This is a genomic window from Phocaeicola coprocola, assembly GCF_041333015.1.
Lineage (GTDB): Bacteria > Bacteroidota > Bacteroidia > Bacteroidales > Bacteroidaceae > Phocaeicola > Phocaeicola coprocola.
The window spans coordinates 230,686-692,058 of the sequence record NZ_JBGKGM010000001.1 but is presented as its reverse complement, the minus strand read 5'-3'; the positions used below and the strand labels follow the sequence as shown (position 1 = coordinate 692,058).

Below are 461,373 nucleotides of genomic sequence, written 5' to 3'. Positions count from 1 at the left end.
ACGCAACATCAGTACTTTAGAGAAATGAGCATTGCCTTGCTCTTCCTTTATTTCCTTAATCAGCAACCGTACCGCGTTCGAACCTATATCGATGGCAGCATAGTTTGTTTTTCGAGTTTCGTTTTCATTCATATTTATATGTTTTCATTTAGGTAGTGATTGTATAATGCTTCCTGTGAACGGAAAGGAGTTTCTTCCTCCCTGAACAGATTCTTTCCGCTTCCATCTACAATACGTCCCTGCATGGTATCTTTAAATCCATCCTCTACGATGTGTTTCATTTCTTTCTTTATTACCGGATCGTATACAGGTGTAATGACTTCTATGCGGTTGTTCAGGTTGCGTGGCATCCAGTCTGCCGAACCGATGAAGACTTTCTCTTCTCCCCCCGATGCAAATACAAATATACGGGAATGTTCCAGATATCGGTCGATGATACCGTTTATCCGGATATTTTCACTTACTCCCTCTATGCCTGTTATCAGTGAGCAGTTGCCTCGTACTACCAGCTGAATATCGACTCCTGCCTGAGAAGCTTCATACAGCTTGTTTACCATAAAGGGATCGGTAATATGGTTTATTTTTATTTTGATATAGGCATCCTTTCCTGCCTTCTTGTTTTTAATTTCGTTGTTGATCAGGGCAATGAACTTGTTTCTCATTTCGTTTGGCGAAACAAGCAGTTCCTTGAACTTGACTGGATTGTAAGGACGTTCGATGAAATCGAAAACAGAATGTACATCCTTCACGATACGTGGAGCAGCCGTCATCAGCATACAGTCGGTGTACATGCGAGCATTACCCTCATGGAAGTTTCCGGTACTGATACATGCTATATCCGGTCCTTTTTTCATCTTGATATGCGTAATCTTTGAATGCACTTTCAAGCCTTCAACACCAAATATTACATTGACTCCCGCATCCTGCATCTTCTTAGACCAGTTGATGTTCGAGGCCTCATCAAATCGTGCCAGCAGTTCGATGACTACCGTTACTTTTTTCCCGTTGCGTGCGGCAGCCATCAGTGCCTTTACTACTTTCGATTCTTTGGCAAGACGGTATAATGTGATTTTAATGCTTTGCACATGTTTGTTCACAGCAGCTTCCTGAAGTACCCTGATAAACGAGTCGAAGCTGTGGAAAGGAACATGAATGAAACGGTCTTTCTTTTGTATCTTGGTCAGGATACTGTCGTTTCCATCCAGTTCTTTTTTCAGGATAGGAGGCCATTGAGGATATTTCAGATTACTTCTTCCACAATCGGGAAACTTCATAAAATCCTTGTGATTCTGGTAACGTCCGCTGGCTATCACCGTATCCAGCTTGTCCAGATCCATCTTCTTCAAGACACGTCTGAGCATATCTTTAGGCATACACGCATCGTAGATGACACGCAGCGGTTCTCCACGACGACGGCTTTTTACTCCTTTCGAAATCTTTTGCAGCGTACCGGTACGCAGGTCGTTGTCTATTTCCATTTCCGCATCACGCGTAAACTTGAAGGCATAAGCCTGAAAATCCGTATACTCCAGTCCCTCGAAAACCAAAGGCAGGCAGCAACGGATTACATCATCCAGATAGATCAGATAACTTTTCTCTTCATGATCCGGCAGACGGATAAATCGTCCACAAATGTTTACCGGAAGTTCAAGAAAGGCATAGTCGGAAATCTGTTTCGTACCCTGCTGACGGCTGACTTTCACTGCCAGATAGATATTCTCGTCATTTTCAAAGTCGAAGTATCTGATAGCAGAAAACCAGATGGGGATAATCGAACCGCTCAGCTTTTCCTTGTAATATGAGCGTATGAAATCCAGTTGTTCACTGGAAACTTCGGTATCCGAAATCAAGTATATATTTTCTTTTTTAAGATCTTCGGTAGTCTGTCGGATTGTTTCTTCAAAAATCTTGGTATATTCCGTATTTTGTTTGCTGATTTGCTTGATCAACTTTTTGGCATGTTCACTTTCCCGTGAAGTCGATTTATCCGTACATTCGGCAATACGGTTCTGAGTTGCCATTCGCACCCTGAAAAATTCATCCAGATTGTTCGAATAAATTCCCAAAAATGCCATACGTTCCAGCAAAGGCACATGAGGACGTGCCGCTTCTTGTAAAATGCGGCGGTTAAAGTACATCCAGCTGATATCTCTTTCCAGATAAGGAAGTTCTTTTTTCTTCTGCGTCATAGGAAAATATATTTTTTTGTAAAGAAAATGCATTCTTGTTACAAGTGTATGACAAAAGAAGAGATTTTTTACATTTTAGACAAATTCTTCCACCATGTACATATGTTCCTCAAAGTGAGTAGGAGCAAGACTCTCCAGTTCGTTTAAAATAATGCTTTCGGCAGACTGTACCCAGTAAGTGAATTTGAAGTTCGGCTGATACTCCTTGCTGAAGTCAAGCAGGCGTTTTAAATTGAATGTTTCGTCCACGATTCCTGCCCCGTTCTGCATCGCATCGTATGCATTGCATTCTTGTTCTATATGTGCCGGAACCATCAGGATAGGTTTCCTGAAATACATTGCTTCGCATATCGATTCAAATCCTGCCGTGCTGGCATATGCCTTGCATCCTGCCATTTGCCGGAGAAAGACCGTATCATCCAGCTGATAGAACGACAAGGTATCATCTATTCTCTTTACAGGCTCTTCTTCCCATCTGTCCCAGAAGAACCGGAGAGGTATGTCCGGATATTCTTTATGCCACTGGTATACATCCTCGGCAAATCCGGAATTAACCATATAGCCATGGATATAATTATGCTGCGAGACTTCCTGATAGAATACATCCTGTCTTAGCAGAGGCGGTACGACATAAATATTTTGCTTCTTGTCCGGGTTCATCGAGTGGAAAGATAAGGCAAGGCGCCGGGATGCTCCCAGTGACGTAAGCCGGCTGAATAAATTCAGAAAGAACAGCTCTGTCTTGTTAATTGTAGGCAAGTGGAAATCTTTGTGCAGGAACAGATACTGGTGTCCGATACAGACTAGCGGTGCGGCAGGGCGATATAAGAAATAAGTAAATCCGGTCAGCAGTTCGTAGAAGTTGATTACGATATCCGCTTCACTTTTCTTGATACGCTGGTGTATGAAGCGCATGCTTTCAACATATTCGGGCAGCTTAAGCAGATTTCGTATCAGGCTGTATGGAATATTGGCCCGTGTATTAGCCCGTGTAGGCAGGAAGTTAGGACTTGAAAACTGTTTGATCGGAGCCTGAATGCTACGTGTGAAAAATCCCGGGAGCCGTTTCGACAAGCTTTTTCCCACCAGTACTTCGGTCACATGATATCCGTTGTTTGTCAGAAGCCTTTCCATGGCAATAGCCTGCGTAAGATGACCTCTTCCCTCTCCCTGAACAATAAATATTACTTTCATGATGCAGCAGGTATAAGTGTAAGAACCATATTCTCGTTGTTTGTATTTTCTTTATCCATGTCAGCGGAATAATACAGAATATCCCAGTTGCCCTCTTCATCCTCAGTGAGCGCCGACATCGTTTCAACCCAGTCGCCGGAGTTCAGATAATGCACATCACCTATCATTTTATTCTCCGGATGATGAATATGTCCGCATATCACCCCTTCGCACTGACGGTTACGGGCAAATTCTGCCAATACCTTTTCGAAGTCCGATATATACGAAACAGCCGATTTCACCTTCTGCTTTATCTCCTGCGACAATGAATAGTAAGGCTTTCCCTGTTTGATTCGCCAGCGGTTATACTGGCTGTTCAGCCAGAGCAGCAGTGTATAGCCGATATCCCCCAGTTTGGCAAGCCATTTCATCTGTGTAGTTACCTTATCGAATACATCCCCGTGAGTGATGAAGTAATGTCTTCCATTACTTTCCAGCATATATTCTTTTACAATACTCAGGTTGGCGAATTTCAGCGGAGCCAGGCTGTCGATAAAATCATCATGATTCCCTCTTATATAGATTACTTCTGTTCCGTAATTTTCCATCATCTTCATGATTATTTTGAAGAACCTTGTATGTTGAGGCTTCCACTTTCCGGCACCGAATTTTTGCAGGCTCCATCCGTCTATGATGTCACCGTTCAGAATCAGCCGTTCACAGTTAGCCTGACTGAGGAAATTACATACCTGTTCTACTTTCGAGTGAGACGTTCCTAAATGAATATCAGAAAGAACAATCGTACGATAATTGCGTCGTGATTCCATGCTAAACTTATTTAATGTCCGTATTGATAAAGATTATACCCTAGATAAAACAGATACAATGAAGAGATGCAGACCATAATCAGGCAAACAGCATATGCTTTCAGCCGGTCGTTCGATAATAGATTTTTCATAGTCGTAATTTTATGCCCAAGCTTCTTGATACAGTTCATTTATTTCTTCCAGAAACTCCGACTCCATTGTTTCCAGATTTTCAAGGGCTTCTTCTTCGCTTTCCCCGTAAGCGCAACACTGTTCGTGCATGAGTGAATAGGCGTAATAACTCCCTTCCGGTGTACACGAAACTGCGTATTTTCCTGAGATAATATTCATAGTAGACTTCTTTTAAAAAACTACCTAAAAGTACTGGTATGCTGTTACGTAGAGATGTATAAGAAGTTACTTTTCTATTAAGAACGGAAACAAAAAAATCCCTCACCCGTAAGGGCAAGGGATTCAGAATATACATATAAGGTTATAAGCTTTTTTATTTCGCTATCAGCAAATAATAGTTCTTCTTACCACGCTGAACCAGCAAGTATTTTTCATCAAGCAGGTCAGCTGTTGTAATTTCCTGGTCGAATGCAGTCAGTTTCTCCTTATTAAGTGAAACACCACCACCCTGAACCAGCTTACGCATTTCACCTTTCGATGCGAATACAGCCGCTTTTTCAGTAAACAAGTCTACAGCCTTGATACCCGCTTCGATATCCGTCTTCGATACCTCAAACTGCGGTACACCTTCGAATACAGACAACAGCGTATCTTCGTCCAGCTTCTTCAGAGCTTCCGAAGTAGCGTTACCGAACAAAATACCCGATGCTTCCACAGCAGCTTCGTAGTCAGCTTCAGAGTGAACCATGATAGTAACTTCTTTTGCCAGACGTTTCTGCAATACACGCAAGTGAGGAGCCGGTTCGTGTTCAGCGATCAGTGCGTCTATTTCTTCCTTAGGCAGTGAAGTAAATATCTTGATATAGCGTTTTGCATCTTCATCACTCACATTCAGCCAGAACTGATAGAACTTATAAGGCGAAGTATATCGAGGATCGAGCCATATATTTCCTGATTCTGTTTTTCCAAACTTACCTCCGTCAGCCTTTGTAATCAGCGGACAAGTCAGGGCAAACACCTCTCCTCCGTTTGTACGGCGGATCAGTTCAGCTCCGGTTGTAATGTTACCCCATTGGTCGGAACCACCCAGCTGAAGCTTGCAGTTTTTGGTTTCATACAGATGCAGGAAGTCGTACCCTTGTAACAGCTGATAAGTAAATTCAGTGAATGAAAGACCGTCGCGAGCTTCTCCGTTCAGACGTTTCTGAACAGAATCCTTTGCCATCATGTAGTTTACGGTGATATGCTTTCCTACCGTACGGGCAAAGTCAAGGAAAGAGAAGTCTTTCATCCAGTCGTAGTTGTTTACCAGTTCTGCACGGTTCGGGGCATCCGACTCAAAGTCGAGGAACTTGCCCAACTGCTTTTTGATACATTCCTGATTATGGCGCAATGTTTCTTCGTCCAGCAGGTTACGTTCTTGTGACTTACCCGACGGGTCGCCGATCATACCTGTTGCACCTCCTACCAGGGCAAGCGGTTTGTGTCCGCAGCGCTGGAAATGTCTCAACATCATCACACCACACAAGTGTCCGATATGCAATGAATCAGCTGTCGGGTCAATACCCAGGTAAGCTGTAACCATTTCCTTTTCCAGCAATTCTTCTGTGCCCGGCATCATGGTGTGCACCATTCCGCGCCATCTTAATTCTTCTACAAAATTCATCGAATGAAATTCTTAGTTTAACATAATAATTTGATTGATAGGCAAAAGTACGACTCTTTCTCTGAATAACCAATTTTATTGATTAAAAAAGAGAAGGCTGGTTGTTTCTTGTATCTCCGATACGAGCTGTTCTACCCCGATATTCCGCTGACGGGCAGCCCGCCGGTATAGTTCCTCTATCGGGCAGATACTCTCGTCCGTTTCCAGCAGCAACCTGTCGGCTGGCACGGCCTGCAAAGCCTCAGCCTGATATTTTTCGCCGAACGACAGATAAAAACCCTGCCGGACAAGACTTTCAGCCAGTTCCTTTTTCCCTCGGAAGCCATGAATGATCCAGGCATTTTCAGGTTTCATCCTTTTTTTCAGTGCGATAAGCTTTTCACTGCTTTTGACGGCATGTATCAGTAACGGAAGCCGGTGCCGGCTTGCCAGCAAAGCAATAGCCTGAAATGCCTCCACCTGCAGATCGAACGGCGTATCACACCGCTTGTCCAGTCCGGCTTCACCCAGTGCGATTACCCGCCGGTCGTTCAGCATAGACACCACCCATTCCAGCTGACGGGGATAATCCTCACGCGTAAGATACCAGGGATGAATACCCGCCGAGATAAATCTCGCCCCTTCAGGCAAAGGCACATCACGCATGCAACAGCTCAACAGGGCAGCCGAAGCATCAGCAAGCAAACGATGAGTATGAATATCCAGTAACATTCAGTAAAAGACAGTAAGCTCAGGGAACAGGGTCATATCCCGATCCACCCCACGGATGACAACGCAGCAATCGCCGTATCGTGAGATACAGCCCCTTAAAAGGTCCGTGTTTCTTCAGAGCCTCTACAGCATATTGCGAACACGTCGGAGTAAAACGGCATGAAGGAGGAGTAAAGGGAGAGATACAGTTCCGGTAAAAATAAATAGGAAGCAACAGCAAGTATGTCAGCAACTTTCTCATAGCATACGCTCCGCAGTAATCTGAAGTAATTTCTTGACCTTCTCTTCTATTTCGTCAGAAGCATGCAGTTCATTGTCCAGCCAGATAAAAGCAATGGCAGCTTTTTTTCCGGCAGCCTTCAGCGGATCGATAAGCAGATACTTGTGTTTACGGTACGCTTCACGTATCTGGCGCTTTACCCGGTTTCTTTTTACCGCACGTTTAAAGCGCTTCTTAGGTACACTTATCAGTACAGAAACAGCCGGAAGTTCCTCACCTTCTACCGGCATGTATACGATACGCAGAGGAAAAGCCGGAAGCGACTTGCTCCCGCCTGCAAACAGCTTTTCTATCAGGATAACACTGCTCAGACGTTCTGTTTTCGGAAAGGTATGCTTTTCTTGTTCTGCCATAATAAAATAATTTAGGCACGGATTACTGTTTCATACGTGAAATCCGTATATTTCTGTAGTCCGTGCCCGAATCTAAAATTGTTTTTATGCGTTATGCTTACGGATAAACATATCCAGTGCAGCTGTCATCGACGGAGCTGCTGCCGTAGGAGCTTCCAGATCCAGGCGAAGTCCTGCATCCTTTACAGCCTGAGCTGTAGTAGGTCCGAAGCTTCCGATGGCAATATCTTTCTGTTCGAAATCGGGGAAGTTCTTCATCAGCGACTGTATACCTGCCGGGCTGAAGAAAATCAGCATGTCGTAATCGAACTTTTCTTCCGGAGTGAAATCATTACTTACAGTACGATACATGATTGCTTCAGTGTGCTGTATCTTATTCTTGTCGAGCAAGTTCTTCACTTCGTCGTTATGTACGTCCGACATCGGAATAAAATACTTCTCCGTGTTATGTTTGACTATCAGCGGAAGCAGATCAGCAAACTTACCTGTTGCGCCGAAGAATACCTTACGTTTACGGTATTGAACATATTTCTGGATGTACAGAGCGATTGTTTCCGACGTACAGAAATACTTCATGGTTTCCGGTATCGTGATTCGCATCTCAGAACAAAGACTAAAGAAGTGGTCAATTGCATGGCGCGAAGTAAATACAACGGCGGTATGATCCAATATAGAAACTTTCTGTTGTCTAAATTCCTTTGCCGACAAACTCTCAACTTTTATAAACGGGCGAAAATCTATTTTCACACCGTACTTCTCAGCAATGTCGAAATAAGGCGACTTCTCTGATGTGGGTTTAGGCTGAGAAACTAGAACTTTTTTAATCTTCAATGTCTTAAATTTTTAAAACCAAAATATTGTTTATATAGGTGATCCCTTTCCAAAACAGTATTAAGGGAATGATTTCGAGTGCACAAAAGTACAGAATAAAATGCAGAAAACCATAAACATGTTTGAAAAAGTTCCTGATAGACTTATAAAATAACAATATTTTAGCAAAAAGCAGGAGAAAAACGATTAAAACTTTACTTGTCTGGATACCCAAATTGAAATAAATAATAAGCAACATGACCGGAAAAAGTAAAAAACTAATTCCGCTCACCAGGTCAAAATAGGTCTGGGTCCAGTAATTATTTCTTTCTTTGTCAAAAAAAATCCAATTGACAAACTGATAAGCCACCCATTTGAAGCTGATGTAAAATAAGGACATTCCGATATAGATTCCCAGCATCAGTCCGTTCGAAACCGAGCGTATCAGCATGAAATCCGTTTCGGATATGTACTCATAAATATATAGTCCGGACAATACACAACTGATAATTGTCAGCGTAAAGACATACCGGTTGCTCGAGGTAGTAGCATCATCGAACAGGCTGAACCGCTCTTTATACTGGAAGAGCGCCTTTATCCGTTGCAGCACATATTTCTTTCCGTTTTTCAGCGAATAAGAAAGCAGGACGAAACAAATCAGGATAATACCGGTAACGAAAGCATCCGATCGCAACTGGTAAGGCAACGGCTGTCCCTGCATACCGGCTTTCGGATTTGCCTGTACGCTTGCTGGCAGAGCCAGGTCGAGCCTTTGCTGCTGCTCGTCCATCTTCTCGGCAATATATTTTACACCTATACGGCAGACGGTACTCATATAGCCGCAAATTTACGAATTTCTTTGCTCCATACCGGTGTATTATACAATAAATTTACAGCTTCTTCGGGTGTCTCCGCCACATGCCAGATAGCTCCATGCTCACGGCGCATGAAATTCTGTTCGATAGCCTGGTTCAGCATCTCCAGCAGCGGATCATAAAAATGGTTGATATTTAAAATAACGACAGGCTTCAGATACAGCCCCAGCTGCTTCCAGGTAATGATTTCCAGCAACTCCTCCAGCGTTCCGCATCCTCCGGGCAGTGCAATCACCCCGTCGGACATATCCGCCATGATCTGCTTGCGTTCGTGCATGGTTTCCGTTTCAATCAGTTGCGTAAGCCCCTTGTGATGCCAGCCCTGCTCCACCATGAAATGCGGAATCACCCCGGTAACCGTTCCGCCCGCCTGTAGCGTAGCATCACTGATGGCACACATCAGTCCCAGACACCCTGCACCGTTTATCAGATTAATCTTCCGTTCAGCAAGTATTTTCCCCAGTTTTTCGGCAGCATCGAAATAAGACTGGTCAATTTTAGTGCTCGAAGCACTATACACACATACATTTTTAATATCGTTCATCAGTCAGCGTTGAAGTATATCAAGACAAAAAATGAGGAATACTCCCTTCGGAATATCCCTCATTCTCTTTATTCATTTACATAACAGTCAGTTATTTAATTCCGAAAGCAGCTTTCACCTTGTCTACATAGTCCAGCTTTTCCCAAGTGAAGAGTTCTACCTCTACATCCTTGTTGCCTTCGTATGTCGATTCAAAATGCTTGGTAATCACCTTCGGTTCACGTCCCATGTGTCCGTAAGCAGCAGTTTCACTGTAAATCGGGTTACGCAGTTTCAGACGTTCTTCGATGGCACGCGGACGCATATCAAAGATTTCATCCACCTTCTTGGCAATTTCACCGTCGCTCATAGCCACCTTACTGCGTCCATACGTATTCACGTAAATATTAATCGGACGCGCTACACCGATTGCATACGAAACCTGAACCAGAATTTCGTCGGCAACACCCGCAGCTACCAGATTCTTGGCGATATGACGTGCTGCATAAGCCGCACTACGGTCTACCTTACTAGGATCCTTTCCAGAGAATGCACCACCACCGTGAGCACCAGCACCACCGTAAGTATCCACGATAATCTTACGTCCGGTCAGTCCTGTATCCCCGTGCGGACCACCGATAACGAACTTACCGGTCGGGTTCACATGATACTTAATCTGGTCGTTGAACAACTTCAGCACTTCCGGATTATGAATTTCAGAAATAACACGCGGCATCAAGATTTCGATTACATCCTGACGTATCTTTGCCAGCATCTCTTCATCCGCCTTCAGCTGAGCCTCCTTCGAGTCGTCAGCAGGCTGGATAAACTCATCATGCTGTGTAGAAACCACAATGGTATCGATACGAACCGGACGGCGGTCGTCATCATATTCTATAGTCACCTGGCTCTTAGAGTCCGGACGCAAGTAAGTCATCACCTTACCTTCACGGCGGATTTCAGCCAGCACCATCAGCAGCTTATGTGCCAGGTCGAGCGACAGCGGCATATAGTTTTCAGTTTCATTGGTAGCGTAGCCGAACATCATACCCTGGTCGCCGGCACCCTGATTCATCGGGTCCTCGCGTTCCACTCCACGGTTAATGTCAGGGCTCTGTTCGTGAATAGCCGAGAATACGCCACACGAGTTACCTTCGAACATATACTCACTCTTGGTATAACCAATCTTGTTGATTACCTCACGAGCTACACGCTGAAGATCGATATACGCTTTGGTTTTCACTTCTCCTGCCAGTACCACCTGTCCGGTAGTCACCAACGTTTCGCAAGCTACTTTTGAACTGGGGTCATAAGCCAACAGTTTGTCAAGCACAGCGTCGGAAATCTGATCCGCCACTTTATCGGGGTGTCCTTCCGACACCGATTCGGATGTGAATAAATATCCCATGTCTTTAAAATTAAAAAAGGATTAATTAAAAGTTTATCCGTGTACGGACAAGAGTAGATAGTTGTATCAGGGAAGAGTGTTATACTATGTGTTTTAGCATTTTTTTCCGTGGTTGCAAGCTACTCAAATCTTTCCACTTTTATTTTCGGCTGCAAAAATACAGATATAAATTGGAATAATTACAAAGTTATCCCTCTTTTAACATAGCTTTATATAAATTGGGCAAGCCTTTTTCTCATTTCCTCCATCGTCAGTCCCGAAACAGGGTGCACCATCTCACCGGCAATTTCCGCCAGCGGGTCCATGACGAAACTCCGTTCCCCCATCAGCGGATGCGGCAGTGTCAGTTCCGGAGTCTGCATCACCGTATCATCGTACATCAGCAAGTCGATGTCTATCGGCCGGTCACTATACACCCTTTCCACCGACTTGGCCGTTCTGCCCATTTCCTTCTCGATAGCCTGCGTCAGATGCAGTACCTCCAGCGGATCGAGCAGCGTTTCCGAGCATGCTGCCGCATTCAGAAAATCATTATCCGACACAAATCCCCAGGGAGCAGTCCGATAAAAAGAAGATAGGGAAGTCACCTTCCCTATCCTGTCATTTATCAATCGGACGGCAGTACGTAAGTTTGCTTCTTTATCGCCCATGTTTGTACCCAGGCCCAAGTAAACTTTTGCCATGGTATCCGTTTATTTATCCAGTATCAGCATTGCATCCCCGTAAGTACCGAAGCGGTAATCCTCTTTCAGCGCAATGTTATAAGCATCCATCACCAGTTCATATCCGCCATAAGAACAAACCAGCATCAGCATTGTAGACAGCGGCATATGGAAGTTGCTGACCATCGCATTAGCCAGTGAGAAATCGTACGGAGGGAAAATAAACTTGTTTGTCCAACCCTCGAATTCCTTCAGGTGTCCGTCGGTACCCACAGCTGTTTCTATGGCACGCATAACATCAGTACCTACCGCACACACCTTATTACCACGATCCTTTGCCTCGTTTACGATGCGGCAAGCCTCAGCCTCCACAAACATCTGTTCCGAGTCCATTTTATGCTTGGTAAGATCCTCCACGTCGATATCACGGAAACCACCCAGTCCACAGTGCATGGTAATGAAAGAGAAATCGATACCCTTTATTTCCATACGCTTCATCAGCTCACGGCTGAAGTGCAATCCCGCAGCCGGTACCGTTACAGCCCCTTCATTCTTCGCGAAGATTGTCTGGAAGCGTTCCTCATCCTCCGGTTCAGCCGGACGGTGGATAAACGGTGGCAATGGCGGTTCACCAAGTGCATAAAGCGCCTTCTTGAACTCATCGTGCGGTCCGTCGTACAGGAAACGGAGTGTACGTCCGCGTGAAGTCGTATTATCGATTACTTCCGCCACCATCGAGTCGTCATCTCCGAAATAAAGCTTGTTTCCGATACGTATCTTACGAGCCGGGTCCACCAGCACATCCCACAGGCGCAGTTCCTCATTCAGCTCACGCAACAAGAACACCTCGATACGTGCTCCGGTCTTTTCTTTATTACCATATAAACGTGCAGGAAATACCTTTGTATCATTGAAGATAAATACGTCCTTGTCATCAAAATAATTCAAGATATCCTTGAATACCACATGTTCAATCTCTCCGGTAGCCTTATGAACCACCATCAGTCGCGACTCATCTCTGTACTTCGCCGGGTGCAGTGCGATCTTATCTTCCGGCAACTTAAATTTGAATTGTGACAGTTTCATCTTATTATCCTTTCCTTAATCGTTTGTAATTTCTATATCCTGTTGGTCGAGCCATGCTTCAAAGTCATCCACCTGCATGCAATCCTCCAGTCTGACATCCCCTACCCGTGTCCGTATCAGTCCGGTAAGGTGCGCTCCGCTGTTCAGCGCTTCACCGATGTCGCGTGCCAGCGCCCGGATATACGTTCCCTTGCTGCATACCACACGAATCTTGATTTCCGGCAGGTTACATTCCAGCAACTCAATTTCATCAATCACCAGCGTCTTCGGTTTCAGCTCCACCTCATCCCCCTTGCGGGCAAGGTCGTATGCACGTTTGCCGTCCACCTTACAAGCCGAAAAAGCCGGTGGAATCTGCTCTATCGTTCCCATGAAATTCTTCAGCGTATCCTCCACCAGCTGGCGTGTGATATGCTCCGTCGGATACGTAGCATCAATCTCCTTTTCCAGGTCATACGAGGGAGTTGTAGCCCCCAGTTGCAGCGTAGCGATATACTCCTTGGTGTGATACTGGAACTCCTCGATACGCTTGGTAGCCTTTCCGGTACAGATAATCATGACTCCCGTAGCCAGCGGATCAAGCGTTCCGGCGTGTCCTACCTTTATTTTCTTCACTCCCAGCTTGCGGCTGATATGATACCTCACTTTATTCACAAGCGCGAACGATGTCCATCGCAGCGGCTTGTCAAAATATAACACTTCTCCTTCTTTAAAGTTCATCCGTTTGTGTTTATGACAGCAAGCTTGTAACAATCGTGATGATACCCACGATGGCACAATACACGCCAAACCAGATCAGCTTGCCCTTCTTTACAATATTAATCATCCACTTACATGCGATACATCCCGAAACGAAAGCAGCCAGGAAGCCTACCACCAGCGATGCCGTGCTGATGCCCGCACTTACCGCAGAAGCATCCTTTATAATCTTCATTCCATCCAGCAAAGCCTCTCCCAGAATCGGCGGTATCACCATCAGGAAAGAAAACTGAGCCAGCGTTTCCTTCTTGTTACCCAGTATCAGACCGGTAGCGATTGTACTTCCCGAGCGTGACAGTCCCGGCATTACCGCACAAGCCTGCGCCAGTCCGATAATAAACGCATCCCTCATGCTGATACGTTCCTTCTGTCTCGGTTTCGCATAATAAGAGAAAGTCAGCAGTACAGCCGTCAGCAGGAGCATACATCCCACAATCAGCAGTCCCGAGTCGAAAATCCCCTCCACATAATCCTTAAAGAACACCCCCACAATGCCGATCGGAATCATCGATACCACGATGTTCAATATATATTTTGTTTCTTCGTTCAGCTGCCATTTAAACAGCCCGCGGAATATCCAGTCTATTTCCTTCCACAAGATAACCAGCGTACTCAGCACCGTTGCCACATGCACCACGATGGTAAACGTCAGATTTTCCTCCCCTTCTATGCCGAACAGTGCCGATCCGATAGCCAGATGTCCACTGCTGCTCACAGGCAGATATTCCGTCAATCCCTGCAGAATACCCAAGATCAATGCTTCTATCCAGCTCATTCCGTCAGATTATTATCGTTATCTTGAATACTTTTCGGTTTGCGCAGTATACCGTAAATCATGAAAATAAATCCCAGGAAGCAAACCAGCGGTGCTACCTTGATACGACGTACACTGAAAATATCAGGCTCGAAAGTCGTTTCCGTAGAGCCCGGTCCCGTCATCAGCAGGAAACCGATGATAATCACCACCATACCCGCAGCCAGCAGGATGAAGTTCGTTTTATCAAAGGCAAAGTTCTTTTTGTCCATATTGAAAAGAAAAATTGATTGGTTAGTTTCACCTATTATATATAATACAATTCACTCACTTTCATGCGGAGATACTTGTTGATGGAAATAAGTGCGCAGAGCGAAGTAATCAGCACCCCGAAAACAAAAACCGCTCCCATCACCACAACCATCACCCCCGGTGTAACCACCGCCAGCAAGTCCGGTTCATAACGCACCAGCATATACGCCAGTCCTATCAGTACCGCATCCGCCATCGTAGCAGCCAGTATCCCTATCCACATGTTGCGCAGCAAAAACGGCCGCCGGATAAACGACCAGCTGGCTCCCACCAGCTTCATGGTATGAATAAGAAAACGTTTCGAATATACCGCCAGCCGGATGGTATTGTTGATAAGCGCAAACGAAATAAGCGTAAGCAGTGCCGCCAGTCCGAGCAAAACAATACTGATCTTCCGGATATTACTGTTTACCGCATCCAGCAGATCCTGCGGGTAATTGATCTCTATCACTTGCTTGTTCTTCGACTGAATCTCATCCTTTATCCACGCAACGCTGTCAGAATTTGCGTAATCCGCATTCAGCTTCACCTCGATGGAAGCCGTAAACGGATTATGCCCCAGAAACTCCGCCGGATCTGTTCCCATCGCCTCCGTCTGCTCCTTCAGGGCCTGCGCCTTCGATATATACGTCGTCTGCTTTACATATACCTCCTTGTTCAGCTGTTTCTGAAAGCGGAGAATATCCGTCTCCTTCATATCATCACTGATCAGAATTGAGAAAGCGATATTCTCGCGGACATATACAGAAAGATTGTTGGCAGCCATTACGAAAAAAACGACTATCCCCAACAACAGCAGGACAAGCATCGTACTGATGCTCGACGTTACGAACTGCATATCAAAAAAAGATCTCGGTTTTCTGCTCATACCCTTACTTTTTTCTGAATATGTAAATCATGGAACTGCTCTGTTCCTTTTTCACCAGCGAAGCAAACCACGCCTCCGTTCCCTTAATCATACCTTTCAGGAAAGGCATACGGCTTCCCCGGTACTTTTCCGAAAGCATGGAAACATAAAACGCGTCAAACGGCATCGGATGCCGTTCGGTCAGGATAAAATCATATTTTGCTCCGAACTGCTGCATGACAGAAGGCGTAAAATGCCACAGATGCCGCGGTACATCATACGCCGCCCACATCTCCCTGTAATGCTGTGCATCGAACGAAACCGGATTAGGTACAGCTACCACCAGTACACCACACTCCTTCAGCATGTCGGCAAGCCGTTTCCAGGTACCGTTTATATCCTGCAAATGCTCCATGACATGCCACAGCGTAATCACATCGAAGCTCCCTTTGCCGTAAGCCGCCAGCGCTTCCGGAGCCTCCACCATCAGCTCGAAATGCTCCTTGGCAAACGCCCGTGCCTGCGGGCTCTTCTCGATGGCAGAAACCTTCCATCCCCGTTTCTGCATGAAATGGCTGAAATACCCCGTACCCGTACCGATATCCAGCAAGCTTCCGTTTCGGGTACCGCAGATCCGCTCTATCAGCGAAGCCTTGCGTCCCAGCATAAATCCCCGTACATAGTGATACAGACGGTTGGCAAGTCCCTTGCGCGTATCCGTGTGCGAGATATAATCCGGCGATTCATAATACCTGCCTATCTCACTTTCGTCGGGCACATGCTGCGTAAACAAAAAACCACACGCCTTACAGCGGTAAATCGTAAATTTTTCACCGGTGGCATAATGGTCCGTGCAAGTCATGACTTCCTCAAAATGCGTTTTCCCGCAGAGAGGACATGTATCTATATTGAGTATATTCACTTTATTCCCTAATTTGCTGCAAAATAACAAATAAATCGGGTATGGAGAGTGTTTTGTTAAGGTTCTTTAAGGGTATAATTCGCGTGAAAGAAAAATTGTAGGGAAATTTATAATCAAAATACTACAAATTAAGCGATGCAGGTTATCTGGGAAACTTCTGTCCGGATAACCTGCATTCATTTATGATAGGATTAAAGCTTATTCAACAAAAGAAATGCTTTTCCATTTATGGTCTTTCCATTCTTCTTCTTGCCAGAACTCATCCCATGTTTCTCCTTTTTTATTGATATTCAGGGTAAGGTCGACATTCTTTGTGATGGTATCGGCTGGTCCGAATGTTGAGTTTTGTACCGAAATGCTTCCTTCGGCGATCAGCTTGATTGTATTTAAGGCTGTACATTCTGTAAATACATCATCACCTAGAGCGGTTGCCTGAGGCAGGTTGACGCTGGTCAGTGCAGTACAGTTATAGAAGGCTTTGTTTCCGACAGTTGTTGCCTGCGGAAGCTCTATTTCTTTCAGTGACTTACAGTTGCTGAATGCATCATCTCCGATGGTAGTTGCTTTAGGCAAGTATACTTTTTCCAGCTGTGAACAGTCGCCAAATGTATTTATTCCTGTACGGGAACCACCTTGTGAAACCAGTGTCGCGTTTCCGATTGTCGTTGCTTCCGGCAAGTTGACTTCTGTCAGTTTGGAACAAAGCCAGAATACACTACCCTCAAGGGTTTGCAATTTGGAGAAGTCTGCAACTTGCAGGGCTGTTGACATAAAGGCATTGGTACCAAGGTAAGTAACTTCAGGCATACTTACTTCTGCTAGTTTGGTGCAACTTTGGAAAGCAAAGCTGTTTACTCTGACTACGCCCGGAGCGGTGATTTTGGTCAGGTTGCTGCATTTATAGAAAGCATAATCTTGCAGTTGCTGTATTTCCTGAGGCAGGATGACTTCCTGTAATCCGGAGAAATCGGAACTGCTTGTATGTCTGAAGCTTTCTGCCGGCAGCTCAGGAAGGCCATTTGCATCCCGGTCTTGCCATCCGGTTACTCCGGATAAGTCGAGTAATTCGATTTGGATACCGCTGAAAGGATTTCCATCATATAGTCCCAGTGCTTCGGAATCTCCTGTGAGTATAAAACGGGTTACACCTGCCTGAGCTGCTTCACTGATGGCTTGTGATACTTGTGCAGCGCTGGCTCCGTCGAGATGGAATGTAGCTTGGTTACCCTCGATATCTACAATAGAGATACTGACAGTGATTGTACAAGTAGCTGTTTTTTCTCCGGCTGTAGCTGTGATGGTAGCTGTTCCCTCGCCTATGGCTGTTACAATTCCTTCGGGTGATACTGTGGCTACTGCTTCGTCGGAAGATGTCCATGTGGCCTCTCCTGCCCCTTCTGGAAGGACTGTAGCGGTGAGCTGTATGGTTTCTCCCTTGCTGGTTAAGGTTGCTGTAGCAGGCGATATTTCTACCGACTGTACTTCTTGGGTAACAGTCACCTCACATGTTCCGCTTTTTCCGCTTACTGTGGCTGTAACGGTGGTCGTTCCTTTGCTTATACCGGTTACAGTTCCATCGGATGATACCGTAGCTATTGCTTCATCGGATGAGGTCCATGTAATATCTCCTGCCGTAGCATTTTCCGGTGATATTTTGGCTGTCAGCTGCTTTGTTTCTCCACATTCCAGACTGATGCTTTCGGGTGAAACGCTTACGCCTGTTATTGTTACAGGTTCGTCTACCGGTTCATTGTCATCGCTTGAGCAAGCTGGTAATATACACGTCAGCAAGCACAATAAATATAAGAATCTTACTTTCATGATATGGATTGTTTGAGGTTCGTTTATCTTACAAAGAAACGGTATTCCGAGAGAATTCTTTGTCACTGAAAACAGTGATTTTTTGTTTGTGGCGTAAAATAAAAAAAGCTTCCGGAGGTCAAATGAATGACTTTCCGGAAGCTTTCCTGTTGATTTATTTATCCTGAGGGTAATTATTTTTTGTAGTTTTTCAATCCTGTCTGGAGGAAGTCTACATATTTAGCAATGTCTTCGTCGTAAGAATATGACTTGTTCAGAGGCATGCCTTCGTTGTCGAGCAATACATAGAATGGCTGTGCATTGGCTCCGAACTTAGAACGTTGCAGGTAGCTCCACTTGTCACCTATTGTACGAAGAGTACGTTCTGTTCCGTTTTCTGTAACCTTTATCGGTTCTGGAAGCTTGGTCTTTTCGTCTACATACAGCGTGATAAGTACGTAGTCGTCGTTCAGCATCTGACTTACTTTCGGGTCAGTCCATACAGCAAGTTCCATCTTACGGCAGTTTACGCAACCATATCCGGTGAAGTCTATCATGACCGGTTTGTTGTTCTGGCGAGCGTATTCCATACCAGCATCGAAGTCGGTAAACTTGGCGTGTACTTCATTCTTGTATAAGTTGAAATCCTGAGTCTGCATAGGAGGTGCAAATGCGCTGACAGCTTTCAGAGGAGCTCCCCAAAGTCCCGGAATCATATATACGGCAAATGCCAGTGAGATGAGTGCCAGGAAGAAACGTCCTACTCCTACCTTATTGTTGTCGTCGTCGTGAGGGAATTTGATCTTACCCAGCAGGTACATACCCAGCAGAGCAAAGATAACGATCCAAAGTGCAAGGAATGTTTCACGGTCGAGCAGTCTCCAGCCGTAAGCAAGGTCGGCTACCGACAGGAATTTCAAGGCAAACGCCAGTTCCAGGAATCCCAGTACCACCTTGATAACGTTCATCCAACCTCCGGATTTCGGCATTGATTTCAGCCATGACGGGAACATAGCGAACAGTGTGAAAGGTAAAGCCAGTGCAATGGCAAATCCTAACATACCGATAGCCGGCGCTACAACACTACCGGTAGTAGAAACTTCTACCAGCAGGAAGCCGATGATAGGACCTGTACAAGAGAATGATACCAATGACAAAGTGAATGCCATCAGGAAGATACTCAGCAGACCGGTTGTTGCTTCAGCCTTGCTGTCGACAGCGTTGCTCCACTTAGACGGCAGGGTGATCTCGAATGCTCCAAAGAAAGAAGCCGCAAAGATAACCAGCATCAGGAAGAATAGGATATTGAAGATGGCATTGGTAGACAATGCGTTCAGTGCACTAGCTCCGAATATCAGTGTAATAGCAAGTCCCAGCGCTACATAGATCACAACGATAGATGCACCATAGGTCCATGCGTCACGAATACCTTTCTTTTTGTCCTTAGTACGTTTCAGGAAGAAGCTGACAGTCATCGGAATAATTGGCCATACACAAGGTGTGAACAGGGCCAGAATACCTCCGATCAGACCGGTGAAGAAGATGTAAATCCAAGAATGTGATTCCTGTTCTTCGGTGCTTCCGTAATTGGATAGCTCTTTGATAACCGGTTTCCAGTAATCGGTAGCTTCCTGCAATGTCTGAGGGGCAGTTGTTACGGCTGCTGTAGAATCTACTGTTTCTGTTGATTCGGCAGGTGCAGTTGCTTCTTCTGTTTTAGCTGGTGCAGCTGTTGCCGAAGCAGCTGCGGCTACAGTACCTTTATAAGAAAAATCAACGCTGGTAGGTGGCAGACAGTTCTGGTCGTTGCATGCACCAAATTCCAGGTATCCGGTAATCAGATAGTCGCCTCCAGTGAGCTTAACTTTCTGTGAGAATTTAGCTGTGCCTTCGAAGAATTTTACTTCCATTTCGAAGATAGGGTCCATCTGTTTGATTTCTTTCCCTATCGGAGTAAGTTTTCCTACCAGCTCTGCTCCTTCTATCTTGTCGATGTTGAAAGTGGCAGAAGTAGGACCTCCTTCTTGCAGGTCGGTAGAATAAACATGCCAGCCCTGGTCCATCGTACCAGTAAAAATAATTTCAGCCTCATTGGCCGAAAGGTTTTTCCATTCGGTCTTGAATCGTACCGGATCTTGCATCTGGGCGAACATGGGCAGGCAGATTAACGCCATGAGCAGCCAACTGAGCGTGATTCTTCTTTTCATTGTTTCTTTTCGGATTTTGAATTATAAATAAGAAATTTGTTTTTATTGTCTGGGGTTATTCGGTTACTTCGATACCTTTCAGGGTAGCAGAACTGGATTCGGTGATACGCACACGTACAAGATCACCTATACGGTGTGTGCCACGGTCGAATACGACTACCTTATTCTGCTCGGTACGTCCGAATAACTGTTCTTTGGAGCGTTTTGATATGCCTTCTACCAGTACCTCGAATGTCTTTCCTACATTGCGGGCATTGCTTTCGGCAGATAACTGGTTCTGCAATTCAATCATTTCGTTTAACCGGCGTATTTTAACTTCTTCGGGAACATCATCAGGCAGATGTTTCGAAGCATATGTTCCCGGTCGTTCGGAATATTTGAACATGAAAGCTGAGTCGTATGCACATTCACGCATCAGCGAAAGACTCATCTGGTGATCTTCTTCTGTCTCGGAGTGGAATCCGGAGAAGATATCAGTACTCAATCCACAGTCGGGAATGATGCGACGGATGGCCTCTACCCTTTCCAGGTACCATTCGCGCGTATATTTGCGGTTCATCAGTTTCAGAATACGCGAACTTCCGCTCTGTACCGGCAGGTGGATATGCTTGCATACGTTAGGTACTTCAGCAATGACATACAGTGTTTCATCACTCATGTCTTTGGGATGTGAAGTAGTAAAGCGTACACGCATTTCGGGCACAGCCTCGGCAACGATACGTAATAGCATCGGGAATGTTACGACCTCTCCTTCCCGCTCGAAGCGATAAGAATTGACGTTCTGGCCTAACAGCGTTACTTCCTTATACCCTTTCTGCTGTAAATCGTGCACTTCGTTCAGAATGCTTTCCACATCACGGCTTCTTTCGCGTCCGCGAGTGTAAGGCACAATGCAATAGTGACAGAAATTGTTGCAGCCGCGCATGATAGATACGAATCCGGAAATGTGATTTCCACAGATGCGTGACGGAATGACATCGCGATAAGTTTCAGTTGTAGAAAGCTCTACATTGATGGCCTTCTCTCCTGCCTCAACTGCGCCGATCAAATCGGGCAATGTGAGATAAGCATCCGGTCCTGCTACCAGGTCGACGTGGTGATTTTCTATCAGATCGTTTTTTACACGTTCTGCCATACATCCCAATACTCCGACAATCAGGTGCTTGCGCTTCTTTCTCAGAGAATGGAAGAACTCCAGCCGGTTCAGGATTTTCTGCTCGGCATTGTCACGGATAGAACAAGTGTTCATAAATACGGCATCAGCTTCATCGAGGCTTTCGCACGGACTGTATCCTGCCATTTGCATGATAGATGCGATGACTTCGCTATCCGCAACATTCATCTGACAGCCGTAGGTTTCGATAAACAGTTTTTTGGTTTCCAGTTCGGTTGCGGATTTAAAGTCCGCTCCCGTAGCTTCTTTTGTCATAATGTTATGTTATTATTTAATAAATTCATTTGCAAAGATATGAGTTTCTTCCCTAAAATCCATGAATGTGTTATATTTATTAGTATCTTTGGGCAAATCCTTAACATTTTGGCAGACTATGGACGAAGTGATAAAAATATTTGTTATAGTGGCGGCTATTGCTTTCGCCACTTATCAGAATTATGCCAAAAAGGAAAAGAAAAGGAACAAACCCTCCCGTAAGAAGATGGCTAAGCCGGCAACAGTCCATGTAGAGCCGGATATTATCATGGCTGGTCAACAAAATGAATGCGTTGAACAAAGTGCTGATAATAAGCTTAATAAGAAAAGAAAAGGAGAGGGGAGAAAGCATCGGAAGTTATCGGAAGAAGCGCTTCAGAAGGATGCGCTATCTACTGCCCAACAGCCTGAGTCAGGTAGCACTGTCCGGTTGAAGACACCTGCGGACGCAAGGCGTGCATTTATTTATTCCGAGATTTTTAACCGTAAATACTAATAAGCAGATTTTGTAAGTTTAATACTAATAATTATAAAAACACCTAATACCATGACTTATAATTTTATGACCGCAGCCGAAGCTGCCAGCTTGATAAAAGATGGAGAGATAATTGCCCTGAGCGGGTTTACGCCGGCAGGAAGTCCGAAAGCCGTAACTGCAGAGCTTGCGAGGCAGGCTGAAGAAAAACACGCCAGGGGAGAACACTTTCAGGTAGGTATTATTACGGGAGCTTCTACCGGAGATTCTTGCGACGGAGTGCTCACTCGTGCTCATGCTATTCACTTCCGTGCTCCATATACCACGAATACTGACTTCCGCAAAGTAGTCAATGCCGGTGAAATCAATTATACGGATATACATCTTTCTCAGGTTGCCCAGCGTTTGCGTTCCGGTTTTTTAGGTCATGTAACTACAGCTATCATCGAAGCCTGTGAAATTACAGAAGACGGACGGATCTATCTGACTGCAGGTGTGGGAATTACTCCGACAATTGCTCGTCTTGCCGACCGGGTGATAGTAGAGCTTAATGCTGCGCACAGCAAAAGCCTGATAGGTGTGCACGATTTGTATGAAATGGAACGCCCTCCTTATCGTCGTCCGATTCCTATTGTACGTCCAAGCGACCGTATCGGATTGCCTTATATTCAGGTAAGTCCGGAAAAGATAGTAGGAGTGGTAGAAGTGAATCTGCCTGATGAAGCGAGAGGATTCCATGAACCGGATCCTATTACGGATAAAATTGGTCAGAATGTAGCTGACTTCCTTGCGGCAGATATGCGCCGAGGAATTATTCCGTCTACTTTCCTTCCGTTGCAGTCGGGAGTGGGAAATATTGCTAATGCTGTACTCAGTGCATTGGGCAAGGATCCCAGTATTCCACCGTTCGAAATGTATACGGAGGTTATTCAGAACTCAGTCATCAAATTGATTAAAGAGGGTAGAATCAAGTTTGGAAGTACTTGTTCACTCAGTGTTACAAACGACTGTCTGCAAGATATTTATGATAATATGGATTTCTTCCGCCACAAGCTTGTACTTCGTCCGTCGGAAATATCTAACTGTCCGGAAGTTGTTCGTCGTATCGGTGTTATTTCAATGAATACAGCCATCGAAGCTGATATTTACGGAAATGTAAACTCAACTCATATCTGCGGTACGAAGATGATGAATGGCATCGGTGGCTCGGGCGACTTTACCCGCAGTGCTTATATCTCTATCTTCTCTTGTCCGTCGACAGCAAAAGGAGGATGTATCAGTTCAATCGTGCCGATGGTTTCTCACCTCGATCATAGTGAACACTCTGTAAATGTGATTATCACCGAACAGGGTATTGCTGATTTACGTGGAAAGAGTCCGATGGAACGTGCACAGGCTGTAATCGAAAACTGTGCACATCCGGACTACAAACAACTGTTGTGGGATTATCTGAAGATTTCTACTAAGGGACAGACTTGCCACAGTTTGTCGGCAGCGTTGGGTATGCATCAGGTTTTCATCAAACAGGGTGATATGCGTCTGACTAACTGGGCTGACTTCGAAAAGTAACTTTTTAATTTATCTGATATCGATTCCCCTCTGGGTTCCGTTATTGGTTCTGCTTTACAGAAAAACGGAAAGCTCAGAGGGGAATTTTCTTTTTGGGTATAGTTGCTGTTAGGAAAAACTCTTTTGATAAGCTTGTTGAAAAGTGTATTTGTATATAAACAGGGGTGTGAAATAAGTGTGAATATCTCTGTTAAAATCCTTGTTCTATATGGGGATGTGATAGATATATATTTCTGATAAATAGAATTTTAGTTATTGTTTCAACAGGTGTTAACAACCTGTTGGTAATAGTTGATTATTCCGTTAAAAACCTGATAAGTATTAGTGTGAAAAGATGCAGTATAATTAGTTGTTGAGTAATGGGGAAAAAGCGGCAGGAATGTCAACTAGGGAAGGAGTATGAGTTAATAGGCTGCAAGATAACGGATTGGTCGGATATTTGTTAGCGGAAAAATCGGTTTTATTCCCGAAGTCTTACTATCTTTGCACGGTATTGTGGGAAATAGTAAAAATCAAATATATAACATCACTATGGAATATAATTTCAGAGAGATCGAGAAAAAATGGCAGCAGAAGTGGGTAGACAACAAAACCTACAAGGTTGTCGAAGACGAATCGAAAAAGAAGTTCTATGTACTGAACATGTTCCCTTATCCGTCGGGAGCAGGACTTCATGTTGGTCACCCGCTGGGCTACATTGCCAGCGATATTTATGCTCGTTACAAACGCTTGCAGGGCTATAATGTATTGAATCCGATGGGATACGATGCTTATGGTTTGCCTGCTGAACAATATGCTATTCAGACCGGTCAGCATCCGGCTATCACTACCGTAAACAATATTAACCGTTACCGTCAGCAGTTGGATAAAATCGGTTTTTCATTCGACTGGGACCGTGAAGTTCGTACTTGTGAGCCGGGTTATTATCACTGGACTCAATGGGCTTTCCAGAAAATGTTCAACAGCTATTATTGCAATACTTGTGGAAAAGCTGAACCTATCAGTGAACTGATCAAGCATTTCGAGGAGAAAGGAACAGAAGGACTGGATGTAGCTTGTAGTGAGGAACTGAGCTTTACAGCAGAAGAATGGAAAGCAAAGAGCGAAAAGGAACAGCAGGAAGTGCTGATGAACTACCGTATCGCTTATTTGGGTGAAACTATGGTTAACTGGTGTCCGCAACTGGGTACTGTACTTGCTAACGATGAAGTAGTGGACGGCGTATCTGAACGTGGTGGTTATCCGGTGGTGCAGAAGAAGATGCGTCAGTGGTGTCTGCGTGTGTCAGCATATGCTCAGCGCTTGCTCGACGGACTGGAAACTGTAGATTGGACTGATTCTCTGAAAGAAACACAGCGTAACTGGATTGGTCGTTCGGAAGGTGCAGAGGTACGTTTCAAGGTAAAAGACAGCGATTTGGAATTTACCATCTTTACTACTCGTGCTGATACTATGTTTGGTGTTACTTTCATGGTACTGGCTCCTGAAAGTGAACTGGTTTCTGTACTGACAACTGAGGCACAGAAAGCAGAATTGGAAGCTTATCTGGACCGTACTAAGAAGCGTACCGAACGTGAACGTATCGCCGATCGCCGTGTTACCGGTGTATTCAGTGGTTCGTATGCAGTGAATCCGTTTACTGGTGAATCTGTTCCAGTATGGATCAGCGACTATGTATTGGCTGGATATGGTACAGGAGCCATTATGGCTGTTCCGGCTCACGATAGTCGTGACTATGCTTTTGCAAAACACTTCAACTTGCCTATCGTTCCATTGGTAGAAGGTTGTGATGTGTCGGAAGAAAGCTTCGATGCTAAAGAAGGTATCGTATGTAATTCTCCGAAAGCAGGAGCTACTCCGTATTGCGACTTGAACCTGAACGGATTGACTATCAAAGAAGCTATTGCCATAACCAAAAAATATGTGAAGGAGCATCAGTTGGGTCGTGTAAAAGTAAACTATCGTTTGCGTGACGCTATTTTCTCTCGTCAGCGTTATTGGGGTGAACCGTTTCCGGTTTATTACAAGGATGGTATGCCTTATATGATTGATGAGAGCAAGTTGCCGCTGGAACTTCCTGAGGTAGATAAATTTTTGCCTACGGAAACCGGAGAACCTCCATTGGGACATGCTACTAAGTGGGCATGGGATGTGGTTAAAGGTGAAGTCGTAGAAAATTCTAAAATAGATAACGTAACTGTTTTCCCACTTGAACTGAATACCATGCCGGGATTTGCTGGTTCATCGGCTTATTATTTGCGTTACATGGATCCGCACAATGATCAGGCACTGGTTTCTGAGAAAGCCGACCATTACTGGCAGAATGTTGATTTGTACGTAGGTGGTACAGAACATGCTACCGGACACTTGATTTATTCTCGTTTCTGGAACAAGTTCCTGTTCGATCTGGGTGTAAGTGTTAAGGAAGAACCATTCCAGAAGCTTGTTAATCAGGGTATGATTCAGGGACGAAGCAATTTCGTTTACCGTATCAAGGATACTAACACATTCGTTTCATTGGGCTTGAAAGATCAGTACGATGTGACTCCGCTTCATGTAGATGTTAATATCGTTTCAAATGATGTATTGGATGTAGAAGCTTTCAAAAACTGGCGTCCGGAATACAACAATGCCGAATTTATTTTGGAAGACGGCAAGTATATCTGTGGATGGGCTGTAGAAAAGATGAGTAAATCGATGTATAACGTAGTGAATCCGGATATGATTGTAGAGAAATACGGAGCTGATACACTGCGTATGTACGAAATGTTCCTCGGACCGGTAGAGCAGTCTAAACCATGGGATACAAATGGTATCGATGGTGTTCACCGTTTCTTGAAGAAACTCTGGAACTTGTTCTACGACCGTCAGGGCAACTTCATGCCAGCAGAAGGAGAACCGACTAAAGAGGAGTTGAAGGCTGTTCATAAGTTGATTAAGAAAGTAACTGGTGATATCGAAACCTTCTCTTACAATACTTCTATCAGTGCATTCATGATTTGTGTGAATGAACTGACTTCACTGAAGTGCCGTAACAAGGCCGTGTTGAGCGACTTGATTGTCATCATTGCTCCATTTGCTCCTCATCTGGCAGAAGAGTTGTGGGAAGCTTTGGGCAATACAACATCTGTTTGTGATGCACAATGGCCGGCATTTAATGAAGAATATCTGAAGGAAGATAGTGTAAAATATACCATTTCTTTCAACGGAAAGGCTCGTTTCACTATGGAGTTCCCTGCAGATGCAGATAATGACACGATACAAGCTGCTGTAATGGCTGACGAACAATCTCAAAAATGGATTGAAGGAAAGACTCCTAAAAAGGTCATTATTGTTCCGAAGAAGATTGTAAATATTGTACTTTAATAGCAGTCGTTTTATGGAAACGATTCTGAAGAAAAAAATTGGCAGGGAGTCGAAAGACTACCTTGCCATTACTTTCGGACTGATATGTTATGCACTGGGATGGGTAGCTTTTCTGCTTCCTTATCAGATCACGACAGGAGGAGTCAGTGGTATTGCCGCTATTATTTATTATGCTACAGGAGTAGAAATTCAGGTTTCTTACTTTGTGATTAATGCTGTTTTTCTGGGGTTTGCCTTGAAGATTCTGGGACCAAAGTTCAGCGTAAAGACGATATATGCTATTTTCATGCTGACTTTCCTGCTTTGGTGGTTTCAGGTTCTGTTCAGGGGCAGTGACGGAAATCTCCCGCAACTGCTTGGCCCGGGACAAGAGTTTATGGCTTGTGTAATAGGAGCCGGATTGCTGGGCTTTGGAATAGGCATTGTATTTTGTAATAACGGTAGTACGGGAGGTACTGATATTATCGCATGGATTATCAACAAGTACAAGGATGTTACTTTGGGACGTATGATGATGTATTGCGATATTGTAATCATTTCGTCGTGCTATTTTATCTTTCATGACTGGAAGAGAGTTTTGTTTGGCTTCTGTGTTTTGTTCATTATGAGCATAGTTATCGACTATGTAATAAACAGTACTCGTCAGTCGGTTCAGTTCCTGATATTCTCACGGAAATATGAACAGATTGCGGAAGGTATTTCTACCAAGATAGACCGTGGAGTAACTCTTCTTGATGGACAGGGCTGGTACAGTAAACAAGATATAAAAGTTATTGTTGTATTGGCAAGAAAAGGCGAATCACTTGATATCTTCCGTCTGGTGAAGGATATTGATCCTGATGCGTTTATTTCCCAAAGCAATGTAGTAGGCGTGTATGGAGAAGGATTCGACAAGCTGAAAGTAAAATAAACGAAAGTAAAAGTAAATATTTCTCTAAGATATATTTAAAATAGAATGGGTTTTTCCGTTTAATTTGTATTATCGGAAAAACTTATTTTATTTTGTACCATATTAGTGGTATAATTCTTAAATCTGTAATATGAGATGCATGTGGAAAGTTATTCCGATGATGTTTTTAGCTAGTTTTTTATCTTTTGGCACTTCTGTATGGGGCAATGCGTTAGCTCAGAATCTCTTTCTTCATACTAACTGGGAGTTTTCCAAGTATGGAAGCCACGAATGGCTTGCTGCACAGGTTCCGGGCACGGTACATCAGGATTTGATTGCTCACGATAAGTTACCCGATCCTTTTTATGGGATGAATGAAAAAGAAATACAATGGGTTGAGAATGAAGACTGGTTGTATCGTACGTCTTTTGTATTAACAGAAGAACAATCGGCACATGAGGAAATCTTTTTGGTATTTGAAGGACTTGATACTTATGCGGATATATTCCTGAATGGTGCATTATTACAAAGAACCGATAACATGTTTGTCGGATATCGTATTCCTGTCAAGCGAAATTTAAGAAAAGGAGAAAACAAACTGCTTGTACGTTTTCGTTCCCCAATCCGTGAGGTAATGCCTCAATGGGAAACCAATGGTTTTGATTATCCTGCTGCTAACGACCATTATCCACAGAAACTGAGTGTGTTTACCCGTAAAGCCCCTTATTCCTATGGATGGGACTGGGGAATCCGAATGGTTACTTGTGGCATCTGGCGACCTGTATATCTGGAATTTACCAACAAGGCTGTAGTAGAAGATTATTTTGTACATCAGAAGTCGGTTACTTCCGAACGTGCAGAAATAGACAACCGCCTGGAAGTAAACAATATTACCGGAACGGTTCAGGAAGCTCAGATAAAAGTGACTTGTGCTTATCGGAATGAACAGGCTGGAAGTGTAGAAAAGACTGTCCGGTTACAGCCAGGTGTGAATAATTTGTCACTGCCTTTATCGATTGATTCTCCGCATCTTTGGATGCCTAATGGGTGGGGAGAAGCTGCCTTATATGCATTTGAAGTATCGGTATGTGTAGATGGTAAGCTTGTTGCAAAAAAACAACACCAGATCGGATTGCGAACGGTGCGTGTTGTCCATGAAAAGGATAGCTTAGGAATGAGTTTCTATTTTGAAGTGAATGGCATTCCGATGTTTGCCAAAGGTACTAATCTGATACCTTCAGACGCTCTTCTGCCACGTGTAACCCGTGAACGATACGTTCGCCTGCTGGATGATGTACAGGCTGCGCATATGAATATGATACGCGTATGGGGTGGGGGAATCTATGAAGACGATGCCTTTTTTGAGGAAGCTGATAAAAGAGGTATTCTTGTCTGGCAGGATTTTATGTTTGCTTGTACACCTTATCCGCATGATCCGGCTTTTTTGAAGCGAGTTTCGGAAGAAGCAGTATATAATATCAAGCGTTTACGGAATCATGCTTCTTTGGCAATGTGGTGTGGTAATAATGAAATATATGAGGGCTTGCGTTATTGGGGCTGGAAGAAAAAATATGCTCCTGAGATATATCAGCAAATGTTGGATGGATATGACGTATTGTTCCGCCGGCTTTTGCCCGAGAAAGTAAAGGAGTTCGATCCGGGACGCTTTTATCTGGAAGGATCGCCTTATGAAGCCAATTGGGGACGGCCTGAAAGCTGGAAGATCGGCGATAGTCATAACTGGGGAACCTGGTATGGACAGAAACCTTTTGAAACGCTGGATACAGAGATTCCGCGTTTTATGAGTGAGTTTGGTTTTCAGTCTTTTCCGGAGATGAAGACGATACGTACATTTGCTTCGCCGGCAGACTACGATCTGGAGTCAGCGGTTATGAATGCCCATCAGAAAAGTACGATTGGCAATTTCCTGATTAAGAAAACAATGGGTATTTATTATCATGTTCCGGAAAAGTTTGAGGATTTAGTTTATATGGGACTTGTTCTGCAGGGACATGGAATGCGTCACGGAATGGAGGCACATCGCAGAAACCGACCTTATTGTATGGGTAGTTTGCTCTGGCAACTAAATGACAGCTGGCCGGTTGTTTCATGGTCGGGTATCGATTATTATGGAAACTGGAAGGCTATGCATTACCAGACTCGCCGGGCTTTTGCTCCGGTATTGATAGATGCAATTCGTGAAGGTGATAAACTGCGCTATTATGTGCTTTCGGATGTATTGAAGAGCGAAAAAGCAATATTGCAGATTGAACTTATGGATTTTAATGGAAAAGTGTATCGCAGGCATCAGGTAGAAGGTACGTTGCCAGCTAATGCTTCTGCTGTCTTTTATGAAGAAGACTGGAATAAAGCATTCGCAGCTTGTGATACGACCACTTCATTTATACATATGACTTTACGTAGTGATGTTGACCGGAGGGTACTTTCAGACGAAGTATATTATCCGGTGTTTGCCAAAAAGCAACATTTGCCCCATCCTGAAATAAGTTGTAAGATACGAAAGAAAGATGGAGCTTATGAACTGACATTGAAATCCAAACAACTGGCTCGTGATGTATTTGTAGAAATACCTGTTCAAGGAGTACGTTTCTCTGATAATTTCTTCGACCTGCTGCCAGGAGTGCCTAAGAAGATTTTGGTTACTTCGGCTGACGGAACACCTTTGGAAGATATTTCCGTAAGCTTGCATCAATTGAGCGATATTGTGTCATTCTAATTACTAACTTTAATATTATTATCATGAAACCATTTTCGAAATTTAACTGTCTGGGGCTGGCGTTTGCCGGAATGATGATTACATCGTGTACGGATAAGCCAACGGCTTTCGCTGATTATCAGATTGTGCCTATGCCTCTTGAAATTACCACACCTCAACAAAGTGGATTTTTGCTGAAGAGTGGAGAAACTATTTATTACACTGCCGGTAATGAAAAAATGAAGAAAAATGCCGAATTCCTGGCTTCTTTTATTAAAGAACAGACCGGTATTGAACTGAAAGTACAGGAGGGTGATAAAGAAAGCGGAATCGTATTGAAATTAGGACTGGAGGCAACTTCTCCAGAGGCTTACCATCTGACTGTCGACGGAGGAAAGGTTGTCATTGAGGCTCCTTCAGAAGCTGGTGTATTTTATGGAATCCAGACATTGCGTAAATCTGTTTCTGTTCATGAAGGAGGTGGTGCAATCGAACTTCCTGCTGTAGAAATAAACGATACACCGCGTTTCAGCTATCGCGGAATGATGCTTGATGTTGGCCGTCATATGTTTACGATGGATGAAATCAAAACGTATATTGATATGCTTGCACTGCATAATATCAACCGTTTACACTGGCATCTTTCTGAAGACCAAGGCTGGCGTATCGAAATAAAGAAATATCCGAAACTGACAGAAATCGGTTCAAAACGTAGTGAAACTGTTATAGGACGTAACTCGGGAAAATACGATGGAAAGCCTTACGGTGGTTTCTATACTCAGGAACAAGCCAAAGAGATTGTTGCTTATGCTGCAGAACGTTATATAACTGTTATTCCTGAAATAGACCTTCCGGGACATATGCAGGCTGCATTGGCTGCTTATCCGGAACTAGGATGTACAGGTGGTCCGTATGAAGTTTGGCGTATGTGGGGCGTTTCTGATAATGTACTATGTGCCGGAAATGACAAAACAATTCAGTTTATTAAGGATGTGCTGGCTGAAATTATTGAAATCTTCCCGTCAGAATATATTCATGTAGGTGGAGATGAATGTCCGAAAGATAAATGGAAAACTTGTCCGAAATGTCAGGCTAGAATCAAGGCTTTGGGTATCAAAGGCGACAGCAAACATTCAAAAGAAGAATACCTGCAAAGTTATGTGATAAGAGAAGCAGAAAAGTTCTTGAATGAACATGGACGTAACATTATCGGATGGGACGAAATCTTGGAAGGTGGTCTGGCTCCTAATGCAACTGTTATGTCATGGAGAGGTGAATCCGGAGGTATTGAGGCTGCACGCCAGAAGCATAATGTTATCATGACTCCGAATACATACTTGTATTTTGACTATTATCAGGCTAAGGATACAGAAACAGAACCGTTGGCTATCGGAGGTTATTTGCCTATGGAAAGAGTATATAGCTACGAGCCAATGCCGTCTGCCTTGACTCCGGAAGAACAGAAATACATTACCGGTGTACAGGCTAATCTGTGGACAGAATATATACCTACTTTTGCACAGGCACAGTATATGGTATTGCCACGTATGGCTGCTCTTTGCGAAACTCAGTGGAGTGCTCCTGATAAGAAGAAAGATTACGAGGGATTCTTGAAGCGTACAGTGCGCCTGATGGATATTTACAAGCTGAAGGGCTGGAACTATGCTACTCATATTTTGGATGTGAAAGTCAATATTGCTCCAAATCAGGAAACAGGTAAGTTGGATGTCAGTGCATATACCGTTGACAATGCTCCGATATACTATACACTCGACGGAACAGAACCGACAGCAGCCTCTTTGAAATATGAAGATGGACTGTCAATTGACCAGGCTTGTGTATTGCGTATGACAGCAGTGCGTCCGGAAGGCAATTCACGTATTACTTGTGATACTATTTCTTTCAGTAAATCGACTGCCAAACCTATTTCTATGCTTCAGCCCATTAATAAAGCATATGAATTTAATGGGGCGCCTACCTTGGTAGATGGTATGACTGGTAACCGCAATTATAAGACTGGTCATTGGATTGCGTTTTATAAGAATGATATGGAGGCAGTTATCGACTTGAAAGAAGCAACAGAAATCAGTTCGATGACATTGCGTGCCTGTGTAGAAAAAGGTGACTGGATATTCGATGCCAGAGGTATTTCTGTTGAGGTTTCGGATGATAATAAGGCATTCAAACAGGTCGCTTCAGAGTCTTATCCGGCAATGAAGGAAACTGATCCGAACCAGATTTACGTACATACCTTGAACTTTACTCCGGTAAAGACACGTTATGTCAAAGTAAAAGCTTTGTCGGAAAAGAGTATTCCAGCATGGCATGGTGGAAAAGGTAATCCGGGATACTTATTTGTAGACGAAATTATTTTGAATTAATATAGGCTGACTATGTGTGGAAGTCCGGTTTCTGTAAAGAAGCCGGACTTTTTTAGTACGCCCAGCATGGGCGTGCGCTATAGGGTGTAAGTCCCGAACGAGCCCTGATAGTGGGAATCGTTAGCCCAAGGCAAGGGTGTCCTTCGCGAGGAGGAACCTGAAGGAAGCTGGCGGCAAACTCTCGGCTCTACGAACAGAAACTGATTATAAGGCTACATTTGGAGGACAAGTTTGCTAAACAAAATAAAGTCCTATAACTATCCGAATCCCTATGTAGTAGAATCAGAGGGTATATGAGATGAAAGCGTACGTTCTTATCTGGGGAGGTCTCACGGACAGATGCACCACAACTGTATCTGGTTGAAACAAGATTTGTCGTGAGAAGTCAGCCGAAGCCATAGTACCTGTTACTCACCATAATGGGGAAGGGCTGAACCTTAATTATGTAAGATACCTGAATGTTACCTTATGATGGGAAGAAAGCAGAACATAGAAACTCTATCCGGCCAATCGTCGCAGAGGGTGGAACCTGAAGTGCTGATTGGTATGCAGACTTTCATTGGGATAACTGAAAATCATCTTACAGCCATTAAACATGAAAAAGGAGAGTTATTGGAATACATTCTTTCCCCTTCTAATCTAAACCTTGCTTATAAACAGGTAAAGAGTAACAAGGGTAGTGGCGGCATTGACCGTATGGAAGTGGACGAGTTGCTTCCTTATCTTCGTTGCCACAAGAATAAGCTAATAACTTCCATTTATGATGGTAACTACCATCCGAACCCCGTGCGTCGTGTGGAGATTCCCAAGTCGAATGGGAAGACACGTAACTTGGGTATCCCCACGGTTGTTGACCGTTTGATTCAGCAATGCCATCTCACAAGTGCTTCAACCTCTTTATGAACCTCAATTTTCACCAGCCAGCTATGGTTTCCGCCCTCATCGTAGTGCTCATGATGCGTTATTAAAATGTGGCGAATATATCTCTGCCGGTTATGTGTTCACGGTCGATATGGATTTGGAGAAATTCTTTGATACAGTCTGCCATAGTAAGTTGATAGCAATCCTGTCACGTACCATCAAAGACGGTCGTGTCATTTCTCTGATTCATAAATATCTGAACTTATAGGAGGCAAGAAAGAGGACAGTCCGGTCGGAGTTCCTCAAGGTGGTCCATTGAGCCCCTTATTAAGCAATATAATGCTTAATGAGTTGGACAAGGAACTGGAGAGACGTGGGCATTTGTTCGTTCGGTATGCTGATGACTTGGTCATCTTTTGTAAAAGCCGTCGTTCCGCCCAACGCACATTGGATAATCTGCTTCCCTTTATTGAAACGAAACTTTTTCTAAAGGTGAATAAGGATAAGACCCATGTTGCTTATATGCGTGACATCAAATTCCTTTCCTATGCCTTTGGTCGTAGAAATGGCAAATGCCAATTCTACATCCATGTCGATAGTATCAAGAAGATGAAGATTAAGATACGTGAACTCACCAGCCGTAATAACGGCTGGAGCTCCGAATATCGTAAACAACGTTTGACTTGGTATATCCGTGGTTGGCTCAACTATTTTAAGTTTGCAGGTCTCAAAAGTAGGATAAAGGAATGGGACGGTTGGCTCCGTCATCGCATACGGATGTGTATTTGGAAGTCTTGGAAACGAGTCCGAACCCGGTATCGAAATCTGAAGAAGCTTATTCCCGATGAGAGCCGTGTGCGAATGGCTGCCTTTTGTCGTATGAAATACTGGCGAATGGCAAGTCATCCCACTGTACAGGCGGCTTTGTCGGATGAGCGTTTGCTTCGAGCTGGTTACCCTACTTTTAAGATGTACTATCATCCTGTGTTTAAAGGTTAATTAGGGAACCGCCGTATGCCGAACGGCACGTACGGTGGTGTGAGAGGTCGGAACGGGAATTAATCCCGTTCCTCCTACTCGATTAATGAGGAAGACTGTTTTTGCAGCGAAATAGCAGACGGAAAGTAGAGGATGGTTGCCTGAGTATGTGTATCTTTGTGAAGAAATATGATAGATAAAATTGATTATGAAAAAGAAACTGGTTTTTGCAACGAATAATGCACACAAGTTGGATGAGATACGTGCCATATTGGGAGATAGGGTAGAGGTGCTGAGTCTGAAGGATATCCATTGTGAGGCAGATATTCCGGAAACGGCTGATACGCTGGAGGGAAATGCTGCTCTGAAAGCTGAATATATTTATAAAAACTATGGTCTGGATTGTTTTGCCGACGATACGGGTCTGGAGGTTGAGGTCCTGGGAGGGGCTCCGGGAGTCTATTCGGCCCGATATGCTGGAGGAGAAGGACATGATTCGGAAGCTAATATGAAAAAACTGCTTGTAGAGCTGGAAGGAAAGACCAACCGTAAAGCGCAATTCCGTACGGCTATTTGCCTGATCGAGGGTGGAACGGAGCATCTCTTCGAAGGAGTTGTAAAAGGCGAAATAATCGAAAAAAAACGCGGTTGTTCAGGATTTGGCTATGATCCTGTTTTTGTCCCCGAAGGTTATACTGAAACATTTGCCGAGATGGGCAATGAAGAAAAGAATAAAATCAGCCATCGGGCAAGGGCAACACAGAAGCTTTGTGATTATTTGAAATGTGAATAATACTGATAATCTGCGGGACTGCATCCAATCGAAAAGAACTGCTGAATGATTGATTCAGGCTGGTTCTGAATAGGATGAAGTCCCGTAGTTTTTTGTGTATGATTATTTGCAGATTTCCTTGAGGTATTGTTCTACTTTCTCAAAGAAAAGTGAAATGTGTGCTCCGTCTGTAAAAGCATGACTTACAGTCAGTGCAATAGGCATGATACGCTTGCCTTCGCGTATGATGGCCTTACCGGCATTCATCAGCGGATAATCCAGCGGATGTCCTACTTCCTGTTGGGTGTAGGTTATCGAAGTGAAATATAGTTTTGGAGTGGCACTTAGCAGGATTACATCAAAATCTCCTTGTTTATAAATGCTTTTATCGGTTCCGTATGGATCACCATCTTCAGGAATAGATGTGACAATGTGTCTGGCTTCGGTATAAAATGCTTCGAAATCAACATGATGAGGGATGCGTACCGTATAAAATGTTTTGCCGGGTACAGCAATAGGAGAAATGACATCCACTGTATCATGATAGACTACTTGTCCGTTTTTATCCCAGCGATAACGGAACTCTTTTATCTCGTTGGCAGCGCGCAATATGGCATAAAGATAATACAGAAAAAATGATTTTCCGTTGGCTTTGGCGTGGTTGTAAGCTTCAGTACAGTCTACTTCACTGGTGATAGCAATCCATGAATTCGCAAATCCACGGAAAAAGTTGTAGTTGTCTTTCCGTTCCCAGGTTTCAATATCTACTATATGTTTCATTTATTCTTGAATTTTTGAGCTACTTTTTGATAGGTAGGCATAGATATTCCCAAACGCTCACCCAAATCAATCATATCGAACAACATACTTTGTATCTCCGATGCATGTCCTCGGGCAAGGTCTTTTTGCATGGATGCTGTACTGTGCGGGTCGAGCTTATCTATTACTTTCAAATTGTAAGAAACAGGATCTTCCGGATAAGAAATTCCCATCTTGTGTCCGATTTCTGCACTTTCTCTGGAAAGTCCGATAAATGTATCTCGTACTTCGCCTTCGTGTTGTACTTCTCCCATTGGTACATCGTGATATGCTCCAGTACATGCCATTGCCGAAATAAATGCCCATTTGATAAATGTGTCGCGGTTGATATCATCGGAAACATCGACTTTGATACCGCAACTTCTGACATCCTCTGCAATTGCTTCAATACGTTCCTGAGAAACTCCCTGCTCCGGACGTGCTCCGAATACCAGCCGGAAAATGCTTCCCATCTGAGTGATTTCGCCTTCACCTGAAACAAATCCTACGATGTAGATACAGCCATCGAGAACAGTTACTTCAGGTGTCAAACGACCAATACGTGGTCCTGTACCATAAACATTTAAAATAGGAATAACCAGTGTATGAGGTGCTGAAGCACGTTCTATTACCTCCTTGACAGAGTCGATGGAATATCCTTTTACACAGACAAATATCACATCTGCTTTCCCTTGATATTCTTCTGCTGTACAGGCGTTTACTTTCAGATAGTGTTCGCCTTTCAAATCTGATTTCAGATGCAGCCCATAATTACGGATATTCTCGAGGTGTTTTCCCCGTGCAATGCATGTGACTTCTTTTCCTGCCAGAGCAAGAAATCCGGCGATACTTCCTCCTACGCCGCCAGTACCTATAATAAGATAGTTCATGGTTTTTTGTTTTAGGATTAAAAAAAGAAATCGGTCGCTGATGAGCGGCCGATTTTCTAAAATGGTATATTATACGTTAAAGCGGAAATGCATGATGTCTCCGTCTTCTACGATATAGTCTTTTCCTTCTACATTCAGTTTACCAGCCTCGCGTACAGCTGCTTCCGAACCGTATTTGATAAAGTCGTCGTACTTGATGACTTCTGCACGGATAAATCCTTTCTCGAAGTCAGTATGAATAACTCCGGCACATTGAGGAGCCTTCCATCCTTTATGGAATGTCCATGCGCGGACTTCCATATTTCCAGCAGTGAAATAGGTTTCCAGATTCAGCAGCTTATAGGCTGAACGAATCAGACGACTGACTCCCGATTCTTCCAGTCCCACTTCCTGAAGGAACATCTGACGGTCTTCGTATGTTTCAAGTTCTGCAATGTCGGCTTCTGTCTTGGCTGCAACAATTAATATTTCTGCTCCCTCTTCTTTGACAGCTTCGCGTACTTGCTCTACATATTTGTTACCATTTACAGCACTGGCTTCATCTACATTACATACGTACATTACAGGCTTGGAAGTAAGCAGGAAAAGTTCATGAGCGATCTTTTGTTCGTCTTTAGTTTCGAACTGTACGGTACGTGCTGATTTTCCCTGTAATAATGCTTCACGGTAGCGAACCAGTACTTCATAAGTTTGCTTAGCTACTTTGTCGCCTCCGGTCTGAGCTTGTTTCTGTACTTTTTGAATACGGCTTTCTATTGTTTCGAGGTCCTTCAGCTGAAGCTCTGTATCAATGATTTCTTTGTCGCGTACAGGATCTACACTACCGTCGACATGGGTAACATTTTCATCATCAAAACAACGCAGTACATGAAGAATTGCGTCTGTTTCACGGATATTTGCCAAGAATTTATTTCCTAATCCTTCACCTTTGCTGGCTCCTTTTACCAGACCTGCGATGTCTACAATTTCTACAGTTGTAGGTACTATACGGTCGGGGATAACCAATTCTGCCAATTTGTTAAGACGTTCATCTGGAACAGTGATTACACCAACGTTAGGTTCTATTGTACAGAAAGGGAAGTTGGCTGCTTGAGCCTTTGCATTCGATAAACAGTTGAAAAGAGTCGATTTTCCTACATTGGGCAAACCGACAATGCCACATTGTAATGCCATAAAACTTATATATTTCCTTATTAATTATCAGATTGTATTTCAGTTTGCAAAGGTAGTCATTCTTTTTGTCATTTACTAAAAAAATAATTTTTTCGGAAAAGTTGATATATTCTTATCTTGTTTTTAGTAACAGATTGTTATGTTTTTTGCAAAATAGATTGTCTGATTAGAAGAAGAAATAAAAAAAGAGGCACTTCTCACGAAGTACCTCTTTTACTAGAGAGTTTATGAAAATATTGTTTTTTTGTATGTTGTTTTTACATGTCCATAGTTACAGTCATTTCCGGAACGAGAATGTAATCTTTCTTATTTTTGTTCCATTTGTAGTATTGGATTGTGGTGCTGTTTTCATTATATGTATATTTGATACACATATGGTTACGCCATGTTCCTCTACCTTCGTCCCACTTCTGTAACACGTTTTCTACAACTTGTTTCTTATCGTTGTATTTATAGTTATATTTCTCAAAGTTTGTCAGAATACCTTCATTCATTTTATATACAGTTTCCGACATCTTTACTCCATCTATTTCCTCAGTATTGTATATCAACTCAGTTTCTGGGTTGCTAGCAAAAACTGTAAGGTTAGCAGCGAAAACAAATACTGTTACAAATAAACTCTTGAGTAAATTCATTTTTTTCATATTTTTTTAATTTTAAGGTGTTACTATCTTTTTGTTTTTGATTACGCTGCAAAATTAGTAATACCTTTTGATGTTGCTAACTTTTTGGCAAGAAAAAATGAATATTTTAGCAATTTGTTGCCATTTAAAGATATCTTAACAATTCAAAATATCAATGTGCTTCCAACCAGTTCTTACCCCAATCACAGTCTGCCTGCAAAGGAACTTTCATTTTGTAAGCTGCTTCCATTTCCGAAATCACAATATGCTGTACTTTTTCCTTTTCTTCGGGCACGACGCTGAAATTTAATTCATCGTGTACCTGAAGAATCATTTTGGAACGAATACCCTCTTCCATGAAGCGTTTGTATATACGAATCATTGCCACTTTGATAATATCAGCAGCACTTCCTTGTATAGGAGCATTGATTGCGTTTCGTTCTGCATACCCACGGACCACAGCATTGCGTGAATTGATATCAGGCAGGTAGCGCTTACGCTTGAATATAGTTTCGATATATCCTTTTTCTTGTGCCAGACGGATACTTTGATCCATATATTCTTTTACATGCGGATAGTTTTCGAAATATCCGTCTATAAGTTCTTTGGCTTCTTTACGTTCGATGTTCAGTCGTTCTGCCAGTCCGAATACTGATATACCATATATAATACCGAAGTTAGCTGTTTTAGCTTTACTTCTCTGTTCGCGGGTTACATCTTCCAGTTTCTCCTTATATATCTTGGCAGCAGTAGCAGCATGAATATCCTGTCCTTTCTGGAAAGCTTCTATCATGTGAGGGTCCCCACTCAGATGAGCCATGATACGCAGCTCGATTTGTGAGTAGTCGGCAGAAAAGAATTCACAGCCTTCGTCAGGAATAAAGGCGCGTCGAATCTCTTTTCCATCCTCATTACGGATAGGAATATTTTGCAGGTTAGGGTTGCTCGAACTAAGTCGGCCTGTAGCCGTAACAGTCTGATTGAATGAAGTATGTATATGTCCCGTCTTGGGGTTGATTAGTAAGGGAAGTGCATCAATATAGGTTCCCAGTAACTTCTTCAGTCCACGATGTTCCAGTATTTTTCCTACAATTTCATGCTTTCCTCGTAGACTTTCTAATACTTCTTCGGAAGTAACATATTGGCCGGTCTTGGTCTTTTTAGCTTTGTCTGTAATTTTCAGACGGTCGAACAGTACTTCTCCTACTTGTTTGGGCGAAGCAATATTAAATTCCATTCCGGCAAGCTGATGTACTTCCTCTTCAAGCTGCTTCATACGTGCAGTAAAATGCTGTGATGTTTCTTTCAAGGCTTCGGTGTCAATGCGTACCCCGTTGCGTTCCATATATGCAAGGACAGGAACCAACGGCATTTCGATAGTCTGGAACAGTTCGTTCACATTATTTTCTATCAATTCTTTCTCTAATACCTTTTTCAGTTTCAGTGTAACATCAGCATCCTCACATGCATATTTGTAGACAGAAGTAGGAGAGAGATCGCGCATGTTTTTCTGATTCTTTCCTTTCGGACCTATCAGCTCTTCTATTTTTATCGTTTCATATTTCAGATATACTTCGGCCAGGTAATCCATGCCGTGGTGAAGTTCAGGCTGAAGTACATAATGAGCAATCATGGTGTCGAACATCGGGCCACGAACCTCGACACCATAATTACCCAGTACAAGCATATCGTATTTTATATTCTGTCCGATTTTCAGTGTTTTCTCATTTTCTATGATTGGTTTTAATTTTTTAACTATTGCCAACGCTTCTTCACGATTTGCCGGAACTGGTACATAAAATGCCTGATTTTCGGCAAAGCTGAAGCTCATTCCTACCAGTTCTGCAGTAATTGGGTCGGTTCCTGTGGTTTCCGTATCTAGACTGAAAAAATCTTTTGTAACGATTATTTGTAAAAAATCGTCTATTTTCTCCTCTGAATCAAGTAGTTGGTAGTCGAAATCAAGGTCTTCTAACCGCGTGAGATTTGAATTTTTTGGCTCGTCTGTATTCTCGCCCGCAAAAAATCCAAAGAGATCGCTTTGTACAGGAGCCGAAGGAGCGGCAGTTTTCTTTTCAGTTTTGAGTATACGATCCAGCAGAGTACGGAACTCTAGTTCCTCAAAAATTTTACGGAGTTCTTCTTCATCGGGTTGTTCCCGTTTCAAGGCTTCCATATCTAGTGAGATGGGAACATCCGTTTTGATTGTTGCGAGGAATTTGGAAAAAGTAATCTGCTCGCGGTTATTCTCTACTTTTGTTTTGATAGCTCCTTTCAACTGGTCGGTGTTGGCAAGCAGGTTTTCGATGCTGCCGAACTGGGCAATTAACTTTTGTGCTGTTTTCTCTCCGACTCCCGGACATCCCGGAATGTTGTCGGCCGTATCTCCCATAAGTCCCAACATATCGATAACCTGTGAGGGTGATTCAATATCGAATTTTGCTTTGATTTCGTTTACCCCCATGACTTCAAATTCTTTGTCGCCATATTTAGGGCGATACATGAATACATTTTTCGAAACCAATTGCCCGTAGTCTTTATCTGGAGTCATCATGTATGTCGTAATACCTCGTTTTCCCGCTTCGGTTGCGAGTGTACCAATTACGTCGTCCGCTTCGTAACCACTTACCTCAAGAATAGGAATACGATAAGCGCGGATAATATCCTTAATGATAGGAACAGAAAGACGAATTGCTTCGGGAGTTTCCTCACGCTGAGCCTTATACTGCTCGAAAGCTTCGTGACGGAATGTAGGTCCGGCCGGATCAAATGCAATACCTATATGAGTAGGGTTCTCTTTTTTCAGTACATCCTCCAGTGTATTGACAAATCCCATGATAGCAGATGTATTGAAACCTTTAGAATTGATACGCGGATTTTTGATAAAAGCATAGTACGCGCGGTAGATAAGTGCGTACGCATCGAGTAGAAACAGTTTTTCCATTCGTGTAAAATTATTAAGTTTTCTACGTAAAAGTACAAAAAAATACCGTATTCGCTGTTTTATTATTACTTTTGTACCCAAATAAATCTCCATGGATAAATTAGAAGTAATCAAGAAACCCATAGAAAAGGAATTAAGCGAATTTAAGGCTCTTTTCGATGCCTCACTGAAAAGTTCTACCGCGCTATTAGACGAAGTTTTAGGCTATATCAAGCAGAGGAACGGAAAGATGATGCGTCCTATTCTGGTTTTGCTTATGGCAAAACTTTATGGTGGAATTAACGATTCCACCCTTCATGCTGCGCTTTCGCTCGAGTTGCTTCATACTGCCAGTCTGGTACACGATGATGTGGTAGACGAGAGTAACAAACGTCGGGGACAGTCGTCGGTTAATGCATTGTATGACAATAAGGTTTCTGTGCTGGTAGGCGACTATATGCTGGCAACCAGTCTGCGTCATGCTTCATATACCAATCATATTGAACTGGTCGGCCTGGTAGCACGTTTGGGACAGGATTTATCGGAAGGAGAGATTATTCAGCTGGTGAATATCAGTAACCGTGATTTTTCGGAAGAGATTTATTTTGACGTTATCCGTAAAAAGACAGCAGCCCTGTTTACTGCAAGTGCAGAGAGTGGAGCTATTTCTGTAAATGCCCCGAAAGATGAAGTGGAGAAGGCTGTTCTTTTTGGTGAAATGATAGGTATTGCCTTTCAGATAAAAGATGATGTTTTCGATTACTTCGATAATGAAGAGCTGGGTAAGCCTACTGGAAATGATATGATGGAAGGTAAGCTGACTCTTCCGGCACTGCATGTATTGAATACTTGTGCCAATGAAGAAAAGAAAGAACTCGCATTGCGTATCCGTTCACTAAGTGCTTCGAAGGAGGAAATTGCCAGCTTTGTAGATTATGTGAAGCAGGAGGGAGGTATCACTTATGCGGAACAGGTGATGTATGATTACCGTAACAAAGCATTGGCCCTGCTTCCTGAAGCAGCAGATGAAGCAGTCCGTACGGCACTTACAGCTTATATTGACTATGTGATTAAGCGGAATAAATAATATTTCTATTATTGTAACGAGATCTCGAATAATCTTTGATATAAAGAAATGTCCCTTTACTCATGTTGTTATTTACTTGAAAACAACGTGAATAAAGGGATTTTTTTTGTACAAATTTTCTAAAAATATCAGGATGTTTTGGGGCATTCTTGAGCATAAATTGGGAAAGATTTCTTGATTTATTGGGGTGAATCTTTGCATAAAATAAATTTTTGATACGATAGTGTAGGGTGCGTATTGGTAAATAATATATATTTTATTGTAATTTTCTGTCTGGTCGGATTTTTCAGCTATGATTTTCTATTCTATTCTTTATCTCACTTATATAAAATGAAATACATCTGTATATATTTCCTAGATAATACTGTATTTCTATTTATTTTGTAAAGAAAATATGATAAAAATCTTTGATTAGTGGTAAAAAATATATAATTTAAGCCTCAGTTATATCTTTTATGTTATAAGAAAAATTTTCACAATTAAAAACCTTAAATCTATGGACACTTTGTTTCGTTGGGGTAAAATGCATTGCATGCAAAAAGCTCTATTTGTATTGTTGTCGGTGGTATTGGTAGCTTGTAGGGGAGAAGAGAAAGTTAATCTGTCTGATGAACCTGAAGCTCCAGAAGCTGAGATTACACTTGCAGAAGGTACCGATAAACATCCATTGTTGGATGCTTCTGGCGGAACTGTAACATTACATTTTACATCTACTGCCGATTGGAAAGCTACGGTTGGCAATGTACGTGCTTCCGGTTGGATTACCGTTTCTCCTACATCAGGTAAGGCCGGAGAAGCATCGGTCACTATTTCGGTTGCCGCGAATGATGGTACAGATGAGCGTACTGCTTCTGTTTTTCTGGACTGCGGTGACAGTCGGGAAACGATTGTTGTTTCTCAGAAGCAGAAAGATGCTTTGATTGTTTCACGCCAAAGTTATGAACTCTCTGCTGGAGAATCTCTTATAGAGGTGGAGGTAGAAGCCAATGTGACATTCGAGGTGGAGGTTTCGGATACATGGATTGAGCAGATTTCGACACGCAGTCTTGAAAAGTCGGTATTAAGTTTCCGCATTTTGGCGAATGACGGCTATGAAAAGCGTAGCGGAAGCATTCTTGTGCGAAGTGGAGAATTGCAGGAAGCTGTACGGATTTATCAGGAGGGGAAAGAAAAAGAAGTGTTGCTTCTCTCCGAAGATATGGTTGAAGTAGGGGCCTTGGGAGGTACAGTAGACGTGCAGTTGCAGTCGAGTGTTTCATATATATGTAAGCCTGTGACAGAATATACATGGGTAAGCGAGATCACTTCGAGGGCTGTTTCTACGCACACGCTTCATTTCGCGGTACAGCCTAATGATACGTATGATATGCGTGAGGCACGCTTCGTTTTCATTGATGAAACGGAATCGCTATCAGATACGCTTACTATCCGGCAATATGCTGCCGACGAAATACTTGTTCCTTCAGATCCTATCATCTGTGAACCGGAATCCGGAACTTTTTCATTTGAAGTCAGTGCGAATATTAGCTATGATGTAACGACAGACGTCAGCTGGCTGAAGCAGGTAGTTGGCAGAGGAATGGAGCGGTCGACCTTGCATTTTAGTGTAGAAGAAAATACCGGATCGGCTATGCGTGAGGGTAATATTATACTCTCTGGAAATGGTGTAGAACGTACGGTAAAAGTAATGCAAAAGGGTAAGGAAGAGGCCCCCTATTTAGTCGTATCACAAGAGCATTTTAATATTTTGCCAGAGGGTGGTACGGTTCGTTTTACTGTAAAAGCGAATGTACCTTATCGGGTAAATACGGATGCAGACTGGATGGTTCAGGCTGTGTCGGGAAGTTCAGACGAAATTGTATTTACGGTAAGTGCCAACGAATCGACTTCTTCCCGTGAAGCGACAATAACGGTCATATCCGAAGACGGTAGTCTGGTGCGTACGGTGCAGGTCGTTCAGAAAGGTGAAGCTGTCTATCTGGACGTATCTCCGTCGAATATTTCTGCGACTGCCGAGGGAGGAAAATTCACTTTTACCGTTAACAGTAATACCCAATATACATTCACATGCAGCGACAACAGTTGGATTAGCGTAGATGGTAACTTAATTGTTATTGGGGCAAATACCTCGACTTCCCAGAGGAAAGGAAATGTGACAGTCCGGGCTGCGGAACTTGTTCGTGTTATAGAAATAACTCAGGCTGGGAAAAAGGAAGAAACGCCTTCTGCAGGTGGAAGTATAGAAGACTTTACAGAGAATGAAGAAGACTGGTAATAATCTTGAAAAACACAGTAAATTATGAAGCATATAACTCTTTTTTTAGGTATATTTCTGTTGTTACTTGCCGGATGCCAGCAAGATGATCTGGTGTCTTTTAAAGATCAGGATAAAAGCCTGAAGTCGGTTCGTGCTACGACATCATCGGTTGTGAAGAGCCGTACATCTCTTTCGGGTAACTCTGTAATATGGGAGAATGGAGACGCGATTGGTATTTTCAGTGATGTTTCCGATTCTATAGCCCGTTATGATTTGACAGGCATGTCGGGTGACGAGGCTCAGTTCGAAAGCAGCAAGCCCGTCAGAGGTAATACGTTTTATGCCTTTTATCCGTATGCGGCAGATGCCATGATATCTGGTACGAATGTTTCTTTCCGTCTTCCGGCGGAACAGTCGTTTAACTTCGACAGTTTTGCTTCCGGTGTATGTCCGATGGTGGCTCAGAGTACCACCAATTCTTTCCGCTTTTTGCAGGTTTGCGGACTGGTACGTCTAAACCTGAAAGGAAACATGAATATTCAGTCTATCTCTTTGTCAGGCAAAAATGGAGAAGCTGTAGCCGGACTTGGTTCGGTTAACATTGCATCGGACGCTCCGGAGTTTCGCCTTTCAGGGGGAGGGCAGGAGAGTTACGGTGAAATTGTACTTCAGGGAAATGTTACCTTATCTCCTTCACAAACTACTTCGTTCTATTTTGTTGTTCCACCTCAGGTCTTCAGCAAAGGTATGACTTTTAAGATTACAGGAACTGTAAACGGTCAGCAACAGACATTGACTAAGGCAACAGAACGGAGTATTACGGTGGCCGCTCTGTTATAACCAGTTTCTCGGCTGTTGATACAAACGACTTGCTGGAACAGGATGAGATGACAGAAAGAGATATTTTGATTGCATTGTACGATGCTACAAACGGCGATGCATGGACGAACAATTCGAACTGGTGCTCGGATGCTGATTTGTCAGAATGGTATGGCGTTTATACAGATTATCAGGGCAGAGTTATGTCAATTGACTTGTCTTCGAATAATCTGACTGGAAGTTTACCGGATGAAATTGGAAATCTTGAAGTATTATGGACTCTGAATTTGTATAATAATGAGTTGACGGGAGAGATACCTGTTTCTATAGGGAAACTGACAGAACTCAGAAATTTAGATTTATCTCAGAATCAGTTGACTGGAGGATTGCCATCTGAGTTGGGCAATATGCAAAATCTGGTGTATAGTTATCTGAGCAATAATCAACTGACTGGTACAGTACCTGAATCTCTTGGCAGATTGACTTCGTTGGAGTATATGAACTTTGGCAAGAATATGCTGTCGGGTGATTTACCTCAGGCTGTTACTTCTTCTTCCTGGTGGCAGAAAAGTGGTTGGGTTTGTATAGGACAAAATTCTCCGGGCGGATTTAACTTCGATACATTTAATCTGTATATGCCCGATTTTACTGCAACTGATTATAAGGGAAATACAATAAATTCTACTTCTATTGTAGCCTCTCATAAGGTAACGTTGTATTATATCTGGGCTTCATGGTGTCCTTTCAGTGAGGCTTTCCATCCTACAGTATCATCTATTTATCAGCGATATAAAAATCATTCTTTAGAAATCATCGGGTTTTGTCATGATGGAACAAACAATCCTGATGCACTCAATATGATAGAAAGTTATAATATGGAATGGCCTACGCTGCTATCTAATCCGGGCGTTATTTCATTTACTGGTTTCCCTACTATTATGGCTTTCGATGAGAATGGTAAATTGATATTTCATAGTAGTGTAACATCGAGAAATTTGCTTCCTGACTTCTTGAAAGAAATCTTGGGTGAGGGAGATTTACCGTACGAATCTTCCGATTTTTCGGAGGATGGAAAGGTGTATACCTTACAAAAGGCTTCCGAAGGAAACGGCATTAATGTGGTATTGATGGGGGATGCTTTTTCTGACAGGCAGGTTGCCGACGGCACGTATGAAAAGGTTATGCGGACAGCAGCCGATGCCTTCTTCAGTGAGAAGCCTTATGCCTCTTTCCGGAATCTGTTTAATGTATATTACGTGACGGCCGTTTCCCAGAATGAAGGATATATAGATGGTGGAAGTACGGCATTTTCCGGTTATTTCGGCAGTGGAACACATGTAGGAGGAGATAACAACAAATGTATGCAGTATGCTTCAACCTGCCCGGGAATGACCGGTCCACTGATGAATGAGGTGCTGATTATTGTTATGATGAATTCGGCTAAGTATGCAGGTACTTGTTATTTTGGAACGAGTACAGCTTATCAAGGTGATTATGGCAGAGGATATGGAATTGCCTATTTCCCGATTGGCACAAGTGATGAAGAACTGGCATGTGTCCTTCATCATGAAGCGGGTGGGCATGGATTTGCTAAACTGCTGGATGAATATTATTATGAGAGTCAGGGTACGATTCCATTAAGTGAGATTTCTGATAATATTAATTCCCGAAATCATTATGGATGGGGAAGAAATGTAGATTATACAAGCGATCCGAACAGTGTGGTATGGAGCAAGTTTATATCCGACTCTCGTTATGCGAGTGAGGGCATAGGTGTGTTTGAAGGAGCTTGTACTTATTATAAGGGCGCATATCGTCCTACGGAAACCAGTATCATGGATGCAAATGTGGGAGGCTTCAATGCTCCTTCGCGTGAGGCGATTTATAACCGTATCCATAAGTTAGCTTATGGAGAGAGCTGGCAGTTCGACTATGAAGAATTTGTCGGTTGGGATTTAAACCGTCAGGGACGTTCGCGGAGTATTTCTGTACAGGCAAAGCATGAGCCGACAGCTCCTCCTGTTATCCTGAATCAACACTGGGAGAACGGGCGACTTGTGGCGAACTAAAGCTTGAGGTTATATAAAGAACAAGGGCACGGAGAAACATTACTAAGATGAATCTTCGTGCCCTTCGCGTATTTAAATTAGAAAAACTTTGTTTCTTTTCCTACAATGTCCGATAATAGCAGGTTAGCAAGGCGGCTTGTTCCCAGACGGAAGAGCTCGTTAGTCAGCCATTCTTTGCCTAAGACCTCTTTTACTATTGTATAGTATACTAATGCGTCGTGTACGGTGTTAATCCCTCCTGCGGGCTTAAAACCTACTTTACGGCCGGTTTCGAGGAAGTATTCCTTGATGGCCTGGCACATTGCGTATGCTGCTTCGGGAGTTGCGGCCGGATTTTCCTTTCCGGTAGATGTCTTGATGAAATCGGCTCCTGAATACATTGACAGGATAGAGGCTTTCTTTATATTCGAAGCACTGCCCAGTGCACCAGTTTCCAAGATTGCTTTCAAGTGTTTATCTCCGCATACTTCTTTCAATTCTTCTATTTCGTCACACATACCTTCGTAGTCACCACTCAGGAATTTGCCTACAGAAATCACGATGTCTATTTCATCGGCTCCTGCATGAAGTGCCATAGCTGTTTCGGCAACCTTTACTTCGGTGAATGTTTGTGAAGAAGGAAATCCTCCCGATACGCAGGCGATTTTTACGTTGTCAGCTTCCAGTGTATCGTTTACGATTTCGGCCATGTTGGGATATACACAGATTGCGGCTACGTTATCAAGTTCGGGATATGCATCCACAAAGTCATTGACATGTTGCGTAAACTTCATTACGCTCGGTTCGCTGTCTGTGCATTTTAAAGTAGTAAGGTCAATACAGTGGAAAAGGAATTTTTTCACTTCTACGGTATCGTTTTCCTTTACGTATTTTTCGATGATATGGGCTGTTTGTGCAGCTACTTCTTCATCTTTTAAAACCGTATTGTATTTGCTTAATGCTTCATTATATTTATCTGGCTGGTGCAGATTTTCTGTATCTTCATCTTCGCAGCCGCAGTCGCAGGCATCATCGTCACAGTTGCATTCACATTCATGTTCGTGATGATGTTCGTTTCCGCAGTTACATTCGTGGTCGTGGTGGTGATGTTCGCCTCCACATCCACATTCATGTTCGTGATTGTACTTCATAATGCTTATAATTTGGGGTTGTTTTTATGTCTTTCTTTATCTCTGTTGGTCTTTTTTTCCAGGTTCCGTTGAAATGCTTCTGTTAAGTTTACTCCCGTCTGGTTTGCCAGACAGATCAGCACCCATAATACATCGGCCATTTCATCGTCGAGGTTATCTTTTTCTCCCGGTTTGAATGACTGGTCACCATATTTGCGTGACATGACACGTGCCAATTCTCCTACTTCTTCGGTGAGTACAGCCATGTTGGTCAGCTCGCTGAAATAGCGTACACCATATGTTTTTATCCAGTTGTCTACTGTTTTTTGTGCTTCTTCCAATGTCATCTTTATTCCTTGTTTTTGGTGTCCATGCAGATTGTAACAGGACCGTCGTTCAACAATTCAACTTTCATGTCGGCTCCAAATTCACCGGTTCCTACTTGTTTGCCTAGCCCGATGCTAAGTTCGTTGCAGAAATATTCGTATAGTGGAATTGCTGTCTCGTGGCGGGCTGCACGGATATACGACGGGCGGTTCCCTTTCTTGGTCGAAGCCATCAGGGTGAATTGGCTTACTACCAAAATATCACCTCCTGCCTCAAGAATCGATTTATTCATAACTCCGTTTTCATCGTCGAAAACTCTCAGTCCGATGATTTTTTTACATAACCAGTCGGCGTCTTCCTGATTGTCGGCTTCTTCTATTCCTAAAAGAACGAGGAATCCTTTCTTTATAGCTGATTTGCATGTTCCATTAATCGTGACGGAAGCATGACTTACGCGCTGAATAACTACTCTCATATAAACATATACTTTCTACAAAGATAGAAAATATTCAGTATAATGATAGAATAAATTGTAAGAATGACAAATGTATAGCTTAATTTAATTGTATCTTTGTGGAAGTAGGATTCTGCCGACTGTGAAATGGGTGATATTGATATTTATAATCGCTCTGCGGAAAGACTTGGTATGTCATTTCGCAGAGCTTTTTTATAGGGCCTCTTTTACGCTTTTTGCTGCGGCTTCTCCGATTACTGCTGCAAGTTCTTCGACAGTTGCCTGCTTGATTCTTGCCACACTCTTGAATTCTTTCAGTAGGGCTGTTTTGCGCTTTTCTCCTATGCCTTTTATCCCGTCTAATGCAGAAGCTATTTGACTCTTGCTACGCTTGTCGCGATGGAAAGTAATGGCAAAACGGTGTACCTCGTCTTGTATGTTTTCGAGGAGATGAAAAAGGGGAGTGCCTTGTTTTATTCCTATAGTCATCGGTGGAAATCCGAACAGAACTTCCGAAGTGCGATGCTTGTTGTTTTTGGCAAGTCCGGCAATAGGAATCTGTAATTTTAATTCGTCTTCTATTACTTGTCTTACAACTTCCATCTGGCCTTTTCCACCATCGGTCAGAATTAGGTCTGGTAGTTCTCCTTGTTCTTCGAGTATGCGGGAATATCTCCGGCGTACTACTTCCTGCATAGAGGCATAATCATCCGGTCCGACTACGGTCTTGATATTGTATTTGCGGTAGTCTTTTTTGCTGGGACGTGCCTTCTTAAATACTACGCATGCCGCTACTGCATCGGAACCTTGTATGTTTGAGTTGTCGAAGCATTCAATATGCATAGGCATTTTGTCCATTTGCAGCTGCTCCTGAATTTCTTTTAAGAGGCGAACGCTCCGCTGTTCCGGATTCAGTTTCTCGGCTTGTTTAAGTCGGTCTACTTTGTATTGTTTTACATTGAGAAGAGAAAGCTCAAGCAGATGTTTCTTATCGCCTCGTTGCGGTATGGTAAATGTTACGTTATTCAGTTCCATATCTAGTTCGAAAGGTACGATAATTTCGCGAGAGCAGCTTTTATACCGTTCTCTCATTTCAATAATTCCAAGCTGGAGCAGCTCTTCCTTTGTCTCATTCAGACGTTTCTTATACTCGAATGTGAACGCCTGGTTTATGCATCCGTTTGTGATGTGCAAATAGTTTATGTAGGCCGAATTTTCGTCCATTTCGATAGAGAATACATCTATGTTATGAAGAATGGAACTTACGACTTCACTCTTTGCCCGATAGCTTTCTATTAGTTCATATTTTTCTTTTACTTTTTGAGCTTCTTCAAATTTCATCTCCTCTGCGAGTGACATCATTTCTTTCATCAGTGCGTCGCTTATAGCCTGAGTATTTCCCTTTAAAATCTCTTTTACTTGGGCTATATTATCCATATATTCATCGTGAGATTGCATCCCGATACATGGACCTTTGCAGTTCTTGATGTGGTATTCCAGGCAAACATTGAATTTCCCCTGACGAATGTTTTCGGGGGTTAGTGCCAGATGACAGGTGCGGAGCGGATATAGTTTCTTTATCAGATCTAGCACAGCTTGCATAGAAGGAATATGACTGTATGGACCATAGTAGGTAGAACCGTTCCGGATAATTTGCCTTGTCTTGAATACCCGTGGAAAATACTCGTTGCTGACGCAGATAGATGGATAGCTTTTATCATCTTTCAGCAAGACATTATAGCGAGGCTTGTATTTCTTGATAAGGTTATTTTCCAAGAGCAGGGCATCTTCTTCTGTATTTACAACAATATAGCGGATGTCTGCAATCTTGCTGACTAATATACGTGTCTTGGCAGATTGATGCTCTTTTGAAAAATACGAATATACACGCCGTTTCAAATTTTTTGCTTTCCCAACATAAATAATCACTCCTTCTTTGTTGAGGTATTGATAGATGCCGGGAGTGCTTGGCAAATTTAATACGATTCCTCGAAGGTATTCGTTTGTACTAAGTTCTTCCATGTTATAGCTTGTACGTTTAAGGATTTCTATAAAAGAAGAATCCGGCATATACAAAAATGTATTTGCCGGATTCTTCTTTTCCTTATTTATTGTGAATAGGAGATATTAAACTCTTATATGTCCGTCCGGCTGAGCAGCCTTTTAAAGTTGCAACAGCGTGGTCACTTCTACATCGTCGGTAAATGCTTTTCTACCGTTTAATCCTTTCAGCTCGATTACAAAATTTACAAATGCCTGTTTAGCACCGCATCTTTTTACTAAGCGATAGGTTGCAGCCATGGTTCCTCCGGTTGCCAGCAAATCATCGTGCAACAAGACGATGTCATTTTCATTAATAGCATCTTTATGTATCCGTATGGTGTCAGTCCCATATTCTTTTGCATAAGTTTCTTCTACCACTTCTGCAGGAAGTTTTCCCGGCTTTCTTGCCATGATGAATCCGGCTCCTAATCTGGCAGCTAAAGCACCTCCCAAAATGAAGCCTCTAGATTCGATACCGACTACCTTTGTGATGCCTTTATCCTTATACATTTCGTATAGTTCGTCAATCATCCCTTGGAGGCACTCGGCATTTTTAAACAATGTAGTGACGTCGTAGAACAATATTCCCGGAATAGGGAAGTCTGGTATCTCACGGAGGTTTTTCTTTAATGTTTCTTTATTCATATCCAGTAATTTATGTTTGTTTCTTAAACTTGTTGTTTCACGTGAAACATGCTTGCTTTAGCGTCCCAGTAACACGAGAAGCACATTGATGTCGCTTGGAGAAATACCTGGTATACGGCTTGCTTGCGCCAGTGTTTCCGGATCTATTTTTATGAGCTTCTGACGGGCTTCTGTTGACAGAGAGTTCAAGTTGGCATAGTCAAACTTTCCTTTGATACGGATGGCTTCCAAGCGATGTATCTTGTCTGCTATCATTCGTTCACGATCGATATAGCCTTGGTATTTGATTAACACTTCTGCTGCCTCAATTGTTTCTTCTTTCCGGTCGGTTACCTTGTCGAGTGCAGCTTGGAAAGATGGCACATGCGGGGCAATATTCTCGATAGTGATTTGCGGACGACTAAGCAACTCTATCAGTTTGCAGCCATGAGTAAGCCGGGCTGTTCCAAGTCCCTCTAAAGCGTCGTTTATCTTATCTGCCTTGATGGAGTAGGTTTTTGCAAACTCAACCAACCGCTGTATTTCTTCTCGCTTCTGGCAAAGTCTGTCGTAGCGTTCTTTACTTGCCAGACCTAGTTTATATGAGCGTTCTGTCAGACGCATGTCGGCATCGTCTTGACGGAGCAGAATTCTATATTCTGCACGTGAGGTAAACATTCTGTAAGGTTCGTCTACACCTTTTGTTACCAGGTCGTCAATCAATACTCCGATGTATGCTTCGTCGCGTCCAAGTACGAATGGTTCACCTCCATGACAATTAATGTGTGCATTGATACCAGCAATGATACCTTGTCCTCCGGCTTCTTCGTATCCGGTTGTTCCGTTTACTTGTCCGGCAAAGAATAGGTTCTTTACGACTTTCGATTCTAATGTATGCTTAAGCTGTGTCGGATCGAAATAGTCGTATTCGATAGCATATCCCGGGCGATAGGCAACGATGTTTCTGAAGCAAGGAATCTTCTTTAACGCAGCGAACTGTATATCCATTGGAAGTGAAGAGGAGAATCCGTTTAGATAAAGTTCTTGTGTGGTTTCTCCTTCCGGCTCAAGGAACAACTGATGCTGTGGCTTATCGGGGAAAGTCACAATCTTTGTTTCGATACTTGGGCAATAGCGAGGTCCTATGCTCTGAATTTGTCCATTGAAAAGGGGAGAGTCGGCCAATCCGCTACGCAATACTTCGTGTACTTCCTCGTTAGTATAGCATGTCCAGCATTGAAGCTGCTTGAGCTGTCTGGGCTCGCTGATGAAAGAGAAACGGTGAAAATCATTTTCTCCATCCTGTGTTTCCATCAGGCTGAAGTCTACACTTCGTGCATCAATACGAACCGGAGTACCTGTTTTCATTCGTCCGGCAGTAATGCCATGGCGTGTAATGGATTCTGTCAGATGATAGGATGCTGGTTCTGCACAACGTCCTCCGGCAAGCATCTTGTGTCCGATATGCATTAAGCCGTTTAAGAAAGTACCGGCTGTAAGAATAATACATTTGGCATGGAAAGTTACTCCCCAGCATGTAACCAATCCGGTTACTTCACCATTTTCTACTAATAATTCCTCTACTGTATCTTGCCAAATATGGAGGTTGGGAATGTTCTCCAGGATTTCGCGCCATGCCCAGATGAATTTACCTCGGTCGCACTGTGCACGTGGACTCCACATGGCAGGACCTTTGGAACGGTTCAGCATGCGGAACTGAATTGCTGTGCGGTCTGTTACCAATCCCATATATCCGCCGAGTGCGTCGATTTCCCGAACAATCTGACCTTTGGCGATTCCTCCCACGGCAGGGTTACAGCTCATCTGTCCGATCTTATTCATATCCATTGTGATCAGACAGGTTTTCGAGCCAAGGTTAGCTGCTGCCGCAGCGGCTTCGCAGCCGGCATGTCCGGCTCCTATAACAATAACGTCATACTTAAAGTCCATTAATCTTTTGTTTTTATATCTGTTGCAAAAATACGAAAAATTAGTGGCTTAGCTTTGATTCAGGTTCGTAAAAAGAGTTATAGTAAAGAGGAAAGGAGAGGAGGGAGTAAAGAACTGAAAAGTATGAAATAAAATCCGCTGTTGTTTCCCCTGATTCATGCTGACATTTTAAAAAAACATCGGCATGAATCAGGGAAAACAACAGCGGAAATTTTCAGCAGTCCTACCCGAACTGGGAATGTGCTCAGGTAATAGGTCTTGAATAGATTCCGAATGGAATTATTGAAAATCTTTCAGCAAATCGAGTGCCTTATTTTCGGCAGCTTCCATGATTTCACGTTCTCCCGGACCTTTATCGTTTATTCCACACAGATGCAGAATACCGTGAATAATGACGCGGTGCAACTCTGTTTCGTAAGTTGCTCCAAATTGCTCTGCGTTGGTACGGACTGTATCAAGGCTAATAAATAAATCGCCTGCAATCCGGTTCCCTTCACAATAGTCGAACGTAATGATGTCAGTGTAGTAATCGTGCTGAAGATACTGACGGTTTACTTCCAGAATCTTTTCATCAGAACAGAAAATGTAAGCTATTTCACCTACTTTTTTCCCGTAAGTTTCTGCAACAGCTTTTATCCACGCTGTGGTTTCGCGCTTTTTGATAGCGGGCATTTCTACCCCTTCAGTTTGATAAGTAATCATATCGTATATCAGTTAAAGAATAAATAGCAAATAAGAATTGCGGCTATGATACCAGCCAGATCGGCGAGTAATCCGCATGGTACGGCATGGCGTGTACGGACAACTCCCACACTTCCGAAATAAACGGCGAGAATATAGAACGTAGTATCGGTAGATCCCTGAAAGATGCAAGATAACCGTCCTACAAAAGAGTCGGCTCCGTATGTGTTCATGGCATCTACCATTAGCCCGCGAGCTCCACTACCACTTAATGGTTTCATCAGTGCTGTAGGCAGTGCCCCTACAAAATCACTATTGATACCACATAAGTTCACCAAATTGGCTATACCTTCTATCAAATAGTCCATGCATCCGGAAGCACGGAAGACTCCGATGGCTACTAAAATGGCTACCAGATAAGGGATGATGCGTACGGCAGTAGTAAACCCTTCTTTGGCTCCTTCTACAAAAGCGTCGTATACATTAATTTTCTTTCTCATGCCGGCAACTATGAAACCGATGATAATGACAAACAAGAATACATTGGCTGTAGTTGTAGAATAGATATCGATTTGCTGACGTGACAGCATGCTGAAGGAATAAATAATACCTGCAATAACTAGGCTTGTACCACCTAGGAATAACAGAATAGTCCGGTTCAGCAAGTTGATGCGCTGGTATAAGCTTACTGCAATAATACCGGCAAGTGTAGAAAAAAAGGTCGCCAGCAGAATAGGGACAAAAACGTCTGTAGGCTGAGCAGCTCCCAGTTGGGCACGATAGACCATAATGCTGATAGGAATCAAGGTCAATCCTGAGGTATTCAGTACCAGAAACATGATCATCGGATTACTTGCCGTATCTTTTTTCGGATTCAGTTCTTGTAATCCCTCCATTGCTTTCAGGCCTAAAGGGGTTGCTGCATTGTCCAAACCTAGCATATTGGCGGCAAGATTCATAAAAATACTTCCTGTAACAGGATGCCCTTTGGGTATTTCCGGGAATAATTTAGTAAAGAGTGGGCTCAGTAAACGAGAGAAAATTCCGATAACACCACCTTGTTCTCCGATACGCATGATGCCCATCCAGAGGGATAGTACTCCGGTTAGTCCCAGTGAAATCTCGAATGCTGTTTTGGAAGAATCGAATGTTGAATTAATGATAGCAGGAAAGACTTCCGTATCTCCTAAAAATATAAGACGTACTACAGCTACAATAAATGCGGTCAGGAAAAAAGCAATCCAAATATAATTCAGAACCATGTAGAATATGTTTGAAGTATTAATAATCTTTACCGGACAAAAGTAAAGAATTAATTCAGAAAATGATAACTTTGTTCTTATGAAAAAACCTCGGTGGAAACATATTCGTTGGATAATACTGGCTTTACTTTTGGCTGGTGTGTGTATGTTTCGGTTTATATCTGGTGCAGGTGAATTTTATGCCTGCTGTATTTATCCTGCTGTTTCCGGCTGTTTGTCGCGGTTGGCTTCTCTAGTTTCGTTTTCTCTTTGTGAAGCTCTGGTCGTTGCGACAGTTGTAGCGCTATTGCTGTATCCGATTATAGCCAGGCGTAGAAGACAGACTTGGAAATCAATCGTAGGGAGAGAACTGGAAGTTTTGCTTTGGATATATGTATGGTTTTATTGGGGATGGGGAATGAATTATTTCCGCGACAGTTTCTTTGAGCGGACAGAAGTCACTCCTTGTTCTTATAATGAACAACGTTTCAAGCAGTTTCTTGCTATTTATACGGATAGTTTAAACAGTACATATAAAAAAGACTTGAATGTTTCACAGCCAGACATAGAACAAAAAATCAAGCCGGTTTATGCAGAAGTTCCCGATAAATATGGACTGACTCATCCGGAAAGTTTTCAGCATCCGAAACAATCCTTCTGTAACGCCTTATATTCGGGAGTTGGGGTATTGGGATATATGGGACCTTTTTTCGATGAGTCGCATGTGAATCATGAGCTACTACCTGTACAACTTCCGTTTACTTACGCACACGAGCTTGCCCACTTGCTTGGAGTTAGCAGTGAGGCTGAAGCTAATTTCTGGGCTTATCAGGTATGTATTCATGCTGACGATTGCAATATACGTTATAGCGGCTATTTCGGATTGTTACCCTATGTAGCGGTAAATGTTCGTAGTTTGCTTGGCGATAGTGAATATTCGAAGTGGTTAAGTATGCTACGTCCGGAAGTGATACAACAGTTGTACGATAAGCAAGCATATTGGGATGTCCGTTATAATAAATTATTAGGAAAGTTTCAGAATGTAGTTTACAACTGGTATTTAAAAAGTAATCAAATTCCCTCCGGACAAAAAAATTATGCGGAAGTTATCGGTATGATTCTTTCTCTACCGGAAAATTGGTGGCAGGGGCCTCTTGAGAATTAAAAAAATCGGGGAAGTATTCAGCTTGAATCTTTTTTTGCCAGTAATGAAGCTCTTTGTTTTGATATGTTTTCTTTAAATGGTGCTTATTTTGTTTCTTTTTGAAATATCGTATTGTTTATTTCTGTTTATTTGTATTGTATAATACGATTTTATATTTCTTTTTGGTGCTAGGAAAAGTATTGTAACTTTGGTTGAACTAGAAAAAATAGATAATTTTCTTCTCCTTAATCATTTTTATTTCGGATAATAAGTAAAAAAAATCCGCTTCAGAATAAAAAACTTGGTTAGTTATTCTGAAACGGAGATTTTATTAGAAATCACAAATGGAGCTTATTGTGGATTCTGTACGATGTTGGGGTTAGCATCTATTTCCGACTGTGGAATAGGAAGAGCGATACGCGGATCATTGGGTTGGATTGTTTCAGCATTTAATGTATTCAGTGTACTCAAGTGCCATCCTCCTTTACGAACGATCGGTTGTTTGTTTCGCAGATAGTCGAAGAAAATTTGTCCTTCGCCTACCAATTCTTTCCGGCATTCTTTCAAGACACGTTCAATAGTAAATTCTTCTGCGCTGACCGACTTTTCCGGATTAGCACGGCTGACAATCTGATTCAGGAAACCTCTTGCAGGTTCCAAATATTCTCCTCCTAATTTTACACCGGCTTCAGCAGCATTCAGATAAACTTCCGATAAGCGGATAATACTGATATTATTGTCTTTCGGATCACCGCTCTTTCCTGGGAATTTACTGAGAAATACCTTACGGGTACGGGCTGCTTCGGGAAGACCTTCATTGTTTTCGATAAGCGATAGCTGGGTAATACAATGACGTACGTCATTAGGATCTTCTTCAAGCAAATTCAGAAATTCTTCTGTAAGGATAAGATTGTTCCAGTCTACTCCCTTTTCTTCATTTGCATAAACCATTGGAGCTCCTTCACCACCGGTACCACCTCCCCATTCTGAAGGTTCGGTTGTACTTATGTATAATTCAAACAGAGCTTCTGCCTGAAAGTCTTTTCCCCATATGGTAGGATATTCGTCACGTGTATAAAGCTGATACAATCCTTTACTATTATTGATGACATCGGTTGCAGCTTCGTAAGCTTCTTTATTTTTCCCCATATCAAGATAGACTCTTGAAAGCAATGCTTGTGCTGCCCAGTAATTGATATAACCATCCGTTCTTTCTGTACTTAGGCTAGAGCGTGCTGTTGTTATGTCGTTGACAACTTGTTCATAACATTCTGCTACTGTATTCCGTTTCGGTTGGTGGGATGGTTCTTCCGGTTTCAATTCGATGGGAACTCCCAGAGAAGCACCATTGTCATTTATATAAGGCATTCCGAAAAGTCTGGTCAGATTGAACAAGGCCAGTCCTCGCAACACCAAGGCTTCCGCCTTTATGCGGTCCAGTTCTTTGGTATCACTGCTTTGTACTGCTCCCTGTTCTATCTTTTGGATAATGTTATTTGCCTGTCTGATTACCAGATAAGGGCGACTCCAAGGAAGAGTTATATTCAGGTTGTCAGTTGCTAGTACATTATATGTATAATAAGGAGTAACACGCTTGCCTGATGCTTTGTTTTCTCTGGCTTGTACATCCATGGCGCGGCAGTCTCCGTAGTACCAGTAATTATCTCCGTAATAACTGTGCTGTGATGTTTCGCGATAAACTCCGTTTAACGCTACCTTTATATCCTCCAAAGTTGAAAGGGCCTGATCGGTAGTAACGGATGTAGAAGGATTCAGATTTAGCCAGTCTTCGGAACAAGATACCCCCATAATAGAAGTAGCCGCCAGTAAATAAATATATATTTTCTTCATATGATATGATCGTTAATGAATTTAGAATGTTAATTGTACGCCAAAACTGAATGTACGCATAGGTGGAGCTTCACAATATACTTCGCCGTTAACAGGAGTTTCTGGATCGTATTGTTTCCATTTAGCCCATGTCAGCAAATTGCTTCCAGAGAAGTAGACACGTGCTTTGTTGATCAATGCCTTGCTTGTCCACTGGTCGGGTAATGTAAATCCGAGAGTAAGATTTTTCAGTCTTAAATGGTCTGTACTGTGGATGTAGCGTGATGAATTGGTAACAGTTGCTTTCTCTCCAAATACGAAACGCGGGACATCTGTCTGGTCGCCCGGTTGTTGCCAGCGTTCTAAAGCATATACAGGCAGATTATATCTGGATGTATAAATAGACTCTGTTCCGTTCTCGATGCTGGTTCCCAGTTTATCGTATGAGTAACCTCCCAGTGAATATGTAAGAGTGAAACTCAAATCCAGCCATTTATAATTTAAAATATTTGTCAGACCACCAGATACTTTAGGGTTAACCGATTTGAATGGTATGCTTTCTGCCTCATTCGGATCGGTTGTCAGACTACGGTCGATTGTACCGTCTTCATTAACCTTATTTTTATAATATTCTGCTTTCCCGTTCTGAGTATTTACTCCGGCAAATTCTTTTACATAGAATGTGTGATATGGCAAGCCCACTTTGTGGATAAACCATGTACCTTCAATAGTCTGATCAAGCTGACCGTTTAATGAAACGATTTTGTTTTTATTGTGTGTCAGATTGAAAACTGTTGTCCAGTTGAAATCGTTGGAAGCGAAATTCAATGTACGTAATTCAAATTCTACACCTTTATTATTAAGCTGTCCGACGTTGGCCAGATAACTGGTAAATCCGGTTGTAGCACTGATAGGAAGATTGTAAAGCAAATCTTTTGTATCACGATTATAATATTCCAGGCTTACGAAAATACGGTTTATGAAAGCGAGGTCAAGTCCGATATTCAGGTTGTAGTTCTTTTCCCATCCTAAATTGGTATTAGGTTGAGATGATTCATACGAACCGGATGCTCCCATATAGTTCTGTCCGTAACTATACAGTCCCATATATCCGTAAAGAGATCCTGGCTGGTTTCCGTTTACACCATAAGAAGCACGTATTTTCAGATCGTTCAAGACCTTTTTTACCGGTTTCATGAATGCTTCATTACTGATATTCCACATACCCGAAACAGACCAGAAATTTCCCCATCGGTTGCTTGGAGAAAGTCGTGAGCTACCATCTCGGCGGAAACTTCCTGCCAGATAATAACGGTCGTCATAATCATAGTTAAGACGTGACAAATACGAAATCATGCGGTAATCTTGAGTGGATGAAATAAAACTGTTCAAGACGGCTGCATTATCGGGTTCTGTCAAGATGTCTGAAGGGAGTTTAGACTTCATTCCTGAGGCTTTGTCGGTCTGATAACTTTCTATTTCATAAGCGGCCAGTACATCCAGATGATGTTTGTATGCAAACGTACGTACGTAGTTTAAAGAAGTAGAAGAGATAAATTTTCCATATTCGATAAACCCTTTTGCTGTCTGGGCGTCACTACCACTTTTAGGGCCTGCCGAACTAAGCGGGTTATAGTATCTGGAATCTTTTTGGGTTGTATAGTCGTAGCTTATTGTTTCTTTCAACTTCAGACCTTTTAACGGCTCAATACTTGCGTAGCCGGTAGAAAACATACGTGTCATACGTACGCGGTTGTAGTCGGTCATGATATCGCGTAATGGATTGAGGGTACTACCTTCATATGCACCGATATAATTTCCTTCTTCATCACGTACTGTCATTGAAGGATTCATGGTCATGGCTACACAAAGGAACGGATTGATGGCAGATCCTCGTTCCTCGTTCATTTCCTGATTCATCTGTGTGAACATCATGTTGGCTCCTACTTCTCCATATTTCCCTACTTTCTGAGTAAGATTCAAGCGAGCAGAATATCGGTCAAGACTTGAGTTTTTAGCCAGACCCTCTTGCTTGTTGTATCCCAGTGAAGCATAATAAGTGGAACGTTCGTTTCCACCTGAAACAGATGCTTCATAATCCTGCTGAGTAGCTGTTCGTAACAATTCTTTCCGCCAGTCGGTATACCCCATAGATGGTACGTATGCATATTGGCCGATTTCCTGATCAGCATATGCTGTTGGTGATTCCATGTTCTGGTCGATGGCATAATTTACCAGTCCTTCATATAATAACTCTCTACGTTGGTCACCATTCAGAGTCGGACGGAAATCGACTGCAGCATTTGAGAAACCACCTGAAATATTCAAGGTTACCTGAGCTCTTCCGGCACTACCTTTTTTAGTCGTGATAAGAATGACTCCATTTGCTGCTCTCGAACCGTAAAGTGAAGCTGCTGCTGCATCTTTTATTACTGTAATATTCTCGATATCAGCAGGGTTCAGCGTACTCATGATGTTGGTTTTTGAGTTATTCATATATGCCGCATCCGAACCGCCTGCACTAAGGCTTCCAGAAGTAACAGGTACTCCGTCTATAACGAACAGTGGTTCTTGAGAGGCATTAAAAGATCCCATACCTCGGATACGGATATTCTGGTTGGCTCCCGGCTGGCCAGAACTGCTGGTAATATTGACACCTGTTGTCATACCTTGCAGTTTCTGTTCCACACTCATGACAGGGATGTCTTTTAACATATCGGCTTTTAGTGTGTTAGCCGAACCGGTAAAAGAAGATTTTGTGAAGTTACCATAACCTGTTACGACAACTTCGTCCAGATTCATTGACTCTGGTTCCAATACAATATTCAGTACTGAATTCTTGCGTGGAACACGAATCTCTGCTGTTTTCATTCCGATGTATGAAACAATCAGTGTTTGGTCTGGTTCAACCTGCAAGCTATACTTCCCTTCCGGGTCGGTTATTGTACCGATAGCTTCATTTCCTTTTATTGTGATAGAAACACCTATCAATGCTTCTTTTTCATCTGCTGAAGTTACTGTTCCAGAGATTGTTCGTTTCTGAGCAAAGACTTGTTGTGTTATTACACAATAAAAAATAAATAAAAAAAATAGTTTTACTTTTTCTCTAGTTTTCATGTTTCCTAATTTTTATGTCGTGTAACAATAATTGAACCAATTTTATTTATTCTTACGATAAAAAATGTAACTTATTGATTTATAGACATGGTTGAAAGCGACTCTCTCTGTGGCTTTTATGTTTATTGGGGACTTTTTACTCAATTTTGGGAAATATCTCCACAATGTTTTACTGATATTTGAGGATGTTAATGTTCCTTATGTCATTTATGATGGTTTGTAAGTATCAATAGTTCGTTAAAAATTCGCCAAGCCTAAGCGACTCTGGCAGTAAATAAAATGAGTTCTTTGAAAAGTTTGTCAATAACTTGCGGGTCTGGACTAATCCCAAACACGCAAATAAATCGTTCAAGCATATAAGCATTGTGTATGAAAGACTTGCAGGAGGATATGGAATAGGTTATTCCGAGCCTCTTACATGCCGCTTTGGCCAAGTTGACAGCAGCAAGCGATGCATTGAAGTGAAAATCCAATTTCCTGAAGTCGGTAGACTGGCAGCTGGTGATTCCTGCATGCTGCTTGCCATCTCTAAAGCAAAATTCCAACTGGAACCTGGTTCTGTAATAATCCAGCACCTCGCGTCCATCCATGGAATCGTCTGTAGAGAAATAAAGTTGCCACTTGTCTGTTCTTCCGTCCATCGGATACCAGACGGCTAAGGAAACATACCTTTTGAAAGCTTTAGCATAAACCCTCAATCCGTATAGCTTTCCTTTGTTCACCTCGTATTCCTTGCACCGGGTCAAATCCAGATTGGCAAAGTCAATCCTGCCGTCAAACCACTTGGGATGACCACGTTTTCCTGTTTTCTTTTCCAGTGTCGGATAGTACAGGACAACATCATTCCTAAAGCGGCTGATAACATGGAAACTGTTCTCACACATAGGCGTTACGAAAGTTTCCTTGGAAAAGAATGCGTCTGCAACCACCGTTTTGGATATGCTTTGCAGCTTGTCTTTTCTGCTGATAAGATAGCAGCTGTACCAGTCAACAAGGTTCTTGTCCATATTATCCAAGGTCTTACAATCCGGCGTCTGAATGGAACCTAAAGTCATGCATTCATGGTTGTCGATGTCAATGACACCGATGCCCATGATTTCCAGTCCACGCTTGTATTCTCCTGCACAACCGGACCAGAAGTAACCTGTCCAAGGTGTCTTCTTGCCTGATTTGGGAATATAGGAAGGATCGATGGCGATGGCTTTTCTTTTGCCTGTGAGATGCTTGCTGATGACAGATCCGTTGAACGCAAACCAGTCGAAAGTTTCATGCTCAAAAAGGTTACGATAAGTCTGTTCTGAGAAACAGCCATATCTGCCCAATTGAAGGAAATTTATACGATCCGGGATGGCCATGAATAATTTCATGGTGTCCATGAACGTTTTTTCAAAAGGTTTGTGTATATTCGCTACTGATTTGAGAGCCGACAGGCACTCGGATTGGTATTGCATAAGGAGTGTTTCTTTAGTCATAATCAGAAGAGTTCAGGGACTTCTAATTTACTAAGAAATAACGAATTATGCAATACTTTCCTCCTTTATTATCAGCAGGTTAGCTCTCTTTTTTCAGCACATTTCTTCATGCTTAACCATTCGTTTTTGACAACATTTCAATGACCTCTTTAGTGTTTCCGAACCAGCTTTTGCCGGTTCTGTTGTTTAACTTTTAATCTTTCGGTAAAAATTTACCGAAGTATTGAGTATTATATGATAGATAAATGGGAAAAACGAAGGAGCCAATACTCGAATTTCGGGATAAGAGAATTACTCTTCGAATAAAAAATTGTATCTTTACAACCTGAAATTTCATACTATAACGAACAGATGGCCATTATCATTAAGAAAGTAAGCTCTAAAAAAGAGTTGCAGACATTTATTCGCTTCAATTACGAATTATACAAAGACAATCCTTATTCCGTACCTGATTTGTACGATGATATGTTGAATACGTTCAGCCCGAAAAAGAATGCAGCATTTGAATTCTGTGAGGCTGATTATTTTCTTGCTTATGAAGGGAAAAAAGTGGTAGGACGTGTAGCTGCCATTATTAACCACCGTGCGAACGAAACATGGAAAAAAAAGGAAGTCCGTTTTGGGTGGATTGACTTTTTAGATAAGCCGGAAATTTCTGAAGCATTGCTTGGAGCAGTAGAAGAATGGGGAAAAGAACGAGGAATGGAAGCTATTGTCGGACCGCTAGGCTTTACCGATATGGATGCAGAAGGTATGCTGGTTGAAGGGTTCGATCAGCTAGGAACCATGTCGACTATTTATAATTACCCTTATTATCAACAGCATATGGAGCGTTTAGGCTTCGAAAAGGAAGCCGACTGGGTAGAGTTTAAGTTGACTGTTCCCGATAAGTTGCCAGAGAAGTTTATCCGTATTTCCGAAATTATTCTGGAAAAATATAAGCTGAAAATCAAAAAATTGAAACGTAGTGAAATAAAGAGCAAAAACTACGGACAGAAGATTTTTGATTTGATAAATGAAGCCTATGCACCTTTGTACGGCTATTCACAAATGACTCAGGGACAAATCAATCAATATATCAAGATGTATTTGCCATTGATAGATTTGCGAATGGTTTCGCTTGTAGAAGATGAAAATGAAAACCTGGTAGCTGTGGGTATTTCTATGCCTTCTTTGTCGGAAGCACTGCAAAAGGCAAAAGGTAAGATGCTTCCTTTTGGCTGGTTCCATTTACTTAAAGCCTTGTTTATCAAAAAGCCGAAAGTGCTTGATTTATTGCTGGTAGGTGTGAAGCCCGAATATCAAAGTAAAGGAGTAAATGCATTGTTGTTTTATGATTTAGTTCCAGTTTATCAACAGATGGGATTCAAATATGGAGAAAGTAATCCGGAACTGGAAATGAACAAGAAAGTACAGGCACAGTGGGGAGCTTTCGAAGCTGTTCAGCACAAACGCCGCCGTGCATATAAAAAGATGTTGGTAGCAGGAAAGAAAGAAGAAAATTAGTATATCGTTTGAGTGTTGTTTATGGAAGAAGAATACAATGAACAAATAGCGAATCCCGTTTCGTATACAGAGGAGAATATTCGTCATCTGAGCGATATGGAGCATGTCCGTACGCGTCCTGGTATGTATATCGGGCGTTTAGGTGATGGCTCTCAGGCAGAAGATGGCATCTATGTATTGCTGAAAGAAGTCGTAGATAACTGTATTGACGAGTTTAAAATGGGAGCAGGAAAACGCATTGAAATACAGATGGAAGATAATTTGCGTGTTTCTGTACGCGATTATGGGCGTGGTATTCCGTTAGGAAGTCTGGTTGATGCCGTATCTATGCTGAATACGGGTGGAAAATATGATACAAAGGCATTTAAGAAAAGTGTCGGGTTGAATGGTGTCGGAGCAAAGGCTGTCAATGCGTTGAGTTCTCGTTTTATAGCGCGAAGTGTACGCGACGGGCAGATGCGTGAAGCTGTTTTTGCAAAAGGAGAACTGATAAGTGATACTACTCAATCTACAGAGGAAGAAAATGGTACTTATATTTTCTTTGAGCCCGATAACACCTTGTTTCTAAACTACCACTTCCGTCCTGAATATATCGAAACGATGCTGCGTAACTATACATATTTAAATACAGGGCTATCGATATATTATAACGGTCACCGCATTGTAAGCCGTAACGGTCTGGAGGATTTGCTGAATGACAATATGACTTCTCAAGGCTTGTATCCTATTGTTCATCTGAAAGATGAAGATATAGAAATAGCCTTTACTCATAGTCCTCAGTATGGGGAGGAATATTATTCGTTTGTCAACGGACAGCATACCACTCAGGGAGGTACGCACCAAAGTGCTTTCAAGGAGCATATTGCACGTACTATCAAGGAATTCTATGGTAAGAATATGGAATTTCAGGATATTCGCAACGGGCTGGTAGCTGCTATTGCCATTAATGTAATAGAGCCGACCTTCGAAAGTCAGACAAAGATTAAGTTGGGCTCTTTGACGATGGCTCCTGAAAAAGATTCAGATGGTAATCCTTATCCACTTTCAGGAATCAGCGTCAATAAGTTTATCGGTGACTTTATAAAGGAAAACGTAGACAATTACTTGCATAAACATCCCGATGTAGCAGATGTGTTGCTTCAGAAGATTCAGGAATCGGAAAAAGAACGTAAGGCTATCGCGGGGGTTACTAAGATTGCGCGTGAACGCGCCAAAAAAGCAAATCTGCATAACCGTAAGTTACGTGATTGCCGTATTCACTTGAATGACTTGAAAGGGGCTAAGAAAGATGAAGAAAATGATCCGCGTTTGGAAAGTTCTATTTTTATCACGGAGGGAGATTCTGCAAGTGGCTCTATAACCAAGAGCCGTGATGTTAATACTCAGGCTGTATTCAGTTTGCGTGGTAAACCTTTGAATTCGTTTGGATTAACTAAAAAAGTCGTTTACGAGAATGAAGAATTCAATCTGTTGCAAGCTGCGCTGAATATCGAGGATGGCTTGGACGGATTACGGTATAATAAAGTCATCGTGGCAACTGATGCCGATGTGGATGGTATGCATATACGCTTGCTGATGATAACTTTTTTCCTTCAGTTCTTTCCCGATTTAATAAAGAAAGGACACGTTTACATCTTGCAGACGCCGCTTTTCCGCGTTCGTAACCGTAAAAAAGGTGTATACGAAACTATTTATTGCTATACAGATGAGGAACGAATTGCAGCAATAGAAAAGTTGGGTCCCAATCCGGAGATTACTCGATTTAAAGGATTAGGAGAAATTTCGCCTGATGAGTTCCGGAATTTTATCGGAAAGGACATGCGTTTAGAACAGGTTTCTTTGCGTAAAACGGATGCAGTTAAAGAGTTGCTGGAGTTTTACATGGGTAAGAACACCATGGAGCGACAAAACTTTATTATTAATAATTTGGTAATAGAAGAGGACTTGTTGAATTGATAGATCAAGTATCTCTTGATTTGTGATTATTGGCTGAAATGAAAAGAGCGATATTTCCAGGGACATTTGATCCCTTTACAATCGGGCATTTTTCGGTGGTAAAACGTGCATTAACCTTTATGGACGAGATTATTATCGGAATTGGTGTCAATGATAATAAGAAAACCTGGTTTCCTACCGAAAAACGTGTGGAGATGATAAAAAGACTCTACGCAAACGAATCTCGCATACGAGTAGAAGCGTATGATAATCTGACTGTCGATTTTGCGCAACAGAGGAACGCTAAGTTCATTATCAGAGGAATCCGTACTGTTCGTGATTTTGAATATGAAGAAACCATTGCCGACATAAATAGAAAGCTTGCTGGCATTGAAACGATTTTGCTTTTCACAGAGCCGGAACTGACAGCCATCAGTTCCACTATTGTACGTGAATTATTGCAATATGGCAAAGATGTAACACCGTTTTTGCCAGAAGGACTGGATATTAATTTATGATGAAAACTATGAAACAGCGACTTTATTTGATTTTGTTGTGCAACTTCTTCTTTTTCTGTTCAGTAGTGGCACAGAATAAGATGCTCAACTCTCCTTCACGCAAGTTGCAGTTGGCGGAGTTTGCTATATCAAACTTATATGTCGATCAGGTAGATGAAAATAAGCTGGTAGAGTCGGCTATTGTAAAGATGCTGGAGCAACTGGACCCTCATTCTACTTATTCTGATCCGGAAGAGGTAAAAGCGTTGAATGAGCCATTGCAAGGGAACTTTGACGGCATAGGAATTCAGTTTAATATGGCTACTGATACGCTATTTGTTATCCAGCCTGTTTCCGGAGGCCCGTCGGAGAAAGTTGGAATTTTGGCGGGCGACCGTATTATTGAGGTAAATGATACGGTGATTGCCGGTGTAAAAATGAGTACGGAAGATGTGATGCGTCGTCTGCGAGGTAAACGAGGTACAGAGGTAACCGTAAAAGTTATGCGTCGTGGAGTAAAAGAGCTACTTCCTTTTACTATCAAACGCGATAAGATTCCTGTATATAGCCTTGATGCTTCGTATATGGTTGATAAAAAAATCGGCTATATTCGTGTAAATCGTTTTGCCGCAACTACAGGAAAGGAATTTGCTGATGCTCTTCATCGTTTGCAGAAGGAAGGTATGCGCGACCTTATTCTCGATTTGCAAGGAAATGGTGGAGGATATCTGAATGCAGCGATTGAATTGGCTAATCAGTTCTTAGGTAAGAAAGAACTTATCGTTTATACAGAAGGACGTCGTAATCCTCGTGCTGAGTTTGATGCTGAGGGAAATGGTGATTTCTTAAATGGACGTTTGGTTGTATTGGTCGATGAATTTTCTGCGTCGGCAAGTGAGATCGTAACAGGAGCATTACAAGACTGGGACCGTGCTATAGTTGTGGGCAGACGTACTTTTGGAAAAGGGCTGGTACAGCGTCCGATTGATTTACCTGACGGTTCTATGATTCGTCTGACTGTTGCTCGTTATTATACGCCTTCCGGTCGTTGTATTCAGAAGCCTTACGAGAGTATTGAACAGTACAATAAAGATTTGATAGATCGTTACAATCGTGGGGAAATGTTGAGTGCAGACAGTATCCATTTTCCGGATTCTTTGAAATACAAGACATTGAAGCTGGGACGTACTGTCTATGGTGGAGGAGGTATCATGCCGGATTATTTTGTGCCTGTAGATACAACCATGTATACTGATTATTATCTTGCCTTGCGCGATAAAGGAGCTATTGTGCAGATGAACTTGAAGCTGGTAGATGCATATCGTGAAGAATGGCTGAAAGAGTATAAGGACTTCCGACATTTTAATAAGAATTTTGAAGTGACATCTGCTATGCTTGAAGAACTGAGAAAGCTAGGTGAAACATTAGGAGCAAAATATGATGAGAAACAATATCAAATTGCACTTCCACTCATAAAAGCTCAAATGAAAGCTCTGATTGCTCGTGATTTATGGGATATGAGTGAGTATTTTCAGGTAATAAATCTCATGAACAATAGTATGCTTAAGGCGGTAGAACTATTAGAGAAGCCAGGAATGAATTTCCTGGAACGTAAATAACTGCTTAGAGTATTTATTAGATTATAAGTAAGAAGGGGCCGTTTTAGCAATGTAGTAAAAAGCTAAAACGGCTCTTTTTATGCTATTAAGATAAGGGATGTCCTGAATATGTTGCTTTGCCTTGAAAGAAGCTTCCTTTACCGGTTTTCAGAAAAACTATGGATAGTAAAGTAGAACCTGTCCTGAATTGTTCATAATGAAATGGTTATTGACCAACAGCGAAGGTAAAATGTTCAATAACTTCTTTAGTCTTATTTTCTCCTTGCTGAAGCACATTCATTATTTTTGTTGCTTAAATCACTGGACAGATTAAAGAATTATTTCCGTAATCCCTTGTATTATATAGGGAAAACTTCTAATTTTGTATCGTATTTTAATGTATGTAGTAAGAAATTTTAGTTCTAACAATTAAATAATTTAAATTCAATCATTTATGTGGTTAAGTAATTCATCTATTGGAAGGAAAGTGGTGATGAGTGTAACTGGTATCGCCCTTGTCCTGTTTCTGACATTTCACATGGCGATGAACTGTGTTGCTTTGTTCTCGGGCGAAGCTTACAACATGGTTTGTGAGTTCCTGGGTGCTAACTGGTATGCGCTGGTAGCAACTGTGGGATTGGCTGCCTTGTTTGTAATTCACATTATCTACGCTTTCTGGTTGACAATGCAGAATCGTGCAGCTCGCGGTAACGAACGTTATGCTGTAAATGCTCGTCCGAAGAATGTAGAATGGGCTTCTCAGAACATGTTGGTATTGGGTATCATCGTAATCCTGGGCTTGGCTCTTCACTTTATGAACTTCTGGTACAAAATGCAGTTCGCTGAAATCATCGGTAACCCTATGTTGGGTGGTCTTCATGCAGCCGACGGTTATGGCTATATTATGCAGACTTTCTCTAATCCGTTGTTCTTCGTGTTGTATATCATTTGGTTGATTGCTTTGTGGTTCCACTTGACTCACGGTTTCTGGAGTGCAATGCAGACTTTGGGATGGAACAACATGATTTGGATTAACCGTTGGAAATGCATCTCTAACATCTATTCTACTATCATCGTTCTTGGTTTTATGGTAGTAGCTGTTGTGTTCTTTTTGAAGAATATGATGGGTTGCGGTGCTTGCTAATTTAAGTGTAACTGATTTAAACTGAAAAAACATTATGACTAAAATAATTGATTCTAAAATTCCTGAAGGCCCGATAGCTGAGAAATGGACTAATTATAAGGCTCACCAGAAATTGGTAAACCCGGCTAACAAACGTCGTTTGGATATCATTGTGGTAGGTACAGGTTTGGCTGGAGCTTCTGCTGCTGCTTCACTTGGTGAAATGGGATTCCGCGTATTCAATTTCTGTATTCAGGATTCTCCACGTCGTGCACACTCTATCGCTGCACAGGGTGGTATTAATGCTGCAAAAAATTATCAGAACGACGGTGACTCTGTTTACCGCTTGTTTTACGATACAGTAAAAGGGGGTGACTACCGTGCTCGTGAAGCAAACGTTTACCGTCTGGCTGAAGTATCAAATAACATCATCGACCAGTGCGTGGCACAGGGTGTTCCTTTTGCTCGCGAATACGGTGGTACATTGGCTAACCGTTCATTTGGTGGTGCACAGGTATCTCGTACATTCTACGCTAAAGGTCAGACTGGTCAGCAGTTGTTGCTGGGTGCATACTCTGCATTGAGCCGTCAGGTAGGTGCTGGAACCGTAAAACTGTATACTCGTTATGAAATGGAAGACGTGGTATTGGTTGACGGTCGTGCTCGCGGTATCATTGCCAAGAACTTGGTAACTGGTAAATTGGAACGTTTTGCTGCTCATGCAGTTGTTATTGCTACTGGTGGTTACGGTAATACTTATTTCTTGTCTACTAATGCAATGGCTTGTAACTGTACTGCTGCAATGGCTTGCTACCGTAAAGGTGCTTGGTTTGCTAACCCTGCATACGTTCAGATTCACCCGACTTGTATTCCGGTACACGGCGACAAGCAGTCTAAGCTGACTTTGATGTCTGAGTCTTTGCGTAACGATGGTCGTATTTGGGTTCCAAAGAAACTGGAAGATGCAAAAGCATTGCAGGCTGGAACGAAGAAGGGAAGCGATATTCCTGAAGAAGACCGTGACTACTATCTGGAACGCCGTTATCCGGCATTCGGTAACCTGGTTCCGCGTGACGTGGCTTCACGTGCAGCTAAAGAACGTTGTGACCACGGCTTTGGTGTAAATAACACAGGCTTGGCTGTATTCCTCGACTTCTCTGAAAGTATCGAACGTCTGGGTCTTGACGTAGTTCGTCAGCGCTATGGTAACTTGTTCGATATGTACGAAGAAATCACCGACGTAAACCCGGGTGAATTGGCTAAAGAAATCAATGGCGTAAAATATTATAATCCGATGATGATCTATCCGGCTATCCACTATACAATGGGTGGTATCTGGGTTGACTATGAACTTCAGACTTCTATCAAGGGTCTGTTCGCTATCGGTGAATGTAACTTCTCTGACCACGGAGCTAACCGTCTGGGTGCTTCTGCATTGATGCAGGGATTGGCTGACGGATACTTCGTATTGCCTTATACTATCCAGAACTATCTGGCTGACCAGATCACTGTTCCTCGCTTCTCTACTGATCTGCCTGAGTTTGCTGAAGCAGAAAAGGCTGTTCAGGATAAGATCGATCACCTGATGAATATCAAGGGTAAGAAGTCTGTAGATTCTATTCACAAGGAATTGGGTCGCGTGATGTGGGAATACGTTGGTATGGGACGTACTGCAGAAGGTTTGAAGACTGGTTTGGCTCGTTTGAAAGAAATCCGTAAAGAATTCGAAACAGAATTGTTTATCCCAGGTTCAAAAGAAGGTATGAACGTTGAATTGGATAAGGCTATTCGTTTGAATGACTTTATTACAATGGGTGAACTGATTGCTTACGATGCATTGAACCGTAACGAATCTTGTGGTGGTCACTTCCGTGAAGAATACCAGACAGAAGAAGGAGAAGCTAAACGTGATGATGAAAACTTCTTCTATGTAGCTTGCTGGGAATATCAGGGTAGCGATGATAAGGCTCCGGTATTGTATAAAGAACCGCTGGTATACGAAGCAATTAAAGTTCAGACTCGTAACTATAAGAGCTAATCAGTGAAGTTAAACAATTAAAGAATCTAAGTAAAATGGATAAAAATATATCATTTACGCTGAAAGTTTGGCGTCAGAACGGACCTAAAGAAAAAGGTCATTTCGATACATTCCAGATGAAAGATATCCCGGGAGATACTTCATTCTTGGAAATGCTGGATATTTTGAACGAACAGTTGATTGAAGAAGGCAAAGAACCTATTGTATTCGATCATGACTGTCGTGAAGGTATCTGCGGTATGTGTTCTTTGTATATCAACGGACATCCTCACGGACCTGCTACTGGTGCTACTACTTGCCAGATTTACATGCGCCGTTTCAAAGATGGCGATGTAATCACTGTTGAGCCTTGGCGTTCTGCTGGTTTCCCGGTTATCAAGGATTTGATGGTAGACCGTACAGCTTACGATAAGATTATGCAGGCTGGTGGTTTTATCAGTGTACGTACAGGAGCTCCTCAAGATGCAAATGCTATTCTGATTCCGAAGCCAGTTGCTGACGAAGCTATGGATGCTGCTTCTTGTATCGGTTGTGGTGCTTGTGTAGCTGCTTGTAAGAATGGTTCTGCAATGTTGTTCGTTTCAGCTAAGGTTAGCCAGTTGAACTTATTGCCTCAGGGTAAGCCGGAAGCTTTGCGTCGTGCAAAAGCCATGTTGTCTAAGATGGATGAACTTGGTTTTGGTAACTGTACAAATACACGTGCATGTGAAGCTGAGTGTCCGAAATGCGTTTCAATCAGCAATATTGCTCGTTTAAACCGTGACTTTATCAAGGCTAAGTTGAAAGATTAATTCCTTGCTGTAAAGCTTTTATTTGATAGAGAAATCCCTGCTGAAGTAAAATTCGGCAGGGATTTCTTTTTTTTGATAAAATCAAAGTGTTATTTTGTGCGCGCAAACGTCTTTAAATGTAAAATAGTTTTAAACATTTTGTAATATTGTTGTTTGCTCTTGCGTGATATCTTACGAATTATTACATTTGCAATGTGATTTTTTTCATAGTATTAGATTTAAGGTTAACAAGGTTGGGAGAAAGCGTTCTCCCATTTTTTTTGCCCTTTTGTTTGCAGGCTATGTTTGGTTCATCTTATATCAGTTTATATACCCCTCCGGCAAGTGTACGGATTATTCCTTTCATTTCCAGCTCAAATAAAATGCCCGTCATTCGGTTGATGGCGATATTGCTTTCTACAACAAGTGTGTTTATTTGGATTCCGTCGGGGTGCTTTTGGAGTAAGGATACTATTTTTTCTTCATTTTCATCGAGTTCGGGGAATAACTGCCGTTGTATAACCGCAGGAGCTTGTACTTCACTATCCCAGTTCATAGCCTTTATCAATTCCTCGGCGCTCTGAAGCAATACAGCACGATTCGAACGTATCAGTTCGTTGCATCCAGCCGAATACATATCATTGATGCGTCCTGGAAAAGCGAAACAGTCGCGGTGATAACTTTCTGCTATTTCTGCCGTGATAAGTGATCCCCCTTTATTTGCTGATTCGATAACAATGGTTGCGTCACTGATACCTGCTACGATACGGTTTCGTTTGACGAAGTTCTGCTTGTCGGGATTTGTACCACTCATAAATTCGGTAAGCAGTCCTCCGCATTGTGTCATTTCGGCCGCTGTACGCCGATGTACAGACGGATAAATTCTGTCCAAACCATGAGCCAGAACACCTATTGTTTCCATTTTATGTTGCAAGGCTGCACGATGAGCATGTATATCAATCCCATAAGCCAGTCCACTGACAATTATTACATCTGGTAACAATTCTTTCAGTTCACCGATAAATCGCATGCATATATCTTTTCCATAATCAGTCGCATTACGGGTTCCCACCATGCTGATGATATGACGCTGGTTCAAATCACTTATTCCCCGGTAAAACAAGACAAGTGGAGCATCATCACATTCCCGGAGCCGGGAGGGGTAAGCTTCATCATCACAAGTAAGACAGGCTATATGATTTTTTTCTGCGAACGAAAGCTCTGCTTCACAACGCCGCAAAACCTCCGGTGCATCGAATACAGAAGCGATCTTCGGTGAAATGCCGGGAATGATATCTCCCAGATCCTTGGGATGGTCAAAAAGCATAGCAACTTTTCCTTCCGTAGCATCCAGCAGCTTATGAGCTCCTGCAATACCGATTCCCGGAAGTTGAGTCAGTGCCAGACGGCAAAGTAATTCATGATTTTTCATTCGGCAAGATAAGGAGCAAAAGTCGTATCGAAAAGTTCACTGTTGCCCAGTCGTCCGTTTATTACACATACGGTTTCTACCGTCGATTTAATGACAATTTTCATGTCGGGCAATCGGAATATGTCTTGATAGAATACATATTTTATTCCTTCTTTCTTCATATACAGTTTCGAAACGAACTCGTCGCCGCTTTTCAGAGGAGTTTTGAACGCCATAGTCAGACGTGCTACAACCGGATCTATTCCTTCTTCGTGCAGTCGGGCAAAACTGATGCCTGTAGCAGTAAGAAACTCATGTCGTGTGTGCTCTATGTAATGTTGGTAATTGGCATTGTTTACGATGCCTTGCAGGTCACATTCATAATCGCGCACCTTCATTTTCAATTCATAAATGTATTTATCCATGGGGATGATTTTTTAATGTATTCTACAAAGGTAACGAATTATCCGTATATTTGCGGATGTATGGAACAGAATATACCGGCAATTTATGCAGCGCCGTTGCAAGGATTTACGGAGGCTGCCTGGCGCAATGCGCACGAACAGACGTTTGGAGGTGTAGATGCTTACTATACCCCTTTTATTCGTTTGGAAAAAGGTGAAATCCGTAACAAAAATAAGCGGGAAGTACTGCCTCAGCAAAATACAGTAAGTTATCTGATACCTCAACTGGTAGCTTCAGAACCTGAAGAACTGAATCAGCTAGCCGGCTTTCTGGCTTCACAAGGTTATCGGGAGATAGACGTTAACATGGGATGTCCTTTCCCGCTTATAGCCAACCGTGGAAAGGGATCGGGCATATTGCCTTATCCCGAAAAAGTTGCTGCGCTGCTGGATGCGATGCGTCAGTTGCCGGAAATCCGTTTCTCTGTCAAGATGAGACTTGGGTGGCTACATGCCGATGAATGGAAACAGGTATTACCTTTACTGAACGGCTCAGGGGTGTCTCAGATAACTCTTCATCCACGTATCGGAAAACAGCAGTACAAGGGAGAAGTGAACCGTGTTGCTTTTAAGGAGTTTTATGACTCCTGTGAACTGCCATTGGTGTATAATGGAGATTTGTGTACACCAGAAGCTGTTCAAGAGTTGCTGGAGGAATATCCACGATTGAAAGGTGTGATGCTAGGCAGAGGGCTGCTTGCTGATCCTTCGCTTGCCCTATCTGTTCGCAAAGGTCAATCTCCCGATAAAACAACATTATACCGTCAGGTATCTGCAATGCACGGGTTGATGTATGAACATTATTGCCGGATTATTGAAGGAGGCGAGGCTCAGTTGCTTGCCAAACTGAAAACCATGTGGGAGTATTTACTTCCCGATATAGACAAGAAGAGCCGTAAGCTTATCTTAAAAAGTAATCGTCTGGACACTTATCTCAGAGCGGTAGAAGAAGCCTTGCGCTAATCAATAAGAATTTATCAGCAAGAAGTGACAAAAACATCGTCTTCTTTTTTTATTTTTTGTACGAAAGACGGGGACTTTCGTACAAAAAAAAGAGTAAATATGCTGATGTTTTTTGAATATGTGCAGAAGTATTTTCTGCATCGTTTTAATCAATTTGACTTCTTACCTTTTATGCTTTCATAGTTCTGGATTTTTCTTGGTAAATTAACTTCTTTTTGCGAATGCAACATAGTGACTTAGGCATTTTTGTACGTCATTATGTAAAACATGATTCATAATATCAAAACTAGAAGTAAGTGATATGAATTTTGATAATTTGTTCAGATACCATTACAGACCTTTATGCTTGTACGCCATACACTATATTCACGATGTAGATGCAGCTGAAGATATCGTGCAGGAGTGTTTTTCGGTTTTGTGGGAAAAAATGGAACAGGAAGGTGGGGAGATCGTTAATATTAGGTCGTACCTCTATACGATGGTCAGAAACCGTAGCCTTGACTGGCTGAAACAAAGTAGTATGTTCGATACTAGTCTTTCTCCATCCGATCTGGAAGACAGGTTACCCGAGGAAGATGTAGAAGAACGTACGATCATGGAAGCACGTATTTGGACAGCCATTGATTCATTGCCCGACCGTTGCAGGGAAGTGTTTCTGTTGAACAAACGGGATGGCATGAAGTATAAAGACATAGCCGACAAGTTTCATATCTCCGTTCATACGGTTGATAATCATATACAGAAAGCACTTCGACTGATACGTGAGGGAGCATATAAAGTATATACTTTCTTTTTCGGCTAAAATTAGCTTGTTGGCAATAGTGAATTTCAACCTTTGTACAGTCTTGTCTATGAAACTTAAAATCGAAGAAGTATGAAAGATTTAGAAGAAAAATGTCTCCGGTTTGTACTGAAGCATTATCGTGTAAATAAACTTGATACGCAGAAGGCATTGCAGACTTTTAGGCACAAACATGCTATACCCGAAAGCAAGTCAGGTCCTGGCTCGTATGTGATGGCTTTTGCGGGGATAGCGGCCGCTGTACTTTTGGTGTTTGTAATAAAGATATACCTGTTTACTGATGCGAAATGGACGGAGATTACGGCATACGAGCATTCGGTCGATTGTCTGTTGCCGGATAGTTCTGCCGTAATGCTCTATCCTCATTCTTCCATCCGCTATTGTTCCCGTGAATACTTGTCTGTCCGTCGGGATGTCCGTTTGCGGGGAAAGGCTTCGTTTAGGGTTCGTCATCATGCTGCCCGGCCGTTTACGGCAAGTGGCAGATTGTCGGAAGTGAGGGTGTTAGGGACTCGTTTCTTGCTGGATGAAAGCCGGAATGATACGGCATTTGTACACGTTGAGGCGGGAAAAGTACAGTATACGGCTGTAGGACAACCGGATGCGGTAATTCTGACACGTGGAATGAGGGCGCAGGTTGTCAAAGGACAACAGAAACCTCAAGTACTTACGCAGAGAGCACAGACACGTAAAGGTAGCTTTGTGTTCAGCAATACGCCTTTGCAAAAGGTACTCGATGAACTTTCCAGGTATTACAATGTCCGTCTGACAGCTGACAATACGGATAAACGGCTGACTGCCAATTTTAATTCCCGAAGCCTGGATGAAATAATCGAGATAATAGAAAAGGTGCTGAAAGTAAAAATTGAAAAGAAGAAGTGATGAGAACATTTTTCTGTGCTGTTCTGCTGTGTCTGCATGTGGCGGCGAATGCTTCATCCGAATCCACAGAGATGAAAAGAGCGATAGATACCATGCAGGAGGTATATCATGTAAGTTTTGTATACGATTCTGCTTTGGCTGATGTGATGCCTGCGGGCAGACCGTTGCCCGACAAGACACTGACGGAGAATCTGAATATTGTTTTGGGCGGGACTGGTATCAAGTGGGAAATCAAGGATGAATATGTGCTGCTGTTCAGGCAGAACAAGTATACCTTTTCGGGTTATGTCTGTCGGGATAATGGTGAATCACTGATTAATGTGACGGTGTATGACAAGACTACGCGTACCGGAACACTGACTGATGAACATGGCTTTTTCAGTATTACCTTACCTGAGGGGAAGCATGTGCTTCGTGTGTCTTATATTGGCTATGAGGAAGTGGTAAAGGAACTCGATTTGCAGTCTGATTATTTTGGAACTATTTATCTGAAGGAAAGCACAACGGCACTGGCAGGTGTGGAGGTTACAGCAAATCTGAATGATCCGCTTTTTACCACTCAGACCGGAAAGGTTTCTTTTACTCCCGAATTGCTGAATACGGAATTCTCTCTGTTGAGTTCTCCGGATCTTGTCAAGTCCATTCAGAACTTGCCGGGTGTTTCTTCCGGTACGGAATTGCTTTCCGGGCTGTATGTACATGGCGGTCGGAATGATGAGAATATGTTTTTGCTGGACGGTACTCCGTTGTATCAGGTCAATCATTTGGGTGGACTGTTTTCGGCATTCAATACGGACGTGGTGAAGAATGTAGACTTCTATAAGAGTGGTTTCCCGGCTCGTTATGGAGGAAGAACGGCATCGGTCATCGATGTTCGTACCAGGGAGGGGGACATGAAAGAATATCATGGCACTTTTTCCATCGGACTGCTGGATGGCAGGTTCCAGTTTGAAGGACCTGTCATCAAAGATAAGACTTCGTTTAGTTTTGGTATGCGAAGGAGCTGGATGGATCTGCTGACCACACCTGCCTTGTGGATAGCGAATCGAAATTTTTCAGATAAAAATATTAAGACCCGTTACGCTTTCCACGATATCAATGCTAAAATTACGCATCGGTTTTCCGATCGGAACAAGTTGTCGCTCAGCGTATATTCTGCCCGTGATCTGTTCAAGTCGAGAGTGCTGCAACAGTTTCCGGAAGGATATATGTTCCAGAAGTACGAGGAACGGGATGAGAATACATTCCATATCCGTTGGGGCAACTTGTCGGTCGGATTGAACTGGAACGGTCAGCTTACGCCTAAACTGTCGGGCAATGTATCACTGGTGTATGCCCGTAATCTGGCAAAGTATAGTTTCCTGTCGGACGAAAGCTATTATGAACAAGACAAGAGGGTGTCGATGGAACGGATGCAAAGAAGCAATTATTCGACGATTGATGATGTGGGTTACCGGATGGAGTTCAGTTATCGTCCGGCTGCGAGTCATCATATTCGTCTGGGTAGCAACTATTTGTTTCATTTGTATCATCCGCAGCGTATCGCTTCGCAGGATATAAGAGAAACGGCAGGGATTGCCGATACCTTGTCGTCGGCGGGTGAAGGTCGTTATCGGGGGAGTGAAATCTCTTTTTATGTGGAAGATGATATGCAGCTGACCGAAAAGTTGCGGGTAAATGCGGGTCTGCACTATGTCTTGTATCGGGTTACGGGAGCGACTTATCATTCCTTGGAACCGAGATTATCTGTCGGTTACCGGCTTTTCGATTGGGCTACCTTGAAGGCTTCTTATACCGAAATGAGTCAGTTTGCCCATCAGCTTTCGAACTCTTATTTGAATCTTCCTACTGACTGTTGGGTTCCTTCTACCAGTCGCATACGTCCGATGCGTTCACGTCAGGTGGCGGGAGGTATTTATATGAAGCTTCCATGGAACTTGAGCATGGACATAGAAGGCTATTTCCGTATTACCGACCGTATGCTGGAATATGATACCGGTGGTAACCTGACACTTCCTGCCGATAACTGGGAGAAATGGGTGAGGGTAGGCAAAGGAAAATCGTATGGATTGGAAGCCTCACTGGCGTACCGTCACGCGAAGAATGTCTTTCAGGCCAGTTATACGCTGTCGTGGAGCAAGCAGAAATTCGAAGATTTTTACCCCGACTGGTATGCCAGCAAGTTTGACAACCGTCATAAGCTGAACCTGATGTTCCGTCATAAGTTTAATAACCGTATCGATGCGTACGCAGCATGGACTTTCCGTAGTGGCGATCGGGCTACTGTGCCTATGCAGTATGTAGAAAATCCTTCTTTGCCTGGAACCGTCCAGCCGTCTGATGCGGCAGGAAGTTGGGTCTACGAAAAGCCGAACAATATTACCCTGCCAGCCTATCATCGGCTGGATGTAGGCATCAATTTCCGGCGGACAACCAAACGAGGTTTCGAACGTATCTGGAATATCAGTATTTACAATGCCTATTGCCGGATGAATGCTTTCTATACTCAAGTAGAACGGCAGGCCGATGGTAGTTTCAGAGGCAAGGCGATAGGACTGTTTCCTGTAATTCCTTCTTTCAGTTATACTTTAAAATTCTAATAAGGATGATGGTAAAATATATTTCTTTCATGATCATACTTGGGGTATCCTTACTGTTTACATCTTGCGTATATCATTTCGATCTGGATGAGGCGGAAGGAATCCCTAAGTTAGTTGTATACAGTTATCCCGGGAGTGGAGATACAACCGTGGTACGTTTTTCACGCAGTCTTCCAGTCACAGGCAAGGGGGAAATTGTTTCTGGTTTGACAGGGACGGATGTCCGGCTGGAAGTAAACGGTACACCTGTCGGTCTGTTGTGGACGGACAAAGCTTTACCGGGTGTTCCCGCCAAAAGTTATTATACGGTGCAGAGATACGAGGAAGGCGATCGTATCCGGCTGACAGCTTCTGCTGAAGACTTGGAAACAGTTTCGTCTGTTACGACAATTCCAGCTCCGTTTCCGTTGAATTCTGTTCATATGGAGCGAAAGCCATCCGATCCTGGTACGCTTCAGTTTCAGATAAACTTTACCGATAAGGCAAGTACAGTAAACTATTATGCCGTAACGGTGAAAGAAAGAGCAAAGTATTGGAGGGATGGAGATTCACGGGTGTATTATGACGAAGAATATACGGCGTATATGGATTGGAATGATGAACCGCTCCTGAAGGTCTCAGCCGGTTTGGATGAAATTCTTATAGGTGACTATACGTATTATGAGCAGTTGTATATTTGGAGCGATGAGAAGATTCAAGGGAAGAACTACACACTTCGGCTGAACAAAACTTATATATCCGATTATGAAACCTCTATTCAGGGTGAAGTTTATACAAACAGGAAACAATATAAGGTTTGTCTGTATAGTTTGTCGGAAGAGTTCTATCATTATCTGAAATCGATGAATGAACAAGTAAACAATAAATTGGGAGAATCGGAATTGGCTCCTGTACGCCCTACCTATACCAATGTAGAGAATGGTTTTGGACTAGTAGGGGGCTGTCGGATGATGCAGACAGAATGGATGGATGGTGTGAAAGAATGAGTTGGAAGTAATTGATTAAACACAAAAATTGATTGTATGATAAAGCGTTTGACTGTTCTTATATTGTTATTTAGTGGCTGGCTAGTTACTTACGGACAGACAGGCCGTTCCTCAGGTCTGACAATTTATGGAGGAAAAGATATGGTAGGTTATGATATGGTTCCTCCATCAGCCGGGGTACCTCCTTTTGATGCTGGGAAGACTTATTTTGATTCCAGATTCTCTTTAGGTTTCGGTTATCGTTGGCGGTTGAAGCCGATTGATTCCCGATGGTTTTTCGATTTTGCGATAACAGCCGGATATCATCGTTATAAGTATGGATTAAGCTATCTCTCTCCGGACGAGCACATAACTTATGCGGGAAATGCAGGAGTTTGTAATTTGTTGTCGGTTTCTCTCTCCGGAAGTGCGGGATATTATTTGTATAAAGGATTGAATTTGTCTGTAGGGGTAGAATCTGCTTATTATTTTTATGATAAAAATTTTGTAAATGTACCTGTGTTTGTACGTTTGGGTTATGACTTTGGTTGTATGGAAATTGCCATACAATATAAGCGGGGAATGACTCGGAAATTTGATTTATTCCCTTTTGCGAACAACCGTTTGTCTGGCTGGGAATTGATGGTATACATACCTTTGTCTAAAAGAAATACAAATTAATTGAAGGTACAGAAAACGTGCCTTCAACAATAAATTCATAAAAATATTGGTACATACCTAGTGAAATATTGGGCTATATACCAATATTTTTTGTATCTTCATAGATATAAAAATAAATTTTTGCTTCCTCCAGCTCTTTGTCAAAGTTCCGTAAACTACGTTTGAAAGGCAAGGACCTGTTCGATTTTCTCATTAGTAAGACTGTTTTCATCGTAATCGAAAAAGGAATCATAACGTGTTGATAAATCCTTATAAAATATTTGGATAATCTTTTTTTTTTACATTTGTAAATGTAATAATATATAGCATATTGCGATTCTTTTTGCGACTCTTGCAAGGATGTTCTTGAAAACAATTCTTGATATTTTTTATGGTGAACTTTATTAATCAATACTTCGGTAAATTTTTACCGAAAGATTAAAAGTTAAACAACAGAACCGGCAAAAGCTGGTTCGGAAACACTAAAGAGGTCATTGAAATGTTGTCAAAAACGAATGGTTAAGCATGAAGAAATGTGCTGAAAAAAGAGAACTAACCTGCCGATAATAAAGGAGGAAAGTATTGCATAATTCGTTATTTCTTAGTAAATTAGAAGTCTCTGAACTCTTCTGATTATGACTAAAGAAACACTCCTTATGCAATACCAATCCGAGTGCCTGTCGGCTCTCAAATCAGTAGCGAATATACACAAACCTTTTGAAAAAGCATTCATGGACACCATGAAATTATTCATGGCCATCCCGGATCGTATAAATTTCCTTCAATTGGGCAGATATGGCTGTTTCTCAGAACAGACTTATCGCAACCTTTTTGAGCATGAAACTTTCGACTGGTTTGCGTTCAACGGATCTATCATCAGCAAGCATCTCACAGGCAAAAGAAAAGCCATCGCCATCGATCCTTCCTATATTCCCAAATCAGGCAAGAAGACACCTTGGACAGGTTACTTCTGGTCTGGTTGTGCAGGAGAATACAAGCGTGGACTGGAAATCATGGGCATCGGTGTCATTGACATCGACAACCATGAATGCATGACTTTAGGTTCCATTCAGACGCCGGATTGTAAGACCTTGGATAATATGGACAAGAACCTTGTTGACTGGTACAGCTGCTATCTTATCAGCAGAAAAGACAAGCTACAGAGCCTGTCCAGAACGGTGGTTGCAGACGCATTCTTTTCCAAGGAAACTTTCGTAACGCCTATGTGTGAGAACGGTTTCCATGTCATCAGCCGCTTTAGGAATGATGTTGTCCTGTACTATCCGACATTGGAAAAGAAAACAGGAAAACGTGGTCATCCCAAGTGGTTTGACGGCAGGATTGACTTTGCCAATCTGGATTTGACCCGGTGCAAGGAATACGAGGTGAACAAGGGAAAGCTATACGGATTGAGGGTATATGCAAAAGCTCTCAAAAGGTATGTTTCCTTAGCCATCTGGTATCCGATGGACGGGAGGACAGACAAGTGGCAGCTTTACTTCTCTACAGACGATTCCATGGATGGACGCGAGGTGCTGGATTATTACAGAACCAGGTTCCAACTGGAATTTTGCTTTAGAGATGGCAAGCAGCATGCAGGAATCACCAACTGCCAGTCAACCGACTTCAGGAAGTTGGATTTTCACTTCAATGCATCGCTTGCTGCTGTCAACTTGGCCAAAGCGGCATGTAAGAGGCTCGGAATAACCTATTCCATATCCTCCTGCAAGTCTTTCATACACAATGCTTATATGCTTGAACGATTTATTTGCGTGTTTGGGATTAGCCCAGACCCGCAAGTTATTGACAAACTTTTCAAAGAACTCATTTTATTTACTGCCAGAGCCGCTTAGGCTTGGCGAATTTTTAACGAACTATTATATTAATTATTTGTTACTTTAATTCTTTTAACAATGAAAATCAGTTAGTATGTAAGACTTCTTCCATTGATTATGTTTTTATCCAGTAAAGTTTGAGTAATGGGGGAAATAGAATCAATGTAACTTATTATTAAAAAGATAATGCAAATATACAGTAGGAGAGAATCCGAATTTTAGTATAATTACCTTTCAACGTTATAATTGAGAACAACTAATAAAGGTATAACAAAAAATGGTTGGTTTTATTCTCCAGAAATATTCCCAGATGATTTGCAACAATTAATTATAATACCTTCTTATTAATCTAATTAGCTTATGAAAAAGTTTATTTTAAGTTCAGTAGTCCTGTTATTATTTATTTTGATAAGTGGTTGTGATAAAAATGATAAAAATGTTGAGTTTAGCGTTTACGAATTTTATTTCGAACTGGTAGATGAAAATGGAAATCCATTTGTTGATAACATGGATGACATGGAGACACTTGCTGATAAAATGGAACTCAAATGGCTGAATCCTGAAACCTCGAAATATGTAGAGTGTGATTATTTTGACTTAAAGTGGGGCTACATGGAAGATGGGCATTATTATTTTAGTGTGAATAGTACTGATGTTATTGGTGATGGAGATGATCGTACTGCTTCATTTTCTTTTGATTTAGTATGTGAAGATATATTTTCAAAACCGGTGAATATAAAGACCGAATGGATAACTTCTTTACCAACCTATAAGCTATATTATCCGTTGGATAAAATTTATGTGAATGATGTAAAAGCAGAAGTTACTAATATCGATAGAGGAACTATTACTGTTCCTTCTGTTCAAACTATTTATATTCCTTCTATTCAGATAAAAGTAGATACAGTTAAAAATTAGTTACTACTTCGAAATATTATATTTCTTTTTTCTTGAAATACTCATATCCGATGCGGCAGTACAAGCATTTCTTCAGGTCACAGTAATTCTTTTTGAGCTGGATAAGTGCCTGACTGTCGCCTGCATGTGATGCTTCTAGTCCACATTCTTTCCACATACGGATGATGTAATTGTTTTCTGGCTTCAGTTCCTCTAGCAGTTTGGTCGCACGCAGGCATAAGGCGTCGTTCGACTTGTGCTTGCCGTAGGCATAAAGAAATGGTATTACCGTATTGATGATAAGTAAATCGGTTGAGCTTTGGCTGATGGTTTTGGGATGAGAAGGAGAAGGTATACCAAAAGTGTAGTGTGTCAGCCAGTATTCCGATGTTCCACCTTTCAGGAGATTCCGTAATTCGTTCACCGATTCTGCTTCCATCAGTTGTGAGAATAAGCCCTGTGAACGATGGTACAGGCAGGCAAGCTGTGCGATGCGGATATGTGGAAAATTACCTGGACGCAGGCGGAGAAAACGCCAGCGGCAATCAGAAGAAGGTTGTAGTCCGAACTTCTGTTTCAGGTAATTGTATTCTTTTATCATGTTTTCCGTATATGCATCAACAGGCAACTCTTGCAGAAGTCCTGCTTGTCCGAAGAAAAAGGCCTCTATCTGAAACAGATTGTCACGATGTTTGTTGACAGCAGCAAGCGGTACACTCTTCGCCCATAGCTCGAAAGTATCACTGTTTACACCAAATCCGAAATTACGTGCCAGCGTAATGAAAAACGCGTACTCCCAGTCTTGGTTGTATTCATGCAAGTACTTCTCTATTTGCTGCGTTTTATTTTCGAAACGCTCTACCTGAAGCGTAGACAGCCAGCTGTGTAGCAGGAAAGACGGCAGTTGGGGAATGATTCGGAAACAGGCCGGATAGCGGTCGGCGCGGATTAATTCTTCATAATTTTCCAATAGATAAGGTGGGTAGTGTAACTCCATCTGTGGAATAATCTCTCCGTTGCTTCGTGTGGGAACAGCATCTATATCCGAAGCCACATGCAGAATAACCGAATCGTATGTCGGGTCGAGATGATGATTATGGCGGAACCAGTCGGAAGCCTGCTGGTGTATTTCGATGTTTCCTACCCATGTTACATCGTTTATCTTGATTTTTGCATTGAAAAAATCCGGACCGGCATGCATGTTTGCCAGACCGGGATCGATAATTTCAATCGGTTGTCCGTCGGTTGTCTGCAAAGGTTTCAGTGTGAAAAGTTTGTGTTTCCACACGTAGTGCAAGAGTTCTTCCATGTTAATGAGGTGTAAATGTTCGCTAAATGTAATGATTAATAACGAAAAACGTTATCTTTGTGCCTAAAATAATTTGAGATTTATGAAGATAGCATTAATAGGATATGGTAAAATGGGTAAGGAAATCGAAAAGATTGCAGTTGCCCGCGGACATGAAATTGTAAGTATTATTGATGTAGACAATCGTCAGGACTTTGCATCGGAAGCGTTCCGTTCAGCAGACGTTGCGATTGAGTTTACGGCTCCTTCTGTAGCTTATGGCAACTGTCTGGAAGCTTTCAAAAACGGAGTTAAGGTAGTTTCCGGAAGTACAGGTTGGATGGGCGAGCATGGAGAAGAAATGCGTCGTCTGTGTGCAGAAGAGGGAAAAACTCTTTTCTGGTCGTCCAATTTTAGTTTGGGGGTAGCAATTTTCTCTGCTGTCAATAAATATTTGGCAAAGATTATGAACAACTTTCCCAATTATGACGTGTCAATGGTAGAAACACACCATATCCATAAGTTGGATGCTCCAAGTGGAACAGCAATTACACTTGCTGAAGGTATCTTGGAGAACCTGGACAGAAAGAACAAATGGGTTATGGGTACACTTACAGCTCCGGATGGAACTGTAACCGGTACTACAGCGTGCGCATCGGATGAAATGCCTGTAAGTGCAATCCGTGAAGGAGAAGTGCCCGGAATTCATACTATCCGTTATGAATCGGAAGCTGATTCTATCATTATTACGCACGATGCAAAGAACCGCAAAGGATTTGCATTGGGTGCAGTACTGGCAGCCGAGTACACAGCAACTCACGAAGGATTTTTAGGAATGAACGATTTATTTCAGTTTTAAGATATGATACAGGCATCACGTAAGCAGTGGATAAAGTTTAGTATAGTATTAGTTCTGTACCTGATTTTCCTGATCTGGTTGCAGAGCTGGCTGGGAGTGGTTGTTGTTCCTTTTATCTTTGATGCTTATATCTCAAAGAAAATTCCATGGACATGGTGGAAAAAGTCGAAAAATAAAACGGTTCTGGCAGTAATGAGCTGGGTAGATGCAATTGTATTTGCGCTGGTGGCAGTGTATTTTGTCAATCTGTATTTCTTCCAGAATTACGTTATACCATCTTCTTCACTCGAAAAGTCGTTGCTGGTAGGCGATTATCTGTTTGTCAGCAAGATGAGTTATGGAGCACGTATTCCACAGACTCCGCTTCATATGCCTCTTACTCAGCATACACTTCCGGTATTCAACTGTAAGTCGTATCTTGACTGGGTACATTGGGATTACAAGCGTGTTGGAGGTTTGGGTAAGGTAGAACTGAATGACATTGTGGTTTTCAACTTTCCGGCCGGTGACAGTGTAGCTACAGCCGTTCCTGCTGAAGATTTGTATCGGTTGAGTTATCAGGCAGGACAGCAGCTTTCGCAGCCGGTAGATATGTCGCGCCTTACTTTGGAACAGCAGCGTCAGGTGTACGATTTCTATTATCAGGCAGGACGCAAATATATTGATGAAAATCCGCAGATGTACGGTAAGATTATTACCCGTCCGGTCGACCGTCGTGAAAACTATGTAAAGCGTTGTGTCGGACTTCCCGGTCAGACATTAGAGATAAAGAACCGTATTATTTATCTGGACGGAAAAGCGAATAAGGAACCGGATAATGTACAGTATCGTTATTTTGTCAAGACTAAGGGAATGCTTCCTGATGATTTGTGTCATGAACTGGGTATTAGTCAGGAGGATTTGATGATGTATTACACCGAAGAATCGGTTTATAACATGCCGTTGACAGAGAAGGCTAAAGCAGCTTTGCTGGCTCGGAAGGATCTGGTTGTGTCTATAGAAAATACTCCAGATGATGATGCCGGCGGATTGTATCCTGTAAATAAACTGACTGGCTGGACTGTAGACAATTATGGTCCGGTATGGATTCCGAAAAAAGGTGCTACAATCGATTTGACACTGGACAACCTGCCGATTTATGAACGTCCTATCAAGAATTATGAAGGAAATTCTCTGGAGGTGAAGGACGGAAAAATCTATATAAACGGACAGGAAACGACGAAGTATACCTTTAAGATGGATTATTACTGGATGATGGGTGATAACCGTCATAACTCTGCCGATTCACGTTTCTGGGGCTTTGTGCCTGAAGATCATATCGTTGGTAAGCCTATCTTTATCTGGTTGTCACTCGATCAGGATAGAGGTTGGTTCGACGGAAAAGTCCGTTGGAATCGCTTGTTTAAGTTTGTCGATTCGATAAAATGATACTGCATCATATTGAGTAATGACTGGAAAATAGGACTGAAGCTATCGGCATTTGTCATTATTGCTGTATGGCTGGTTAGGACTTTTCTTGTTACATCATGTTTTATTCCTTCGTCGGGAATGGAAAATACACTTTATCAGGGCGAAGGGGTGCTGGTGAATAAGTGGAGTTATGGTCTGCGTATGCCTTTTCCTTCATTCTTAGGTTATCACCGTATCGGAAACTGTGATGTAGGGAAAGGGGATATTGTAATTTTCAATGATCCGGGGGCTACTCAGCGAAATAAACGGCTTGAGTGGCGCAGTGTCTTTATAAGCCGTTGTATTGCTACTCCCGGAGATACACTGATGTTGAATCGAGAGTTGATAAATACCGGAGATGAGATTTTAAGTCCGGACAGTAAGGCTTTGTATGTATATCCTGCATCGAAAGAAGATCTGATGAAGATTATATTGGATGCAGTAGGGCTGAAAGAAAATTCACTGGTAGGATATACCGAAGATGGAGGGTATATCCGTAGCTTTAGTCATTATGAATTTTATTTGGTTTCACAAAAAGCAGGACAGCGAATCGATTTTGTTCCGCTAAACAACAGACTTTCGCAAGAGATACATCCTTATGTTGTTCCTCGCAAAGGGGAAGCTGTAAAAGTATATCCGTGGAATGTAGTATTGTTATGTAATACAATTGTTTCGCATGAGCAGAAGCAGGCTGAAGTGCGGGGCGATACGTTGTGGGTAGAAGGAAAACCTGCCACTTCGTTTACATTCAGTAAAGACTATTATTGGATGGCTTCGAATGATCCTGTAAACTTGTACGATTCACGGCTGTTTGGTTTTGTTCCGGAAGATCATATTATTGGTAAAGCATGGTTTATCTGGTTTCCTTCCTGTAAAGAACGTTTTTTTCAACGTGTGCAATAAGAATGAAGAAAGAAGTTATACTTAGTTCGGCGTATCTTGCGCCAGTAGAATATTATACGAAGTTGTTTGCGTATGATACTATACATATAGAGCAGTTTGACCACTATATGAAGCAAACTTATCGTAATCGTTGCACGATAGCTTCGGCAGATGGAAGTTTGTCGTTGACTATCCCGACAGAAAAAAGTGATGATTTAAAATGCCTGATGAAGGATGTGCGTATTTCTGATCATGGCAACTGGCGGCATGTGCATTGGAACGCTTTTGTTGCAGCTTATAAGCAAAGTCCTTTTTTCGATTACTATGCTGATGAGTTTCATCGGTTTTATGAACATAGATATGAATTCTTGTTCGATTTTAATATGGAATTGTGTAACTGGATATGTGAACAGATCGATTTACATCCTTCCTTTGTAATGACAAAGGATTATGTTGCCAATGTAGAGGATATGGATGATTTTCGTGAATTGATACATCCTAAAAAAGCATATGTGCAGTGTGATTCGGATTTTCTGCCTAAACCTTATTATCAGGTATTTGACCAGAAAAACAATTTTTTGCCTAATCTCAGTATTATAGATTTGTTATTTAATATGGGACCTGAAAGTTTATTGGTTCTACGTGATAGTATTGTAAAACATGAATAATAGATAACTTATGAACAACCTACCTACAGTAACTAAAAATCTATTGATTATTAATGTATTGTGCTTTTTTGGCACAATAGTGGCACGACGCTACGGCATAGATGTGGAAAACTTGTTGGGATTACATTTTTTCCTGGCCTCTGATTTTAATCCTGCGCAGCTTATTACCTATATGTTTATGCATGCCAACTTCCAGCATATATTTTTTAACATGTTTGCCGTGTGGATGTTTGGCCGGGTGCTTGAACAAGTTTGGGGTCCTAAGCGTTTTTTATTTTACTACATCTTATGTGGAATAGGAGCCGGACTAATACAGGAGGCTGTACAGTATACAGAGTATTTGGTTAGTTGGTCGCACTACGATGGAGTAGATACAGGTATGGGAGTTATACCTATGGCTGAGTTTTTGAATCGTCTGAATACGGTTGGAGCTTCAGGTGCTGTATATGCTATTTTGTTAGCTTTCGGTATGCTGTTCCCTAACAGTCAGATGTTTATCTTCCCTTTGCCGATGCCGATTAAAGCGAAATATTTTGTAATCGGATATGCTGTGTTGGAGCTTGTTCTTGGTATTGCAGGAGGTGACGGAGTAGCTCATTTCGCACATTTGGGAGGAATGCTTTTTGGTTTTATTTTGATTATATATTGGAGAAAGAAGAATGGCGGCGGACAACAGTTTTATTACTAACCTAAAAGAAAATTTCAGGAGAGGGGATATTGTAACTCGGCTGCTATATATAAATATAGGAGTTTTCCTGGTTGTCACACTGGTAAACATTGTACTGACTTTGTTTAATCAGCCTGCTGGCTTTTGGACGAACTATTTGGAATTTCCCGCTTGGTGGGAGCGTTTTATCCGACAGCCTTGGTCGTTGTTTACCTATATGTTTATGCATGCTGGCATACTGCATATATTGTTCAATATGTTATGGCTGTACTGGTTCGGGCGTTTGTTCTTGCAATTTTTTTCGGCAAAACATTTGCGTGGCTTATATGTATTAGGCGGAATTGTGGGAGGATTGATGTATATGCTTGCATATAATTTGTTTCCCTATTTTGCTGGTGCGGTATATTCTTCTTATTTGTTAGGAGCTTCGGCTTCAGTGCTTGCTATTGTAATTGCAGTTGGTGTACGTGAGCCAAACTATCCTATTCAGTTGATGTTTGTCGGTACTGTAAAGCTAAAGCAGGTAGCCATATTCATGTTGTTGCTGGATTTGTTGTTTATGACTTCAGGAAATGCAGGTGGACATATTGCTCATCTGGGAGGGGCTTTAGCCGGTTGGTGGTTTGCCGCAGGGTTACAGAAGGGCCATGATGCAACAAAATGGATAAATAATATACTCGACTTTTTATCTGGAAGCTGGAAGCCTGTTCCCAGAAAGCCTAAAATGAAAGTGCATTACAGTGACAAGCAGAAAGACTATGATTTTAATACCAGAAAAAAAGAACGTACAGAGGAAATAGATAGAATATTAGATAAGTTGCGTAAGTCTGGCTACGGTAGTTTGACTGATGCTGAAAAAAAGAGCTTGTTTGATGCAAGTAAAAAGTAAATAAAGCTCGTTTGGGCTTCTGCCAATGGAAGAAAAATATATCCGAATGCAATATTGATAATATAAAATAATGTAGATATGAGGAAAATTGGATGTTTGGTTCGGTGGGTATTGTTTACCTTAAATATATTAGTTGCCATTGGCTTTTTGATAAGTGCTTACAGTCCGTATATATCTCCGGTCAGTCATCCGTTGTGGGCGTGTGCTGGGCTGTTTTTCCCTTTTCTGTTTCTTGCTAATCTCCTATTTATATTTGTGTGGGTTTGTATCAAATGGCAGTATGCTTTTTTTCCGTTGCTGGTTCTTGTTGCCGGCTGGAGCAGTATTTGGAACTATTGTCCGCTGGGATCAGAAGAGAAACCGGAAGGAGGAGAGGTAATTAAGTTGCTTACTTATAACACGCAGGATATTGCGTTAACGAAAGAGTATGATAAACAGGAAGGTAATCCTGTTCTCAATTACTTGCGGGACAGTGATGCTGATATTATTTGCTTGCAAGAGTTTAATCCTAGTGCAAAGGTAAAACAAAAGGAAATAGATCGTGCTTTGGCATGTTATCCTTACCATGTACGTGTAAAGGGAGAGGGGCCGGGCAGACTTGCTTGTTATTCACGCTATCCAATTCTTTCGGCAGAAACAATAGATTATAAGACTGAATCCAATGCCAGTATTCTTTATCGGTTGAAATTTGGAAATGATACTCTTGTGTTAATCAATAATCATTTGGAGTCGAATAAGCTTGATGCACATGATAAGACTGTATATAATGATATATTGAAATCTCCAAGGGAAAAGAATATAAAAAATGGGGGAAAGCATTTGTTTCATAAAATAGCAAAGGTTGTGGCTGTACGTGCCCCTCAGGCGGACTCTGTTGCACAGGCTATTGCTGTGAATCGTACTCGCTATATGCTTGTTTGCGGTGATTTTAATGATTCTCCTATCTCGTATGCTCATCGAGTAGTCGGACAGGGCTTGAATGATGTTTATAGAAAGGCGGGTAGAGGACCTGGTTTTACTTATTATGAGAATCGTTTTTATTTCCGCATAGACCATATTTTTGCCAGCGATGCTTTTCGTATACTGGAGTGTAAAATTGATCGTTCCATAAACGCTTCTGATCATTATCCGGTTTGGTGCTTGCTTGAAAAAACGAAATAAATTTTTATTGATGCTTGCCAGACCAAATTTCGGCGAAATACTTTTTATAGATTGATCTTTGTTTTATAATAATTCGCAACGAAAACAGGCTAACTTCTTTTCTGAAGTTGGCCTGTTTTTATTTTAGTTATGCAGTACAGCTGTTTTCTAACGATTTGATCTGTCAAATTATAATACTGATATGAAATGCTTCTTTGAAAAAGGGAAATTTATAGCTTAAAACTTAAATATTTAGAAACCTTTCCCTTTATAAATGAAAAAAAAACTATATTTGCAACCTTGAATAAACGTATATTAATTAAAAAGTAAATATATAAATTAAAGTAACATGCAAAACAAAGGATTCGTAAAGGTTTTTGCGATATTGCTGACCCTTGTATGTGTGTTCTATCTTTCGTTCTCTTTTGTAACCCGCTATCATATGAAAAAGGCGGCAGAAGATCCGAAAGGGGAAACTCACTACCTTGATTCAGTACAGAATGAAAAGGTTTGGTTGGGCAGTTATACGCTGAAACAATGTCGTGAGATGGAAATCGGACTGGGACTTGACCTGAAAGGTGGTATGAACGTTATTCTGGAAGTTTCTGTACCGGATGTTGTAAAAGCTTTGGCTGATAACAAAACAGATGAGGCATTTAATAAAGCCGTTGCTGAAGCTGCAAAACAACAGGTTACCAGTCAGGATGATTTTATCACAATTTTTATTCGTGAATACAAGAAACTGGCTCCGGAAGGAAAGCTGGCAGAGTTATTCGCTACTCAACAGTTAAAGGATAAAGTAACTACACGCAGTACTGATGCTGAGGTTGAAGCTGTATTACGCGAAGAAGTGAAAGCTGCGGTAGACAATTCTTATAATGTATTGCGTACTCGTATCGACCGCTTTGGTGTGGCTCAGCCTAATATCCAGACATTGGAAGGTAAGATGGGACGTATCATGGTAGAATTGCCTGGTATTAAAGAACCAGAACGTGTCAGAAAATTGTTGCAGGGTTCTGCTAATCTGGAATTCTGGGAAACTTTTGAAGCAAAAGAAATCGTTCCGGTATTAGCTTCTGCTGATAGTCGTGCTCGTGATTTGCTTGCAGGAACAGCTACTGATTCTGTACAAACAGATACTGTTGCTACTGCTCAGCCTGCAATTTCTGCTAAAGACAGTTTAGCTGCTGCATTGAAAGGTGAAACTGCTTCTAATGCTTCTGGTGCAAATATTGAACAAATGAAGAAGGAACATCCGTTGCTTTCTGTTCTTCAGTTGAACCAGAGTGGCGTAGGAGCTATTGTTGCTTATGCAGACCGTAACGATACAGCTGAAGTTAATCGTATCTTAAGTATGCCTGAAATACAGAAGCAGTTACCTCGTGATCTGAAATTGATGTGGGGTGTTGCTGCTGCTGACTTTGATAAGAGCGGACGTATTTTCGAATTGTATGCAATTAAATCTACAGAGCGTAATGGCCGTGCTCCTTTGGAAGGTGATGTCGTAACTGATGCAAGAGATTCTTACGACCAGTATAATAAACCGTGCGTGAGCATGTCTATGAATACAGAAGGTGCTCGTCGCTGGGCTGCTTTGACTAAACAAAATGTTGGCAGATCAATCGCTATTGCATTGGATGGTTATGTATATAGTGCTCCACGTGTTAATGGTGAAATTCCTGGAGGACAGTCAGAAATCTCTGGTAGCTTTACTCCGGAACAGACAAAAGACTTGGCTAACGTGCTGAAGTCTGGTAAAATGCCGGCACCTGCACGTATTGTACAGGAAGATATCGTAGGACCATCTTTGGGACAGGAATCTATTAACCAAGGAATTATTTCATTCGTAGTTGCACTGGTTGTCTTGATGATTTATATGTGTGCTATGTATGGATTTATTCCGGGTATGATTGCAAACTGTGCATTGTTTGTTAACTTCTTCTTTACATTAGGTATTCTATCTTCTTTCCAGGCTGCCTTGACAATGTCTGGAATTGCCGGTATGGTGCTTTCACTTGGTATGGCGGTGGATGCTAACGTATTGATTTATGAACGTACAAAAGAAGAGTTGAAGGCTGGTAAGGGAACTAAACAAGCTTTGTCGGAAGGTTATGCTAATGCATTCTCAGCAATTTTCGACTCAAACTTGACTTCTATTATTACTGGTATTATCTTGTTTAACTTTGGTACTGGTCCTATCCGTGGATTTGCCACTACATTGATTATCGGTATTCTTTGCTCATTCTTTACAGCTGTATTCTTGACTCGTCTGGTTTACGAACATTATATGGGTAAAGATAAGTGGTTGAACTTGACCTTTACTACTGGTATTTCGAAGAACCTGATGCAGAATGTGCATTACAACTTTATGGGTGTTACCAAACGTTCTTTCATAATTTGGGGAGCTGTAATTGTTGTTTGTATCATTTCATTCTTTGTTCGCGGTTTGTCACAAAGTATTGACTTTACCGGTGGACGTAACTTCGTTGTTCAGTTCGAACAGGTTGTACAACCGGAAACTGTACGTAGCTTGTTGCAGCCAAAGGTGGGTGATGCTAATGTTCAGGCTATTGCATTGGGTACAGATGGTAAGACTATCCGTGTTACAACAAACTACCGTATAGAAGAAGATTCTCCAACTATCGATGCTGAAATTGAGGAATTCTTGTATGATGCATTGAAAGAGGGTAATTTGCTTGGTGAAGGAACTACACTTGAAATATTTATCGACCGTGATAACCGTACTGGTGGTTCAATCATCAGTTCACAGAAAGTTGGTCCAAGTATCGCTGATGATATCAAAACATCTGCTGTTTGGTCAGTTGTGTTGGCTCTGATTGCAATTGGTCTGTATATTTTAGTTCGTTTCCGCAATATTGCCTATAGTGTAGGTGCTACTGTTGCATTGGCTGTTGATACACTGTTGATTATTGGTATGTATTCTATTTGGTATGGTATACTGCCTTTCTCATTGGAAATCGACCAGACATTCATCGGTGCTATTTTGACTGCAATCGGTTACTCAATCAACGATAAGGTGGTAATTTTCGACCGTGTACGTGAATTCTTCCACTTGTATCCGAAACGTGACCGTGCTAAATTGTTTAACGACTCACTGAACACTACATTGTGCCGTACTATTAATACCTCATTAAGTACTTTAATCGTATTGTTGAGTATTTTGATTTTAGGTGGTGATAGTATTCGTAGCTTTGCCTTTGCAATGATTCTGGGTGTTGTTATCGGTACTTTGTCATCATTGTTCGTGGCAGCTCCAGTTGCATATCTGACAATGGGACATAAGATGAAAGATACAGAAAAAGCAGAAGCTTAATAAATTTATTTAAATTATAGATTGAGGTAAAAGCCTCTACCATAGCACTTATGGTAGAGGCTTTTCTTTTGTATGCTCGGCATGAGTATTAGCTAACGGGTGCAAGTCCCCAATGAGCCCTAATAGCGGGAATCATACAGCCAAAAGCAAGGGTGTCCATCGCGAGTTGGAATCTGAAAGAAGCTGGCGGCAAACATCTGGTCTGACGAACAGAAACTTCATATAAGGCATATGACCGTGGGTAAGGTTGCGAAACAAACTAAAGCCCTATAGCTATTCGGGACGGTTAGTGTAAATGGAGCAGACATAAGATTGAAAGTTAATACCCTTATCCGAGGAGGTCTCACGGACATATGGTGAGGATGAATGATTCGAAGTACCATGATGGAGTAAAGCTTGCCGTGAGAAGTCAGCAGAGGTCGTAGTACCCAAGGCATGTATGCCTATAGGGAAGGACCAAACTTTATTTAAACGGCATAACTGAAAACTACCGTTTGTTGGAACGAATGCATAAAACCAAAACAGAAGTATTGGGCTACCTTTAAAGAGATAGGACGGAATCCGAAGGGTATAAAGGAGCGCAGACCTACAAATGGATGGTTGAAGAAGATGTCGTGGAAGTGTCTTTCGAAGAATACGAAAGGCATCCATAGTAAAGAACCGCCGTATGCCGAACGGCACGTACGGTGGTGTGAGAGGTCGGAAAACGAAAGTAGGAAGAAAACTACTTCGTTTTCCTCCTACTCGATTGTATGCTCGGCATGAGTATTAGCTAACGGGTGCAAGTCCCCAATGAGCCCTAATAGCGGGAATCATACAGCCAAAAGCAAGGGTGTCCATCGCGAGTTGGAATCTGAAAGAAGCTGGCGGCAAACATCTGGTCTGACGAACAGAAACTTCATATAAGGCATATGACCGTGGGTAAGGTTGCGAAACAAACTAAAGCCCTATAGCTATTCGGGACGGTTAGTGTAAATGGAGCAGACATAAGATTGAAAGTTAATACCCTTATCCGAGGAGGTCTCACGGACATATGGTGAGGATGAATGATTCGAAGTACCATGATGGAGTAAAGCTTGCCGTGAGAAGTCAGCAGAGGTCGTAGTACCCAAGGCATGTATGCCTATAGGGAAGGACCAAACTTTATTTAAACGGCATAACTGAAAACTACCGTTTGTTGGAACGAATGCATAAAACCAAAACAGAAGTATTGGGCTACCTTTAAAGAGATAGGACGGAATCCGAAGGGTATAAAGGAGCGCAGACCTACAAATGGATGGTTGAAGAAGATGTCGTGGAAGTGTCTTTCGAAGAATACGAAAGGCATCCATAGTAAAGAACCGCCGTATGCCGAACGGCACGTACGGTGGTGTGAGAGGTCGGAAAACGAAAGTAGGAAGAAAACTACTTCGTTTTCCTCCTACTCGATTGCCTATGATTTTTTATTGCTGATTATTGAGTTTGAAGAACAAAGTAGGCATAGATTTGTTTTATCTATGTACTGTAAGATTAACAGACTGACTAAACAACTAACTAAACTATTCAAAGTATGAAAAAAAGATTTTTTTTCGCAATGGCGCTTGTAGCTGTTGCAATGGTGGGTAATGCACAAGATGCATACGTAGGTAATAAATTCTTTGATAATTGGTACATGGGTATCAAAGGTGGAGGCATTACCCCAACAACACATTCTGCATTCTGGAAAAATATGCGTGGAACAGCTGGTATTGAGCTTGGGAAACAAATTACTCCGGTGTTGGGAGTTTCTTTTGAAGGACTGACAACTGTCAACACGAGCGAAAGCCGTACAGCGTTTGATGCACTTAATTTGGGAGCCTTGGGTAAAATCAACTTAAATAACTTATTTGGTGGCTATTTGGGAAAGCCCAGATTGTTTGAAGTTGAGGCGATTGCCGGCATTGGCTGGGGACATGATTTTGTAAATTCAGGTCTGGGCTATGACAAATCATATATGGTAAGCCGTTTTGGAACAAGTTTTAACTTCAATTTAGGAGAGGCGAAAGCTTGGACTATAAATGTACGTCCTGCTATTGTATATCAGATGTCAGGAAACAGATCGCAGATTTTAAATGTTAATAAATCAGCTATAGAACTTTTGGCGGGTGTGACCTATCATTTTGCAAGTAGTAATGGAAAGCATTACCAAACAATTCAGACTCCATACAACCAGGCTGAAGTTGATATGCTGAATGATGCAATTAACACATTGCGTGCAGAATCGGCTGCAAAAACAGAAGGACTTGAAGCTTTGCAATATGAAAATGATCAGTTGAAAGAAAAACTGAATGAGTGTATGAATGCACCGAAAGAGGTTGAAACTATTGTTCAGAATACTCACTCTAAGTCTTTAGAGTCGGTTATTACTTTCGGACAAGGAAAGGCTACTGTAAGTGCTGATCAGTTGCCAAATGTAGAACGTATTGCTACATACATGAAGAATAATCCTTCTAGTACAGTTGTTATTAAAGGATATGCTTCTCCTGAAGGTAGTGCAGAGATTAATGCACGTATTGCTAAGCAACGTGCAGAGGCTGTGAAGACTATCTTGATTAATAAATACAAAATAAGCGCAAGCCGTATTACGGCAGAAGGTCAAGGAGTAGGAGAAATGTTCTCAGAACCAGACTGGAACCGCGTAAGTATTGCAACACTGAACGAAGCAGAATAAAACTCTAGTTTGTTTTTCGGAAAAAGGAGCTATGTCAGAATTTAGACATGGCTCCTTTCTTTTTGTACCCTCGTCGGGAATCGAACCCGAATCAAAAGTTTAGGAAAGTCTTGTTCTAACTCTAATAATCAGTGGATTACAACGGATATTGTGATTTTTGTAGAATATTTGTAGAAATAGTATAATAATTAGGCTTTCTACAAAGAAAATGGAAAACCCCACTTCTACAAAAAGAAGCGAGGTTTTCACTAATGCAACACCGATATAAATTCGGCACTGCAAAGATACAAAAAACGTGCGTACTTCTCAGTATGCACGTTCTGAAATGAAAAAAGTATTCTACAAAAGCTATTTTTTTAGCTCTATATATTCAGTATATGTAATTTTGTTGTGTGGATTTGAATTTACAACATCCATCTTTATAGCCTTCACCCCAAATCGGAAGAAAAGAAACTTTTTCGGTATCTTGTGTATGATATGGTGTAATGTATCGGCACTTTCTATCTTAGCGAATAATACCCCTTTATCAATAGTTCCCCTTAAATCTATCCAAGAATCACGCCATCGAAAATTTAAAAGAGTATCAAGCTGGTTGCGATACACTATGCTATCACGTACTTTTGTTTCTATTTCTATCTCCGTTTTAGTGGCTGTTGTTGTAGCTGCCTGAATGCGTTTGAGTTTTATATTCAAATCATCTACTGTTTTGGTAAGATCCTTGTTTTTCTTCTCCAGCTCATTTTTCGTCAGTTCCAGCCTTAAAACAGAAGTAGCGTTTTTCCCTGCTTCTGTTTTGTAGTGTTCCACATCTGAAAGTAATGCTGCTTGGTTACTATCCAAGCGATTACGTTCTTTCTTTACGCTATCTAATCGTTTAAACAGAAAGATATTTGTTCCTACGAGTAAAACAAGCGCAATAAATAAAAATTTACGCATAATCTTCTATATATTTAAGGATTGAATCAACGTGCAACTGGATAATTTGAGCCTTTCCTTCTGGAGATAGTAGAAACTTGCAATCTGTTTCATTATCCATAAAGAAGTTTTCCGTTAAAACAGCCGGGCATGAAGTCTTTTTGAGAATGTAGAAATTATTTTCCCAATCTCCATCCCCATCCGACCAATCACCTCTAATTTTCCAAGTTCCTCCAAACATTCTATTAGCCATATCCCAGAAAACTTGCGCCAAATCATCAGCTTTTGTTTTTCCAGGACTGGTATGTATTTCCCATCCTGTACCCTTGCCAGTTCCAGAAGCGTTACAATGAATAGAAACAAGAAGCGTTTTTGTCTTACCGTATCGGGCTGCTATCTCGTTTGCTCTTCTGGCTCTTTCTGCCAAAGGTACGTCTATATTTTCCTTTACCAACAATTCAGCATCTATACCTTTTGCTCGTAATTGGTTATATACGCCTTTGGCAATTTCTCTGGCATATTCCCACTCAAATAACTGTGATCCGTCCGACCACTTCGGAGATCTTTTACCTGGTGTATTTTCTCCGTGTCCGTTGTCTAATAATACTTTCATACGTTTTTATTTTCATTTTTTTCGCTTAAACATTTGGTTACTCCAGCCGAAGCAAACAAAGCAGTGATAGCACCGACAAAAGCCGATAATCCCATAAGATCGGTTTTGATAGACTTGTTTACGATTACTTCATAAACCAAAATAAAACCGACAATAAGCAGAAGGAAGCACCCCATTAAGGTAACGGCAACAAGAAAAAAACTCTTGCTACTGTGCCCCGATCCATTTTTGATAAGTTCTTTCAGATATTCTGTTACTCTCATAACTTGCGTTCTTTTACTTCTGGAAGGATATACTGAATGTGCATGGCTGCAAAATGAAGTTTTTTTCTGATTGCTTCCTCATCAAAATCATCAGGGATGGATTCTGTAAAATCACAGACCAAAGAACCAACCCAATCATGGGTAGTATCGTGTAATTTTTGAACGATTAAAGACTGTGTTCCATTGGAACTAAACATAGCCTTTGCACGTGTTCCATCCAAACTATCAATATCACGTATCAGCATAAGTTCATTTCGAGCCATTGAAGCCGTAAACTTTGGAAGTTCAGACATCTTAATATCTTGCCAAAAGTCACTAATACGGGCAACCCCTTTAGCGGTAACTTCATACAAGATTGTGAGATAATGATTATCTCCTAAAGGATATGGTTGTATAATATACACACGATCACATGAAAGATCATTCAATACTTTATGAATTTCACCATACACACGAGCAGAGTTTTCACTTCTGCGAGTGCTTTTTCTTTCTAATTGTCTTTCAAGTTCTTTAGCCTTAATATCAGCAAGCCGATTATGCTTTAACTGATTATACGCAAACCAGCCCGTACCCAAAGCTGTTATACACGCAAATAATGCTGCCCAATCCATATTTTATTAAGTTATTGATTAATAACTGCAAATATAATCATTCTGGCGTACATATACACCAAAAGTAAAAAATTAAATGCTTCATTATTAATAATGGATATACTCTATTGAAACCCCACTCATGCTTAGAGCACTCCATCCGCATTTCTCAGCCGTTATAACATAGTAACTTATATCTTCCCATCTTATTCCATTATAAATGAAAACAGAATCATACCTTGAAATGTACACCCAATTTTTTTCAGGATTTTCTGGAGCTTGATCCAGTTTCCCTTTCCATATTATCGGGTTGTTTTCGTATGTTGGGATTTCATTCCATTGACCGAACCAATAGACATAATTTCTGTTTTTTTCAGTATTATAATACATATAACCATTTGATGGGTTTGGGATAACCTTATTTGACTGACCTTTCCAACTTAAAAGTGACGGGCTGTATGCCCCTTTTTCAATAATACCTATTAGTTCAATGACACCATTTATCCATGTTATCTTATTAGGGTCTGTCCATGACAATAAGTCTGATTCAGAAGAATTTGAGGATGTTCCCCTTAATTGCCCCCCATCATCAATACAAACTGAACTGTACCTAATACTTCCTACTGTTCGGGTATATGGTGGATAACAGCCATTATGTAATATTACCCTTGAACCTATGTATTGGATTTCATTTGGCAATATTATAGTAGCCCCGTTACTTTCTCCCTCCATATCGACCTTTAGATTTAATTCTTTATTGATTTTATAGCCGTATTGTCCTTGACTGCTGTCTTTTGTATATATAGCGTCACTTTCCTCTACTAAATGGAAATTCGTTTTCAAATACCCAGAAAATGTTCCCGAAGTTCCTTCCATTGAGCCATCATCCAATATCTTAAACTTTCCATCCTTTGAAAAAACTTTCTTTACAATTAAATTGTTTGTGTCAATAAGGTCATTTTTCAGATAACCTCCTTCAATAATTGTCTGTTTTAGTACAGCATTGTCCTTTAAGTCCTTAAAACTGCCACCAATAAACTCATCAAACTTTTGTGAATATTCATCCGAATACCCTTTCAGTTTGTCTTGAATAGCCTTGTTTGCAACTTCTACAGCAGTGTTAAAGTCGGCATACGCACTGTTGAAAGTGGCATATTTGTTATCAACATTGTTTTTTTCGGTTACAGTGGTTCTACCATCGGCGATAGCGGAATTGATTGCGCTGATAAGGTTTTCAATACTGCCCATAAGCGTAACCTTGGCATTCAGAAGCCCGGTTTTTGCCGTTCCCGTAAGATAGGCGTTTGTGTACAGTTTGTTATACGCAGCTTCCACGGCAGCTTTCGTGTTGTTCACTGTGTTGATGTACTTTTCAATTGCTTTCGCTTCCGCTTCCGTAATTATGCCGTCAGCAAACGCACCGTTCACATAGTTATTCAGATTTCCAATGGCAGTATTAGCGTTTTTTGCGCTCTCAACAGCGGTGTTGGCGGTGTTCTGTGCTTGGGTTATCAGATTGCTCACATCTTCCCATTCGCTAAGTTCGTATAATCCCGATGAACCCGACTGGAATCTTATCTTTCCTGATATAATACTATTCAATAGATCAAAATAAGTTTTTCCATCAGTCGAAACAATTTTATCAGTTGTTATTCTTCCAGGAACTATTTCAGTAAAGCCGAATAGTTCAATAAATGAACGTTCTCCTTCAAATTCACTGTTTAGAATACCTACAAGGAAATGATAATACCCCTCTACGCCTTCCAGCTTGATAGCGTTTTTACTTAAAACGTATGATCCAGTAGTGCCATTTTTATTAGCCTTCACATAGAGATAATACCCTACGGTTTCCGTCAAAGTTGGAGAAGTGTATTTTTCAATATCCCAAAACTTATACTCACTGGCTTTATGCCCAGAAGAAAGTGTATCAATCCCGATAGTCATGTGTTGTAATATTCCACCTGGAGCTGAAAGCACTTTCTTTTTGCTGTCATAGGTAACGAAATATTCTACTTGTGTCGGATTGGTTTTGTTGTTCACGAAACGAAACTGCAAACTTTCATCGCCAACAAGCAAACTCATTGTTTGTACCGAAATCGGACTGATAGAGCCTGAGAAATGCAAAAGAGCGTCATTCAACATTGAAATAGTTTCTTTTGCATCCCTGAAACGTCTTTTTGTAAATTGAATAGAGTTTTTATATTGGTTATCGGTTTTAACCTCGTTACTCTCTATCTTGTTTAATTCGCTTGAAACCGTTACGCCAGTAGTAGTATTGGATAATTCAATAATCGGGCTGTAAGGTCTGTGTATATACTCCTTAATACTGGTAATCCTTATCTTTATACCTTCTGGTATGAATTGCGGATCTTTAAAGAGTATATAACCGCCCAATTTTATTTTGCCACCAATAGAGAGCCAACGCTTTTTGGAATAAATGCTATCCAATTCTCCTTTGAATGTGAATTTTGGATCTTCATTCTCATAAAGATATTTGGCTGCTTCCCTGAACATATCCCAGCTTGCACCTTCTTTCGTTGAGTTATTGCAAATGTACGCATCCGGCAACTGTATTCCGAACACAGCGTATTTATCCACCAGGTTAGGCTTATATATGTCATTGGGCATAATCTGACCGTCTATTTCTTGTGGTGTTATCAAGAATTTACGTTCTTTATGAACATATTTAACTTCAAACTCTTTATTACTGCCAGCAAGCATACCAGACTGAAATATAACAGTCATGTTATTGCCTTCTATCACGTAATCCTCAAAATTCAGATCATCAGGAATAGAACTATCTATAAAATCATAGAAATTCTTTTCTTTATCAGAAACAACAACATTAGAAACACTGCCTACTCTTTTAGGTGAAATATGAGAACAATCCAAACTATCCTCTTGAACATCCGTAAGGGTTGTATCAGCCCGTTTTATATACAAGCCTTCCGCATCCGAAACGTAAGCACGCCCTTCATACTCCAATCTTTGATTTTTGGGCAAAAGCAATTCCTTAGATCCATATTTGCTAAAGTCTATATTCTGCTCCCCACCTTGAACGTACAATATGGTAACTGGTCTATTTCCGTCCTTGTTGGAGCGTCCTAAACCTGGAACAAAACCTTTATCTTTCCCATATTCAAGAGGCAAAGGCTCACCCTTGTTATATTCAACTTTACGCAAGTGTATCGTTTTGATAGCTGGATCTATTTCATACTCCGTCTTAAACGTATCGGCAATAGTAGGCAAAGCCTCACTACAAAAGATATGGTTGTAGTTAATAGTCTTTTCTTCTGCTTCGATACATTCGCCAACCTTCCAACCGCTATCTCTCATGTTGAGATTATCTACAATTAACTGTAGATGCTCGTGAGGTTTTGCAGTGTAATCGAACTTTAAACGCTTAGAAACAATATCCCGGCATTTGTATTTACCCAATATTGCGCCTATGTCATACATTACAAGAGTGTATTCAAAATTCCGACTACTTTTCTTCTTGAAGTCGTCAGGATCCATAAGGTAGTAAGTGATATTCTTGTAGATACAATAAGCTCCTACGGGAATGTTTATGAACTCTTCACTGGCAAAGTACAGATAAAGAGTGCCTACATTCTGTAAAGCCGTATATCGGTAGCTGCTTGTATCTACCAGAATATCAATCTCCTTGTTGTTGAAATGTATTTTCATGTTTACTAAGTGAATTGATAGATCTTACCATTTCCGCATTTCATCCCTTTAATCGTAGTGCTGAAAGGGAAAGCGTCTTTGGGGATCTGATCCAAAGTTTTCTTTAAAGAAGCTGCGTTTGTGAAAAACTTACCATCCGCACCATTGCTATGTTTAAATTTCACAAGGTATCTTCCTTCACCGTGCGAAGTCTTTACATCTGGAATGAAATCTTCTACAATGATCTCACAGTTCAGCACGTCCGAAATAGAAACCTGACTACAGTTGAACATTTTACGTTCATCTTGTACGGTTACACCTAACTCACTAAACTTTTTCATCATAATATAATATTAAGTTCCTTACAATCGCTATCTATCATTTCTTTGATAGCTTTTCTCTTTTGCAAATATTCCTTGTAATCATCGGTAGCTGATTTTTCAGTAAGAATACCGAGCTGGGCAGCGTTATAATCATTGATAATCTTGGCTTCTTTATCCGAATCCCACAAATGGGTAATAACTGCCTTTTTCAGCTTATCATTTGTAACCATTCCCCAAACAACAACTTCGTTACAAGTCCATTTTGTAGTTTGCCCATTATCTCCAGCTTCTCCAAAATGGTTTTCTACTTGAACTTCCTGAATATCCCAACGGTATGTGTAAGAACCATTCCCGTTAGCCTCTAACTTAGAAGGCTTAAAATCGTAGTGTATCATATACTTGCTTTTTAATTATTGTTTTTAATAGATGCTTAGAATTACTGTATTTAGCCCAGCCAAACCAACTGCAAATAACTTGCTTGTATTCCATATCGGAAATGTGCTTTTTCTTATTCAGCTTGGCTGCCTTCCTACATAGGTTCTTTTTGATTCCCTTCCGAATAAGGGTATGGGTATGGTAAAAGACATACCCGACAAAATCAATACCTCTATGGCTATCAATTTTGAATACTTGAAACTTCCATTTCTTTTTTCCAGTTTTAGGATCCACTTTACGAAGTGATAGCTTTAAATTGTCATGCAGATATTCTTCAATCTCTATACGGAGTTTGTGAAGCTGTTTAGGATCATCGCCTAAAATCACAATATCATCTGCATACCTAAAGTAATATCTTACCTTCTTAACCTCCTTTATCCAGTGATCGAAGTAAGCCAGATAAATATTAGCAAAATACTGACTTAGATAGTTCCCTATGGGTACGCCATCGGCACTGTCTATAATCACGTCAAGCAACCAAAGCAGATCTTTATCTTTGATTTTCTTCCGTAATATTGTTTTCAAAATATCATGGTCTATACTTGGATAGAACTTCACTATATCCATTTTCAAGCAGTAAGTAGTGTGTTCTGGATCTTCTTTCAAAGCCTTCTTTACTTTATCTGCTGCTTTATGAATACCACGATCCTTAATGCAAGAATAGGTATCTTCTGTAAATAAGGACACCCATATAGGCTCCAGAATATTCATAATGGCATGGTGCAAGATCCTATCAGGATAATAAGGCAAACGGTAAATAAGCCGTTCTTTGGGATCTCTGATTATAAATACCTCATATTTAGAATTTACAAAAGTCTTGTTTTTCAAAGATTCGTGAAGAGCCAGTATGTTTGCTTCCCTATTCCTATCGTGTCGTTTGACACCATAAGAACGCAACTTGCCTTTTCTGGCTTTTTCATCAGCCAGGTGCAAGTTGTCAAGTGAAATAATTTGCTCGTATAAATTACTTAATCTCTTCATATTCTTTGTTTTTCGTACTCAGAGCCTTCGGTTTCCCTACCAGCACCTTTATGAGTTATGTTATCTTCTACCAATAGGTAAGGTCGTTGCTTCGTATGTTGAGTTTATTTTGAAAAATCATAGCTGAGAGCTGACATTCGCATTCGTATTCGAGGGGGTGTTATTCGTATTCGCATAACCGAAGCCTGCATGATCGCCATTATTCGTATTACCGCTGAAAAGGACACCCACCAGCAACCAACCTATATTTATTTGTTTATTAACCATTTAGGTTTTGCAGTCTAAACCAGGCTCGTTTCACGATTCAGGAATAAAACAAAGCCGAGAGCCGACACGCGCACTCGTATTCGAGGGGGCGTTAGTCGTATCCGCATAACCGAAGCCCGCACGATCGCCATTATTCGCACCACCGCCGAAAAGGACACCCCTAAGAGCGTTAGATCCTATATTGGTATAGAAGTAATCACACCAATAGGTAGTAGATCCACCTCCGACTACAGAAGCAATCAAATCGCCAAATTCACCGAAAATCATTTCTTTTGCATAACCTTCTGCACGTGCTGCCAATCCTCTAAGCGTATAGCCTGTGTAGTTACTATCGTTGTATTTAGAAGGATCATCGCAAACATACACTTTAGAAGTTCCTCCGTCTGAATTGGTTTTCACTTCTATATTTACTCCATCCGTCCACTTCCAGACGTGCCCGAAGGGATTTTCAATACCACGATAGCGAGGTACGGTAAATACTTTGCTGCTTTCTCCTTCTGCTTTCTCTAAAGTGTAAGCTACTTCACCTGAAGCATTTCCCAATTCATCACTCGTACCACAAGGAATGATAGGATTATAACCATTAAAGTTGTTCCACTTTGTACCATCCCATGTGGTTACACCATTACCCAAACCACCCTGAGCATAACCGTTGCTATCTTTCTGGGCATTGAAAGCCAACTGGCAGTTAAGGTTTCCATACTCTATGTAATAGAGCCATGCCAAAGTGATATAAGCGTTATAGTCCATGCAGTTCCATTGCGTACCAGCTCCCCTTTTACGAGCAGCAGCACGAAAGTTTGTTCTACTCGTAGATGTAGCTGGCTTGCCTAATTGGGATTTAGGCAAAGCATCCCAATCTGCTTGGTTATTACCACCTCTGTAATCAGTCGAAGTATTTACTACAGAAGCCAGTTTACCAGTGCTACGTTGGATTGTTGCCTCATAAGCCGATATATAGCATTTCTTTACGAAATGATAACCAGGTATTGGGTATTCACTGATTCGTACACCTCTTTTGTTTCCATTGGTATAAAATCTTCTCCAGTGAGCAGGGATTTCCACCATAACCATACCATTGGAACCATCCCTTTTATGCGCTTTCCAGTTGGTAGGGTTTAGGTATTCAATAACCTTGCCTTCATCTGATAGCAAACACCCTTTCATCTTGCTTTGAATTGGCAATGTTTTATGCAGTGTCATATTGCCAGTACGGGTAAGAACCGAAGAAGATACTGTTACATCTAATTCTACGCCATAACTACATTGATCCTCTGCATAAGGTAGCATAGCAGCCAGACCAGCTTGTTTGCTTTCTCCGCTTTTATCCAATACCTCAGTTGTGAGGTCGAAAGGGTTACTGCTGTCTGCTACTGGTAATTCATTTAATCTTTTGCCATTGTCGTAAGCTGTAATAATCTTTTTTACTTTAGCTTCCTCTTCTGTTGTAAGTGCCATATTTTTTATAGTGTTAAGAAGTTAAACAATAAAATTTACTAAGTTAATATGATACCACCAGAGCCGGATAAACGCATACCCTTACCAGAAGTAAACCTTATTCCTGGCTCCTGTACTTCAATCTGTATAGTTTGATAAATACCCGTATTTTCCGTTGGGATAACGTGAATTTTACTCATTCCTACACCGTTAATCATAAATACGCCATCAGGAGTGATAGACACCGCCCGATCATCACCGAGAAACAATACATTCCTACCAGTATCTACGGGAAGTAATTCTACCTCAACTTTGAAAGGCTGGGTATTCCTGTAAGTAACTTTTTTCGGGTAGTTTAGCTTCATGGAAGTAGGGATCAGCTTGTATTTTGAGATTAGCGATTCTTCCAGTTCCTCCAGCCTTGCGATAACTACCCTTGCATCGCCAGTAGCTTCATTTGCATTATCTTTAGCAGTATTGGCTTCTTCCGCCTTTTCGTGAGCTTCATTAGCTTTTGCGTTGGCATTGTTGGTAGCCTCTACTGCCTTACCTGCTGCGCTATCGGCTGCTGTAGCTTTTTCATTAGCCAGTTTAGCAGCGTCCTCAGCCTTTTTAGCTGCTGCCGTGGCGGTTGTTCCACGAGCAATACATTTCCACCAGGTAGTTTCGGTTAAAGCGTGTCCTTTGTTCCCGTCCTTGATACAGAGATAGCAACTATCATCCGTAGTAATGAAATCAAATGTATTATATGTGGTAGCTGCTGAATAAGTTCCCTTATCCACGAAAGCAACCTTTCCTAATCTTATGTTTCCTTCTGCCATATCACTTGGGGTTAAAAATTAAAAATCCTTCATTGTCAATATCAAACATATCAGCAGCTATATCATCCTGGTAATACATGATCAGTTCCATTGTATCGGGATCAATCGTAAAAGTAGGATAGAGAATACCGCCTTTTGCCAAAATCCCGGTATCTACATACTTCTTTTGCGTTTCATCCCATTTCCACCAGTTGCCATTTTCACCCATTTTCGGTGGATTATCCGCTTGTTCTTTTGCCCTATTTGCCTGAGTATTTGCACTGTTAGCTGCTGTTTCTGCCTTTTGCGCTTTCTCATTCGCATTAGTAGCTGCTTTGTTGGCATTGGCTGTAGCACTTTCAGTTGCACTTTTTATTTCTTCTAATCCTTTTCGTGCATTATCTGCATTGGTAGCTGCTGTATTCGCTTTTTGAGTAGCCAAGTTTGCGTTAGAAGTAGCAGTTTTAGCCTGTTGGGTAGCCTCATTAGCATTATTGGTAGCTGTTTTCGCTGCCTCAGTAGCTTTATTTGCGTTTGAGGTTGCAGTGTTGGCACTTGAAGCAGCATTGTTAGCAGACTTGGCAGCTTCATTTGCACTGTTGGTTGCTTTTACAGCGTTCTCGTATGCCGTTTGAATGTATTCCAAACTTACTTTTACGCTGGTTTGTACCCCATTGATTAATTTAACTCCAATAGTGTACAATCCTTTCAGGTTATCCGAAAGTGTCAGCTCGCTTATTTTCTTCTTTTTAATAGCCATAGCTTTTCAAATCTATATAAAACTCACCATCTTCTGTAACTATCAATTCTCCAGCCTCAGAAGCAAGTAAATATTCATCCCCTCCAACTCTAAAGGCAGTAAATACCAACGTTAAGGTAAAAGCGCACCAAACTTGATCGTCAGGGGAAAACAGACTTACTTTTGAGCTTTTGTAGTAACATGGGTATTCCTCGTAAGTGCTTTCAACGAACAAGGATCTTTCAGCCGTTTGTACCTTCACGCCTTCGCCTTCGTCTATTTCCACAACCTTTATCAGATCGTAAAGGAAAGCATTGTAATTTCTCCAGAACTCCGTTAGATTCTTAGCGATTAAGCAACAATTCAAGGCAACTTCTTTATGTTGGTACACTACTTGTTTGCCATCATAAATAGCCCCATTTTGGGTAGAAAGGTTACGTAACATATTTTTCTTCACTGCTGGAGCTTTAAGTATTTGTGCCTCGCTTCCTTCCAATACACGAATACCGTAAACGGAGAAATCTATCCCGTCTATTTCATACCCCTGCGTAGGTATATTGGTTGTCGATAAAGGAGCCGTATATTTATAATCTCTCAAAGGGAAATCATCTGCGAATTTTAACGAGAAACTTTTAGCACCGATATACAGAGCTACATTTACCTCTGAAACCAATCGGAGTTTACAATTATATCCGATTCTTTTAAACTCAAAGGTATGGTAAGCTCCATCGGACAACAGAGAAATGAAATCTCCAGTCTGATACATACCTACTGCGTTGAACTTTATTTCAAGTTCTTTAGTATCAAGTTTAGGATCCGACAAATCCACTTCGATACCGTCATACTCAGCCCAATCATTAGAAACTTCTGGTGCTTTTAATGCCGGGAAAGCAACAACTTCGTTATGCCCACCCTCAGCAATAAAAACCCCGAACCGAGTAAAAGCGTCCGTACCGTCTATGTATAAGTTATTTTTCATTTCCTCATTATTACACCTTTATCATTCATGTTACCTATGCTTTCTTTCATTTCCTTTATATTGGAATTGATAGATTCCAGATTCTTGCAATAGCTTGTATTTTCTCTGATACCAGTTAATACCTCAAGAAATTTGGCACAATGGCTAACCAATGATTTAATACCTTCATTTATAGAATAGGTATGCCCTTGAATTGCAGTTGTCCTTCCGTTCAGCTCGTTTACGCTGTCCTGGCTTGCTGCTATGCCGTTATTGCTGGAAACCTCACGATTCTCTGTTTCCCAAAGGTGAAAGCCTTGTTTGTTTGCTTCTTCTTTCCAATGCTCCATCCATTGTTGGGCATTATTCATATCCGTACCGATACCTTGATAGAAAGAGGAAACCAAATTCCTTGCTTCCTTAGCTATTTCTTCTTCTGTTTTGCCGGATCCATAGATTTTCTCCAGATCCGCTTGTAGTCTTTTGAACTTATCAGAGAAGAATAAAGAGTAGGCAATCTGTTTACCCAAATCTTCCAATACAGAAGATCCTTTTTCTCCAAACTTTTCCCACGCATCTACACCGTCATTTTCAATAGCCTCAGTGATACTATCCATTATACTATCACCTAAAGAGCCAAAAGTACCCTCTAAGTAATCTCTTAGTGCTTGTTGGGCTTCTTCCGCTTGTTCTTGAAGGTCTATAAGGTTTTGCAACAAATTCCGATTCTCATCGCTCATTGTTTGAGTGTCAAGAATGGCTTGCGCTCTTTCTTTGTTCAGATTTTTTTCACCATCTATTAAATCCGGGTAAACCTGGAGTACCGAAGTATAAATATCATGCTGCTTTTTCCAAAACCAAGCTCCAGTAGTGTAACTTCCCGTTTTTATGGTTATATCATTAAGCGCACCTATACCCTGATTGTACGCATTTAATTTTGCATTGTATTCATCAAGCCCCCAGTTCCCTTTAGGGTTAAACTGAAATTGATAAGTTGGTTTATCCCCCTTTAGGACTTCTTTATATTCAGCTATCGCATCACGATATACCTCTATTGCATTGATAGCTTTTTCTATTTGATCTGTACCAAAAATAGATGTTGCTTCCTCCAAAAGTAAATTTTGCTCCATGAGCAATAAGTTGTACTGGCGTTGCATTTCCAGTTTGTTCTCGGCTACTTCTTTAAGTGCCTCTTGGTGTTCCTTTTCAGCCTTAGAGGACAACCCAAACAATGAAGTGATAAGGGAAACGGCTGTACCGACTATGGAAAGGATAACCGAAGCTCTTTCTACTCCTTTGATAGCTTCTGCACCAGTAACCGCCAACGCTTGAATACCCGTTATCATAGAAATTATACCTCCTGCGATATTGGTAGCAGCAGACAAAGCAGCTTTGGTTGCATCATCCATCCCGTCAAAGTCTGAAATGATATTATTAACAGTATCATCTACCTCATTCATCACCTTTAGGGTATCGCTCCACTTCTTTTTGTTTTTTTCAGCAGATGAAATGCTTGCGTCTTTTGCCTCAGCAACCTCTACTTTTTTCTCCAGGGTTTTAATTTGCGCACGAAGAGTAGCTTTTTCTTTATCATCCAGCTTGCCACCTTCTTTTTTCAGCGTGTCTTGGGCTGTTTGTAAAGCCTCCTTTAGCTGTCTTAACCCCATAGAGGATATTTGTTCTACCCATACATTAAAAGTCGCTTCACGAGTAGCTATCTCTTGATCTAAAGCGTCCAAAGCATCTTGTTTATCACTTTCAGCCTGAGCGATATTTTCTTCGGAGAAAGTAACTTGCCTTCCGGCTTTCTTATCTTTCTCATTAACAGCTCGCATTTCGTCAATATCTTGCTGAAAATTTTCCTCTATCTCCTTGCGCTTTTCCGCATAGGTCTGATACTGCTTTAGCATTTCTTCTATTGCAGTCTGATTGCCAGTAGACAATTTCTTTCCAGCAGCATTTTCAAGAGCTTTAAATTGTTGCTCATCCTGCTCTGATAATTGGGTGGTAGTTGGCTTAAACGTACCTTTTTTGCCCTGAGATTCCCATATAGTTTTTTCCCACTCTTGAATTTTGGTTAGCTTATCCTCCTTTTGACGTTTGATCTGCTCCATTTCCTGCTCATAGTTGAGCTGGTTTTGTTTCAATGTTTTAGAAAGTCCTTCCTTATAGGTGTTGATCTCAGCTTGCCTTACAGCAAATTCCATATCCTTTTTAATACGGATCTGCTCTTGTGCATTACGTTTTATCTCATCGGAATAATCCTTTTGAGAAGAGGACGTTTTTCTATCTGGTAACTTTTTACTCAGTGAATCTATACGTCTTTGATAGTCGTTGTATTCAGCACTACCCTTAACGGTTTCTTTCTGCTCCTGTTTCAGCTTAGAAATACGGCTCTCTACTTGGCTAATAATTTGCAGCTCGTTTTCACGTTCAAGAACGGTAGCCTTTAATTTAGCTATATAGCTTTCCTGCCCTTTTACAACAGCATCGGTTACTACTTTGCCATCAGACATTAAGCCGTTGTTCTCTTTGAGAGCCTTTTTGAAAGCCTCCAGTTTTTCTTGACCTTTAGTAATGGCTGCTTCTATCTCAGAAATGGATTTACCTTTGGTATAAAATACCTCTTCCTGATTACCCGTTTTCTGATTTTGGTTGGGATTCTCCCCGAAGCGTTTTTGAGCCTCTTTTATGATATTATTATAAATGCCACGAGCTTTGAATACTTTGGTTATTTCATCTTGCAAGTCATTAGCTATGTAGGTTTGCGCACCTATACCAGTCATGGGATCGCCAGGCAAGTATTTGGTTTCGTCAAACTGCTTTATAATATCCTGGATTTCTTTAGTAATTTCCCCCTTACCTTCCAGTACTGGCTTAATCTTCCAATAATAAGTTTCCGCAAGGTCGATACCGTCTTTATCCTTCTTTCCCTTGAACTTATCTTTTAGTAGCTCTTCTACAGTTTCTTTGGCTTCTACCTCCTTATCCATGTAGTCATTAGAAGCCTCATTAACCGCTTTATCCATAGCTCTTGCACGAGCTGATTTTTCGGCTTCTTGCGTAATGATACGATAAGCCTTAGCCAGATCATCCAAAGCGTTCTTTTCATCCCCCAGCCCCTTCAAATACTCACCGTATTTGCTCATTATGGCTTCCTTTGCAGAACGGTATTCATCCGTACCTTCTTTGGCTGCTTTCAAACGTGCAAACATCGCATCAATTTGCAATCTTTCAGCTCCAATAACCTTTTCACTCTCAGATATGGCGTTATTTAGTTTTTCTTGCGCCTTTTCTGCGTCAGTCTGATAAGTGATAAGTTTATAAATACCATAACCGAGAGCTGCTATGGCTGCTGCTGCCAAAGTATAAGGATTTGCCAGCATAACGGCTTTCAACCTGGTAGCTACAGCCGTAAGCCTGAGCTTTGCAGTTGCCAACAAGTTTGTTGTAGTTACATTGGCTGCTTGTGCTGCTGTGTTGGCTGCTGTCTGAGTGGTATTCAATGTTTTAGCAGCCGTTTCTACCGCTACTTTCTTGGTGCTAAAATCACGTGTGGCTGCTTGGTATTGTAAGGCTGCTGTTTCTCTGGCTGTTTCGGCTGCGACTAATTTTCTTTCTGCTGCTTCTACTTGTTTTGCAGAGCCAGTAGCACCGATAGACATAAGTTCTGCTAATCTTTGCTTCTCCAACTCTTTAGCAGCAAGGTATTCGGCTTTCTTGGCTGCTACGGCTTGGCTGGCTGCTGAAACCTCTGTACGAGCTTTGGCTAAAGCTGCGGTTTGAGCCTCTATATTTGCTGCCATTTCAGCTTTTACGGCAGTTGCATACTCTAACGTGCCTTTGGTTAAATTCTGTTTTGAAATGGCTGCTTGCTGCTCTACAGTAAGCAATTTGCTTAGTTCCTCAGCTTCTCCAGTGGCTTTAATAGTAGTAACGGCATTTTTTGTAGCAGCAACCGAAATTACAGCAGCTTTGTACAAGCCATAAGTAACAATCAATTCTTGTATAGTTTCACCGATAGCCTCGTAGTTCTCTATAGCGGAGATACCAGTTTCCAGTATTGAATTGATTGTTCCCTCGTTAGCTTTCCCTACTTCGTTAAGCATTACAGAAATAGCATCGCTCATGTTGGAGATCTTACCCGTAATAGTCTTACTTTGCTCTTCCATCAGGTTGTAGAACATACCGCCAGAATTTGTAAGGTTTTCTATAACCTTCTGAACTTCGGGGAATCCTACCTTTCCTTCGGAAACCAAAGCCTTAACTTCATTTTCAGCTACACCCAACTCTTTAGCTAATTCACGAATCATCGGAATACCTCTACCCGTAAATTGGTTAAGATCCTCAGCATATAGCCTGCCTTGTGTCATGGTTGTACCGTATAACCAGGCTATATCTTGTAATGGAATAGATAAGCCAGCAGCGATATTTCCTAACCGTACCAAAGTGTCATTCACTTTGTCAGCAGCTATACCATAAGCAAGTAATTGTTTTGCGCTACTTGACACACCAACGAGATCAAACGGAGTTTTAGCAGCAGTATTAACAAGCTGTGTCATTAAAGCATCAGCTTTAGCCTTACTGCCCAACATTGTATTGAAGGCAACTTCTAACTGTTGGTATTCGCCTCTTACCTGAGCTATCTTCTGAGCATATCCCAACGCTTGTTGAGCCGTGAAAAATCCAGTTGCAGCAACCGTTATTTTACGGAAAATATTGTCTATCCTGCTACCTTCCTTTTCGGCTGTGTTGCCTATGCTTCGGAAAAGAGAGTTAGATTTCGCCACATCGCTTTCAAATTTGGCGTTATCCAATCCTAAAGCCCACCATGTTGTACCTTCGTTGTTATTCATCTTCGTTTACGTCAAATATTGCGTTATTTACTACATCCTGATTATTGGGATCATCACCATTTAGAATAATGCCAGTATCTTTTTTACCATCCTTCTTTGCTGAGAAAGAAGGCAGAACCGCATTATACAGACGAACATTGGCAAAACTCATTTTATATAGGATATAATCAAAAGTCAGATTATAAGCCTTTGCCATTCCTGCTACTACCGCCCAGATGCTATCGTTTCCTTCGGATCCGCTTCCCTTGCTTTTGTCGGTTTGAGAAGGTTTATCTCTATCAGGGAAGCGGTAAGCCCGAAAAAATCTCCTATCTCCATCCTGTTTATGATTTTAAGGGTAAGAGCGTTCACTTTACTTGGTGAAATTTGTTTCAAGATCTTATCGGATAAAACAGCCCTGTTATCAATCGTAACCTTTTTGCGTGTGCGTACCAAACCGAATAAAGACTTTTGAACTACGGTTGCTTCTGTAGTTATATTCTCAGCTCCTAAAATGAGAGTAGCTACAATATCGCCTAAAACCTTACAATCTTTCGCAATACGGAGCGATTCAAATGTAACCAGGCTTTTATCTAACTCTACTTTAGGAAGCTGAGAAATAAGTTCAGAGGCAAGGATAAGAGTAGCAATAGAAGGAGGTGCAACCTCGTATGTTTCTTGTCCTATCTGTATAGAATACGGCTTTTGTAAGATCGTATCAGACACAAGCCCTTCTATGTTGTCTTTTTCCTTGTTCATAGTTCAATTAACCTACATCTAATGATTCTGCTTTTTTATACTTCTCAATCATTTTACCCGTCTTGGGCTTCAATGAGCTAAAGATGTATTTTAGCATTTTACCCTTTGCGGACGACCATTCTTCTTCAACCTCAACAGAGCATTTACGCATGATGAATCCATCCAGCGTATCATCTTCAGGAGTAAGGCGTACTGCATATTCATCTTTTACAACTCCGTCCTCTTCCGGAATAGGATCCTCTGTGCCAGAAGGAATAAACACACTCATAGCAAGCTGCTTATAAGACTTTTGCATTTTTCGAGCTACCAGTTCATGCCCTTCTCCGTACAATTCTTGCGCACTTCCTTTTACGGTTGTAAGAAGAACTGTATTTTCTTCGGCTGTGGGCATTGTTTTGAAATTGGAAGGAGCTGCATCTTCAGCACCAGTTAGCCCAAATTCGACCAGGGGTTTACCCCATGTAATACCACTGTTTCCCATAACTTAAAATGTTTTTAGTTCAAAATTGATCTTTACGTTTACAAAGTGCATAGCTACCTTTTCTGCTTTGTAGCTTTTAATTGTTGCACCTAAAGAAAATCTGTAATCAGTAGGTTTCAAGGATCTAACAACCTCATCGGCTTTGCGTGCCAGATAACGGCATCTGCCAACATCTTTAACCAATACCTTACTGCCATTATCTTTGTCGGGAACATAAATATTTACCGTTACGGAGCCAGTTTGAAACTGCCCATCCAAACCAGTAAGAAACGATACAATTATATCCTCTTCCATAGGGTTTAGATCTCGTGTTCCTTCACGATAAACGTTACCTTTTATTTCCTTTGCAAGTTGGCTGTTTGTGATAATGTTGAAAACGTCCAGCTCTATTTCATCACCTGTCTTATTCATTTCATTTCAAAGCCTAATTGTTTCATAATCTGAGGTACAAGTTTGTTAGCCAGCAGTTCGGAAGAAGTAAGGACATTATAATTACGGGCTTCTACATAAGCTGCGTAACTCATTCCAGTAGATACAATCAAGACAATACCGTTTTGATAGTTCTTTTTCAAGCTATCCAAATGCTTCTTTCCGTTTTGCCCACCTTTTGTGTTGGCAAAAGCACTTTCTTCCATAACTTCACCATTAAAAAGCACGGCATAACCGATAGAGTTTCTAAGGTTTCCCGTTCTGTCTGTATAGTTGCCGTTTAAACGGGCTTCTTTCAGACACGCTTCACCGACATAGATAAAAGCCTTAATAGCTCTACCTATAACGGCTTTCTTGGTATCATCAAGAAAGTTGCTAAAAGCACTATCCGGCGTTTTCTTCGTGAATCCCATCAAACCGTAATCTTTACTCTTCCTGAGCGATTAACAAACTCAATATCCTGTACTTCAAACTCACCCAAAAACTGTGTTCTATCATTGGTAAGTTTTACCGTATCAGCTTGAAAATCCCTACTTTCAATTAGGATCTCATAGCTTTTATCAGTAAACTTACCTTGTTGATAGATTGTGTTGCTATGCTTTACCGTTTTGTACAGACAACGTATAGGCTCACTCCATGATACGGTAGAGATAATCGGCTCACCGTTACCATCCAAACCGCCACCAGATAAAACCTTATACTGTATTGTTCCGTTGTATTGCATAACTTACCATTGGTTAGAACCGTCTGATACAGAAGATTCTTCGACAAAATCAGAGCTATCTATATTGTACTCCCGACAAATAGCGGAGATACTTTTATTAATACGATCCGCATCCCACCCGTCAGAAATTCCACTTTCCGAATGGCTGTTTTCAGTCATTCCCTTAACGACACTGATAGCAGCCTTCACCAGTTCAACATCTTTGGGGATGAAGTTTTTAGAAGGATCTATACCATTATCCAAAAGGGTAAATTCAAGTACATTCTGATCCGGGTAGAAGCCGGAACATATTTTAGTGCATAAAGCACGGATAGCGTCTAAATTCGTCATAGGTTACTCTTTACATAAGATTTCAGAAAGAGCCTTGTTTTGCTCTTCTGTAAGTTCACCGAGTTTGTTGGTGATTGCTTGAACGCCAGCATTTTTATTGATTGAAACGCCAATCTCAGCCAAAGCACCTTTTACAGCACCGATTTCAAACTCTTTATCAAAAAGGCTAATTTTTTCGGGTTTCTTTTCTTCTTTGTTAGCCTCCTTGATAGCAGAAATACTGCAAATTCCTCGTGAAACAAGATTATTTACACGATCCAAATCGCTTGTTGATAGAGTTTCACCGACTTGGTAAATTTTCTCCTTGTTGTCCTTATCTTGGAACTTCTTTAATACTTTTAATGTTACCATATTGCATCGTTTTTAGCCGACCAAAGAAGCTGCTGCTGCCTTCTGATCGAATTGTTCTTTCGTATAAAAAGTTACTCCCTCTACTGCTTCTTCCGGCTCTTCAAAGCCTCTAACTTGCAAGCAGACAATACCGTTAATTTCAGTGATAACCGGGATCAAACGGGCAGATCCTTGTGTATATTCACCAGCCTTTTGCCCTGTAGATTCACCAGTACGCCATTTGGCTATACGAATACCGTTACCAGCGTTCATGTAATCTACATTGTCCTCTTCAAACAGCTCGTTATCTTCAATAGAAGGCTGGATAAAGCCAATCTTTCCAGCAGGTTTAAATACAATCATATTGTGATTCCAGGGATCTAACGGCTCACGTTCTCCGTCCTTTTCAATACCCACAAGACGGGTGATCTCACGAACTTTAGGCAGACCGTTATCAGCAAACAAGGTGTTCAAGTCTGGGATAGTAACAACCTTGCCGGATTTGTCCTTACCGTAGGCTGCTTCTCGAATTGTAATATCTCTTCGGATAAATGCAAGCAGTTCAGGAGCCATCAGTAACTCTTCAAATACGACACCTTTGTTTTTGAACAAGGTAACGATCATGGTAAGAGTTAGAATAATATCCAACTTGCCAGCTTTTGAGTTAGCGTCATTCCACAATAAGGCTGAAACGAGTTTGTTAGCTTCATCCATCAGGTAATCAATTTCAAACTCACGTCCACCAGGGTTGTTGATAGAAGGAATGAAACGACAAACACCGAAGTTTGATATAGCTTTCAGAATCATAAAATCAGCAGTATCTTTGCAGCCCAGATAAGCGTTTTCCACATCGTTACGCAAAGTCTTTTCAATCTGCTTAACCTTTTGACCGTCTTTCAAGAACGGAGATTTATAAACTTCCAGCAACTTGCGGTAAGTGGAAGCCTTCATAAAGAACTTATGTCCGACACGTGGAATTTCTTCATTCCAAATATCAAAACCGTCAGAACGTCTTAACGGAGTGGGGGATTCATCACCGATCAGGGTTGCCATCACACGCAAATGATATTTGCCCATAATACCCTCAGCTCTCAAAGAGAGTTGCGGAGCCTCCCAATCAAACCACTCATCCGAATAAGTTTTCTGGAACAATGCTACTTCACGTTCTGAAGCCTTATCCAGTGTCTTTTTCCACGTTGCGAGAAAATCAATAGGTTTGCCATCTTTAAACAAACCAGTAAAAGTTGAATAAATAGATTTCATTTAGCACCTCCTTTTAATAAGTTTGCGACAATCGAATGTGAGAGTTCGCTTTTAAATAGCGTTTCGTGCTATCCTTCATGCTGTCGGGAATAGGCAAAACACGTCTTTCCATTACAGCATATTGCATAGTGTCCTCTGTAACATCTATGGCTGTTTCAAACTCTTTTACAGTAACTTCTTCGATTGTTAAAGAGTTAGGTTCACCAATAACAGCAGCATTAGTAGAGCTTTCAACAACCTCTACAAGCACATCATCTACTGCCAAACCTGAGATCTCGGCAGAAAGTGTAATTACATACGGAGCGTTTGACACACCAGGCTTTTCAATAGACACAATAGAAGGGGCATCTTCAAAAGTTCCACTAACGGATTTAGCTTGTAACAGCTTATCTCCAACAGAAAAGCAGGGTGAACAATAGCCATTTGAATACAAAGTGATAACTTTCTTATCCTTTGTGCCGATAGCTTTAACCTTCGCTGTTTTTACAATCTGTACCTTTCTTGTAACTTCATCGAAAATAGCGAGTGTTCCGGCAGGGATAATATCACCTACAGAAAAACGCTGTTTCTCCCGATCCAGATTAAAACCGCCTGGTACAATTTGCGGACTGCCTGTGAAAATCGGTTTTTCACCGACAAATGAGATTTTTGTTCGTTTCATTGTAAAATGATTTATTTAACAATAATTGATTCCAGCAACGCATCAGAAGCCTCTTCAACATTCTTTGCGTTTGCTGTTTTTACACTCTCTGGATCTTCCGAAATAAGGTTTTGAGTTATTAAGTCTTGTTTCAGACCAGCGCAATAAGCATCTGGATCCTCTTCATCAGGAATAACCAAACCTTTTCTTCTCCATTCGGGAATACCATGCTTGTTAAGAGCTGCTTGAACGGCTGTTTCACGATCTTTCTTAGCTTGTTCTTGTTTCATTTTATCCATTTCCGCTTGAAGTTCGGAGATCCGTTTGTTTGGATCGTTATCAGGCTCCTTCGGTTCTTTGGGTTCCTTTGGCTCCTTCGGTTCCTTCGGTTCCTTCGCTTTGTTAGCCCACCTGGTAGCTTCTCCTTGACTTTCTTTTGCCACATCCGCTATTTGGTTTGCTACTTTTTCGATTTCCGCTTCATCAGTAGAATCATCCTCAATGCTGCCACCCATTTTTTCGGTTATCGCAGTAAGGTACTTCTCTGATAAACCAGTGTCCTTACATAAGTCTTTGACTTTCTTAAAGAGTGTCTTATTCATATCAATATTACTTTAGTTATACTGCAAATGTAGGTAATATTTTCAATAACGGTGTATATATACACCAATGTTTTTTATGCTTGTTTTCTTCAAAATCAGAGCTGTAATCTTAAAATATCTATTTTAATAAGTAGAATAAATTAAAGAGCATAGATTTTCGCAATGTTAAAAAATGCTTTTTCTGAAATTATTTTGCAGTGTTTTTGAAAAGCTATATATCTGATAATGATAATATTTCTATGTTTTACTTGGTAAATTCCGGTAATATCACTTGAAAATATTACCTATTTCATTTGGTAATATTACCAATGTTACATATATTTGCAACGTAATAAAAACAGTTACACGAAAAGAATATAAAACTAAATACATTCAGATATGACACAGAAAGAATTTGAAGAAAGAACGGGTTTAAAACTATCGGCAGATGGTTATACGGAAGTAGAAGAGTGCTACATGAATACAGAACTTGATAAAGACGCTTTTTGTAAGTTGTGGATGGAGAACCCAACAGCTCTAAAAGAGATAGAGCGAAAGACGGTATTAGTACGTGAACTTTACGAAGAAAGAAAGTGCCTTACAAACCTTCTGATAGATCAAGCTGAAAAGTGGAGCGCATCAGATTTGAGAGAAAAGGCAATCGCCATGATCGGGGAAAAAGAGTATCTAAGAAGAAAGATCGCCAAAGGGTACAACCTTTGGGATGCTGATAAAAAACTGTTAGACGAAATTTTAAGAAAATAAGATATGGCTATTAATTTCAGAAAATTAAAATCGCAAATTAAGCCATTCAAGCCGGAGGTTAAAGATGGCTACATCTTCATCACAACAGACGAACAGAAGAATAACGGGTTATTTAGTATTGCAAAATGTGGAAGTAAACGTGGGCTATTATCTGCATTGAGTGAATACATTAAAGATGATGAAGACTTCAAACGTGAATTTACTATATAATAATCAGGTAGCCTACGGACTACCATAATGCAACACCGAATATGAATAATACAATTTACATCAGAGTGCTACAGCACGATAAGAACGACCAGATACGGATAGGTGAAGCCTTTCCTGCTACAGACTTGAATAAGGCAGAAAAGGACATAATAGCCCAATACGAAGCAAAGTGCGCTTGGTGCGGTGGTTTTAAAGCTGCTTGTGAGAAATATTACCAACGTATTGCTATTGTTCGTGCGGACACGCTGGAAGTGATACGCCCAATTTACCCAAATAAATAATTATAGCCCTATGAATGAATACACATATATAATTTTCGATCACAAGGGAAAACGCTTGGGCAAAATTGAATTTGGGAAACGAATAAGTGTACCATCAGCCAGCGAGATTGAAGAAGCTATAAAAGATGGTTTCCCAAACGGAGCGACTTATAAATTAATCGTGCCTATAAACGTATGTATAAGCCAATAGAAAAAAAATGAACGATATACTATTCAATAAAATAAAAAAAGCAAATAGTAAATATGCTGAATATCTATCAGCTTGCGATAAAGTAGCTAAAGCAGCCCAAAAGCATATAAACTGGAACGATAGCGTAGGTTGTGCCTATATGTCGGGGGACGGTCTTTGCATAGAGATTGAAGCCCATGTTTGCCCGGCAACAAGGTTTTTTGAACTACCTGAGATTATCGGTAATGATATAATTGATGAATATACATATCGAACTAATTGCATTTAATTAAAAATGGAACGAATATGAATACATTTTACATGGTATTTGTGGAAGGGTGTGCTACCCCAGCTTGCAAACATGATAGCTTGGATAGTGCGGAAAAAGAAGCGAAAAGGCTTGCAACTCTTTTAAAAAAGAAAGCATACGTTTTGTGTACTATAAAATCAGTTGAAGATACTCAATACAAAATTGAGGATTGCAGACCTGGTGAAAGTGATTTACCATTTTAATTTATATGGAAATGCAAAAACATAAATTCCCCTATAATTGGAGGCTTTCAGAAGCCAAATTCACGAAAGATAAAGGCAAAGTGTTTTCTTGCTTTGCGTGTGGTGGTGGCTCTACAATGGGGTACAAGTTAGCCGGATTTGATGTAATTGGCTGCAATGAGATAGACGCAAAGGTTAATCGGTGTTATGTGGCTAACCACTCACCCCGATATAATTTTTTGGAAGATATACGAACATTGAGAGAGAGAGAGAGAGAGAGAGAGAGAGAGAGAGAGCTACCGCCCGATCTTTACAATTTGGATATTTTGGACGGTTCTCCCCCATGCTCCACCTTCTCCATTGCCGGAAATCGTGAAAAGGATTGGGGTAAAGAAAAGAAATTCAGAGAGGGGCAATCTGCACAAGTTCTTGATACGCTTTTCTTTGATTTCATAGCTTTAGCAAGGGTATTACAACCAAAAGTTGTAGTAGCCGAAAATGTGAAAGGTTTACTTATGGGAAGTGCAATAGACTATGTTAGGCGCATATATAAAGATTTTGATAACGCAGGCTATTATTGTCAGCATTTCCTTCTTGATGCGTCAAAAATGGGTGTTCCTCAGAAAAGAGAACGGATCTTCTTTATTTGCATTAGACATGATTTAGGGATCAATTTTTTGAAGGTATCTAATCTGTTTAACGTAGAACCATATATAAACATGGAGTTTAACGAGGATCCTATAGTATATGGTGCTTTTGCGGATTATAAAGGAAGAGCCTATGAAGGCAGAATGAGAGAACTTTTTGAACTCAGGGAACAAGGGGATATAGCACTATCAGAAGCCTATAAAAAACTCACTGGTAAACGTGGCTTTTTTAACCAGCAGTTCTGTTATGAAGATAGAGTTTGTTATACATTGTCTGCACACCTGGATTCATTGATACCATTTAAGCAGCCCGTCTATCTATCCACTTCTGAGGTATGTAATATATCCACGTTCCCACAAGATTATAATTTTTGTGGTTTATCGCCACACTACATTTGTGGTATGAGTGTTCCACCCGTAATGATGGCTCAGATAGCCACACGTATTTATGAACAATGGTTGTCGAAATTATGAAAGGAATAACTAAAGCAGCAAAGCAAGCCAACGGACGAAGCCAGGCTTGCGCTACGTGTCCTCTAAATCGAAGTAGAGGTGTTTGTTTACCCGAAGTACAAAGGGTTTGCTCAGATGCGTTTGTAGAAGGATTTAAAAAAGGTGTAAAATGGATGCAACAAAAGCAAAAGGAGGTATAAAATGAAAATTAAATTGAATTGGACATACGCCAAAGGCGAATTAGACACCGACACATTGAAACTTATTTGCCTACCAGCACGAGGCAAACGCTTGTTTGGTGTGGATGAATTGGACGCAGAACTTTGTATAAAGGACGGAATGAATTATCAAATAGCCGAAATTCATTTAGGCGATGTGGAAAGTTCAAACATTCTTTGTGAAGAGATCGCAAGGCGTTGGAATGAATTTCAGCCGGACGAATGGCATGAATGCAAAGATGATACGGAAGATGTACCGAAACTTGATACGTTCTGTCTGCTACGTGTAGAATATCTTGAAGAAAAGAACGGGAAAAGGTTTGTCGATTATCTTACTGCCTATTATAACAAGTATGGCTGGACGGAAGATTATTTGGATAGGATTGCAAGCAATTACCCTGAATATAAAATAACACACTGGAAATACATAAATAAACCGAAAGGAGTTGAAGAATGAAAGATATTATTCTAAAGAAGATCAATCGAGCAGCATTCAAATATTCAGACTATATAGCAGCTTGTGATAAGATAGCGAGAGAAGCTCAAAAACACATTGATTGGAGCGATAGAGTTTCGTGTGAATACTATCCGGCTGATGGTATATGTGTAGAAATTGAAGAACACGTTTGTCATGCTTTCACATTCTTTGAACTTGTAGAAGAAGCCAAAGATGGAATGATTAGTGAAACACTATATATTAGAAATTGTATTTGAATGAGTATGAGATACGCACTAAGGAAACAGAATAAAATAGCATCTATATATAGTGAGGCTTATTTGAAAGAACACATCATAAGCAGCCTTGATTCTTATTTTGGCAATACCAGTGATGAGCGTATAACGGATGATATTTCACAAGAGGGATATGTAACCTGCACAGGAGAAGATTATCCGCTTTTGAGAATAAACGACCTTACGGATGATAACGCTATGTTGGAGTTTGCCGTTATAGGTCAGCAATACGATGTATTAAAACTATCCTTCTTAGGACGTATGAAAGGATAAACTTATGAGTAAGTGCCATTACATATACGATAAGCAAGCTGGCAAAGTCTTAATACCTTGTTGTTGGGCTGTTGTTTTGAGCAATGATATACGAGATTGTACTTGTAGGAATGAGGATCTTACGTTTGCTCAATTTGAACGTGAACGATATAACAAAGAACTTGAAAAGCGTAATTCTATCATAAAAGAGCTACAGAGCGAAAACAAGTATCTACATAAAGAACTAAAACGGCACGTTACTTTACTAAGTAAAAAGAAGTAGCATTTTATTTGTTATACTTAATAGAATAAACTATATTTGTATTTGACATGAGAATAATTAGAACACATTCAGGAAAGGAAGTCAAGATCTTTGCTGAAACTTTTGAGAACGAAGCATACGATCAGATTAAGAGGCTGGCTAATTATCCTGCCTATGAAAACTCTATTATACGAATAATGCCGGATAGCCATGCTGGTAAGGGGTGTACTGTAGGTACTACAATGACAATAACCGATAAAGTAACGCCAAACTTGGTAGGCGTTGATATTGGTTGCGGTATGCTTACTGTAGAATTGGCAGATCAATATATAGACTGTGAGAAATTGGATTCCGTTATAAGGGAAATGGTTCCCAATGGGTTTAATATACATGATACTCAAAAGGCAAATTTTGATTTTTCAAACCTACGATGTGCGAAGCAAGTAGATTTAAATAGAGCTTATCTATCACTCGGTACACTTGGAGGCGGTAATCATTTTATCGAGGTGGACTATTCAGAAAGAAACCATAGGTACTATTTGGTTATTCACTCTGGCAGTAGAAAGTTGGGAGGCGATGTTTGTAAGCACTATCAAAATTTGGCTGCAAATACAGAAAGTGATCGGGCGATTGAAGTACGCAATACTATTGCCAGATTGAAAGCAGAAGGCAGGGAAAGGGATATTCAGGAAGCGATTAAGAATATTTCAATTCCTGGTAAGAACAAAGAGCTGGCACATCTTTCAGGTGGTGATTTTCACGACTATATTAATGACATGGCAATAGTGCAACGTTTTGCTGTACTTAATCGTGCTACTATGGCAGCGATTATCATTAAGGGGATGGGATTTACTGAGGTAAATAGATTTGAAACCATACACAACTATATTGATTTTAGCCGTATGATCCTTAGAAAAGGTGCTGTGAGTGCTGAATTAGGCGAGAAACTATTAATACCTATAAATATGCGTGATGGTTCCCTTATCTGTGTTGGGAAAGGAAACCTGGACTGGAACTATTCAGCCCCACATGGAGCCGGACGTTTGATGAGTAGGAGTAAAGCAAAGGAGTTACTTAGTATGGAGGAATACCAAGAATCTATGAACGGAATATATACCACTTCTGTAAGTAGAGCGACAATAGATGAAGCCCCACAAGCGTATAAGTCTATGGAAGAGATTAAAAATGCTATCACTGATACAGTTGAGATCATTGATACGATAAAGCCAATATATAATTTTAAAGCATCAGATTAGAACGCTTTAATAAATGGAATGGATTATGAAGTTACCGAAAGTTATTCATGTAGAATTGAGAGAGCCGTACAATGGAAAAAGACACTTCTATTTCGGCTCTATTGCTGCGATCTTTGACGAGCTTTCAGAGGAACAAATAGGTATCAAGAAAGAAAGTCTTTGGAACGTAGATCTAAGTCGGGTTGAGTATCAAAACAAGTATTGTACAATCCGTATGGGATTTATTAAGCGAAAAAAAACTTTTAGAGGTAATTTTAAAAAAGGAGGTAGTTTATGAAAAAAGAGAGGATAAGACATGAGTTCTGTATTCAATGTGGAGATCAATATGTGAGTGAATGGAGTGAGCCACAATTTACAAGCTATTACCTCAGTACATTTGATGATGTACACCTTTTCCGCTATAGAGAACTTGCAGAAAAAGAAGCTGTAAAATTCCCTGGATCCGAGATAAAAAAATAAAGCAAACCATAATAACAGAATTGGAGGAATAACAATGTTAGGTGCAATAATAGGCGACATTGTAGGCTCACGATTTGAGTTTAACAATACGGATAATTATAACTTTGAGTTGTTTACGGAAGAAAGCACTTTTACAGATGATACGATTTGTACTATTGCTATTGCGGACGCTATCAACAATGGGGAACACTACGAAGATATGTTACTGAAATGGTGTAGAAAATATCCAAACCCTAAAGGAGCATACGGAAGCAGCTTTGCACGTTGGATAGCCTCAGATACACCACAACCATATAATAGCTTCGGTAACGGTTCTGCAATGAGGGTTAGCCCCGTAGCTTGGTTCTTTGACGACTTATATAGAGTGAAGAAAGAAGCGGAAGAAACCGCTATCGTAACCCATAACCACCCAGAAGGCATAAAAGGAGCTGTAGCGATTGCGCACGCTATTTACTATTTGCGTACTACCAAAAACCTATCCGGGCTTGAAAACGAAATGCAAACGTACTATCCTATGTTTATGATCGGAAACTATTACTCTGGAGTATTTGATGAAACTTGCCAGGGAACTGTACCTATTTGCCTGAAAATTATCATTTCCAGTAATTCTTTTGAGGATGCAATAAGGAAGGCTATTTCGTGGGGAGGTGATAGCGACACTATCGGTGCTATTGTAGGATCTATGGCAGCAGCTATCTATGAGATCCCTAAAGAAATAGTAGATCATGTATTCAATTTGTTGCCTATTGATATGCTTGATGTTATAGGTAACTTCTATCATAACTTAAACAATAAATAAGATGGCTGATAACTGGAACAAAGCCGGATTCTTTTCTGGCATAACGGAAGATTATTCAAATTACCATTGGTACAAAGGAGAAAAAGAGAATCCGTATAAAAGTGATACTTTTCACCCTTTGGCAGCTTCTTTTTGGGAGTATGAGAAGGAGTTTCATTATTCCTACTTGGATGCTTGCGACACAAAAAAGCCTTTAGATGAAGCGTACAAGGAATGGAAAGAGCAACTATTATCAGAGCATTTACCAGGTAAAAGCCCGAATCCAGAAGGAGATACAACCAACTGGGAAAAATCGTTTGAAACAGGTAAGAGGGAGGTGTAAAGCCTTCCTCTTTTTTGTGTCGTGCCTAAATTAATAACATAAACGGATTAATTTTCTCATAAATAGCACTATATTTGCAGTTAGAAATAAAATATGAACTAATATAGCATTGGCTATTGTTGCGAGGATCAAGAAAACGACCAAAATTTCAAACAGCCCTCAGAAACAATGTGCTAATGCCTGCGCTATGGCGTGGGCATTACTCTTGTATGGGCTGTTGGGTACTTGGTCGTCCCTCTTGATCGTGCAGAGTAAGCCCACGTTTTTTTTGTGGGTTTATGGGTAGCCAATTTTAATAGGTTATTAACCTCTAAATTGCACGATATGAAAAATTTATTCTTATTTTTAATGTGTCTTATAACTTGTAACTCTATTCATGCTCAAAAAATTGTCAAAGACGAAATAGATGAGTTTACAGGTAATCGAATAACTGAAACAAATTACATTAGCTTTAGTGATGGTTTTACTTGCGCTTTGCATAAAGTTAATAATACAATACTTTTAAAGACTACCTATAATTGCGGTGATAAAGTTTATAGCATGGAAAAAGGAGCCGATTTAATGCTCAAATTAGAAAACGATAGTATCATTACATTAAACAACGAAGAGGATGCCGTTGCTGAATATTGGAGTCTAAATCTTGGAAAAACCTTTATTGAGCATTTTAATCTTAAAACAAGATATATTATTCCAGATGAAGTATATACTTTGTTGAAAACGAATAAAATTCGGACGGTTAGATTTTACACTACAGATGGCTATATAACTGAAACTGTATCAGAAAAACGAGCAAAAAAAATACTGAAGCTATTTAGTTTGTTGAAGTAAAATTGTATGTTTTCATCTGTTGAGAGCTGATGATAGCTGCTTTAGGGCAGTTCAGAGCCATTGCCAGCGTTGGTAATGGCTCTTTCTTATATCTCTTCCAGCTCAACTACCCAGCCTTTTCCAAAGCCGTATTTTCGTGTTTCTTCCTGATAAACATTCAGCACCTTAAAACGGGATCCGGCACGAAACACAATTTCATCTTCACTTGCATAATGGGAAATGGCTTTTACATCTACACCCTTCTTGCTTTTGATAACCAGCATTAGGTTATCTCCAAAGATAGCAGTTCTATCAATATTGGTAGTAGAGGACATGAAGGCTTTGTTTACATAGGGTTGCCCGGATGATAGACACGCTTTCATTTCTTGAATATACTTATCCAGCTTCATTGCGTCAAAGCTGATCCCTGAGAATACAGTACCATTATAGCGAGGCATTTTTTCTAAGGCAGCATTACAAGCCGGATAATATTTTTGGCATAATCCCCCATAATCTTGTATTTTGCCAAAGTACGGATCTACAATACCATAACCGTAATTATTACACCACTTGGAACCGTATGTATAGCGGTTTATCAAAGCAAGCTCATCTACGGATATACCCGTTTTTTTGCTATAACGCTCCATTGCTCCAGCTTCACTACTATAGTTCTGCCAGCGTCCACCGATGGCGTTATTAGCACTATGATTAACTGGCGCATTTATATACTCTTCCAGTGCTTTTTTTGCCAATTCCTCAGTTTCTCCATTCAGCTTAACCAGCTTGCCTTGTTTTGACACATATTTTAAAGCCAACTCCTTTTTATAATCAGCAAGCCGGACATAACAAGCACTTACTTCACTATTCCACTGACTGCCGTATAGATCCATAGCCTTATCATATTCAGATTGGAGCCTTGCTATTTCCAGCTTTTCTTTTTCTGTTGCGTAAAGATCCAAAGTGGATCCGTCTGCACCTTGTTTAACCAGCTTTGCGAGCCGAGCCTTTTCTATTTCTTGTATTTTGGCAGTCGCTTTTGCTGTCAGGGCTTGTATCTCATTTGCAGTCGCTTCATTGGCTATAGCCTCATTCAGTTCTGCCAGAATCGAGTTTAACGGTTTACTCTTGCTTTTATAGTTCAAAATAGGCTTGGCAGCATTTACGGCTTGTTGGTATTGAAATTTTGCCTCAACTATAGCCAGCTCTTTTTTAAGCATTTTCACCATTTCGGGAGAAGTCGGGAATTTATTCTTTTCCTCAACCCAATTAGCCTCAAACTTTAGCTTCTTGATTTGGTACTCCAAATCACCTGTAGAGATTTTGGCTTTGAATGAATCGAAAGCCTCATATAGCTTTTGTACGTTTTCTTCCCCATATTGAGCAACCAGCCCTTTGTAGTGTTTTTGCTCAGGTGTGAGAGGATGCAAGATTTCTTCTATATCCGTATAGTTATCCTTGACGAAATAGGGTAGAGTGCCTTTTGTTTTGGCTTCATTCATGCGATCTTCGTTATCCTTTACCCATTGCACAAATTCATCTGGAAACTCCGTTATTTGCCCTTTCTTGCTTATTTCTTCATCTTCTCCAGCCAGGATCTTGTTAAGCATATCCTCTATATCATCTTCACCAGCTAAAATAGGGATCATGTAGCACCGACAATTCGGATGCCAACCAGTCCATTTAAACGTTTTGGGATATTTGCCAGCAAGCTCATCGCAAATATCATGGCATGGGTGGTTGTTTGACAGCTTGATTTCATAGCCAATTATAAAATCTAATTGCCCCCATCGTTCAAAATCAGCAGTTCTGTAGGCTATATTGGTTTCTGTACGTGCCAAACGTTGGGCATTACGGTATGAAGATCTATATACACCACGTCCAGGATGATATTTCTTTGGGTTATCATCTACCCATTTATAACTTTCGGTTTCTTTGTCATATACCCTACGTTTCCATACACGACCATACACAGTATTTCCGTTTTCATCCTCACCGACCTTTATTCTGAATCTTCTGTAAAAGCGATCAGGATCTTGTAGGTAGGTCTGTATTTTGGAAGCTAACTTGTTGGCTCCTGTACCCTCTCCTATAGCCAAATCCAAGCAGTTTTCAAGCTCTTCTTTAAATTGTCCTGTGTACCTCCATACCTTTTGCGATAGGCTTAGCCCTTCTTCTCCAGTTTTCCGAGCAAAGAAAGCGTCCATAGCCTCCATATTGCGCTTAAAGAATCGGGCAAAGTGGTTATCATTGATAGAGTTTTCACCGAACACACTTTTTACCAGCTCATCGTTATGTTGGTTGGAAAGCAGCCATTCATTTTGCACGTCATTCCTTATTTCTTGATACAAACGGCTGTACATTTCTCTAAATATGGCTGTAGCCTCATCACTATAGCCATATTCGGAGAAAGAGAACGGTTTACCTTCTTCCAACTCCGTACCTTTTACCAGGTTAATAATCTGGAGTAAGTAGTTTTGATAAATCGCACGTACATTAGCTGCGTACCCTTCTGTACGTTTAAACAGCTCTTTTTGTAGCTGCGTGGAATTGACGTATTTAGTTTTTGCCATTGCGCTTTAACTCAAAGTGTTCACAGTGATCTTTGTTTAAGAATTTAGAGTATTTGAAGAAAGGACACCGACAAAGGAAGAACTCACCTTTATAATCCTTCTCGTGCCAGTCGTAAGAGTGCTTGCAATCCCTACAATGGTACTTTGTTTCTGACGGTTTTACTTTCTTTGCCATTATTCACCTCCACCAAACACATCTATTCTGTTTAACTCCTGCTGTTTAGCTATGGCTTCTAAATCTTCCTGCTTCAAACGCTCAATTTCCGTTTTTGCATCTTTGATAAGGTAGCTCATTTCCACATAAGTTTGTCGGCTTATCGCTCCATCGTTATACTGCTTTGATATATCAGCAAGAATATCGCTCACATCTTCACCGAATGGTTCTTGAAACTCATGCCCTAACTGTAATGCTTCATATTCGGCTTTGTGTTGGTAGTCCAAAACATTACCAAGAATAGCACGTAGCAAATTACCCGTTCTATTCATGTAATTATCATGGGTTTCCTTTCGTTTCTCAGCCTTAATCACTGCAAGCAGCATTACTTTTCTGATAGCTTTAGCAGACAGATTGCCCAAACTCTTCATATTGTCAAAATCTATGTTAGGAGTGAAAGATTTTGAAAGAATATGCTTATCCAGCCGTTCGTATTCATTTGCCTTGCTTTGTGAAGCCTGATCCCATGTAAGATATTCAACCTTGCCACCCTCCTTTAGAATGAATAGTTTTGCCTCTTCTTCTGCTTTAGGCAAGCTGTTAAGCACTTCTGCGGTTGCTACCATTGCCGGGTTAGCAAATCTATCATTTACATCTGCATCTGTTGATTCCATGCTTTCTACACGGTGTATCATGGGCTGTGTTCCTTCATGCTCTAACTCTTGTTCAAAGAGGATAACGGGAATTTTCCCTATCACATTAGGGATTGCCTTCACTTCCCAACCTACACTAACACGCTTACAGTAGTAAACCGTATCATCTTTGTAAATATCCACATGGTAGATGCTCCGATTGCCGGATTCATTCAGATAATACCCCCAAGCAAAAGCAGTCATACGCTTATACTGATCTTTGATAAGGTAAATATCATCACCGTTTTGTTTAGATAACACATTCAATAATACATCTGGTTTTCCTTCTTTATTTCGGAACACATGAAATAGCATAGCGGAAGTACCCTCAGCACCAGCAACACGTTTAGCCTCTCTTACATTGGCGTTGAAGCGTAAATGCTCCAGCAGTTTTATATATTGCTCAAAAGCATAATCAGTACCTTTGCTTCTTTGCGTCCATTTTACGGGTCTGCCATATAAGAAAACAAGCGCAATTTCATTGATGAAAGACTGATAGGGGATAGGAATTTTCCAACGCTTTTGCCATCTAAGAAAATTCCCTTTCTTATCATAAACGGCTTTATCCTGCCTTTTCATAACCTCATGGTTTTCTACCTTGTACTCCAGCAAGGCTTTTTCAGCAAAGCCGGAGCGATCTTGCATATAGTTTAAGGCTCTTGAAATATCCTTAGCCTCCAACAAAGCTGTAAAATTCTGTTGATAACCTACAGCAGCTTTTACCTCATTCTTGATAACATTAAAAAATCCCATAATTCAAATTTTTAAATAACTCCTAATCTTGCTTCTATATCATCTGGTATATCATACTCGTTATAGTCAAACCAACAGCGCATTAAAAACACATCTCGCCAGTCTGGAGAACATCTAATTTCCTGCTTGATTTCCTCTTTCGGTTTTAGCTTTAATTTGCCTTCTCCGTCCACATCCCATGTTTGCAACTGCTCCAGTTCAAGGATAATTTGCTCTTTGTCTGCCGAGCTTAACAGTTCCTCATTGATCCCAATCTCTGAGGCGTTTATGTGTTCTGCCAGCTTGTAACCGCATTGTGTTTGCAAGTTCTGGTAGTTCTCATCCTTTAAAGCACGACTGTTATTTACAAAGCCTTGTATGTCGCAATTATCCACCACGCCACCGCCTACACCGTCCTCATCAGCGATACACCGCCATTTAGGTATTCTGTATTTTTTCTGGAAGTGTTGAATACATTTCTGTATGTCCGTAGTTTTACTTAGTGGAAAGCATTTTAAGTCTATGATCGTATAACCATCCCAAACGCAAATCCGGGCGTAATCGGATCCAAATCGGGCTATATCTGCTGTTATATAGTTCTTCCCAGTGGTTATTGATAGCAGATTATTAAAAATGGCTGTAATCGCATCGTGAGAACAAAGCGCATTGGGGTTGTCGTCATACTCCCAATTACCTTTTAGCAAACGCTCTCTTTTAACCTTATCTTTGGTTGTTCTCAAACCTTCTATGTAGTCTGGATCTATGAAGGGGTTTTCTTGTACCAAACAACCCAGATAGTACATATACTCAGGTAATATACCTTTCTTGAATGGAGTGTAAAAGGTATCATACATCCAGTTCTTTTTAGGGTTACACGTGATAAACAACTTTCGTTTTAGCCCTAACTCATTATTCAAGTGGCGACCTACACGAGTTTTAAGAGTGTCATAAGCACCGAAGTTTACTTCTCCACCTTCTTCTATCCAACCGCCAGTATATTCTATAGATCCGTATCTTTCATAAAAAGGATCTCCAGGCTTATACATCAAATCCAGCAAATCTATACGGGATCCGTTATAAAACTCTATATAGTTATACTGCCCATTGTATTTGTACAAAGTATCTTCTACTCCGTATTGGTTACAAACCTTATAGAACGTTATTAAGGTAGATTGGGTAATACGCTTTAACTCAGCTCGACCAATAAACCATTTGGAACCTGGATAACAAAGGCACATAAAAAGAAGCCAGGCAGCACCAGTCCACGACTTAGCACCACCAGCACCACCACCATACAAAAACTCTGCGTGCTCATTGTCTGTAAGGATCTGCAAAGCCTTTTCCTGCTTTTCGTGCTTCTTTCCATCCTTAACAGTAATGAAGTCAAAACAGCCACGTTTAAACAGCTCTATTTTGACTGCAAGAGCCATTGGTATTTGTATGTTTTTATTTTTTGCCATTCATCTTTTCTAATAGTCCATGATAAACCAAAAGATCTTCGGTTGAAAGTTTGGATAGATCCGGCTCCAGTCCTCCAGACACATTAGCGTTTATATCCCCTTCTATCGGTTGGGCTGCTTTGCCAAAAATTCTATCGAATATCATTTCAACCGTTGAAGTCCGACCAAAGCGAATATCTGTGAAGATTGCACTGATAATATTGCACACCCAAATAGGAGTAGTGCTATCTTCTCTGTTTGCGTCAGCCATGATTTTATTTAGCTCTCCTTTGGAGCGTTCAAGAAGAAACCGAATTGTTTTATAATAGTCCTCTTTGCTCAGCTCATAATCTACTTTTTTACCTGTAAGCTCTTTGAGCTGTTTATACATTGAGGGCTTCCGACCATTTTTCTTTGGTTGGTTTTCGCTTGTGAATCTATTCCCTATGTTATTGCCTTTCTCAAAGAGTGCCATTCCGTTGTTTATTCGTTGTTTTTTGGCGTACATATACACCGATTAAGGAAAGAAAAAATCAGATAGGAACTCCCACCTGATTAATTCTTTACCTGGTTAATTTATCATTGTTCCTTTTGTTCCTGCTCTTGGTACTTTGCCCAAAACCAGGCTATCATATCACCGTTGTAGTTGTCTATGTAATCATCTACAGCGTCCAGTTCATCCGATAATGCTTCGGCTTTGTCTATTACGTCATTGAAGGCTTCTTGTTCTTCTTCCGTAGCCATAAACGGATCGTACTTTTCATTTAGCTGCTTTTGAATAAGCTGCTTTTGCAAATCGGTTAATTCTATTTTATCCATAGCTCAATATTTTATTGCGTTTTCCGCAAATATACGTTATAATTTATACTTCTTGATTATATCTTTAGCTGCTTTTGTGTACTTATCTGCCTTACCATGAACGGCTTTTGTACATACTTCTGCCCAGAACTCGTTTACATTGGTTTTGGCATATTTACCATAACCTTGTTTCGACTTATCATTACCCCATTTCTTATAAAGGCTGTTTATGCTTTTACTTGCTGCCTTTGCATTGGGGCTTGTTAAATGGTTGTTCCAAGTTGCGTGCGCCAGCTCGTGAGTAACAATATGTGCTACTGGCTTGTTGGTTTTCGTCAAGTGTCCGCTTTTGTAACCTTTTTCAGCCCATTTAGCAACGCTTTGGGTTGTGGTGTTTTTCCCATTGAAAACGGATTTATTCAAAACGACTTGTTTAGATACTCCATTTTGGGAAATATGCACTCCACCCGTACCAGCCTCCAGTTGTCCGATCTTAATATCTTTCTGTCTTACTCCCAAAACAGAGTGAAAACGTGAGATACTTTCTTTTACAGTCTTGTACACCTTCGGGTTCTTAATTGAAGCCAAAGGTTCCAGTTTGCCTACCTTACCTTTGTAGTTTGAATCGCCATTCGGCAAACCTCCATTACTTCCGCTTGTTTTTGCCATCTTTTTTTGAACTTTTATCGTTAATAAAGTCCTGGACGTAAACCAGGCTGTTATCTATGCAAAACTTTCTGATCTCATCACCACCGCCATACACAAGCAAGTTAGGAGTTTGCAAGCCGGATATTTCTTTGGCTACTTCAAGCTCTCCTTTCAGATATTCCAACCGACCAGCATAGCCACGAGTGAAAAAAGCGTTATACCCTTTTGGTAAGCCCAGTTTATTATACTCTTTGAACTTCACAGAAACATTCAGATCTGCGTACACCTTGATACCGCACTCTTGAAAGTATCGGCTTATCCAACGTTTCTTGTAAATCTGTTGTAAACCGTAAGCTATCGGGGTTGTATCGTAAACGGAAAGGTTTGGCTCTACCAACGCTTTTACACCACTGGTTAGCACCTTGATCGGATCTTTCCAAATAGCTTCAAAGCGATAATCATCTACATAGAAGTGGTAAGTAGCAACATCTTTCCTTAATCGGCTATCAGCTCCCCAGGGGGCAAAAGGCAAAAGAAGTTTTCCGGCTTGTTCTTCCAGCAACAAATTAGGAATGTCAAACTCATTATTGCTCTCATACAAACAATCGTTAAGCATGGATCTGTAAAAATCCTCTTTTTCATCCGCTATCGGATCATCTTCCGAGCCTTCCTCTTTCTCGTTATCCTCTTGTTCTTCATCGGCTGCTTCCTCATCTTCCGGCTGTTTATCCTCTACTGGAATATCTAAACCGATAAAAGAGAAATCAGCCTTGTTGCTCCAATCTCCAAGCTGTAGCTTTTCAAAATCCCATTCACCATTGTTGATGTTATCCCTTAGAACTATATCCGCTTCCTGCTCTTCGGTCAGGTTGTGGTACAAGATTGTCGGCACTTCCGATATTTTCAGCTTCTTTGCAGCCTTTATCCGTTGGTGTCCTGCCAGTACATATAACTTTCCTTCACGCTCAGATAAGGCAATAGGGCGGTGCTTCCAGAAACCATTTATGCGGATGGAATCTACCAAACGCTCTAAATCTCTCTTGCTTATCTTTCGTGGGTTATCATCCAACAGAGTTAGATCCGAGATTTTACGGTAAACAATCTCTATCTCTTCCATGTTAAACCTCCTTTTCAAATTCAGGAATACGGGCAATCTTTCTGAAAGCCTCCACAAAGCGCATCAACAGATAAAGTTTCCGCTTCCCTAAAAACATAACCTTATGCCCGTCCGTCATTCTGCCTACAGCGTAAAATTTTCCTCTATAATGCAATGGCAACGGGAATTTATCATATACATAGATACAACCGTTCTCTATACTCGTGATCGTTGCCACCCTATTAAACTTACCATCCAGATATACGGTAATAGATTTACCTGGTGTAATCGGATCATACGGTAGGAAAAGATTTGCAAAGTGCATAGCGGTAATGAATACCGCTAAAGCACCTGCTACTATAAAGATAGTTGTCGTAATAGTCATAATATCAATGTTATCAATTAATGCAAAGATATAAATTTTGGTGTATATATACGCCAACGAAGAGCAAAAAAACATCTAAAAGCCAAATACTAACATGGCAGCATCCCTACTATGCTCGTTGGTTTGCTTTTTCCATCCCGTAAGCTGCTTGAAATATTCCTGGCTCATCTTTGTTATATTCCGTTTAGGAGCAACCATTTCAAACTCAACACCAAGTTCGGTAAGGTAATCTTCCCAAATTGTAGCATCACGTTTTACGGATCCTACACCTTGTAGCCTCTTCCGTTCCTCTTCACGTGTCATTCTCTCTGTACCAAACCAGGTGCGTTGTCGTGGATCTTCCACTCTTACTATGATTTTATCGCCTACACCCGTCTTTTGCATATCCGCATAAGACTGAACAACCGCCATAGCCCTATGAATAGGCATTTGTTTTACCATTTCCAAAGAACGCTTTCGGTTATCCCAGATAGCAATCCCGGTATGTACACCTGTATCAATCCCTATATAGATCATTCTTTCCCTTCCTCAAATTCAACATCTGTCGTATCGCTAAAAGATCCTGGAATCTGATAAAGCACTACGGTATTATCGCTAATCTGCTGTTCCCTTGAAGGCATTAGCATTGTCATAAGACAATTATTCGGAGCGTATTTATAGCGAATCTCCTTAATCATTGGCAAACCTATAGGATGTTGGCTGTGAATAGCAACGCTCAGAAGGTTATCAGTCATTTCAACTTTGACAATAGCGCAACCATGAAGAAATGTACCAAACCGATATTCCCCGAACTCATCTTTTGTAAACGGATCGCTTTTTGCAGTTGATTCAAGTTCTTTTATAAACTCCGGGTTAAGTTTCTTCTTTTTCCAATACTGAGGAAGTTGAATATTAATCTTTTCCATAACATTACATTTTATATGGTGAAACAATATCGTAAATAGATTTACATACTTGAATGTCATACAAGGCATCATGTAGCCGGCTTTCGTCTATTTCTATACCGAGTGCCTTTGCTACAGTTCCTTGCTTGAAATTTTCCATCTGTGAGCGTTGAGAAGCCAGATAAGGAGTTGCCAAAACCATTACATCTATAGAATTACTCCAGAAGTAAGATCCGAAATATTTATCCCCATTCTGTAAAAACCATGCACGGAGAAACTGGTTATCAAATGAAGCATTATTATAACCAGCAAGGAAAAACTTATCCTGCTTATTGTACTTATCCACGTATTTGTTCAAAATAGCCGTAAATTGTCCGTACACATACCCCATTGCCGGATAAGATAGAATCTGCTCTTTGGTTACACCAGCCACATCTAAAGCCTCTTGCACTATTTCCGCTTTAGGGTTAGACTGTACCTTGAAATCAAAGGTTTCTTTTACTTCACCGTCTATAACGATCATACCGCTAATTTGGTGGATCCCATGTTTGTTTACTAACGTTCCTGTAGTTTCCAGGTCAAAAAACACTACTTTCATTTACTCAATTTTTTATATTGTTTCATTGCATTACTCAAACTCTCTGTTTTATCCAGAAGGATAGCCAGCTTATCCACATCTACCATAACACCGCCATCCAGATAAGCCCACACCTTACGGAGTGCCTGAGCTATCTCTTTGGCTTCCTTAGCCTCTTTCTGTACAGCGTTAATCTCTTTATTGGTAACAGTCCTTTTCCCTTGCTTTTCGGCTAATTCTACGGCTTTTCTCGTGGCGTTTACTTGTTCCTCTTCCGTATCGTAATTGGCTACAATGTCCTTAGCAGCAGAAGCTGATATTTGTTTGTTTATAATACGTTCCTGAATCTCTATAGGGAGATCCATTAGGGATAAACATTTACTCACAAAAGCCGGAGATTTTTTAAACTTTTCAGCTATCTCATTTTGGGTATATCCGAACTTTTCTTTAAAGCGTTTGAACATGATACCGCACTCATATTCAGAAAAACGCTTTCCCTCATTTCTCATCATCTGCTCGATTAGAAGCTCTTCCGTACTTGTGTCTTTAGGCAGCTTCAAAGCCTTAATGTAAGGAATGTTTATACCCTCTTCAATCGCAAGCATAGTAGCCCGATAGCGTCTTTCACCATCCACCAGCTTGTACCGTTCTATACCGTCCTCATCTTTGAAAGGAAGTACGGTAATAGGGTTAAGAACTCCTTTAGCCTTGATTTGCTCCTTTAATTCCTCTAAATCGAAATCTCTACGAGCATTGAAATCATCCATTACCACTATGTTACGTGGATCTATCTGGAAAATATCAGTTCTTTTTGTTGCATTAGTTTCCATTTTTATTAACTATTGGGTTGATAATGTTTACAGCTTTTCTTTCTGGCTGTTATCCGTTTACCTAACTTGTAGCAATACATTTGGGTTGTATGAGGATAACACCAATAGTATTTACATTCGCTACAGTGATTATTTCTTCATCATCGAAATAACCTTCGTTTTCATCTAAAAAGTTATCAAAAGCATCATCGCAATAAGAGCCTTCACAAAGAGAATCGAACGTATGATCTATTTCACCTTTTCGCCAGGGGCAAAACTCGCAAAGTTCATCACCAAGTTGCTCTTTTAATTCTTGTTCGCTCATATCAGTACCGAAAATCTGTAAAATGAATAACTACACCTTCAAAAACATTCTCTTTGTTGTTCCCGAAAAACCATTCTACAAAGTCCTCCACGCTCAGACCATCATTTTTCGCTACTTCATGGATTGAAACTTTCTTGTTGTCTATCCATATTTCAGGGTAAGCATCCTCAGAGCTATATGTCATGGTTACGTGTTGCAGTCCGATTTTGGGTAATTGGGCTATTTCCTTTTGCTCCGAATTATACGGTCTGCCAGTCCATTCACGTATTGAAAGATATTTTTTACCAGAAACAATATCTTTATACCGTCCATTCCATACATTTTTTGCGTTGTATCGGATTGTATGGATCTTACTTTTGTCTTTCAGCTTCTTTTCAAAGTCTGTAGCCTCGCCAGCTTTGCTATGAGTTACGGGGAAAGACTTGCATAAGGTCAATATCACTTTTTTCTTTTCCATCTTAATTGTTGAGTTTTATATATTTACCAGGTATATTAGAATATTCCAGTATTTTTGCGTTTTCCTCACCAAAGGCTATAAGAACGCTACCGCACCCTGGGCTATCTCCTTGTGTACCATCTGGTCGATAGAATTTTATTCTACCCTTCACAAACATTATTGCGCTTGCATTTGGGAAAATGAGATCTTGAAACATCTTGCTATCACAGCGATTAAAAAGCAATGCTATACCGTTGTTGTTCCTTACCATCTTTTCCACAAATCGCTCAATAAGAGGACGTGAATACGGAGGATTTAACCATACTCTTACCCCCCCCCATTCAGTTTTTAAACCATCCTCAGAAGGCGTTATATGTCTTTTGGCGGTGTTCCACAAACGGTTTTCAGGAGCGCATGGATCAAGATCAAAACTCCCTAAAGCGTCCACTATCCATTTGGGAGTGTACCACTCATCCGTTGTCTGCTTACTTCGTTCAAAACTCGTATTCATAATGTTTACTTGGTAAATTTTAATATTCCTTTCCGTGTTTATTTTCCCTACCTTCGTTGTAATACATCTTTTGCTCAATATGCCACAGTAAGTTAATTTTGAGAATTTCGGATAATCTTCGTATCTGGTGAAGAGCATAGTTAATCTGTTCTTCCTGAGAATATTTGTAGTTCACCAAATCTTTTACGATAGCATATATATTTTCTGTAAAACTTTTCTTAGGAGTAACTACGTGTTGCAAACAGAATCTATTTAAATTCAGATTATTTGCTCCAGCAATATCCAGTAATCGAATAGCAGCATCCGCTAATTCATCTTCTACTGTATCTTTCACATACTCTTCAAAGTTTTCTCTGAAATACTTGTTTTCATGGTGGAAAGTACGATCATCGAATATTGTTTCTTTTCTGTTGGCTGGTACTCTTGCAAACTTATTTCTTCTATGGGCGTTCACAGCTTCCATAAGCTCCGAAATAACCAGGCAAAGAAAGTGCTTATCGCTTGGTCTGCCTTCCCAAAATCCATGTTTTACTGCGTTGGAATGGGCTTTGTCTTTTAACTCGTTCCAATTTATCTCACTCATTTTCTATAACTCTTGTTTTGGTAATAAATACGTTCAAACATTTCTTCCATCCGATCAGCTATTCTTATACCGTAACGTTCCCCAAAATCGGAATCTTTGAGATTGGAAGTTGCGATAGTGAATAACTGTCTATCATATCTGGCATAAAGCAGTTCTACCACTGGTGAGAACTCGTTACCCCAACTTTTTACACTTGCTGGTTCAGTTCCTATATCATCAATAAAAAGCAGTTCTTGATTTTTGAGCTTATTGAAGTACATAGGATCATTAGCCACATTTTTTGCCAAATCCAAAGCTGAAACCCGGAATACACCTTTTCGCTCACTGGATATGGAGCTATTGTGTAGAATACCGATAAGGTTACAAATCGCCTTGCCTAAAGTAGATTTGCCGGATCCCACTATTCCATATAGCAGCAATCCTACTTTATAATCGCCAGTAAGCCATTTTGCAGCCTTTTCTATTTTCTCCAGTGTTTCCTTATCTTTCTGAAACGGAATACGCCTTTTGCGCACCTCATGCTGATAGCACATAAGCAGCATTTCCTGAACTGTTTCCTTAGAATATCCTTCTATTCTAAATCGTGTTTCTGTAGTCGTTTCCAGTTGCCGATCCAGGATCTTTTGAAGCTGATTCTTTATGTTTATATCCATACTTTTGTATTTCTTCGTTATATCTATTTACTACCCAGTTTAGTATGGCTCTATAGTCAGAACTATACTTTTTCCCTTTTGATCCTTTATAGTTATCAAGTATTTCAATCATCCGTTTGGCTCCTTCCTCAGAATATTCAGCGCATAACTTAGCGTATTCATCCCTTGTTAGTGTTACGAACTCAGCATACTTGTATTTTTTTGCCTTCTCAGCCTTTTTTTGCTGCTCTGGCGTTAAAGGTGGTGGGCTTTCTTGTGGAAACAGTAAAACTTCCTGTTGCGGTTGTTGGGGCTGCTCTTGTAGGATCGTTTCTGCTTCTGCTTTTGGAATGAAAACCCTTGCCTTAGTGATCTCACCCCCTTTCTTACCTGCCAGCCTTCTTTTCTCACTTATCAGGTTGTCTTTTACCATACGCCTACTATAAATAGCTCCATCTTCCCGAACTTCACACACCTTGTTTTCTATCAAAGAATCTACCCATTTAGAAGATCCTGAGCAATCCGTACCTATGATACGGGCTATATCTTCTTTCGTACAAGGCTGTCCGTTTGGCATAACCATAACACCACGTTCTACACTTTCCCACATATAGCATAACATATCCATCCACAAGCCCCTAACGTCTGGTGGAAGTACCCTTAATTCAGGACACCTCAACCAATCGCCAACATAGAAAGGCATAGGAGTTTCTTGTTTTCTTGCCATAGAGAGAATTTTTAAGGAAGCCGGGATAATTCCCAGCTTTCCTATAATCATGTTTGAACGGTTACACTTCCAGAATTGCAATATCGGGGGCAATATCCTTGATCTTATCCAACACTTCATCAATACACTTATCTCTGTAACTTTCCATCACTTCATTTGCTCCTGGCGAAACAAGTTGCAAAAACACTTCTCCATTTGTCAGATAATGATCGAACTCAATTTCGATGGGCTGTTTTGCAGTTCCCTTGAAGATAGCCATGTTTACGGTAAAGCTCTTCGGTAAATTACTTTCTACCTGGCAACGGTAAACATCAGCAACGGAGCCAGAAGGATCTCTTTGTTTCTCAATCTCTGCCTTTGCTTTTGCATTGAAGTTTTTGAGATTGGAAACAAGCACCATGCACTTTTCTTTATCTTCAAACAAACCACGATTCAGACGCAAAAATTGTCCTAATTTGGCAGGGATCCACCCCTTTTCACCATCATTAATACCGAACTTCTCAAATGTTTCAGATACTTCAACCGTACCAGTGAACGTGTTTTTATTGTAATAATCATCTTCGTTTACAGTGAGCTGAATTGTCATTTTCTCACGATCCACAACGACATTTGCACGTTTCTGATCTACAGTGTCTATTCGCTTGGAAAGCCATTCATACGGAGTGGAGATAGTGCCGGAAACACTGATCTTTTCCGGGGCTTTGGTTGCAAGCGGTTGTTGTGCTTGTGCTGCGTCACCAAGTCTATAAACTACTTCAATAGGTTTCTCTCCAGTGTAATGTTCGATGTTAATGTTCAAACCTTTGTTTTTTTCTTCCATAATGTTTTAAAAATTAAGATGTTAATAAATTAATTATCTGTGCCAGTCAAGCGCACTGCCATTTGAATTGTTTTCTGCCTTTCTTCCGGCTTCATAGGTCTTTCCTCCAGCAAATAACCGTCTGGCGTATAGTAACCTACTCTTCCTTCGTCTTGATCTATGAACTTGTAGCACTCACCTTTAATGTACTCACCGCCTTTTCTCAAATCATCAAGCATTTTTCCGATCCGTTCTTGCAGTGGCTTCATTTTCCCTTTGAAGTCAGCTTTAACTACATCAAAATTTTCTGTCAGTTCTTGCATCTGTATCTGAACTTCTACAAGGTTAGCCCGAAGCTCATTAGTTTCTTCCTGAGAGAACTTTGAGAGATAACTTTTCTCTACGACCTCATCGCAGCTATCACGTAAAATTTGCGCTCTTTGCTCCACTGGAGTATCAGCCAACATTATATCTTTCATTGCAAAATAAGTTTGATTATTAATGAATTGAAGTCTATTTGAAAGTGGTACTTATTCAAGAGAACAAACAGTAAGATTGCGATTCCTAATATGTTATCTATAATTCTCCATGTAAACCACTTCTTAGGGATAAGGCTTAAAACAATCAATGCAAGAAAACCTATCCATTGAGAGCTTATTAAACCTATGAAGCACAATATAAGGTAGATCCAGTTGCACATTCTCCAAACAGCGAAAACCGGGCTTATCTCAGTAAGATCGTTTTTGTCCTTATACTTTTCCACAGCAGCGAAAACTTTTTTGCAAGCTGCCAAATTCAGCACTTCAAAGAAAAGGCAGAAGGCTATCAGTATATAAAATATTGTTGTCATTCTTGCACCTTCTTTACATTAAACATCAAATAATCAAACCACAATTCAATGAATTGCTGCCCGAAATACTTTGCTTTCTCTCTTGATTCTTGCCAAAGCCGAGAGCCGACATACGCAGCCGTATGCGAGGGGGCGTTAGACGTATGCGCAAAACCGAAGCCCGCACGAACGTTTAGATCGTCAATAACTGGAATATACACAAGCCCTTCTGTTTCTTTGATTTCTCTCTCAGTCCACAAAGCAAACCAGGGGAAATAGAAACGGCTGCTACCGCTTGCATCCGGTTTAGGCTGGTAATTCTTACCCCACAAAGCCCGGCTGATTGTTTCAAGTTTGATTAAGGCAATAATCCCTTTTCTTACTCCAGCAGAACGCAAAGCCTTCTCATCAATAGGGGAACACTTTAAAGCAGCACACGCATCCTCATAACTTCGGATTGTCGTGTAATCATCAAGGGTAGGGGTTGGTTTCTTTTCACCTTTGCAGAACAAGGCTACCAACACGTTTTTCACTTCTTCACTTTTAGCAACGTCTAAAGCTGCCTTTACTTCAATCTCAGTAATTTCAATTACTTTCATCTTTTAAAGATTTTAATCGTTTGACAATTTTGTTAGTTAATCGTATCGCATTATCCACTCTGGTACTTCTACCTTCGTGTGGGATATTTTCTATTAGCACTGGAATAAGCCGGATAAGCTCATTTACCAAGTGATTGGGTATTTTCTTCATCGGCTTTCCTCCAGTTAGGATCGGGATCAGGTATTTCTATATTCAAGTATTCCAAAGCATACTCTCTGAGCTTCTCGCAATATGTTGAGAATGTTAACGTGTCCATTGTTGCAGTTGATCCGGGAAATTCTATAATCTCACCCGTATGTTTGTTTACTACTTTGTCTTTAGTCATTTGAGCCTTAAAAAACTCGTGTACTTGTTCCACGCTTGTAAACTCCCATCCGGCATTAAGCAACCCATCTAACAGCATTGGATAGATACACCCCCATAGCCAGCCGTTTTGATCGTTGGAACGTGGCTTCCTAACCTTTTTCACTATTACCTGGTAAATCCCATCTACCGAATGAGAAAACAAGTCGTATAACGGTCTAAGGTTGAATAGCCCACCCTTCTTTTCTATCAAAACTTTATTTGTCATATAGCTGTAGCTGTTTTTCTAAACTCTTTCTAACTGCGTGTATAGCTCCTTCTCTACCTTCAAGGCTTCTCAGGTAATCTTCCAGCTCCTTACGTGTTTCTGCGATATAGTAGCCTTCACTTGTGGCAATCAGCCCAATCACCATACCCGAAAGTCTAATATGGTTGATAATCTTTCTTATTCGTGGACTATCAATTTTACACCCATAAGACTTTAAAGCCGAACACATCGCTTTATTTGTAATCGCTTTATATTTACCTACCTTACCGTGAAGCCCTTGTACTATGAGAGGCAGAATAACTTTGTCCTCATAATCGGTTAGAGGTTTTGTTTGCTCTGAAAATCCTTGTATCATACCTAAAAATTGTTTAAGGTTATACTCAAACCTGGTTTAGCAGCATAAACCGCCTTTCCAGTAATTTTTTGCACCTCAGATACAAATAAATGCTCATCGCTGTTATTAGATGAGAGGTGTAAAAGAACTATGTTTGCAACGTTGCTCAAATCGTTTTCTTTTAGAGCTTGTTTGCAACTTTCCAGCTCCATGTGAGAAACCATTAATCTGTTTCTTTGTGTAGGAAGGACACGCCCGGCATTAATGCTTTCTATCAGTTTTGTATCAGAGTAATTACATTCAATCAGTATATGATTCAATCCAGAAAAAGTATATCCAGACTGGCAACTATCCGTTAAAAACATAATACTACCACAATCCGGGTGCTTAATGAAATAGCCAACACAAGGTACATCATGGAAAGCAGGGAAGGGGATCACCCGAAAACCACCAAGCAGATAGCCCGATCCTATTTTAATGGCTTTTACTCTGGAACCTTTCAATTCCTTGCTTTCTATCACTTCTGGAAGAGCCAATACATGAAAGCCACAATCTACCATTGCCTTAGCATATTTAGCATGATCGTTATGCTGATGAGTTATTAAGCAGCCTACGACTTTGCGAATATTGAAATCCAAAGCCTTTTTTACGTCTATGAAACGTATTCCAGCCTCGATAATCAAAGCCTCATTGCCGTTATCCAGTATGTAGCAATTACCACTGGACGAGCTGCCCAAAACTCTTAATTCCATTCCCATTAGAAACCTGGCTTATTTTCATTGGAAGCCGTTGCAGTATTGGCACTGGTATTAGAAACTTCCTCAAAGCTAACATCTGATACATCAAAACGTTGTGTTCCCATTGTGGGCATAGCGTCTGTATGCTCTTCCGCACCCTCAACATCATTTTCAAATGCTTGTTGCATTTCTATAGAGAGATAGCCGTATTTACTAAGTAAATTTCTGATAACGGTTTTGATAGCCATCCCATGAAAATTACCGAGCCATCCAACGGTTTTACTGTCTGCCGAGAAAGGCAGTTCGGCAAGTTTCATAAGGCTTTCTACGGTTGTTTCCTTCTTTAACCCTTTGGAGTAGCGTTTGGCGTGGGTAGCCATTTGTTCAACAGTCATGTACAACGTCTTAGAGAAGCCGTTAAGCAATTCAAAATAGCAGAAGTAACCTATGATCTTATCAGACTTCTTTTCTCCGTCAAAAGCGATCTCGCCAGTAAGTTTGTTCACTTTACGAACTTCACCATCAAAAACGACATCTGCGTTAATGGTACGGTATTGGTTGGATCTTTCCGCAAGCTGAATATAACCCTTGTACCCCAGTTGAAACGTTGGCTCCATAACCTTGATATACTTTTGGATAGGCTTACCGTCTGAGCCTATTTTGGGCTTACCTTTTTCGTCCAAATCATCTACTTTTTTGCTATTATTGAAGGGGATAATGAAAGCGTACCCCAAAGCCTTATTGATTGGCAACTTCAAAACAGCAGCTTTCAGACATTCCGCTACAACCGCTTTCGGCTCGCATAATTGTAAATTTGAATCCGAGTTGTATAGATCAATAATGGAAGCAACAAATGTGGAAGCATTCTTAGAAAGCGCATTTTTAAATTGTTCCATTACAGAAGGAGCGTTAAGCATAGTTTTCAGCACATCTATTTTTTTTGCCTGTGCTGGCATTTTCGTTGATTGGGTACTAACTACTTGTGTACCACTTGAATTTTCTTGTGTCATAAAATTATTATTTAAAGTTGTTTGTATTCTTCCATTGTTCCATTTCCGGCAACACGTATCATCAAAGATTTATCTTTGCTAACCACGAGGTTTATTACTTGCGACATGGTAGGTATAAGATCGTTCACACTTTCCCGATTATCAATGAAAATGGGTGCTGTGATACCTACAGATCGACATATAGCGTTTATTATATCCAGCCCAGCATTGATTTTTGAAGCATTGTTTACATCGGCAAACGGCACACCATCTACAGAGCAAAAGCAGGTTATAGCCTCATTCCCATTCAACTTTTCGCTAATAAACGAGAACTTAACCAAAGAGAACATTCCGTTAATACGTTCCATCAACTTGTTGTCTTTTTCTTTCTGGAAGTCTTGTACCAAAAACTCCAAACGTTCTTGTTCTGCCAGAGCTTCATTGTTTTTATCTCTTCTATCCTCCAGATCCTCAATAACTTTATTGGAACGTTCTATAGTATCACGTTTACCCAGCTTCTTATTCAGCTCATCTATAGCCTCAGAAAGAGTAGCCTTAGCTTCTTTCAACTCTGTTGTGTCTATAGGTTTGGCTTCTGCCTTTAACTGGTTTTCAAGATCTACGATTTCATTACTGAGAGAAAGCCAGGTAGGATCGGAAAGAATGATCTTTTGTGTATCTTGTTCTTCCGGCATATTCCCTTTACATTCATTGATATTATGCACCAATATTTCTTTCTCGTTACTCAACTGAGTTATAGCAGCTTGAATAATTGAACACTGCTTTTTAAGCTCTTCAACTTTTGCAGCTTTTTCCTTGCCTTCATTTTGCACTGCTTTCAGTCGGTTTGCCTTGTTGAGATTAAAGTTGTCCTGTAATTCTTGTTGCTTGGCTTGAATATCTTCTACCTCCAACTCTCTTTTACAAGTCGGGCAAATAAAAGCTCCTTCCGGGTACTGTAACGTTTCCGCATCTATGGCATAGAACTTACCTCTCAATACTTCCAAATCATTATTTAGAGCTTCGATAGTAGCTTTGATACGAGAATGATCCTCTTGTTTACGGGATATTTCAGCATCCTTGCTTTTAACTTGATATTCCAGCTTTGAAATATTATCCAGTACGTCATGGTAGGATTTATTGGCATTTTGTCTTATCTCATTTTCTCTTTGCGACTTGGCAAGTTTTTTGTTCCCGATTTGCTTTTGCAACTCAGATTTGGCTTTGAACTCTGCTTCTATCTGTTTGCTTTTATCGGCTAACTGGCTATCAATATCTTTAATTTTCTCTTTTTTGTCGGCTATTTCCTTCTCCAAAACCGCCCAGTCCTCACTTTCAGGCATTGCATCACGTACCGAATCAATTCTACCAGGAATACCCTTTAACTCATCTTTGATAGCTGATTTCTTAGAGGCTATTTCTTTTGCTAATTGCTCTAAGGTTCTGCCTGAAATAAGACTAATCAGCTCTTGAAACTTTGGATTGATATTGGCTACTTCCTCATTCGTAACGTTACCAGCCATTTCAAGCAACATAGCTTTCTGATCTTGCGCCTTCATGGTCGGGAAATATAACGGATTAGTAATCATTCTAAAAACATCTTCCGGCAAGATCGCTGCTACTTCCGCATCATACTCCTTTTTCGTTTTGAGTTTTACACCATTCAAATAAAACTCTGTAGCATGGTTTTGAAGGACACCAGCGTTTACACCACTTCCCCATTTTTCAACATAGTTACGTTGCAGTTCAACATCTCTACCATTGATAGACAATACACCAGTTACGCTATGTACAAGGTGTAAGATTGGTTTTCCATCTTCTCCCAACGTTTTAATGTTAAAGTTGGTATCAGCCCTATTCGTGCTGTCCTTCCCAAATAACAGCCACAAGAACGCATCTTGAAGCGTTGTCTTTCCTGTGCCATTTCCACCACAGATAAAGGTATTTTTATCTGTAAACTCTACTGTTAGATCCTGAATTTTCTTGAAATTCTTGAGGATCAATTTCTTTAAGAATACTTCTTTCATAATTTGTTTATATAAGTGTCTATTTTCTCTGTCTTTTCGATAGTTAATAATTCAGCTCTGGAGTATAGTATTTTGGAGCGTTTCTCTGCCCCATTCCTTGTAGGGTGTACAAGTTGCTGGCGTACCCACCGTTTTACACGAGCCTCACCGAATGATTTATAAGCCTCCCTTTGGGAAATGAGATCTTTTGCCGGAAATACCATTTTTGCGTAATTAGCTGCTCCAAGTTCTGCCATGTCACGACAAAGGTTTTTAAGCTCGTATAGCTCCAGTACAATACCCATTATCTACATTTCCTTTTCCGTAGTCTTTTAGCCCTCAACATTTTTCTGAAATAGTGCTGTACGCTTTCTGTATTGTACTGGTTATCTGTATAAAGTACATAGAACATCAGGAAGCACATAGCCGTAAATAGAAGTTGGTGCGAAGCTGAGAACGCAATAGCACATATCAAGCAAGTAACCCCTAAAGCACCGAATATGGAGCAACCAACCAAATTTAAAAACGTGTCCGAACTCATATCAATGTTGCATTATTGTTATTTGAATAAGTTGTTTTGCATAGCATACCGCATAAACTCAGGGAACGAGTGTACACCGACTTTTCTAAAACTGTTTTTTCGGTGATTATTAACGGTATTCAAAGAGATAAATAATTTGTCTGCTATTTCTGAATCTGATTTGCCTTCATAAAGCAGCCTCATCACTTCAAGCTGTCTATCCGATAGCTTTGAATTAAATTTGGGGGCGCAAATGATCTTATCGCTTTTACACTCGCCACGTAGAGGACACCCGACAAATTCAAAACGGAAATTCCAGTTCTCATCAATATCTATCACATTATCGTATAGACCAAAGTTGCACTTTATAAATCTCCGTACAGCCAAAAAATCACGGTAACGCTTATTTTCAGAACTCTTTGAGTAAATTTCCATTAAAGCCGTATAAGCCTCAGTATAAAATTCTCTCAGTATTTCCAAGAAAGCCTGGATAAACTCAGTATCACTTTCTCTAAGTTGCCTTTCCGCTTCACCTAAAGGACGCATAGTAACTTCGCCTTCTGGTGTGGTGTAAAATTCGATAGGTTTCATATTACGATGCTTCAGGGAATAAATACTTGGCAGGAACTTTAAACTCTTTCTCTAAAACAGATTGCGCCAACGCATCCGGCTTTTGTGTTCCAGCGATCCAACACCGCACGGTTTTTACGGACTTCTTAGTAATCTTAGCCACCTTTTCTACAAATTCAGTTTTAGGAGCTTTGATACTACTTCTTTCGGGCAAATTCTTATACATTTGCGTAAAAGTAGGATAGTCTTTTTCTGTTAATTCGCTCATTTTCATTTGAAATATTATCACTCCTATAGGTTATTTTGCCTATATTTGTGGTGTTATTACTTTTATTACGTTGCAAATATATGTAACATTGGTAATATTACCAAATAAATCTCGTAATATTTTAGTAATATTTCAAGGAATATTATCATGTTATATTTTAAAAAGTCAATAAATGATTGATTTAAAAAGACTTAGGAAAGAAAAAGAAATCACACAGAAAGAATTAGCTCAACTTCTTTCATGTGGGCAGAGCTTTATTGCCAACGTAGAGAATGGCAGAAGGGATTTACCACCCGTCAAAATTGAAATATTAGAAAAGAAATTTGGTAATATTTGCAGTTATATTACCAATAATATAGAAGAGATAAAGCCGATAGAAAATAAGCCTAAAACCATTGCGCCAAAACAACATTCACAGACTGAAAAAATGGAAGTATCTACAGATATTCTGTTTGCTGGTGCAGACGCTTTTTCCAGGCAGCTAATACAGCTAATGAACGAGAAGCTGATAGCACCCTATTCTATGATTACCGAGAAAGAAAAAGAGATAGAACGGTTAAATAGAGAAATAGGTCGCCTCGAAGCATTGTTAGAGGTAAGCAAAAAAATGAATGCCCAGCAGGAAGATGTTGCAAAATGTGCAGATGCCGTATAGTATTTGGCTTTAAACAGATTAAATATTAGAGTATGGAAGATTATAGCAAACTTGTAATAGAATTGTACAGAGAGCAATTCTTGGCTTATACAGTAGGTTTACCCGTAAACGTAGATAGCATTTTCAGTGTTCAAGATTGCCTTCTTAAAGCGATTGATAAAGCAAAGGTTAATAATGAGCCTACAGATTACCTGGTGAATTTGAAAAATGAAGTTGATTTTTTGAAGTACCAAATTCTAAGATAATGAATAATGCAGAAGCTAACAGACCTATTGCAAACCGTTTCTTTGAAGCCTTTGATGCTCTTGTGGCAATGGGTAAGATAAAAAGCGTGAGAAGCTATTGTGATCCCAACGGTGTAGATAGGCGAAATATGGAGTTACTTCGTAAAGATCCTACACGAAACTTACTACAACCATTTTGGCTGGTTCCTTTGATTACTGAATATGGTGTTAGCGCAAAATGGCTTCTTACTGGAAAAGGTAAGATGTTAGAAAAATAAAGCGATACTTTAAACAGTGTCGCTTTTTCTTTTCCCCTTAACAATCCCCTATATATACTCTATTATTAATATATAATCTTATTATTATATTATATATATACCCCCGTTTAAGTTTTGCTTAGGCAATTTGCTTAAGCAAAAGTGTTTTTTGTGCAAATCATCACAAAAGCCGTTTGCGCTATAACAAACTGATAATCAGTTATATATTAGTGGTTTGATATGCAGACATACGGACACAACAAATTTTGCTTAAGCAATTTGCTTAGGCAAATCTTCAAGCAAAAATAACATTTTGCTTACCTTTTTGCTTAGGCAAATTGCTTAACCAAATTGCTTAGGCATTTTGCTTAAGAAAAACGCAAAGCATTATACACCAACAAATTACACTTTATTGGTGTGCTGTTGTATCATCTTCATTTTGCCTAAGCAAATTGCTTAAGCAAAATAGTTTTCTTTGTACTTTTTCATTTATAGGCTCCTTAGTTTCGCTGATATTTATATTCACCAGGTTAATTACTTTCCTGTTCGCTTGATCTATAGGATCCCATGATTTTTTTATGTAGATGTCCGTTACCCTCATACTATCATCAACATGATTAAGAGAAGTATGTACGGTGTATTTATCTACTCCTGCATCATTTAAAGCTATAGTAGCCCATGAGTGCCGAGCTGCGTAAAACTCCAAATCATCTACACCAACTAACTTTCCTACTTTCTTTAACCCCTTGTTTAGAGCCGTACTGAAAGTATTTACATCTGCATACATCGTATAAAACCTGAATACCCTTTTTCCTGTAGGATCCCGATATTTATCTACAAGAGCTTGGTATTCTGGTTCTACTTTGATTGAGATTTCAGCTTTATCAATGCGCCTTTCTTTGGTTTTTATTCTTTGGTATGTAATACGTCCGTTCCTATAATCTGTACAATTATATAAGTCTATAGCATTCATGCCAATTAAACCAAAGCTCAGCAAGAACACATCTTTTGCAAAATTGAATCTATTAGTACCGGGCTGGAGTATCTTAGTATATTCCAAATTTGCAATAGCTTGTATTTGCTCAACCGTCAAAGCTCGCTTTCTCGTTGCCGGAAGTTTCGGGAAATCAATGTGAGAAAAAGGGGAATAAGGTATTCGGATAACTCCAGCATCCTCATCGTTGAACTCTTTTTTCGCTCTGTTGTATATAGCCCTCATCCTATTTAAATAGTTGTGAGTTACATACCCCCTTGTTACATTTGGCTGTTTGTTTATCCAATCAGCCCAATTTTGCAAAAACTTAGCTGTTATTTCGGATAACATAACCTTTTCCCGACCAACAAACTTAACCAATGATCTAACAGCACATATATAGGTATCTGCATTACCTCCATGTCCTGTTTCTTTCATTCGTTTTATTTCCTTCCAGGTGTAGGCTGCAATATCAAGATCAAATTTTTCATTCTCATTATCGGTAGTAATGATTCTGATAATTTGCTCCATAGTCATACTGGTTTGCCTTTCACCCCAACGATCCAAACGTTTACGATACGTCCTTATCATTTCATCAGTAAGATCTATGTAATGCTGATTTTTGATTTTAAAGGTTTTCTGGGTAATATCTTCCTTATATATAAAATAAGGTGTAGCCAGGTATCGCTTTTCTCCGTTGTGTGTTACACGTATCTTAATATTATAGGTTCCGTCCTTCTTTTTTTGATGGGCGTAAACCTCCGCTTTAAATGTTGCCATAACTTTTGTAGAATATTTGTAGAACTATTTACTGCAAAAGTACCTCACTTATGCGGATTATGCGGTAACACGATCACTACCAAAATCTGTCATTTTGTACCCCCGATGGGAATCGAACCCATATTTTCGGTTTAGGAAACCGACGTTCTATCCGTTGAACTACAAGGGCTTATGCAGATTTGCACAAATTTTCAAAGAACTATTGCCTATCATTCAAAGGATAGATTGGGCTGAAAAATCGGTTACTCTTTAGGAAACTTCTATTCTATCCGTTGAACTACAAGGGCAAGTTGATTGCAAAAATACTTCTTTTTCGGAATATCCCAATAATTTTGTTTAAAAAACTTGAGAGCTTCCTTTACAAATGAAATAACTACCTTTTTTATTTTGATTTTTAAAGGAAGTTCGCCAATTTTGCGATTAATGAATTTGTAAACTTTAAATGACATATTATGGCAGAAGAAATGATAATCAAGGAGCTGGATGATGTAGTTGTTCGCTTCTCTGGTGATTCAGGCGACGGTATGCAGCTGGCGGGAAATATGTTTTCCAATATATCAGCTGCCGAGGGAAATGATATCAGTACATTTCCAGATTATCCGGCCGATATCCGGGCTCCGCAAGGTACATTAACAGGTGTTTCTGGATTTCAGGTACATATAGGTTCTGGGAAAGTATATACTCCAGGAGATAAATGCGATGTGTTGGTTGCAATGAATCCTGCAGCATTGAAAACTCAGTATAAATTTTGTAAGCCTCAATCGGTTATTATAATTGATACAGACTCGTTTACAAAGCGTGACCTGGAAAAAGCTCAGTTTGTATTGGAAAATCCTTTTTCAGAGCTTGGTATTAAGAATGAGGTAGTGGAAGCTGCCATTACGACAATGTGTAAAGAAAGCCTGAAGGATAGTGGGTTGGACAATAAGTCTATTATGCGTACCAAAAACATGTTCGCATTAGGTTTAGTGTGCTGGCTTTTCCATCGTGATGTAAAGGTAGGTGAAAAGTTACTTCGTGAGAAATTTGCGAGAAAGCCGGAGATTGCAGAAGCTAATGTGAAGGTTTTATACGATGGTTATCATTTTGGAGAAAACACGCATGCTTCAGTTGCGATGAGCTATCTGGTTCCTAGTAAAGCTCAAAAAGAAAAAGGACGTTACATGGATATTAATGGCAATAAAGCTACGGCTTACGGGCTTATTGCTGCTGCAGAAAAGGCTGGATTGCAGCTTTACCTGGGATCATATCCTATTACTCCTGCGACAGATATCTTACATGAATTGGCAAAACATAAATCATTGGGAGTAAAAACGGTTCAGTGTGAAGATGAAATAGCAGGATGTGCTTCGGCTGTTGGTGCTGCTTTTGCCGGAGCTTTGGCTGTAACAACCACCTCCGGACCTGGAGTTTGTCTGAAGAGTGAAGCTATGAATCTGGCTGTAATTACTGAATTACCTTTAGTAATCGTTGATGTACAGCGTGGAGGACCTTCTACCGGACTACCTACTAAATCAGAACAGACGGATTTATTACAGGCTTTGTATGGAAGAAATGGTGAAAGCCCGATGCCTGTTATTGCTGCATCCTCACCTACAGATTGTTTTGATGCAGCCTATATGGCATGTAAAATAGCATTGGAACATATGACTCCTGTTGTTTTGTTGACTGATGCATATATTGCAAACGGTTCGGCAGCATGGCGTTTGCCTGACTTAGCTGAATATCCTGATATTCGTCCTCCTTATGTAACACCTGACATGGCTGGGGCCTGGACACCTTTCCAGCGTAATCCACAGACAGGCGTACGTTATTGGGCTACTCCAGGTATGGAAGGATTTATGCACCGTATCGGAGGATTGGAAAAAAGTAATGAAACGGGAGCTATCTCAACAGATCCGGAAAATCATAACCTGATGACGCGTCTGCGTGCTGAGAAAGTGGCTAAGATTGCTGATTCTATACCTGATTTGAAGGTAGAAGGAAATCAGGATGTAGATTTACTGATTGTAGGTTTTGGTGGAACATACGGTCATTTGCATTCGGCTATGGATGAGCTGAACAGACGTGGAAAGAAAGCTGCTTTAGCTCATTTTAAGTTCATCAATCCGTTGCCTAAGAATACAGAAGAAGTTCTTCGTCGATATAAAAAGATCGTTGTTGCAGAGCAGAATATGGGACAGCTGGCAGGTTATCTGAGAATGAAGATAGAAGGTATTCATTTGCATCAGTTTAATCAGGTAAAGGGACAACCTTTTGTTGTACAAGAACTGGTTGAAGCATTTACTAAATTAATGGAGGAATAGACAATGAGCGAAACAAAATATACAGCAGCAGATTATAAGGCAGGACAACCGCGCTGGTGTCCCGGATGCGGTGATCACGCATTTTTGAATTCCTTTCATAAGGCACTTGCAGAATTAGGAGTTTCTCCCCATGAAATTGCAGTTATTTCTGGTATTGGATGTTCGTCTCGTCTGCCTTATTATATGAATACATATGGTATGCATACGATTCATGGACGTGCGGCAGCTATTGCCACAGGTGCTAAAGTCGCTAATCCAAATCTTACTATCTGGCAGATTTCAGGAGATGGTGACGGACTGGCTATTGGAGGTAATCATTTTATTCATGCTATCCGTCGTAATGTAGATATTAATATTATATTACTGAATAATCGTATTTATGGACTTACCAAGGGGCAGTATTCTCCTACATCAGCTCGAGGTTTTGTCAGTAAGTCGTCACCATACGGTACAGTAGAAGATCCGTTCCGTCCAGCAGAATTATGCTTTGGCGCGCGTGGACGCTTTTTTGCCCGTTGTGTCGCTGTAGATGGAGGTCCGTCAGTAGAAGTATTGAAAGTAGCAGCTCGTCATAAGGGAACATCGGTAGTGGAGGTTCTTCAAAACTGTGTGATATTTAATGATGGTACTCATGATGCTGTCGCTAAAAAAGAAGATCGTGAACGCAATGCCATTTATCTGGAACACGGTAAACCTATGCTTTTCGGTCCGAATAAAGAGTTTGGATTAATGCAGGAAGGTTTCGGATTGAAAGTCGTTAAACTGGGTGAAAATGGAATTACGGAAAAAGATATTCTAGTACATGATGCTCATTGTGAAGATCATACACTTCAGTTGAAACTGGCTTTGATGGAAGGGCCTGATTTCCCGATTGCATTGGGAGTTATTCGTGATGTAGAAGCGCCTACATATGATGAATCTGTCGAAGCACAAATAGAAGAAGTTTCTGCGAAAAAGAAATATCATAATTTTGCTGAATTGCTTGCAACCAATGATACTTGGGAAATAAAATAAAGCGGAAGAAAAAAATAAGGAGTCAATATTATGGGGCTCCTTATTTTTTTTGTTTTTATTTATCCAAATTTTTGTATTATATCTTATAAAGTAGAATTATGATAAGAAGCATCAGTAATATGAAAATCTATCTGGCAAGTTTCTTGATAGCATGCTTTCAGGTTATGCTGGCTTCTAGTTCTTATTCTTCTTTTACAATAAACCATTTACAAGGACTCTCAAATAGCGCAGTTTTAAGCATCTTACAGGATAATCAGGGATTGATGTGGTTCGGTACCTACGATGGATTAAACTGTTATGATGGTAGAACGATAGATGTATTTCGTACTGATTTTTCCAAGGGCCTAACATTAGATAATAACATTATTTCTCGTATTCAGATTGCTTCAGATGACAAATTATGGGTGCAAAGCTATTCTGGAGTAAACTTATTTTCTACAGATTCTTTATCTGTTATCGATAATTATGTATTTCCAGATGAAGAAGTTATTGTATTTTCTAATCGGAAAGGTGACAGCTGGATTGTTGGAAAGCGGAATTTGTATTATTATAATACATATCATCGTTGCTTTGTGAAGGCCGGTGCAATGAGTTTAAATTTGGAGAACCTTCAACAAAGTGCTTATGTAGATGGACAAGGTGGACTTCATATAGTACCAGTTAATGATACTAAGATGATTCATTTTTCATTGAGTTCTTTTTCTGCTGATTCTTTGCAGACAAGTTTGGATGTTACATCTTCACCTTTACATTCCAAGGTTATAATAGTTCGTTAAAAATTCGCCAAGCCTAAGCGGCTCTGGCAGTAAATAAAATGAGTTCTTTGAAAAGTTTGTCAATAACTTGCATGTCTGGGTTAATCCCGAACACGCAAATAAATCGTTCAAGCATATAAGCATTGTGTATGAATGACTTGCAAGAGGATATGGAATAGGCTATTCCGAGCCTCTTACATGCCGCTTTGGCCAAGTTGACAGCTGCGAGCGATGCATTGAAGTGAAAATCCAACTTCCTGAAGTCGGTTGACTGGCAGTTGGTGATTCCTGCATGCTGCTTGCCATCTCTAAAGCAAAATTCCAGTTGGAACCTGGTTCTGTAATAATCCAGCACCTCACGTCCATCCATGGAATCGTCTGTAGAGAAGTAAAGCTGCCACTTGTCTGTCCTCCCGTCCATCGGATACCAGACGGCTAAGGAAACATACCTTTTGAGAGCTTTTGCATATACCCTCAATCCGTATAGCTTTCCTTTGTTCACCTCGTATTCCTTGCACCGGGTCAAATCCAGATTGGCAAAGTCAATCCTGCCGTCAAACCACTTGGGATGACCACGTTTTCCTGTTTTCTGCTCCAATGTCGGATAGTACAGGATTACGTCATTCCGAAAGCGGCTGATGACATGGAAATCGTTCTCACACATAGGTGTTATGAATGTTTCCTTGGAAAAGAATGCGTCTGCAACCACCGTTCTGGACAGGCTCTGTAGCTTGTCTTTTCTACTGATAAGATAGCTGCTGTACCAGTCAACGAGGCTCTTGTCCATATTATCCAAGGTCTTACAATCCGGCGTCTGAATGGAACCTAAAGTCATGCATTCATGATTGTCGATGTCAATGACACCGATGCCCATGATTTCCAGTCCACGCTTGTATTCTCCTGCACAACCGGACCAGAAGTAACCTATCCAAGGTGTCTTCTTGCCTGATTTGGGAATATAGGAAGGATCGATGGCGATGGCTTTTCTTTTGCCTGTGAGATGCTTGCTGATGATAGAGCCGTTGAACGCAAACCAGTCGAAAGTTTCATGCTCAAAAAGGTTACGATAAGTCTGTTCTGAGAAACAGCCATATCTGCCCAATTGGAGGAAGTTTATACGATCCGGGATGGCCATGAATAATTTCATGGTGTCCATGAACGTTTTTTCAAAAGGTTTTTGTATATTCGCTACTGATTTGAGAGCCGACAGGCACTCGGATTGGTATTGCATAAGGAGTGTTTCTTTAGTCATAATCAGAAGAGTTGAGAGACTTCTAATTTACTAAAAAACCAGCGAATTATGCAATACTTTTTTACCTTTATTATCAGCAGGTTAGCACATTTTTTCAGCACATTTCTTCATGCTTAACCATTCGTTTTAGACAACATTTCAATGACCTCTTTAGTGTTTCCGAACCGACTTTTGCCGGTTTTATTGTTTAACTTTTAATTTTTCGGTAAAAATTTACCGAAGTATTGAGGTTATAAAAAAGACTTTTATTCAAAGCGGGGTTATTTGTTTCATTGACGAAGCAGATGATTTGTATTTGTATGATGTTTCCAAGAAGTCTAAAGTATATATTCGTAATGTAGGGGAACTATATAGAAAGTATGGTAACTTCATGAACGTATTTCCTTTTTATGATGATATTCTGATAACTCTTCATACGGGTGGTATCCTTCGTCTGATGGCTTCTCAGCAATATACAGAAGATTTGATACGTGTAGATTTGCGTATATTTTCAGCTTATACAGATAATCAGCAAGGGATTTTATGGATGGGGACAGATGGAGCCGGTGTAGTGAAGTTTACTAAAAGAGATGCTCTGGTTACGAATTTAATGCTAAATCGCATGTCTTCATCTGTAAGTGGGCAGGTTAGAGGTATTATGACCGATCGTTACGGTACATTGTGGGTTGGAACTAAGGGAGACGGTCTGATACGTATACCTGATTATCAAAAAGAGATTGATCTTAAAACTCTTTCAGTTTATTCACCTAAAGGAAAATGGGCTTTGACTGATTATGTGCGCGGACCTAATTTCTATCCGGTATTTATGCTGAAGAAAAAGACTCAAGGAGATGATTTTTGGGTGGGAATGTCCGATTCGTTATTGTATTATTATTCTTATCAGTCTGATAAACTGATACGTGTGGGAGGCTCTATACGTTATCCGGCAGAAATACATGGCTTATATGAGGAAAATGATTCTGTTCTTTGGGTAGTAACGCTTGGCTCAGGTCTTATTAAGGTTGTGCTAGATAAATCACATGAAATTCCGGAGATCAAAAGATTCAGACGTTTCCGTTGTTTTGCAGAACAGAAAGAACTTGTAGAATATTCTTCTTTATGGGTACAAGGTGATTCTATTTTATGGCTGGGAAGTCGTGGACAAGGGTTAGTTCGGTTTGATATTCGAAAATATGAGTATCAGGTGTATTCCTTGCGTACGATGCTGGGAAAAGCTGTAGATGATGTCTTGTGTTTGTGTGAATATGATAACAATCACTTTTTTGTTGGTACTACAGCCGGTTTGGTTTCTGTTGCAATTAATGGCAGAAATATTGTGCCTTCATACATTGGTCGCGAACAAGGACTGGTTAATGAGATGGTACACGGCATTGTAAAAGACGATGCTGGAATATTATGGATGGGTACAAATAAAGGAATGATAAAATATGACCCTGTTAGTGGTGGATCTTATACGTATTATTATAGCAAGGGGATTGAAATAGGAGAGTTTAGTGATGATAGCTATTATCGTAGTCCCTATAATGGAGATCTTTTTTTAGGAGGAGTAGATGGACTATTGTATATGAATGATAGTCAGTCTTCTATTCCGGAATATTATCCTGAAGTAATTCTTCGTAAGCTGATTATTGATCGTGAGGAAGTTAACCTTAACAGGTTTTATTCGGCAGACAGAAAACAGATTCTGCTTTCTGAAGAACAGAATACGTTTTCTTTACAATTTGTAGCATTGGATTATCTTAATTCAGATATTGAATATGCTTATATTTTAGAGGGATATGATGAAAAATGGAGTCTTTTTTCTAAAGAAAATGAGGCTATGTTTAAAAATGTTCCCCTTGGGGAGTATTTACTTCGTATACGGTATAAGAAAGACGTATTGGATACTGTCTATAAGGAGTATTCTGTTGCTATTAAAATTGCTCCTTTCTGGTATCATACGATATGGGCATATTTGACTCTTGTCCTTTTGATAATTCTTTGTTTGGCAGGGTATATTTGTAAACTGCATAGGAAAGGATTCTTTGAACGTTTGGCGCGAGCATGGGCTGTATCGAAAGGATTGGGAGAAATTCAGCAGGAAAACTTATTGGTGAAAGCAAGTGCTTTAGGAAACTGGGTAGCATTTTTTCCTTATTGTAATCAGCCTGAACAGATTACATTTATACAAAGAATCATCGAGATAATAGAAGAGAATTTGGATAAAGAGGAGCTGGGACCAACTTTCTTGGCTGAAAGGATGCATATAAGTCCTCGTCAATTTTCTCGGAAGTTTAAAGATTTATCAGGAATTACTCCTAGTGATTTTATAAAGAAATACCGTATGGAAAAGGCTGCTCAACTTCTGTTGGAAACTGATATGTCTATTCAGGAGGTAATAGAAAGTATTGGTATTTCTAGTCGTCCGTATTTTTATAAGGAGTTTGCAGATAAATATGGGACTACTCCGAAAAATTATCGTGCACATCATAAGGCAGGAACATTGACTGAAAGTGAATCATAACTATAAAAGGAATACTTATATGGTGTTATAAGTATTCCTTTTTCTTGTGCTTGCCTGTTCTTAAATCTGTTTTCTGCTTTTTCTACTTTGTTCTCTAAATGTTTTATTGTAATTTTAATATGCTGTAAATCAGATTGTAATATTGTTCTGTATTTTGAATATGATTCTTTATTAGGACATTTTGATTTAGGGAGAAAGAATGTCTTTAAAGAGGAAAAAAATATAGTTATCTATTATTACTTTTACATATAGGATATTGGCTTAAATCTTAATTTTATATGCTTCGAAAAATACATTTTTGTTTGCTCGCCGGTTTAATCTTTACTCCGGCTTTCTCTCAACAGTTGGGATATATTCCTTTTGAAAAGAGTAGTACAGTTGTTTCCTCTACATTGGAATTTGCATATGATGACTGGACTATTTATCAGACTGCTTTAAGAGCAGGTAATGAAGAAATTGCTAAGCAGTATTATGCACGTGCATTGAATTATCGTAATGTCTTTGATAAGAAAAATGGCTTTGCCTGTCCGCGTTATACTGACGGTAGCTTCAAAAAAGATTTTGATCCTCTGCAAACACATGGAGAGGGTTTTATCGAAGGTAATTCCTGGAATTTTTCTTTCCATGTACCACATGATGTCTATGGTATCATGGATTTAATGGGAGGTGAAAAAGTTTTTCTAACTCGTTTGGATGAGCTTTTTGAAATGCATCTTCCTAAAAAATATTATGAAAAGAATGAAGATATTACGGAAGAAGGGCTGATTGGCGGATATGTGCATGGTAATGAACCAAGTCATCATATACCTTACTTATACGCTTGGACATCACAACCTTGGAAAACTCAATTTTGGACTCGTGAGATAATCGACCGTATGTATCGTAATGATATAAACGGGTTGGGAGGAAATGATGATTGTGGTCAGATGTCTGCCTGGTATATGTTTACGGTAATGGGATTTTATCCAGTATGTCCGGGAACAGATCAGTATGTATTAGGAGCTCCATATTTCCCTTATCTCAAACTGCGTTTACCTAATGGAAACATTTTGGAAATTAAAGCTGAAGGAGTGAGCGATACCCGACGTTATGTTCAGTCACTTACTATTAACGGCAAGAAATATGACAAATTATATATTACTCATGCAGATTTGTTGAAAGGAGGAGTCTGGGAGTTTAAGATGGGAACCTCACCCAACAAGAAAAGAGGACAAAAAGCAGAAAATAAGCCTTATTCATTAACAAACGGAATCAAATAGTATGAAAGCACAATTGTTATTAGCTGGTATAATATTAGGAATGAGTGGTATATCGGCTTGTACGGGGAACAAGAAAAATGTGATGACTGAAAAAGAGACAATGGAGGTCTGGAAAGATTATCCGGTTGGGCATATTGTATTTGATGATCAGGCTCCAGAGACAGAAGGATCAAAAGTTTATCATCGTATAATAACTAATCCTCAGGAGTATATTGCAGATCAGGCACGTACAGTACTTGCTACATTATATGATTCTCCGGCTGACAGTATTGTTCCGGTTGATACAATTCATTATTCTTTGCAGGATATAGAGGGTATTTCTGCAAAAGGAGGAGGTAATGGCGTTGTGAGCATTTTTTATAGTACTCGTCATATTGAAAACTCATTTGCAGCAAATGATACTGCTAAGCTGTTTTTTGAAACAAGGGGTGTTTTGTTACACGAATTGACTCATGCATATCAGCTGGAGCCTCAAGGGATAGGTAATTATGGAAGCAGTCGTGTTTTCTGGGCTTTTATAGAGGGAATGGCTGATGCAGTACGTGTTGCCAATGGAGGTTTTACTCCGGATGCTCGTCCTAAAGGTGGAAACTATATGGATGGTTATCGTACTGCCGGATACTTTTTTGTATGGTTAAGAGATAATAAAGATAAAGACTTTCTTCGTAAGTTTAATCGAAGTACACTTGAGGTTGTTCCTTGGTCATTTAACGGGGCTATAAAATATGCTTTAGGAGAGCAGTATGATATAGATGACTTGTGGTATGAATATCAAGTTGCAGTTGGCGATATTCAAGAAACAGAAAATCATTGATTATGAAAAAGATACTGAAAACAATCTTTCTATGTGTTTCTTTGCCGGTGTTTTCTCTTTCTGCAGAGAACTTAACTCAGTATGTCAATCCTATGATTGGTACAGATGGATATGGGAATGTATATCCAGGAGCGCAGATACCATTTGGAGGAATACAGATTAGTCCAGACACAGATGCAAAATTTTATGATGCAGCAGCTGGATATAAGTATAATCATACCTCTATTCTAGGATTTAGTCTGACGCATTTAAGTGGAACAGGGATTCCCGATTTGGGCGACTTCCTGTTTATTCCAGGTACAGGAGAGATGAAGCTTGATCCGGGTACACGTGAGAATCCTACAGAAGGTTACCGTTCTCGTTATTCTCATGATAGAGAATGGGCATCACCTAATTATTATGCTGTAGAATTGTCCGATTATGGTGTGAAAGCTGAAATGACAGCTGGTCTTCGGAGTGGAATGTTTCGCTTTACCTATCCCAAATCGGAGCAGGCATTTATCATGATTGATATGAACCATACCTTGTGGCAAAGTTGTGAATGGTCGAATTTACGTATGGAAAACGATTCTACATTGACAGGGTATAAGCTTGTGAAAGGTTGGGGACCGGAGCGCCATGTATATTTTACAGCCGTGTTTTCAAAGAAGCTGAAAAATTTGCGTTTTATGCAAGATAAGAAACCGGTCATTTACAACACATCTCGTTTCAGAAGCTGTTATGAAGCTTGGAGAAAGAATCTGATGGCATGTATATCTTTTGAAGCAGCAGAAGGAGAAGAAATCATAGTGAAGACGGCTGTTTCTGCTGTCAGTACAGCCGGAGCAACTTTGAATTTGCAAGAACTGAACGGAATGACTTTCGATAGTCTGCGCGAGAAAGGTGTTTCTTTGTGGGAGCAGGAACTTGCGAAATATCAGATTGAAGCAGAACCGGAATTTGTTTTGATAGTTGACTGTTTCTTAAAAAGACTTATTCTTTTTCTCCATAGCACAAATCACCGGCATCACCTAGTCCCGGTACGATGTATGAGTGTGCGTTCAATTCCGGATCTACAGCTGCACACCATACTGTTGTTTTGTCCTGAGGAAATACTTTCTGTACGTGTTCCACTGCCTGTCGGCTGGCAATAACCGATGCTATATGTATGTGTGCTGGTTCACCTTTAGTAAGCAATGCTTTGTAGGCGAGCTCCATTGAACCACCTGTAGCCAGCATCGGGTCTACCAGAATCAGCGTCTTTCCGTCCAAACGCGGAGAGGCAATGTACTCGATATGGATATCAAAATTGTCGGCATCTATGTATTTGCGATAAGCCGAAACAAAAGCATTCTCAGCGCGGTCGAAATAGTTAATGAATCCCCGGTGCAGCGGCAGTCCGGCACGCAGGATAGTAGCAATGACAGGCTGTATAGTAGGAACGTTTTCGGTTGCCATGGCTAAAGGTGTCTGTATCTCCAGCGGTTGATAAGGAAGATCACGGCTGATTTCGTATGCCATGATTTCTCCGACACGTTCGATATTGCGGCGGAAACGCAGGCTGTCACCTTGTATATTTACATCGCGAATCTCTGCCAGATACTGGTTTAGAATACTATTATTCCGGTTCAGTTCTACAATTTTCATAGATTGTTTCTCTTTTTTTGATTGTTACATGTTTATGCCGCAAATATACGGATAATTCATGAAAGATATGGAAGAATGGATATCTATCAATTTAAATACTATACTTATTATTCTAGGTGGTAATATTCGTAGTTGCAATGTCGAAATGACAGATTTGTTACACAAGTATAAATCTTTAGTTTATTACGGATTTTTTTCTGTAATAACTTCTTTAGTTTAAAAATAAACTACTACTTTTGTATCGCCAAAGACGAGGAGGACTGAACTCACTGGTCTATTGGATGGTATAAACGGAAAACTAAACATTTGATATAATAACCAAATTAATCATTTGAACAATGGCAAATTTAGATCTTACTAAGTACGGTATCACTGGAACCGTAGAAATCGTACACAATCCTTCTTACGATGTATTGTTTGCAGAAGAAACAAAAGCTGGTTTGGAAGGCTTCGAAAAAGGTCAGGTAACTGAACTGGGTGCAGTAAACGTAATGACTGGTATCTACACTGGTCGTTCTCCTAAAGATAAATTCTTGGTAAAAGACGCTACAAGTGAAAATACTGTATGGTGGACTTCTGAAGAATATAAAAACGACAACAAGCCTGTTACTACAGAAACTTGGAATGTATTGAAAGACTTGGCTGCAAAAGAATTGTCAAACAAGAAATTGTTCGTTGTTGATGGTTATTGCGGTGCTAACGAAGCTACTCGTTTGAAAGTTCGTTTTATCATGGAAGTTGCATGGCAGGCTCACTTCGTAACTAACATGTTCATCCGTCCTTCTAAAGAAGAATTGGAATCATTCGAACCTGACTTCGTTGTTTACAACGCTTCTAAGGCTAAAGTTGAAAACTACAAAGAACTGGGTCTGAACTCAGAAACTGCAGTTGTATTCAACTTGACTACTAAAGAACAGGTTATCCTGAATACTTGGTACGGTGGTGAAATGAAGAAAGGTATGTTCTCTATGATGAACTACTTCAACCCATTGCGTGGTATCGCTTCAATGCACTGCTCTGCTAACACTAACATGGACGAAACTGAATCAGCTATCTTCTTCGGTTTGTCTGGTACAGGTAAGACAACTTTGTCTACTGACCCGAAACGTAAGTTGATTGGTGATGACGAACACGGATGGGATAACGAAGGTGTATTCAACTACGAAGGCGGTTGCTACGCTAAAGTTATCAACTTGGATAAAGAATCAGAACCAGATATCTATAACGCTATCAAACGTGACGCTTTGTTGGAAAACGTTACTGTTGACGCTGAAGGTAAAATCAACTTCGCTGATAAGAGCGTAACAGAAAATACTCGTGTTTCTTATCCTATCCACCACATCGAAAATATCGTTAAACCGGTATCTAAGGGTCCTCACGCAAAACAAGTTATCTTCTTGTCTGCTGATGCATTCGGTGTATTGCCTCCAGTATCTATCCTGAACCCAGAACAGGCTCAGTACTACTTCTTGTCAGGATTTACTGCTAAGTTGGCTGGTACAGAACGTGGTATCACTGAACCGACTCCGACATTCTCTGCTTGCTTCGGTGCTGCTTTCTTGTCATTGCACCCAACTAAATATGCAGAAGAATTGGTTAAGAAGATGGAAATGACTGGTGCTAAAGCATATTTGGTTAACACTGGTTGGAATGGTACTGGTAAGCGTATCTCTATCCGCGATACTCGTGGTATTATCGATGCTATCTTGGATGGTTCTATCGAAAAAGCTCCTACTAAGACTATTCCTTACTTCGATTTCGTTGTTCCAACTGAATTGCCGGGTGTTGATCCGAAGATCTTGGATCCTCGTGACACTTACGAATGTGCTTGTCAGTGGGAAGAAAAAGCAAAAGACTTGGCTGGTCGTTTCATTAAGAACTTCTCTAAGTTCACTGGAAACGAAGCTGGTAAGGCTTTGGTTGCTGCTGGTCCGAAATTGTAATTTGAATATAAAGTTACAAAATAACCAACGTAAGAGGGTACTCGAAAGAGTATCCTCTTATTTTTTTATCTGGTGGAATGATGAAATAGAGTAGTGCTTCTGAATTTTCTAAAAGAAATATGTGTAAATAGCGGAGAAAAAATTATTTTTATGCCAGATTGAAAATAAATTTCAATTTTTTCTGTTGATTTATCGATATATTGCGTAAAATAACGCTGGAAAGAAAATTTCTAATTTAAATAAGACAGATTGCTTATGAGAAACTTAAAACAAACAGCTTTTGCTGTGTTATTATTGCCATTGATGGCATGTGGAGGAGGAGCACAGCAACAGGCTCCGGCAGAAACTCCTGTACAGGATAGCTTGAAAAATCAGGTAGTAGAAACAATCATGACACGTCGTAGTGTTCGCCAGTATAAACCTCAGGCGGTAGAGCGGGAAAAGATGCAAACGATTGTAGAATGCGGAATCAATGCTCCAAATGCAATGAATAAGCAACCTTGGGAAGTACGTGTTGTAGATAATGCTGATTATATCAATGGAGTAACAGAATTATATAAGAAAGCCAATCCGAAAGCAGCTGAAGATCCGGCATTCAAGAATATGTTCCGTAATGCTCCTACAGTGGTGTTCATCGGTCATGATACGAAATCGGAAAGTTCTCCTTTCGATTGTGGTCTGCTTGCTGAAAATATGATGATTTCAGCATGGTCTATGGGTATTGGCAGTTGCTGTTTGGGAAGTCCTGCTCGTTTTATGAAGACTCCTGAAGCTGCCGAATATTTGCAGAAATTAGGATTTAGTGAAGGATATGAATTGCTGTATTGCATAGGATTCGGTTATCCTGATGAGGCTCCAGCTGCTAAACCGCGTGAAGCTGCAAAAGTGAAATTCGTGGAATAATGAAATGATACATCGGGAAACATGTATAACTAAGAAATATGTCTGAAGTTTGGATTCTGTGAAAAGCCTATAAGTTATTCATGTTACAAATAAAAATAGCTCTGACTTCCCCTGTTTTGGAGATGGCAGAGCTATTTTTGTTTATTGTTGCAGAGATTAAATTGAGGAAACAATGTCCGTTAAACATAATGTTTATACTGCTACCTTTCTCCCAAATCATCGTAGGAGCTTTGTAGGATAGCCTTTCCACGCAAGATTCGGTTTTCATCAGGTGAAGGTATCTCCAGCATCGGGCGGTCGGCATTAATGTCTACTAATGTTACTCCTGTGCTGTCGGCAAATGCAAAACCTCCTCCAAATGTCCAATAGGCAAACGGATAAGTATATGCTGTACTCAGTATGTTTCGGCTGAAGTTAAATTCACTGTGGTCGATGCCGAGTTGAGCAAGTAAGGTCGCAGCCAGATCGCTTTGGTTCATCACTTGATTTATTACCATCGGTTGCTTGACTGCTCCTCCTAGCCAGAGCATTGGAATATGATGTATCCGTGCGTCGTGTCCGTTTCCTTCGGCTGGATAATAGAATCCATGGTCGGGCAGACAAACGATAAGCAGATTGTTCCAAACAGGAGTTTTGCGTATACGCTCTACGAACTCTCCGAGGCAATGGTCGGTAAAAGCAAAAGCATTTGGTTGCTTTTCCTTCAGCCGGTGATAGGGTACTTCAAAAGGTTCATGACTGCTCAGAGTAAGAAAAGCGGTATGCCAGGGGGAGGCTCTTCGGTCTTTTATCATCTGATAGAGATGATCGAAGGTTATATCATCGTTGACTCCCCAAGCGTTCTGGTGCTGACTCATGGGGAAATCGGTATCAGCGGTCAGGTTCTGATATCCACTTTCCAGCAGATAGCTTTTCATATTGGTAAAATTAATATCACCGCCATATAGAAAGTCTGTATGATACCCTTCTTTTGCCAGTTTCCCGGCGATAGAAGGCAATGTACGACTCTTGGCTGGTATTTTCATTACCGATAGATCTGGAAAGCTCTGATAGCCGCTAAATGTGCAAATCGTTCCTCTGTCTGTCCGGAAGCTATTGGCATAGCATTGCGTAAACCAAATTCCTTCTTTTGACAAACGGTCTATATTAGGGCTGGCGCCTTTCACGCCTCCCAGCGATTCTACCATGGTGGCACCGAAACCTTCCATCAGGATAATCAGGATATCCGGACGTTTGGTATTTAGTAATTCTACTGTGTTTTCTCCTCCGGTAGGATAAAGATTATCGAACAGTTCCTTACGGTGTGTCTCATCGAAGTAGTTGAATTGTTCTGAGTAGTTTTTTGTTTTTCCGGCTGAAGCTATCAGGCTGAAAGCTGGATTTACGGCAGAATGGTTTAAAAACTCATCGTTGCAGAAATATACCTGACCGATGTTGGAGGTTGATTCACTCACTCCTCCACGTATGATGATAAAAAGTACTCCTCCCAGCAGAATTGTGGCAAGTGTACCAGTTGTTTTTCTGTTGGCTGGAGGCAGATATCGGGGAGTAATCCGATAAAGTATCCAGGTTACAAATCCAGAAAGCAACAGGATGACAAGTATCCGTAGTATAATAAAACCGGTAGATACACTTGCCATAGCATTTTTCGGAGAGTCCAGATACAAAAAGACAGAGGCGTCAAGTTTGAAGTTCCAAAAAGGGTAGAGGCACATGTCGCCTACAAAGATCAGTGAAATCAGTAGGCAGACAATGGCGTAGTATCCTACAAGTAGTTGACGGAGAGGAAATTTCTTGAACCATATACTAATGAGTATGGTAAGCCATGGGATGGCAGTAAGATACCCTGTAGTAGCAGCGTCGAGACTCATTCCGTGAAACATTACCTGCAAGTAGCTGCTAAATGGAACCAGTCGTCCGGGCGCATCATTATAAAGCATGAAAAAGGGTTTTTGCAGTATGAAGAAAATAAATATAACTGCAAAGACCAATATCAGGTACGCGATTCTTTTTTTCATATATTGTTGAATTTGTGAGTACAAAGATACATATTTTTATAGTGTGGAGAGGCTTCTTTCATTTATATTCACTTTACATGCAGTACGAATTGTTATTTCGTCGATTTTCAGATTCCCTTAATGTATGTTTTGGGTGATTTTCCAGTTACTTGTTTAAATACTCTGTTGAAGTTGTTGGGAGTATTGAACCCTACTTTGTAAGCAACTTCCTGTACCGTATTATCTCCATCTGTCAGGAGTTCTATAGCACGTGTAATACGCAGATGGTTTACATAGCTGCTGAAGTGTATGCCTGATGTATTAAACAGCCGGCTTAAATTGCGTACTGACAAGTTATATTGTGATGCTATCTGTTCCATGTTTAAGTCTTCATGTATGTGTTCTGTTATGTAGTTCAGTATAGGATGCAGGCGTGAATCATTGGGAATAACCAGTGTTTTCAGCAGAAAGTCTGCCCCTAATGTCATTTGTGGAAGTAAATTGAAAAAGCTTAACGCAAAGTTGTATAGATCAGTTTGCTTTCCGCGTGTAATGACTTTCCCTTTTGATGCGATGAACTTCAGGTTTTCGGCTATAATACCATTGGTGCTATATATTGAGAAACGGTTTTTTCCATCATCAGGAGTGATGTTCAAATTAATATAAAAGATGATGAGTGAAACCTGCCGGCTGTTGCTCGATAACTTATGGCTGGCTTTTTCCGGAATCCATGCTATATGCTTTTCCGGAACAAAATAGTTTACTCCTCCGGTTTCTACATGCAATGTTCCGGAAAGTGTATAAATAATCTGGAATTTCTCATGCGCATGCTCCTGGAAATTGATTGCTTCCCAACCGGTTTTCTTGATAAGAATGTCGTCGTGCGTGGAACGGCTTATTAGCGATATATATTCTTGTTGTTCTGTATTCATCAGGAATAAACTTGGCTTATTTTGATAATATTGTTGCGTAATGTGCAAATTCGGAACAAAATTAAAGACTTACTTTTGCATAACAAAAAAGTAAGGTAAGTTTTTAGGACAAAAAGAATAGTGATTCTTTTATTGTACACCAGATATAGGAATGAGAATTTATTTGTCTGGTATTGATGTGCATAAAGACTAAACAAAATATATGATAAAAAAAGTATTATTAGTTAGTGTTGTTTTTTTAGGTTTATTGGGGCAAGGGTTAGCCCAGACTCGTTCATTGACACTCGATGAAATGTTTCAGTTGGCAGATCAGAATAATAACCGTATACGGTTGTACGATTTGGCAATATCTGAAGCCGAGCAAGGGGTAAAAGTAGCTTGCAATGATCGTTTACCTTCTATTCAGGCGCATGTTGAACTGAACTATATAGGCGACGGAGTGATGACCGATCGAAATTTCGCCCATGCAGTACATGCAGATATGCCTCATTTTGGTAATTCTTTTGTGCTGAAGGCAAGTCAGGTGATATATGCTGGAGGAGCTGTGGCAAAAGGAATCGAACGGAGCAAGTTACAAAAGAAGGAAGCAGAACTGGAATATGTAGAAAACCGCCAGGATATTCGTTTTCTTCTGGCTGGATATTATTTGGATCTTTTCCAGTTAAACAATCAGAAGCGTGTTTACGAAAGCAATATTTCTCAAACCCGCTTGCTGGTAAAGGATATGAAGGCGTCTTATCGTCAGGGAACGGCGCTGAAGAGTGATATAACCCGTTATGAGCTTCAGCTTCAGAGTCTGGAACTTTCGTTGACTTCTGTCAAAGATAAAATAGATGTGTTGAGCCATAAACTGGCTACAGCAGTCGGTTTAGAGCCTGACTGAAATATGATATGCTGAATGTCGTTTCGCTGAACTGGTGTGTGTTTATCGGAATACTGGCAGGTGCAGGAGTTGTATTCTACCGCCAGGTAGTCCTGCGCAAAGGCTATAAACTGCTTATTACCGTCGGCTTCATGCAGATAGTAGTTTATCAGTACTATATGTATTTCCTTATCCATCCCAACCTGAATATTGAAAGCCTTTACATCCCCAACTTTCTGAAAGGACTAGGACACGGCATACTTTATATATCGCTGACCATCTATGTAGCCAAGACTGTCCCTTTCGAACATTTCTTTCAGGGACTATGTGCATTAAGCTTTATCCGCACCAGCATTGCAACTCCTTTGGGTACAGCCATATTAAACCGCTGGCTGAAGTACATGCAGCAGGATAATATCGGTCTGATAAGCCGTAAAATGGATTTGGTAAAAGAATGGATGCCTGATGTTTCCATCCAGCAATTGTATGAAGAAGTTACCCGTCAGACGCTTCTGACCAGTCTGAAAGAACTGTTTGGTGCAGTATGTATTGTGGGAACCATATTCCTGTTGTTTTTACTTAGTCAGAAAGTTTGGCGAAAACTATTGCGATATGTCAGAAGAAATCATCCCCGATATATTCAGCTTTTGAAGCGTTCACAACCCGCACAATAAGGCAGAAAGTTATTTTCTGCCGAAATCAGCCGGTACTTCTCCCCATAAATCAGTTTCCCATTTGCGCAGTGGAGTAGTATACTGATTCTCATTCAGCCATTTCTCTGCACGTTCGATAAGTCGGAATAATTCTTCAGTTTTCGCGGTACGTTCCAGCTTTGTTTTACATTTCTTCTGTTTCACCCAGTTCAACGCATTGCGGCTATCAGAATAAATAGGCATGTTTATCCCCTTTTGTTTCATCAGCGCCAGACCATGGACAATAGCAAGGAATTCTCCGATATTATTTGTGCCATACATAGGTCCAAAATGAAAAATTTCCTGTCCGGTAAGTAAATACACTCCCCGGTACTCCATTGGTCCTGGATTACCGCTGCATGCAGCATCTACGGCCAGACAGTTTAAATCGAAATTTTCAGGGATTTTTTTCTCTTCCGGTTCGTGTGTTGCTGTCTGACTTTTCTTCAGATACACATAAGCAGGAGTAGCGAAAGCATGTTCTGCCTCTTCACGTGTAGTGAACGATTTATAAATAGCACCTTTGTAGTTCTTAATTTGTAGCTGACAGTCGGTCCACGATGTATATATTCCTGGTTCCACTCCTTTCCATACTACATAAAATTTCTGCTGCTTTGCCATAATCTGTATAATAGCGATATCAATAAACCAATTCACCACAGACTATGCAGAAGTTTCACACATATGTGTAGAAGTCTGTATAATCCGTGGTGAATAAAAGATTGTGTATGATTAATGTCTTAATTACATACGTTCAGGAACCTCAATACCGAGCAGTCCCATTGCCAGTTTGACGATCTTTCCTACATTCTGGCTCAAAGCAAGACGGAACACCTTCAATGCTTCATTTTCTTCACGTAGGATGCTGAAATCGTGATAGAACTGGTTGTATTCCTTTACCAGATCGTACGCATAGTTAGCAAGAATAGACGGATTATAGTCACTTCCGGCCTGACGTACCACGTTTGTAAAGTCAGCAAGCATCTGAATCAGTCCCTCTTCTTTTGTGCTCAGTTCCACACCTGTCGGGATAACAGCAGGAATAGTGATACCAGCTTCAGCAGCTTTACGCAAGATAGACTGGATACGAGCATATGTATATTGGATGAACGGACCTGTATTACCGTTGAAATCGATAGATTCTTTCGGGTTGAATGTCATATTCTTGCGAGCATCCACTTTCAGGATGAAATACTTCAGCGCACCCAGACCTACGATACGTGCGATATCATCAGCTTCTTCCTTAGTCAGGCCATCCAGCTTACCCAGTTCACTGCTGGTTTCTTTCGCTGTTTCTATCATTGCTTCCATCAGGTCGTCTGCATCTACTACCGTACCTTCACGGCTCTTCATCTTACCTTCCGGCAGTTCCACCATACCGTAAGAGAAGTGAACCAGATCCTTACCCCATTCAAATCCCAGCTTATCGAGCAGAATAGAAAGCACCTGGAAGTGATAATTCTGTTCGTTTCCTACTACATAAATCATTTTGTTGATCGGGAAATCCTGGAAGCGAAGCTTCGCAGTACCAATATCCTGAGTCATGTAGACAGAAGTACCGTCGGCACGCAGCAACAGCTTATGGTCAAGACCTTCTGCAGTCAGATCAGCCCATACAGAACCATCCTCTTTTCGATAGAAGAAACCTTTTTCCAGTCCTTCCAGCACTTTTTCCTTACCTTCCAGATATGTTTCAGATTCGTAGTATATCTTATCGAAGCTGACGCCCATCATCTTGTATGTTTCGTCGAATCCGGCATATACCCAGTCATTCATTTTCTTCCACAAAGCGCGGATTTCAGGATCATTTGCCTCCCATTTACGCAACATTTCACGAGCTTCCTGCATCAGTGGCGATTGAGCTTCTGCTTCTTCCTTGCTCAAGCCTTTTTCCATCAACTCAGCTACTTCAGCCTTGTAGTGTTTGTCGAAAGCCACATAATAATCACCAATCAAGTGGTCACCCTTCTTGCCTGATGATTCAGGAGTTTCTCCGTTACCATATTTCAGCCATGCAAGCATTGACTTACAGATATGGATACCACGGTCGTTTACGATATTTGTCTTTACGACTTTGTTTCCGTTGGCAGCCATTACATTGGCAAGTGCGTTCCCCAGCAAGTTATTGCGGACATGTCCCAGATGCAGCGGCTTGTTTGTATTCGGTGATGAATATTCTATCATTACCAGCGGAGCATCTTCGGTAGCTTTCTGGATACCCCATTGAGCATCAGCGTGAATGCGGTTCAGCAGTTCAATCCATACATCCGATGCGATAGTCAGGTTCAGGAATCCTTTGATGACATTATAATTTGCGATAGCCGGTTCGTTCTGTTTCAGATATTCACCGATCTCCTGTGCTGTTTGCTCTGGTCCCTTCTTCGACATTTTCAGAAAAGGGAAAACCACAAGCGTAAGATGACCTTCAAACTCCTTCTTGGTTTTCTGTAATTGTACCATTTTGGCAGGCACTTCTGCACCGTACAATTCTTTTACCCCGTTGATGACGGAGGCAGTCAGTTTATCTTCTATTTTCATGTGTATATATGGTTTTGTATTTCCCGACATTTATCAGTTTGCGCAAAGATAGTGAAACTCGCCCGATTATGAATGGATTTAAAAAGAAATATGTACTATTCCGTTACCCATTCTAATTATTTCAATCTCCTATAATTCTTTCATTTTTAGCAATTCACTGAGAATTGTATCAGTGAAGGTATGCCAAATATTCAGGTGTACAGGCTTGTATTCCTTAAAAAAATGCTTAATAAAATCAACCTCAAATATAAGTCGGTAGTCATTGTCCGGACATTCTGGATGGGCTTCTTGCTTACTTCCTACTCTCGCAACCTTAATCAAATATAAATCCTTTATTCCATTTCCTTTTATATATGGCATAAAATAGAAGAGTTTATTAAGGTGAATTGTTGAAGGAAACTTTCTTCCAGTATAATAAATTTTAGCAGACCCGTCAAGAAAGATGCTTGTATTCTCTTGTGGTATAAGACTAATCAAAACATGCTTCTCGAAATCAAGATTTGAATAATCTCGAATTATAGAATTATTTATAATATTTCGAGGATATTGTGCAGCAATTGTGTTTACTGAAACCTGTTTGATTATTCGAGATCTTATTGACTTATCATTCTCATTGTATTCCATCAAATCGGAAAAAGCTTGTTTCATTTGATTCGCAATATACCAAGCTAGACGAGGTGGTACTGCATTACCAACCATTTTATATCCGTCTTTGATATTAGAATACTTAAATACAAATTTGTCAGGGAATGTTTGAATTCTCGCACATTCTCTAACACTTAAGCGTCGATATAAATGTTCAAATCCACAAGCAAAAATACATTGATTAGCAGAAATATGGGTCATTTTAGGAGCTTGAGGATGTTGTGGAGCATTTCTCGCCTGTGCCTGTATGGTAAATGAAGTTTCGTTCCATGTTCTAACTCTATTTCTAGCCATATATCTACTATCGTATGGACCTATGTAAGTATCATGGTTAGCACGTTGACTATTTGTTTCAAGAACTGGTTCATCTTTATAATATCGAGGTTCTTCTATTATATCACCTATCGCTTGACGAAGAGTAATAGGAGTTTCATTTACTGCATCAGGAAACTGAAATTTGTTTTTCAGGTCATTCCTTATCCCGATAAAAAATACACGAAACCGATCTTGTGGAATCTTATAATCAGCTGCGTTTAAAAGCTCATAACTTATTCTGTATCCCGCCTCTTTGAGTAGCCTTATAAAGCAGTTCAAAGAATCTTTGTGCTTTCCCTCAAGAATCCCCTGAACATTCTCTATTACAAAAAATTTCGGCCGCTTGTCTTTGACAATTCGAATATAGTCAAAAAATAGTTGCCCACGAGAATCTTCTATTCCTAAACGTTTCCCTCCTTCACTCCAAGCCTGACATGGTGGTCCTCCAATAATACCATCACAATCAGGAATATCTAAACCAGAAAGTGTGCGTATATCTGATGTATTCAATGTAGTATCAGGATGATTAAGTCTATATGTTTTATGTATAGACTTATCATATTCATTAGCCCATACAACATTGAATCCTGCCTTTTCGAAACCAAGGTCAAGTCCACCACACCCTGCAAAGAGTGACACAATATTCATTTTAATCTTGATAATTTATACCATGCCTGTCAAGCGCAGCACGAATACTCATAGCAACATGATAAGCAAGATTTACGGGTACGGCATTACCAATCATCTTATATCCCATATTAACATCAGTATAGAGAAATACATAATTGTCAGGAAAAGTTTGCACTCGAGCAACCTCACGCACGGACATTCTTCTATACAGATGTTCCTGACCTGGCACAAAGATTTGTTTATTTTTTTCGATTTTTATCATTTTGGGAGCCTGAGGATGAAGCTGACATTGTCGACCACTTGCTTGAACAGTAAAACCCGGTTCATCCCAACTTCTTACTCTATTGCGAGACATGAATATTGGAGAGTAAGCACCGATGAAATACTCATGATTTGGAACTGCACACTTATCACCATTAGTCTTGTTTTTTTCTAAGGCAGGAATAGCGTTGTCTTTTAAGTCCCAAATACATTCACGAAGTGTTGGTTTATGTTCACATGGAGTTGGATACTCAAAATCACGAATATTTAAGTCTTTACGAAACCCTATGTAAAAGACACGATCGCGATCTTCTGGAACGTCAAAGTCATTGGCATTAAGCATTTTGAGATTAACATCATAACCAGCCTCGTTAAAAAGTCTCATAAAACCCTCAACAGCCTCAGAATGACGTTTAGCCAACATGCCCGACACATTCTCAGCAACAAAAAATAAAGGTTGAGTGGACTTCAATATTCTGATATATTCATAAAATAGCTGTCCACGCGCGTCTTCTATTCCTTTAAGACTACCGGCCTCACTCCATGATTGGCAAGGAGGCCCACCTATAATACCTGTAACTCTTTCAGGGAACTTGCTTTCTTTCACACTTCTAATGTCACTTTCAATGAGATGCGTATCTGGAAAATTCGCCTTAAAAGTTGGACATATTTTGGAATCAAACTCGTTTGCAACAACAGTTCGGAAGCCTGCATTGTGAAAACCTTTATCAAGCCCACCAGCTCCAGAGAATAAACTAATGAGTTTCATTTAATAATAATATGTTATAAGTTTGGAGTTTATCAAATTAGCTGGATTCTGCGGATCTTCTATTTCTTCATTAGATATAGAAACTCCATTCTCTTTACAAAATTCTTCAAACTCGTCAATATTTTCGAAGTCGTTGTATTTGTCCTCAGGAATTAATGCCACCAATTTAAATTTGTAGTTTACTATTTCATCCGTTAAATACTCAAAATGTTGAAACGGTGTCTTAATTAGCCACATACCTCGTACTCGGAGATCTGAAATTCCAAGATGGTCTACTTTGTTAATTCTCCCAAGTTCATTGGTTTCTGCAGGTTCTACTTCGTCAAGCGATTCAAGACCAGCTTTTATCACATTCTCAACGTTTTCATAAATATCATGTGAATCACAGTACAAATCACCATATACAAAAAATATATTATGCAATTCTTTTTCGTCGATCTGTCCAACTACGTAAAGCATGTCTTTCTCTTCCCATTTCTCACACGTACGACAAGCGTTGCATATTTTGGGATTGCCTGAACGAAGCTTATTTTTGGGATAGCTACTATTCAATTGGAGTTGTGATGTTCCAAGCGTTTTTATTTTTTTTATTTCAATTGCATCACTATTAATAAGCATAGCATCAGGAGGGTTCGTACTATTGCCTAGATAAGAAAATGTTCGACTATATGCCTTCTTTATAGAGCGTATGTCTTGATCTAAACAACCTGCAAATGCATTCTTCACAAAATCTTCAAAAGCAGCCCCCATTTGGTTTGCTCGATTTTGAATATCCCCCTGTGGATTCTCGACGATCTCAAGAGATGATTTTTCTACAATAGCTTGTATCGCTGTTAGTATATTGCCACCCATATATCTTTACCGCTCTTGTTATATTAAATTCCAGTCTGTTTATATTGGGGTCAAAAGTAATAAAATTCTATGAGATGAACGATTTTTATATAAAAAAGGAACGTCATCTTCTCCCTAGGGAATAGGAGAGTGACGTTCCTTACATGTTATGAAGAATTAAAGGGTTCTGTTATTCTGCTATACAGATACTTACACGGTTTTCTTCCGGTGTGCTAAATGGCTGTACGGTATCACCTTTGTAATCTACAGTGATACGCTGGCTGTCGATACCCATTTCTTTCAGTTGGGTAGCTACATTTTCAGCGCGTTTCTTAGAAAGGCGCATGTTGATATCTGCATTACCAGTCTGCTTGTCTGCATATCCACTGATAGTAATATTACATTCAGTGTGTTCTTTCATGAATTCTGCCAGTTTTTCAATCTTCATTTTTTCTTCATTGCGGATAGCGGAAGAATTAAGTGCAAAGTAGATATTTTCTGTCATACTAACCTTTTCCTGTTTTACCGGAGCAGGTTGCTGTACCGGTTTGGGCTCTTCTTTTACAACGGGTGTTGGTTGAGGAGTTGGTTCATAGTAAACAGGTTCTGTCTTGCGTGAAGTCTTTCCGAATTTGATAGTGAATCCGGCAAGCGCATTAAACTGCCAGTCTGCATTGCCAGCCTTCTTTGAATTGAATTTATCCGACAAAACATTAGCGTTTACTTCGATATTGAAGAACAGATTTGAAGTCAGTCTCAGATTTGTACCCAATCCGAATCTACCTACCGGGCTGATCTTATTATCTGTCCATAAGTAGCGCAGATCATAGCCTTTGTTAGCCAGTGTTACAGCTTCATCGTTATTGAAAGCTCCGTTTAGTCCTACACCTGCAAATAAATATGCATTGAAGAAACGGTCAGGATTATAACTACAAAACAAGTTGCTCAAATCTAGTGTAGCGTCTACATTACCCTGTAAGTAATTGTATTTATAGGCATTTTGTGGGGATACCCATCCTCCTTTAGCCTGCCAACCACTTATTCCGGCACGCAATCCCCAGAGCGGTGTAAACTGATAGCCGCCGTAGATAGCAGCTGCCGGAGAAATCAAGTCTCCGAATTTCGCTTCGCCACGTGTGTGTGCTGCACCGGCTTGTACTTGCATGAACCAATGAGGAACAAACTCTGTTTTTCCTTCAGTTGAAGATTGTACTACTTGTGATTTAGCTGTTATTGGAATTAATCCAATTGCTAATAGTGTTAATAATTTATTCCAATGCATAATGTAATTATTTAAAAAGTTAAATCATTGGTATGGTTTAATATTTTTAAGAGAGTTGCATATTATCGCTATAATATGTGGAATCATTTCATTAAACAGAGGCGCCATCCTCCTAAATAATTCATAGGTCTGAAAGTCCAACTGCTTGTTATGTTTAATGAGTCATTCATTACAAATGAACATTTTATTTCATTGTCGACTGCAGTTCGGAATTCCATATTTGTAATCTTATAGCTCAGAACTGGAAAACGTTTAAGAACGGCCTTTACGGATTCCATTTCATCATTGTCTAGAGGTACTGGCTCATTCCATATATCTGTTGTATCTGGTTTAAAAAGCATTGCAGCAGCTTCACTGTATTGCTTGTTTTGTGCATAAGTCATATATGTGTTTACTAATTTTTCAACAGATGTTGTATCTTCTTTTACCAGTCCACTTACAAAACTATTTAGTTCAGTTGTGTCTGAATCTTTTTGCTGATTTTTATCAGCTGATTGGCATGAAAAAAAACTTAATAAGCAAATTGCTATAGCAATGATATTTAATTTTTTCATTTTTTCCTACTTAGGTATAAAAAGTAAGGGGCTTTGAGCCCCTTACTTTAATTATTTCTAGAATTCTAGGCTTATGCTTAGTTAGCTTCAGTCTGAGAAATCTTACATATTACATATACTTGGATTGTACCCCAATCGTATGTTACATCAAATGGAACCTTAATCTGGAAATCGCCTACAGTCGTACCATTATTTTCATAGTTTAATGTACCGAAATAGTGATTTACGATACCATTACCATTTTGGATTTCAGATTTTGTTGGAGCTGTAAATGTGAATTTAACTTTTCCTGTTACATCACTTAACTTTCTGTCAAATACACCTGTTGTTCCATTTAAGTCAGTCATAATATCGCCATTCTGTGCGATTGATTCAACATCATAATATTTATAATAGTTCTGACCTTTAGTAACAGATGCATTATCAAAGTTATGATCACGCCAGTCTACAAATGTCAATTTCAAATCAGCTTTAGCACCACCTGTTGTAGCGTCCACAAAGTTTGTTTCATGTGGGTCACTGATAGTAATCGGACGTAAGAACTTAGCAAAGAATTCATTGTTTTCAAGTTCAAATGGAACATAACTACAGTTTTCAGCATTAATCTGAATTTGTGCTGTAAATGTTTTCTTGCCTTCATTGTTAGCCACGAATTGTGCATGATCTGCTGCATTCAAAATATCTCTAGCAAACGAATATAGAGTTTCATTATCTTTGCCTTGATATTCCAAAATAGAACCCTTGATCTTAACTACAGCCTGTTTTACAAGAGGATTGTTAACTACGTTTGCATATAATGTTGTTCCATTATCACCAACTGTAATATCGTACATAGTACCTGAATTACCTTTTACAGGAGTCATATCAGTACTTTGTGGATCAACAAATGTAAATGTTTTGGTTAAGTTAGCATCTTGGAATGCTGTATATACTGCATTGACACCTGAAACAGTTACGTTATTGCCATCGAATGTATTCAAAATATCTGATTTGAATTCATCATCAGCATTTGTTTCACCTACAGTCTCAACATTTGCATGGATATCACTGTATCCGCTACCTGGAGTTGCTGAATTATATGCATACCAATAATTCTTAATCTTATCAGAGTTTTCTAAAGTACCAGCTGGCTGTACGTTACGTGGATTAGGAGTCCAAGTTAATGTTACATATACGAACTGATATACATTAGGTTCGATTTCTTTGCTATAACGAACGATTACAGAGATTGATTTATTGTTCTTGAACAATTGATAAGCTTCATTGTTCTTCAGAGTCCAAGTGATAATCTGAGTTTCTTCAGCGCCTGTATCTGTAATGGTTTGTTTTACAATACCTTTCTTAGAAGTAGACATTGATGTAGCAAGCTTACCATCATACTGAGTTGCGTCATCGTTGCCACCATCCAACTCGAAGTTAGTGTGGAAGTCTTCTTTAGAAATTCCTTGCTTTTCAAGTTGTGCAAGAATATCTTCTTCGAAGTCATGCCATTCGATCTGCAATGGCTTTTCTGTTTCTGTACAATTTACAGTATATTCATAATTGAAACCAAATTCAGGAGTCAAGATAACTTCACTTTCTGTCGGTGTAGCTTTTTCAACAATTTTGAATTTAACGTATCCTACAGCTGCTATTTTATTGCTTACAGTATCTGTTAAGATAACACGTACCAATGGTTCACGATCTTTTTCCGCTTTATTCTGTTCTGCGGCATCCCATGTTGGCTGTTTTCCGTCTACTGGCATACAAGGTTTCAATAAAGAACCTTTCATGACAGCATGTGCACTCTCTGATGTTCTGTTATTTCCCTTGTGATAACCAACAAGTTCGAAGCTATATTTGAATCCATAGTCTTCAACAGTCTTATCTGCTGCTGTTACATCCCATGCAACATGGCTGTTTTGGCTGTCATCGTAATGTGTTTGAACTAATGTTGCAACATCTAAGCCTTCATGATTCCATACGATTTCATGACTAGCTGCATTGTTGATTGCATCTTGTGCATTTGTATATAAGTGCATAGTATGTACCGGTTGGCCTAAAGCGGCATTGGCAAGTACCATGTCTTTGTAATTTGTTGCTTTCACTGCTGCGTAGTCAGAAGTGATGATTGTATCTTTTTCACTTCCAGAGTAATTAGCTTGTAAAGCTAAAACAGTAACTTTACCATCGTTTTGGATATCTTTGATTGTACCATCTGTCAATTGAGAGTGAACAGTTAAAATACCTTCTTCACCTTCCCAATCAAAAACATTGGCTTTAACTACACCTCCAGCTCTTGTATAGTTCTTATCATCTGATATATAGCTCAGTGATTTGATGTCTTTCCAATTTGCAGAAGATGGATTCATGTGATATTTAGCAACTAATCCCGGAGTCATTGCAACACCATCAAGTTCTGTTGGTGCATCAGTTGTAAAATCATCATCAGCATTAACTTCTTTAACACCCTTTTCTGTGTAATTGAATGTTTTAGCTTCCATTGCTTCAATTCCTTGGTAATAGAATTCAGGTTGGAATACCAATGACTTCAATTCAGATGTTAATGAAATGCTTAAGATTCCATTATAACCTTTAACATTGCTTACTAACAGTTTGCCATTTTCAGAATCCCATACAGCTGTCATTGTTCCTTCTGGAGTCCAGCTGATAGTTGTTTCTGTTTCTGTTTCTTTACCGTCTGCACCTACTGTAACTTCAATCCAATATCCATTTTCTCCGGGTTTGTAGTACTTACCAGTAGCTGCTGTTCCACTATCTCCAGGTTCTCCTTGTTCACCCTTTTCACCTCTAGATGGCTTGCCTGTGTCTTTACCATTGATAAACCAGTTTCCATTCTCTCCAATTTCTACTGTAGCTGCTGCTCCTGGAGCGCCATTTAACAACTCGAATGATTCACCGTTGCTTAATGTTACCTTAACTCCATTTTCTGTTGGGTCGACACTTGTGATTACGCATCCTGCATTAATCTTTTCTTGAAGTCCCTTTACAGTTTCTTCAACTGCTGCAACACGGTCGTTCAAGCTGTTAATGTCATCATCGTAATCAGAACAAGATACCATACCCCCTGTAAGAAGTACACTTCCTAACAGAAGGGCTCCATAGAATTTTTTCTTCATACTTTTAATTAATTAATGAATGATAATTGATAATGTTCTTTGTTTTATATCTTATCGCCTTTATTTATTGTGCAAATCTAAGCGTAAATGCTACGTTCCTGCTTGTCTATTTGTATATAATTGTGTATTTTTCGACAAAAATGTAAAATATTAATCTTTTTCACTTTTGGCGCGATGTTCTTTCTTCCATACGGAAGGAGGTATTCCTTCTTTCTGTTTGAACTGCTTGCTGAAATGTGCCTGATCTGCAAAACCTACCATTTCAGCAAGGTCGCTCAAGTTTATTTCAGGAGATGATATGATCTTTTGCTTTGCTTCTTCAATGCGGAGGTCGTTTAGCCATCCGTTGAAGTTGCTCTGGTATGTTTCGTTTATGTAATTTGACAAATATGTACGGTTTATACCGATTTCACGACTTAAATCTTGTATGGTGACACCTAGTTGTAGATATCCTTTATGTTCTACCCATATTGTAATTTTTTCTTTAATTATGTCATTGCCTTGTCCGTGGCGTTTCTCCTCCTGCTTAGATGTCTCAGCTTTATTGTTTGTTCCCTCTGATGCTGTTGCTTCTTCTTTTTTTGTCGTTTCAACTGGTGCTATGATACTGTAGTTGTGATACTGTATGCCAAGGGAAATGAAAAATACCGTATAGCATAAAGTAAATATTTGCAAGTAAATTTCGTTTGGGTAAATTTCTGCTACTATGCCCATTACACCTATGATAAATGCTGCCATCCATATGCGGAATGGATATTTCTTAAAGTTGCTCGATTCAATATTTTTCTTTTTAAGCCAAATCCTCGAAATATGTATGTATATTATTGTATAAAAGGCAAATTGTATGACATAGCATGATACCAGCAGGTAGTAAAACCATTCTCCAGGCATTCCCTTTGCTACAAATAGGTAGATGATGTTTGCTGTACATAATACCGTTGTGTAAAAGACCTGATACTTAACCTACATTATTCATAGTGGATTCATTTCAGGTTATCAAAACAGATATGGGGACAATCTGAAGCCTCCAACTAATGTCTATCATCGAATGACCGCTTGATGTAGAGTTATAATCCTGTCCGAAGCCTTGATTTCGGCATGCTCAGGTCTGATTATCACGTCCATTTTTATGGAGCGGATATGACTTATAAGTCCGATTACAGAATCGGACTCAGGTTGATTTCAGATTATTCCACTTGTCAGGCAGAGAGTCTCGTCAAGGCTTGCGACAAAGCTTCAAGGTGTCGATGGTGTGGGGAAAAGCTGAACCTTATAAAAGTCTTTTTTTCGACTATGAAGACGGCACTCAGCATAATCCGCTTCATGAAGCTGTCCATCGTGAAGGCGCCGACCTCTGTATTGGAGAAAGCCTTCGACCTGAGACGGTATGCGGTCACATATGCCGCGCCATATAGAAACAGCCGGAACATATTGGCTCTGAAAGAACTGCACGACATCCTGTCGGCTCGAAAATACTTCAGGTCTTTTATCCATAGCTCCATTGTGCCGCGCTTACAGTAACGTCGATATACTGTCTCGGGCTTGTTGTTACGGTTGCTTGTGACTATGAAGCGGACGTTTACACCCTTGTCGGAGACTTCGATTTTTGCAATCACCCTCTGTCTGTATTTCCATGATTTGGCTTTGTACTCAAAGCTGTAGTAACGGCGTACATCCTCATGGTGAAGTTCGAAATCCCCCTTGGCACGGCGCAATTGCTTGTCGATTTTCTTCATAAGCGCAGGATTGCCCGACAGCCCTGTGATAAATCTCACATAAAGATGTGTCTTGACCCAGTCCATAAACTCATGGCTGCAGAAATGACTGTCCCCGCGGAGTTCTATTATTGTGTGAGGCCATTCCTTATGGATGTATTCAATGACTCTGCGCAGTATACCGAAGATGTTCAGCGACTTGTTGCGTCGTCCCGGTCTCAGTAGAGGAAGTATCAGCTTGCCGTTCATACCGTCGAAAATAACCATCGGCATGTAGCAGTATTCGTCATAGTAATCATTGAACAGCGACAGCTGCTGCGCCCCGTATGTGTTGGCATTTGTATCGTCAACGTCAAGAATAATCTTACGCGGAGCTTTGTCGAAGGATGAGATGTAGTCCTTGACAAACAGTTCTGCTATTTTCCATAAGGTCCTTTTGTCAATATGATTCTCAAGCCGTGTCATCGTCGGTTGTGAGCACAGGCCGGGATCCGATGCCTTGCGGCCCACGCTCATCTTAAGGGCACTGTCGTGGCGCAGGCGGTCGCAGTCGTTGGCATCCTCGTAGCCGCACATTATCTGTCCGACACGCTGGCAGACCATCTCTTCGTAGGAATGCTGTACGAAAAGTTGATTTCGATAATCCGGAATTAGGCGCGCTATCTTTCGCGCTATGCTGTCTTTCATTAGACCGACAAGCACCAGTCCTCCATTGGACGAGATGTCCGGGGCATTGAAATCGACCTGAATTTTCCTGTCAGGAAGCACGTCTTGAAAAGAAAAAAGATTTTTCTCTTGACTGACTCCGTTATTTGTTGTATCTTTGCACATGAGAACGCCGGTATTAAGTTTATTTTTAACACCTTAAAGTTAATGCTTTTCTTGCAAATATACAAGAAGGGCGTTCTCTTTTTTGTGGAGACTATGAATTATTCAGGTTAAGAAAGTTTTTTAGTTTGTTTTTATCGTATAATGGGTATACAAATACCCAGAAAACCAATAGGGTTTCTACCGGAAGTATTATCTGTATAAAGCTTCTTTTGTCATATGCGTCTATAACATTCCCAAAGTAGGCAAACAATAGCGCTGATATACCTAGCACTAAAGATGCTATTTTTACTACTGTGTACCCTTTTTGGTAATTCTTTTTATTGCTGCTTTTGGGTATGGCTGAGTAGTGTAAGAATATGGCTGTCAGTATACAGCATATTCCTGATGTGATTTCAAGTATTAAAACATTGTCCCCCATAATATCTTTTATATATAGATAAAATCTATTAACTCTTGTGAGGGCTAATTTATGAAATATGTATGATTGACAAAAATTTTTATTTGTCGAATTGTAATATTTGTTTGTTTTTCTAAGGTATTTTTATGAATAGACAAAAAAATTAGTGTAACATTTCATTTATATGCTAATATTGACAAATAATTCTCGGAAAACATCTCGTTTGCTATGTCTTGCAGTTGTTGTGCTGTCAATGCTTCTATACGATGAAATACTTCTTCTTTTTCTTCGTAGCGCTTGTAGTGTAAAAAGCATTTTGCCATATCAAGTGCATTATTCTCAAAGTTGTCACTTGCCACTCCGATTTGTCCGATGATTTGTTTTTTGGCAGCGTGTAGTTGTGTGGCTGTAAGCGGACGGTCGCATAACTTTTTAAGTTCTTTATGTACGAGTTCGGTACAGTAATCGGCATCCTCCTGATCACAACCAAAGTAAATGCAGAATGTTCCGGTGTCAGTGTAAGCTGTGAGGTTCGATTCTACATTGTATACAAGCCCGCGCTTTTCACGCAGTGAAACGTTCAGCCGGCTGTTCATTCCGGGTCCTCCTAGGATATTGTTAAGTAGGTAGAGGCCTGTTCGTCGTTCATCGTAGGCATTGTATCCACGTCCACCAATCATTACGTGTGCCTGATGAGTGTCTTTGTGTAGAGTGAGTTGCTTGGGCAGGTAGGCATGTGGCGCCTGACGTTGGTAATTGTCTACGTTTGAAAAAGGAATGTCTGCCGTAGCTTTTTCTATGGTGCGAACTACCCGTTTGAAATCGATATCCCCCTGAACAAAGAATACCATGTTGGCAGGCTTGTAATATCTTCCAGTAAAGTAAAGTGCATCCTGACTTCCGAACTGGCGGAGCTGTTCCGGTTTACCTAGTATGTTTCGCCCCAACGGATGGTTGGGAAATATCAGTTCTTCAAAATCATCGAATATCAGTTCAGCGGGACTGTCTTCGTAACTTTGTATTTCATCGATAATGACTTCTACCTCCTTGGCTATTTCCTGCTCGGGAAAGATACTGTTGAAAACAATGTCTGTCAGCAATTCCACGGCACGGGAAAAATGTTCTTTCAGGAAGGCACTGTATATAACTGTTTCCTCCTTATTAGTATAAGCATTCAAATCGCCTCCTACATTTTCCATGCGATTCAGGATATGCCATGCACGGCGTTTGCGGGTTCCTTTAAATATAAGGTGTTCTACAAAATGAGCCATCCCTTGTTCGTTGGTAAATTCATCACGCGTTCCGGCATCGACGGCAAATCCGCAATATGTTACATTGGTAGGGCTGGGAGCGTGGATAATACGCAGTCCGTTTGGCAAAATAAAAGTATTGTATGGCATGAGTTTTCTTCTTTGCATGGATTTTCGTTGCAAAAATACAATAATACTTATTGTCGTAACTGAAAAAATACAGATATTTGCAGGTATATTGATTTTCTTCGCTACAGACTGCACTGGCTGTTCCTGGCCGTTTGCGGTATTATATAAATTAAGGTATTATGAATAAAATTGCAATATTCTGTTCGGCTTCCGATCACATCGATCCGATTTATGCCGAAAAAGCTTCCGAACTGGGTGCATGGATTGGTAAAACCGGAAAGTGGCTCATTTATGGAGGTTCGAATACAGGACTTATGGAGGCTGTTGCCCGCTCTGCAAAAGAAAATGGAGCTATGATAATGGGAGTTGTTCCTACCAAGTTGGAAGAAAGGGGAGCTGTCAGCGATTTGCTTGATGTGACGTTTCGTGCTGTCAATCTGAGTGACCGTAAGGATATCATGCTGCAAGAAGCAGATGTGGCTGTTGCGTTGCCTGGTGGAGTGGGAACGCTCGATGAAATATTTCATGTCATGGCTGCCGCCACAATAGGTTATCACGAAAAGAAAGTGATATTTTATAATGTTAATGGTTTCTGGAACGGGATTCTTGAATTTCTTGCCGGACTGGAAACACAACACTTCGCTCATCGCCCGCTGAAAAATTATTTCACTGTGGCCAACACTTTCGATGAGCTGAAACAATTACTCGAATATTAATTTACTAAACTCATCATAATATGATTTCATCTATTCACGAACTGTTGCAGCGTGAAGCACAGGCTGTATTGAATATTCCCGTAACAGATGCATACGAGAAGGCCGTTGAGCTGATTGTAGAACAAGTACACCGCAAAAAAGGAAAGCTGGTAACCAGTGGAATGGGAAAGGCCGGACAGATTGCCATGAACATTGCTACTACTTTTTGTTCTACGGGTATTCCTGCTGTTTTTCTTCACCCCAGTGAAGCTCAACATGGCGATTTGGGAATTTTGCAGGAAAATGACTTGCTGCTTCTTATATCCAATTCGGGTAAAACGCGTGAAATCGTGGAACTGACCGATTTGGCTGGTCGTTTGAATCCGTCGTTGAAGAAGATTGTCATTACCGGAAATCCGGAAAGTCCGCTTGCTGAAGCTGCGGATATCTGTCTTGCTACCGGACATCCGGACGAGGTTTGTCCGTTGGGTATGACTCCTACTACTTCTACTACCATCATGACTGTTATCGGAGATATACTGGTGGTAGAAACTATGAAGCAGACAGGATTTACTATTGAAGAATATAGCAAGCGCCATCATGGAGGTTATCTGGGCGAGCGTTCCCGTGCGTTGAGTAAATAAACAGATTTTTGCTTATGAGAAAGGTTATCGGTATAGGTGAAACGATTCTTGATATTCTGTTCCGCGACGGACAGCCACAGGCGGCTGTCCCGGGCGGTTCTGTTTATAACGCTGTAATTTCACTGGGAAGAATGGGACAGAATGTTACTTTTATCAGTGAAACGGGAAACGACCGTGTGGGAGAGATGATTCTGGCAAACATGCGCGAAAACGGAGTTGATACGGCAAATGTGAATGTCTTCCCGGAGGGAAAGTCGCCGGTGTCGCTGGCTTTTCTGAACGAACGGAATGATGCCGAGTATATTTTCTATAAAGACTATCCTCGCCAGAGGCTGGAAGTAAATATGCCTGAAATATCGAGTGATGATATTATCATGATCGGTTCTTATTTTGCTATTACTCCTGTGTTGCGTGATAAAGTAAAAGAGTTGCTTGACCGTGCTCATGATGCAGGCGCAATCATATATTATGACGTCAACTTCCGCAGTACGCATGCTAATGAGGCTATTAAGTTGATGCCTACTATTATAGAGAACTTTGAGTATGCCGATATCTTAAGGGGTTCGACAGAAGATTTTCAGAATATGTTCCGTCAGCCGGATGCCGATAAGGTGTACAGCAATCATGTAGGATTCTACTGTCCGAACTTTATCTGTACCGATGCCGATGGTGATGTCCGTTTGCGTACGAAACATGTATGTAAGGACTATCCGGTGACTCCGCTGAAAGCGGTAAGTACCATTGGGGCTGGCGATAATTTTAATGCAGGTGTGGTATACGGGTTGCTGAAATATCGTGTCCGTCGGGCTGATCTTGCCGAACTGACGGAAGCGGATTGGGATGCAATCATCCGCTGCGGAATGGATTTCAGTGCAGACGTGTGTAAGAGTGTAAGTAATTCTGTATCAAAGGAATTTGCGGAGTCTTACCGCTAATGCTGAAGTGCCTCAAAAACTTCATGTAAAGTACTTGATTTTTTGTACAAATTTTAAAAATATGTCGAGAAGTTTTTCCTGATTTCTCGGCATATTTTTCGTGTGCCTTCACGTACTTGACAAAACATGCTTTCTTTCTTCATTTTCGGCTATCAGTTTCTTTATGCCTTGTTGGAAAGCGATAAATCCTCCACCTAATACACGGCCTTTATCATAGAAAACAGCCGACTGTCCTGGAGTGATGGCTGAAGCTTCAGCCTTGAATTTTACAAGCAGGTGTCCTTCATCCAGTAAGATAACCTGACAAGGAATAGGGCGACTACGGTAGCGGATTCGTACGGACAGGTCGGGGCATTCCAGCAATTCCTGTAAATCTATTACATTTATATCTTCTACAAGCATATACTCGGCTTTCAGCTGTTCGGCATCTCCCAGCATGACTGTGTTTTTGGCAGGGTTGATTTTTAGAACATACGCCGGACGTCCGAGTGCGATTTCCAGTCCTTTGCGCTGTCCGATAGTATAATAGGCGAAACCTTTGTGCTGACCTAACTTCAGTCCTTTGCTGTCGACAAACCATCCTGTTCCGATTCGTTCGTCGATATCCGGACAGTGTTCTCTCAAAAAGTCCCGGTAATCTTTATCGATGAAACAGACTTCCATGCTTTCTCCTCCTTTGGCTTTGGCTTCAAAGCCTTTTTCTGCGAGGTAAGCCCTTACCTCGGTTTTGGTCATTCCTCCCAATGGGAACACCATACGTTTCAATATCTCTTGTGGAAGTTTCCATAGAAAATATGACTGGTCTTTTGTCGGATCATCACCGGTTACTATATATCGGTGCTCCTTTCTGTCTTCCAGTCGGCAGTAATGTCCTGTGGCAATCTGTGCACAGCCGGTACGGTCGGCCCATTCGCATAAGATGCGTTCCTTAAACAGCGGGTTACACATGACGCAAGGATTGGGAGTACGTCCCTTCATGTATTCGTCGATAAAATATTGTACGATGACATTGCGGAATTCCTCGCGGACATCGGCAACATGATGTTCTATACCCAGACGTTCGGCTAGAGCCTTTGCTTCTAATATTTCGTTGGGTTGCTCTTGTTCCGGAGTTGAAAAGTGGGAAGGTATATCCCAGGTTCTCATAGTCACACCTACAACTTCATAACCTTGTTCTTGTAGCATAATGCAGGTAGCGGAACTGTCAATTCCTCCACTCATTCCTACTAGTATTCGTTTCTCTTTTTCCATGTTGTAAAATCTGCCGTTTGTATAAGACAAAAGTAAAGATAAAAACAGAATTCTTCTACGAATGTTTGTAGAATATGTGTTTATAAATATTGTATAACAATTCAGTTAGTGTTTTTTAACACTATGGCTTTTTGTAAATACTTTAAACTCTTAAAAGATTTAAGATGATTTTATTAAAAAAGTAAAATGATACTCTATCTTGGTATTTAACAAATTTTGTAAAGTTTTGATGTGTCGTTTTTTGCTTATGTGTTTATTTATTGTATCAAAACGGTATGATTTATCTTCTTTATGTGTGTATAATTAATAATATGTCACCTCTTATTATAATGTTTGATTGTGCAATAATATTTCGTACTTTTTTCATAATTTATTTTATTTTTCCAATCTTCTGGTTATTTTTGCATCTCGATTAACAACAATTAGTTAGTAAAAAGAAGGCTTATTGGATAAAAAATAAGGTTCTGTAGAGAGTATTTTTTGATTTATATTAATTAATTAAAATTCTTTTTTATGAAGAAATTTAAATTTTCGGTCTTTTGTTTATCGATGTTATTCCTTTTGGTATTAGGAGGATGTAGCGATGACAATAATGAGGTGACTCCGGGAGAAGGCCCAGGCTCAGAAGTAACTATTGAGATTGAGAGTGGGAAAGGAGATGAGGGTAGTGCCATTTATGCGACTTCGGCTACTATTTCCTTGAATTTGAAAGGGGTAGAAACTTATACTTATCAAGTAGAAGAAGGAAGTGTTTCCGAATCTGACTTCCCTGACGGAGAGATTATGTTTGCCAATGCTGAAAAGGAAAATGGTAACGGCATATTTACAGCTCAGGATGGTAAGAATACTGCTTACTTATATGGCCTGAATGGAAATACAAAGTATACGGCAATTTTTGCCTTTAAAGTGGGAACCGAATATCAGGTAAAAGGATTTGAATTTACAACTCCGGAATATTCAAGACGTATTACTATTATCTCGGCTACTCGTGATGAAATAAAATTCCATATTGAAATGCCTGAAGGTGTGTATTATAAATGGTCTTTTATCGATGCGTTGAACTATAATTCAATGAAAGATCAGTTTATGCAGACTGATGTGGATTTTTTGAGAAATCCGTCTGTTGGCGTTTCTTGTGGTCCTCAGGACATCACTATAACCAGTGGTGTTCAGGTTGATCCGGATGATCCGATGTGGGGAGAATGGCAGGTTACTCAGGGTACAGCTTATGTTATCCTTGTTGGTGAATCTGATGAAGAAGGTAATTTGGACTATGAAGTAGACTATGGCGGTGGCATGTTGATGAGTCAGGCGCTGGCTCCGACTGTTGGCGACTATACAGAAGAATGGTCAGATGAAGGTGTTACTTTCAATGGAATGTATGCCAAACAGATGGTCTATGCTCAAAGCGCTGACCGGGTAGATAAAAAGGCAACTGTAACTGTCTTGAAGAAGAACGAAACTAAACTGAAAGTAGCTATTACTCCTCCGGATGGCGCGCTGAGCTACGGAGTATACATGACTTCGGAAGATGATTATGAATTGATGAAAAAATATGTGGGTGAACAAGGTGTTCCTGCATTGGTGTTTAATGAAAGTACACGGCTTGTAGAACCGCAGGAAATAGAATATACCGGAATGAGTATCGGTAAGAAGTATCATTTGTTCATTACTTGTAACTTTGCTGATGATTACTCTAAACAGAGCTCCCAGGAAGAAGTGTATGAAATTGTTGAGTCTACTAAGCCAGATGTAGAATTGACCGTTGTTGGCAATGTAGAACCTGATCAGCCTTATAAAGTCAGCTATACAATCAAAGCTCCTAATGGTGACTGTAGAGGTATCCGTTATGTAGAAAACTCTATGGCAGAATGGAATGCGTCACTTCGCCCTGAATATGGTATGGATGAGAAATTCTATGTGACAAACTATGGTTTAGATGTTACAGATGCAGACGTGATACAGGCTATAAATAGTTCTGAAGGTTATAAGATGTATTTCAACTCATATGCGGAAGAAGAAAATATGCTGGTTGTACAGGCTTATAATGAGGACGAGGATTTGTCAGAACCTTATATGGCAAAAGCTACGGCAGTAGCGGATTTCGGAACTCCGGTTGATGCAGACGGACAGGCTATCATGGATAATTTGTGTGGAACATGGAATGCTACATTCAACCGTCAGGGTTCTAATGGAGAAACTGAAACAATTACATTCCCTGTTGAGTTCTCTAGAGAACCGGAAGAAGCTGGTGAATATGCTGACTATGATAAGCTTGTCAATACAATCATGACAATGAAGAACATGACTGAAGAAGAAGCTAAGCTTTATATTGAAGAAGAAAAAGCAAACTATATCCAGGCGCGTGAGAAGCAAATTGATTTTTATAAAATGAAGAATCGTATAGTAGGACGCTTTAAAGGTGAATTCCCGCACAAATATGCTAGCCCATGGGATTTGTTTAACAATATCAGCTATTCTGCTGTTGATGCTGATGATTTGTTCTTCGACTATGGACCTAAGATCTTCCTCGAAGTAATTCCTGTAGAAGAAAACGGACAGACTCTGTATGCTGTGATTTTGAGCGCAAATCTGTATGCCGTGCCTCCTTTGAGTGATTGGAATACACCGTTTACTTACTATATTATGGGTTATGATGGTTCTAGTGCTTATCATACAGATTTCCCTGTAAAAGTTGATGAGGATGGAAACGGACTTACCATACAGGCTTATGAATATAATGGAATGACATTGACTCCTTTCTTTGCAGGTATGTATAATAATACTATTTATAATACTTACTACGGTTCTGGTGATATTGTTTTAACACGCAATAATGCTTCTGCCATGAAAACTTTGAAGTCATCTGTAACATCTTTGAAGACGACTACGAAGAATATGCTTACAACTCCATGGGCAGCTTATCAGACTGCAACAATCAAGAATATGCCTAAGACATTCTTGCCGTCGGCAGATGTTGCACGCAAGTTGAAACGTGAGTCTGTTACAATAGATTGTTCAAAGAGTAGTTTCATTAAGAAAATACAGAAATAAGATTGTATAGCAGATAATTGCGAATGTTCGTTTTAAAATAAATGATGATTCCGTTTGGAACGGCTCTTTTCATAAGAACAGACTGTTGCCTGACTGAGCCTTTCCGAACGGAATATTTTTAGGTACTAATTCTAAAAAATAAAAGGGGAAATTTACTATGTTACGAAAACTGTTATTAGTGTTTTGCCTGGTATGCGGTTGCCTGCAAGTGGCAGCACAAGGAAAACTTTCGAATGTGAAAGTAGAAGATGCAGATGGAAAGCTTGTTGAAATATCTTCATTAGTGAATGGTAAGCCGTTTATTATGTCATTCTGGGGAATAACCTGTAAACCTTGTCTGATGGAGCTGAATGCTATAAACGATCAGTTGGAAGAATGGCAGGAAGAAGTAGATTTTGAAGTTGTTGCTGTATCGATAGATGATAGCCGTTTTTCTACTCGTGCGCGCTCTATGGCTTCGGGTTCGGGATGGGACTTTATTTGCGTATTCGATAAAAACCAGGATTTGAAGCGTGCAATGAATGTAACCTTTACTCCGCATACATTTATTGTAGACGGTCAGGGGAATATCGTATATTCACATACCGGTTACACTCCAGGTAGCGAATTGGAGTTGTTTGAGAAACTGAAAGAATTACAACAAAAATAATCCGGCACGATGAAACAGAAAATGATGATATTATGCATGGCGGCTGTTGGAGCAACAACCGTTCTTCATGCTCAGACTCGTGATAAAGGAACACTTACTGGAAGTCTGGAGTCGAACAGTATTTATTATGTAGATGATAGTGAACTGGGAGCGGCTGCAGCTAATCCTGACGATCATTTCGGTTCGAACAATTATTTGAAACTGGACTATACACGTGGCAAATTTTCTGCAGGCATTCAGTTGGAGGGTTTTTTGCCGGCATTACAAGGATATGACTACGGTACTTATGGAAATGGACGCCGTACGATTCTTGGTTCAAAATATGTTGCTTGGGAAGATGGAGATTTTGGATTTCGTGTAGGAGATATCTTTGACCAGTATGGAAGTGGACTTGTTTTCCGCAGTTATGAAGACCGTACCTTGGGATTTAATAATTCGATAGAAGGTGTATGGGGACACTACAGTTATAAAAATTACCTGTCACTGAAAGGTATGTATGGAAGACCACGTTTATATTTGGATTATGCTGAATCGGCAGTGCGTGGAGCAGACCTTACTTTATCTTTATCTGATATTGCCGGTTGGAAAAGTGCATCTTTGCAATTGGAAGGTAGCTATGTAAATCGTTATGAGAACTTGAAAGATAATGCAGATTATGTAGACAGATTGACTACAAACAATCTGGATATGTATGCTGTTGGTGGTAATTTTAACTGGAATGGTCTGGATGTCCGCGCTGAATATGTAACAAAAACGAAAGACTTACCGGAGATTTCATCTGCAACCGAAGTGGATGGTAATGCTATTCTTGCAGAAGTAGGATATGCTACAGGTAATTTCTCTGCCTTGGGTACTTTCCGTCGTCTGGAGCATATGAATACCATGCTTACCTTACAGGGACAGGGAGCGGGAAATACATTAAACTATTTGCCTGCGCTAACACGTCAGTACACGTATATGCTTGCCAATCTTGAGCCGTATCAGGTAAATGCAGAGGGTGAAACTGCCGGACAGTTTGATGTTTATTACTCTTTGCGCCCAGCTTCAAACCGTTCTCGTTATTGGAATTTCCATGCAAATTTCTCGACAGCTTATTCGGATAAAAATATTACAGGAGAATCTCGTTTGTTATGGCGTGACATCAATGCTGATGTAGAACACCGTTGGAATAAGCAGTGGAAAACTGCTGTATTGGTATCTGTTCAGGAGTGGAGCCCTACACATGGAATGGACGACAAAACTTATGCTTCGAATATTTTTGTTGTTGACAATACATACAAGTTCAACAGCAAAATGGCTTTGCGTGCAGAACTGCAATATCTTTACTCTACTGATTATGAAAAAGACTGGATGGCAGCTCTTCTGGAATTCAGCATGGCTCCACGCTGGAGTGTCAGTGTAAGCGATATGTATAATCATGGTACGACAAAGGTACATTACTATACAGCTTCTGTAAGTTATACACGTAAGAATACCCGTGTACAGTTAAGCTATGGAAGAAACCGTGCTGGTTATGTATGCTCGGGAGGAGTATGCCGTTACACACCGGCATATACCGGAGCCAATCTGGTAGTGACTTCTTCTTTCTGATTGTAGCCTGAAATTGAAAACCTATTATTTTATAAACGATTAAACAAAGATATTTATGAAACCTGCATATATTTTTAAAACCTTGGCGGTTTGTTTTTTAATGGCTGTTACTGCATGTTCGGGAAATGATGGAGGAGAAGACTCCGGAACAGTAAGTGGTGATTTGACATTGTCTATATCTAAGACTGTTATTGAAGCAAATGGTACAGATGCGGTTACCGTAGCTGTGATGAAAGGAGAAACAGACATCACTTCACAGTCTAAGGTTTATATGGAAGATCCTTCGGGTAATACTTCTTCGTTTAAAGAAACTTCTTTCAGCACTACTACTGAAGGTGACTATGTGTTTTATGCATATTATGAAGGTGTGAAAACAGAGAATATTACAGTAAGAGCATTTAAGAATATTCCTTCTTTGCCTGCCGACAGCAAGCCTGAGCAAAATACTGGTTTTGCGAAGCGTGTACTTGCCGTTCAGCATACGGGTACATGGTGTCAGAATTGTCCGTATATGAAAAGAGGCATTGATGCTTATCTGAAAGCTAATCCTGATAACTGTGCTGTTTTTGTGGCTTCGCACAATGGTGATACAATGGCAGGGGAGGCTAGTAATACTATAAACAGCTATCTGACTGTTAGCTCTTATCCTTCGTTGAGTGTTGATTTGAATACTTCAAATATGATTCAAGGAGCTCTTAGTGATGCTGATAAACAAGCAGAGCAAATTGCTTCAAGAGTAAATGAGGTTGCAGCCAGTGGATGTAAAACAGCTATTTCAGTAGCTTCAGAAAATGCAGGAAGTTCTGTAGTGGTAAATGTAAAAGTAAAATCGGCTAATGTAGAAAACTGTCGTGTAGCTGTATGGCTGCTGGAAGACGGTATCGTAGCAGCACAGACGGGAGGTAGTTCTACAGAAGTTCATAATAATGTCTTGTTGACTTCTAGCTCAACAGTTGCTTATGGTGACCGTATTCAGTTGGATGCTGATGGTGCAGGACAGAATGTATATCGTATGGATGTAAGTGGTGCTCATGATTTGTCTAACTGCCGTCTGGTTGTATTTACCACTGTGCCAAATGCTTCTGGTCGCTTCGTGGTAGATAATGTCGTAACTTGTCCGTTGGATGGTCAAACTGCATTTGAGTATGAATAAGAAATATTATTTACTCTGGATGCTTGTCGTACTGCTTCCTTTCTTGGCGGGATGTAGTGACGATGAGCAGCCGGAGGTTGCAGAACCTTATCTTCGGGTGGTAGAAACAACCTCCTGTGAGAATATTTCTTCCGCTGCTGCTACATTGACTCTGAAGGTGGAGAGTAATGTAGAATGGAAGGTTGTGTCGGAAAAGTCATGGTGCGCAGTTCCTTCTGAGAATATGTGGACAGGCAATGCTGCCGTTGAAGTACAAGTTGGCGAAAACCTGACAGGAGAGAGTCGTTCTGCCGTTTTGGAGATAGTTTCTACAGATGGTGTACTGAAAGAAGAAATACATGTTTCACAGTTGGCGGAGGTCTTTAGTGAGAATCATCATTATAAATTGCCTGTTGTATTTCAGGTACTTTATGTAAATAAGTCGGATAAAAACCAATATGTGGAAGAAGGACATTTACAGAAGTTATTAGATAAAGTCAATGAACTTTACCGCAACTGTGGAGAAGACTTAGGTTTGGAGTTTGTTATGGCTACGGAAGATCCGGAAGGCAATACCTTGGAAGAACCGGGTGTAAACCGTGTCATGTGGACTACATCTACTATTGACTGCCAGGCTTTTATGAACAGCTATAAAGAAAAACGTTATTTAGATTTAATATGGGATCCGGACCGGTATATTAATATCATGCTGTATAATTTCAGCGATGCAGGGATTTTGGGTATCTCTGAATTTCCTTATACTGTGGCTCCTGATTATTTGGAAGGATGTGAACAGTGGACGGGTGGAGTACCTACTCAAGATCAGCTGGTATCTCCGCGGTGTGTTTCTATAAATAACCGGTATATTTATGAAGATAACTGTCCGCTGACTCCTGAAACTCCGGATGGAAATGCAAATTATGTAGCTGTTACTATTGCTCATGAGCTGGGGCACTATCTGGGATTGCGTCATGTATTTTCTGAAAATGAAACAGGAACAGAGTGCATAGACAGTGATTTGTGTGAAGATACTCCTACTTATAATAAGACGGCTTATAATAACCTGGTAAACTCAATTGGGGCTGCAGGTCTTCTTGAACATCTGGATGTGCTGATCACGCGTGAAGACTGTGTGCGGGGAACAGAATATAAGTCGACAAATATTATGGATTATGCTGTGTCTTATTCGAACACTTTCACTGCGAATCAGCGGGAAAGAGTACGATATATACTGGAAAAAGGAGCATTTGTTCCCGGTCCTAAGAATCGTGAAATATCGAATTCGACTCGTACTGCCGGTTCGGGTGAATTGCCACACCATGTAATGGAATGATTGATGTGTAAAATGAATTTTGAAGAAATATAAATTTTCCCTTTCTTATTCTCTTTGGGCCGCATTTCCATAAATGAGATGTAACGCCTGCTTGACCGTGAGGTTCGGTAAGAGAAATTTATAGCGGATACCATTGTTTTTAATCTCTCTTAAAAATGGTATCCGCTTCTTTTTTATAGAAAAAGTTCAGGCTGACGTGGTGTGCTGAATTTCTCGTGTAAAATAGCTGTAAACGGAGTGTTATAGATACGGGCTCCGTTAGGACATTCTTTTACACAGGCACAACAGCGTATACAGCGGTTTACATCTGTTTCGATATGGCTGCCGTCGTCGCTGATACGAATGGCATGGGTAGGACATACCTCTATACATTCTCCACAAACAAAGCAATCTTCATTGCAGACTGGAGCTGATGGCTTGGAAGCCTGTATCAGTTTATAAGGAGAAGTACCTTTTATAAAAAAAGATCCAATCAGCATAGACAATTTATCACCCATAGCTTTTAACCGGCATCCTGCTTGCAGAGAAGGGGTCAGTGTGCTTAATGCTTCTGAATTCTGCATTGCTTTTTCCAGTTTCTTCAAACTGTCGGCTCCGAATGTGCGGGCTATTTGTAAATCAGTCGCATCGGGGCGTCCGGCTGCAACAGGCATTTCGGTTGTGCTGTAACTGTGTTCTCCGATAAATGCTCCTGCCGAGAGAGGAGTGAATCCCAATGATGCTACTGTGTCACGCAGTTCCAACAGGGCATCTTCATAGTCGCGGTTACCATATACCACTACGACGATTGCCGGGGAGTTGTTACCTTTCAGGCGCTTGATGCGTTGTAAGGCAACCGGAGCAACACGTCCGCCATATACAGGTGCAGCAATGACTGTAAGGGAGTCGTTTATTTCGATAGGTGAGTCACTTTCATCGAGTGTCAGGTCGGTTTCAATTCTTCTTCCCATACCAATTCCTTCGCCAATAGCACGTGCTATTTTAGCAGAAGTATGAGTCGGTGAGAAAAATACCAGATGATTGGTGCTAAATTCGTTCATAGGCTTTAAAGTAAAAAAGTTAGTTGTAGTTCTTGCAAAGATAAAGTTTTTTATATCGTTCTTCACACGATTTATTTGTACTTTTGCATCATTATGGAAGAACAATTCGACATACGTGATTATAAACCTACAGGAAAAGAACGGGATTTCGAGAATGCCCTCCGACCACTACAGTTTGGTGACTTCAGCGGTCAGGATAAGGTAGTCGACAATCTGCGTATCTTTGTCAAGGCAGCCAGGCTTCGTGCTGAAGCGCTTGACCATGTGTTGCTTCATGGTCCTCCCGGATTGGGAAAAACAACATTGAGCAATATTATTGCCAATGAACTGGGGGTTGGATTTAAAGTAACTTCCGGTCCTGTACTCGATAAGCCGGGTGATCTTGCCGGTGTGCTGACAAGTCTTGAACCGAATGATGTATTGTTCATTGATGAAATACATCGTTTGAGCCCGGTGGTGGAGGAGTATTTATATTCGGCAATGGAAGATTACCGGATTGATATCATGATAGACAAAGGTCCGTCGGCACGTAGCATTCAGCTGGACTTGAATCCGTTTACGCTGGTGGGAGCTACTACCCGCAGTGGATTGCTTACCGCTCCGCTCCGTGCGCGTTTCGGAATTAATCTCCATTTGGAATATTACGATGATGCGGTATTGTCGCGTATTATTTTGCGCTCGGCCAGTATCTTGGGTATTCCATGTGATGTAGATGCCGCAGGCGAGATTGCTTCGCGCAGTCGTGGTACTCCCCGTATTGCCAATGCCTTGTTACGTCGTGTACGTGATTTTGCTCAGGTGAAAGGCTCCGGACGGATTGATGTGGAAATAGCTCGATATGCACTGGAAGCGCTGAATATTGACCGTTACGGACTGGATGAGATAGACAATAAGATACTTTGTACCATTATTGATAAGTTCAAGGGAGGTCCGGTAGGACTGACAACGATTGCTACGGCACTTGGGGAGGATCCCGGAACGTTGGAAGAAGTGTACGAGCCATTCTTGATAAAGGAAGGTTTTCTGAAGCGGACTCCACGCGGACGAGAAGTTACGGAGCTGGCTTATAAGCATCTGGGACGGAGTATATATAATAATGTAAAAACACTTTTTGATGATTAATTATGGTGTGTGCCATAACAGCGGCACACACTTTTATTTTTTATAGACTATGGCTGGACTGAAATCGTTAGCAAAAGATACGGCTATTTATGGATTGAGCAGCATTGTAGGACGTTTTCTTAACTATCTGCTTGTGCCGCTTTATACAGCAGTAATACCAGCATCGACAGGTGGTTACGGTGTGGTGTCGAATGTGTATGCATATACGGCACTTATCTTGGTCTTTCTGACATTTGGTATGGAAACAGGATTCTTCCGTTTTGCCAATAAGTCGGGTGAACATCCGGAAAAGGTATATGCCAATACGTTGATTTTTGTAGGTGGGCTTTCGCTGATTTTTGTTATACTGTGTATGCTGTTCCTGCATCCCATTTCCGCATTGCTGGAGTATCCCGATCATCCCGATTATATTGCGATGATGGTACTTGTGGTTGCCCTGGATTCATTTCAGTGTATTCCGTTTGCTTATCTGCGATACAAAAAACGTCCGATAAAGTTCGCATCTATCAAGCTGTTCAATATTGTTGGTAATATTCTCCTGAATCTTTTCTTCCTCTTGTTGTGTCCGTGGCTGGATGTTCATGCCCATCAGCTGGTTTCATGGTTTTACCGTCCGGAATATCTGGTAGGATATATCTTTGTGTCGAATCTGATCATGTCGCTGGTACAGATGTTTTTCTTCATTCCGGAACTGAGAGGTTTTTCTTATCGTGTGGATAAAGTTCTGCTGAAACAGATGATTTCTTATTCATTCCCGATTTTGGTTTTCGGAGTGGTGGGCATATTGAACCAGACGATTGACAAAATGATTTATCCATTCTTGTTCGATGACCGTCAGGAAGGGTTGGTGCAGCTTGGAATATATAGTGCTACCAGTAAAGTGGCTATGATAATGGCTATGTTTACCCAGGCTTTCCGTTATGCTTACGAACCCTTTGTCTTTGGTAAAAACAAGGAAGGAGATAACCGTAAGATGTATTCGGCAGCAATGAAGTATTTCTTTATCTTCTCCTTACTGGCTTTTCTTGCTGTGATGTTTTATATGGATATACTTCGTTATATGGTAGCGCGTGATTATTGGGAAGGACTGAGTGTAGTAGCTATCGTAATGGGGGCAGAAATATTTAAGGGTATTTATTTTAACTTGTCTTTCTGGTATAAACTGACGGATGAAACACAATGGGGAGCATATTTTTCAATCATCGGATGTGCGGTAATTCTGGCATTGAATATATGGTTGGTTCCGACTTATGGATATGTCGCTTCTGCATGGGCATCAGTGGCCGGTTATGGAGTAATAACCTTGTTGTCTTATATTATCGGACAGAAAAAATATCCGGTCAGCTATCCTTTAAAGGATATGGCTGTTTATCTGATACTGGCTGCTGTTTTATTTGTTCTTTCTCAGGAGGTTATAATATCTAATGTCGGATTAAGATTAGTGTTCCGTACCTTATTATTGTTGATGTTTATCGCCTATATATTAAAAAAAGATTTACCTTTGAAAACAATCCCTTTTGTGAACCGTTTTGTTAAATAAAACACAGTTTTAGGTTATGGAAAGAGATAAAAAATTTATTATCAGGAAGTTTTTTAATGAATATCTGGACTTGAACCGTAGCAAGGAAGATGAACAGGTGACTGTTGATTCCATCCGGAATGGGGTGGAGTTTAAAGGTACAAACTTGTGGGTACTTATTTTTGCTACTTTTATTGCTTCACTTGGGTTGAATGTGAATTCTACGGCGGTAATTATCGGTGCAATGTTGATATCTCCGCTGATGGGACCGATTATGGGAGTAGGACTTGCTGTCGGGTTGAATGACTTTGAGCTGATGAAACGTTCATTGAAAAGTTATCTGGTGGCAACTTTGTTTAGTGTAACTACCGCAACGATTTATTTTTCATTTACTCCGCTTGATGAAGTTCAGTCGGAGCTGCTTGCGCGTACATCACCTACTATCTATGATGTGTTTATTGCTCTGGTAGGTGGTCTGGCTGGTATTGTAGCATTGGCTACAAAAGAAAAAGGAAACGTGATTCCGGGAGTTGCCATTGCTACGGCGTTGATGCCTCCGCTTTGTACTGCCGGATTTGGACTGGCAACAGGCAACCTGCTTTATTTCTTGGGAGCTTTTTACCTTTATTTTATTAATTCTGTTTTTATCAGTCTGGCTACTTATATAGGAGTGCGGGTAATGCATTTCCAGCGTAAGCAGTTTGTTGATAAGGTAAGAGAAAAGTTGGTCCGGAAATATATCATCGGTATTGCAATTGCTACCATGTGTCCGGCCGTTTATCTGACATATAACATTGTACGTGAAACGATTTATCATTCTTCTGCTAACAACTTTATTACTTCTGAACTCCAATTTCCGGATTCTCAGATTCTGAATCGTGAAATCTCATTTGACAAACGGGAGATTAAAGTGGTATTTATCGGAAAGGAAGTTTCAGAGGAACAAATACAGAATGCGCGGAATAAACTTGCTGATTATAAGCTGGATCAGACAAAATTGGTCGTTTTTCAGGGAGTTAATGGAGCCGGTGCGATGGATATAGGAAATATCAAGTCGATGGTAATGGAGGATTTTTATAAAAATAGTGAGAAACAGCTTATGTCACAACAGGCTGCACTTGACTCACTGAATCGTTTGTTACCAGATTTTACAGGTTCGAACTTGATGAATGAGAAGATGGGGCAGGAGATTAAGGTTCTTTTCCCATGTATAAAAACAATTTCTGTTTCAAAGAGTCTTCAGCTTCGTGTAGACAGTCTTCGTATGGATACCTTAACTTATGCTTTTGTTGATTGCGACCGGACTCTTTCCAAACAAGAGAAAGAAAAAATGTTGGAATGGCTTCAGGCACGCACAGGAACGAAAAAGCTTCGTCTGGTTGTAGAATAGTAGAAGTATAACTGATATAGAAGCCCGCCCTTGACACACAAGTCAATCGGCGGGCTTTTCAAATATTTATCGTATGAATTTTTATTTTTTGCGCTTACTTCGTTTCGCCCAGCCTTCTTCTGCAAAGTCCGGCTCTTCACCACGCAAAGGACGATTGTCATTTTGGAAGAACTGTTTCCAGTCATCTTTCTTCTTAGGACCACGTGCGGCGGTATAGCCTCGTTCTTCACGGCTAGGTTTATCTTTTTTCTTTTCTGCGGATTTGGTTTCTTTTTTCTTGGTTGTTTTTTCTTCTCTTACGCTTTCCTTACCACGCTTTTTACCACTTTTATCGCTTTTTCCCGTATTTTCTCCAGCTATTTCTACAATAACCTTACGACCTTTGTTCAGGGTTACCTTATTCAGTGCTTTCATTACCATCGATGCCTGACTTTCTACAACTTCGAAGAAAGAGAAATTCTGCATGAGATCGATTCTACCAATCTGAATATGCTCTTTTTTCAAGTTGCGGTTTATCAGCTCAATGATCTGATTGGCATAGAAGCCATCGGTCTTTCCTAAATTCAGGAACAGACGGGTATAGCCTTTTTCAGCCTTGCGTGCCACTTTTTCACGGTCGCTTCCACGATCTTTCCGTTCTTTAGCTTCATTGCTCTTTTCGTTGGCTTTAGGCTGTTCTATTTCCGGAGCATTTTTGTAGTATTCCAGGAAGCGGTTAAATTCCATGGATACCACTCGCTTAATCAGGTCTTCCTTGCTTAACCATTCCAGTTTTCGGTAGATTCCTGGTAGAAAAGCTTCTATTTCGTCTTCGTTAACCTTAACTTTTTCGATGTCATCAATTACCTTGATAAGCTGTTGTTCGCAAATCTCTTTTCCGCTAGGCAGTGTGCTTATTGTAAATTTCTTGTTGATAATGCGTTCTATCTCACGCATTTTACCTTTCTCACGCAGGTTGATGATAGCGATAGATATACCTGTCTTTCCGGCACGTCCGGTACGTCCGCTTCGATGTGTATAACTTTCTGTATCATCAGGAAGAGCATAATTAATGACATGAGTCAAGTCATTTACATCCAGTCCACGTGCAGCTACATCGGTAGCAACCAACAGTTGCAAATAGCGCTGACGGAACTTCTGCATGACCAAGTCACGTTGTGCCTGACTTAGTTCACCATGTAAAGAGTCGGCATTATAGCCGTCCTGAATCAGCTTGTCGGCAATCTCTTGAGTTTCTTTACGGGTACGGCAGAAAATAATACCGTAAATCTGTGGATAATAATCGACAACTCGCTTTAATGCCAGGTATTTATCTTTTGCATGTACGATGTAGGCGATATGATGTACGTTTTTGCTTCCTTCATTCTTTGTCCCGATTGTGATTTCTTTGGCATTATGCAAATAAGTTTTAGCAATACGGGCAATCTCCGGACTCATGGTAGCTGAAAACATCAAGGTGTTACGATCTTCTGGAACTTGCTCCAGAATAGCGTTGATGCTGTCGGTAAATCCCATGTTCAGCATTTCATCGGCTTCATCCATTACCACATCGCGGATAGTTTCCAGGCGTGCAACTTTACGCTCCATTAAGTCTATCAAACGTCCTGGAGTAGCTACGATAATGTGTACACCTTGTTTCAGACTACGTATCTGGCTTTCAATAGAAGAGCCTCCATATACGGGGAGAATTTTTAAGTCGGTGATGTATTTAGAATAATCAGTCAGATCGCCTGCTATCTGTAAGCAAAGCTCTCGTGTAGGACAAAGCACTAGTGCTTGGGGGATTCGTTTCGTTACATCGATTTTTTGTATCAGCGGCAGACCAAATGCGGCTGTTTTTCCGGTTCCGGTTTGTGCCAGAGCCACTACGTCGTTGCGGTTTCCTAACAGATACGGTATAACTTCTTCTTGTACAGGCATGGGATTTTCATAACCCATTTCCTCGATTGCCTGGCGTATTTCTGCGGAAACGCCGAGTTCTTCAAATGTCTTCATTTATTTCAAATATCTAATTCGGCTGCAAAGATACGGACAATTAATGGATTATCGGCTATAAGAATTGTTTATTCTTTACTATTTGACAGCCTTTTACCGGAAGAGCTTTACTCTTCCGGTCTGTATTCTAATATATCTCCCGGCTGGCAATTGAGTTCTTTGCAGATTGCCTCCAAAGTAGAAAATCGGACAGCTTTGGCTTTTCCTGTTTTCAGAATGGAAAGATTGGCGGGAGTAAGGTCGATTTTTTCGGCAAGTTCTCCCAGCGAAATCTTTCGTTTCGCCATCATTACATCAAGGTTTACTATAATCGGCATACTGTTTATTGGTTGTTTAGTCTTTTCCACCATTTGGTATAACGGTGGGTTAATTTATAATAGGCAAAAGCTCCGGCATAAAGCCATATTAAGCTTGCAAATATACGCAGAAACCTGTTCTCCAAAAGTGGATAGAAGGTGAGGAAGCAAATCAATTCTAATACGAAGAGTGTGGCTAGAAAACTTATAATAATGTAAATGGCCGCCATCGGGCGTGAATAATTGCTTTTCGGTTTCATAGGCGATATATGGTTATATGGTTAGATCGTTTTCTTCTTTAATCTTGACGGCTGTGGCAAAAATCTCTGTAAGTAATACGATCAGGATGACTGACTCCCATTGCAGGGGTATCGGGGTGACACCCGTTACTTGATAACCTGGCAGGGATACTTGCGCGAGAACTGCCTGCTCGATGCTCCAGTCTAATAAAAACGAGAGGGAAGTGACTGCTAACTGGCCGTAAGCTATCCAGCGAAGCCATCGGATGTTGCGGCGGGAAAAAATATCTTGTCGTGTGATACATATCAGTACACGTATCAGACAGTAGACACCATAAACAGATAATACGATGACTCCCAAAGCTGAAAATATTATAGTGATTAGCATTGTCGGAGTTTCTTTGATCAGACAGGTAACTTCTGAAACCTGATAGGGCGCTTTTACAGTTTTACCGGGTAATTGTAAATTCAGACTATCACTTGGAGTGGAGATAGGAGTAACTCTTATTTCTGCCCTAAATCCGTGTGAATCTGCTTGTGTGTCGTAAGTAGAGCTCTTTTGTCCATCTTCAAATCCTTGTTTGAAATCATTAAAATTACTGCCTATGGCAAAATAGAGATTTAGAGCTAAGGCAAAAATGGCCAATATACCTAATATGCTGAGATGTTTCATAAATTCGGGGTATTATTCGATTGTACTTGTGGGTTGTTCTTCTCTCCATGTTGCAGGTTGTGGAAGTTGTTTTTGGATGTACTTGATACATACGAAAGTAAGTATCGCTCCTGCAACAGCCATGAGTGCGGCTCCTTCGAGACCGTAGGTAGAAACCATTGTGGCATTCGGATCATCGGAAAGCCAAAAGCTGAAAACAGCAGTACTATTGTTGACGAAGTGCATCAATATGCCGGGAAGCAGACTACCTGTATGATAATAAATCCAGCCTAAGGCCAGACCTACCACGAAAGCGAAAGGAGCTTGTACCCAGTTGCCATGTACGATACCGAATATCAGTGACGATACAACGATGGCCCAAAGTGGTTTCTTCCATTTGCGCAGCAGGTGTCCTTGGATGGCTCCGCGGAATAATAGCTCTTCTACAACAGGAGCCATGATGGTGATTGCCACGACTCCCAGTGGATGTTGCATCATCATAGCGAAAATTTCCTGCATGTTATTGGGCAAGTCGGCCAGCTCGTTCAGGTAATTGCTCCACAATCCCATACCTACAATTAATAGGATAGCGGCAATCAGAACTTTACCGGAATTATAATACGCCCAAGTCTTTCGGTCGAGTGGTACATATTTTCCCACTATCAGATGGATACCTACAGCGGCTGTAGATAGAACCTGTGCCAGTAAGATGAGGGTGATGTAAGTAGAGTCGGTAGATTGAGGTAATTCTGTGGTATGATGGAAGATCATATATCCGCACAGAAAAACTCCCATGAATGCCAGTTGGTAGGCAAAGTAGTATAGCAATAATTTGATGGTGCGTCCCATAATAATTGAATTTTAGTTATTTGTTATTTTCACTTATTCCGCAGGCGGATGAACGGCTATAATAAGTCAATAAAGTGTTCGAACTGTCTACATAATAAACACTTTGTTGGCGGTTACGCTCAAAGTTACAAAAAAGTTTGTTCCATTCGGCATAATCCATGATACATATCGAGTCGTTCGATGTAATAGTGAGCAGATAGGCCGGTGTCCACATCTGTTGTTGCAAATTCCATCGATATGCTTTCTTCTCGGTCAGTCGTCCTTGTTCGTCGTACTGGTACTCGTATTTCCATTTTGGAGTAAGTGTTTTGCCGTCCTCATTCAGGGTAGAAACAATCAAACCGTTGTCTGTTTCTCCATAAATGAAAGTTCCTTTTGCGTTTGCCTTTGTGACTGTCAGTGTCATCAGGGTGAAGAGGCTTGCCATAGCTGCTTTTCTTAATAATGTCTTTTTCATAATTGCATCGTGTTTGTGGTTCTTAATTATTTTTCTGTGTTAGCTTTCGATAAATATTTATCGTTTTTCGATATGCAAATGTAGATATTATTTTTAAAGAACAAAAGAAAATCAGAAAATATTTATCGAAAAACAATAAATATTTTCTGATTTATGATGAGGATGTTTTGGATAAGCCTTTTTTGAAGGTATAAAGAAGTTTTCAAAAGTACGGTAAGTGTATATCAGCGGATAATTGTTATATTTACAAAAGTATTAATTTCGTTAATCAATAGAGATATTATGAAGAAACTTATTCTGTGTGTTATGATCTGTCTGTTTGGCGTGGGATTTTCTTTAGCCCAAACATTGACTTCACCCGACGGAAATCTGGTTATGGATTTTCATTTGTCGGCTGACAAAACTCCGGTTTATTCATTGAAGTATAAAGGAAAGGATGTAATAAAAGAAAGCAAGATGGGCTTTCAGATACGTCCATCGTTCGATTTCAGCAAAAATTTCCGTATTGTAGAAACAAAAGAGGATGCTTCCGATACGACTTGGAATCCTGTATGGGGGCAGAATAGTGTTATTCGTGATAATCATAAGGAATTGTTTGTTGCCTTGGAGCAAGAAGGTACGGGATGGTTGCTGAATATCCGTTTCCGTTTGTTCGATGATGGATTAGGGTTCCGTTATGAGTTCCCGGTACAGAAGGAATTGCGCCATTTTACTATTAATGAAGAAGTAACAGAATTCCAGTTGGCCGGTGATCATAAGGCATTCTGGATTCCGGCTGACTATGATACTAATGAGTTTCAGATAACAACTTCTAAACTGTCGGAGGTTCCGCAGTTGATAGACAAGGCACGTGATGAGGCTTTGGCCTGTAAATCGCCTTCACCTAATCTTGCTGTACAGACACCCTTGATGCTGAAGTCGGATGACGGACTTTATATCAACATTCATGAGGCTGCCTTAGTTAATTATCCAGCTATGCACCTGAATTTGGATGCACAGACTTTCCTGATGAGTTCACACCTTACTCCCGATAAAAACGGAACAAAGGGATACATTCAGACAGGTAGTACCAGTCCGTGGCGTACGATTATTGTAAGTGATGACGCTCGAAATATTCTGGCTTCGAATTTGATTGTAAACCTGAATGAGCCTTGCAAGTTGGAAGATACTTCCTGGATTAAGCCAACCAAGTATGTTGGTGTTTGGTGGGAGTATTTTACAGGTGGAGGTTCTACATGGGCTTATACTGATACGCAAGATATCGTAATCGGCAAAACTGACTATACTAAGTTGAAACCGAACGGACATCATGGTGCCAATACGGCTCATGTGAAAGAGTATATCGATTTTGCTGCGAAAAATGGTTTTGATGCAGTATTGGTAGAAGGATGGAACGAAGGCTGGGAAGACAATTACGCTTATGCCAAGGAATTTATATATAGTTTCACTAAAGCTTATCCGGATTTTGATGTGAAAGAGCTTCAGCGTTATGCTGCATCAAAAGGAGTAAAAATTATTATGCATCATGAAACAACCTCATCGGTTGCCGATTACGAACGTCAGATGCATGATGCATTCCGCTTTATGAAAGAAAATGGTTATGATGCTGTAAAGACCGGTTACGTAGGTCCTATCATTCCGCGTAGCGAACATCATGACGGACAATGGATGGTGAACCATTATAATCGAGTAGCAGAAACAGCGGCACAATATCATATTATGGTTAATTCACACGAGGCTGTACGTCCTACTGGTATGTATCGTACATATCCTAACTGGATAGCTCAAGAATCAGCACGTGGAACGGAATTTGAGTCCTTCAATGGAATCCGTCCGGATCATCAGACTATCTTGCCATTTACCCGTTTGATGGGTGGTCCGATGGATTATACTCCGGGAATCTTTGAAGGTGATCTTTCTGTTTATGGCTCAAACAAAGCTAAATTAGGTACTACATTGGTTAAACAGCTTGCACTTTACGTAACGATGTACAGTCCTCTTCAGATGGCAGCCGATTTATATCAGAATTATGAAAAATATCCAGATGCTTTTCAATTTATTAAAGATGTAGCTGTGGACTGGGATAATACATATATTTTGGAAGCTGAACCGGGTGATTATATCACTATTGCCCGTAAGGCAAAAGGTAAGAACGAATGGTATATTGGTGGAATTACTGATGAAAACAGTCGTGAAGCCGTTATTGATTTGAGTTTCCTTCCGGCTGGGAAAAAATATCAGGCAACTATTTATGCCGATGGAAAAACAGCTGACTGGCGTACAAATCCAAAGGAATATGTGATTTCTACAAAGAAAGTAACTAATAAGACAAAATTGAAACAACGTCTTGCTCCGAGTGGAGGTGTAGCTGTCAGCATTAAGGAATTGTAATTTGTTATCATAGTTTTTTGTAATCCCCGATTTCTTTAAATGAAAAGATGTCGGGGATATTTTTTGTCTTAATACCTGAATAATTCCTTAACTGTGCAGTAGCAAGCGGGATACTGTTTCACGGTCTGTATTCAGTTGGGTAATCAGTTTTTCCAGACTATCAAATTTTTGTTCTTGACGGATAAATTCGATAAACTCTATCCGCATATGATGATTATAAATATCGCCTGAAAAATTGAGTATATGAACTTCAATACTTAGGTTGGATCCATTGTCAACTGTTGGACGATGACCGATATTCAGCATGCCGGCATAACGTACTTCGTCAATATACGCATATACAGCATATACTCCTTCTTTGGGAATCAGTTTATCGGGGCAGGAGGGGAGAAGATTGGCTGTAGGAAAGCCTAACTTGCGTCCTACTTTATATCCGTCCACGACAGTTCCATCCAGGTAATAGTGATAGCCTAAATAATGATTTGCATGTTGTATATCACCGTCTTTTAAAACCTTGCGTATGACAGACGAACTGATAGACACTCCATCCTCTATCAATGCTTGTGCGCGAATTACTTCTATACCCAATTCCTTTCCATATTGGCAATAATCATCGAAACCTTCGCAGCGGTTGTGCCCGAAGCGATGGTCATAACCAATAACCAAAACACGGACATTAAAACGTTCTCGGAGTAATTGCATGAACTCACGTGCGGAAAGCAGAGACAGTTCTTTGGTAAATGGTAGCATGATGCAGTAATCCGCTTCCGTTTGCTGGATGAGAGCTGTCTTTTGAGGCAGACAAGTAAGCCATTGAGGACGGTAACTACTTTGCATAACCTGACGTGGATGTATCGGAAAGGTTATGAGAGCACTGTGGAAGTTTCTTTGCCGGGCTTCTTTGCAAACCTGTTTGATGAGGAAACGATGGCCGCGGTGTAGTCCGTCGAAACAACCTATAGTTGCTACGCAAGGTAAAAGTGTCTGCTTAATCTCGTCTGTTATGATTTTCATGTAGGATTTTATTTAAATAAATCGCCAAGATCAGTTCCTGGTGTGTAGTGGGCTACCTGTATACCTGTTGAGGCAGCTGCCTGACAATTGATTTCCGCATCATCAATAAACAGAGTTTCTTCCGGCTGAAGCTCTGCTTCTTGTAAGGCAACTTGGAATATCGCGGGGGCAGGTTTCGACAGATGCATACGATATGAGAGGAAAATACGTTCAAAATATGTTTTATAGTCCTTTCCGTTATGGCAGAAAGCTTGTCTGGAACCATATTCCCAATGAAGTTCATTTGTATTGCTCAATAAGAATAGCCGGTAGCTTTTGCTTAATTCAGCAAGCAGATGGAGCTTCTCTTCAGGAATTGTAAGCAGTTCCATATTCCACATCCGATCAATTTCCTCATCGGTAAGCGGTTGGCTGATGTACTTACGTATGGCTGCACGAAATTCAGGGGTACTTATATTTCCACATTCGTAATCGCGGAAAAAGCCCAGTTCATTAGTCCCTGTCAGCAGATTGCGTACATTGACTGCTCCCGCCTGTTCGAAGGCGCTGATACACCCTTCTAGATTCAGGTCTATCAATACGCCTCCCCAGTCGAAGATGATATTTTTTATTGGCTTATTCATTTTATAACCAATGTTTGTGACATCGATTTATTTGTTCCCCAGGCGTTTGATTCCTCTCCATATTTCCCCTATCCATAAAACAAATGATGTACCTCCGATGATATACAGCCATTCGTTTAAAGGAAGAGGCTCAGTACGGAATACTTTGCCGCCAAAGCTGACGATGAGTATCTGGCCTACAAGAATAATGATAGCGACACTTAGCATTCCTAAAGCATGGCTGGCATCCTTGAAGATTGAATGGTTAGTGCCGAATACACTTGCATTGAACAGGTTCCAGAACTGCAACATCACAAATATGGTGAAAAAGACTGTCAGATGATGTGTGTCCATTCCACCTGGGAGATTTTTGAAGTAGACCAGTAATCCCATCAGAATAGCAAGGAAGCCTAAGCCTACACCAAAGATATTATTACGCATAGCAGGGGTGATGATGAAATCTGTGCGATGGCGAGGCTTTTCGTTCATTACATCCATACTTGGTGAGATGGAAGCAAGAGCCATAGCTGCGAATGTATCCATAATCAGGTTTACCCAAAGCATTTGCGTTACGGTAAGTGGCAAGGCTGTTCCGAAGAATGCACCCAGCAATACACTTAACAATGCAACAACATTGATTGTAAGCTGGAATACGATAAAGCGCTGGATATTTTTATACAGTGAACGTCCCCACATTACAGCAGTTGCAATGCTGTGGAATGAATCATCCAGCAATGTGATGTCACTGGCTTCTTTTGCTACAGATGTTCCTGTACCCATTGACAATCCTACTTGTGCGTGATTTAATGCAGGAGCATCGTTGGTTCCATCTCCTGTTACTGCTACGACAGCTCCTTTTTGTTGTAACAACTGTACTAAACGCTGCTTATCCATAGGACGTGCGCGACTCATTACTTTCAGATCGAGTACGCGTTCAAGGGCTTCTTCATCGCTTAATGCAGCAAATTCAACTCCGGTAATACGGTTACGCTCTGTATCTTCAGGTTGCCAAAGACCAATTTGGCGTGCAATTTCTGTAGCTGTTCCCGGAGTATCTCCTGTTACAATCTTTACTCCAATACCAGCTGACTGGCATTTTTTTACAGCATCGGGTACGTCTGGGCGAATCGGGTCGCTGATTGCAAAGATTCCCAAGAAAGTCATACCGCCTTCGCCGACTAGTTCTGCACAGTCGTCAGAAGCGTTTTCCGGAATAACTTTATAAGCTATACCAAGTGTACGCATAGCTTTATTCTGGTAAGCCAGCAACTGTTCGTTATACTTATCAATCTGAGCTTTATCCAGGTTACATTTGCCCATTACAATCTCTGGGGCACCTTTGATGTAGAGTATCCGTTTTTTCTGAATCGGCGAATCTACTAATGTAGCCATGTATTTGCGTTCCGTAGAAAAGGTCAATTGGTTAATGACTTTAGCCTCTTCACGCAGTTTCATGTAGTTCTGTCCTTTACCATTTAACCAGAGTAAGAGAGCTATTTCGGTAGGGTTTCCTACGCCCGAAGGTTTTTCTCCTTCCACCTTTTCTTCAAGGAATGCAGTAGAGTTGGCAGCTATTCCTTCCGCTATCAGTTCAGGCTGGCTTTCATCGACCTGTGCCTCGTATACTTGCATCAGATTTTGTGTAAGAGTTCCTGTCTTATCTGTGCAGATAACAGTGATAGCACCCATTGTTTCACAAGCATGCATTTTTCGTACTAAGTTGTTCGTTTTCAGCATACGTCGCATGTTGAGGGCAAGGCTGAGCGTCACACTCATCGGCAATCCTTCTGGGACAGCTACAACAATCAAAGTGACAGCCATCATGAAATATTTCAGGACAATACGTGCTATTTCTAGCCATTGATGCCAGTCAGTAACTTCTGTTACCGTGAGATACTGGTATAAATCTTTGCTGGTGAATATGATAAAGGTCAGTGCTGCGATTGTAAACCCTGCTTTACCTATAAGGTTTGCTAATTTGGTAAGCTGAATATTCAGTGGTGTTTGTTCCTGACTTTGTTCTGTAGACTGACGGGCTACTTTACCGATTTCTGTAGCATCTCCAACACGTTCTACGCGCATGATACCATGTCCGTCTGTAATGGTCGTACCACGCATCACAGAATTCGAGGGGTATGTTGCTTCTTCGTCAAAGTGGGCTTCATCGGTTGTTTTATTTACCATTAACTCTCCGGTCAGTGTCGATTCGTTGACTTGCAAAGAAACAGCTTCCACCAGCATTCCATCGGCAGGAACTTCTTCTCCGGTATTTAGGATGACGATATCTCCTACAACAATATCTTTACGCGGTATTTCCTTTATCTTTCCATTACGAATTACTGTTACGGGAGTTTCTTCGCCCACGGCATTCAGCAAATCAAATTTTTTATTGGCATCGTATTCAAAATAGAATCCAATTCCAGTTGCCAGAAAAATAGCAAAAAATATACCAATTGTTTCAGCATATTCATTCTCAATAATTGAAATGATAAGTGAAAAAACTGCTGCAACTAATAATACTCGGATAACAGGATCCTGAAATTTCTCCAAATAAAGTTTCCATATGGAGGGACGTTTGGGAGGAGTTAATAGGTTTACTCCATTTTTTTCACGGCTCGCAATGACTTCCTGGTCGGTAAGTCCGGTCAAATGAGATTCATTTGTGTTTTGTGACATAATGCCTAGTTATTAATTGATTAAGTAGCACAAAAATACAATATATATTGATATGCCTATATATATTTGTTTTTTTTATAAAAAAATCCTCTTAAATGTTGCAAGTTTCAAGCTAATCTATTACTTTTGCACTCGGATTTAAGGGATTACCTTAATATCGGACTTGTAGCTCAGTTGGTTAGAGCAACAGACTCATAATCTGGAGGTCCCAGGTTCAAGCCCTGGCTGGTCCACAAAGAATATCAGGCAGTTACGAATTTCGTAACTGCTTTTTTTATGTCCTTGCGTAAGCAGAGAGGCAACATGGATCAACGTAAAAAAGAACCGCCTGTATGCGCAAACTCTGCGGATACAGGCGGATTTTACACAAACTTGCAAATATATTTAGCAAATCTGTTAAAAAAGCAGGCATTTTTCTTCATTCCTTTACTCCTTTATCCTTAAGTAAAGGATATGAAGAATTGTAATTTTTTATTTTATAGCTATTGGAGTTTCCAGGTCAATAATATTTAATGCACTTCCTCCTCCGTTTGCCAGACCATCCATACCATTAGGTGATGCATCTTTTACATAACATGTTCCTCCTGATTCAAACTGATCAGTTCCATTGAGCTTATAGTAAGCTGCCAGACCGTCTGAATTTGGATCAACGTTCAGCATGTTTTGTTTAATTTGGTTTTCTGTGCGTGCAACATTCCAAAGTCTTACTTCACTCATGTAACCATAGAATGGACGTTCTCCCCACATAAACCCGGCAACCTTACCGATGAAGAATCCTCCTGATCCTTCTGAAGCTAAGTCGAAACTTGGGGTATCCCATGTAGATTCAGCAGCTTTACTACCATTGATGTAAAGAACTGTTTTACCAGAAGGCTGATCATAAGTGAATGCTACGTGGTACCATTTACCTGTTTCAAATGCTTGAGTAGAATGATACTGTTTGGTTCCTGCAATCTGAATCCAATCATTATGACCATCTGGTAAAGCTGTGTCACCAATACGAAGAATCAAAATTCCTTCATTACCCATAATGGTATTATTGCTCAGCAGTTGATTAATATAGATAAGTGCTTCATAAGTTACAGACTTATATATTGTTCCACTAGCCAAAGGAATCTTAATGTGATTACTTTGGAACTGAGCAGCTTTCTTAATCTGTACTGGCTTGGTTATGACAAAGTAAAGAATGTCAGTTCCCGCAATAGCAGGGATGGATGAAGATTGAATACATACAGGGAGCAGATAAGATTTACCTTCTTCTATATTTCCTAGATTTGAAAATTCTATAGGTACTTTTTCTGAGTAAATTGTTCCACTAGGTATGCTTGTTGTATTACTTCCTAATTTCACATTAGACGCATTAAGCATTTCATAGTTAGTCCCGTATTTCTTATTATATTCGTTTACTACATTCTGTCCTGCAATACTATAACATACTTCAACAGGAGAGGAGCATGCAGAAGAAACTCTGGATTGTAATTCATAAATGATAGGTTTATCATCTAGAACTTCAATGGTATGTTCTTTGCTTTCGAAGTAAACTTTTGCTTCCAGCAGGTCGCTTTCACTGTCATTGCAACTGTTCAGCAATACAGCTATGGTGCAAAACGCCAAATATTTTAATAGTTGTTTCATATCTTTAGAATTTCATGATTCGTATTATTTTTTCCCTTGATTGGCTTTCCATTCGTTGAATACCTGTTGATTGATTTGAATTGCCTGACGCATCCATTTATAATCGGGGGTATTGTCATAGTCATTGTCAAAACGATAGGCACCAACTCCTCCTTTATACCCTTCGGCTGGCATCCAAGCTGCTTGTTGAAGTAATTTTCCACCTGAAGTAGCGAAAGATTCAAAGTTTTCTGTGATAATTAGTTTTTCCGGGATGTTACCGGGACTTGTATAATCTGGTGTTCCATGACCATACGATTGAGTAATCCAGTAATCTACATATTCTTCCATTTCTTCAGAAAAATAGTTGATATAACCATCGATACATAATAACTTGTGTCCTTTGCCTTCTTGGGCACTTTTCGGACCAATATATTTGCCCATTTCTTTAACCAGTACCTGGATTGTTGTGTTATTCAGCGTTCCGTCTGAATCACTAAAACCAGCTCCCGGTTCCCAGTCGATATCAAAGCCGTCCCATTCACTGACAAAAAGTGAATCACAAAGTGCTTTAGCGTATTTGGCCAAGGCTTGATTCAATTCTTCCGTATTGTCGAAATTGTGCGATTTGAATCCCCAGAAATCCCAGCGTGCGTATTTTTTTGCTGCTGCAAGTTCTGAGTCAGACCATCCTTCTTCGGCTGCCTGTTTTTCAATCTCATCGTAGATATATTCAGGAGTTCTGCCTTTTCCCAGGTGAGAAAGTAAGCTAACTTCCAGCAGTTTGATTCCTTTTACTTTCTGTGCAAATTCTTTGTCTGCCTTCTGTGCTTCAGTGATTTCATATCTTCCCGGAGCACCACTCCACATGGAGATAATATCCATACTGTCGGGTACTGAAGATAAGTAACCTTTTCTCATTACACCTGAAGGAGCCCAATTTGAGAACCAGCCGAAAGCAACCGGACGTCCGTAGTTCTTAGCTGTTTCCTTATAGGCACGTAAGTTAGCGTAATATTCACTGTCTCCTAAAGTGTTATATCCGCCGATGTGTTCTACTTCTATGTTTTCTACATCGGTACAAGAGGTTATCATTGCTCCCAATAAAGGTATGATGTATAATAATTTTTTTAGTGTTTTCATGTCTTTACTGTATTAATTATTCGGTTATTATTTGCAGTCCCACCACAAGTGTGTACTAGGTAAGTCCTGTCCGTTGCTTAGCATTTTAACGGCTTCGTTATAAATCTTCTGTCCGTCAGCTGTTTGGTAGAAACTGATAGGATAAATCATTCGGCGAATACCTCCTTCTGTTGTAACTCCTTGGCTGCTACCTCTGTTTGCCATAACAGGATTCAGTTTAGGATATCCGGTTCTTCTCCATTCTGTCCAGGCTTCTTGTCCGTTAGGGAAAAGAGCAATCCATTTCTGGATCATGATTTTTTCGAGTTTCTGTTCCGTATTACCTTCAAATTTTACGGTTGTGGCGCAAGGAGCAGCAAAACTACAAGAATAACTTCCACCAACTTCATGCTTGATCGGGGTTTTACCAGAATTCATGTAAGCATCTACGGCTGAGCTGATTCCGTTTTCCTGGAAAGACATTTCAATACCTTGCTTATACAAGTCTTCTGCATTTCCAAATTCACCGCCCCATATTAAAGCAGCTTCAGCTCGCAGGAAGTAGACTTCGGAAGCACGTAACCAGTAAGTTGGTGTAGCTGCTTGTATGTTAGGTTTAGAAAACATCTTATATTCATCATTCTTTCCATATAGATGTCCTGCAGGAACTGCCTGATACTGTTTCCCATCGAACGCTTCTTTTCCTTGTGTGCTTTTAGAGTCTACTGGCAAGAAGTAAGCACTTAATCGAGGGTCTTCATATCCCATTAAGTAAGAGAACATAGACGAACCCATGCGAGATTCATCATATTGTTCAGACAACCAATAGATGTTGTTTCGGAATGTGTATCCGGCTCCTGTACTCATCTGTGCTTCATCGTCTTTGGCAGTCATGACACCAATGGAATGGTTCAATGCCTGTGAAACATATTGTTTCGATAAGGCTTCATCGGCGTAGCGGACACGCATAGCAAGACGGAGTAGCAGAGAATTTGCATATTTTACCCATTTGGTTGAGTTACCAGCATATACAACATCATATTCACTCATAACCTCTACACCATTTTCTGCCTTTTCTGTCAGGATCTCAATGGCTTCTGTCAGATCTTTAAATATAGCTGTATAAATATCTTTCTCGGAATCGAATGGGATATTCATGGTAGCATCGGCTGCATGTGAATAAGGCATCGGACCGAAACATTCCAATGCTTTGTGCCAAGCTGAAATTTTCAGGATTTGTGCTAAGGCAAATACTTCAGGAGTATTGTTTTTCTCGGCTGCAGCTTTCAGCTTTTTCCATGGGTCAAGTGTGTTGGTATATGCACGTTTATAAGTTCCGGAAATCCAGCTGTCATTCAAGAAATAGGTAACGTTACTGTTTCCGCCTCCCCATGTATTATTCTGTCCGAAGAAACCACTCCAGCAGTCAGCCGATAAGTGATAGTCTGTTTGATACTGATTGATAATGTCAGTATCATCTGCCTGTGTTCCTACTGGAAATACTGTACGTTCGATAGTAGTGATTAAACCACCTACAGCAACTCCGTCCATGACTCCTTCTTCATCGGTCAGCTCAAATGGATTGGTGTTGATTTCTTCGTAATTGCATGATGCCAATAGTGACACTGCAAATACGCCTGCTATAAATTTATATTGGTTTATCTTTTTCATAATCAAAGGGTTTGTTTTTTATAGTTTAAATTTAATGCCAAAACCGAAACTGCGTACGCTGGGTTGCATGAAATAATCATTACCTTGTCCGTAAGTGCTTGTTGACGGTGTTAGCTCAGGGTCAAAGGGAGCTTTGCAATATAACATCCATGGATTGTTAGCAATGAAAGAAACGGTAACATCTTTCAGTACATTGGCAAACCATTTGTCTGGCATTGTATAACTGAATGTCATTTCTTGCAAGCGAATATTTGTTGCGCTGTACAGGTAGTATCCGGAAGTTTCATAACCTCCTGTACCAATCATTTGGTAGTATGTCTTTGCATCTACCCGACCTTGTCCTGGGAACAGAGCACCTCCGGCGTCACGAGCTTCTGCAGAACGTTTGGATACACCGAAACGGTCGAGGATAGCTTCGGTAGAAGAAGTAACCACTCCACCAAATCGTCCGTTGATTAAGAAACTGAATCCAAATCCTTTATATGACAGGGCATTGTTCCATCCCATGTTAAAGTCTGGAGATGTCTTTCCTAAGTATACAGGTTCACCTCTTTCCAGACCGAAGGTTCCGTCACTTTTTACTTCAACATATCCCTGACTATCTTTCTTGAAGAAAGTGTTTGCATAAATATCGTGAATACTTCCACCTTCTTTCAGAATAACGCGACCATTGTCTTTCAGTACTTCCGGGATGTTAATCGGAGCTTCCATCAAATCGGTATGATAGTCTTTCACCATCTCCTTAATCTCATTTATATTCTTTGAGAATGTAAATGTAGAAGAAACAGCCAGACCGTTTTTAAACTTATCATTATAGCCGAAAGAAGCTTCCCAACCTCTATTTTCTACGTTACCTGCTTGCAGGTAAATCTTCTGATAACCGGTGAATTCCGGTAAATCTCCCAGGAATGTCTGATTGTATGTATTCGATTTATAGTAAGTAACTTCTGCACTGAATTTGTTCCACAGGCGTAAGCTAACTCCCACTTCGTAAGATTTGGTGCGTTCAGCTTTAAAGTCAGTGAATGGATAAATATATGTCGGCGACGGAATACCCCCGACGATTGGAGTTGTTACTGTACCAGGAGTTAATCCAGAACGAGAAACTGGAGCACCAACTTCTGTATAAGAACCACGTACTTTCAAATAAGAAATAAATTCAGGAAGCTGTACCATTTCCGAAATAATACCAGACAAACCGATAGAAGGATAGAAGAATGATTCTTCGTTGGTATTTACCAGACGAGAGTTCCAGTCGTTACGTCCGGTCAAGGTTAAGTAAAGCATACTCTTCCATCCCAGTTCGACGTTGCCGAAAATAGCATGGTTACGGATACGGCTGTCACCGCCTTTTTCTGAAGTACGGCCGTTTGACGGGTCGATATTGGAAACAGCAAATTTGTTAGGAACTTTCAGTAAGGTTCCTTTATATCCTCTTTCCAATGCCCAATAATTGGAATAACTCCATCCAAGGTTGGCAGAAATATTAAAGTCTTTGATCTGCTTATTAATATTTACCATGAAGTCAGCATATTCCTGACGGTCATTGTAATTGCTATATTCGTAATGTCCTTTAGTACCTTCTGCAAAAACCTGGTCGGAAGATGCATAAATCTTACGTTCGAATTTTACATAAGTATCGTCCATTCTGTAACGTGCAGCCAGATTAATCCAGTCGGTTATCTTGTAAGTTAATCCTACATTGAACATGTAGCGGCTCTTATTGTTGGTTGAAACGTTACGGAATGCGGTCCAGTATGGATTCTGCGAAGCATAAGTTGATTCTGCTATCGGTCCGTACTGAACGGGAATTTTACGGCTGTCGTCAAAGCGTTCGAAAGTTTTGATTTCTTCAAAATTTTCTCCTCGTGGAAAGAGGTAGGCTGCCATAACCGGATTCCAGTATTGACCCTGCGAAACCATGTTCTTGTCATCTTGCTTGATATACGATGCTCCTAAATCAAGTTGTAACTTGTCATTCAGGAAAGTTGAAGTATTACGGATCGTAAAGTTCAAGCGGTTGTATGAGTTGTTGGGAACGATACCGTCAGAGTTGGTAGACGAGATAGAAGCAAATGTCTGGTTCTGTTTAGTACCGGTTGTTAAGGTCAATGAGTTGATAAAGTTAGTTCCTGTGTTGAAAAAATCTTTTTTAGGGTCATAATCAGAAGGAGTGGCGAGTTTTTCACCCCAGCTTTCATACATATCCTTTTTATTACCGTAAGTATTTTGGAATTCAGGAGTCATGTATGCTTTGCTGAATTCGGTAGAAGAAGAAAATGAAAGTTGCAATTTACCTTCTTTACCTTTTTTAGTGGTGATAAGGATCACACCGTTTGCTGCACTACTACCATACAATGCTGCTGCCGACGGACCGCTCAATACAGAGATACTTTCGATATCTTCAGGGTTGAAGTCGGCAATACCTTCAGTTCCGGCCTTTCCTTCACCCATGATACCACTGTCTGTATTTCCCATGTTTGTATTGAACAATGGAATACCGTCTACTACATAGAGTGCATTGTTATCACCTTCTATAGATTTTGCACCACGCATTACTACACGTGTAGCACCACCGACACCACTGGCACTCTTGTTGATGCTTACACCGGCAATTTTACCATTCAGTGAGTTTACGAAGTTAGCGTCTTTTACTCTTACAAGCTCTTCTGATTTTACTTGCTGAACATTGTATGACAACGCTTTTTCTGCACGTTTGATACCCAATGCTGTAACAACCACTTCGTCCAAGCGTTCTGTATCTTCTCGCATAGTAACATTGATTACACCTTTATCGGCCATAAATTCTTCAGATTTGTAACCGACATAAGAGAATTGCAGAATTGCATCAGGGCTTGAAACTGTGAGTGAATAATTACCGTCAAAATCTGTTATAGCGCCATTACTGGTACCTTCTTCCTTTATCGTAGCACCGATAATTGGTTCACCGTTTGCATCGACAACCTTTCCAGATATATTCGTTGGCTGTTTTTTATCGGATTTTTTCTTGATAGGGGTAATAACAATCTTATTACCTGAAACTTTATAAGATAAGTTCTGTTTTGCCAGTTCACTTGTAAGTAGGTCTTTCAGTTCTTCATCTTTAACAGACAGAGAGATGCCTGTTTTACCGTTTACTTCTACATCTCTGTATGAGAAGCGGTAGGGAGTTTGTTTTTCAATAGCAGTAAAAAGTTCTTTTACCGATGCGTTATTCAGGTTGAGGCTGACTTTTCCGGTTTGTGCATAACCACCGGTAAATGTAAACATACACAAAGATGCACATAAAAGGCAAATCTTACTACGCTTTTTACTATCTTTGTGCAAATCAGTAAATTGATGTTTGATTTTCATAAGTACGTAATAAATTTAGGTTTAAAGTTCGGTTTTACTATGCGCCAACATAGTTTTACTTATGGACTGAGCCATTTCCCCGGATGATTGCCGATTGTCCGGGGATGTTTTTTTCATGTTTTCATCTGTCTTTTCATAGTTTTAAGGTTAATATTTAAATTAGTTGTTATTCTATGGTTATGGTTTCTTCATCCATTGTGTATTCAAATCCGTAATGTATTTTCAACACATTCAGAACACTTCTTATATTTTCATCATTAAAAGAACCTGTATACACATCCTGTAATATATTTTTGTTCTTTATGTTGAAAGTTACTCCGAATTTACGTTCCAGACATTGGAATACATCTTTCATCTTCTCATGTCGGAAAGTAAGCTCTTTGGTCAGCCATGCTGTTTCCATTTTATTTGAAGTTTCTTCAAGACTCAATAACCCTGTTCGTTTATCGTATATCACTTTCTGGTTCGGCTTTACATTCAATGTATTATGAGCGGGATCTTTTGTTGTAACATTGACACTTCCTTCTACAAGAGCCATTTCAACAAAATTTTTGTGCTCATACGCATATACATTAAATGTTGTTCCTGTTACTGTAATATCCATTACTTCAGTGCCTACAATGAACTGTTTCTCTGTATTCTTTTTAACTTCAAAATATCCTTCACCCGACAATTCTACCTTACGGTTATCACGTCCGAAATCTTGTTTGTAGGACAGTGATGATTTTGCATTCAGATGTACAAGAGTTCCATCGGGCAATGTTACCAATGAAGTTCCATGTTCACCTGAGTTTATGGTTATATTTTGCTGAGCAAGATATTCAATATCTTTATGCTGAGTGTAGTATAAAACACTAATGCCACATGATAGTATCAAAAGAATGGATGCTGCTATTTGTAACCAATATTTTTGCACCTTCATGAATGGCGTTATGTGTCTTTGCTTGTTCAGTTTCCTATACAGAGAGTTTATTTTATCTTGTGATAAAGGCTCATAGCTGTTGAATTTATCCCATTCGTCAGAAAACAGAAACTCTAAATCAGCTTCAGATGACTGGTTTATCTTTGCCGATAACTCTTTAAATTCCTCAGAAGATATAGCTCCCGAACGGAATTTATCTAATAAATCTTTTACCTTGTTCTGTATGTTTGTGTCCATAAAACTATTACCTTGTTTATTGGTAATATCCACAAACACGTAAAATATAACATGTATATTTCTATGTTAGAAAACATAAAAATTAGAAATGGCTTAAAAAAAGGAGTAATATGAAAGAATATTGCTGAAGTTCGGTTCGTATTATTTTTAAGGCCGTTGATAATTGGTTACGTACTACTTGCTCTTTTATGCATAGTTGCTCTGCAATTTCTGCAACAGATAAATTTTGTTCCTTGTTTAGTTCAAAAATCTCACGTTGGCGTGGAGTAAGTTTTTCTTTAGCTTGTTTTAGTGCTTTGCAGAACTGATCGAAGTCTATTTGTTTTTCAGCTTCATCTCCTGAAGTTCGTATGTTGTCATTATATTCTATAAACTCCTCCATTGAGGTGTTATTTAACTGTCGGCGTAACTCCTTAAGTAATAAATGATAAGCAATTGTAAACAGATAAGCTTTGAATGATGACTCGGCATCTAGTTTTTCTCGGTTAATCCATATGCGATAGAATGTTTCCTGTACGACATCATCTGTTGTTTCTTCCGATTTTACATATTGATATACAAATTGATATAACCTTGATACCCACATTTCATACAAGGTCCGGTAGGCTTTTTCGGAACCAGATTTAACAGATAATATTAATTTCCTTTCATCTATCATATAGCTATATCAAGTTAAGATCCGCTTATTTTTTTGCTATAAATATGCAAATTTAATATTTTTCTTTTATATTGGACATATTGGTTAGCCATAGTTGAAAGATGTGTAATTTTTATAAGTATATTTTTGTTTGAATTAATGGATTTTGATAACTTGCATTATTATTAAAGTTAACCTCTGTATTATGAAAAAATATGGTCTGTTCCTTTTATTGGGGAAATTCTTGACACTCTCAATGGGAAGCTTATGGGCTGAGAATATTCAGAAGATTGACACGGTAGCTACAATTGTAGATTCAAAAGTTCTGTCAGATCCGTATTTGCCGCAACATTTGGGAGGAGAAATCTTTGTCAAAGCTAAAGATGCTAATTTCCTGAATTCATTAGTTGGTAGAATTGCCGGAATAACTGTTCAGCCCAGCTCTATGGGAACTGGAGGGGGAGTAAAAATTGAGATGAGAGGCGTAAGAAGTTTCCAAGGAAATAATAATGTTCTTTTTGTGATTGATGGAGTGCCATTTCCTCAACTTTCTGCGGAAGAGTTTTATTCCATCTATAAGGGTTATGGATTATCATCGGATGGTATCGCTTCATTTAATGCAGAAGATATAGAAGGTATTTCAGTCTTGTCGGGTGCAGTTGCTTCTGTGCTGTATGGAAGTGATGCTGCCAATGGAGTTATTCTTATTACGACCAAGCGAGGAAATAAAGAGTATAAACCTTCCATTACGGTATCGAATACGACAACTTTTGCCAAGCCTTTTGTTATGCCGGAATTTCAGCATGTTTATGAGGGTTGGGCATCGGATGTGAAAACTCCATTTGCCTGGAATCCTTCCGACTTTTATCGTACGGGACATACGGTGAATAATGCTGTTACTGTATCTGCCGGTACTGAAATGAATCAAAGCTATTTTTCTGCCATGACTCAGAATGCGGTTGGACTACTTGATAATAATAGTAGTAACCATTATAATCTGACATTCCGTAATACGACGGCTTTACTAGATAGTAAATTGAAGATTGATGTCAGTTTGATGTATATTCGTACCAAGGAGCGTAACATGCTGGCACAAGGTGACTATTTTAATCCGATTGTACCGGTTTATCTGTTGCCGGACTTTTTACGAAAGAATGATGAATATAGTCGTTTTGAACGTTATGATCCAGATGAAGGATATGCTACTCAGTATTGGCATTATGCCGACTGGCAAAATCCGTATTGGATAGAGAAACGTAATTTATTTGTGAATACTAAAGACCGTATACGGGCAGGGTTGGGATTCCGGTACTCATTAACCGATTGGCTGGATTTTATTGCATATGTAAATTATGATAAAGATAAGCAGATGCAGACACAGGAGTTATATGCTTCTACTCGTTATTTATTGAAAGATTCTTCTTTGGGAGGGTATGGGAAGATAAATGCAGATTTAAATCAGACCTACGCTGATTTAGCTTTTCATCTTCAGAAATCTGCTGGTAATTTTTCTTTTAATGCATTATTAGGAACAGTGTTTCGCGATAGAAAATACGAGTATAACTTACATGGCGGCGGTTTGGTGCAGCCGAATGTTTTTTCTCTTGACAATCTGGATAGTGTGAAAAGAAAAGACTGGGATGTCGATTTGTACGACCGCAGCAATGCGTTGTTTGCTTCTTTGCAAGTCGGTTACAAAGATTTCCTTTATATAAATGCCGGAGCACGTAAGGAATGGCAGTATTTGTGGAGTGGAGGAACAAGAGAAAGTTATGATGATGTTTTTTATCCATCGGCAGGTCTTTCGTTTATTCCAACCTCTATAATGTCACATTCGAATGTATTGTCTTTTTTGAAATTTCGTCTGGCTTATGCTGAGAGTGGTGCTTCTCATCAATATTATTTGCCTAATGGTTTATGGTCGTACGACAGAGATGCGTCATCTTTCATTCAGGGAAGGATTGCTTGTGAAAAGACTAAATCGTATGAAGTAGGTTTCGATCTGGGTATGTTTAATAATAAGTTGAATTTTTCTTTTACCATGTATTCAACATCTACGGATAGTGACATACCTCTAGCAACTTATCTGGGGAAAGCTGAGATACAAAATAAGGGCCTGGAAGTGTCGTTAGGACTGAATCAGCCTTTAGGTCCTGTTTCATGGAGTTCTAACCTTACTTATACGCTCAACAAGAATAAGATTAAGGATTTTCATGAGGTTGTAAATTCTGTAACGGGGGAATTTACAGTTAATTACTTAAAGCTCGCTTCATATGGTCAGCTTGCTGAGGAGAGACTGGTTCCCGGAGGTTCAATTGGAGATATATATGTCAGTACCTTCCGGAAAGATGCAGCCGGCAATGTTCTTTTCAATACACAGACCGGTTTGCCGGAACGAAGTAATGACTATGTATATGCTGGTAATACTTCTCCGGATTATATGATAGGATGGTCAAATGATTTCAGTTGGAAAGGTTTGGAACTTGGCTTGGTTCTTCAAGGCTGTTTTGGGGGAGAAGCCTTGTCTATGACACAAGCTATGCTTGATCGTTATGGAGTTTCACTGATTACAGCGGATGCACGTGACCAGGGAGGAGTATGGATCAGCGGGAAGAAAATTCCAGTTTTCCAGTATTATTCTGTGACATCGGGAATGTCGGGTATTGGAGAACTTTATGTATACGATGCAACCAATGTTCGTTTGGCAGAATTGACTTTGGGATACAATGTTCCGATGTCTCGTTGGGTAAACTGGATGCAGAATATAAAAGTATCTTTTGTCGGACGGAATTTACTGATGTTTTATAAAAAAGCTCCTTTCGATCCGATGAGCACGGCCAGTATGGGAAATGATATGCGGGGCATAGACTATTTCCGTTTGCCCAGTCTGCGTAATATGGGATTTTCTCTGCGGCTTACGTTCTGATGGTCTGTTACAGATTGCTTGTCTGGCAATTGAGGAAGAGGTTCAGTAATTCCTGATTGGCGGTATTATCTAACTGCGTTCCTTTTTCTGCTTCGAATATATTGAGTGTAGATGAACATTCTCCACAAATGTCTATGCCTATTATTTTTTCATGTTTCAGGATAATGGATAACAAATGCTCCAGTTCATTTAATGTAAGGGAGCCTTGATCCCAATTGGTAACGGCAGACTGTGGGTTAAGTACATCCTTATCTACAGAAATATATACCGGAGTATCGATTGTTTCGTTAGAAAACTGTTTCCACGAAGCTTCGTGTTGCAGACTTTGTTCGCTATAAAATTCCACTGTTTGCCGGTATTTAGGAGAAACATGCTTGATTAGGTTTTCGGATGCTCCTATGATAACTACTTTGCGTAAATAAGGGTTCGATTCTATTGTATCTTCTACCCAGCTTCCGCACGAAATCATTTCTTCGAAAAGAGGGGGCTGCATGTCTGGATGGTGATCGAATACTATTAACGAAAAAGGTTGCTGTATTTTATCCGTCCAAAACTTAGTCAGATAATGATAGTTGCCAGAGTCGATGAAATGAATCCCATCTGCTGGATAGTTTGCTATAACTCTTTTCAGTGCATGTGCGCCCTCTTTGTCACAGTAGCATTCTACACCTTGCAAGTGTGTACAGTCTAGCCATGTAAATTTTTTATTGTGGGAGAAGGGTTCGTAATCATATACTCCCGTAAAGTTCATAATAACAACTGGCTTGTTCATAGTAGAAATAAAAAAATCCCTGTCCCGGATTTCTCTGGAACAGGGATTTGGTGGTTAGAATCGTTTATTTAATTTCAATCACTCTATTGGCTTCTTTCTTTTCTTCCTGTGTCATCTTTGGCAATTCAATGTTAAGGACACCGTTATCGACAGAGGCGCTGATTTTTTCTTTTTCAACATCTTCAGGCAGAATCATGCACTGTTCGAATTTAGAATAAGAAAACTCGCGGCGTAAATATTTCTTTTTTTCGTCTTTTGTTTCGTTCTTTTTCTCCATTGATATTACCAACTGATTATCTTCGGTAAGATGAATGTTGAAGTCTTCTTTTGTCATACCCGGAGCTGCAACTTCTATTTTATAGCTGTTGTCGTTTTCAACTACGTTAATAGCTGGAGCCGTTGCATTGGCTTTTTCCATCCAATCGTTATCAAAGAAATCATTGAAAATACTTGGTAACCAGTTCTGATTGTAATTTCTTCTAATCGGCATCATAATTGTAATCTCCTATTATTTAAGTTCTTTTATTAATCTTGTTTCTTAGAATCGCTCCTCCTTTCGCTTTCGCGATTCACCCGATATTGTGCAAACTGTATGCCCGTCTGGTATGCCTGACATTATGATAGAATATTTTAACCTTCGTTGAAAGAAAGCCAGTTGAATTAAACTTTGATAAACATAGCATAGTGTCAATCGGTCATAAAAGTGGACAGGATGTCATTCTATATTTGGTGCCTGATTTGTATTCTTATCATTTATTCCTTATTTTTGCGCTTGTAACATTTAATATTTTATATTTATGAAGAAGATTTTATCGGCCTTAATGATTGTAGCTTGCTTGTTTATGGCAATGCCGGCACAGGCTCAGTTTCAGTTTGGTCTAAAAGGGGGACTGAACATTTCGAAATTGACTTTTTCGGAAGACATTGTAAAAGGAGATAATCGTACCGGATTCTTTATTGGTCCGATGGCTGAGTTTACAATTCCTATTGTAGGTTTGGGAGTTGATGTCGCTGCCTTGTATAATCAGTCGGGTGCAAAGGCTCAAAGTGGCAATGAGGAAGTCAGCCAGACTTTTAAAAGCATTGAGGTTCCTGTTAACCTGAAGTGGACGTTAGGATTAGGAAGTACACTGGGTGCTTATATTGCTGCAGGACCTCAGTTCGGATTTAATGTAGGAAGCGGACATTTTACTGAAAGTTTCGACATGAAGTCGTGCAATACTTCATTCAATGTAGGAGCTGGTGTAAAATTACTCGGTCATTTGCAAGCTGGAGTTAATTATAACTTTGGACTGAGCAAAATGGCTAGATCGGTAGATGATCAGATGACTATTGAGATGAAACGAAATACCTGGCAGATATCATTGGCTTACATGTTTTGATATACCAGGATCTGTATAAATAAAGGTGGAGAAAGTTTCTGTATGAACAGAATTTCTCCACCTTTATTTATGTGTTTATAAACTACTGCTTGTCAGTCGCATGGATATATTACTCCCCATTCTTTTCTGAGGTTGTCCATTTGTTTCATGATGCGTAATGTTTCGGTGTGAGGCATGTACGGCGATTCCAGCCATCCCTTTTCAATAGCTTCGATGGAGGCATATACCTGATACTCGTAGCCGCTGATCTGTTCCGGTGCATGATATACCGCTATGGTTTTATAGTTTTCATCGACAACCCGTACCGATTCAGGGCAGTTGATATTTTCTACAATCAGATGCCCTTTGTCGCCCGAAATAACTCCCATTCTGTCACTTTTTGCATAGATACTCGATTGCAGGGTTGCCATTCTGCCATCTTTATAAAAGAGTGTTATACTTTCTTGCGCGTCGACTCCCGTTTGTGTCTTCTGGCAGACAGAATGAGTTTCAGCAATATCACTTCCGAAAGCCATTGCAGCAAAGTTTAGTGTATAGACACCAATATCGAGCAGAGCTCCTCCTGCAAGTTCCGGACGGATAATTCTTTCTTTGTTGCTTATCGGATAGCTGAGGTTAGCCGACAAGGTATACGGTGTTCCGATTACTCCTTCTTTCAGCAGTTCTTGTATTTTAAGTGAAAGGGGCATATACCGAGTCCATATAGCTTCGGTAATGAATACTCCTTTTTCTTTGGCGAAAGCAAGGAGATCTTCAGCCTGACGGGCGTTGGCGGTAAAAGCTTTTTCGCATAATACGGGTTTACCTTTCTCAATACACATATGTGCATTGTCGTAGTGCATGGCATGTGGAGTTGCGATATAGATTAAGTCGACTTCAGGATCGTTTGCCAGTTCTTCGTAGGAACCATATGCCTTAGTGAATCCCCATTTATTCGCAAATGCTTCTGCTTTCTCCTGATTGCGCGATGCTACGGCATATCGTTCTACTCCTTTCATCTTTTCCAGTGTGGCCGCCATCTTTTGGGCGATACCTCCACAGCCTATAATACCTATCTTATATATCTTCATTTTGGTTGATTTAAGAGTTTCTTTACAAAGCTATAAAAGTTTGCCTGACGTACCAAATGGGATAGAACTGTTTTTTGTAACTTTGCAGCCATGAAGAAGTACGTGGATGTCATAGTGCCTTTGCCCATAGCCGGACAATATACTTATTCCGTTCCCGATGAGTTGACGGATAAGATAAAGGCAGGCTGTCGGATCGTCGTTCCGTTCGGGAGCAAGAAGTATTATACGGCTATTGTAACCAAAGTACACCAAACGGCGCCTGAGGCCTATGAAACAAAAGACATTATGGAGGTACTCGATGAATCTCCTGTTTTGTTGAGGCGGCAGTATGATTTCTGGCAATGGCTGGCAGATTATTATCTCTGTACGTTGGGAGATGTATACAAGGCTGCCTTACCTTCTGGAATGAAGCTGGAAAGCGAAACATTAGTTGTCTTAAATCCGGAGTTTGAGGCACTGCAACCTCTTTCCGAGAAGGAACAGCGTATTCTTGATCTGTTGGGTAACGATTCGGAGCAATGTATTACACAACTGGAAAAGTCCAGTGGAATAAAGAATTTGTTGCCGGTAATCAAAGCATTATTGGAAAAAGAGGCGATTCTGGTAAAAGAAGAGCTGAAACGCAGCTATAAACCGCGTGTAGAGACTAGAGTGCGATTGTCTGCTGCTATGCAGACAGAAGAGGCTGTCCATCGTCAGTTTGATGCATTGGCACGTGCTCCCAAGCAACTGGCTCTACTCATGAAATACATAGAGCTGTCCGGCTGGACTGGAGAAAAGAAAGAACTTAAGGAAGTTTCCCGTAAGACTTTGTTAGATTCGGCTGGTGTCACTAATGCAGTGCTTAATGGATTAATTGGAAAAGGAGTTTTCGAAATTTACTCGTTCGAAATCGGACGTTTGTCTGCCGAGCAAGTAAGTGTATCACCTTTGAACCCTTTAAGCAGTGCCCAGCAGCAGGCGTATAACGAGATCCTGACGCACTTTCATCAGAAAAATGTCTGCTTGCTTCATGGTGTTACTGCAAGCGGAAAGACTGAAATCTATATTCATCTTATTCAGCAGGCAATTCAGGCAGGAAAGCAGGTGTTGTATTTGTTGCCGGAGATAGCACTGACTACACAAATCACCGAACGTTTGAAAAGGGTATTTGGTAACCGGCTGGGAATTTATCACTCCAAGTTTCCGGATGCTGAACGTGTAGAGATATGGCGTAAACAACTTACTGATGACGATTATGATGTAATACTTGGAGTACGTTCTTCGGTTTTTCTGCCTTTCCGGCGTTTGGGACTGGTCATTGTGGATGAAGAACATGAAAATACCTATAAACAGCAGGATCCGGCTCCACGTTATCATGCGCGCAATGCAGCTATCGTACTGGCATCGATGTTCGGAGCAAAGACACTGTTGGGTACGGCTACACCTTGTATCGAAACCTATTATAATGCTGTTCATGGAAAATATGGCTGGGTACAGCTTACCGAACGACATCAGAATGTTTTGCTTCCTCATATCGAGGTGGTAGATATCAAGGAACTTGCCCGAAAGAAGCGGATGACAGCTCAGTTTTCTCCACTCTTGCTTCAGAAAATCCGTGAGGCACTTGAACAGAAGGAGCAGGTTATACTTTTCCAGAACCGCAGAGGATTTGCTCCGATGATAGAATGCCGTACGTGTGGATGGATACCGAAGTGTAAGAATTGTGATGTCAGTCTGACGTATCATAAAGGATTGAATCAGCTGACCTGTCATTACTGTGGTTATACTTATGAAGTTCCAAAGTCTTGTCCGGCATGTGGAGGGGTAGAACTGATAAACCGAGGATTTGGAACCGAGAAGATAGAAGATGATATTAAACTGATATTTCCGGATGCCCGTGTGGCTCGTATGGACTTGGATACCACGCGTACCCGTACCGCATATGAAAGGATCATTGCCGATTTTGAGGATGGCAAGACGGATATTCTGATTGGTACACAGATGGTTTCAAAAGGACTTGACTTCGACCGTGTGAGTGTTGTTGGTATTTTGAATGCGGATTCGATGATGAACTATCCGGATTTCCGTTCGTATGAACGGGCTTTTCAGTTGATGGCGCAGGTTGCCGGGCGTGCTGGAAGAAAGAACAAACAAGGGTTGGTAGTGCTACAAACCAAATCTCCCGATCTTCCTTTGATCGCTCAGGTAGTAAGCAATGACTATGGAGGGTTGTTTCAATCACAAATTGAAGAACGTAATTTGTTTAAGTATCCGCCTTTTTACCGGTTGATTTATGTGTATTTGAAACATCGTAAAGAGGAAGTACTCGATCAGGCTGCCGACTTGATGGCCGGGTACTTAAGAAACGGACTTGGTAGTCGTGTGCTGGGACCCGACCGTCCTCCAGTGTCGCGTATACAGACTTTATTTATTAAAAAGATAGTAGTGAAAATTGAACAACAGGCTTCGATGTCGAAAGTGCGTGAATATCTTCATCAAGTGCAACGTGCCATTGTTGAGGATGAACGTTTCCGTTCGCTGTTGGTTTATTACGATGTCGATCCGATGTAAAAAATATTCGTATGAAAATAGAACTGGATGTACATACGCATACCGTAGCAAGCGGTCATGCTTTTAGTTCCTTGCAGGAAATGGCACAGGCTGCTGCTGGTAAGGGATTGAAATTATTAGGGATTACAGAACATTCACCGGGTATACCGGGTACATGCGATCCGATTTATTTCCGTAACCTGCATGTGGTTCCGCGCCAGATGTATGGAATAGAACTTTTGTTGGGAGCAGAAATTAATATTCTCGACAGCGAAGGCAATCTCGATCTGGATGAGTTTTATTTGAAGATTCTTGACTTGCGTATTGCCGGTATTCATTCACTTTGTTATAAGTGGGGGACACCCGAAGAGAATACACATGGTATGGTTCAGGTTGTGTCTAATCCATATATTCATATCATTAGTCATCCGGGTGACGGGACTGCAAAGTTGAACTTCGAGCCTATTGTACTTGCGGCAAAGGAGCATCATACGTTGCTTGAGATAAATAATTCATCACTGAAACCTTGTCGGGGCAAAGTTGACGCCCGGAGCAATAATCTGGAAATACTGAAGTTATGCCGTCGCTATGATGTTCCGGTGATTTTGGGTAGTGATGCACATATCTCGTTTGATATTGCCACCTACGATTATGCATTGGAGCTGGTAAATGAAACTGAGTTCCCGGAAGCGTTGATTATGAATACTAGCGTAAGCAAGTTTAAAAAATATTTAGGTATCGGAGTATGAAAAGAATCTTGTTTGTTTGTCTTGGGAATATATGCCGTTCATCGTCGGCAGAAGAAATTATGCGTACGTATATCAAACGTGCAGGACTGGAAAAGGAGATAGAAGTAGATTCAGCGGGAATCAGCAGTTATCATCAAGGAGAACTTGCCGACGACCGGATGCGTGCACATGCTATTCGCCGGGGGTATAACATTACTCACCGTTCACGTCCTGTCCGTACTGATGATTTTTATGAGTTCGATTTGATTTTGGGTATGGATGACCGCAATATTGATGCCTTGAAGGAGAAAGCTCCTGATGTGGAAACGGAACGGAAAATAGGCCGGATGACCGACTATTGTCGGGTGAAGGTAGTCGACTACGTTCCTGATCCTTATTATGGCGGGGCTCAAGGATTTGAAAATGTACTTGACATACTGGAAGATGCTTGCGGAGGTTTGCTCGATAGCTTGACTCAAGAACTCTGATTGATGATTGTAAGATCTCCAGTTTATATTTTTCTTTACGCCGATATACTGCTTCTTGTAAATAATTGATAACCAATGTATATCGGCGTATAAGAAAAACATCAGCATATTTTGTCGGAAATATCAGCATATTTTCCTGAACTTTTCTCGATGTTTTTTGAAAATTTGTACAAAAAATAATAGAGTTAGGAGAGGAGCTGATTAGACCTGCTTTTTACCTGCACTTAAAGAACTGGTTGTATGTGTAAATTACATATATTTTTCTTTCCAGTGCTGATATTCTTCATTGAGTGATTCGGGAGCCTGGTTGTACCAGCTGTAACCATTTCGACGCTCATATCCAAGTTCGGAAAATGATTTACGGGGAACTCCATCACGGTCGCAGAATAGCGGTTCTTCGTTTTCCAGGTCGTAAAAACGTGCCCATACAGGTCCGCCCTTTTCGTCTTTCACTACGTGTGTGTCACGCTTGCCTTCAGGGGTCATGAACCGCTCAACACGTATGCCATATAATTTATGTAAATCAAGCCACTCCATTGCGCCATTGACTGCTGCCTTTACCCGTTCGTCCGGATCGGGGAGTTCCATTAGCAGGTGAACCAGTGAGCAGCTTTCTGCTGTGCAGAAGGAAGGCAATTCGAATGTTCGGGCCGGAGCTGGTTTTAAGGTTATGTTGTCGTGTTGCTGACACCATATGGTCGGTTTACCATTTACTCTGATTTGAGTATTCAGAATACATTCTATCCCTTTATCGAAAGCGGCGGACAGACGTGCTTTCATTTCATCGTTTACCAGTATATCGAAGGGAGCTTTTCCGTCACGAAGGTTTCGGATGATTTCCATTGTTTGTACCATGGCATCATCGTTGTATGTAATATATACTTGATATCCCCTATGTTCAGGCCAGAACTGTGGCCATCCTCCGTTGTCATACTGTCCGCTTAGGATAAACTCCACTCCTTTAAGAAAGGCTTCCTTATAACGTTCTTCGGGAGATTGTTGATAAAGTCTTGCCAGATAAGTCAATTCCAGAATGGTGGCGTCATTGTCGGTTGTGGAGTCATTGCGCCTGTCTTTATCTCCTAATACGATAGGAAGTTCTCCACCCAGCGGGCGGTGAATAGGAATATTCTTAGGCCATCCTCCTGTTGTACGTTGAAAAGCCAGCACATTATCGGCAATCCGCTTTGCTTCATCGGTTGTGAAAAAACTGTCCGGACTGTTTCTTACAATTCGTTTCCATTCTCTGGTTGTATATTCATAATCCTTGAGGGAAAGTGCTTGTTGGGAAGATGCCGGCATTGCCATTAGTGCACAAATAGCACACGTCAGAAGATTTCTGCCGCTTGCTTTGAAGAAAGTATTTTTCATATCTGTATGTGTTTAGGTTTTACATCTCAAAATTATCAAAGAAGTGCCTATACAGATAATAAAAATTGTTCTTTCCTTGGTCTTTTTTGTGCAATGCCTTTTATTTCTTCAGTTCCGGATAGCTGATACGGGTATGGTACATGGTTTTCAGCTTTTCTTTAAAGACACTTTTTACTGTAGCAATATCTTTAAATGTTATCGGACATTCCTTGAAGTATCCTTCTTGTACCTGGCTGTCTATGATCTTGTCGACAAGTCCGGAAATACTTTCTTCAGTATATTCCTTCAAGCTTCTTGAAGCTGCTTCTACCGAGTCGGCCATCATCAGGATAGCCTGTTCTTTGGTAAACGGATTGGGCCCCGGATATCTGAATGCTTCTTTATCCACTTCTTCATCGGGATGCTCATTCTGATAGGATATATAGAAATACTTTGTAAGTCCTTGACCATGATGGGTGCGGATAAAGTCTTTGATTACTTGAGGCAGGTCATTTTTTTCAGCCAGCTTCATACCGTCTGTTACATGGTTTATGACGATTTGTGCGCTTTGTTTATAGTTTAACTGGTCATGTGGATTTACTCCAGTCTGGTTCTCGGTAAAGAAAGCGGGGTTCAGCATCTTTCCGATGTCATGATACATGGCACCGGTACGCACCAGCTGGCTGTTGGCGCCAATGCGGTTGGCTGCGGCGGCAGTCAGGTTGGCAAGTTGCAGAGAATGCTGGAATGTTCCGGGAGCAACTTCCGACATCTCACGCATCAGCTTGTTGTTGATGTTGGAAAGTTCCACCAGGGTTACATTTGAAGTAAATCCGAAAGTCTTTTCCAAAATAAACAATAACGGATAAGTAAATAGCAGCAAAATACCGTTTATGATAAAGTTGACATACATATATGTGTTAAGCTGCGCAATATCGTTCACGTGTATCAGGTCGAGTGCAAAATAGAGTATGGTATATGTTATTACGACAATCAGGGCGCTGCGTAATAATTGTGAGCGTTGAGACAGTTCGCGAAGGCTGTAGATGCTGGCCATACCGGTTATTGTCTGCAATAAGATAAACTCATGTGGGGTTCGCAGGCAGATGGAGCAAAGCAGGATTGATACAATATGTGCCATGAAAGCCGTACGTGAATCAAGGAAGATCCGTATGATCATGGGAAGCATGGTGAATGGCACTATATATACACTCATGAAAGCATGAGCTACCATGATAGCTGATATGACAGGGAAGAATATAATAAGAAAGAACAATAACCCCAGACTACCTTTCTTTTGGTAATAATCTCGGCGGAACAGTGCCAGATAGGTCATGAAGCATCCTATAAGAATAGATACAAACAGAATCTGTCCGAATAAAGTCAGACGTTTTTCTGTAATAGTTTCGCCTCGTTTGTCCCATTCTTTTTGGAGTGATCTCAAGATATCGAATGTACGTTGGTCGATGATCTCGCCGCGGTCGATTATTTTCTGTCCGTTCATAACAAATCCTTTGGCCCAGGATACTCCGGAGAGGATATCTTTTTTTGCAGCTTCCGATTTTTCCGAATCATACATGAGATTAGGAGTTAGGTAATTATTCAGATTACAGCGTTGCAATAGTGCCTTGTTGTAATGTAACGTATCAGAATAAATCAGTTCCTCGTAGGCCCTCTTAGTGGTATACAGTTCGCTTACACTTTGTAGGATAGAAGTGTTTTTATTGATGATATGAATACTGCGCATGCTGTCTTTGTGCAAGTTCCCCAGCTGTTCTACTGGAATAATTCCTTTCTCGTATACGTTTTTCAGTATTCGTTCGATATGATGCGAATATGTAGGGTCAGGAATTATCTTGCGTAAGCTCCGGTTGTAATCACTTTTAAACTGGCTGATTGCTTTTTCACCTGTATTTTCCGACAGAAGGAAGTAGGGGTGATAATTGGTCATGATGCTGTCTTGTTCCCGGCGGACCTCTTCATCTCCCTTGTATATAGGAAAATCGAATGATGCCTGTAACAAACCGTATTTCCATGGCTTGTTAATATCAAATTGATAGTTGAATGTACCTTCCTTTGGTAAGAAATAGACAATGACGGCAACTGCTGCCAGGAAAATGGCGCATTGATACAGTAATTTCTTGTATGAAAACTGTCTTTCTGCTTGGAAACTTTTCATGTGTTAGGATATTTTGCGTGCAAAATAAGAAAAAAACGGGAAATTTAGCTTAATTTTGCAGCGTATTTTTAGATAAAGACCACTATGGCAGAAAGAAAAGTTAGAGTTCGTTTTGCACCGAGTCCGACTGGTGCATTGCATATCGGTGGTGTGCGCACTGCCTTGTATAATTATCTCTTTGCACGCCAGCACGGCGGAGATTTGATTTTCCGTATTGAGGATACAGACTCAAACCGTTTTGTTCCGGGGGCAGAAGAATATATTATCGAATCTTTTAAATGGTTAGGCATTAAGTTCGATGAGGGTGTAAGCTTTGGCGGAAATTACGGTCCGTACCGTCAGTCTGAACGTCGTGATATTTATAAGAAATATGTAAACGTATTGCTTGATAATGGTAAAGCTTATATTGCTTTCGATACACCGGAAGAACTGGAGACCAAGCGTAAGGAAGTTCCGAATTTCCAGTACGATGCTTCTACACGTAATTCTATGCGTAACTCGCTTACGATGCCGAAGGAAGAAGTTGATAAGCTGATTGCTGAAGGAACACAGTATGTAGTACGTTTCAAAATAGAACCGAATGAAGATGTGCATGTACACGATATCATTCGTGGAGAAGTTGTAATCAACTCTTCTATATTGGATGATAAAGTACTGTATAAGTCAGCCGACGAATTGCCTACTTACCATTTGGCAAACATTGTTGATGACCATTTGATGGAAGTATCTCATGTAATTCGTGGTGAAGAATGGTTGCCTTCTGCTCCGTTGCATGTCTTGTTGTATCGTGCATTCGGTTGGGAAGATACAATGCCTGAATTTGCTCACTTGCCATTGTTGTTGAAACCGGATGGAAACGGAAAATTGAGTAAGCGTGACGGTGACCGTCTGGGATTCCCTGTATTCCCGTTGGAATGGCATGATCCGAAGACTGGTGAGGTTTCTTCTGGATACCGTGAGTCTGGATATTTGCCTGAAGCTGTGATTAACTTCCTGGCTTTGCTGGGATGGAATCCGGGAAATGATCAGGAAATCATGTCACTGGACGAACTGGTTAAGTTGTTCGATTTGCATCGTTGTAGCAAAGCAGGAGCTAAGTTCGATTATGAAAAGGGTAAATGGTTCAATCATGAATATATCCTGATGAAGAGTGATGAGGAAATTGCAGGCTTGTTTATGCCTATCTTGAAAGAACATGGCATCGAAGCTCCTATGGAAACAGTTGTAACCGTAGTAGGTCTGATGAAAGGTCGTGTCAGCTTTATCAAGGAATTGTGGGATACTTGCAAGTTCTTCTTCGTAGCTCCTACAGAATATGATGAAAAGACTGTAAAGAAACGCTGGAAAGAAGACTCTGCTGTTCGTATGACAGAACTTGCAGACTTGCTTGAATCACTCGACGATTTTTCACTGGCTCATCAGGAAGAAGTGGTTATGAAATGGATAGAAGACCACGGCTACCATATGGGAAATATCATGAATGCTTTCCGCCTTACGCTTGTGGGCGAAGGAAAAGGTCCTCACATGTTTGATATCTCGGCTGTATTAGGTAAAGAAGAAACTGTCAGACGTATGCGTCGTGCAGTAGAGGTACTCAAATAAGAACCGGCATGATTTATAATTTTGTTATAGCTTTATATATAAGTGCAGTCCATCTGGCTGCACTTTTTAATAAGAAAGTATCCAAGATGGTGAAAGGCGAGAAGGAAGCTTTCGCTGTCTTGAAGAAACAGATTGATCCACAAGCCAAATATTTGTGGTTTCATGCAGCTTCACTGGGTGAATTTGAGCAAGGACGTCCTCTGATAGAACAGATTCGTAAGCAATATCCGCAATATAAGATTTTGCAAACGTTTTTCTCGCCTTCGGGATATGAGGTACGTAAAGATTATAAGGGGGCGGATGTAGTATGTTATCTGCCTCTTGATTCTCCACGTAATGTGAAGAAATTTATAAATCTGGCTCATCCTTATATGGCTTTTTTCATCAAGTATGAGTTCTGGTGCAATTATCTGAGTGAACTGAAGCGTCGTAATATTCCGGTATATAGTGTTTCTTCTATCTTTCGTCCTCAGCAGATTTTCTTCCGCTGGTATGGAGGAAGTTATAAGAATGTCTTGAAATGTTTCGACCATCTTTTTGTACAGAATGAAGAATCTGTCCGCTTGTTGGAAAGTATTGGGGTGACTCGTACGACAGTAGTAGGAGATACTCGTTTCGACCGGGTACTGGAAATTTGCAGTCAGGCGAAAGAATTACCGTTGGTAGAAAGCTTCAAGGGAAATAATCGCAAGACTTTTGTTGCAGGAAGTTCATGGGCTCCGGATGAAGATATCTTTATCCCTTATTTTAATGAGCATCCGGAAATGAAACTGATTATTGCTCCTCACGTAATAGACGAGAGTCATTTGCAGGAAATTATCGGAAAGTTGAAACGTCCGGTAGTACGCTATACACAAGCTACGGAAGAAAATGTCAAACAGGCTGACTGTCTGATTATAGATTGTTTCGGGCTGTTGTCGTCAATATACCGCTATGGAGAAATTTCGTATGTAGGAGGCGGCTTTGGAGTCAGCATTCATAATACACTTGAGGCAGCTGTATATGGTATTCCTGTCATTTTCGGCCCGAATAATTATAAGTTCCTCGAGGCGCAAGGGCTGAAAGCTTGTCAGGGAGGTTTCGAAATTCAGGGTAAAGAAGACTTCGACCGTTTGATGAACAAGTTCCTTTCGGATGAGGCCTGTCTGCATGAAGCAGGAAAGAATGCCGGTGATTATGTACGTAATAATGCCGGTGCATTGGAAAAGATAATGAATACAGTTTCTTTATAGTAATAGTAAATAAAAGAAAAACAGGCATACAAGTGAAGTTCTCACGAGTATGCCTGTTTTTCTTTTATCCTTTTAGATAATTTTTTTCTTAATTGTTATTGCAGTGTTTGCCTGTAACTTGGAAAGATTAAGGGGACTTTCTCTGTTCGTCAGATAGATTTTTTTAGTGTTTGAAACGAGAAAGATCTACGTCCTTTACTTCCTTTTTCTTGAATCCTCCAAATTTGTAGCTGAAAGATACGGTGACGTTACGCATATAATTGTTCAGATACATATCTAGATACTGATTTCCATTGCGGACTTTCGTTGTCAGGTGGTTGCTTCCATTGAATAAATCATTCCCTTTGATCTGGATCATAGCTTTATCTCCTGCAAAGGTATAGCGAATGGCTGTATGGATGAATGCGGCAGGCGCTATGGTATAACTTCCTTGTATGGATTTGGATGTACCGGTCGCACTAATTTCCATTTTGATGTTGGGGCGCTTACTGAGTGTAAACGTATTGGTCCAGTTTCCTGCTATATTCCATATTCTACGGTCGAAAGGAGCATCATAATAGTTGCTTGCCTGTTGATGAAGTGAAGACAAACATATCATCAGCTGACTGTCCCACCATTCTCCTGTCTTGAACGGGATAACAGAAGTAAAGGCAAACTCTTTTGAATAGTCCCAGTTCTGATAATTGTATACAGCTTTCAGACGGCTGGAGTCTAGGTATATCATTTGCATGAAGTAATCTTTGATATAATCATAGCTGAACTGGAAAATATATTTGCTTTTCAGAATGTATGTCAAAGCTGCGGAGTAGTCAGTATAAGGTTTGAGTGATGAATTTCCTGCCGATTCCTGATAATTGTTAAGGTAACTGGTCGATCCGCTTAACGTCCAATAATCGGGATAAGTCTTGTTCGAACTGAGTTCAAATTGAAGGATGTGTGAAGGGGAAAGAACATAACTTAAGTTCAAAGTAGGGTAGATTGCCCATTTTTTATAGCTCATCATTTGATAATATTCAATGGAAGCAGATGCATTCAGACTCCATTGGCTACCAAAGTTCTTTTCGAAACCGGTATAAAGATTATAAGTATATTCATCAACTCGGCTTTCTTTGTTCATTCCACTCATCGCTGCAAGATTATATCTTTGCGAATTATGGTTGTTTACATATGCAAAGGATGTTCCGTAATTCAATACCCACGCATTGGAAAGTGTATGGTTTTGGTCGACATATACTTTCCATCGGTTTATATATTGAGTCGTGTTGCTAAGAAAAGTCGTTTCCTGTCCGTTGTTTTCTATGCTGCGGAAAGATTGTTCCTCTTTATTCCTGAAATACGTATAGTCGATACCCCCTGTCAGACCGAAGCCGGAAGTATAGTTTAAAGCCACGTTATGCATCTGTTCTTCGGCAGGGGCATGGTTGAAGGTAGTCGAATGATTATCCGAAGAGGTAACCGATTGTTGTTTATCGGGATTAAGACTGGAAGTATAACTCAGCCCCAATTGGCTCTGTTCATTAAACTTATAGTTTCCTCCAAACCGGAATGTATGTACCAGTTGCCGATTTTCTCCGTTAGTAGACTGGCTGATGTTATGTATTTCGTCATTCAACGTGTGACGGGTAATCAGTTTATAACCTTGACGATTGTAGTGATTGTTGAGATTGTACATAAAGTCTATATCCAGTTTGGGAGATAAATAGGCAAATGTCACGCCGCCTTCTTCTCCTGCTTTATTTGCCTGTACATAATTGCCGTTTATCTCTCCCTGTAATCCTCCTTCTCCCGGTTTATAACCTTTTAGTATTACATTGATTGCTGCACCGCGCACATGATATTGCGGGGGAGTATTATACATCACTTCCGCCCGTTCTACACGTGATGCTGGCATACCCTTTAATAATGTAACAAGCTGTTCGTAGTTCATAGATGTAGGCTTTCCGTTCAAAATAATATTGATACTTCCAGCTCCGGCTAGCGTCAACACTCCATTTTGTTCCATTACGCCCGGTAGTTGTTTTAATGCATCATACACATGCGTCACCAGCTTATTGGCAGTGAGTTGAGGCATATCGTAGGTCAAACGGCTGCCTTCTACTTTGACCAGCGGTCGTTCCCCTCGTACAATAACCTCATCCAGCGCATAGTCTTTAGCCTGTAGTACCGTGATACCTGCATCTTTTTCTTTGCCTTTTTTCTCTATTGTATGATATAATAGATGCTGAAAGATGAGTCGATAAGCTTCCGGCTGATGATTGAATACAAAGTTTCCGTCGGCATTCGAGATTGTTGCATCCACGAAAGTTGAGTCCGAAGTCTGGAGAATGATAGTTGCACCGTCTATCGGTTGCTGTTCTGTATTGACAACCTTACCCGAAACGGTTTGTGCTGTCAGGCTGCCTGAGCCTCCTGCCAGCAAGAAGATACTCATTAAAAAATAGATTTTCATATCAAATTGCATTGGGTTTTTTTTATATCTTTGACAGTGCGAAAGTAAAGGGTCCGACCGATTTTCTGGGTTAAGGGCAGGTTAATGTTACGTTAATACACGACTTATGGAGATAAAACATATCCGTTGGATTGCTGTGGTGGGACTTATTGCTATTGTTGAGCTGCAATACGTATGGCTTGTCAACACATATAAGCTGACCAAGGAAAGTATTCGGATGAAAGGGGAGGAACTGTTTCCCGAAGCAGCTTTACAGGAGGTTTTCCTGCGCGTGTCTAAGACAAAGAAAGACTCCACGGTTACAATGAACGTTAATTTTGATGCTGAGAAGGATATGGAAACCATGTCTAACCCTGGTCAATGGCTGATGAGTTATATGCATGTTTCGTTTCAGGAAATTGCTCTGAAAGATTTTAATCGTGATGTTTCGTTTGTGGATTTGGATTCGATTTATGCGCACATGCTCGATTCGATTGGCTTCCCTGCTGTTGTTGCGTCGTGTATTGTCGATTCAACCGGTCGTGTAATGAGGTCTTCCAGTCAACTGGATATACATGGCAAAGGTGTATTACGAACTTCTCCTTTGCCGATTAGTCATGACGGAACTCGCTTTTTGCAAGGAGTTATTACCAATCCGTATCGGGTGATTTTCCAGCGGATGACATTACTTTTGCTTGCTACTGTGCTGATTATGGTCTTGGTTATAGTTTGTATCATTTATCAGATACGCATTATCGTTCGTCAAGATAAGATTGCCAAGTTACGTGAGGATTTTTCTTATGCTATGATTCATGATATGAAGACGCCTTTGAGTTCTATATTGATGGGTACTCAGATACTGGAAACTGGAAAACTGGATACCCAACCGGAGAAAAAGGCACGTTATTTCCGCATTTTGAAAGAAGAGGGAGAACACCTGCTTTCGCTGACAAACAAGGTATTGACACTTTCTAAACTGGAAAATCATCAGTTGAAGTTGGAAAAAGATACGTGCTGTGTTCGTTCGATGCTGGAAGACCTTGCCGAGAAGTATAAGGCAAAAGCAGTGAAGCATATTGTCTATAAATGGAATTTGCAGGCAGATACTGTTTATGCGGATGAGGAGTTTTTGAAAGAAGCACTCAGCAATCTGATTGACAATGCCGTGAAATATTCGGGTGATGAGGTTGAAATTACATTTTCGTCGGGAAAGCTTTCGAACGAATATTATATAAAGGTACACGATACGGGTTTCGGTATTCCGCTGAAAGACCAGAGTAAGATATTCGAAAAATACGAACGTGCTTCGGCTGCGGATAGAAGTCGATATGGAGGTTCTGCCGGTTTCGGTTTAGGATTAAATTATGTTTTACGTGTAGCTGAAGTTCATGGCGGCAGAGTAACGTTGGAAAGCATTGAAGGAGAGTACAGCGAGTTTACGATATATCTTCCGAATAGAGAAGATGCTATTGATAAAACTTGTTTGAATACAAATAAATGAATTATAATTGAACAATGATACGACTATTGCTGGTAGAAGATGATGCCAATCTGTGCTACATCATACGTGGTGGACTAGAGGATATGATAGGCGGTTACGAGATAATGACAGCCGATAACGGTGAAGCTGGTTTGAGAATATGGAAGGAAACACATCCCGATGTAATTGTTGCCGATATTGAGATGCCGGTAATGGATGGATATGAAATGGTGAGACGAATTCGTGAAACGGATGATGTAACACCTATTCTGTTTACTTCCGGGCGTGTTTCTCCAAAGGATGTAGTGAAAGGTTATGAGCTAGGTGTAAATAATTATATTAAGAAACCCTTTCTTGCTGAGGAGTTGAATGCACATATCCTTGCTTTGTTGAAGCTGACAAAAGGAATAAGATCAGTAAATGAAGAAGAAATATTCCATCTCGGAACTTCTTTTATATTTGAAGCCGGCCATGCCTTGTTGAAACAGACAGAGGGAAAGGAGCAGACACTTACCGAACGAGAAGCTGCTTTGTTGTGTATTTTATGCGAGAATAAAAATAAGGTTGTCAAGCGTGAAGCTATCTTGGAACGTTTATGGAATACAGATGACGACTATTTTGCATCACGCAGTCTGGATGTATTCGTTTCACGTTTGCGAAAGTTGCTTGCATCCGATAATACTGTGCAATTGAAAACGATAAAAGGCGTAGGACTTATGTTGGAAAGCCCTGCGCCTGGAGGATAATATGAAACTCCTGCTTTGTGTTTTACAAAGTAGGATTCTTTTTATTCAGCATTTTTCTTAAGCCATTCCATTCTTCGCTGGTCAGGAAGATGGGTTACTTTGAAGTGTTCGAATTTTACGTTAAATCCTTCACCGTCAGGACAAGCTCCCATCAGACCAACTTTGACAGGTGTATTGTCTTGCAGCCAGGCATTCCGCATCATAACATAAGTTTTGTCATCGAATGAGTAGAACACTTCTACGGCATCTAGTCGTCTGACTGCCTTTATCCAAATATAGGGTACAGGCTTATCGAGCGTAATAACACTCCAGTCGCTTGTATGGTGGGTAACAACTGTACTTAGGTTGAATTTTCCGTCAACAAACTCAATACCGGTCTTGATATAGTTTTCCTTGTCGATACGCAGCATCAGACCTGCTTGGTCGAAGCGGACTTTGTAGTCGCCTGTGATTTTTACTTTTACTTCAAACTCGCCGCCATACGTATTGTAATAAAAAGGAGCGTCATCGACAGTAAATCCGTAATGTGAAATGCGCCAATAGTCACTATGTGGAGTGACATACATACTTAATGCATTATCTGCTATTTCCCACTGCTCTGGTTCATTGAACCATTGCATTTTTTCCAGAGTCTGTGCCATAGCCTGCGTACTTATAAAGGTTAGCATTGCCAAAAAGAGCTTTTTCATAAATGTGTAAAGTTAGAATGTGGAATATTTTCTTTTATTTTGCAAAGGTAGTTGCCTGTACTGAGAGCACCAATACTGATAAATAACCATTTTTATTCTCTCTCCCGTTATGAATGTAAAGACTGCATTGAACAACGAACTGCTTGCACAAGATTTTGCAGGGGAAGTAAACCTGAACCGGTATCTTACACATTATAAACAGGTTGCTTCGATGTATGCTGAGGTAGAAAATTCGATAGCAGTTCTGAGTGATATGGGTTCTAACCGAAGTTATATTTATTATGGTAAGGTAGGAGAGTTTTTAGGCATAGCTTTGCATGGGGAATGTCATCTTATTGAATCTATCTGGGAAGAAGAAATATTCAGTCGGATTCATCCCGATGATTTGGTGAAGAAACATACTCGTGAATTACGCTTTTTGCATTTCCTTAAAAATGCTTTAGAGAAGCAGCGCAGTGATTATTATCTGGAAGAGTATCTTCGGATGTGTGACAGTGTGGGAAAATACCATCAGGTTTTACACCGTATGTTTTATGTCATAGCACAGGATACAGGGAATATTTGTCTGGCCTTGTGTTTATATAATCTGACTGAAGTTTCTTCCATAGGAAGCATGATTGTAAATTCAGCTGATGGAAGTCGTATAGATATTGATACGTACGACTGTTCCGACTTGCTTTCAAGACGTGAAAAAGAAATTCTGATATTAATAGGAAGGGGAAAGTCGAGTAAAGAAATAGCTGAAGAGCTTTCTCTCAGCATACATACCGTTAGCCGTCATAGGCAAAATATCCTGCAAAAACTACAAGTAAGCAACTCTGCTCAGGCTTTTGGCATCGCACGTGAATTACATTTGCTATAGTTGTTTTTATTTTGCATCATAGATTGTAAAAGCCTTTTGGTACTTTGTTGCTTTTTTAACAAGGAATATTCGTTGCTGTCAGCTAAAATGCTTAACTTTAACAACTTAATTGTAGGGGCTTATGAAGAAGTTGTTCTGTATATGTTATTTGTTCCTTGTTTTGTGTGGAACGTTTCCGTGGATAACTTCCTGTTCGGGAGACGATGTTGAAGAAGTTGTATCTGTGCAAGATGTTCCTTCCGATATCTCGTTGTTTGTGTCTGCTTGGTTTCCTGGAGCAATGATTGAACAGATTTCACGGATTAATGAGGAAGAGAGAGGGTATCATGCTCTCTTGTCGAATAATGTAGAAGTAGATTTTACTAACGAAGGAAGTTGGACAAAGGTTTGTTTCCCTAATGCAGGAATGCAGATTTTCGCGCGTAAGTTTCTGGGAGAGATGTACGACTTTATGGAAGCCAAATTTGGTGAGATATCAGTTTCCGCCATTTATGCAATCAAGGAGGGATTGACAGCAGAGTTGAGTGACGGAAGAAAACTGGCTTTCCAGCATTATGAGAATCGTTGTCTGGGATATGAATATCCTGTTGAAGTTGGCGAAGAATATTTGTCTGAGAAGATAAAGAATTATATTTTACAAGCATTTCCGGGTAGAGAGATTACACGAATTATTATTGGTTCGGAGCAGTTGAATCCTTCTATGCCTGCTTATCGGGTATGGATAGATGATACTTATCTGCTTCTTTTTGATAAAGAAGGAGAATGGACTTTGGTTAGTGGGGAATTCGATCGGACAGTTGTAGAAGAAAACGGAGAATTGTTGTTTCCGGAGTTACCGCAAACTGTGATTGATTTACTGCCTCAGAAGGTGATGGAACAGATTTGGGATTCTGAACCCAATGCACGTATTACCTCTGTTTCCCGTGACCAGAAAGATTATTATACCTTACAGGTGCATCCTGCTAAGGCGATTTCTACCTATGGAGGTGAAAAAACTTTTGTGATTCAAATCAGCCAGATTCAGGAATTTCTGAAAAACTATTTTACAGAAGTTTATCAGATGAAAATTTCATGGAATTATGATTGTAATAATCCACTTGTATCTGTTGCTTTACCAAATGGATTCAGTTTCTTGTTTGATGGTGATTATGAATGGTTACGCATAAATGGGGGAGGGCAGATATGGCCGGATTCGATGTTACCATTGTTGCCTTCAGGTATTATTTCGTATTGGAAAAATACAGCAGCAGATGTCGGAATTACAGATGTAGACAGAAAGGAAGGAAATTATCATGTTTTGTTGATAGATGGAACCCGCTGGTTGTTTAATTCATATGGGGCATTTATAAAAGACGAAAATGCTGGTTAAGTAAAAAGCGGAGAACAGCAACTGTGTACAAATTGGTCTGTTCTCCGCTTTTTGTATTATTCCTTAAACCAGGAAGCATACATCAAATATCCGTTTGCTATCTTTTGGTTCAGCTCTTTACTTTGTTCAGGGTCTACTTTCTTTATAAACTTAGCAGGAACTCCACCCCAAAGGGTATGAGGCTCTATAACAGTATTTGCTAAAACCAGTGCACCTGCAGCTACTATAGCTCCTTCTCCTACTACAGCATGGTCGAGGAGAGTGGAACCCATGCCGATGAGGGCATTATCGTGTACGCAGGCTCCATGGAGGGTGACATTGTGTCCGATAGAAACATCATTTCCTATTTCGACAGTAGATTTTTCATAAAGAGTATGTAATACGGTACCGTCCTGAATATTTACTCTGTCACCGATACGGATAGAGTTGACATCACCTCGTAAGACTGCATTAAACCATATACTGCAATCTCGTCCCATAACGACGTCACCTATGATGGTAGCATTGTCGGCAAGGTAGCAGTTTTCACCTATTTGAGGAGTGAATCCTCTGACTGATTTTATTAGTGCCATTATTATCTTTATTTCGTTTGAATTTATAAGCGTGCGGTAGCTTCTTTCAACCAGTTTTGTTCGTCGGATGTAAGCATTGGAGAAAGCATATCGTATACTCTCTGGTGATAGCTGTTCAACCACTCAATCTCTTCGTCAGTCAATAAATCTATGCGAATAGCTTCTTTGTCGATCGGACATAATGTAAGTGGTTCGAATTTATAGAAAACTCCAAATTCGGTTTCACGTGCGGGTACTACAAGCATTGTATTTTCTGTACGGATGCCATACCGTCCGGATTTGTAGATGCCTGGCTCGTTCGTTATTGTCATGCCTGGTTGTAAAGGAGTGGGGATATGGTTCATACGTATTTGATGAGGCCCTTCGTGTACATTTAGGAAATGCCCTACGCCATGTCCTGTGCCATGTCCGTAGTTGATGCCTGCTTTCCACATAAACTGGCGTGCAAGTACATCTAACTGTGTACCACATGTTCCTTGTGGAAACTCTGCTTGCGATAAAGCGATGAATCCTTTTAAAACGAGTGTGTAATCCGTTTTTTGTTCATCAGAAACTTCTCCTAGTACAATTGTTCGGGTTATATCTGTTGTTCCATCCAGGTATTGTGCTCCGCTGTCGAGTAATAGCAGTCCTTTTGCTTGCAAGGTGGAAGATGTTTCAGGCGTTGCTTCATAATGGACAATGGCTCCATGTTCCTGATAGCCGGCAATGGTGTCGAAGCTGATGCCCTGAAAGAGGCATTGTTCTGATCGTAGTTCGTACAGCTTGCGGTCAACTGAAAGTTCTGTTTCCATACCACTTTGCACGTTCTCCTTCAACCATATCAGGAAGCGTACCATTGCTACTCCGTCGCGCACCATTGCCTGATGGAACCCTTTGATTTCGGTTTCATTTTTTACGGCTTTCAGTAAACGTATTGGTGAGGGCTGTTTAATGATACTGGCTGATGTTGATGCAGCTTGATAGAGAGTGTAGTTGGTTTCTGGAGAAAGCTGAATACTATTTCCCTTGTATTGAAGCAGGTTATTTTCTATCTCTGTATAGTCTTTTGTCTGAATTTGATTCTGTGTGAGATATGCCTTGACTTCTGCTGTAAGCTTTTCTGGTAAAATGTATAAGGTTGCATCTGTTTGAGTAATAAATAGATAGCTGATAAAAACAGGGTTGCAGTGTACATCACTTCCTCTCAAATTTAATGTCCACGCTATTTCATCGAGGGCGGAAATTAAAATGCCATCCGCTTGATTACGACAGAGACTTTCTCTTACTAGAGTCAACTTATCGGAACAAGACATGCCACTGTATTCCAGAGGTAAAATAAACGGTGAGCTTTGAGGTAAAGGGGGACGATCTTCCCATAAAAGATTGAAAGGATCGTCAACAGATACCAATTGAAGCTCTTTAGAGGCAAGTGAAATACGGAGACTTTCTACTTCTGCTACGGTATTAACCCAGCCGTCTATACCAACTTTATCACCTGAGTGCAGGACTTCTCCCAACCATTCAGCAATGGTGGGGGTGTCTGGAAGCCGGTCTTTGAACAGGGTGATACCTGTATCTTGTAATTGTTCTGATGCTTGTAAAAAATATCTTGAGTCAGTCCATAATCCTCCTTTGTCTTTAGTAATGACAACAGTTCCTGCAGAACCGGTAAATCCGGAAATCCATTTGCGTGATTCCCAATGCTCTGGTACATATTCACCTGAATGAGGATCTGTGCTTGGTATAATGAAAGCAGCAATTCCTTGTCGTTTCATGAAAGTGCGTAAAGAGATTATTCTTTTTTTTATTTCTTCCTTCATAGTAAAAATATATTTATCAAAGTCTTTCTATTAAAAGCAAAGGTACGATTTCTGTGCTATTTTCGATAAAATATACTGGAAAGTTTTGTAAATAAAGAAAGTATGTGTAATTTTGCGCCGCAATTCGACTATCGAATAATTTAATAACAACATACTTTAATTTTAAAAACATGATTGTAGTACCAGTAAAAGAAGGCGAAAACATTGAAAAAGCGCTGAAGAAGTTCAAAAGAAAATTTGAAAAAACAGGTGTTGTAAAAGAATTGAGAAGCAGACAGCAGTATGACAAACCGTCTGTTTTGAAAAGACTGAAAATGGAACGTGCTGTTTACGTTCAGAAAATGCACCAAGTAGAAGAATAATAATTCCGTAAAAACTTTGAATTATTGAATTCTTTTTCATAAATTCGTTGCTGAATAATAAAGGCGATGCTTTTTATGCTGAAAGATTCTTTTTTGAAATATCTTCAATTTGAGAAGAACTATTCCGATAAAACGATTGTTAGTTATGGTATAGATCTTGAAAAGTTTGAAGAGTATTTTAAAACGGTGGATGAATGCTTGGATTTTACTGTTGTAGATGCTGATCTGATTCGTGGATGGGTTCTCTCATTGATGGAAGAAGGGTATACGGCTACTTCGGTAAATCGAAAGTTAAGTTCACTTCGTTCTTTTTATCGCTACTTATTGCGTCAAGGTGTTGTTTCTGTGGATCCGCTTCAAAAAGTGGTGGGGCCTAAAAAGAAAAAACCTTTGCCTGTTTTTGTGAAAGAGGCTGATATGTCTCGTTTGCTTGATGAAACTGATTTTGGAACAAGTTTTGAGGGTGTTCGGGATAAAGTTATTTTAGAGGTTTTTTATGAAACAGGAGTTCGACTTTCTGAACTCGTTGGTTTGACGGATGCTGATGTGGATTTATCTCTAAAGCAAATAAAAGTAACGGGGAAAAGAAATAAACAGCGTTTTATTCCTTTTGGTGATAAATTGAAAAGTGACTTAAACGCTTATCTTTCAGTAAGAGAAGAACGCTTTCCAGGTGGTGGAGAAGCTTTTTTTCTTCGTGGAAATGGGAAGCCGATATATCCTGGCCTGGTTTATCTTTTAGTGAAGCGTAATCTTTCGAAGGTTGTTTCGTTGAAAAAGAAAAGCCCTCATGTGTTGCGCCACTCTTTTGCAACCTCGATGCTGAATAATCATGCAGAATTGGGTGCGGTAAAAGAATTGCTTGGGCATGAAAGCTTGACTACGACGGAAGTTTATACTCATACAACTTTCGAAGAACTGAAAAAAGTTTATGAACAAGCTCACCCTAGAGCGTAAAGAAAAAGGAGGTTTTTATGGAAGTAAGAATTCAATCAATTCATTTCGATGCATCTGAAAAACTTGAAGCTTTTATTCAGAAAAAAGCAGAGAAGCTCGAGAAGTTTTGCGATAATATAAAGAAAGTAGAGGTGTCTTTAAAAGTAGTAAAACCTGAAACAGCTATGAATAAAGAAGCTGGCGTACGTGTCTTGGCACTGAATACAGAGTTTTACGCTGAGAAGGTAAGTGATACATTTGAAGAATCTATAGATGTGTGCATGGATGCACTCTCTAAACAACTGCTGAAAGCGAAAGAAAAACAGCAGGGTAAGTAAAAAAATCACGGGAAATATTTTGTGATTAGAAAATAATATCTAACTTTGCAGCCGCTAAGTCGCGGAGATTGTGTGGCTGCAAAGTTAATTTGCCTCTTTAGCTCAGTTGGCCAGAGCACGTGATTTGTAATCTCGGGGTCGTTGGTTCGAATCCGACAAGAGGCTCGAAAGAAGAAAAACACAGGATTATAACTGGTGTTCTTTGAAAGAAGTTGGGCAAATACCAGAGTGGCCAAATGGGGCAGACTGTAAATCTGCTGGCTTACGCCTTCGGTGGTTCGAATCCATCTTTGCCCACTAAAATTGCGGAAGTAGCTCAGTCGATAGAGCATTAGCCTTCCAAGCTGAGGGTCGCGGGTTTGAGTCCCGTCTTCCGCTCTTCTTTTTTCTTCTTTGCTGTTATAGCTCAGCGGTAGAGCACTTCCTTGGTAAGGAAGAGGTCCCGGGTTCAAGTCCCGGTAACAGCTCGTGAATTTGTAAAGCTGATTATTAATCAAAATAAATAGTAAAGCTATGGCTAAAGAGAAATTTGAACGTTCGAAACCGCACGTTAACATTGGTACTATCGGTCACGTTGACCACGGTAAAACCACTTTGACTGCTGCTATTACAACAGTATTGGCAAAGAAAGGTCTGTCAGAATTGCGTTCTTTCGATTCTATCGATAACGCTCCTGAAGAAAAGGAAAGAGGTATCACTATCAACACTTCTCACGTAGAGTATCAGACTGCTAACCGTCACTATGCTCACGTAGACTGTCCGGGACACGCCGACTACGTAAAGAACATGGTTACTGGTGCTGCTCAGATGGATGGTGCTATCATCGTAGTTGCTGCAACTGATGGTCCTATGCCTCAGACTCGCGAACACATCTTGTTGGCTCGTCAGGTAAACGTTCCTCGTCTGGTTGTATTCTTGAACAAATGCGACATGGTTGATGACGAAGAAATGTTGGAATTGGTTGAAATGGAAATGCGTGAATTGTTGTCATTCTATGACTTCGATGGCGATAATACTCCTATCATCCGTGGTTCTGCTTTGGGTGCATTGAACGGTGTTCCTCAGTGGGAAGAAAAAGTTATGGAATTGATGGATGCAGTTGATAACTGGATTCCTCTGCCTCCGCGTGATGTAGATAAACCATTCTTGATGCCGGTTGAAGACGTATTCTCAATCACTGGTCGTGGTACTGTTGCTACTGGTCGTATCGAAGCTGGTGTTATCAAGGTAGGTGATGAAGTTGAAATCTTGGGTCTTGGTGAAGACAAGAAATCAGTTGTTACTGGTGTTGAAATGTTCCGTAAATTGTTGGATCAGGGTGAAGCTGGTGATAACGTTGGTTTGTTGCTTCGTGGTATCGACAAGAACGAAATCAAACGTGGTATGATTTTGTGTCACCCGGGTCAGGTTAAAGCTCACTCTAAGTTCAAAGCTGAGGTTTATATCCTGAAGAAAGAAGAAGGTGGTCGTCACACTCCATTCCACAACAAATATCGTCCTCAGTTCTACTTGCGTACTATGGACTGTACAGGTGAAATCACTTTGCCAGAAGGTACAGATATGGTAATGCCGGGTGATAACGTTACTATCAACGTTGAATTGATCTATCCGGTTGCATTGAACGTAGGTTTGCGTTTCGCTATCCGTGAAGGTGGACGTACAGTAGGTGCTGGTCAGATTACAGAACTTCTTGACTAATATCGATTCATCGAAATAAATTATAGTTCCCGGATTTGGTTTCGGGAACTATTTTTACGGGAATAGCTCAGTTGGTAGAGCATCGGTCTCCAAAACCGAGTGTCGGGAGTTCGAGCCTCTCTTCCCGTGCTAAATTGATAAGAATATGTTTAAAAAGATAACGAATTATTGTAAAGAATCTTACGACGAACTAGTCCATAAAGTATCATGGCCTACTCGTTCAGAGCTTTCTAGTAGTGCAGTGGTTGTTTTATATGCTTCCCTACTCATTGCACTCGTTGTTTTTCTTATGGATTCTGCCTTCCAGTTTATCATGGAAGACGTTATCTATCCGCACTAATAAACAGTTAGAGAAATGTCTGAGATTGAAAAAAAATGGTACGTACTTCGTGCCGTGAGTGGTAAAGAATCTAAGGTTAAAGAATATCTTGAAGCTGAAATGAGAAACAGCGACCTTGGAGAGTATGTATCTCAGGTATTGATTCCTACCGAAAAGGTTTATCAGGTTCGCAATGGAAAGAAAATTGTGAAAGAGAGAAGTTATCTCCCTGGTTATGTCTTGGTAGAAGCTGCATTGGTTGGTGAAGTTGCTCATCACTTGAGAAACATTACAAACGTAATTGGCTTTTTAGGAGGTCAGGAACATCCTGTGCCTTTAAGACAATCGGAAGTGAATCGAATACTGGGTACGGTAGATGAACTGCAGGAAGTAAGTGAGGATACTAATATCCCTTATACCGTAGGAGAAACAGTGAAAGTAAGTGTTGGACCGTTTAGCGGATTCAGTGGAATCATTGAGGAAGTAAGCGCGGAAAAACGCAAACTGAAAGTTATGGTCAAAATATTTGGGCGCAAAACTCCGCTCGAATTAGGCTTTACGGATGTGGAAAAGGAATAACGCATTTTGTTACGTGTTGTTTATTCTATTCGTTAATCATTTATATTAAATTTTGTAAAAATGGCTAAAGAAGTTGCTGGACTAATCAAATTACAGATTAAAGGAGGCGCTGCAAATCCATCACCTCCCGTTGGACCTGCTTTGGGTTCTAAGGGTATTAATATCATGGAATTTTGCAAGCAATTCAACGCCAGAACCCAGGACAAGGCAGGTAAAGTATTGCCTGTAATCATTACCTACTACACAGACAAGTCGTTCGATTTCGTAATCAAGACTCCTCCTGTTGCAATTCAATTGCTCGAGGCTGCTAAGATTAAGAGTGGATCAGCTGAACCTAACCGTAAGAAAGTTGCAGAACTGACTTGGGATCAGATTCGTGCTATCGCTCAAGACAAATTGGTTGACTTGAACTGCTTTACTATCGAAGCTGCTATGACAATGGTAGCAGGAACAGCTAGAAGTATGGGTATCGCTGTAAAAGGTGACTTCCCGGGTAATAACTAATTAACTTCAATTGATAATGGGTAAACTGACAAAAAATCAAAAGTTGGCTGCAGAAAAAATTGAAGCAGGGAAAGCATACTCACTGAAAGAAGCTGCTCAGCTTGTAAAAGAAATTACTTTTACTAAGTTTGATGCTTCATTAGATATTGACGTACGTTTAGGTGTAGACCCTCGTAAGGCTAACCAGATGGTAAGAGGCGTTGTTTCTCTTCCTCATGGTACAGGTAAGCAAGTTCGTGTGCTTGTTTTGTGTACACCGGATGCTGAAGCTGCTGCAAAAGAAGCAGGTGCTGACTATGTTGGTCTTGATGAATATATTGAAAAGATCAAAGGTGGATGGACTGATATTGACGTAATCATTACAATGCCGTCCATCATGGGTAAGATCGGTGCTTTGGGTCGTGTGCTTGGTCCTCGTGGATTGATGCCTAACCCTAAGAGTGGTACTGTAACTATGGATGTAGCTAAAGCTGTTAAGGAAGTTAAGCAGGGTAAGATTGACTTTAAGGTTGACAAGAGTGGTATTGTTCACACTTCAATCGGTAAAGTTTCTTTCACTGTTGACCAGATCCGTGAAAATGCGAAAGAATTTATCGCTACTATCATTAAACTGAAACCGACCACAGCTAAAGGTACTTATATTAAGAGTATTTATCTTTCAAGTACTATGAGTAAGGGTATTAAGATTGACCCTAAATCTGTAGAAGAAATCTAAAATTAAGGAGGAATCATGAGAAAGGAAGATAAAGGCGTAATTATCGGTCAGTTGGCTGATACCGTAAAGCAATATGGACATTTCTACTTGGTTGATACAACTGCTATGGATGCAGCATCTACTAGCGAACTGCGTAGAAAATGTTTCAAGGCTGGTATCAAACTGGTAGTTGTGAAGAACTCTTTGCTTCACAAGGCTTTAATGAGCTTGGATGTTGATTATTCACCATTGTTTGATTCTTTGAAAGGTACAACTTCAGTAATGTTCTGCGAAACAGCAAACGCTCCTGCTAAGTTGTTGAAAGAATACAAAGAAGGTGTTCCTGCATTGAAAGCTGCTTATGCAGAAGAAGGATTCTATGTAGGTGCTGATCAGCTCGAAGCTTTGGCAACAATCAAGAGCAAGAACGAAGTTATTGCGGATATCGTGGCATTGCTGCAATCTCCTGCGAAGAACGTTATTTCTGCTCTTCAGTCTGGTGGTAACACCATTCACGGAGTTCTTAAGACTTTGGGTGAACGTGCAGAATAATCGTTTGCTGATCTTAAGACTAAACTAAACAACTTTAATTATCAATTAGTAACAAACAATTAAATTCATACAAAAATGGCAGATTTGAAAGCTTTTGCAGAACAATTAGTTAACTTGACAGTAAAAGAAGTTAATGAACTTGCAACTATCCTTAAAGAAGAATATGGTATTGAACCTGCTGCTGCAGCTGTAGCTGTTGCTGCTGGTCCTGCTGCTGCTGGTGCAGCTGCTGCTGAAGAAAAAACTTCATTCGATGTAGTTTTGAAGAGCGCAGGTGCTGCTAAATTGCAGGTTGTTAAGGCAGTTAAAGAAGCTTGTGGTCTTGGCTTGAAAGAAGCAAAAGACATGGTTGACGGTGCTCCTAGCGTAGTTAAAGAAGGTTTGGCTAAAGACGAAGCTGAATCTTTGAAGAAAGTTTTGGAAGAAGCTGGAGCTGAAGTTGAACTTAAATAAGATTATCCTGTAAATCAGGTAGTTCGGTTAAGAGTCCTCTGTCAAGAGGATTCTTAACCTTTTTGCGTCTATATTAAGTTACACAGGTTCTCTTACCTGAATTTAAACATTTTAACTCCATACAGATGTCTTCAAATACTAATAATCAACGAATTAATTTTGCTTCTATTAAGAATCCGATGAAGTATCCGGATTTCCTGGAAGTGCAATTGAAGTCATTTCAAGACTTTTTACAGTTAGATACTCCGCCTGAAAAACGAAAGAACGATGGCTTGTATAAGGTGTTTGCAGAAAACTTCCCTATTGCAGATACACGTAACAACTTCGTGCTCGAGTTCCTCGACTACTATATTGACCCGCCTCACTATACAATCGATGACTGTTTAGAACGTGGCTTGACTTATAGTGTTCCCTTGAAAGCTAAGCTGAAGCTTTATTGTACAGACCCCGATCACGAAGACTTTGATACCGTTATTCAGGATGTATATCTGGGTCCTATCCCTTACATGACTCCAAAAGCTACTTTTGTTATCAATGGAGCAGAACGTGTAGTTGTTTCTCAGTTACACCGTTCTCCGGGTGTATTCTTTGGACAAAGTATCCATGCTAATGGAACAAAACTGTACTCGGCTCGTATCATTCCGTTTAAAGGTTCTTGGATTGAATTTGCAACGGATATTAACAACGTAATGTATGCTTACATTGACCGTAAGAAGAAGTTGCCTGTTACTACACTGCTGCGTGCTGTTGGTTTTGAAAATGATAAAGACATCCTGGAAATCTTTAATTTGGCTGAAGATGTAAAAGTTAATAAAGCCAACTTGAAAAAGATTATTGGTCGTAAGCTGGCAGCTCGTGTGCTGAAAACTTGGACTGAGGATTTCGTTGATGAAGATACTGGTGAAGTTGTTTCTATTGAACGTAACGAGGTTGTAATCGACCGTGAAACTGTAATCGAACCGGAACATATCGATTTGATTTTGGAATCTGGTATCCAGAATATCCTCGTTCACAATGAAGAAGCTAATTCTTCTGACTATTCAATTATTTTCAATACTTTACAGAAAGACCCAAGTAACTCAGAGAAGGAAGCTGTATTGTACATCTACCGCCAGTTGCGTAATGCAGATCCTGCTGATGATGCTAGTGCTCGTGAAGTTATCAATAACTTGTTCTTCTCTGAAAAGCGTTATGATCTGGGTGAAGTAGGACGTTACCGTATCAACAAGAAGTTGAATCTGGATACGGATATGGATGTCAAAGTATTGACAAAACAAGATATTATTGAAATCATCAAATATCTGATTGAGCTTATTAACTCAAAAGCAGATGTAGATGATATTGACCATTTGAGCAACCGTCGTGTACGTACAGTAGGAGAACAGTTGTCTAATCAGTTCGCTATTGGTTTGGCTCGTATGTCACGTACTATCCGTGAACGTATGAATGTACGCGATAACGAGGTATTTACTCCGATTGACTTGATTAATGCGAAGACTATTTCTTCTGTTATTAATTCATTCTTTGGAACAAATGCTTTGTCACAGTTCATGGACCAGACAAATCCGCTGGCTGAAATCACTCACAAACGTCGTTTGTCTGCATTAGGTCCTGGTGGTTTGTCGCGTGATCGTGCCGGATTTGAGGTGCGAGACGTACACTACACTCACTATGGTCGTTTGTGTCCGATTGAAACTCCTGAAGGTCCGAATATCGGTTTGATTTCTTCTTTGTGTGTATATGCAAAGATTAATGATCTTGGATTTATCGTAACTCCTTACCGTAAAGTAAAAGATGGAGTTGTTGATTTATCACCGGAAGGTATAGAATATTTGTCAGCAGAGGAAGAAGAAGACAAGATTATAGCTCAGGGTAATGCACCGTTGAATGATGACGGAACATTTATCCGCGAGAAAGTAAAAGCTCGTCGTGATGCTGATTATCCGGTAGTAACTCCCGATCAGGTAGAGTTGATGGACGTTGCTCCACAGCAGATCGCTTCTATTGCTGCCTCATTGATTCCGTTCTTGGAGCATGATGACGCTAACCGTGCATTGATGGGATCAAACATGATGCGCCAGGCAGTTCCTTTGTTGAAGACAGAAGCTCCTATTGTTGGTACTGGTATCGAAAAACAATTATGTGAAGATTCACGTACTCAGATTACAGCTGAAGGTGACGGTGTAATTGATTTTGTAGATGCAACAACAATTCGAATTTTGTATGACCGTACAGATGATGAAGAATTTGTAAGCTTTGAACCGGCATTAAAGGAATATCGTATCCCTAAATTCCGCAAAACGAACCAGAGTATGACTATCGACTTGCGTCCGATTTGTACTAAAGGTCAGCGTGTAAAGAAGGGAGATATCTTAACAGAAGGATATTCTACAGCTAACGGAGAATTGGCACTGGGTAAGAACTTGTTGGTTGCCTATATGCCATGGAAAGGATATAACTACGAGGATGCTATTGTGTTGAATGAACGTGTTGTTCGTGAAGATATTCTGACTTCTGTACACGTTGACGAATACATCCTTGAAGTACGTGAAACTAAGCGCGGTATGGAAGAGTTGACTTCTGATATTCCTAATGTGAGTGAAGAAGCAACAAAAGATTTGGATGAAAATGGTATTGTCCGTATTGGTGCACGTATCGAGCCGGGAGATATCTTGATTGGTAAGATTACTCCGAAGGGTGAATCAGATCCTTCTCCAGAAGAAAAATTGCTGCGTGCAATCTTTGGTGATAAAGCTGGTGATGTAAAAGATGCTTCATTAAAAGCTTCTCCATCATTGCGAGGTGTGGTTATCGATAAGAAATTATATTCACGTGTTATAAAGACTCGTAGTGAGAAAAATGCAGATAAGGCTATTCTGCCGAAACTGAATGAAGAATTTGAAGAAAAGGCAGCAGCACTGAAAGAAATCTTAGTTGAAAAACTGTTAGTTTTGACTAATGATAAGGTTTCTCAAGGCGTTAAGGATTATTTGGGAACTGAAGTGATTGCTAAGGGTGCCAAGTTTACAAAACGTGACTTGGAATCATTGGATTATACAATCATTCAGTTGAGCAAATGGACTTCTGATGCTCATAAGAATGACATGATTCGTGATTTGATCATGAATTACCTGAAGAAATATAAAGAACTCGATGCTGAGTTGAAGCGTAAGAAATTCGCTTTGACCATCGGAGATGAGTTGCCTTCAGGAATCATTCAGATGGCTAAAGTTTATATTGCTAAGAAACGTAAGATTGGTGTAGGTGATAAGATGGCAGGTCGTCACGGTAACAAGGGTATTGTATCACGTGTCGTACGTCAGGAAGATATGCCGTTCTTGGCAGATGGAACTCCTGTAGATATCGTATTGAATCCGTTGGGTGTGCCTTCTCGTATGAACATCGGTCAGATTTTCGAAGCTGTACTTGGACGTGCCGGAAAAGAACTGGGTGTGAAATTTGCTACTCCGATCTTTGATGGTGCTACTCTGGATGATTTGGATAAATGGACAGATAAAGCTGGTTTGCCTCGTTATTGTAAGACTTACTTATATGATGGAGGTACAGGTGAGCAGTTTGACCAGCCGGCAACCGTTGGTGTGACTTACATGTTGAAACTTGGTCACATGGTTGAAGACAAGATGCATGCTCGTTCTATCGGTCCGTACTCTCTGATTACTCAGCAGCCACTTGGTGGTAAGGCTCAGTTTGGTGGTCAGCGTTTTGGAGAAATGGAGGTTTGGGCAATCGAAGCATTTGGTGCAGCCCATATTCTTCAGGAAATTCTGACAATCAAGTCTGATGATGTAGTTGGACGTTCGAAGGCCTATGAAGCAATTGTCAAGGGTGAACCAATGCCTACTCCGGGTATCCCTGAATCTTTGAATGTATTGCTGCATGAATTGAGAGGTCTTTGCCTGAGCATTACACTGGAATAATATATTAATGAAGGATGGAGACGGATAGCCTCCACCTTCATCTTTAAATTCTTCATTTTATAAAATATAAAGTATGGCTTTTAGAAAAGATACTAAGATAAAGAGTAATTTCTCAAAGATTACGATCGGACTGGCTTCTCCTGAAGAGATTTTGGAAAACTCTTTCGGTGAAGTATTGAAACCGGAAACTATCAACTACCGTACTTATAAACCGGAACGTGATGGTTTGTTCTGTGAACGAATCTTCGGTCCGGTAAAGGACTACGAATGTCATTGTGGTAAATACAAGCGCATTCGTTATAAAGGAATTGTGTGCGACCGATGTGGTGTAGAAGTAACAGAAAAGAAAGTTCGTCGTGAACGTAGCGGTCACATTCAGCTGGTTGTACCTGTTGCACATATCTGGTATTTCCGTTCTTTGCCTAATAAAATCGGCTATTTGTTAGGATTGCCTACAAAAAAGCTTGATGCTATTATTTACTATGAACGTTATGTAGTTATTCAGCCGGGTATAAAAGCAGAAGACGGTATCAGCCAATATGATTTGCTGTCTGAAGAAGAATATCTTGATATTATGGATAGTCTTCCAAAAGAAAACCAATATCTGGAAGACAGTGATCCAAATAAGTTCATTGCGAAGATGGGTGCTGAAGCAATTTATGACTTACTCGTTCGTCTGGACTTAGATGCTCTTTCTTATGAATTACGTCATAAAGCTAATAATGATTCTTCTCAGCAGCGTAAGAATGAAGCTTTGAAGCGCTTGCAGGTTGTAGAATCTTTCCGTGCTTCACGTGGCCGTAATAAACCTGAATGGATGATTGTACGTATTGTTCCGGTTATTCCACCAGAATTACGTCCGTTGGTTCCATTGGATGGAGGTCGTTTTGCAACTTCTGACTTGAATGATTTGTATCGTCGTGTTATTATTCGTAATAACCGTTTGAAACGTCTGATTGAAATCAAGGCTCCGGAAGTGATCTTACGTAATGAAAAGCGTATGTTGCAGGAAGCTGTTGACGCACTGTTTGACAACTCTCGTAAGTCAAGCGCAGTGAAGACTGATGCCAACCGTCCTTTGAAGTCACTTTCAGATAGCTTAAAAGGTAAGCAAGGACGTTTCCGCCAGAATTTGCTGGGTAAACGTGTTGACTATTCTGCACGTTCAGTAATTGTCGTAGGTCCGGAACTGAAGATGGGTGAATGTGGTATTCCTAAATTGATGGCTGCCGAACTTTACAAACCATTTATCATTCGCAAATTGATAGAACGTGGTATTGTTAAGACTGTCAAGTCTGCAAAGAAAATTGTAGATCGTAAGGAGCCAGTTATTTGGGATATCTTGGAGCATGTAATGAAAGGACATCCTGTATTGCTGAACCGTGCGCCGACTTTGCACCGCTTGGGTATTCAGGCATTCCAGCCTAAGATGATTGAAGGTAAGGCTATTCAGTTGCACCCGTTGGCATGTACTGCGTTCAATGCCGACTTTGATGGTGACCAGATGGCGGTACATTTGCCTTTGAGTAATGAAGCTGTTCTTGAAGCTCAGATGTTGATGCTTCAATCACATAATATATTGAACCCTGCCAATGGTGCTCCTATCACAGTGCCGGCACAGGATATGGTTCTTGGTTTGTATTACATTACCAAGTTGCGTAAAGGTGCTAAGGGTGAGGGATTGATTTTCTACGGACCAGAAGAAGCATTGATTGCTTACAATGAAGGAAAAGTAGATATTCACGCTATCATCAGTGTTGTAACTAACGACCTTGATGAAAATGGTAATATTGTCAAGAAGATGATTAAAGAAACTTCTGTAGGACGTATTATCGTTAATGAGTTGGTTCCAGATGAATGCGGTTACTTGAATACTATTATTTCTAAGAAATCATTGCGTGATATCATCAGCGATGTTATTAAGACAGTCGGTGTTGCCCGTGCTTGTGAATTCTTGGATGGTATTAAGAACTTAGGTTATAAGAAAGCTTTCGAAGGTGGTTTGTCATTCAACTTGGGTGATATCATTATCCCGAAAGAAAAGGAAGAGCTGGTTAAACGTGGTAACGAAGAGGTTGAGCAAATTATGATGAACTATAACATGGGTTTCATCACTGACAACGAACGTTACAATCAGGTTATTGATACTTGGACACACGTTAACAGCGACTTGTCTGATATCTTGTATAAGACTATTAAGAATGACGATCAAGGATTCAACTCTGTATTTATGATGTTGGATTCTGGAGCCCGTGGTTCTAAGGAACAGATCCGTCAGTTGTCTGGTATGCGTGGTTTGATGGCTAAACCTCAGAAAGCAGGTGCTGAAGGTGCTCAGATTATTGAAAACCCGATTCTTTCTAACTTTAAGGAAGGTTTGTCAGTGTTGGAGTACTTTATTTCTACTCACGGTGCTCGTAAGGGTCTTGCCGATACTGCATTGAAAACTGCCGATGCCGGATATTTGACTCGTCGTTTGGTTGACGTTTCTCACGACGTGATCATTAATGAAGAAGACTGTGGAACATTGCGTGGTCTGGTTTGTACAGCATTGAAGAATAACGATGAAGTTATTGCAACATTGTATGAACGTATTTTGGGACGTGTTTCTGTACACGATGTAATACATCCTACAACTGGTAAGCTGATAGTAGCTGCTGGTGAAGAAATTACAGAATCAATTGCACAGGAAATCGAAGATTCTCCGATTGAAAGCGTTGAAATCCGTTCTGTATTGACTTGTGAGTCGAAGAAGGGTGTATGTGCTAAGTGTTATGGACGTAACCTTGCTACCAGCCGTATGGTTCAGAAAGGTGAGGCTGTTGGTGTTATCGCTGCTCAGTCAATCGGTGAACCGGGTACTCAGTTGACATTGCGTACGTTCCACGCCGGAGGTATCGCCGGTAACATGGCTGCAAATGCAAGTATTGTTGCGAAGAACGATGCACGTCTTGAGTTTGAAGAATTGCGTACAGTAGACGCTGTTGAAGAAACAGGTGAAGCAGTTAAAATCGTTGTTGGTCGTTTGGCTGAAGTTCGTTTCGTGGATGTTAATACAGGTATTATCCTGTCAACACATAACGTTCCTTATGGTTCTAAACTGTATGCATCAGATGGTGAAGTCGTTGAGAAAGGTAAGCTGATTGCTAAGTGGGACCCGTTCAATGCCGTTATTGTTACAGAAGCTGCAGGTAAGATTGATTTTGAATCTGTAATTGAGAATGTAACATATAAGGTAGAATCGGATGAAGCTACAGGTTTGCGTGAAATCATCATTACAGAATCTAAAGATAAGACAAAGATCCCGTCATTGCATATTTTGGATGAAAATGGTGGTATCATTCGTACATATAACTTGCCGGTAGGTGGTCACGTCGTTGTTGAAGACAAGCAGGTGGTTAAGGCCGGTGATATTTTGGTTAAGATTCCACGTGCGGTTGGTAAGGCAGGTGATATCACCGGTGGTCTTCCACGTGTAACCGAATTGTTCGAAGCACGTAATCCGTCTAATCCTGCTGTTGTTTCAGAAATCGATGGAGAGGTTACGATGGGTAAGATTAAACGTGGTAACCGTGAAATTATCGTTACATCTAAGACTGGCGATGTGAAGAAGTACCTTGTGGCTCTGTCAAAGCAAATTCTTGTTCAGGAAAACGACTATGTACGTGCCGGAACTCCGTTGTCAGATGGTGCTATCACTCCTGCTGACATCTTGGCTATTAAAGGTCCTACAGCAGTACAGGAGTACATCGTGAACGAAATTCAGGATGTATACCGTCTGCAGGGTGTTAAGATTAACGATAAGCACTTTGAAATTATCGTTCGCCAGATGATGCGTAAAGTTCAGATTGATGAGCCGGGAGATACTCGCTTCTTGGAACAGCAGGTTGTAGACCGTTTGGAATTTAACGAGGAAAACGACCGTATCTGGGGTAAGAAAGTTGTTGTTGATGCTGGTGATTCTCAGAACTTGCAGCCGGGACAGATTGTTACAGCTCGTAAGTTGCGTGATGAAAACAGTATGCTGAAGCGCCGTGACTTAAAACCAGTAGAAGTACGCGATGCTGTTCCTGCTACATCAACTCAGATTTTGCAAGGTATTACACGTGCTGCATTGCAAACATCAAGCTTTATGTCGGCTGCATCATTCCAGGAAACTACTAAAGTTTTGAACGAAGCAGCAATTAACGGTAAAGTTGATAAACTGGAAGGTATGAAGGAAAACGTTATCTGCGGTCACCTGATACCTGCCGGAACTGGTCAGCGTGAATACGAAAAGATTATTGTTGGCTCAAAAGAAGAGTATGACAGAATTTTGGCAAATCGTAAGAACGTGCTTGATTATAGTGAAGTAGAATAATACTTTAATCTTATACATATAAGGAGCTGTGTCATGAAGAATGGCACAGCTCCTTTTGTATTTATATCAATCATAAATCAAAAATCTCAACTTATATTTTCCCTTTAATAGCTTCGTTGAATTTGCCAAAAAGTGAAATTGGCTATTGAAATTTTTACTTAACTGTTCGGATGATTCAACTTTTTCCCTACATTTGTGGCGTTAATATAAAAATTGAAATGTAAAAACTAAGTTATTATGGAAAACGAAAACAAAAATAACCAGCTTCAGATAGAGCTGAAAGAAGAAGTAGCTCAAGGAACTTATGCTAATCTTGCTATAATTACTCATTCTACTTCTGAGTTTATTGTAGATTTTGTTCGTATTATGCCGGGCTTGCCAAAGGCTGGAGTACAATCGCGTATTGTGATGACTCCTGAACATGCAAAACGATTGATGTATGCATTGCAGGATAATGTTGCAAAGTACGAGCATAATTTTGGTCCAATACGTATGCCGGAAGAACAGGGAAACGGTAGTAAAACCTTTGTTCCTCCATTGAGTGATTTTAAGGGAGAAGCTTAAAAAAATATAAAAACATAGCTTTATAGCCCATTTCCCGACTTTTTTCGGGAAATGGGCTTTTTTTATTTTAAAACAGTTTGTCTATTAAAAAGTTATTTGTAATTTTGCAGCCCGAAATGTATAGTTTCGACTAGGATTGGAAAAACAATAAACAATATATATAATAATTAAAATCAAAACAAAATGCCTACTATTCAACAGTTAGTAAGAAAAGGAAGAACGGTTTTGGTTGAGAAGAGTAAATCACCTGCATTGGACTCATGCCCTCAGAGACGTGGTGTTTGTGTACGTGTTTATACTACAACTCCGAAAAAGCCGAACTCAGCAATGCGTAAAGTTGCTCGTGTGCGTTTGACAAACTCTAAGGAAGTGAACTCTTACATTCCGGGAGAAGGACATAACTTGCAGGAACACTCAATCGTATTGGTTCGTGGTGGTCGTGTGAAAGACCTTCCAGGTGTACGTTATCATATTGTTCGTGGAACATTGGATACAGCAGGTGTTGCTGGTCGTACACAGAGACGTTCTAAATATGGTGCTAAGCGCCCGAAACCAGGACAGGCTCCAGCAGGAAAGGGTAAGAAATAATTCGTAGCTGAGTACAATCCTTAGTAAAAAACTTTATTAATTCGTTTTGGTTTGTTGGAAAAGCTTTAAGGTTGAGTAAATGCTTCAGAGGAGGCGTTGAAGAAAACAGAGATGCAGCCCCAAACTAAACATTATTATCAAACAAAATGAGAAAAGCAAAACCAAAAAAACGTGTGATCCTTCCGGATCCAGTATTTAATGATCAGAAGGTTTCTAAATTCGTAAACCATCTGATGTATGATGGAAAGAAGAATACTTCTTACGAAATCTTCTACAATGCATTGAAGACAGTTGAGACAAAACTCCCAGGTGAAGAAACTTCAGCTTTGGAAGTTTGGAAAAAAGCTCTAGATAATGTAACTCCGCAGCTGGAAGTTAAGTCTCGCCGTATTGGTGGTGCAACTTTCCAGGTTCCTACAGAAATTCGTCCTGACCGTAAAGAGTCAATCTCTATGAAGAATTTGATTGCTTTTGCCCGTAAACGTGGTGGCAAATCAATGGCTGATAAATTGGCAGCTGAAATTCTTGATGCATATAACGAGCAGGGTGGTGCTTTCAAACGTAAAGAAGATATGCACCGTATGGCTGAAGCTAACCGTGCTTTTGCTCACTTCAGATTCTAAATCAAGTATTAATTTTAACTAGGAAATAAAATGGCTAAACATGATTTGCATTTGACCCGTAACATCGGTATCATGGCGCACATCGATGCTGGTAAGACAACTACTTCTGAACGTATCTTGTTTTACACTGGTCTGACTCACAAAATTGGTGAGGTGCACGATGGTGCTGCTACTATGGACTGGATGGAGCAGGAGCAGGAACGTGGTATCACTATTACTTCAGCTGCTACCACTACTTACTGGAACTATGCAGGTAATAAGTATAAAATTAACTTGATTGACACTCCGGGACACGTAGACTTTACTGCTGAGGTTGAACGTTCATTGCGTGTATTGGATGGCGCTGTTGCTGCATATTGTGCAGTTGGTGGTGTTGAACCGCAGTCTGAAACTGTATGGCGTCAGGCTGATAAGTATAATGTTCCTCGTATCGGTTACGTTAATAAAATGGACCGTTCTGGTGCAGACTTCTTTGAAGTTGTACGTCAGATGAAGGATGTTTTAGGTGCTAATCCATGTCCGGTAGTTATCCCTATTGGTTCTGAAGAAAACTTTAAGGGTGTAGTTGACTTGGTTAAGATGAAAGCTATCTTGTGGCACGATGAAACAATGGGTGCTGATTATGATGTAGAAGAAATTCCTGCAAACTTGGTTGATGAAGCACAGGAATGGAGAGACAAGATGCTTGAAAAGGTTGCTGAGTTCGACGAAGCTTTGATGGAAAAGTATTTTGATGATCCTTCTACTATTACAGAGGAAGAAATCATGCGTGCATTGCGTGCCGGAACATTGAAGATGGAAATCGTTCCAATGCTGTGTGGCTCTTCATTCAAGAATAAGGGTGTACAGACTTTGCTGGATTATGTATGTGCTTTCTTGCCTTCTCCATTGGATACTCCAAATATTATTGGTACTAACCCATCTACTGGAGCTGAAGAAGATCGTAAGCCAGATGAAGATGAAAAGACTTCTGCTTTGGCGTTCAAGATTGCTACTGACCCATATGTAGGTCGTCTGACTTTCTTCCGTGTATATTCTGGTAAGGTTGAAGCAGGTTCTTATATCTTCAACTCTCGTTCAGGAAAGAAAGAACGCGTTTCACGTTTGTTCCAGATGCACTCAAATAAACAGAATCCTGTTGAAGTAATTAGTGCTGGTGATATTGGTGCTGGTGTAGGTTTCAAGGATATTCGTACTGGTGATACATTGTGTGATGAAACAGCTCCGATCGTTCTTGAATCTATGGACTTCCCAGAACCTGTAATCGGTATCGCAGTAGAGCCTAAGACTCAGAAAGACTTGGATAAATTGTCTAACGGTTTGGCTAAGTTGGCTGAAGAAGACCCGACATTTACAGTAAAAACTGATGAACAGACAGGTCAGACAGTTATCTCTGGTATGGGTGAGCTTCACTTGGATATCATTATCGATCGTTTGAAACGTGAATTCAAAGTAGAATGTAACCAGGGTCGTCCTCAGGTTAACTACAAGGAAGCTATTACTAAGACTGTTGAATTGCGTGAAGTTTATAAGAAGCAGTCTGGTGGTCGTGGTAAGTTTGCTGATATCATTGTGACAATCGGTCCGGTTGATGAAGACTTCAAACAAGGTGGATTGCAATTTATCGATGAAGTTAAAGGTGGTAATGTGCCTAAGGAATTTATCCCTTCTGTACAGAAAGGTTTCCAGACTGCTATGAAGAATGGTGTGTTGGCAGGATTCCCTCTTGACTCATTGAAGGTTGTATTGAAAGATGGTTCATTCCACCCGGTTGACTCTGACCAGTTGTCTTTCGAAATCTGTGCTATTCAGGCTTATAAGAATGCTTGCGCTAAGGCAGGTCCTGTATTAATGGAACCTATCATGAAGTTGGAAGTTGTTACTCCTGAAGAAAACATGGGTGACGTTATCGGTGACTTGAATAAGCGTCGTGGTCAGGTTGAAGGAATGGAAACTAGCCGTTCTGGTGCTCGTATCGTGAAGGCTATGGTTCCGCTGGCAGAAATGTTTGGTTACGTAACAGCTTTGCGTACTATCACTTCTGGTCGTGCAACTTCTTCAATGACTTATGATCACCATGCTCAGGTATCAAGCTCTATCGCTAAGACTGTATTGGAAGAAGTTAAAGGTCGCGTAGATTTGGTATAATCAGAAATAACTTGAAGCTGATGAGGGCTAGCGAATGACTCTTAGCCCTCATGCTTCACCTTAAAAATAATAATTAATTAACTATTACTAATGAGTCAGAAAATTAGAATTAAACTGAAATCTTACGATCACAATTTGGTAGACAAGTCTGCTGAGAAGATTGTGAGAACTGTGAAGGCTACAGGCGCTATTGTTAGCGGTCCTATTCCATTGCCAACTCACAAACGTGTGTTTACTGTAAACCGTTCAACTTTTGTTAATAAAAAGTCTCGTGAACAGTTTGAATTGTCTTCTTATAAAAGACTGATCGACATCTATAGCTCAACTGCTAAGACAGTAGATGCTTTGATGAAATTGGAATTACCAAGTGGAGTAGAAGTAGAAATTAAAGTTTAATAAATTTAAAAATTAACTGAAATGCCAGGATTATTAGGAAAGAAAATCGGAATGACATCCGTTTTCAGTGCTGATGGTAAAAATGTACCATGCACTGTTATCGAAGCTGGTCCTTGTGTAGTTACTCAGATTAAGAGTGTAGAAAAAGATGGCTATGCAGCTGTTCAGGTAGGTTTCCAAGACAAGAAGGAAAAGCATACTACAAAACCGTTGATGGGTCACTTTAAGAAAGCTGGAGTAACTCCAAAGAGACACTTGGCCGAGTTCAAAGATTTCTCAGAAGAATTGAATTTAGGTGATACTATCACTGTAGAATTGTTTAACGATGCTAGCTATGTAGACGTAATCGGTACTTCTAAAGGTAAAGGTTTCCAGGGTGTTGTTAAACGTCACGGATTTGGTGGTGTAGGTCAGACTACTCACGGTCAGCACAACCGTGCTCGTAAGCCGGGTTCTATCGGTGCTTGTTCTTACCCTGCAAAAGTATTCAAAGGAATGCGCATGGGTGGTCAAATGGGTGGTGACAGAGTAACTACTCACAACTTACAGGTATTAAAGGTAATTCCTGAACACAACTTGCTTTTGATCAAAGGTTCTGTTCCGGGTTGCAAAGGTTCAATCGTAATAATTGAGAAATAATGGAAGTTAACGTATTAAATATTAAGGGTGAAGATACCGGAAGAAAGGTTGCTTTGAATGAAGCTATCTTCGGAATCACTCCGAATGATCACGCTATCTATCTGGACGTAAAACAGTACATGGCTAATCAGCGCCAGGGAACTCATAAGTCTAAAGAAAGAAGCGAAATCAGTGGTTCTACTCGTAAATTAGGTCGTCAGAAAGGTGGAGGTGGTGCACGTCGTGGTGATATCAACTCTCCATTGTTGGTTGGTGGTGCTCGTGTATTTGGTCCAAAGCCACGTGATTATTGGTTCAAATTGAACAAGAAAGTAAAGACTTTGGCTCGTAAGTCTGCTTTGGCATATAAGGCTCAGGCTAACAATATCGTAGTAGTAGAAGACTTCACTTTTGAAGCTCCTAAGACTAAAGAATTCGTAAATGTTGTGAATAATCTTAAAGTAGCTGGTAAAAAGCTGCTTATGGTTTTGCCGGAAGCAAATAAAAACGTATATTTGTCTGCTCGTAACTTAGAGCGTACAAATCTTGCAATTGCTTCTGCGCTGAATACTTACTCAGTATTGAACGCAGAAACTCTTGTTGTTACAGAGAGCGCATTGAAAGCTATCGAGGAAACCTTAGTTAAATAATTAAAGGAGGCTGAAGTAATATGGGAATGATTATTAAACCGTTGGTTACAGAAAAAATGACGGCAATATCTGAAAAGTTCAACCGCTTTGGATTTATTGTTCGTCCTGAAGCTAACAAATTAGAAATTAAGAGCGAAATCGAGGCTTTGTATAACGTAACTGTTGTTGATGTGAATACTATCCGTTACGCAGGAAAGAACAAGAGCCGTTATACTAAATCAGGTCTTATCAATGGACGTACTAATGCTTATAAAAAAGCTATCGTTACATTGAAAGAAGGTGATACTATTGATTTTTATAGCAATATTTAAATAAAAGATGGCAGTACGTAAATTTAAGCCCACAACACCGGGGCAGAGACACAAAATTATTGGTACTTTTGAAGAAATTACTGCATCGGTACCAGAAAAATCTCTTGTATATGGAAAGCGTTCTACTGGTGGTCGTAACCATGTAGGTAAAATGACAATGCGCTATATCGGTGGCGGTCATAAGAGAAAATTCCGTATTATTGATTTCAAGAGAAATAAAGACGGTGTTCCAGCAGTTGTTAAAACAATTGAATACGATCCGAACCGTTCAGCTCGTATCGCGTTGTTGTTTTATGCTGATGGTGAAAAAAGATATATTATTGCTCCTAATGGATTGCAAGTTGGTAGCACTTTGATGTCTGGAGCGAATGCGGCGCCTGAGATTGGTAACGCACTTCCTCTTGAAAACATCCCTGTCGGTACTGTAATTCATAACATTGAGTTGCGTCCGGGTCAAGGTGCTGCATTGGTAAGATCGGCTGGTAATTTTGCTCAGTTGACTTCTCGTGAAGGTAAATACTGTGTAATCAAGTTGCCTTCAGGTGAAGTAAGACAAATCTTAAGTGCTTGTAAAGCTACAGTTGGTAGTGTTGGTAATTCAGACCATGCTTTGGAAGCTTCAGGTAAGGCTGGACGTTCTCGTTGGTTGGGTCGTCGTCCTCACAACCGTGGTGTTGTTATGAACCCAGTTGATCACCCGATGGGTGGTGGTGAAGGACGTCAGTCAGGAGGTCACCCAAGATCACGTACAGGCTTGTATGCTAAGGGCTTGAAGACAAGAGCACCTAAGAAACAGTCTTCTAAGTATATTATTGAAAGAAGAAAATAATAACAACTGATTAATTGAGTATTTATGAGTCGTTCATTAAAAAAAGGTCCATATATTAATGTAAAACTGGAAAACAAAGTGCTCGCTATGAATGAAAGCGGCAAGAAGTCAGTTGTTAAAACATGGGCTAGAGCTTCAATGATTTCGCCTGATTTTGTAGGGCATACAATTGCAGTTCATAACGGAAACAAATTTATTCCTGTTTACGTTACTGAAAACATGGTTGGTCATAAGTTGGGAGAGTTTGCTCCAACTCGTACTTTCCGTGGTCATGCAGGTAACAAGAAAAAATAACAGGACACACTTATTGAAATAATAAAGTAATAAATAATGGGAGCAAGAAAAAAAATATCGGCTGAAAAAAGAAAAGAAGCCCTTAAGACCATGTATTTTGCAAAATTGCAAAATGTGCCTACTTCTCCGCGTAAAATGCGTCTCGTTGCTGATATGATTCGCGGTATGGAGGTTAATAGAGCACTTGGTGTATTGAAGTTTTCTTCTAAGGAAGCTTCTGCAAGAGTGGAAAAACTGTTGCGCTCTGCTATTGCTAACTGGGAACAGAAAAACGAACGCAAAGCTGAAGATGGTGAACTTTTTGTAACTAAGATTTTTGTTGACGGAGGAGCTACTCTGAAAAGAATGAGACCGGCTCCACAGGGTAGAGGTTACAGAATTCGTAAACGTTCAAACCATGTAACTTTGTTCGTTGATTCTAAAAATACTAATGATAAAAATTAAGAGTAGATGGGACAGAAAGTTAATCCGATAAGTAACCGTTTAGGAATTATCAGAGGATGGGATTCTAATTGGTACGGTGGCAAGAATTATGGTGATGCTTTATTGGAAGATAGCAAAATTCGTAAATATCTGAATGCCAGACTTGCAAAAGCCAGCGTTTCAAGAATCGTAATTGAACGTACTCTGAAGTTGGTGACAATTACTGTATGTACTGCTCGCCCAGGTATTATCATTGGTAAAGGTGGTCAGGAAGTTGATAAGTTGAAAGAAGAGTTGAAGAAGATCACCGATAAGGATATCCAGATTAATATCTTCGAAGTGAAGAAACCCGAACTCGACGCTGTGATTGTTGCTAATAATATCGCTCGCCAGGTTGAAGGTAAGATTGCTTACCGCCGCGCTATTAAAATGGCTATTGCCAATACAATGCGTATGGGAGCTGAAGGTATCAAGGTACTGATTTCAGGTCGTTTGAATGGTGCTGAAATGGCACGTTCTGAAATGTATAAGGAAGGTCGTACTCCGTTGCATACTTTCCGTGCAGATATTGACTATTGTCATGCTGAAGCTTTGACAAAAGTTGGTTTGCTGGGTATCAAAGTATGGATTTGCCGTGGTGAAGTTTATGGTAAACGTGAGTTAGCTCCTAACTTCACTCAGAGCAAGGAAAACAACCGTGGTGGAAACGGTAATAATGGAGGAAAGAACTTCCGTAGAAAGAAAAACAACAATCGCTAACGAATTTGAATTTTAGGAATTATGTTACAACCGAAAAAGACAAAATTCAGAAGACAGCAGAAAGGTAGCGCTAAAGGTAATGCCCAGAGAGGACACCAGTTGGCTTTCGGTACATTTGGTATCAAGTCATTACAGACTAAGTGGATTACTGGACGTCAGATTGAAGCAGCTCGTATTGCTGTAACAAGATATATGCAGCGTCAGGGTCAGATTTGGATCCGTATTTTCCCGGACAAACCTATTACTCGTAAACCTGCTGATGTACGTATGGGTAAAGGTAAAGGTTCTCCCGAAGGATTTGTAGCTCCTGTAACTCCGGGTCGTATTTTGATCGAAGTAGAAGGAGTTTCTTTTGATGTAGCTAAAGAAGCTTTGCGCCTTGCAGCACAGAAACTTCCTGTTACAACTAAGTTTATTGTTAGACGTGATTACGACGCAAGTCAAAATGCTTAATTGATATGAAGATTGCAGAAATTAGAGAAATAGCTACCAACGAATTGGCAGAAAGAATTCAGACTGAAGTTGCCAATTACAATCAAATGGTTTTAAATCATTCGATCTCTCCGCTGGAAAATCCTGCACAGATTAAGAAATTACGCAGAACAATTGCGCGTATGAAAGCAGAATTGCGTCAGAGAGAACTTAACAAATAATAATGGTCCTCATGGAAGCTAGAAATTTAAGAAAAGAAAGAACTGGTGTTGTAGTTAGCAATAAAATGGATAAGACCATTACTGTTGCTGCTAAGTTTAAGGAAAAACACCCTATTTATGGTAAATTCGTTTCTAAAACGAAGAAATTCCATGCTCATGACGAAAAGAATGAATGCCAAATCGGAGATACTGTTCGTATTATGGAAACTCGTCCTTTGAGCAAAACTAAGAGATGGAGATTGATTGAAATTATCGAAAGAGCTAAGTAATTATGATACAAGCAGAATCCAGACTTACAGTATGTGACAACAGTGGTGCTAAAGAAGCTCTTTGTATCCGCGTATTAGGCGGTACAAAGAGACGTTATGCCTCTGTTGGGGATGTTATTGTAGTTTCAATAAAGAGTGTTATCCCCTCAAGTGATATTAAAAAAGGTGCAGTATCTAAGGCCTTGATCGTACGTACAAAGAAAGAAATTCGTCGTGCTGACGGTTCTTATATTCGTTTTGATGACAATGCTTGCGTATTGCTGAATAACGCAGGTGAAATTAGAGGAAGTCGTATTTTTGGCCCGGTTGCGAGAGAATTGCGTAATGCAAATATGAAAGTTGTTTCACTTGCACCTGAAGTACTTTAATTTTGTAAAAGATTTAAGTAATGAGTAAATTACATATTAAAAAAGGCGATACAGTTTACGTAAACTCTGGTGAAGACAAGGGTAAAACTGGCCGCGTGTTGAAAGTTCTTGTTAAAGAAGGACGTGCACTGGTTGAAGGTATCAACATGGTATCAAAGAGCACTAAACCTAATGCAAAGAATCCTCAGGGTGGTATTGTGAAGCAGGAAGCACCTATTCACATCTCTAACCTGAATCCGGTTGATCCTAAGACAGGTAAACCGACACGTGTTGGTAGAAGAGAAAGTTCTGATGGAAGAACATTTGTTCGTTATGCTAAAAAATCAGGAGAGGAGATTAAATAATGAGTAATACTGCTAGCCTTAAGAAAGAATATGCAGAGCGCATTGCTCCTGCGTTGAAGAATCAGTTCCAGTATACTTCATCTATGCAGATTCCTAAGCTGAAGAAGATTGTTATCAGTCAGGGTTTGGGTATGGCTGTAGCTGATAAGAAAATTATCGATGTTGCTATCAATGAACTGACAGCAATTACCGGTCAGAAAGCTGTTGCAACTGTTTCTCGTAAAGATATCGCAAACTTTAAGTTGCGTAAAAAAATGCCTATCGGTGTAATGGTAACTTTACGTCGTGAAAGAATGTATGAATTCCTTGAAAAGCTTGTTCGTGTAGCTTTGCCACGTATCCGTGACTTCAAAGGTATCGAAAGCAAGTTGGACGGAAGAGGTAATTATACTTTGGGTATTCAGGAACAAATCATTTTCCCTGAAATAAATATCGATAGTATTACTAAAATTCTCGGAATGAATATTACCTTTGTAACCTCTGCTCAAACAGACGAAGAAGGTTATGCTTTGTTGAAGGAATTCGGTTTACCGTTTAAAAACGCTAAAAAAGATTGATAAGATATGGCAAAAGAATCAATGAAGGCTCGTGAAGTAAGAAGAGCCAAACTGGTAGCCAAATATGCTGAGAAACGTGCTGCGTTGAAGAAGATTGTTAATACTGGTGATCCTGCTGAAGCTTTTGAAGCTGCACAGAAATTGCAGGCACTGCCTAAGAATTCCAATCCTATTCGCTTGCACAACCGTTGTAAACTGACTGGTCGTCCTAAAGGATATATGCGTCAGTTCGGTATTTCACGTATTCAGTTCCGTGAAATGGCATCAAACGGTTTAATCCCGGGCGTTAAGAAAGCAAGCTGGTAAATTTTTTTATTATTAAATATTGTCAGGGTAGTCCTGATTAATTTAACAATTTATTTTTATGACAGATCCAATCGCAGATTATCTCACAAGATTGAGAAATGCAATTAGTGCTAAGCACAGAGTTGTAGAAGTACCTGCTTCAAACTTGAAAAAAGAAATTACTAAGATTCTGTTTGACAAAGGTTACATTCTGAACTACAAATTTGTAAAAGATGGTCCTCAAGGAACTATCAAGGTTGCTTTGAAGTATGATGCTGTTAACAAAGTTAACGCTATCAAAAAACTTGAAAGAGTATCTACTCCGGGTATGCGTAAGTATACCGGCTACAAAGACATGCCGAGAGTTATTAATGGATTAGGTATTGCTATTATATCTACTTCCAAAGGTGTGATGACAGACAAGGAAGCTGCTGCATTGAAAATCGGTGGTGAAGTTCTTTGTTATGTATATTAATGTAGGAGGATATAAACTATGTCAAGAATAGGTAAATTGCCCGTTAGTATTCCTGCTGGAGTAACAGTTACTCTGAAGGATAACGTAGTAAACGTTAAAGGTCCGAAAGGTGAGTTGAGTCAGTTTGTAAATCCTGCTATTGAAGTAGAAATTGCAGACGGTCACGTGGTGTTGAAAGAAAATGAAAACGCTATGCTTGATAACCTCAAACAGCGTCATGCGTTCCATGGTTTGTATCGTGCTTTGATACATAACATGGTTGTTGGTGTTTCTGAAGGTTATAAGAAGGAGTTGGAACTTGTCGGTGTTGGTTACCGTGCATCAAACAATGGTAATATCATTGATTTCGCTTTAGGTTATACTCATAACATCTTTATGCAGTTGCCTCCTGAAATCAAGGTTGAAACTAAATCTGAAAGAAATAAGAACCCTCTTATTATATTGGAATCTTGTGACAAACAGTTGCTCGGTCAGGTTTGTTCAAAAATACGCTCTTTCCGTAAGCCTGAACCTTATAAAGGAAAAGGTATTAAGTTTGTTGGTGAAGAAATTCGTAGAAAGTCTGGTAAGTCAGCTGGTGCTAAGTAATTCACATAAAATCGTACAATTATGACAACAAAAATAGAAAGACGAATCAAGATCAAATATAGAGTACGCAACAAGATTTCAGGTACAGCTGAACGTCCGCGTATGAGTGTGTTTAGAAGTAACAAGCAGATATATGTCCAAGTTATCGACGATTTGAGCGGTAGAACATTGGCTGCTGCTTCTTCTTTGGGTATGGAACCAATGCCAAAGAAAGAACAAGCTGCTAAAGTTGGTGAACTGATCGCTAAGAAAGCTCAAGAAGCTGGTATTACGACTGTCGTATTCGACCGTAATGGTTACTTGTATCATGGGAGAGTAAAAGAAGTAGCTGATGCTGCTCGTAACGGTGGACTTAAATTTTAATGAATTATGGCAGTTAATAATAGAGTTAAGATCACTAACGATATAGAATTAAAAGATAGACTGGTTGCAATCAACCGCGTTACTAAAGTTACAAAAGGTGGTAGAACTTTCAGCTTCTCTGCTATTGTTGTAGTTGGTAATGAAGATGGAATTATCGGTTGGGGCCTTGGAAAAGCTGGTGAAGTTACAGCAGCAATTGCAAAAGGTGTAGAAGCCGCAAAGAAAAATCTGACTCGTGTTCCTGTATTAAAAGGAACTGTTCCTCACGAACAGTCTGCTAAATTTGGCGGTGCAGAAGTTTTTATTAAGCCTGCATCAACCGGTACAGGAGTTGTAGCTGGTGGCGCAATGCGTGCTGTTTTGGAAAGTGTTGGTGTAACAGACGTTTTGGCTAAATCAAAAGGTTCTTCTAACCCACACAACCTAGTTAAAGCTACAATCTTGGCTTTGAGCGAAATGAGAGATGCTCGCATGGTAGCCCAAAACAGAGGTGTAAGTATGGAAAAAGTATTTAGAGGATAAGGAGGATAAACATGTCAACTATTAAGATTAAACAAATAAAGAGTAGAATTGGTGCTCCTGCAGATCAGAAAAAAACATTGGATGCACTGGGACTTCGTAAATTGAATCGTGTGGTTGAACACGAAGAAACTCCTTCAATTCTGGGTATGATTGAAAAGGTAAAACACCTGGTTGCAATCGTTAAGTAATATATTGTTAATAATAAAGGATTTTACAATATGAATTTAAATAATTTACGTCCAGCAGAAGGTTCTGTCAAAACTAGAAAGAGAATTGGTCGTGGTGCTGGTTCTGGTTTGGGAGGTACTTCAACAAGAGGACATAAAGGAGCAAAATCAAGATCTGGTTATTCTAAGAAGATCGGTTTTGAAGGTGGTCAGATGCCTCTTCAGCGTCGTGTTCCGAAATTTGGTTTTAAGAATATTAACCGTGTAGAATATAAAGCTATTAACCTTGATACTATTCAGAAATTGGCTGAAGCTAAGAACCTGTCTAAAGTTAGTGTTAATGACTTGATTGAAGCTGGTTTTATTTCTTCTAATCAGTTAGTGAAAGTTCTTGGTAACGGTAGTTTAACTACTAAACTCGATGTAGAAGCAAATGCTTTCTCTAAGAGTGCAGTAGCTGCAATCGAAGCCGTTGGTGGTAATGCAGTAAAACTCTGATTCAATGAGAAAATCTATTGAAACATTAAAGAACATATGGAATATTGAGGATCTGAGACAGCGGATCCTCATTACTATATTGTTTGTTGCAATCTACAGATTCGGTTCGTATGTGGTTCTTCCAGGTATCAACCCTGATATGCTGTCAAAGTTGCATGAACAAACGAGTGAAGGTCTTCTTGCTTTGTTGAACATGTTCTCTGGTGGAGCTTTCTCCAATGCTTCAATTTTTGCATTGGGAATCATGCCGTATATCTCTGCATCCATCGTGATTCAGTTGTTGGCGATTGCAGTTCCTTACTTCCAGAAATTACAGCGCGAGGGTGAAAGTGGACGTCGTAAAATCAATCAGTATACTCGTATCCTGACTATTTTTATTTTGATATTCCAAGCACCTTCTTATTTGATCAACTTGAAAATGCAGGCAGGTCCGGCTCTTAATGCTTCATTAGATTGGACTTTCTTTATTATTACTTCTACCATCATTTTGGCTGCTGGAAGTATGTTTATCTTGTGGCTTGGAGAAAGAATTACAGACAAGGGTATTGGTAATGGTATTTCTTTGATCATTATGATTGGTATCATTGCTCGTCTTCCTCAAGCTTTTTCAGGTGAATTTGTTTCCCGTCTTGCTTCACCGGGTGCTGGTGGTATCATCATGTTCCTGTTGGAAATTGTTATGTTGATATTAGTTATAGCTGCTGCTATACTTTTGGTACAAGGTGTTCGCAAAGTGCCCGTACAATATGCTAAACGTATTGTAGGAAATAAACAATATGGTGGTGCTAGACAGTATATTCCTTTGAAGGTAAATGCTGCAAATGTAATGCCGATCATCTTTGCTCAGGCAATCATGTTTATCCCTATTACAATTGTTGGATTCTCAAATGTAGCTTCTGCAAGTGGTATTGCTCGTGCTTTTGTAGACCATACTAGTTTCTGGTATAATTTGGTATTTGCAATTTTGATTATTGTATTTACCTGGTTCTATACTGCAATTACGATTAATCCGACTCAGATGGCTGAGGATATGAAGAGAAATAACGGCTTTATTCCAGGTATCAAACCGGGAAAGAGTACTGCAGATTATATTGACACCATAATGTCTCGTATTACATTGCCTGGATCTCTTTTCTTAGCTATCGTTGCTATATTGCCAGCTTTTGCAGGGGTATTTGGAGTTCAAGCTGAATTTGCACAGTTCTTTGGTGGAACTTCTTTGTTGATTCTTGTGGGTGTTGTTCTTGACACTCTTCAGCAGGTAGAAAGTCATTTGTTAATGCGTCATTACGATGGCTTGCTTAGCTCAGGAAGAATTAAAGGACGTTCTGGAAATGTTGCTGCTTATTAAATAAAGTCAGAATGATATTTCTTAAGACAGATGATGAGATAGAGTTGCTTCGTCAGAGTAATCTCCTTGTGGGGAGGACTCTGGCTGAAGTGGCAAAATTGATAAAGCCTGGAGTGACAACAAAACAACTTGATAAAGTTGCGGAAGAATTTATTAGAGATCATGGGGCAATTCCCACTTTTAAAGGTTTCCCTAATCCATATGGACCTCCATTTCCTGGTACATTATGTACTTCCGTTAATGAACAAGTTGTGCATGGTATTCCTAATGATATTCCTTTAAAAGAAGGTGATATTGTTTCTGTCGACTGTGGAACTTATATGAACGGCTATTGTGGAGATTCTGCTTATACTTTTTGTGTAGGAGAAGTTGATTCCGAAATTGTAGCCCTTTTGAAAACTACAAAAGAGGCTTTGTATAAGGGGATTGAAAATGCTGTTCATGGAAAGCGTTTAGGTGATATTGGATATGCAATTCAGCAACATTGTGAAGCCCAATCGTATGAAGTAGTTCGTGAGTTCGTAGGTCATGGGATAGGTAAGGAGATGCATGAACAACCTCAAGTTCCTAATTATGGCAAAAGAGGCACAGGAACCTTGTTAAAAAAAGGAATGTGTATTGCTATTGAGCCCATGATAACTCAGGGAAGTCGTCAGATTGTAATGGAAAGTGATCGTTGGACTATCAGAACAAGAGATCGTAAATGTGCTGCTCATTTTGAGCACACTGTTGCGATAGGCTTGGATAAAGCAGATATTTTATCATCGTTTGAATTTATAGAGCAAGTTTTAGGAGATAAAGCAATTTAATATGGCAAAGCAATCCGCAATTGAACAAGATGGAGTGATCGTTGAAGCATTGTCAAATGCAATGTTTCGTGTTGAGCTGGAAAACGGACATGAGATTACTGCTCATATTTCCGGCAAAATGAGAATGCATTACATTAAAATATTACCGGGGGATAAGGTAAGGGTAGAGATGTCACCCTATGATTTGTCCAAAGGAAGAATCGTTTTTAGATATAAATAAAAGAAAATAAGATATGAAAGTAAGAGCATCATTAAAGAAACGTACGCCGGAATGTAAGATCGTAAGACGTAATGGCCGTTTGTATGTTATTAACAAGAAAAATCCTAAGTATAAACAACGTCAAGGATAATTTATTATTTTTGCAAAAAAAATAATTTAGTATATGGCTATAAGAATAGTTGGTGTAGATTTGCCTCAGAATAAGAGAGGTGAGATTGCGTTGACATACGTATATGGTATCGGACGCAGTAGTTCAGCAAAGATTTTGGACAAGGCAGGTGTTGATCGTGACCTGAAGGTTAAGGATTGGACTGATGATCAGGCTGCTAAGATTCGTGAAATTATCGGTGCTGAATATAAAGTAGAAGGTGATCTTCGTTCAGAAATCCAGTTGAACATTAAGCGATTAATGGATATTGGTTGCTATCGTGGTGTTCGTCACCGTTTAGGTCTGCCCGTAAGAGGTCAGAGCACAAAGAATAATGCTCGTACACGTAAGGGAAGAAAGAAAACTGTTGCAAATAAGAAAAAAGCTACTAAATAATAATTGTTAATATGGCAAAAAAAACAGTCGCAGCTAAAAAAAGAAATGTGAAAGTTGATGCTAATGGACAGTTGCATGTACATTCATCATTCAACAACATTATCGTTTCTTTGGCAAACAGCGAAGGTCAGATTATTTCTTGGTCTTCTGCAGGTAAGATGGGATTTAGAGGTTCTAAGAAGAATACTCCTTATGCAGCACAGATGGCTGCTCAAGATTGCGCTAAAGTAGCGTACGATCTTGGCCTGAGAAAGGTAAAAGCTTACGTTAAGGGTCCTGGAAACGGACGTGAGTCTGCTATCAGAACTGTACATGGAGCTGGAATTGAAGTTACTGAAATTATCGACGTAACTCCATTGCCTCACAACGGTTGTCGTCCTCCTAAGAGAAGAAGAGTATAATAAAGATAACCTATTTAGATGTAACTTGATTTTGTTAAATAATGGATTGCAATTCCTTTCTGTAATCGCGGCTGCAACAAATTAAGTTCATTAATAACAATTAAATTTAAAAGTAAGAAAATGGCTAGATATACTGGACCAAAAACTAGAATTGCACGTAAATTCGGTGAAGCAATCTTTGGAGCAGATAAAGTTTTATCTAAGAAAAACTATCCTCCCGGACAGCATGGTAATACTCGCCGTAGAAAAACATCAGAATATGGTGTCATGCTGGCTGAAAAACAGAAAGCAAAATATACTTACGGAGTTTTGGAAAAACAGTTCCGTAACATGTTTGAAAAGGCTGCAAGTATGAACGGTATTACCGGTGAAATCTTGTTGCAGAGCCTTGAATGTCGTCTTGATAACGTAGTGTTCCGTTTGGGTATTGCTCCTACACGTGCTGCAGCTCGTCAGTTGGTTGGTCACAAACACATTACAGTAGATGGTCAGGTTGTAAACATTCCTTCATACTCTGTAAAACCTGGACAGCTGGTAGGTGTTCGTGAAAAATCTAAGTCTTTGGAAGTTGTTGCTAACTCATTGGCTGGATTCAATCACAGCAAATATCCTTGGTTGGAATGGGATGAAAACTCTAAGACTGGTAAGTTGTTGCACAAGCCTGAAAGAGCAGACATTCCTGAAAACATAAAAGAACACTTAATCGTTGAATTGTACTCTAAATAATAATTAATTTCATGGCGATATTAGCATTTCAAAAACCTGATAAAGTATTAATGTTGGAAGCGGATTCTAAATTCGGAAAATTCGAATTCCGTCCGCTTGAACCCGGTTTCGGTATTACCGTAGGTAATGCTTTACGCCGTATTCTTCTCTCTTCATTGGAAGGTTATGCTATCAACACTATCCATATCGAAGGTGTTGAGCACGAATTTGCAACTGTTCCGGGAGTAAAGGAAGATGTCACTAACATTATCTTGAATCTGAAGCAAGTTCGATTCAAGCAAATAGTTGAGGAATTCGAAAATGAAAAGGTAAGCATTACCGTTGAGAATTCTACTGAATTTAAGGCAGGTGATATTGGTAAGTATTTGACCGGATTTGAAGTGTTAAATCCTGAATTAGTTATTTGCCATTTAGATTCAAAAGCAACTATGCAGATAGATCTTACAATCAACAAAGGTCGTGGTTATGTTCCGGCTGACGAAAACCGTGAATACTGCACCGATGTGAATGTAATTCCTATTGATTCTATTTACACTCCGATTCGTAATGTGAAATATGCGGTAGAAAACTACCGTGTAGAACAGAAAACTGACTATGAAAAGTTGGTTCTGGAAATTACTACGGATGGTTCCATTCACCCGAAGGAAGCACTGAAAGAAGCTGCTAAAATATTGATTTATCACTTCATGTTGTTCTCTGATGAAAAGATTACTCTTGAAACTTCAGATGCAGATGGTAATGAAGAATTCGATGAAGAAGTATTGCACATGCGTCAGTTGCTGAAGACCAAATTGGTTGATATGGACTTGTCAGTTCGTGCCTTGAACTGTTTGAAGGCTGCCGATGTAGAAACACTTGGTGACTTGGTTCAGTTCAATAAGACAGATCTGTTGAAGTTCCGTAACTTCGGTAAGAAATCGCTCACTGAGCTTGATGATTTGCTCGAGAGTCTGAATCTGTCGTTTGGAACAGATATTTCTAAGTATAAATTAGATAAAGAATAAAAAATGAGACATAATAAGAAATTCAACCATTTAGGTCGTACTGCTTCTCATAGAAATGCAATGTTGTCAAATATGGCATGTTCTTTGATCAAGCACAAAAGAATCACTACGACTGTTGCGAAGGCTAAAGCTTTGAAAAAGTTCGTTGAGCCTCTGATTACAAAGTCTAAAGAAGACACAACAAATTCTCGTCGTGTTGTATTTAGCAACTTGCAAGATAAGTTCGCTGTTACTGAACTGTTCAAAGAAATCTCTGTAAAGGTTGCAGATCGTCCGGGTGGTTACACTCGTATTATCAAGACTGGTCACCGTTTGGGTGATAACGCAGAAATGTGTTTCATCGAATTGGTAGACTACAATGAGAACATGGCTAAGACAGCTGCTAAGAAAGCTACTCGTACTCGTCGTTCTAAAAAATCTGCTGCAACTGAAGCACCTGCTGCTGAAGCAACTGCAGAAGCTACTACAGAGGAAGCCCCTAAAGCTGAATAATTCTGTAAACGCTATATATAATAAAAGCCGGAGTTCATTTGAACTTCGGCTTTTTTCGTCGGCATGAGTATTAGCTAATGGGTGCAAGTCCCCAATGAGCCCTAATAGCGGGAATCATACAGCCAAAAGCAAGGGTGTCCATCGCGAGTTGGAATCTGAAAGAAGCTGGCGGCAAACATCTGGTCTGACGAACAGAAACTTCATATAAGGCATATGACCGTGGGTAAGGTTGCGAAACAAACTAAAGCCCTATAGCTATTCGGGACGGTTAGTGTAAATGGAGCAGACATAAGATTGAAAGTTAATACCCTTATCCGAGGATGTCTCACGGACATATGGTGAGGATGAATGATTCGAAGTACCATGATGGAGTAAAGCTTGCCGTGAGAAGTCAGCAGAGGTCGTAGTACCCAAGGCATGTATGCCTATAGGGAAGGACCAAACTTTATTTAAACGGCATAACTGAAAACTACCGTTTGTTGGAACGAATGCATAAAACCAAAACAGAAGTATTGGGCTACCTTTAAAGAGATAGGACGGAATCCGAAGGGTATAAAGGAGCGCAGACCTACAAATGGATGGTTGAAGAAGATGTCGTGGAAGTGTCTTTCGAAGAATACGAAAGGCATCCATAGTAAAGAACCGCCGTATGCCGAACGGCACGTACGGTGGTGTGAGAGGTCGGAAAACGAAAGTAGGAAGAAAACTACTTCGTTTTCCTCCTACTCGATTTTGTGTATATCATGCTATATTTTTCTAAAACCTTTTATGGGAGGATATGAGAATCAGTCATGTTATTGAAAATATATTGAGTTTTTTCTCTTATTGCTATTAGTATCTAGTAATCATATTCGATAGACTGGTTTTCAGTATTTTTTCATCACTGTCCGATGAAACTTATTGAGTCATCAAGAACTTATTGATATACATGGAATTAAATGCCAGCTTTAATAAGTGGTAACCATTCTATTTTCCGCCACGACAATTTTATCGGCTGTTTTTCAGCCGATAAAATAAAAATGTCCGCAAGAAAATAGTTTAGTTTTAACATTCCGATTTATAAAAACATGGCAGAAGGACCTTCTTGTCGCAGTCCTTACCATGAAGAATACATTCAAACAAGTGCTTCAGGTAATCCTGAGGGGCTATATCATTAAGCTTGCAGCTTTCTATCAGAGAAAAGATGAATGCCGAGTTTCCTGCTGCATCCTCACTGCCTATGTTCATACAGTTCTTGAGCAGCAGCTTTACAGGTTTCATCCTTTGCTCACAGAGGTTGTTCGATATTTCCGCAGAACCGTCCTTGAGGATATTTTTCAGGGATTTCCACTGGTTTATCGTATAGTTCACAGCCTTTCTCATCAGTTCGTTTGCCATGAGTTTGGTATCCTGCATCATCATGACCACCTTATGATGGATACGTTCAAGAATAGGTCTCGTAAGCTTAAGTCTTTTTTCCTTAATCTGCTCACCGCTGAGTTTCATTGTGCGGAACAAGTCTTCATTTCTGAACATATCACCGATAGGGTCTATTATATCCATCGCAGTTCTGTCTGATGGCAAGGCATCGACCCACAGCCTCCTGCAGTGTGTCCAGCATCCTATATGAAGCACCTTTGAGTCTTCTCCGTCGAACATCCTGTAAACCGTATATCCGTCTGTAGATACAGATCCCATAAAATGTTCAAGGAAGGTCTTTGCTACATCAGAGGCTCTGCTGCCGTTATTGTAATGATAGTAAACCAACTTGACATGCTTTGCAAAAAAAGCCCATAAATACTTTCTCCTGTAAGCCTTGCCTTCCGGTGTTTCAACTCCGACAAGCTCGGTCGTCTCGTCAACCATAAGGTATTTTGCCTGTTGTACAAACTCCTTGAAGACATCTTCCATAAACTCCCTAAGCCTGGAGATTCCGTTATGGATATAGCCGTTCAGCGTGGTATTGCTTATGTGGATGCCTTCTCTTGCAAGCAGTCTTATCTGTCTGTTCTCAGGCATACTGAAGTCATATTTCAGACAAAGCAGACGGGCAAGCAAATCAGGGGAAAAGATTCCTCCAAGGTTTTTCAAGGGATGCTCCATCGTGTTAGTGAAAGTGCCGTCTGCAAGCTTTACCCTTGCCACCTTGTACACATGCTCCACGTTATGAGCACGCACATGTTCTATAAACCTGTATTCCCACACATCAGCCATTCCGTTACGCTTCATAAGCCTTGCACCATCCGGGAGTTGGTAATAGTCTTCTATTTCATGAACAATTACCTTATCCACCTTCAGCCTGGTCTTTGCTGCACGGGGAGCAGTTTCCTTTTTCCTTGAAGGCCTGCAGTTCTGTGCAGGTACGTTACCGGAAGAGGTATTGCTGCCGGTACCGTTACCATCGGTCTTATTATCATCATCACCTTTCTTGCCAGAACCGTCGTACTCGGACTTCTCCATTGCAGACTTGTCAATGTTACGGTTGTTCAGCAGCCTTCTTTGCTCTGAGGTACGGCCGAAACGGTGTTTCCTGCTGTCCTCAAGTTGAAGCCTGAGATTGGATATCTCATTTGCAAGCATCATGTTCACCTCGTCTTTTGCCTCAAGCTGCTTTCTCATAAGTTCCATTTCCTTTCGATTATTCTCGACTGTTGTGGACAACTCATTGATTGTATCAACCAGAGCCTTGGAGTTCTCTTTGTTTGATTCTTCAATAGCCTTAAGCCTCGCAATCAGTTCGTTTACCTGTTTGCGAAGCCCCGCCTTTTCCTCATTCGCCAGACCCAGTTGGCAGCAAAGTAACTCGTATGCCCTTTCATCAATCATGATATAAAGGTACGAAAAATCAGGCAGTTACGCAAACTTTTTATCGTTTATTCTTATATTATTTTTATTGATAATCAATGTATTAATATTAATCTTTCGGACTGACGTACATCTTGTCAACTACTATACTTTCCGTAAGATAGGCCATGTCCGACCATTGTATCCGGTAGCATTTGGAGACTTCATCAAACACAGGTTTCTTGAATCTCCCCATGACAGGACGTTTCTCGTAAAGCACATAAAATCCGCGTTCATAATGAAGTATTTTCACAACTTTTCGGTTCCTGGACATGAACATATATACATTGGATGCATCGCTCGGGTCAAGTGACATCTCTTCCCTTATACTCTCACACAGGCGGAAGATTCCTTTCCGCAAATCCACATTACCGTTGAACAGGTAATAGTTCAGGTTAGCGCTAAGTCCAAGCATATCATCCTATCATTTTATTAAGCAACAGACTCAAATCAAGAACTGTGGTATTTCTTAGGAACAATGTGGCACCTGATGTCAATTGCAGTTTTACCCACTTAATCGGAGATTCACCTTCAGGTTGTTTCACCTCCAACTTTACGGTTGGACTGTTGCAAGGCTTGCCGGTTATCCGGACTTTGGCAACCTTGGGCTGCTCAACCTGGACTGTCTTGCCTAACTTTTCGCTCCATAGCTGATGACGCTGCCAGTTCATGAACTTGTCGTAATTTACTCCATAATCCGCACAGAACTCACGAAGATCCTTGGTCTCACTGCATAACTGATAGAGGTCATATACCTCCTGGTAGTTTACTTTTTCTTTTGCCATAATCATTGTTGTTTAAGGGTTACGGCGCAAAGGTAGGTTTAGGGAACATGCGTGTCAAGGCGGAAAATAGAATGGTTACTAATAAGTGAGATAATCCGTAAAAATGACACTGATAATTAATCTATTTAATATGTTTATCGGATACTAATAATTGTTTTTATACCTCTCTCTTCTTATGGAAATGATTGCATACCATATTGATATTACTAGTTATTTTTAGCTTGAATGGCTGGTTGGACAGTAATATTTGATTTTATATTTGTACAAGCTCTAATTTGCTGTTTTTTTCGCTTTGATTGCATTTTTACTGCGTTAAAGCTCTTTTGTATATCTTCATGGTATGATGAGCGTATAGACTTTTACAATCATTCTTATTGTGGCATATATCTTTTTCTTGACTTATATTTTCAAGCGTATTATCTATTGTAACTGTGTCGTGAACGAAGGAATGTCTTTTTATTTGAGAAAAAGATAGCCAATTTTCCTTTTCACATCTTTCATACTCATTATTCGTCTTGTATCGTGATACCCATTTTCTTCATGAGGAAACATGCGTTCATATTTTGTGCCACACCTTCCCGTAATTTGTAAGAGAAGCTGAGCTCATTGTCTTTTATATCTGCTTCGAAACAGTAATTGCGTATTTTTTCTGGGAACTGATCTGCCAGTGTGCCTAGTAAAAGATCGTGTGTAGCTATGATACCATTTGCCTGTAGATGCATGAACTGACGGATCAGATCGAGTGAACCTTTTTGTTTGTCCGCAGAGTTTGTCCCTTTTAGGATCTCATCTAAAATAATGAACAATTCTTTTCCTTCATTCAGTAAGTCGATGATACGTTTCAATCGCTTGAGCTCGGCAAAGAAATACGATTCATTATCAGTAAGGGAATCGGATGTACGCAAGCTGGTAATGAGTTGTGCAGGATACAAGGTCAATTGCTTACAGCAAACAGGACAGCCGATACATGCCAGCAGATAGTTGACGCCAATCGTACGCAGGTATGTACTTTTTCCTGCCATGTTAGCTCCTGTTATAATTAAAAAGAACGGTCTGGATGGGATGATGGCATCATTTTTCACACATTGGTCCGCAGGCATCAGTGGATGTCCCATAGCCGTTGCCACAAACTGGAAAGGTTTGTCTGAAATAGAAGGATAAGTGTATTCCGGATGATTGTATGCAAAAGTACCCAGTGAACAAAGAGCATCCAGTTCGCCTACAGTTTCCAGCCATTTCATCAGATGGCGTCCGTAGCGTTCCTTCCATCGCTCGATACGGACAACCTGTCGTAGCTGAAAGAAAATACTTCCTTCCAATATCACATAAAGTAATTGATTATTGCGAAGATCCAGCCTGTCCAGTTCTTTGGAGAGTTGCATCAGAGCTTCAGCTGGTGAATGTCCGTCGATATTAAGTCGGTCTATTAATTGTTGTAGTTCGGTTGCTTTCCATGTTTCCTGACGGGCTAATGTAATCAGTTTGGCATAACTGTTTAGTGTTTTCAGTTTTTCGCCGTATGCTTGCTGAACTAACGTTGCTCTTTTGATAATAGCGAAGCTGATAATGACAAACAGCATAAATACCAGTCCGAACCAGCTCATTGAGCACATTCCTGTCAGTCCTCCTGCAAGCAATACGATGTTAATAAGAGGTACACCCCATAATGCCAATTTTACCCATGTCGCTTGCAATAAATCTGAGGGACTTTCACTCCATCGGCGTATTTCTTCTTCGTCGGATATCTTTCCATGGTTTACTGTTCCCATTATCCGAAACTGTTCACGGAACTCATGCCTTTCGCTCATATCCCTTACAGCCTGTTGGCGGCGTTCTATTAATGCTTTTTCTGTTAAGTGCTTTTGCATCCAGCAGGCGATTGTTTCTTTTCCAATATGCGTACATGTACGGTTGATTGCTTGAAACAGCGAGCGGCGTCCGAATAAGTCGAGATCGAACGAATACGGGTGTTCCGGATTGGCAAATTCTTTTCCTTCATCAAAATCCGAAAAGTCACCTTCCAGTCCTTTCACCTCCTCCTGGTTGATTTGTAATTGAGTTTCCAACCACTCTTTCCGTGCGAATAACCGGTTATGCAGTTTTATCAAAATCAGAAAAGGCAGAAACGTGCAACATGCTGCGCCGATCAGAACCCAGGTCCCGGCGTGAAAGAAGATAATGATAGCCGCTATTCCTGCCAGAAAAAATGCGATACGCAGCAGACTGATATGCAGAATATGTTTTTTTACTCGGATTAATTCTTTTGTCGTTTCGGTAATTCTTGAATTATACCAATCTTTGGGAGTTGTCATAAATAAAAAATGATGATTTGCGGACAAATGTAATGAAAGAGAGACTATTCTACAACCTTCAGATATTAAATACTCGAAAAATGCGGTCTAGATGCAATCATACACCGTGAGGTGCTTTAGATGTTGTAATAGCTTGCAGAAAACTAAAATATCATTTACTATGAAGGGCTGAGATGACAGAAGCAGAAACCAAGAAAGACAGAAAGCTAGGATATCGCTTACTATGAAGCCTGTAAGAGGTGAAATAACTATTATGCAGCAAACTCTGGATATTTGCTTAATTTGTTGTACAAAACCTTCTGTAGTTTGTACGAATTTTAAAAAAACTTCATGATGTTTTCGGGAAAACTTCAGCTTGTTTTCTGACAATATTGGGCAAGAATCTCCATCACCTGTTTCTGGTGTGGAATAAACAAGGTTGAGAGAATTTATATATAAAAAATAGCAAGGATATTGAATGCTTACAAAAAAGTCGCTCCAGTAGACTTGGTGAGAATACTGAAGCGACCTCTTGGATTATTCATGTGGCTATCTGCCGAAAATCAAATACATTGCATAGCCTGTTCCAGATCGGCAATGATATCATCTACGTTTTCGATACCCACTGACAAACGAATCAGATCTGGAGCTACTCCAGCTTCTATCAGCTGTTCGTCAGTCAGCTGGCGGTGAGTATGACTTGCCGGATGAAGCACGCAGGTACGTGCGTCAGCAACGTGTGTCACGATACATGCCAGTTTCAGTTCATCCATGAACTTGATAGCATCTTCACGGCTGCCTTTCAATCCGAATGCAATAACACCGCATGAACCGTTTGGCATATATTTCTGAGCCAGTTCATAGTATTTGCTGCTCTTCAGTCCGCAGTAATTTACCCATTTTACCTTTGGATTAGCTTCCAGCCATTCGGCAACCTTCTGTGCATTTTCACAATGACGAGGTACGCGCAAATGCAGCGTTTCCAGTCCCAGATTCAGCAGGAAGGCATTTTCTGGTGATTGTATAGAACCGAGGTCACGCATCAGCTGTGCTGTTGCTTTAGTAATGTAAGCCATTTTGCCGAAAGCTTTGGTATAGGTCAGTCCGTGATAAGATTCATCCGGCTGAGTCAGTCCGGGGAATTTATCAGCATGTGCTTCCCAGTCGAAATTACCGCTGTCTACTACAGCTCCGCCTACACACGTTGCGTGTCCGTCCATGTATTTGGTAGTAGAGTGTGTTACGATATCGGCTCCCCATTCGAACGGACGGCAGTTGATAGGTGTGGCAAACGTATTGTCAACAATCAAAGGAACTCCGTGCTTGTGAGCGATACGTGCAAATTTTTCGATATCCAGAACATTAATGCTCGGATTTGAGATTGTTTCGCCAAACAAACATTTGGTGTTCGGGCGGAAAGCTTTTTCGATTTCTTCTTCCGGTGCATCGGCATCAACAAATGTACACTCTATGCCAAGTTTTTTCATTGTCACGGCGAAGAGGTTGAACGTACCTCCGTAGATCGTTGACGAGCAGACAAAATGGTCGCCTGCTTCACAGATATTGAATACTGCATAAAAATTGGCAGCCTGTCCTGACGAAGTAAGCATAGCAGCTACACCACCTTCCAGTGCAGCAATTTTAGCAGCAACGGCATCATTAGTCGGATTTTGCAGACGAGTATAGAAGTATCCGCTTTCTTCCAGGTCAAACAGTTTTGCCATCTGTTCGCTGGTGTCGTATTTAAATGTTGTACTTTGATAAATAGGCAGTACGCGGGGCTCTCCCTTTTTCGGAGTCCATCCTGCCTGTACACACAGGGTTTCCTTTTTGAATTTCTGTTCCATATTGTAAAGTTTAAATTTTCTTTTTAATTTCTACGACGGGCAAAAGTAAGAAATAATCTTCCTTTATTGTGCGTTTTCAGGAAAAAAGATTTATATTTGAGATTATATAAAAACAAATGATATGGAAGATGATATGAAATTCAGGCATACATTGCCGGTGCAGATTCGTTTCAGTGATGTCGATCAGTATGGTCATATGAATAACTCTTCGTACTTCTCTCTGTACGATTTGGCGAAGACCTCGTATATGCGTGATGTGTTCGGAGATAAAGACTGGAAACACATAGGTATTGTGGTTGCCAATATCAATGCCGATTTTCTGGCTCCGGTTTTTTTCTCGGATGATTTGGTTATCCATACTTCGGTGATACATTTGGGACACAAGAGCTTTACATTGCTTCAGCGTGCGGTCAATAAAGCGAGTGGTGTCTTGAAATGCCAGTGCCGTACCATTATGGTAGGATATGATGTAGCCAGTAAGGAACCGGTAGAATTGCCGGCCGATTTTAAACGTGCTATTTGCGATTATGAAGGCAAAACACTCGAAGAGTTGTCACAACCGTTGAAATAATCTGTTTATTATTAATCAAGAAGAATCAGATAACAAGATATGAAAGTAGCGATTATCGGAGCCGGCAATATGGGCGGAGCTATTGCACGCGGGCTGGCACAGGGCCATTATGTAAAAGCTAGTGACATTATAGTAACCAATCCCAGCACACCCAAACTGGAAAAACTGAAGGCTGAGTTTCCTGAAATCCATACTTCTTCCAATAACAGGGATGCCGCTGATGCAGATGTAGTGATTGTTGCTGTCAAGCCGTGGAAAGTAGAAGAGGTGTTAAAACCTTTGCGTCTTCGTCAGCCACAGATACTGGTTTCGGTAGCGGCTGGACTGACATTCGAGGATCTGGCACATTTTGTTGATCCGGAAATGCCTATATTCCGCGTTATTCCGAATACAGCCATTGCCGAACGTGCCAGTATGACCTTGATTGCATGTCGCAATGCTACAGAGGAGCAGACTGAAGCCATGCTGGGAGACTTTAATGAAATGGGACTTGCCATGCTGATAGAAGAAAAGCAGTTTGCCGCTGCTACATCGCTCGCTTCGTGTGGTATAGCGTATGTCATGAAGTATGTACAAGCTGCCATGCAGGCTGGTGTGGAAGCAGGATTGCGTCCGGCTGAAGCCAAGAAAATGGTGGCTCAGACATTGGATGGTGCTGCACGTCTGCTTCTGCGCGATGAACATACACATCCGGCGATTGAGATAGAAAAAGTGACAACACCGGGTGGAATAACTATCAAGGGAGTCAATTCACTGGAGCACGACGGATTTACTTCGGCTGTTATCAAAGCTTTTAAGGCAAGCATGTAATATCTCCATTCTCAATACTCAATATTATGAAAAATAACATTCTGATAACGATGGCTATCCTGATTCTTGTCGGTCTTGCTGTACAGGGAATTTTTGGAGTGGCAGCGGGGATATTGGTATCCTCCATCATCGGTATCATTTATGGTACTGTAAAAAAGAACAGGCAGTTTGTAAAGTGGTCGGTGACAGCTCTCGTCATCGACCTGATTTGCATCGTGCTGTTCTATGTAGGATTGGCAGGAGGAATGTAATATTTATTTTACGAATCCTTTCTTAGCCCATTTCAGACTGTTCCAGCGTCTGACGAAAAGAATGGCACGTATGTTTTCGTCGAGCAGGAAGGCACACCACATGCCGGCAAGGCCCCATCCCCAGTGGATGCCCAACAGGTAACTGAAGCCGACAGAAACAGTCCATTGTACGGTAAATCCCATGTAGAAGGGGTAGTTTACGTCACCTGCCGAACGTAGCGCATTGGTGGCGTAGATGTTTACGGCGCGTCCTATTTCTACTACTACATCGATAATCATGACTGTCACCCCCAGACGGATAATTTCTTCATTGTCTGTCAGGAGGCTGAATATGAAATGTCCTCCTGCTGCCCAGATACATGAAAGAACGAGCGAAACCAGTATGGAAAGCCGCATTACATATTTCCCCAGTAAATAGGCTGCACGTATTTTCTTTTGTCCTACCAGATGCCCGATGCTGATTGCTCCTCCCTGAGCCATTGCAATGGCAAACAGATAAACGAACATAATAATGTTTACACTGTAAGTGCGGGTTGCCAGTGCATTATTCCCCAGCATGTTAATCAGATAAGTAATTACTACCTGAGAGAAGCTGTAGGAGAGGTTTTCGCCGGCTGATGGCAAACCTACTTTCAGCAGGTTCTTCAGTTCAATCCACGGGAAAGGACGGAAATATGCAAGCGGGAAACTTGGTATATGTTTACGGAACAGGATAATGAATAGTACAATCATACTTACTCCCCGGGCTACGGAGGTAGATATTGCAGCTCCTTCAGCGCCAAGTGCCGGCATACCGAACTTTCCGAATATCAGGGAGTAGTTTCCCACTATATTCATGATATTTACCAGCACGGTGACCAGCATGGGATATATGGCTTTATTGGCACTGCGTAGCGATGCAGAGATCGTGAGTGATATTGCCTGAAAGAAAGCGAATGCACCCACAATTTCCATGTAGCCGATACCATATTTCAGCAATTCTGGCCGAAGCCCCATCCATCCTAATAGCGTGGTGGCACCGAAATGGAGGATGATACTTATTAAAACCCCTACGACAAGATTCAGGAGCAATGAAACTCCTACTACTTGTATCATGTTCTTCTGCATTTTTGCTCCCAGATATTGAGAACATAATACAGACGTACCGATATTGATAACTTCGAATACCAGGAAAGCAAACATAACTATCTGGTTTACTACTCCTACGGCAGCTACACTCTCGTCTGAATACTGGCTGAGCATGATTGTGTCTACTGCTCCCAGCATCATTATCAATAACGTTTCAATGAAAATCGGGATAACCAGTTTGGTAAGTCCTTTACGAATATTTGTCTGTTGAATTGCCTGTTCCACTAGATAATAAAAAAATCCGCGTGCAAAGTTACGACTTTTTTACACGCGGAGGCTTGACCTAAATCATTTTCTATTTATGGAGGAATGTATATTTTATCTGCCTATCAAATTCATAAATTCTTCCCGAGTTTTAGCCTGATTGAATGCTCCGGTAAAATCGGAAGTTGTAGTTACAGAGTTTTGTTTTTCTACTCCTCTCATTTGCATACACATGTGTTTGGCTTCTACCACAACCATTACTCCTAATGGGTTGAGTGTTTCCTGTATGCACTCCTTTATTTGTAAAGTCATGCGTTCTTGCACTTGAAGCCGGTGTGAGAATATATCTACCACTCGTGCTATTTTGCTTAACCCGGTAATATATCCATTAGGTATATAAGCTACATGGACCTTGCCATAGAAAGGCAACATGTGGTGCTCGCACATGGAGAAGAAGTCGATATCTTTTACGATGACCATCTGACTGTATTCTTCTTTGAATTTTGCAGCCCTCAGCACCTCTTTAGGGTCAACTTCATAACCACGAGTTAAAGTCAGCATAGCTTTTGCTACGCGTTCTGGAGTTTTAAGCAAACCTTCACGTTCAGGATCTTCCCCCAATAAAGAAAGTATTTCCTTATAGTGCGACATGAGTTTCTGCACTTTCTCTTCGGGGAATTTCATCAGATTCGTATCAATCATTATTCAATGGGTATATTAATTTGTTCGCGTACGATTGCTACTTCTTTAAACTCACCGCTTGCTTTTAATTTACGCATGGCTACGTGTGCTTCTTCTATACTTTTGAAGTCACCGATGCGGCATAACCAGCGGGGAGGTTGAAAATAAGTATATACCGGCATATCGGGAAATTCTTTTTTGACTTTATTGGCCATGGCATTTGCCTCATTCCGTGCTACTCGTGAATTGTTTCCTGCATATACCTGTACGCGGAAGCCTCTTGCCTTTAAGGTTTTGGGAGCTCCGGAGCTTGCTGCATTACCTGCATAGCGCAATCCTATCAGAGAAGTGATGTAGCTGTCCTGATGTACACTGACTACCCCTTCTCCCGGCTGGCGGGTTTGCAGACTTTCTATGATGTTTCGCTGTGCGTTTGCGACGCTTGCTGTAAACAGGAACACAAAGGCTAATAAATATTTTATCATACCGGAATATTCTATGAATGTGAATAAGAGTATATCACGGAAGAGACAGATTACGCCCTTCCGTGATAAATAGTTATAATTCGCTTAATTATTTAAAAGCATCGATGATACCTTTGAAGTCAGCAGCTTTCAATGCAGCTCCACCGATCAAACCACCATCAACGTCTGGGTTAGCGAACAATTCTTTTGCGTTTGACGGCTTGCAGCTACCACCGTAAAGGATAGAAGTGTTTTCAGCAACTTCCTGACCATATTTAGCAGCAACCAAAGAACGGATATGAGCGTGGATTTCCTGAGCCTGTTCAGGAGTAGCAGTCTTACCTGTACCGATAGCCCATACTGGTTCGTAAGCCAAAATAACTTTACCAAAGTCTTCTGCTGACAGAGAGAATACAGAAGCCAGCTGAGCTTCTACTACTTCATTCTGCTTGTTAGCTTCGCGTTCTTCCAGAACTTCACCGATACAGAAGATTGGTTTCAGGTTGTTTGCCAAAGCCAATTTAACTTTTTCTTCCAGGATTTCAACTGTTTCGTGGTAGTAAGCACGACGTTCAGAGTGTCCCAAAATAACGTACTGAGCTCCAGTAGAAGCAACCATTTCTGCAGAAACTTCACCAGTGTAAGCTCCTGATACTTTGTCTGCACAGTTTTCTGCACCTACGCCGATAATGTTTTTGTCAACGATAGGAGTTACAGAAGCCAAGTGGATGAACGGAGTACAGATGATAACATCGCAGTTTGGTTTATCTGCTGTTAATACTTCGTTCAGTTCTTTTGCCAAAGCAATACCTTCTTGCAGGTTCTTGTTCATTTTCCAGTTACCTGCTACAATGTTTTTTCTCATTTTGTTTAAATTTTAAAGGGTTTATATAATTAGTTTTCTTTATTGGCATTTTCTTTCTTGGTTTTCCGCTTGTGCCATCTCAGCCAGGCAAGATCGCATAAGGTAAGGAAAATCAATGGGCCTGCAAACCATCCCAATACCTCAATAAGTTTATGACTGGCAGTCTTGGGATTCAGTTCTCCTATGGGTAGCTGGTTTAATGGCTTGTTCAATATATATTCGTCAGGTAGTTGGTTATTGCTCCATTTGTTGATAACCACTCCTTTTTTCAACAATACCAGTCCCGGGTTGGAACGGATGATGGTTTTTAGTGTAATTTCATCAGTCAGGGCAAACGGATACTCGGCTCCTGTATTGTCTTGCCACATGGCAATGTCTTCGTCGGATGAAGCAGTAAGACAAAGGAATCTATATCCATGTTCCAGGCTGTAGTCGTATACTTCATTTATTAGATCGATATCGCTGTCGTCTGCATTTCTCAGGTGAGGAGCTACGAGCAGGAATGTATAGCTTTCATCATCCAGAATCATATCAGTCAGATCGGTTCCGTCTTCTTGCGACATAATCGAGAAGTCGTGGATAGGAGGTTCGTAGCCTTTTTCCTTGATGCGAGTTTTCGAATCAATGAATGTCCAGGTTGTATCCGATGGGAAATTGTCTATGGTAAATTCTTTTTCTACTCCGTCTTTGGCATAGATGAAAGTTGTTTCATAGGTTGTAGGCTTTTCACCTTCAGGTATTTCCATTCCTTTACGTATGTCAGCTCCGATATGGTAAGGACGAAAGTCAAATACCGGGAGTTCACGTATGCAATATAGGGTATATATGATAATAAATACAACTCCGTAGAGGGCAACCAGCCAGTCCACTTTCTCGCTGACAAGCTTTACGATTCCTGTTTTTCTCCATTTGAACACAGAAATGGCGGCAATAAGCAATACGATATTTTTCCAGAATGTTTCCCAGTTTGTCAGTTTTACGGCATCGCCAAAACAACCGCAATCTGAAATCGGATTAGCAATAGCAAGCCATAAAGTAAGTGGAGTCATAAAAGACATTACAGCCAACATGAGAGTAGGGGTTATTCTGCGGTGTATTCCGAACAGCATGTAAAATCCCAAGGCAAATTCGAACACACCCATAGCCATTGCTCCCAGATAAGGGAATGCGTCAGGTATCAGGTGTTGGAATCCCCATGCTTCCAGATAATCCTGTATTTTGTAAGCTGTTCCGTAAGGATCATTGGCTTTTATGAATCCGGAAAAGATGAAAACACCTGCCAGTAAAAAGCGGCAAATGTTTACCCATACAAAAATGGCTCTATGTAAATGTTTATTCTCCAAATTCCAGTTTTATTAATGCGAATACTGAGTAATTTATCATATCCATATAGTTGGCATCTATTCCTTCGGATACCAGCGTATTACCACTCAAGGCTTCTATTTGCTTAGTGCGATAGATTTTCATCAGAATCAGGTCAGTGTACGATGTAATCCGCATGCTTCTCCATGCTTCATCATAATCATGGTTTTTGGCAAGCATCAGTTCTAATGCTGCTTTAGCATGCTTATCGTACTGCTCAAGTGCCTGTTGCTCGGTCATATCATCAGTTTCAGCATATCCTTGTTCCAGCTGAATTAACCCAATGATGCCATAGTTTACAATAGCAATGAACTCCGGACGTATACCTTCGTTTACCAGTGTGACACCTTTGATTTCGATACTCCGAATACGGTTGGCTTTGATGAATATCTGATCGGTTACAGATGAAGGACGCATTATACGCCATGCAGCGCCATAATCGTGTAACTTCTTCGCGAACAAATCCCGACAGATTGCAATCACATGTTCAAATTGCTGTTTTGTATCTTTCATACACTATAATCCAAATATATGTCGCAAAGTTACGATTTTTCAGAAAAACCGCGCAATAAAAATGCAACATTTGTCGTTTGGGTGGATTGGAGTTGTAGAAAAAAGGATGAAAACTTAATAAACTCTAATTGCTTGAACAAAAGATTTTTGTATGATGTTGTCTGTATTATTTTTTATGTAACTAAACCTAACCTGAAAAATTAAGATTTTATGAAAACTTTAAAAATCACATTTGTAATGCTGATGACAGCATTGTTCTTGGTTCTCCCTTCATGCAGCAAGAATGATGTAAATGTAACTCTTACTCCATCTGAAGAGGTTGTAAATGCTTTTCAACAAAAATATCCGGATGTGAAAAATTTCAAATGGGAAATATTGGTCGGTGCTTATGAAGCTGAATTTATATATAGTGGAACGTATTCAGAAAACGGGCAGCATATTATACTTGATAAAGTAGAAGCGCAGGCATATATCACTCAGGAAGGAAAATGGGTACGTTCTGAGTTTGATGTGACGAAGGATTATCAGGATTCTTCTTCTTTGGTTGTTCCTCGTGCTGTTAGAGAAACTATTGCAGCAAAAGGGAAAAAGGTGGATGATGTGAAACTTTTTGACTGGTCGGACCGTAATGATTATTTTTATGTGGAATTTGATGAGCCTGACTCTGAACTCTTGATTAACTTCGATGGGACTCTTTATTAAGTTCCTGTTTTTCATTTGTATAGACTGATAGACTGATGCTTATCTAAGTCCTTGTTTTATAACGATATACATAAGATAAACGTAGTAAAAAGTAGGTTGGATAACAAGGGAAACGTATTCTTGTAGTAGTTGCCGATGAGTGGTAGTCGTAAAAATGTATCTACTTTTGGCGAAACGAAATTTATATAGCTATGAAACTGAATACACTTTTGTTATCCATGTCTTGTGCGGCTTTGACTTTGCCGCTTTTTGCTCAGAATACCCGTATGGAAACTTTTTGTAATCCGCTGAATGTAGATTATACGTATATGATTTACAATTCGGATAAGGATATTTCATATCGTTCGGGAGCCGATCCTGCCGTTGTGGAATTTCGTGGTGAGTATTATATGTTTGTCACTCGTTCACATGGCTACTGGCATTCTACAGATTTGCAAAACTGGAATTTTATTCCGGCTCCTGCCAACTGGTATCCGCAGGGATGTAACGCTCCTGCTGCACATAATTATAAAGATTCATTGCTATATGTATGCGGCGATCCCTCTGGGTCAATGAGTGTGCTTTATACAGATGATCCAAAGAAAGGTAACTGGAAAGGAGTTCCTGCTATTTTGCACGATTTGCAGGATCCGGATTTATTTATAGATGATGATGGTAAGGCTTATATGTTCTGGGGATCATCGAATGTTTTCCCTATTCGAGGAATAGAATTGGATCGTAACCATCGTTTCTTGCCAAAAGGAGAAAAGAAAGAGCTTTTTGGACTTGATTTGGCAAATCACGGTTGGGAACGATTTGGAGAAAATCATGTAAGCGACTCTGATCTGGGAGGTTTTATAGAAGGCCCCTGGATGACTAAACACAATGGAAAGTATTATTTGCAATATGGTTCTCCCGGAACCGAATTTAATGTATACGGTGACGGAGTTTATGTAGCCGATCATCCAATGGGCCCTTATACGTATCAGAAACATAATCCGGTATCGTATAAACCTGGTGGCTTTATGAATGGAGCAGGTCATGGAAGCAGTGTACTTGGTCCTGACAGTACATACTGGCATTTTGCATCTATGTCTTTGTCTATCAATGTAAATTGGGAGCGTCGTCTTTGTATGTTCCCTATGGGTTTTGATAATGACGGTATTATGTTCTGTGATACTCGTTTTGGAGATTATCCTCATTATGCTCCAGCCGTACCAGGGAAAAAAGGAGAGTTCCGCGGTTGGATGTTGCTTTCATACAAGAAGCCTGTCACAGCTTCTTCTTATGTAAAAGAATACACTCCTGCTGCCTTGACCGATGAAAAGACAAAATCTTTTTGGCTTGCTGAAGCTAATAATGATAATCAGTGGGTGGTGATTGATTTGCAGAAAGAAGCTGAAGTATGTGCTGTACAGATTAATTATCATGATTATCAGAGCAATATGTATGGACGTTATGAAGGATTATATCATCGTTATTATGTAGAAGGCTCATCCGACGGTAAAAATTGGAAGATTCTGGTAGATCGTCGTAGAAGCTACAAAGATACTCCGAATGACTATGTCGAACTGGCACATCCTGCAAAAGTCAGATATGTACGTTACCGTAATCTTCATGTACCTACCCCTCATCTGGCCATATCAGAATTGCGTATTTTTGGTAAAGGAACAGGAAAGGCTCCTAAAAAAGTTGACGGATTAAAACTGGTTCGTCAGGCGGACCGCAGAGATGTAGCTATCAGTTGGAAACCTGTTCCAGGTGCACAAGGATATAATGTATTATGGGGAATTGCTCCAGATAAGTTGTATAGCTCGTGGATGGTATACGATGAAAATGAATTATTTATGCGTTCGCTTACAACAACACAGGATTATTATTTCTGCGTGGAGGCATTCAATGAGAATGGAGTAGCCGAACGTTCTGAAATATTACATTGTAAATAAGAGAAAGAGAATATAGAACGGGAATTTGTAAAAGTCATTCGTGGCACAGTAAGCTATGAATGACTTTTGTTTTATCTGCAAAATCTGTATATGGATATGATTGAATTTTAATAAATCGTGTATCTTTGTACTTAAATGTTATAAAAAATTCCTATGAAGTCAGTACTATTGAAGATACTTCTAATACTTTCGTTTCTTCCCTTTTCTCAGGTCTGGGGAGCTGATTTTATTCCTGCCATTACAAACTATACGGTAAAAGATTATGAGGGAGGTCATCAGAACTGGGCGTGTGCGCAAGGTGACGATGGAGTAATGTATTTTGGTAATAATAATGGCTTGCTGGTCTACGATGGTTTTTCCTGGGAACTTCACCGGGTTCCCGGTGGATATATTGTCCGTTCTGTTTTTGTTGATGGCGATAGAGTATATATTGGTTCTTTCGAAGAGTTCGGTTACTTTATTCGGAAGACGGATGGACAAATGCAATATCATTCTTTGAGTGCTGGGATTAAAGATAAAATAAGTTCTAACGATGAAATCTGGCACATCATACGCCTGGGAGAAAAAATCTATTTCCAGTCGTTTACCGGCTGGTATTCGTACGACGGAAAAGCTGTCAGCTACATGGACAGAAAAAGTGGATTCCGCCCTTTGTATTTTTATACTTGTCATGATAAAGTTTATGCTCAGATGATTAATGAAGGTTTCTATGAGTTTGACGGGCAACGTTTTCATCTTCTTTTGGAGCGCACAGCTGTAGGTAATGACAATGTAGTAGCAATATTGCCTTATGGAAATAGCGGAATGGTTTTGCTTACTGTCGACAGTGGATTGTTTGTGTATGAACATGGTACTGTTTCTGCACTTCGTACGGATATAGACGCTCAGTTGAGATGGGCAAAAGGCAACCGGGCTGTAATGGTTGGAGATTCTATATTGGCTATTGGTACGATTCTGGATGGTATTTATGGAGTAGATAAGAAAGGACATCTGCTTTGGCATCTTAACAGGGATAATCAATTGAACAATAATTCTGTAATGGGACTGTTCGGAGATAGGGAAAATAATCTTTGGGCAGCACTGGATGATGGTATTTCTTTTGTTCATACCAATACTTCTATAACACTGCTCACTCCTTCTGTCAGAGATTTGAGTATCGGTATGGTTTATGGAGTGGAAAGGGTAGGAGAAAAAATTTATTTGGCTACCAATCAGGGAGCTTATGAATATAACAGGCGTACAAGTGAAATTCATCTTCTTCCGCATACGTCTGGTCAGAATTGGTATGTAAAACAAATTGATTCTCAGATATTTATTGGAAATGATATGTCTACGATGCTTGTGGAACAGAATGGAAGTATTCAGTCTGTTCCCGGAGCGTTAAATAGTACATGTATTGTTGAAGTGTCTATTAACGGACAAGAAGTGCTGGTAGAGGCCTCTTATGCGGAGTTGCGTATCTGGAAGAAACAAGCGGGGATATGGAAACTATCGCATAATGTACAGGATTTTTATGCGCCGATTAAGTCGCTGGAAGTTGATGGTACTGGAACAATCTGGGCTTCACACATGTACAATGGACTTTATCGTATCAAACTGGATGATGATTTGCATCGCATAAAAGATTTGGAGCATATTCATACGTTGGGAGGCAAGCAGAAGTCCGGCAAAATTCATGTAATGAAGATTAGAGGGCGTATCGTCTTTTCCAATACAGAAGGATATTTCATGTACGATGATATCGAACGGAAAATCAAGCCTTATGATTTGTTGAATACTTCTGTTCCGTTTTTGACAGATGCCCATACAGCCGTAGATGTGCATAATAATGAAATGCTGTGGCTGATAAATTCACATGAATATGTTCTTCTGGCTTATCAGGAAGGAAAATTTGTAATTAAGCGTCGTATTCCGGTAGAAATGTTCAATTCTCCTTGTATTGAAGGGAATAATAAAATATATGTAGATGGAAACGATTGTTATTTGAATCTGAATAATAGTATAGCTTGTTTGCATTTCAACGAGCAATATATAGGTCAGAAGGCCTTGTCTGGTTTAAAAATCCGGCAAATATTGGCTTCTTCTTCATCCGGTAAAGAACTGGCATTGGATTTATCGCAGAAAACGACAATTTCCAGTGATTATCGTGACATATCTGTTCTTTTATCTTATCCGTGTTATGATCAGCCGGCTATTCGTTTTAAATTTAAGCTGTATGCCAATAATCAGCTTTTGGTAGAAGATTCTTCCTTCCCGTCCGTTCACTTTGGTAGTCTGGAGTTTGATACATACACTTTGTGGGCTGGGGTATATAGTGATGATGGCCGTTTATTGGATGAAACGGAGTATGTTTTTGTTATCAATAAACCTATGTGGATGTCTTATCCGATGTTGTTTTTATATCTTTTGCTGTTGGGAGGATTGGTTTACGGTGTGGCCCGATGGCGGGGAAAGGTTGTTGCTGAAAAGAAGAGAAAGGAATATGAAGCACATAAAATAGAGCAGAATATTAAATTGAGTGAGCAGCAAAGACTGATAGCTGAACAGCAGAAAAAATTGCTGGAGGCAGAATTGTCGCTCAAGGGAAAAGAGCTTGCCAGTATGGCATTAGGAACATTTGCCAAGCAGGAAATGCTGGAGAAACTTCGTCTGGTTGTGCAGGAGCAGTTGGCGAAATCGCAGTGCGGGCGTAAAAACATGGAACTGGTACTGAAGCAAATTAATGAAAATATAGTAGAAGAGGATTCGTGGGAAGTTTTCCAACAGAATTTTGACTTGATTCATCAGCGCTTTTTCCGTACGTTGCGTGAACGCTATCCGAGCTTGACGGCAACCGATTTACGGTTCTGTGCCTTTTTGCGCCTGAACCTTTCCACTAAAGATATTGCTCAAATGACAAATCTGACAATACGAGGTGTAGAGGCAGCTCGTTATCGTATCAGAAAGCGTATGGAAGTACCCGATGGCATGAGTTTGGTTGACTTTTTGATAGAACTGAAGTGATACTTTAATTACCTGATTATTAATGTTGATTAGCTGAAAAAAGTAGTAAAAAAGTAGTGTGAAAAGGCCTCGAAGTAGTAACGTCGTATTACTTTTTTTGTGAATCGTTAAGTTTATGTTCACCTTTGCCATCGTTTTGAATCATAACTTTAATCAATTCATGAAAAAAAATTAGTATTCATTCTGATGTCATTATTGTTCGTTGTTGGCGCTTATGCACAGCGAATGGTAACGGTTCAAGGTGTTGTTACAGATGCAACATTCAAGGAACCTGTAATTGGTGCTAATATTGTAGTGAAAGGCACAACGCTCGGAACCATCTGTGATGTAGATGGTAAGTATGTTCTTGAAAACGTTCCAGCAGACGGAACGTTGGTTTTCAGTTTTATTGGTATGAAAACCGTCGAAGTAAAAGTCGATGGTAAGACTACAGTTAATGTTGAGCTTTCTGATGATGTTCAAAAGTTGGAAGATGTAGTCGTTATTGGTTATGGAACCAGTAAAGCTAAAGATTTGACTGCTCCTATTTCGGTTGTAAAAAGTGATCAGATTGCTTCTCAGGCTACAACTTCACCGATGTCGGCTTTGCAAGGTAAAGTTCCTGGCATGAATGTCGTTTCATCGGGTGCTCCAGGTAGTGGTCCGAAAGTAACTATCCGTGGTTTGGGGTCATTTGGTGACACTTCTCCTCTTTATGTTGTAGACGGTATGTTCTACGATAACATTAACTTCTTGAACAATTCTGATATTCAGGAAATTTCTGTATTGAAAGATGCTTCGGCTGCAGCTATCTATGGTGTACGTGCTGCCAATGGAGTTGTGATTATTACAACAAAGAAAGGTAAGCGTAATACAAAAGCGCGGATTACGTATAACGGTTATGTAGGTGTACAGACTGCTACCAATGTGCTTGATATGGCTAATTCGCATGAATATGCTACGTTAGTGCTTGAAGCTAACCGTCAGGCATATGAACCGCTGGTTAAAGCTTCTATCGAAAAATTCGGCGGTAATTATGATTCGTTGACTTTTGGAGCTGATACTGACTGGTATGATGAGTTGCTGCGTCCTGCATTGATGACTAATCATGGAGTAGATATTGCCGGAGGTAGTGAGAAGGCAACATATGCAGTGGGTGTAAATTATCTGTATCAGAATGGTATCATGGATACCCGAAACAGTTATAACCGTCTGAATTTCCGTGCAAATTTTGATTTTGAAGCAACAGACTGGTTGAAAGTAGGAAGCAACATTGTTATCAGTAATTCAGAACAGTACAATGCAGAAAATTCAGCTTGGCTGGCTGCATACAATATGCCTTCTTTAATTCCGGTATACGATTATAGCCGTTCGGATGATGAGGCTTTCCCTGAAAAATTTGCTTCTCCTCAGCAGATTGGTCTTACTAATAACTTCTCGAATCCGGTAGCTATTGCAAAATACAATAACAATAGTCTGAATGAGAACTTCCAGGTTATGGCAAATTTCTTTGCAGAATTGAATTTAATTCCTAATAAACTGAAATTCAAGACAAGTTACAGCCAGGACTTCTCATTGATAAGAGGACGTGTATATGTTCAGCCTTATCTGGTAAGTTCGTTGCAACAGAATTCAGAATCAAGATTGACCAAGACAGACACAAATTATTATAATTATATATGGGATAATACATTGACTTATACAGATTCTTGGGGTAGTCATAATCTGAATGTCTTGTTAGGACAGTCTGCTCGTCAGGAACAGATGCGCAAGCTGGAAGGAAAAGCAACCAATGTTCCCGGTGACTATGATGAATATTTATATCTTACTCAAGGTAATGCAACAGGACGTGAGGTAAGTGATGACGGTTCTTGCTATCGTGGATTGTCTTATTTTGCTCGTGCTAGTTATGATTATGCAGGAAAATATTTATTGTCTTTGACAATGCGTGCAGATGGTAGTTCCAAATATCAGAACAAATGGGGATATTTCCCTTCTGTGGGTGCTGCATGGGTAATGAGTGATGAAGATTTCTTTAAGAAGCAAGAAGTAATTGACTACATGAAGGTACGTGCCAGCTGGGGACAGCTCGGTAATGACCATGTTTCTGCCAGTGATGGATTTGCTTCAATTGTAACTGGCACATCTGCTTCAGGTGTATTTGGAAATACTACATTGCCTGGTTTCCAGAATACAAGCTACTTTAGCTGGTTAGGTTGGGAAAAAGTAGAAGAATTCAATGTTGGTGTAAACTTCGCTGTACTTGATAGCCGCCTGAATGTTGATGTAGATTATTATAATCGTATGACAAAGAATGCTGTTATCAGTACAACCTTGCCTTTCAGTACTCAAACTTTAGCTGGAAACAATGGTGAAATTGAAAACAGTGGTGTTGATATTCAATTAAACTGGAGTGATAAAATTGGCAAAGATTTCAGCTATTATGCTGGAGTAAACTTGTCTACTCTCCGTAACCGTGTAAAGAGTTTGAATGGTGCTCCTTATATTTATGGCGGTAGCGCTGAGAGCCGTACCATAAATCTGGTAGGAGAAGAAATGCAGTCGTATTATGGATATAAGGTATTGGGTGTATATCAGAATCAAGCTCAGATTGATGCAGACCCGATAGCTAATGCGAATGGACTGGAACCAGGTGACTTTATTTACGAAGACATAAATAATGACCAGGTTATAGATGATAAGGACCGTCAGATTTTAGGATCGAATATTCCGAGATTGACTTATAGTTTCAATTTAGGTTTCCAATATAAGAATCTGGAATTCTCTCTGTCAACATTCGGACAGGCTGGAAATGAAATTTATAACCGTAAACGTGCTGTACGTTACACTCAGGCAAACTTCAACTTCGATAAAGACTTTTATGATAACCGTTGGACAGGTGAAGGTTCTACCAATACTTATCCGTCAGCAAAAGGTATGCTGAAAGCATGGAACAATAGCCATACAAATTCTTTCTTTGTTGAAAAAGGAAACTTCTTCCGCATACAGAATATTATGTTGGCATATAATTTCCGTAATATCCGTATGGGAGGCTATACATTGCCAGGAGTTAAACTTAGCTTGACTGCTGATCGTCCGTTTACTTACTTTACATCTAACGGATTTACTCCGGAAATTAGTCAAAACTTTGGTTGGGATGAGGGAGTTTATCCTTTGGCAGCCACTTATACTTTTGGCTTGACTATTGATTTCTAATAAATTGCTAAACACGTTAAGTTATGAAAAGTCTTAAGATAAAAAATATATTATTGTGTGCATTTGCTGCCACAACATTATTGTCTTCCTGCTCCGATTTTTTGGATAAATTGCCGGAAAATAAGGTAGACGAAGAGAAAGTTGACTATACGAACCTGAATAATATGTACCAGCCGGTGTCTGGTGTTTATGCCAAATTGCGTCAGAGAGGTTCTCACTGGATTGTATGGGGAGCTACAGTAGTACGTGATGATGATGTTTCTACCGGACGAATTGATGATCAGGCTGATTTGGTGGCTATTGATCAGAGTTATAATTATAATGCAGGTTTTTGGGGAACCAATGAAGCATGGATGGTTTACTATGATATCATCAAAGTTGCAAATGCAGCACTGGAAGCCCTTGATAATTATGCCGTAAATATTGTTTCGGAGGCAGATGGAAAACGTTATGAAGAATATACAGGTGAAGTAAAATTTATTCGTGCATACTGCTATTATCGTCTGACAGAGTTATTTGGCCCGGTTACTATCTTGCGTGACAATAAGCAGACAGATATGACTCGCTCTACAGTCAATGCTGTTTATCGTTATATGCTGAGTGATCTGGAATACTCTATGACATATTTGCCACGTATCCGCCCTAATGAATATACAGACCGTATCGGAGCTGTTTCTGCTTTTACAGCTGAAATGCTGGCTGCTAAAGTTTATATGGAGCAGGGAAACTGGTCGGAAGTTGAAAGACTGACAGATGATATTATTGGTAGTAAGAAATTCTCTTTGTACAGTGATTTCAACAATCTGTTCAAGATTCCAGGTAAGCTTTGCGATGAATCTTTGTTCGAAATGCAGTTTACTGACTTTGGAAATGGTTCGGGAGAAGTTGTTGTTTCGGATAGCTGGTTCACATTCCAGGGACCTTTGAATGATGGTAATATATCTGGATGGGGCTTTATCAGTCCGACCAAAGCTTTCCGTCAGTGGGCTGCAGAACGTGGTGAGACTATTCGTGCTACTACTACTTTCTTAATGGCAGGTGAAACTACTCAGGAAGGTGATTTCATTAAAGCACCAGCTAGTGATGTTGCTCCAGATTGCTTCAATGGCAAGGCATATACTCCGTCTAACCAGATGACTGAAGGGCGCACAGAGTATGGAACAAATAATAATATTCGTGTATTCCGCTATGCAGAAGTCCTTTTGATGAATGCGGAAGCTAAAGTTCGTCAGAATAAAGATGGTGATATTTCATTCAATTTGGTTCGTAAGCGTGCAGGAATGCCTGAACTGGAAGATGTGACACTTGACCAGATTATGGACGAACGTCGTATGGAACTTGCTTTAGAATGGGGTGAACGATATAACGATTTGCGTCGTACCGGGAAATTGAGTGAGGTATTAGGTCCGTTGGGATGGACTTCTGGAAAGGAATATTATCCGGTTCCTACAGCTCAGATAGACATCTCTTCTACTTTGGAAAATGAGCCAAAGGATGAATAAAGGTAGATAGTTTTTTTGAAGGTAGCTTTCAGGAGTTTATCACGTATGTGCAGGTGATGCTCCTGAAAGTATTATAAACCGATAATCTGTAAATTCTTATGTGGAAATATTTTTGTGGTCTGTGTGCATTGTTTTTGCTTTCATGTACATCTACGTCCAAAGAAAAAACTTTAAGTATAACCGAACAGACAGCATCTCGTCCGGATTCTTTTGCTTCGGACAGCGTGATGTTAGATTATATACAAAAGGTGCATTTTAACTATATGTGGGATGGAGCAGAAAAGGCATCTGGTCTGGCTCCTGAACGTATTCATCTGGATGGAAACTATCCTCAGAATGATTCTTCAGTAGTTACTACGGGAGGAAGTGGATTTGGTATCGCAGGTATTCTGGTTGCTATTGATAGAAAATTTATTTCTCGGGAAGAAGGAGTAGCACGTTTACATAAAATCGTAGACTATCTTACACGTGCCGATCGTTTTCACGGAGTATGGCCCCACTGGCTTGATGGACCGACAGGGAAAGTTAAACCTTTTGGAACGAAAGATGATGGAGGCGATCTGGTGGAAAGCTGTTTCGTTATGCAAAGCTTACTTTGTGTCCGCCAGTATTTCGAAAATGGAAATCAGGAAGAACAGCAGTTGTGTACAAAGATTAATAAATTGTGGCATGAAATGGAGTTCGATTGGTATCAGAACGGCAAGGATGTCATCTATTGGCATTGGTCGCCCAATTATGGCTGGGAAATGAACTTTCCTCTCGAAGGCTATAATGAAGCTTTGATTGTCTATGTATTAGCTGCATCTTCACCTACTCATCCTGTTCCTGCTTCTGCATATCATAATGGATGGGCGCGAGGAGGAGATATCAAAACTTCAGCTGTACCATATGGACTGCCTCTGGAATTGAAGCATAATGGTGCGGAAGAATTGGGAGGACCGTTATTCTGGGCTCACTATTCGTATATAGGACTTGATCCTCGTAAGATTAAAGATAGATATGCTGATTACTGGAATGTAGTACGGAATCATGCTTTATCCGACTATAGATATTGTGTAGAGAATCCTAAGAAATTTAAAGGTTATGGTGAAAACTGCTGGGGACTTACAGCCAGTTATTCTGTGAAAGGATATGCTGCACATTGTCCGGGTGAAAATGATTTGGGAGTAATTACTCCTACTGCAGCTTTATCTAGTTTCCCTTATACTCCTGAAGAATCAATGCGTGCCTTGAAATATTTCTATTCAAAAGGTGACAGCATATGGGGAACTTATGGCTTTTATGATGCATTTTCAGAAACGGATAACTGGACTGTACCGCATTATCTGGCCATTGATCAGTGTACAATTGCGCCAATGATAGAAAACTATCGTAGCGGATTATTGTGGAACTTATTTATGAGTTGTCCTGAAATTCAGGCAGGACTGAAGAATTTGGGTTTTGAAGTTAAGAAGTGATTTATTTTAATTAGAAAGAAATAATGAAATACCCATGAGATAAAAAATCACGCCCAAGAGAATGTAAATAGTCAAGCTGAAGTTACCTTTGTATAGTGTAACCCTAAAATGTATCAGTTATGGCAGAAGTGACATTCCCTCAGTTGATACAGCGCGCTTGCGGTATCGACGTCCACCTGAAGGTTGTGGTGGCGACAATTGACGGAGCAGGCATCCAACGCGAGACCCGCTCATTCAAAACCTTCACGAGTTCTTTGAATGAATTGAAAGAATGGCTATTGTCCAATGGTGTAACGCATGTGGGAATGGAGAGTACCGGTGTTTACTGGAAGCCGGTTTATAAGGTTCTTGAAGATTCCATTCCCAATGTCTGGATAGTCAATGCCCGTCACATTAAGAATGTTCCGGGTCACAAGACAGACAAGATGGACAGCGAATGGATCTGCAAGCTTCTTCTGGCAGGTCTTCTCAAACCGAGCTATATTCCTCCCAAGGAGCAGCGTCAGCTTCGTGACCTGACGCGTTACCGGAACAAGCTTATTCAGCAGATAGCTTCAGAGAAGAACCGTATGATGCGTATTCTTGAAGACTGCAACATCAAGCTTTCAAGTGTAGTAAGTAATACAAGCGGTACGACAGCTACTTCTCTTATTGATATGCTTTGTGAAGGCAAAGTCCTTACTCTTGATGATATAAATTCAGTTTATCACGGTAAACTGTCAGCCAGTCCTGAAGAATTGCTTGAGGCGTGTACCGGTTTTGTTGAAGAGCATCACATTTATCTTCTTCAGATGATCCGAAAGGATATAGACCAGACTCAGACTTTGGTTGATGATTTGTCCGAACGTATAAAGAGACTGTTGTCCAAGTACGAGAATGTCCTTGAACTTCTCAGGGAGATTCCCGGTTTTAGCACCAAGGTTGTAGAGGATCTGGTTTCTGAGATAGGTCTTGACATGTCCCACTTCCCTTCTGAAAAGCATCTTTCGTCCTGGGCCGGTCTTTCTCCGGGCAACAACGAGAGTGCGGGTAAAAAAAAAGCGCACGAATCACTCACGGAAACAAACAGGTAAAGGCGGTAATCACAGAAGCCGCATGGGCTGCGACCCGTACAAAGAATACGTTTTTTAGTGAGAGATACCATCGTATAGCTGCCCGCAGAGGAAAGAAACGTGCCTTGATTGCAGTGGGACATTCTCAGTTGATATCCGTTTATCTGATACTGAGTACAGGGTCCCGTTACCATGAACTTGGAGCACAATATATGCAATCCAAGATAGAGCAGAAACGCAAGGTATATTTGTCTTCTGAACTTAAAAAGCTTGGATACAATGTCTCACTTACTAAAGTTCCACAAGCTGTAACACTGAACTAATAATATAGACCAAAGGCCGACTTTTACTGGAATTACCATAGCCCGACAATGAAATTGGTCTCAACAGCTAAGCGCCAAAGATTGTGACTTATGTACACGTGTATGAAACTTTTAAATTCTTAGCTGTTGCTATTTATTATTGTACAATAGCCGCACTTGTGTTCTCATAAGTGCTAATCTTTCTTTTATCCAAAACCTCGGATTTATATCAATTTTAGTATAAACCTGTCCTACTTTGTGTGTAGGACGCTTAATATTTACGTATGAAAAAGACAACATTCTTTTTAGTGACTTCTTTGTGTATGTCGGCTGCTATGTTTGCCGGGAACAAGAAATCACTGTTGCCTAAAGATGAGGGTAATATGGATAAGTTCGTGACCGAACTGATGAGCAAGATGACTCTTCAGGAAAAATTAGGTCAGTTGAACTTGCCTGTAACAGGTAATATAACAACGGGACAGGCTAAAAGTAGTGATGTAGCCGGAAAAATCAGCCGCGGAGAAGTAGGAGGCTTATTTAATCTGAAAGGAGTAAAGGCAATCCGTGAAATGCAGGAACTGGCTGTTGAGAAAAGCCGTCTGGGCATTCCCTTGCTCTTTGGTATGGATGTAATTCATGGATATGAAACAGTTTTCCCTATTCCTTTGGGACTTTCTTGTACCTGGGATATGGAAGCAATAGAAAAATCTGCTCGTATTGCCGCTGTTGAGGCGAGTGCCGATGGTATTTGCTGGACTTTTAGCCCGATGGTAGATATCTGTCGCGATGCACGTTGGGGCCGTGTTTCAGAAGGTAATGGAGAAGATCCCTATCTGGGCTCTGAGATTGCAAAAGCTATGGTCAGAGGCTATCAGGGAGAGAAGATGGAGAGAAATGACGAAGTTATGGCTTGTGTAAAGCATTTTGCATTATATGGTGCTATCGAAGCTGGTCGTGATTACAATACTGTAGACATGAGCCGTAACAGAATGTTTAATGAATATTTTCCTCCTTATAAAGCAGCAGCAGAAGCTGGTGCTGGTAGCTTTATGAGCTCATTTAATGAGGTCGACGGAATACCTGCAACCGCTAATCGCTGGTTGATGACGGATGTTCTGCGTAATCAGTGGGGATTTGACGGTTTTGTAGTTACTGACTATACGGCAATTGCTGAGATGGTTGATCACGGTATCGGTGATTTACAAGAAGTATCTGCACGTGCACTAAAGGCTGGTACGGATATGGATATGGTAGCTGATGGTTTCATCGGAACACTCGAAAAGTCGCTGAAGGAAGGAAAAGTCAGCATGCAGGATATCGATACAGCTTGTCGTCGTATGCTGGAAGCTAAATATAAGTTAGGTCTGTTTGAAGATCCGTATAAATATTGTGATTTAAAACGTCCGGCTAAAGACTTATACAATGCAGAACACCGTGCTGAAGCTCGTAGAATAGCCGCAGAATCATTTGTTTTATTGAAGAATCAGAACAATCTCTTGCCTTTACAGAAAAAAGGAAATATTGCATTGATTGGTCCTTTGGCTAACACTCGTACCAATATGCCTGGTACATGGAGTGTAGCTGCTACTCCTCAGCGCTATAGCACACTTCTGGAAGGACTTCAAAGAGCTGTTGGTAATCAGGCTAATGTTCTTTATGCACAAGGAAGTAATTTGATGTACGATGCCGACTATCAGACTCGTGCTACAATGTTTGGGCGTGAAATACCTCGTGGAGATGATAAGAAGCTATTAGAAGAAGCCTTGAATGTTGCAGCACAAGCTGATGTCATCGTTGCTGCATTAGGAGAATCTTCTGAAATGAGTGGTGAATGTAGTAGTCGTACAGAGTTGGAAATGCCTGATGCGCAGAGAGATTTATTGGATGCTTTGTTGAAAACAGGTAAGCCTGTTGTGTTAGTTCATTTTTCAGGACGTCCTACAGTAATGACATGGGAACAACAACATGTTCCGTCAATCTTGAATGTCTGGTTTGGAGGAAGTGAATCGGCTGATGCTATATGTGATGTCTTGTTTGGTGACGTTTGTCCAAGTGGAAAGCTTACAGCAACCTTCCCACAGAATGTCGGACAATTGCCAATGAACTACAATCATAAAAATACGGGTCGACCTCTTGCAGAAGGAAGATGGTTTGAGAAGTTCCGTAGCAATTATATTGATGTCTCGAATGATCCTTTATATCCTTTTGGATATGGATTGAGCTATACAACATTTGCTTATTCAGATATGCAGTTGAGTGCGGATTCTATGAATAAACAAAATGGTGAGCTGACAGCTTCTATTACAGTTACGAATACAGGAAATTACGATGCAGACGAAATTGTTCAGTTGTATATCCGTGATATTGTTGGCAGCATTACCCGTCCTGTAAAAGAGTTGAAAGGTTTCCAGCGTATACACTTGAAGAAAGGAGAGAGTAAGAAAGTTTCCTTTAAGATTACTCCTGAACTTCTTAAATTTTATGATTACGACCTGAATTATGTCTGTGAGCCGGGAGATTTTAATGTAATGATAGGCTCAAATAGTCAGGATGTGTTTGTCTTGAAATTTACTGTTACAGAATAAAGAGAAATAAAAAATCTCTAAAAGAACAGATTATAAATTATATAAAAAGTCATAGCAAGATTTATTTCTGAGATCATGCTATGGCTTTTTCTTTTTTTATCTTCTCCCTATTCTGAAAAGTATTATGCTATGCCGTATGAGATGCTGAATAACATAATTGACATATATAAATACATTTATGTCATGGATGTATACAATAGGGAGGCCTTTAGCAATTTACATATTTCTTGTGCGTTACATGATTGTCAGTTTTGGATATAAAAAAAACGTATTGTTAAATTATCTTTGCTGCAACTTAAATGAGTGAAAGGCGTTTAATTAGATTATTAAAGATATGAAAAACCAAATCTTAATCCTGTTTATAGGGTGTTTATTCATATTTAGTGGGTGTCACAAAGTAAAACATGAATCTGATTTTGCAAGCTATGCCATGACGTTAATGGATAGTACTTTGATGTATTATAAAGTACCTGGTCAGGTCCTGTTTTATGAAACATATCCTAAACGTGATGCGGATCTGGTTACCTATTTAGCAGGAGCTGACACCATACGTAAGAATAGAGTTGCTTATTTATGGCCGACTTCAGGTATGTTTTCAGCTTTGAATGCTTTGCAGAAAACTACAGGCGATAAGAAATATGAGAACATGATTGAATCTGTAATCTTACCGGGCCTGGAATGTTACTTTGATTCATTGCGTGTACCGGGTTGTTATCAATCTTATCTTACAGAAAGTGGAAAGTCGGATCGTTTTTATGATGATAATCTTTGGTTAGGATTAGACTTCTTGGATCTGTATGAACAAACAGGAAATGATGCTTATTTAGCTTCAGCACGCAATATTTGGAGTTTTATAGAAAGTGGTTGCGATTCAATTCTAGGAGGTGGAGTTTACTGGTGTGAGCAAAAAAAAGAATCTAAGAATACATGTTCGAATGCTCCGGCAGCAGTGCTGGCTTTACGGTTGTATTCATTGACTAAAGAGAAACACTTTTTTAGAATGGGGCAGGATCTATATTATTGGACGAAGAAGAATTTACAAGACCCTGCTGATTTTCTTTATTTTGATAATATTACTTTGGATGGTAGTGTAAATAGAACCAAGTTTCAATATAATGCAGGACAGATGTTGCAAGCTTCAGTGCTATTGTATAATCTGACAAAAGAGAATTTATATTTAGAAGAAGCGCAACGTTTGGCGTCGGCATGTGGTCAATATTTTTTTGAAGACTTTGTAGCTGAAGATGGCGAATCATTTAAGGCAATAAAAAATGGAAATGTTTGGTTTGTTGCCATTATGCTGAGGGGATTTGAGGAGCTGTATAAAGTAGATCGTAATCCTGTTTATTTGAATAGTTTTAAGAAAACATTGCAATATATGTGGGAACATAACCCCAATCAGAATATGCTGTTTGACGATGATTGCTTTGTAGAAAAAAGAAATGAAAGTAAAAATACGAAGTGGTTACTTACTCAAGCAGCGATGATAGAAATGTATGCAAGATTAGCAAAAATAAAGTAAAATATAATAGTTATGAAAAACTCAGTTAGTTTAAAAAGTGTATTGTTGTGTACACTTATTGGAGCCAGCTTTATGTCAGAAAACGGTTATGCTTCTTCGTTAGTAGAGCCATTTCCTGTTGCAGTTCGTGAGAGTACACAAGATTATGTGTCACAACGTCCGGAAGTTTCAAAACGTTTATTTCATTCGAAAGCTGTTGAGGCTAAGATACAAGAGGTAAAGAAGCTGTTGACTAATCCTTATTTAAGATGGATGTTCGAAAATTGTTTCCCGAATACCCTTGATACTACCGTGCATTATCGTACTCAGGATGGTGATGATGATACATTTGTGTATACGGGTGATATTCATGCCATGTGGTTACGTGATTCTGGCGCACAAGTATGGCCATATGTAGATCTGGCTAATGAAGATCCGGCTTTGAAAAAAATGCTTAGAGGAGTGATTCTTCGTCAGTGGAAATGTATCAATATTGATCCTTATGCAAATGGGTTTAATGATGGTCCGGTTGGTGGAGAATGGATGAGTGATAAAACAGATATGAAACCAGAACTTCATGAGCGTAAGTGGGAGATTGATTCTTTGTGTTATCCTTTACGTTTGGCTTATCACTATTGGAAAATTACAGGTGATGCATCTGTCTTTGGAGATTTATGGCTTGAAGCTATTCAAAATATATTGACTACTTTTAAGGATCAGCAACGTAAAGACGGACGTGGCTCATATTCTTTCCAAAGAAAAACAGAACGTGCTTTGGATACGATGACGAATGAGGGATGGGGAAATCCGGTGAAGCCTGTAGGTTTGATAGCTTCTTCTTTCCGTCCTTCTGATGATGCTTCTACATTCCAGTTTCTGATTCCTTCTAATTTCTTTGCTGTTACTTCTTTGAGAAAAGCGGCAGAAATTTTAAAGCAGGTTAATAAAAAACCAGAATTAGCTAAGCAGTGTACTGATTTGGCTGATGAAGTTGAGAAAGCTTTACGGAAGTATGCGATTTACAACCATCCTAAATATGGTAAGATCTACGCTTATGAAGTAGATGGATTTGGAAATTATCTGTTAATGGATGATGCAAATGTTCCTAGTTTGCTGGCAATGCCTTATTTGGGAGATGTTGATGTAAACGACCCTATTTATCAGAATACACGTCGTTTTGTCTGGAGTGAAGATAATCCTTATTTCTTTAAAGGAAAAGTAGGCGAAGGAATAGGTGGACCTCATATTGGTTATGATATGGTATGGCCTATGAGTATTATGATGAAAGCTTTTACCAGTCAGGATGATAAAGAAATTCAGTCTTGTATAAAAATGCTGATGACTACGGATGCGGGAACTGGTTTTATGCATGAATCTTTCCATAAGGATAATGCAGAGAAGTTTACTCGTCCTTGGTTCGCATGGCAGAATACATTATTTGGTGAGCTGATACTGAAATTGATTGCAGATGGCAAACTGGAACTGCTGAATGGAATAAAGTAATAAGATGATAATTTGTATTCTATCTTATTTTTCGAAGCTTTGTATAGAAGATGTATAACTTAAATCAATAAAAATGAATACTAATTTAAAAATGTTAGCTGCTCTGGCGGCCATTACATTAACCTCACCTGTTGCTACTCTTTATGCAACTGTAGGCGGTCAGGAAGTATCGCAAGCTGTGATGACAATCCGGGGAAATGTAAAGGATGTAAATGGAGAGCCGTTGATAGGAGTCAGCATTTCAGTGAAAGGTAGGTCGGGACAGGGAACTGTTACCGATATAGATGGTAACTTCACCCTTCAGTGTGAAAAGGGAAATGTGTTGTCTTTTTCTTATATCGGATATAAGACAACAGAAGTGAAGGTCGGAAATAAGTCTGATCTGATGATTACATTGCAGGAAGATACGGAACAACTGGAAGAAGTTATCGTTGTAGGATATGGTACTACTACGCGTAAAAGTGCAGTAGGTTCTGTCAGTCAGGTAAAATCTGAAGCAATCACTAAGCGTCCTGTAGCTAATGTTACACAAGCCTTACAGGGTGCAGCACCGGGAGTAATTGTCCAACAGACAAGCTATAACCCTAACGATAATAAAACTAACTTTAATATTCGAGGTATCAGTACGCTGAATGATAATAGTCCGTTGATTGTAATTGATGGAATTGTGTCTGATGGAGGAAGTTTCAATAAGTTGAACCCGAATGATATTGAGAATATATCTGTATTGAAGGATGCTGGTACAGCCGCTATTTACGGATCACGTTCGGCAAATGGTGTAATCGTGGTAACTACTAAATCTGGTAAAAAGAATGAAAAACCAACAGTACGTTTAAATGGTTCTGTGGGTTGGCAAAATCCTGATATTTTATTCTCTCCGGTAGCTGGGTATCAGAATGCAACCTTAACAAACTTGGCTAATACAAATGTTGGAAATGATCCGAAATTTACTCCAGAGCAGATTCGTGATTTAGCTGCACATCAGAGTGAAGAAAGTTGGTTCTACGATCAGATTATGCGTACAGCTTTACAGCAGAATTATAATCTGAGTGTTTCAGGAGGATCTGCTAATACGACCTATATGGTTTCTATGGGATATTTTGATCAGGAAAGTAATTATGTAGGTAACAAGAATTTCGGAGTGGAACGTTATAACTTCCGTACAAATATAAATACAGAGGTTGGTCGTTTCAAATTGAATGCAATTCTGGCATATACGCGTAATAATAGTATTAGTACTACTGGTAGTAGTCTGGAAATTGATGCAGAACGTGTTCCGACTTACTATTATTATAAAATGAAATCGGCAGACGGACGCTATTTATTGAATGATATTTTATCTGAGTTTAACCCTTTAGGAGCGTTGGAAGCAGGCGGATTCAATAAATATCGTAATAATTACTTAAATGCGAATGTTTCTGCTGAGATGAAGATTATTGATGGGCTTTCTTTAAAAGGAGTTTTGGGAGCAGATGTAATCAATGATACTCGTTTTACCAGAAATAATGCTGTAGAATATTATGCAAGTGAAGACGCTACTACTCCAAGACCTGTTAATTTAGCGAATAATAAAACCAGTAACTGGAATAGTGATGCGTATCTGATAAATACTCAGCTTTTATTGAACTACAATAAAACTTTTGGTAAACATACTGTAAATGGACTGTTTGGTGTTACAAATGAATCGTATACCTATACTGCCAATGAAATTGAAAAGAAATATGTTGATCCAGATTTAGGAATCGGTACAGATACTACTACGGGAGAAGCTGGTAATATAACAGGAAAGACTTCTGTAGACGATACTAATCGTACTAGTCTTACTTCCTTGTTGGGTCGTGTCGGATATTCTTATGCTGATAAGTACTATGGAGAGTTCAGTTTCCGTTATGATGGATCTTCGAAATTCCATAAAGATTACAGATGGGGATTCTTCCCTTCAGTATCTTTGGGATGGCGTTTATCAGAAGAAAACTTTATGAGTTTCTATAAAGAGAAGGTAGGCGATTTGAAGTTACGTACTTCATTTGGTATACTGGGAAGTCAAGCTATCGGTACTTACGACCGTTTTACAACTTATACAGTATATGATAATAATTATGCTTATGGTAATTCGGTTGTTTCAGGAGCTGGCTTTGCTTTAGGATTGAATGATTTGACTTGGGAAAAAACAAAAACATTTAATATAGGTGTAGATGCTTCTTTTTTCAATAATCAATTGAATCTTACATTTGATTATTTTTACAAACGTACAACTGATATTTTGATGAAGCCTATAGTTCCTACTGTTTTTGGAACAGATATGCCAATGGATAATATCGGTGAAATGCAAAATCAAGGATGGGAAATAGGTATTAACTACAATATACGTACAGGTCAGGTTCAGCACGGCTTTAGCCTTAACTTGAGTGACTCTTATAATAAGGTTTTAAAATTCCCTGGTCATGAGCAAATTAAAAAGGCTGATGAACTGGAACGTATCATTCGTGAAGGTGTACCTTTGAACTCTTATTATGGTTATAAGACTGACGGATATTTCCAGAGTTATGAGGAGATCGAAGCTTCTGCTATTCCTGTTGGAGGTAAAGTGCAACCTGGTGATGTGAAATTTGTTGATAGAAATAACGATGGAGTTATTGATTCAAAAGACCGCTTTATCTTAGGAAACGCATTCCCTCGATATACATTTGGATTTACTTATAATCTTTCTTGGAAAGGACTTGATTTCAGTATGTTCTGGCAGGGAGTCGGAAAACGTGATATGATGTTGCGTGGTGAATTGATTGAACCGTTACATAGTAATTATTCATATAATATATTCAAACATCAGCTTGATTTCTGGACTCCAACAAATACGGATGCAACTTGGCCTCGTCTAGCAGCTCCAGGTTCTGACTCGAATAAAAATAACTATGGAACTGGTTCTGACATGCAGATTCTTGATGGTAAATACATGCGTTTGAAGAATTTGGTGATAGGATATACACTTCCTAAATCTTGGTCGAAGAAAGTGGGAATGGAAAAACTTAGAGTATACGTGAGCGGAGAAAACTTATTGACTTTCAGTAATAATAGTTTTATTGATCCTGAATCAACTGAGTTTGACTCTAAGATGTCTGCAGGTGGAGCTAATAGTGGACGTTCTTATCCGACATTGCGTTATTATGGTTTTGGTATTGATGTGGAATTTTAATAATGTGACTTTATGAAATTAAAAACATATATGTTGTATGTTGTAAGTGCAATGATGTTATTGGCTGCTTGCAATGACATGGAAAATGTACCTACAAATAAATTTACTGATAATAGTTATTGGACATCGGAGGCAAAGGCACAGAATGTGGTGAACATGGCCTATAGCCAGATGTATGATGCAGGGAAAATGTGGTCGGATGAAAGTTTGAGCGATAATGTAATTGACGGCCGTACTGTAACTGATCAACGTGCTATCCGTAAAGGGCAGGCAACACCTTCTATAGGTGTTTTTGATAGTGAGTGGAAAAATTTGTATGGTGGAATTAAAACTTGCCATGTATTTTTGGAAAAGGTAGATTTGGTTCCTAATATGAATCCTGCTGCAAAGGCTCGTATGATAGCTGAGATTCGTTTTATCCGTGCTGCTATTTATTTCCGTCTTGTAAATTTCTATGGTGATGTACCATTCTTTACAAAAGACATAACACTGGATGAAGCAAATTCAATAAGTCGTACATCTGCTGCTACTGTTCTTCAGTTTATCCATGATGAATTGGAAGATATTAAAGATGATCTGCCAATTAATACTGCTTTATCGGCAGACGAACAGGGTAAAATTACGAAAGGTGCAGTAAGCATGTTGCAGGCACGTGTATACTTGATGGAAGGAAACTGGGATAAAGTAATTACCTATACAGATAATCTTATCAACAATCAAGGTGAATATGGTACCTATGACTTGTACCCTTCTTACAGAGGATTGTTTGAGGAAGAAAATGAGTATAATCAGGAAGTAATAATGGACCGTTCATATGTAAAGAAACTCTTGACTTGGGGAGATATGGTAGATATGGCTCCATTGAGTGTTGGAGGTAGAGCTATAAATCGTGTTCCTCAACAGTCGTTGGTTGATAGTTATATCATGCTGAATGGAAAGAGAATCGATGAACAGGGAAGTAATTACAATAAAGATTATCCATATGCCAATAGAGATCCTCGTATGACTGCTACTATTATATATGATGGATATGATTGGAGCGGTAATGTAAATGATGGAAGCCAGGGTACTGTTATACATATTGATCCCAATACTTCGACAACTGTTGATAAATACGTTTATGGTAGTAATAATACCGCTACAGGTTACTATGTACGTAAATATTATAGTCCACAAGATGCCGGTGATTTGAATTCTGGCTTGAATATCATTACAATGCGTTATGCCGATGTGCTGTTAATGTATGCTGAAGCTAAATTCGAAAAAGGTGAATTTACTGAAGACATTTGGAATATGACTATCAAACGTATCAGAGAAAGAGCTGGATTTACTGATTCAGGTGCATTGGAATATCCTTCTCTGTCTTCAGATGATATGCGAAAACTGATTCGTAACGAACGCCGTTGTGAACTGGCTATGGAAGGATTAAGATGGTTTGATATTAAGCGCTGGAAAGCAGGTTCAGAATATTTGACAGGCAATGTTGAAGGTGCTACTTTTGATGGAGTTGGTACAATTCGTGTAGACTCTTATAACTTTAATGAACAAAGAGATTATTTATGGGCTGTGCCTCAAAGCCAGATTGACTTGAATCATAATTTGGCTCCTAATAATCCTGGATATGCAAACTGATTAACTTTAAATATTTAAATACTTATAATGATGAAACTAAGATTTTTTTATGTATTTGCAATGTGCATGACTGTATTGTTTTCTACATCATGTACTAAAGATATGGAATATAAGGATGTACAAGTTAGTCCTGTAACTCAGTTGTATGAACCGACAGATGGTCAGAGTGTAACACTGGTTGCTTCGTCTACAGCTTCACTTTTCTTTGAATGGGCTGCAGCAAAAGCTGAAGATAGTGGCTCGCCTTTGTATGAGGTTGTTTTTGATAAAGAAGATGGTAATTTTACAAATCCGATTTATCGTGTTGTTGCTGATAATAACGGGGTTCGTAATTATGCAACAATAACTCATAAAGTGTTGGATAAGATTGGTAAAGCAGCTGGTATTAATGGTGGAGAAACCGGAACTGTAAAATGGACAGTTGTTGCTTCCAGAGGTTTAAATTCAGCGATGGCTACTGAAGCAAGAACTTTGACCATTACTTGTTTGAAAGGATTTACTGAATTACCTAATCAGGTTTATTTGACAGGTGAAGCTACAGAAGGAGGAACAGATATTGCACAAGCAGTTCCTTGTTCGATGCCTAATGAATTAGGTGTGTTTGAAGTGTTCACTAAATTGGAGGAGGGTAAGTCTTATCGACTGGTTGATAATAACTCTGCTGATGCCAAGTCTTATTATATCAATGAAAGTGGTGTTATCATTGAAGGTCAGGGTGAAACTACTGTAAATAAAGGTGGTGTTTACCGTATTGTATTAGACTTTACAACGGCTTCTGTCAAGATGACTGAAATCCAGAGTATGGGATTCTTCTTCTGTCCTAGCAATGAGGTTACTTTTGAGCTTCCTTATAAAGGTAATGGTGTATTTGAAGGAGAAGATCTGATTGAATTTAAACAGGAAAGCTGGGGTAGAGACCAACGTTATAAGTTCTTGATGACATATGCTGATGGTACAACACAAATGTGGGGAACTAAGAATACAACAGATAGTGCTCCAGGAGAAGCTACAGCTGATGATCCTTATTTCTATATAGCTGACACTCCTAATAACCAATGGGATCAGAAATGGAAACTGAATAATGAATTCGATGGAGCTGCTGATGGAGCTAATCCGGGAGCTGTTACTCGTATTTCTGTTATTTTCTCTGGAGATAATTATACACATCATGTAGAACTTGTTAAGTGATAGAACTATGAAATATAAGTTATTATTCTTTTTTATTACAGGAATGCTTTTAGCTTCCTGTAGTAAGATTGAAGATGAATATGTATATGATACTGGTTATGCTATAGACTGGAGTGCGGCAGCAGATAGTGCCAGCTCTACTTTGCCGGAACGTTTTTGGAATGAAGAAGGGTATTTTAATTATGAAAACGATGGAAATGGCACTGGTTTCCAGTATTGGCCACAGGCACAGGCAATGGATGTAATTATCGATGCTTACTTGCGTAGTGGAAATACTAAATACTCCGATCTTTTTACTCCATGGTATGAAGGTATTAAAGTAAAGAATGGCAATTCATATTGGAATAATTTTTATGATGATATGGAATGGATAGCTCTTACGATGGTACGTTTGTATGAAACCACTCAAGATGAAAAGTACCTGAATACGGCTAAAGAGTTATGGGGATATATTGAAGGTGGTTGGAATGAAGAGTATGGCGGTGGCGGTATCGCATGGAAATCTGATCAGCGTTGGAGTAAAAATGCTTGTTCAAATGGCCCTGCTGCTTTATTAGCAATGCGTCTTTATTCAGTAACTCAAGATGAAGTATATAAAAATTGGGGAATCAAAATTTATGCATGGCTGCGTGAGAATCTGTTTAACAAGGCTACTGGAGCTGTTTATGATAATTTAAATGGCGAAACAGGTGAAATTGGTAGTTTCTCATTGAGTTACAATCAGGGTACTTTCTTGGGTGCAGCACACGAATTATATAAGGTTACAGGTGAAGCAAATTATTTAAAGGATGCACGTAAAGCTGCTTACTTCTGTATTAGTGATGCTGGTATGATTGATAGTGGTAATAATGTGCTACGTGATGAAGGTTCTGGTGATGGTGGCTTTTTCAAAGGTATTTTTATGCGTTATTTCGTCAAATTAATCATGGAGCCGGATTTAGATGAGCTTTATCGTAAAAAATTTGAGACATTCTTTAATAATAATGCAGAAGTTTTATGGCGTAAGGGTGTAAATAAGTTAGATATTTTATTTAGTACTAACTGGACTACACCTGCTTCTGGTAGCACTCAGCTTGGTGCACAGACTAGTGGATGTGCACTTATAGAAGCGAGATCCTTGTGGGGTAAATAACTAGGAACACTTGGTCTTAAAAATGTAAAAATACAGAAGTCTTAAGATCTGATTGAAAATCTTTTTTGAAACTTTTTTCTGTTTCTATGGATTATTATCATGAAATAGAAAAAAGTTTCGAAAAGGATTTGAGAAACAATTAAAATCAATAATTGAAAAACACTTTATTTCATCGTGTAAATTTTTTAGTTTACCTCTAACATAAGTAATAATCTTAGATTTTGCTAAAGCTCTGATTGTAATAAATATAACGGCTATAAAGTTGAAAGATAGTTCCATTCAAAATCTTATATTTATTAGTCTTAGACATTTTAAGAACATTGATTTGGGCGATGTATCTTTCTCTTTTTGTAAACGTTATATCATACTTTTTAAAATCAGACAAAGGATATTTGTTTCTTGAATTTTTTTGTTGATTGGGGATTCGGGTATATAAGTAAACGGCGAAAAGGTTGGGATAATGTTTTTAATGGGAAATGATAGGTAAAATCAGGAAAGAGATTATGTTAATATAAATTGAGATAGTAATGTCATTGGGTTATAGCTCAATATCTTATAAACCAATGGAAACAAGGAAGTATATCTAATTAATGAAGCGTTTAGGAGTAGTGTACAGAAATTTTGTTTATTGATAACTTTATTTGGATGATAAGAATGCTATGAGAAAAGGAATGTTATTGTTCGGATTTTTGGGAATATTTTGCTGTTGTTCTAATGTACAGGGAAGATCTCTTGATGTCCAATCTCCTGATGGAAAACTTAAGGTTGTAGTCGATTTGAAAGAGAAAATATATTATTCTGTGATTTCTCAAAATGATACAATTCTTAAAGATTGTACATTGTCTATGACTTTATCAGATGATGTTTTAGGGGCAAAACCAAGTCTTCAAAATATAAAGAGGGGAAAGATTGACAAAGAAGTACTGCGTCCTATCCCATTAAAAAATGCATTAGTCCGGAATTATTGTAATACTCTTCGTATGAATATGAAGGGCAATTATTCTGTTGAGTTTAGAGCTTATGATAATGGAATTGCTTATCGTTTTGTAACTGATAGAAAAAATGAGCTTGAGGTATTAGACGAAGAATTTACTATCCATTTCCCGACTAATTATTGGGCTCATTTGTCTAAGACTTCAGGATTTAAGACTTCATATGAAAATCCATATTCTCATTTGAATACAATGGATTATAAGTCGTCGGATGAAATGAGTTATTTCCCGGTTTTATTAGAGAGTCCGCAGGGATATAATATATTGATTTCGGAGGCTGATTTAGATGATTATCCTTGTATGTTTGTGAAGGGGACAGATAAGAATGGATTGACTGCTGTTTTTCCGAAATGCCCTTTGGAGTTTGGAGATGACGGAGATCGTAGCGTAAAGATTCTTAAAGAAGCTAATTACATCGCTAAGACAGAAGGAAAGCGAACTTTTCCGTGGCGTTTCTTTATGATTTCTTCCGATGATAAAGATATTTTGAGTAATGAAATGGTTTATAACTTGTCTTCTCCTTGTGAATTGGAAGATTATAGTTGGGTAAAACCAGGACAAGTAAGTTGGGAATGGTGGAATGGAGCTACTCCTTATGGTCCTGATGTAAATTTTGTATCCGGTTTTAATATGGATACCTATAAATACTTTATTGATTTCGCAGCTAAGTATCATATCCCTTATATATTGATGGATGAAGGATGGGCTTTGAGTACACGTGATCCTTATACTCCTAATCCTCAAGTTAATGTACATGAAATAATCCGTTATGGAAAAGAAAAAGGAGTTGGAGTCTTGTTGTGGCTTACTTGGCTTACTGTTGAGAACCATTTTGATGTGTTTAAAACTTTTTCTGATTGGGGAGTAGCAGGTATTAAGATTGATTTTATGGATCGTAGTGATCAGTGGATGGTCAATTATTATGAACGGGTAGCAAAAGAAGCCGCAAAATATCATTTGTTGATTGATTTCCATGGTTCATTCAAACCAGCAGGATTGGAGTATCGTTATCCTAATATTTTGTCTTATGAAGGTGTTCGCGGAATGGAACAAATGGGGGGATGTTATCCAGATAATAGTTTGTACTTACCTTTCATGCGAAATGCTGTAGGTCCAATGGATTATACACCTGGAGCCATGATCAGTATGCAACCTGAAGTCTATAGAGCAGACCGCCCGAATGCAGCTAGTATCGGAACTCGTGCTTATCAACTTGCTCTTTATGTCGTATTCGAAAGTGGGGTTCAAATGCTGGCTGATAATCCAACTCTATACTATCGCAATCCTGATTGTACAGATTTTATAACAAAAGTACCTGTTACATGGGATGAAACGAAAATATTAGATGCTAAGATTGGTGAATATGTAGTACTAGCCAGACGAAAGGGTGATAAATGGTTTATTGGTGCAATCTGTAACGGAAAGGAAGCTTCACGTAGATTTACTTTATCTTTTGACTTTTTGGATAAAGCTAGAACTTACCGTATGACTTCATTTGAGGATGGTATTAATGCTGATAGACAAGCAATGGATTATCGCAAAAAAGAACATCAGGTTAATTCTTCTGATAAATTAAATATTAAATTGGTACGTAATGGGGGATGGGCAGCTGTTGTAGAGTAAATTTTATATAATAAAGTGTTATGAGAACAAAACTATTGGTAAAATATTTGGGTATAGGAATTGTTTCCTTTAGTTTAACGTGTACGCATATAAATGCACAGGGTCGAGATTTTGGTGGCTTAAATCGTTATGCTCAAGAGAATAAAGATATAACTATTTCTCACAAAACTGTAAAAGTTGTTTTTATGGGGAATTCTATAACAGAGGGTTGGGTGAATACCCACCCTGCTTTCTTTACAGATAATGGATATGTGGGACGTGGTATTAGTGGGCAGACCTCATATCAGTTCTTGTTGCGTTTTCGTGAAGATGTTATAAAGCTATCTCCGTCATTGGTCGTTATTAATGCGGGTACTAATGATGTTGCAGAGAACACATGTGCTTATAATGAAGAGTATACTTTTGGAAATATAATATCTATGGTAGAACTGGCTGAGGCGCATAAAATAAAGGTTATACTAACTTCGACGTTGCCGGCTGCTGCTTTTGGCTGGAATCCAGCGATTAAAGATGCGCAAAAGAAAATAGCTTCTCTTAATGCACGAATCAAAAAATATGCCTATCAACATAAGATACCTTATGTAGATTATTACGGAAAAATGGTTTATGGAGAAAATGGAGCTCTTAATCCTAAATATACAAAAGATGGTGTTCACCCTACTGCCGAAGGATATATAGTTATGGAAACATTAATAAAAGAAGCCATTGATAAAGTTTTATAATTAATGGTGATTTTGAAAACTGTCATGTTGATAAAGTATGGCAGAAGGAGTTTTCAGTGGGGTTGATAATATAATTGAATGTATTCACTTACATTGCATTGGCATTAGGTGGTTAATAGAATATTTAGATGTACAATCTTCAATAGGTATGAAAAAATAGAAAATAAAATGAAAAATGAACTTTTAATATCAATCATATCTCTCATTCTTTTTACAAGCTGTGAGAGTCAGAATAAACTGACAGAGTATGTTAATCCTTTATTGGGAAGTGCTACATTATGGGAAAAGGAAGATTTGGGCTATGTACGTAAGAAAGCAACGAGAACTTGGGGAGCAGAAACATTTCCTGGAGCAACGCTACCTAATGCAATGGTGCAGTTGAGTCCTGTAACTCAATATCGGAGTGGTGCTGGTTATCAGTATGAAGATAGTGTTATTTATGGATTTTCTCATACTAATAAAGGACATTGGAACTTATTGCACGTTCCAATGATGCCTGTTGTTGGAGAAATTAGTCCAAGTAATTACTGTTCACATTTTAGCCATCAGAAAGAGACTGCACGTCCCGGGTATTATCAGGTTTATTTGGATAGATACAATGTAAATGTTGAACTTACAAGTACGTTGCGTTGTGCTTATCATAAGTATACTTTTCGTAAAGAAGATGCAAAGTCTGTATTAGTGGATATTCGTCGTTCAAATAACACTGTTACAGAATGGCATATCGAAAAATCAGGGGATAAGGTTTTTACAGGATATCAGGCTGGAGAAGGTAAAATCTTTTTTTATGCGACGACCAATTATGTAATCGATGACGTCGTAATGAAGAAAGACGGGCATCATGAAGTCGCTTTGGTCAATTTTGTCAATAGCAAAGATAGCAAACCATTGGAAATGAAAATCGGATTTTCATTTGTTAGTGTTGAGAATGCAAAAATGAATTTTGAGCATGAAATGCTTCATAAAGACTTCGCGCAAGTTGCTTGTGAAGCAGATGAAGTTTGGGAAAAGCTTTTGTCTAAAATACAAGTGTCAGGGGGAACGGAACGTGAAAAAAGCTTATTTTATTCTTGCTTGTATCATGCTTTTAAATGGCCGGCTTTACGAAGTGATGTAAATTTTGAATATACTGATATTAAAGGGAATGTGGTAAATAATGGATTTCATTATTATACTAATCCATCATTTTGGGATGACTATCGTAATAAGTTGACTTTGTTGGGAATGTTATCACCTGAGGTGACAATTGATGTCATTAAGTCAATTATCGATAAAGGAGAAAAGAGTAACGGATATATGCCAACATTTTTTCATGGAGATCATGCCTCTACTTTTATTGCGGGAAGCTGGTTACGTGGATTACGTGACTTTGATTTACAAAGGGCATATAACCTGATTTTGAAAAATGCTACGGTTCCAGGTAAAGGAGGACGACCTTATTTGGATGAATATATAAAACGTGGATGGATTGCAGAAAAAGATACGGTAAATGTTCCTACGCAAGATGAATATAAAGGTGCTGTAACAAAGACTGTAGAGTATGCTTATGATGATTATGCTGTAGCTTTGGTTGCTAAAGAATTAGGTGATAAGGAGAATTATGATGTGTTGATGAAACGTGCTAATAATTATAAAACTCTTTTCGATCCGGGTACAGGTTTCTGGCGTGGTAAAATTGAAGATGGAAGTTGGATTGCAGATTTTGATCCATATTATCCTTATTATCAGTACATGTACCGTGAAGCGAATGCCTGGAATGCGCTTTTCTTTGCTCCCCATGATCCTGAAGGAATGATTAAGCTCTATCCTAATAATAAGGCCGTTGAGAATAAATTGGATTCTCTTTTTACAGAGCCTTGGCATGGGTATGAAGTTGATAATATGACTGGATTTATTGGAAACTATTGTCATGGAAATCAGCCAGGACATAGTATTCCTTACACTTATTATTTTATCGGGAAGCAGGAAAAATCACAAGCGGTACTTGATTCTCTGATGGGGCACTATTATGATATGGGTAAGGATAAATTGGCATATGCTGGTATGGATGATGCTGGTGAAATGTCGTCATGGTATGTATTTAATGCCATTGGGCTTTATACATACTCTCCTGCAGATCCAGAATATATCGTTACAGTTCCATTATTTGATAAGGTTACGTTTTATTTAAAGGATAAACCTTTTACTATTGTGAAGCAAGGACATGGAAGAAAAATCCGTCAGATAACTTATGATAATGAGGTCGTTGATGGATATTTTGTATCTCACGGACAGTTGCAAAAGGGAAAGAAACTTGTCATTACAGTTGATTAAAATTTATAAGGAAGCTAGTTATGAAAAAAACTTTAACGATTCTGTTTATGTTATGTTGTGTCTTTGGAGTATTTGCTCAGAAAGATATAACTTATTGGAATAAAATGGCTAATGGTACTTCAGAAGCACTTATCAAACATTTTTGGGGAGCTAGTTTTGAGGGCTACGAAAAACGCTATTATTTTAATTATGGTAGCGATTTTTCTGATATGTCAACAAATAACTATTGGCCACAGGCACATGCAATGGATGTTCTGGTGGACGCGTATATGCGTACTGGTAAATCGTATTATAAAGAACTTTTTCCTTTGTGGTGGGAAGGTATGCCCAAATATAATTTTGCAGGAAAAATGAATCCCAAAGATCCTTGGTGGAATGTTTTTGTTGATGATATGGAATGGATCGTATTAGCACAAATAAGAATGTTTGAAAGTACAGGGGAGAAAAAATATATAGAGAAAGCGAGACAAGTATATGATGATTGGATTTGGTCTACATGGGGACCGGAAGATGAAGCTCCCTGGTTTGGTGGAATTACTTGGAAGACGGATGTCGCAAAATCAAAGAATGCTTGCTCTAATGGACCGGCTGCATTAATTGCTGCTCGTCTTTACTCTTTTTACGATCAGGCTCAATTTAGCGATGGCAAGATTAAAAATGCCTACTTAAATGAAGCTATCAAAATTTATATTTGGGAGAAAAACTACTTATTTGATCGTAAAACAGGAGCTGTTTATGATAATATTAATGGAAAGGGTGAAATTCAGAGAAACTGGATATTTACTTATAACATTGGAACCTTTTTAGGAGCTGCCCATGAGCTTTATAAAATAACAGGTGATAAGCAGTATTTAGATGACGCAGTAAAGGCTGCCAATTTTGTTGTAGAACAATTATCACAAAATGAAGGTTTGTTGCCTGATGCTGTAAGTGGCGATGGAGGATTGTTTCATGGAATCTTTTTCCGTTATTTTGTTAAGCTGATCAATGATCACTCTGTAGATTATTCAGATAGAAAGAAGTTTCATGAGTATATCACTCGCTGTGCCACTGTAATGGCTACTCAAGGAATTAATCCCAACACCATGTTATATGGAGGACGTTGGAGAAAGGCTCCTGCAGATAATGAAAAAGTAGGGCTAACTCCTCATTTAACAGGATGTATGTTGATGGAAGCGATGTGTGTCCTACAACCTTTATGATTTTCTTTAAAGTGGAATGTTTAGGCAGTATAGTTCATATTGCCTAAATGTTTGTTATACGAATACCTATAATTAGATGAAATCATGATATTTAATTTATCATTTAAATGAGTATTCATAATGATGTAAGCAATAGTAATATGGTAAATTTAAAGATAGTTGGAGTTTTAGGAATGTTATGTTTTACGGGATGGTTATCTGCCCATAACGTGAAAATGGAAAAGGAAGTAATAGTCGGTGATGGTATTGCTAAATTTGTTCCAAAAGGTTTCAATCTGAGTCAAATGCCTTCTTTTGCCTTAAAAGCAGAGCCTCAGGAAAAAGGTATGTTACCTTCAAATTGGCAGCTTTATCCTATAATGGAAAAGAAAAAAGGACATGCTAGTGCCTATTTGGACGTACCTCAAGGTACTAGTCTTTATGGTGGCGGTGAGGTTACAGGGCCGTTGTTGCGAAACGGACAAAGTATCAAATTGTGGAATACAGATTCAGGTGCATATAGTGTTGATAATGGAAAACGCTTGTATCAGTCACATCCTTGGGTAATGGGAGTTCGTCCGGATGGAACTTCTTTTGGAATTTTATTTGATACACCTTATAAAGCGAAACTGACAACTACCGATGAACGTATTAATTTCGAAACAGAAGGTGAACTATTTCGTATATTTGTAATAGACAGAGAGTCTCCGCAGGCGGTTATAAAAGGCTTGGCCGAACTTATCGGTACTATGCCTATGGTTCCACGGTGGGCTTTAGGATATCAGCAGTGCCGATTCTCTTATACACCAGCCAGTCGTGTAATTGAGGTTGCAGATACTTTCCGTATTAAGCGTATTCCTTGTGATGTGATATGGATGGATATTGATTATATGGATGGTTATCGTATTTTTACATTTAATCCTCAGACATTTCCAGATCCAGCGGCTTTGAATAGAGATCTTCATATACGTGGATTTCATTCAGCATGGATGATAGACCCGGGGGCTAAAGTTGATTCTACTTATTTTGTCTATAAGTCGGGAACAGCAAATGATGTATGGGTTAAAACAGCACAAGGAAAGGAATTCCATGGAGATGCTTGGCCAGGTGCATGTGCTTTTCCTGATTTTACTCAGCCTAAAACAGTGCGTTGGTGGGCTGATTTATATAAGGACTTTTTGGATAAGGGAGTTGATGGAGTTTGGAATGATGTGAATGAACCTCAGATAAGTAATACTCCTACAGGAACTATGCCTGAAGATAACAAACATTTAGGAGGTGACAAGATTCCGGCTGGACCTCATTTGAAATATCATAATGTGTACGGTTATCTTATGGTTAAGGCATCTCGGGAGGGGATTATGAAAGCGCGTCCGCAAAATCGTCCTTTTATTTTAACGCGTTCAAATTTTTTGGGTGGACAACGATTTGCTGCTACTTGGACGGGAGATAATGCTTCCTGGGAAAGTCATATGACTATGTCTGTTCCCATGATTCTTACTTTAGGATTATCTGGTCAGCCATTTAGTGGGGCAGATGTTGGTGGTTTCTTGTTTAATCCTGATGCAAACTTGTTTGGTCGTTGGATGGCTTTAGGAGCTTTTTATCCTTTTTCTCGAGGGCATGCTTGTGCTGGTACTATTAATAAAGAGCCTTGGGCATTCGGACAAAAAGTAGAGGATGTATCACGTATGGCGTTAGAACGTCGTTATGTTTTGTTGCCTTATTATTATACGTTGCTTCATGAGGCCTCAGAAACTGGAATGCCTATTATGCGTCCTGTTTTTTTTGCAGATCCTAAGGATACTTTACTTCGTGCAGAAGAACAGGCATTTCTTATTGGAGAAAATTTACTGGTTGTCCCAGAATGGGCTCAGAATCCAGCTTTACCTAAAGGTATTTGGAGAAACCTGTCTTTGATTCCAGGTGATGATAAGGATTCATATCAGGCTAAATTAAAAATTCGTGGTGGCGCTATTATTCCGACAGGAAAAATTATACAGAATACGAATGAAAAATCGCTTGATCCATTGACTTTATTAGTTTGCTTGGATGAAAAAGGTGAAGCCCATGGTACTCTTTATTGGGATGAAGGGGATAATTGGTCGTTTAAAGATGGCAATTATAGCTTTCAGCATTTTACCGCTATTCGTACTGCTGATAATAAAGTGCAAGTTAAAATAACCCAAAAGAAAGGTAAGTATATCACAGAAAACAATGATATGGCTATTGTGAAGATTATTACAGATAAAGGCATATATCAAGCTAGTGGTAATTTAGTTGAAGGAATAGAAGTACAATTGTAATAACAAATAAAACAATTCTTATGAAAACTAGATTTTATTGCATACTTGTATTATTAGCATGTTCCATTACTCTTTATGCACAAGGTTATCAATGGGAAAAAGCTATTTCTTACCGTGAAGGGAAGCAAAATGCATATATGAAGCAAAAATGTTTGCTTGATGTATATTATCCGACTGATAAGAAGGATTTTCCCACCGTTGTTTGGTTTCATGGTGGAGGATTGACCGGCGGAGACCGTGAAATTCCACGTGAATTGCGTGAGCAAGGAATTGCTGTTGTGGGTGTGAGTTATCGCTTATGTGCCGGGAATAAAGATCCTAAGGCAATTAATGCTGATGTAACAACTGATGATGCGGTAGATGATGCAGCTGCAGCCACTGCATGGGTAGTAAAGAATATAGCCCGTTATGGAGGAAATCCTTCGAAAATATATTTAGCAGGACATTCTGCGGGAGGTTATTTAGTCAGTATGATTGGACTGGATAAAAGTCGGTTGGCTAAATATGGAGTAGATGCTGATAGCTTTGCTGCTCTTATTCCTTTTAGCGGACAAGCTATTACTCATTTCCAGAATAGACGTGATAGGGGAATTTCTGATTATCAGCCTTTAATTGATGAGCATGCTCCGTTATACTATGTACGTAAAGATTGTCCCCCTATCTTGCTGATATGTGGTGACCGTGAACGGGAGATGCTGGGACGTTATGAAGAAAATGCTTATATGTGGCGTATGCTTAAGATTATAGGTCATCCAGCTGCATATCTTTATGAACTACAGGGGTTTGACCATGGAACGATGTCACACCCTGCTCATTCTATATTATTAGAGTATATTCGTAACAGAGAAAAGGAAGTAGATAAATAGATTGGTAGGTATGGAGTGTCTCAATAGTTACATTACTCCATACCTATTGTATTATGTATTCTATAGAAGAATAAGGGAAAGATCAAAATAGTTTGATTCACTAATCTTTTTCACATGATAAATTGCAGATAAATGATTACTGAAAGATAAAAAACTGAAGTGGATGATCTGAATTAATTTTATTTGATATGAATGCAAATATTATATATCTCTTTCAATGCAATTTGTTATTTTCTATACCTTTGTACCTGAATATTGATTAAAAAATATACTATGATAAATGCTGTTATGAAATTTATAGGAGGATTGTTTTTTTTTCTGGTATGTGTAATAAATTCATTATCAGCTTATAATTTAAGGCAGGTTACTAATTCAGATGGTCTTACCAGTAGTGCTGTACTTTCTTTACTGCAAGATAGTAATGGCTTTTTATGGATGGGGACTTGTGATGGAGTGAATATATATGATGGCACAAAAGCATATAGTTGGAATGGTTGGGGGCAATTGAACTTATCTGGGTACATCATAGAAGAAATATTAGAAACTCATGATGGAGTAATTTGGGTACAGACAAACTATGGTTTGAGTAAAGTTGATAAAGAAAAACGCCTTGTTGTTGATTATCCCCAGTTTAAGGGTAGTTATATGATGGTCAAGAATGAACTAGGGAATCTGTTCTTCTTCTCAAGTAGTAATTTGTTATACGCTTTTAATGAAAAAAAACAAGAGTTTTATAGACTTCCTATAGGAACTTTGGATAGGGAAGATATTGTTAATCTTTATGTGAATGAACATTATCTAATTATTTTCCTAAAAAACGAGATTATATATTATCAAATGAAACATTCTCCGGAAGGAGAATATACCCTCTCTACAATAAACACTAGTGAAAAAACAGAGGTACGTTATGGCTTTGGAGATAAAAATCAGGTTTATTGGTTAGATAAAGATTATAATTTATTTGGATATAGTTTGGATAAGCCTGTAAAAAAGCTTATTTGTAACTGGAAAGAGGCATTGGATGGAAGAGGAACCATTGTAGATATACTTCGTGATGGAACATCTTTTTTTGTTGCATTTCAAACAAATGGTTTATTGAAGATTTCTTTGCAGGCAAATGATAAGTATACGGTAGATGATTTAGGCATAAAGTCTGGAGTATTTCGGATCTTAAAAGATCGTTTTCAAGATATTGTGTGGATTGCGACAGACGGTCAAGGCGTATATATTTATTCTGAGGGGAAGTATTCAATTTCATCGGTAACCTATCAAGATCTAAATCAAAGTATAGGTAAGCCGGTTCGGTCTATTTTTTGGGATAATGAAGGTACATTATGGTTAGGTACTAAAGGGGAGGGAATTCTTAAAATTTATGATTTTTCTCCTCTGAAGCATAATATGAACTATAGGACAGAACTGATAAATTCTCAAGAAGGTGGATTAATAAATAATTCTGTATATGCATTTGCAAAAAGTTGCAGACCTATGTTTTGGATAGGACATGATGCTGGTCTCAGTTATTATTCATATCGCGATAGAAAAATCAGGAGTGTTTATTCGCCAGAAAAGATCAATTACGTGCATGCCATATATGAAGAGAATGATTCGATTCTTTGGATAGCTACCGTTGGGACAGGAGTTATTCGTGCACGTATTGAAGACAGATCTGGCGTTCCATATATTCATTCTTTAAAACGCTATACCATTGATAGTGGAAATTTTTCTTCAAATTATTTCTTTACTCTATTTGCTGATAGTAGTCATGATAATATTTGGTTTGGTAATCGAGGATATGGACTCTTTCATATAGAAGGCGCTAGTTTAGCTGCCATGCCTTTAAAAAATGAATATTCAAGTAGAGTTGTGAATGATATCTTTTCGATAATTCGTGACGAAGATATTTTCTGGCTTGGTACAGGAGCAGGACTGATTAAAAAGTTACATGATGAAGAAATGTATTTTAATCAGCAGGATGGATTTATTAATAGTACAATTCATTCAATGCTTCTAGACGAAAATAAAAGATTATGGATTGCAACCAATGGAGGACTTATCAGCTTTAATGTGCTGAATAATAAATTTCAGAATTATGGAAAAGGTAGTGGGCTGGAAATACTAGAATTTAGTGACGGAGCTTCATTCTGTCAAGACAATACCTTATTTTTTGGAGGTATTAATGGTTTTATTACTATAACTAATAACGAAATGTATGTTTCTGATAAGGCAGCTGTAAAACCTCCATTACGCTTTACAAACATTGATATTTTAGGTGAACAGGGTATGTGTGTTGATGTACAGAGCTGGGGAGATAAACCTTCTCTGTCATTAGAGTCTGATCAGAACAATTTTGCGATATCTTTTCTTGCGTTAGATTATGTAAATCCAACTAACTATAGTTATCAGTATCGTTTGAATGAGAAAACGGAATGGATAGATAATGGAACGAATAACAGTATCTCTTTTACTCAGATGAATTATGGAGATTATCTTCTTGAAGTTCGTTATAAGAATCAGACAACAGGGGAGTTTAGTCCTGTTTATTCTGTGCATATAACTATTGCTTCCCCCTGGTATTTAAGTACGTTAGCTGTTGTTATTTATGTTCTATTGCTTTTGTTGGCTGTGTTGTTGTGTATTCGCTGGTTTTTATTAAAGCAACAGCGTAAAAAGCTATTAGTGCTGGAAAAAATGGAGCAACAACATAAAGAAGATTTATATGAGGAAAAGCTACGTTTCTTTACTAATATAACTCATGAGTTTTCTACTCCGCTTACACTTATATATGGCCCTTGTGAGCGCTTGTTGAAATATGACCATTCGGAGTATGTACATAAATATGTCTCATTGATAAAAGCAAATGCAGAGAGGTTAAATGCTTTGATTCAGGAGATTATTGATTTTAGAAGACTGGAAACAGGGCATCAGATTCAATGTATCCAACAGATAGATGTTTCAGCTTTATGTAATGATATTATTCATTCGTTTTCGGAGTTGGCAGAGCAAAACATGATTCAATTTGAAAATGTAGTGTCAGAAAATATTTTTTGGAATACCGACAGTAAAAGTTTGACGAAAATTTTGAATAATTTAATCTCGAATGCTTTTAAATATACCTCTGTAGGGGGACGTATTCGTGTAACGGTAGATGTAGTTGATAACCAAAGTTTGCGTATTAAGGTGTATAATACGGGAAAAGGTATTCGTCAGGAGGATATTCCTTTGATTTTTAACAGATATAAAGTGCTGGATGGTGTGGAAGCTTCTACTATAAAGGGAATGACTTCTCGAAATGGTTTAGGACTCGCTATTTGTCATAGCATGGTTGAGTTGCTAAAAGGAGAAATACAAATTCAGAGTGAATATGGCAGTTATGCTGAATTTATCGTTCTGCTTCCAATGTTGGAACTGACATCAGAAAAGGTAGATGTTAATGATAATGCTATGCTCAACATTAATAACGTTTTGCCAATAATGAAATCTGATCAGCTAGAACAAATTTCTGAAAACTCTACAGATCTGGCTTCATCAAAACATAAGATTCTAATAGTTGATGATAATACTGAAATGTTAATGTTGTTACAAGAAGCATTTTCTGACAAATTTAGGGTTGTTGTTGCACATGATGCTGAGCAAGCATTGAAGGAAGTAAAGAATGATATACCTATGTTGATTGTTACAGATGCTATGATGCCGGGTATAGACGGTTTTGAACTGACGAGAAGATTGAAGCAGAATAAGCATACTATGTCTGTACCTGTAGTTATATTATCAGCAAAAAATTCTAGTCAGGAAAAGATTGCAGGGCTGGATGCTGGAGCGGATGCTTATATAGGAAAACCTTTTAATATAGACTATCTGAAGGCTGTGGTTGAACGTTTAATAGAGAATCGTAGTAAGATGAAAGATTTTTATAATACTTCTGCTTGTGCGTATGATTTTTCTCATGGACATCTGGTTAAGGCTGAAGATAAGGAATTTCTATCGAAAATAACAGAATATATAGAGAAATATGTGGACTCAGAAAACCTTTCTTTGGAAGAGGTGGCTGAGTATATGCAAGTGAGTGTGCGAACTTTGTATCGTCGTTTTAAAGAAATGGATTTAGAATCTCCTAAAGATTACATAAAGGAATATCGAATAAATCTAGCTGCAAAACTATTACGGACAACTTCTCTGACTGTTCAAGAAATTATGTATAAAACGGGATTTGCTAATCGCTCTCATTTCTATAAAGAATTCTCTAAACATTTTCAGGTAACTCCTAAAGATTATCGGAATAAGTATAATAAGAAGGAAACTGAAGCTATATAATGTGTATATAACAAAAACAGTCCGAGATTTCAAATGAGATCTCGGACTGTTTTTGTTATAAAGAATGTTTATTATTTCTGTTCTTTATTTTGTTGAGGCTTACGTTCGCGTTTTGCGTGGTTACCTTCTCCCATTCCTTCTGGTTTAGGTAATAAGACCTTATGTGACAGTTTGAATTTTCCAGTTTTAGAATCAATATCCAGTAACTTAACTTCAATATCATCACCTTCTTTTAAGCCTGCTTCTTCGATAGTTTCCAGACGCTTCCAATCGATTTCTGAAATATGGAGTAATCCGTCTTTACCAGGAAGGAATTCTACAAATGCACCGTAAGGCATGATTGAACGAACTTTTCCTTGATATACTTCACCAATTTCAGGAACAGCAACGATACCTTTTATCAGACGCATTGCATCATCAATCATCTTTTTATTGTTTCCTGCAATTTCGATACGGCCAACACCATTAATTTCTTCAATTGTAATAGTTGCACCTGTCTCTTCCTGCATACCCTGGATAATCTTTCCACCCGGACCGATTACAGCTCCAATGAATTCTTTAGGGATAATCATTGTTTCGATACGTGGAGCATTGGGTTTCAAGTCTTGTCTAGGCTCACCGATACATTCTGTCAATTTGTTCAGGATGTATTCACGACCTTCTTTAGCTTGTAACAATGCTTTTTCAAGAATATCGTATGTCAGTCCGTCACACTTAATATCCATTTGAGTTGCAGTAATACCATTTTTAGTACCTGTAACTTTGAAGTCCATATCTCCCAAGTGATCTTCATCACCTAAGATATCAGACAGAACGGCATATTTTTCTTCTCCGGCATTTTTGATCAATCCCATTGCAATACCTGATACCGGATTCTTAATAGGTACACCTGCGTCCATCAGTGCTAAAGTACCGGCACATACAGTTGCCATTGAAGAAGAACCGTTAGATTCCAGAATATCCGAAACAACACGTACGCAATATGGATAATCTGCTGGAATCTGACCTTTCAGAGCACGCCATGCCAAGTGACCGTGACCAATCTCACGACGTCCTACTCCACGTTGTGCTTTTGCTTCACCTGTAGAGAATGGAGGGAAATTATAATGCAATAAGAAACGTTCTTTATGCTGATCAAGTACATCATCCACAATCTTTTCATCAAGTTTGGTTCCCAATGTAACGGTACTCAAAGACTGTGTTTCTCCACGGGTAAAGATAGAAGAACCATGTGGATAAGGCAATGGGCCTACTTCGCACCAGATAGGACGAATTTCTGTTGTCTTACGACCGTCCAGACGTTTTCCTTCATCAAGGATGCAGCGACGCATAGCTTCTTTTTCTACGTCATGGTAGTAACGGTCTATCATTCCTGCTTTTTCTTCAAGCTCTTCTTCTGTAAACTGAGCTTTGAATTCTTCACAGATTGCATCAAATGCATCCTGACGTTCGTGTTTATTGCGGTTTCCTGATGCAGCTATTGCATAAGCTTTTTCATAACAAGCGTCATGAACGGCTTTGCGTAAGTCTTCATCATTTTCTTCGTGGCAATATTCACGTTTAACAGTAGAACCAACTTCTTCCATCAGTTCCATCTGTGCCTTACAGTGTATCTTGATTGCTTCGTGAGCAGCTTTTAGAGCTTCTAACAAATCTTGTTCGCTCACTTCGTTCATTTCACCTTCTACCATCATGATGTTTTCATAAGTGGCAGCTACCATCAGATCCATATCGGCTTTTTCAAGCTGTTCGAATGTAGGATTGATAACGAATTGACCGTCAATGCGTGCTACACGTACTTCTGAAATCGGACCGCCGAAAGGAATGTCGGATACGGTCAGTGCTGCAGAAGCAGCCAAACCTGCCAAAGCATCAGGCATATCTACACCGTCTGCTGAATACAAAATGATGTTTACGTAAACTTCTGCGTGGAAATTGTCGGGGAACAATGGACGCAAAGCGCGGTCTACCAAGCGGCAAGTCAGAATTTCATAATCAGAAGCTTTGCCTTCGCGTTTGGTAAAGCCACCCGGGAAACGTCCGAATGCTGAATATTTTTCTTTATACTCTACCTGGAGCGGCATAAAATCTGTACCGGGAACTGCATCTTTTGCTGCACAAACAGTAGCCAGCAACATGGTATTACCCATGCGTAGCATAACAGCACCATCTGCCTGTTTTGCCAGCTTTCCCGTTTCGAGTGTAATGGTTCTTCCATCACCTAGCTCGATCGTCTTAACAATAGGATTGATCATAAAAAATGTTTTAATATAAAAGTCTTCTTAAAGTTCGCGCAAAGATACAAATATTATTATACTAATCGGGTGTAAATGAGATAAAAGTTTAGTCTGTACGTATTTTTATATAATTCTTATTCCATTTTACATTTGAGGTTTATAATATCGGCACTTGGATCAGGCTAAAAAAAATATGTCATTTTATAAGAACTTGGATAAAAACTTTGTGAACTCATAAAAAGCCGTATCTTTGCATCCCGAAATGAATAATAATCGCTAATGAAAAGAAATGCTTATATCGCTGCAGCTCTGTTGTTCGCAGGTTTTACGGCCTGCAACAACGAGCCTGCTTTTAAGGTGCAGGGAGAAGTGACCGATGCTGCCGATAAAATGTTATATCTGGAGCAGACAGGATTAGATGGTATTGTTGCGCTGGATTCAGTGGAATTAGGAAGTGATGGAGCTTTCAGCTTTGCTGCCGCTCGTCCCGAAGCGCCTGATTTTTACCGATTGCGTATTGATAATAAAGTGATAAACTTCTCGGTTGATTCTACTGAAACTGTTGAAGTAAAGGCTGATTATAAAAATTTTGCAACGGAGTACAATATTCAAGGCTCTGAAAATAATCAGAAAATCAAAGAACTGGTTTTATTGCAGACTGATTTGCAGGAACGTGTGAATCGTATGGCTCAGTCGGGAATACCTGTTGGTATTGCTCAAGACAGTCTGACACGTATGGTAGATGCATATAAGGATGAAGTGAAGCGGAATTATATATTCGTTGCTCCCAATAAACCTTATGCGTATTTTGCTTTATTCCAGGTCTTAAATGGATATATGATTTTCGATCCGTTGAATAATAAGGAAGATGTGAAATGTTTTGCTGCTGTGGCTACAAGTATGAACAATTTGTATCCACATGCTGACCGTTCACGTAATCTGTATAATATGGTTATCAAGGGTATGAAAAATACCCGTGCTCCGCAGGTGAAACCTTTGGATATTCCAGCAGATAAAATACAGGAAGCTTCTATTATTGATATTCCATTGATGGATATAAAAGGTACAGTCCGTCATCTTACAGATTTAAAAGGTAAGGTAGTGCTGATAGACTTTACCGCATATGGAAGTGCAGAATCAGGAGCACGTAATTTGCTGTTGCGTGAAATATATGATAAGTATGCTTCACAGGGATTGGAAATCTATCAGGTTTCATTAGATACCGATGAGCATTTCTGGAAAACCGCAGCTGATAATCTGCCTTGGATTTGCGTTCGCGATCCTCAAGGACCATATTCTACTTATGTCAGATTGTATGGTGTGACTCAGTTGCCGACAGCATTTTTGGTAGGCCGGAACAATGAACTGAATATGAGAATTGGTCCGAAAACAGATTTGGAAGAAGCGATTAAGAAATTATTATAACATGTTGAAAAGCATGTGAAAATAGTGCGCTTTGGTACTTGACTGGTATCAATAAAAGGCGTATCTTTGCCAAAGTCATAACAGAGAAGGGTTCCGATACATGTTTGTGTATCGGGATTCTTTTTTGTTTTATAAGCAAGAACAATTTAATTAATAACGAATATAATAAGGAGGAAAAAACTATGGCTTATATGTCAGAAGAAGGCTATCAGAAATTGGTAGCAGAATTAAAGCATCTGGAATCTGTAGAGCGTCCGAAGATTGTAGCTGCTATTGCTGAAGCTCGCGACAAGGGTGACTTGTCTGAGAATGCAGAATATGATGCAGCTAAGGAAGCTCAAGGCATGCTGGAAATGAAAATAAATCAGTTGAAAGCAACAATTGGTGATGCGAAGATTATAGATACATCTAAATTGAAAGCTGATACAGTTCAGATTCTTACTCGTGTAGAACTGAAGAATGTAAAGACTGGCATGAAGATGGCATATACTATCGTGTCGGAAACTGAAGCTAACCTGAAACTGGGTAAGATTTCTGTAAATACACCGATTGCTCAGGGTTTGTTGGGTAAGAAAGTGGGTGATATTGCAGAAATTACTATTCCACAGGGTAAAATCAGTCTGGAAGTAACAGGAATATCGTTTTAACTATAAGGCGGGTCTGCTTTGTTGCGGACTTGCCTTTTTTTATATATCATATTATGGCAACAATATTCAGTAAAATCGTTGCGGGGGAAATTCCCAGTTATAAGGTTGCAGAGGACGATAAGTTCTATGCTTTTTTGGATATAAATCCGTTGGTAAAGGGACATACACTGGTTGTCCCTAAAAAAGAAGTCGATTATATCTACGATCTGAGCGATGAAGAATTGGCTGCTATGCATGTATTTGCAAAACATGTGGCGCTGGCTATTCAGAAAGCTTTCCCTTGCCGCAAGGTTGGAGAAGCAGTAATTGGTCTTGAAGTACCTCATGCTCATATTCATCTGATCCCTATTCAGAATGAATCGGATATGCTGTTTTCTAATCCGAAACTGAAGCTGAGCGATGAAGAGTTTAAGTCCATCGCAGAACGTATTCATAACGCCTGGGAAGGCAAAGCTTGATACCTCCTTTCTACCACAATATTACAAGAATGAAAGCCATCCTTCATCTCGCAGGATGGCTTTTTTGATTTATACAGTGATTTAAAGTATTTATTATGATGAAGAAAGTGATATTCTTGTCGATGTTGCTGGCCTTTTGTATGCTGGCTTATGGACAAACATACCGCATAGAAGGAACTGTAATAGATAAAACAAGTCGTAAACCACTGGAATTTGTCAATGTACTGGTTGTTGGCTTAGGAATAGGCTCTTCTACAGATGCCGAAGGGCATTTTAGCGTCGAACAGGTTCCGCCGGGAATCTACCGTTTGCAGGCTTCCATGTTGGGGTACAAAACGGTCTTTACATCCGAGTATCGTGTAAATCACCGTACTCCTCATATTCAGATTGAAATGGAAGAGGAGGGAACACAATTGGAAGGAGTAACTGTTACGGCTTCTCCTTTTCAAAAAGTAGCAGAAAGTCCGGTCAGCCTTCGTGTAATTGGTTTGCAGGAGATAGAAAAAGCACCCGGTGCCAATCGTGACATATCCCGTGTGGTACAAAACTATCCGGGAGTTGCTTTTTCTCCCATCGGCTACCGGAATGATTTGATTGTACGTGGTGGTGGACCATCGGAAAACCGTTTTTACCTTGATGGGGTAGAAATACCGAATATCAATCATTTCAGTACGCAGGGGGCTTCAGGAGGTCCGGTAGGACTGATTGATGCCGATCTGATACGTAATGTGAAGTTTTATAGCGGTGCTTTTCCTGCCAATAGGGGAAATGCCTTGAGTTCAGTGCTCGATTTTAGTTTGCGCGACGGAGATATGGAGCATAACTCACTGAAAGCTACGTTAGGAGCGTCGGAAGTAGCGCTTACCTCTAACGGACACCTGGGAGATAAGACTTCTTATCTGGTATCAGTACGACAATCTTATTTGCAAATGTTGTTTAAAGTTTTGGGATTACCTTTGCTTCCTGCTTATACGGATGCTTCGTTTAAACTGAAAACGCGTTTTGATGCACGTAATGAACTGACGTTGCTTGGATTGGGCGGTATTGACCGGATGAAGCTGAACTTTGATATAGAAGGAGAGGATGCTGAATATATATTAGGTTATTTGCCTAAGATAAATCAGGAAACTTTTACTTTGGGAGGTGTATATCGGCATTATGCCGGTCCGCATGTTCAGTCGGTGACGTTAAGCCATAGCTATTTAAATAACCGTAACCTGAAATATCACGACAATGATGAAAGCTCGGAGGATAATCTGACGTTGCGTCTTCGGTCAGTAGAGCAAGAAACGAAATTGCGGATGGAAAACACTTCTACCTGGAACCTTTGGAAGCTGAATGCTGGTGTGGAATTGAATTATTCCCAATATTCCAATACAACTTACCAGAGAGTTTTTACAGATGAAGTACAAATTTTCGATTACCGTACAAATCTGGATATATTCCGTTGGGGACTTTTTGCTTCAATGGATTATTCAGCTCCAGACGAGCGTTTTACTGCATCACTTGGAGTTCGTACAGATGGGAATAATTATAACGACAAGATGAAAGAGCTGTGGAGGCAGCTTTCTCCTCGTCTGTCTGTATCGTACAGATTGATTGACCGTCTGTTCTTAAGTGGTCACATGGGACTGTATTATCAGCTTCCACCTTATACAGCGCTCGGTTTTAAAGGAAATGATGGCAGTTACCTGAACCGTAATCTGGATTATATTTCCGTATCTCAGGAAAGTGTTGGGCTTTCTTGGCAGCCTAATGGGAATATGGAAATATCGGCTGAGGGATTTTATAAATTCTATCGCGATATGCCTTTGTCCGTGTCTGACGGCATACCTTTGGCTTGTAAGGGAAATGACTACGGGGTAATAGGTAACGAACAGCTGATATCTACAGCTGAGGGACGTTCATACGGAATAGAAATGATGTTTAAGTGGCTGTTAGTTCAACGGTTGAACTTATCATCCTCATTAACAATTTTCAAAAGTGAATTCCGTGATGGGAAAGAAGGTGATTATGTGCCCTCTGCATGGGATAATCGCTTTATATTCAATGTAAGTGGAACTTATAACTTTCCCAAAAACTGGAGTGTGGGTATGAAAATAAGCTGCATCGGAGGTTCGCCTTATACACCGTATGATGTAGAAAAGTCATCCTTGGTAGAAGCATGGAATGCACAGGGTAAAGCATATTATGATTACGATCGGTATAATACAGAGCGTCTGCCGGCTTTTGGACAGCTGGATATCCGTGTTGATAAAATGTTTTATTGGAAGAAATGTATGTTTGGTGTTTATCTTGATATCCAGGATATTACGGCTAGTAAACTTCGTCAGCCTGATGTGCTGATGAGTACCGGGCAGATTGAAAATCCAACGGCTCCTCTTTCGGAACGACGTTACGTAATGAAGTCTATAAAACAGGAAAGTGGAACCTTGCTGCCTACTCTTGGCATCACTTTTGAATATTAAAGTGTCAAGAAACCAATCATAATTGCTATCGAAAAAAACATGCCCATATTTTGGAAAAAATATGGGCATGTTTTTATAAAAATATCGAGAAGTTTTTTTCTTTTTTGTACGAAAAAATCGAGGGATTTTATCGCCTCTATGTTACAGATACATGCAGAAGGAATTAAAGTAGTGGGGAAGCTCCTTCTCTATCGTGTATAATATCTGTAAATCTTTGTTTTTCTTGATTTTATATATAATAAGATCAGGAGTATTTTTCTCCGAACTTCATTTCTACATCATTTACAAACTTGCGGATTGCATCGTGGTCATCTTTTTTACAGATAAGGAGTACGTTGTCACGTGATGCAACCAGATAGCCGTCTAAATCTTGAACTACGGCAAGTTGTCCTTCCGGTACTAATATGATACTGTCTTTGCAATTGTAAAGTACAGTATTACTGTTAATTATTACGTTGTGGTTCGTGTCTTTGGGCGAAGCATCATAAAGTGCATCCCAAGTACCCAGATCGGCCCAGCCGAAATCGCATAACTGCACGTATACATTGTCGGCTTTTTCCATAATACTGTAATCTATCGAAATGTTCGGACACGAAGTGAAGTCGGGTACATCACATTCTACTCGTGGGCAGATTTCTGACATCATTTCGTGAAAAGCTTTCAGTATAGTATTGACATGCCATACAAAAATGCCAGAGTTCCAATAAAATTCATTGCTTTGCACGAATATTTCTGCAAATTCACGAGCCGGCTTTTCTATGAAAGTTTTTACTTTATAAAAATCTCCTTTTTTTTCTTCGTCTATCTGAATGTATCCATATCCTGTTTCTGGGCGTTTAGGCTTTATTCCCAATGTAACCAGCTTGTCATTTTTCGATGCAAATTCCAGTCCTTTCAAAATAGCTTCTTTAAATTCTTCCACTTTCAGTATCAGATGGTCGGACGGGGCTACGACGATGGTTGCGTCTGGATTTATTTTCTGAATAATGTGCGATGCGTAAGCGATGGAAGGGGCTGTATTACGTCTTTCTTCTTCAATAATCAGCTGTTCTTCAGTTATTTCTGGTAGCAGATCAAGAACGATTTGTTTATAATCTTTATGAGTTGTAATGTAAATGTTGTTTGTTGGAATTATTTTTTTGTATCTGTCGAAAGTTTGTTGTAATAAAGTCTGTCCTGTTCCAAAGAAATCAAGAAACTGTTTAGGCAATGCTTTGCGACTGTAAGGCCAGAAACGGCGTCCCATTCCTCCAGCCATGATGATACAATAGTAGTTGTTATTCATGATATCGGCGTAGCTTTAAAAGTTTATGCTAAGATAGCCTTTATTTTTCGAACAATGTCCGGAAAGAGTTCTAAATAGTGTTAGATGAAAATTATTTTCACTTTTTTGCGTGAAATGCTTGTGGTTTCAAAATATTTGACTACCTTTGCACCGCAATTAAGGAAATACATATTCCCTGATTTAGTTGCCCAGATGGCGGAATCGGTAGACGCGCTGGTCTCAAACACCAGTGGAGTAACATCCATCCCGGTTCGACCCCGGGTCTGGGTACTGAATGAAAGGCTAAGCGATTAACAATTAATCGCTTAGCCTTTTTGTTTGCCTGATTTTTCCCCACATTTTCCCCACAGGCGCAAAAATATAGTAGTAAGTCATTATTTTCTTTGGCTACGCAATACAAATACACTACCTTTGAAAAGAGATAAATCCAATTAAATAAAAGTCAATGGAACAAGGTGTTTGGCAAGAGATTGAACGGTTATACCAAAAGTTTCAGCAACTTGGTATTAGTGAAGCGGTGGACTATGAAAAGTACTACCTCTATTCTCTTATTACCCATTCTACAGCAATTGAGGGTTCTACACTCACCGAAGCGGAGGCACAAATGCTTTTCGATGAGGGATTGACAGCTAAAGGGAAACCTTTGGTGTATCATTTGATGAATGAGGACTTAAAGAAGGCATATGAGCTTGCCAAAGAGGAAGCCAAAAGTAAGAAACCAATTAATTCAGCATTCTTGCAAAAGTTGAATTCGACATTGATGCGTACGACAGGCAGTATTTATAACGTTATGGGTGGCTCTTTTGATTCTTCCAAAGGTGAATTTCGCTTGTGTGGCGTGACGGCTGGTATTGATGGACGTTCTTATATGAGTTATCAGAAAGTCCCTGCCAAAGTAGAGGAACTTTGCGCTTTATTACAGGAAAAACAGAAGGCAGTGGGAACATTTCGGGAACAATACGAACTAAGTTTCAATGCCCATCTTAACTTAGTGACCATTCATCCGTGGGTCGATGGCAACGGAAGAACCGCCCGCCTACTGATGAATTATATTCAGTTCTGCTACAACCTTTTTCCGACTAAGATATTTAAGGAAGATAGGGAAGAGTATATTTCTGCCTTACGTCAATCACAGGAAGAAGAAACAAATCTGCCTTTTCTGGGCTTTATGGCTGTTCAATTAAAGAAATCGCTCTCTTTGGAAATTGAACGATTTAAGACTTCTCAAAAGAAAATTTTTAGTTTTATGTTTTAGTTGTGATCGTGTTGTTAGTTAATATAGAAAGAGGCTGTCTCATATAACTTGCGGTGAAGTCGTACGAAATCATCCATTTCGCACTTAGTAGTTGCTTTTTTTATACAGATCTTAGCCATAATGAAGGCGAATTAAAAAGTGATGTTCTTGCGATATTGTCCAGGAGACATGCCCATTTGCTTTTTGAAGAAAGTTCCAAAAAAAGAGGCATTAGGAAAATTGAACATATCTGCAATTTCTTGTATGTTTTTCTGTGTATTTTTTAAAAGAGAAATACTCTTCCGTATAATGGACTTAGACACCAAATCCTTTACTGTATATCCGCATATTGATTTGCATATGACAGAAAGGTATTTAGGTGAGAGACATAATTTATCGGCATAAAACTCCACTCCACGTTCCTGCATATAATACTGTTCAATCAGCGAAATAAGCTTTAAGAACACCTCATTACGATGTCCCATCGCATTCTGATTGTTCATCAACTTACGATTATAGAGCGAACAGAGCCGATGGGTCAGTGCCAGCAGCAACAGTTTCTGCTCATACTGACGGAAAGTATCATTTTGAAGAAGGGTAGCATCAAGCTGCATCATATAACGGAGTAACTCATCCTCTTCGCCAGTCTGCCAAACATAACAAGGTTTGGGCACTAACTGAGAATAAAGGTACATAGATACGACCTGATTCCCTAAAATATCACGGATAGGTTCAACCTGATACAGCAGGAAATGCACATCCAAATCAGAAGACTCTTCCATAACCCGAAACTCCGCTCCATCAGGAATAAACAAGGTTTCTCCGGCAGATGCTCGCATCACACAACGATTCAGGGCAAAAGTAAAAAACCCTTGCATACAAATCACTATTCCCACCCCACTGACCAAAAATGGGGTGTGAAAGAGAATTGGGAAGGAGGAAATACTTCCTTCCGAACTGCATATGTCATCTCGCCTAAACAAAGCCTTTCCTAATAATGTAATACGTTCTTGAACTGTCTTCATACATGCTTGTCCGTGTGCATTAGGCACTTTCAAGCGACTAAGATACTAATTTTCTCTTAGAATAAGGCACAACCAGCACAAATATTGCACATGCCAGACAGGCATAGAGTGTCCAGCCTGCCATTTCCTTGACTGCAACCAAAGTGGCCTGTACCTGAACACGTCCCTTGACGGACATGGCTGCCATGTTCACTGCTTCAGCCTTACTTTTTCCCTGATAACTCATGCCACGTACGGTACTCATAAAAGAAGCGGAAGCGTCAGGATGTAGCAAATCAATATCTTGTGCATAACGGGTAACATAGTTCTGCTGACGCTCCTGCAGGGCATTGGTATATACTGCCGCGCCCAAACTGGGAGCAATGACCATACGGATGGTAATCATGGTACAAATCCATGATGACAGAAATTTATAAGGCATCCGCTGAGTGGCATAAGTGGGAATGAGCGAATAGAGCATCATCATGCCTGTGGAACGGATAATAACCGGATATTTCATCCGTTCATACAGACCATCCGTCTGCACCTCAAAATACATAAAAAGAGCAGCCAAGCCCAACATGACAAATCCGCCTGCAAAGATATATTTGAAATGCACCTTCTTCATGCTGAGAAAGATGGTAATCATCCCCCCGATGAAATAGCCCAACATGGTCCAGTTGCCCAGCGAAGCATTCTGCCAGTTATCCAGTTTCATGCCAATGCCGGCAAACACATTGACAAACATGGCGCTGGAATTGAGAAACATTAGCAAAAAATAGAACAATACTCCCATACGAATGGTGCGCAACTTCAGCACGCCCACCTGATAATACGGACTGCGGTGTGTGGATTCCATATAAAAGAATAAAGCACCCGTAAGAACTGCAGTAATCGCGGCCATGCGGATAGTAGGATCATCCCACCAGTCCAGCACCTTTCCATACACCATGACATATGTAAAACACACCAGCGGAATGCAGAACAAGGTAGCATTGCCAAACTGACGGAAATTAATGGGGAAACGCTTGTTCTGGAAGCGATGGTATGGCATGGTTACGAAAATAACCAGGATACATACCAACAGCATCCCCATCATATAGTAATACACATACTGCCATTCATATTCATAAGCCAGCCAGGCAGTCAGCGATGTTCCCAGCTGTCCTAATATCATAAAGAACAGATAAATGCCAGGCTGCGCTATGCTTCGTTCAATATCAAGCTTATCCCAGCCCTCACCGTCTACCGGCTCCAGCCCCGGCTTAATTTTCAAATAGGCCTCAATGCGCCCTGCATAAAGGATTAAGGTGAACAGGTTGACCATCATCAGTACCATGCGAAGGAAGCCCATCAACACACTACAGAGAGCCAACAAAAAGATACTGTCGGTTTCGGCACAAATATAGCTGAGCACATACATCATGGAAAAACCGGCCAGACACATCATTTTTTCTCTTCGAATCACCACCAGCCGGTATAAAAACGGACAAAAAGCAGCCATCCCGATGGAGGTGGCAAAATTGGTAAAAGTGATATGTTCTGAGATGATACCCAGCCCGCTCATCATCTCAGTACTGTTCACAGAATACACACCACCCACAGTAAGAATGGGGATGAACATCAACACCAATATCAGAATGCCCAACCACTTGGGCACCCAATTGTAGAACGGATAATTTCTTGGATAAGAGGGCATAACATCAGAGTTTAGCTTTCACAACCACCATCATACCTGCAGCCAGGCGATCATTGTCTTCTTCAGAAAGATTGATAAAATCAATGCGAACCGGAATACGCTGTTGAATTTTTACAAAATTACCGGCAGAATTATCAGTAGGAACTAAAGAATACTTGGCTCCAGTTGCACCGGAAATAGCAGTAATCTTACCCGTAAACTCTTTATTACTTACTGCATCCACCTTTATCCTTACTTCCTGACCGATAGCCAGATTTTCCACTTGAGTCTCTTTGTAATTGGCAATCACCCACTTCTGAGTATCCGGCAAGATATATGTAATGGTCTGCCCGGCAGTAATGTATTGACCTTCCTCTAAAGCCCGACGTCCCAGCTTACCGTCACACGGAGCCACGACTACAGTATAAGACAGATTCAATTTGGCCATCTCCAACGCCGCTGTGGCACGCTGAATACCGGCTTCCACATTTTCACGACGATGCGAAACTTCATTCACACCGGACAAGGCTGCACTGCGCTGACGTTTCGTAGCTTCCAGTTTGCGTTGTAGAGCAGAATATTCAGTTTCAATCTGCTCCAGCTGTATGGGCGTAGCAGCATTACGTTTCACCAGATTTTCATAACGCTGACGGTCTTTTTCCAATTTTGCCAGACGAATTTCAATTTCAGAAATAGAAGCATCATACACCGAAGCTGTGGTTTGTGTCGTCTGAAGTGTGGCGCCAATTACAGTAGCTCCGGCCAATGCATCCTTCAAGGCAGCCTCAGTTTCCATCACACGGATCTTGTATTCACGGTCATCCAGCACCAACAGCGTATCACCTTTGTGCACTTCCTGATGTTCGGTGAAATAGATTTTCTTGATATAACCTGAAGCACGCAGATTAACCGGCGAGATATATTGCTCTATTTGAGCATCATTACTGGATTCTGTATTTTTATAATCCAGAAACAAGAAAGTAACCTGAATAATCCCCCAAACTAAAATAGCTATACCAATCAGGCTTACCACACGCTGGCGGGTGCGCAATTTTCTCAATTTCTTAGCCTGTTCGTGATGTGTGCTCATTGCAGCACTGTTTTTATCTGTTGTTTCCATATGTTTAAAATTGATAGCTGATCATTGACTATGAATAAAATAATTGAGAACTTACTTCAGCAGACTTTCTACACGTCCAGTCAACTTCAGCAAAGAAAGGTGAGTTACACGATAGTTATAATGCGCACTGATATAGTTGTTCTGCGCTTCACTCATACGCATTTCATCCTGTAAAACCTCTGTCATGGAGGCAATACCCTCCCGATAGCGGTCAGATGTTACCTCATAGACATCCTCCGCCAAAAGATAATTATCCTTTTGTTTCTTGAAATTGCGTTGGTTATTCATCAAATCGTTCGTAGCGTTGATATATTGTGTCTCCAGATTCTTCCGCGTATTCTCTTGCGCCAAACGAATATTCTCCAGATCAATTTTCGCCTTGCGAATTTTATACCTCTTATCTAATCCATCAAAAATAGGGACACGCAGTGCCAAGCCTAAACCATAAGAACGATACCAATGATTGGAGGGGCCGGAATGAAACCAATGATGAAGCTTATCCGTATAAGCCGTATACATCCAGTTGCCCGTCAATGTAAGTGAAGGAATGTATCCATGGGAAATCATCTTTTTCTGCCGTTCTGCCAAGTCGCTCTTCGACTGAAGCAACTGAAGCTCATACAGATTTTCTGACAAGCCGGTCAATTCAATCGGAGCAATAGTTTCAGCATTCACCGGTTCCAGCGTTATATCTTTCTCTGCCGGATAATCCATCACATATTTCAGCATATTCAGCTGTTGAGCCAGCATGGCCTGTGCATTGTCATACTGTACCTGCAAGTTTTCCAGGTTTATATTGACACGCTTCACATCCACCTCCATAGCCATGCCATTGTCATAGAAAGCCACCGTAATGTCACGCAATTCCTCCAGACGCGCAATATTGGCTTTAACCAGCGTTATCTGCTCGGCCGTGGCCTGTCCCAGATAGTACATCTTAGCAATCTGCATCATCAAGTCCTCGCGCGCTTTTTCATAAGACAGACGGCTGATTTCATCCAATACCTTCGAAATGGAAAGAGCGGTATAAACCGTCTGATTATAGAGTGGCATTTGAAGCTGCAATCCGGCTGCGGCATTATACTGCAGCGTCTGGGTTACATTATAAGGTTTGTCATAAGCAGAACCGTCTGTTACGGACACTGGAGGATCGAAGTTGTCGTTAAAATTAGCCACTCCATTAATTTGCGGTAATAACTTGGCACGGTTTTCAGAAATAGCATATTTGCTTTTTTGAATCTCATTGCGCTGTCCCCGGAGAGAAAGGTTATTTTCAATACCCCAACGAAGACAATCATCCAAAGTAAGCACCTCTTGCGCACGGCTGCCTGCTACAGCACCCCATGCAACGGTAAAAATGAATATTAGTTGTTTCATATCAATACTTTCATAATCAACTGCAAAGATAGAGGGGTTTCCAAATAGGGCAATATTCACTTTTAAGAAGATAATATTCATTTTTGCCTTTTTTCTAGAGATGAGTCTTAGGCTCAAAATCATTTTCCATGCCGCTGTCATCGCTACAAGATGAGAGTGAAAATGCAATTGTGGCAAATAAATAGATGCATTGCTTGATGTTCATATGAACTTTGTTTATTGGTTAATTGGTATGGCGGTTGATGCGCTCAATCCTATCTGTCAAATTCTTCCTTGAAGATGTTTTTTTATTTGCCGTATGTTATTGGAAATGTTAATAATCACCATACATACAGCCCAAGTAATGATTACAGAAACTACTCCACCGAAGAAACAGCCCCAGCCTAATGCTTCATTGTCATCACCTACAACAATGCCAATAATGATAGAACCTATAAGTCCTAAAACTAATACTGCATAGGAGAAGAATGTGAGAATTGATTCTGCCGAATTATCGCCCAAGGATGATGATGTATTGGGTTGTGTTGAATGGGCATTAGATATTTCATTTTTGGGGGAATTCTCATTGAGTCCCAGTGCGTTTTTACTTCGTCCATTATCTGAGTCTTTTTTTAAAATTAAAAATGAATAATATAAGTCCTATAGGAGCAATCCAATCAATTAATTGGAAAATATAGAATGATAGGGGTTGGTAACTTAACCAGCCTTTTTGAAATCCATCATAGATAGAAATGCTTTCTTCAAAGAGAGCCGAGAGATTCTTGTTTTAGTATATATGTTAATTGGTTTGAGCCAGATGCATTTTATTTAAAAGAGTCTGTATTATTTTTTATATTAAAAATGTAATAATAGCAAATATGTATTATCTTTGTGTTTATTTCACCAACCAAAGATGAATGAACTTAACGACTAGCCTATTATTTTCATTGCTGTTTCTGCTATCGGTAGTATTACAGTGCATATTTGGAAATTTTTCATTTGAGTTTTTTGCTTTTCCATTGAATGCTGTAATAGCATTATTATGGATAGTTCTGATATGGTATGGCTATAAAGAATTGCGCAATTGGGTTATAGTCCGTATTTTACTTTCTTCCTCTGCTACACGATGGACATTAGGTTGGTTTTTGGCCGGATGTCTGGTGATTGGTTTATTTCCACAGTTGTCGCCTGAAGATGCTACCAGAAAACAAGGGCCATTTGCAATGTTGGGGTGTTATAATTTTATGTCATCCTGGATATTTGTAGCCGGACTTTTTAGTTTGCTTACCCATTTGGGAATGATTACCGTTCGTCGTTATCTGCTGTCTGGAAAAAAACATTGGCGTTTTATTCTGAATCATGCTGGATTATGGCTGGCTTTGTTTGCCGGTTTTGTGGGAAGTGCCAGTGAACAAACATTGCGTCTTCCTGTTTTTCGTGATAAGCCCAATAATGAAGCATTTACTTCTCAGGGAAGAACCGTTTTTTTAGATAAACCGTTTCAACTGAAAGGGTTTGCAGTCGAACATTATGCTAATGGCACTCCACGGCATTTTTTTGCAGATATTATTGTTGATGAACAAGTAATTCGTTTGGAGGTAAACCATCCATATAGTGCAGGTTGGGGAGAGGATTATTACCTTACATCGTATGATATGCATTCGCCTGAACCAGCATATTGCGTAGTACAAATAGTGCGTGAACCGCTAAAATATGTCATGTTGGCCGGAATTATAATGATGCTGGTGGGAGGATTTCTTTTGTTTCTGGAAGGACCGAAGAGAAGTGATGCATCTTCTGCTGAAAAGCAAAATTAGTTGTCTGTTTATTTAAGTTAACCGATTTTGGAAATGATAACCTGGGATAATTTCTATTTGTTTGCTATCGTTGCTGTGGCTTTATGGATATTGGGAGCTGGATTTGCTTTGTTTTCCAACGTAAAAAGTCGTATGGCAGTCATATTGAGTGTGTTGGGCACAATAACTTTGAGCGTTTTTATAGCTGGCTTCTGGATTAGTTTACAGCGCCCTCCGCTACGTACCATGGGAGAAACACGGCTTTGGTATTCTTTTTTTATGGGAGTGTCTGGACTGCTTACTTATCTTCGGTGGAAGTACCGTTGGATTTTGGCTTTTTCTACAATAGTAGGAACTGTGTTTGTTTTACTTAATATTTTGAAGCCTGAAATTCATGACCAGTCGTTGATGCCTGCTTTGCAAAGCTTTTGGTTTGTACCCCATGTCACAGTCTATATGTTTTCTTATTCCGTATTGGGATGTGCTTTTATTCTTTCTTGTATGGGGCTTTACCGTCATCGGGAAAATTATCTGGAGGCTGCTGATAACCTGGTGTATACCGGGGTTGCTTTTTTTACTATCGGTATGCTTACCGGAGCTATTTGGGCAAAAGCTGCGTGGGGGCATTACTGGAGTTGGGATCCCAAAGAAACTTGGGCTGCTTTTACCTGGGCGGGATATTTGTTGTATATACATTTGCGGCTATTCCGACGTTCGTCTCCACGTACATTGTATTGGGTCCTGATTGTTTCTTTTCTTTCTCTTCAAATGTGCTGGTATGGTGTGAATTATCTTCCTTCTGCCCAGCAAAGCATACATTTATATAACCGTTCCTGAATATTAAAATAGTGATAAATAGACCAAGTTGTTTAACTCTAACTAACAAATTATGAAGAAAAGTTCTAAGATTATTCTGTCAGTGTTGGTGGTGGCTGTAGTACTTTTCGGTACATACCGGATTGTGAATAAGGCTCCTTCAACCAGTTTGGACAGTAATGCTCAGATGGCGGAAATCATTGAGAGCAGTGGGTGTATGGCATGTCATACAGCAAATCCTCAACTCCCGTTTTATGCGAACTTCCCTTTTGCCGGTAAATTGGTAAAGGAAGATATTCGGTTGGCGTATCGTTCTTTTGACATGGATCCAATGATGGAAGCGCTGAAGAAAGGGAAAAAATCAGTGAAGTAGATTTGGCAAAGGTGGAAAAAGTAATTCTTGATGGGTCTATGCCTATGGTCAAATATTATTTGATACATTGGGGAGCTTCACTGAGTGATACTGAAAAGCAGATGGCATTAAATTGGGCGAAAGAACAGCGTGCTGCTTTTTATCCGAATTTACTTGCTGATGCGAAATGGAATAATGAAACCATTCGCCCGATTCAGAATTCAGTGGCTGTCGACGTTCGTAAGGTTATATTAGGAAATTTGCTTTTCCATGATGTACGTTTGTCTTCAGACAATACGGTTTCTTGTTCTTCTTGTCATGGTCTGAATACCGGAGGAGTGGATAATAAGCAATATTCTGAAGGAGTTGGTGGACAATTTGGTGGTGTAAATGCTCCTTCGGTATATAATGCACATTATAATTTTGTGCAGTTTTGGGATGGACGTGCAGCAACTTTGGCTGATCAGGCGGCTGGTCCTCCTTTGAATCCTGTGGAAATGGCAAGTACTTCGTTTGATGAGATTTGTGAAAAATTGAATGCAGATGCTGACTTCTCGAAAGCTTTTAAGGAAGTATATCCTGACGGCTTTAATCAGGCGAATATTACCGATGCTATTCAGGAATTTGAAAGAACATTGCTTACTCCTAACTCTCGTTTCGATAAATACCTGAAAGGAGATGAAACAGCTATGACTGCAGATGAACTGGCTGGCTACGATTTGTTCAAGAAATATAACTGTGCCACTTGTCATGTTGGAGAAAATATGGGAGGACAATCGTATGAATTGTTGGGTATTAAGCATGACTATTTCGCAGACAGAGGTACTGAGTTGACCATTGAGGATAATGGACGTTTTAAGGAAACAAAAAATGAAAGAGACAGACATCGTTTCAAAGTACCTGGCTTGCGTAATGTAGCTCTGACTGCTCCTTATTTCCATGATGGAACACAGGCTACTCTTGATGAAACCGTCAAGGCAATGGCTAAATATGAAATAGGTGTCGATTTGAATGATCAGGAAGTTAAGCAGCTTGTTGCATTCCTGCATACATTAACCGGTGAATATCAAGGTAAGTTGCTGGTTAATGACAATGACGTGCACTAAGACTATTTGTATCTTGAAATATCCTGTCATTTGATGATGGGATATTTCTTCTCTGTTTGTCTTTCTCTGCCGTGCCTTTTTGTCAAACCTCTGTTATCTTTGTTTCAGATTGAACTGTGACAACTTGGCAGAATTGTTCAAAGATAACCTTGGTGACTTAATATTTCATAAAAACTTACTGTAGAGAAAGATTGTTGGCATTTCATTTGTTTATAAAGTAGTGTAAGATTACTACTTTTAAAATTAAAGATATTATGATCTCAGAAAAATTACAAAAAGCAATCAACGATCAGATTACAGCTGAAATGTGGTCGTCTAATCTTTATTTGTCTATGTCTTTCTATTTGAAGAAAGAAGGTTTTGATGGCTTTGCACATTGGATGAAGCTACAGTCTCAGGAAGAGCTGCAACACGCTTATGATCTTGCTGATTACGTAGCAAAACGTGGTGGAGTTGCGTTGGTTGATAAAATCGATGTTGTTCCACAAGGATGGGGTAGCGTACTCGAAGTGTTCGAACATGTTTACAAACATGAATGCCACGTTTCTGAATTGATTGACAATTTGGTAAATGTAGCTTCTGAGGTTAAAGATAAGGCTTCTCAAGATTTCTTGTGGGGATATGTTCGTGAACAGGTAGAAGAAGAAGCTACAGCTCAGGGTATCGTTGAAAAGCTGAAGAAATGCGGTGACCATGCAGGTATTTTGTATCTGGATGATAAACTGGGCTCACGCAAGTAAAAAAGATGTAGATTGTTTTTTTTAGTCTATTGATATATTGCCATCCGATAATTTTCGGATGGCAATATTTTTTCTATCTTTGTTCACCGTACTAAAGAAGATAATTTATGCCGAACCTGTTTTTACGTGGATGGAATTGGTGCTGTCGTTTCCGCCATCGGTGTGGATATGGAGTACATTCTCCTTCCGATTTTTTTCTGATAACTTTTGTCGTTTATGAGCGTTTGGCATTTTATGCCTATAATTTGTTGCATGCCAAAAGAAAACAAGTTGAAAACTTGCCTCATTATCGTGAAAAAACGGATCGGTTGTTATTTCGTTTGGTGAATCATTTGCAGCCTCGGAATATGCTTGAAGTAGGAACCGGTAGTGGTTTATCGGCTAGGTATATGAGTGAAGCGAAGCATGTGCCTTTGTATACATTTGATGAAGGGAAAGAACACGAAGAAGTTATATCTTTGCTGAAAGATGCTCCTGAGGTAGATTATCGTTGCGGAAATGTCCTCTCTCTGTTGAGAAGTCGTGTAGAGGGACAGTCTTGTCCGGATATCGTGCATATTGCTTTTACTCCTTATTATAAGGAAGCATTTGACATGCTTCTTCCTTATGTTACTTCAAGGACTTGTTTTTTTATAGGCTCGCCTTATGCGACTAAAGAAAAACGTCAATGGTGGAAGCAGGTTGTAGCTGATTCAAGAACTGGAGTGACGTTCGACTTGTATGATGTGGGCTTGGTCTTTTTTGATAAAAAAAGGATAAAAGAACATTGCATTGTGAATTTCCTTTAATAACATATTTGTACTATGAAAAAGAGTGTAATTTATACCCGGACGGGAGATGGTGGAACAACTTCGCTGGTTGGAGGAATGAGAGTTCCTAAAACACATATACGTTTGGAAGCATATGGTACAGTGGATGAGCTGAATGCTAATATTGGTGTTTTAGCAACCTGTGTAGAGGATGTTGCGATTTGTGACTTTCTTTTATATATCCAGCACAAGCTTTTTTCACTCGGGGCCTATTTGGCAACAGACCAGTCTGTGACTGAACTGCATGTAGAAAGTCAGATTTCTGCTGAAGCAATAAAGCGTTTGGAGACTGCTATTGACGAACTGGATAACTCTTTGCCCCCATTGAAGGCATTTGTTCTTCCGGGAGGAGCATTCTCTGCATCGTTGTGTCATGTTTGCCGTACGGTATGTCGCCGTGCTGAGCGTAGAATATTGGCACTGGAAGAACATGAAAATTGTATAATTGATCCTGAAATAAAGCAATTTGTGAACAGATTGTCTGATTATTTGTTTATTCTTTCCAGAAAGTTAAATCAATTAACACAGCATGATGAAATTTATTGGGATAAGAGTTGCAAATGAAAGAATTTGTTATACTTTTGTGGCTCAATAATAGAATGTAAAACTTTTTAAAACTAAGATACTATGTATTGGACATTGGAATTGGCCTCAAAGCTGGAAGATGCACCATGGCCTGCTACAAAAGATGAGTTAATCGACTACGCTATGCGTTCAGGAGCACCGCTGGAAGTTATTGAAAACTTGCAGGAGATGGAAGATGAAGACGAAATTTATGAAAGCATAGAAGATATTTGGCCGGATTATCCGAGTAAAGAAGATTTTTTCTTCAACGAGGAAGAATATTAAGGAAGTGTATACTTCCGTTCCTGTTTTATATATCCCGCTAAAAAATATTTTTAGTGGGATATTTTTTTATTTGTTACTTTTATTGGAAAAGTGAAGTTGTTTTATTTCTCTGAAAACATAAAATCAAATGAAAGAAATATCTCCTGAAACATCCTGTTTTATTTGTAAAAATCGTCATGAAGATGTACGGCAACTTGCTTTACAAGCCTCAAAGTATCCAGATGTAAATATGGCTGAGGCTGTTGTACAGATAGCGGGATGGCAGATTGCTGAAAAGAAGATTCCTCTATGGGCGCAGACCGAAGGGATACGTTATCCGCAGCATTTGTCAATGGAACAATGTTCATCGGAAGTTACTGCACGATATAAGGCTTCATTAGTAAAAGGAGATAGCTTTGCAGATTTAACAGCTGGTTTAGGAGTAGATTTTTCGTTTATAGCTCGTAACTTTAATCAGGCAGACTATGTAGAACGACAGGAAGTATTGTGTGAGCTGGCACAGCATAATTTTCCGTTGTTAGGTCTGAACCATGTGAGGATACATCAAGCAGATGGAACTGAGTTTCTGAAAACAATGAAACCAGTAGATTGTTTGTTTCTTGATCCAGCTCGTCGCGACAGTAATGGTGGTAAGACTGTTTTGATTGCTGATTGTGAACCGGATGTATGTGCACTCGAGGATTTGTTGGTTGAACGAGCGCATACGGTAATGATAAAGCTTTCCCCAATGCTTGATATGGCTTCGGCATTAAACGAACTGAAGTATGTGAGTGAAATACATATTGTAGCTGTTAATAACGAGTGTAAAGAGTTGATAATTATTCTTGATAAGGAAAAAATTGAGGGTAAATGTATTGATAATGAAATTGTTATAAGTTGTGAACAGATTGTTAATAACTTTGTTCATCAACACCTCGATTTTACGATTTCGGAGGAGAAGAAAGCTGTATGTACGTTGGCTGAAAAGGTAGAGAGCTATCTTTATGAACCGGGAGCCGCTTTATTGAAAGCAGGAGCTTACCGTATTTTGTCAGAGAGGTATGGTGTGAAAAAACTTCACGCTAATAGTCATTTGTATACTTCGGATGTGGAAGTAGATTTTCCCGGTCGTTGTTTCCGGGTATTGGCTGTATCGGGATTTGGGAAAAAGGAATTGAAAAGTTTTTTGCAAGGTGTAGAGAAGGCAAATCTGACAGTACGTAATTTCCCTTCTACGGTGGCCGAGCTCCGTAAGAAGCTGAAGCTAAAAGAGGGTGGGGATGTTTATCTATTTGCCACAACTCTTGCCAATGGAGATAAAGTATTGATTAAATGTGAGAAACTTAACTCTGAAAAGAATATTAGCTAACAATAAAAATGCCGCTTTTCTATCTAAAATGAAAAGCGGCATTTTTATTGTCTTGAAGGTTGATTATATTTATTCAGCTTGTTTTGCTTTGAAGGCCAGAGCATACATACGCATTTGTTTTACCATAGCCAGTAAGCCATTGCTACGAGTTGGTGACAAATGTTCTTTTAACCCGATCTTTTCAATAAAATAGAGATCGGAATTTAAAATTTCATCGGGGGTATGTCCTGATACAACTTTGATTAATAAAGCAATGATACCTTTTACTATCAAGGCGTCGCTTTCTGCCTGAAAGACTACATTTCCATCTTCCATATCAGCCTGAAGCCATACACGGCTTTGACAGCCATCTATCAGATTTTGCTCTGTTTTATATTTTTCATCGAGTGGTTCTTGTTCATTTCCCAAGTCGATAAGTAACTGGTATTTATCCATCCAGTCGTCGAAGTCACTGAATTCTTCGATTACCTCGTCTTGAAGTTCGTTGATTGTTTTCATACTTTATTCTTGTTATTATTTTTCGTTATATATTACTGTCATGACAGTCTGACCAACAGCTTGTAAAGTTGCTTTGTCAATATTATCCATGTTGTCGTTTATGGTGTGCCAGGTAGGATTAAAACCTTCTCCATTATTAGGATTGAAGTCAATGATATCTACGCATGGTATCTGTCTGAAACGATTTACATATACATGGTCATCGGTTACTTCTCCACCGTCATTTTTAATGAAATGTTTGGAGTATCCTAGGTTGTGGGCTATATCCCAAATCTTTTGCATAGGCTGGCTGGCTGTACGTTTGGAATATCCTTCGTAATAGAATGTCGCATTTTTCCCTCCTACCATGTCAAGCAATATACCGAAGCGTGCCTTATAGTCGGGAGTATGTGGAATGCGTCCCCAATATTGGGATCCCAGACACCATGTATCTGCTTTATAAGGACCGTCATAGAAATCTGGAGTGCCGTAATCTTCCGAATCAAAAAATATGATATCGATTCCGATGGCTGGAGCCTGCTGTTGTAAGTGGCGTGCTATTTCCAGTAAAACACCAACACCGCTGGCTCCATCGTTTGCTCCATCGATAGGAGTATGGTGATGTTTCTCTTCGCCAGCATCTGCATACGGGCGAGTGTCCCAGTGTGCAAATAACAGAACACGCTTTTTAGTATCAGGATTATACACTCCAATAATATTACGTGATTTCAATATTGTGCCGTTGTAGGCCATAAGGTCGGCGTATTGGTTGTAAACCTTAGCTCCGAAACTCTCCAATTGTTTAGCCAAATAATCACCGCAGGCACGATGGGCTTCCGTGTTTGGAACACGGGGACCAAAATCTACTTGTTTTTTTACATAGATGTAGGCACTGTCAGCATTGAAGTCAGGAGCTTTGACTAAGGGCGTACTGTTGTTTTCGTTTTCTTGGCTATTCTTATTGTTACTGCTGCCACAAGCTGTAAGAAGGAGTATTCCTGCCAACAACAGATAAAACAAATTGAATATCTTTCGGAGTAATTGCATAGTTTTCTTTTTAAATGAGTGGTTTATAATTTTAGTCCGTCCAATATTGAAATATAGTTGCCGATAGCTTCTTCTATTTCGGCTACCATGATATATTCATCAGCAGTGTGCGAACGTGAAGATTTACCCGGACCTATTTTTACCGAAGGGAAAGGCATGAGTGCCTGATCGGAAAGAGTAGGAGATCCGAAAGGCGTCTTTCCGAGTTCAACAGCCCGTTGTACAAATGGATGATTAATGTCTATACGTGAGGAGTTGAGACGGAATGAACGTGCTTTTGCCTCGCAGCTGATATGAGAAGTGATTTCTTTGAATAGTTCCTCATTAGAATAGAATTCATTACTTCGGATATCAACAACGAAAGTACATATGTCTGGCACAACGTTATGTTGTGTACCTGCATTAATCTGTGTAACACTCATTTTGACAGGTCCCAGTAAAGAAGATTCTTTAGGGAAGCGGAACGTGCGAAACCATTCTATATCGCTCAGTACTTTATATATTGCATTATCGCCTTCTTCGCGTGCTGCATGACCGGCTTTTCCACGTGCAGTAACATCAAGTACCATCAATCCCTTTTCTGCAATAGCAGGATTCATTTCTGTCGGCTCACCAACGACTCCCAATGTAATAGGAGGTAATTGCGGTAAAACACTTTCTATTCCGTTTTTGCCGGAAACCTCTTCTTCGCATGAAGCAAGGAAGATGAGGTTGTAATTTTGCTCAGTCGCACACAAGTACCGGTATGCTTGAAATAAAGATACCAGACTGGCACCTGCATCGTTGCTTCCCAGACCGTAGAGCTTACCGTTTTCCATTTTAGGAGTAAAAGGTTGTTTGCGCCAGCCGTTAACTGGTTTTACGGTATCTATATGCGAGTTAAGCAATATAGTTGGGCGTTGAGTATTGAACATCGGGCTGATACACCAGATATTATTTCCTGATCTGCCGGTCATGATACCGGTTTCTTCTATATAGTTTTGTAAAAAATCGGCAGCAGCTTCTTCTTCCCTGCTGATAGAAGGGATACCGATTAGAGCTTGAAGTAATGTTAATGCTTCAGATGTGTAGTAACCAATGTCTAACATAAAAAAAGATTCTGTTTTGTGCAGCAAAGATACTTCATTTATTCCAAATTAAACTCTATCTTTGCATTCAGCGATAATAAAATAACTAAATTTTAAATGAGTAATTCTTATTTATCTACTTTGATTTGCCGGCAGGCAAAAAAATATGGTGATCGTATAGCCTTAAAATATCGTGACTATGAAACTGAAAGCTGGATATCTGTTTCATGGAATCAGTTTGCTGAAAAGGTAAATTGGGTTTCGAATGCTTTGATTGCATTGGGGGCAGAAGTTCAGGAAAATATCGGCGTTTTTTCTCAGAATATGCCGGAATGCTTGTATACGGATTTTGGTGCGTTCGGAAGTCGGATTGTTACCATTCCATTATACGCTACGAGTTCGGAAGCACAGGTACACTATATATTGCAGGATGCTGGAATCCGTTTTTTATTTGTGGGAGAACAATACCAGTATGACGTAGCTTGTCGTGTACAGAATTTATGTAAAACACTGAAACAGATTATTATATTCGATCCGAAGGTAAAGCGCTCTGCTTCTGATACAAATTCTATATATTATTCGGATTTCCTGAAGTTAGGAATGGAGAGAAAGTTCCAGGCAGAAGTAGACAAACGCACCTCTGAATCGGGAAACGGAGATTTGGCCAATATCCTTTATACTTCTGGAACAACAGGAGAGTCGAAGGGAGTCATGTTGCATCATTCGTGTTATGAAGCTGCTTTTGCGGCACATGATGGTCGGTTGACGACCTTAGGAGAATCGGATGTCGTTATGAATTTTCTTCCTTTTACTCATATTTTCGAACGTGCTTGGAGTTATTATTGTATAAATAAGGGATGTTTACTTTGTATTAATCTACGTCCGCAGGATATACAGAAAACTATTAAGGAGATTCGTCCTACTGCAATGTGCAGTGTTCCTCGTTTTTGGGAGAAAGTATATGCAGGAGTTCAGGAAAAAATAAATGAGACAACAGGTTTGAAGAAGAGTTTAATGCTTGATGCCTTAAAGGTGGGAAAAGAGCATAATATAACTTATCTGATGAATGGTAAGACTCCTCCTCCATTGTTGCATATGAAATATAAGTTCTATGAAAAAACAATTTATAGCTTACTGAAAAAGACAATTGGTATTGAGAATGGAAATTTCTTCCCGACTGCAGGAGCTGCCATTCCGCGTGCGGTGGAAGAATTCGTTCATTCAGTAGGCATAAATATGATTGCAGGTTATGGACTTACAGAAACTACGGCTACAGTATCTTGTTGTTGGTTTGATAGTTTCCGTATTGGTTCTGTAGGTCGTGTCATGCCAAATCTGGAAATAAAGATAGGGGAAAACAATGAGATTCTTCTTCGGGGTGAGACAATAACAAAAGGTTATTATCGGAAAGAAGCAATGACACGTCAGGTGTTGACTGAAGATGGATGGTTTCATACAGGAGATGCCGGTTATATAGAAGACAGCTTCTTATTTTTGACAGAACGTATTAAAGATTTGTTTAAAACCTCTAACGGAAAGTATATTGCCCCCCAGGCCATCGAAACAAAATTGGTCGTAGATCGTTATATAGATCAGATATCTATTATAGCCGACCAGCGTAAATTTGTTTCGGCTTTGATTGTACCTGAATATGGGCAAGTAAAGAAGTATGCGGAAGAACATCATATTGCGTATACTGATATGAAAGATTTGTTGCAGAAGCAGGAAATACTGGATTTGTTCCGTTTGCGTATTGATACATTGCAACAGGAGTTCGCCCACTACGAGCAGATAAAACGTTTCACTCTGCTGCCAGAACCTTTTAGTATGGAAAAGGGTGAACTTACTAATACGCTGAAAATAAAGCGTCCGGTATTGATGAAAAATTATGCTAAGGAAATAGAAAAAATGTACGAAGAGTAAAGGATATAAGGCTGCAATAAAACCGGTTTGTTTTTAGAGCTGCCAAAATCTTTATCTTCTGTTTTTACTTAACAGACGAAATATGTAATTTTGCAATTCGAATAAAAGACAAGAGATTCAATATGATAACAATAGAACAGCTAAAAGATGTAAAGACACGTACTGAAGCCCTTTATCGTTATTTGGATATAGAAAATAAAAAGGTACAGGTAGAAGAAGAACAACTTCGTACGCAAGCTCCAGGATTTTGGGATGATGCTAAGAAAGCAGAAGCACAGATGAAAAAGGTGAAGAGCTTGCAGGGATGGATTGAAGGCTATAATGCAGTAAAGACATTGACAGATGAACTGGAACTGGCTTTCGATTTTTATAAAGATGAATTAGTGACTGAAGAGGAAGTTGATGAGGCTTATGCTAAATCTTTACAGGCTCTTGAAGAATTGGAATTGAAAAATATGCTTCGTTCTGAGGCCGATCAGATGGATTGTGTATTGAAAATCAATTCAGGAGCTGGCGGTACAGAAAGTCAGGACTGGTCGTCTATGCTGATGCGTATGTATATGCGTTGGGCTGAAAGTAACGGCTACAAGCTTTCGGTAGCAAACTTACAGGAAGGTGATGAAGCTGGAATTAAGACTGTTACCATGAATATAGAAGGTGCATATGCTTATGGCTATCTGAAAGGAGAGAATGGTGTGCATCGTTTGGTTCGTGTTTCACCTTATAATGCTCAGGGTAAGCGAATGACTTCTTTTGCATCGGTATTTGTTACTCCATTGGTAGATGACTCCATTGAAGTAGTTGTAGAACCTGCTCGTTTGTCATGGGATACTTTCCGAAGTGGAGGTGCCGGTGGACAGAACGTCAATAAGGTAGAATCAGGAGTACGTTTGCGTTATCAGTATAAAGATCCTTATACTGGTGAGGAAGAAGAAATTTTGATTGAAAATACCGAAACTCGCGACCAGCCTAAGAATAAAGAAAATGCAATGCGTCAGTTGCGTTCTATTTTGTACGATAAAGAATTGCAGCATCGTATGGAAGAACAGGCAAAGGTTGAGGCCGGAAAGAAAAAGATCGAATGGGGATCACAGATTCGCAGTTATGTATTTGACGACCGTCGTGTAAAAGATCATCGTACTAATTACCAGACATCCGATGTGAATGGAGTTATGGATGGTAAAATTGATGGTTTCATCAAGGCATATCTGATGGAATTCTCCGATAGCGAGGCATAAGAAGAATAGATTCTTTTTGATACAATATGTCGCACATTCAATTTTAAAGTTTAATCTAAATATACTAGCTATGGGAAATAAAAAACATAACAAGAAGCAAGATTACAGCAAGCGTGAAGAAGAAAAAGCAAATCGTTTGATAAAGTATTTGTGTGTAGCTTTAATTATTTTGGCTGTCTTGATTATGACCCTTTATTCATTGTCTTAAAAAACGATAACCACGATGGCACAGGAAATAGAACGTAAGTTTTTGGTGAAGGATGATTCCTATCGTCAGCTGGCTGACAGCAAAAGCCGGATAAAGCAAGGTTATATTTGTAGTGCTCGTGGGAGAACTGTGAGAGTACGTATCCGCGATAAGGAAGGTTTTCTTACAATAAAAGGGCCCTCGGATGAGTCGGGGTTAAGTCGCTATGAGTGGGAACGTCAGATTCCGCTTCATGAAGCAGAAGAATTGATGAAACTTTGCGAGCCTGGACTCATCGATAAGACACGTTATTTGGTAAACTTTGATAATCATACTTTCGAGGTAGATGAGTTTTATGGCGAAAATGATGGACTCGTTGTTGCCGAAGTAGAACTCTCTACCGCGGAAGAAACATTCTCATCTCCTGCTTTTCTTGGAGAAGAAGTAACAGGGCAGGTGAGATATTACAATTCTTTTCTGATGAAAGAACCATACTCTACATGGAAAAAATAACAGTTTGTTTTTTCTGAAACCTTCAAAAACCACCTGTAAACTGTTACAGAAGGGGGTAAAAACTGTTATATGATAGATATTCCCCTGTGTATTATCTGATTTTATGAAATTGGTTGTCCGTTTATGAGCTAATATTGCAGTACCAAACGAAACAAGAATATTAATCTCAAACACCAATTATAAAATTATGAGAACTGCTAATTTTGCTCAGGATCTGTTGAGCGTTCAGACAGAACTATTGAATTTTGCTTATAAGTTGACAGCAGATCGCGAAGAAGCAAATGACCTCCTTCAGGAAACTTCATTGAAGGCTTTAGACAATGAAGATAAATATACAGCTGAAACAAATTTCAAGGGATGGATCTATACCATCATGCGTAATATCTTTATTAATAATTATCGTAAGGCTTTACGCGATCAGACTTATGTAGACCAGACCGATAATCAATTTTATTTGAATCAGAATATAGACATTGAAGGTGATTCAACTGAAGGTTCTTATGATTTGAAGGAAATGCGTCGCATAGTTAATGCTTTGCCTAAGGAATATCGCATTCCATTTTCTATGTACGTATCAGGGTTCAAGTATCGTGAGATAGCAGATAAGCTGGGGCTTCCACTTGGTACTGTAAAGAGCCGTATTTATTTTACCCGGCAAAAGTTGCAGGAAGAACTGAAGGACTTCCGTTGAAATTGTGAAAAAACTCTCTATCTTTAAAAATAATTAATAACGTTTTTCATTGACTCCGGGGGCTGTGAAGTTCCCGGAGTTTCTCATTTTTGCAGGAATCTTTTTATTATAGGGCGGAGTATATAATAGTTGACAGGCAATGCTAATCCTACTCCCAGGCTATTGGCTAGAAAATCTAGCCAGTCACCACTTCGGTTGTCTGTGCATGAAGCTTGTAACAGTTCAATACATCCACTCATGAAGATTGGCAATATAATACCTCCTGTGATTAGTTTTTTCCATACGATGAACTTATGCAGTCTTAGGTATTCGAACCAAATGACCATGGTCAGGCCTCCATACATACAAATATGCACTATTTTATCAATAAACGGAACGTTGTTTAATTCTGTTTGAGGAGGAGTAAAGAAAGATAAATAACAGATTACGATGATTGTTATTATAGATAGAGGATAAGTCCTTATGTAATACATAATATGCTAATTTTTTATATTTAGCGCGAAAATACGATATTTTTTGTATTTTTGCGCCTTATAATTGTACAAACTATAACAAAAAGTCTTATGCATCATAATGATCGAGTAAGTTTTGGCAGTAGGTTAGGAGCTATTTTAGCAGCTGCTGGTTCGGCAGTTGGGTTAGGTAATATATGGCGCTTCCCATATGAAACAGGAAACCATGGGGGAGCTGTCTTTATTTTGATATACTTAGGATGCATTTTTATTTTAGGTCTTCCGATTATGATTGCCGAGTTTACTATTGGACGGCATTCGAAGGCTAGTACCGGAGAGGCTTTTAAGGTTTTGGCGCCAAAAGGTTATTGGAAGTGGGTCGGATATTTAGGTGTACTGACAGGCTTTCTGATATTAGGATATTATTCTGTTGTAGCAGGATGGACGTTGGAATATGTTTTTGAAGCTGCGACCGGACAGTTTGCCGGTAAATCCTCATCTGAATTTGTTTCGATGTTTCAGCAGTTTTCTCAGAATCCTATACGCCCTTTGATATGGCTGACAGTTTTTATGCTGCTTACTCATTTTGTGATTGTAAAAGGGGTACAGAAAGGAATTGAACGTTCCTCTAAAGTATTGATGCCTTTACTCTTTATTCTGGTTGTTGTACTGGCAGTTTGTTCGGTTATGCTTCCTGGTGCAGAAAAAGGTATAGAGTTCTTGCTGACTCCAGATTTTAGTAAAATAACACCTGATGTTTTTCTTGGTGCCATGGGACAGGCCTTCTTTTCTTTAAGTCTAGGCATGGGATGTCTGTCTACATATGCGTCCTATTTTGGGAAAGAAACCCGTTTGGGACATACAGCAATGAGTGTCGGACTCATTGATACATTTGTGGCTGTACTGGCTGGACTGATAATCTTTCCGGCTGCTTTTTCCGTAGGTATAGAGCCCGATGCAGGTCCTTCACTTATCTTTATTACATTGCCGAATGTCTTTCAACAGGCATTTAGTGGAGTTCCGTTGCTAGCGTATGTTTGTTCCATTCTGTTTTATGTATTGTTGGCATTAGCAGCTTTGACTTCTACAATTTCACTGCATGAGGTTTCTACAGCATTTTTGCATGAGAAATTTCATTTTACTCGTAGTAAAGCTGCAACTATCATCACTGTATCCAGTCTGCTGATTGGAATTGTTTCTTCATTGGCATTGGGCGATTGGAGTAGTTATACGATAGCTGGAATGAATTTATTTGATGCATTGGATTTCCTGACAGCAAAAATTATGCTTCCTTTGGGTGGTATGTTTGCTGCTATATTTGTCGGTTGGGTTATCGATCGCCGTATAGTACGTGATGAAGTGACTAATTATGGAACATTGAAAGCTACATTTTACCCTGTTTATATTTTTATTTTAAAGTTTATAGCTCCTATTGGTATTGCTTTAATTTTTATGAATGAACTCGGACTGTTAGGATAAACCGATGTGGAAAGATTTCTTTTATTATACTAAATCGGAACGACGGGTAATTCTTCTCTTGTTGGCTATAGCTTTATTATTGTTGGGAATATGGGCTGTTATGGAATACTTACGTCCGGTGGAGGTACCTGTTACGTTGTCCGAAAGTGAGGAAATCGATTCATTTCTTGCCAATTTGGAAGAACAGGAAAAAATACGTAAGAGTCACACTCCAAAGAATGAAATATCTGTCGTATTGCAACCCTTCGATCCGAATACCGCAGATTCTGTATTATTACGTCAGTTAGGACTTCCGGTTTATATTGTTCGTAATATACTGAAGTATCGAGCGAAAGGAGGAGTTTTCCGTTCACCGGAGTCTTTTTCCCGTATATATGGCTTAAAGGAAGAAGTGTATCAGAAGCTGAAGCCTTATATTACGATTGCCCCACTTGTATCAGTCAGTCATGTTCGTACAGATACTTTTAGACAATTAAAAGATACAATACCTTACATACCTAAATATGAGGAGGGAACAATAGTCGATTTGAACAAAGCAGATACTTCCATTCTGAAGCGTATTCCCGGCATTGGGAGTACATTGGCACGTATGATTGTAGTTTACCGACAGCGCCTTGGAGGTTTCTATGATGTGTCACAACTACAGGAAGTACCTCATGTTGGAGTTGAACTGAATAAGTGGTTTGTCGTTACACCTGCTGGTTTACATAAGATTCAGGTAAATAGTGCCTCTTTGGATAAATTGAGATCACATCCTTATATGGACTTTTATAAGGCTAAAGCCATTATGGAGTATCGCCGTAAACGAGGTAAAATAAAAGGTCTTTCTCAGCTCTCCATGTTTGAGGAGTTTACCGAGAAAGACCTGAAAAGATTATCTCCCTATCTAACTTTCGAGTGATTGGGTTATTCAGCTGTATATCCGGCTGCCTTAGCTATCTTTATAGGTATTTCTGTATTGTCAATTCTTCCTTGGAAGAGGTCTGCTCCGGCACCGATTGCAAATACAGGTACATATCCGGCTGAATGTCCTCCGCTGGTCCAGCCAACCAAAGCGATTTCATCGATAATACGTTTAGCTTCTGCTGCCAAAGGCTCGTCTTGTGCATATTCGCTCTTTTCTAATTTGGCTTCTTTACCCTTGAACGTGTCGTTGTATTTAGCCAACAGACGTTCTTCCTGCTTTTCGTTAAGTTTTACTTTGTCCCAGAAACCGAAATTTTCTTTCAGAGCTTGTTGTACTTTTTCCCAGGAAACATTGTTGTTGTACTTTTTGCGCAATTCGTTCAGAATACGGGTAAAACCGCTTTCACTCACTTTTTGGTTCTTAAGAACTTGCAAATTTAGTTTATAAGCTCCCGTACCCAACACAAATCCTCCTGTCTCATGGTCGGCAGTAACTACGATAAGTGTTTCATCCGGATGCTGAGAATAAAACTCATAAGCGACCTTTACCGCTTCATCCATGTCGGCTACTTCATGGAAGGCAGTAGCTGCATCATTGCTATGGCATGCCCAGTCTATTTTTCCCCCTTCTACCATCAGGAAAAATCCTTTAGACAAATCTTTCGACAGGAAATTTATTGCCGAACGGGTTATGTCTGCAAGAGTCAAGTCGTCTTTAGTACGGTCTATTGCATATGGAATGGCTGTACGGTCTTTTTCTGAAGCTTTTTCCGACTGGAACAGAATCATTTTGTCTGCCTTCTTGCATTTTTTCAGATAGTCTTTATATCCTCTTGCAATTGTATAACCATTTTTTTCGGCCATAGTGTACAGGTTTTCAGAATTGCCATCCTTGTTGTCTTTATTGTTCGGATCGATAAAGTCTGAACCTGCATAAAAGTCAAATCCGGCTTTATATAAATCTGTACCTATTTTATAATAACTTCCACGGCTGGGATCGTGAGCATAGAAAGCTGCTGGAGTTGCGTGGTCTACACTTACACTAGTTGTCACACCTACCCGGCAACCTTTATTTTTTGCCCATACAGCGACACTGCTGACTTCGGTCTGCAAATCTTGCTTCATCCCTATCGTACCGTTTTGAGTCTTGTTTCCTGTTGCAAGAGCTGTACCGGCTGCGGCAGAGTCAGTAACTCCGTTAGTTGCCGAAAAAGTAGTGGCGGTAGTTGCGTAAGGAAACTGTGTGAACCAGATAGGTGTAATACCTATTTTGCCTTCCAGTTCACCACGGTATAATTCTGTACCTTGAACTTGGTTTACTCCCATTCCATCACCGATGAAATAAAATACATATTTCGCTTGTTGTGCATAGCCCGACAAGACGAGGAGAAGAAAAGATAATAATAATGAAAGTTTCTTCATGTTTTTAGCTATTATTGATTTGTACAAACTTACGATATAATTCTGTAAAGTCGAAATTATTTATTCTTATTTGTGTAAACCGAAACTTAAATGTTCTTCCTGTTTCAATTGTTGCTACAATGTTTTTTCATTTCTATAACAAAATACATTTTGATTACTTTTTCGTTTCTGGCTTCATGAAAGTAAATATTGTACAAAAATGGTATAAAAAGAAAATGGTATGCGTTAATGGATTAATGATTTTATAAATTAATATTTATCATTATGAAGAAGACATTGGTAAAATGGTCGTGTCTGGCCATTGGGGTACTGGCATCATGTCAGCAGAGAGATTTATCAGAGGGTATTTCATCAGATTCTTTGGCTTTGAACTTACAAGCTTCTGTTGCGGGAGAAATTATATCAAGAACGACTACTCAACAAGACGGACATACAACGTTCGTGCAAGGTGATAAGATAGGATTTTTCATGCCCGAAGGAGATGATGCTATTTTGTGGACATTGGGTGAAAGTGTCTGGCAGCCGGATACTCCTTTGTTTTGGCCGGACCAGAAGAATAATTATGATTTTTGTGCCTTTTATCCATATGCAGAAGGAGCTCAGCGTGCTAATGTGCCTATGCCGGATTTGAGCGAGCAGGATGGAACGTTGGAGAATATCGGAAAATGGGATTTTCTGGTAGCCAATAAAACATGCAACTATCAGACCAATTCTGGTAAGGTTTCTTTTACTGATGAATCTGCGTTTAAACATACTTGCAGTCTGGTACTGGTCACTCTCGTAAAGAATGAAAAAGATGCTGAAACAACATTGAAGACTGCTGGTTTTGAAGGAAAAGGAATTGTTTCGAAATATATCTATAATTTTACGGAAGGAAAGATGCAGCCAGTGGCCGAAAGTCCGGAAGGCAATAAACTCTTGTTGGATATGGAGCCGGAAGGAGTAGCTATTACAGAAGGAGGCTATGAGATAGCCGTTTTGCTGAATCCGACATCAGAAGATGGTACATTGAAGTTTTCTATTTCATATGAACGTGATGGATTTGCGTACGAAGCTTATACTGAAGCAATGAAAGGACATCTGGTAGGAGGAAAATGTTATAAGTATAAAGTGAAAATAGAAAAGGAAAGCCTGATCATTGAAGGCAGTGATATTTCAGACTGGCAAACAGATGGTGAAACAGAAGATATAACAGTGAACGACGTACCTAAAGTTGAATAATTTTTAGTTTTGCATAATATCTCTCCCTCAAGCATTGCCGGAAATAAGATAAAAACGTGTAAATTTGCAAAATATTTAAAATATAAAACAATTAAAGCTCTTTTTGGTATATGAAGGCACTCAAGGAACGTATCTTGCGCGATGGTAAATGTTTTGAGGGAGGAATATTAAAAGTAGATAATTTTATTAATCATCAGATGGACCCGATTCTGATGAAATCTATGGCGGTAGAGTTTGTACGCCGTTTTGCTAGTACAAAAATCAATAAAATACTGACTATCGAGGCCAGTGGTATTGCTCCGGCTATAATGGTAGGATATTTGCTCGAGCTTCCTGTTGTCTTTGCAAAGAAAAAGAAACCCAGTACAATGGAAAACATGCTTACTACTACGGTGTATTCGTTTACAAAAGACCGTTCGTATGAGGTATGTGTCAGCAGTGACTATTTGTGTCCGGGAGATAAGGTATTGTTTATCGATGATTTCCTTGCAAATGGTAATGCGGCAAAAGGAATCATAGACCTGGTACAAAAGGCAGGAGCAGAACTTGTGGGTATGGGATTTTTGATAGAGAAGTCATTCCAGCATGGTGGTGACTACTTGCGTGCACAAGGTATTCATGTAGAATCATTGGCTATTATCGAAAGCTTGGATCATTGCGAAATTAAAATAAAAGAGTAATTTTTCGTGGAGGAACTGTATTTCTGAGTCTGGAATACAGTTCCTTCATTTTTTTATTTTTCATATTTTAAAAAGTTAGTATTAGTTTTAATGGAAAAAGAACAGACACAAGCTCCGGGGGCGGGGCTGATTTACGGACTGAATGACCGTCCGCCTGTGAAAGAAACAATTTTTGCTGCTTTGCAACATCTGTTGGCTATCTTTGTTGCTATTATTACTCCTCCGTTGATTATTGCCGGTGCGTTAAAACTTGATTTGGAAACAACTGGTTTTCTCGTTTCTATGGCTTTGTTTGCATCTGGTGTTTCTACATTTATTCAGTGCCGTCGGGTAGGACCGATCGGCTGTGGATTACTTTGTATTCAGGGAACCAGTTTCTCGTTTATCGGACCTATCATTTCAGCCGGACTGACAGGAGGTCTTTCTGCTATTTTTGGAGCATGTATCGTTGCTTCTTCGGTAGAGATGCTTATTAGCCGTGTATTGAAATATACTCGCCGTGTTATTACTCCGCTGGTTTCGGGTATTGTTGTGACGCTTATCGGTATGAGTCTGATAAAAGTAGGTATTTCTGCATGTGGCGGAGGTGCTGTTGCGCAGGCGAATGGAACATTTGGAGCGATAGAACATGTTGGTCTTGCTGCTCTTGTTCTGATATTGATTATCATATTTAACCGAAGTTCAAACCGCTATCTGCGTATGAGCTCCATTGTTATTGGTCTGGTTATCGGCTATATCACAGCATGGGCATTGGGAATGGTAGATTTCTCGGCTGTACAGAGTTATGGTGGTTTCAATATACCTGTACCTTTCCGCTATGGTATTTCGTTCGATATTTCTTCTATCATTGCATTGGCATTGGTTTATCTGATTACTGCAATAGAGGCTTATGGTGATATTACTGCCAATTCTCTGATTTCGGGTGAACCGGTAGAAGGGGAAACTTTTGTGAAACGCGCTTCTGGAGGTATTCTGGCAGACGGATTCAACTCTATGTTGGCTGGTTTCTTCAATTCCTTCCCCAATTCAATTTTTGCACAGAACAACGGTATGATACAGCTTACAGGAGTGGCCAGCCGCTATGTAGGTTATTACATTGCCGGCTTCCTGATTGTTCTCGGCTTGTTCCCAGCTGTAGGACTTGTATTTTCGCTGATGCCCGAGCCTGTGCTTGGTGGAGCTACTTTGTTGATGTTCGGTACAGTAGCTGCAGCTGGTATCCGTATCATTGCTGCACAGAAGATTGACCGTAAAGCTACACTGGTTATGGCTCTGAGTTTCTCTTTTGGTCTGAGTGTAGAACTTGTACCCGATATACTTTGTCAGTTGCCGGAAACATTGCGTAATATTTTTGCGTCAGGTATTACAACCGGTGGACTGACTGCTATTCTTGCCAACTTGCTGATTCGTATCAAAGAATAATCGTACAGAATAGTTCTAAAGATTTACAGATTCTAATAAGCAATATAAAAGGCTCTATCAAATTCCGTTTGGGAAAAGTGATAGAGCCTTTTTAATTGGTATTGAGTATTCGGTGTATCAGATATAAATTTTCTTATTCTGCATCTTCAGTTTGTTCCGAAACACTTCTTCCGCTCTCTTCAATCATCGAGCGTATGTATTCATTAAATTCATCCTGTTTCATCAGCTCTTCCAGCGTGATATGCATACGCCAGCGCCAGTAATGACGCGGATCGGCAGGAACATTGATTCGTTCGATGTTGATATCCGGATTACGAAGTGCACCGTCCATCGAAGTCCAGTCTTGCCATGTCAGTATACAGAGCATAGACGGACTCTCCAAATGCTGGCGTATAACTTCCTCGCACAGCCACTCTGGTGCGTGTTCAGGAACATTGCCCCAATGTCCCAGTTCCTGATGGTAGAAGCGTTCGGTCAGTTCTTTATCCTCTTCCCACCAGCCTCTGAAAGTAGACATATCATGTGTACCTATCGTACATACAGACTGGAAAGGATATTCGTGTACCTGTCCGAATTCGTGTGCCGGGCTCTTGGGCATTCGCTGGATCTCAAGTGACAGAATTTGCAGCTGGTTCATAACCCATGGTACACAGTCGGGAACCATTCCGAGATCTTCTCCACATACCAGCATCGATGTAGCCTGTGTCAGAACAGGAAGTTTTTTCATTGCTTCGTGATACCAGAACTCATTATGTCGCTGGTAATAGTAATGATTGTACAGATGATTGAATGCTTCCTGATCCTGTTCTCTTAGCTGCTTGAAGATATAATCATTCTGAACGGCGATTCGTGGATGATACATTTCTGGGTTGTCACGGTCGGGAATGAAAAGTACATCACTGATCAGTGCGTAAAGCTTTTCTTTTATGTCCTGACTTTCAGCATCAGGTTTGTCGGCAAAGTAAGCTTCCACCTTCCGTTGTGTATCAAATTCAGGTCGCATGACGTAAATATCATGATGCAACCGTTTTACGAAAGTTTCTTTTACTTCCTCACTATGTTCGCCGAATACCGTATTCAGTATATAATCATTGATAAACGGACGTGTCATTGTTTCCTTGCTGAAAGCCAGTCCGAAACTCTGAATTTCTTCCTTACTCATCGGGAGGGAAGGTACAAACTGTCCCAGCAAACCGTGTACTGAATGATAGGGGATTTCCCAAATGCGGAAAAATCCCAGTATATGGTCGATACGGTAAGCGGTAAAGTATTCTGCCATTTTCCGGAAACGTTTTTGCCACCAGCTGTAGTTATCTTTTGCCATTACATCCCAGTTGTAAGTCGGCATACCCCAGTTCTGTCCGTTGGTAGAGAATGCGTCTGGTGGTGCTCCAGCCTGTCCGTTCATGTTGAAGTAATACGGTTCTACCCATGCTTCTACACTTGTACGGCTGATACCGATAGGAATATCTCCTTTGATAATGACTCCTTTGCTTCGTGCATAGTCGGAAGTGGCAAGCAACTGCACATGCAATTCATATTGCAGGAAGTAGTAGAATGCTATTTTACTGTATGCAGTACTGTCCGGATTACATAACTCCTGGATTTGTTCTTTGTCGTATCTGCTATATTCGCCCCAGTTGTTGAAGTCGGAAGTGTGATTCAGATCACGCAGGTAGCTGTATGCTGCATATGGAATAAGCCATTCTTTGTTGTCGCGGAAAAAGGCTTCAAAGCTTTCAGATGTTAGAATATTTTCTGACTCTTGTTCGAAAAGCATTCTCAGATAACTTCTTTTCTGTTTGTTCACCTCTTCATAGTCTACTTGCGGAAGACTGTTCAGGCGGATACGCTGCTCTTCGAACATTTGGCTGGCTTCTTCGTTCTGCAATGCAGGAAGCTGGCGCAGGTCAATATACATCGGGTGGAAAGCATAAATGGATATACTGTTGTATGGATATGAATCCATCCATGTATCTGTCATTGTCGTATCGTTGATCGGAAGTATCTGTACGACTTTCTGTTTTGTAGCCGATGCCCATGTAATGAATGTCTTCAGGTCGCCAAAGTCGCCTACACCGAAACTCCCTTCCGAGCGAAGCGAAAATACCGGTATGGCACATCCGGCTACACGCAAGCTGCGAGTGTTGAAAAAAACTTCTGTTTCAGGTGGAAAATATGTTTCTCCCCGCTGTAAGGGTTGTGTATGGAATATCCGGTTGTTTCGTGTTTCCCATGCCACTACGGCTCCGGTCTTGTTGCTGACTGCTACGAATTTATATTCGAAAGGAAATTTCAGCGATGAGGCGTCTACCGTCAGTTGCCATACGTTAGGGCGGACTTCACGCATACGTATGGGACGGCAGTATTCCCAGTTGCCCAAGGCATTGCAACTGCCTATCAGACCGAGCGATTGTTCTTTGCTGCTCAGTCCCGGACATAAGGCACGGAATGTTATGCAACTTCCTACATTGTCGTTCAGCCTGACAGGACTGACCGGAGTATATTTCCCGTTGAACGCAGAGCTGTACCGGTAATTGTTTTCTGGTAAGTCACGCCAGCAGTCGTCTATAATATAACAACTCTGCTGGGCATTGCCCGGATAGATGATGTGGGCGATGGCTCCCAGTTCTTTACGTGTACATGAATTATCTCTATATATAGCGTACCGGTAGGTGAGAGGTGCGTCGCATGGTGACAACTGGTAGTCGCAACTGCCTTGCCATTCGACGCCGTCGCGGGTAGACAGGGCTACTGACTGATTCTCATCTTCATCGAAGATGATGCGTACTTCTTCTCCCCATAGCGTACGATACTGGATTCGGAATATCAGTTTCATCTTGTTTCGAAGTATTAGTTTAATTGTCTTTTCAAAAATAAACAATAAAACCGAAAAAACGCTTTTATCCCCTGTGTAATTTTTATTCGGAGAGGGATTGGATTTTCCTTTTTACAGGTTTCAAATAGTTATGAATGGAGAGAGGAATACCGGTTTGTGAGATTCTGAGGCAAGCCCTGAAAATAAAAAAGCTCCGGAAATTGTTTCCGGAGCTTTCCTCATTGTAAGATGTGAGGATGGATTTAAAAATTTGGTTTATAAAAAATGCACTACGCATCAATGTTAGCGTAGGTAGCATGTTTTTCAATAAATTCACGGCGCGGAGCAACATCGTCCCCCATCAACATGGAGAATATATAGTCGGCTTCAGCCGCATTTTCAATGCTTACCTGTTTCAGTATACGTGTTTCCGGATTCATGGTTGTTTCCCACAACTGTTCCGGATTCATTTCACCCAAACCTTTGTAGCGCTGTGTGTGAATACCGGTTTCTGTTCCGTCACCATATTTCTGCATAAATGCCTGACGTTCTTCATCAGTGTAACAATATTCGCTGATTTTACCTTTCGAGCATTTGTACAGAGGCGGGTTGGCGATGTAAAGGTGTCCGCCCTGAATTACTTCAGGCATATAGCGGTAGAACAATGTCATGATAAGGGTGTCGATGTGAGAACCATCGACATCGGCATCGGTCATGATGATCACCTTGTGATAACGGAGCTTGTCGATGTTCGCTTTCTTGCTATCTTCAGTTCCGTCTACACCGAAACGTACCCCCAGTGCCTGAATGATATTGTTTACCTCATCGCTTTCGAATGCTTTATGCCACATGGCTTTCTCTACATTCAGGATCTTACCACGCAATGGAAGAATGGCCTGGAACTGGCGGCTGCGTCCTTGTTTTGCAGAACCACCTGCTGAGTCACCCTCGACAAGGAACAATTCACATTCTTCTGCCGTACGGCTTGAACAGTCGGCAAGCTTTCCTGGCAGACCGCCTCCACCCATCGGGCTCTTGCGCTGTACCGATTCACGTGCCTTACGGGCAGCGATACGTGCTGTTGCCGCAAGAACAACTTTGTCGACAATCGTTTTTGCTTCCTTCGGATGTTCTTCCAGATAGTAAGTAAGAGCTTCACCTACAGCCTGATTTACAGCACCGCTTACCTCGTTGTTACCCAGTTTGGTCTTGGTCTGTCCTTCGAACTGTGGCTCTGCTACTTTTACTGAAATAACGGCAATCAGTCCTTCGCGGAAGTCTTCACCAGATATTTCTACTTTTGCTTTTTCCAGTGCTTTGCTTTCTTCAGCATATTTTTTCAGTACACGAGTCAAAGCTGTACGGAAGCCCGCTTCGTGTGTACCACCTTCTATAGTGTTGATGTTATTCACATACGAGTGCAGGTTTTCGCGGAAGCCTGTATTGTACATGATAGCACATTCGATAGGGATACCCTGTTTCTCTGTATTCAGGTAAATCACATCGTCGATAAGCGGAGTGTTTGTCGAGTTCAGGAAACGGACAAACTCTTTTACACCTTCTTCTGAGTGGAAAATTTCTTGTTTGAACGATCCGTCTTCTTCTTTCTCGCGCTTGTCGGTTAGCGTAATGGTGATACCTTTATTCAGGTATGCCAGTTCACGCATACGTGCCTGTAGGATATTATATTTATATTCGGTGGTAGTGAAAATGCTTCCATCGGGCCAGAAAGTCTGTCGGGTTCCGGTGATATCGGTAGTACCCACTTCCTTTACGGCATAGAGCGGCTTTCCGCATGCATATTCCTGCTGGTAGATTTTTCCGTTTCGGAATACGTTTGTTGTCATGTGTGTAGAAAGAGCATTTACACACGATACACCTACACCGTGCAAACCTCCGGATACCTTGTATGAACCTTTGTCGAATTTACCTCCGGCATGCAGCACAGTCATAACTACTTCCAATGCCGATTTTTTCTCTTTTTCATGGAAATCGACAGGAATACCACGACCGTTATCCTGTACGGTGATTGAATTGTCTTCGTTGATTGTTACTTCTATATGGGTACAATAACCGGCCAGGGCTTCATCGATAGAGTTGTCTACTACCTCGTACACCAGATGGTGCAATCCCTTTTCACTAATATCGCCGATATACATGGCGGGACGTTTACGTACGGCTTCTAGTCCTTCCAACACCTGGATGCTGCTTGCCGAGTAATTGTTTCCGCTGCTTGGTATCAGTTCTTCACTCATCTCTTTTTACTTCTAGTTTTTTAAGTGTTCAAAATTACTAAAAAAGCGTGATATAACCGAACTTATGATTCTAAAAAACTTGAAATTCGGATAGGAAATGGTGAACTTCTATGCTTATTCTTTGTGTGAATACAATACGGACTGTCGTCGTTTTCAGTCCGGCGGCAGTCCGTGGCAGATGAAATGTTTTATAGGGGTAAGATGTGTCCCGTAAAGTTATAATTACTTCCTAAAAAACTTTTGCTCAGCCGGACGAAGCATCGGTTGGTGTCCTTATAAAGAATTATCAGCATGGTGGAAACTCTGGTTGCCTCTCCATTGGTCTTTAATTCGTAATGAATGTCTCCGTTCTTTTGCTTTTCTCCTTTGGACAGTGTGGCTGTAAGTCCACATTCATGTCGGGGAGATCTTTTAGTCCGGCTGCCTATATCTTCGGGTGAGATGTAGTAAGAAACCTCATTGCCTTGCATGCTGAAGTAGCAGTCGGATGCGAATCGTTGCTTCGGACGTCTTCTGGAAGTGCTTTTGTCGTAGATTTCTTCTATTACAATTTTGAAACTGTGTTGTTCCAGGGCTTGTATTGCCTGTTCATGGCTTACTTTTTCGGTTGCAAGGTTTGTGGTTTTGCATCCGCTTCCCAACAAAAGAATGGTAACAAACAAAAAGAGAGAAACTGTGGTTTTCATAATCATAGGTTTTTAATAGGTGAAGCAAAAAAAACAGGTTGTCGATAACTTTTAGAGTTTTGCGTTTTCAGAGGCTCTTTTCAGAAACTGATTGCAACTGAAAAGACTATTCCTTTTCAGTTGCAATATAGTGCTTTTTTTTTAAGAAAAAAGTGATTATATGTTTTTATAGACTGTCCTTCTGTATGAGTTGAGAGGAGTTTAGGATGCTCTGAAGTGTAGGTCTGATATAGGAATCGGAGGTGAAATGAACTTGCGAATATCTCCGGGCAGAAGAAAAGGGGTATTGTGAGGTATAAACGACAAAAGGCCGAATCATTTCGATTCAGCCTTAATATCCTTAAAGTGAGCAATTACTTAAGCCAATTTGCTGATGTGAGCAGCCAATTTTGACTTCAAGTTAGCAGCTTTGTTCTTGTGGATAATGTTACGTTTAGCCAATTTATCCAACATTTTCTGTACGTTAGGGAACAGAGCTACAGCTTCTGCTTTGTCAGTAGTTGCACGAAGTTTCTTCACTGCGTTACGCATAGTCTTAGCATAATATCTGTTGTGAAGTCTTCTCTTTTCTTCTTGTCTGATTCTTTTGATAGATGATTTGTGATTTGCCATCTCGACTAATCTTTAATATTGTTCGTGATTTTGTTTATTATGTAGCCCGTGGGGGAATCGAACCCCCCTTTCAAGAATGAAAATCTTGCGTCCTAACCGATAGACGAACGGGCCATCCTTAGATTCAGGATTATTCCTGACTTGCTTTCCGAGGACATATATCTCTCGATTGCGGATGCAAAGGTATGAAGAATTTTCATTCCTGCAAAACTTTCTGTGATTTTTTTTATTAAATCATTTGCAGTTTGTCGGGGTACGTGAAATTTTGGTTCGGATAGGTGCGATTTTTACTCGTTTGGTCATGGAAAACAACCGTTTATTCCTTTTGTATAGCTGAGCTGGTTTAGTTTGATTATTGAAAGCTTGTATATTTGCAATATATCAGAGTGTCCGGTTTCTTCGGGGAAAGAATAGGAGAGACTCTGAAAATCTGAAGTCGCTCTCTCTCTTATTAAAGTTTTTATAAAATGGTTGCCCTGCATGATAAATAATTACTGTTATTTACATGCAGGGATTTTTGCATTATGTGTATCTTTGCCTCCGTTATGTTGCAAAAATACGTTGGCATAGTTCTTCATACGGTAAAGTATAACGACAAGGCAAATATCGTGCATGTCTATACCGAGCAGTCGGGCAGAATGTCTTTTCTGATTCCGGCACAGCGTTCTCGTAAATCAGCTGTAAAGCAAGTGCTTTTCCAGCCTTTGTCTGTCGTGGAATTTGAGGCGGATATGCGTCCTCGTTCCGGTATTCATCCCATCAAGGAGGCAAAAGCCTGGTACGTCTTTACGTCATTGCCTTATGATCCTTACAAATCGGCAATAGCCATGTTTCTGGCAGAATTCCTTTATCGTGCATTGAAGGAGGAAACTACCAATATTCCTTTATTTGCCTATCTGGTTCACTCTGTACAGTGGCTGGATGTTTGTGAAACCAGTTTTGCCAATTTTCATCTGGTCTTTTTAATGCGACTTTCCCGTTTTCTCGGGCTTTATCCCAACGTTGAAGAGTATTCTTCCAGCGACTATTTTGATTTGCTGAATGCTTGCTTTGTTTCTTCTCAGCCTTATCATGGCATGTTTGTTCGTCCGGAAGAGGCTTCTCATATACGTACTCTGATGCGTATGAATTATGAAACAATGCATCTGTTTGCTATGAACCGGATGGAGCGGAATCGTTGTCTGGATATCATCAATGAATATTATCGTTTACATTTACCTGACTTTCCGGAGTTGAAATCGCTTCCTGTTTTGCAAGAATTGTTTTAGATGTATAGCCTCTGAAAGTAACTCGGATAAAATAACAGGAAGTTTTAGAAAAACATCGTGAATTTTTCGGAAATTCATCGAGATCTTTTTTGAAAAATTGTACAAAAAAAGAACATTTTTTTATGACCTTTTCGTTGACTTATTTGCTTTCGCTATATAAGACATAACACCTTGTTTTCTAAGCAATAAAAAAAGATACGGAACTCTCATGGAAAGTTCCGTATCTTGTATAAGGTTTAGTCTAACTTTTCTGGATGGAGGAGAATTACTGCAACAATTCTTTTACTTTTGCAGAAATAGCACGTCCTTCGGCAAGTCCGGCCAGTTCTTTGCTGGCAACACCCATAACTTTTCCCATATCCTTTCCGCTAGTTGCACCAACACGTGCAATGATTTCTTTCAATTTAGCTTCCAGTTCTTCAGCTGAAAGTTGTTTGGGAAGGTATGCTTCGATGACACGTACCTGAGCCATTTCTTCTTCTGCGAGATCTGCACGGCCTTGTCCTTCGTAAACGGCAGCAGAATCTTTTCCTTGTTTTACCAGCTTCTGCATAATTTTCAGTGCAGCTTCATCGGTCAGTGTATCATTTGCTCCCGGAGCTGTTTTAGCTTCCAGGAAACACTTTTTGACATTGCGCAAGGTTTCCAGTCTGACCTTGTCTTTGGCTTTCATTGCCTCTTTGATATCGTTGCTGATTTGTTCGAATAAATCCATAGTAATATAGTTATAAAATTGTAGTTCGTTTCTTGTTTAGAAAGTAATGGTCATAGAGCCATTCTCGCTATTGTCCAGCTTAGGGGTTGAGCTTTCTTCGGCAACGGCTCTCGACTGGATACTTTCGAGTACAGCTTTTGAACGCTTGTAGGTAGGAGTTGTTTCTACCATGCTGATGATATCATCATTGTCCAGATCTTCTTGTGTGAAGATATAGATTTTGTAGTTTCCTTTCTTCCGGTTGTTTTTATAACTTCCCGGATAGAAATCATCACGGCGTTCGGCCTTCTTTTGTTCTTCTTCCTCTAATTCTTCCTGACGTTTTTGTTCTTCTGCAGAAAGTTTGTTGTTCATTCCCGGCACATCTTTGATGCCAAATCCGGTTGCAAGGATGGTAAACTTCACCTTATCTTCCAGATTGTCGTCGATGTACAATCCCCATTTCGTTTCTACATCTTTGCCGAAGCGGCTCATGAATTCGTGTACCTCATTCATTTCTTCCATCATCAGGTCGCTGTTGCTGCTATATGAGATGTTGAAAAGAACTTTCTTAGAGTTGAAGATATCGTTGTTGTTCAGTAATGGTGAGTGCAGAGCATCAGTAATGGCTTGGGTAACTCTTCCTTCTCCATATCCGTATCCAGTACTCATAATAGCCACACCTCCATCTTTCAATACTGTTTTCACATCATTGAAGTCGAGGTTGATTTTACCACGTATTGTAATGATTTCTGCAATACTTTTGGCTGCAACAGAAAGGGTATCATCTGCTTTTCCGAAGGCATTCATTACGCTCAGGTCGGAATACACATCGCGCAGGCGTTCGTTATTGATAACGAGCAACGCATCGACGTGCTTACTCATTTCTTCTACACCGTCGAGTGCCTGGTCTATCTTTTTATTTCCTTCAAAAAGGAATGGAATGGTAACAATGCCGACAGTAAGGATTCCCATATCCTTGGCAGTCTTAGCAATAATTGGAGCAGCACCCGTTCCGGTTCCTCCTCCCATACCTGCTGTAATAAAAGCCATCTTACAGCCATCATTCAGCATGTTTTTTACGTCTTCCAAACTTTCGTTGGCTGCATCGCGTGCTCGCTCAGGTCGGTTTCCCGCTCCAAGGCCTTCACGTCCCAATTGAAGTTTTATAGGTACAGGCGACTCGTCGAGTGCCTGATTATCTGTATTGCAAACCACGAATGTGACATCGTGGATTCCTTCTCTATACATGTGGTTGACTGCGTTACCGCCACCACCGCCTACACCGATTACTTTAATGATACTCGGTGATCCACTTTGGAAATCGAATGGCATAATTGTTTCGTCAGACATAATTCTTCCTTTTCTTTATGCGGTGAATATTTAATCTTTCATCATCTCGTCTGCTCCGTTTTTTAAAGCGTTTAGCAGTCGCTTAAACGGATTATCCTCTTTAAGTTTTTCTATTTCAGCTATCATGGATGTTATTTCTTCATCCTTTTCCTGCACGTTCAGGCTGCGGGCCTGTTCCAACTTGGCAAGTGCGTCTTTGTATTTCTTGCGATTCATCTGACGGTGTGCTTCAGTAATCAGCGTTTCGCAATCGTGCAGACGTTTCTGAGCCCGTTCTAACTCCTGACGTATCTTAGCTTCTTCCAATTGGCGGATACGTTCTGCCTCGGCTTCTTTGGCTGCTTTTTCTTCAGCTGCTTTACGCTCTGCTTCAGCTTTCAGGCGAGCTTCTTCTTCTTTCTTTTGCAAGTCGTCGATAAAGTCTAACTGATGTCCCTTGCGTGGATCTATCTTACAGCAGTTGTCTTTTCCTGCAGCCAGAAGTCCAATCAATGTATTACAGCTTCCATCTTGCGGAATATTAATGTCCCCTCTCAGTTCGATAGCTCCATTTTGCGCAATTCGTATCTTCTCAATCTTTGTGATATTGAAGAAAGCTTTGTCCAGATTAGGTAACGTGGAGGCTCCTCCTGTCAGTATGACACCGGCCAGCAATTTATCGCTATATTCTGATAGGATAATCTGATTCCATACATTTTCCAGTATTTCCTTGACACGTGCTTCGACGATGTCTTCGAGTTTATGAGCACGGATGCTGCATTTTCCGTCGATGCTGTATTCTTTGCCTAACTCATCTTCATTTTCACTAGGTTCTGTGTAGGCACAAGCATAATGAAGCTTAAGTTGCTCTGCATCTTCTTCTTCTATTTGCAGGCTACAGATATCTTTTGTTATATTGCTGCTTCCCAAAGGTATGACAGCCAGATGGCGAAGCAAGTTGTTTTTATAAACCGATACAGTAGTTGTATCTGCACCAAAATCTACGAGGGCACAGCCAGAACGTTTCTCACTTCCGGTGAGTACAGCGTTGGCCGTTGCCAATGGAGAAAGTAAATATTCGGCAACTTCATATCCGGTTTGGCGGAAACATTGACGTATGTTGCTCTTTAGTGAGTTACGTGCAATAATATTCAGAAAGTTTCCTTCGATGCGGTCTGTCTGAATACCCACCGGTTCTGTAGTAAGCTGGTTGTTTCCCAGTTTATATTCTTGAGGTTCGACAGCTAAAATTTCCTGATCCATCAATGTTATTTCACGGTTGCTTTCCATAATAGCATCGATGAGAGCCTGAGATATTTTAGTTTCTTCTGTCAGTTGCTTTGTTTCTGTATGTCGAATGCTTCTTACCGACTGTCCTCCGATACCCACATACACTTTTTTTATAGATGCATGTAAAGTCTCTTCCAATTGACAGATTACTGCACTGAGGCATTGCGTCGTTTTGTCCAGATTGTATATTGCTCCTTTCTTGATACAATCGGATGAGCGTTCGCTGGCATATGCAAGAACCTGGATGCTTCCGTCAGCATTCTTCTTTCCCGCAATACCTGTTATTTTTGCCGATCCCAGCTCTATTGCTGCTATAAAGTCTGTTGCTGCCATATCTTATTTCTCCTTTTTGGTACAAATAATCTGATTGTTAAATTCAATGCTGATCCGTTCGTATTTGTTCCATCCTACCCGGTTCAGCGCACTTTGGTAGAATGTTCGCAATTTACTGAATTTTTCTTTATAATTTCCAGGTTTCCCTAAAAAGAGTATATGTTCACCTACTCGGGGAACCAATTCCAGTTCTTGTTTGGGAGTTACATTGATTTGCTCAATTTGTGATTCCCAGAATTTGTCCGATTGTAGGAATTTTCCCAACGGGTATAATTCTGTTTGGGCAAACTTGCGGTCTATGAATCCGGTTGCAACAACTACATGAATCGATTTCCCGGCTGCGGTCATTATTTTTCCTGCATTATCTAAATAGTAATTGTTTCCGTTGCTGCTCATGACTCGCATGACAGGAACTCTTTGATAAATGTCAATAGCCACCTTGCCTCCTGATGTAAGATAGCACTCTGCATTTTCGATAAAGGGATGGTTGGAAAGAAATTCCTCCAGCTGGCGCACATTTATGCTTGAGAGTTGCTTGCCCTCAGGGTATATCTTTCCTTTTTTCAGAATCTCTTTGACTTCTTTATCCGTAACAAAGCCGTAATCAATACTATCTTTGACAGTCAATTCCATACCCTTGCAAACCTGATCGGCAGGCTTGCTATTAAATGTGGTAACGGCTAATATTAAATAAGCTGTTGCCAGTAATAATGTGCAGAGTATGAAAATTCGTTTTATCATTTGTCTTTTAATAATTCGTATATCTGTGGTACATAGTTTTCTATATCTCCGGCTCCTAATGTTATAAGAACATCAGTCTTTTTGTGTTTTATGACTTCCAGTAAATTTTCTTTAGAACACATACTTTTTTCGATATCAGGGCGTAGGTTATCATAAATTAATTTGCTGGTTATACCTTCTATCGGTAATTCGCGTGCCGGATAAATATCAAGCAGGATAACTTCGTCGAGAAGTGACAAACTGTCTGCAAAATCTTTATAGAAATCGCGAGTACGTGTATATAGATGAGGCTGGAAAACAGCTGTTATCTTTTTATCAGGATAAAGCATTCGTACAGAAGATATGCTTTGCTTGATTTCTGCCGGATGATGGGCATAGTCACTGATAAACACGATTCGGTCATTTTTCAGCTTGAAGTCAAATCGGCGGTCTACTCCCCGGAAACCAGGCATCGCCTGTTTGATCTCCTCGTTTGTAGCTCCTCCTATTTGTGCTAAGGCCATTGCAGCTATTCCATTTTCGATATTGACGTAGACAGGAACTCCTAATTGTATTCCTTTTATATTACCCAATGGAGAAATGAAGTCGAAATAAATTTCTCCGTTTTCGATCCGGATGTTTTCTGCATGGAAATCCCCCTCTTCTGTGGAATAGGTATATACCGTCACTCCTGGTTGTACAGCTGGGTTGAGATCGATCCCTTTTTTTATGATAAGGTAACCTTCCGGCTGAATTAGAGAGGTATATTTCTGAAAACTTTCTACATATGCTTCGTGAGTACCGTATATATCCAAATGATCTGAGTCTGTTGCAGTGATAACAGTCGCATATGGAGTCAGCCAATGGAATGAACGGTCGAATTCATCGGCTTCGATAACAACAAAGTCGCTTTTATCGGACAGCAACAGATTTGTGTGATAATTCTTTGATATTCCTCCCAGAAAGGCATTACATCCTACATGAGAATGATCCAGCAGATAGGCGGTCATTGTGGAAGTTGTTGTCTTTCCATGGGTACCCGCTACACAGAGTCCTTTTTCTGTACGTGTAAGCATACCCAATACTTGAGCACGTTTTTGTATTTCAAATCCATGCTCACGAAAATAGTTAAGCTCTTTGTGGTCAGCAGGAATTGCAGGAGTATATACAATCAAAGTCGTTTCCGGATTCAGAAAATCATCTGGAATGAGTGAAACGTTTTCTTCATAATGAATAGCTGCTCCTTCTTTAATTAATGTTTCGGTCAGTTCACTTGGTGTACGGTCGTAGCCGCCTACCTTTTTACCTTTTGATAAAAAGTAGCGAACCAGAGCACTCATACCTATACCTCCTGCTCCGATGAAATAAACAGCTTTCAGTGTATTAACGTTCATGTTCTTTTTTATATTTTACAGCTAGCTTATAGACTTCGTTTGCAATGACATTTGCAGAATCCTTAAACGCCAGCTTGGCTATGTTCATACTTAAATTTTTTAATGTGTCCGGCTGCGATACAGTTGCTATTGCCAGGTCGAGGAGCTTTTGTGTAGCTTCTGAGTCTTTAACATATAGAGCTGCCCCTTTGTTGACTAAAGCAAGTGCATTTTTAGTCTGGTGGTCTTCGGCTACATTCGGCGAGGGAACGAGTATGACTGGTTTTTGCAGTAGGCAAAACTCAGAAATCGATCCTGCTCCGGCACGGCTGATAACCAAATCGGCTGCGGTGTATGCTGCTGCCATGTCTGATATGAAATCAGTAGTGTGCAACATCGGAATTTCTCCAGCTTTCGCTACTGTAGCTTTAGCTTCGTTGATGTAAAACTTACCGGTTTGCCAGATAAACTGAACTCCGGAGTTTTTAATCTTTTCCAACCCTTGCATAACACAATTGTTTATTGTGCGTGCACCCAGACTACCTCCGACAATTAATATTGTTTTCTTCTGCGGATCTAATCCAAACGATTGAATTGCTTTTTCACGATCGATGGAACTGTTTAATAACCCTTGCCGTACCGGATTACCGGTAAGGATGATTTTTTCTTTATCAAAAAAACGTTCCATACCTTCATAAGCAACACAAATCTTGCATGCTTTCTTTGCAAGCAGTTTGTTGGTTACTCCTGCATAAGAATTTTGTTCTTGAATCAGCGTCGGGATACCCATCATGCCTGCCATTTTAAGGGTGGGACCACTGGCATATCCGCCAACTCCCACTGCGGCATCTGGTTTGAACTCTTTGATAATTTGACGTGCTTTCAACTGACTGCGAAACAGTTTTATGAGAACACTAAAGTTCTTCAATAAGTTTTTTCTGTCGAATCCGGCAACAGGTAAGCCTATTATTTTATATCCTGCGGCTGGCACACGTTGCATTTCCATACGCCCTTCTGCACCAACAAACAGAATTTCCGTATCGGGATGCTGTTCCTTGATTGCATTGGCTATGGATACTGCTGGAAAGATGTGACCTCCCGTACCTCCTCCGCTGATTATAATCCTCAAATTATCTTTCATAATTTTATATTTTCCTGCAAAGTTAGGAATAAACTTGTAAAAATAATTATTCTGTTTCTATTTTATTTAGCTGCAAAATTACAGGGATAAGAAGCTCTATTCTTTTTTAGATTTCTCCATTTTGCTCTTTATTCTGCGATTCATTTAATGTTTGTTCTTTTGCAAGATTAGCTGCATTTTGCAGCAATGTAACTGCAGCTTCTTGTATTTGTTTTTGCTTTTCTGCTTCTTCCTGCTCTTGTTGTTTCTTCAATTCATTTACGTGACGGCTGATGCTTAATATGATGCCGATGTATGCACAGTTGACCAGCGTGGAAGTACCTCCTTTACTGATTAAAGGGAGAGGTTGTCCGGTTACCGGCATGATGCCGACAGCCACCAGCATGTTAAACATTGCCTGTGTTACAAGAAGTAAACCGATGCCCATGACTAAAAAGGAGTAGTACGACTTGTCGCAGTTTCTCGCAATTTTTCCTATCCTCATTAAAAGCCATATGTACAGAAAGGCAACGATGCCTCCGCCTATCAGTCCCAATTCTTCTATGATGATGGCATAAATGAAATCTGAAAAAGCTTGTGAAAGGAAATCGCGCTGTACACTATTGCCTGGGCCTTTTCCTAGAATGTTACTTGTTGCTATGGCTATATTGGCATGGGCAATCTGTCCGTCCCCGTCGATATCGAATTTCTCAGGAGGAACCGTCGATGTGTCAAAATGGTTATCCAAACGGCTTTGCCAGGTTACCATACGATGTAAACCTATTTTATCCCATGTTTCAGAAGGAACATATTTAATTGTGCATAAAGCAAAGATTAGAGCTCCACCGCATATGCCTACAAGCATAGCCATTTGCCGGAGAGGAACTCGTCCGACATACATCATGAGAAATACGCTTCCACATAACAATACGGCTGTGGAAAGATTCTCGGTAATGATAAGTATGCAGGTTATACCCGTAACCCATAGTATGTATTTAAAAGCTTTTGGATTTGCTTGTTTTTCCTCTTGCATTTTCGACAAGATGAATGCAACAGTTATGATTGTTGCCATTTTTGCTACTTCAGAAGGCTGGAATTGAATAAATCCCAAATCTATCCAGCGTTTTGCTCCATTAGTCAAAGCTCCTATTATAAACACGGCAATCAGTAATAGCCATGATATCGGCAATAGTATAATGAATGTTTTAAACCAGCGGCAAGGAATATTGTGGACGATAAGTACTACAATAGCTCCTACCGCCATTAATATCATGTGCATGGTAATAGGTCTCCAGTGATCACCGCTTTTGTAAGTCAGTGTACTAGAGGCGCTGAATACTTCAATGATAGAAACAAGGCAAAGTAATAGGAAAATAATCCATATTACTTTGTCGCCTTTGAATAAGTTTTTTAGCAAATCCATTTTGTCAGGATAATTTTATTATAAATTTCTCACACATTCTTTAAACTGGTCGCCACGGTCTTCATAACTTTTGAATAAGTCGAAGCTAGCGCAGCATGGACTCAGAAGTACGGTTTCTCCTTTTTTCGCCATACGGTATGCGGCATCTACTGCATCTTTCATGCTTTGTACATCGGCGATAGGCAATCCAAATCCATCAAAGAAGTCATGTAGTTTCTCGTTGTGGAGTCCAAGGAATATTAATCCGGAGCATTTTTCTTTCACCAGATCAGCTATTTCGTTATAGTCATTTCCTTTGTCTTTGCCTCCTAAGATAAGCACTGTCTTAGTTTTCATACTGTTGAGTGCATACCAGCACGAGTTGACATTAGTCGCTTTCGAGTCGTTGATATAATCTACTCCACGTACGCGTGTTACTTTTTCCAGACGGTGTTCAACCCCTTTAAAATCACTCAGTGCTTCGCGGATACATTCTTTTCGGATGCCAGCAATATTGGCTGAAATACCGGCAGCCATTGAGTTGAACAAGTTGTGAGTACCTGTCAGGGCAAGTTCCTCTTGTTCCATGTTAAATTCAATTGGCTTGGTAAAGTAGACTTTATTTTGTTCTACGAAAGCAGCCAGTCCTTCTTCTTTCTTTTCGGCAAACGGATAGTAGTGTCCGTGTATTCCATATTTATGCAATTCTTTTTGGATGACTGGGTCGTCGTTCCAGAAAATGAATGCATCATTGTCTGTCTGGTTCTGGATAATACGGAACTTGGCATCCACATAGTTCTGCATTTTATAATCGTAACGGTCCAGATGGTCGGGGGTGATATTCATCAGGACAGCAATATTAGCATGGAACTTATACATATTGTCCAGTTGGAAACTGCTTAGTTCGATAACATAATAGTCATAATTACATTCTGCAACTTGATAAGCCAGACTTTGTCCGATATTTCCTGCCAGTCCAACGTTTAATCCTGCTTTCTTAAAAATGTGATAAATAAGAGAAGTAGTAGTAGTTTTTCCGTTGCTTCCTGTGATACAAATCATCTTAGCATTGGTGTATCGTCCGGCAAATTCGATTTCTGAAATAATCGGAGTGCCTTGTTCCTTCAGTTTCAAGATCATCGGTGCGTCGTTAGGTATTCCCGGACTCTTGATGACTTCGTCTGCATTCAGGATCAGCTCTTCTGTATGACGCCCTTCCTCCCACTGAATGCCTCGTTCGTTTAACATATTCTTATATTTGTCTTTTATTAAAGACATGTCAGAAACAAATGTATCGAAACCTTGTTTCTGTGCCAGCACGGCTGCTCCCGCACCGCTTTCGCCAGCTCCTAAAATGACAATTCTTTTTGCCATGATCTCTTATCTTATCTTTAAAGTTATAATTGTTATTGCTGCTAATACAATAGTGACAATCCAGAACCGAACAGTAATTTTCGATTCGTGAAAGACACTACTTGGAGATGTTATCAGATACGTACAGTTCGGATCAAGTTGTGATAGTGTAGTACGGAAGTGATCGTGTATAGGAGTACGCTTGAAGATTCGGCGTTTAAGTCCTTTCTTCTTGCCACTCTTGAAATATCTTACTTGAAGAATAACCGATAAGTTTTCTACAAGGAAGATACCGCATAATATAGGAATCAGCAGTTCCTTATGAATGATAATAGCAAATACTGCTATGATACCTCCAATAGTCAAGCTGCCTGTATCGCCCATGAATACTTGTGCCGGGAAAGCATTGTACCAGAGAAAACCTATCAGAGCTCCGATGAAAGCACATATGAAGATAACCAGCTCTTCGCTTCCCGGAATGTACATGATGTTCAGGTAGCTGGCATACTCTATGTGACTGGACACGTAAGCCAGTATTCCCAGCGTAACTCCGATGATAGCTGAGTTTCCTGCGGCCATGCCATCCATACCGTCGTTCAAGTTTGCTCCGTTGGACACAGCGGTTACTACAAAAATAGTAACTAGTACAAAAACAATCCACCCAGCCGACTGTGCACTTTCTCCCATAAAACCTACAAAGTCTGCATAATCCAGGTTGTTGTTCTTAAAGAAAGGGATTGTAGTTTTTGTCGATTTTTCGTCTTGACTTTTGTGTACCACATCAACTACATGTCCGTCTTTCTGGATTTCGACGTTTTCGCGGATTACTACATTAGGACTGAGGTAAAGCGTCAGACCGACAATCAGACCAAGTCCTACCTGTCCGATGATCTTAAACTTTCCGTGAAGTCCTTCTTTGTCTTTGCGGAAGACCTTGATATAGTCGTCGGCAAATCCTAGACTGCCTAGCCATATTGTAGTTATCAGCATCAATATCATGTATATATTGTGCAGCTTACCCAGCAAGAGGCAAGGAATAAGAATGGCGACGATAATGATAATTCCTCCCATTGTAGGAACTCCGATTTTATTTACATTAAACGGGTCAATCGAAGCATCACGCTGCGTTTCCGTAATTTGTTTCCGCTTGAGTAACTTGATAAAATATTCTCCGAATATCGCTGATATCAGCAAAGACAGAATGATAGCCATAAGCGAACGGAACGATACGTATCCGAACATACGTGCTCCGGGAAAATTAAGCTGCTCCAGATAATTAAATAAGTAATATAACATGTTGTACTTGTATCAATACTTCGGTAAATTTTTACCGAAAAATTAAAAGTTAAACAATAAAACCGGCAAAAGTCGGTTCGGAAACACTAAAGAGGTCATTGAAATGTTGTCTAAAACGAATGGTTAAGCATGAAGAAATGTGCTGAAAAAAATGTGCTAACCTGCTGATAATAAAGGTGAAAAAGTATTGCATAATTCGCTGGTTTTTTAGTAAATTAGAAGTCTCTCAACTCTTCTGATTATGACTAAAGAAACACTCCTTATGCAATACCAATCCGAGTGCCTGTCGGCTCTCAAATCAGTAGCGAATATACAAAAACCTTTTGAAAAAACGTTCATGGACACCATGAAATTATTCATGGCCATCCCGGATCGTATAAACTTCCTCCAATTGGGCAGATATGGCTGTTTCTCAGAACAGACTTATCGTAACCTTTTTGAGCATGAAACTTTCGACTGGTTTGCGTTCAACGGCTCTATCATCAGCAAGCATCTCACAGGCAAAAGAAAAGCCATCGCCATCGATCCTTCCTATATTCCCAAATCAGGCAAGAAGACACCTTGGATAGGTTACTTCTGGTCCGGTTGTGCAGGAGAATACAAGCGTGGACTGGAAATCATGGGCACCGGTGTCATTGACATCGACAATCATGAATGCATGACTTTAGGTTCCATTCAGACGCCGGATTGTAAGACCTTGGATAATATGGACAAGAGCCTCGTTGACTGGTACAGCAGCTATCTTATCAGTAGAAAAGACAAGCTACAGAGCCTGTCCAGAACGGTGGTTGCAGACGCATTCTTTTCCAAGGAAACATTCATAACACCTATGTGTGAGAACGATTTCCATGTCATCAGCCGCTTTCGGAATGACGTAATCCTGTACTATCCGACATTGGAGCAGAAAACAGGAAAACGTGGTCATCCCAAGTGGTTTGACGGCAGGATTGACTTTGCCAATCTGGATTTGACCCGGTGCAAGGAATACGAGGTGAACAAAGGAAAGCTATACGGATTGAGGGTATATGCAAAAGCTCTCAAAAGGTATGTTTCCTTAGCCGTCTGGTATCCGATGGACGGGAGGACAGACAAGTGGCAGCTTTACTTCTCTACAGACGATTCCATGGATGGACGTGAGGTGCTGGATTATTACAGAACCAGGTTCCAACTGGAATTTTGCTTTAGAGATGGCAAGCAGCATGCAGGAATCACCAACTGCCAGTCAACCGACTTCAGGAAGTTGGATTTTCACTTCAATGCATCGCTCGCAGCTGTCAACTTGGCCAAAGCGGCATGTAAGAGGCTCGGAATAGCCTATTCCATATCCTCTTGCAAGTCATTCATACACAATGCTTATATGCTTGAACGATTTATTTGCGTGTTCGGGATTAACCCAGACATGCAAGTTATTGACAAACTTTTCAAAGAACTCATTTTATTTACTGCCAGAGCCGCTTAGGCTTGGCGAATTTTTAACGAACTATTACTTGTATTATTCGTTGTCAAAAATCTCTGCTAACACTTCTTTGTCATCAAAATGATGCTTTACTCCTTTGATTTCCTGATAATTTTCGTGTCCTTTTCCTGCTACGAGAATTACGTCACCAGCTTGTGCCAGCATGCAGGCTGTGCGTATAGCTTCTTTACGGTCAGCTATGGAAAGAACTTTGTCCATATCTTCTTTTGTCAGTCCGGCTAGCATATCGTTGATGATATCCTGAGGCTCTTCGAAGCGAGGGTTATCAGATGTGATGATTACACGATCGCTTTGTTTAGCTGCCTCTTGTGCCATGATGGGGCGTTTACCCTTATCCCGGTTACCTCCTGCACCTACTACTGTTATCACTCGTCCTCTTCCTTTCAGAACTTCATGTATGGCGTTCAGTACATTTACCAATGCGTCTGGAGTATGTGCATAATCGACTATTGCTGTATAGCCTTTTTTCGAGCGCAAAGCGTCGAAACGTCCCGCTACTGGACGCAGTGTGCTCAGTATCAGCAGGACATCTTCAGGCTGTTTGCCTAATAAACATGCCGCTCCATATACAGCAAGCAAGTTCGATGCATTGAAACGACCGATGAACTGTACGTTGACTTCACGATTGTTTATATCCATCAGCATACCTTCGAAGCCATCTTCCAGAACCTTTCCCTTGAATTCGCAAAGCGTACGCAAAGAGTAAGTCGCAATTTTCGCTTTTGTATTCTGTACCATTACACTGCCATTCTTGTCGTCAGCATTGGTTAGAGCAAATGCAGTCTTGGGAAGATTGTCGAAAAATGCCTTTTTAGCTTTCAGGTAATTTTCGAATGTCTTGTGATAGTCCAGATGATCGCGTGTGATGTTGGTAAAAATACCTCCAGCAAACTTCAGTCCTCCGATACGCTTCTGTGCGACAGAGTGTGAGCTTACTTCCATGAATGCATATTTACATCCTTCATCAGCCATACGTCCCAGCAGACGGTTTAATGTGATAGGGTCGGGAGTCGTATGGTCGGTCGGGATTGCTTCACCGTCGATATAATTGCAAACGGTAGACAATAATCCTACCTTATATCCGAATTTGCGGAACATATTATATAATAAGGTGGCGATTGTAGTTTTTCCGTTTGTTCCGGTTACTCCTACCAGATCGAGTTTGGAAGTTGGATCTCCATAAAAAGTGGTAGCCAGTTTGCCTACTGCATCTTCGGTATCAGCTACTCTTATGTACGTTACATGTTCATTCAGTGTGTCAGGAAGTGTTTCGCAGACAATTGCAGAGGCTCCTTTTTCAATAGCCTTTTCAATATAAGCGTGTCCGTCTGTCTGAGTTCCTTTAACGGCAACAAACAAATGTCCGGCTTCAACCAAACGTGAGTCCATTTGGATACCTGCTATTTCTTTGTCAACATTACCTTTTATTTCGCAGACGTTGACGGATTCAATGATATTTTCCAGTTTCATGTTTTTATGTTATTTCTGTTACCTTAATGTTAATGTAATTGTTTGTCCTCTATGAATAGTAGATCCGGCAGCTATACTTTGAGCTCTTACTTTGCCTATACCTGTGATACGTACTTTCAGTCCGTAACTTTCCAGCAGATAAACAGCATCTTTTGCGCCCATATTCAGTACATTGGGAACTAGCTTTTTATTCATTTTGGTAGTCTTTAAATCTGCATAGCTGTCTGTGCACGAAGCTTTTCCCCAAAGTGGCTGGGCAGAATAGGGGATGGAACTGCTGTTTCCTGGTACGTTCAGTGCACGCAGTACATATGCCGATTCATTTATATCTCCATTTTTTACGCCCGGAATAAGGACTGCCGTTGAATCTTTGGCATGAGCCAGATCGCGGAACAGGTGTTTGGCATAAATACGTTCGGCAATACGGCTGAACACACTTCCTGCCTGCAATCCTCCGGAAGCTGGTCCGTGAGGAATTTGTATTGAAACAATGCAGCTATATTTGGGAGCTTCTGAGGGGAAATAGCCACAGAAACTAACCAAATAACTTACACCTCCGGATTTATAACCTGCCTTACCTTGAGAGATTTGGGCTGTTCCTGTCTTTCCAGATACGCTGAATTGCTTGCTTCCTGCCGGCTTGGCAAGCCCTTCCGAAACCACTTTCCGCAAAATGGTGCGAATCATGGTAAGTGTCGTATCCGAACAAATTTTAGGATTAACAGTCTCTGTCGGAATTTCTTCTAGTATATCTCCGTCTTTGGCTATCGCTTTTACGAATTTAGGTTTCACCATTACACCATCATTGGCTATAGCATTATAGAAATTCAGGATGTAGATGGGAGGAATCATTGTTTCATAACCGATACTCATCCACGGAAGAGTCGTTTTTGCAAAATAACGCTCTTTCGGTCCGAGTATGCGGGGACTAGCTTCTCCCACGAATCCCAGATTTAGCGGTGTATCGATGCTCATACGTTTCAGGCCGTCGACAAACTTTTGAGGATTATTTTTATAGAACTTGTCTATGATGGTAGATACTCCTACATTCGATGAAACCTCCAAAATTTTCGTTACATCTATTTTACCGTATCCGCCTTTATACCAGTTCCAGTCCTTCATCCAGCTGCCATACATGTTAACTTGTCCGTTTCCGGTATCTACTTCATAATCTGGAGTGATATATTTATCCTCCATCGCCACCATGATAGATGCCGTTTTGAAAGTAGATCCTGGTTCCATCAAGTTGCTGACTGCTGCATTTCGCATTTCATAATAATTCCCATCGTTTCCTCTGGTCATGTTTACGTTGGCCTTTACCTCACCGGTTTTTACCTCCATCAGAACTGCTACACCTGATATGGCTTCAAGGTTCTTCAATTGGTCTACCAATGCTTTCTCTGCGATATCTTGCATATCGACATCGATGGTTGTGATAATATCACATCCGTCAACGGCGGGTTTATCGATAATGTTCAGGTATTTGTTCATGACTTTCTGTCGATGAGTAATACCGTTTTGTCCTTTCAGAATAGAGTCGTATGTCAGTTCCAGTCCGTTCTTAGCTCCTTGTGCTATGTCGGGATACATATCCCCCAATGTACGCATGGCGAGTGAACCGAACGGTTTTTTACGTTGGTTGAACTTTTCTACATGCAGTCCACCTTTGTTCGGGCTTAACTCGAATACAGGCAGTCTTTTCACTTCTTTATATTCGATATAGGAAATACGTTTCGGATAAACCAGGAAGTGACGGCTTTTCGAACGGCGTCCTTTCAGCAAATGTTTGCGAAATTCCTGTGCGCTCTTGTCCGGAAAAATTTCGTGCAGTCCTTGGCTGATTTCTGCCAGATGGTTCATCAGCATAGTGTCTTTTTCCGTTCCGCCAGCGCGAAAGTCCATGTAGATGCGGTATTCAGGCAGACTGCTTGCCATCAGTTTGCCATCAGAAGAAATAATATTTCCTCGTGTTGGAGGAACTATTACGTTTTCTTTTACAAAACGGTCGGCTACATCCTTCCAGTATTGCCGTTCGGCAAACATGATGAATCCCGCCTTGACTATAATCAATATAGCCAACACAAGCATAATCACTACAATAAACGTGTAGCGCAGCATGATATTTTTCAGTCCGGGTATCATTGTATCAATCCTCTTTTTTAATCAGATATGGAGGTGTTGCCGCTGTTTGCAGCGGAGTTCCCTCGGTTGCAATATATTCTTCGATGCGTGACTGACGGCTTCGTTCTGTAAGTTCAGAAGAAATAGTCAGCGCATCATACTTGATGTCTGTCAGTTCCTTTTTCAGCCGGTCGATTTCAATCAGCTCCTGCTGGCTTGAATAGCGGTTGTCGATATACAGGATGGTAAGGAGAACAATCAGAATGAGCAAATTCGCCTGTCGCTTCAGAAAACTGTGGGCCAGAATATCTCCTCCCAGAATACTCTTCAGTGTGATGTGTGAATCGCTTTCTTGTTGTGATGTTGTATTTTGCTGTTCCATGATTTTTACTATTTCTTTTCTGCTATTCGTAATTTTGCACTTCGTGAGCGAGGGTTACGTGCTATTTCTTCATCGCTAGGGACAATAACTTTATTGTTTACTGCCCGGAAAGGTGTTTGCACATTACCGAAAAAATCTTGTTCCACCTTACCCTCTACATTGCCTGTCTTGATCAGGTTCTTTACGATGCGGTCTTCCAGCGAATGGTAGGTAATGATAACAAGTCGGCCTCCCGGTTTTAAAGCTTCAGTTGCGGCATAAAGCATTTCTTTCAAAGCCTCCATTTCTTGGTTCACCTCTATGCGCAGGGCTTGAAATACTTTTGCCAGTTCTTTCTTTTCCCGTTCCTTGCCAAACAACGGTTTTATAATTTCCAGAAAGTCGCCTATAGTTACGATTTGCTTTTGTGCACGTGCCTTTACTAGTACCGAAGCCAGCTTACGGCTGTTTTTCAGTTCTCCGTACAGGTAGAACACATTCGCCAGTCGTTCCTCCTCATAGTTGTTTACGATGTCTGCCGCAGTCATTCCAGCGCGTTTGTTCATTCGCATGTCCAGTTTGCCGTCGAAGCGGAACGAAAAGCCGCGTTCAGAATCATCAAAATGGTGTGATGATACTCCCAGATCGGCAAGAATGGCATCTGCTTCCTCTACACCATAATAGCGCAAGAAGTTGTGTAAGTATCGGAAATTGCTTCGCACAAACGTAAATCGGGAGTCATCGACAATATTTTTTTCGGCATCTTCATCCTGGTCGAAACTATACAGGTGGCTGTTTTTATCCATTCTGCGCAGAATCTCTTTCGAGTGTCCTCCGCCTCCGAAAGTCATGTCTGCATATATTCCGGCAGGGTGTAAATTCATGCCGTCGATACTTTCATTCAGCAGTACCGGTATATGATATGTTTGTTCTGATTCGTTCATTATCATGCTGTCACTTTAATAGGTTTTACACCTTATATATATTGAGGGGGTAAAATTACATATTTCTCAACAATTAGCAGGTATAGTTTTGTGAAAATATTTGAGGAAGTTATCAACAGGTCTGAGAGGTGTTGTGAGAATGTCATCATGTTTTAGAAAAACATCAGCATCTTTTAGGAAAAACTTGCTGAATTTTTTATGAAAAATCGTACAAATAAAGTTGAAATATGTACAATTTTTCACGAAGACGCTAAGGTGTTGTTCTTATGCTATTTACTGCTTCTGTCAGATCTATCTTTATAAGATAGTCTTAAAATATGCACATGAGAATGTGGCTTTGTGCAATTCTGTTACATTTTAATTCATTATACTCTTTTTTTCTTCTTTCAATGTTACATTTTTCCAGTATAGATGAGCAACTTTTCAAAAGATAGATTACTTTTGCAGAGAAATGTGTAAATGAAGAATGGCTAGTGATTCGATTTTTTTAATAGATATTGATAAAATATTAAGGGATAAGGCAGGAAGAAAAGCCAAACGGATTCCTCGTTTTTTCGTATCTTATCTGAAGCATATCGTACATCAGGAAGAGATAAATACATTTCTGAAAAGTGTGACAGACAAGAGCGGAGTTGATTTTCTGGCTGCATGTATGGATTTTCTGGATGCGAAACTGGATGTACATGGCCTGGAAAATTTGCCTGAAGATGGATTGTGTACCTTTGTATCAAATCATCCGCTGGGAGGACAGGATGGAGTTGCATTAGGATATTTGCTGGGAACGCATTATAACGGATGTATCAAATATCTGGTGAATGATTTGCTTATGAATCTGCATGGACTGGCTCCTCTCTGTATTCCGATAAATAAAACCGGTTCGCAGTCGCGCGACTTTCCGAAAATGGTAGAGGAAGGATTTCGTTCGGACAGCCATATAATCATGTTTCCTGCGGGAATATGTTCCCGGCGTCAGCATGGAGTGATAAAGGATCTGGCATGGAAGAAAACATTTATAACTAAAAGCATTGAAACACGTCGTTACGTGGTTCCTATACATTTTGAAGGCCGAAATTCCAATTTCTTTTATAATCTGGCCAATGCTTGTAAGTTTTTTGGAATAAAATTCAATATAGCCATGCTTTATCTGGCAGATGAAATGTTTAAGAACCGTCATAAAACATTCCGTGTAACAATAGGAAAGCCTATACCATGGCATACGTTTGATAAATCTAAATCTCCGGCCGAATGGGCAGAGTATGTCAGAGAGTTGGTATATAAGCTGTAATTTAGGAAGATTTTAACTACATATATGGAAGATATTATTGCACCGATTGACAGAGAGTTATTAAAGTCGGAACTTACCGCCGAAAGACGTTTGAGATCGACAAATAAAAGCCATAACGAAATTTATATCGTGAACTGGAAAAATGCTCCCAATGTACTGAAGGAGATTGGCCGTTTGCGTGAAATAGCTTTTCGTGCTGCCGGAGGAGGAACTGGACAGCCGCTGGATTTGGATGAATATGACTTGATGGAAAATCCATATCAGCAGTTGGTAGTCTGGAATCCGGATGCGGAAGAAATTCTTGGAGGTTATCGTTATATATTGGGCGATGAGGTGGAATTTGACAAACATGGCAAGCCTGTCCTGGCAACAGCACATATGTTCAATTTCTCGGAAAAGTTCTTGAAGGAATATCTTCCTACTACCGTGGAGCTAGGACGTTCGTTTGTAACTTTGGAGTATCAGTCCACTCGTGCCGGCTCAAAGGGTTTGTTTGCGCTTGATAATCTTTGGGATGGTTTGGGTGCGTTGACCGTCATAAAATCGAATGTAAAATATTTCTTCGGTAAAATGACTATGTATCCAAGTTATAATCGTTTCGGCCGCGATATGATTCTCTTCTTCCTGAAGAAGCATTTTTCGGATAAGGATGGCTTGATAACCCCAATGGTACCGTTGGAGATAGAAACCGACCCAGCTATTCTGGAAAAGCTGTTCTGTTATGATACATTTAAGGAGGATTATAAAGTCTTGAATACAGAAGTCCGTAAGTTAGGTTATAATATACCTCCTTTGGTTAATGCGTATATGAGTCTGTCACCTACGATGCGTATGTTTGGTACAGCTATTAACGATGGTTTTGGAGATGTAGAAGAAACCGGTATTCTGATAGCTGTAGATGAAATTCTGGAAGAAAAACGTATACGTCATATTGAATCGTATATTAAGGAGCACCCTGAGACTCTTCAGCTTACTTCTGGAGCTAATCCGATATTGTCAAAAAACTGATAATTCTGAATGCTAAATAAATAAAGCCAGTGATATCTGCTTGTCCCTTCTGGTCGGGAGCAGTTGTCACTGGCTTTGTTTTTCTGCTTCTGATTTGTGTGAAATTAAACAGCCGGTAAACTGTTTCCGTTGATTTTTCTGTAAAGATCGAGGGCATATACATCGGTCATTCCAGAAATGTAATCAAGTACTGCCTGGATTTTTCCATATAATGTAGGAGCATGTACTTCATATTGCTTGGATACACGGTTGATGAGTAGCTTCGAATAAGCTTTGTCTGGGTAGCGTACTGCTTCTATCATCAGGTCTATCAGGGTTGTGATAACCTGATAACCTGCCAGCTCAATGTCCAGTACATCTTTTGAGCAATAGATTTTGGCAAAAGCTGTTTTTGAACAATTCTCATATGCTTGTCTTATGGGTTTGTCCATATGCTTGATGAGGGGTCCCTCGAATGTACCATTCAGTATATCTTCTTCATTGTCTACAAAGACCTGTGTGCATGCCTTTATCAGTACTCCGATGGCAGATGTACGCAAGTAGGCTATTTGTTCGTTTGTGTCGGCCACCAGTTTGCATATCTCATTGATTCGTTTCAATCTGGATTCTGTGAAAAACTGCAGGTATAGTTCTTTTGTTTCCTGAGTAGTCAGAATCTTTAGCTTATGCGCATCTTCAATATCCATCATCTGATAACAAATATCGTCTGCTGCTTCTACCAGATAAACAAGCGGATGGCGTGCATAGCGTATGGGCTCACCATCTTTACTTAATTTGATGATACCTAACTCTTCGGCAATGCGCTTGTAGTCTTCTTCTTCGCTCAGGAAGAAGCCAAATTTTTGCTTTTTGCCGGCAAGTCGTGATGAAAACGGATATTTTACAATAGAAGCAAGAGTAGAATATGTCATGACAAAACCTCCCGGACGCCTTCCTTCGAATTGATGAGTTAGCAGACGGAATGCATTTGCATTGCCTTCGAAATGGGTGAGATCCTCCCACTCAGCCTCCGAAAGCAGGGGTTTGAGGGCAAGTCCTTTCCCTTCTGAAAAATATGTGCCGATAGCTTTTTCACCCGAATGACCGAAAGGTGGGTTTCCTAAGTCGTGTGCAAGGCAGGCTGCCGAAACGATTGCTCCTATTTCTGATAAGTGAGAATCGGATAATTCCGGATGCTTTTGTAATAAGCTGGCTGCTATATCGTTTCCAAGCGATCTCCCTACACAAGAAACCTCCAGACTGTGTGTCAGACGATTGTGTACAAAGATACTCCCTGGAAGGGGAAATACCTGAGTCTTGTTTTGCAGTCGTCGGAAAGGAGCAGAGAAGATAAGGCGATCGTAATCTCGCTGAAATTCGGTTCTATCTTCTTTTCTTATTTCGTGCAGTGCCTCCAGTCCAAAGCGTTTGTTTGATATGAGTTGTTTCCAGTTCATAACCGATTGTGATAGTTTTTGCAAACTTAAAGAAAAAATAAATACAAACAGATGCGTAAGTTTTTTTGTTTTTAGCTTTGAAATGGTTTTGTGTAAATCTCTTGCTTTTTTACAGGCTTTATAGTTATTTGTTTCCTGCTATTCTGAAATATAATAAAAAATGATAAACATAAACTGTAAGTCCTCTGAAATGTTTAACTTCGCAAAATTAAATGATAAAACAATGAAAGTACAGATTATAAATAAATCAAAGCATTCGTTACCTCAGTATGCAACAAGTAGTTCGGCCGGAATGGATTTGCGTGCCAATTTGGATAATCCTATTGTATTGAAACCTTTGCAACGTTGTCTTGTCCCTACTGGACTGTATATCGCTCTTCCTGAAGGTTTTGAAGCACAAATACGTCCGAGGAGCGGACTTGCCTTGAAAAAAGGTATTACTTTACTGAATACTCCGGGTACGATTGATGCTGATTATCGTGGAGAAATAGGTGTAATCGTGATCAATCTTTCTGCTGAAGACTTTATAATAGAAGACGGGGAGCGCATTGCACAGATGGTAATTGCCCGCTATGAACAGGCTGAATGGCAGGAAGTGGAAGTGCTGGAAGATACAGAACGTGGTGCTGGAGGATTTGGGCATACAGGAGTCAAATAGAATGATGTGCGATTCCTTTATTTTTAATAGTCATTGATATGCGAAAAATTATATATATCATATCACTCTGTATGGCGGTAGGATTAGCCGCTTGTGGTACTTCGGGCAAGCAGGCAAAAACAAAAAGCCAGCAGGCCGAATTTGTAAAAGATCCGCTTACTCCTGAACAGCGCAGAAAATTTGATTATTATTTTCTGGAAGCTGTACGCATGAAGCAAAAAGGAGAATACGGTGCGGCTTATGAACTTTATCAGCACTGCCTTTATATTTATCCGACTTCGGGGGCTGCTCTGTATGAAATAGCCCAATTTTATATGTATTTGGGGCAAGAAGAAAAAGGTGAACAGGCTTTGAAGCAGGCTGCCAGTTCGGATGAGTCCAATTTTTGGTATAAGCAGACGCTAGCTTCTTATTACGAACGGAAGCGTAACGTACCTAGAGCGATAACAGTTTATGAAAATATGGCAGACCAGTTCCCTTCTCGCCTGGAACCGCTGATGTCTTTGATTGATTTGTATAATCAGACTAAAAGCTATCAGCAGGTCATTAACACACTGAATCGTTTGGAGGAACTGGATGGAAAGTCAGAACAAATCAGTATGGAAAAATTCCGTATGTATCTGCTGTTGGGTGATCAGGAAAAAGCATTTACGGAAATAGAAAGCTTGTCGAAAGAATATCCTTATGATATGCGCTATCAAACTATTTTGGGGGATGTGTATTTGAATAATGACAAGCCTCAGGAAGCTTTGGGTATTTATCAACGTATATTGAAAGAAGAACCAGGGTATGCTCCTGCTTTGGTATCGATGGCTTCTTATTATCAGAAGACCGGACAGGATAGTTTGTATCGGATGCAGCTTGATACAATTCTGTTGAATGATAATGTGCTGTCGGATACGAAAATGGAAATTATGCGTCAGCTGATTCTTCAGTCGGAACAAGGAACGAAGGACAGTACGCAGATTGTTTCTTTGTTTCAGAATATACTGAGGCGGCCGCAGCAAAATGCCGATCTGGCAATGTTGTGTGCACAGTATTTGCTGACAAAAAAGATGGAGAAAGAGGCCGTTCCGGTATTGCACCAAATATTAAAACTTGATCCGGAAAATAAACCTGCACGTCTTCAGTTGCTGAGTTATGCTATACGTGATAACAATCTGGATGAAGTGATACAGATAGCAAAGCCAGCATTGGAGTATAATCCGGAGTCGCTTGAGTTCTATTATTATCTGGGTATTGCCCATCATCAGAAAGGAGAGGATGATGAGGCTCTGGATGTCTTTACACGAGGGGTGAAACAGATAAACGAAAAGAGCGATAAAGGTATTGCGTCCGATTTCTACGCCATATTGGGTGATTTGTATCATTCCAAGGAAATGCATGCGGAAGCTTATGCAGCCTATGATTCTTCTTTGGTGTACAATCCGGATAATATTGCGACACTGAACAATTATGCTTATTTCCTTTCTGTTGAACGTAAGAATTTGGATAAAGCAGAAGAAATGAGTTATCGCACGGTAAAGGCTGAACCGAATAATGAAACTTATCTTGATACTTATGCGTGGATTCTGTTCGAAAAAGGAAGATATACTGAAGCGCGTATTTATATTGAACAAGCTTTACGTAATAAAGGAGATAAGAGCCGCACGATAGTAGAGCATGCCGGTGATATTTATTATATGTCGGGAGAGAAAGGCAAAGCGTTGGAGTATTGGAAAAAAGCAGACGCAATGGATGAAACTCCTGAAGATGGGTCTACTCCTCCAACGGAAAAGGAAAAGAAACGTTTGAAGCAAAAAATAGCTCAAAAGAAATATATTGCAGAATGATAAAATTGGTTGTAAGATATTTATATGTACTGGTTGCCCTTGTGCTGGTAGCTTCGTGTTCGTCTACCCGAAAGCTGGAAAAGACTCCCATGATTGGAGGACTGACCGGTGAGGCATATATGGAAAAAGTGATTGAACTTTCGCCTTCGTGGAAGACTGTTAGTGGAAAGGTTGCACTGACTTTGAATATGGAGGGGCAGAAAGATGCAAAGGTAAGTGCTACGCTTCGTCTGAAACGCGGAGAGTCTATACAATTGCTTGTAGCTCCGTTATTGGGTATTGAAGTTGCACGTCTGGAAATTACTCCTGGTGGATTGCTGGCTGTCGACCGGTTGAATAAACGGTATGTTAACGTTTCGTTCGAAGCACTTAGTCGCCTGGCGAATACGGACTTGAGTTTTAATATTCTGCAATCGCTGTTCTTGAATGAGTTATTTTTACCGGGAAAAGTGCAGCTGGATGTTTCTGACGCGAAATCTTTCCGTATTTCGTTGGAAAATGGCTATGCCCTGCTGGAAGCGAAACCTTCCAAAGGGCTGTCTTATCGTTTCCGTACTTCTGCCGATCGCGGATTACTGGAGGAGAGTCGCATAGGAGTGTCGAATACGCCTTATGCATTGAATTGGAAATATGATGATTTTACAACGTTGGACAATCGTTTGTTTCCTAATCATATGTTGCTTGCTGTAGAAGGAACAGGAAAAACTCTTTCACTTGATATGAAATTTTCACGCTTGTCGGTTGGTGGAGACTGGGAAGGAAAGACTGAACTTTCATCCCGTTATCAACAAATTGAATTGCAGGAACTGCTAAAGACTTTGTTTAAGCAATGAAACGATTACTTGTGTTGTTGATGGTCTGCCTGCTCTGTGTACAAGGATTTACACAAAGCACGCGTAAGATCCGAGAATTGGAAAAACAGCATGCGGAGTTGCAGAAACAGATTTCTGCATCGGAAACCCTATTGCAGTCGACTAAGAAGGATGTAAAAAGTCAGTTGGATAATTTAGCTTTATTGTCGGGGCAGATTAATGAACGCAAGAAATATATTGAAACAATCGAGCAGGATGTAAAGATTATACAGACAGAAGTCAGTCGTTTACAGGTGGAACTGAAAGCTTTGCAGCGAGAGCTGGCTGATAAGAAGAAAAAGTATGAACAGTCAGTGAAGTATATGTATCAGAATAAGTCGATACAAGAGAAGCTGATGTTTATTTTTTCTGCTGATAATTTAAGCCAGATGTACCGTCGGTTGAGGTATGTTCGTGAATATGCTGATTATCAGCGTTTGCAAGGACTGCAAGTGGAAAGGAAGCAGAAACAGGTTTCAGAAAAACAACAAACGCTGTTGGCTAGCAGAAAGGCGAAGGAAGAGATGCTGAAACAGGGAGAAGCTGAAAGGTTGAAGCTGGAAGAACAGGAAAAGGAACGTAAAACGTTGCTTACTTCTCTGCAAAAGAAACAGCGGAGCATTCAGTCTGAAATTTCGAAGAAGCGTCGTTCTGCAGATCGGTTGAATGCACAGATTGATCGCCTGATTGAAATAGAAATAGAAAACGCGCGTAAAAGAGCTGAAGAAGAAGCACGACGTAAGGCTGAGAAGAAAGCTGGAACGGTCAAGGAAAAGGCTGTGGCTACCGGAGAAAGTAAAGAAGGTGCTAAGTCTAAAACTACTCCGTCGAAAATGGGAGAGTATAAAGTGGATTCAGAAGATCGTCGCATGTCGGGTGTCTTTACGCAAAATAAAGGTCGGCTTCCGATTCCTATTACCGGACCTTATGTGATAGTAGGGCATTTTGGACAGTATCAGGTCAAAGGCCTGCGAAACGTACGTCTGGACAATAAAGGTATTGATATAAAAGGCAAAGATGGCGCACAGGCTCGTGCTATATTCGATGGAGAAGTTTCGGCTGTATTCCAATATAACGGATTGTCGAATGTACTCGTCCGTCATGGTAGCTATATCTCAGTATATTGTAACTTGTCGTCGGTACTGGTGAAAAAAGGCAGTGTATTGAAGGCACGCGATATTATTGGTCAGGTAAATACCGATAAAGACGGCAATACGGTTCTTCATTTCCAGCTTCGCAAAGAAACTGAAAAATTAAATCCGGAACTTTGGTTACATCGTTGATGTGTAGCCAATCGGAAGTTTATAAAAGTCTATTTGGATGTTACCCTGCGTGGCTTAGGTAGTTTCTTTTGTAAAGGGAGATTAGCTCTCGGACTAATGAAGATATATCATGACAGTTAAAGCATGTGGTATTGCTTGAACGAATAAAAACAAAAATTCTGGTGATTGTTCAAAATGAATGATCACCAGAATTTGTTTTGTTCAGGATTGTATTCAAATCCTACAGCTTTTAGCTTGTTTACGATTTCTTCTTTGCTGACCTGCATGTCTTGGCAAAGCGCATCCAGAGAAGGATAGAAATCCCGAAGTTTCATGTTGATGAAGCTAAATAGCATCATCGGGTCTTTAGGTAATTCCATAATGTTTGTTGTTTATTTTATTTGCGGGTGCAAAATTACATGATTTTGCCTTTCATTGTTCCGGTAATTAGCAAGATATAACATACTTCGGTTACTTTTGTGTGGATGCGGGCTCTTAAAACGGAAATAATTGTAAAATAAATACTAAAGTTTTCAATGTTACTCCCTTCAACTCGGGAAAAAACATTACCTTTGCACTCTCAATAATGATCATTATATAGACTCAAAAAGTATTTGTGAAACATGATGGAGCTTGATTTACTCACAGCTATATCACCTATTGACGGTCGATACAGAAGCAAAGCCGGTGCTTTGGCTGCTTATTTTTCAGAGTTTGCACTGATAAAATATCGTGTGCAGGTTGAAATCGAATATTTTATAACTTTGTGTGAATTGCCGTTGCCGCAGCTGAAAAGTTTCGATTCAGCACGTTTCGAATCATTGCGTGATATTTATCGTAACTTCTCAGAAGCAGACGCTCAGCGCATTAAAGAGATTGAAAGTGTTACAAACCATGATGTAAAGGCTGTTGAGTATTTCATCAAGGAACAGTTTGATAAATTGGGAGGTCTGGAATCTTATAAGGAATTTATTCATTTCGGTCTGACTTCTCAGGATATTAATAATACTTCTGTGCCTTTGTCTATCAAAGATGCATTGAATGATGTTTATTATCCGCAGATTCAGAAGCTGATTGATCAGCTGACAGCGTATGCGGAAGAATGGAAAGATATTCCGATGTTGGCTAAAACACACGGTCAACCGGCATCTCCAACTCGTCTGGGTAAAGAAATTATGGTATTTGCTTACCGTTTGAACCGTCAGTTGGCTGTTCTGAAAGCATGTCCTATTACTGCTAAGTTTGGTGGTGCAACTGGTAATTATAATGCTCATCATGTAGCATATCCGGAGTTTGACTGGAAAGCGTTCGGAAATAAGTTCGTTGCAGAAAAGCTCGGTCTGGAGCGTGAAGAATATACTACTCAGATTTCTAATTACGATAATCTTGGTGCCATATTTGATGCTATGAAACGTATCAATACGATTATGATTGATATGAATCGTGATTTCTGGCAGTATATTTCTATGGAATACTTTAAACAGAAAATCAAAGCGGGAGAAGTTGGTTCAAGTGCGATGCCTCATAAAGTAAATCCTATCGATTTTGAAAATGCAGAGGGTAACTTGGGTATGGCAAATGCTGTATTGGAACATTTGTCGTCTAAACTCCCTGTATCACGTTTGCAGCGTGACTTGACAGACTCTACGGTTTTGCGTAACATCGGTGTTCCGTTCGGACATACAGTAATTGCTATCCAGAGCTCATTGAAAGGACTCGGTAAATTGCTGTTGAACGTGCATAAGATTTATGAGGACTTGGATAACTGTTGGAGTGTAGTGGCAGAAGCTATTCAGACTATTCTCCGCCGTGAGGCATATCCACATCCTTATGAAGCATTGAAAGCGCTGACTCGTACAAATCAGGCTATCAACGAAGCTTCTATTAAAGACTTTATTGAAACACTGAATGTCAGTGAAGATATTAAGAAAGAATTGCGTGCGATAACTCCGCACAATTATACAGGAATGTAATATAAAAAAGTCTAGCCCGAGAAGGGTGCATTTATTAATTTATAAACAGAAAACAACAATTATGGCAGAAAGAGAAAACAGACAAGATGGTGAAAACACTCAGTCTGGCCGCGATGGTTACAAGTCTTACAACAGAGAAGGTTATAACAGATACAACCGCAACGAGGGAGGTAATAATTATGGACGTCGTCCGCGCTTTGCTTCGAATAATGAAGGAGGTGAGCGTCCTCAGCGTTCTTACAACTCTCGTTACAATAATAATGGTGACGGTGGAGAACAGCGTCCGTATCGTCCGCGTTTTAACGGTGGTCAGCAGGGTGAAGGTGGTTATCGCCAGCAACGCTCATATGGCAATCGTCCGTCGTACGATAATAATAACGGTGAGCGTTCTTCATACAATCCGAACTTTAATAATAATGCTCGTCCGCATCGTCCGTATAATTCTCGTTATAATAGCAACAATAATGGAGAAGGTGGAGAGCAACGTTCATATCGCCCTCGTTTCAATAATGCACAGCAGGGTGAAGGTGGATATCGTCCGCAGCGTCCTCGTTTCAATAACGGTGGCGGACAGCAAGGAGGATACAATCGCCAGCAGGGTGGAGGATATCGTCCTCGTACAGCCGACTATAATCCGAATGCTAAGTATAGCATGAAGAAGCAAATAGAATACAAGGATGTATTGACTGATCCGGATGAACCAATTCGTTTGAATAAATTCTTGGCAAATGCTGGAATCTGTTCTCGTCGTGAGGCTGATGAATTTATTACTGCCGGAGTTGTTTCGGTAAATGGAGTAGTGGTTACTGAACTTGGTACAAAGGTAAAACGTACAGATGAAATTAAGTTCCACGATCAGCCGGTTAATATCGAACGTAAAGTATACGTTTTGTTGAACAAGCCGAAGGACTGTGTTACTACTTCTGATGACCCTCAGGAGCGTAAGACTGTTATGGATTTTGTAAAAGGTGCTTGTAAGGAACGTATTTATCCGGTAGGACGTCTGGACCGTAATACAACTGGTGTATTGCTGCTGACCAATGACGGTGATTTGGCTTCGAAACTGACTCATCCAAAATATCTGAAGAAGAAAATCTATCACGTTTATTGTGATAAGAATGTGACTAAGGCTGATTTGGATCAGATCGTATCTGGTATTACTCTGGATGACGGTGAAATTCATGCTGACGCAGTTAGCTATGCTTCAGAAACAGATAAGTCGCAGGTTGGTATCGAAATACACTCAGGAAAGAATCGTATCGTACGTCGTATTTTCGAAGCTTTGGGCTATCGTGTAATTAAGCTGGACCGTGTATATTTTGCAGGACTGACTAAGAAGGGCTTGCGTCGCGGTGACTGGCGTTACCTGACTGAGCAGGAAGTAAACATGCTCCGTATGGGATCTTTTGAATAATTAGTTAATGAAATAATAACATGGAAACAATTCGTAGAACAAAAATTGTTGACCTTTTGAAATGCCGTGATTTCGGGACAATGGTCAATGTGAAAGGGTGGGTTCGTACTCGCCGTGGTAGCAAACAGGTAAACTTCATTGCCTTGAATGACGGTTCTACTATAAATAATGTACAGGTCGTTGTCGATTTGGCAAACTTTGATGAAGAGTTACTGAAACAAATTACTACTGGTGCATGTATCAGCGTAAATGGCGAACTGGTAGAATCGGTAGGGTCAGGACAAGCTGCAGAAATTCAGGCTCGTGAAATAGAAGTGTTGGGTACTTGTGACAATACTTATCCTCTTCAGAAGAAAGGACACTCTATGGAATTTTTGCGTGAGATCGCTCATTTGCGTCCACGTACTAATACTTTTGGAGCTGTGTTCCGTATTCGTCATAATATGGCTATAGCTATTCATAAGTTCTTCCATGAACGTGGATTCTTCTATTTCCATACACCTCTTATTACAGCTTCCGATTGTGAAGGTGCCGGTCAGATGTTCCAGGTAACAACAATGAATCTGTACGATCTGAAAAAGGATGAGAATGGATCTATCATTTATGATAATGACTTTTTCGGCAAACAGGCTAGCTTGACTGTTTCAGGTCAGCTGGAAGGTGAATTGGCTGCTACTGCATTGGGCGCTATTTATACATTTGGTCCGACATTCCGTGCTGAAAATTCAAACACTCCACGTCACTTGGCTGAGTTCTGGATGATTGAGCCGGAAGTTGCTTTCAATGATATCAATGACAATATGGACTTGGCAGAAGAGTTCATTAAGTATTGTGTTCAGTGGGCGCTTGATAACTGCTACGATGATGTGAAATTCCTGAATGATATGTTCGATAAAGGATTGATCGAACGTCTGCAGGGTGTGTTGAAGGAAGAATTTGTACGTTTGCCTTATACAGAAGGTGTCAAGATCCTGGAAGATGCTGTTGCTAAAGGTCACAAGTTTGAATTCCCTGTATATTGGGGTGTAGACTTGGCTTCTGAACATGAACGTTATCTGGTGGAAGAACACTTCAAACGTCCTGTTATCTTGACAGATTACCCGAAGGAAATCAAGGCATTCTATATGAAACAGAATGAAGATGGTAAGACTGTTCGTGCAATGGATGTGCTCTTCCCGAAAATTGGTGAAATTATCGGTGGATCTGAACGTGAGGCTGATTATGACAAGCTGTTGACTCGTATTCAGGAACTGAATATTCCGATGAAAGATATGTGGTGGTATCTTGATACACGTAAGTACGGTTCATGTCCTCACTCTGGCTTTGGATTGGGATTCGAACGTTTGCTGCTGTTCGTTACAGGTATGGCAAATATTCGTGATGTAATTCCTTTCCCGCGTACTCCGCGTAATGCTGAATTCTAAAAAAGCTTTTATTCATAATACAACAAGAGACGGATTTCTGAATACAGAATTCTGTCTCTTGTTTTTTCTTGTCATGTGAAAATCCGTTTTTTCAGGATGAAGTAAAGTAGTAAGGAATAGTGAAATAAAAACGTGAAATTATAACTTTTAATGCGATATATTTTATATATTTGTATATCAACTCATTTCTCGTTTAACCTCTTAAATTTATTTGTTATGAAAACACGTTCTTTATTCCTTTGGGTAGTATCCCTCTTTTTGGGCGTTACAAATTTGTTGGCTCAGGATGTTCAGGAAAAAATTCCTTCTACATTGAATGGTGTATGGCAAATGTGTTTTTACCGCTCTAGTTCTCCTAATGTTGTAGGTGAGTTGAAGACAGGTAATTCTCTTAAGATTCTTTCAGATGATGGGCGTTTTATTAATTTGGTAATGATGCAGACCGGCGCTATCATTATCGGCTATGGTACATATAAGCAGGAGTCCGAGAATTCATATACAGAATACGTAGAGAAGAATCTGCATTTGCCACAGCTGAATGGAGGAAAAAATGTAATGCAGTTTGAATTAGAGGAAAATGGTAACCTGATGCTTGTGAAGTATTATCTGAAAACTGACCGTAATGGAAATAAAATAGACTCTTGGTGTCATGAAATATGGAAAAGGGTAGAGATGCCTTCTGCTTATCCTGAAAATATCATTCGCTAATTACCCCTAAGTCAGAGGCTTGTGTGTAGAAAAAAAAACTTAAAATCTTTGTCAGTTCAGATAAAAGCAGTAATTTTGCAAGCCGATTATTATCAAATAGTGATAAAAGTTTAATTCTGAAGGCTTTATATCTTCTTTGTCCGGGAAGAGTAAGTTGTAGGAATTTGTTTTTTAGTAGTTAACATTTTAAAAAAGATTTAAGAGTGGATACTTTAAGTTACAAGACCATTTCTGCAAACAAAGAAACTGCGACTAAAGAATGGGTCGTAGTGGATGCTACCGATCAGGTGGTAGGTCGCCTCGGTGCAAAAGTTGCAAAGTTGTTGAGAGGTAAGTATAAACCAAACTTCACCCCTCATGTAGACTGCGGTGATAACGTTATTATCATCAATGCAGACAAAGTGAAATTTACAGGAAACAAGTGGAATGATAAAATCTACTTGAGCTACACCGGTTATCCAGGTGGTCAGCGCGAAATTACTCCGGCTCGCTTGATGGCTAAACCGAACGGCGCTGAAAAATTGATGAAGAGAGTAGTAAAAGGTATGCTTCCGAAAAATCGTCTGGGAGCTAAGTTGCTGGGCAACCTTTATGTATACGAAGGTGCTGAACATAAGCATGAAGCTCAGACTCCGAAAGTAATTGATATTAACACACTTAAATAATAAAGAATGGAAGTAGTAAATGCATTAGGCAGACGTAAAAGCGCAGTTGCTCGCGTTTTCGTAAGCGAAGGTACAGGAAAGATTACTATTAACAAGAGAGACCTTGCACAGTACTTTCCATCAACTATTCTGCAGTATGTAGTAAAACAGCCTTTGAATAAGCTGGAAGTAGCTGAAAAATATGATATTAAAGTTAACTTGTGCGGTGGTGGATTTACTGGTCAGTCACAGGCTTTGCGTCTGGCTATCGCTCGTGCACTGGTTAAAATTAACCCTGAAGACAAGAAGACTCTTCGTGCAGAAGGCTTCATGACTCGTGATCCTCGTTCTGTTGAACGTAAAAAACCGGGTCGTCCAAAAGCACGTCGCAGATTCCAGTTCAGTAAACGTTAAGAGTTGGTGGAATGTTGGAACGGACAAGTTGCTTAATTTTTTTCAACTTTCACTTTTCAACTCTCAACTAAGAAAGCGTTTAGTATCTAAACCGTCGGGATTTTCCCTACAAGTGTTTGCGGAGAAACTACCCGGCAGTTGGTTCAATTAACAAAAAAGAAAGTAAACGATTTAAAGATTAAAACAATGTCAAGAGTAAATTTTGATACATTATTGGAGGCTGGTTGCCACTTCGGACACCTTAAGAGAAAGTGGAACCCTGCAATGGCTCCTTATATTTTCATGGAACGCAACGGAATCCATATCATCGACCTGAACAAAACCGTTGCTAAAGTTGATGAAGCTGCTGAAGCTTTGAAGCAGATTGCAAAATCAGGAAAGAAAGTCCTGTTTGTTGCTACTAAAAAACAAGCAAAACAGGTAGTAGCTGAGAAAGCTGCTTCTGTAAACATGCCTTATGTAATCGAGCGTTGGCCGGGTGGTATGTTGACTAACTTCCCGACTATCCGTAAGGCTGTGAAGAAAATGGCTACTATCGATAAATTGACTAACGATGGTACTTATTCAAACTTGTCAAAGAGAGAAGTTCTTCAGATTTCTCGTCAGCGTGCTAAATTGGAAAAGAACTTAGGTTCTATCGCTGATTTGACTCGTCTGCCGTCTGCATTGTTCGTTATCGACGTATTGAAAGAAAATATCGCAGTTCGCGAAGCTAACCGTTTGGGTATTCCTGTATTCGCTATCGTTGATACAAACTCAGATCCTTCAAACGTAGATTTTGTAATTCCTGCAAATGATGACGCTACTAAGTCTGTAGAAGTTATCTTGGATGCTTGCTGCGCTGCTATGGCAGAAGGTTTGGAAGAAAGAAAAGCTGAAAAAGTAGATATGGAAGCTGCTGGTGAAAATGCACCAAAAGCAGCTAAGAAGAAAACTACTAAAGCACGCATGGATAAGGCTGAAGAAGACGCAATCAATGCTGCTAAAGCTGCCGCTTTCATCGGTAAAGACGAAGAAGCTTAATATACTTTAAGTTGAGAGTTGAGAGTTGAAAGTTGAGAGTTACTATATAAAAGCAATTCTCAACTCTCTGTTCTCAGCTCTCATTTGCTTTATAATAGATTTATTTATTAACTCAATAAAAAGAAATTACTATGGCTGTAAGTATGGCTGATATCACCAAGCTTCGTAAAATGACTGGAGCTGGTATGATGGACTGTAAAAACGCTTTGACTGAATCAGAAGGCGATTTCGACAAAGCAGTGGAAATTATCCGTAAGAAAGGACAGGCTGTTGCTGCAAAACGTTCTGACCGTGAAACTTCAGAAGGTTGTGTATTGGCAAAATCAACAGGTGACTATGCTGCTATGATTGCTTTGAAGTGTGAAACTGACTTCGTTGCTAAAAATGCAGATTTCGTTGCTTTGACTCAAGCTATCCTTGACGCTGCTATCGCTAACAAGTGTCAGACTTTGGATGATGTAAAAGCTCTTCCGATGGGTAGCGGTACTATCGCTGATGCTATCGTTGAACGTAGCGGTATCACTGGTGAAAAGACTGAATTGGATGGCTATTTCTTCGTTTCTGGTGCTTGCACTGCTGTTTACAACCACATGAACAAGAATCAGCTTTGTACAATTGTATCTTTCAATAAAGTTTGCGATGAAAAAGTTGCTCACGAAATCTGTATGCAGATTGCAGCTATGAACCCGATCGCTATCGACGAAGCAGGCGTTCCTGAATCAGTAAAACAAGAGGAAATCAACGTTGCTATCGAAAAAACTAAAGCTGAACAGGTACAGAAGGCTGTAGAAGCTGCTTTGAAGAAAGCTGGCATCAATCCTGCTCATGTAGACAGCGAAGAACACATGGAAAGCAACATGGCTAAGGGATGGATCACTGCTGAAGACGTAGCTAAAGCAAAAGAAATTAAGGAAACTGTAGCTGCTGAAAAGGCTGCTAACCTGCCTCAGGCTATGATCGAAAATATCGCTAAAGGTCGTTTGGGCAAATTCTTGAAAGAAGTTTGTCTGTTGAACCAAGAAAGCATTATGGATCCGAAGAAGAATGTAGCAGAAGTATTGAAAGCTGCAGATCCTGAATTGGCTATCACAGAATTCAAACGTTTCACTTTGCGTGCTGAATAATAACTTCTTCTCTGAGAAGTATTAAAATATAAAGTCATCTATTCCCTTTTGTAGAGAAATAGATGACTTTTTTAATTTTATTTTTTTACAAAGAATATATATTGTGTTGAGCAAACTTTGTTGCATGAAATTTCTATACAATCCTATCTTTGAAAAAAGATCCTTTTATGTCCTTCAGTTCTTCATTCATAATGTCGTAAAAAGGATTTTGAAAACATGCTGAAGTTTTCCCTAAAACTTGCTGATGTTTTGCAAAAAAATGTACAAATACTCTGAACATTTGTACAAAGAATTTGGGTATTTTATCGGTCTTTATTAGGCGTATTGCCTGATGTCTTTTTAGATAATATCAGATCACTTAGTTTGTGTATAGCCCTCTGCTTTTAATAAATCGATAATGCGCTGGCGAAACTCTCCTTGTATCAAGATTTCACCGTCTTTCACAGAACCTCCTACACCACATTTGGTCTTCAGTAGCTTGCCCAGATCTTTCAGATTATCTTCACTGCCGATGAAGCCGGTTATTACAGTAACGGTCTTTCCGCCGCGTCCTTTTTTCTCTATCGAAACGCGAAGCTTTTGCTGTTTTTTATCTAGTGTTTCCACTTCTTCCTCTTCTCCGTTATCGTATTTAAAGTCCGGATTAGTAGAATATACAATGTTCAGTCGGTCTTTCCAATCGTTATTTTTCATGTGAATTAATTTTAATCCGACTCAAAGATAGGTACATTTTTCTATATTCTGTGTGCGTTTCCGAATAAATAGCTTAATTTTGCACAAAGACAGAACCATTATAGAAGCAAAAAATGGCAATACATACTCGTAAAAATACGGAAAAAATACCGGAGCCTACTCTGCGTAGACTGCCGTGGTATCTTTCGAATGCAAAGCTGATGAGAGAGAAAGGAGAGAAGTATGTTTCCTCTACTCAGATTTCAAAGCAAATCAATATTGATGCTTCGCAGATAGCAAAAGATCTTTCGTATGTGGATATTGCCGGACGTACCCGTGTAGGGTATGACATTGATTTGCTGATTCAGGTATTGGAGGATTTTTTGGGATTTACCAATATGCATAAAGCGTATCTTTTCGGAGTAGGAAGCTTGGGAGGAGCATTGTTGCGTGACTCAGGTCTGTCTCATTTTGGCCTTCAGATAGTAGGGGCTTTCGATGTCAATCCCGACTTGGTGGGAACAAAGATAAATGGTATTCCTATTTATCACTCTGATGATTTTGAGAAACGTATGAAACTGGATGGAGTAAATATTGGTGTACTGACTGTTCCTATTGCCATTGCTCAGGAGATTTCAGATAAGATGATTGCAGGAGGTATCAAGGCTATCTGGAATTTTACTCCTTTCCGTATTCGGGTTCCCGAAAATATTGTAGTGCAGAATACATCACTATATGCTCATCTGGCTGTGATGTTCAACCGTTTGAATGAAACAATAAAGAAATAACTTTCCATGAAAATTATAGCTATAGGCATGAACTACCCGTTGCATTGTAAGGAATTGCATGCAGACGAGCCATTGCCACAAGAACCGGTTATCTTTATGAAACCGGACTCTGCCTTGCTGAAGGACAGCAAGCCGTTTTTTATTCCTGATTTCTGCCAGCAGGTAGATTATGAAACCGAACTGGTAGTACGTATAAACCGTTTGGGAAAGAATATATCCGAGCGTTTTGCACATCGCTATTATGATGCTGTAACGGTGGGTATTGACTTTACTGCACGTGATTTGCAACGTAAGTTCCGTGCCGAAGGTAAGCCGTGGGAACTATGTAAGGGATTTGATAATTCGGCTGCTATAGGAGATTGGGTACCGGTAGAGAAGTTTGCCGATATACAGCATATCAATTTCCATTTGGATATTGATGGTAAGACTGTACAGCAGGGGAATACGCAGGACATGCTTTTCAAAGTAGACCAGATTATTGCATACGTCAGTCAGTTCTGTACATTGAAAATTGGAGATATGCTGTTTACAGGAACACCGGTAGGAGTGGGTTCGGTACAGATAGACAATCACTTGGAAGGCTATTTGGAAAACGAAAAAGTTCTTGATTTTTACGTGCGATGAAAATACGTGTAGGATTTGGTTTCGACGTCCATCGTTTAATTGAAGGACGTGAGCTTTGGCTGGGAGGTATCAAGCTGGAGCACGAATTAGGATTGTTGGGACATTCTGATGCTGATGTGCTGATTCACGCCATTTGCGATGCATTGTTGGGAGCGGCAAATATGCGTGATATCGGTTATCATTTTCCTGACAATGCAGGTGAGTTTAAGAATATCGACAGCAAGATTCTGCTGGCAAAAACTATAGATTTGATAGCAACAAAAGGTTATCGAGTTGGCAATATTGATGCAACAGTCTGTGCCGAACGTCCGAAGCTGAAAGCACATATTCCAGAAATGCAGGAAGTGCTGGCTCATGTCATGAACATTGAACCGGAAGACGTATCCATAAAGGCTACTACAACCGAAAAGTTAGGATTTACCGGTCGTGAGGAAGGTATCTCGGCATATGCTACCGTACTGATCGAGCGTGACTAGTCGGCAGAAGAATAGGGAGGAAGCATTTGCTTCTTTCCTAAAAAATAAGGCGAGATATGTAATCGGTCGAATATGTAAGTTACGCCGAAACATCCGCAGATAACAAAAACTACCGAAACTATCGTAAAACAAATGCCTGTCGCATCGAAAGCAAAGAGCGGCAGGTAGAGTTTTGACAAAATAGTAAACACAGGTGAAAAGAGCAGAATAACCAGTGTATTACTGCCAATATAAAGAAGAATCCTTTTTATTTGTTCCGTTAGATAAGTGTAGGTTGCCAGCAGCAAGCTGATTACCAGATATGTAATAGTTACTCCTGCCAGTGTTCCTCGATTCAGATTTTCGGGGAAGTAACAGAGTATAATCAGTGGGAACAAGGCCAAGAGGCTGGGTTGGAAAATACGGATGATATTGTTTCCGCTTTGTCGGATAGCTACTCCTGCCAGAAAATAAATGGCATTGGCAAATGTCAATAACTTCAACTCAGAAAGTCCATATAATAATATTCCTAAAAGGATGAAGCGAGTAATTCCTTTCCATTTATTTGTCATCCTGTACATCAGGTAATAGCTGGCATTACAGAGCATCAGGGTATGGAGATACCAATAAGGTCCCATGGGAGCAATGATGGCTTTATGCAATAAAAGTCCGGCTGACAATTCGGTAACCTTTTCCCTTACGGGGAGAATGGCTGACATGATGACGTATCCGGTTTCCATACAAACATAAGGAATGAATATCCAAAGCAGACTCTGTCCGAAGACTTTGATTTCCTTGTTTACATTATTCAGATATCCGGAAATGACAAGAAAAGCCGACATGTGGAAGGTATAGACTACTTGCTTGGCATACGGATACGAGTCGCCGATGTATACCAGATGGAAAATAATCATCAGGATGATGAATATACACTTTAGAAAATCAAGTTCTTTTACTCTGCTGTTCATGGAAATAACAAATTAACAGTTGTGTCAAGCTGGAATCAATAATCCTGCGGTGAGTAGTATCCCGAATAACAGCATGTTTCGTGACGTTTCTCCCAAAATGGCGTTCAGTTCTTTTCCCCTGTTAATTCGTGCCATTTTCATTGTGGTGAGAATATGAAATAAAAGATAAATCTGAGGTAAGATAGCAGCCCACAGTCTGCCTTCGGTGACAAAATAGAAACAGCTCCAGCATGCAGCCAGTCCCAGTAGAAAATATAGAATAAGTCCGGCACGTGCACCTAACCGTACGACGATGGTTTTCTTTCCGCTTATGGCATCCTGTTCTCTGTCGCGGAAGTTATTTACCATAAGTAATGTATCGATTACGAATCCACAGGCGAGTGAGGCCATTGTTACCGAGGTATTCCAGTCATGTGCCATGACATAGAAAGTACATCCTACAGGTACAAATCCGAAGAATACCAGAACCAGTATATCGCCCCAGCCATGATAGGCAAGCGGATAAGGTCCGGTAGTATATAGGAAAGCAAAAATAATACAAGCAATACCTACTGGAATCATTTCCCAACCACCATATCCAAGCAGGAAAAGCCCTGTTACTGCAGCTAGTGCAGTAGTTACAAGAATCCCTTTTTTCATTCCGGAAGGAGAAATCCAGCCTTGGGCACAGGCACGTTCCGGACCGAGTCTGTCTTCACGGTCGCTTCCTTTCAGGTAATCGTATAAATCGTTTATAAAATTAGCATCTATCTGCATCAGGAAAGCAAAGAGAAAACATAGTATGGCAGGAATTAATTGGAAGTGTCCGTACATGAAAGCAAGTGCACAGCCTAGCATGACAGGAATAGAAGCTGCTGTCAAAGTCTTCGGACGGCTGGCAAGTAACCAGGCTTTTGTAGAGTTTTGTTTTACCATAAATTTGATTTGTTTTTAACAGTACAAAGTTATGAAATTCTGTTGAGACTTTGCCTGGGCAATGGGAAAGTGTTATTTTCGTTTGAAAATTCCAGTAATATAGCCATGAAAAAATTAGTTTGGTTTTCATTTCTTGTATCAGCTGTTTTATTCTCGTCGTGTGCCACAGCTTCTTTATCGAAATATCATGGGATAGGGCGTATAAAAAAATATGATATATATAGCGAACAACTGCCCGATTCGTTTGATGGATTTCGCATTGCGTTTGCATCCGATTTTCATTATGAAAGTCGTTTCGGGAAAAAAAGACTTCCTGGTTTACTGAAAGCCCTGCAAGCAGCTGACGCTGACCTGTTATTATTGGGAGGAGATTATCGGGGACGGAATGGTGGAAACTTGTCGGAGCTTTTTGACGTGCTTTATCAGGTTTGTGTACCTTATGGTACTTATGGAGTAATGGGCAATCATGAGAACAATGCCAATTATGAGATAGTCAGACAGGAAATGGAACGAACCGGTATCCGGTTGCTCGAACATCAGGTAGATACGTTATGGAAAGGAAACCAGTATATTTTACTTTGTGGAATCCGCAATCCGTTCGATTTGACAAAAAACGGTATTTCACCTACACTGTCGCTTCAGGCAGAAGATTATGTCATCATGCTGACTCATACGCCCGATTATGTAGAAGATGTGGATGTCAGCAATACGGATCTGGCTTTGGCTGGACATACTCATGGTGGACAGATCAGCTTTTTCGGACGATATACTCCAGCTCATTTCTCAAAATATGGATCTCGCTTTTTGAGTGGGCTGAAATATAACTCTGCTGGTATACCGGTTATTATAACAAATGGAATAGGTACTTCCCGTAAGGATATCCGTTTGTTTACACCGAGTGAAATCGTTTTGGTTATTCTGCATAAATATTGACAAACTGTTAAAAACCAATTTTTACCACCAAAAAAACAATTTCTCTCCATCGCAGTTCATTAAAAAATTCTAATTTTGGAGTGTATATGATTAAATGTGAACACTTAACTTTATTTATTATCTAAACTAAAAAACACGTATGAATCGACTACTGCTTTTAAGAAGAGTATACTCTACGTTCTTACTGAGTATGTTCTGTGTGCTAGCATTTGCACAAGGTAAACAGATTACAGGTGTCATTAAAGATGGTACAGGTGAACCTATGATCGGTGTAAATGTATTAGTCAAAGGTACAACAAATGGTACTATTACTGATTTTGATGGAAAGTTTGCAATCTCAGATGTGAAAAATTCCGACGTGCTTACTATTACTTATGTAGGTTATGTTCAGCAGTCTATTCCTGTAGGAAATCAAACTTCGTTTAACATTATCTTAAAAGAAGATACTGAAACATTGGACGAAGTTGTGGTTATCGGTTATGGAACTGTTAAGAAACGTGACTTGACAGGTTCTGTTGCATCAGTAAGTAATGAAACTTTAACTGCTAATCCTGTATCAGATGTGTCTCAGGCTTTACAAGGAAAATTGGCCGGTGTATCAGTTACTTCACAAGACGGTCGTCCGGGTGCGGAAGTTTCTATCCGCGTTCGTGGTGGAGGTTCTATTACACAGAGTAATGACCCGTTGTTCATTGTAGATGGATTTCCGGTAAGTTCTATTTCTGATATACCGGCAGATCAGATTGAAACAATCGATGTATTGAAAGATGCTTCATCTACAGCTATTTATGGTGCTCGTGGTGCAAATGGTGTAATTTTGGTTACTACAAAGGGAGCGAAGACTGATAAGCTGTCTGTTACTTATAATGGATACGTGCAGACAAAGGCTGCAGCTAAAACCTTGGATCCGCTTAGTGCACAAGATTACGTGAAGTATCAGTGGGCATATGCTGATGCTTTATCTGGAAATGGTGATGGAGTCGCTAAATATTTTGGATTGGGTGCTGCCTATGGTAATCATTTTGCTGACTATGCGAATGTGGACGTACACGACTGGACTGATGATATGTTGCGTAATGCTATTGCACATACTCATAACCTTTCAATTTCAGGAGGTAGTGAAAAAACAAAATTTGTATTAAATGTCAACTATCTGAATGATGAGGGTATCAAGATTAATTCAGGTTATAACCGTTTCAATACATCATTGAAGTTGAATCAGGAACTGTTGAAAAACCTGAAATTAGATGTTGATATACGTTATTCTGAAGACCAGACAACCGGAAAGGAATCTTCAACAAACGGTAAAGGTTCTTTATTATCTGGTGCATACCGTTGGCGTCCTATTGATAATCCTTTGGGTGATCCTAATGCGTTGAGTGGCTTTGCTATGGGGGCAGATAATATAGATGCTGCTTATGGTAGCCCGGTTGACTGGACTAACGACGTTCAGAACATTGCAAGAAAACAGCGAGTAAGAAGTATAGCTGCTTTATCATGGGATATTATTGAAGGTCTGACTTTACGTGCTGAAGTTGGTGCAGGCCGTAACTGGGGTGAAACTAAATATTATGAAAACGGTTTGACTCAAGGTCATAAGGTAGCAAAACTTACTCGTAGTGAAGGTTATAATTTGCGTAATGTAAATACGCTGAATTATCAGGTTCAGGGCTTGAGTGATAAACATAGCTTGTCATTCTTGTTAGGTCAGGAAACTATTGTTTCTAAATCAAATTCAACTGAAATTGAAGGTCACGGATATCCAGCAGGTTTCGATTTTGATCAAGCTTTTGGTATGATTGATCAGACAGACAAGAGTCTGGCAAAAGATAAGTTTAGCAACTCAATCGGTACTCCAGACAAGACTGTTTCTTTCTTTGCACGTGCTAACTATTCATTGTTGGATCGCTACTTGTTGACTGTTACATTCCGTGCCGATGGTTCTTCTAAGTTTGCTCCAAATCACCGTTGGGGATACTTCCCTGCAGGTGCATTAGCTTGGCGTCTTTCTGATGAATCATTTATGGAAGGTACTCGTAGCTGGTTGGATAATTTGAAACTTCGTTTGTCTTATGGTATGGCAGGAGCTGATAATATTGATGCCAGCCTTTGGAGAGAAACATGGGAGTCTACAACTGTAACTTTCAATGGTCAGACTTATTCAGGATATAAACCTAGCGGTATGCTTTCTAATCCTGATTTGAAATGGGAAACTACTATTTCAAGAAATATCGGTCTTGACTTCGGTTTCTTTAATAATCGCCTTTCTGGTACCATTGATGCTTATTGGAATACGACAAAAGACTTGTTGATGTGTATCCCTATTGATGAAACCACAGGTTATTCATATCAGTATCAAAATATTGGTCAGACCTCAAATAAAGGTATTGAAATTGCTTTAAACTATGATATTCTTCGTACTAAAGACTTTACATTAGGAGTTTCTGCAACTTATAACTACAACCATAATAATATTGATGAGCTGGCTGATAATATCATTGCACAGTACGGTTCTCAGTGGGCTTCTAATTCAACAACTCCGACTTATGATTATGAATTCCGTGAAGGAAAGTCTGTGGGATTGATTCGTGGCTATATTTGTGACGGCTATTATACAACTGCTGACTTTAATTACGATCCGGCAACTCAAATGTACACATTGAAGCCTGGAGTTGCTGATTTGGGTACTCAGGTTGGTAACTATCCTAATCATTATAATCTGCCGGAGGGGCAGGTTGCGTTCCCGGGTGCTATTAAATTGCGTGACTTGGATGGTAATGGTGTCGCTGGTACAGAAGATGTTGCTGATTTGGGTGAAATCACTCATCCTCATACCGGTGGTTTCAATTTAAACATGACATGGAAGGATATTGATTTCAGTGCCGGATTTGCATGGGCAGCTGGAGGTCATGTGTACAATGTCAACTCTTTGATCAATATGTATGGTCAAAAAGATATTGCTCTTGGTGCTAATAAGTTGGAATTCATCAGTGACTGTTATCAGATTTATGATATCCAAAATGGTGAGTTAGTTCGAGTAGTAGAACCGGATGCATTGGATGCATTAAATACTGGTGCTAAATATGGTGTTCCTTATATGGAAAACGGTACAGTTTTATCTACATTTGTTGAAGATGCTTCATTCTTACGTTTGAATACATTGACTATTGGTTATACATTCCCGAAGGCATGGACCAAAAAAATTGGTATGCAGCGTGCACGTGTTTATGCAACTGCTGGTAATTTGTTCACAATTACAGGTTATTCAGGTATTGATCCGGAAGTTAATGCCGATCCGAATAAGAGTACAACAGCTGCCAATACTGGAAACTATCCGTTGTTAGGTATGGACTATGGTACATATCCTCGTGCAAGAACATTTACATTTGGTGTAAACATTACATTCTAATTAAATAATCTGTTAACTAATCAATAAAACGCAATGAAAAAATTATTATATACATATCTAGGTGTTGGGCTATTAATGCTCAATATGACTTCGTGTGAAGATTTTCTGGATTCATCTTCACCTTCTGAAGCTACTCCGGACTTTGTATTCAGTGATGCTTCTACAGCTCGTGGTGCTTTGATGGAAGCTTATGAAAAATGGCGTGCAAAAGCTTATGTGCATGCGAATGGTTTGTTTTATGACTTGGTGGTTTGTGGTTCTGACTCTGAACGCCATCCTGAAAGTTATAATGCACAGGCACGCCATATCCCTGAAAACTTATATTACGGCGGGACTTCTAATTATGATATTAATTCGGGAGGAAATAACGGTGTGAATGCATGGCCGGCTTTGTATAGCATTATCGCTACATGTAATACACTTTGTAATGCTATTGAAGGAACAGATACTTATAAGGATATAGAAGCAGGAACAGGATCGGTAACTGAAATGACCGACCTTTATGGACAGGCTGTGGCTTTACGTGCAACAGCTTATAATGAATTACTTCGTTTTTGGGGTGATGTTCCTCATAACTTGGTTCCGGGTGTAGCTGCTGAAGGCTTGACTCCGCGTGATCAGATTTATGAATATCATATCAATAAACTGATGCAGGTTGAACCTTATATGTATTATTTGGGTGAAAATGTTGGTGCTGATGCCAGTATGATGACTCGTAATTATGTAGATGCATTGATTGGTCGTATGTGTTTATATGCAGGTGGCTATTCTACTCGTCGTACAGATTTAGGTGCTGATTTTTATAAGGATTTGGATGGAAACGTTTTGAGCTTCGACAAGTTAAATACTGTAGATGCTAACAATGCTTTCTATGGTCGCCGTACTGATTATGAAAAGTTCTATGAAATAGCCGAAAGATATTTGCAGAATTGTGTGGATAATCCAGGAACAGCTGCATTATGTACTGTAGACCCTCGTGCTGCAGGTTCTAATGGTCAGACATTTGGAAATCCATATCAGTATGTATTTCAACAAAACAATAATTTAGCTCTTTCTTCTGAAAGTATTTATGAAATACCTGAAACAAGGGGGGTACAGTCAGAACGTCCCTATGCATTCGGACGTCCTAGCTCAGCAAGTAGTTCAAACTGTTATCCATGTAAAAACTATGGTCAGAGCCGTTTCCATCCCACTTATTATTATGGAGATTTCGATCCGAACGATATGCGTCGGGATGTAACTTGTACTGTTACCGGTACAGATGGAAAAAATGGTGTGGAAAAACTGTTGCCATTTGTACCAGGTTCACAAGCTAATGGTGGTGGTATCGCTAATAATAAATGGGACGAAAACCGTCAGCCTGAACCACGTTGGGAAAAACAGCGTCAGTCTGGTATCAATAATCCGTTTGTACGTATGTCAGATGTTATCCTGATGTTAGCAGAAGTAAAGGCTGAACTGGGTGATGAAGTTACTGCTAAACAGTATTTGTCAGAGGTTCATAATCGTGCATTTGCAACTCCGGAACTTGCTAACCTTGATGGATTTATATCTAAATGGGGAGGTATTAAAGAAGCTATTCAGCAAGAACGTAAGCTTGAATTTGGTGGTGAAGGTCTTCGTCGTTATGACTTAATTCGTACAGGAAAACTTCCTGAAGCAATTAAGAAATTGAAAGCAGATTTAGCCGCTATGGTGAATGGCTTGAAAACTAAAGGTTATTATACATTCGAAAATGGAAATACTATTTCATTATATGTATGGACTAAGAGTGTAGATGCAAAGGCTCAGTATGGCTACCGTTTGACTACCCAGTGCACAGATGAAACTGATCCAGTGATGTATCCGGGATGGCGTGGTGTATTTGACGACTGGGAAGGATATACTGGCAATTCAATCTATTCAGCAAATCCTGGTACAAACTTGGCTATTCAAGGTTTGTTTAAGCATATTGAACCGGGTAGCGCTGAGGCTAAAGCACTGGAAGCTGATGGTTATACAATGGTTAACTGGGGTAAGGATATTCTTGATTATGAATCAGACTACTCGGATTATGTATTCCGTGGCTTTGTAGACGGTGAAGCTCCTATTTACTTTGTACCGTTCCATAGCTCTATCTTGGAAACTTCATTAGGTAAGATTACCAATGGTTATGGATTCAAAAATAATTAATCAGTTACTGATTGAATGATTTTTTGATTTACAATTAAATCGCATGAAGAGGATGTGCCGGAAGTTGTTCTGGCACATCTTTTTTATATCCTTCACTCACAAAAACTGTTGAATGTAACAAATGGACTACTAAATGGTAACATACTGTCTTTTGTAATGGAAGGTTTTCTTTTATTTTTGCTGTTGGGTAAAGGTTGAAAAGCAGACTGTGGAAGAATGTTTTTCTGCCAGATTCAACAATTAAAATAAAAACTAAGGACATATGAAAAACACTATTTTAAGGTTGGCATTTTGTGCAGCATTACCGGTTTTAGCACAACAGAAAGCGACAGTTATTGTTCATCCGGATCAGGGAAAACAGGTTATCAACAAAGAAATTTACGGACAGTTTGCCGAACATTTGGGAACTTGTATCTATGGTGGTTTATGGGTAGGAGAAAATTCTTCCATTCCCAATGTGAAAGGATATCGCACAGATGTACTTGAAGCCTTGAAAAAGTTGAAGGCCCCGTGTTGCGCTGGCCGGGTGGTTGCTTTGCTGACGAATATCATTGGATGGACGGTATCGGACCGCGTGAGAATAGACCGAAGATGGTGAATAACAATTGGGGTGGAACGGTAGAGGATAATAGTTTCGGTACGCACGAGTTTTTGAATCTTTGTGAGATATTGGGCTGTGAACCTTATATAAGGGCAATGTAGGTAGTGGCACTGTAGAAGAACTTGCTAAATGGGTAGAATATATGACTGTTGAACAAGGTAGCCCGATGGCGCAGTTGCGCAAAGAAAACGGTAGGGAGAAGCCTTGGAAAGTAAAATATATCGGAGTAGGAAATGAAAGTTGGGGATGTGGAGGTAATATGTATCCGGAATATTATTCCGACCTCTATCGCCGTTATCAGACTTATTGCCGTAACTACGGAGGCAACCGTTTATATAAAATCGCTAGTGGAGCAAGTGATTACGATTATCGCTGGACAGAGGTACTGATGCAGAGGGCTGCACAACAAATGGATGGACTTTCCTTGCATTATTATACTGTAACAGGATGGTCGGGCAGTAAGGGATCTGCAACAGATTTTTCAACAGATGATTATTACTGGACATTGGGAAAATGTCGTGAGATTGAAGATGTGATAAAACGTCATATTGCTATTATGGATAAATATGATCCGCAGAAACGTGTAGGATTGATTGTCGATGAATGGGGAACCTGGTGGGATGAGGAGCCAGGTACTATATCCGGACATCTGTTTCAGCAAAATACATTGCGCGATGCTCTTGTTGCTTCGCTGACATTGGATATTTTCCATAAATATACAGACCGGATCAAGATGACCAATATAGCTCAGATTGCCAATGTGCTCCAGTCTATGATTCTGACAAAGAAAGATAAAATGGTACTGACTCCTACTTATCATGTGTTCGAAATGTATAATGTACATCAGGATGCTACTTTTTTACCTCTCGATTTGCAGTGTGAGCGTAAGATAGTGCGTGGCGACCGGATTGTCCCGATGGTCAGTGCGACAGCTTCACGTAATAAGGAAGGCGTTGTTCATATCTCGTTGTCGAATGTTGATTTGACCGAATCTCAGGATATTACTTTATCTTTGGGAGATATGTCGATTAAATCGGTTACAGGACGTATTCTGACTTCAGAAAGTATTGACGACTATAATTCATTTGAACATTCGGATGTGGTTGTTCCTAAAGATTTTAAGGGAGCCAAAATTCAGAAAAATGGATTACAAGTCAAACTTCCGGCTAAATCAATTGTAGTGCTGGAAGTAAAATAAGTGGCTTTTTAATACAAAAATAAGAACCATATTCTCACATTTCACGTATGCGAAGAATATGGTTCTTGTTAGATAGCTACATTGTGTTCAGTATTACACTGTAAGAATGTCTTTACTTGTTGCTCAATGCATTATCAATCAGTGTGATTAAATTTTGATAATGACCTTTGGCTGTGCCGCTTGTCATACTGGCTGCACTGGTGGCCAGACGTTTCAATTCTGTGAGTTGTCCGTGTGCGATGGCCGGAGCTTCTGAGTAGGCCGGACGCTTTCCTGATGCATTCTTATCAGCATTTCCTTTCTTATCCAGCAGATTGATCAGATTTTCTACATATGCTTTCTGCATGTTTCGTTTGTATATATCCGATTGTCCCAGATTGCTCCAGATAACTTTCTTCAGGTCGTTAAACATCTGAGCAGATGTATATGCTTTTTTGCCATTCAGAATTTCGTTTTCACTCATCTTGTCGAGTGTGTTCTTGTTGATGAGTCGTGCCAGGACACCCGACTGAAGTGAACAGATTACGTTCACTGGGAGTATTTTAGCTTTTTCCATCAACTGACGATCAATAAGCCATTCAGGAGTTGTGAACAATTGTTCATTCAGAAAAGCAATAGCCCGTTTCTGGATATTGGCAGGAACAAATTCACGTGCTATTTCATCTGTCTGTTCTACAGTGATAGAATTGCTGTAAATTCCTGCTACGTTTTTAGTTACGTGGCCTAAATAACGGTTGAATTGAGAAACTACTCCGCTATATATTTCTCCAGCTCCCGCATATGATTTGTTAGGTTCGTACGACCATGTTAGAATTTGAGGTACGATTCGCTTCAGATTTTTGATTCCATATAGGCTGGCCAGCATAGAGTCGTCACCGAGGTCTTCACTCTGATTGCGTGGATCATTAGGGTCAGATTCCGTACCGAAGGTGTAACGCACGTCTGTTTTCAGCTTTTCGATAATAGACTGGTTAGAAAATGCAACTTCATCTTCCGGTGTCTGGAATTGTGGCAACCATCGGTAGCCCCATTCTATCGACCATTTGTCGTATATACCGATGCGAGGGAAGATTCCGGCACGTGTAATACCGTCTTCAGGTTGTGCTACATAGTTAAAGCGGGCGTAATCCATGATGGATGGTGTGTGACCATTGGCTTCTACCCATGCTTTGTCACGTAGTTTTTCAACTGGTACGGTGTGTGAAGATCCGAAGTTGTGTCGGAGTCCTAATGTATGTCCTACTTCATGAGAAGATACAAACCGGATAAGTTGTCCCATCAGTTCATCGTCGAGTTGCATTTTGCGTGCTGCTTCATCGATTGTACCTGCCTGAATCATATACCAGTCGCGCAATAGGCTCATGACGTTATGATACCAGTTGATATGAGTTTCCAGAATTTCTCCTGTACGAGGGTCGTTGATGTGCGGACCACTTGCATTAGGGATATCTGAAGGCTTGTAGACGATGGCTGAGTGACGTGCATCTTCCAGGCTCCATGAAGGATCATCAGTAGGAGCTTCCAGTGCATAAATGGCATTCTTGAATCCAGCCTTTTCGAAGGCAACCTGCCAGTCGTTTACTCCTTGTATCAGATACGGAACCCATTTCTTGGGAGTTGCCGGATCGATGTAAATGGTAATTGGCTTTTTAGGTTCTACAAGCTCTCCACGCAGATAGGCTGCTTCGTTCTTAGGCTCCAGACGCCATCGCGTAATAAGTTTCTTGTATTCGATACCTTGTGGGTTGCTGTCGAAATCGGTATAACCAACGGTGAAGTAGCCTACACGCGGATCGAACAGTCTGGCTTTCATCGGTACTTCGGGAAGCAGAACCATTGAACTGTTCAGTTCGTAAGTCAGTGGTATACGCGGACTTCCGGTTTCCGGAAATCCTACATTGCTCATACCTTTTTTACTTTGGTAAGTGACCGTAGTAGAAATCTCAATATTCTTTGGAAATGCTTTCAGAGTATCGATGTAAGTTCCTTCACCTACCATGTTCAATAATCCGATATATTCCTTGCTGTCAGCATCGAAAGAGAATAAAGGATTTTCTTTTTGCAGGAAAACACTTACATTGATTACATAATTTCTGGTAAGTGAATCTTTCTTTATTGTTTCTATTCCGAAGTTGGCTACGATAGGCTGTGTATTTGAATTGCGTACAGACTGGAACATTCCGTCCTTGTTTTCCGAGCGTTCACGATAAGAATATTCACGTACAAGGATGCGCTTGTTGTCTTTGTTCTCGAAACGGATTACTTTGCTTCCCAGAATATCTCCCGGATAACCTACGCGAGATTTCTGGCGAGAAGTAGGAGCCTTGCTGATTCGGTTTACAATCAGGATATCACGATTCAGCATAGAATCTGGTATCTCAAAGAAGTAATTATTGTCAACCTTGTGTACTGTCAGAAAACCGAATGAACTTTTGGCTTTTGGTGTAATGACTTGCGCGTAAGGCTTTAGTCCGTTTATATTTTGCTTGACAGGAGCTGCTTTAACTTCTGTTTGTGCTTTCTTTTTCTTCCTCTCAAAGATTTTAGCTTCTACATGGGTTGTTGCTCCCAGCAGCAGAAGAGTTGCAAGAGAAAGAATGTGAAATTTGTATGATTTCATGTCTATTGCTGGTTATAAAGTTTTTTTTCTGCAATGATGCGATAAACTTCCGGATGCAGGAAATATCGTATATCTCTACCTTCGCTGATTGCTTGCCGGATAAAAGTTGAACTGATCTCCAGCTGGGGAGTATCCACAACTTTTACATGAGGTGGAAGCGGGCCTGTCTGTATCTTGTAGCCTGGACGTGGATATACAATAATACTATGTTTGCGGATAATCTCTTCGGGTGACTTCCATCGGTCGAATGCTGCCCAGTTGTCCGCTCCGATAATAAGTGTAAACTCTCTGTCCGGATAGGCTTCTGCCAGCCGGTTCAGTGTATCAACTGTATAGGAAGGGCGGGGAAGGGTGAATTCAAAGTCGGAAGCACAAAAACGAGGATAGCCGGAAACGGCAGCTTTTACCATTTCCAGCCGTATCTTATCGTCGAGTAACTCCACATTTTGTTTAAATGGATTTTGAGGAGATACCAGAAACCATATTTCATCCAGCCCACCATACTCACACAGATAGTTTGCCAGAGCTAGATGACCGATGTGAATCGGATTGAATGTTCCTCCGAATATTCCTGTCTTTACAGGCATTTTTTCCATTTTAGATAGTTTACGACCTGCCAGCCGGCAACGATAAGCATTGCTGCTGCAATAATATACTCTTTCATGGCAACTGCAACTACGGCTACTGCCAGTGCAACGAGTCCGATGATGATACTGACTATCATCATGCTTCTTAATAGTTTCTTAGGATCTTTGGCCATAAATGGATAAGTTATTTTTTCAAGAAATCACTGATGACTTTCAAGGCATCGGCTTTTGCTGTATCCAAGTCATCGTTTATTATTACTACATCGAATTTGTCGGCGTAACTTAATTCGAATTCAGCTTTGGCTATTCGGCTTTCAATCACTTCGGGAGCATCTGTTCCTCGTCCGTTCAGACGCTTGCGCAACTCTTCTACCGAAGGTGGCTGGATGAATACCGACAGCGCGCGTTCGCCGTAGAATTTCTTGATATTGCATCCACCTACAACATCTACATCGAATATAACATTCTGACCGGCCTCCAGTTGTTTTTCTACCTGTGCTTTCAGTGTGCCGTAGAAACGGTCGGTATATACTTCTTCGTATTCTAAAAACTCGTTGTTGGCTATGCGTTGTTTGAATTCTTCAGGCGTAAGAAAAAAATATTCCACTCCGTTTTGTTCTGTTCCGCGGGGTGGGCGACTGGTAGCTGAAATAGAAAAAGCCAGATTCAGGTTTTGTGTAAGCAGGTAGTTGATGATAGTTGATTTACCTGAACCTGATGGCGCAGAAAAAATAATCAGTTTTCCCATAACTTTGAGTAAAAACACGAAGAGCGAAACAAGAAGAAACCTCTTGATGAGTGATTTCCTCTTCTTTCGCCCTTCAGCTTGTTAATATTACATTACATTTAAAACTTGTTCTTTGATTTGTTCCAGTTCATCTTTCATCTGGACTACGATGTTTTGCATTTCGGCATGATTTGACTTGCTGCCTGTTGTATTGATTTCACGACCCATTTCCTGAGCGATGAATCCCAGCTTCTTACCTTGCCCGTGTCCACCAGCCATTGTTTCGCGGAAATATTTCAAGTGGTTGGCAAGACGTTGCTTTTCTTCGTTGATATCCAGTTTTTCGATATAGTATATCAGTTCCTGTTCCAGACGGTTTTTGTCATAGTCTACACTGATGGTCTTTTCCAAGGCATCGGTGATACGCTCGCGTATTTTTGCCACACGCTCTTTTTCGAAAGGTTCGATTGATTTGAGCAGGCGTTCTATATTGTCTACCTTTTCGGTAAATTTCTTTTCCAGTGCAGCTCCTTCCTGTTTCCGGAAATCAACCAAATGCTGCAATGCTTCTTCTATAGCTTTGCTTGCAACTTCCCATTCTTCGTCTGACAGCTCTTGAATATCTACGCGAGTCAGTACGTCCGGCATGCGGAGCAAAGTTGCAAACCAGTCTTCGGGAACAGGAATGTGACAGTTGTCCGAGATTGTCTTTATCTGATTATAGTAATTCTCTACCAGTGCAGCATTGATGGGAGTAGCCGTTTCGGCCGCATCTTTCTCAATCCATATGCTGAAGTCCACTTTTCCTCGTTCCAACGTTTTGGTAATAAGGTTGCGGATTTCCATTTCTTTTTCACGATACAGTGGGGCAATGCGTGTAGACAAGTCCATTGCCTTACTGTTCAATGATTTTATTTCTACGTTGATTTTTTTATCTCCGAATGTGGCAGTTGCTTTGCCGTATCCGGTCATTGATTGTATCATAATATTCTGTTTTTTTATCGTGCAAAGGTAGGAAAAAGCTGTGAATCCGGAAAGTAGAGAGAAGCTTTTTCTCTGACAGACTGAAGACTTCGCAGAGCTGCGTAAAAAAGATGCTGATATTTTGTCTAAAAACATGCTGATGTTTTTAAAAAATATGCTGATGTTTTGCTGCATACTGAATTTAGCTGTCAGCTTCTGATTTACCCCCTGATTACGTTGGCAGGTTAAATATAAAACTGAAGTTTCCCACCCCCTCATATCAGCTATTTGAGTAATAGCTCCCTTCGGTGGGTGGTCTAAAAACCAAATGTTTTCCGAACGATTTAACGCACGCCTAAAAAATGTTTAGTCCAAATCGGGCATGGCATAATCGTCCGAATCGCACAGAAAATGTGCCCAGACCTTTGTGGAGAAGTCTGCCATTTGCCGTGCGGCTACAGTTGATAGGCATGTCAACAGATCCACTCCTGCTTCACGCGACAAAACTTCCAACAGATGCCTGACTTCTTCCAAAGTTCTGCTCCACAGGGTGAGCACTTGCAGCCGGTCACGCTCCGAGCGGAATAGTGCTCCCAGGGTTTCGTATTCTGAAAAGCGTTTGGCCAAGGAGAGCATCTGATACATCATGAAACACAAGGTGGTTTCTGCAATCTGAGCGTTGTAGCTCCGACTCTGACATTTTCCCAGTCCAAGATAACCGCGGCATTCCTTGAATATGACCTCTATGCCCCAGCGTCTTTCGTAAAGTTCAAAGGCTCTGACGAAGTTCATGGAAGTATCTGTAGTAAGCAACACTTTCCAATGGGTGCTTCGCCCGTATTTGATGATGAAGATGCGTATGGGCTGTTCGCCCGGTTTTGCATGAAGCTGAATGTATTTTCACTTGTACTTTCGGCAATAGCATGAAGTTGTACGTTCATACCTTACAATCTGTTCATGGATGTTTTGGGGACGTTTGGACTTGCTTGTCTGATAACGCAACTTGGGGTTCATCTTGGCCAAACCAATATAGTGCACTGAACCACCGCATAGCTCGCGGACTGCCTGTATGAGCGATTCGCATGTAAACCAACTGTCAGCAAGCACATACTTGAAGTTGATACCATGCCCCACGGCATGACAGAGCATGCGTCTGACCATTTCGAGCCTGCTCTCATCACATTCCGCCTTGCGTGCATAGTCCGGATTTTTTGCGTTCCGCTTTTCCTTGAACTGCTCCTTCCGCTGTTTTAAGGTCAAGCCGTAATCCTTCTTCTTTCCTTTTTCACGATGAAGGGAGAAGTCTATGGGATAGCAGCTTTTCCCGTCAGAGAGAGCCGGTGTCAGGCATTTCATTCCATAAATGAAATTGTGGGTGACATGGTCGAACACCTTGCTGACTCCTTCGATTCGAATGCCGCTCTTCTGAAAGGTTGTATCATCAAGGATGGCACAAGTGTCATGCTCGTCGGTATCCACCTGATGCTCCCGGAGAATGGCATGGAAGCGAAGGGTAATTTTGGTAAGAAGCATTCGCCAGTCGATGCGGGCGTTCAAAAGTGCGCGATACAGCGTGTTCTTTGACACGGCGCAAAGTCCATGAAAATGATTGGAAGTGGCACTTGCAATCGTCTTTCCCCACAGGCGCATGATGAGGAGCGAGATGAAGAGGGAGGCCAAGGTATAGCCTTGAGCCTTCTCGAATTTGAGATTCCGAACGATTTTACCGATTCCCAATGCCTTCATGACGGCTAAAAGTTGCTCTTGGGCTTGTTCTTTAACGGATAAAACCTTGGTAAGTTCGTTCAAATTACCTATTTTTGCATCTATAACAGTATTCTTGTTTTCCATTGTAAATCAGTCGATTGAGCACCTCTAATTTACGAAGAAAATTTGAATTATTGTTACTTCCCACCCTCTTTATTGGGGGTGGGAAACTTTAGTAAATGTTGTAGAACTTGCATAAAATGTGCTGGTGAAAATTTGAGAATAGGGCGTTTTGCTAACAGGTCCTAAAAAACACTGGTTTAATGAGAAGTGAGTGCAAATAAAAGTGTATATTTGCACTCTATATAATAAGGAATTAATTTATGTCGTGCATTTTACATATTGAAACTTCAACGGAGGTATGTTCTGTTTCTGTAAGTCAGGATGGAACTTCTATCTTTTCGAAAGAGGACTTTAAGGGTCCGTCACATGCTGTCGTATTAGGTGTTTTTGTGGATGAGGCTTTATCTTTTATAGACAATCATGCCATACCATTGGATGCTGTAGCCGTAAGTTGTGGTCCGGGTTCGTATACAGGGCTTCGTATTGGTGTGTCTATGGCAAAAGGAATTTGTTACGGACGTAATATTCCGCTGATTGGAATTCCTACTCCGGAAGTAATGGCTGTTCCTGTTCTATTGTTCGAAGATTTGCCGGAAGATGCATTGTTGTGTCCGATGATAGATGCCCGCCGTATGGAAGTATATGCAGCTATATACGATCGTGCTTTGAATGTAAAGCGTGAAATTGGAGCTGATATTATTGATGAAAATTCCTATGCCGGGTTTTTGGCAGAACATCCGGTTTATTTCTTTGGAAACGGAGCTGCCAAGTGTCGTGAAAAAATAACTCATCCTAATGCACATTTTATCGAAAATATTCATCCGCTGGCTAAATGGATGTTCCCTCTTGCCGAAAAAGCAATGGCAAAGGAAGACTTCAAGGATGTGGCTTATTTTGAACCTTTCTATTTGAAAGAGTTTGTCGCTTCTACTCCGAAGAAACTTTTGTAAGAATCTAAAAACGAAGAATTTGCGATAATATATATGGAATATAATACCCAGCAACGAAAATTACCACTTCCTGAGTATGGAAGAAGTGTGCAAAACATGGTAGACCATGCCCTGACAATTGAAAATCGTGAAGAGCGGCAGCGATGTGCCAATACCATTGTTAATATAATGGGAGGTATGTTTCCGCATTTGCGTGATGTAGAAGATTTCAAGCATAAGCTTTGGGATCATCTGGCCATTATGGCTGATTTCAAGTTGGATATTGATTATCCGGTGGATATTGTAAAAAAAGAAAGTCTGGAAGTAAAACCTGAACAGATTCCTTATTCTCAGAATAATATCCGTTATCGTCATTATGGACGCTTTGTTCAGGATATGATTAAAATTGCGATTGATTACGAGGAAGGCGAGGAAAAGAAGCAGCTGTTGAAACTGATTGCTAATCATATGAAAAAAGATTACCAGAATTGGAATAAGGATGGTGTGGAAGATCAGAAAATTCTGGATGACTTGTGTGAACTGTCAGGAGGCAAGATTAAGTTGTCGGCAGAAGATTTTCATTTGACAGAACAGCGTACGTTTACCCCTCGTCGTCGTCAGGTAAACAATAATCAGCAAAAAAGAAAATATTAATCTTAAATAACCGGTACTATGGCATCATTTGTAATAGAAGGCGGACACAAACTGCATGGGGAAATTGCTCCTCAGGGTGCAAAAAATGAAGTGTTGCAGGTGGTTTGTGCCACATTATTGACAGACGAAGAAGTAACAATCAGTAATATTCCGAATATTCTGGATGTGAATAATTTGATTCAGTTGCTTCGTGACATGGGAGTAAAGGTTTCTAAAAAGAGTGTAGATACATATTCGTTTAAGGCGGATGATGTAAATCTTGCTTATTTGGAAAGTGAAGAGTTCCTTACTCGTTGCTCGCGTTTGCGTGGCTCTGTCATGCTGGTAGGTCCTTTGGTTGCTCGTTTTGGACAAGCTATGATTGCCAAGCCGGGAGGAGATAAAATAGGTCGCCGCCGTTTGGATACTCACTTTCTGGGAATTCAGAAACTGGGAGCTTCGTTCAACTACGATGCAGTGAATGGCGTTTTTAAAATAACTGCCAGCCACTTGAAAGGAACGTATATGTTGCTTGATGAGGCTTCTGTAACAGGTACGGCAAATATTATTATGGCGGCTGTACTGGCTGAAGGAAAAACTACGATTTATAATGCTGCATGCGAACCTTATTTGCAGCAGTTATGTAAGATGCTGAATAGCATGGGAGCCAAGATTACAGGTATTGCTTCCAATTTGCTGACTATCGAAGGTGTGAAAAGTCTCAAAGGATGTACGCACCATGTATTGCCAGATATGATTGAAGTGGGAAGCTTTATCGGAATGGCAGCCATGACATCCAGTGAGGTCACTATCAAAAATGTATCTTACGAAAATCTGGGAATCATTCCTGATAGCTTCCGCCGCTTGGGTATCCGTCTGGAACAGCGAGGTGATGATATATTTGTACCTCAACAGGATCATTATGAGATTGAATCCTTTATCGACGGATCGATTATGACAATAGCTGATGCTCCCTGGCCGGGACTGACTCCCGACTTGTTGAGTGTGATGCTCGTGGTAGCTACTCAGGCTAAAGGAAGCGTATTGATTCATCAGAAAATGTTTGAAAGCCGTCTGTTCTTTGTCGATAAGTTGATTGACATGGGTGCACAGATCATTCTTTGTGATCCTCATCGTGCAGTTGTCATCGGACATGATCATAACTTCCGTTTAAGAGGAGGCAATATGACTTCGCCTGACATACGTGCAGGAATCGCATTGTTAATAGCTGCGCTGAGTGCAGAAGGCATCAGCCGTATTCATAATATAGAGCAGATAGACAGAGGCTATCAAAATATAGAACAGCGTTTGACAGCTTTAGGTGCTCGTATTACCCGAATAGAGTAAGTTTATGATTAAGAAAGAAGAAGTATATAAAATCGGGGTGATAAACAAACCTCACGGTATTAAAGGAGAAGTTTCTTTTACATTCAACGATGATATTTTCGATCGTGTAGAGTGCGATTATCTGGTATTGTTGCTGGATGGCATCTTGGTTCCGTTTTTTATAGAAGAATATCGTTTCCGTTCGGATGATGTAGCTTTGGTAAAATTTGAAGGAATTGAAACTGCCGAACGCGCACGGATGCTGACTAATGTGGAGGTTTATTTCCCTAAAAAATACATGGATGAGCAAGATGAAATTACTTCTTGGAATTTCTTTACGGGATTCCAGGTTGAGGATATTCATCATGGCTGTTTGGGGGAAATTGTTGCCGTTGATGACTCTACGATGAATGTTTTGTTTGTCATAGAAAAAGACGGTGACGAACTTTTGCTTCCTGCCCACGAGGAATTTATTATCGATTTGGATAGAGAGAACAGAGTTCTGAAAGTAGATATACCGGACGGATTGTTGGAATAAACATAAGATAATGAGAAAGACAAGAAAAGGTCGTAAAGCTTTTTGGCATAATATTAAGTTTAAATATAAACTGACTATTATCAATGAAAATACCTTGGAAGAGGTAGTGGGCATTCATGTGTCTAAGTTGAACGGCTTGTCTGTGCTGTTGTCAGTATGTACAGTAATTTTTCTGATAGCAGCTGCCATTATTGCTTTTACTCCGCTGCGAAACTATCTTCCCGGATATATGAACAGTGAAGTCCGTTCTCAGATCGTTGCCAATGCCTTACGGGCAGATTCACTACAGGCTGCTCTTGAACGCCAGAGCCGTTATGTGATGAATATTCAGGATATCTTGAGTGGACAAGTTAAGGCAGATACGGTTCAGTCTATTGATTCGCTGACCGATCTTCGTGCTGAAAAACTGATGGAGCGCTCTAAAGAAGAAGAGGAGTTCCGTAAGCAGTATGAAGAAAAAGAAAGATATAATCTGACAGCTGTAACTGATGTGCGCGATGCTGCGGGATTGATATTTTACCGCCCGTTGCGTGGTGTGATGTCTGCGGGATTTAGTCCGGAGAAGCGTCATTTCGGGATTGATTTGACAGCAAGTCCTAATGAAAGTATTCTTGCTACCCTCGATGGTACTGTTATCATGTCTGCTTATACGGCAGAGTGGGGGTATGTAATACAGATACAGCATCCGCAGAATTTTATTTCTGTATATAAACATTGTGGTTCACTGATGAAACACGAGGGTGAAAAAGTCAAAGGTGGAGAGGTGATTGCTTTAATAGGACAGTCGGAAACAGAAGATAATCAGCCTCATCTGCATTTTGAATTATGGCATAAGGGAAATCCTATTAATCCAGAAAAGTACGTGGTATTTTAATTATGAAGAAACAAATAGCAATATTAGGTTCTACTGGTTCTATCGGGACGCAGGCTTTACAAGTGATAGAGGAACATCCCGATTTATATGAAGCTTATGTGTTGACTGCTAATAATAAAGTCGATTTGCTTATCGAACAGGCACGGAAGTTTCGTCCTGAAGCTGTTGTTATTGCTAACGAAGACAAATATTTGCAGCTGAAGGAAGCATTGTCTGATTTGCCTATAAAAGTCTATGCCGGAGCAGATGCTATTTGCCAGGTTGTAGAGTCACAGCCGATAGATATTGTGTTGACGGCTATGATTGGATATGCCGGATTGCGTCCGACGATGAGCGCGATTCGTGCCGGAAAGATTATCGCACTTGCAAATAAGGAAACAATGGTTGTTGCTGGTGAGCTGATCAATGCTTTGGCAAACGAGTATCATACTCCTATATTACCTGTCGATTCAGAGCATTCGGCGATATTCCAATGTCTGGAAATGAATAATCCGTTGGAAAAGATTATTCTCACCGCTTCAGGAGGTCCGTTCCGTACGTTTACGATGGAGCAGTTGCAGACGGTCACAAAGGAACAGGCATTAAAGCATCCCAACTGGAGCATGGGAGCGAAAATCACAATCGACTCTGCTTCGATGATGAATAAGGGGTTTGAAGTAATAGAGGCAAAATGGTTGTTTGGTGTACGCCCAGAACAGATAGAAGTCGTTGTTCATCCTCAATCTGTGATACATTCGATGGTTGAGTTTGAAGATGGTGCAGTGAAAGCTCAATTGGGAGTTCCTGATATGCGCCTGCCTATACAATATGCATTTTCATATCCTCAGCGCATACGTTCGTCTTTCGACCGTTTGGACTTTATGAAATGTAACAGCTTGACTTTTGAGGCTCCGGATACCAAACGCTTCCGCAATTTAGCTTTAGCTTATGAAGCTTTGCATCAGGGTGGTAATATGCCTTGCATTGTCAATGCTGCAAATGAAGTTGTTGTTGCATCGTTCTTGAAAGACCAAATATCATTCTTAGGTATGAGTGATGTAATAGAAAAAACGATGCAGCGTGTTCCTTTCATTGCTGCACCTACTTACGAAGATTATGTTTCGACTGATGCAGAAACACGTCGTATTGCAGCTGAGATGGTAATAAATGGAATGAAGTAACAGAATATATTAACATTACAAAATAGAAAAGTAGACTTTAGATGGAAACATTTTTGATTCGTGCCCTTCAGCTTATTCTCAGCTTGTCGTTGCTGGTGATTATACATGAAGGAGGACACTTTTTCTTTGCGCGTCTTTTTAAAATACGAGTAGAGAAGTTTTATATCTTTTTTGATCCTTGGTTTTCACTGTTTAAGTTTAAGCCAAAGAACAGTGATACGGAATATGGAGTAGGATGGTTGCCGCTAGGGGGATATTGTAAGATCTCGGGTATGATTGATGAATCAATGGATACCGAGCAAATGAAACAGCCTGCTCAGCCTTGGGAGTTCCGCTCCAAACCGGCATGGCAGCGATTGCTGGTGATGGTGGGAGGTGTATTGATGAACTTCCTGCTGGCCTTGTTTATCTATTCGATGATTCTTTATACATGGGGAGATTCTTACATCGCCTTGAAAGACATGACCTATGGTATGAAGTTCAATGAAACAGCTCAGCAGATTGGATTCCGTGATGGAGATATTCTGAAGAGTGCAGACGATAAGGAACTGGTTCGCTTTGATATGGATATGCTTCGTGACATTGTAGAAGCTCGTGAGGTTACAGTACTTCGCAATGGTGAAGAGAAAAAAATTCTGATGCCTGAGTTGAGCTTGCTTGATGTTGCAAAAGAAGATCCGATGTTTGTGGCAACTTTCCGTCCGAATATAGTCGACTCTGTATTGGCTGGTGGAAGATTTGCTAAAGCGGGCATTCAGAAAGGTGATTCACTGCTTGCTTTTAATGGTACTCCATTGAATTCTTGGAATGAATTTATGGATGAAATGGGCAAGCTTCGTTCTAAGGCTGAATTAGAAAAGAAGACCTCTGCATCCTTCTCACTAGTCTATTCGCGTCAAGGTGTGAGAGATACGGTAACCGTTCAGACCAATGAACAGTTTATGGTAGATGCAGTAGGTGGACTGGTAAGCTATAAGGAAACCAATTTAAGTTACGGATTCTTCGAGTCATTCCCTGCCGGAGTAACTTTAGGAATAAACACCTTGAAAGGCTATGTAAACGATATGAAGTATGTCTTTACTAAAGAAGGTGCCAAGAGTGTAGGAGGATTCGGAACCATTGGAAGTATCTTCCCTAAGGTTTGGGATTGGCAGCGTTTTTGGGAAATGACAGCTTTCCTTTCTATTATTTTGGCGTTTATGAATATCCTGCCGATTCCGGCACTCGATGGCGGTCATGTATTGTTCTTGCTATACGAAATTATCGCTCGTCGTAAGCCAAGCGACAAATTTCTGGAGTATGCTCAGATGGTGGGAATGTTCTTGCTCTTTGCTTTACTGATTTGGGCAAACTTCAATGATGTACTGAGATTTTTATTCTGATTTATAAATAGGTAAAGGCACTGTTTATTCCGCTTTTTATCAAGAAAAACGGATATAATCAGTGCCTGAATTGTATATTGAAAGTTATGAGGAAATCAATTTTTAGTGTTTTGTTTTGGGGCGGTATGTGCCTATGTGCTACGGCGTTGTCCGCACAGGAAAGATTGCCTGAATATTTGCAGGCAGAGAAGTTTACCCAAAGTAAACTGAATACAATGCTTTTCTCGACTACGGTTGATCCGCATTGGTTTCAGCAGGGAAATAGTTTTTGGTTCGAATATAAAACCAGTGAAGGTACATTCTGGTTTGTTGTAGACCCGAATTCAAGAACAAAAAAGCAATTGTTCGATCGTGACGAACTAGCTTCTCAGTTGACAGAAATTGTACACGATCCGTTCGAGGCTCGTCATTTGCCGATTCGTAATCTGAAAGCGAAAGAAGACGGACGGACATTTACTTTCGAGGTTAAGTCTTCTCAAGAGGTAAAGCCAGCAAAAGGCGAAAAGAAGAAACTGGAGAAAAAAGTCTTTTATTTTTCGTATGACTATCCGACACGTAAACTCACTCAGCTGACAGAAGAGGCAAAAGAACCGAAAAAGCTTTCGTGGGCTTCTGTTTCTCCCGATGGAAAGACTGTTGTCTATGCTAAAGACTGCAATTTATTCCGTATGAGCATGGAAGATTACCGGAAGGCGCAGAAAGATGAAAAAGACAGCACAATTGTAGAAATTCAGTTGACAAAAGATGGAACAGAACATTTTGGCTACGGCATTCCGTACAGTATATTGAATACGGATACACTTTGTAACGGTAAACCTCGAGGTGTATGGGGATATTGGTCGCCCGATTCAAAGCATTTTGTAACTATTGTATCTGATGACCGTAAAGTCAAAGATCTTTGGGTTATCAATTCTGTTGCTCAGCCTCGTCCTACACTCGAAACTTATCGCTATCAGATGCCTGGAGAGATGGAAGCTCCCGAAGAGCATTTGTATGTATTTGATATGGTGAACAATACTCGTCAGGAAATAAAGGTGTCAGCCTGGAAAAACCAGAGCTTAGGCTTGGAAGCACGTCCGTATGAGCAAAAGCAGCGTGATGCAGAGTTTATTTCTCCTGTATGGCAGGGAGATAATACTCGTTTCTTCCTGACGCGGAGTAGCCGTGACTTGCATCGTATTGATGTCTGTACGTATACCATCGGACAGGATTCTATTGTTCCAGTTGTAAAGGAACGTATGAATACTTATCAGGAAACTCGTCCGATTTATGTATTGAATGGTGGAAAGGAGTTTGTACAGTGGAGTGAACGCGACGGATGGGCTCATCTTTATTTATATGATGATCGGGGCAATTTGAAAAATCGTATAACGAAAGGTCCCTGGCATGTAGAGCGCGTTGTGAAGATAGATGAGGCTACCCGTACTATTTATTTTGTTGCTAACGGACGTGAAAACGGAGAAAATCCATATTACGAACATTTATATAAGGTGAATGCTGATGGAAGTAGCTTGAAACAACTGACCAAAGGTGATTTCTTCCATCAGGTAGAGGTTGATGATGATGCTCGCTTCATTGTTGATAATTATTCACGGGTCAATACTGTTCCATGCGCTGATTTGATAGACCGGAATGGAAATAAGGTAATGACAATTCAGGAAAGCGATTTCTCTCAATTGAAGGCAGCTGGTTATCAGTTCCCGGAACTCTTTACAGTGAAGGCTGCCGATGGTGTGACCGACTTGTATGGAGTAATGTATAAACCTTATGATTTTGATTCGACGAAAGTATATCCTATTATCGATTATGTTTATCCGGGACCTCAGGTAGAAGCTGTTTATTATCCGTTTACTCGTATGAGTGTACGTACTGACCGTCTGGCACAGGCTGGGTTTATTGTCATTTCCGTAGGACAGAGAGGTGGACATCCCAGTCGTTCGAAATGGTATCATAACTATGGATATGGAAATATGCGTGACTATCCACTAGCTGATCATAAGGCTGCTGTGGAACAACTTGCGGCACGCTATAAGTTTATTGACATTGACCGAGTAGGTATTCATGGACATTCAGGAGGAGGCTTCATGTCGACAGCGGCTATTTGTCAGTATCCCGACTTTTATAAGGCTGCTGTTTCGTGTGCGGGAAACCATGATAACCGTATTTATAACCGTTGGTGGAGTGAAACGCATCATGGGGTGAAAGAGGAAATTTCAGAAAAGGGTGATACTACATTTGCATATAAGATTGCTACTAATCCGGAAATCGTGAAGCAATTGAAGGGACATCTTATGTTGGTACACGGAGATATTGATAATAATGTTCATCCGGCAAATACGATTCGTGTCGTTGATGCTTTGATTCGTGCTAACAAACGTTTTGATATGCTCTTGCTTCCCGGACAGCGTCACGGATTTGGAGATATGAATGAATATTTTTATTGGCGTTTGGTAGACTTTTTCTCAGAACATTTAAAAGGAAAAAGTGAAACCTCAGTTGATATTCCGCAACGGTAGACTGAATATAAAATTTAAACGATAAACATGAATGTCAAAATAGAAGAAAGTTGGCGTAAGCGTTTGCAAGAAGAATTTGATAAGCCTTATTTTCGGCAGCTGACTGATTTTGTAAGGAGCGAGTATGCACATGAGCATGTATTGCCTCACGGTTCGCAGATTTTTCATATGTTCAATGTTTGTCCGTTTGAAAAAGTAAAAGTTGTAATCTTAGGGCAGGATCCTTATCCAACCCCTGGACAATATTATGGAGTTTGTTTTTCTGTACCGGAAGGGACGGCTATTCCAGCATCGCTAATGAATATCTTTAAAGAAATTCATCAGGATTTAGGAAAGCCGATACCTGAATCCGGAAATTTAGACAGGTGGGTAGAGCAGGGAGTTTTCTCTATGAATTCTGTACTTACTGTCAGAGCGCATCACACAGGCTCTCACCGGAATAGAGGATGGGAAATCTTTACGGACGCAGTTATTAAAAAGTTAAGTGACGAACGTGAAAATTTGGTATTTATGTTGTGGGGAAGTTATGCAAAATCGAAAGCTTCTCTGATTGATGCTTCCAAGCATTGCATTTTGATGACAGTTCATCCATCTCCCCGGTCTGCTGATTATGGCTTCTTTGGCTGTAAACATTTTAGCAAGGCTAATGAATATTTGAAGAGTAAAGGGCTGAAAGAGATTGAATGGTGATGTTGCATTTTCTATCATTAAAGCTGAGTTGACTTCCCTGAAAAGTTACTAACTACGGAGATTATAATGAAAGAGCCATATCAAAAACTCCATTGCGGAGGAATGATATGGCTCTTTTTATGATAGAAAAGTAATTTTCTTGCAGTTAGATATTCATTCTCACAAAGTAGAATTTATTTCTGCTTTTTATATGAGGACTGTTAACCTTTACTCGTCTTTTATTACCCAGCGAGGATCGTGCGGGATGATAATACGCGGATTATAATGCATACCTTCTTTGTCTGGTATACGAATGTAATATACATTTTTTCCATGTACCGGAAGTGAACTGCTACGTATCCATGGATTCATATTCCTCAAAAGTGAATAAGTAATGCCTCTGCCTTTAGCAAACCGAGGTAAGTCATCTATACTTTCTTCTACTTTAATCTCGTGATATGGGATGATGGGATATAAATCACACGCACGCAGCCGGAAGCCGAATTTCTGCGGGTTGGAAAACATAATTTTTGCAGCAAGAATACGATAAACATAACGCGCTGTTTCTTCTACGAGCTGAAGATCGAGTGCATCTTCCTCATATTGGCGTTCCAGTTCGCGTGAGATACGCCCCTGTCCGGCATTATATGATGCAGCTACACTAACCCAATTGCCAAAGCGAGCGTAAGCCTGTTTCAGATATTTACATGCGGCACGCGTTGATTTCTCTACATGATAACGTTCGTCTACACTATGTCCTACTTCCAGACCAAATTCACGACCGGTTCCCGGCATAAACTGCCATAACCCTGCGGCTCCGGCTCCGGAACGTGCCAATGGATTATTGTTACTTTCTATAGACATCAAGTATTTAAAGTCATCTGGAATACCATTTTCTTGAAGGATAGATTCTACAATCGGGAAGTAGCGATTGGCTCTTTTAATCATCTGTATAGAAGTGCTGTGCATATACGTAAAAGCCAAAAGCTCGCGATCAATTCGTTCTCGTCTGTCAAATCGGGTCAGATCAATATTTTCTCCACAAAACATGATGCTTTGGGGTATATCCTGACAACTATATGTCAAGGCTGTGGTCGAAAAGAATCCTTGGGCAGCAATTGGCGTGATACCTATAGGTAAACAAGTTGCCAAAAGCATAATAATTATTGAGAAACGAACAGGAGTGTGTGTTGATATGGTTAGATTCATCATGTTATATAATTTCTTATGTTGCCCCAATAGACATCTTATTCTTCAAGGGAAAAGCTTTTCAAAATATTCTCAGGTGTATTATCTTGTTTGTCTGTATAGGTTATGGATACATAGAATCCGCTACTTCCGTCTTTTGTGAGCAGATACGAATATATACATTGTTCGGTTTCACAATTGCCTTTTAATTGTGCACCGTAAAATTGAGGTAATTCAAAAGTGGTTACAGGAGTCTGGTTTGTGACTTCATCGTCGGAAGCAATGTTTTTCAATTCCTGAGATAGTTCCGAACGTTTTATGCCTTCTCCTTCCAGTAATTGCACTGTAATGTAATAAGTAGGGGTACTGATGATATATCCCTCTTCTGAATCATCCTCTACATTAAAGCCTGCGGGAGCTTTAAAACTGATCCCGTAGGCCTTCCATGTTGTCGATTGTAATGTTTGCGCATTCATTCCGAATGCAGAAAAAGCTAGAACAGCCATAGCTGTGAAGATCCTTCTTTTCATACTTTTCTTTCTGATACTACTTTTTTAGCATAAACTTCTTCCTCCTTATTAACCATTACCAGTACCTGCCCTCCTGTTCCTGAATAAGGAGAAGTAACAGCTGATAATGTTTCATCCTTCAGCATAGCTGACACTCCGGCTGATTCTAACAAACCTTTTACTAATTCTGCTTCCCAGAGGCTGCCTCTGAAAACTTCAATTAATGATCCGTACGTTTTAGTTTCCATAGCTTGTTGTTTTGGTGGTTAATAAAAAGGATTGATACTCTCTGTATGTTTATCCAAAGATAAGAAAGTTTTCGTAATATCTTCATATAAAAAACAGAAAAAGAGTACAAGTCATAGAAATAATGATATTTTTGCATGAAATCATAATGTTGTATAGTCAAATAGTCATATGAATATAGAAGCTGTTTTACACGATGTACGTAAGGCCTCATCTCGGCTGGCTTTGTTGGATGAGAAGCAAATAAATGAAATACTGCTTGCTGTAGCAGATGCAGCAATGGAGCATTGTGAAGATATCTTAAAAGCGAATGTGGAAGATTTAGGTCGTATGGATGTTGCGAATCCGAAATATGACCGTCTGAAACTGACAAAAGAACGCCTGGAGACTATTGCTGCCGATATGCGAAATGTTGCAGCTTTACCATCTCCTTTGGGACGGATCTTGGAAGAAAGTGTTCGTCCTAATGGATTACACTTAAAAAAGATAAGTGTTCCTTTCGGAGTTATCGGTATCATCTATGAAGCACGTCCTAACGTTAGCTTTGATGTATTTTCGCTTTGCTTTAAAAGTGGAAATGCTTGTGTGTTGAAAGGAGGAAGTGATGCCGATTGTTCGAATAGGGCGATTGTTAAGGTGATACATGAAGTGCTTGAACGGTTTGGTGTTGACACTCATATCGTCGAACTGCTTCCTGCTGGTCGTGAGGCTACAACCGAATTGCTTCATGCCGAAGGATTGGTCGATTTGATTATTCCTCGAGGAAGCAGTGGGCTTATTGAGTATGTACGTCGTGAGGCAACTGTTCCTGTAATAGAAACTGGAGCTGGAGTTTGTCATACTTATTTCGATGCTTCAGGTGATATAGTAAAAGGTACAGCAATTATTAATAATGCGAAAACCCGTCGGGTGAGTGTATGCAATGCACTCGACTGCTTGTTAATTCATGCTTCCCGCTTATCCGATTTGCCGGCTCTTTGTGCACCCCTGCAAAATAGCCATGTAATAATTTATGCAGATGAATTGGCTTATGAAGCTTTGTGTGGAAATTACCCTGCTGAACTGCTTTGCCGTGCTACCCCCGAAAGTTTTGGAAAAGAATTCTTGGATTATAAAATGGCTGTCCGTACAGTCGCTGATATAGATGAGGCCCTCTCGCATATTTATACATACAGTTCAAAGCATAGTGAATGTATTGTTGCAGAAGATCAGCAGGCTGCTTCTTATTTTGCCTGCATGGTAGATGCGGCCTGTGTATATACCAATGCACCAACCTCATTTACAGATGGTGCGCAGTTTGGATTAGGAGCAGAAATCGGTATAAGTACGCAAAAATTACATGCAAGAGGACCGATGGGATTGAGAGAAATAACTACCTATAAGTGGTTGATTGAAGGTAATGGACAGATACGTAAATAGAATATTTTTGCAATATTTCTGGCTGAAATACTATTTTGTTGTATTTTTATAGTATATTTGCCATGCTATTATTAATTTATATACAGTAAGTCGTATGAGAACTTATACTAATGTATTCGATCTGGGCGATTTGAAGACTGCCCTTTCTGAAGCTTTCGAAATAAAGAAAGACCGTTATAAATATGAATCACTGGGTAAACATCGTACTTGTTTGCTGATTTTCTTTAACAACAGTTTGCGTACTCGCCTTAGTACTCAAAAAGCAGCACGTAATTTAGGTATGGATGTAATTGTACTCGATGTGAACCAGGGAGCCTGGAAGCTTGAAACGGAACGTGGGGTAATAATGGATGGCGACAAGAGTGAACATCTGCTTGAAGCTATTCCTGTAATGGCATCTTATTGTGATATTATCGGTGTACGTTCATTTGCACGTTTCGAAAGCAGAGAAGACGATTATACTGAAAAAATATTGAATCAGTTTATCCAATATTCCGGTAAGCCGGTATTTTCGATGGAAGCCGCAACTGGACACCCGCTTCAGGCTTTTGCTGATTTGATAACTATTGAAGAATATAAAAAGAAGGAGCGTCCGAAAGTTGTTCTTACCTGGGCTCCTCATCCTCGTGCACTGCCTCAGGCCGTTCCTAATTCATTTGCCGATTTTATGAATGAAGCTGATGTGGATTTTGTAATTACCCATCCCGAAGGATATGAGCTTGACCCGAAGTTTGTGCGTGGAGCACATGTGGAATATGATCAGATGAAAGCATTCGAAGGAGCTGACTTTATTTATGCCAAGAACTGGGCATGTCCGGGAGTAACTAATCCTGCTGATTATGGTAAGATTTTGAGTAAGGATATGAGTTGGACAGTAGATACGGCTCATATGGCTGCTACAAATAATGCTTTCTTCATGCATTGCTTGCCTGTACGTCGTAATATGATCGTGACAGATGATGTGATAGAAGCTCCTACTTCATTGGTGATTCCAGAAGCTGCTAACCGTGAAATCTCAGCAACAGTTGTATTGAAGCGTATGCTTCAAGAACTGAAATAAGGTTGCATTTATAAAATGTTGTTCCGAAACTCGAGTTTTGTAAGGGTAAATTTCGGATAGCAAGAGACTATAAAATAAGCCTGTCATTCCACAAACGGATATGGCAGGCTTATTTCATTATGGATGAAGCTTCATGTATGGATTATACATTCATCTTCATGAGAAATAGAATATTCTCCTTGATTTATTATAATTCGATATCTTTACCAGATTCTTTCCAGTTATCAAACCCTTTATCCAGGTTGTAAACTTTAAATCCTTTTTGAGTCAGTAGACGTGCTGCATTGCGGCTTCTTCTTCCACTTTTACAATATACGGCAACCGGACGCTCTTTGTCGAGAAGTTCATCTGCTTCTGCCGAAAATTTATCATCCAATACATTAATGTTCAGACTTCCGGGAATATGCCCCTGACTGTATTCGGCTACGGTACGTACGTCTACTCTCTGTATGTTTTCATCTTGTATAAGTTTTTCGAAATCATCAGAAGACAGATTCTTGAATTTGTCTTGCGCCTTTGCACTGCATGCAAATAATCCGAACAGGCAGGCACATACAAAAAACATAAAGTAAATACTCTTTATCATAGTGCTTATTGTTTGTTCTTATTGATAATCAAATTCTCGATAAGTTTCTCCTTCTTTGTATGTATTGAGGTTGAAACGGATTTTATCTCCTTTCCGTAGTAACTGGAGATAATTTTTTAGTGGAACTGACAGATATACTTGTTTGGTAAAAGCTTCGTAATCATTGTTTCTATCGTGAAATAGACGTAGATTCAGTGTTTGTGTTCCACTTTGGTCCGAGGTAATTCCTTCATCAACGAAATGGTATAAATGACTCAGCTCCTTATATTGTACAAGCAGTATCATATTCAGATATTCTCCTGATAGCCATATGCTTTGTATATCTACAGAATCTGTTTTTATATTACCTTTAAAATCGGATGCTGGAAGTGGATTTACCGACAGTACAAGTTGGCATGAATATAATTGGGCAACATTTCCCTTGCCATTTTCTTGTGTGATAGGTTCGTAAATAGATATAGTACGGTAAAGCGTATCGGCAACTAACCCTCCAAGGTCGTCGCGTTGCAATACTGAGTATATAGTCCCGTCGTCGGCTACTAGTTGTGAAATTGTTCCATCATTGTTTGTCTGTGCACCGATAAATTCAGTTACCACACTGGGATATACATAGTCTTCTTCCTTGCATCCTTCACAAAGAAAGATGCAAAAAAGAAGAGCCATTACTATCACTTGTTTCATACTTTCAGAGCTTTCTGATGGTTGAGTGCCGGGTTGGCATACATAGTCAGCATGCAACGGCGCAGGAAGGCTTCATCCTTGTCAGGTAACTGAATCATATCCAATTTTTTCTGCAAGTAAGTTTCGAAGCGGACCTTATCCTCTTCCGTATATTGACCGGCAAAAGTATTTTTTCCTTCCAGCAAATCACAGGCCACATAATTTCCCGGGTATATCCGGTAATTACGGTGAATATGCAGGTCGATTAGTTCAGATATTTTTGAGAAGACTTCTGTTTTAGGCAATCCGCGTAAAGCTTCCAGCTCATCGTTGATACAAGGACCTGTCTGGAAGTGTACTTTACCTTTATAGCCGAATATACCGGTCTGCATATTGTTCAAGTCGTCTTGCTGACTTTTCTTGAAGCCTTCAATGTCTCGTTTCTGCTGCATTTCCTGGGCTTTCAGATAGTCACACGGATCGTATTCATAAGATAGACTGGTAGGAACGATATTCAGTTCTTTCAGTCTGTCTATGATATTTCCCTCACCTGCCATGGCAAGCATTTTCAGTACGCTGTCTTGTGTGCGGTCGTTGGAATCTTTAGCTCTTCCTTCCCGCTGTGCAATCCATACGTTCTCCTTTTTTTCAGTCACAGCAAAATGAATATAGCGTGACATTCGGGCCGATGATTCCAGCATCTGACGCATCGATAAGGCACGTTGCACAATGAATGACTTATTTACGCGCACCAGCTTCTTGATCCATGGATAAATCAGCAGGTTGTCTCCGATAGCAATTTCCACTGTTGTAGGGAAATTATTATCTATTAGCCCGACAGACAAGAAACCAGGATCGAGTACGATATCACGATGGTTTGAAATGAACGTATAATTTCTGTGCTTGTCATCCAATGATGATGTATCCATGTCAAATCCGTCGCTGTGCTTATCTATGATTCCGTGAAGCAAGCTGTAGAAAAATGTCTTCTGTACATCCAGGTTAGTCTTGCACCGGTGCAGCTGTGCGGCAAGCATCTCGATAGGAATACCGGGAATGACATTGGTGAGCACTGCCTGGAACGAGGGGTCGGCTAGCAATTCCTCGAATACTTGTGGAAGTTCTTCGGGTGAATAGGGACGAATGTCGTCAAATTCGGCAGGTATGTTCATGTTTTCTTATTTTTTCAGTCACAATTCAAATATACGTAATTTCTCGTTATTTCTGAAACGAATCTTCGATAATATCTGTCATAACCTCTTTGATATCGATACCTGCTGCACGAACCTGCTGAGGGATGAAGCTGGTTGCTGTCATTCCAGGAGTTGTATTGATTTCCAGCATGTTGATTTTTTCTCCTTCCGTGATAATGTAATCCACGCGTACGATACCTTTGCAACCCAGAATATCGTAGACTGCCGAAGTCAGTTTTTGTACACGGTCAGTCAGTTCAGGACTAAGACGTGCCGGAGTTATTTCTGTAACTTCACCGTTGTATTTGGCATTGTAATCGAAAAACTCATTTTTGCTTACCACTTCAGTAATAGGGAATACTACCGATTTATCTTTTGTCTTATAACATCCGTTGGCAAGTTCGATACCGTCCATGAAAGCCTCTATCATGACGTCGTCCGATTCGGCAAAAGCCTTTTCCAAAGCAGGCTGTATCTGTTCGGCTGTTTTTACTTTGGTCACTCCAAAGCTGGAGCCACTTGCGTTAGGTTTGATGAAGCAAGGCAAACCAATTTTTTCGATAACATCTTCATTACTTATTCCATGATGTTTATTTACCAGCATAGATTCAGCTACGCGTACACCAAATCCTTTCAGATACTGATTGAGGGTAAATTTACTGAATGTCATGGCCGATACCAGTACGTCGCACGTAGAGTAGGGGATGCCTAGCAGTTCGAAATAACCTTGGAGGATACCGTTCTCTCCCGGAGTACCGTGGATAGTAATGTATGCAAAGTCAGGTTTTACCTTCTGACCGTCGTGACTGAAGCTGAAATCATTCCTGTCAATCTGTGCACGGCTTCCGTCGGGCAACAGTGCTTCCCATTTCTCTTTGGTAAGTTCTACTATATATAAGGTGTACTTATCTTTGTCGATAAAAGAGTATATGCCTTCTGCACTGCGCATGGAGACATCATGTTCCGAAGAGTCACCTCCGGCTACAATAGCGATAATGCGTTTCATAATTTGCTTGTTATTCTTCTCTGTTACTTATATAAGTTCTCCATTTATCCAGCAGACGAGTCATGTCTTCAGGAAGTTCGGAGGTGAAAAACATCTCTTTGCCTGTGCGTGGGTGAACAAATCCCAGTGTCTTGGCATGAAGTGCCTGACGAGGACAAATGTCGAAGCAGTTGTTTACGAATTGTTTGTATTTGCTGAAATGAGTGCCTTTCAGAATCTCATGGCCACCGTAACGTTCGTCGTTGAACAATACATGTCCGATGTGCTTCATGTGTACACGGATCTGGTGGGTACGTCCGGTTTCGAGTACACATTTCACAAGTGTGACATATCCCAGACGTTCCAGTACCTGATAGTGCGTAACTGCATGTTTTCCCTGAGTCGGATCGCTCATGACAGCCATTTGCATACGGTCTTTGGGGTTACGTCCGATGTTTCCGGTAATTGTACCTTCATCTTCTTCTACGATTCCCCATACCAGGGCATTATATTCACGTTTGGTCGTTTTATTGTAGAACTGCATGCCCAGACTGGTTTTGGCATCCGGAGTCTTGGCTACTACCAGAAGGCCCGAAGTATCTTTGTCGATACGGTGAACCAGTCCTACCTGCGGGTCGTTGGGGTCATAAGAGGGGACATCACGCAAATGCCAGGCAATGGCATTAACCAATGTACCGTGATAGTTTCCACACCCCGGATGAACAACCAGACCGGCAGGTTTATTGATAACCATCAGGTCATTGTCTTCGTATACAATGTCCAGCGGGATATCTTCCGGGATAATGTCGTTCTCGTAGCGCGGACGATCCATCATGACAGTCAGCACATCAAGCGGTTTTACCTTATAGCTGCTTTTTACCGGTTTTCCGTTTGCCATCACAAAGCCTGCATCTGCAGCTGTCTGAATGCGGTTGCGGGATGCATTGACAATGCGTTCGAACAAATATTTGTCGATACGTACCGGTGTCTGTCCTTTATCTACTACAACTCGGAAATGTTCGTATAATTCGGAGGTACGTTCTACCGGCTCTATATCGTCCAGTGAGTCGTCCAGTTCGTTTATATAGTCTTCTGCCATTTATTTCTTGAGCTTTTAAATCTTTACTTAGAACCAAGAATCATCTACGGTAGGAGCTTCGTCTTCAGAAGAGTTCATTTCTATCTGCATGTTCAGCGAATCCATACTTAATGAATCACGCATCTGAGTACTTCCGATACATAGTGTAAGCAGAGCTTCACTTGGCACTTTGTCGCCAGCTTTCAAGGCTCTTCCTCTATACTTGATACCATACACCCAGTCCTGCTCACCGGCAACCATTTCTGGTTCGGTCAGCTTGAAACCCATTGCTTTCAGCTTGGCAGCTGCCTGGCGCATGGAGCTGTTGTCTATTACGTCTGGTATCTTAATTTTGGGAACTTCGTTTGTGTTAGTTGTCAGATAGATGGTTCTTCCTTTCTTGACTCTCAGGCCACCGGCCGGAGCTTGGTCGAGTACAATTCCGGCAGGCAGTTCTTTTACATAATTGGAGTCGATAACGATTCCCTGCATGAACTGTTGGTTCAACAACAGCTGTGCCTGATCTAAATTCTTATTCTTTACATTAGGCACTACATACGATTCTCCGTGGTGTGTATAAAGATCAAGTCCCCAGAGAGTTCCAAATACGGCAACTACAATGACGATAATCATTGCAATGATATTGAGCCAGAAAAAACGGTTATTTTTGAATGAAAAGAAGTTTTTCAGTGTTACCATAACTTTTTATCTATATAATTTCTGCAAAGATACAATTTTTTCTTTTCCTAGTTGCGTTGAGAAAAGAAAAGCCGCAAAACGCTATCTCAGCATTTTGCGGCCTTCTTAATTCTTTCTGTCTAACGTACTTATGCTTTAACGCCGTTGTATTCGTCTGATACAGTCAATTTTTTACGACCTTTAGCACGACGTGCAGCCAATACTCGGCGACCGTTTGCAGTAGCCATTCTTTCGCGGAAACCGTGTTTGTTTCTTCTCTTTCTGTTAGAGGGTTGGTAAGTTCTTTTCATTTTCGTATATACTATTTATGTTATTATTCTATGCGTTCGGGCTGCAAAATTAGTGACTTTTTTTAAATAAACCAATAGCTAAGTCATTTTTAGACAAATCTTTTTGTGTTTTTTCATGATTTAGATTAATTTTGTGGCGGATTTATTACGCAACAATCAATAATAACATATAATAAAAGGATTTAGTTATGATTAATGCTCAAGACATTAAGATCGGAACAGCTATCCGTATGGATGGAAAGTTGTATTTCTGTATCGACTTTTTGCATGTAAAACCGGGTAAAGGAAACACTTTCATGCGTACAAAACTGAAAGATGTTGTAGACGGTTATGTATTGGAACGCCGTTTCAACATTGGTGAAAAACTGGAAGATGTACGTGTAGAACGTCGTCCGTACCAGTTCTTGTATAAAGAAGGTGAAGATTATATCTTCATGAATCAGGAAACTTACGAACAAGTGCCTATCGCTCACGATTTGATTGAAGGTGTTGACTTCTTGAAAGAAGAAATGGTTGTAGACGTTGTTTCTGATGCTTCTACTGAAACTATCTTGTTCGCTGAGTTGCCGGTTAAGGTTCAGTTGAAGGTTACTTATACAGAACCGGGACTGAAAGGTGATACTGCTACAAATGCTACTAAACCTGCAACTGTTGAAACTGGTGCTACTGTACGTGTGCCTTTGTTCATCAATCAGGACGAAATCATCGAAGTTGATACTCGCGATGGTTCTTACGTAGGTCGTGTAAAAGCATAATCTATCGGAGTTATATATAATAAGGTATATAAACTCAAAAGCCATTCCTGCATGTTGCGGGAATGGCTTTTCGTTTGTCATTAGTTGTCAGAACAGAACAAGCCCTACAGATAGTGCTGTAAACTCGGGACCGTATGCCGTATCGAGTACCTTGCACGGGCTGTATTTTACATAGAATCCTACACTCTTGTAGCCGATAGAGGCTTGAAGATCAACGGTCACCGGAGTCTGGTGGATATTGTTGTCTGTCAGTTTGTATTCTTGGCCGTCCAGTTTGTACCGTGTCTTCAGACTGGCATGCGTATTGAAATTAACGATTGCGCCCAGGCTGAAACTGAACTTGTTTCTTGTTTCATGAGTAAACATGACTGGTACTGCCCAGCTGAATACCTTAATACGTGAAAACTGAATATCAGCTCCCTCGGGATAGCTGTCGATATACATATCTGTTCCAGCATCTTTTACGAAGCGATGTTTGCCGGTCATCCGGTAATTGCGCCAGCTGCATGCCAGTCCGATGGAAAGAGAGGTTTCCGTATTCCAGGGATAATAAGCCCAGCCGAATGTTGGAGTTGTAATTTCCCACGATGAGCCCATGCTTACATCCATGTTGTCGGGGGCTCCTTGCACGGTAGAAAGTCCTATTTTGAAGTCTTTGACTACAAATTCGTTTCTTTTATGTCTTTGTTCCGGTGTCCGTTTCCTGAATGGAATATTAAAATCCCAGTTGCCACTACGTTCTTTGGTGACCGAAACATCCGAAGGCGATATTTCTACTTCGCGGACATAACGGAAACTTGGATTGTCTTTCTTTCCGTCGATTTCTACCATAAGACGGTTGTCCGATTCTGTAATTGTTACCCGTTCTGGATTTTCTACACTCATTACATTCTCAACCTTTAATGAATCTTTACTTTCGGCGTATCCGCTTGCTGCAACCAGCAGTGTCGCTACAAGCAAAATCATTTTTTTCATATCTTTATAGTGTTTTGTTTTTATCTTATTTGAACATCTGTTTCAACTCTTCCAGTGTTACCTGTCCTTCCATATATACAACAGTTACTTCCGGCTTCTTGTTGCTGTTAGGAACTACCGAAGTGTTCCGGTAAAACAAGTAGCGGTAACTTTCGTTTTTGGGTGGAAAGCAGAAAAAACCGTAATATAGCCGTGTGCCAACTTTCCCTACCTCCTTATCGACAGCTGTTTCTGCATCCTGACTGACGAGTGCCTCTATTTCTTTGGATAGTGTCGGAGCGTCGGTTACTGTC

415 protein-coding genes, 9 tRNA genes and 7 pseudogenes (2 of these 431 cut by a window edge) are annotated in these 461,373 nt (G+C 40.3%); 225 read left to right on the top strand and 206 right to left on the bottom strand.

All coding sequences use genetic code 11. The features are described 5' to 3' along the window. From ACDG22_RS02995 to miaB, 23 genes are all read right to left on the bottom strand, one after another. Positions 1-132: the beginning of a Ppx/GppA phosphatase family protein gene (locus ACDG22_RS02995; RefSeq protein WP_007565692.1), read on the bottom strand. The gene continues 789 nt to the left of window position 1, outside the view; 132 of the gene's 921 nt are visible here — the first part of the coding sequence; its start codon is at positions 130-132; its stop codon lies off the left edge, out of view. A gap of 2 nt (positions 133-134) precedes the next feature. Then, positions 135-2,189, bottom strand: coding sequence for an RNA degradosome polyphosphate kinase (locus ACDG22_RS02990; protein WP_040311735.1), 2,055 nt, complete (start codon positions 2,187-2,189; stop codon positions 135-137). A 75-nt stretch (positions 2,190-2,264) separates the two neighbouring features. Beyond that, positions 2,265-3,383 carry a glycosyltransferase family protein gene (locus ACDG22_RS02985; protein WP_007565696.1) on the bottom strand — a complete coding sequence of 373 codons (1,119 nt, stop codon included), beginning with the start codon at positions 3,381-3,383 and terminating at the stop codon, positions 2,265-2,267. After that, positions 3,380-4,189 carry a UDP-2,3-diacylglucosamine diphosphatase gene (locus ACDG22_RS02980; protein WP_007565698.1) on the bottom strand — a complete coding sequence of 270 codons (810 nt, stop codon included), beginning with the start codon at positions 4,187-4,189 and terminating at the stop codon, positions 3,380-3,382. The genes ACDG22_RS02985 and ACDG22_RS02980 overlap by 4 nt, the downstream gene beginning before the upstream one ends. A 141-nt stretch (positions 4,190-4,330) precedes the next feature. Continuing rightward, entirely contained in the window at positions 4,331-4,519 is a 189-nt protein-coding gene (locus ACDG22_RS02975) for a hypothetical protein (protein ID WP_007565702.1), read from the bottom strand. Positions 4,520-4,673: 154 nt separating this feature from the next. Further along, complete coding sequence (gene tyrS, locus ACDG22_RS02970) at positions 4,674-5,966, bottom strand: tyrosine--tRNA ligase (protein WP_007565704.1); 1,293 nt, start codon at positions 5,964-5,966, stop codon at positions 4,674-4,676. A gap of 75 nt (positions 5,967-6,041) precedes the next feature. After that, positions 6,042-6,677, bottom strand: coding sequence for a TatD family hydrolase (locus ACDG22_RS02965; protein WP_007565706.1), 636 nt, complete (start codon positions 6,675-6,677; stop codon positions 6,042-6,044). A 19-nt stretch (positions 6,678-6,696) separates the two neighbouring features. Continuing rightward, entirely contained in the window at positions 6,697-6,918 is a 222-nt protein-coding gene (yidD, locus tag ACDG22_RS02960; RefSeq protein WP_007565708.1) for a membrane protein insertion efficiency factor YidD, read from the bottom strand. Further along, positions 6,915-7,310: a ribonuclease P protein component gene (gene rnpA / locus ACDG22_RS02955; protein WP_007565710.1), complete on the bottom strand. Its 396-nt coding sequence runs from the start codon at positions 7,308-7,310 to the stop codon at positions 6,915-6,917. The genes yidD and rnpA overlap by 4 nt, the downstream gene beginning before the upstream one ends. 84 nt (positions 7,311-7,394) lie before the next feature. Then, complete coding sequence (locus tag ACDG22_RS02950) at positions 7,395-8,141, bottom strand: uroporphyrinogen-III synthase (protein ID WP_007565712.1); 747 nt, start codon at positions 8,139-8,141, stop codon at positions 7,395-7,397. Between the two features lie 4 nt (positions 8,142-8,145). Then, positions 8,146-8,955 carry a DUF4271 domain-containing protein gene (locus ACDG22_RS02945; RefSeq protein WP_007565714.1) on the bottom strand — a complete coding sequence of 270 codons (810 nt, stop codon included), beginning with the start codon at positions 8,953-8,955 and terminating at the stop codon, positions 8,146-8,148. Next, positions 8,952-9,539: an LOG family protein gene (locus tag ACDG22_RS02940; RefSeq protein WP_007565716.1), complete on the bottom strand. Its 588-nt coding sequence runs from the start codon at positions 9,537-9,539 to the stop codon at positions 8,952-8,954. The genes ACDG22_RS02945 and ACDG22_RS02940 overlap by 4 nt, the downstream gene beginning before the upstream one ends. Positions 9,540-9,630: 91 nt before the next feature. Then, positions 9,631-10,926 (bottom strand): methionine adenosyltransferase, encoded by a 1,296-nt coding sequence (gene metK, locus ACDG22_RS02935; protein ID WP_007565718.1) that lies wholly within the window; start codon positions 10,924-10,926, stop codon positions 9,631-9,633. Between the two features lie 209 nt (positions 10,927-11,135). Beyond that, on the bottom strand, positions 11,136-11,609 hold the full coding sequence (folK, locus tag ACDG22_RS02930) for a 2-amino-4-hydroxy-6-hydroxymethyldihydropteridine diphosphokinase (protein ID WP_007565720.1): 474 nt from the start codon (positions 11,607-11,609) through the stop codon (positions 11,136-11,138). Between the two features lie 9 nt (positions 11,610-11,618). Beyond that, complete coding sequence (queA, locus tag ACDG22_RS02925; protein WP_007565722.1) at positions 11,619-12,674, bottom strand: tRNA preQ1(34) S-adenosylmethionine ribosyltransferase-isomerase QueA; 1,056 nt, start codon at positions 12,672-12,674, stop codon at positions 11,619-11,621. A 15-nt stretch (positions 12,675-12,689) separates the two neighbouring features. After that, positions 12,690-13,394, bottom strand: coding sequence for a tRNA pseudouridine(55) synthase TruB (gene truB, locus ACDG22_RS02920; RefSeq protein WP_007565724.1), 705 nt, complete (start codon positions 13,392-13,394; stop codon positions 12,690-12,692). Between the two features lie 10 nt (positions 13,395-13,404). Next, positions 13,405-14,208 carry an undecaprenyl-diphosphate phosphatase gene (locus tag ACDG22_RS02915; protein WP_007565726.1) on the bottom strand — a complete coding sequence of 268 codons (804 nt, stop codon included), beginning with the start codon at positions 14,206-14,208 and terminating at the stop codon, positions 13,405-13,407. Continuing rightward, positions 14,205-14,459, bottom strand: a complete 255-nt coding sequence (locus ACDG22_RS02910) for a DUF3098 domain-containing protein (protein ID WP_007565729.1) — start codon at positions 14,457-14,459, stop codon at positions 14,205-14,207. Before ACDG22_RS02910 ends, ACDG22_RS02915 begins: the two co-directional genes overlap by 4 nt. Positions 14,460-14,494: 35 nt before the next feature. Further along, positions 14,495-15,367 (bottom strand): cell division protein FtsX, encoded by an 873-nt coding sequence (locus ACDG22_RS02905; RefSeq protein WP_007565731.1) that lies wholly within the window; start codon positions 15,365-15,367, stop codon positions 14,495-14,497. Positions 15,368-15,371: 4 nt separating this feature from the next. After that, entirely contained in the window at positions 15,372-16,268 is an 897-nt protein-coding gene (locus tag ACDG22_RS02900) for a class I SAM-dependent methyltransferase (protein WP_040311731.1), read from the bottom strand. 198 nt (positions 16,269-16,466) lie between these two features. After that, positions 16,467-18,089 carry a leucine-rich repeat protein gene (locus ACDG22_RS02895; protein ID WP_007565735.1) on the bottom strand — a complete coding sequence of 541 codons (1,623 nt, stop codon included), beginning with the start codon at positions 18,087-18,089 and terminating at the stop codon, positions 16,467-16,469. Positions 18,090-18,262: 173 nt separating this feature from the next. Beyond that, complete coding sequence (locus ACDG22_RS02890; protein ID WP_007565737.1) at positions 18,263-20,275, bottom strand: protein-disulfide reductase DsbD family protein; 2,013 nt, start codon at positions 20,273-20,275, stop codon at positions 18,263-18,265. Positions 20,276-20,330: 55 nt separating this feature from the next. Next, positions 20,331-21,704 (bottom strand): tRNA (N6-isopentenyl adenosine(37)-C2)-methylthiotransferase MiaB, encoded by a 1,374-nt coding sequence (gene miaB / locus ACDG22_RS02885; protein ID WP_007565738.1) that lies wholly within the window; start codon positions 21,702-21,704, stop codon positions 20,331-20,333. A 118-nt stretch (positions 21,705-21,822) separates the two neighbouring features. Between miaB and ACDG22_RS02880 the strand changes: the two genes are divergently transcribed. The 8 genes and pseudogenes from ACDG22_RS02880 (at position 21,823) to ACDG22_RS02845 (ending at position 35,732) form a co-directional block, all read left to right on the top strand. Next, positions 21,823-22,200, top strand: a complete 378-nt coding sequence (locus ACDG22_RS02880) for a hypothetical protein (protein WP_148315647.1) — start codon at positions 21,823-21,825, stop codon at positions 22,198-22,200. Positions 22,201-22,251: 51 nt separating this feature from the next. After that, positions 22,252-23,748 (top strand): acetyl-CoA hydrolase/transferase family protein, encoded by a 1,497-nt coding sequence (locus tag ACDG22_RS02875; protein WP_007565743.1) that lies wholly within the window; start codon positions 22,252-22,254, stop codon positions 23,746-23,748. 531 nt (positions 23,749-24,279) lie between these two features. Next, positions 24,280-27,114 (top strand): leucine--tRNA ligase, encoded by a 2,835-nt coding sequence (gene leuS, locus ACDG22_RS02870; RefSeq protein ID WP_370858768.1) that lies wholly within the window; start codon positions 24,280-24,282, stop codon positions 27,112-27,114. Positions 27,115-27,127: 13 nt separating this feature from the next. Beyond that, positions 27,128-28,024: a YitT family protein gene (locus ACDG22_RS02865; RefSeq protein ID WP_007565746.1), complete on the top strand. Its 897-nt coding sequence runs from the start codon at positions 27,128-27,130 to the stop codon at positions 28,022-28,024. 157 nt (positions 28,025-28,181) lie between these two features. Continuing rightward, a complete protein-coding gene (locus tag ACDG22_RS02860; protein WP_040311736.1) occupies positions 28,182-30,740 on the top strand; it encodes a beta-mannosidase in 2,559 nt (852 codons plus the stop codon). A gap of 23 nt (positions 30,741-30,763) precedes the next feature. Further along, the gene (locus ACDG22_RS02855; protein ID WP_007565750.1) at positions 30,764-33,100 is read left to right on the top strand and encodes a glycoside hydrolase family 20 protein; all 2,337 of its coding nucleotides are present in this window, start codon (positions 30,764-30,766) and stop codon (positions 33,098-33,100) included. A gap of 468 nt (positions 33,101-33,568) precedes the next feature. After that, positions 33,569-34,960, top strand: a pseudogene (ltrA, locus tag ACDG22_RS02850) (group II intron reverse transcriptase/maturase). Between the two features lie 187 nt (positions 34,961-35,147). Beyond that, entirely contained in the window at positions 35,148-35,732 is a 585-nt protein-coding gene (locus ACDG22_RS02845; protein ID WP_007565757.1) for a non-canonical purine NTP diphosphatase, read from the top strand. 102 nt (positions 35,733-35,834) lie between these two features. Here the strand turns inward: ACDG22_RS02845 and ACDG22_RS02840 are convergent, their stop codons facing one another. The 5 genes from ACDG22_RS02840 to polA all read right to left on the bottom strand — a co-directional run bounded on the left by ACDG22_RS02840 (position 35,835) and on the right by polA (position 42,139). Beyond that, complete coding sequence (locus ACDG22_RS02840; RefSeq protein WP_270230714.1) at positions 35,835-36,491, bottom strand: chloramphenicol acetyltransferase; 657 nt, start codon at positions 36,489-36,491, stop codon at positions 35,835-35,837. Then, positions 36,488-37,399, bottom strand: coding sequence for a ketopantoate reductase family protein (locus tag ACDG22_RS02835; protein WP_177593302.1), 912 nt, complete (start codon positions 37,397-37,399; stop codon positions 36,488-36,490). Before ACDG22_RS02835 ends, ACDG22_RS02840 begins: the two co-directional genes overlap by 4 nt. Positions 37,400-37,468: 69 nt before the next feature. Beyond that, on the bottom strand, positions 37,469-38,572 hold the full coding sequence (ychF, locus tag ACDG22_RS02830; RefSeq protein WP_270230715.1) for a redox-regulated ATPase YchF: 1,104 nt from the start codon (positions 38,570-38,572) through the stop codon (positions 37,469-37,471). Positions 38,573-38,829: 257 nt separating this feature from the next. Then, positions 38,830-39,216 carry a DUF3836 domain-containing protein gene (locus tag ACDG22_RS02825; RefSeq protein WP_007565766.1) on the bottom strand — a complete coding sequence of 129 codons (387 nt, stop codon included), beginning with the start codon at positions 39,214-39,216 and terminating at the stop codon, positions 38,830-38,832. A gap of 151 nt (positions 39,217-39,367) precedes the next feature. Next, positions 39,368-42,139 carry a DNA polymerase I gene (gene polA, locus ACDG22_RS02820; RefSeq protein ID WP_270230716.1) on the bottom strand — a complete coding sequence of 924 codons (2,772 nt, stop codon included), beginning with the start codon at positions 42,137-42,139 and terminating at the stop codon, positions 39,368-39,370. Between the two features lie 91 nt (positions 42,140-42,230). On the opposite strand from polA, the gene ACDG22_RS02815 reads away from it, so the two are divergent. The 4 genes from ACDG22_RS02815 to ACDG22_RS02800 all read left to right on the top strand — a co-directional run bounded on the left by ACDG22_RS02815 (position 42,231) and on the right by ACDG22_RS02800 (position 48,350). Further along, positions 42,231-43,205 (top strand): polyprenyl synthetase family protein, encoded by a 975-nt coding sequence (locus ACDG22_RS02815; RefSeq protein WP_270230717.1) that lies wholly within the window; start codon positions 42,231-42,233, stop codon positions 43,203-43,205. A gap of 496 nt (positions 43,206-43,701) precedes the next feature. Beyond that, positions 43,702-45,480, top strand: coding sequence for a BACON domain-containing protein (locus ACDG22_RS02810; RefSeq protein WP_270230718.1), 1,779 nt, complete (start codon positions 43,702-43,704; stop codon positions 45,478-45,480). 24 nt (positions 45,481-45,504) lie between these two features. After that, positions 45,505-46,302 carry a fimbrillin family protein gene (locus tag ACDG22_RS02805; protein ID WP_007565773.1) on the top strand — a complete coding sequence of 266 codons (798 nt, stop codon included), beginning with the start codon at positions 45,505-45,507 and terminating at the stop codon, positions 46,300-46,302. Between the two features lie 47 nt (positions 46,303-46,349). Further along, positions 46,350-48,350: a M64 family metallopeptidase gene (locus ACDG22_RS02800; RefSeq protein ID WP_022125399.1), complete on the top strand. Its 2,001-nt coding sequence runs from the start codon at positions 46,350-46,352 to the stop codon at positions 48,348-48,350. Between the two features lie 77 nt (positions 48,351-48,427). Here the strand turns inward: ACDG22_RS02800 and deoC are convergent, their stop codons facing one another. The 8 genes from deoC to ACDG22_RS02760 all read right to left on the bottom strand — a co-directional run bounded on the left by deoC (position 48,428) and on the right by ACDG22_RS02760 (position 56,800). Next, positions 48,428-49,480 (bottom strand): deoxyribose-phosphate aldolase, encoded by a 1,053-nt coding sequence (gene deoC, locus ACDG22_RS02795; RefSeq protein WP_270230719.1) that lies wholly within the window; start codon positions 49,478-49,480, stop codon positions 48,428-48,430. A gap of 5 nt (positions 49,481-49,485) precedes the next feature. After that, positions 49,486-49,806 (bottom strand): nucleotide pyrophosphohydrolase, encoded by a 321-nt coding sequence (locus ACDG22_RS02790; RefSeq protein WP_007565780.1) that lies wholly within the window; start codon positions 49,804-49,806, stop codon positions 49,486-49,488. A gap of 2 nt (positions 49,807-49,808) precedes the next feature. After that, positions 49,809-50,261, bottom strand: coding sequence for a D-aminoacyl-tRNA deacylase (gene dtd / locus ACDG22_RS02785; protein ID WP_007565782.1), 453 nt, complete (start codon positions 50,259-50,261; stop codon positions 49,809-49,811). Between the two features lie 192 nt (positions 50,262-50,453). Next, positions 50,454-52,262: an excinuclease ABC subunit UvrC gene (uvrC, locus tag ACDG22_RS02780; RefSeq protein ID WP_022125397.1), complete on the bottom strand. Its 1,809-nt coding sequence runs from the start codon at positions 52,260-52,262 to the stop codon at positions 50,454-50,456. Positions 52,263-52,403: 141 nt separating this feature from the next. Further along, positions 52,404-52,928, bottom strand: a complete 525-nt coding sequence (locus tag ACDG22_RS02775; protein WP_270230720.1) for an adenine phosphoribosyltransferase — start codon at positions 52,926-52,928, stop codon at positions 52,404-52,406. Between the two features lie 57 nt (positions 52,929-52,985). Then, positions 52,986-54,857: a tRNA uridine-5-carboxymethylaminomethyl(34) synthesis enzyme MnmG gene (gene mnmG / locus ACDG22_RS02770; protein WP_007565788.1), complete on the bottom strand. Its 1,872-nt coding sequence runs from the start codon at positions 54,855-54,857 to the stop codon at positions 52,986-52,988. Positions 54,858-55,136: 279 nt separating this feature from the next. Beyond that, positions 55,137-55,559, bottom strand: coding sequence for an rRNA maturation RNase YbeY (gene ybeY, locus ACDG22_RS02765; protein ID WP_007565791.1), 423 nt, complete (start codon positions 55,557-55,559; stop codon positions 55,137-55,139). An 8-nt stretch (positions 55,560-55,567) separates the two neighbouring features. Further along, positions 55,568-56,800 (bottom strand): nucleoside recognition domain-containing protein, encoded by a 1,233-nt coding sequence (locus ACDG22_RS02760; protein WP_270230721.1) that lies wholly within the window; start codon positions 56,798-56,800, stop codon positions 55,568-55,570. Between the two features lie 79 nt (positions 56,801-56,879). Between ACDG22_RS02760 and ACDG22_RS02755 the strand changes: the two genes are divergently transcribed. Beyond that, positions 56,880-57,944 carry a DUF3810 domain-containing protein gene (locus tag ACDG22_RS02755; protein ID WP_022125393.1) on the top strand — a complete coding sequence of 355 codons (1,065 nt, stop codon included), beginning with the start codon at positions 56,880-56,882 and terminating at the stop codon, positions 57,942-57,944. Positions 57,945-58,274: 330 nt separating this feature from the next. Here the strand turns inward: ACDG22_RS02755 and ACDG22_RS02750 are convergent, their stop codons facing one another. From ACDG22_RS02750 to ACDG22_RS02740, 3 genes are all read right to left on the bottom strand, one after another. After that, complete coding sequence (locus ACDG22_RS02750) at positions 58,275-59,774, bottom strand: RagB/SusD family nutrient uptake outer membrane protein (RefSeq protein ID WP_270230723.1); 1,500 nt, start codon at positions 59,772-59,774, stop codon at positions 58,275-58,277. Between the two features lie 21 nt (positions 59,775-59,795). Continuing rightward, positions 59,796-62,870: a SusC/RagA family TonB-linked outer membrane protein gene (locus ACDG22_RS02745; protein WP_239466301.1), complete on the bottom strand. Its 3,075-nt coding sequence runs from the start codon at positions 62,868-62,870 to the stop codon at positions 59,796-59,798. A gap of 254 nt (positions 62,871-63,124) precedes the next feature. Next, a complete protein-coding gene (locus tag ACDG22_RS02740) occupies positions 63,125-64,342 on the bottom strand; it encodes a transposase (protein ID WP_370858767.1) in 1,218 nt (405 codons plus the stop codon). Positions 64,343-64,693: 351 nt separating this feature from the next. Here ACDG22_RS02740 and ACDG22_RS02735 point away from each other — a divergent pair, with 351 nt between their 5' ends. From ACDG22_RS02735 to ACDG22_RS02705, 7 genes are all read left to right on the top strand, one after another. After that, a complete protein-coding gene (locus tag ACDG22_RS02735) occupies positions 64,694-65,848 on the top strand; it encodes an N-acetyltransferase (protein ID WP_118484480.1) in 1,155 nt (384 codons plus the stop codon). Between the two features lie 21 nt (positions 65,849-65,869). After that, positions 65,870-67,804, top strand: a complete 1,935-nt coding sequence (locus ACDG22_RS02730; RefSeq protein WP_270230701.1) for a DNA topoisomerase IV subunit B — start codon at positions 65,870-65,872, stop codon at positions 67,802-67,804. Between the two features lie 38 nt (positions 67,805-67,842). Continuing rightward, the gene (gene coaD / locus ACDG22_RS02725) at positions 67,843-68,301 is read left to right on the top strand and encodes a pantetheine-phosphate adenylyltransferase (protein ID WP_007565808.1); all 459 of its coding nucleotides are present in this window, start codon (positions 67,843-67,845) and stop codon (positions 68,299-68,301) included. Between the two features lie 8 nt (positions 68,302-68,309). After that, positions 68,310-69,899 carry a S41 family peptidase gene (locus ACDG22_RS02720; protein WP_270230702.1) on the top strand — a complete coding sequence of 530 codons (1,590 nt, stop codon included), beginning with the start codon at positions 68,310-68,312 and terminating at the stop codon, positions 69,897-69,899. A gap of 433 nt (positions 69,900-70,332) precedes the next feature. After that, on the top strand, positions 70,333-71,022 hold the full coding sequence (locus ACDG22_RS02715; RefSeq protein WP_007565811.1) for a succinate dehydrogenase/fumarate reductase cytochrome b subunit: 690 nt from the start codon (positions 70,333-70,335) through the stop codon (positions 71,020-71,022). Positions 71,023-71,056: 34 nt separating this feature from the next. Continuing rightward, positions 71,057-73,039: a fumarate reductase/succinate dehydrogenase flavoprotein subunit gene (locus ACDG22_RS02710; RefSeq protein ID WP_270230704.1), complete on the top strand. Its 1,983-nt coding sequence runs from the start codon at positions 71,057-71,059 to the stop codon at positions 73,037-73,039. Between the two features lie 35 nt (positions 73,040-73,074). Then, entirely contained in the window at positions 73,075-73,830 is a 756-nt protein-coding gene (locus ACDG22_RS02705) for a succinate dehydrogenase/fumarate reductase iron-sulfur subunit (protein WP_007565816.1), read from the top strand. 295 nt (positions 73,831-74,125) lie between these two features. Here ACDG22_RS02705 and dprA read toward each other — a convergent pair whose 3' ends face one another. Next, positions 74,126-75,241, bottom strand: a complete 1,116-nt coding sequence (gene dprA / locus ACDG22_RS02700; protein WP_022125385.1) for a DNA-processing protein DprA — start codon at positions 75,239-75,241, stop codon at positions 74,126-74,128. Continuing rightward, positions 75,238-75,645, bottom strand: coding sequence for an acyl-CoA thioesterase (locus ACDG22_RS02695; protein WP_022125384.1), 408 nt, complete (start codon positions 75,643-75,645; stop codon positions 75,238-75,240). The genes dprA and ACDG22_RS02695 overlap by 4 nt, the downstream gene beginning before the upstream one ends. A 60-nt stretch (positions 75,646-75,705) precedes the next feature. Here ACDG22_RS02695 and ACDG22_RS02690 point away from each other — a divergent pair, with 60 nt between their 5' ends. From ACDG22_RS02690 to ACDG22_RS02655, 8 genes are all read left to right on the top strand, one after another. Next, positions 75,706-76,647: a tRNA-dihydrouridine synthase family protein gene (locus tag ACDG22_RS02690; protein WP_270230706.1), complete on the top strand. Its 942-nt coding sequence runs from the start codon at positions 75,706-75,708 to the stop codon at positions 76,645-76,647. A 301-nt stretch (positions 76,648-76,948) separates the two neighbouring features. After that, positions 76,949-77,449: an RNA polymerase sigma-70 factor gene (locus ACDG22_RS02685; RefSeq protein ID WP_007565828.1), complete on the top strand. Its 501-nt coding sequence runs from the start codon at positions 76,949-76,951 to the stop codon at positions 77,447-77,449. 72 nt (positions 77,450-77,521) lie between these two features. Beyond that, entirely contained in the window at positions 77,522-78,331 is an 810-nt protein-coding gene (locus ACDG22_RS02680; protein WP_022125382.1) for a FecR family protein, read from the top strand. Continuing rightward, positions 78,331-80,931, top strand: coding sequence for a TonB-dependent receptor (locus ACDG22_RS02675; protein WP_022125381.1), 2,601 nt, complete (start codon positions 78,331-78,333; stop codon positions 80,929-80,931). Before ACDG22_RS02680 ends, ACDG22_RS02675 begins: the two co-directional genes overlap by 1 nt. Before the next feature lie 5 nt (positions 80,932-80,936). Next, positions 80,937-81,917: a DUF4249 domain-containing protein gene (locus ACDG22_RS02670; protein WP_007565831.1), complete on the top strand. Its 981-nt coding sequence runs from the start codon at positions 80,937-80,939 to the stop codon at positions 81,915-81,917. Between the two features lie 36 nt (positions 81,918-81,953). Beyond that, entirely contained in the window at positions 81,954-82,577 is a 624-nt protein-coding gene (locus ACDG22_RS02665) for a hypothetical protein (protein WP_270230707.1), read from the top strand. Between the two features lie 614 nt (positions 82,578-83,191). After that, positions 83,192-84,409 carry a transposase gene (locus ACDG22_RS02660; RefSeq protein ID WP_370858766.1) on the top strand — a complete coding sequence of 406 codons (1,218 nt, stop codon included), beginning with the start codon at positions 83,192-83,194 and terminating at the stop codon, positions 84,407-84,409. A 342-nt stretch (positions 84,410-84,751) separates the two neighbouring features. Further along, complete coding sequence (locus ACDG22_RS02655) at positions 84,752-85,309, top strand: hypothetical protein (RefSeq protein ID WP_270230708.1); 558 nt, start codon at positions 84,752-84,754, stop codon at positions 85,307-85,309. Positions 85,310-85,325: 16 nt separating this feature from the next. Here the strand turns inward: ACDG22_RS02655 and ACDG22_RS02650 are convergent, their stop codons facing one another. Then, on the bottom strand, positions 85,326-86,597 hold the full coding sequence (locus tag ACDG22_RS02650) for a DUF2851 family protein (RefSeq protein ID WP_007567174.1): 1,272 nt from the start codon (positions 86,595-86,597) through the stop codon (positions 85,326-85,328). A gap of 82 nt (positions 86,598-86,679) precedes the next feature. Here ACDG22_RS02650 and dapB point away from each other — a divergent pair, with 82 nt between their 5' ends. From dapB to secDF, 8 genes are all read left to right on the top strand, one after another. Further along, positions 86,680-87,435, top strand: coding sequence for a 4-hydroxy-tetrahydrodipicolinate reductase (gene dapB, locus ACDG22_RS02645; protein ID WP_007567175.1), 756 nt, complete (start codon positions 86,680-86,682; stop codon positions 87,433-87,435). Positions 87,436-87,438: 3 nt separating this feature from the next. Beyond that, positions 87,439-88,863: a S26 family signal peptidase gene (locus ACDG22_RS02640; RefSeq protein WP_007567176.1), complete on the top strand. Its 1,425-nt coding sequence runs from the start codon at positions 87,439-87,441 to the stop codon at positions 88,861-88,863. 12 nt (positions 88,864-88,875) lie between these two features. Continuing rightward, complete coding sequence (gene lepB / locus ACDG22_RS02635; protein ID WP_118485199.1) at positions 88,876-89,787, top strand: signal peptidase I; 912 nt, start codon at positions 88,876-88,878, stop codon at positions 89,785-89,787. Positions 89,788-89,789: 2 nt separating this feature from the next. After that, positions 89,790-90,434 carry a WbqC family protein gene (locus ACDG22_RS02630; protein ID WP_270230709.1) on the top strand — a complete coding sequence of 215 codons (645 nt, stop codon included), beginning with the start codon at positions 89,790-89,792 and terminating at the stop codon, positions 90,432-90,434. Between the two features lie 10 nt (positions 90,435-90,444). Beyond that, positions 90,445-91,122, top strand: coding sequence for a rhomboid family intramembrane serine protease (locus ACDG22_RS02625; protein WP_022126435.1), 678 nt, complete (start codon positions 90,445-90,447; stop codon positions 91,120-91,122). Further along, the gene (locus tag ACDG22_RS02620) at positions 91,094-91,990 is read left to right on the top strand and encodes a rhomboid family intramembrane serine protease (protein ID WP_270669033.1); all 897 of its coding nucleotides are present in this window, start codon (positions 91,094-91,096) and stop codon (positions 91,988-91,990) included. The genes ACDG22_RS02625 and ACDG22_RS02620 overlap by 29 nt, the downstream gene beginning before the upstream one ends. Before the next feature lie 78 nt (positions 91,991-92,068). Next, positions 92,069-93,151, top strand: a complete 1,083-nt coding sequence (locus ACDG22_RS02615) for an endonuclease/exonuclease/phosphatase family protein (RefSeq protein ID WP_118485202.1) — start codon at positions 92,069-92,071, stop codon at positions 93,149-93,151. Between the two features lie 328 nt (positions 93,152-93,479). After that, positions 93,480-96,464: a protein translocase subunit SecDF gene (gene secDF / locus ACDG22_RS02610; RefSeq protein WP_270669032.1), complete on the top strand. Its 2,985-nt coding sequence runs from the start codon at positions 93,480-93,482 to the stop codon at positions 96,462-96,464. Positions 96,465-96,737: 273 nt separating this feature from the next. Here secDF and ACDG22_RS02605 read toward each other — a convergent pair. Together ACDG22_RS02605 and ACDG22_RS02600 are read right to left on the bottom strand one after the other, a co-directional pair. Then, positions 96,738-97,214, bottom strand: a pseudogene (locus ACDG22_RS02605) (hypothetical protein); the annotation flags it as partial. A gap of 203 nt (positions 97,215-97,417) precedes the next feature. Then, positions 97,418-97,900, bottom strand: a complete 483-nt coding sequence (locus ACDG22_RS02600) for a hypothetical protein (protein WP_370858851.1) — start codon at positions 97,898-97,900, stop codon at positions 97,418-97,420. A 113-nt stretch (positions 97,901-98,013) separates the two neighbouring features. Here ACDG22_RS02600 and ACDG22_RS02595 point away from each other — a divergent pair, with 113 nt between their 5' ends. After that, a complete protein-coding gene (locus ACDG22_RS02595; protein ID WP_270668866.1) occupies positions 98,014-99,153 on the top strand; it encodes an OmpA family protein in 1,140 nt (379 codons plus the stop codon). Positions 99,154-99,501: 348 nt separating this feature from the next. Here ACDG22_RS02595 and ACDG22_RS02590 read toward each other — a convergent pair whose 3' ends face one another. The 24 genes from ACDG22_RS02590 to ACDG22_RS02475 all read right to left on the bottom strand — a co-directional run bounded on the left by ACDG22_RS02590 (position 99,502) and on the right by ACDG22_RS02475 (position 121,533). Then, positions 99,502-100,089, bottom strand: a complete 588-nt coding sequence (locus ACDG22_RS02590) for a DUF6549 family protein (protein WP_117875650.1) — start codon at positions 100,087-100,089, stop codon at positions 99,502-99,504. Continuing rightward, positions 100,082-100,681, bottom strand: a complete 600-nt coding sequence (locus tag ACDG22_RS02585) for an N-acetylmuramoyl-L-alanine amidase (RefSeq protein ID WP_061411634.1) — start codon at positions 100,679-100,681, stop codon at positions 100,082-100,084. Before ACDG22_RS02585 ends, ACDG22_RS02590 begins: the two co-directional genes overlap by 8 nt. Then, positions 100,678-100,944, bottom strand: a complete 267-nt coding sequence (locus ACDG22_RS02580; protein WP_022402196.1) for a hypothetical protein — start codon at positions 100,942-100,944, stop codon at positions 100,678-100,680. Before ACDG22_RS02580 ends, ACDG22_RS02585 begins: the two co-directional genes overlap by 4 nt. Beyond that, positions 100,941-101,555 (bottom strand): hypothetical protein, encoded by a 615-nt coding sequence (locus ACDG22_RS02575; RefSeq protein ID WP_050440884.1) that lies wholly within the window; start codon positions 101,553-101,555, stop codon positions 100,941-100,943. Before ACDG22_RS02575 ends, ACDG22_RS02580 begins: the two co-directional genes overlap by 4 nt. 87 nt (positions 101,556-101,642) lie before the next feature. Continuing rightward, entirely contained in the window at positions 101,643-105,221 is a 3,579-nt protein-coding gene (locus ACDG22_RS02570; protein WP_270672656.1) for a hypothetical protein, read from the bottom strand. A 5-nt stretch (positions 105,222-105,226) separates the two neighbouring features. Further along, positions 105,227-105,544: a hypothetical protein gene (locus ACDG22_RS02565; RefSeq protein ID WP_224262839.1), complete on the bottom strand. Its 318-nt coding sequence runs from the start codon at positions 105,542-105,544 to the stop codon at positions 105,227-105,229. Next, positions 105,541-105,918, bottom strand: coding sequence for a hypothetical protein (locus ACDG22_RS02560; protein WP_022402200.1), 378 nt, complete (start codon positions 105,916-105,918; stop codon positions 105,541-105,543). Before ACDG22_RS02560 ends, ACDG22_RS02565 begins: the two co-directional genes overlap by 4 nt. Then, positions 105,899-106,939, bottom strand: a complete 1,041-nt coding sequence (locus tag ACDG22_RS02555) for an RNA-directed DNA polymerase (RefSeq protein WP_117958777.1) — start codon at positions 106,937-106,939, stop codon at positions 105,899-105,901. The genes ACDG22_RS02560 and ACDG22_RS02555 overlap by 20 nt, the downstream gene beginning before the upstream one ends. A 297-nt stretch (positions 106,940-107,236) precedes the next feature. Next, positions 107,237-108,664 carry a hypothetical protein gene (locus ACDG22_RS02550; RefSeq protein WP_270668868.1) on the bottom strand — a complete coding sequence of 476 codons (1,428 nt, stop codon included), beginning with the start codon at positions 108,662-108,664 and terminating at the stop codon, positions 107,237-107,239. A gap of 38 nt (positions 108,665-108,702) precedes the next feature. Then, a complete protein-coding gene (locus ACDG22_RS02545; RefSeq protein ID WP_178241210.1) occupies positions 108,703-109,464 on the bottom strand; it encodes a hypothetical protein in 762 nt (253 codons plus the stop codon). A gap of 1 nt (position 109,465) precedes the next feature. Next, positions 109,466-110,203, bottom strand: a complete 738-nt coding sequence (locus ACDG22_RS02540) for a hypothetical protein (RefSeq protein WP_151851161.1) — start codon at positions 110,201-110,203, stop codon at positions 109,466-109,468. Beyond that, positions 110,193-111,161, bottom strand: a complete 969-nt coding sequence (locus tag ACDG22_RS02535) for a hypothetical protein (protein WP_151851160.1) — start codon at positions 111,159-111,161, stop codon at positions 110,193-110,195. The genes ACDG22_RS02540 and ACDG22_RS02535 overlap by 11 nt, the downstream gene beginning before the upstream one ends. After that, positions 111,158-115,996 (bottom strand): tape measure protein, encoded by a 4,839-nt coding sequence (locus ACDG22_RS02530; RefSeq protein ID WP_270668870.1) that lies wholly within the window; start codon positions 115,994-115,996, stop codon positions 111,158-111,160. The genes ACDG22_RS02535 and ACDG22_RS02530 overlap by 4 nt, the downstream gene beginning before the upstream one ends. Further along, positions 115,989-116,192: a hypothetical protein gene (locus tag ACDG22_RS02525; RefSeq protein WP_270668871.1), complete on the bottom strand. Its 204-nt coding sequence runs from the start codon at positions 116,190-116,192 to the stop codon at positions 115,989-115,991. Before ACDG22_RS02525 ends, ACDG22_RS02530 begins: the two co-directional genes overlap by 8 nt. 8 nt (positions 116,193-116,200) lie before the next feature. Continuing rightward, a complete protein-coding gene (locus ACDG22_RS02520) occupies positions 116,201-116,734 on the bottom strand; it encodes a hypothetical protein (protein ID WP_022402208.1) in 534 nt (177 codons plus the stop codon). A 7-nt stretch (positions 116,735-116,741) separates the two neighbouring features. After that, positions 116,742-117,215 carry a hypothetical protein gene (locus tag ACDG22_RS02515; protein WP_270668872.1) on the bottom strand — a complete coding sequence of 158 codons (474 nt, stop codon included), beginning with the start codon at positions 117,213-117,215 and terminating at the stop codon, positions 116,742-116,744. Between the two features lie 3 nt (positions 117,216-117,218). Continuing rightward, positions 117,219-117,626 (bottom strand): hypothetical protein, encoded by a 408-nt coding sequence (locus ACDG22_RS02510; RefSeq protein ID WP_005850274.1) that lies wholly within the window; start codon positions 117,624-117,626, stop codon positions 117,219-117,221. Beyond that, entirely contained in the window at positions 117,623-118,057 is a 435-nt protein-coding gene (locus tag ACDG22_RS02505; protein WP_022402211.1) for a hypothetical protein, read from the bottom strand. Before ACDG22_RS02505 ends, ACDG22_RS02510 begins: the two co-directional genes overlap by 4 nt. Continuing rightward, positions 118,057-118,368, bottom strand: a complete 312-nt coding sequence (locus ACDG22_RS02500) for a hypothetical protein (protein WP_005850278.1) — start codon at positions 118,366-118,368, stop codon at positions 118,057-118,059. The genes ACDG22_RS02505 and ACDG22_RS02500 overlap by 1 nt, the downstream gene beginning before the upstream one ends. Before the next feature lie 3 nt (positions 118,369-118,371). Next, entirely contained in the window at positions 118,372-118,698 is a 327-nt protein-coding gene (locus tag ACDG22_RS02495; protein ID WP_005850280.1) for a DUF6706 family protein, read from the bottom strand. A 3-nt stretch (positions 118,699-118,701) separates the two neighbouring features. Beyond that, on the bottom strand, positions 118,702-119,049 hold the full coding sequence (locus ACDG22_RS02490; RefSeq protein WP_022402213.1) for a hypothetical protein: 348 nt from the start codon (positions 119,047-119,049) through the stop codon (positions 118,702-118,704). Positions 119,050-119,061: 12 nt separating this feature from the next. Continuing rightward, entirely contained in the window at positions 119,062-120,291 is a 1,230-nt protein-coding gene (locus ACDG22_RS02485) for a hypothetical protein (protein WP_005850285.1), read from the bottom strand. A gap of 13 nt (positions 120,292-120,304) precedes the next feature. After that, a complete protein-coding gene (locus tag ACDG22_RS02480) occupies positions 120,305-120,952 on the bottom strand; it encodes a hypothetical protein (RefSeq protein WP_005850287.1) in 648 nt (215 codons plus the stop codon). A gap of 11 nt (positions 120,953-120,963) precedes the next feature. After that, entirely contained in the window at positions 120,964-121,533 is a 570-nt protein-coding gene (locus ACDG22_RS02475) for a hypothetical protein (protein ID WP_270668873.1), read from the bottom strand. A 378-nt stretch (positions 121,534-121,911) separates the two neighbouring features. Here ACDG22_RS02475 and ACDG22_RS02470 point away from each other — a divergent pair, with 378 nt between their 5' ends. The 16 genes from ACDG22_RS02470 to ACDG22_RS02395 all read left to right on the top strand — a co-directional run bounded on the left by ACDG22_RS02470 (position 121,912) and on the right by ACDG22_RS02395 (position 129,657). Then, a complete protein-coding gene (locus tag ACDG22_RS02470; RefSeq protein ID WP_120136944.1) occupies positions 121,912-122,277 on the top strand; it encodes a hypothetical protein in 366 nt (121 codons plus the stop codon). A 3-nt stretch (positions 122,278-122,280) separates the two neighbouring features. Then, positions 122,281-122,487 (top strand): hypothetical protein, encoded by a 207-nt coding sequence (locus ACDG22_RS02465; RefSeq protein ID WP_036633308.1) that lies wholly within the window; start codon positions 122,281-122,283, stop codon positions 122,485-122,487. 41 nt (positions 122,488-122,528) lie between these two features. Next, complete coding sequence (locus tag ACDG22_RS02460; protein WP_036633307.1) at positions 122,529-122,768, top strand: hypothetical protein; 240 nt, start codon at positions 122,529-122,531, stop codon at positions 122,766-122,768. Positions 122,769-122,778: 10 nt separating this feature from the next. Then, complete coding sequence (locus tag ACDG22_RS02455) at positions 122,779-122,958, top strand: hypothetical protein (RefSeq protein ID WP_005850297.1); 180 nt, start codon at positions 122,779-122,781, stop codon at positions 122,956-122,958. Between the two features lie 7 nt (positions 122,959-122,965). Continuing rightward, positions 122,966-123,226 carry a hypothetical protein gene (locus tag ACDG22_RS02450; RefSeq protein ID WP_270668874.1) on the top strand — a complete coding sequence of 87 codons (261 nt, stop codon included), beginning with the start codon at positions 122,966-122,968 and terminating at the stop codon, positions 123,224-123,226. A 17-nt stretch (positions 123,227-123,243) separates the two neighbouring features. Further along, positions 123,244-123,450 carry a hypothetical protein gene (locus tag ACDG22_RS02445; RefSeq protein WP_005850304.1) on the top strand — a complete coding sequence of 69 codons (207 nt, stop codon included), beginning with the start codon at positions 123,244-123,246 and terminating at the stop codon, positions 123,448-123,450. Positions 123,451-123,461: 11 nt separating this feature from the next. After that, positions 123,462-124,550, top strand: coding sequence for a DNA cytosine methyltransferase (locus tag ACDG22_RS02440; protein WP_370858850.1), 1,089 nt, complete (start codon positions 123,462-123,464; stop codon positions 124,548-124,550). 180 nt (positions 124,551-124,730) lie between these two features. Beyond that, entirely contained in the window at positions 124,731-125,204 is a 474-nt protein-coding gene (locus tag ACDG22_RS02435) for a hypothetical protein (RefSeq protein WP_120136940.1), read from the top strand. Beyond that, the gene (locus ACDG22_RS02430; protein ID WP_229039924.1) at positions 125,201-125,461 is read left to right on the top strand and encodes a hypothetical protein; all 261 of its coding nucleotides are present in this window, start codon (positions 125,201-125,203) and stop codon (positions 125,459-125,461) included. Before ACDG22_RS02435 ends, ACDG22_RS02430 begins: the two co-directional genes overlap by 4 nt. Positions 125,462-125,467: 6 nt before the next feature. Further along, positions 125,468-125,752, top strand: coding sequence for a hypothetical protein (locus ACDG22_RS02425; RefSeq protein WP_270672661.1), 285 nt, complete (start codon positions 125,468-125,470; stop codon positions 125,750-125,752). 309 nt (positions 125,753-126,061) lie between these two features. Further along, positions 126,062-127,249 carry an RtcB family protein gene (locus tag ACDG22_RS02420; RefSeq protein WP_061411656.1) on the top strand — a complete coding sequence of 396 codons (1,188 nt, stop codon included), beginning with the start codon at positions 126,062-126,064 and terminating at the stop codon, positions 127,247-127,249. 13 nt (positions 127,250-127,262) lie between these two features. Beyond that, complete coding sequence (locus ACDG22_RS02415) at positions 127,263-127,526, top strand: hypothetical protein (protein ID WP_370858765.1); 264 nt, start codon at positions 127,263-127,265, stop codon at positions 127,524-127,526. Beyond that, a complete protein-coding gene (locus tag ACDG22_RS02410) occupies positions 127,523-127,708 on the top strand; it encodes a hypothetical protein (protein WP_270668878.1) in 186 nt (61 codons plus the stop codon). Before ACDG22_RS02415 ends, ACDG22_RS02410 begins: the two co-directional genes overlap by 4 nt. Positions 127,709-127,742: 34 nt before the next feature. Then, positions 127,743-128,507 (top strand): ADP-ribosylglycohydrolase family protein, encoded by a 765-nt coding sequence (locus ACDG22_RS02405; RefSeq protein WP_270668879.1) that lies wholly within the window; start codon positions 127,743-127,745, stop codon positions 128,505-128,507. A 1-nt stretch (position 128,508) separates the two neighbouring features. After that, the gene (locus ACDG22_RS02400; RefSeq protein ID WP_005850329.1) at positions 128,509-128,829 is read left to right on the top strand and encodes a hypothetical protein; all 321 of its coding nucleotides are present in this window, start codon (positions 128,509-128,511) and stop codon (positions 128,827-128,829) included. Between the two features lie 324 nt (positions 128,830-129,153). After that, positions 129,154-129,657 (top strand): hypothetical protein, encoded by a 504-nt coding sequence (locus tag ACDG22_RS02395; protein ID WP_133303542.1) that lies wholly within the window; start codon positions 129,154-129,156, stop codon positions 129,655-129,657. An 86-nt stretch (positions 129,658-129,743) separates the two neighbouring features. Here the strand turns inward: ACDG22_RS02395 and ACDG22_RS02390 are convergent, their stop codons facing one another. The 29 genes from ACDG22_RS02390 to ACDG22_RS02250 all read right to left on the bottom strand — a co-directional run bounded on the left by ACDG22_RS02390 (position 129,744) and on the right by ACDG22_RS02250 (position 151,857). Beyond that, positions 129,744-132,206, bottom strand: coding sequence for an ADP-ribosyltransferase domain-containing protein (locus ACDG22_RS02390; protein ID WP_036633296.1), 2,463 nt, complete (start codon positions 132,204-132,206; stop codon positions 129,744-129,746). Between the two features lie 174 nt (positions 132,207-132,380). Beyond that, positions 132,381-133,805 (bottom strand): phage portal protein, encoded by a 1,425-nt coding sequence (locus ACDG22_RS02385; protein WP_022400718.1) that lies wholly within the window; start codon positions 133,803-133,805, stop codon positions 132,381-132,383. 11 nt (positions 133,806-133,816) lie between these two features. Next, on the bottom strand, positions 133,817-135,244 hold the full coding sequence (locus tag ACDG22_RS02380) for a phage terminase large subunit (RefSeq protein ID WP_032532885.1): 1,428 nt from the start codon (positions 135,242-135,244) through the stop codon (positions 133,817-133,819). Further along, a complete protein-coding gene (locus ACDG22_RS02375) occupies positions 135,231-135,731 on the bottom strand; it encodes a hypothetical protein (RefSeq protein WP_229110765.1) in 501 nt (166 codons plus the stop codon). Before ACDG22_RS02375 ends, ACDG22_RS02380 begins: the two co-directional genes overlap by 14 nt. Before the next feature lie 71 nt (positions 135,732-135,802). Then, on the bottom strand, positions 135,803-136,042 hold the full coding sequence (locus ACDG22_RS02370) for a hypothetical protein (RefSeq protein ID WP_005850342.1): 240 nt from the start codon (positions 136,040-136,042) through the stop codon (positions 135,803-135,805). A gap of 36 nt (positions 136,043-136,078) precedes the next feature. Continuing rightward, the gene (locus ACDG22_RS02365; protein ID WP_005850344.1) at positions 136,079-136,690 is read right to left on the bottom strand and encodes a hypothetical protein; all 612 of its coding nucleotides are present in this window, start codon (positions 136,688-136,690) and stop codon (positions 136,079-136,081) included. Further along, a complete protein-coding gene (locus ACDG22_RS02360; RefSeq protein WP_005850346.1) occupies positions 136,668-137,786 on the bottom strand; it encodes a DUF4417 domain-containing protein in 1,119 nt (372 codons plus the stop codon). The genes ACDG22_RS02365 and ACDG22_RS02360 overlap by 23 nt, the downstream gene beginning before the upstream one ends. 1 nt (position 137,787) lies before the next feature. After that, positions 137,788-138,150 carry a hypothetical protein gene (locus ACDG22_RS02355; protein WP_022400720.1) on the bottom strand — a complete coding sequence of 121 codons (363 nt, stop codon included), beginning with the start codon at positions 138,148-138,150 and terminating at the stop codon, positions 137,788-137,790. A 75-nt stretch (positions 138,151-138,225) separates the two neighbouring features. Continuing rightward, the gene (locus ACDG22_RS02350) at positions 138,226-138,666 is read right to left on the bottom strand and encodes a hypothetical protein (protein WP_005850349.1); all 441 of its coding nucleotides are present in this window, start codon (positions 138,664-138,666) and stop codon (positions 138,226-138,228) included. Next, positions 138,663-139,055, bottom strand: a complete 393-nt coding sequence (locus ACDG22_RS02345) for a hypothetical protein (RefSeq protein WP_022400721.1) — start codon at positions 139,053-139,055, stop codon at positions 138,663-138,665. The genes ACDG22_RS02350 and ACDG22_RS02345 overlap by 4 nt, the downstream gene beginning before the upstream one ends. A 4-nt stretch (positions 139,056-139,059) precedes the next feature. Then, on the bottom strand, positions 139,060-139,632 hold the full coding sequence (locus ACDG22_RS02340; RefSeq protein ID WP_270668880.1) for a 3'-5' exonuclease: 573 nt from the start codon (positions 139,630-139,632) through the stop codon (positions 139,060-139,062). Next, positions 139,629-140,441 (bottom strand): ParB/RepB/Spo0J family partition protein, encoded by an 813-nt coding sequence (locus ACDG22_RS02335; protein WP_270668881.1) that lies wholly within the window; start codon positions 140,439-140,441, stop codon positions 139,629-139,631. Before ACDG22_RS02335 ends, ACDG22_RS02340 begins: the two co-directional genes overlap by 4 nt. A 61-nt stretch (positions 140,442-140,502) precedes the next feature. Further along, positions 140,503-140,745 carry a hypothetical protein gene (locus ACDG22_RS02330; RefSeq protein WP_270668882.1) on the bottom strand — a complete coding sequence of 81 codons (243 nt, stop codon included), beginning with the start codon at positions 140,743-140,745 and terminating at the stop codon, positions 140,503-140,505. Between the two features lies 1 nt (position 140,746). After that, on the bottom strand, positions 140,747-141,202 hold the full coding sequence (locus tag ACDG22_RS02325; RefSeq protein WP_005850359.1) for a hypothetical protein: 456 nt from the start codon (positions 141,200-141,202) through the stop codon (positions 140,747-140,749). A gap of 1 nt (position 141,203) precedes the next feature. Continuing rightward, positions 141,204-141,692 (bottom strand): DNA N-6-adenine-methyltransferase, encoded by a 489-nt coding sequence (locus ACDG22_RS02320; RefSeq protein WP_005850361.1) that lies wholly within the window; start codon positions 141,690-141,692, stop codon positions 141,204-141,206. Positions 141,693-141,711: 19 nt separating this feature from the next. Beyond that, entirely contained in the window at positions 141,712-142,275 is a 564-nt protein-coding gene (locus ACDG22_RS02315) for a nucleoside triphosphate pyrophosphohydrolase family protein (protein WP_117875675.1), read from the bottom strand. Next, on the bottom strand, positions 142,272-142,928 hold the full coding sequence (locus ACDG22_RS02310) for an AAA family ATPase (protein ID WP_270668883.1): 657 nt from the start codon (positions 142,926-142,928) through the stop codon (positions 142,272-142,274). Before ACDG22_RS02310 ends, ACDG22_RS02315 begins: the two co-directional genes overlap by 4 nt. After that, on the bottom strand, positions 142,852-143,634 hold the full coding sequence (locus ACDG22_RS02305) for a hypothetical protein (protein WP_005850367.1): 783 nt from the start codon (positions 143,632-143,634) through the stop codon (positions 142,852-142,854). The genes ACDG22_RS02310 and ACDG22_RS02305 overlap by 77 nt, the downstream gene beginning before the upstream one ends. Before the next feature lie 61 nt (positions 143,635-143,695). Further along, on the bottom strand, positions 143,696-144,454 hold the full coding sequence (locus ACDG22_RS02300; RefSeq protein WP_117875676.1) for a hypothetical protein: 759 nt from the start codon (positions 144,452-144,454) through the stop codon (positions 143,696-143,698). A 29-nt stretch (positions 144,455-144,483) separates the two neighbouring features. After that, entirely contained in the window at positions 144,484-144,912 is a 429-nt protein-coding gene (locus ACDG22_RS02295; protein ID WP_005850371.1) for a hypothetical protein, read from the bottom strand. Positions 144,913-145,279: 367 nt separating this feature from the next. Next, complete coding sequence (locus ACDG22_RS02290; protein ID WP_270668884.1) at positions 145,280-145,861, bottom strand: hypothetical protein; 582 nt, start codon at positions 145,859-145,861, stop codon at positions 145,280-145,282. Between the two features lie 119 nt (positions 145,862-145,980). Then, a complete protein-coding gene (locus ACDG22_RS02285; RefSeq protein WP_005850376.1) occupies positions 145,981-146,433 on the bottom strand; it encodes a hypothetical protein in 453 nt (150 codons plus the stop codon). Beyond that, positions 146,423-146,788, bottom strand: a complete 366-nt coding sequence (locus ACDG22_RS02280; protein WP_005850378.1) for a hypothetical protein — start codon at positions 146,786-146,788, stop codon at positions 146,423-146,425. The genes ACDG22_RS02285 and ACDG22_RS02280 overlap by 11 nt, the downstream gene beginning before the upstream one ends. A gap of 2 nt (positions 146,789-146,790) precedes the next feature. Continuing rightward, positions 146,791-147,525, bottom strand: coding sequence for an MBL fold metallo-hydrolase (locus ACDG22_RS02275; protein ID WP_005850380.1), 735 nt, complete (start codon positions 147,523-147,525; stop codon positions 146,791-146,793). Next, the gene (locus ACDG22_RS02270; protein ID WP_050440888.1) at positions 147,525-148,514 is read right to left on the bottom strand and encodes a recombinase RecT; all 990 of its coding nucleotides are present in this window, start codon (positions 148,512-148,514) and stop codon (positions 147,525-147,527) included. Before ACDG22_RS02270 ends, ACDG22_RS02275 begins: the two co-directional genes overlap by 1 nt. 11 nt (positions 148,515-148,525) lie before the next feature. Further along, on the bottom strand, positions 148,526-150,520 hold the full coding sequence (locus ACDG22_RS02265; protein WP_117875679.1) for an ATP-binding protein: 1,995 nt from the start codon (positions 150,518-150,520) through the stop codon (positions 148,526-148,528). Then, on the bottom strand, positions 150,517-150,756 hold the full coding sequence (locus tag ACDG22_RS02260) for a hypothetical protein (RefSeq protein WP_022400732.1): 240 nt from the start codon (positions 150,754-150,756) through the stop codon (positions 150,517-150,519). The genes ACDG22_RS02265 and ACDG22_RS02260 overlap by 4 nt, the downstream gene beginning before the upstream one ends. Positions 150,757-151,058: 302 nt before the next feature. Further along, positions 151,059-151,610: a response regulator transcription factor gene (locus ACDG22_RS02255; protein ID WP_005850390.1), complete on the bottom strand. Its 552-nt coding sequence runs from the start codon at positions 151,608-151,610 to the stop codon at positions 151,059-151,061. A 1-nt stretch (position 151,611) separates the two neighbouring features. Beyond that, the gene (locus ACDG22_RS02250; RefSeq protein WP_005850392.1) at positions 151,612-151,857 is read right to left on the bottom strand and encodes a hypothetical protein; all 246 of its coding nucleotides are present in this window, start codon (positions 151,855-151,857) and stop codon (positions 151,612-151,614) included. A 172-nt stretch (positions 151,858-152,029) separates the two neighbouring features. Here ACDG22_RS02250 and ACDG22_RS02245 point away from each other — a divergent pair, with 172 nt between their 5' ends. Genes ACDG22_RS02245 through ACDG22_RS02235 form a run of 3 tightly spaced genes read left to right on the top strand, consistent with a single transcriptional unit; the run spans position 152,030 to position 153,014 of the window. After that, the gene (locus ACDG22_RS02245) at positions 152,030-152,512 is read left to right on the top strand and encodes a helix-turn-helix domain-containing protein (RefSeq protein WP_270668886.1); all 483 of its coding nucleotides are present in this window, start codon (positions 152,030-152,032) and stop codon (positions 152,510-152,512) included. Between the two features lie 32 nt (positions 152,513-152,544). Next, the gene (locus ACDG22_RS02240) at positions 152,545-152,757 is read left to right on the top strand and encodes a hypothetical protein (RefSeq protein WP_005850396.1); all 213 of its coding nucleotides are present in this window, start codon (positions 152,545-152,547) and stop codon (positions 152,755-152,757) included. Continuing rightward, positions 152,757-153,014, top strand: a complete 258-nt coding sequence (locus tag ACDG22_RS02235; protein ID WP_016274541.1) for a hypothetical protein — start codon at positions 152,757-152,759, stop codon at positions 153,012-153,014. The genes ACDG22_RS02240 and ACDG22_RS02235 overlap by 1 nt, the downstream gene beginning before the upstream one ends. A gap of 388 nt (positions 153,015-153,402) precedes the next feature. Here ACDG22_RS02235 and ACDG22_RS02230 read toward each other — a convergent pair whose 3' ends face one another. Both ACDG22_RS02230 and ACDG22_RS02225 read right to left on the bottom strand, forming a co-directional pair. After that, positions 153,403-154,746, bottom strand: coding sequence for a phage integrase SAM-like domain-containing protein (locus tag ACDG22_RS02230; protein WP_149922852.1), 1,344 nt, complete (start codon positions 154,744-154,746; stop codon positions 153,403-153,405). A gap of 97 nt (positions 154,747-154,843) precedes the next feature. Next, positions 154,844-154,915 (bottom strand) — tRNA-Arg (locus tag ACDG22_RS02225). A 283-nt stretch (positions 154,916-155,198) separates the two neighbouring features. On the opposite strand from ACDG22_RS02225, the gene ACDG22_RS02220 reads away from it, so the two are divergent. The 3 genes from ACDG22_RS02220 (at position 155,199) to ACDG22_RS02210 (ending at position 158,842) form a co-directional block, all read left to right on the top strand. Further along, complete coding sequence (locus tag ACDG22_RS02220; protein WP_007567193.1) at positions 155,199-157,052, top strand: 2-oxoacid:acceptor oxidoreductase subunit alpha; 1,854 nt, start codon at positions 155,199-155,201, stop codon at positions 157,050-157,052. 3 nt (positions 157,053-157,055) lie between these two features. Further along, positions 157,056-158,066: a 2-oxoacid:ferredoxin oxidoreductase subunit beta gene (locus ACDG22_RS02215; RefSeq protein WP_177593711.1), complete on the top strand. Its 1,011-nt coding sequence runs from the start codon at positions 157,056-157,058 to the stop codon at positions 158,064-158,066. Positions 158,067-158,185: 119 nt separating this feature from the next. Next, a complete protein-coding gene (locus ACDG22_RS02210; protein WP_270668887.1) occupies positions 158,186-158,842 on the top strand; it encodes a ligand-binding sensor domain-containing protein in 657 nt (218 codons plus the stop codon). Positions 158,843-158,855: 13 nt separating this feature from the next. Here the strand turns inward: ACDG22_RS02210 and ACDG22_RS02205 are convergent, their stop codons facing one another. Further along, positions 158,856-160,073 (bottom strand): transposase, encoded by a 1,218-nt coding sequence (locus tag ACDG22_RS02205; protein ID WP_007571179.1) that lies wholly within the window; start codon positions 160,071-160,073, stop codon positions 158,856-158,858. 370 nt (positions 160,074-160,443) lie between these two features. Between ACDG22_RS02205 and ACDG22_RS02200 the strand changes: the two genes are divergently transcribed. The 4 genes and pseudogenes from ACDG22_RS02200 to ACDG22_RS02185 form a co-directional block, all read left to right on the top strand. Continuing rightward, positions 160,444-162,576, top strand: a complete 2,133-nt coding sequence (locus tag ACDG22_RS02200) for a helix-turn-helix domain-containing protein (RefSeq protein WP_270673117.1) — start codon at positions 160,444-160,446, stop codon at positions 162,574-162,576. 341 nt (positions 162,577-162,917) lie between these two features. Continuing rightward, positions 162,918-163,835, top strand: a pseudogene (locus ACDG22_RS02195) (GH92 family glycosyl hydrolase); the annotation flags it as partial. 40 nt (positions 163,836-163,875) lie between these two features. Further along, entirely contained in the window at positions 163,876-164,649 is a 774-nt protein-coding gene (locus tag ACDG22_RS02190) for a basic secretory protein-like protein (RefSeq protein WP_370858849.1), read from the top strand. 2 nt (positions 164,650-164,651) lie between these two features. Further along, positions 164,652-165,581 (top strand): annotated as a pseudogene (locus ACDG22_RS02185) (GH92 family glycosyl hydrolase); the annotation flags it as partial. A gap of 40 nt (positions 165,582-165,621) precedes the next feature. Here ACDG22_RS02185 and upp read toward each other — a convergent pair. Beyond that, positions 165,622-166,275 (bottom strand): uracil phosphoribosyltransferase, encoded by a 654-nt coding sequence (gene upp, locus ACDG22_RS02180; RefSeq protein ID WP_118485289.1) that lies wholly within the window; start codon positions 166,273-166,275, stop codon positions 165,622-165,624. Positions 166,276-166,613: 338 nt separating this feature from the next. Between upp and pckA the strand changes: the two genes are divergently transcribed. Both pckA and ACDG22_RS02170 read left to right on the top strand, forming a co-directional pair. After that, a complete protein-coding gene (gene pckA, locus ACDG22_RS02175; protein ID WP_270230529.1) occupies positions 166,614-168,218 on the top strand; it encodes a phosphoenolpyruvate carboxykinase (ATP) in 1,605 nt (534 codons plus the stop codon). A gap of 255 nt (positions 168,219-168,473) precedes the next feature. Beyond that, the gene (locus ACDG22_RS02170; RefSeq protein ID WP_022125788.1) at positions 168,474-169,121 is read left to right on the top strand and encodes a nitroreductase family protein; all 648 of its coding nucleotides are present in this window, start codon (positions 168,474-168,476) and stop codon (positions 169,119-169,121) included. Between the two features lie 200 nt (positions 169,122-169,321). On the opposite strand, the gene ACDG22_RS02165 is transcribed toward ACDG22_RS02170, so the two are convergent. Both ACDG22_RS02165 and ACDG22_RS02160 read right to left on the bottom strand, forming a co-directional pair. After that, positions 169,322-171,139 (bottom strand): LTA synthase family protein, encoded by a 1,818-nt coding sequence (locus ACDG22_RS02165; protein ID WP_270669115.1) that lies wholly within the window; start codon positions 171,137-171,139, stop codon positions 169,322-169,324. A gap of 107 nt (positions 171,140-171,246) precedes the next feature. Continuing rightward, entirely contained in the window at positions 171,247-172,050 is an 804-nt protein-coding gene (locus tag ACDG22_RS02160; RefSeq protein WP_177593608.1) for a helix-turn-helix domain-containing protein, read from the bottom strand. Between the two features lie 202 nt (positions 172,051-172,252). Between ACDG22_RS02160 and ACDG22_RS02155 the strand changes: the two genes are divergently transcribed. Together ACDG22_RS02155 and ACDG22_RS02150 are read left to right on the top strand one after the other, a co-directional pair. Beyond that, positions 172,253-172,933 carry a TolC family protein gene (locus tag ACDG22_RS02155; RefSeq protein ID WP_177593606.1) on the top strand — a complete coding sequence of 227 codons (681 nt, stop codon included), beginning with the start codon at positions 172,253-172,255 and terminating at the stop codon, positions 172,931-172,933. Between the two features lie 8 nt (positions 172,934-172,941). Continuing rightward, a complete protein-coding gene (locus ACDG22_RS02150) occupies positions 172,942-173,586 on the top strand; it encodes an MFS transporter (RefSeq protein WP_270230528.1) in 645 nt (214 codons plus the stop codon). Positions 173,587-173,595: 9 nt separating this feature from the next. On the opposite strand, the gene ACDG22_RS02145 is transcribed toward ACDG22_RS02150, so the two are convergent. From ACDG22_RS02145 to ACDG22_RS02095, 11 genes are all read right to left on the bottom strand, one after another. Beyond that, positions 173,596-174,225, bottom strand: coding sequence for a ribonuclease H family protein (locus tag ACDG22_RS02145; protein ID WP_270230527.1), 630 nt, complete (start codon positions 174,223-174,225; stop codon positions 173,596-173,598). A 123-nt stretch (positions 174,226-174,348) separates the two neighbouring features. Next, the gene (gene argS, locus ACDG22_RS02140; RefSeq protein ID WP_270230526.1) at positions 174,349-176,142 is read right to left on the bottom strand and encodes an arginine--tRNA ligase; all 1,794 of its coding nucleotides are present in this window, start codon (positions 176,140-176,142) and stop codon (positions 174,349-174,351) included. 129 nt (positions 176,143-176,271) lie between these two features. Next, a complete protein-coding gene (locus ACDG22_RS02135; RefSeq protein WP_270230525.1) occupies positions 176,272-177,750 on the bottom strand; it encodes a DNA cytosine methyltransferase in 1,479 nt (492 codons plus the stop codon). A 1-nt stretch (position 177,751) separates the two neighbouring features. Beyond that, complete coding sequence (locus ACDG22_RS02130; RefSeq protein ID WP_270212652.1) at positions 177,752-178,762, bottom strand: DNA cytosine methyltransferase; 1,011 nt, start codon at positions 178,760-178,762, stop codon at positions 177,752-177,754. Continuing rightward, positions 178,763-179,614, bottom strand: coding sequence for an NgoPII family restriction endonuclease (locus ACDG22_RS02125; protein ID WP_270212653.1), 852 nt, complete (start codon positions 179,612-179,614; stop codon positions 178,763-178,765). 169 nt (positions 179,615-179,783) lie between these two features. Further along, positions 179,784-180,875 carry an OmpA family protein gene (locus tag ACDG22_RS02120; protein WP_370858764.1) on the bottom strand — a complete coding sequence of 364 codons (1,092 nt, stop codon included), beginning with the start codon at positions 180,873-180,875 and terminating at the stop codon, positions 179,784-179,786. Positions 180,876-180,958: 83 nt separating this feature from the next. Then, complete coding sequence (locus tag ACDG22_RS02115; protein ID WP_022124753.1) at positions 180,959-181,429, bottom strand: hypothetical protein; 471 nt, start codon at positions 181,427-181,429, stop codon at positions 180,959-180,961. 77 nt (positions 181,430-181,506) lie between these two features. After that, positions 181,507-184,548, bottom strand: coding sequence for a PL29 family lyase N-terminal domain-containing protein (locus ACDG22_RS02110; protein ID WP_370858763.1), 3,042 nt, complete (start codon positions 184,546-184,548; stop codon positions 181,507-181,509). Positions 184,549-184,698: 150 nt separating this feature from the next. Next, complete coding sequence (locus ACDG22_RS02105; protein ID WP_259320557.1) at positions 184,699-185,286, bottom strand: helix-turn-helix domain-containing protein; 588 nt, start codon at positions 185,284-185,286, stop codon at positions 184,699-184,701. Positions 185,287-185,747: 461 nt separating this feature from the next. Continuing rightward, on the bottom strand, positions 185,748-187,094 hold the full coding sequence (locus tag ACDG22_RS02100) for an IS1380-like element IS616 family transposase (protein WP_004295325.1): 1,347 nt from the start codon (positions 187,092-187,094) through the stop codon (positions 185,748-185,750). Positions 187,095-187,667: 573 nt separating this feature from the next. Continuing rightward, positions 187,668-188,891, bottom strand: a complete 1,224-nt coding sequence (locus tag ACDG22_RS02095) for a M16 family metallopeptidase (RefSeq protein ID WP_302309485.1) — start codon at positions 188,889-188,891, stop codon at positions 187,668-187,670. 158 nt (positions 188,892-189,049) lie between these two features. On the opposite strand from ACDG22_RS02095, the gene ACDG22_RS02090 reads away from it, so the two are divergent. The 3 genes from ACDG22_RS02090 to ACDG22_RS02080 are packed head-to-tail and all read left to right on the top strand — an operon-like array spanning position 189,050 to position 191,144. Beyond that, positions 189,050-189,586 carry an LOG family protein gene (locus ACDG22_RS02090; protein ID WP_007567239.1) on the top strand — a complete coding sequence of 179 codons (537 nt, stop codon included), beginning with the start codon at positions 189,050-189,052 and terminating at the stop codon, positions 189,584-189,586. Positions 189,587-189,606: 20 nt separating this feature from the next. Then, positions 189,607-190,209 (top strand): SIS domain-containing protein, encoded by a 603-nt coding sequence (locus ACDG22_RS02085; RefSeq protein WP_022126132.1) that lies wholly within the window; start codon positions 189,607-189,609, stop codon positions 190,207-190,209. Between the two features lie 14 nt (positions 190,210-190,223). Further along, positions 190,224-191,144: a carbohydrate kinase family protein gene (locus ACDG22_RS02080; RefSeq protein ID WP_118482840.1), complete on the top strand. Its 921-nt coding sequence runs from the start codon at positions 190,224-190,226 to the stop codon at positions 191,142-191,144. A 108-nt stretch (positions 191,145-191,252) separates the two neighbouring features. Here the strand turns inward: ACDG22_RS02080 and mnmA are convergent, their stop codons facing one another. Next, positions 191,253-192,395 carry a tRNA 2-thiouridine(34) synthase MnmA gene (gene mnmA, locus ACDG22_RS02075; protein ID WP_270230521.1) on the bottom strand — a complete coding sequence of 381 codons (1,143 nt, stop codon included), beginning with the start codon at positions 192,393-192,395 and terminating at the stop codon, positions 191,253-191,255. Between the two features lie 513 nt (positions 192,396-192,908). Here mnmA and ACDG22_RS02070 point away from each other — a divergent pair. From ACDG22_RS02070 to ACDG22_RS02050, 5 genes are all read left to right on the top strand, one after another. Beyond that, positions 192,909-195,449: a hypothetical protein gene (locus ACDG22_RS02070; protein ID WP_270230520.1), complete on the top strand. Its 2,541-nt coding sequence runs from the start codon at positions 192,909-192,911 to the stop codon at positions 195,447-195,449. A gap of 157 nt (positions 195,450-195,606) precedes the next feature. Further along, positions 195,607-196,098, top strand: a complete 492-nt coding sequence (locus tag ACDG22_RS02065) for a TlpA family protein disulfide reductase (RefSeq protein ID WP_204481594.1) — start codon at positions 195,607-195,609, stop codon at positions 196,096-196,098. A 9-nt stretch (positions 196,099-196,107) separates the two neighbouring features. Beyond that, positions 196,108-197,688: a DUF6029 family protein gene (locus ACDG22_RS02060; protein WP_270242825.1), complete on the top strand. Its 1,581-nt coding sequence runs from the start codon at positions 196,108-196,110 to the stop codon at positions 197,686-197,688. Between the two features lie 55 nt (positions 197,689-197,743). Next, positions 197,744-198,841 carry an Omp28-related outer membrane protein gene (locus tag ACDG22_RS02055; RefSeq protein ID WP_270230182.1) on the top strand — a complete coding sequence of 366 codons (1,098 nt, stop codon included), beginning with the start codon at positions 197,744-197,746 and terminating at the stop codon, positions 198,839-198,841. Beyond that, the gene (locus tag ACDG22_RS02050) at positions 198,834-200,153 is read left to right on the top strand and encodes a zinc-dependent metalloproteinase lipoprotein (RefSeq protein WP_270230180.1); all 1,320 of its coding nucleotides are present in this window, start codon (positions 198,834-198,836) and stop codon (positions 200,151-200,153) included. Before ACDG22_RS02055 ends, ACDG22_RS02050 begins: the two co-directional genes overlap by 8 nt. A 173-nt stretch (positions 200,154-200,326) precedes the next feature. Here the strand turns inward: ACDG22_RS02050 and ACDG22_RS02045 are convergent, their stop codons facing one another. Next, positions 200,327-201,193 carry a 4Fe-4S binding protein gene (locus ACDG22_RS02045; RefSeq protein WP_270230179.1) on the bottom strand — a complete coding sequence of 289 codons (867 nt, stop codon included), beginning with the start codon at positions 201,191-201,193 and terminating at the stop codon, positions 200,327-200,329. Positions 201,194-201,286: 93 nt separating this feature from the next. Between ACDG22_RS02045 and ruvB the strand changes: the two genes are divergently transcribed. Genes ruvB through ACDG22_RS02030 form a run of 3 tightly spaced genes read left to right on the top strand, consistent with a single transcriptional unit; the run spans position 201,287 to position 205,224 of the window. Beyond that, on the top strand, positions 201,287-202,315 hold the full coding sequence (ruvB, locus tag ACDG22_RS02040) for a Holliday junction branch migration DNA helicase RuvB (protein WP_007567249.1): 1,029 nt from the start codon (positions 201,287-201,289) through the stop codon (positions 202,313-202,315). Between the two features lie 49 nt (positions 202,316-202,364). Continuing rightward, positions 202,365-203,855, top strand: a complete 1,491-nt coding sequence (locus tag ACDG22_RS02035; protein ID WP_270230178.1) for an oligosaccharide flippase family protein — start codon at positions 202,365-202,367, stop codon at positions 203,853-203,855. Positions 203,856-203,871: 16 nt separating this feature from the next. Further along, on the top strand, positions 203,872-205,224 hold the full coding sequence (locus ACDG22_RS02030; RefSeq protein ID WP_007567253.1) for a TIGR00341 family protein: 1,353 nt from the start codon (positions 203,872-203,874) through the stop codon (positions 205,222-205,224). 81 nt (positions 205,225-205,305) lie between these two features. Here the strand turns inward: ACDG22_RS02030 and ACDG22_RS02025 are convergent, their stop codons facing one another. The 5 genes from ACDG22_RS02025 to ACDG22_RS02005 all read right to left on the bottom strand — a co-directional run bounded on the left by ACDG22_RS02025 (position 205,306) and on the right by ACDG22_RS02005 (position 209,712). Beyond that, the gene (locus ACDG22_RS02025) at positions 205,306-207,219 is read right to left on the bottom strand and encodes a DEAD/DEAH box helicase (protein WP_007567255.1); all 1,914 of its coding nucleotides are present in this window, start codon (positions 207,217-207,219) and stop codon (positions 205,306-205,308) included. 107 nt (positions 207,220-207,326) lie between these two features. After that, positions 207,327-207,536: a helix-turn-helix domain-containing protein gene (locus ACDG22_RS02020; RefSeq protein WP_022126128.1), complete on the bottom strand. Its 210-nt coding sequence runs from the start codon at positions 207,534-207,536 to the stop codon at positions 207,327-207,329. 252 nt (positions 207,537-207,788) lie between these two features. After that, the gene (locus ACDG22_RS02015) at positions 207,789-208,427 is read right to left on the bottom strand and encodes a DUF2975 domain-containing protein (RefSeq protein ID WP_007567259.1); all 639 of its coding nucleotides are present in this window, start codon (positions 208,425-208,427) and stop codon (positions 207,789-207,791) included. Between the two features lie 12 nt (positions 208,428-208,439). Next, complete coding sequence (locus ACDG22_RS02010) at positions 208,440-209,255, bottom strand: CPBP family intramembrane glutamic endopeptidase (protein ID WP_022126126.1); 816 nt, start codon at positions 209,253-209,255, stop codon at positions 208,440-208,442. A 16-nt stretch (positions 209,256-209,271) separates the two neighbouring features. Continuing rightward, the gene (locus tag ACDG22_RS02005) at positions 209,272-209,712 is read right to left on the bottom strand and encodes a DUF3836 domain-containing protein (protein ID WP_007567263.1); all 441 of its coding nucleotides are present in this window, start codon (positions 209,710-209,712) and stop codon (positions 209,272-209,274) included. 282 nt (positions 209,713-209,994) lie between these two features. Here ACDG22_RS02005 and ACDG22_RS02000 point away from each other — a divergent pair, with 282 nt between their 5' ends. Then, entirely contained in the window at positions 209,995-212,103 is a 2,109-nt protein-coding gene (locus tag ACDG22_RS02000; protein WP_007567266.1) for a glycoside hydrolase family 97 protein, read from the top strand. An 87-nt stretch (positions 212,104-212,190) separates the two neighbouring features. Here ACDG22_RS02000 and ACDG22_RS01995 read toward each other — a convergent pair whose 3' ends face one another. The 3 genes from ACDG22_RS01995 to ACDG22_RS01985 are packed head-to-tail and all read right to left on the bottom strand — an operon-like array spanning position 212,191 to position 216,395. Next, the gene (locus tag ACDG22_RS01995; protein ID WP_007567269.1) at positions 212,191-213,117 is read right to left on the bottom strand and encodes a bifunctional riboflavin kinase/FAD synthetase; all 927 of its coding nucleotides are present in this window, start codon (positions 213,115-213,117) and stop codon (positions 212,191-212,193) included. 8 nt (positions 213,118-213,125) lie between these two features. Beyond that, the gene (locus tag ACDG22_RS01990; RefSeq protein ID WP_270230176.1) at positions 213,126-213,740 is read right to left on the bottom strand and encodes an HAD family hydrolase; all 615 of its coding nucleotides are present in this window, start codon (positions 213,738-213,740) and stop codon (positions 213,126-213,128) included. Positions 213,741-213,767: 27 nt separating this feature from the next. Next, complete coding sequence (locus ACDG22_RS01985; protein WP_270230175.1) at positions 213,768-216,395, bottom strand: calcium-translocating P-type ATPase, PMCA-type; 2,628 nt, start codon at positions 216,393-216,395, stop codon at positions 213,768-213,770. A gap of 159 nt (positions 216,396-216,554) precedes the next feature. Here ACDG22_RS01985 and ACDG22_RS01980 point away from each other — a divergent pair. Then, positions 216,555-216,628 (top strand) — tRNA-Ile (locus ACDG22_RS01980). A gap of 238 nt (positions 216,629-216,866) precedes the next feature. Here ACDG22_RS01980 and ACDG22_RS01975 read toward each other — a convergent pair. The 6 genes from ACDG22_RS01975 to ACDG22_RS01950 all read right to left on the bottom strand — a co-directional run bounded on the left by ACDG22_RS01975 (position 216,867) and on the right by ACDG22_RS01950 (position 225,973). Then, positions 216,867-218,030, bottom strand: a complete 1,164-nt coding sequence (locus ACDG22_RS01975) for a DUF1735 and LamG domain-containing protein (RefSeq protein WP_007567275.1) — start codon at positions 218,028-218,030, stop codon at positions 216,867-216,869. A 24-nt stretch (positions 218,031-218,054) separates the two neighbouring features. After that, positions 218,055-219,152: an endo-beta-N-acetylglucosaminidase family protein gene (locus ACDG22_RS01970; RefSeq protein WP_370858762.1), complete on the bottom strand. Its 1,098-nt coding sequence runs from the start codon at positions 219,150-219,152 to the stop codon at positions 218,055-218,057. 27 nt (positions 219,153-219,179) lie between these two features. After that, complete coding sequence (locus ACDG22_RS01965; RefSeq protein WP_022125342.1) at positions 219,180-220,802, bottom strand: RagB/SusD family nutrient uptake outer membrane protein; 1,623 nt, start codon at positions 220,800-220,802, stop codon at positions 219,180-219,182. A gap of 18 nt (positions 220,803-220,820) precedes the next feature. Further along, complete coding sequence (locus tag ACDG22_RS01960) at positions 220,821-224,156, bottom strand: TonB-dependent receptor (RefSeq protein ID WP_370858761.1); 3,336 nt, start codon at positions 224,154-224,156, stop codon at positions 220,821-220,823. Positions 224,157-224,322: 166 nt separating this feature from the next. Next, positions 224,323-225,315 (bottom strand): FecR family protein, encoded by a 993-nt coding sequence (locus ACDG22_RS01955; protein WP_270242852.1) that lies wholly within the window; start codon positions 225,313-225,315, stop codon positions 224,323-224,325. A gap of 82 nt (positions 225,316-225,397) precedes the next feature. Then, positions 225,398-225,973, bottom strand: coding sequence for an RNA polymerase sigma factor (locus ACDG22_RS01950; RefSeq protein WP_177593826.1), 576 nt, complete (start codon positions 225,971-225,973; stop codon positions 225,398-225,400). Between the two features lie 184 nt (positions 225,974-226,157). Between ACDG22_RS01950 and ACDG22_RS01945 the strand changes: the two genes are divergently transcribed. After that, positions 226,158-228,878 carry a TonB-dependent receptor plug domain-containing protein gene (locus ACDG22_RS01945; RefSeq protein ID WP_270212330.1) on the top strand — a complete coding sequence of 907 codons (2,721 nt, stop codon included), beginning with the start codon at positions 226,158-226,160 and terminating at the stop codon, positions 228,876-228,878. A gap of 7 nt (positions 228,879-228,885) precedes the next feature. Here the strand turns inward: ACDG22_RS01945 and ACDG22_RS01940 are convergent, their stop codons facing one another. Then, positions 228,886-229,650: an arginase family protein gene (locus tag ACDG22_RS01940; RefSeq protein WP_303186222.1), complete on the bottom strand. Its 765-nt coding sequence runs from the start codon at positions 229,648-229,650 to the stop codon at positions 228,886-228,888. Positions 229,651-229,714: 64 nt separating this feature from the next. Continuing rightward, the gene (locus ACDG22_RS01935) at positions 229,715-230,143 is read right to left on the bottom strand and encodes an Hsp20/alpha crystallin family protein (RefSeq protein ID WP_007567289.1); all 429 of its coding nucleotides are present in this window, start codon (positions 230,141-230,143) and stop codon (positions 229,715-229,717) included. 304 nt (positions 230,144-230,447) lie between these two features. On the opposite strand from ACDG22_RS01935, the gene ACDG22_RS01930 reads away from it, so the two are divergent. Then, the gene (locus ACDG22_RS01930) at positions 230,448-231,032 is read left to right on the top strand and encodes a porin family protein (RefSeq protein ID WP_007567291.1); all 585 of its coding nucleotides are present in this window, start codon (positions 230,448-230,450) and stop codon (positions 231,030-231,032) included. Positions 231,033-231,124: 92 nt separating this feature from the next. Here ACDG22_RS01930 and ACDG22_RS01925 read toward each other — a convergent pair whose 3' ends face one another. Continuing rightward, on the bottom strand, positions 231,125-232,102 hold the full coding sequence (locus ACDG22_RS01925; protein WP_370858760.1) for a Gfo/Idh/MocA family protein: 978 nt from the start codon (positions 232,100-232,102) through the stop codon (positions 231,125-231,127). Positions 232,103-232,192: 90 nt separating this feature from the next. Between ACDG22_RS01925 and priA the strand changes: the two genes are divergently transcribed. The 3 genes from priA to ACDG22_RS01910 are packed head-to-tail and all read left to right on the top strand — an operon-like array spanning position 232,193 to position 235,850. Further along, positions 232,193-234,655, top strand: a complete 2,463-nt coding sequence (gene priA / locus ACDG22_RS01920) for a replication restart helicase PriA (protein ID WP_370858759.1) — start codon at positions 232,193-232,195, stop codon at positions 234,653-234,655. Between the two features lie 11 nt (positions 234,656-234,666). Continuing rightward, the gene (locus ACDG22_RS01915; RefSeq protein ID WP_118482798.1) at positions 234,667-235,383 is read left to right on the top strand and encodes a phosphatase; all 717 of its coding nucleotides are present in this window, start codon (positions 234,667-234,669) and stop codon (positions 235,381-235,383) included. Next, positions 235,380-235,850 carry a low molecular weight protein-tyrosine-phosphatase gene (locus ACDG22_RS01910; protein WP_007567298.1) on the top strand — a complete coding sequence of 157 codons (471 nt, stop codon included), beginning with the start codon at positions 235,380-235,382 and terminating at the stop codon, positions 235,848-235,850. Before ACDG22_RS01915 ends, ACDG22_RS01910 begins: the two co-directional genes overlap by 4 nt. A 249-nt stretch (positions 235,851-236,099) precedes the next feature. Here ACDG22_RS01910 and pelA read toward each other — a convergent pair whose 3' ends face one another. Beyond that, the gene (pelA, locus tag ACDG22_RS01905) at positions 236,100-237,221 is read right to left on the bottom strand and encodes a pectate lyase (RefSeq protein WP_370858758.1); all 1,122 of its coding nucleotides are present in this window, start codon (positions 237,219-237,221) and stop codon (positions 236,100-236,102) included. A 100-nt stretch (positions 237,222-237,321) separates the two neighbouring features. Continuing rightward, positions 237,322-239,379 (bottom strand): HD family phosphohydrolase, encoded by a 2,058-nt coding sequence (locus tag ACDG22_RS01900; RefSeq protein WP_370858757.1) that lies wholly within the window; start codon positions 239,377-239,379, stop codon positions 237,322-237,324. 84 nt (positions 239,380-239,463) lie between these two features. Between ACDG22_RS01900 and gltX the strand changes: the two genes are divergently transcribed. Beyond that, positions 239,464-240,981, top strand: a complete 1,518-nt coding sequence (gene gltX / locus ACDG22_RS01895; protein ID WP_270242862.1) for a glutamate--tRNA ligase — start codon at positions 239,464-239,466, stop codon at positions 240,979-240,981. 8 nt (positions 240,982-240,989) lie between these two features. After that, positions 240,990-242,213, top strand: a complete 1,224-nt coding sequence (locus ACDG22_RS01890; protein ID WP_302559638.1) for a 3-deoxy-D-manno-octulosonic acid transferase — start codon at positions 240,990-240,992, stop codon at positions 242,211-242,213. Positions 242,214-242,376: 163 nt separating this feature from the next. Here the strand turns inward: ACDG22_RS01890 and ACDG22_RS01885 are convergent, their stop codons facing one another. Continuing rightward, the gene (locus ACDG22_RS01885; RefSeq protein ID WP_270212323.1) at positions 242,377-244,662 is read right to left on the bottom strand and encodes an outer membrane beta-barrel family protein; all 2,286 of its coding nucleotides are present in this window, start codon (positions 244,660-244,662) and stop codon (positions 242,377-242,379) included. Positions 244,663-244,768: 106 nt separating this feature from the next. Here ACDG22_RS01885 and ACDG22_RS01880 point away from each other — a divergent pair, with 106 nt between their 5' ends. Continuing rightward, on the top strand, positions 244,769-246,142 hold the full coding sequence (locus ACDG22_RS01880; protein ID WP_177593924.1) for a sensor histidine kinase: 1,374 nt from the start codon (positions 244,769-244,771) through the stop codon (positions 246,140-246,142). A gap of 14 nt (positions 246,143-246,156) precedes the next feature. Continuing rightward, positions 246,157-246,867 (top strand): response regulator transcription factor, encoded by a 711-nt coding sequence (locus tag ACDG22_RS01875; protein ID WP_177593922.1) that lies wholly within the window; start codon positions 246,157-246,159, stop codon positions 246,865-246,867. A 41-nt stretch (positions 246,868-246,908) separates the two neighbouring features. Here the strand turns inward: ACDG22_RS01875 and ACDG22_RS01870 are convergent, their stop codons facing one another. Beyond that, positions 246,909-247,556, bottom strand: coding sequence for a DUF1349 domain-containing protein (locus ACDG22_RS01870; protein WP_007567310.1), 648 nt, complete (start codon positions 247,554-247,556; stop codon positions 246,909-246,911). Between the two features lie 109 nt (positions 247,557-247,665). Between ACDG22_RS01870 and ACDG22_RS01865 the strand changes: the two genes are divergently transcribed. Both ACDG22_RS01865 and ACDG22_RS01860 read left to right on the top strand, forming a co-directional pair. After that, complete coding sequence (locus ACDG22_RS01865) at positions 247,666-248,418, top strand: response regulator transcription factor (protein WP_022125327.1); 753 nt, start codon at positions 247,666-247,668, stop codon at positions 248,416-248,418. Positions 248,419-248,539: 121 nt separating this feature from the next. After that, positions 248,540-249,787 carry a PepSY-like domain-containing protein gene (locus ACDG22_RS01860; RefSeq protein WP_007567312.1) on the top strand — a complete coding sequence of 416 codons (1,248 nt, stop codon included), beginning with the start codon at positions 248,540-248,542 and terminating at the stop codon, positions 249,785-249,787. Between the two features lie 56 nt (positions 249,788-249,843). Here ACDG22_RS01860 and ACDG22_RS01855 read toward each other — a convergent pair whose 3' ends face one another. Then, positions 249,844-250,359, bottom strand: coding sequence for a gamma carbonic anhydrase family protein (locus ACDG22_RS01855; RefSeq protein ID WP_007567313.1), 516 nt, complete (start codon positions 250,357-250,359; stop codon positions 249,844-249,846). 23 nt (positions 250,360-250,382) lie between these two features. Next, the gene (locus ACDG22_RS01850; RefSeq protein WP_022125325.1) at positions 250,383-252,161 is read right to left on the bottom strand and encodes an aminopeptidase P family protein; all 1,779 of its coding nucleotides are present in this window, start codon (positions 252,159-252,161) and stop codon (positions 250,383-250,385) included. A 170-nt stretch (positions 252,162-252,331) separates the two neighbouring features. Here ACDG22_RS01850 and rpsU point away from each other — a divergent pair, with 170 nt between their 5' ends. The 51 genes from rpsU to rplQ all read left to right on the top strand — a co-directional run bounded on the left by rpsU (position 252,332) and on the right by rplQ (position 285,733). Next, a complete protein-coding gene (rpsU, locus tag ACDG22_RS01845; protein ID WP_007567316.1) occupies positions 252,332-252,523 on the top strand; it encodes a 30S ribosomal protein S21 in 192 nt (63 codons plus the stop codon). Between the two features lie 75 nt (positions 252,524-252,598). After that, positions 252,599-253,480, top strand: a complete 882-nt coding sequence (locus tag ACDG22_RS01840; protein WP_022125193.1) for a tyrosine-type recombinase/integrase — start codon at positions 252,599-252,601, stop codon at positions 253,478-253,480. Between the two features lie 17 nt (positions 253,481-253,497). After that, positions 253,498-253,797 carry a ribosome hibernation-promoting factor, HPF/YfiA family gene (gene hpf / locus ACDG22_RS01835; RefSeq protein WP_007567318.1) on the top strand — a complete coding sequence of 100 codons (300 nt, stop codon included), beginning with the start codon at positions 253,498-253,500 and terminating at the stop codon, positions 253,795-253,797. 91 nt (positions 253,798-253,888) lie between these two features. Continuing rightward, positions 253,889-253,962 (top strand) — tRNA-Thr (locus tag ACDG22_RS01830). A gap of 49 nt (positions 253,963-254,011) precedes the next feature. Next, positions 254,012-254,094 (top strand) — tRNA-Tyr (locus ACDG22_RS01825). A gap of 8 nt (positions 254,095-254,102) precedes the next feature. Then, positions 254,103-254,175, top strand: a tRNA-Gly gene (locus tag ACDG22_RS01820). Between the two features lie 17 nt (positions 254,176-254,192). After that, a tRNA-Thr gene (locus tag ACDG22_RS01815) sits at positions 254,193-254,264 on the top strand. A 46-nt stretch (positions 254,265-254,310) separates the two neighbouring features. Then, entirely contained in the window at positions 254,311-255,495 is a 1,185-nt protein-coding gene (gene tuf / locus ACDG22_RS01810; protein WP_007564154.1) for an elongation factor Tu, read from the top strand. Positions 255,496-255,551: 56 nt separating this feature from the next. Next, a tRNA-Trp gene (locus ACDG22_RS01805) sits at positions 255,552-255,624 on the top strand. 16 nt (positions 255,625-255,640) lie between these two features. Then, positions 255,641-255,835 carry a preprotein translocase subunit SecE gene (gene secE / locus ACDG22_RS01800; protein WP_007567319.1) on the top strand — a complete coding sequence of 65 codons (195 nt, stop codon included), beginning with the start codon at positions 255,641-255,643 and terminating at the stop codon, positions 255,833-255,835. Positions 255,836-255,850: 15 nt separating this feature from the next. Next, positions 255,851-256,393, top strand: a complete 543-nt coding sequence (gene nusG / locus ACDG22_RS01795; protein WP_007567321.1) for a transcription termination/antitermination protein NusG — start codon at positions 255,851-255,853, stop codon at positions 256,391-256,393. 60 nt (positions 256,394-256,453) lie between these two features. After that, positions 256,454-256,897, top strand: a complete 444-nt coding sequence (rplK, locus tag ACDG22_RS01790; protein ID WP_007567323.1) for a 50S ribosomal protein L11 — start codon at positions 256,454-256,456, stop codon at positions 256,895-256,897. Between the two features lie 16 nt (positions 256,898-256,913). Continuing rightward, complete coding sequence (gene rplA / locus ACDG22_RS01785) at positions 256,914-257,612, top strand: 50S ribosomal protein L1 (RefSeq protein WP_007567325.1); 699 nt, start codon at positions 256,914-256,916, stop codon at positions 257,610-257,612. A 15-nt stretch (positions 257,613-257,627) separates the two neighbouring features. Further along, complete coding sequence (rplJ, locus tag ACDG22_RS01780) at positions 257,628-258,143, top strand: 50S ribosomal protein L10 (RefSeq protein ID WP_007567327.1); 516 nt, start codon at positions 257,628-257,630, stop codon at positions 258,141-258,143. Between the two features lie 75 nt (positions 258,144-258,218). Then, positions 258,219-258,596 (top strand): 50S ribosomal protein L7/L12, encoded by a 378-nt coding sequence (rplL, locus tag ACDG22_RS01775; RefSeq protein WP_007567329.1) that lies wholly within the window; start codon positions 258,219-258,221, stop codon positions 258,594-258,596. A 125-nt stretch (positions 258,597-258,721) separates the two neighbouring features. Further along, entirely contained in the window at positions 258,722-262,534 is a 3,813-nt protein-coding gene (gene rpoB, locus ACDG22_RS01770) for a DNA-directed RNA polymerase subunit beta (RefSeq protein WP_177593147.1), read from the top strand. A 73-nt stretch (positions 262,535-262,607) separates the two neighbouring features. After that, positions 262,608-266,894 carry a DNA-directed RNA polymerase subunit beta' gene (gene rpoC / locus ACDG22_RS01765; protein WP_177593148.1) on the top strand — a complete coding sequence of 1,429 codons (4,287 nt, stop codon included), beginning with the start codon at positions 262,608-262,610 and terminating at the stop codon, positions 266,892-266,894. Positions 266,895-267,131: 237 nt separating this feature from the next. Continuing rightward, positions 267,132-267,458: a DUF3467 domain-containing protein gene (locus tag ACDG22_RS01760; protein WP_007567334.1), complete on the top strand. Its 327-nt coding sequence runs from the start codon at positions 267,132-267,134 to the stop codon at positions 267,456-267,458. A gap of 183 nt (positions 267,459-267,641) precedes the next feature. Continuing rightward, entirely contained in the window at positions 267,642-268,046 is a 405-nt protein-coding gene (rpsL, locus tag ACDG22_RS01755) for a 30S ribosomal protein S12 (protein ID WP_007567337.1), read from the top strand. A 146-nt stretch (positions 268,047-268,192) separates the two neighbouring features. Then, positions 268,193-268,669, top strand: coding sequence for a 30S ribosomal protein S7 (gene rpsG, locus ACDG22_RS01750; protein ID WP_007559393.1), 477 nt, complete (start codon positions 268,193-268,195; stop codon positions 268,667-268,669). A 30-nt stretch (positions 268,670-268,699) separates the two neighbouring features. Next, a complete protein-coding gene (fusA, locus tag ACDG22_RS01745) occupies positions 268,700-270,817 on the top strand; it encodes an elongation factor G (protein ID WP_007567341.1) in 2,118 nt (705 codons plus the stop codon). A gap of 90 nt (positions 270,818-270,907) precedes the next feature. Next, entirely contained in the window at positions 270,908-271,213 is a 306-nt protein-coding gene (gene rpsJ / locus ACDG22_RS01740) for a 30S ribosomal protein S10 (RefSeq protein WP_007567343.1), read from the top strand. A gap of 21 nt (positions 271,214-271,234) precedes the next feature. Next, complete coding sequence (rplC, locus tag ACDG22_RS01735) at positions 271,235-271,852, top strand: 50S ribosomal protein L3 (RefSeq protein WP_007567344.1); 618 nt, start codon at positions 271,235-271,237, stop codon at positions 271,850-271,852. Beyond that, complete coding sequence (gene rplD, locus ACDG22_RS01730; RefSeq protein WP_007567346.1) at positions 271,852-272,481, top strand: 50S ribosomal protein L4; 630 nt, start codon at positions 271,852-271,854, stop codon at positions 272,479-272,481. Before rplC ends, rplD begins: the two co-directional genes overlap by 1 nt. A 20-nt stretch (positions 272,482-272,501) precedes the next feature. Beyond that, on the top strand, positions 272,502-272,792 hold the full coding sequence (rplW, locus tag ACDG22_RS01725; protein WP_007567348.1) for a 50S ribosomal protein L23: 291 nt from the start codon (positions 272,502-272,504) through the stop codon (positions 272,790-272,792). A gap of 7 nt (positions 272,793-272,799) precedes the next feature. Then, positions 272,800-273,621: a 50S ribosomal protein L2 gene (gene rplB, locus ACDG22_RS01720; protein WP_007567350.1), complete on the top strand. Its 822-nt coding sequence runs from the start codon at positions 272,800-272,802 to the stop codon at positions 273,619-273,621. Positions 273,622-273,645: 24 nt separating this feature from the next. Next, positions 273,646-273,915 carry a 30S ribosomal protein S19 gene (gene rpsS / locus ACDG22_RS01715; RefSeq protein ID WP_007559385.1) on the top strand — a complete coding sequence of 90 codons (270 nt, stop codon included), beginning with the start codon at positions 273,646-273,648 and terminating at the stop codon, positions 273,913-273,915. A 36-nt stretch (positions 273,916-273,951) separates the two neighbouring features. Next, positions 273,952-274,359 carry a 50S ribosomal protein L22 gene (gene rplV / locus ACDG22_RS01710; protein ID WP_007567352.1) on the top strand — a complete coding sequence of 136 codons (408 nt, stop codon included), beginning with the start codon at positions 273,952-273,954 and terminating at the stop codon, positions 274,357-274,359. Positions 274,360-274,365: 6 nt separating this feature from the next. Beyond that, on the top strand, positions 274,366-275,097 hold the full coding sequence (gene rpsC / locus ACDG22_RS01705; protein WP_007567354.1) for a 30S ribosomal protein S3: 732 nt from the start codon (positions 274,366-274,368) through the stop codon (positions 275,095-275,097). A gap of 21 nt (positions 275,098-275,118) precedes the next feature. Then, positions 275,119-275,550 carry a 50S ribosomal protein L16 gene (rplP, locus tag ACDG22_RS01700; RefSeq protein ID WP_007567356.1) on the top strand — a complete coding sequence of 144 codons (432 nt, stop codon included), beginning with the start codon at positions 275,119-275,121 and terminating at the stop codon, positions 275,548-275,550. Between the two features lie 5 nt (positions 275,551-275,555). Next, positions 275,556-275,750 (top strand): 50S ribosomal protein L29, encoded by a 195-nt coding sequence (gene rpmC, locus ACDG22_RS01695; protein WP_007559379.1) that lies wholly within the window; start codon positions 275,556-275,558, stop codon positions 275,748-275,750. A gap of 11 nt (positions 275,751-275,761) precedes the next feature. Continuing rightward, positions 275,762-276,019, top strand: a complete 258-nt coding sequence (gene rpsQ, locus ACDG22_RS01690) for a 30S ribosomal protein S17 (protein WP_040311885.1) — start codon at positions 275,762-275,764, stop codon at positions 276,017-276,019. 2 nt (positions 276,020-276,021) lie between these two features. Beyond that, positions 276,022-276,387 (top strand): 50S ribosomal protein L14, encoded by a 366-nt coding sequence (gene rplN, locus ACDG22_RS01685; RefSeq protein WP_007559377.1) that lies wholly within the window; start codon positions 276,022-276,024, stop codon positions 276,385-276,387. A gap of 20 nt (positions 276,388-276,407) precedes the next feature. After that, the gene (gene rplX, locus ACDG22_RS01680; RefSeq protein ID WP_007559376.1) at positions 276,408-276,731 is read left to right on the top strand and encodes a 50S ribosomal protein L24; all 324 of its coding nucleotides are present in this window, start codon (positions 276,408-276,410) and stop codon (positions 276,729-276,731) included. Beyond that, complete coding sequence (rplE, locus tag ACDG22_RS01675) at positions 276,731-277,288, top strand: 50S ribosomal protein L5 (protein WP_007567360.1); 558 nt, start codon at positions 276,731-276,733, stop codon at positions 277,286-277,288. The genes rplX and rplE overlap by 1 nt, the downstream gene beginning before the upstream one ends. A gap of 6 nt (positions 277,289-277,294) precedes the next feature. Further along, on the top strand, positions 277,295-277,594 hold the full coding sequence (gene rpsN, locus ACDG22_RS01670) for a 30S ribosomal protein S14 (protein ID WP_007567362.1): 300 nt from the start codon (positions 277,295-277,297) through the stop codon (positions 277,592-277,594). A gap of 58 nt (positions 277,595-277,652) precedes the next feature. Further along, on the top strand, positions 277,653-278,048 hold the full coding sequence (gene rpsH, locus ACDG22_RS01665) for a 30S ribosomal protein S8 (RefSeq protein ID WP_007567365.1): 396 nt from the start codon (positions 277,653-277,655) through the stop codon (positions 278,046-278,048). Between the two features lie 18 nt (positions 278,049-278,066). Beyond that, positions 278,067-278,636, top strand: a complete 570-nt coding sequence (gene rplF / locus ACDG22_RS01660; RefSeq protein ID WP_007567367.1) for a 50S ribosomal protein L6 — start codon at positions 278,067-278,069, stop codon at positions 278,634-278,636. 21 nt (positions 278,637-278,657) lie between these two features. Further along, a complete protein-coding gene (gene rplR, locus ACDG22_RS01655) occupies positions 278,658-278,999 on the top strand; it encodes a 50S ribosomal protein L18 (RefSeq protein ID WP_007567369.1) in 342 nt (113 codons plus the stop codon). Between the two features lie 6 nt (positions 279,000-279,005). Continuing rightward, positions 279,006-279,521: a 30S ribosomal protein S5 gene (gene rpsE / locus ACDG22_RS01650; protein ID WP_007567371.1), complete on the top strand. Its 516-nt coding sequence runs from the start codon at positions 279,006-279,008 to the stop codon at positions 279,519-279,521. Positions 279,522-279,532: 11 nt separating this feature from the next. Further along, positions 279,533-279,709, top strand: a complete 177-nt coding sequence (gene rpmD / locus ACDG22_RS01645; RefSeq protein ID WP_007567373.1) for a 50S ribosomal protein L30 — start codon at positions 279,533-279,535, stop codon at positions 279,707-279,709. Between the two features lie 30 nt (positions 279,710-279,739). Further along, positions 279,740-280,186, top strand: coding sequence for a 50S ribosomal protein L15 (gene rplO / locus ACDG22_RS01640; RefSeq protein ID WP_007567375.1), 447 nt, complete (start codon positions 279,740-279,742; stop codon positions 280,184-280,186). 4 nt (positions 280,187-280,190) lie between these two features. Further along, positions 280,191-281,537: a preprotein translocase subunit SecY gene (secY, locus tag ACDG22_RS01635; protein WP_007567376.1), complete on the top strand. Its 1,347-nt coding sequence runs from the start codon at positions 280,191-280,193 to the stop codon at positions 281,535-281,537. Positions 281,538-281,548: 11 nt separating this feature from the next. Beyond that, positions 281,549-282,346, top strand: a complete 798-nt coding sequence (map, locus tag ACDG22_RS01630; RefSeq protein ID WP_007567379.1) for a type I methionyl aminopeptidase — start codon at positions 281,549-281,551, stop codon at positions 282,344-282,346. Position 282,347: 1 nt separating this feature from the next. Further along, complete coding sequence (infA, locus tag ACDG22_RS01625; RefSeq protein ID WP_002558052.1) at positions 282,348-282,566, top strand: translation initiation factor IF-1; 219 nt, start codon at positions 282,348-282,350, stop codon at positions 282,564-282,566. Positions 282,567-282,579: 13 nt separating this feature from the next. Continuing rightward, complete coding sequence (ykgO, locus tag ACDG22_RS01620) at positions 282,580-282,696, top strand: type B 50S ribosomal protein L36 (protein ID WP_002558051.1); 117 nt, start codon at positions 282,580-282,582, stop codon at positions 282,694-282,696. A gap of 33 nt (positions 282,697-282,729) precedes the next feature. After that, entirely contained in the window at positions 282,730-283,110 is a 381-nt protein-coding gene (rpsM, locus tag ACDG22_RS01615) for a 30S ribosomal protein S13 (protein ID WP_007559362.1), read from the top strand. 11 nt (positions 283,111-283,121) lie between these two features. Beyond that, positions 283,122-283,511, top strand: coding sequence for a 30S ribosomal protein S11 (rpsK, locus tag ACDG22_RS01610; protein ID WP_007567382.1), 390 nt, complete (start codon positions 283,122-283,124; stop codon positions 283,509-283,511). Positions 283,512-283,631: 120 nt separating this feature from the next. Further along, on the top strand, positions 283,632-284,237 hold the full coding sequence (rpsD, locus tag ACDG22_RS01605; RefSeq protein WP_007567384.1) for a 30S ribosomal protein S4: 606 nt from the start codon (positions 283,632-283,634) through the stop codon (positions 284,235-284,237). An 11-nt stretch (positions 284,238-284,248) separates the two neighbouring features. Continuing rightward, complete coding sequence (locus tag ACDG22_RS01600; RefSeq protein WP_007567386.1) at positions 284,249-285,241, top strand: DNA-directed RNA polymerase subunit alpha; 993 nt, start codon at positions 284,249-284,251, stop codon at positions 285,239-285,241. Between the two features lie 3 nt (positions 285,242-285,244). Further along, on the top strand, positions 285,245-285,733 hold the full coding sequence (rplQ, locus tag ACDG22_RS01595; RefSeq protein WP_007567387.1) for a 50S ribosomal protein L17: 489 nt from the start codon (positions 285,245-285,247) through the stop codon (positions 285,731-285,733). A 255-nt stretch (positions 285,734-285,988) separates the two neighbouring features. Here rplQ and ACDG22_RS01590 read toward each other — a convergent pair. From ACDG22_RS01590 to ACDG22_RS01565, 6 genes and pseudogenes are all read right to left on the bottom strand, one after another. Continuing rightward, a pseudogene (locus tag ACDG22_RS01590) lies at positions 285,989-286,465 on the bottom strand (hypothetical protein); the annotation flags it as partial. A gap of 312 nt (positions 286,466-286,777) precedes the next feature. Continuing rightward, positions 286,778-288,538 carry an IS66 family transposase gene (tnpC, locus tag ACDG22_RS01585; RefSeq protein WP_143723011.1) on the bottom strand — a complete coding sequence of 587 codons (1,761 nt, stop codon included), beginning with the start codon at positions 288,536-288,538 and terminating at the stop codon, positions 286,778-286,780. Between the two features lie 88 nt (positions 288,539-288,626). Beyond that, entirely contained in the window at positions 288,627-288,971 is a 345-nt protein-coding gene (gene tnpB, locus ACDG22_RS01580) for an IS66 family insertion sequence element accessory protein TnpB (RefSeq protein ID WP_007567398.1), read from the bottom strand. A 1-nt stretch (position 288,972) separates the two neighbouring features. Continuing rightward, positions 288,973-289,341: a hypothetical protein gene (locus ACDG22_RS01575; RefSeq protein ID WP_009131422.1), complete on the bottom strand. Its 369-nt coding sequence runs from the start codon at positions 289,339-289,341 to the stop codon at positions 288,973-288,975. Between the two features lie 506 nt (positions 289,342-289,847). After that, positions 289,848-291,653, bottom strand: a complete 1,806-nt coding sequence (locus tag ACDG22_RS01570; RefSeq protein WP_022124717.1) for a MutS family DNA mismatch repair protein — start codon at positions 291,651-291,653, stop codon at positions 289,848-289,850. A gap of 542 nt (positions 291,654-292,195) precedes the next feature. Next, the gene (locus ACDG22_RS01565; protein WP_022124718.1) at positions 292,196-293,479 is read right to left on the bottom strand and encodes an O-acetylhomoserine aminocarboxypropyltransferase/cysteine synthase family protein; all 1,284 of its coding nucleotides are present in this window, start codon (positions 293,477-293,479) and stop codon (positions 292,196-292,198) included. A 121-nt stretch (positions 293,480-293,600) separates the two neighbouring features. On the opposite strand from ACDG22_RS01565, the gene ACDG22_RS01560 reads away from it, so the two are divergent. Genes ACDG22_RS01560 through ACDG22_RS01550 form a run of 3 tightly spaced genes read left to right on the top strand, consistent with a single transcriptional unit; the run spans position 293,601 to position 295,111 of the window. After that, positions 293,601-294,050 carry an acyl-CoA thioesterase gene (locus tag ACDG22_RS01560; RefSeq protein WP_007569841.1) on the top strand — a complete coding sequence of 150 codons (450 nt, stop codon included), beginning with the start codon at positions 293,601-293,603 and terminating at the stop codon, positions 294,048-294,050. A gap of 39 nt (positions 294,051-294,089) precedes the next feature. Continuing rightward, complete coding sequence (gene proC, locus ACDG22_RS01555) at positions 294,090-294,860, top strand: pyrroline-5-carboxylate reductase (RefSeq protein ID WP_370858756.1); 771 nt, start codon at positions 294,090-294,092, stop codon at positions 294,858-294,860. A gap of 26 nt (positions 294,861-294,886) precedes the next feature. Then, on the top strand, positions 294,887-295,111 hold the full coding sequence (locus tag ACDG22_RS01550) for a hypothetical protein (protein ID WP_007569837.1): 225 nt from the start codon (positions 294,887-294,889) through the stop codon (positions 295,109-295,111). Between the two features lie 3 nt (positions 295,112-295,114). On the opposite strand, the gene ACDG22_RS01545 is transcribed toward ACDG22_RS01550, so the two are convergent. From ACDG22_RS01545 to ACDG22_RS01520, 6 genes are all read right to left on the bottom strand, one after another. Then, on the bottom strand, positions 295,115-296,464 hold the full coding sequence (locus tag ACDG22_RS01545; protein WP_007569829.1) for an MATE family efflux transporter: 1,350 nt from the start codon (positions 296,462-296,464) through the stop codon (positions 295,115-295,117). 93 nt (positions 296,465-296,557) lie between these two features. Beyond that, entirely contained in the window at positions 296,558-297,145 is a 588-nt protein-coding gene (folE, locus tag ACDG22_RS01540) for a GTP cyclohydrolase I FolE (protein ID WP_007569828.1), read from the bottom strand. Further along, complete coding sequence (locus ACDG22_RS01535; protein WP_007569826.1) at positions 297,145-297,609, bottom strand: SPOR domain-containing protein; 465 nt, start codon at positions 297,607-297,609, stop codon at positions 297,145-297,147. Before ACDG22_RS01535 ends, folE begins: the two co-directional genes overlap by 1 nt. 88 nt (positions 297,610-297,697) lie before the next feature. Beyond that, positions 297,698-298,453 (bottom strand): triose-phosphate isomerase, encoded by a 756-nt coding sequence (tpiA, locus tag ACDG22_RS01530; protein ID WP_022124723.1) that lies wholly within the window; start codon positions 298,451-298,453, stop codon positions 297,698-297,700. 29 nt (positions 298,454-298,482) lie between these two features. Beyond that, complete coding sequence (locus ACDG22_RS01525; RefSeq protein WP_007569822.1) at positions 298,483-299,796, bottom strand: BT_3928 family protein; 1,314 nt, start codon at positions 299,794-299,796, stop codon at positions 298,483-298,485. Continuing rightward, on the bottom strand, positions 299,786-300,328 hold the full coding sequence (locus ACDG22_RS01520) for a DUF1599 domain-containing protein (RefSeq protein ID WP_007569819.1): 543 nt from the start codon (positions 300,326-300,328) through the stop codon (positions 299,786-299,788). The genes ACDG22_RS01525 and ACDG22_RS01520 overlap by 11 nt, the downstream gene beginning before the upstream one ends. A gap of 210 nt (positions 300,329-300,538) precedes the next feature. Between ACDG22_RS01520 and ACDG22_RS01515 the strand changes: the two genes are divergently transcribed. From ACDG22_RS01515 to ACDG22_RS01415, 21 genes are all read left to right on the top strand, one after another. Then, positions 300,539-301,030 carry a hypothetical protein gene (locus tag ACDG22_RS01515; protein WP_177593167.1) on the top strand — a complete coding sequence of 164 codons (492 nt, stop codon included), beginning with the start codon at positions 300,539-300,541 and terminating at the stop codon, positions 301,028-301,030. A 191-nt stretch (positions 301,031-301,221) separates the two neighbouring features. Beyond that, a complete protein-coding gene (locus tag ACDG22_RS01510; protein ID WP_177593168.1) occupies positions 301,222-302,955 on the top strand; it encodes a family 43 glycosylhydrolase in 1,734 nt (577 codons plus the stop codon). A 153-nt stretch (positions 302,956-303,108) separates the two neighbouring features. Beyond that, on the top strand, positions 303,109-305,958 hold the full coding sequence (locus ACDG22_RS01505) for a ligand-binding sensor domain-containing protein (protein ID WP_270669063.1): 2,850 nt from the start codon (positions 303,109-303,111) through the stop codon (positions 305,956-305,958). Between the two features lie 186 nt (positions 305,959-306,144). Continuing rightward, complete coding sequence (locus ACDG22_RS01500) at positions 306,145-309,153, top strand: SusC/RagA family TonB-linked outer membrane protein (RefSeq protein ID WP_270230816.1); 3,009 nt, start codon at positions 306,145-306,147, stop codon at positions 309,151-309,153. A 23-nt stretch (positions 309,154-309,176) separates the two neighbouring features. Further along, positions 309,177-310,655 carry a RagB/SusD family nutrient uptake outer membrane protein gene (locus tag ACDG22_RS01495; protein WP_007569810.1) on the top strand — a complete coding sequence of 493 codons (1,479 nt, stop codon included), beginning with the start codon at positions 309,177-309,179 and terminating at the stop codon, positions 310,653-310,655. A gap of 98 nt (positions 310,656-310,753) precedes the next feature. Next, positions 310,754-312,112, top strand: coding sequence for a glucoamylase family protein (locus ACDG22_RS01490; RefSeq protein ID WP_270230815.1), 1,359 nt, complete (start codon positions 310,754-310,756; stop codon positions 312,110-312,112). Positions 312,113-312,231: 119 nt separating this feature from the next. Beyond that, positions 312,232-313,185 carry an IS110 family RNA-guided transposase gene (locus tag ACDG22_RS01485; protein ID WP_007566304.1) on the top strand — a complete coding sequence of 318 codons (954 nt, stop codon included), beginning with the start codon at positions 312,232-312,234 and terminating at the stop codon, positions 313,183-313,185. Between the two features lie 565 nt (positions 313,186-313,750). Further along, positions 313,751-316,051, top strand: a complete 2,301-nt coding sequence (bglX, locus tag ACDG22_RS01480) for a beta-glucosidase BglX (RefSeq protein ID WP_270230139.1) — start codon at positions 313,751-313,753, stop codon at positions 316,049-316,051. Positions 316,052-316,385: 334 nt separating this feature from the next. After that, entirely contained in the window at positions 316,386-317,573 is a 1,188-nt protein-coding gene (locus tag ACDG22_RS01475; RefSeq protein ID WP_270230138.1) for a glycoside hydrolase family 76 protein, read from the top strand. Positions 317,574-317,585: 12 nt separating this feature from the next. Beyond that, positions 317,586-319,055, top strand: a complete 1,470-nt coding sequence (locus tag ACDG22_RS01470) for a glycoside hydrolase family 125 protein (protein WP_022125589.1) — start codon at positions 317,586-317,588, stop codon at positions 319,053-319,055. Positions 319,056-319,236: 181 nt separating this feature from the next. Further along, positions 319,237-322,248, top strand: coding sequence for a SusC/RagA family TonB-linked outer membrane protein (locus ACDG22_RS01465; RefSeq protein ID WP_370858848.1), 3,012 nt, complete (start codon positions 319,237-319,239; stop codon positions 322,246-322,248). Positions 322,249-322,260: 12 nt separating this feature from the next. Next, a complete protein-coding gene (locus tag ACDG22_RS01460; protein WP_118483282.1) occupies positions 322,261-323,880 on the top strand; it encodes a RagB/SusD family nutrient uptake outer membrane protein in 1,620 nt (539 codons plus the stop codon). Positions 323,881-323,907: 27 nt separating this feature from the next. Continuing rightward, positions 323,908-325,068, top strand: coding sequence for a SusE domain-containing protein (locus ACDG22_RS01455; protein WP_270672828.1), 1,161 nt, complete (start codon positions 323,908-323,910; stop codon positions 325,066-325,068). Positions 325,069-325,075: 7 nt separating this feature from the next. After that, the gene (locus ACDG22_RS01450; RefSeq protein ID WP_007567526.1) at positions 325,076-326,200 is read left to right on the top strand and encodes a glycoside hydrolase family 76 protein; all 1,125 of its coding nucleotides are present in this window, start codon (positions 325,076-325,078) and stop codon (positions 326,198-326,200) included. A 659-nt stretch (positions 326,201-326,859) separates the two neighbouring features. Beyond that, positions 326,860-328,815, top strand: a complete 1,956-nt coding sequence (locus tag ACDG22_RS01445) for a glycoside hydrolase family 97 protein (protein ID WP_270230135.1) — start codon at positions 326,860-326,862, stop codon at positions 328,813-328,815. 20 nt (positions 328,816-328,835) lie between these two features. Continuing rightward, a complete protein-coding gene (locus tag ACDG22_RS01440) occupies positions 328,836-329,537 on the top strand; it encodes an SGNH/GDSL hydrolase family protein (RefSeq protein ID WP_270230134.1) in 702 nt (233 codons plus the stop codon). A 168-nt stretch (positions 329,538-329,705) separates the two neighbouring features. Beyond that, positions 329,706-331,850: a GH92 family glycosyl hydrolase gene (locus ACDG22_RS01435; RefSeq protein ID WP_022125057.1), complete on the top strand. Its 2,145-nt coding sequence runs from the start codon at positions 329,706-329,708 to the stop codon at positions 331,848-331,850. Positions 331,851-331,870: 20 nt separating this feature from the next. Then, on the top strand, positions 331,871-333,052 hold the full coding sequence (locus ACDG22_RS01430) for a glycoside hydrolase family 76 protein (RefSeq protein ID WP_370858755.1): 1,182 nt from the start codon (positions 331,871-331,873) through the stop codon (positions 333,050-333,052). Between the two features lie 173 nt (positions 333,053-333,225). Then, complete coding sequence (locus tag ACDG22_RS01425) at positions 333,226-335,337, top strand: TIM-barrel domain-containing protein (RefSeq protein WP_270212420.1); 2,112 nt, start codon at positions 333,226-333,228, stop codon at positions 335,335-335,337. Between the two features lie 20 nt (positions 335,338-335,357). Beyond that, positions 335,358-336,203 carry an alpha/beta hydrolase gene (locus ACDG22_RS01420; RefSeq protein WP_007568382.1) on the top strand — a complete coding sequence of 282 codons (846 nt, stop codon included), beginning with the start codon at positions 335,358-335,360 and terminating at the stop codon, positions 336,201-336,203. A gap of 273 nt (positions 336,204-336,476) precedes the next feature. Next, positions 336,477-340,514: a hybrid sensor histidine kinase/response regulator transcription factor gene (locus ACDG22_RS01415; protein WP_270230131.1), complete on the top strand. Its 4,038-nt coding sequence runs from the start codon at positions 336,477-336,479 to the stop codon at positions 340,512-340,514. A 71-nt stretch (positions 340,515-340,585) separates the two neighbouring features. Here ACDG22_RS01415 and pnp read toward each other — a convergent pair whose 3' ends face one another. After that, a complete protein-coding gene (gene pnp / locus ACDG22_RS01410; RefSeq protein ID WP_177593410.1) occupies positions 340,586-342,769 on the bottom strand; it encodes a polyribonucleotide nucleotidyltransferase in 2,184 nt (727 codons plus the stop codon). A gap of 261 nt (positions 342,770-343,030) precedes the next feature. On the opposite strand from pnp, the gene ACDG22_RS01405 reads away from it, so the two are divergent. From ACDG22_RS01405 to ACDG22_RS01390, 4 genes are all read left to right on the top strand, one after another. Continuing rightward, positions 343,031-344,176 carry a DUF4369 domain-containing protein gene (locus ACDG22_RS01405; protein WP_007568385.1) on the top strand — a complete coding sequence of 382 codons (1,146 nt, stop codon included), beginning with the start codon at positions 343,031-343,033 and terminating at the stop codon, positions 344,174-344,176. Between the two features lie 182 nt (positions 344,177-344,358). Then, positions 344,359-344,823 (top strand): transcription elongation factor GreA, encoded by a 465-nt coding sequence (gene greA, locus ACDG22_RS01400; protein ID WP_040311973.1) that lies wholly within the window; start codon positions 344,359-344,361, stop codon positions 344,821-344,823. A 53-nt stretch (positions 344,824-344,876) separates the two neighbouring features. Then, on the top strand, positions 344,877-345,281 hold the full coding sequence (locus ACDG22_RS01395; protein ID WP_007568387.1) for an HIT family protein: 405 nt from the start codon (positions 344,877-344,879) through the stop codon (positions 345,279-345,281). A gap of 98 nt (positions 345,282-345,379) precedes the next feature. Continuing rightward, a complete protein-coding gene (locus ACDG22_RS01390; protein WP_270230142.1) occupies positions 345,380-347,749 on the top strand; it encodes a TonB-dependent receptor in 2,370 nt (789 codons plus the stop codon). A 244-nt stretch (positions 347,750-347,993) separates the two neighbouring features. Here the strand turns inward: ACDG22_RS01390 and ACDG22_RS01385 are convergent, their stop codons facing one another. Next, a complete protein-coding gene (locus tag ACDG22_RS01385) occupies positions 347,994-349,037 on the bottom strand; it encodes a mannose-1-phosphate guanylyltransferase (protein WP_270230141.1) in 1,044 nt (347 codons plus the stop codon). Between the two features lie 183 nt (positions 349,038-349,220). Between ACDG22_RS01385 and ACDG22_RS01380 the strand changes: the two genes are divergently transcribed. Together ACDG22_RS01380 and ACDG22_RS01375 are read left to right on the top strand one after the other, a co-directional pair. Beyond that, positions 349,221-349,304 (top strand) — tRNA-Leu (locus tag ACDG22_RS01380). A gap of 175 nt (positions 349,305-349,479) precedes the next feature. After that, a complete protein-coding gene (locus ACDG22_RS01375; protein ID WP_007568392.1) occupies positions 349,480-350,289 on the top strand; it encodes a Fic family protein in 810 nt (269 codons plus the stop codon). Between the two features lie 131 nt (positions 350,290-350,420). Here ACDG22_RS01375 and ACDG22_RS01370 read toward each other — a convergent pair whose 3' ends face one another. The 5 genes from ACDG22_RS01370 to ACDG22_RS01350 all read right to left on the bottom strand — a co-directional run bounded on the left by ACDG22_RS01370 (position 350,421) and on the right by ACDG22_RS01350 (position 355,948). Next, positions 350,421-351,293 (bottom strand): helix-turn-helix domain-containing protein, encoded by an 873-nt coding sequence (locus tag ACDG22_RS01370; protein ID WP_007568394.1) that lies wholly within the window; start codon positions 351,291-351,293, stop codon positions 350,421-350,423. Positions 351,294-351,330: 37 nt separating this feature from the next. Beyond that, positions 351,331-352,971, bottom strand: coding sequence for an MFS transporter (locus ACDG22_RS01365; RefSeq protein ID WP_007568396.1), 1,641 nt, complete (start codon positions 352,969-352,971; stop codon positions 351,331-351,333). A gap of 4 nt (positions 352,972-352,975) precedes the next feature. Beyond that, entirely contained in the window at positions 352,976-354,070 is a 1,095-nt protein-coding gene (locus tag ACDG22_RS01360; protein WP_007568398.1) for an HlyD family secretion protein, read from the bottom strand. 51 nt (positions 354,071-354,121) lie between these two features. After that, on the bottom strand, positions 354,122-355,447 hold the full coding sequence (locus tag ACDG22_RS01355; RefSeq protein WP_040311975.1) for a TolC family protein: 1,326 nt from the start codon (positions 355,445-355,447) through the stop codon (positions 354,122-354,124). A 261-nt stretch (positions 355,448-355,708) separates the two neighbouring features. Then, the gene (locus ACDG22_RS01350) at positions 355,709-355,948 is read right to left on the bottom strand and encodes a hypothetical protein (RefSeq protein WP_007568402.1); all 240 of its coding nucleotides are present in this window, start codon (positions 355,946-355,948) and stop codon (positions 355,709-355,711) included. A gap of 395 nt (positions 355,949-356,343) precedes the next feature. Here ACDG22_RS01350 and ACDG22_RS01345 point away from each other — a divergent pair, with 395 nt between their 5' ends. The 8 genes and pseudogenes from ACDG22_RS01345 (at position 356,344) to ACDG22_RS01310 (ending at position 363,242) form a co-directional block, all read left to right on the top strand. Further along, positions 356,344-357,243: a cytochrome c biogenesis protein ResB gene (locus ACDG22_RS01345; RefSeq protein WP_270230126.1), complete on the top strand. Its 900-nt coding sequence runs from the start codon at positions 356,344-356,346 to the stop codon at positions 357,241-357,243. A gap of 33 nt (positions 357,244-357,276) precedes the next feature. Continuing rightward, positions 357,277-358,059: a cytochrome c biogenesis protein gene (locus ACDG22_RS01340; RefSeq protein WP_007568404.1), complete on the top strand. Its 783-nt coding sequence runs from the start codon at positions 357,277-357,279 to the stop codon at positions 358,057-358,059. A 52-nt stretch (positions 358,060-358,111) separates the two neighbouring features. After that, positions 358,112-359,496, top strand: a pseudogene (locus ACDG22_RS01335) (cytochrome-c peroxidase). 254 nt (positions 359,497-359,750) lie between these two features. Further along, on the top strand, positions 359,751-360,236 hold the full coding sequence (locus ACDG22_RS01330) for a ferritin (protein ID WP_007568407.1): 486 nt from the start codon (positions 359,751-359,753) through the stop codon (positions 360,234-360,236). Positions 360,237-360,343: 107 nt separating this feature from the next. Further along, positions 360,344-361,024 carry an O-methyltransferase gene (locus ACDG22_RS01325; protein WP_270230125.1) on the top strand — a complete coding sequence of 227 codons (681 nt, stop codon included), beginning with the start codon at positions 360,344-360,346 and terminating at the stop codon, positions 361,022-361,024. Positions 361,025-361,039: 15 nt separating this feature from the next. Beyond that, on the top strand, positions 361,040-361,609 hold the full coding sequence (locus ACDG22_RS01320) for a cob(I)yrinic acid a,c-diamide adenosyltransferase (protein WP_007568409.1): 570 nt from the start codon (positions 361,040-361,042) through the stop codon (positions 361,607-361,609). A gap of 63 nt (positions 361,610-361,672) precedes the next feature. Beyond that, positions 361,673-361,894, top strand: a complete 222-nt coding sequence (locus ACDG22_RS01315) for a DUF2795 domain-containing protein (RefSeq protein ID WP_007568411.1) — start codon at positions 361,673-361,675, stop codon at positions 361,892-361,894. Positions 361,895-362,021: 127 nt separating this feature from the next. After that, a complete protein-coding gene (locus ACDG22_RS01310; RefSeq protein WP_022125233.1) occupies positions 362,022-363,242 on the top strand; it encodes a class I SAM-dependent methyltransferase in 1,221 nt (406 codons plus the stop codon). A 69-nt stretch (positions 363,243-363,311) separates the two neighbouring features. On the opposite strand, the gene ACDG22_RS01305 is transcribed toward ACDG22_RS01310, so the two are convergent. From ACDG22_RS01305 to ACDG22_RS01295, 3 genes are read right to left on the bottom strand one after another with little or no spacing between them, the layout of a single operon-like run. Next, positions 363,312-363,740: a SufE family protein gene (locus ACDG22_RS01305; protein ID WP_007568418.1), complete on the bottom strand. Its 429-nt coding sequence runs from the start codon at positions 363,738-363,740 to the stop codon at positions 363,312-363,314. A 15-nt stretch (positions 363,741-363,755) separates the two neighbouring features. Further along, positions 363,756-364,766 carry a M20 family metallopeptidase gene (locus ACDG22_RS01300; protein WP_022125232.1) on the bottom strand — a complete coding sequence of 337 codons (1,011 nt, stop codon included), beginning with the start codon at positions 364,764-364,766 and terminating at the stop codon, positions 363,756-363,758. Between the two features lie 23 nt (positions 364,767-364,789). Next, entirely contained in the window at positions 364,790-365,854 is a 1,065-nt protein-coding gene (locus tag ACDG22_RS01295; protein WP_007568422.1) for a M20 family metallo-hydrolase, read from the bottom strand. Between the two features lie 96 nt (positions 365,855-365,950). Between ACDG22_RS01295 and ACDG22_RS01290 the strand changes: the two genes are divergently transcribed. The 5 genes from ACDG22_RS01290 to ACDG22_RS01270 all read left to right on the top strand — a co-directional run bounded on the left by ACDG22_RS01290 (position 365,951) and on the right by ACDG22_RS01270 (position 370,385). Further along, on the top strand, positions 365,951-367,756 hold the full coding sequence (locus ACDG22_RS01290; RefSeq protein WP_022125231.1) for an AMP-dependent synthetase/ligase: 1,806 nt from the start codon (positions 365,951-365,953) through the stop codon (positions 367,754-367,756). 122 nt (positions 367,757-367,878) lie between these two features. Next, positions 367,879-368,994 (top strand): peptide chain release factor 2, encoded by a 1,116-nt coding sequence (gene prfB / locus ACDG22_RS01285; RefSeq protein ID WP_007568425.1) that lies wholly within the window; start codon positions 367,879-367,881, stop codon positions 368,992-368,994. Between the two features lie 70 nt (positions 368,995-369,064). Beyond that, the gene (locus tag ACDG22_RS01280; protein ID WP_007568426.1) at positions 369,065-369,202 is read left to right on the top strand and encodes a hypothetical protein; all 138 of its coding nucleotides are present in this window, start codon (positions 369,065-369,067) and stop codon (positions 369,200-369,202) included. A gap of 15 nt (positions 369,203-369,217) precedes the next feature. Continuing rightward, positions 369,218-369,694 (top strand): CYTH domain-containing protein, encoded by a 477-nt coding sequence (locus tag ACDG22_RS01275; RefSeq protein WP_022125230.1) that lies wholly within the window; start codon positions 369,218-369,220, stop codon positions 369,692-369,694. Between the two features lie 187 nt (positions 369,695-369,881). Beyond that, positions 369,882-370,385, top strand: coding sequence for an RNA polymerase sigma factor (locus ACDG22_RS01270; RefSeq protein ID WP_007568428.1), 504 nt, complete (start codon positions 369,882-369,884; stop codon positions 370,383-370,385). Positions 370,386-370,468: 83 nt separating this feature from the next. Here ACDG22_RS01270 and ACDG22_RS01265 read toward each other — a convergent pair whose 3' ends face one another. Next, positions 370,469-370,861: a VanZ family protein gene (locus ACDG22_RS01265; protein ID WP_270230140.1), complete on the bottom strand. Its 393-nt coding sequence runs from the start codon at positions 370,859-370,861 to the stop codon at positions 370,469-370,471. A gap of 87 nt (positions 370,862-370,948) precedes the next feature. Here ACDG22_RS01265 and ACDG22_RS01260 point away from each other — a divergent pair, with 87 nt between their 5' ends. Beyond that, positions 370,949-372,316 carry a sodium-dependent transporter gene (locus ACDG22_RS01260; RefSeq protein ID WP_007571161.1) on the top strand — a complete coding sequence of 456 codons (1,368 nt, stop codon included), beginning with the start codon at positions 370,949-370,951 and terminating at the stop codon, positions 372,314-372,316. A 4-nt stretch (positions 372,317-372,320) separates the two neighbouring features. Then, a complete protein-coding gene (locus ACDG22_RS01255; protein WP_270230124.1) occupies positions 372,321-373,217 on the top strand; it encodes a helix-hairpin-helix domain-containing protein in 897 nt (298 codons plus the stop codon). A gap of 5 nt (positions 373,218-373,222) precedes the next feature. Here the strand turns inward: ACDG22_RS01255 and ACDG22_RS01250 are convergent, their stop codons facing one another. Next, positions 373,223-374,644: an alkaline phosphatase gene (locus ACDG22_RS01250; RefSeq protein ID WP_022125227.1), complete on the bottom strand. Its 1,422-nt coding sequence runs from the start codon at positions 374,642-374,644 to the stop codon at positions 373,223-373,225. 264 nt (positions 374,645-374,908) lie between these two features. Here ACDG22_RS01250 and ACDG22_RS01245 point away from each other — a divergent pair, with 264 nt between their 5' ends. The 3 genes from ACDG22_RS01245 to ACDG22_RS01235 all read left to right on the top strand — a co-directional run bounded on the left by ACDG22_RS01245 (position 374,909) and on the right by ACDG22_RS01235 (position 377,967). Next, entirely contained in the window at positions 374,909-375,865 is a 957-nt protein-coding gene (locus ACDG22_RS01245; protein ID WP_022125226.1) for a fimbrillin family protein, read from the top strand. A gap of 110 nt (positions 375,866-375,975) precedes the next feature. Further along, positions 375,976-376,545, top strand: a complete 570-nt coding sequence (gene xpt, locus ACDG22_RS01240; protein ID WP_007571152.1) for a xanthine phosphoribosyltransferase — start codon at positions 375,976-375,978, stop codon at positions 376,543-376,545. Positions 376,546-376,635: 90 nt separating this feature from the next. Beyond that, the gene (locus tag ACDG22_RS01235; RefSeq protein ID WP_022125225.1) at positions 376,636-377,967 is read left to right on the top strand and encodes a nucleobase:cation symporter-2 family protein; all 1,332 of its coding nucleotides are present in this window, start codon (positions 376,636-376,638) and stop codon (positions 377,965-377,967) included. Positions 377,968-378,100: 133 nt separating this feature from the next. Here the strand turns inward: ACDG22_RS01235 and ACDG22_RS01230 are convergent, their stop codons facing one another. The 5 genes from ACDG22_RS01230 to ACDG22_RS01210 form a co-directional block, all read right to left on the bottom strand. Continuing rightward, positions 378,101-380,806 carry a 4-alpha-glucanotransferase gene (locus tag ACDG22_RS01230; protein ID WP_022125224.1) on the bottom strand — a complete coding sequence of 902 codons (2,706 nt, stop codon included), beginning with the start codon at positions 380,804-380,806 and terminating at the stop codon, positions 378,101-378,103. A gap of 269 nt (positions 380,807-381,075) precedes the next feature. Next, complete coding sequence (gyrB, locus tag ACDG22_RS01225; RefSeq protein WP_022125223.1) at positions 381,076-383,040, bottom strand: DNA topoisomerase (ATP-hydrolyzing) subunit B; 1,965 nt, start codon at positions 383,038-383,040, stop codon at positions 381,076-381,078. Between the two features lie 188 nt (positions 383,041-383,228). Continuing rightward, positions 383,229-383,726 carry a DUF4251 domain-containing protein gene (locus tag ACDG22_RS01220; protein ID WP_022125222.1) on the bottom strand — a complete coding sequence of 166 codons (498 nt, stop codon included), beginning with the start codon at positions 383,724-383,726 and terminating at the stop codon, positions 383,229-383,231. 357 nt (positions 383,727-384,083) lie between these two features. After that, positions 384,084-384,338, bottom strand: a complete 255-nt coding sequence (gene rpsT, locus ACDG22_RS01215) for a 30S ribosomal protein S20 (protein ID WP_007571135.1) — start codon at positions 384,336-384,338, stop codon at positions 384,084-384,086. A gap of 42 nt (positions 384,339-384,380) precedes the next feature. Next, positions 384,381-384,452, bottom strand: a tRNA-Glu gene (locus tag ACDG22_RS01210). 431 nt (positions 384,453-384,883) lie between these two features. On the opposite strand from ACDG22_RS01210, the gene recO reads away from it, so the two are divergent. Next, on the top strand, positions 384,884-385,606 hold the full coding sequence (gene recO / locus ACDG22_RS01205) for a DNA repair protein RecO (RefSeq protein WP_177593675.1): 723 nt from the start codon (positions 384,884-384,886) through the stop codon (positions 385,604-385,606). A 265-nt stretch (positions 385,607-385,871) separates the two neighbouring features. On the opposite strand, the gene ACDG22_RS01200 is transcribed toward recO, so the two are convergent. From ACDG22_RS01200 to mraY, 9 genes are all read right to left on the bottom strand, one after another. Further along, positions 385,872-386,321, bottom strand: coding sequence for a GatB/YqeY domain-containing protein (locus ACDG22_RS01200; RefSeq protein ID WP_007571129.1), 450 nt, complete (start codon positions 386,319-386,321; stop codon positions 385,872-385,874). 36 nt (positions 386,322-386,357) lie between these two features. After that, positions 386,358-387,653, bottom strand: coding sequence for a cell division protein FtsZ (gene ftsZ, locus ACDG22_RS01195; RefSeq protein WP_007571126.1), 1,296 nt, complete (start codon positions 387,651-387,653; stop codon positions 386,358-386,360). A 30-nt stretch (positions 387,654-387,683) separates the two neighbouring features. Next, the gene (gene ftsA, locus ACDG22_RS01190) at positions 387,684-389,255 is read right to left on the bottom strand and encodes a cell division protein FtsA (protein WP_022125452.1); all 1,572 of its coding nucleotides are present in this window, start codon (positions 389,253-389,255) and stop codon (positions 387,684-387,686) included. A gap of 3 nt (positions 389,256-389,258) precedes the next feature. Further along, positions 389,259-389,996 (bottom strand): cell division protein FtsQ/DivIB, encoded by a 738-nt coding sequence (locus ACDG22_RS01185; protein WP_022125453.1) that lies wholly within the window; start codon positions 389,994-389,996, stop codon positions 389,259-389,261. After that, positions 389,993-391,369, bottom strand: a complete 1,377-nt coding sequence (gene murC, locus ACDG22_RS01180) for a UDP-N-acetylmuramate--L-alanine ligase (protein ID WP_007571121.1) — start codon at positions 391,367-391,369, stop codon at positions 389,993-389,995. Before murC ends, ACDG22_RS01185 begins: the two co-directional genes overlap by 4 nt. Next, entirely contained in the window at positions 391,359-392,489 is a 1,131-nt protein-coding gene (murG, locus tag ACDG22_RS01175) for an undecaprenyldiphospho-muramoylpentapeptide beta-N-acetylglucosaminyltransferase (RefSeq protein WP_007571119.1), read from the bottom strand. Before murG ends, murC begins: the two co-directional genes overlap by 11 nt. Before the next feature lie 106 nt (positions 392,490-392,595). Then, positions 392,596-393,891: an FtsW/RodA/SpoVE family cell cycle protein gene (locus tag ACDG22_RS01170; protein ID WP_007571118.1), complete on the bottom strand. Its 1,296-nt coding sequence runs from the start codon at positions 393,889-393,891 to the stop codon at positions 392,596-392,598. An 18-nt stretch (positions 393,892-393,909) separates the two neighbouring features. Then, complete coding sequence (gene murD, locus ACDG22_RS01165) at positions 393,910-395,244, bottom strand: UDP-N-acetylmuramoyl-L-alanine--D-glutamate ligase (protein ID WP_007571117.1); 1,335 nt, start codon at positions 395,242-395,244, stop codon at positions 393,910-393,912. 6 nt (positions 395,245-395,250) lie between these two features. Next, positions 395,251-396,519, bottom strand: coding sequence for a phospho-N-acetylmuramoyl-pentapeptide-transferase (gene mraY, locus ACDG22_RS01160; RefSeq protein ID WP_007571116.1), 1,269 nt, complete (start codon positions 396,517-396,519; stop codon positions 395,251-395,253). Between the two features lie 241 nt (positions 396,520-396,760). Here mraY and ACDG22_RS01155 point away from each other — a divergent pair, with 241 nt between their 5' ends. Then, positions 396,761-397,978 (top strand): transposase, encoded by a 1,218-nt coding sequence (locus tag ACDG22_RS01155; RefSeq protein ID WP_370858754.1) that lies wholly within the window; start codon positions 396,761-396,763, stop codon positions 397,976-397,978. Between the two features lie 33 nt (positions 397,979-398,011). Here ACDG22_RS01155 and ACDG22_RS01150 read toward each other — a convergent pair whose 3' ends face one another. The 4 genes from ACDG22_RS01150 to rsmH are packed head-to-tail and all read right to left on the bottom strand — an operon-like array spanning position 398,012 to position 402,892. Further along, on the bottom strand, positions 398,012-399,466 hold the full coding sequence (locus ACDG22_RS01150; protein WP_007569927.1) for a UDP-N-acetylmuramoyl-L-alanyl-D-glutamate--2,6-diaminopimelate ligase: 1,455 nt from the start codon (positions 399,464-399,466) through the stop codon (positions 398,012-398,014). A gap of 18 nt (positions 399,467-399,484) precedes the next feature. Next, positions 399,485-401,608 carry a penicillin-binding protein gene (locus ACDG22_RS01145; RefSeq protein ID WP_270668835.1) on the bottom strand — a complete coding sequence of 708 codons (2,124 nt, stop codon included), beginning with the start codon at positions 401,606-401,608 and terminating at the stop codon, positions 399,485-399,487. Between the two features lie 4 nt (positions 401,609-401,612). Beyond that, positions 401,613-401,969, bottom strand: coding sequence for an FtsL-like putative cell division protein (locus tag ACDG22_RS01140; protein WP_007569922.1), 357 nt, complete (start codon positions 401,967-401,969; stop codon positions 401,613-401,615). 8 nt (positions 401,970-401,977) lie between these two features. Beyond that, a complete protein-coding gene (gene rsmH / locus ACDG22_RS01135; protein ID WP_022125457.1) occupies positions 401,978-402,892 on the bottom strand; it encodes a 16S rRNA (cytosine(1402)-N(4))-methyltransferase RsmH in 915 nt (304 codons plus the stop codon). A gap of 466 nt (positions 402,893-403,358) precedes the next feature. Here rsmH and ACDG22_RS01130 point away from each other — a divergent pair, with 466 nt between their 5' ends. Together ACDG22_RS01130 and ACDG22_RS01125 are read left to right on the top strand one after the other, a co-directional pair. Next, a complete protein-coding gene (locus tag ACDG22_RS01130; protein WP_007569919.1) occupies positions 403,359-404,177 on the top strand; it encodes a 1-acyl-sn-glycerol-3-phosphate acyltransferase in 819 nt (272 codons plus the stop codon). 24 nt (positions 404,178-404,201) lie between these two features. Next, a complete protein-coding gene (locus ACDG22_RS01125) occupies positions 404,202-405,185 on the top strand; it encodes a GNAT family N-acetyltransferase (RefSeq protein ID WP_270230559.1) in 984 nt (327 codons plus the stop codon). Positions 405,186-405,289: 104 nt separating this feature from the next. Here ACDG22_RS01125 and ACDG22_RS01120 read toward each other — a convergent pair whose 3' ends face one another. Beyond that, positions 405,290-406,621 carry a deoxyguanosinetriphosphate triphosphohydrolase gene (locus ACDG22_RS01120; RefSeq protein WP_007569913.1) on the bottom strand — a complete coding sequence of 444 codons (1,332 nt, stop codon included), beginning with the start codon at positions 406,619-406,621 and terminating at the stop codon, positions 405,290-405,292. A 223-nt stretch (positions 406,622-406,844) separates the two neighbouring features. On the opposite strand from ACDG22_RS01120, the gene dut reads away from it, so the two are divergent. From dut to ACDG22_RS01100, 4 genes are read left to right on the top strand one after another with little or no spacing between them, the layout of a single operon-like run. After that, a complete protein-coding gene (gene dut, locus ACDG22_RS01115; protein ID WP_040312084.1) occupies positions 406,845-407,279 on the top strand; it encodes a dUTP diphosphatase in 435 nt (144 codons plus the stop codon). A 38-nt stretch (positions 407,280-407,317) separates the two neighbouring features. Next, positions 407,318-409,111, top strand: coding sequence for a tetratricopeptide repeat protein (locus ACDG22_RS01110; RefSeq protein ID WP_270230558.1), 1,794 nt, complete (start codon positions 407,318-407,320; stop codon positions 409,109-409,111). Further along, complete coding sequence (locus ACDG22_RS01105; protein ID WP_270230557.1) at positions 409,108-409,944, top strand: DUF4292 domain-containing protein; 837 nt, start codon at positions 409,108-409,110, stop codon at positions 409,942-409,944. Before ACDG22_RS01110 ends, ACDG22_RS01105 begins: the two co-directional genes overlap by 4 nt. Then, positions 409,941-411,245, top strand: coding sequence for a murein hydrolase activator EnvC family protein (locus ACDG22_RS01100; RefSeq protein ID WP_007569904.1), 1,305 nt, complete (start codon positions 409,941-409,943; stop codon positions 411,243-411,245). The genes ACDG22_RS01105 and ACDG22_RS01100 overlap by 4 nt, the downstream gene beginning before the upstream one ends. Before the next feature lie 182 nt (positions 411,246-411,427). On the opposite strand, the gene ACDG22_RS01095 is transcribed toward ACDG22_RS01100, so the two are convergent. Next, positions 411,428-411,604, bottom strand: a complete 177-nt coding sequence (locus ACDG22_RS01095; protein ID WP_007569901.1) for a DUF4250 domain-containing protein — start codon at positions 411,602-411,604, stop codon at positions 411,428-411,430. Positions 411,605-411,850: 246 nt separating this feature from the next. Between ACDG22_RS01095 and purB the strand changes: the two genes are divergently transcribed. The 8 genes from purB (at position 411,851) to tsf (ending at position 419,948) form a co-directional block, all read left to right on the top strand. Beyond that, positions 411,851-413,197 (top strand): adenylosuccinate lyase, encoded by a 1,347-nt coding sequence (gene purB, locus ACDG22_RS01090; RefSeq protein ID WP_040312082.1) that lies wholly within the window; start codon positions 411,851-411,853, stop codon positions 413,195-413,197. A 61-nt stretch (positions 413,198-413,258) separates the two neighbouring features. Beyond that, positions 413,259-414,611 (top strand): pseudouridine synthase, encoded by a 1,353-nt coding sequence (locus tag ACDG22_RS01085; protein WP_040312081.1) that lies wholly within the window; start codon positions 413,259-413,261, stop codon positions 414,609-414,611. Positions 414,612-414,631: 20 nt separating this feature from the next. Next, positions 414,632-416,035: an asparagine--tRNA ligase gene (asnS, locus tag ACDG22_RS01080; RefSeq protein ID WP_007569892.1), complete on the top strand. Its 1,404-nt coding sequence runs from the start codon at positions 414,632-414,634 to the stop codon at positions 416,033-416,035. Positions 416,036-416,251: 216 nt separating this feature from the next. After that, the gene (locus ACDG22_RS01075) at positions 416,252-416,743 is read left to right on the top strand and encodes a DUF4488 domain-containing protein (RefSeq protein ID WP_007569889.1); all 492 of its coding nucleotides are present in this window, start codon (positions 416,252-416,254) and stop codon (positions 416,741-416,743) included. Between the two features lie 203 nt (positions 416,744-416,946). After that, on the top strand, positions 416,947-417,408 hold the full coding sequence (rplM, locus tag ACDG22_RS01070) for a 50S ribosomal protein L13 (protein ID WP_007569888.1): 462 nt from the start codon (positions 416,947-416,949) through the stop codon (positions 417,406-417,408). A 6-nt stretch (positions 417,409-417,414) separates the two neighbouring features. Further along, complete coding sequence (gene rpsI / locus ACDG22_RS01065) at positions 417,415-417,801, top strand: 30S ribosomal protein S9 (protein ID WP_007569886.1); 387 nt, start codon at positions 417,415-417,417, stop codon at positions 417,799-417,801. Between the two features lie 186 nt (positions 417,802-417,987). Further along, entirely contained in the window at positions 417,988-418,824 is an 837-nt protein-coding gene (rpsB, locus tag ACDG22_RS01060; RefSeq protein WP_040312080.1) for a 30S ribosomal protein S2, read from the top strand. Positions 418,825-418,955: 131 nt separating this feature from the next. Continuing rightward, positions 418,956-419,948 carry a translation elongation factor Ts gene (gene tsf, locus ACDG22_RS01055; protein WP_007569881.1) on the top strand — a complete coding sequence of 331 codons (993 nt, stop codon included), beginning with the start codon at positions 418,956-418,958 and terminating at the stop codon, positions 419,946-419,948. Positions 419,949-420,302: 354 nt separating this feature from the next. Here the strand turns inward: tsf and ACDG22_RS01050 are convergent, their stop codons facing one another. Continuing rightward, positions 420,303-420,641, bottom strand: a complete 339-nt coding sequence (locus ACDG22_RS01050; protein ID WP_007569877.1) for a translation initiation factor — start codon at positions 420,639-420,641, stop codon at positions 420,303-420,305. A gap of 113 nt (positions 420,642-420,754) precedes the next feature. Between ACDG22_RS01050 and ACDG22_RS01045 the strand changes: the two genes are divergently transcribed. The 3 genes from ACDG22_RS01045 to ispF are packed head-to-tail and all read left to right on the top strand — an operon-like array spanning position 420,755 to position 422,508. After that, entirely contained in the window at positions 420,755-421,408 is a 654-nt protein-coding gene (locus ACDG22_RS01045; RefSeq protein ID WP_007569875.1) for a redox-sensing transcriptional repressor Rex, read from the top strand. A gap of 6 nt (positions 421,409-421,414) precedes the next feature. Beyond that, complete coding sequence (locus ACDG22_RS01040) at positions 421,415-422,032, top strand: fumarylacetoacetate hydrolase family protein (RefSeq protein WP_270230556.1); 618 nt, start codon at positions 421,415-421,417, stop codon at positions 422,030-422,032. Beyond that, positions 422,029-422,508, top strand: coding sequence for a 2-C-methyl-D-erythritol 2,4-cyclodiphosphate synthase (gene ispF / locus ACDG22_RS01035; RefSeq protein WP_007569871.1), 480 nt, complete (start codon positions 422,029-422,031; stop codon positions 422,506-422,508). Before ACDG22_RS01040 ends, ispF begins: the two co-directional genes overlap by 4 nt. Here the strand turns inward: ispF and ACDG22_RS01030 are convergent. Both ACDG22_RS01030 and ACDG22_RS01025 read right to left on the bottom strand, forming a co-directional pair. Then, positions 422,505-423,455, bottom strand: a complete 951-nt coding sequence (locus ACDG22_RS01030) for an acyltransferase family protein (RefSeq protein ID WP_007569869.1) — start codon at positions 423,453-423,455, stop codon at positions 422,505-422,507. The two genes, ispF and ACDG22_RS01030, sit on opposite strands and share 4 nt — an antisense overlap. A 24-nt stretch (positions 423,456-423,479) precedes the next feature. Then, positions 423,480-424,370, bottom strand: coding sequence for a 1,4-dihydroxy-2-naphthoate polyprenyltransferase (locus ACDG22_RS01025; RefSeq protein ID WP_022125920.1), 891 nt, complete (start codon positions 424,368-424,370; stop codon positions 423,480-423,482). 105 nt (positions 424,371-424,475) lie between these two features. Here ACDG22_RS01025 and ACDG22_RS01020 point away from each other — a divergent pair, with 105 nt between their 5' ends. The 3 genes from ACDG22_RS01020 (at position 424,476) to ACDG22_RS01010 (ending at position 430,884) form a co-directional block, all read left to right on the top strand. Further along, positions 424,476-425,303 carry a metallophosphoesterase gene (locus ACDG22_RS01020; RefSeq protein WP_270212873.1) on the top strand — a complete coding sequence of 276 codons (828 nt, stop codon included), beginning with the start codon at positions 424,476-424,478 and terminating at the stop codon, positions 425,301-425,303. A 139-nt stretch (positions 425,304-425,442) separates the two neighbouring features. Continuing rightward, positions 425,443-428,712 (top strand): SusC/RagA family TonB-linked outer membrane protein, encoded by a 3,270-nt coding sequence (locus tag ACDG22_RS01015; RefSeq protein WP_270230555.1) that lies wholly within the window; start codon positions 425,443-425,445, stop codon positions 428,710-428,712. Between the two features lie 33 nt (positions 428,713-428,745). Then, positions 428,746-430,884: a RagB/SusD family nutrient uptake outer membrane protein gene (locus tag ACDG22_RS01010; protein WP_270230554.1), complete on the top strand. Its 2,139-nt coding sequence runs from the start codon at positions 428,746-428,748 to the stop codon at positions 430,882-430,884. A gap of 34 nt (positions 430,885-430,918) precedes the next feature. Here ACDG22_RS01010 and ACDG22_RS01005 read toward each other — a convergent pair whose 3' ends face one another. Beyond that, entirely contained in the window at positions 430,919-431,146 is a 228-nt protein-coding gene (locus ACDG22_RS01005) for a hypothetical protein (protein WP_007571301.1), read from the bottom strand. Between ACDG22_RS01005 and ACDG22_RS01000 the strand changes: the two are divergent. Next, positions 431,147-432,683: pseudogene (locus ACDG22_RS01000) on the top strand (alpha-N-arabinofuranosidase). It begins immediately after the preceding gene. A 112-nt stretch (positions 432,684-432,795) separates the two neighbouring features. On the opposite strand, the gene ACDG22_RS00995 reads toward ACDG22_RS01000, so the two are convergent. From ACDG22_RS00995 to ACDG22_RS00965, 7 genes are all read right to left on the bottom strand, one after another. Then, complete coding sequence (locus ACDG22_RS00995; RefSeq protein WP_270230553.1) at positions 432,796-435,303, bottom strand: zinc-dependent metalloprotease; 2,508 nt, start codon at positions 435,301-435,303, stop codon at positions 432,796-432,798. Positions 435,304-435,305: 2 nt separating this feature from the next. Beyond that, complete coding sequence (nadD, locus tag ACDG22_RS00990; protein ID WP_007571277.1) at positions 435,306-435,899, bottom strand: nicotinate (nicotinamide) nucleotide adenylyltransferase; 594 nt, start codon at positions 435,897-435,899, stop codon at positions 435,306-435,308. Continuing rightward, on the bottom strand, positions 435,881-436,063 hold the full coding sequence (locus ACDG22_RS00985; protein WP_007571275.1) for a hypothetical protein: 183 nt from the start codon (positions 436,061-436,063) through the stop codon (positions 435,881-435,883). Before ACDG22_RS00985 ends, nadD begins: the two co-directional genes overlap by 19 nt. A gap of 11 nt (positions 436,064-436,074) precedes the next feature. Next, positions 436,075-436,638 carry a guanylate kinase gene (gene gmk / locus ACDG22_RS00980; protein WP_007571273.1) on the bottom strand — a complete coding sequence of 188 codons (564 nt, stop codon included), beginning with the start codon at positions 436,636-436,638 and terminating at the stop codon, positions 436,075-436,077. Between the two features lie 87 nt (positions 436,639-436,725). Beyond that, the gene (locus tag ACDG22_RS00975; protein WP_007571271.1) at positions 436,726-437,601 is read right to left on the bottom strand and encodes a YicC/YloC family endoribonuclease; all 876 of its coding nucleotides are present in this window, start codon (positions 437,599-437,601) and stop codon (positions 436,726-436,728) included. Positions 437,602-437,946: 345 nt separating this feature from the next. Continuing rightward, positions 437,947-438,426, bottom strand: a complete 480-nt coding sequence (locus ACDG22_RS00970; protein WP_227994781.1) for a transposase — start codon at positions 438,424-438,426, stop codon at positions 437,947-437,949. Between the two features lie 54 nt (positions 438,427-438,480). Continuing rightward, entirely contained in the window at positions 438,481-439,431 is a 951-nt protein-coding gene (locus ACDG22_RS00965) for a transposase (RefSeq protein WP_007571267.1), read from the bottom strand. A 239-nt stretch (positions 439,432-439,670) separates the two neighbouring features. Between ACDG22_RS00965 and tsaB the strand changes: the two genes are divergently transcribed. From tsaB to ung, 9 genes are all read left to right on the top strand, one after another. Continuing rightward, positions 439,671-440,360, top strand: a complete 690-nt coding sequence (tsaB, locus tag ACDG22_RS00960; protein ID WP_270212277.1) for a tRNA (adenosine(37)-N6)-threonylcarbamoyltransferase complex dimerization subunit type 1 TsaB — start codon at positions 439,671-439,673, stop codon at positions 440,358-440,360. 33 nt (positions 440,361-440,393) lie between these two features. Beyond that, positions 440,394-440,993, top strand: a complete 600-nt coding sequence (locus ACDG22_RS00955) for a DUF4290 domain-containing protein (RefSeq protein WP_270230511.1) — start codon at positions 440,394-440,396, stop codon at positions 440,991-440,993. An 18-nt stretch (positions 440,994-441,011) separates the two neighbouring features. Continuing rightward, positions 441,012-442,319, top strand: coding sequence for a UDP-N-acetylglucosamine 1-carboxyvinyltransferase (murA, locus tag ACDG22_RS00950; protein ID WP_177593135.1), 1,308 nt, complete (start codon positions 441,012-441,014; stop codon positions 442,317-442,319). 4 nt (positions 442,320-442,323) lie between these two features. Continuing rightward, the gene (rimM, locus tag ACDG22_RS00945; RefSeq protein WP_022125934.1) at positions 442,324-442,836 is read left to right on the top strand and encodes a ribosome maturation factor RimM; all 513 of its coding nucleotides are present in this window, start codon (positions 442,324-442,326) and stop codon (positions 442,834-442,836) included. Between the two features lie 10 nt (positions 442,837-442,846). Beyond that, positions 442,847-443,710, top strand: a complete 864-nt coding sequence (locus tag ACDG22_RS00940) for a M23 family metallopeptidase (RefSeq protein WP_007571257.1) — start codon at positions 442,847-442,849, stop codon at positions 443,708-443,710. Between the two features lie 2 nt (positions 443,711-443,712). Beyond that, entirely contained in the window at positions 443,713-444,870 is a 1,158-nt protein-coding gene (gene dxr / locus ACDG22_RS00935) for a 1-deoxy-D-xylulose-5-phosphate reductoisomerase (protein WP_177593134.1), read from the top strand. Positions 444,871-444,911: 41 nt separating this feature from the next. After that, positions 444,912-446,252 carry an RIP metalloprotease RseP gene (rseP, locus tag ACDG22_RS00930; RefSeq protein WP_007571254.1) on the top strand — a complete coding sequence of 447 codons (1,341 nt, stop codon included), beginning with the start codon at positions 444,912-444,914 and terminating at the stop codon, positions 446,250-446,252. Between the two features lie 86 nt (positions 446,253-446,338). Next, positions 446,339-448,768, top strand: coding sequence for a S9 family peptidase (locus ACDG22_RS00925; RefSeq protein WP_270668840.1), 2,430 nt, complete (start codon positions 446,339-446,341; stop codon positions 448,766-448,768). Between the two features lie 27 nt (positions 448,769-448,795). Continuing rightward, the gene (gene ung / locus ACDG22_RS00920; protein ID WP_270230513.1) at positions 448,796-449,458 is read left to right on the top strand and encodes a uracil-DNA glycosylase; all 663 of its coding nucleotides are present in this window, start codon (positions 448,796-448,798) and stop codon (positions 449,456-449,458) included. 207 nt (positions 449,459-449,665) lie between these two features. On the opposite strand, the gene ACDG22_RS00915 is transcribed toward ung, so the two are convergent. The 3 genes from ACDG22_RS00915 to ACDG22_RS00905 are packed head-to-tail and all read right to left on the bottom strand — an operon-like array spanning position 449,666 to position 451,382. Beyond that, entirely contained in the window at positions 449,666-450,649 is a 984-nt protein-coding gene (locus ACDG22_RS00915; RefSeq protein WP_227994692.1) for a lytic transglycosylase domain-containing protein, read from the bottom strand. A gap of 35 nt (positions 450,650-450,684) precedes the next feature. Continuing rightward, on the bottom strand, positions 450,685-451,155 hold the full coding sequence (locus ACDG22_RS00910; protein WP_007571250.1) for an amidohydrolase family protein: 471 nt from the start codon (positions 451,153-451,155) through the stop codon (positions 450,685-450,687). Next, the gene (locus tag ACDG22_RS00905) at positions 451,152-451,382 is read right to left on the bottom strand and encodes a DUF2007-related protein (protein WP_007571249.1); all 231 of its coding nucleotides are present in this window, start codon (positions 451,380-451,382) and stop codon (positions 451,152-451,154) included. The genes ACDG22_RS00910 and ACDG22_RS00905 overlap by 4 nt, the downstream gene beginning before the upstream one ends. Before the next feature lie 169 nt (positions 451,383-451,551). Between ACDG22_RS00905 and ACDG22_RS00900 the strand changes: the two genes are divergently transcribed. After that, complete coding sequence (locus tag ACDG22_RS00900; RefSeq protein ID WP_022125940.1) at positions 451,552-452,799, top strand: glutamate-5-semialdehyde dehydrogenase; 1,248 nt, start codon at positions 451,552-451,554, stop codon at positions 452,797-452,799. Between the two features lie 94 nt (positions 452,800-452,893). Continuing rightward, entirely contained in the window at positions 452,894-453,859 is a 966-nt protein-coding gene (locus ACDG22_RS00895; protein ID WP_007571244.1) for a Rossmann-fold NAD(P)-binding domain-containing protein, read from the top strand. 187 nt (positions 453,860-454,046) lie between these two features. Here ACDG22_RS00895 and ACDG22_RS00890 read toward each other — a convergent pair whose 3' ends face one another. From ACDG22_RS00890 to rpmH, 7 genes are all read right to left on the bottom strand, one after another. Then, complete coding sequence (locus tag ACDG22_RS00890) at positions 454,047-454,445, bottom strand: rhodanese-like domain-containing protein (RefSeq protein ID WP_007571241.1); 399 nt, start codon at positions 454,443-454,445, stop codon at positions 454,047-454,049. Between the two features lie 18 nt (positions 454,446-454,463). Continuing rightward, positions 454,464-455,126 (bottom strand): NigD1/NigD2 family lipoprotein, encoded by a 663-nt coding sequence (locus ACDG22_RS00885; protein ID WP_007571239.1) that lies wholly within the window; start codon positions 455,124-455,126, stop codon positions 454,464-454,466. Beyond that, positions 455,123-456,277, bottom strand: coding sequence for a 1-acyl-sn-glycerol-3-phosphate acyltransferase (locus tag ACDG22_RS00880; protein ID WP_177593129.1), 1,155 nt, complete (start codon positions 456,275-456,277; stop codon positions 455,123-455,125). The genes ACDG22_RS00885 and ACDG22_RS00880 overlap by 4 nt, the downstream gene beginning before the upstream one ends. Before the next feature lie 46 nt (positions 456,278-456,323). Then, positions 456,324-457,304, bottom strand: a complete 981-nt coding sequence (locus ACDG22_RS00875) for a D-alanine--D-alanine ligase (protein WP_007571235.1) — start codon at positions 457,302-457,304, stop codon at positions 456,324-456,326. Positions 457,305-457,314: 10 nt separating this feature from the next. Then, entirely contained in the window at positions 457,315-458,382 is a 1,068-nt protein-coding gene (locus ACDG22_RS00870) for an RluA family pseudouridine synthase (RefSeq protein WP_007571233.1), read from the bottom strand. 27 nt (positions 458,383-458,409) lie between these two features. After that, complete coding sequence (locus tag ACDG22_RS00865; protein WP_007571231.1) at positions 458,410-459,060, bottom strand: PASTA domain-containing protein; 651 nt, start codon at positions 459,058-459,060, stop codon at positions 458,410-458,412. A gap of 128 nt (positions 459,061-459,188) precedes the next feature. Further along, positions 459,189-459,350, bottom strand: coding sequence for a 50S ribosomal protein L34 (rpmH, locus tag ACDG22_RS00860; RefSeq protein WP_007571228.1), 162 nt, complete (start codon positions 459,348-459,350; stop codon positions 459,189-459,191). 188 nt (positions 459,351-459,538) lie between these two features. Here rpmH and efp point away from each other — a divergent pair, with 188 nt between their 5' ends. After that, on the top strand, positions 459,539-460,105 hold the full coding sequence (gene efp / locus ACDG22_RS00855; protein ID WP_007571225.1) for an elongation factor P: 567 nt from the start codon (positions 459,539-459,541) through the stop codon (positions 460,103-460,105). Positions 460,106-460,192: 87 nt separating this feature from the next. Here efp and ACDG22_RS00850 read toward each other — a convergent pair whose 3' ends face one another. Both ACDG22_RS00850 and ACDG22_RS00845 read right to left on the bottom strand, forming a co-directional pair. After that, on the bottom strand, positions 460,193-461,080 hold the full coding sequence (locus tag ACDG22_RS00850; RefSeq protein WP_007571224.1) for a hypothetical protein: 888 nt from the start codon (positions 461,078-461,080) through the stop codon (positions 460,193-460,195). A gap of 25 nt (positions 461,081-461,105) precedes the next feature. Continuing rightward, on the bottom strand, positions 461,106-461,373 hold the 3' portion of the coding sequence (locus ACDG22_RS00845; protein WP_022125945.1) for a DUF6108 family protein. 182 nt of this gene lie beyond the right edge of the window; only the last 268 of its 450 coding nucleotides appear in the window; its start codon lies beyond the right edge, outside the window; it ends in the stop codon at positions 461,106-461,108.

Excerpts from the sequence above, each read along its gene's own strand:
- mnmG (WP_007565788.1), bottom strand. The coding sequence starts at position 54,857 with ATGGACTTTAAGTATGACGTTATTGTTATAGGAGCCGGACATGCCGGC.
- dtd (WP_007565782.1), bottom strand. The coding sequence starts at position 50,261 with ATGAGAGTAGTTATTCAGCGCGTAAGTCATGCTTCCGTCACGATTAAT.
- ACDG22_RS01840 (WP_022125193.1), top strand. The coding sequence starts at position 252,599 with ATGCTGAAAGATTCTTTTTTGAAATATCTTCAATTTGAGAAGAACTAT.
- rpsI (WP_007569886.1), top strand. The coding sequence starts at position 417,415 with ATGGAAGTAGTAAATGCATTAGGCAGACGTAAAAGCGCAGTTGCTCGC.
- ACDG22_RS01050 (WP_007569877.1), bottom strand. The coding sequence starts at position 420,641 with ATGAAAAATAACGATTGGAAAGACCGACTGAACATTGTATATTCTACT.
- ACDG22_RS01490 (WP_270230815.1), top strand. The coding sequence starts at position 310,754 with ATGTGGAAATATTTTTGTGGTCTGTGTGCATTGTTTTTGCTTTCATGT.
- ACDG22_RS02480 (WP_005850287.1), bottom strand. The coding sequence starts at position 120,952 with ATGAAACGAACAAAAATCTCATTTGTCGGTGAAAAACCGATTTTCACA.
- ACDG22_RS02265 (WP_117875679.1), bottom strand. The coding sequence starts at position 150,520 with ATGAAAGAAGTATTCTTAAAGAAATTGATCCTCAAGAATTTCAAGAAA.
- ACDG22_RS01280 (WP_007568426.1), top strand. The coding sequence starts at position 369,065 with ATGGGAAATAAAAAACATAACAAGAAGCAAGATTACAGCAAGCGTGAA.
- uvrC (WP_022125397.1), bottom strand. The coding sequence starts at position 52,262 with ATGGAAGAACTTAGTACAAACGAATACCTTCGAGGAATCGTATTAAAT.
- ACDG22_RS01270 (WP_007568428.1), top strand. The coding sequence starts at position 369,882 with ATGAGAACTGCTAATTTTGCTCAGGATCTGTTGAGCGTTCAGACAGAA.
- ACDG22_RS01445 (WP_270230135.1), top strand. The coding sequence starts at position 326,860 with ATGAGAAAAGGAATGTTATTGTTCGGATTTTTGGGAATATTTTGCTGT.
- ACDG22_RS01955 (WP_270242852.1), bottom strand. The coding sequence starts at position 225,315 with ATGGACACAAACATACAGAACAAGGTAAAAGATTTATTAGATAAATTC.
- ACDG22_RS02335 (WP_270668881.1), bottom strand. The coding sequence starts at position 140,441 with ATGGAAACTAATGCAACAAAAAGAACTGATATTTTCCAGATAGATCCA.
- ACDG22_RS02000 (WP_007567266.1), top strand. The coding sequence starts at position 209,995 with ATGAAGAAACTTATTCTGTGTGTTATGATCTGTCTGTTTGGCGTGGGA.
- ACDG22_RS02245 (WP_270668886.1), top strand. The coding sequence starts at position 152,030 with ATGATTGATTTAAAAAGACTTAGGAAAGAAAAAGAAATCACACAGAAA.
- ACDG22_RS01985 (WP_270230175.1), bottom strand. The coding sequence starts at position 216,395 with ATGTCACAAAACACAAATGAATCTCATTTGACCGGACTTACCGACCAG.
- ACDG22_RS01290 (WP_022125231.1), top strand. The coding sequence starts at position 365,951 with ATGAGTAATTCTTATTTATCTACTTTGATTTGCCGGCAGGCAAAAAAA.
- ACDG22_RS02485 (WP_005850285.1), bottom strand. The coding sequence starts at position 120,291 with ATGAAATCTATTTATTCAACTTTTACTGGTTTGTTTAAAGATGGCAAA.
- recO (WP_177593675.1), top strand. The coding sequence starts at position 384,884 with ATGTTGCAAAAATACGTTGGCATAGTTCTTCATACGGTAAAGTATAAC.
- ACDG22_RS02715 (WP_007565811.1), top strand. The coding sequence starts at position 70,333 with ATGTGGTTAAGTAATTCATCTATTGGAAGGAAAGTGGTGATGAGTGTA.
- ACDG22_RS02460 (WP_036633307.1), top strand. The coding sequence starts at position 122,529 with ATGAATAATACAATTTACATCAGAGTGCTACAGCACGATAAGAACGAC.
- ACDG22_RS01030 (WP_007569869.1), bottom strand. The coding sequence starts at position 423,455 with ATGAACAGCAGAGTAAAAGAACTTGATTTTCTAAAGTGTATATTCATC.
- ACDG22_RS01085 (WP_040312081.1), top strand. The coding sequence starts at position 413,259 with ATGGCAGAAAGAGAAAACAGACAAGATGGTGAAAACACTCAGTCTGGC.
- ACDG22_RS02895 (WP_007565735.1), bottom strand. The coding sequence starts at position 18,089 with ATGAAAGTAAGATTCTTATATTTATTGTGCTTGCTGACGTGTATATTA.
- ACDG22_RS01110 (WP_270230558.1), top strand. The coding sequence starts at position 407,318 with ATGCGAAAAATTATATATATCATATCACTCTGTATGGCGGTAGGATTA.
- ACDG22_RS01295 (WP_007568422.1), bottom strand. The coding sequence starts at position 365,854 with ATGTTAGACATTGGTTACTACACATCTGAAGCATTAACATTACTTCAA.
- ACDG22_RS01185 (WP_022125453.1), bottom strand. The coding sequence starts at position 389,996 with ATGATAAAACGAATTTTCATACTCTGCACATTATTACTGGCAACAGCT.
- ACDG22_RS02520 (WP_022402208.1), bottom strand. The coding sequence starts at position 116,734 with ATGAACAAGGAAAAAGACAACATAGAAGGGCTTGTGTCTGATACGATC.
- murC (WP_007571121.1), bottom strand. The coding sequence starts at position 391,369 with ATGAACGTTAATACACTGAAAGCTGTTTATTTCATCGGAGCAGGAGGT.
- rpsK (WP_007567382.1), top strand. The coding sequence starts at position 283,122 with ATGGCAAAAAAAACAGTCGCAGCTAAAAAAAGAAATGTGAAAGTTGAT.
- ACDG22_RS01420 (WP_007568382.1), top strand. The coding sequence starts at position 335,358 with ATGAAAACTAGATTTTATTGCATACTTGTATTATTAGCATGTTCCATT.
- ACDG22_RS02050 (WP_270230180.1), top strand. The coding sequence starts at position 198,834 with ATGAATAAGAAATATTATTTACTCTGGATGCTTGTCGTACTGCTTCCT.
- ACDG22_RS02465 (WP_036633308.1), top strand. The coding sequence starts at position 122,281 with ATGGCTATTAATTTCAGAAAATTAAAATCGCAAATTAAGCCATTCAAG.
- ACDG22_RS02580 (WP_022402196.1), bottom strand. The coding sequence starts at position 100,944 with ATGAGAGTAACAGAATATCTGAAAGAACTTATCAAAAATGGATCGGGG.
- murA (WP_177593135.1), top strand. The coding sequence starts at position 441,012 with ATGGCATCATTTGTAATAGAAGGCGGACACAAACTGCATGGGGAAATT.
- ACDG22_RS02430 (WP_229039924.1), top strand. The coding sequence starts at position 125,201 with ATGAAAGATATTATTCTAAAGAAGATCAATCGAGCAGCATTCAAATAT.
- rpmD (WP_007567373.1), top strand. The coding sequence starts at position 279,533 with ATGTCAACTATTAAGATTAAACAAATAAAGAGTAGAATTGGTGCTCCT.
- ACDG22_RS02690 (WP_270230706.1), top strand. The coding sequence starts at position 75,706 with ATGGAACAGAATATACCGGCAATTTATGCAGCGCCGTTGCAAGGATTT.
- rpmH (WP_007571228.1), bottom strand. The coding sequence starts at position 459,350 with ATGAAAAGAACTTACCAACCCTCTAACAGAAAGAGAAGAAACAAACAC.
- ACDG22_RS02570 (WP_270672656.1), bottom strand. The coding sequence starts at position 105,221 with ATGAAAATACATTTCAACAACAAGGAGATTGATATTCTGGTAGATACA.
- dut (WP_040312084.1), top strand. The coding sequence starts at position 406,845 with ATGAAAGTACAGATTATAAATAAATCAAAGCATTCGTTACCTCAGTAT.
- ACDG22_RS00875 (WP_007571235.1), bottom strand. The coding sequence starts at position 457,304 with ATGAAACGCATTATCGCTATTGTAGCCGGAGGTGACTCTTCGGAACAT.
- ACDG22_RS02205 (WP_007571179.1), bottom strand. The coding sequence starts at position 160,073 with ATGACTAAAGAAACACTCCTTATGCAATACCAATCCGAGTGCCTGTCG.
- ACDG22_RS01930 (WP_007567291.1), top strand. The coding sequence starts at position 230,448 with ATGAAGAAGATTTTATCGGCCTTAATGATTGTAGCTTGCTTGTTTATG.
- queA (WP_007565722.1), bottom strand. The coding sequence starts at position 12,674 with ATGAAACTGTCACAATTCAAATTTAAGTTGCCGGAAGATAAGATCGCA.
- ACDG22_RS01910 (WP_007567298.1), top strand. The coding sequence starts at position 235,380 with ATGAAAAGAATCTTGTTTGTTTGTCTTGGGAATATATGCCGTTCATCG.
- ACDG22_RS01965 (WP_022125342.1), bottom strand. The coding sequence starts at position 220,802 with ATGAAAAAGATAAACCAATATAAATTTATAGCAGGCGTATTTGCAGTG.
- ACDG22_RS01535 (WP_007569826.1), bottom strand. The coding sequence starts at position 297,609 with ATGATAAAATATTTATTAGCCTTTGTGTTCCTGTTTACAGCAAGCGTC.
- ACDG22_RS02630 (WP_270230709.1), top strand. The coding sequence starts at position 89,790 with ATGAAGAAAGAAGTTATACTTAGTTCGGCGTATCTTGCGCCAGTAGAA.
- pnp (WP_177593410.1), bottom strand. The coding sequence starts at position 342,769 with ATGATCAATCCTATTGTTAAGACGATCGAGCTAGGTGATGGAAGAACC.
- ACDG22_RS02090 (WP_007567239.1), top strand. The coding sequence starts at position 189,050 with ATGAATAAAATTGCAATATTCTGTTCGGCTTCCGATCACATCGATCCG.
- ACDG22_RS02305 (WP_005850367.1), bottom strand. The coding sequence starts at position 143,634 with ATGGCAAGAAAACAAGAAACTCCTATGCCTTTCTATGTTGGCGATTGG.
- ACDG22_RS02415 (WP_370858765.1), top strand. The coding sequence starts at position 127,263 with ATGGAATGGATTATGAAGTTACCGAAAGTTATTCATGTAGAATTGAGA.
- rnpA (WP_007565710.1), bottom strand. The coding sequence starts at position 7,310 with ATGGCAGAACAAGAAAAGCATACCTTTCCGAAAACAGAACGTCTGAGC.
- ACDG22_RS00940 (WP_007571257.1), top strand. The coding sequence starts at position 442,847 with ATGAGAAAGACAAGAAAAGGTCGTAAAGCTTTTTGGCATAATATTAAG.
- ACDG22_RS01495 (WP_007569810.1), top strand. The coding sequence starts at position 309,177 with ATGAAAAGTCTTAAGATAAAAAATATATTATTGTGTGCATTTGCTGCC.
- ACDG22_RS02320 (WP_005850361.1), bottom strand. The coding sequence starts at position 141,692 with ATGAATACGAGTTTTGAACGAAGTAAGCAGACAACGGATGAGTGGTAC.
- hpf (WP_007567318.1), top strand. The coding sequence starts at position 253,498 with ATGGAAGTAAGAATTCAATCAATTCATTTCGATGCATCTGAAAAACTT.
- gyrB (WP_022125223.1), bottom strand. The coding sequence starts at position 383,040 with ATGAGTGAAGAACTGATACCAAGCAGCGGAAACAATTACTCGGCAAGC.
- ACDG22_RS01250 (WP_022125227.1), bottom strand. The coding sequence starts at position 374,644 with ATGAAGAAACTTTCATTATTATTATCTTTTCTTCTCCTCGTCTTGTCG.
- mnmA (WP_270230521.1), bottom strand. The coding sequence starts at position 192,395 with ATGGAAAAAGAGAAACGAATACTAGTAGGAATGAGTGGAGGAATTGAC.
- ACDG22_RS01025 (WP_022125920.1), bottom strand. The coding sequence starts at position 424,370 with ATGGTAAAACAAAACTCTACAAAAGCCTGGTTACTTGCCAGCCGTCCG.
- ACDG22_RS02855 (WP_007565750.1), top strand. The coding sequence starts at position 30,764 with ATGAAACCATTTTCGAAATTTAACTGTCTGGGGCTGGCGTTTGCCGGA.
- rplL (WP_007567329.1), top strand. The coding sequence starts at position 258,219 with ATGGCAGATTTGAAAGCTTTTGCAGAACAATTAGTTAACTTGACAGTA.
- ACDG22_RS01120 (WP_007569913.1), bottom strand. The coding sequence starts at position 406,621 with ATGAACTGGAAACAACTCATATCAAACAAACGCTTTGGACTGGAGGCA.
- ACDG22_RS01405 (WP_007568385.1), top strand. The coding sequence starts at position 343,031 with ATGAAAAGAAATGCTTATATCGCTGCAGCTCTGTTGTTCGCAGGTTTT.
- ACDG22_RS02940 (WP_007565716.1), bottom strand. The coding sequence starts at position 9,539 with ATGAACGATATTAAAAATGTATGTGTGTATAGTGCTTCGAGCACTAAA.
- ACDG22_RS01360 (WP_007568398.1), bottom strand. The coding sequence starts at position 354,070 with ATGGAAACAACAGATAAAAACAGTGCTGCAATGAGCACACATCACGAA.
- ACDG22_RS02155 (WP_177593606.1), top strand. The coding sequence starts at position 172,253 with ATGATAAAAAAAGTATTATTAGTTAGTGTTGTTTTTTTAGGTTTATTG.
- ACDG22_RS01475 (WP_270230138.1), top strand. The coding sequence starts at position 316,386 with ATGAAAAACCAAATCTTAATCCTGTTTATAGGGTGTTTATTCATATTT.
- ACDG22_RS02705 (WP_007565816.1), top strand. The coding sequence starts at position 73,075 with ATGGATAAAAATATATCATTTACGCTGAAAGTTTGGCGTCAGAACGGA.
- ACDG22_RS02240 (WP_005850396.1), top strand. The coding sequence starts at position 152,545 with ATGGAAGATTATAGCAAACTTGTAATAGAATTGTACAGAGAGCAATTC.
- ACDG22_RS01150 (WP_007569927.1), bottom strand. The coding sequence starts at position 399,466 with ATGAAACTGGAAAATATCATTGAATCCGTCAACGTCTGCGAAATAAAA.
- ACDG22_RS01075 (WP_007569889.1), top strand. The coding sequence starts at position 416,252 with ATGAAAACACGTTCTTTATTCCTTTGGGTAGTATCCCTCTTTTTGGGC.
- ACDG22_RS02710 (WP_270230704.1), top strand. The coding sequence starts at position 71,057 with ATGACTAAAATAATTGATTCTAAAATTCCTGAAGGCCCGATAGCTGAG.
- ACDG22_RS01015 (WP_270230555.1), top strand. The coding sequence starts at position 425,443 with ATGAATCGACTACTGCTTTTAAGAAGAGTATACTCTACGTTCTTACTG.
- ACDG22_RS02805 (WP_007565773.1), top strand. The coding sequence starts at position 45,505 with ATGAAGCATATAACTCTTTTTTTAGGTATATTTCTGTTGTTACTTGCC.
- rpsJ (WP_007567343.1), top strand. The coding sequence starts at position 270,908 with ATGAGTCAGAAAATTAGAATTAAACTGAAATCTTACGATCACAATTTG.
- murD (WP_007571117.1), bottom strand. The coding sequence starts at position 395,244 with ATGGCAAAAAGAATTGTCATTTTAGGAGCTGGCGAAAGCGGTGCGGGA.
- ACDG22_RS01570 (WP_022124717.1), bottom strand. The coding sequence starts at position 291,653 with ATGACAACTCCCAAAGATTGGTATAATTCAAGAATTACCGAAACGACA.
- ACDG22_RS02490 (WP_022402213.1), bottom strand. The coding sequence starts at position 119,049 with ATGGTAACATTAAAAGTATTAAAGAAGTTCCAAGATAAGGACAACAAG.
- ACDG22_RS01900 (WP_370858757.1), bottom strand. The coding sequence starts at position 239,379 with ATGAAAAGTTTCCAAGCAGAAAGACAGTTTTCATACAAGAAATTACTG.
- ACDG22_RS01220 (WP_022125222.1), bottom strand. The coding sequence starts at position 383,726 with ATGAAAACCACAGTTTCTCTCTTTTTGTTTGTTACCATTCTTTTGTTG.
- rpsL (WP_007567337.1), top strand. The coding sequence starts at position 267,642 with ATGCCTACTATTCAACAGTTAGTAAGAAAAGGAAGAACGGTTTTGGTT.
- ACDG22_RS02035 (WP_270230178.1), top strand. The coding sequence starts at position 202,365 with ATGGCTGGACTGAAATCGTTAGCAAAAGATACGGCTATTTATGGATTG.
- ACDG22_RS01330 (WP_007568407.1), top strand. The coding sequence starts at position 359,751 with ATGATCTCAGAAAAATTACAAAAAGCAATCAACGATCAGATTACAGCT.
- ruvB (WP_007567249.1), top strand. The coding sequence starts at position 201,287 with ATGGAAGAACAATTCGACATACGTGATTATAAACCTACAGGAAAAGAA.
- rplC (WP_007567344.1), top strand. The coding sequence starts at position 271,235 with ATGCCAGGATTATTAGGAAAGAAAATCGGAATGACATCCGTTTTCAGT.
- ACDG22_RS01010 (WP_270230554.1), top strand. The coding sequence starts at position 428,746 with ATGAAAAAATTATTATATACATATCTAGGTGTTGGGCTATTAATGCTC.
- rplK (WP_007567323.1), top strand. The coding sequence starts at position 256,454 with ATGGCTAAAGAAGTTGCTGGACTAATCAAATTACAGATTAAAGGAGGC.
- ACDG22_RS02975 (WP_007565702.1), bottom strand. The coding sequence starts at position 4,519 with ATGAATATTATCTCAGGAAAATACGCAGTTTCGTGTACACCGGAAGGG.
- tsf (WP_007569881.1), top strand. The coding sequence starts at position 418,956 with ATGGCTGTAAGTATGGCTGATATCACCAAGCTTCGTAAAATGACTGGA.
- ACDG22_RS01915 (WP_118482798.1), top strand. The coding sequence starts at position 234,667 with ATGAAAATAGAACTGGATGTACATACGCATACCGTAGCAAGCGGTCAT.
- ACDG22_RS01760 (WP_007567334.1), top strand. The coding sequence starts at position 267,132 with ATGGAAAACGAAAACAAAAATAACCAGCTTCAGATAGAGCTGAAAGAA.
- ispF (WP_007569871.1), top strand. The coding sequence starts at position 422,029 with ATGAAAATACGTGTAGGATTTGGTTTCGACGTCCATCGTTTAATTGAA.
- argS (WP_270230526.1), bottom strand. The coding sequence starts at position 176,142 with ATGAAAATAGAAGATAAACTGACTGCCTCCGTCATCAACGGGGTAAAA.
- ACDG22_RS01945 (WP_270212330.1), top strand. The coding sequence starts at position 226,158 with ATGAAAAAATATGGTCTGTTCCTTTTATTGGGGAAATTCTTGACACTC.
- ACDG22_RS02810 (WP_270230718.1), top strand. The coding sequence starts at position 43,702 with ATGGACACTTTGTTTCGTTGGGGTAAAATGCATTGCATGCAAAAAGCT.
- ACDG22_RS02120 (WP_370858764.1), bottom strand. The coding sequence starts at position 180,875 with ATGCATTGGAATAAATTATTAACACTATTAGCAATTGGATTAATTCCA.
- rpsN (WP_007567362.1), top strand. The coding sequence starts at position 277,295 with ATGGCAAAAGAATCAATGAAGGCTCGTGAAGTAAGAAGAGCCAAACTG.
- ACDG22_RS02590 (WP_117875650.1), bottom strand. The coding sequence starts at position 100,089 with ATGCGTAAATTTTTATTTATTGCGCTTGTTTTACTCGTAGGAACAAAT.
- ACDG22_RS02815 (WP_270230717.1), top strand. The coding sequence starts at position 42,231 with ATGGATAAATTAGAAGTAATCAAGAAACCCATAGAAAAGGAATTAAGC.
- ACDG22_RS02790 (WP_007565780.1), bottom strand. The coding sequence starts at position 49,806 with ATGACATTGGAAGAAGCACAAAAAACAGTAGACAACTGGATAAAAACA.
- ACDG22_RS02025 (WP_007567255.1), bottom strand. The coding sequence starts at position 207,219 with ATGAAGACATTTGAAGAACTCGGCGTTTCCGCAGAAATACGCCAGGCA.
- ACDG22_RS01125 (WP_270230559.1), top strand. The coding sequence starts at position 404,202 with ATGGAAGATATTATTGCACCGATTGACAGAGAGTTATTAAAGTCGGAA.
- ACDG22_RS01575 (WP_009131422.1), bottom strand. The coding sequence starts at position 289,341 with ATGGCAAAAGAAAAAGTAAACTACCAGGAGGTATATGACCTCTATCAG.
- ACDG22_RS00915 (WP_227994692.1), bottom strand. The coding sequence starts at position 450,649 with ATGATGAATCTAACCATATCAACACACACTCCTGTTCGTTTCTCAATA.
- folK (WP_007565720.1), bottom strand. The coding sequence starts at position 11,609 with ATGGCAAAAGTTTACTTGGGCCTGGGTACAAACATGGGCGATAAAGAA.
- ACDG22_RS02045 (WP_270230179.1), bottom strand. The coding sequence starts at position 201,193 with ATGAACGAATTTAGCACCAATCATCTGGTATTTTTCTCACCGACTCAT.
- rsmH (WP_022125457.1), bottom strand. The coding sequence starts at position 402,892 with ATGAACGAATCAGAACAAACATATCATATACCGGTACTGCTGAATGAA.
- ACDG22_RS02435 (WP_120136940.1), top strand. The coding sequence starts at position 124,731 with ATGAAAATTAAATTGAATTGGACATACGCCAAAGGCGAATTAGACACC.
- ACDG22_RS01095 (WP_007569901.1), bottom strand. The coding sequence starts at position 411,604 with ATGGAATTACCTAAAGACCCGATGATGCTATTTAGCTTCATCAACATG.
- ACDG22_RS01485 (WP_007566304.1), top strand. The coding sequence starts at position 312,232 with ATGGCAGAAGTGACATTCCCTCAGTTGATACAGCGCGCTTGCGGTATC.
- ACDG22_RS02125 (WP_270212653.1), bottom strand. The coding sequence starts at position 179,614 with ATGGGTGGCAATATACTAACAGCGATACAAGCTATTGTAGAAAAATCA.
- ACDG22_RS02330 (WP_270668882.1), bottom strand. The coding sequence starts at position 140,745 with ATGAGCGAACAAGAATTAAAAGAGCAACTTGGTGATGAACTTTGCGAG.
- ACDG22_RS02540 (WP_151851161.1), bottom strand. The coding sequence starts at position 110,203 with ATGGCTATTAAAAAGAAGAAAATAAGCGAGCTGACACTTTCGGATAAC.
- ung (WP_270230513.1), top strand. The coding sequence starts at position 448,796 with ATGAATGTCAAAATAGAAGAAAGTTGGCGTAAGCGTTTGCAAGAAGAA.
- ACDG22_RS02280 (WP_005850378.1), bottom strand. The coding sequence starts at position 146,788 with ATGATACAAGGATTTTCAGAGCAAACAAAACCTCTAACCGATTATGAG.
- ACDG22_RS02295 (WP_005850371.1), bottom strand. The coding sequence starts at position 144,912 with ATGAAAGATATAATGTTGGCTGATACTCCAGTGGAGCAAAGAGCGCAA.
- ACDG22_RS01105 (WP_270230557.1), top strand. The coding sequence starts at position 409,108 with ATGATAAAATTGGTTGTAAGATATTTATATGTACTGGTTGCCCTTGTG.
- ACDG22_RS01365 (WP_007568396.1), bottom strand. The coding sequence starts at position 352,971 with ATGCCCTCTTATCCAAGAAATTATCCGTTCTACAATTGGGTGCCCAAG.
- ACDG22_RS00885 (WP_007571239.1), bottom strand. The coding sequence starts at position 455,126 with ATGAAACAAGTGATAGTAATGGCTCTTCTTTTTTGCATCTTTCTTTGT.
- ACDG22_RS01560 (WP_007569841.1), top strand. The coding sequence starts at position 293,601 with ATGGAAGATGATATGAAATTCAGGCATACATTGCCGGTGCAGATTCGT.
- rplW (WP_007567348.1), top strand. The coding sequence starts at position 272,502 with ATGGGAATGATTATTAAACCGTTGGTTACAGAAAAAATGACGGCAATA.
- upp (WP_118485289.1), bottom strand. The coding sequence starts at position 166,275 with ATGAAAATTGTAGAACTGAACCGGAATAATAGTATTCTAAACCAGTAT.
- priA (WP_370858759.1), top strand. The coding sequence starts at position 232,193 with ATGAAGAAGTACGTGGATGTCATAGTGCCTTTGCCCATAGCCGGACAA.
- ftsZ (WP_007571126.1), bottom strand. The coding sequence starts at position 387,653 with ATGTCTGACGAAACAATTATGCCATTCGATTTCCAAAGTGGATCACCG.
- greA (WP_040311973.1), top strand. The coding sequence starts at position 344,359 with ATGGCTTATATGTCAGAAGAAGGCTATCAGAAATTGGTAGCAGAATTA.
- ACDG22_RS02835 (WP_177593302.1), bottom strand. The coding sequence starts at position 37,399 with ATGAACTATCTTATTATAGGTACTGGCGGCGTAGGAGGAAGTATCGCC.
- ACDG22_RS02420 (WP_061411656.1), top strand. The coding sequence starts at position 126,062 with ATGAGAATAATTAGAACACATTCAGGAAAGGAAGTCAAGATCTTTGCT.
- ACDG22_RS01460 (WP_118483282.1), top strand. The coding sequence starts at position 322,261 with ATGAAATTAAAAACATATATGTTGTATGTTGTAAGTGCAATGATGTTA.
- ACDG22_RS02135 (WP_270230525.1), bottom strand. The coding sequence starts at position 177,750 with ATGAATATTGTGTCACTCTTTGCAGGGTGTGGTGGACTTGACCTTGGT.
- yidD (WP_007565708.1), bottom strand. The coding sequence starts at position 6,918 with ATGAGAAAGTTGCTGACATACTTGCTGTTGCTTCCTATTTATTTTTAC.
- mraY (WP_007571116.1), bottom strand. The coding sequence starts at position 396,519 with ATGTTATATTACTTATTTAATTATCTGGAGCAGCTTAATTTTCCCGGA.
- ACDG22_RS02740 (WP_370858767.1), bottom strand. The coding sequence starts at position 64,342 with ATGACTAAAGAAACACTCCTTATGCAATACCAATCCGAGTGCCTGTCG.
- ACDG22_RS02340 (WP_270668880.1), bottom strand. The coding sequence starts at position 139,632 with ATGAAAGTAGTGTTTTTTGACCTGGAAACTACAGGAACGTTAGTAAAC.
- rplB (WP_007567350.1), top strand. The coding sequence starts at position 272,800 with ATGGCAGTACGTAAATTTAAGCCCACAACACCGGGGCAGAGACACAAA.
- folE (WP_007569828.1), bottom strand. The coding sequence starts at position 297,145 with ATGATTGATACGAATCTGATGAAATTCCCCGAAGAGAAAGTGCAGAAA.
- ACDG22_RS01935 (WP_007567289.1), bottom strand. The coding sequence starts at position 230,143 with ATGATGCCGATTAGAAGAAATTACAATCAGAACTGGTTACCAAGTATT.
- ACDG22_RS01170 (WP_007571118.1), bottom strand. The coding sequence starts at position 393,891 with ATGGATTTGCTAAAAAACTTATTCAAAGGCGACAAAGTAATATGGATT.
- ACDG22_RS02650 (WP_007567174.1), bottom strand. The coding sequence starts at position 86,597 with ATGGAAGAACTCTTGCACTACGTGTGGAAACACAAACTTTTCACACTG.
- ACDG22_RS01960 (WP_370858761.1), bottom strand. The coding sequence starts at position 224,156 with ATGAAAATCAAACATCAATTTACTGATTTGCACAAAGATAGTAAAAAG.
- ACDG22_RS01415 (WP_270230131.1), top strand. The coding sequence starts at position 336,477 with ATGATAAATGCTGTTATGAAATTTATAGGAGGATTGTTTTTTTTTCTG.
- ACDG22_RS02750 (WP_270230723.1), bottom strand. The coding sequence starts at position 59,774 with ATGAAGAAAATATATATTTATTTACTGGCGGCTACTTCTATTATGGGG.
- ACDG22_RS02285 (WP_005850376.1), bottom strand. The coding sequence starts at position 146,433 with ATGACAAATAAAGTTTTGATAGAAAAGAAGGGTGGGCTATTCAACCTT.
- ACDG22_RS02535 (WP_151851160.1), bottom strand. The coding sequence starts at position 111,161 with ATGAAAAATAACTTATACATAGACGGTACGGACGCTTTTACTCGGTTC.
- ACDG22_RS02005 (WP_007567263.1), bottom strand. The coding sequence starts at position 209,712 with ATGAAAAAGACATTATTAAGAAAAGCAGCTATGGCAAGCCTCTTCACC.
- ACDG22_RS01435 (WP_022125057.1), top strand. The coding sequence starts at position 329,706 with ATGAAAAATGAACTTTTAATATCAATCATATCTCTCATTCTTTTTACA.
- ACDG22_RS01950 (WP_177593826.1), bottom strand. The coding sequence starts at position 225,973 with ATGATAGATGAAAGGAAATTAATATTATCTGTTAAATCTGGTTCCGAA.
- metK (WP_007565718.1), bottom strand. The coding sequence starts at position 10,926 with ATGGGATATTTATTCACATCCGAATCGGTGTCGGAAGGACACCCCGAT.
- ACDG22_RS01040 (WP_270230556.1), top strand. The coding sequence starts at position 421,415 with ATGAAAATTATAGCTATAGGCATGAACTACCCGTTGCATTGTAAGGAA.
- ACDG22_RS01045 (WP_007569875.1), top strand. The coding sequence starts at position 420,755 with ATGGCAATACATACTCGTAAAAATACGGAAAAAATACCGGAGCCTACT.
- ACDG22_RS02445 (WP_005850304.1), top strand. The coding sequence starts at position 123,244 with ATGAATACATTTTACATGGTATTTGTGGAAGGGTGTGCTACCCCAGCT.
- ACDG22_RS02860 (WP_040311736.1), top strand. The coding sequence starts at position 28,182 with ATGATGTTTTTAGCTAGTTTTTTATCTTTTGGCACTTCTGTATGGGGC.
- ACDG22_RS02755 (WP_022125393.1), top strand. The coding sequence starts at position 56,880 with ATGAAAAAACCTCGGTGGAAACATATTCGTTGGATAATACTGGCTTTA.
- ACDG22_RS02365 (WP_005850344.1), bottom strand. The coding sequence starts at position 136,690 with ATGGCAAAAACAAGCGGAAGTAATGGAGGTTTGCCGAATGGCGATTCA.
- rpsQ (WP_040311885.1), top strand. The coding sequence starts at position 275,762 with ATGGAAGCTAGAAATTTAAGAAAAGAAAGAACTGGTGTTGTAGTTAGC.
- ACDG22_RS01515 (WP_177593167.1), top strand. The coding sequence starts at position 300,539 with ATGAAAACTTTAAAAATCACATTTGTAATGCTGATGACAGCATTGTTC.
- ACDG22_RS02640 (WP_007567176.1), top strand. The coding sequence starts at position 87,439 with ATGATACAGGCATCACGTAAGCAGTGGATAAAGTTTAGTATAGTATTA.
- ACDG22_RS02915 (WP_007565726.1), bottom strand. The coding sequence starts at position 14,208 with ATGAGCTGGATAGAAGCATTGATCTTGGGTATTCTGCAGGGATTGACG.
- rplP (WP_007567356.1), top strand. The coding sequence starts at position 275,119 with ATGTTACAACCGAAAAAGACAAAATTCAGAAGACAGCAGAAAGGTAGC.
- ACDG22_RS02220 (WP_007567193.1), top strand. The coding sequence starts at position 155,199 with ATGGCAGAAGAAATGATAATCAAGGAGCTGGATGATGTAGTTGTTCGC.
- ACDG22_RS01550 (WP_007569837.1), top strand. The coding sequence starts at position 294,887 with ATGAAAAATAACATTCTGATAACGATGGCTATCCTGATTCTTGTCGGT.
- ACDG22_RS01425 (WP_270212420.1), top strand. The coding sequence starts at position 333,226 with ATGTTATGTTTTACGGGATGGTTATCTGCCCATAACGTGAAAATGGAA.
- ACDG22_RS02525 (WP_270668871.1), bottom strand. The coding sequence starts at position 116,192 with ATGGCAAAGGCTTATAATCTGACTTTTGATTATATCCTATATAAAATG.
- ACDG22_RS02165 (WP_270669115.1), bottom strand. The coding sequence starts at position 171,139 with ATGAAAAAAAGAATCGCGTACCTGATATTGGTCTTTGCAGTTATATTT.
- ACDG22_RS02515 (WP_270668872.1), bottom strand. The coding sequence starts at position 117,215 with ATGGGAAACAGTGGTATTACATGGGGTAAACCCCTGGTCGAATTTGGG.
- ftsA (WP_022125452.1), bottom strand. The coding sequence starts at position 389,255 with ATGGCAGCAACAGACTTTATAGCAGCAATAGAGCTGGGATCGGCAAAA.
- ACDG22_RS02410 (WP_270668878.1), top strand. The coding sequence starts at position 127,523 with ATGAAAAAAGAGAGGATAAGACATGAGTTCTGTATTCAATGTGGAGAT.
- rplE (WP_007567360.1), top strand. The coding sequence starts at position 276,731 with ATGAGTAATACTGCTAGCCTTAAGAAAGAATATGCAGAGCGCATTGCT.
- ACDG22_RS02235 (WP_016274541.1), top strand. The coding sequence starts at position 152,757 with ATGAATAATGCAGAAGCTAACAGACCTATTGCAAACCGTTTCTTTGAA.
- ACDG22_RS02745 (WP_239466301.1), bottom strand. The coding sequence starts at position 62,870 with ATGAAAACTAGAGAAAAAGTAAAACTATTTTTTTTATTTATTTTTTAT.
- ACDG22_RS01450 (WP_007567526.1), top strand. The coding sequence starts at position 325,076 with ATGAAATATAAGTTATTATTCTTTTTTATTACAGGAATGCTTTTAGCT.
- ACDG22_RS02275 (WP_005850380.1), bottom strand. The coding sequence starts at position 147,525 with ATGGGAATGGAATTAAGAGTTTTGGGCAGCTCGTCCAGTGGTAATTGC.
- ACDG22_RS02200 (WP_270673117.1), top strand. The coding sequence starts at position 160,444 with ATGAACGTATTTCCTTTTTATGATGATATTCTGATAACTCTTCATACG.
- ACDG22_RS02910 (WP_007565729.1), bottom strand. The coding sequence starts at position 14,459 with ATGGACAAAAAGAACTTTGCCTTTGATAAAACGAACTTCATCCTGCTG.
- ACDG22_RS02115 (WP_022124753.1), bottom strand. The coding sequence starts at position 181,429 with ATGAAAAAATTAAATATCATTGCTATAGCAATTTGCTTATTAAGTTTT.
- truB (WP_007565724.1), bottom strand. The coding sequence starts at position 13,394 with ATGAACTTTAAAGAAGGAGAAGTGTTATATTTTGACAAGCCGCTGCGA.
- ACDG22_RS02255 (WP_005850390.1), bottom strand. The coding sequence starts at position 151,610 with ATGAAACCTATCGAATTTTACACCACACCAGAAGGCGAAGTTACTATG.
- ACDG22_RS01925 (WP_370858760.1), bottom strand. The coding sequence starts at position 232,102 with ATGAAGATATATAAGATAGGTATTATAGGCTGTGGAGGTATCGCCCAA.
- ACDG22_RS00995 (WP_270230553.1), bottom strand. The coding sequence starts at position 435,303 with ATGAAATCATACAAATTTCACATTCTTTCTCTTGCAACTCTTCTGCTG.
- ACDG22_RS02390 (WP_036633296.1), bottom strand. The coding sequence starts at position 132,206 with ATGGCAAAAACTAAATACGTCAATTCCACGCAGCTACAAAAAGAGCTG.
- ACDG22_RS01860 (WP_007567312.1), top strand. The coding sequence starts at position 248,540 with ATGAAGAAGTTGTTCTGTATATGTTATTTGTTCCTTGTTTTGTGTGGA.
- ACDG22_RS01940 (WP_303186222.1), bottom strand. The coding sequence starts at position 229,650 with ATGAACAAGCCAGTTGTTATTATGAACTTTACGGGAGTATATGATTAC.
- rpoC (WP_177593148.1), top strand. The coding sequence starts at position 262,608 with ATGGCTTTTAGAAAAGATACTAAGATAAAGAGTAATTTCTCAAAGATT.
- ACDG22_RS02625 (WP_022126435.1), top strand. The coding sequence starts at position 90,445 with ATGAACAACCTACCTACAGTAACTAAAAATCTATTGATTATTAATGTA.
- ACDG22_RS02475 (WP_270668873.1), bottom strand. The coding sequence starts at position 121,533 with ATGAATAAGACACTCTTTAAGAAAGTCAAAGACTTATGTAAGGACACT.
- rpsE (WP_007567371.1), top strand. The coding sequence starts at position 279,006 with ATGGCAGTTAATAATAGAGTTAAGATCACTAACGATATAGAATTAAAA.
- ACDG22_RS02555 (WP_117958777.1), bottom strand. The coding sequence starts at position 106,939 with ATGAAGAGATTAAGTAATTTATACGAGCAAATTATTTCACTTGACAAC.
- ACDG22_RS02505 (WP_022402211.1), bottom strand. The coding sequence starts at position 118,057 with ATGGGATTCACGAAGAAAACGCCGGATAGTGCTTTTAGCAACTTTCTT.
- ACDG22_RS01310 (WP_022125233.1), top strand. The coding sequence starts at position 362,022 with ATGAAAGAAATATCTCCTGAAACATCCTGTTTTATTTGTAAAAATCGT.
- ACDG22_RS00880 (WP_177593129.1), bottom strand. The coding sequence starts at position 456,277 with ATGAACATACCTGCCGAATTTGACGACATTCGTCCCTATTCACCCGAA.
- rpsU (WP_007567316.1), top strand. The coding sequence starts at position 252,332 with ATGATTGTAGTACCAGTAAAAGAAGGCGAAAACATTGAAAAAGCGCTG.
- ACDG22_RS02680 (WP_022125382.1), top strand. The coding sequence starts at position 77,522 with ATGAAAGATTTAGAAGAAAAATGTCTCCGGTTTGTACTGAAGCATTAT.
- ACDG22_RS01260 (WP_007571161.1), top strand. The coding sequence starts at position 370,949 with ATGCATCATAATGATCGAGTAAGTTTTGGCAGTAGGTTAGGAGCTATT.
- ACDG22_RS01455 (WP_270672828.1), top strand. The coding sequence starts at position 323,908 with ATGATGAAACTAAGATTTTTTTATGTATTTGCAATGTGCATGACTGTA.
- ACDG22_RS02345 (WP_022400721.1), bottom strand. The coding sequence starts at position 139,055 with ATGGAAAAGATTAATATTCAACTTCCTCAGTATTGGAAAAAGAAGAAA.
- ACDG22_RS02055 (WP_270230182.1), top strand. The coding sequence starts at position 197,744 with ATGAAACCTGCATATATTTTTAAAACCTTGGCGGTTTGTTTTTTAATG.
- ACDG22_RS02210 (WP_270668887.1), top strand. The coding sequence starts at position 158,186 with ATGAAAATCTATCTGGCAAGTTTCTTGATAGCATGCTTTCAGGTTATG.
- rpmC (WP_007559379.1), top strand. The coding sequence starts at position 275,556 with ATGAAGATTGCAGAAATTAGAGAAATAGCTACCAACGAATTGGCAGAA.
- ACDG22_RS01145 (WP_270668835.1), bottom strand. The coding sequence starts at position 401,608 with ATGATACCCGGACTGAAAAATATCATGCTGCGCTACACGTTTATTGTA.
- ACDG22_RS02370 (WP_005850342.1), bottom strand. The coding sequence starts at position 136,042 with ATGGATAAAATAGAATTAACCGATTTGCAAAAGCAGCTTATTCAAAAG.
- ACDG22_RS02070 (WP_270230520.1), top strand. The coding sequence starts at position 192,909 with ATGAAGAAATTTAAATTTTCGGTCTTTTGTTTATCGATGTTATTCCTT.
- dprA (WP_022125385.1), bottom strand. The coding sequence starts at position 75,241 with ATGAAAAATCATGAATTACTTTGCCGTCTGGCACTGACTCAACTTCCG.
- ACDG22_RS01300 (WP_022125232.1), bottom strand. The coding sequence starts at position 364,766 with ATGCAATTACTCCGAAAGATATTCAATTTGTTTTATCTGTTGTTGGCA.
- ACDG22_RS02905 (WP_007565731.1), bottom strand. The coding sequence starts at position 15,367 with ATGAGCAGAAAACCGAGATCTTTTTTTGATATGCAGTTCGTAACGTCG.
- polA (WP_270230716.1), bottom strand. The coding sequence starts at position 42,139 with ATGGAAAAACTGTTTCTACTCGATGCGTACGCACTTATCTACCGCGCG.
- ACDG22_RS02730 (WP_270230701.1), top strand. The coding sequence starts at position 65,870 with ATGGAAGAAGAATACAATGAACAAATAGCGAATCCCGTTTCGTATACA.
- ACDG22_RS01155 (WP_370858754.1), top strand. The coding sequence starts at position 396,761 with ATGACTAAAGAAACACTCCTTATGCAATACCAATCCGAGTGCCTGTCG.
- secDF (WP_270669032.1), top strand. The coding sequence starts at position 93,480 with ATGCAAAACAAAGGATTCGTAAAGGTTTTTGCGATATTGCTGACCCTT.
- ACDG22_RS02510 (WP_005850274.1), bottom strand. The coding sequence starts at position 117,626 with ATGAATAAGACAGGTGATGAAATAGAGCTGGACGTTTTCAACATTATC.
- ACDG22_RS02375 (WP_229110765.1), bottom strand. The coding sequence starts at position 135,731 with ATGTACGCCAAAAAACAACGAATAAACAACGGAATGGCACTCTTTGAG.
- ACDG22_RS02990 (WP_040311735.1), bottom strand. The coding sequence starts at position 2,189 with ATGACGCAGAAGAAAAAAGAACTTCCTTATCTGGAAAGAGATATCAGC.
- tsaB (WP_270212277.1), top strand. The coding sequence starts at position 439,671 with ATGTCGTGCATTTTACATATTGAAACTTCAACGGAGGTATGTTCTGTT.
- ACDG22_RS02455 (WP_005850297.1), top strand. The coding sequence starts at position 122,779 with ATGAATGAATACACATATATAATTTTCGATCACAAGGGAAAACGCTTG.
- ACDG22_RS02395 (WP_133303542.1), top strand. The coding sequence starts at position 129,154 with ATGAAAAATTTATTCTTATTTTTAATGTGTCTTATAACTTGTAACTCT.
- coaD (WP_007565808.1), top strand. The coding sequence starts at position 67,843 with ATGAAAAGAGCGATATTTCCAGGGACATTTGATCCCTTTACAATCGGG.
- ACDG22_RS02685 (WP_007565828.1), top strand. The coding sequence starts at position 76,949 with ATGAATTTTGATAATTTGTTCAGATACCATTACAGACCTTTATGCTTG.
- ACDG22_RS02230 (WP_149922852.1), bottom strand. The coding sequence starts at position 154,746 with ATGGCAACATTTAAAGCGGAGGTTTACGCCCATCAAAAAAAGAAGGAC.
- ACDG22_RS01370 (WP_007568394.1), bottom strand. The coding sequence starts at position 351,293 with ATGAAGACAGTTCAAGAACGTATTACATTATTAGGAAAGGCTTTGTTT.
- ACDG22_RS02665 (WP_270230707.1), top strand. The coding sequence starts at position 81,954 with ATGATAAAGCGTTTGACTGTTCTTATATTGTTATTTAGTGGCTGGCTA.
- ACDG22_RS01510 (WP_177593168.1), top strand. The coding sequence starts at position 301,222 with ATGAAACTGAATACACTTTTGTTATCCATGTCTTGTGCGGCTTTGACT.
- gmk (WP_007571273.1), bottom strand. The coding sequence starts at position 436,638 with ATGGGAAAACTGATTATTTTTTCTGCGCCATCAGGTTCAGGTAAATCA.
- ACDG22_RS00905 (WP_007571249.1), bottom strand. The coding sequence starts at position 451,382 with ATGGAAACTAAAACGTACGGATCATTAATTGAAGTTTTCAGAGGCAGC.
- rplJ (WP_007567327.1), top strand. The coding sequence starts at position 257,628 with ATGAGAAAGGAAGATAAAGGCGTAATTATCGGTCAGTTGGCTGATACC.
- ACDG22_RS02585 (WP_061411634.1), bottom strand. The coding sequence starts at position 100,681 with ATGAAAGTATTATTAGACAACGGACACGGAGAAAATACACCAGGTAAA.
- gltX (WP_270242862.1), top strand. The coding sequence starts at position 239,464 with ATGGCAGAAAGAAAAGTTAGAGTTCGTTTTGCACCGAGTCCGACTGGT.
- tpiA (WP_022124723.1), bottom strand. The coding sequence starts at position 298,453 with ATGAGAAAAAACATTGTAGCAGGTAACTGGAAAATGAACAAGAACCTG.
- ACDG22_RS01245 (WP_022125226.1), top strand. The coding sequence starts at position 374,909 with ATGAAGAAGACATTGGTAAAATGGTCGTGTCTGGCCATTGGGGTACTG.
- ACDG22_RS00985 (WP_007571275.1), bottom strand. The coding sequence starts at position 436,063 with ATGGCCAAAGATCCTAAGAAACTATTAAGAAGCATGATGATAGTCAGT.
- rplO (WP_007567375.1), top strand. The coding sequence starts at position 279,740 with ATGAATTTAAATAATTTACGTCCAGCAGAAGGTTCTGTCAAAACTAGA.
- ACDG22_RS00965 (WP_007571267.1), bottom strand. The coding sequence starts at position 439,431 with ATGGAAAACAAGAATACTGTTATAGATGCAAAAATAGGTAATTTGAAC.
- ACDG22_RS02170 (WP_022125788.1), top strand. The coding sequence starts at position 168,474 with ATGAGAAACTTAAAACAAACAGCTTTTGCTGTGTTATTATTGCCATTG.
- ACDG22_RS02735 (WP_118484480.1), top strand. The coding sequence starts at position 64,694 with ATGGCCATTATCATTAAGAAAGTAAGCTCTAAAAAAGAGTTGCAGACA.
- ACDG22_RS01235 (WP_022125225.1), top strand. The coding sequence starts at position 376,636 with ATGGAAAAAGAACAGACACAAGCTCCGGGGGCGGGGCTGATTTACGGA.
- ACDG22_RS02325 (WP_005850359.1), bottom strand. The coding sequence starts at position 141,202 with ATGGAAAAGAAAAAAGTGATATTGACCTTATGCAAGTCTTTCCCCGTA.
- ACDG22_RS02380 (WP_032532885.1), bottom strand. The coding sequence starts at position 135,244 with ATGGCAAAAAATAAAAACATACAAATACCAATGGCTCTTGCAGTCAAA.
- ACDG22_RS02985 (WP_007565696.1), bottom strand. The coding sequence starts at position 3,383 with ATGAAAGTAATATTTATTGTTCAGGGAGAGGGAAGAGGTCATCTTACG.
- ACDG22_RS01275 (WP_022125230.1), top strand. The coding sequence starts at position 369,218 with ATGGCACAGGAAATAGAACGTAAGTTTTTGGTGAAGGATGATTCCTAT.
- nadD (WP_007571277.1), bottom strand. The coding sequence starts at position 435,899 with ATGGAAAAAATGCCTGTAAAGACAGGAATATTCGGAGGAACATTCAAT.
- rplR (WP_007567369.1), top strand. The coding sequence starts at position 278,658 with ATGACAACAAAAATAGAAAGACGAATCAAGATCAAATATAGAGTACGC.
- ACDG22_RS01440 (WP_270230134.1), top strand. The coding sequence starts at position 328,836 with ATGAGAACAAAACTATTGGTAAAATATTTGGGTATAGGAATTGTTTCC.
- ACDG22_RS02105 (WP_259320557.1), bottom strand. The coding sequence starts at position 185,286 with ATGGCAGCATTTATCATAGGTGTAATGGGCATAGTAGCAGAAATTTAC.
- ACDG22_RS02315 (WP_117875675.1), bottom strand. The coding sequence starts at position 142,275 with ATGAGTGAGATAAATTGGAACGAGTTAAAAGACAAAGCCCATTCCAAC.
- ACDG22_RS02110 (WP_370858763.1), bottom strand. The coding sequence starts at position 184,548 with ATGAAGAAAAAATTCTATGGAGCCCTTCTGTTAGGAAGTGTACTTCTT.
- ACDG22_RS01320 (WP_007568409.1), top strand. The coding sequence starts at position 361,040 with ATGAAAAAGAGTGTAATTTATACCCGGACGGGAGATGGTGGAACAACT.
- rimM (WP_022125934.1), top strand. The coding sequence starts at position 442,324 with ATGATTAAGAAAGAAGAAGTATATAAAATCGGGGTGATAAACAAACCT.
- ACDG22_RS02865 (WP_007565746.1), top strand. The coding sequence starts at position 27,128 with ATGGAAACGATTCTGAAGAAAAAAATTGGCAGGGAGTCGAAAGACTAC.
- ACDG22_RS02360 (WP_005850346.1), bottom strand. The coding sequence starts at position 137,786 with ATGGAAGAGATAGAGATTGTTTACCGTAAAATCTCGGATCTAACTCTG.
- ACDG22_RS02130 (WP_270212652.1), bottom strand. The coding sequence starts at position 178,762 with ATGAAACTCATTAGTTTATTCTCTGGAGCTGGTGGGCTTGATAAAGGT.
- ACDG22_RS02310 (WP_270668883.1), bottom strand. The coding sequence starts at position 142,928 with ATGGATATAAACATAAAGAATCAGCTTCAAAAGATCCTGGATCGGCAA.
- ACDG22_RS02100 (WP_004295325.1), bottom strand. The coding sequence starts at position 187,094 with ATGTGCAAAGATACAACAAATAACGGAGTCAGTCAAGAGAAAAATCTT.
- ACDG22_RS02145 (WP_270230527.1), bottom strand. The coding sequence starts at position 174,225 with ATGGCAAAGCAGCAGAAATTTTATGTAGTATGGAAAGGAGTGGAACCA.
- asnS (WP_007569892.1), top strand. The coding sequence starts at position 414,632 with ATGGAAACAATTCGTAGAACAAAAATTGTTGACCTTTTGAAATGCCGT.
- ykgO (WP_002558051.1), top strand. The coding sequence starts at position 282,580 with ATGAAAGTAAGAGCATCATTAAAGAAACGTACGCCGGAATGTAAGATC.
- ACDG22_RS01305 (WP_007568418.1), bottom strand. The coding sequence starts at position 363,740 with ATGAAAACAATCAACGAACTTCAAGACGAGGTAATCGAAGAATTCAGT.
- ACDG22_RS01325 (WP_270230125.1), top strand. The coding sequence starts at position 360,344 with ATGCCGAACCTGTTTTTACGTGGATGGAATTGGTGCTGTCGTTTCCGC.
- ACDG22_RS02825 (WP_007565766.1), bottom strand. The coding sequence starts at position 39,216 with ATGAAAAAAATGAATTTACTCAAGAGTTTATTTGTAACAGTATTTGTT.
- murG (WP_007571119.1), bottom strand. The coding sequence starts at position 392,489 with ATGAAAGATAATTTGAGGATTATAATCAGCGGAGGAGGTACGGGAGGT.
- deoC (WP_270230719.1), bottom strand. The coding sequence starts at position 49,480 with ATGAAGTACAATCACGAACATGAATGTGGATGTGGAGGCGAACATCAC.
- ACDG22_RS02655 (WP_270230708.1), top strand. The coding sequence starts at position 84,752 with ATGAAAAAGTTTATTTTAAGTTCAGTAGTCCTGTTATTATTTATTTTG.
- ACDG22_RS01470 (WP_022125589.1), top strand. The coding sequence starts at position 317,586 with ATGAAAAACTCAGTTAGTTTAAAAAGTGTATTGTTGTGTACACTTATT.
- ACDG22_RS02670 (WP_007565831.1), top strand. The coding sequence starts at position 80,937 with ATGATGGTAAAATATATTTCTTTCATGATCATACTTGGGGTATCCTTA.
- ACDG22_RS01855 (WP_007567313.1), bottom strand. The coding sequence starts at position 250,359 with ATGGCACTAATAAAATCAGTCAGAGGATTCACTCCTCAAATAGGTGAA.
- ACDG22_RS01890 (WP_302559638.1), top strand. The coding sequence starts at position 240,990 with ATGATTTATAATTTTGTTATAGCTTTATATATAAGTGCAGTCCATCTG.
- ACDG22_RS02565 (WP_224262839.1), bottom strand. The coding sequence starts at position 105,544 with ATGATGAAAAAGTTTAGTGAGTTAGGTGTAACCGTACAAGATGAACGT.
- ACDG22_RS01995 (WP_007567269.1), bottom strand. The coding sequence starts at position 213,117 with ATGAAAATCATAACAGACGAGATTAAGCAGACACTTTTACCTTGCGTA.
- secY (WP_007567376.1), top strand. The coding sequence starts at position 280,191 with ATGAGAAAATCTATTGAAACATTAAAGAACATATGGAATATTGAGGAT.
- rpsM (WP_007559362.1), top strand. The coding sequence starts at position 282,730 with ATGGCTATAAGAATAGTTGGTGTAGATTTGCCTCAGAATAAGAGAGGT.
- ACDG22_RS01430 (WP_370858755.1), top strand. The coding sequence starts at position 331,871 with ATGAAAAAAACTTTAACGATTCTGTTTATGTTATGTTGTGTCTTTGGA.
- ACDG22_RS01565 (WP_022124718.1), bottom strand. The coding sequence starts at position 293,479 with ATGGAACAGAAATTCAAAAAGGAAACCCTGTGTGTACAGGCAGGATGG.
- ACDG22_RS02030 (WP_007567253.1), top strand. The coding sequence starts at position 203,872 with ATGGAAAGAGATAAAAAATTTATTATCAGGAAGTTTTTTAATGAATAT.
- ACDG22_RS01505 (WP_270669063.1), top strand. The coding sequence starts at position 303,109 with ATGAAGTCAGTACTATTGAAGATACTTCTAATACTTTCGTTTCTTCCC.
- ACDG22_RS01880 (WP_177593924.1), top strand. The coding sequence starts at position 244,769 with ATGGAGATAAAACATATCCGTTGGATTGCTGTGGTGGGACTTATTGCT.
- ACDG22_RS02945 (WP_007565714.1), bottom strand. The coding sequence starts at position 8,955 with ATGAGTACCGTCTGCCGTATAGGTGTAAAATATATTGCCGAGAAGATG.
- ACDG22_RS00955 (WP_270230511.1), top strand. The coding sequence starts at position 440,394 with ATGGAATATAATACCCAGCAACGAAAATTACCACTTCCTGAGTATGGA.
- rplX (WP_007559376.1), top strand. The coding sequence starts at position 276,408 with ATGAGTAAATTACATATTAAAAAAGGCGATACAGTTTACGTAAACTCT.
- leuS (WP_370858768.1), top strand. The coding sequence starts at position 24,280 with ATGGAATATAATTTCAGAGAGATCGAGAAAAAATGGCAGCAGAAGTGG.
- ACDG22_RS02355 (WP_022400720.1), bottom strand. The coding sequence starts at position 138,150 with ATGACTATTACGACAACTATCTTTATAGTAGCAGGTGCTTTAGCGGTA.
- rplV (WP_007567352.1), top strand. The coding sequence starts at position 273,952 with ATGGGAGCAAGAAAAAAAATATCGGCTGAAAAAAGAAAAGAAGCCCTT.
- ACDG22_RS01375 (WP_007568392.1), top strand. The coding sequence starts at position 349,480 with ATGGAACAAGGTGTTTGGCAAGAGATTGAACGGTTATACCAAAAGTTT.
- secE (WP_007567319.1), top strand. The coding sequence starts at position 255,641 with ATGTTTAAAAAGATAACGAATTATTGTAAAGAATCTTACGACGAACTA.
- ACDG22_RS02495 (WP_005850280.1), bottom strand. The coding sequence starts at position 118,698 with ATGACGAATTTAGACGCTATCCGTGCTTTATGCACTAAAATATGTTCC.
- tnpB (WP_007567398.1), bottom strand. The coding sequence starts at position 288,971 with ATGCTTGGACTTAGCGCTAACCTGAACTATTACCTGTTCAACGGTAAT.
- ACDG22_RS02965 (WP_007565706.1), bottom strand. The coding sequence starts at position 6,677 with ATGTTACTGGATATTCATACTCATCGTTTGCTTGCTGATGCTTCGGCT.
- rplA (WP_007567325.1), top strand. The coding sequence starts at position 256,914 with ATGGGTAAACTGACAAAAAATCAAAAGTTGGCTGCAGAAAAAATTGAA.
- ACDG22_RS02260 (WP_022400732.1), bottom strand. The coding sequence starts at position 150,756 with ATGGCAGAACTTGGAGCAGCTAATTACGCAAAAATGGTATTTCCGGCA.
- xpt (WP_007571152.1), top strand. The coding sequence starts at position 375,976 with ATGAAGGCACTCAAGGAACGTATCTTGCGCGATGGTAAATGTTTTGAG.
- ACDG22_RS00910 (WP_007571250.1), bottom strand. The coding sequence starts at position 451,155 with ATGAAAAGAAGGATCTTCACAGCTATGGCTGTTCTAGCTTTTTCTGCA.
- ACDG22_RS02215 (WP_177593711.1), top strand. The coding sequence starts at position 157,056 with ATGAGCGAAACAAAATATACAGCAGCAGATTATAAGGCAGGACAACCG.
- ACDG22_RS01520 (WP_007569819.1), bottom strand. The coding sequence starts at position 300,328 with ATGAAAGATACAAAACAGCAATTTGAACATGTGATTGCAATCTGTCGG.
- ACDG22_RS01315 (WP_007568411.1), top strand. The coding sequence starts at position 361,673 with ATGTATTGGACATTGGAATTGGCCTCAAAGCTGGAAGATGCACCATGG.
- ACDG22_RS01885 (WP_270212323.1), bottom strand. The coding sequence starts at position 244,662 with ATGAAAATCTATTTTTTAATGAGTATCTTCTTGCTGGCAGGAGGCTCA.
- prfB (WP_007568425.1), top strand. The coding sequence starts at position 367,879 with ATGATAACAATAGAACAGCTAAAAGATGTAAAGACACGTACTGAAGCC.
- ACDG22_RS02840 (WP_270230714.1), bottom strand. The coding sequence starts at position 36,491 with ATGAAACATATAGTAGATATTGAAACCTGGGAACGGAAAGACAACTAC.
- ACDG22_RS00850 (WP_007571224.1), bottom strand. The coding sequence starts at position 461,080 with ATGAAAAAAATGATTTTGCTTGTAGCGACACTGCTGGTTGCAGCAAGC.
- ACDG22_RS02845 (WP_007565757.1), top strand. The coding sequence starts at position 35,148 with ATGAAAAAGAAACTGGTTTTTGCAACGAATAATGCACACAAGTTGGAT.
- ACDG22_RS01255 (WP_270230124.1), top strand. The coding sequence starts at position 372,321 with ATGTGGAAAGATTTCTTTTATTATACTAAATCGGAACGACGGGTAATT.
- ACDG22_RS02300 (WP_117875676.1), bottom strand. The coding sequence starts at position 144,454 with ATGGAAGAAAAAAACAAAGGTTTGAACATTAACATCGAACATTACACT.
- ACDG22_RS00925 (WP_270668840.1), top strand. The coding sequence starts at position 446,339 with ATGAGGAAATCAATTTTTAGTGTTTTGTTTTGGGGCGGTATGTGCCTA.
- ACDG22_RS01230 (WP_022125224.1), bottom strand. The coding sequence starts at position 380,806 with ATGAAACTGATATTCCGAATCCAGTATCGTACGCTATGGGGAGAAGAA.
- rpoB (WP_177593147.1), top strand. The coding sequence starts at position 258,722 with ATGTCTTCAAATACTAATAATCAACGAATTAATTTTGCTTCTATTAAG.
- ACDG22_RS00865 (WP_007571231.1), bottom strand. The coding sequence starts at position 459,060 with ATGGTAACACTGAAAAACTTCTTTTCATTCAAAAATAACCGTTTTTTC.
- rseP (WP_007571254.1), top strand. The coding sequence starts at position 444,912 with ATGGAAACATTTTTGATTCGTGCCCTTCAGCTTATTCTCAGCTTGTCG.
- ACDG22_RS01200 (WP_007571129.1), bottom strand. The coding sequence starts at position 386,321 with ATGGATTTATTCGAACAAATCAGCAACGATATCAAAGAGGCAATGAAA.
- rplF (WP_007567367.1), top strand. The coding sequence starts at position 278,067 with ATGTCAAGAATAGGTAAATTGCCCGTTAGTATTCCTGCTGGAGTAACA.
- dxr (WP_177593134.1), top strand. The coding sequence starts at position 443,713 with ATGAAGAAACAAATAGCAATATTAGGTTCTACTGGTTCTATCGGGACG.
- ACDG22_RS01970 (WP_370858762.1), bottom strand. The coding sequence starts at position 219,152 with ATGAAAACACTAAAAAAATTATTATACATCATACCTTTATTGGGAGCA.
- ACDG22_RS01975 (WP_007567275.1), bottom strand. The coding sequence starts at position 218,030 with ATGAAACAACTATTAAAATATTTGGCGTTTTGCACCATAGCTGTATTG.
- ACDG22_RS02440 (WP_370858850.1), top strand. The coding sequence starts at position 123,462 with ATGCAAAAACATAAATTCCCCTATAATTGGAGGCTTTCAGAAGCCAAA.
- ACDG22_RS02675 (WP_022125381.1), top strand. The coding sequence starts at position 78,331 with ATGAGAACATTTTTCTGTGCTGTTCTGCTGTGTCTGCATGTGGCGGCG.
- pelA (WP_370858758.1), bottom strand. The coding sequence starts at position 237,221 with ATGAAAAATACTTTCTTCAAAGCAAGCGGCAGAAATCTTCTGACGTGT.
- ACDG22_RS02385 (WP_022400718.1), bottom strand. The coding sequence starts at position 133,805 with ATGGGATTTTTTAATGTTATCAAGAATGAGGTAAAAGCTGCTGTAGGT.
- ACDG22_RS02890 (WP_007565737.1), bottom strand. The coding sequence starts at position 20,275 with ATGAAAAGAAGAATCACGCTCAGTTGGCTGCTCATGGCGTTAATCTGC.
- ACDG22_RS01020 (WP_270212873.1), top strand. The coding sequence starts at position 424,476 with ATGAAAAAATTAGTTTGGTTTTCATTTCTTGTATCAGCTGTTTTATTC.
- ACDG22_RS01395 (WP_007568387.1), top strand. The coding sequence starts at position 344,877 with ATGGCAACAATATTCAGTAAAATCGTTGCGGGGGAAATTCCCAGTTAT.
- ACDG22_RS02760 (WP_270230721.1), bottom strand. The coding sequence starts at position 56,800 with ATGGTTCTGAATTATATTTGGATTGCTTTTTTCCTGACCGCATTTATT.
- ACDG22_RS02720 (WP_270230702.1), top strand. The coding sequence starts at position 68,310 with ATGAAACAGCGACTTTATTTGATTTTGTTGTGCAACTTCTTCTTTTTC.
- ACDG22_RS00895 (WP_007571244.1), top strand. The coding sequence starts at position 452,894 with ATGAGAACTTATACTAATGTATTCGATCTGGGCGATTTGAAGACTGCC.
- ACDG22_RS00890 (WP_007571241.1), bottom strand. The coding sequence starts at position 454,445 with ATGATAAAGAGTATTTACTTTATGTTTTTTGTATGTGCCTGCCTGTTC.
- efp (WP_007571225.1), top strand. The coding sequence starts at position 459,539 with ATGATTAATGCTCAAGACATTAAGATCGGAACAGCTATCCGTATGGAT.
- ACDG22_RS01500 (WP_270230816.1), top strand. The coding sequence starts at position 306,145 with ATGTCATTATTGTTCGTTGTTGGCGCTTATGCACAGCGAATGGTAACG.
- tnpC (WP_143723011.1), bottom strand. The coding sequence starts at position 288,538 with ATGATTGATGAAAGGGCATACGAGTTACTTTGCTGCCAACTGGGTCTG.
- ACDG22_RS01340 (WP_007568404.1), top strand. The coding sequence starts at position 357,277 with ATGATAACCTGGGATAATTTCTATTTGTTTGCTATCGTTGCTGTGGCT.
- ACDG22_RS02150 (WP_270230528.1), top strand. The coding sequence starts at position 172,942 with ATGCTGAATGTCGTTTCGCTGAACTGGTGTGTGTTTATCGGAATACTG.
- rpsG (WP_007559393.1), top strand. The coding sequence starts at position 268,193 with ATGAGAAAAGCAAAACCAAAAAAACGTGTGATCCTTCCGGATCCAGTA.
- ACDG22_RS02470 (WP_120136944.1), top strand. The coding sequence starts at position 121,912 with ATGACACAGAAAGAATTTGAAGAAAGAACGGGTTTAAAACTATCGGCA.
- purB (WP_040312082.1), top strand. The coding sequence starts at position 411,851 with ATGGAGCTTGATTTACTCACAGCTATATCACCTATTGACGGTCGATAC.
- ACDG22_RS01390 (WP_270230142.1), top strand. The coding sequence starts at position 345,380 with ATGAAGAAAGTGATATTCTTGTCGATGTTGCTGGCCTTTTGTATGCTG.
- ACDG22_RS02575 (WP_050440884.1), bottom strand. The coding sequence starts at position 101,555 with ATGGATTGGGCAGCATTATTTGCGTGTATAACAGCTTTGGGTACGGGC.
- ACDG22_RS02550 (WP_270668868.1), bottom strand. The coding sequence starts at position 108,664 with ATGGCACTTACAACAGAAGAGGAAGCTAAAGTAAAAAAGATTATTACA.
- ACDG22_RS01600 (WP_007567386.1), top strand. The coding sequence starts at position 284,249 with ATGGCGATATTAGCATTTCAAAAACCTGATAAAGTATTAATGTTGGAA.
- ACDG22_RS02020 (WP_022126128.1), bottom strand. The coding sequence starts at position 207,536 with ATGCCGATTATAGTAAACCTTGATGTAATGATGGCGAAACGAAAGATT.
- ACDG22_RS02080 (WP_118482840.1), top strand. The coding sequence starts at position 190,224 with ATGAGAAAGGTTATCGGTATAGGTGAAACGATTCTTGATATTCTGTTC.
- ACDG22_RS02425 (WP_270672661.1), top strand. The coding sequence starts at position 125,468 with ATGAGATACGCACTAAGGAAACAGAATAAAATAGCATCTATATATAGT.
- ACDG22_RS02065 (WP_204481594.1), top strand. The coding sequence starts at position 195,607 with ATGTTACGAAAACTGTTATTAGTGTTTTGCCTGGTATGCGGTTGCCTG.
- ACDG22_RS00900 (WP_022125940.1), top strand. The coding sequence starts at position 451,552 with ATGAATATAGAAGCTGTTTTACACGATGTACGTAAGGCCTCATCTCGG.
- ACDG22_RS02190 (WP_370858849.1), top strand. The coding sequence starts at position 163,876 with ATGAGTGGTATATCGGCTTGTACGGGGAACAAGAAAAATGTGATGACT.
- rpsB (WP_040312080.1), top strand. The coding sequence starts at position 417,988 with ATGTCAAGAGTAAATTTTGATACATTATTGGAGGCTGGTTGCCACTTC.
- ACDG22_RS02500 (WP_005850278.1), bottom strand. The coding sequence starts at position 118,368 with ATGCAATACAACGGAACAATACAGTATAAGGTTTTATCTGGTGGCGGT.
- ACDG22_RS02800 (WP_022125399.1), top strand. The coding sequence starts at position 46,350 with ATGACAGAAAGAGATATTTTGATTGCATTGTACGATGCTACAAACGGC.
- nusG (WP_007567321.1), top strand. The coding sequence starts at position 255,851 with ATGTCTGAGATTGAAAAAAAATGGTACGTACTTCGTGCCGTGAGTGGT.
- tyrS (WP_007565704.1), bottom strand. The coding sequence starts at position 5,966 with ATGAATTTTGTAGAAGAATTAAGATGGCGCGGAATGGTGCACACCATG.
- map (WP_007567379.1), top strand. The coding sequence starts at position 281,549 with ATGATATTTCTTAAGACAGATGATGAGATAGAGTTGCTTCGTCAGAGT.
- rpsS (WP_007559385.1), top strand. The coding sequence starts at position 273,646 with ATGAGTCGTTCATTAAAAAAAGGTCCATATATTAATGTAAAACTGGAA.
- rpsH (WP_007567365.1), top strand. The coding sequence starts at position 277,653 with ATGACAGATCCAATCGCAGATTATCTCACAAGATTGAGAAATGCAATT.
- tuf (WP_007564154.1), top strand. The coding sequence starts at position 254,311 with ATGGCTAAAGAGAAATTTGAACGTTCGAAACCGCACGTTAACATTGGT.
- ACDG22_RS02880 (WP_148315647.1), top strand. The coding sequence starts at position 21,823 with ATGGACGAAGTGATAAAAATATTTGTTATAGTGGCGGCTATTGCTTTC.
- rplQ (WP_007567387.1), top strand. The coding sequence starts at position 285,245 with ATGAGACATAATAAGAAATTCAACCATTTAGGTCGTACTGCTTCTCAT.
- ybeY (WP_007565791.1), bottom strand. The coding sequence starts at position 55,559 with ATGATTACTTATCAAACTGAAGGGGTAGAAATGCCCGCTATCAAAAAG.
- ACDG22_RS02980 (WP_007565698.1), bottom strand. The coding sequence starts at position 4,189 with ATGGAATCACGACGCAATTATCGTACGATTGTTCTTTCTGATATTCAT.
- ACDG22_RS01355 (WP_040311975.1), bottom strand. The coding sequence starts at position 355,447 with ATGAAACAACTAATATTCATTTTTACCGTTGCATGGGGTGCTGTAGCA.
- ACDG22_RS02270 (WP_050440888.1), bottom strand. The coding sequence starts at position 148,514 with ATGACACAAGAAAATTCAAGTGGTACACAAGTAGTTAGTACCCAATCA.
- ACDG22_RS02085 (WP_022126132.1), top strand. The coding sequence starts at position 189,607 with ATGATTTCATCTATTCACGAACTGTTGCAGCGTGAAGCACAGGCTGTA.
- dapB (WP_007567175.1), top strand. The coding sequence starts at position 86,680 with ATGAAGATAGCATTAATAGGATATGGTAAAATGGGTAAGGAAATCGAA.
- ACDG22_RS01870 (WP_007567310.1), bottom strand. The coding sequence starts at position 247,556 with ATGAAAAAGCTCTTTTTGGCAATGCTAACCTTTATAAGTACGCAGGCT.
- rplD (WP_007567346.1), top strand. The coding sequence starts at position 271,852 with ATGGAAGTTAACGTATTAAATATTAAGGGTGAAGATACCGGAAGAAAG.
- ACDG22_RS02400 (WP_005850329.1), top strand. The coding sequence starts at position 128,509 with ATGGCTGATAACTGGAACAAAGCCGGATTCTTTTCTGGCATAACGGAA.
- ACDG22_RS02405 (WP_270668879.1), top strand. The coding sequence starts at position 127,743 with ATGTTAGGTGCAATAATAGGCGACATTGTAGGCTCACGATTTGAGTTT.
- ACDG22_RS02545 (WP_178241210.1), bottom strand. The coding sequence starts at position 109,464 with ATGGCAGAAGGAAACATAAGATTAGGAAAGGTTGCTTTCGTGGATAAG.
- ACDG22_RS00975 (WP_007571271.1), bottom strand. The coding sequence starts at position 437,601 with ATGATACAATCAATGACCGGATACGGCAAAGCAACTGCCACATTCGGA.
- ACDG22_RS02595 (WP_270668866.1), top strand. The coding sequence starts at position 98,014 with ATGAAAAAAAGATTTTTTTTCGCAATGGCGCTTGTAGCTGTTGCAATG.
- pckA (WP_270230529.1), top strand. The coding sequence starts at position 166,614 with ATGGCAAATTTAGATCTTACTAAGTACGGTATCACTGGAACCGTAGAA.
- ACDG22_RS02015 (WP_007567259.1), bottom strand. The coding sequence starts at position 208,427 with ATGAAACATCTCAGCATATTAGGTATATTGGCCATTTTTGCCTTAGCT.
- ACDG22_RS02010 (WP_022126126.1), bottom strand. The coding sequence starts at position 209,255 with ATGGGACGCACCATCAAATTATTGCTATACTACTTTGCCTACCAACTG.
- fusA (WP_007567341.1), top strand. The coding sequence starts at position 268,700 with ATGGCTAAACATGATTTGCATTTGACCCGTAACATCGGTATCATGGCG.
- ACDG22_RS01140 (WP_007569922.1), bottom strand. The coding sequence starts at position 401,969 with ATGGAACAGCAAAATACAACATCACAACAAGAAAGCGATTCACACATC.
- rpsT (WP_007571135.1), bottom strand. The coding sequence starts at position 384,338 with ATGGCAAATCACAAATCATCTATCAAAAGAATCAGACAAGAAGAAAAG.
- ACDG22_RS02620 (WP_270669033.1), top strand. The coding sequence starts at position 91,094 with ATGGCGGCGGACAACAGTTTTATTACTAACCTAAAAGAAAATTTCAGG.
- ACDG22_RS02350 (WP_005850349.1), bottom strand. The coding sequence starts at position 138,666 with ATGATCTATATAGGGATTGATACAGGTGTACATACCGGGATTGCTATC.
- rpsC (WP_007567354.1), top strand. The coding sequence starts at position 274,366 with ATGGGACAGAAAGTTAATCCGATAAGTAACCGTTTAGGAATTATCAGA.
- ACDG22_RS01850 (WP_022125325.1), bottom strand. The coding sequence starts at position 252,161 with ATGAAGGAAGAAATAAAAAAAAGAATAATCTCTTTACGCACTTTCATG.
- ACDG22_RS02095 (WP_302309485.1), bottom strand. The coding sequence starts at position 188,891 with ATGCCATACAATACTTTTATTTTGCCAAACGGACTGCGTATTATCCAC.
- proC (WP_370858756.1), top strand. The coding sequence starts at position 294,090 with ATGAAAGTAGCGATTATCGGAGCCGGCAATATGGGCGGAGCTATTGCA.
- ACDG22_RS01005 (WP_007571301.1), bottom strand. The coding sequence starts at position 431,146 with ATGTCCTTAGTTTTTATTTTAATTGTTGAATCTGGCAGAAAAACATTC.
- ACDG22_RS02530 (WP_270668870.1), bottom strand. The coding sequence starts at position 115,996 with ATGAATAACAACGAAGGTACAACATGGTGGGCTTTAGGATTGGATAAC.
- ACDG22_RS01990 (WP_270230176.1), bottom strand. The coding sequence starts at position 213,740 with ATGAATAAGCCAATAAAAAATATCATCTTCGACTGGGGAGGCGTATTG.
- ACDG22_RS02290 (WP_270668884.1), bottom strand. The coding sequence starts at position 145,861 with ATGAAAGTAATTGAAATTACTGAGATTGAAGTAAAGGCAGCTTTAGAC.
- infA (WP_002558052.1), top strand. The coding sequence starts at position 282,348 with ATGGCAAAGCAATCCGCAATTGAACAAGATGGAGTGATCGTTGAAGCA.
- ACDG22_RS01465 (WP_370858848.1), top strand. The coding sequence starts at position 319,237 with ATGACAATCCGGGGAAATGTAAAGGATGTAAATGGAGAGCCGTTGATA.
- ACDG22_RS02450 (WP_270668874.1), top strand. The coding sequence starts at position 122,966 with ATGAACGATATACTATTCAATAAAATAAAAAAAGCAAATAGTAAATAT.
- ACDG22_RS00870 (WP_007571233.1), bottom strand. The coding sequence starts at position 458,382 with ATGGCAGAAGACTATATAAACGAACTGGACGACTCACTGGACGATATA.
- ACDG22_RS02160 (WP_177593608.1), bottom strand. The coding sequence starts at position 172,050 with ATGAATACAGAACAACAAGAATATATATCGCTAATAAGCCGTTCCACG.
- rplN (WP_007559377.1), top strand. The coding sequence starts at position 276,022 with ATGATACAAGCAGAATCCAGACTTACAGTATGTGACAACAGTGGTGCT.
- ACDG22_RS02695 (WP_022125384.1), bottom strand. The coding sequence starts at position 75,645 with ATGGATAAATACATTTATGAATTGAAAATGAAGGTGCGCGATTATGAA.
- ACDG22_RS02560 (WP_022402200.1), bottom strand. The coding sequence starts at position 105,918 with ATGATACACTACGATTTTAAGCCTTCTAAGTTAGAGGCTAACGGGAAT.
- ACDG22_RS01875 (WP_177593922.1), top strand. The coding sequence starts at position 246,157 with ATGATACGACTATTGCTGGTAGAAGATGATGCCAATCTGTGCTACATC.
- ACDG22_RS02615 (WP_118485202.1), top strand. The coding sequence starts at position 92,069 with ATGAGGAAAATTGGATGTTTGGTTCGGTGGGTATTGTTTACCTTAAAT.
- ACDG22_RS01345 (WP_270230126.1), top strand. The coding sequence starts at position 356,344 with ATGAACTTAACGACTAGCCTATTATTTTCATTGCTGTTTCTGCTATCG.
- ACDG22_RS02775 (WP_270230720.1), bottom strand. The coding sequence starts at position 52,928 with ATGAATAAAGAAACATTAAAGAAAAACCTCCGTGAGATACCAGACTTC.
- ACDG22_RS01100 (WP_007569904.1), top strand. The coding sequence starts at position 409,941 with ATGAAACGATTACTTGTGTTGTTGATGGTCTGCCTGCTCTGTGTACAA.
- bglX (WP_270230139.1), top strand. The coding sequence starts at position 313,751 with ATGAAAAAGACAACATTCTTTTTAGTGACTTCTTTGTGTATGTCGGCT.
- ACDG22_RS01865 (WP_022125327.1), top strand. The coding sequence starts at position 247,666 with ATGAATGTAAAGACTGCATTGAACAACGAACTGCTTGCACAAGATTTT.
- ACDG22_RS02660 (WP_370858766.1), top strand. The coding sequence starts at position 83,192 with ATGACTAAAGAAACACTCCTTATGCAATACCAATCCGAGTGCCTGTCG.
- ACDG22_RS02875 (WP_007565743.1), top strand. The coding sequence starts at position 22,252 with ATGACTTATAATTTTATGACCGCAGCCGAAGCTGCCAGCTTGATAAAA.
- ACDG22_RS01130 (WP_007569919.1), top strand. The coding sequence starts at position 403,359 with ATGGCTAGTGATTCGATTTTTTTAATAGATATTGATAAAATATTAAGG.
- ACDG22_RS02250 (WP_005850392.1), bottom strand. The coding sequence starts at position 151,857 with ATGAGCGAATTAACAGAAAAAGACTATCCTACTTTTACGCAAATGTAT.
- ychF (WP_270230715.1), bottom strand. The coding sequence starts at position 38,572 with ATGGCATTACAATGTGGCATTGTCGGTTTGCCCAATGTAGGAAAATCG.
- ACDG22_RS02060 (WP_270242825.1), top strand. The coding sequence starts at position 196,108 with ATGAAACAGAAAATGATGATATTATGCATGGCGGCTGTTGGAGCAACA.
- rpsD (WP_007567384.1), top strand. The coding sequence starts at position 283,632 with ATGGCTAGATATACTGGACCAAAAACTAGAATTGCACGTAAATTCGGT.
- miaB (WP_007565738.1), bottom strand. The coding sequence starts at position 21,704 with ATGACAAAAGAAGCTACGGGAGCGGACTTTAAATCCGCAACCGAACTG.